At 71.3% G+C, this 461,373-nt stretch carries 323 protein-coding genes, 3 rRNA genes, 12 pseudogenes, 2 CRISPR repeat arrays and 2 riboswitches (2 of these 342 only partly in view); of the genes and pseudogenes, 172 read left to right on the top strand and 166 right to left on the bottom strand.

Going from position 1 to position 461,373, the window contains the following annotated elements:
• Positions 1-699, top strand: the 3' portion of a protein-coding gene (locus OHT52_RS28725) for a cation:proton antiporter domain-containing protein (protein ID WP_328723082.1). The gene continues 597 nt to the left of window position 1, outside the view; 699 of the gene's 1,296 nt are visible here — the last part of the coding sequence; its start codon lies off the left edge, out of view; its stop codon occupies positions 697-699.
• A 200-nt stretch (positions 700-899) separates the two neighbouring features.
• Here OHT52_RS28725 and OHT52_RS28720 read toward each other — a convergent pair whose 3' ends face one another.
• Entirely contained in the window at positions 900-1,481 is a 582-nt protein-coding gene (locus OHT52_RS28720) for a hypothetical protein (protein ID WP_328723081.1), read from the bottom strand.
• Between the two features lie 467 nt (positions 1,482-1,948).
• On the opposite strand from OHT52_RS28720, the gene OHT52_RS28715 reads away from it, so the two are divergent.
• The 4 genes and pseudogenes from OHT52_RS28715 to OHT52_RS28700 form a co-directional block, all read left to right on the top strand.
• Positions 1,949-2,167, top strand: coding sequence for a DUF5133 domain-containing protein (locus OHT52_RS28715; protein ID WP_328723080.1), 219 nt, complete (start codon positions 1,949-1,951; stop codon positions 2,165-2,167).
• A gap of 854 nt (positions 2,168-3,021) precedes the next feature.
• The gene (locus tag OHT52_RS28710) at positions 3,022-3,543 is read left to right on the top strand and encodes a hypothetical protein (protein ID WP_328723079.1); all 522 of its coding nucleotides are present in this window, start codon (positions 3,022-3,024) and stop codon (positions 3,541-3,543) included.
• 104 nt (positions 3,544-3,647) lie between these two features.
• Positions 3,648-5,864 carry a transketolase gene (tkt, locus tag OHT52_RS28705; protein ID WP_328723078.1) on the top strand — a complete coding sequence of 739 codons (2,217 nt, stop codon included), beginning with the start codon at positions 3,648-3,650 and terminating at the stop codon, positions 5,862-5,864.
• 28 nt (positions 5,865-5,892) lie between these two features.
• Positions 5,893-6,084: pseudogene (locus OHT52_RS28700) on the top strand (DUF5996 family protein); the annotation flags it as partial.
• A gap of 624 nt (positions 6,085-6,708) precedes the next feature.
• On the opposite strand, the gene OHT52_RS28695 reads toward OHT52_RS28700, so the two are convergent.
• The 3 genes from OHT52_RS28695 to OHT52_RS28685 all read right to left on the bottom strand — a co-directional run bounded on the left by OHT52_RS28695 (position 6,709) and on the right by OHT52_RS28685 (position 9,594).
• The gene (locus tag OHT52_RS28695) at positions 6,709-6,975 is read right to left on the bottom strand and encodes a hypothetical protein (protein WP_328723077.1); all 267 of its coding nucleotides are present in this window, start codon (positions 6,973-6,975) and stop codon (positions 6,709-6,711) included.
• A 294-nt stretch (positions 6,976-7,269) separates the two neighbouring features.
• Entirely contained in the window at positions 7,270-8,445 is a 1,176-nt protein-coding gene (locus OHT52_RS28690) for an alpha/beta hydrolase family protein (protein ID WP_328723076.1), read from the bottom strand.
• A 573-nt stretch (positions 8,446-9,018) separates the two neighbouring features.
• Positions 9,019-9,594, bottom strand: coding sequence for a TetR/AcrR family transcriptional regulator (locus tag OHT52_RS28685; RefSeq protein ID WP_328723075.1), 576 nt, complete (start codon positions 9,592-9,594; stop codon positions 9,019-9,021).
• A 140-nt stretch (positions 9,595-9,734) separates the two neighbouring features.
• Between OHT52_RS28685 and OHT52_RS28680 the strand changes: the two genes are divergently transcribed.
• Together OHT52_RS28680 and OHT52_RS28675 are read left to right on the top strand one after the other, a co-directional pair.
• Complete coding sequence (locus OHT52_RS28680; protein ID WP_328723074.1) at positions 9,735-10,547, top strand: SDR family NAD(P)-dependent oxidoreductase; 813 nt, start codon at positions 9,735-9,737, stop codon at positions 10,545-10,547.
• A complete protein-coding gene (locus tag OHT52_RS28675; RefSeq protein WP_328723073.1) occupies positions 10,544-11,662 on the top strand; it encodes a DMT family transporter in 1,119 nt (372 codons plus the stop codon). Before OHT52_RS28680 ends, OHT52_RS28675 begins: the two co-directional genes overlap by 4 nt.
• On the opposite strand, the gene pdxR is transcribed toward OHT52_RS28675, so the two are convergent.
• Positions 11,601-13,052, bottom strand: a complete 1,452-nt coding sequence (pdxR, locus tag OHT52_RS28670; protein WP_328723072.1) for a MocR-like pyridoxine biosynthesis transcription factor PdxR — start codon at positions 13,050-13,052, stop codon at positions 11,601-11,603. The two genes, OHT52_RS28675 and pdxR, sit on opposite strands and share 62 nt — an antisense overlap.
• Positions 13,053-13,168: 116 nt before the next feature.
• On the opposite strand from pdxR, the gene OHT52_RS28665 reads away from it, so the two are divergent.
• From OHT52_RS28665 to OHT52_RS28650, 3 genes are all read left to right on the top strand, one after another.
• On the top strand, positions 13,169-13,813 hold the full coding sequence (locus tag OHT52_RS28665) for a TIGR03086 family metal-binding protein (RefSeq protein WP_328723071.1): 645 nt from the start codon (positions 13,169-13,171) through the stop codon (positions 13,811-13,813).
• Positions 13,807-14,250 carry a hypothetical protein gene (locus tag OHT52_RS28660; RefSeq protein WP_328723070.1) on the top strand — a complete coding sequence of 148 codons (444 nt, stop codon included), beginning with the start codon at positions 13,807-13,809 and terminating at the stop codon, positions 14,248-14,250. The genes OHT52_RS28665 and OHT52_RS28660 overlap by 7 nt, the downstream gene beginning before the upstream one ends.
• Before the next feature lie 358 nt (positions 14,251-14,608).
• The gene (locus tag OHT52_RS28650; protein WP_328723069.1) at positions 14,609-15,019 is read left to right on the top strand and encodes a hypothetical protein; all 411 of its coding nucleotides are present in this window, start codon (positions 14,609-14,611) and stop codon (positions 15,017-15,019) included.
• A 23-nt stretch (positions 15,020-15,042) separates the two neighbouring features.
• Here the strand turns inward: OHT52_RS28650 and OHT52_RS28645 are convergent, their stop codons facing one another.
• Positions 15,043-15,798: a transposase family protein gene (locus OHT52_RS28645; protein ID WP_328723068.1), complete on the bottom strand. Its 756-nt coding sequence runs from the start codon at positions 15,796-15,798 to the stop codon at positions 15,043-15,045.
• Between the two features lie 77 nt (positions 15,799-15,875).
• Here OHT52_RS28645 and OHT52_RS28640 point away from each other — a divergent pair.
• The 3 genes from OHT52_RS28640 (at position 15,876) to OHT52_RS28630 (ending at position 18,518) form a co-directional block, all read left to right on the top strand.
• A protein-coding gene (locus OHT52_RS28640) for an IS3 family transposase (RefSeq protein ID WP_328722102.1) occupies positions 15,876-17,080 on the top strand; the annotation gives its coding sequence in 2 pieces (ribosomal slippage) (positions 15,876-16,167 and positions 16,167-17,080; 1,206 coding nt in all).
• 152 nt (positions 17,081-17,232) lie between these two features.
• A complete protein-coding gene (locus OHT52_RS28635; protein ID WP_328723067.1) occupies positions 17,233-17,799 on the top strand; it encodes a hypothetical protein in 567 nt (188 codons plus the stop codon).
• Positions 17,800-17,873: 74 nt separating this feature from the next.
• Complete coding sequence (locus OHT52_RS28630) at positions 17,874-18,518, top strand: DUF6461 domain-containing protein (protein ID WP_328723066.1); 645 nt, start codon at positions 17,874-17,876, stop codon at positions 18,516-18,518.
• A 567-nt stretch (positions 18,519-19,085) separates the two neighbouring features.
• On the opposite strand, the gene OHT52_RS28625 is transcribed toward OHT52_RS28630, so the two are convergent.
• A complete protein-coding gene (locus OHT52_RS28625; RefSeq protein WP_328723064.1) occupies positions 19,086-19,508 on the bottom strand; it encodes a secondary thiamine-phosphate synthase enzyme YjbQ in 423 nt (140 codons plus the stop codon).
• A gap of 128 nt (positions 19,509-19,636) precedes the next feature.
• On the opposite strand from OHT52_RS28625, the gene OHT52_RS28620 reads away from it, so the two are divergent.
• Positions 19,637-20,755, top strand: coding sequence for an NAD(P)-binding domain-containing protein (locus tag OHT52_RS28620; RefSeq protein ID WP_328723941.1), 1,119 nt, complete (start codon positions 19,637-19,639; stop codon positions 20,753-20,755).
• A 44-nt stretch (positions 20,756-20,799) separates the two neighbouring features.
• On the opposite strand, the gene mltG is transcribed toward OHT52_RS28620, so the two are convergent.
• Both mltG and OHT52_RS28610 read right to left on the bottom strand, forming a co-directional pair.
• The gene (gene mltG / locus OHT52_RS28615; RefSeq protein ID WP_328723063.1) at positions 20,800-21,657 is read right to left on the bottom strand and encodes an endolytic transglycosylase MltG; all 858 of its coding nucleotides are present in this window, start codon (positions 21,655-21,657) and stop codon (positions 20,800-20,802) included.
• Between the two features lie 253 nt (positions 21,658-21,910).
• Positions 21,911-23,716: an ABC transporter ATP-binding protein gene (locus OHT52_RS28610; protein WP_328723062.1), complete on the bottom strand. Its 1,806-nt coding sequence runs from the start codon at positions 23,714-23,716 to the stop codon at positions 21,911-21,913.
• A 249-nt stretch (positions 23,717-23,965) separates the two neighbouring features.
• Between OHT52_RS28610 and OHT52_RS28605 the strand changes: the two genes are divergently transcribed.
• The 6 genes from OHT52_RS28605 (at position 23,966) to OHT52_RS28580 (ending at position 37,576) form a co-directional block, all read left to right on the top strand.
• On the top strand, positions 23,966-24,409 hold the full coding sequence (locus OHT52_RS28605; RefSeq protein WP_328723061.1) for a MarR family winged helix-turn-helix transcriptional regulator: 444 nt from the start codon (positions 23,966-23,968) through the stop codon (positions 24,407-24,409).
• 118 nt (positions 24,410-24,527) lie between these two features.
• Positions 24,528-27,470, top strand: a complete 2,943-nt coding sequence (locus OHT52_RS28600) for an FAD-binding and (Fe-S)-binding domain-containing protein (protein ID WP_328723060.1) — start codon at positions 24,528-24,530, stop codon at positions 27,468-27,470.
• Between the two features lie 399 nt (positions 27,471-27,869).
• Positions 27,870-29,762, top strand: coding sequence for an ABC transporter ATP-binding protein (locus OHT52_RS28595; protein WP_328723059.1), 1,893 nt, complete (start codon positions 27,870-27,872; stop codon positions 29,760-29,762).
• Entirely contained in the window at positions 29,759-31,540 is a 1,782-nt protein-coding gene (locus OHT52_RS28590) for an ABC transporter ATP-binding protein (RefSeq protein ID WP_328723058.1), read from the top strand. Before OHT52_RS28595 ends, OHT52_RS28590 begins: the two co-directional genes overlap by 4 nt.
• Before the next feature lie 245 nt (positions 31,541-31,785).
• Positions 31,786-36,024: a bifunctional nitrate reductase/sulfite reductase flavoprotein subunit alpha gene (locus OHT52_RS28585; protein WP_328723057.1), complete on the top strand. Its 4,239-nt coding sequence runs from the start codon at positions 31,786-31,788 to the stop codon at positions 36,022-36,024.
• A gap of 190 nt (positions 36,025-36,214) precedes the next feature.
• On the top strand, positions 36,215-37,576 hold the full coding sequence (locus OHT52_RS28580) for an NAD(P)/FAD-dependent oxidoreductase (RefSeq protein ID WP_328723056.1): 1,362 nt from the start codon (positions 36,215-36,217) through the stop codon (positions 37,574-37,576).
• A gap of 103 nt (positions 37,577-37,679) precedes the next feature.
• On the opposite strand, the gene OHT52_RS28575 is transcribed toward OHT52_RS28580, so the two are convergent.
• Together OHT52_RS28575 and OHT52_RS28570 are read right to left on the bottom strand one after the other, a co-directional pair.
• Positions 37,680-39,215: an ATP-dependent DNA ligase gene (locus OHT52_RS28575; protein ID WP_328723055.1), complete on the bottom strand. Its 1,536-nt coding sequence runs from the start codon at positions 39,213-39,215 to the stop codon at positions 37,680-37,682.
• A gap of 79 nt (positions 39,216-39,294) precedes the next feature.
• A complete protein-coding gene (locus OHT52_RS28570) occupies positions 39,295-40,086 on the bottom strand; it encodes a metal-dependent hydrolase (RefSeq protein ID WP_328723054.1) in 792 nt (263 codons plus the stop codon).
• A 138-nt stretch (positions 40,087-40,224) separates the two neighbouring features.
• Here OHT52_RS28570 and OHT52_RS28565 point away from each other — a divergent pair, with 138 nt between their 5' ends.
• From OHT52_RS28565 to OHT52_RS28555, 3 genes are all read left to right on the top strand, one after another.
• Complete coding sequence (locus tag OHT52_RS28565) at positions 40,225-42,738, top strand: DEAD/DEAH box helicase (RefSeq protein ID WP_328723053.1); 2,514 nt, start codon at positions 40,225-40,227, stop codon at positions 42,736-42,738.
• A gap of 49 nt (positions 42,739-42,787) precedes the next feature.
• Positions 42,788-43,660, top strand: a complete 873-nt coding sequence (locus OHT52_RS28560; RefSeq protein WP_328723052.1) for an acyl-CoA thioesterase — start codon at positions 42,788-42,790, stop codon at positions 43,658-43,660.
• Between the two features lie 180 nt (positions 43,661-43,840).
• Complete coding sequence (locus OHT52_RS28555) at positions 43,841-45,034, top strand: esterase-like activity of phytase family protein (RefSeq protein WP_328723051.1); 1,194 nt, start codon at positions 43,841-43,843, stop codon at positions 45,032-45,034.
• Between the two features lie 175 nt (positions 45,035-45,209).
• Here the strand turns inward: OHT52_RS28555 and OHT52_RS28550 are convergent, their stop codons facing one another.
• Together OHT52_RS28550 and OHT52_RS28545 are read right to left on the bottom strand one after the other, a co-directional pair.
• Positions 45,210-45,776 carry a 3'-5' exonuclease gene (locus tag OHT52_RS28550; protein ID WP_328723050.1) on the bottom strand — a complete coding sequence of 189 codons (567 nt, stop codon included), beginning with the start codon at positions 45,774-45,776 and terminating at the stop codon, positions 45,210-45,212.
• A gap of 82 nt (positions 45,777-45,858) precedes the next feature.
• Positions 45,859-46,107 carry a DUF6011 domain-containing protein gene (locus OHT52_RS28545; protein ID WP_328723049.1) on the bottom strand — a complete coding sequence of 83 codons (249 nt, stop codon included), beginning with the start codon at positions 46,105-46,107 and terminating at the stop codon, positions 45,859-45,861.
• A gap of 180 nt (positions 46,108-46,287) precedes the next feature.
• On the opposite strand from OHT52_RS28545, the gene OHT52_RS28540 reads away from it, so the two are divergent.
• Positions 46,288-47,253, top strand: coding sequence for a DUF389 domain-containing protein (locus OHT52_RS28540; RefSeq protein WP_328723048.1), 966 nt, complete (start codon positions 46,288-46,290; stop codon positions 47,251-47,253).
• 177 nt (positions 47,254-47,430) lie between these two features.
• The gene (locus tag OHT52_RS28535; RefSeq protein ID WP_328723047.1) at positions 47,431-48,864 is read left to right on the top strand and encodes a DUF2252 domain-containing protein; all 1,434 of its coding nucleotides are present in this window, start codon (positions 47,431-47,433) and stop codon (positions 48,862-48,864) included.
• An 85-nt stretch (positions 48,865-48,949) separates the two neighbouring features.
• Here OHT52_RS28535 and OHT52_RS28530 read toward each other — a convergent pair whose 3' ends face one another.
• Positions 48,950-49,348: a DUF7144 family membrane protein gene (locus OHT52_RS28530; RefSeq protein ID WP_328723046.1), complete on the bottom strand. Its 399-nt coding sequence runs from the start codon at positions 49,346-49,348 to the stop codon at positions 48,950-48,952.
• Positions 49,349-49,512: 164 nt separating this feature from the next.
• Here OHT52_RS28530 and OHT52_RS28525 point away from each other — a divergent pair, with 164 nt between their 5' ends.
• From OHT52_RS28525 to OHT52_RS28515, 3 genes are read left to right on the top strand one after another with little or no spacing between them, the layout of a single operon-like run.
• Positions 49,513-50,088: a helix-turn-helix domain-containing protein gene (locus OHT52_RS28525; protein WP_328723045.1), complete on the top strand. Its 576-nt coding sequence runs from the start codon at positions 49,513-49,515 to the stop codon at positions 50,086-50,088.
• A 14-nt stretch (positions 50,089-50,102) separates the two neighbouring features.
• Complete coding sequence (locus OHT52_RS28520) at positions 50,103-50,681, top strand: GNAT family N-acetyltransferase (RefSeq protein ID WP_328723044.1); 579 nt, start codon at positions 50,103-50,105, stop codon at positions 50,679-50,681.
• A gap of 32 nt (positions 50,682-50,713) precedes the next feature.
• Positions 50,714-51,202 carry a glutathione peroxidase gene (locus tag OHT52_RS28515; RefSeq protein ID WP_328723043.1) on the top strand — a complete coding sequence of 163 codons (489 nt, stop codon included), beginning with the start codon at positions 50,714-50,716 and terminating at the stop codon, positions 51,200-51,202.
• Positions 51,203-51,255: 53 nt separating this feature from the next.
• Here OHT52_RS28515 and OHT52_RS28510 read toward each other — a convergent pair whose 3' ends face one another.
• Positions 51,256-52,482, bottom strand: a complete 1,227-nt coding sequence (locus tag OHT52_RS28510; RefSeq protein ID WP_328723042.1) for an acyl-CoA dehydrogenase family protein — start codon at positions 52,480-52,482, stop codon at positions 51,256-51,258.
• A gap of 181 nt (positions 52,483-52,663) precedes the next feature.
• Here OHT52_RS28510 and OHT52_RS28505 point away from each other — a divergent pair, with 181 nt between their 5' ends.
• Positions 52,664-53,311, top strand: coding sequence for a TetR family transcriptional regulator (locus OHT52_RS28505; protein ID WP_328723041.1), 648 nt, complete (start codon positions 52,664-52,666; stop codon positions 53,309-53,311).
• A 37-nt stretch (positions 53,312-53,348) separates the two neighbouring features.
• Here the strand turns inward: OHT52_RS28505 and def are convergent, their stop codons facing one another.
• Positions 53,349-53,894, bottom strand: coding sequence for a peptide deformylase (gene def, locus OHT52_RS28500; RefSeq protein WP_328723040.1), 546 nt, complete (start codon positions 53,892-53,894; stop codon positions 53,349-53,351).
• A gap of 113 nt (positions 53,895-54,007) precedes the next feature.
• Here def and OHT52_RS28495 point away from each other — a divergent pair, with 113 nt between their 5' ends.
• The 7 genes from OHT52_RS28495 (at position 54,008) to OHT52_RS28465 (ending at position 60,518) form a co-directional block, all read left to right on the top strand.
• Complete coding sequence (locus OHT52_RS28495; protein WP_266701546.1) at positions 54,008-55,246, top strand: MurT ligase domain-containing protein; 1,239 nt, start codon at positions 54,008-54,010, stop codon at positions 55,244-55,246.
• A gap of 31 nt (positions 55,247-55,277) precedes the next feature.
• Positions 55,278-56,006 carry a type 1 glutamine amidotransferase gene (locus tag OHT52_RS28490; protein ID WP_328723039.1) on the top strand — a complete coding sequence of 243 codons (729 nt, stop codon included), beginning with the start codon at positions 55,278-55,280 and terminating at the stop codon, positions 56,004-56,006.
• Between the two features lie 163 nt (positions 56,007-56,169).
• Positions 56,170-57,195, top strand: a complete 1,026-nt coding sequence (locus tag OHT52_RS28485; RefSeq protein ID WP_328723038.1) for a 6-phosphofructokinase — start codon at positions 56,170-56,172, stop codon at positions 57,193-57,195.
• 158 nt (positions 57,196-57,353) lie between these two features.
• Positions 57,354-58,307 carry a cytochrome c oxidase assembly protein gene (locus tag OHT52_RS28480; protein ID WP_328723037.1) on the top strand — a complete coding sequence of 318 codons (954 nt, stop codon included), beginning with the start codon at positions 57,354-57,356 and terminating at the stop codon, positions 58,305-58,307.
• Positions 58,308-58,373: 66 nt separating this feature from the next.
• Complete coding sequence (locus tag OHT52_RS28475) at positions 58,374-58,532, top strand: hypothetical protein (protein ID WP_327174417.1); 159 nt, start codon at positions 58,374-58,376, stop codon at positions 58,530-58,532.
• A 142-nt stretch (positions 58,533-58,674) separates the two neighbouring features.
• A complete protein-coding gene (locus OHT52_RS28470) occupies positions 58,675-59,388 on the top strand; it encodes a lysophospholipid acyltransferase family protein (RefSeq protein WP_328723036.1) in 714 nt (237 codons plus the stop codon).
• An 80-nt stretch (positions 59,389-59,468) separates the two neighbouring features.
• Positions 59,469-60,518: an NAD-dependent epimerase/dehydratase family protein gene (locus OHT52_RS28465; protein WP_328723035.1), complete on the top strand. Its 1,050-nt coding sequence runs from the start codon at positions 59,469-59,471 to the stop codon at positions 60,516-60,518.
• Between the two features lie 71 nt (positions 60,519-60,589).
• Here the strand turns inward: OHT52_RS28465 and OHT52_RS28460 are convergent, their stop codons facing one another.
• The 7 genes from OHT52_RS28460 to OHT52_RS28430 all read right to left on the bottom strand — a co-directional run bounded on the left by OHT52_RS28460 (position 60,590) and on the right by OHT52_RS28430 (position 66,841).
• Positions 60,590-62,167, bottom strand: a complete 1,578-nt coding sequence (locus OHT52_RS28460) for an alpha/beta hydrolase (RefSeq protein WP_328723034.1) — start codon at positions 62,165-62,167, stop codon at positions 60,590-60,592.
• A gap of 207 nt (positions 62,168-62,374) precedes the next feature.
• A complete protein-coding gene (locus OHT52_RS28455; protein ID WP_328723939.1) occupies positions 62,375-63,127 on the bottom strand; it encodes an urease accessory protein UreD in 753 nt (250 codons plus the stop codon).
• Complete coding sequence (gene ureG / locus OHT52_RS28450; RefSeq protein WP_328723033.1) at positions 63,124-63,801, bottom strand: urease accessory protein UreG; 678 nt, start codon at positions 63,799-63,801, stop codon at positions 63,124-63,126. Before ureG ends, OHT52_RS28455 begins: the two co-directional genes overlap by 4 nt.
• 27 nt (positions 63,802-63,828) lie before the next feature.
• Positions 63,829-64,491, bottom strand: a complete 663-nt coding sequence (locus OHT52_RS28445) for an urease accessory protein UreF (protein ID WP_328723032.1) — start codon at positions 64,489-64,491, stop codon at positions 63,829-63,831.
• Between the two features lie 13 nt (positions 64,492-64,504).
• A complete protein-coding gene (locus OHT52_RS28440; RefSeq protein ID WP_328723031.1) occupies positions 64,505-66,226 on the bottom strand; it encodes an urease subunit alpha in 1,722 nt (573 codons plus the stop codon).
• Positions 66,219-66,530: an urease subunit beta gene (locus OHT52_RS28435; RefSeq protein ID WP_328723030.1), complete on the bottom strand. Its 312-nt coding sequence runs from the start codon at positions 66,528-66,530 to the stop codon at positions 66,219-66,221. Before OHT52_RS28435 ends, OHT52_RS28440 begins: the two co-directional genes overlap by 8 nt.
• Before the next feature lie 8 nt (positions 66,531-66,538).
• Positions 66,539-66,841 carry an urease subunit gamma gene (locus OHT52_RS28430; RefSeq protein ID WP_328723029.1) on the bottom strand — a complete coding sequence of 101 codons (303 nt, stop codon included), beginning with the start codon at positions 66,839-66,841 and terminating at the stop codon, positions 66,539-66,541.
• Positions 66,842-67,462: 621 nt separating this feature from the next.
• Between OHT52_RS28430 and OHT52_RS28425 the strand changes: the two genes are divergently transcribed.
• Positions 67,463-67,771 carry a hypothetical protein gene (locus OHT52_RS28425; RefSeq protein ID WP_328723028.1) on the top strand — a complete coding sequence of 103 codons (309 nt, stop codon included), beginning with the start codon at positions 67,463-67,465 and terminating at the stop codon, positions 67,769-67,771.
• A gap of 42 nt (positions 67,772-67,813) precedes the next feature.
• Here OHT52_RS28425 and OHT52_RS28420 read toward each other — a convergent pair whose 3' ends face one another.
• Entirely contained in the window at positions 67,814-68,911 is a 1,098-nt protein-coding gene (locus OHT52_RS28420) for a MerR family transcriptional regulator (protein ID WP_328723937.1), read from the bottom strand.
• A 618-nt stretch (positions 68,912-69,529) separates the two neighbouring features.
• Between OHT52_RS28420 and OHT52_RS28415 the strand changes: the two genes are divergently transcribed.
• Entirely contained in the window at positions 69,530-70,006 is a 477-nt protein-coding gene (locus tag OHT52_RS28415; protein WP_328723027.1) for a C40 family peptidase, read from the top strand.
• 99 nt (positions 70,007-70,105) lie between these two features.
• On the opposite strand, the gene OHT52_RS28410 is transcribed toward OHT52_RS28415, so the two are convergent.
• Positions 70,106-70,537 (bottom strand): ATP-binding protein, encoded by a 432-nt coding sequence (locus tag OHT52_RS28410; RefSeq protein ID WP_328723026.1) that lies wholly within the window; start codon positions 70,535-70,537, stop codon positions 70,106-70,108.
• A 202-nt stretch (positions 70,538-70,739) separates the two neighbouring features.
• On the opposite strand from OHT52_RS28410, the gene OHT52_RS28405 reads away from it, so the two are divergent.
• Positions 70,740-71,603, top strand: a complete 864-nt coding sequence (locus OHT52_RS28405) for a helix-turn-helix domain-containing protein (protein WP_328723025.1) — start codon at positions 70,740-70,742, stop codon at positions 71,601-71,603.
• 70 nt (positions 71,604-71,673) lie between these two features.
• Positions 71,674-71,886, top strand: coding sequence for a DUF397 domain-containing protein (locus OHT52_RS28400; RefSeq protein WP_328723024.1), 213 nt, complete (start codon positions 71,674-71,676; stop codon positions 71,884-71,886).
• A gap of 32 nt (positions 71,887-71,918) precedes the next feature.
• Here OHT52_RS28400 and OHT52_RS28395 read toward each other — a convergent pair whose 3' ends face one another.
• Positions 71,919-73,067 (bottom strand): 8-amino-7-oxononanoate synthase, encoded by a 1,149-nt coding sequence (locus tag OHT52_RS28395; protein WP_328723023.1) that lies wholly within the window; start codon positions 73,065-73,067, stop codon positions 71,919-71,921.
• A 144-nt stretch (positions 73,068-73,211) separates the two neighbouring features.
• On the opposite strand from OHT52_RS28395, the gene bioB reads away from it, so the two are divergent.
• Genes bioB through bioD form a run of 3 tightly spaced genes read left to right on the top strand, consistent with a single transcriptional unit; the run spans position 73,212 to position 76,502 of the window.
• Positions 73,212-74,450, top strand: coding sequence for a biotin synthase BioB (bioB, locus tag OHT52_RS28390; RefSeq protein ID WP_328723022.1), 1,239 nt, complete (start codon positions 73,212-73,214; stop codon positions 74,448-74,450).
• Complete coding sequence (locus OHT52_RS28385) at positions 74,443-75,813, top strand: adenosylmethionine--8-amino-7-oxononanoate transaminase (RefSeq protein WP_328723021.1); 1,371 nt, start codon at positions 74,443-74,445, stop codon at positions 75,811-75,813. The genes bioB and OHT52_RS28385 overlap by 8 nt, the downstream gene beginning before the upstream one ends.
• Before the next feature lie 2 nt (positions 75,814-75,815).
• Complete coding sequence (gene bioD / locus OHT52_RS28380; RefSeq protein ID WP_328723020.1) at positions 75,816-76,502, top strand: dethiobiotin synthase; 687 nt, start codon at positions 75,816-75,818, stop codon at positions 76,500-76,502.
• A gap of 239 nt (positions 76,503-76,741) precedes the next feature.
• Here bioD and OHT52_RS28375 read toward each other — a convergent pair whose 3' ends face one another.
• Together OHT52_RS28375 and OHT52_RS28370 are read right to left on the bottom strand one after the other, a co-directional pair.
• Positions 76,742-77,155 carry a fic family toxin-antitoxin system, toxin component gene (locus tag OHT52_RS28375; RefSeq protein ID WP_328723019.1) on the bottom strand — a complete coding sequence of 138 codons (414 nt, stop codon included), beginning with the start codon at positions 77,153-77,155 and terminating at the stop codon, positions 76,742-76,744.
• 484 nt (positions 77,156-77,639) lie between these two features.
• A complete protein-coding gene (locus OHT52_RS28370) occupies positions 77,640-77,855 on the bottom strand; it encodes an antitoxin (protein WP_328723018.1) in 216 nt (71 codons plus the stop codon).
• 215 nt (positions 77,856-78,070) lie between these two features.
• On the opposite strand from OHT52_RS28370, the gene OHT52_RS28365 reads away from it, so the two are divergent.
• The 6 genes from OHT52_RS28365 to mug all read left to right on the top strand — a co-directional run bounded on the left by OHT52_RS28365 (position 78,071) and on the right by mug (position 84,456).
• Positions 78,071-78,511, top strand: a complete 441-nt coding sequence (locus OHT52_RS28365) for a GNAT family N-acetyltransferase (RefSeq protein ID WP_328723017.1) — start codon at positions 78,071-78,073, stop codon at positions 78,509-78,511.
• Between the two features lie 303 nt (positions 78,512-78,814).
• Positions 78,815-80,155, top strand: a complete 1,341-nt coding sequence (locus tag OHT52_RS28360; protein ID WP_328723016.1) for a hemolysin family protein — start codon at positions 78,815-78,817, stop codon at positions 80,153-80,155.
• Positions 80,152-81,171, top strand: coding sequence for a hemolysin family protein (locus tag OHT52_RS28355; RefSeq protein ID WP_328723015.1), 1,020 nt, complete (start codon positions 80,152-80,154; stop codon positions 81,169-81,171). The genes OHT52_RS28360 and OHT52_RS28355 overlap by 4 nt, the downstream gene beginning before the upstream one ends.
• A 217-nt stretch (positions 81,172-81,388) precedes the next feature.
• A complete protein-coding gene (locus OHT52_RS28350) occupies positions 81,389-82,237 on the top strand; it encodes an SGNH/GDSL hydrolase family protein (RefSeq protein ID WP_328723014.1) in 849 nt (282 codons plus the stop codon).
• 196 nt (positions 82,238-82,433) lie between these two features.
• Positions 82,434-83,876: an adenylosuccinate lyase gene (gene purB, locus OHT52_RS28345; RefSeq protein WP_328723013.1), complete on the top strand. Its 1,443-nt coding sequence runs from the start codon at positions 82,434-82,436 to the stop codon at positions 83,874-83,876.
• 22 nt (positions 83,877-83,898) lie between these two features.
• The gene (gene mug, locus OHT52_RS28340; protein ID WP_328723012.1) at positions 83,899-84,456 is read left to right on the top strand and encodes a G/U mismatch-specific DNA glycosylase; all 558 of its coding nucleotides are present in this window, start codon (positions 83,899-83,901) and stop codon (positions 84,454-84,456) included.
• A gap of 261 nt (positions 84,457-84,717) precedes the next feature.
• On the opposite strand, the gene OHT52_RS28335 is transcribed toward mug, so the two are convergent.
• Entirely contained in the window at positions 84,718-85,467 is a 750-nt protein-coding gene (locus OHT52_RS28335) for an ABC transporter permease (RefSeq protein WP_328723011.1), read from the bottom strand.
• Positions 85,464-86,396 (bottom strand): ABC transporter ATP-binding protein, encoded by a 933-nt coding sequence (locus OHT52_RS28330; protein WP_328723010.1) that lies wholly within the window; start codon positions 86,394-86,396, stop codon positions 85,464-85,466. Before OHT52_RS28330 ends, OHT52_RS28335 begins: the two co-directional genes overlap by 4 nt.
• A gap of 108 nt (positions 86,397-86,504) precedes the next feature.
• On the opposite strand from OHT52_RS28330, the gene OHT52_RS28325 reads away from it, so the two are divergent.
• Complete coding sequence (locus tag OHT52_RS28325; protein WP_328723009.1) at positions 86,505-87,677, top strand: sensor histidine kinase; 1,173 nt, start codon at positions 86,505-86,507, stop codon at positions 87,675-87,677.
• A gap of 4 nt (positions 87,678-87,681) precedes the next feature.
• The gene (locus OHT52_RS28320) at positions 87,682-88,332 is read left to right on the top strand and encodes a response regulator transcription factor (RefSeq protein WP_328723008.1); all 651 of its coding nucleotides are present in this window, start codon (positions 87,682-87,684) and stop codon (positions 88,330-88,332) included.
• Positions 88,333-88,621: 289 nt separating this feature from the next.
• Here the strand turns inward: OHT52_RS28320 and OHT52_RS28315 are convergent, their stop codons facing one another.
• Complete coding sequence (locus OHT52_RS28315) at positions 88,622-89,494, bottom strand: aldo/keto reductase family oxidoreductase (protein ID WP_328723007.1); 873 nt, start codon at positions 89,492-89,494, stop codon at positions 88,622-88,624.
• 132 nt (positions 89,495-89,626) lie between these two features.
• On the opposite strand from OHT52_RS28315, the gene OHT52_RS28310 reads away from it, so the two are divergent.
• Positions 89,627-90,070 carry a winged helix-turn-helix transcriptional regulator gene (locus OHT52_RS28310; RefSeq protein WP_328723006.1) on the top strand — a complete coding sequence of 148 codons (444 nt, stop codon included), beginning with the start codon at positions 89,627-89,629 and terminating at the stop codon, positions 90,068-90,070.
• A 66-nt stretch (positions 90,071-90,136) separates the two neighbouring features.
• Here the strand turns inward: OHT52_RS28310 and OHT52_RS28305 are convergent.
• Positions 90,137-90,977 (bottom strand): annotated as a pseudogene (locus OHT52_RS28305) (IS5 family transposase).
• A gap of 356 nt (positions 90,978-91,333) precedes the next feature.
• Between OHT52_RS28305 and OHT52_RS28300 the strand changes: the two are divergent.
• Positions 91,334-92,491: an ROK family transcriptional regulator gene (locus tag OHT52_RS28300; protein ID WP_328723935.1), complete on the top strand. Its 1,158-nt coding sequence runs from the start codon at positions 91,334-91,336 to the stop codon at positions 92,489-92,491.
• Positions 92,492-92,546: 55 nt separating this feature from the next.
• On the opposite strand, the gene OHT52_RS28295 is transcribed toward OHT52_RS28300, so the two are convergent.
• Positions 92,547-93,311, bottom strand: a complete 765-nt coding sequence (locus OHT52_RS28295; RefSeq protein ID WP_328723005.1) for a GntR family transcriptional regulator — start codon at positions 93,309-93,311, stop codon at positions 92,547-92,549.
• 372 nt (positions 93,312-93,683) lie between these two features.
• On the opposite strand from OHT52_RS28295, the gene OHT52_RS28290 reads away from it, so the two are divergent.
• Both OHT52_RS28290 and OHT52_RS28285 read left to right on the top strand, forming a co-directional pair.
• Positions 93,684-94,514, top strand: a complete 831-nt coding sequence (locus OHT52_RS28290; protein WP_328723004.1) for an alpha/beta fold hydrolase — start codon at positions 93,684-93,686, stop codon at positions 94,512-94,514.
• 167 nt (positions 94,515-94,681) lie between these two features.
• Positions 94,682-96,259 (top strand): alkaline phosphatase D family protein, encoded by a 1,578-nt coding sequence (locus OHT52_RS28285; RefSeq protein WP_328723003.1) that lies wholly within the window; start codon positions 94,682-94,684, stop codon positions 96,257-96,259.
• Positions 96,260-96,442: 183 nt separating this feature from the next.
• Here the strand turns inward: OHT52_RS28285 and OHT52_RS28280 are convergent, their stop codons facing one another.
• A complete protein-coding gene (locus OHT52_RS28280; protein WP_328723002.1) occupies positions 96,443-97,420 on the bottom strand; it encodes a quinone oxidoreductase family protein in 978 nt (325 codons plus the stop codon).
• Positions 97,421-97,509: 89 nt separating this feature from the next.
• On the opposite strand from OHT52_RS28280, the gene OHT52_RS28275 reads away from it, so the two are divergent.
• The 4 genes from OHT52_RS28275 to OHT52_RS28260 all read left to right on the top strand — a co-directional run bounded on the left by OHT52_RS28275 (position 97,510) and on the right by OHT52_RS28260 (position 102,983).
• Positions 97,510-98,097, top strand: a complete 588-nt coding sequence (locus tag OHT52_RS28275) for a TetR/AcrR family transcriptional regulator (protein WP_328723001.1) — start codon at positions 97,510-97,512, stop codon at positions 98,095-98,097.
• A 249-nt stretch (positions 98,098-98,346) separates the two neighbouring features.
• Positions 98,347-99,885: a GNAT family N-acetyltransferase gene (locus OHT52_RS28270; protein ID WP_443046818.1), complete on the top strand. Its 1,539-nt coding sequence runs from the start codon at positions 98,347-98,349 to the stop codon at positions 99,883-99,885.
• A 334-nt stretch (positions 99,886-100,219) separates the two neighbouring features.
• Positions 100,220-101,911: a DUF885 domain-containing protein gene (locus OHT52_RS28265; RefSeq protein WP_328722999.1), complete on the top strand. Its 1,692-nt coding sequence runs from the start codon at positions 100,220-100,222 to the stop codon at positions 101,909-101,911.
• 199 nt (positions 101,912-102,110) lie between these two features.
• Positions 102,111-102,983: an ATP-grasp domain-containing protein gene (locus OHT52_RS28260; RefSeq protein ID WP_328722998.1), complete on the top strand. Its 873-nt coding sequence runs from the start codon at positions 102,111-102,113 to the stop codon at positions 102,981-102,983.
• 43 nt (positions 102,984-103,026) lie between these two features.
• Here the strand turns inward: OHT52_RS28260 and OHT52_RS28255 are convergent, their stop codons facing one another.
• Positions 103,027-103,539, bottom strand: a complete 513-nt coding sequence (locus OHT52_RS28255) for a rhodanese-like domain-containing protein (RefSeq protein ID WP_328722997.1) — start codon at positions 103,537-103,539, stop codon at positions 103,027-103,029.
• A gap of 93 nt (positions 103,540-103,632) precedes the next feature.
• Between OHT52_RS28255 and OHT52_RS28250 the strand changes: the two genes are divergently transcribed.
• The gene (locus OHT52_RS28250; protein WP_328722996.1) at positions 103,633-104,079 is read left to right on the top strand and encodes an Lrp/AsnC family transcriptional regulator; all 447 of its coding nucleotides are present in this window, start codon (positions 103,633-103,635) and stop codon (positions 104,077-104,079) included.
• Positions 104,080-104,208: 129 nt separating this feature from the next.
• On the opposite strand, the gene OHT52_RS28245 is transcribed toward OHT52_RS28250, so the two are convergent.
• The 3 genes from OHT52_RS28245 to OHT52_RS28235 all read right to left on the bottom strand — a co-directional run bounded on the left by OHT52_RS28245 (position 104,209) and on the right by OHT52_RS28235 (position 109,300).
• Positions 104,209-107,229 carry an SMC family ATPase gene (locus tag OHT52_RS28245; RefSeq protein ID WP_328722995.1) on the bottom strand — a complete coding sequence of 1,007 codons (3,021 nt, stop codon included), beginning with the start codon at positions 107,227-107,229 and terminating at the stop codon, positions 104,209-104,211.
• On the bottom strand, positions 107,229-108,392 hold the full coding sequence (locus OHT52_RS28240) for an exonuclease SbcCD subunit D (protein WP_328722994.1): 1,164 nt from the start codon (positions 108,390-108,392) through the stop codon (positions 107,229-107,231). The genes OHT52_RS28245 and OHT52_RS28240 overlap by 1 nt, the downstream gene beginning before the upstream one ends.
• A 281-nt stretch (positions 108,393-108,673) precedes the next feature.
• Positions 108,674-109,300 carry a YigZ family protein gene (locus tag OHT52_RS28235; protein ID WP_328722993.1) on the bottom strand — a complete coding sequence of 209 codons (627 nt, stop codon included), beginning with the start codon at positions 109,298-109,300 and terminating at the stop codon, positions 108,674-108,676.
• 133 nt (positions 109,301-109,433) lie between these two features.
• On the opposite strand from OHT52_RS28235, the gene OHT52_RS28230 reads away from it, so the two are divergent.
• Together OHT52_RS28230 and OHT52_RS28225 are read left to right on the top strand one after the other, a co-directional pair.
• Positions 109,434-109,841: a CoA-binding protein gene (locus tag OHT52_RS28230; RefSeq protein ID WP_328722992.1), complete on the top strand. Its 408-nt coding sequence runs from the start codon at positions 109,434-109,436 to the stop codon at positions 109,839-109,841.
• Between the two features lie 96 nt (positions 109,842-109,937).
• Positions 109,938-110,786, top strand: a complete 849-nt coding sequence (locus tag OHT52_RS28225; RefSeq protein WP_328722991.1) for an aminoglycoside N(3)-acetyltransferase — start codon at positions 109,938-109,940, stop codon at positions 110,784-110,786.
• 526 nt (positions 110,787-111,312) lie between these two features.
• Here OHT52_RS28225 and OHT52_RS28220 read toward each other — a convergent pair.
• Positions 111,313-111,873, bottom strand: coding sequence for a YbaK/EbsC family protein (locus OHT52_RS28220; RefSeq protein WP_328722990.1), 561 nt, complete (start codon positions 111,871-111,873; stop codon positions 111,313-111,315).
• A gap of 42 nt (positions 111,874-111,915) precedes the next feature.
• Positions 111,916-112,488: a helix-turn-helix domain-containing protein gene (locus tag OHT52_RS28215; protein ID WP_328722989.1), complete on the bottom strand. Its 573-nt coding sequence runs from the start codon at positions 112,486-112,488 to the stop codon at positions 111,916-111,918.
• 99 nt (positions 112,489-112,587) lie between these two features.
• On the opposite strand from OHT52_RS28215, the gene OHT52_RS28210 reads away from it, so the two are divergent.
• Entirely contained in the window at positions 112,588-113,454 is an 867-nt protein-coding gene (locus tag OHT52_RS28210; RefSeq protein WP_328722988.1) for a DMT family transporter, read from the top strand.
• 30 nt (positions 113,455-113,484) lie between these two features.
• On the opposite strand, the gene OHT52_RS28205 is transcribed toward OHT52_RS28210, so the two are convergent.
• Complete coding sequence (locus OHT52_RS28205) at positions 113,485-114,234, bottom strand: acyltransferase (protein WP_328722987.1); 750 nt, start codon at positions 114,232-114,234, stop codon at positions 113,485-113,487.
• A gap of 130 nt (positions 114,235-114,364) precedes the next feature.
• Between OHT52_RS28205 and OHT52_RS28200 the strand changes: the two genes are divergently transcribed.
• The gene (locus OHT52_RS28200) at positions 114,365-114,895 is read left to right on the top strand and encodes a gamma carbonic anhydrase family protein (protein ID WP_328722986.1); all 531 of its coding nucleotides are present in this window, start codon (positions 114,365-114,367) and stop codon (positions 114,893-114,895) included.
• Positions 114,896-114,959: 64 nt separating this feature from the next.
• On the opposite strand, the gene OHT52_RS28195 is transcribed toward OHT52_RS28200, so the two are convergent.
• Entirely contained in the window at positions 114,960-115,613 is a 654-nt protein-coding gene (locus OHT52_RS28195; RefSeq protein ID WP_328722985.1) for a DedA family protein, read from the bottom strand.
• A gap of 168 nt (positions 115,614-115,781) precedes the next feature.
• Complete coding sequence (locus tag OHT52_RS28190; protein ID WP_328723933.1) at positions 115,782-116,219, bottom strand: DUF4442 domain-containing protein; 438 nt, start codon at positions 116,217-116,219, stop codon at positions 115,782-115,784.
• A gap of 112 nt (positions 116,220-116,331) precedes the next feature.
• On the opposite strand from OHT52_RS28190, the gene OHT52_RS28185 reads away from it, so the two are divergent.
• Both OHT52_RS28185 and OHT52_RS28180 read left to right on the top strand, forming a co-directional pair.
• On the top strand, positions 116,332-117,429 hold the full coding sequence (locus OHT52_RS28185) for a hypothetical protein (protein ID WP_328722984.1): 1,098 nt from the start codon (positions 116,332-116,334) through the stop codon (positions 117,427-117,429).
• Between the two features lie 163 nt (positions 117,430-117,592).
• Positions 117,593-118,948: an MFS transporter gene (locus OHT52_RS28180; protein ID WP_328722983.1), complete on the top strand. Its 1,356-nt coding sequence runs from the start codon at positions 117,593-117,595 to the stop codon at positions 118,946-118,948.
• On the opposite strand, the gene OHT52_RS28175 is transcribed toward OHT52_RS28180, so the two are convergent.
• From OHT52_RS28175 to OHT52_RS28165, 3 genes are all read right to left on the bottom strand, one after another.
• Positions 118,910-119,755: a spermidine synthase gene (locus OHT52_RS28175; RefSeq protein ID WP_328722982.1), complete on the bottom strand. Its 846-nt coding sequence runs from the start codon at positions 119,753-119,755 to the stop codon at positions 118,910-118,912. The two genes, OHT52_RS28180 and OHT52_RS28175, sit on opposite strands and share 39 nt — an antisense overlap.
• A 95-nt stretch (positions 119,756-119,850) precedes the next feature.
• Complete coding sequence (tuf, locus tag OHT52_RS28170; RefSeq protein ID WP_328722981.1) at positions 119,851-121,026, bottom strand: elongation factor Tu; 1,176 nt, start codon at positions 121,024-121,026, stop codon at positions 119,851-119,853.
• 98 nt (positions 121,027-121,124) lie between these two features.
• Positions 121,125-121,301, bottom strand: coding sequence for a hypothetical protein (locus OHT52_RS28165; RefSeq protein ID WP_328722980.1), 177 nt, complete (start codon positions 121,299-121,301; stop codon positions 121,125-121,127).
• A gap of 218 nt (positions 121,302-121,519) precedes the next feature.
• Here OHT52_RS28165 and OHT52_RS28160 point away from each other — a divergent pair, with 218 nt between their 5' ends.
• Together OHT52_RS28160 and OHT52_RS28155 are read left to right on the top strand one after the other, a co-directional pair.
• Positions 121,520-122,233: a TVP38/TMEM64 family protein gene (locus OHT52_RS28160; protein WP_328722979.1), complete on the top strand. Its 714-nt coding sequence runs from the start codon at positions 121,520-121,522 to the stop codon at positions 122,231-122,233.
• A gap of 198 nt (positions 122,234-122,431) precedes the next feature.
• On the top strand, positions 122,432-123,304 hold the full coding sequence (locus tag OHT52_RS28155; protein ID WP_328722978.1) for an undecaprenyl-diphosphate phosphatase: 873 nt from the start codon (positions 122,432-122,434) through the stop codon (positions 123,302-123,304).
• Positions 123,305-123,405: 101 nt separating this feature from the next.
• Here the strand turns inward: OHT52_RS28155 and OHT52_RS28150 are convergent, their stop codons facing one another.
• The gene (locus OHT52_RS28150; RefSeq protein WP_328722977.1) at positions 123,406-124,368 is read right to left on the bottom strand and encodes a zinc-binding dehydrogenase; all 963 of its coding nucleotides are present in this window, start codon (positions 124,366-124,368) and stop codon (positions 123,406-123,408) included.
• A 171-nt stretch (positions 124,369-124,539) separates the two neighbouring features.
• On the opposite strand from OHT52_RS28150, the gene OHT52_RS28145 reads away from it, so the two are divergent.
• Both OHT52_RS28145 and OHT52_RS28140 read left to right on the top strand, forming a co-directional pair.
• On the top strand, positions 124,540-125,184 hold the full coding sequence (locus OHT52_RS28145; RefSeq protein ID WP_328722976.1) for a TetR/AcrR family transcriptional regulator: 645 nt from the start codon (positions 124,540-124,542) through the stop codon (positions 125,182-125,184).
• A gap of 125 nt (positions 125,185-125,309) precedes the next feature.
• On the top strand, positions 125,310-125,519 hold the full coding sequence (locus tag OHT52_RS28140) for a hypothetical protein (RefSeq protein WP_328722975.1): 210 nt from the start codon (positions 125,310-125,312) through the stop codon (positions 125,517-125,519).
• Positions 125,520-125,571: 52 nt separating this feature from the next.
• Here OHT52_RS28140 and OHT52_RS28135 read toward each other — a convergent pair whose 3' ends face one another.
• From OHT52_RS28135 to OHT52_RS28090, 10 genes are all read right to left on the bottom strand, one after another.
• Positions 125,572-126,351, bottom strand: coding sequence for an ABC transporter permease (locus OHT52_RS28135; protein WP_328722974.1), 780 nt, complete (start codon positions 126,349-126,351; stop codon positions 125,572-125,574).
• Between the two features lie 63 nt (positions 126,352-126,414).
• Positions 126,415-126,681 carry a hypothetical protein gene (locus OHT52_RS28130; protein ID WP_328722973.1) on the bottom strand — a complete coding sequence of 89 codons (267 nt, stop codon included), beginning with the start codon at positions 126,679-126,681 and terminating at the stop codon, positions 126,415-126,417.
• A gap of 230 nt (positions 126,682-126,911) precedes the next feature.
• Complete coding sequence (locus OHT52_RS28125; protein WP_328722972.1) at positions 126,912-127,727, bottom strand: hypothetical protein; 816 nt, start codon at positions 127,725-127,727, stop codon at positions 126,912-126,914.
• A 489-nt stretch (positions 127,728-128,216) separates the two neighbouring features.
• Positions 128,217-128,417, bottom strand: coding sequence for a hypothetical protein (locus OHT52_RS28120; protein ID WP_328722971.1), 201 nt, complete (start codon positions 128,415-128,417; stop codon positions 128,217-128,219).
• Positions 128,417-129,178 (bottom strand): SRPBCC domain-containing protein, encoded by a 762-nt coding sequence (locus tag OHT52_RS28115; RefSeq protein ID WP_328722970.1) that lies wholly within the window; start codon positions 129,176-129,178, stop codon positions 128,417-128,419. The genes OHT52_RS28120 and OHT52_RS28115 overlap by 1 nt, the downstream gene beginning before the upstream one ends.
• Before the next feature lie 26 nt (positions 129,179-129,204).
• The gene (locus tag OHT52_RS28110) at positions 129,205-130,518 is read right to left on the bottom strand and encodes a cytochrome P450 (protein ID WP_328722969.1); all 1,314 of its coding nucleotides are present in this window, start codon (positions 130,516-130,518) and stop codon (positions 129,205-129,207) included.
• Positions 130,519-130,526: 8 nt separating this feature from the next.
• Positions 130,527-130,742 carry an MbtH family protein gene (locus tag OHT52_RS28105; RefSeq protein ID WP_328722968.1) on the bottom strand — a complete coding sequence of 72 codons (216 nt, stop codon included), beginning with the start codon at positions 130,740-130,742 and terminating at the stop codon, positions 130,527-130,529.
• 3 nt (positions 130,743-130,745) lie between these two features.
• Complete coding sequence (locus OHT52_RS28100; RefSeq protein WP_328722967.1) at positions 130,746-154,793, bottom strand: non-ribosomal peptide synthase/polyketide synthase; 24,048 nt, start codon at positions 154,791-154,793, stop codon at positions 130,746-130,748.
• A gap of 103 nt (positions 154,794-154,896) precedes the next feature.
• Positions 154,897-157,191 (bottom strand): ABC transporter ATP-binding protein/permease, encoded by a 2,295-nt coding sequence (locus OHT52_RS28095; protein ID WP_328722966.1) that lies wholly within the window; start codon positions 157,189-157,191, stop codon positions 154,897-154,899.
• A gap of 372 nt (positions 157,192-157,563) precedes the next feature.
• On the bottom strand, positions 157,564-157,902 hold the full coding sequence (locus OHT52_RS28090) for a DUF5132 domain-containing protein (RefSeq protein ID WP_328722965.1): 339 nt from the start codon (positions 157,900-157,902) through the stop codon (positions 157,564-157,566).
• 641 nt (positions 157,903-158,543) lie between these two features.
• Here OHT52_RS28090 and OHT52_RS28085 point away from each other — a divergent pair.
• From OHT52_RS28085 to OHT52_RS28060, 6 genes are all read left to right on the top strand, one after another.
• The gene (locus tag OHT52_RS28085; RefSeq protein ID WP_328722964.1) at positions 158,544-160,127 is read left to right on the top strand and encodes an ABC transporter substrate-binding protein; all 1,584 of its coding nucleotides are present in this window, start codon (positions 158,544-158,546) and stop codon (positions 160,125-160,127) included.
• Positions 160,128-160,141: 14 nt separating this feature from the next.
• Positions 160,142-161,110, top strand: a complete 969-nt coding sequence (locus tag OHT52_RS28080; protein WP_328722963.1) for an ABC transporter permease — start codon at positions 160,142-160,144, stop codon at positions 161,108-161,110.
• Between the two features lie 2 nt (positions 161,111-161,112).
• On the top strand, positions 161,113-162,975 hold the full coding sequence (locus OHT52_RS28075) for a dipeptide/oligopeptide/nickel ABC transporter permease/ATP-binding protein (protein WP_328722962.1): 1,863 nt from the start codon (positions 161,113-161,115) through the stop codon (positions 162,973-162,975).
• Positions 162,972-163,763: an ABC transporter ATP-binding protein gene (locus OHT52_RS28070; RefSeq protein WP_328722961.1), complete on the top strand. Its 792-nt coding sequence runs from the start codon at positions 162,972-162,974 to the stop codon at positions 163,761-163,763. Before OHT52_RS28075 ends, OHT52_RS28070 begins: the two co-directional genes overlap by 4 nt.
• Positions 163,764-164,033: 270 nt before the next feature.
• Complete coding sequence (locus OHT52_RS28065) at positions 164,034-165,068, top strand: 3-oxoacyl-ACP synthase III family protein (RefSeq protein WP_328722960.1); 1,035 nt, start codon at positions 164,034-164,036, stop codon at positions 165,066-165,068.
• 154 nt (positions 165,069-165,222) lie between these two features.
• Complete coding sequence (locus tag OHT52_RS28060) at positions 165,223-166,563, top strand: glutamine synthetase family protein (RefSeq protein WP_328722959.1); 1,341 nt, start codon at positions 165,223-165,225, stop codon at positions 166,561-166,563.
• An 81-nt stretch (positions 166,564-166,644) separates the two neighbouring features.
• On the opposite strand, the gene OHT52_RS28055 is transcribed toward OHT52_RS28060, so the two are convergent.
• Positions 166,645-167,202, bottom strand: a complete 558-nt coding sequence (locus OHT52_RS28055) for a GNAT family N-acetyltransferase (protein ID WP_328722958.1) — start codon at positions 167,200-167,202, stop codon at positions 166,645-166,647.
• A complete protein-coding gene (locus OHT52_RS28050; RefSeq protein WP_328723931.1) occupies positions 167,199-168,371 on the bottom strand; it encodes a type III PLP-dependent enzyme in 1,173 nt (390 codons plus the stop codon). Before OHT52_RS28050 ends, OHT52_RS28055 begins: the two co-directional genes overlap by 4 nt.
• A 433-nt stretch (positions 168,372-168,804) precedes the next feature.
• On the opposite strand from OHT52_RS28050, the gene OHT52_RS28045 reads away from it, so the two are divergent.
• Positions 168,805-169,113, top strand: coding sequence for a glycosyltransferase (locus tag OHT52_RS28045; protein WP_328722957.1), 309 nt, complete (start codon positions 168,805-168,807; stop codon positions 169,111-169,113).
• 168 nt (positions 169,114-169,281) lie between these two features.
• Here OHT52_RS28045 and OHT52_RS28040 read toward each other — a convergent pair whose 3' ends face one another.
• Complete coding sequence (locus tag OHT52_RS28040) at positions 169,282-170,196, bottom strand: Gfo/Idh/MocA family protein (RefSeq protein WP_328722956.1); 915 nt, start codon at positions 170,194-170,196, stop codon at positions 169,282-169,284.
• A 279-nt stretch (positions 170,197-170,475) separates the two neighbouring features.
• On the opposite strand from OHT52_RS28040, the gene OHT52_RS28035 reads away from it, so the two are divergent.
• A complete protein-coding gene (locus OHT52_RS28035) occupies positions 170,476-170,919 on the top strand; it encodes a hypothetical protein (RefSeq protein WP_328722955.1) in 444 nt (147 codons plus the stop codon).
• Between the two features lie 182 nt (positions 170,920-171,101).
• Here the strand turns inward: OHT52_RS28035 and OHT52_RS28030 are convergent, their stop codons facing one another.
• The 7 genes from OHT52_RS28030 to OHT52_RS28000 all read right to left on the bottom strand — a co-directional run bounded on the left by OHT52_RS28030 (position 171,102) and on the right by OHT52_RS28000 (position 177,479).
• Positions 171,102-171,581, bottom strand: coding sequence for a hypothetical protein (locus OHT52_RS28030; RefSeq protein WP_328722954.1), 480 nt, complete (start codon positions 171,579-171,581; stop codon positions 171,102-171,104).
• A gap of 257 nt (positions 171,582-171,838) precedes the next feature.
• Complete coding sequence (locus OHT52_RS28025) at positions 171,839-172,525, bottom strand: uracil-DNA glycosylase (RefSeq protein ID WP_328722953.1); 687 nt, start codon at positions 172,523-172,525, stop codon at positions 171,839-171,841.
• A gap of 88 nt (positions 172,526-172,613) precedes the next feature.
• Positions 172,614-174,191, bottom strand: coding sequence for an ABC transporter substrate-binding protein (locus tag OHT52_RS28020; RefSeq protein ID WP_328722952.1), 1,578 nt, complete (start codon positions 174,189-174,191; stop codon positions 172,614-172,616).
• A gap of 115 nt (positions 174,192-174,306) precedes the next feature.
• On the bottom strand, positions 174,307-175,062 hold the full coding sequence (locus OHT52_RS28015) for an SDR family oxidoreductase (RefSeq protein WP_328722951.1): 756 nt from the start codon (positions 175,060-175,062) through the stop codon (positions 174,307-174,309).
• 20 nt (positions 175,063-175,082) lie between these two features.
• Positions 175,083-175,844: a 3-oxoacyl-ACP reductase FabG gene (gene fabG, locus OHT52_RS28010; RefSeq protein ID WP_328722950.1), complete on the bottom strand. Its 762-nt coding sequence runs from the start codon at positions 175,842-175,844 to the stop codon at positions 175,083-175,085.
• Between the two features lie 409 nt (positions 175,845-176,253).
• Entirely contained in the window at positions 176,254-176,637 is a 384-nt protein-coding gene (locus OHT52_RS28005; RefSeq protein WP_328722949.1) for a DUF3037 domain-containing protein, read from the bottom strand.
• Positions 176,634-177,479 (bottom strand): HipA family kinase, encoded by an 846-nt coding sequence (locus tag OHT52_RS28000; RefSeq protein ID WP_328722948.1) that lies wholly within the window; start codon positions 177,477-177,479, stop codon positions 176,634-176,636. The genes OHT52_RS28005 and OHT52_RS28000 overlap by 4 nt, the downstream gene beginning before the upstream one ends.
• Positions 177,480-177,818: 339 nt before the next feature.
• Here OHT52_RS28000 and OHT52_RS27995 point away from each other — a divergent pair, with 339 nt between their 5' ends.
• The 23 genes and pseudogenes from OHT52_RS27995 (at position 177,819) to OHT52_RS27890 (ending at position 212,587) form a co-directional block, all read left to right on the top strand.
• Positions 177,819-179,681: a methylmalonyl-CoA mutase family protein gene (locus OHT52_RS27995; protein WP_328722947.1), complete on the top strand. Its 1,863-nt coding sequence runs from the start codon at positions 177,819-177,821 to the stop codon at positions 179,679-179,681.
• Complete coding sequence (scpA, locus tag OHT52_RS27990) at positions 179,678-181,870, top strand: methylmalonyl-CoA mutase (protein WP_443046680.1); 2,193 nt, start codon at positions 179,678-179,680, stop codon at positions 181,868-181,870. The genes OHT52_RS27995 and scpA overlap by 4 nt, the downstream gene beginning before the upstream one ends.
• 5 nt (positions 181,871-181,875) lie before the next feature.
• Positions 181,876-181,989 (top strand): annotated as a pseudogene (locus OHT52_RS31565) (methylmalonyl Co-A mutase-associated GTPase MeaB); the annotation flags it as partial.
• A 164-nt stretch (positions 181,990-182,153) separates the two neighbouring features.
• Positions 182,154-182,871 (top strand): annotated as a pseudogene (locus OHT52_RS27985) (GTPase); the annotation flags it as partial.
• Positions 182,872-183,530: 659 nt separating this feature from the next.
• Positions 183,531-184,268, top strand: a complete 738-nt coding sequence (locus tag OHT52_RS27980; RefSeq protein ID WP_328722946.1) for a TetR/AcrR family transcriptional regulator — start codon at positions 183,531-183,533, stop codon at positions 184,266-184,268.
• Positions 184,269-184,785: 517 nt separating this feature from the next.
• Positions 184,786-185,594, top strand: a protein-coding gene (locus OHT52_RS27975; RefSeq protein WP_328722945.1) for an IS5 family transposase whose coding sequence is annotated in 2 segments (ribosomal slippage) — positions 184,786-185,103 and positions 185,106-185,594 — 807 coding nt in all. Because the reading frame shifts where the segments join, the coding sequence is not laid out codon by codon here.
• Between the two features lie 1,240 nt (positions 185,595-186,834).
• Positions 186,835-187,218, top strand: a pseudogene (locus OHT52_RS27970) (carboxyl transferase domain-containing protein); the annotation flags it as partial.
• A gap of 238 nt (positions 187,219-187,456) precedes the next feature.
• A complete protein-coding gene (locus tag OHT52_RS27965) occupies positions 187,457-187,687 on the top strand; it encodes an acyl-CoA carboxylase subunit epsilon (protein WP_328722944.1) in 231 nt (76 codons plus the stop codon).
• 201 nt (positions 187,688-187,888) lie between these two features.
• Positions 187,889-188,710, top strand: coding sequence for an AfsR/SARP family transcriptional regulator (locus OHT52_RS27960; RefSeq protein WP_328722943.1), 822 nt, complete (start codon positions 187,889-187,891; stop codon positions 188,708-188,710).
• Positions 188,711-188,900: 190 nt separating this feature from the next.
• A complete protein-coding gene (gene ccrA, locus OHT52_RS27955) occupies positions 188,901-190,271 on the top strand; it encodes a crotonyl-CoA carboxylase/reductase (RefSeq protein WP_328722942.1) in 1,371 nt (456 codons plus the stop codon).
• Positions 190,272-190,363: 92 nt separating this feature from the next.
• Positions 190,364-191,269: a 3-hydroxybutyryl-CoA dehydrogenase gene (locus tag OHT52_RS27950; protein WP_328722941.1), complete on the top strand. Its 906-nt coding sequence runs from the start codon at positions 190,364-190,366 to the stop codon at positions 191,267-191,269.
• A gap of 561 nt (positions 191,270-191,830) precedes the next feature.
• A complete protein-coding gene (locus tag OHT52_RS27945; RefSeq protein ID WP_328722940.1) occupies positions 191,831-192,520 on the top strand; it encodes a response regulator transcription factor in 690 nt (229 codons plus the stop codon).
• 129 nt (positions 192,521-192,649) lie between these two features.
• Positions 192,650-193,378 (top strand): antibiotic biosynthesis monooxygenase, encoded by a 729-nt coding sequence (locus OHT52_RS27940; RefSeq protein WP_328722939.1) that lies wholly within the window; start codon positions 192,650-192,652, stop codon positions 193,376-193,378.
• Positions 193,375-193,716, top strand: a complete 342-nt coding sequence (locus OHT52_RS27935) for an antibiotic biosynthesis monooxygenase family protein (protein WP_328722938.1) — start codon at positions 193,375-193,377, stop codon at positions 193,714-193,716. The genes OHT52_RS27940 and OHT52_RS27935 overlap by 4 nt, the downstream gene beginning before the upstream one ends.
• On the top strand, positions 193,713-194,102 hold the full coding sequence (locus tag OHT52_RS27930; protein ID WP_328722937.1) for a nuclear transport factor 2 family protein: 390 nt from the start codon (positions 193,713-193,715) through the stop codon (positions 194,100-194,102). The genes OHT52_RS27935 and OHT52_RS27930 overlap by 4 nt, the downstream gene beginning before the upstream one ends.
• Positions 194,103-194,155: 53 nt before the next feature.
• A complete protein-coding gene (locus OHT52_RS27925) occupies positions 194,156-194,977 on the top strand; it encodes an MBL fold metallo-hydrolase (RefSeq protein ID WP_328722936.1) in 822 nt (273 codons plus the stop codon).
• Positions 194,970-195,416, top strand: a complete 447-nt coding sequence (locus tag OHT52_RS27920) for an ester cyclase (RefSeq protein WP_328722935.1) — start codon at positions 194,970-194,972, stop codon at positions 195,414-195,416. The genes OHT52_RS27925 and OHT52_RS27920 overlap by 8 nt, the downstream gene beginning before the upstream one ends.
• A 45-nt stretch (positions 195,417-195,461) precedes the next feature.
• On the top strand, positions 195,462-207,374 hold the full coding sequence (locus tag OHT52_RS27915; RefSeq protein ID WP_328722934.1) for an SDR family NAD(P)-dependent oxidoreductase: 11,913 nt from the start codon (positions 195,462-195,464) through the stop codon (positions 207,372-207,374).
• Positions 207,375-207,442: 68 nt separating this feature from the next.
• Positions 207,443-207,577 carry a hypothetical protein gene (locus OHT52_RS27910; RefSeq protein WP_328722933.1) on the top strand — a complete coding sequence of 45 codons (135 nt, stop codon included), beginning with the start codon at positions 207,443-207,445 and terminating at the stop codon, positions 207,575-207,577.
• Positions 207,578-207,651: 74 nt separating this feature from the next.
• A pseudogene (locus tag OHT52_RS27905) lies at positions 207,652-209,541 on the top strand (beta-ketoacyl synthase N-terminal-like domain-containing protein); the annotation flags it as partial.
• A gap of 131 nt (positions 209,542-209,672) precedes the next feature.
• Entirely contained in the window at positions 209,673-210,566 is an 894-nt protein-coding gene (locus OHT52_RS27900; RefSeq protein WP_328722931.1) for an AfsA-related hotdog domain-containing protein, read from the top strand.
• 73 nt (positions 210,567-210,639) lie between these two features.
• The gene (locus OHT52_RS27895) at positions 210,640-211,488 is read left to right on the top strand and encodes an LLM class flavin-dependent oxidoreductase (protein ID WP_328722930.1); all 849 of its coding nucleotides are present in this window, start codon (positions 210,640-210,642) and stop codon (positions 211,486-211,488) included.
• Positions 211,489-211,564: 76 nt separating this feature from the next.
• Complete coding sequence (locus OHT52_RS27890) at positions 211,565-212,587, top strand: tyrosine-protein phosphatase (RefSeq protein WP_328722929.1); 1,023 nt, start codon at positions 211,565-211,567, stop codon at positions 212,585-212,587.
• A 47-nt stretch (positions 212,588-212,634) separates the two neighbouring features.
• Here OHT52_RS27890 and OHT52_RS27885 read toward each other — a convergent pair whose 3' ends face one another.
• Genes OHT52_RS27885 through OHT52_RS27860 form a run of 6 tightly spaced genes read right to left on the bottom strand, consistent with a single transcriptional unit; the run spans position 212,635 to position 217,373 of the window.
• Complete coding sequence (locus OHT52_RS27885) at positions 212,635-213,702, bottom strand: FAD-dependent monooxygenase (RefSeq protein ID WP_328722928.1); 1,068 nt, start codon at positions 213,700-213,702, stop codon at positions 212,635-212,637.
• Positions 213,703-213,708: 6 nt separating this feature from the next.
• Positions 213,709-214,548, bottom strand: coding sequence for a class I SAM-dependent methyltransferase (locus OHT52_RS27880; protein ID WP_328723928.1), 840 nt, complete (start codon positions 214,546-214,548; stop codon positions 213,709-213,711).
• Positions 214,548-215,201: a response regulator transcription factor gene (locus OHT52_RS27875; RefSeq protein ID WP_328722927.1), complete on the bottom strand. Its 654-nt coding sequence runs from the start codon at positions 215,199-215,201 to the stop codon at positions 214,548-214,550. Before OHT52_RS27875 ends, OHT52_RS27880 begins: the two co-directional genes overlap by 1 nt.
• A complete protein-coding gene (locus OHT52_RS27870) occupies positions 215,198-215,815 on the bottom strand; it encodes a sensor histidine kinase (RefSeq protein ID WP_328722926.1) in 618 nt (205 codons plus the stop codon). Before OHT52_RS27870 ends, OHT52_RS27875 begins: the two co-directional genes overlap by 4 nt.
• Entirely contained in the window at positions 215,812-216,513 is a 702-nt protein-coding gene (locus OHT52_RS27865; RefSeq protein WP_328722925.1) for a methyltransferase, read from the bottom strand. The genes OHT52_RS27870 and OHT52_RS27865 overlap by 4 nt, the downstream gene beginning before the upstream one ends.
• 14 nt (positions 216,514-216,527) lie before the next feature.
• Positions 216,528-217,373, bottom strand: coding sequence for an SAM-dependent methyltransferase (locus OHT52_RS27860; protein WP_328722924.1), 846 nt, complete (start codon positions 217,371-217,373; stop codon positions 216,528-216,530).
• Between the two features lie 223 nt (positions 217,374-217,596).
• Between OHT52_RS27860 and OHT52_RS27855 the strand changes: the two genes are divergently transcribed.
• The 7 genes from OHT52_RS27855 to OHT52_RS27825 all read left to right on the top strand — a co-directional run bounded on the left by OHT52_RS27855 (position 217,597) and on the right by OHT52_RS27825 (position 223,689).
• Positions 217,597-217,845 (top strand): acyl carrier protein, encoded by a 249-nt coding sequence (locus OHT52_RS27855; RefSeq protein ID WP_328722923.1) that lies wholly within the window; start codon positions 217,597-217,599, stop codon positions 217,843-217,845.
• Positions 217,842-219,107 (top strand): beta-ketoacyl-[acyl-carrier-protein] synthase family protein, encoded by a 1,266-nt coding sequence (locus OHT52_RS27850; RefSeq protein WP_328722922.1) that lies wholly within the window; start codon positions 217,842-217,844, stop codon positions 219,105-219,107. The genes OHT52_RS27855 and OHT52_RS27850 overlap by 4 nt, the downstream gene beginning before the upstream one ends.
• On the top strand, positions 219,107-220,345 hold the full coding sequence (locus OHT52_RS27845) for a beta-ketoacyl synthase N-terminal-like domain-containing protein (RefSeq protein WP_328722921.1): 1,239 nt from the start codon (positions 219,107-219,109) through the stop codon (positions 220,343-220,345). The genes OHT52_RS27850 and OHT52_RS27845 overlap by 1 nt, the downstream gene beginning before the upstream one ends.
• Positions 220,346-220,964: 619 nt before the next feature.
• Positions 220,965-221,861: a metallophosphoesterase family protein gene (locus tag OHT52_RS27840; RefSeq protein ID WP_328722920.1), complete on the top strand. Its 897-nt coding sequence runs from the start codon at positions 220,965-220,967 to the stop codon at positions 221,859-221,861.
• A complete protein-coding gene (locus tag OHT52_RS27835; RefSeq protein WP_328722919.1) occupies positions 221,858-222,523 on the top strand; it encodes a 4'-phosphopantetheinyl transferase family protein in 666 nt (221 codons plus the stop codon). The genes OHT52_RS27840 and OHT52_RS27835 overlap by 4 nt, the downstream gene beginning before the upstream one ends.
• A gap of 75 nt (positions 222,524-222,598) precedes the next feature.
• Complete coding sequence (locus OHT52_RS27830) at positions 222,599-222,937, top strand: non-heme iron oxygenase ferredoxin subunit (protein ID WP_328722918.1); 339 nt, start codon at positions 222,599-222,601, stop codon at positions 222,935-222,937.
• A complete protein-coding gene (locus OHT52_RS27825; protein WP_328722917.1) occupies positions 222,934-223,689 on the top strand; it encodes a thioesterase II family protein in 756 nt (251 codons plus the stop codon). Before OHT52_RS27830 ends, OHT52_RS27825 begins: the two co-directional genes overlap by 4 nt.
• A 620-nt stretch (positions 223,690-224,309) precedes the next feature.
• On the opposite strand, the gene OHT52_RS27820 is transcribed toward OHT52_RS27825, so the two are convergent.
• Both OHT52_RS27820 and OHT52_RS27815 read right to left on the bottom strand, forming a co-directional pair.
• A complete protein-coding gene (locus OHT52_RS27820; protein ID WP_328722916.1) occupies positions 224,310-225,092 on the bottom strand; it encodes an AfsR/SARP family transcriptional regulator in 783 nt (260 codons plus the stop codon).
• Positions 225,093-225,272: 180 nt separating this feature from the next.
• Positions 225,273-225,884, bottom strand: coding sequence for a TetR-like C-terminal domain-containing protein (locus OHT52_RS27815; protein WP_328722915.1), 612 nt, complete (start codon positions 225,882-225,884; stop codon positions 225,273-225,275).
• Positions 225,885-226,009: 125 nt separating this feature from the next.
• Between OHT52_RS27815 and OHT52_RS27810 the strand changes: the two genes are divergently transcribed.
• The 3 genes from OHT52_RS27810 to OHT52_RS27800 all read left to right on the top strand — a co-directional run bounded on the left by OHT52_RS27810 (position 226,010) and on the right by OHT52_RS27800 (position 230,681).
• Positions 226,010-227,500 carry an MFS transporter gene (locus OHT52_RS27810; protein WP_328722914.1) on the top strand — a complete coding sequence of 497 codons (1,491 nt, stop codon included), beginning with the start codon at positions 226,010-226,012 and terminating at the stop codon, positions 227,498-227,500.
• A gap of 177 nt (positions 227,501-227,677) precedes the next feature.
• The gene (locus tag OHT52_RS27805; protein WP_328722913.1) at positions 227,678-229,162 is read left to right on the top strand and encodes an FAD-dependent monooxygenase; all 1,485 of its coding nucleotides are present in this window, start codon (positions 227,678-227,680) and stop codon (positions 229,160-229,162) included.
• Between the two features lie 67 nt (positions 229,163-229,229).
• Positions 229,230-230,681, top strand: a complete 1,452-nt coding sequence (locus OHT52_RS27800) for an FAD-dependent monooxygenase (protein WP_328722912.1) — start codon at positions 229,230-229,232, stop codon at positions 230,679-230,681.
• Positions 230,682-231,294: 613 nt separating this feature from the next.
• Here OHT52_RS27800 and OHT52_RS27795 read toward each other — a convergent pair.
• Both OHT52_RS27795 and OHT52_RS27790 read right to left on the bottom strand, forming a co-directional pair.
• Positions 231,295-232,521, bottom strand: coding sequence for a cytochrome P450 (locus OHT52_RS27795; RefSeq protein ID WP_328722911.1), 1,227 nt, complete (start codon positions 232,519-232,521; stop codon positions 231,295-231,297).
• A gap of 25 nt (positions 232,522-232,546) precedes the next feature.
• Positions 232,547-233,797, bottom strand: a complete 1,251-nt coding sequence (locus tag OHT52_RS27790; RefSeq protein WP_328722910.1) for a cytochrome P450 — start codon at positions 233,795-233,797, stop codon at positions 232,547-232,549.
• Positions 233,798-233,997: 200 nt separating this feature from the next.
• Here OHT52_RS27790 and OHT52_RS27785 point away from each other — a divergent pair, with 200 nt between their 5' ends.
• Entirely contained in the window at positions 233,998-234,879 is an 882-nt protein-coding gene (locus OHT52_RS27785) for a TIGR03620 family F420-dependent LLM class oxidoreductase (RefSeq protein WP_328722909.1), read from the top strand.
• A gap of 31 nt (positions 234,880-234,910) precedes the next feature.
• Here OHT52_RS27785 and OHT52_RS27780 read toward each other — a convergent pair whose 3' ends face one another.
• The 10 genes from OHT52_RS27780 to OHT52_RS27735 form a co-directional block, all read right to left on the bottom strand.
• A complete protein-coding gene (locus tag OHT52_RS27780; protein WP_328722908.1) occupies positions 234,911-238,177 on the bottom strand; it encodes a type I polyketide synthase in 3,267 nt (1,088 codons plus the stop codon).
• Positions 238,174-249,801, bottom strand: a complete 11,628-nt coding sequence (locus OHT52_RS27775; RefSeq protein ID WP_443046817.1) for an SDR family NAD(P)-dependent oxidoreductase — start codon at positions 249,799-249,801, stop codon at positions 238,174-238,176. Before OHT52_RS27775 ends, OHT52_RS27780 begins: the two co-directional genes overlap by 4 nt.
• Before the next feature lie 61 nt (positions 249,802-249,862).
• Complete coding sequence (locus tag OHT52_RS27770; RefSeq protein ID WP_328722906.1) at positions 249,863-261,430, bottom strand: SDR family NAD(P)-dependent oxidoreductase; 11,568 nt, start codon at positions 261,428-261,430, stop codon at positions 249,863-249,865.
• Positions 261,431-261,432: 2 nt separating this feature from the next.
• Complete coding sequence (locus OHT52_RS27765; protein WP_328722905.1) at positions 261,433-279,978, bottom strand: type I polyketide synthase; 18,546 nt, start codon at positions 279,976-279,978, stop codon at positions 261,433-261,435.
• A gap of 16 nt (positions 279,979-279,994) precedes the next feature.
• Entirely contained in the window at positions 279,995-281,086 is a 1,092-nt protein-coding gene (locus OHT52_RS27760) for an alpha/beta hydrolase (RefSeq protein ID WP_328722904.1), read from the bottom strand.
• A complete protein-coding gene (locus tag OHT52_RS27755; protein WP_328722903.1) occupies positions 281,083-281,844 on the bottom strand; it encodes a 2-oxo acid dehydrogenase subunit E2 in 762 nt (253 codons plus the stop codon). The genes OHT52_RS27760 and OHT52_RS27755 overlap by 4 nt, the downstream gene beginning before the upstream one ends.
• Complete coding sequence (locus OHT52_RS27750; RefSeq protein WP_328722902.1) at positions 281,841-282,068, bottom strand: acyl carrier protein; 228 nt, start codon at positions 282,066-282,068, stop codon at positions 281,841-281,843. The genes OHT52_RS27755 and OHT52_RS27750 overlap by 4 nt, the downstream gene beginning before the upstream one ends.
• Positions 282,065-283,936 carry an HAD-IIIC family phosphatase gene (locus OHT52_RS27745; RefSeq protein ID WP_328722901.1) on the bottom strand — a complete coding sequence of 624 codons (1,872 nt, stop codon included), beginning with the start codon at positions 283,934-283,936 and terminating at the stop codon, positions 282,065-282,067. Before OHT52_RS27745 ends, OHT52_RS27750 begins: the two co-directional genes overlap by 4 nt.
• A 5-nt stretch (positions 283,937-283,941) precedes the next feature.
• On the bottom strand, positions 283,942-284,973 hold the full coding sequence (locus OHT52_RS27740) for a 3-oxoacyl-ACP synthase III family protein (RefSeq protein WP_328722900.1): 1,032 nt from the start codon (positions 284,971-284,973) through the stop codon (positions 283,942-283,944).
• A gap of 133 nt (positions 284,974-285,106) precedes the next feature.
• A complete protein-coding gene (locus tag OHT52_RS27735) occupies positions 285,107-285,532 on the bottom strand; it encodes a nuclear transport factor 2 family protein (RefSeq protein ID WP_328722899.1) in 426 nt (141 codons plus the stop codon).
• A 182-nt stretch (positions 285,533-285,714) separates the two neighbouring features.
• On the opposite strand from OHT52_RS27735, the gene OHT52_RS27730 reads away from it, so the two are divergent.
• On the top strand, positions 285,715-286,917 hold the full coding sequence (locus OHT52_RS27730; RefSeq protein ID WP_328722898.1) for a cytochrome P450: 1,203 nt from the start codon (positions 285,715-285,717) through the stop codon (positions 286,915-286,917).
• A 5-nt stretch (positions 286,918-286,922) separates the two neighbouring features.
• Positions 286,923-287,120 carry a ferredoxin gene (locus tag OHT52_RS27725; protein WP_328722897.1) on the top strand — a complete coding sequence of 66 codons (198 nt, stop codon included), beginning with the start codon at positions 286,923-286,925 and terminating at the stop codon, positions 287,118-287,120.
• A gap of 79 nt (positions 287,121-287,199) precedes the next feature.
• Here the strand turns inward: OHT52_RS27725 and OHT52_RS27720 are convergent, their stop codons facing one another.
• On the bottom strand, positions 287,200-290,106 hold the full coding sequence (locus tag OHT52_RS27720) for a helix-turn-helix transcriptional regulator (protein ID WP_328722896.1): 2,907 nt from the start codon (positions 290,104-290,106) through the stop codon (positions 287,200-287,202).
• Positions 290,107-291,079: 973 nt separating this feature from the next.
• Between OHT52_RS27720 and OHT52_RS27715 the strand changes: the two genes are divergently transcribed.
• The 3 genes from OHT52_RS27715 to OHT52_RS27705 all read left to right on the top strand — a co-directional run bounded on the left by OHT52_RS27715 (position 291,080) and on the right by OHT52_RS27705 (position 294,665).
• Complete coding sequence (locus OHT52_RS27715; protein WP_328722895.1) at positions 291,080-291,313, top strand: DUF6059 family protein; 234 nt, start codon at positions 291,080-291,082, stop codon at positions 291,311-291,313.
• Positions 291,314-291,724: 411 nt separating this feature from the next.
• Positions 291,725-292,339, top strand: coding sequence for an RNA 2',3'-cyclic phosphodiesterase (gene thpR, locus OHT52_RS27710; RefSeq protein ID WP_328722894.1), 615 nt, complete (start codon positions 291,725-291,727; stop codon positions 292,337-292,339).
• Between the two features lie 340 nt (positions 292,340-292,679).
• Positions 292,680-294,665, top strand: coding sequence for an FHA domain-containing protein (locus OHT52_RS27705; RefSeq protein ID WP_328722893.1), 1,986 nt, complete (start codon positions 292,680-292,682; stop codon positions 294,663-294,665).
• Between the two features lie 90 nt (positions 294,666-294,755).
• Here the strand turns inward: OHT52_RS27705 and OHT52_RS27700 are convergent, their stop codons facing one another.
• Positions 294,756-295,601, bottom strand: coding sequence for a prephenate dehydratase (locus OHT52_RS27700; RefSeq protein ID WP_328722892.1), 846 nt, complete (start codon positions 295,599-295,601; stop codon positions 294,756-294,758).
• Between the two features lie 182 nt (positions 295,602-295,783).
• Positions 295,784-296,191 carry a hypothetical protein gene (locus tag OHT52_RS27695; protein ID WP_328722891.1) on the bottom strand — a complete coding sequence of 136 codons (408 nt, stop codon included), beginning with the start codon at positions 296,189-296,191 and terminating at the stop codon, positions 295,784-295,786.
• Between the two features lie 537 nt (positions 296,192-296,728).
• Here OHT52_RS27695 and OHT52_RS27690 point away from each other — a divergent pair.
• Both OHT52_RS27690 and OHT52_RS27685 read left to right on the top strand, forming a co-directional pair.
• Positions 296,729-298,912 (top strand): discoidin domain-containing protein, encoded by a 2,184-nt coding sequence (locus OHT52_RS27690; RefSeq protein ID WP_328722890.1) that lies wholly within the window; start codon positions 296,729-296,731, stop codon positions 298,910-298,912.
• 85 nt (positions 298,913-298,997) lie between these two features.
• Complete coding sequence (locus OHT52_RS27685; protein WP_328722889.1) at positions 298,998-300,113, top strand: DUF1996 domain-containing protein; 1,116 nt, start codon at positions 298,998-299,000, stop codon at positions 300,111-300,113.
• Positions 300,114-300,246: 133 nt separating this feature from the next.
• On the opposite strand, the gene OHT52_RS27680 is transcribed toward OHT52_RS27685, so the two are convergent.
• Together OHT52_RS27680 and OHT52_RS27675 are read right to left on the bottom strand one after the other, a co-directional pair.
• On the bottom strand, positions 300,247-301,287 hold the full coding sequence (locus OHT52_RS27680; protein ID WP_328722888.1) for a LacI family DNA-binding transcriptional regulator: 1,041 nt from the start codon (positions 301,285-301,287) through the stop codon (positions 300,247-300,249).
• 23 nt (positions 301,288-301,310) lie between these two features.
• Complete coding sequence (locus OHT52_RS27675) at positions 301,311-303,851, bottom strand: glycoside hydrolase family 3 C-terminal domain-containing protein (protein WP_328722887.1); 2,541 nt, start codon at positions 303,849-303,851, stop codon at positions 301,311-301,313.
• Between the two features lie 553 nt (positions 303,852-304,404).
• Here OHT52_RS27675 and OHT52_RS27670 point away from each other — a divergent pair.
• From OHT52_RS27670 to OHT52_RS27640, 7 genes and pseudogenes are all read left to right on the top strand, one after another.
• Positions 304,405-305,988: an ABC transporter substrate-binding protein gene (locus OHT52_RS27670; RefSeq protein ID WP_328722886.1), complete on the top strand. Its 1,584-nt coding sequence runs from the start codon at positions 304,405-304,407 to the stop codon at positions 305,986-305,988.
• A complete protein-coding gene (locus OHT52_RS27665) occupies positions 305,985-306,938 on the top strand; it encodes an ABC transporter permease (RefSeq protein WP_328722885.1) in 954 nt (317 codons plus the stop codon). The genes OHT52_RS27670 and OHT52_RS27665 overlap by 4 nt, the downstream gene beginning before the upstream one ends.
• A complete protein-coding gene (locus tag OHT52_RS27660) occupies positions 306,935-307,816 on the top strand; it encodes an ABC transporter permease (protein WP_443046677.1) in 882 nt (293 codons plus the stop codon). Before OHT52_RS27665 ends, OHT52_RS27660 begins: the two co-directional genes overlap by 4 nt.
• Positions 307,813-308,904 carry an ABC transporter ATP-binding protein gene (locus tag OHT52_RS27655; protein ID WP_328722884.1) on the top strand — a complete coding sequence of 364 codons (1,092 nt, stop codon included), beginning with the start codon at positions 307,813-307,815 and terminating at the stop codon, positions 308,902-308,904. The genes OHT52_RS27660 and OHT52_RS27655 overlap by 4 nt, the downstream gene beginning before the upstream one ends.
• The gene (locus OHT52_RS27650; protein WP_328722883.1) at positions 308,901-309,956 is read left to right on the top strand and encodes an ABC transporter ATP-binding protein; all 1,056 of its coding nucleotides are present in this window, start codon (positions 308,901-308,903) and stop codon (positions 309,954-309,956) included. The genes OHT52_RS27655 and OHT52_RS27650 overlap by 4 nt, the downstream gene beginning before the upstream one ends.
• An 88-nt stretch (positions 309,957-310,044) precedes the next feature.
• Positions 310,045-311,850 carry a gamma-glutamyltransferase family protein gene (locus OHT52_RS27645; RefSeq protein ID WP_328722882.1) on the top strand — a complete coding sequence of 602 codons (1,806 nt, stop codon included), beginning with the start codon at positions 310,045-310,047 and terminating at the stop codon, positions 311,848-311,850.
• 198 nt (positions 311,851-312,048) lie between these two features.
• Positions 312,049-312,141, top strand: a pseudogene (locus OHT52_RS27640) (short-chain dehydrogenase); the annotation flags it as partial.
• A gap of 175 nt (positions 312,142-312,316) precedes the next feature.
• Here the strand turns inward: OHT52_RS27640 and OHT52_RS27635 are convergent.
• Positions 312,317-312,739 (bottom strand): MarR family winged helix-turn-helix transcriptional regulator, encoded by a 423-nt coding sequence (locus OHT52_RS27635; protein ID WP_328722881.1) that lies wholly within the window; start codon positions 312,737-312,739, stop codon positions 312,317-312,319.
• Positions 312,740-312,940: 201 nt separating this feature from the next.
• On the opposite strand from OHT52_RS27635, the gene eno reads away from it, so the two are divergent.
• The gene (gene eno, locus OHT52_RS27630) at positions 312,941-314,218 is read left to right on the top strand and encodes a phosphopyruvate hydratase (protein ID WP_328722880.1); all 1,278 of its coding nucleotides are present in this window, start codon (positions 312,941-312,943) and stop codon (positions 314,216-314,218) included.
• 60 nt (positions 314,219-314,278) lie between these two features.
• Here the strand turns inward: eno and OHT52_RS27625 are convergent.
• Positions 314,279-315,947, bottom strand: a pseudogene (locus tag OHT52_RS27625) (FAD-dependent monooxygenase).
• A gap of 331 nt (positions 315,948-316,278) precedes the next feature.
• On the opposite strand from OHT52_RS27625, the gene OHT52_RS27620 reads away from it, so the two are divergent.
• Complete coding sequence (locus OHT52_RS27620; RefSeq protein ID WP_328723925.1) at positions 316,279-316,665, top strand: Rieske (2Fe-2S) protein; 387 nt, start codon at positions 316,279-316,281, stop codon at positions 316,663-316,665.
• Between the two features lie 229 nt (positions 316,666-316,894).
• Positions 316,895-317,371, top strand: coding sequence for a pyridoxamine 5'-phosphate oxidase family protein (locus OHT52_RS27615; RefSeq protein WP_328722879.1), 477 nt, complete (start codon positions 316,895-316,897; stop codon positions 317,369-317,371).
• Between the two features lie 36 nt (positions 317,372-317,407).
• Here OHT52_RS27615 and OHT52_RS27610 read toward each other — a convergent pair whose 3' ends face one another.
• A complete protein-coding gene (locus OHT52_RS27610; RefSeq protein WP_328722878.1) occupies positions 317,408-318,739 on the bottom strand; it encodes an aminotransferase class I/II-fold pyridoxal phosphate-dependent enzyme in 1,332 nt (443 codons plus the stop codon).
• A gap of 35 nt (positions 318,740-318,774) precedes the next feature.
• Between OHT52_RS27610 and OHT52_RS27605 the strand changes: the two genes are divergently transcribed.
• Positions 318,775-319,488, top strand: a complete 714-nt coding sequence (locus tag OHT52_RS27605; RefSeq protein WP_328722877.1) for a pyridoxamine 5'-phosphate oxidase family protein — start codon at positions 318,775-318,777, stop codon at positions 319,486-319,488.
• A 178-nt stretch (positions 319,489-319,666) separates the two neighbouring features.
• Here the strand turns inward: OHT52_RS27605 and OHT52_RS27600 are convergent, their stop codons facing one another.
• Together OHT52_RS27600 and OHT52_RS27595 are read right to left on the bottom strand one after the other, a co-directional pair.
• Positions 319,667-320,368, bottom strand: a complete 702-nt coding sequence (locus OHT52_RS27600; protein WP_328722876.1) for a Clp protease N-terminal domain-containing protein — start codon at positions 320,366-320,368, stop codon at positions 319,667-319,669.
• A 164-nt stretch (positions 320,369-320,532) separates the two neighbouring features.
• Positions 320,533-321,573 carry an EamA family transporter gene (locus OHT52_RS27595; RefSeq protein ID WP_328722875.1) on the bottom strand — a complete coding sequence of 347 codons (1,041 nt, stop codon included), beginning with the start codon at positions 321,571-321,573 and terminating at the stop codon, positions 320,533-320,535.
• Positions 321,574-321,929: 356 nt separating this feature from the next.
• Here OHT52_RS27595 and OHT52_RS27590 point away from each other — a divergent pair, with 356 nt between their 5' ends.
• The 6 genes and pseudogenes from OHT52_RS27590 to OHT52_RS27565 all read left to right on the top strand — a co-directional run.
• On the top strand, positions 321,930-322,568 hold the full coding sequence (locus OHT52_RS27590; RefSeq protein ID WP_328722874.1) for a PadR family transcriptional regulator: 639 nt from the start codon (positions 321,930-321,932) through the stop codon (positions 322,566-322,568).
• A 200-nt stretch (positions 322,569-322,768) separates the two neighbouring features.
• The gene (locus OHT52_RS27585) at positions 322,769-323,527 is read left to right on the top strand and encodes a phosphotransferase family protein (RefSeq protein ID WP_443046675.1); all 759 of its coding nucleotides are present in this window, start codon (positions 322,769-322,771) and stop codon (positions 323,525-323,527) included.
• Positions 323,528-323,638: 111 nt separating this feature from the next.
• The gene (locus OHT52_RS27580; RefSeq protein ID WP_328722873.1) at positions 323,639-324,049 is read left to right on the top strand and encodes a RidA family protein; all 411 of its coding nucleotides are present in this window, start codon (positions 323,639-323,641) and stop codon (positions 324,047-324,049) included.
• Positions 324,050-324,202: 153 nt separating this feature from the next.
• Entirely contained in the window at positions 324,203-324,625 is a 423-nt protein-coding gene (locus OHT52_RS27575; RefSeq protein ID WP_328722872.1) for a hypothetical protein, read from the top strand.
• A 25-nt stretch (positions 324,626-324,650) separates the two neighbouring features.
• Positions 324,651-325,472, top strand: a complete 822-nt coding sequence (locus OHT52_RS27570; RefSeq protein WP_328722871.1) for a PhzF family phenazine biosynthesis protein — start codon at positions 324,651-324,653, stop codon at positions 325,470-325,472.
• A gap of 146 nt (positions 325,473-325,618) precedes the next feature.
• Positions 325,619-325,775 (top strand): annotated as a pseudogene (locus OHT52_RS27565) (aminoglycoside phosphotransferase family protein); the annotation flags it as partial.
• Between the two features lie 52 nt (positions 325,776-325,827).
• On the opposite strand, the gene OHT52_RS27560 reads toward OHT52_RS27565, so the two are convergent.
• Positions 325,828-326,622 carry a CPBP family intramembrane glutamic endopeptidase gene (locus OHT52_RS27560; RefSeq protein ID WP_443046816.1) on the bottom strand — a complete coding sequence of 265 codons (795 nt, stop codon included), beginning with the start codon at positions 326,620-326,622 and terminating at the stop codon, positions 325,828-325,830.
• A 333-nt stretch (positions 326,623-326,955) separates the two neighbouring features.
• On the opposite strand from OHT52_RS27560, the gene OHT52_RS27555 reads away from it, so the two are divergent.
• Entirely contained in the window at positions 326,956-328,749 is a 1,794-nt protein-coding gene (locus OHT52_RS27555) for a VWA domain-containing protein (protein WP_328722869.1), read from the top strand.
• 96 nt (positions 328,750-328,845) lie between these two features.
• Here the strand turns inward: OHT52_RS27555 and OHT52_RS27550 are convergent, their stop codons facing one another.
• Positions 328,846-330,351, bottom strand: a complete 1,506-nt coding sequence (locus OHT52_RS27550; RefSeq protein ID WP_328722868.1) for a glutamate--cysteine ligase — start codon at positions 330,349-330,351, stop codon at positions 328,846-328,848.
• Between the two features lie 496 nt (positions 330,352-330,847).
• On the opposite strand from OHT52_RS27550, the gene OHT52_RS27545 reads away from it, so the two are divergent.
• Both OHT52_RS27545 and OHT52_RS27540 read left to right on the top strand, forming a co-directional pair.
• Positions 330,848-331,438: a hypothetical protein gene (locus tag OHT52_RS27545; RefSeq protein ID WP_328722867.1), complete on the top strand. Its 591-nt coding sequence runs from the start codon at positions 330,848-330,850 to the stop codon at positions 331,436-331,438.
• Positions 331,439-331,760: 322 nt separating this feature from the next.
• The gene (locus OHT52_RS27540) at positions 331,761-331,967 is read left to right on the top strand and encodes a DUF5999 family protein (protein ID WP_328722866.1); all 207 of its coding nucleotides are present in this window, start codon (positions 331,761-331,763) and stop codon (positions 331,965-331,967) included.
• 128 nt (positions 331,968-332,095) lie between these two features.
• Here the strand turns inward: OHT52_RS27540 and gcvP are convergent, their stop codons facing one another.
• Positions 332,096-334,981 (bottom strand): aminomethyl-transferring glycine dehydrogenase, encoded by a 2,886-nt coding sequence (gcvP, locus tag OHT52_RS27535; protein WP_328722865.1) that lies wholly within the window; start codon positions 334,979-334,981, stop codon positions 332,096-332,098.
• 191 nt (positions 334,982-335,172) lie between these two features.
• A riboswitch (glycine riboswitch) is annotated at positions 335,173-335,269 on the bottom strand.
• A gap of 307 nt (positions 335,270-335,576) precedes the next feature.
• Here gcvP and OHT52_RS27530 point away from each other — a divergent pair.
• On the top strand, positions 335,577-335,948 hold the full coding sequence (locus OHT52_RS27530; protein WP_328722864.1) for a PRC-barrel domain-containing protein: 372 nt from the start codon (positions 335,577-335,579) through the stop codon (positions 335,946-335,948).
• Here the strand turns inward: OHT52_RS27530 and OHT52_RS27525 are convergent.
• The 13 genes from OHT52_RS27525 to OHT52_RS27465 all read right to left on the bottom strand — a co-directional run bounded on the left by OHT52_RS27525 (position 335,870) and on the right by OHT52_RS27465 (position 351,297).
• Positions 335,870-337,393: a DNA polymerase IV gene (locus OHT52_RS27525; protein ID WP_328722863.1), complete on the bottom strand. Its 1,524-nt coding sequence runs from the start codon at positions 337,391-337,393 to the stop codon at positions 335,870-335,872. The genes OHT52_RS27530 and OHT52_RS27525 overlap by 79 nt on opposite strands.
• A gap of 97 nt (positions 337,394-337,490) precedes the next feature.
• Positions 337,491-338,108 carry a MerR family transcriptional regulator gene (locus OHT52_RS27520; RefSeq protein WP_328722862.1) on the bottom strand — a complete coding sequence of 206 codons (618 nt, stop codon included), beginning with the start codon at positions 338,106-338,108 and terminating at the stop codon, positions 337,491-337,493.
• Between the two features lie 232 nt (positions 338,109-338,340).
• A complete protein-coding gene (locus OHT52_RS27515) occupies positions 338,341-338,814 on the bottom strand; it encodes a bifunctional nuclease family protein (RefSeq protein ID WP_266702124.1) in 474 nt (157 codons plus the stop codon).
• A 53-nt stretch (positions 338,815-338,867) separates the two neighbouring features.
• Positions 338,868-339,611 (bottom strand): transcriptional regulator FtsR, encoded by a 744-nt coding sequence (gene ftsR, locus OHT52_RS27510; protein WP_328722861.1) that lies wholly within the window; start codon positions 339,609-339,611, stop codon positions 338,868-338,870.
• A gap of 44 nt (positions 339,612-339,655) precedes the next feature.
• Positions 339,656-340,420 carry an FHA domain-containing protein gene (locus tag OHT52_RS27505; protein WP_328722860.1) on the bottom strand — a complete coding sequence of 255 codons (765 nt, stop codon included), beginning with the start codon at positions 340,418-340,420 and terminating at the stop codon, positions 339,656-339,658.
• 203 nt (positions 340,421-340,623) lie between these two features.
• Positions 340,624-341,427 (bottom strand): DUF881 domain-containing protein, encoded by an 804-nt coding sequence (locus OHT52_RS27500; RefSeq protein ID WP_328722859.1) that lies wholly within the window; start codon positions 341,425-341,427, stop codon positions 340,624-340,626.
• Between the two features lie 5 nt (positions 341,428-341,432).
• The gene (locus tag OHT52_RS27495; protein WP_031069011.1) at positions 341,433-341,765 is read right to left on the bottom strand and encodes a small basic family protein; all 333 of its coding nucleotides are present in this window, start codon (positions 341,763-341,765) and stop codon (positions 341,433-341,435) included.
• The gene (locus tag OHT52_RS27490) at positions 341,762-342,682 is read right to left on the bottom strand and encodes a DUF881 domain-containing protein (protein ID WP_328722858.1); all 921 of its coding nucleotides are present in this window, start codon (positions 342,680-342,682) and stop codon (positions 341,762-341,764) included. Before OHT52_RS27490 ends, OHT52_RS27495 begins: the two co-directional genes overlap by 4 nt.
• A gap of 110 nt (positions 342,683-342,792) precedes the next feature.
• The gene (locus tag OHT52_RS27485; RefSeq protein ID WP_328722857.1) at positions 342,793-345,288 is read right to left on the bottom strand and encodes a mannose-1-phosphate guanyltransferase; all 2,496 of its coding nucleotides are present in this window, start codon (positions 345,286-345,288) and stop codon (positions 342,793-342,795) included.
• A gap of 110 nt (positions 345,289-345,398) precedes the next feature.
• Positions 345,399-346,007: a CDP-alcohol phosphatidyltransferase family protein gene (locus OHT52_RS27480; protein ID WP_328722856.1), complete on the bottom strand. Its 609-nt coding sequence runs from the start codon at positions 346,005-346,007 to the stop codon at positions 345,399-345,401.
• Positions 346,008-346,155: 148 nt separating this feature from the next.
• Positions 346,156-346,272, bottom strand: a 5S ribosomal RNA gene (rrf, locus tag OHT52_RS27475).
• 76 nt (positions 346,273-346,348) lie between these two features.
• Positions 346,349-349,474: ribosomal RNA gene (locus tag OHT52_RS27470) — 23S ribosomal RNA — on the bottom strand.
• 298 nt (positions 349,475-349,772) lie between these two features.
• Positions 349,773-351,297: ribosomal RNA gene (locus OHT52_RS27465) — 16S ribosomal RNA — on the bottom strand.
• The 16S, 23S and 5S rRNA genes sit together here, the layout of an rRNA operon.
• Positions 351,298-351,994: 697 nt before the next feature.
• On the opposite strand from OHT52_RS27465, the gene OHT52_RS27460 reads away from it, so the two are divergent.
• Both OHT52_RS27460 and ptsP read left to right on the top strand, forming a co-directional pair.
• Positions 351,995-352,444: a PTS sugar transporter subunit IIA gene (locus OHT52_RS27460; protein WP_328722855.1), complete on the top strand. Its 450-nt coding sequence runs from the start codon at positions 351,995-351,997 to the stop codon at positions 352,442-352,444.
• Between the two features lie 76 nt (positions 352,445-352,520).
• On the top strand, positions 352,521-354,191 hold the full coding sequence (gene ptsP / locus OHT52_RS27455; protein WP_328722854.1) for a phosphoenolpyruvate--protein phosphotransferase: 1,671 nt from the start codon (positions 352,521-352,523) through the stop codon (positions 354,189-354,191).
• Between the two features lie 74 nt (positions 354,192-354,265).
• Here the strand turns inward: ptsP and OHT52_RS27450 are convergent, their stop codons facing one another.
• Together OHT52_RS27450 and OHT52_RS27445 are read right to left on the bottom strand one after the other, a co-directional pair.
• A complete protein-coding gene (locus OHT52_RS27450) occupies positions 354,266-355,228 on the bottom strand; it encodes a hypothetical protein (protein WP_328722853.1) in 963 nt (320 codons plus the stop codon).
• A 73-nt stretch (positions 355,229-355,301) separates the two neighbouring features.
• Entirely contained in the window at positions 355,302-357,278 is a 1,977-nt protein-coding gene (locus OHT52_RS27445; protein ID WP_328722852.1) for an acetoacetate--CoA ligase, read from the bottom strand.
• 261 nt (positions 357,279-357,539) lie between these two features.
• Here OHT52_RS27445 and OHT52_RS27440 point away from each other — a divergent pair, with 261 nt between their 5' ends.
• Positions 357,540-359,639 (top strand): TIM-barrel domain-containing protein, encoded by a 2,100-nt coding sequence (locus tag OHT52_RS27440; RefSeq protein ID WP_328722851.1) that lies wholly within the window; start codon positions 357,540-357,542, stop codon positions 359,637-359,639.
• A 22-nt stretch (positions 359,640-359,661) separates the two neighbouring features.
• Here the strand turns inward: OHT52_RS27440 and OHT52_RS27435 are convergent, their stop codons facing one another.
• Complete coding sequence (locus tag OHT52_RS27435; RefSeq protein ID WP_328722850.1) at positions 359,662-360,198, bottom strand: NUDIX domain-containing protein; 537 nt, start codon at positions 360,196-360,198, stop codon at positions 359,662-359,664.
• Positions 360,199-360,295: 97 nt separating this feature from the next.
• Here OHT52_RS27435 and OHT52_RS27430 point away from each other — a divergent pair.
• Positions 360,296-360,523, top strand: a pseudogene (locus OHT52_RS27430) (M15 family metallopeptidase); the annotation flags it as partial.
• Positions 360,524-360,595: 72 nt separating this feature from the next.
• Positions 360,596-360,961, top strand: coding sequence for a DUF962 domain-containing protein (locus OHT52_RS27425; RefSeq protein ID WP_328722849.1), 366 nt, complete (start codon positions 360,596-360,598; stop codon positions 360,959-360,961).
• Between the two features lie 67 nt (positions 360,962-361,028).
• Here OHT52_RS27425 and OHT52_RS27420 read toward each other — a convergent pair whose 3' ends face one another.
• The 5 genes from OHT52_RS27420 to OHT52_RS27400 all read right to left on the bottom strand — a co-directional run bounded on the left by OHT52_RS27420 (position 361,029) and on the right by OHT52_RS27400 (position 365,745).
• Positions 361,029-361,337 (bottom strand): DUF7677 family protein, encoded by a 309-nt coding sequence (locus tag OHT52_RS27420; protein ID WP_328722848.1) that lies wholly within the window; start codon positions 361,335-361,337, stop codon positions 361,029-361,031.
• Positions 361,338-361,476: 139 nt separating this feature from the next.
• Positions 361,477-362,082, bottom strand: a complete 606-nt coding sequence (locus OHT52_RS27415; protein WP_328722847.1) for a GTP-binding protein — start codon at positions 362,080-362,082, stop codon at positions 361,477-361,479.
• Positions 362,063-362,500 carry a DUF742 domain-containing protein gene (locus OHT52_RS27410; protein WP_328722846.1) on the bottom strand — a complete coding sequence of 146 codons (438 nt, stop codon included), beginning with the start codon at positions 362,498-362,500 and terminating at the stop codon, positions 362,063-362,065. Before OHT52_RS27410 ends, OHT52_RS27415 begins: the two co-directional genes overlap by 20 nt.
• 9 nt (positions 362,501-362,509) lie before the next feature.
• On the bottom strand, positions 362,510-362,953 hold the full coding sequence (locus OHT52_RS27405; protein ID WP_328722845.1) for a roadblock/LC7 domain-containing protein: 444 nt from the start codon (positions 362,951-362,953) through the stop codon (positions 362,510-362,512).
• Positions 362,950-365,745: a sensor histidine kinase gene (locus tag OHT52_RS27400; protein ID WP_328722844.1), complete on the bottom strand. Its 2,796-nt coding sequence runs from the start codon at positions 365,743-365,745 to the stop codon at positions 362,950-362,952. Before OHT52_RS27400 ends, OHT52_RS27405 begins: the two co-directional genes overlap by 4 nt.
• Positions 365,746-366,242: 497 nt before the next feature.
• Between OHT52_RS27400 and OHT52_RS27395 the strand changes: the two genes are divergently transcribed.
• Positions 366,243-366,671, top strand: a complete 429-nt coding sequence (locus OHT52_RS27395; RefSeq protein WP_328723921.1) for a hypothetical protein — start codon at positions 366,243-366,245, stop codon at positions 366,669-366,671.
• A 70-nt stretch (positions 366,672-366,741) separates the two neighbouring features.
• On the opposite strand, the gene OHT52_RS27390 is transcribed toward OHT52_RS27395, so the two are convergent.
• The 4 genes from OHT52_RS27390 to OHT52_RS27375 all read right to left on the bottom strand — a co-directional run bounded on the left by OHT52_RS27390 (position 366,742) and on the right by OHT52_RS27375 (position 375,351).
• On the bottom strand, positions 366,742-371,460 hold the full coding sequence (locus OHT52_RS27390) for a hypothetical protein (RefSeq protein WP_328722843.1): 4,719 nt from the start codon (positions 371,458-371,460) through the stop codon (positions 366,742-366,744).
• Positions 371,461-371,525: 65 nt separating this feature from the next.
• Positions 371,526-372,437 carry a hypothetical protein gene (locus OHT52_RS27385; protein WP_328722842.1) on the bottom strand — a complete coding sequence of 304 codons (912 nt, stop codon included), beginning with the start codon at positions 372,435-372,437 and terminating at the stop codon, positions 371,526-371,528.
• 82 nt (positions 372,438-372,519) lie between these two features.
• The gene (locus OHT52_RS27380) at positions 372,520-374,049 is read right to left on the bottom strand and encodes a hypothetical protein (protein WP_328722841.1); all 1,530 of its coding nucleotides are present in this window, start codon (positions 374,047-374,049) and stop codon (positions 372,520-372,522) included.
• Positions 374,050-374,466: 417 nt separating this feature from the next.
• Complete coding sequence (locus tag OHT52_RS27375; RefSeq protein ID WP_328723919.1) at positions 374,467-375,351, bottom strand: SCO6745 family protein; 885 nt, start codon at positions 375,349-375,351, stop codon at positions 374,467-374,469.
• 292 nt (positions 375,352-375,643) lie between these two features.
• Here OHT52_RS27375 and OHT52_RS27370 point away from each other — a divergent pair, with 292 nt between their 5' ends.
• On the top strand, positions 375,644-376,333 hold the full coding sequence (locus OHT52_RS27370; RefSeq protein WP_328722840.1) for a GntR family transcriptional regulator: 690 nt from the start codon (positions 375,644-375,646) through the stop codon (positions 376,331-376,333).
• Positions 376,334-376,367: 34 nt separating this feature from the next.
• Here OHT52_RS27370 and OHT52_RS31560 read toward each other — a convergent pair.
• The 3 genes and pseudogenes from OHT52_RS31560 to OHT52_RS27355 form a co-directional block, all read right to left on the bottom strand.
• Positions 376,368-376,937 (bottom strand): annotated as a pseudogene (locus OHT52_RS31560) (hypothetical protein); the annotation flags it as partial.
• A 49-nt stretch (positions 376,938-376,986) separates the two neighbouring features.
• A complete protein-coding gene (locus OHT52_RS27360; RefSeq protein WP_328722839.1) occupies positions 376,987-378,408 on the bottom strand; it encodes a HEAT repeat domain-containing protein in 1,422 nt (473 codons plus the stop codon).
• Positions 378,409-378,883: 475 nt separating this feature from the next.
• Complete coding sequence (locus OHT52_RS27355; RefSeq protein ID WP_328722838.1) at positions 378,884-379,276, bottom strand: ankyrin repeat domain-containing protein; 393 nt, start codon at positions 379,274-379,276, stop codon at positions 378,884-378,886.
• Positions 379,277-379,690: 414 nt separating this feature from the next.
• Between OHT52_RS27355 and OHT52_RS27350 the strand changes: the two genes are divergently transcribed.
• The gene (locus OHT52_RS27350) at positions 379,691-379,885 is read left to right on the top strand and encodes a hypothetical protein (protein WP_275495276.1); all 195 of its coding nucleotides are present in this window, start codon (positions 379,691-379,693) and stop codon (positions 379,883-379,885) included.
• Positions 379,886-379,926: 41 nt separating this feature from the next.
• Entirely contained in the window at positions 379,927-381,528 is a 1,602-nt protein-coding gene (locus OHT52_RS27345) for a hypothetical protein (protein WP_328722837.1), read from the top strand.
• A 138-nt stretch (positions 381,529-381,666) separates the two neighbouring features.
• Here the strand turns inward: OHT52_RS27345 and OHT52_RS27340 are convergent, their stop codons facing one another.
• Positions 381,667-383,166, bottom strand: coding sequence for an SCO1417 family MocR-like transcription factor (locus OHT52_RS27340; protein ID WP_328722836.1), 1,500 nt, complete (start codon positions 383,164-383,166; stop codon positions 381,667-381,669).
• Positions 383,167-383,267: 101 nt separating this feature from the next.
• Between OHT52_RS27340 and yczE the strand changes: the two genes are divergently transcribed.
• From yczE to OHT52_RS27320, 4 genes are all read left to right on the top strand, one after another.
• On the top strand, positions 383,268-383,936 hold the full coding sequence (yczE, locus tag OHT52_RS27335; protein WP_328722835.1) for a membrane protein YczE: 669 nt from the start codon (positions 383,268-383,270) through the stop codon (positions 383,934-383,936).
• Positions 383,933-384,697 carry a glycerophosphodiester phosphodiesterase family protein gene (locus tag OHT52_RS27330; RefSeq protein WP_328722834.1) on the top strand — a complete coding sequence of 255 codons (765 nt, stop codon included), beginning with the start codon at positions 383,933-383,935 and terminating at the stop codon, positions 384,695-384,697. Before yczE ends, OHT52_RS27330 begins: the two co-directional genes overlap by 4 nt.
• Positions 384,698-384,752: 55 nt before the next feature.
• On the top strand, positions 384,753-386,126 hold the full coding sequence (locus OHT52_RS27325) for an MFS transporter (protein WP_328722833.1): 1,374 nt from the start codon (positions 384,753-384,755) through the stop codon (positions 386,124-386,126).
• A gap of 265 nt (positions 386,127-386,391) precedes the next feature.
• The gene (locus tag OHT52_RS27320) at positions 386,392-386,766 is read left to right on the top strand and encodes an RNA polymerase-binding protein RbpA (protein WP_007262928.1); all 375 of its coding nucleotides are present in this window, start codon (positions 386,392-386,394) and stop codon (positions 386,764-386,766) included.
• A gap of 167 nt (positions 386,767-386,933) precedes the next feature.
• Here the strand turns inward: OHT52_RS27320 and fxsA are convergent, their stop codons facing one another.
• The 4 genes and pseudogenes from fxsA to OHT52_RS27300 form a co-directional block, all read right to left on the bottom strand.
• Positions 386,934-387,533, bottom strand: coding sequence for an FxsA family membrane protein (fxsA, locus tag OHT52_RS27315; RefSeq protein WP_328722832.1), 600 nt, complete (start codon positions 387,531-387,533; stop codon positions 386,934-386,936).
• A gap of 326 nt (positions 387,534-387,859) precedes the next feature.
• Positions 387,860-388,630 (bottom strand): annotated as a pseudogene (locus tag OHT52_RS27310) (polyprenol monophosphomannose synthase); the annotation flags it as partial.
• Positions 388,631-389,236: 606 nt separating this feature from the next.
• Positions 389,237-390,883 (bottom strand): amidohydrolase, encoded by a 1,647-nt coding sequence (locus tag OHT52_RS27305; RefSeq protein WP_328722831.1) that lies wholly within the window; start codon positions 390,881-390,883, stop codon positions 389,237-389,239.
• Positions 390,884-390,976: 93 nt separating this feature from the next.
• Positions 390,977-391,417, bottom strand: a complete 441-nt coding sequence (locus tag OHT52_RS27300) for an Lrp/AsnC family transcriptional regulator (protein WP_018490165.1) — start codon at positions 391,415-391,417, stop codon at positions 390,977-390,979.
• A 378-nt stretch (positions 391,418-391,795) separates the two neighbouring features.
• Here OHT52_RS27300 and OHT52_RS27295 point away from each other — a divergent pair, with 378 nt between their 5' ends.
• A complete protein-coding gene (locus tag OHT52_RS27295; RefSeq protein ID WP_328722830.1) occupies positions 391,796-392,191 on the top strand; it encodes a hypothetical protein in 396 nt (131 codons plus the stop codon).
• 473 nt (positions 392,192-392,664) lie between these two features.
• Here the strand turns inward: OHT52_RS27295 and OHT52_RS27290 are convergent, their stop codons facing one another.
• The 12 genes from OHT52_RS27290 to OHT52_RS27235 all read right to left on the bottom strand — a co-directional run bounded on the left by OHT52_RS27290 (position 392,665) and on the right by OHT52_RS27235 (position 407,815).
• Positions 392,665-393,837 carry an acyl-CoA dehydrogenase family protein gene (locus tag OHT52_RS27290; protein WP_328722829.1) on the bottom strand — a complete coding sequence of 391 codons (1,173 nt, stop codon included), beginning with the start codon at positions 393,835-393,837 and terminating at the stop codon, positions 392,665-392,667.
• Positions 393,838-394,085: 248 nt separating this feature from the next.
• Positions 394,086-394,253 carry an SCO1431 family membrane protein gene (locus OHT52_RS27285; RefSeq protein WP_328722827.1) on the bottom strand — a complete coding sequence of 56 codons (168 nt, stop codon included), beginning with the start codon at positions 394,251-394,253 and terminating at the stop codon, positions 394,086-394,088.
• Between the two features lie 267 nt (positions 394,254-394,520).
• Positions 394,521-395,192 carry a TetR/AcrR family transcriptional regulator gene (locus tag OHT52_RS27280; protein ID WP_328722826.1) on the bottom strand — a complete coding sequence of 224 codons (672 nt, stop codon included), beginning with the start codon at positions 395,190-395,192 and terminating at the stop codon, positions 394,521-394,523.
• Positions 395,193-395,201: 9 nt separating this feature from the next.
• The gene (locus tag OHT52_RS27275; RefSeq protein ID WP_328722825.1) at positions 395,202-397,229 is read right to left on the bottom strand and encodes a CASTOR/POLLUX-related putative ion channel; all 2,028 of its coding nucleotides are present in this window, start codon (positions 397,227-397,229) and stop codon (positions 395,202-395,204) included.
• A gap of 252 nt (positions 397,230-397,481) precedes the next feature.
• Entirely contained in the window at positions 397,482-399,848 is a 2,367-nt protein-coding gene (locus OHT52_RS27270; protein ID WP_328722824.1) for a discoidin domain-containing protein, read from the bottom strand.
• Positions 399,845-400,864: a peptidylprolyl isomerase gene (locus OHT52_RS27265; protein WP_328722823.1), complete on the bottom strand. Its 1,020-nt coding sequence runs from the start codon at positions 400,862-400,864 to the stop codon at positions 399,845-399,847. Before OHT52_RS27265 ends, OHT52_RS27270 begins: the two co-directional genes overlap by 4 nt.
• A gap of 164 nt (positions 400,865-401,028) precedes the next feature.
• On the bottom strand, positions 401,029-402,456 hold the full coding sequence (locus OHT52_RS27260; protein WP_328722822.1) for an alpha-L-fucosidase: 1,428 nt from the start codon (positions 402,454-402,456) through the stop codon (positions 401,029-401,031).
• Positions 402,453-402,632, bottom strand: coding sequence for a DUF6903 family protein (locus tag OHT52_RS27255; RefSeq protein WP_328722821.1), 180 nt, complete (start codon positions 402,630-402,632; stop codon positions 402,453-402,455). Before OHT52_RS27255 ends, OHT52_RS27260 begins: the two co-directional genes overlap by 4 nt.
• A gap of 60 nt (positions 402,633-402,692) precedes the next feature.
• Complete coding sequence (locus tag OHT52_RS27250; protein ID WP_328722820.1) at positions 402,693-403,586, bottom strand: carbohydrate ABC transporter permease; 894 nt, start codon at positions 403,584-403,586, stop codon at positions 402,693-402,695.
• 11 nt (positions 403,587-403,597) lie between these two features.
• Positions 403,598-404,458: a carbohydrate ABC transporter permease gene (locus OHT52_RS27245; RefSeq protein ID WP_328722819.1), complete on the bottom strand. Its 861-nt coding sequence runs from the start codon at positions 404,456-404,458 to the stop codon at positions 403,598-403,600.
• Positions 404,459-404,690: 232 nt separating this feature from the next.
• A complete protein-coding gene (locus OHT52_RS27240; RefSeq protein WP_328722818.1) occupies positions 404,691-406,016 on the bottom strand; it encodes a carbohydrate ABC transporter substrate-binding protein in 1,326 nt (441 codons plus the stop codon).
• Positions 406,017-406,798: 782 nt separating this feature from the next.
• Positions 406,799-407,815, bottom strand: coding sequence for a LacI family DNA-binding transcriptional regulator (locus OHT52_RS27235; protein ID WP_328722817.1), 1,017 nt, complete (start codon positions 407,813-407,815; stop codon positions 406,799-406,801).
• A 177-nt stretch (positions 407,816-407,992) separates the two neighbouring features.
• Here OHT52_RS27235 and OHT52_RS27230 point away from each other — a divergent pair, with 177 nt between their 5' ends.
• A complete protein-coding gene (locus OHT52_RS27230; RefSeq protein ID WP_328723917.1) occupies positions 407,993-409,780 on the top strand; it encodes a glycoside hydrolase family 35 protein in 1,788 nt (595 codons plus the stop codon).
• A gap of 137 nt (positions 409,781-409,917) precedes the next feature.
• Here the strand turns inward: OHT52_RS27230 and OHT52_RS27225 are convergent, their stop codons facing one another.
• Complete coding sequence (locus tag OHT52_RS27225; RefSeq protein WP_328722816.1) at positions 409,918-411,138, bottom strand: damage-control phosphatase ARMT1 family protein; 1,221 nt, start codon at positions 411,136-411,138, stop codon at positions 409,918-409,920.
• A gap of 568 nt (positions 411,139-411,706) precedes the next feature.
• Here OHT52_RS27225 and OHT52_RS27220 point away from each other — a divergent pair.
• From OHT52_RS27220 to cas2e, 12 genes are all read left to right on the top strand, one after another.
• Positions 411,707-413,065, top strand: coding sequence for an MFS transporter (locus OHT52_RS27220; RefSeq protein WP_328722815.1), 1,359 nt, complete (start codon positions 411,707-411,709; stop codon positions 413,063-413,065).
• A gap of 1,067 nt (positions 413,066-414,132) precedes the next feature.
• Positions 414,133-415,668: an endo-1,4-beta-xylanase gene (locus OHT52_RS27215; RefSeq protein ID WP_328722814.1), complete on the top strand. Its 1,536-nt coding sequence runs from the start codon at positions 414,133-414,135 to the stop codon at positions 415,666-415,668.
• Positions 415,669-415,843: 175 nt separating this feature from the next.
• Positions 415,844-418,594, top strand: a complete 2,751-nt coding sequence (locus OHT52_RS27210; RefSeq protein WP_328723915.1) for a glycoside hydrolase family 48 protein — start codon at positions 415,844-415,846, stop codon at positions 418,592-418,594.
• 355 nt (positions 418,595-418,949) lie between these two features.
• Positions 418,950-421,292: a glycoside hydrolase family 6 protein gene (locus OHT52_RS27205; RefSeq protein ID WP_443046815.1), complete on the top strand. Its 2,343-nt coding sequence runs from the start codon at positions 418,950-418,952 to the stop codon at positions 421,290-421,292.
• 394 nt (positions 421,293-421,686) lie between these two features.
• Positions 421,687-422,325: direct repeats of the CRISPR family, unit length 29 nt; unit sequence CGGTTCACCTCCGCTCGCGCGGAGAAGAC.
• A 171-nt stretch (positions 422,326-422,496) separates the two neighbouring features.
• Positions 422,497-425,361, top strand: a complete 2,865-nt coding sequence (gene cas3 / locus OHT52_RS27200) for a CRISPR-associated helicase Cas3' (RefSeq protein WP_328722812.1) — start codon at positions 422,497-422,499, stop codon at positions 425,359-425,361.
• A 155-nt stretch (positions 425,362-425,516) separates the two neighbouring features.
• Complete coding sequence (gene casA / locus OHT52_RS27195; RefSeq protein WP_328722811.1) at positions 425,517-427,130, top strand: type I-E CRISPR-associated protein Cse1/CasA; 1,614 nt, start codon at positions 425,517-425,519, stop codon at positions 427,128-427,130.
• On the top strand, positions 427,127-427,867 hold the full coding sequence (locus OHT52_RS27190; protein ID WP_328722810.1) for a type I-E CRISPR-associated protein Cse2/CasB: 741 nt from the start codon (positions 427,127-427,129) through the stop codon (positions 427,865-427,867). The genes casA and OHT52_RS27190 overlap by 4 nt, the downstream gene beginning before the upstream one ends.
• A gap of 50 nt (positions 427,868-427,917) precedes the next feature.
• A complete protein-coding gene (gene cas7e, locus OHT52_RS27185; RefSeq protein ID WP_328722809.1) occupies positions 427,918-429,108 on the top strand; it encodes a type I-E CRISPR-associated protein Cas7/Cse4/CasC in 1,191 nt (396 codons plus the stop codon).
• Complete coding sequence (gene cas5e / locus OHT52_RS27180; RefSeq protein WP_328722808.1) at positions 429,105-429,998, top strand: type I-E CRISPR-associated protein Cas5/CasD; 894 nt, start codon at positions 429,105-429,107, stop codon at positions 429,996-429,998. Before cas7e ends, cas5e begins: the two co-directional genes overlap by 4 nt.
• On the top strand, positions 429,995-430,657 hold the full coding sequence (cas6e, locus tag OHT52_RS27175; RefSeq protein ID WP_328722807.1) for a type I-E CRISPR-associated protein Cas6/Cse3/CasE: 663 nt from the start codon (positions 429,995-429,997) through the stop codon (positions 430,655-430,657). Before cas5e ends, cas6e begins: the two co-directional genes overlap by 4 nt.
• A complete protein-coding gene (gene cas1e, locus OHT52_RS27170; RefSeq protein ID WP_443046673.1) occupies positions 430,654-431,646 on the top strand; it encodes a type I-E CRISPR-associated endonuclease Cas1e in 993 nt (330 codons plus the stop codon). Before cas6e ends, cas1e begins: the two co-directional genes overlap by 4 nt.
• 28 nt (positions 431,647-431,674) lie before the next feature.
• A complete protein-coding gene (gene cas2e / locus OHT52_RS27165; RefSeq protein ID WP_328722806.1) occupies positions 431,675-431,986 on the top strand; it encodes a type I-E CRISPR-associated endoribonuclease Cas2e in 312 nt (103 codons plus the stop codon).
• A gap of 17 nt (positions 431,987-432,003) precedes the next feature.
• Positions 432,004-433,435: direct repeats of the CRISPR family, unit length 29 nt; unit sequence GTCCTCTCCGCGCGAGCGGAGGTGAGCCG.
• Positions 433,436-433,726: 291 nt separating this feature from the next.
• Here cas2e and OHT52_RS27160 read toward each other — a convergent pair.
• Complete coding sequence (locus OHT52_RS27160) at positions 433,727-435,169, bottom strand: peptidase C39 family protein (RefSeq protein WP_328722805.1); 1,443 nt, start codon at positions 435,167-435,169, stop codon at positions 433,727-433,729.
• A 298-nt stretch (positions 435,170-435,467) separates the two neighbouring features.
• Between OHT52_RS27160 and OHT52_RS27155 the strand changes: the two genes are divergently transcribed.
• The gene (locus OHT52_RS27155; RefSeq protein ID WP_328722804.1) at positions 435,468-436,097 is read left to right on the top strand and encodes a uridine kinase family protein; all 630 of its coding nucleotides are present in this window, start codon (positions 435,468-435,470) and stop codon (positions 436,095-436,097) included.
• Between the two features lie 347 nt (positions 436,098-436,444).
• A complete protein-coding gene (locus tag OHT52_RS27150) occupies positions 436,445-438,352 on the top strand; it encodes an AAA family ATPase (RefSeq protein ID WP_328722803.1) in 1,908 nt (635 codons plus the stop codon).
• A 74-nt stretch (positions 438,353-438,426) separates the two neighbouring features.
• Here OHT52_RS27150 and OHT52_RS27145 read toward each other — a convergent pair whose 3' ends face one another.
• The 11 genes from OHT52_RS27145 to OHT52_RS27095 all read right to left on the bottom strand — a co-directional run bounded on the left by OHT52_RS27145 (position 438,427) and on the right by OHT52_RS27095 (position 448,815).
• The gene (locus tag OHT52_RS27145; RefSeq protein ID WP_328722802.1) at positions 438,427-439,536 is read right to left on the bottom strand and encodes a hemolysin family protein; all 1,110 of its coding nucleotides are present in this window, start codon (positions 439,534-439,536) and stop codon (positions 438,427-438,429) included.
• The gene (locus OHT52_RS27140) at positions 439,533-440,942 is read right to left on the bottom strand and encodes a hemolysin family protein (RefSeq protein ID WP_328722801.1); all 1,410 of its coding nucleotides are present in this window, start codon (positions 440,940-440,942) and stop codon (positions 439,533-439,535) included. Before OHT52_RS27140 ends, OHT52_RS27145 begins: the two co-directional genes overlap by 4 nt.
• A gap of 257 nt (positions 440,943-441,199) precedes the next feature.
• Positions 441,200-441,664 carry a PH domain-containing protein gene (locus OHT52_RS27135; RefSeq protein ID WP_328722800.1) on the bottom strand — a complete coding sequence of 155 codons (465 nt, stop codon included), beginning with the start codon at positions 441,662-441,664 and terminating at the stop codon, positions 441,200-441,202.
• A 37-nt stretch (positions 441,665-441,701) separates the two neighbouring features.
• Positions 441,702-442,550, bottom strand: coding sequence for an ATP phosphoribosyltransferase (gene hisG, locus OHT52_RS27130; RefSeq protein WP_328722799.1), 849 nt, complete (start codon positions 442,548-442,550; stop codon positions 441,702-441,704).
• Positions 442,551-442,621: 71 nt separating this feature from the next.
• Positions 442,622-442,894 (bottom strand): phosphoribosyl-ATP diphosphatase, encoded by a 273-nt coding sequence (locus OHT52_RS27125; protein WP_328722798.1) that lies wholly within the window; start codon positions 442,892-442,894, stop codon positions 442,622-442,624.
• A gap of 34 nt (positions 442,895-442,928) precedes the next feature.
• Positions 442,929-443,414, bottom strand: coding sequence for a 6,7-dimethyl-8-ribityllumazine synthase (gene ribH / locus OHT52_RS27120; RefSeq protein ID WP_328722797.1), 486 nt, complete (start codon positions 443,412-443,414; stop codon positions 442,929-442,931).
• Between the two features lie 52 nt (positions 443,415-443,466).
• On the bottom strand, positions 443,467-444,753 hold the full coding sequence (locus OHT52_RS27115; protein WP_328722796.1) for a bifunctional 3,4-dihydroxy-2-butanone-4-phosphate synthase/GTP cyclohydrolase II: 1,287 nt from the start codon (positions 444,751-444,753) through the stop codon (positions 443,467-443,469).
• A complete protein-coding gene (pnuC, locus tag OHT52_RS27110; RefSeq protein ID WP_328722795.1) occupies positions 444,750-445,394 on the bottom strand; it encodes a nicotinamide riboside transporter PnuC in 645 nt (214 codons plus the stop codon). The genes OHT52_RS27115 and pnuC overlap by 4 nt, the downstream gene beginning before the upstream one ends.
• On the bottom strand, positions 445,391-446,044 hold the full coding sequence (locus OHT52_RS27105) for a riboflavin synthase (RefSeq protein WP_328722794.1): 654 nt from the start codon (positions 446,042-446,044) through the stop codon (positions 445,391-445,393). Before OHT52_RS27105 ends, pnuC begins: the two co-directional genes overlap by 4 nt.
• Complete coding sequence (ribD, locus tag OHT52_RS27100) at positions 446,044-447,159, bottom strand: bifunctional diaminohydroxyphosphoribosylaminopyrimidine deaminase/5-amino-6-(5-phosphoribosylamino)uracil reductase RibD (protein WP_328722793.1); 1,116 nt, start codon at positions 447,157-447,159, stop codon at positions 446,044-446,046. Before ribD ends, OHT52_RS27105 begins: the two co-directional genes overlap by 1 nt.
• A gap of 164 nt (positions 447,160-447,323) precedes the next feature.
• Positions 447,324-447,454: riboswitch (FMN riboswitch) on the bottom strand.
• Positions 447,455-447,585: 131 nt separating this feature from the next.
• On the bottom strand, positions 447,586-448,815 hold the full coding sequence (locus OHT52_RS27095) for an ROK family transcriptional regulator (RefSeq protein ID WP_328722792.1): 1,230 nt from the start codon (positions 448,813-448,815) through the stop codon (positions 447,586-447,588).
• Between the two features lie 138 nt (positions 448,816-448,953).
• On the opposite strand from OHT52_RS27095, the gene OHT52_RS27090 reads away from it, so the two are divergent.
• Positions 448,954-450,186, top strand: coding sequence for an MFS transporter (locus tag OHT52_RS27090; protein ID WP_328722791.1), 1,233 nt, complete (start codon positions 448,954-448,956; stop codon positions 450,184-450,186).
• A gap of 30 nt (positions 450,187-450,216) precedes the next feature.
• Here OHT52_RS27090 and OHT52_RS27085 read toward each other — a convergent pair whose 3' ends face one another.
• On the bottom strand, positions 450,217-451,641 hold the full coding sequence (locus tag OHT52_RS27085) for a DNA glycosylase AlkZ-like family protein (RefSeq protein WP_328722790.1): 1,425 nt from the start codon (positions 451,639-451,641) through the stop codon (positions 450,217-450,219).
• Between the two features lie 161 nt (positions 451,642-451,802).
• Here OHT52_RS27085 and OHT52_RS27080 point away from each other — a divergent pair, with 161 nt between their 5' ends.
• Positions 451,803-452,228, top strand: a complete 426-nt coding sequence (locus tag OHT52_RS27080; protein WP_328722789.1) for a helix-turn-helix domain-containing protein — start codon at positions 451,803-451,805, stop codon at positions 452,226-452,228.
• 18 nt (positions 452,229-452,246) lie between these two features.
• Here the strand turns inward: OHT52_RS27080 and OHT52_RS27075 are convergent, their stop codons facing one another.
• Both OHT52_RS27075 and OHT52_RS27070 read right to left on the bottom strand, forming a co-directional pair.
• Positions 452,247-453,617 carry a uracil-xanthine permease family protein gene (locus tag OHT52_RS27075; RefSeq protein WP_328722788.1) on the bottom strand — a complete coding sequence of 457 codons (1,371 nt, stop codon included), beginning with the start codon at positions 453,615-453,617 and terminating at the stop codon, positions 452,247-452,249.
• Positions 453,618-453,874: 257 nt separating this feature from the next.
• Complete coding sequence (locus tag OHT52_RS27070; protein ID WP_328723913.1) at positions 453,875-455,008, bottom strand: glycoside hydrolase family 6 protein; 1,134 nt, start codon at positions 455,006-455,008, stop codon at positions 453,875-453,877.
• Between the two features lie 201 nt (positions 455,009-455,209).
• Here OHT52_RS27070 and OHT52_RS27065 point away from each other — a divergent pair, with 201 nt between their 5' ends.
• On the top strand, positions 455,210-455,938 hold the full coding sequence (locus tag OHT52_RS27065; RefSeq protein ID WP_328722787.1) for a DUF5995 family protein: 729 nt from the start codon (positions 455,210-455,212) through the stop codon (positions 455,936-455,938).
• A gap of 48 nt (positions 455,939-455,986) precedes the next feature.
• Here OHT52_RS27065 and OHT52_RS27060 read toward each other — a convergent pair whose 3' ends face one another.
• The 5 genes from OHT52_RS27060 to OHT52_RS27040 form a co-directional block, all read right to left on the bottom strand.
• Positions 455,987-457,678 carry a flavin monoamine oxidase family protein gene (locus tag OHT52_RS27060; RefSeq protein WP_328722786.1) on the bottom strand — a complete coding sequence of 564 codons (1,692 nt, stop codon included), beginning with the start codon at positions 457,676-457,678 and terminating at the stop codon, positions 455,987-455,989.
• A gap of 85 nt (positions 457,679-457,763) precedes the next feature.
• A complete protein-coding gene (locus OHT52_RS27055; protein ID WP_328722785.1) occupies positions 457,764-458,570 on the bottom strand; it encodes a carbon-nitrogen hydrolase family protein in 807 nt (268 codons plus the stop codon).
• A gap of 217 nt (positions 458,571-458,787) precedes the next feature.
• Complete coding sequence (locus tag OHT52_RS27050) at positions 458,788-459,228, bottom strand: Lrp/AsnC family transcriptional regulator (protein WP_328722784.1); 441 nt, start codon at positions 459,226-459,228, stop codon at positions 458,788-458,790.
• Between the two features lie 149 nt (positions 459,229-459,377).
• Entirely contained in the window at positions 459,378-460,835 is a 1,458-nt protein-coding gene (locus OHT52_RS27045) for an aldehyde dehydrogenase family protein (RefSeq protein WP_328722783.1), read from the bottom strand.
• 187 nt (positions 460,836-461,022) lie between these two features.
• Positions 461,023-461,373: the final stretch of a GuaB1 family IMP dehydrogenase-related protein gene (locus OHT52_RS27040; protein ID WP_328722782.1), read on the bottom strand. 1,116 nt of this gene lie beyond the right edge of the window; the window shows 351 of its 1,467 coding nt (coding positions 1,117-1,467); the start codon falls outside the window, past its right edge; the stop codon is at positions 461,023-461,025.

Genomic DNA, 461,373 nt, shown 5'->3' with positions numbered 1-461,373 from the left:
CTCGCGGTCCCGTTCCTGCTGGCCATGCTGTTCCTGGTTCGTCCTCTGCTGCGACGAGCGGTCGAACGGCGTGGGACGCTTCGCCTCACACCCTCGCTCTTCGCCTCTCTGCTCGCCGGGCTGCTGCTGTCCGCCGCGACCACCGAGTGGCTGGGCCTGCATTACATCTTCGGCGCGTTCCTCTTCGGCGTGGTGCTGCCGCGTTCCGGCGCCGAGCAGCTGCGCACCGATGTGCACGAACGGCTCGGGCAGATGAGCGGCACTCTGCTGCTGCCGGTGTTCTTCCTGGTCGCCGGCCTCCAGGTCGACCTGTCCGATGTCGACGCGGCCGGCATCGGCGACCTGGGTCTCATCATGCTGGTGGCGGTGGGCGGGAAGTTCCTGGGCGCGTTCGTCGCCGCCCGGGCGAACCGGATGCCACTGCGGCAGTCCGCCGCGTTGGCCACTTTGATGAACACCCGCGGGCTGACTGAGCTGATCGTGCTCAGCTTGGGGCTGCAACTCGGTTTCTTGGACGCAGAGTTGTATTCACTCATGGTGGTGATGGCGGTGTTGACCACGGCGATGACCGGCCCGCTGCTGACGTGGATCCTGGACCGGCGCACCGGTGACGGCGTCACCGATCCGGCCACGGACCTCTCCCTGACCCCCGAATCCGGCCGCCGGCGCCGACGAGCAACGGGCACCACCGCGTCGTAGCCGCTGCCGACAGGGACGCGGGCGGGGACACGGGCCGGCGGGGCCCAGCTACGTCGGATCAGGGCATCGCCGAAAGAGACTTTCCATCCCGACCGGTCGCCACCGCCGGGGGCGCACGTTCGGCGTGCCGGGTTCACTCCTCCGGCATCGGTCACAAGCGATACCGTTACTCGCCGTCCGGGGAGAGCCGCGCCACCGGATCAGCAGTGGTGGGGCAGCTGGGCCTGGACCTGGGATGCGGCCCTGCGCATCATGCCGGCCTGCTGCTGGACCGGGCGCTGCTGCTCTCCGTGCAGGGCGTTCAGCACGACGATGGCGCCGGTCAGGGCCGGCACGGCCCACTGCATCAGCATCAGGTGGGTGCGGGCTCTGTCCAGGTCGACGGGGTGGGCCTCCGCCTTCTCCAAGTCGCGCGGGTTGTCGGAAGCGGACAGTTCGAGCTTCTTGCCCAGAACCCGGCAGTACGCGGTCGCGGCCAGGGCCGCCCCGGTCAGCACCGTCTTGGCCAGAGTCGAGGCGGCGACACCCTGCTGGGTCTGCACCCGGGCGGCATTGGCGGCCAGCAGCCCTGTGCCACCGATCAGGTGCGCGCCGATCGCCGCGGCGTTCGCGGGCATCCATCTGGTCCAGCCGGCACTCGCGATCCGGGCAGTCTCCGCCGCCGTGGAACCCTGGTCCCGGGCGGCCCCGTTCAGACCGACAGCCCCCATCAAGGACCCGCCGAACCACGCTGCCATCCCCAGATCATGGACACTGCGCAGGGCGGTATTGCGTTCCGACATTGCTGCTCCTTCTACCGAGAAGGCCCGCACGAGCGCGGACGCCGTCTTTACGCTCGCCGGGGCCCGGCCGGGGCACCACAGGTGTGACGCATTCGGCCTACGCGGGCCGCGCCACGAACGACGGGAGCCTCCGCACGGTGCGGCCCACAGCGGACGACGGACGCGGCGAACCCCGGGGGCGGACACGTGCGCCGACGCCTTCGGCCCTGCGGACCACCGCCCACCGCCCACCGACCACCGCCCACCGCCCACCGCCCACGATCCGCGGGTAAAGCGGCTCGTCTTCAGACCCTGCGGGGGCGCCGCCCACCCGGCGCCGGGCACTGGGGCGGGGGTCCGTGCCGGAAGCCCGGGACGGGGGCGAGGTGCAAGCCGTGTGCGAGCGAACGGATGAGGGGGGCGTCTGCGGGTACGTGGTGGAGCAGGCCGAGGGCGGATGGACGCCCTGGCCCGGAAGGAGAACTGCTGTGCTCATGGCTCACCCGGTGGTACTGAAGGGTCTCGTCGAGCGGTACGAATCGCTCCGCTCCGCAGCAGCGGAGGACGCGCGGGAGCGTCGGCGCCTGGAGGACGTGGAGTACACGCTGTGCGTCTCCACCGGCACTCGTGATGTCGAGTCCGCACTCGACGCGGCCCGAACTCGCCTCGCGTGCGGCGAAACGACCGGAACCCTCATTTCCGCCTGAGCCGAGGAGCACAGCACTGCGACGACCCGCGTCGGCCGTCGGCGTACCGGGTTCACTCCTCCGGCTTCGCCCTCCGGCGTCGGCAAGTCAACAGCGGTCGCGGCGCCATTGGTCACCGCCCCCTTTACGGAGCGCCTGGGTGGCAGAGGCCAGCTCGGGCCCGATGAGGTATTCCATGGTTCCGGCGCGGTTCCGGGGGCGGTCCGGGTCGGCGGTGACGTGATCGGGAGAGAGCCCGGCGCCGGCCTCCGGCCTCGCCGGGGTGGCGGTGGCCGCCCAAGGCGTCGACAGCCCACGGAGTCGACCATGCCCGGACCACCGCGGTGCAGACGCAGGTCGCACAGACCCGGATGGTCTGCGAGCTGCGAGGTGACGGCGGCAATCAGACGCTCGGCGTTCTCTTTTTCGAGTTCCCCGGACAGGGCCGGATGGACGACTGTCGCCGCGACACCGCTTGCGGCCGGGGGGAGACCGGCTGGAGGCTTCAAAAGGCTTCACGACCCCGAGGTACTCACACCTGTTGCCCGATCCCGCACGTCGGCGACGGCCTCCGCGGGCGGCAGGCCACAGGACCCGGAAGGAGGCTGCCGCGCCTCACTTACCGGCTTCCTGTGCGTAGTCGCTGGGGGCCGAGAGCGAACCGCCCGGCCCCGCGAGCCGTGCTTCTGGCCGGCTTCGTCCGCCCACAGGCCTTTCGGGCATCCGGGGGACGGCGGGCGCTGTGGTGAGTATGAGGGAGGCGAAAGCGGGGAGGCGGGTAACTACGGTTCCACCCTCTTGCCGGCAGGGCAGCGCCCTCGGCGGCTCGCCGCGCCCCGCTGCTTCGCCCCGTTGCGTTTTCCGGAGGTTCGCACATGTCTGGTCCCGATGCGTCCGAAAGCACCGACCTTCTGGGGATCTACCTCAACGACCACTACACCGGTTCCACCGGCGGCCTGGAGCTGTTCCGGCGCGCCGCGAAGGCGCGCCCGGACGCACGGGAAGCGGCAGTGCTGGAGGACCTGGCCCGGCAGATCGAGGAGGACCGCGACGCGCTGGCCGCGATCATGAAAACCCTGGGCATCCCCCTCAGCAGTTCCAAGGCGGCCTTGGGATGGGCCGCGGAGAAGGCGGGCCGCCTCAAGCCCAACGGGCACCTGCTCTCTCGTTCCCCGCTGAGCGACGTCCTGGAAGCGGAGTCGATGCTGCTGGGCGTCCTGGGCAAGGCAGCCTGCTGGCGCACCCTGCGCGCCGTGGCCGAATCCGACGAACGGCTGTCCGCCGAAACGCTGGACACGCTGCTCGAACGTGCCGAGCAGCAGAGCGCCACGCTTGAGGAACTGCGTGCCACGACGGCCGCCCGCACGCTGCGGCCGAAGGCCGCCGGAACTCGGTGAACCGCCGCAGCCCAAGCCTGCGGCGGTGACCGGTCCCCTGCCCCAGTCAGCCTGAAACGCATGGTGGCCATCGCAGCCGCCCTGCCCGACGAAGGAGCGATCGCATGACGAACGAGCAGTCCACTACGGCGTGGGACGACAGGTCGGTGGAGCAGCCGGTGGCCCAGCGCGTGGGCTGGGACGAGGTGGACGTGCGCGCCGTGGACACTGTGCGTCTGCTGGCGGCCGACGCGGTGCAGCGAGTGGGCAACGGTCACCCGGGAACGGCGATGAGCCTGGCCCCGTTGGCGTACCTGCTGTTCCAGAACGTCATGCGCCACGATCCCGCCGATGACCAGTGGTTGGGCCGGGACCGGTTCGTGCTGTCCTGCGGCCACTCCAGCCTGACCCTGTACATCCAGCTCTACCTGGCCGGCTACGGGCTGGAGGTGTCGGATCTGGAGGCGTACCGGACCTGGGGTTCGGCGACGCCGGGGCATCCGGAGTACCGGCACACCCGCGGAGTGGAAATCACCACCGGCCCTCTGGGGCAGGGCCTGGCCAGTGCGGTCGGCATGGCCATGGCCGCCCGCCGTGAACGCGGCATCCTCGACCCCGACGCCGCGGCGGGCACCAGCCCCTTCGACCACCACGTCTATGTGATCGCCTCCGATGGTGACCTGATGGAAGGGGTCGCCTCCGAGGCCGCGTCCCTGGCCGGGCACCAGGAACTCGGTGACCTGACGGTGTTCTACGACTCCAACCACATCTCGATCGAGGACGACACCGACGTCTCCTTCAGTGAGGACGTCCCCGCGCGCTTCGCCGCGTACGGCTGGCACGTGCAGACCGTCGACTGGATGCGCACCGGCAGCTATGTCGAGGACGTCGACGCGCTCCTGGCGGCGACCCGCGCAGCGCGGGAGGAGACCGGCCGCCCTTCGCTGATCATGCTGCGCACGCTGATCGGCTGGCCGGCCCCGAACAAGCAGAACTCCGGCAAGGCACACGGAGCCGCTCTGGGCGAGGACGAAGTCGCCGCCACCAAGCGGGTGCTGGGCTTCGACCCCGATGCGCACTTCACCGTCGAGAACGCGGTGCTGGCCCGTACCCGGAAAGCCGCCGACCGCGGCCGCGAGGCGCACGCGCGGTGGAACGAGACGTTCGCCGCCTGGCGGGAGAGCCACCCGGACCGGGCCGAACTGCTGGACCGGCTGCGCGGGCAGGAACTGCCCGACGGGTGGAGCGACGTGCTGCCGTCCTTCCCGGCGGACAGCGAGAAGGGCATGTCCACCCGCGCGGCTTCGGGCGCGGTCCTCAGCGCGCTGGCGCCGGTGCTGCCGGAACTGTGGGGCGGCTCGGCCGACCTGGCCGGCAGCAACAACACCACCATGGACGGCGAGCCGTCCTTCGTGCCGGCCAACCGGCAGACCAAGGACTGGAAGGGCGGCCCGTACGGCCGGACCCTGCACTTCGGGATCCGCGAGCACGCCATGGGCGCGATCCTCAACGGAATCGCCCTGCAGAGCCTCACCCGGCCCTACGGCGGCACGTTCCTCACGTTCTCCGACTACATGCGCCCCGCCGTCCGCCTGGCCGCGCTGATGAAACTGCCCGCCACCTACATCTGGACCCACGACTCCATCGGCCTGGGCGAGGACGGCCCCACCCACCAGCCCGTCGAACACCTGGCGGCCCTGCGCGCCATCCCCGGCCTGGACGTGGTCCGCCCGGCCGACGCCAACGAGACCACCGCCTGCTGGCGCACCATCCTCGAACACGACGACCGCCCCGCAGGGCTCATCCTGTCCCGCCAGAACCTGCCCGTCCTGGACCGCGACAGCGGACAGTACTCCCCCGCGAGCAGGGCAAGCCGAGGCGGATACGTCCTGGTGGATGCACCCGACGAGGCGGCCCCGGACGTCATCCTGATCGGAACCGGCTCCGAGGTCCACATCGCCCTGGACGCCCGCGCTCAGCTCGCGTCCGACGGCATCGGGGCACGGGTGGTGTCCATGCCGTGCTGGGAGTGGTTCGCCGCCCAGCCCCAGGACTACCAGGACCAGGTCCTGCCACCGGACGTCCGCGGCCGGGTCAGCGTCGAGGCCGCCGTCGGGCAGGGCTGGCGCGACCTCGTCGGCGACGCGGGACGCATCGTCAGCCTGGAGCACTACGGCGCCTCCGCCGACTACCAGCGCCTCTACACCGAATTCGGCATCACCCCGGACGCGGTCGCCGAGGCCGCCCGCGACAGCATCCGCGACACCCAGCAAGCACCACGACCCGGAGGACACCAACACACCTCCGCCCCCACCACCACCGGCACCGGCGACCGCCCCTGACCAGCCCACCGCCGCGCGATGGACGGAGAGCAACGGTGCACACCTCGCCCTGCTCCCCTATGACGACGTGCGCGCCACCGCGGATCCTGGCGCCGCCATCCTCAGGTTCTACGACAGCGCTTACGCGGCGGGCGCGCGTCTTGTGGGCCGGCCCGCGGACCGACTGTGCCGGAACGGGGTGACCGCCCCCCGGATTCGGGTGCCGCCGAAGGCACTGTGAAGGGACGCCGACACGCGAGGACCGCAGACCTCCTCCCGCCCGGCTGCCGACCAGCTCGCTGGGTGGGGTACGACTCCACGGCCACCAACCAGGCCGAACGGCTGACCAGTTGCCTTCACGCGGACCAGGCACGACGAGCCGACCCACCGGTGTTCCTGACGTGTTGCCCTTGGCCATGGACGCCGTCGCCCTGCCCGTGGAGGGCAGGACGAGGAGCGCAATACGCAGCAGTCGTCAGGGGCGCGTCCGGTGGCCGTCGCGCTCGTCCGGCATCAGGGGCCCGGCCCCGCTCACCCCACTCTGACCAGAGCTGTGGCTCGACCACTTGGTGCGGCCGGACATCACTCCTGCAGTGACGGCAGACGCAGCCCTACCCGAAGAACGACAGACGAACCCGACGGTTTGCATTGTCGCGAATCGTGTCCACCAACATCCGTTAAGCAAACCTCAGCCTATCTGGGTGGCAACGCACGGCTGAAGCACCCGCTCGGCATGCAGTGGCGGGCCGTTCCCAGCCCCACCGCGCCAGCACCGCGGCTTCATTGGCTACCCCGATCACGAGTCACAGCGTTCGGTCACCACCATGGCCGTCTTTGCGAGCACTGCTCCCACGTGCGACTCAGCCTACTCAGCGAGCAGCAGCGGCTTCTCGTCCACGGACGTCAGCAAGTGAGCGATCTCCTCGGCGGTCGGCACAACCGGAAGGGTCGGCACAACCGGAAGGGCGCAGCCGACCACGGCATGGCCTGTCGCGCTGGTGTGGTTCCCGGGCTCCTCCTCGGGATCGTCCGGCACCCAACGGCTGACCTCGATCTCCCACGAAGCCTCGTCGTCGCCTGGTTCCGGCGCTTCGATCGTCAGGTAGAAGCCGTCGGAGTCGTACGGCTCCACGAAAAGGCGACAGCTGGGGTCGTCGAGGAGCCGATGTCAGTGGCTCCGGCCCCTTCGCGGGACTGTGTAGTGTCCGGGGGCTTCCGGCGTGGGCTGGCGACGGCGCCGCAGCGTGCGGTAGTAAGGGGTGCCGGGCCCGGCCGCGTTATGGCAGATTGCAGCGGCCCGGGCCCTCCATGGCTTTGCGCCAAGGTTCCTGTTGCACCGAGATCGGCAGCACCTTGGCCGACGCGCCGCCGGAGATTCGAAGGTTCTCACACCGGCACTCACTGAGGCGGGGTCTTCTCGGTCACCTCACCGCTGCCGGAATACGACCTCGGGATACGCGGCCACGGGCCCATCGAGGATCGGCTGCGGGATGCCCCGCAGGTGAAGGTCGAAGAAGGCTGCTGCATAGTCGCGGGTGATGTACCAACCGCGTTCTCCGGAGAGCGGCACGGCAGGGTCCGACAGACCCAGCTGGTCGGCGAGATAGGGCAGATCGGTGAAAGAAAAATGCTCAGCGCCGGTCACCGTCAGCCAGCGTTTCCCACCGCTGAGGTGCTTCCATGCCTCGGGCCAGTCGGTGTTCTCACTGCCGGGGCTGTGCGTGGACTCGGCGCCGAGCATCATGAACGGGCGCCGGCCGAGCCCTGCTGCAGCAGGGTGCAGGAAGAAGTCACCGTCCAGGTCAACCCCGGCCCGCACACGGCGATCGGCTGCCATGGTCTCTGCGGCGCTCGCGCCCCCGATCGAATGCCCCGCGATGCCGATCCGGCTCGGGTCGATCGCGCGGGACAGCGCCCCCGCCTGCCGGCTCTTCGTCAGCTCGTTGATCACGAAGGACAGGTCCTTGGCCCGGCCGCGCACGACGGCTGCCTGCTCCTCGGACGTGTCGACCCGTTCGCAGGCCACACAGGTCAGCACTCGGCCCCCAGGAAAGGCTGTACCAACGGATTCATACGCGTGGTCCACGGAGGCAACGACGTAGCCGCGACTCGCAAGATCGTCGGCGACCGACGTGAGTGTGGTGCGCGGCATCGAGAATCCCGGAGAGAGCAGCACCAAGGGGAAACGCCCCGGCGCGGGGAGCACGCCTTCCGCAGCATGAGTACGCGCTCCTGCAACGGTCGCGGCGGGCACCACGCCGCCGAGCCCCCTGGCCTCCAGCAGGAGCTGTGCCTCCTCGGCTGTCATGTATGCCGCTGGGGAACCGCTCGTACCGCGCGCCGGGTAGGACATCGACACCATCAGCTCCCGGTTTCCCGCCGTCGGCACCCACGGGTCGGTGCGGTGCCGGTCGACCAAGTGCAGGGCGCGGCGGCCCACCGGGTACGGACCGGTGGGAGGCGGCAACGCCAACCCGCTCGTGTACGCAACCCGGGAGGGAGCCTGCGAGCCCTGGGCGGCGGGTGCGGCGCCCGAAAGCGGGACGGACAGGGCGAGGGCGAGGAGGGCGGCTGCAGCGACTCTGCTGTGTCTGGTGGTCATGCAGCCGACGCTAGGCCTCCGGACTCCCTCAACACGTCGCTCTACAGCAGCACTTGGGCGTACCTCTCTGGTCTGATCTCGTCAGACCAGTTCTCGGACGGTGACGACTTCACGCTGAACCGTGGCTGCCCGGCTGCCCGGGCTGGACCGTAGCCTCACGTTGGTCGCGCCGCGAACCGCCCCGCACGGGCGACGTGCGCACCGCTCGGTGACCTTGACCATGGGGTCTGACCGGCCCGGAACCGTCCGCGCACCGCATCTCCTGCGGGCCGCAACCTTGCTCACTGGGAGGGGTGAATTCGGGGCATCTCCAGGATTGTGCGTGTGACCGCCGTCATAACGCATTTGGCCGTCGCACCGCCGCCGGCGACTACCCGGCGATCACCTCGCCTCCAGGCTGGCACGGGGGACTGATCCTCCGGGATCGGTCATGAACATCAAAGACCGGCCATCGGGCCCAGAACCTGGCCTGCGTTCCTCGACCCGACAAGCTCAGCCGCGTCCTGCCTCGTTGGCTCGATTCAACAACGAGTGGCATGGACCCGCGGCCTGCCGTCGTCGCCGACTCTCTGTTCAGGCAGCAGGCCCAGCGCCGTGCAGCAGGGTGTCGATGATGCGAACGGCAAGCGTGTCCGGGTCGGCGCCGTCGGTGTTGCCGTGCAGGGACTCCCCGATGAGTGCGTAGTAGACCCGGCGCACCCAATCGAGGTCGGCCGCTTCGTCGATGAGCTTGTCGTCCTGGGCCCGCTTCAGCACGGCGATGCAGTTGCGGTCGATGTCCTGGTGGAGGGCGCCAGCGTCGTTGCCGGGGTCCGCCGGCTGTTCCAGGGCGAACGCCCAGGCGCTCTTCACCTGGAGCACGTTGGCCGTGATCCGGTGCATCGCCACACGTGGCGGCGCGGTGTCCGGGCGGCCGTCGGCCACCGCCTGGGCGAGTTGGCGGGCTGCGGACAAGGCGAGCGCCTCGATCAGGGCCTGTCGATTGGCGAACCGGCGGTGGATCGTCGTGCGGGCCACTCCGGCGGCTGCGGCGATCTGCTCCATCGAGGCGCCCGGGTCTTCGGCGAGCACCCGCTCGGCCGCCTCCAGAATCGCGCGCACGCTGCGCTCTGCGTCCGCCCGCAACGCTCGTGGCGCCGTCTCACTCATCGTGCCTCCCGGTCTATCACTTGCCCAGGTAACCAATACATGAGCGATGCTATCCGATTCATATCTGCATCATTGATGTTGCAGTTCATTCATTTTCTGATGCATACTCGCCGCAGTTGTTCGCGACTGAAGGAGACCCCGTGCACACCACTGCTCTTGTCACCGGAGCGTCGTCCGGCCTCGGCGTTGAGTTCGCCGCGCAGCTCGCCGCCCGCGGGTGCGACGTGATCCTGGTGGCGCGCTCCGGCGATCGGCTGGCCTCCCTCGCCGAGCGTCTGATCGCCGAACACGGCGTCCACGCGCATGTGCTGGTCCAGGACCTCGCCGAGCCGGATGCGGCCCGCTGCATCGCCGAACAGCTGGCCGCCCGCGGGCTGAACGTCGACCTGCTGGTCAACAACGCCGGCTTCGGTACCTGCGGCCGCTTCGAGGAGATCTCCGGGGCCCGCGATCACGACCAGCTGATGGTGAATGTGGTCGCACTCGTCGACCTCACCCATGAACTGTTGCCCGGCATGCTGGAGCGCGGCCACGGCTCGGTCGTCAACGTCGCTTCCAACGCGGCCTTCCAGCCCTCCCCGTACTTCGCCGTCTACGGCGCGTCCAAGGCGTTCGTGCTGAACTTTGGCCTCGCCCTGCGCCAGGAGTACCGCCGACGAGGCATCCGTGTGCTCACCTTGTGCCCCGGACCGGTCGAGACCGCGTTCTTCGAGATCATCGGCACCCGCCGGGCAGCCGTCACCGGTTCCATGACGACCCCCGAACCCGTCGTGCGCGCCGCACTGCGCGCGCTGGACCGCGACCGCGGCTACGTCGCCCCCGGACTCAACAACGCACTGACCGCGCACCTGACACCGCGCCGCCCCCGAACCGTGGTCGCCGCCATCTCCGAACGCATCACCCGCAAGGTTCTGTCCCCCACCACCTCGACACTGCCGGAGCGCGCCGCATGAAATTCTCAGCCGCCACCGTCGGCGCTGCCTCGGCGATGCTGCTCGTCGGCACATCGACCGCGATCTCCGCCACCGTCGCCGACTTCCCGGTCTTCACCGGACAGGCCCTGCGCTACGCGCTCGCCGCGGTGATTCTGTTCGCCGTCTTACGCCAGCAGCGTCCGCCCCGCGTCCGTCTGACCGTGCGTGACGCCCTGCTCCTGGTCGCCCTGGCCGCCACCGGCCTGGCCGGGTTCAATCTCTTCCTCGTTGAAGCCACCCGTCACGCAGGCCCCGCCATGATCGGCACCGTGATCGGAGCTGTCCCCCTCGTCATGGCCCTCGCCGGGCCGCTGATGGAACGCCGACGCCCCACACCCCGTGCCGTCGGCGCCGCGCTCGTGGTGGCACTGGGCACCGCCGTCGCCGCGGGCCTCGGCTCGGGCAGCGCGAAGGGCCTGTTGCTTTCCCTGGGCGCACTCGCCGGCGAGGTGGCCTTCTCCCTGCTCGCCGTTCCGCTCCTGCCCAAGCTCGGACCCCTGCGGGTCGCCGCCTACCCCGCCGCCCTGGCGGTGCCCATACTGCTGGCCACGGGCCTCGCTCTGGAGGGCACGGACGCACTGCGGATACCCACGCCCAGCCAGGCAGCCGCCTTCGCCTACCTCGGAGCCATCGTCACCGCCGCCGCCTTCTTCCTCTGGTACGACGCGCTCCGCCGACTCGGCGCGGACCGCGCGGGTCTCTTCGCCGGTCTCGTGCCGGTAGGCGCACTGCTCACCGCCGTCACATTCGGCCTCGGCCAGGCAGGCCCCGCCGATGTCGTCGGCGCCCTCCTGGTTGCGGCAGGAGTCGTCTTCGGCCAGCGACGCGCTCACGCCCTGAGCGCACCGAACGCAAGCATCGCCGCCAACGGCTCGCCCAGGAAAGCTAGTCCGAGCAGTCCCGCCCTGATTCCTGCACAGTGCGCGAACAACGCCGCCGCAACGGCTCCCGGCGGCGTTGTCCGACCCGTCCAGAACGTCGTCGTGGTGGTGCTGTATTGGGCGAGCCGTGTGCAGATGTTTGCTCTCGCGTTCAAAGGTCCTTGGGCGGGCCGAGTACGCAGTGCAGGCCCGCCTCGATGTCCGGGGCGCTGATCGAGCCGTAGCCGAAGACGAAGCCCGGGCGCGCGGAGCGGTTCGCGGCGACCTCCGCCAGGGTGTGGACCGCCACGCCGGATGCCCGCGCCCGGCCGGCCCGGTCCGCGAGGGCGTCGGGGTCGGCGAGGCGGCCCCGGGTGAATGCCGTCACGTGCAGTCCCGCGGCGGACGGCACCAGCTCGACCAGGTCCGTGAAGTGCTCAGTGAGCGCGCGGGTGATGACGTGGTGCCGGCCCGCGTACGTGTGCTGCATCCGGCGGATGTGCCGGGCGAGCAACCCGTCGTCCACGAAGCGGGCGAGCGCCGCCTGCGCGGGCACCGCCGTGTGCCAGTCCGCGGTGTATTTGGCAGTGCGCAGTGCGGTGCGCAGCGGGGCGGGAGCCACCAGGAGACCAACGCGCAGCGAGGGCAGCATCACCTTGGAGAACGACCCCACATAGATGACGTGTCCGTCCCGGTCCAGACTGTGCAGCGTCTCGACCGGCCGCCCGCCGAACCGGAATTCGCTGTCGTAGTCGTCCTCGATCACTGCCGCGCCGTGCTCTCGTGCCCAGCGCAGCAGTGCCGTTCTGCGCCGAAGCGACATCGGCATGCCGAGCGGGAACTGGTGGGCGGGGGTGACGTACACGACGCGGGTGTCCGGTGGGAGGGCGTCCACGAGCAGGCCCTCGGCGTCCACCGGTACCCCTGTGACCTCGGCGCCCTGCGCCAGGAACGGCAGCCGGGCCGGCGGGTAGCCGGGCTCTTCCACGGCCACCCGGTCGCCCGGTTCGAGCAGTACCCGCCCGATGAGGTCCAGGGCCTGCTGCGTGCTGGTGGTCACCAGCACATCGTCCGGGCCGGTCCGCACCCCGCGTGAAAGTCCGATGTGTCGCGCGAGTGCGGTCCGCAGCCCGGCGTGGCCGGACGGATCGCCGTACCCGACCGAACCGGCTGCCGAAAGACGCAGTTCCCGGGCGATCAAGGGACGCCAGGCGGCGTACGGGAAGAGCCGGGCATCCGGCAGGCCCACCCGGAAGTCGTGGGCCGCCCTGGCCGGTTCCGCGGTCTTCGGGGCCGCCCATGGAGACAAGCCGGCCCACAGGGCACGGGGGCGCAGTCCCGTACCGGTGGTGTCGATGGTGGTCGCGGGCCCGCGCGTGGGCAGGCCCGTCGTACGCACATAGGTCCCGGAGCCGACCCTGCTGTCCGCGTACCCCTCGGCGACAAGCCGTTCGTAGGCGACGCCGACGGTGTTGCGGGCCACCGCGAGGCAGCGGGCCAACTCTCGGGTCGGGGGCAGCGAATCGCCGGGCCGTAACAGTCCGTCATGGATCGCGGTGCGGAGCTGGCGGTAGATCTGGCCGGACAGGTCGCGCTGCCCGTCCAGCCTGACGTGGACGTCCATCTCGGCTTTCCACTTTCGGCTCGGCTGTTGTCGGCTTTCGGTCCGGCGATTGGCTCAATCATTTGGCGGCTTATTGGCTCTAGGGATGAACCGCTGTGGAATTTTAGGCTCCTGCCATGGACATTCGACAACTGGACCACCAGGCGCTGTTGCTGACCGGGGAGGTGATCTCCCAGGTGAAGACCGATCACTTGAGATTGGCGACGCCATGCGCGGACTGGACCCTGTACGGCTTGGTCCGCCATCTGGTCAGCCAGAACGCGGGGGTCGCCGCCTCCGCCCGCGGCACGGGCGAGCCCTGGGCCGTATGGCGCGCCGGCGACCTCCGTGATGACCCGGCCGGAGCGTATGAGGCGTCGGTGGGCGAGGCCACCGCGGCGTTCGCGGAAGACGACGTGCTGGAGCGGCGGTTCGCGCTGCCGGAGGTCGGCGAGGGATTCGCTGTCCCCGGACGGATGGCGATCGGCTTCCACCTGCTCGACTACATGGCACACGCCTGGGGCATCGCGGTGACGATCGGCACCGCGTGGGAAACTGCCGCCGAACTCACCATCACCGCGCTGTGCGTCGCGGCCCTGGTCCCGGACGAAACCCACGGAGCCGGTGCCGCGCTGCGCGTCGCGGCCCTGGTCCCGGACGAAATCCACGGAGCCGGTGCCGCGTTCCGCCAACGGATCGCCGTGCCCCACGACGCCCCGCAGGGCGACCACTTGCTCGCCCTGCTCGGCCGTGACCCGTCCTCGACGCCGGTGCCATGCTGAGGAGCCGCTGGTGCCAGGGCCCGGCCGGGGACGCCCTTGACGACCGCGTCGCGGCACACGGCGTCGAGAGCGGCATGCGCGGTGACCGGAGCGGGCCGCTGATCGTCAGCGTCACCGACTTCACCAGCGACGCGTACCGGGACCTGCCCGACATCGCGCGTCGCGGCTTCGCGCTGCGGCGCCGCTGGCCGCAGCTCGACGGCGCGGTCGGCATGTGGCTGTGGGCCACGCCCTTGGCCCGGCGCTGCGGATCGGTCTCGGTATGGACCGGGCGGCGGGCCCTGGCGGAGTTCGTACGCCTGCCGGAGCATGTCGCGATCATGGACGAGTACCGCGACCGAGGCACGATCAGGTCAGTGATCCGGGACTACGAGAACTTCGACGCGGCGCGCATCCAGCGGGATGCGGAGGTGTGGCTGCTGTCAGACGATCGTTGACGGCGGCGGGACAACGGATCTCCAGCAGGTGAAGAACGTTCCGGGCCGGCCGAAGACCGAACAGCCCGATGCCGTCTGGCTCGCCAGCTGACCGAACGGGGCATGCTCAGAGCCTCGTTCGTGCCGCCCAAGCCGGTCCGAAAGTTGCGGGATCTCACCCGCATGCGAACCGTGAACGCGTGTCCACTCCGGCGAGGGAAGGCCTGTGGGCTCGCCACCTCGGGTGGATTTTCTCATCACATCGAAACGAAGGTCACATCACTGAGCCTTTTCCAACCTCAGTCTGACGATGCCGGGCTGCGTGTCGGAGCCGGGTGATAGACATCCGCCATGGCGCAGTTCTTGGTACTGGTTGACGGTGAGGCGGACGGATGGGGGGGTCGACCGCGAGGCGCTAACTGCGGCGATCAGGGCTCGGTGGTCAGATGTCGAGGTCGACTCGACGCACCGAAGCGAGGTGCGAAGCAGCTGCTGGTACTTCGAGACGGAGAGCGGTCCCGGCGAGGCATATCTGCATCAGGATGGGACGTGCCTGTACCTGGACGTCTGGCAAGAGGACGCTGCGTGGTTGGCGGTCGTCTTCCGAAGGCTCGCTCCGGCGGACCTCGATCTGATCTTCTGTGACGAGGGCTACAACTTCGACGCTAGGCTCAGGCCCGAGGCCACTGACGTCGAGCTGACGGCACTGATGAACGACGCCGGACTCGGCGCAGCACTTGCGATCGGAACGTCGAAGTCTTTCAAGCCAGCGGCCGAGATGTCCAGTTGAGCTGATAGAGAGCCTTATCAACCTCACGCTGATGCGTGGTGAAGGACAGGGACGGCCTTCACCAGGTCGGTGATCCGGTTGGTGCTGCAGCGGAGCTTCCGCAGGAGCCGCCAGCCTTTGAGGGTGGCCATGGCCTGCTCGCCGAGGCAGCGGATCTTGGCATGGGTGCTGTTGTGCCTGCGCTGCCACCGCTTGAGGCGACGGCCGCGGAAGGGCACTCGGATGGAACCGCCGGCGCCCTGATATGCCTTGTCGGCCCAGCACTTCAGTCCGGCCTCGGCGAGTGCGTCGACGATGCCGTGGGTACGGGCGGCGGTCAGGTCGTGCGTAGAGCCGGGGAGCGTGGGCGAAGCCCACAGGAGCCGTCCGAATGGGTCGGTGAGGACTTGGACGTTCATGCCGTGGCGCTTGTGCTTGCCGGAGCAGTACGGGGTGTCGGCGGCGATCCGGTCGATCGGCAGGAGCGTCCCGTCGAGAATGACGAAGGCCAGCCGGCGTGCGGTCCGCACCGCCTCGGCCAGGCTAGGAGCGAGTGCAGCCAGGACGTGTATCGCCTCGCGGACGTAACGGTAGACGGTCGCGATCCCGATGCCGAACGCGGCGGCCAACTGAGCATAGGTGTCTCCGCAGCGCAGGTGAGCCAGGACCAGAAGCGCCTGCCGGCTCGGCGTGATGCGACGCCATCGGGTGCCGATCTTGCGGCGGTGAGCAGCCAGGCACCGGGCAAGGTGACGAAGGTGTGCGCTGGACAGATCGATCGCCGATGGGTAAACAAGCACGCGAAGCTCCTGGGCCTTGACCCCTGATGTTGGACACACGAGACACTGGATCCTGCGGATCTGAGAACGGACATCTCGTGGTCATGAAGAACTACCCGCCGCAGTTCAAGGCGGACGCGGTCGCGCTGTACGAGTCGCGGCCGGAAGCGACGATCAGGTCGGTCGCAGCCGATCTGGGGATCAACCCGGAGACACTGCGGAACTGGGTGAGGGCAGCAGGGGTGAGCCGTCCCCGAGGACGGCGGACGCAGGAGCCGGCCCAGCCGCCGGCCCCGCTGGAGGCGGAGAACGCCGCCTTGCGGAAGAAGGTCCGTGAGCTGGAGGAGGAACGCGAGATCCTGCGCAAAGCGGCGAAGTATTTCGCCGGGGAGACGCGCTGGTGAACCGCTTCCAGTGCGTCGCCGACCTCCAGCGCCGTCACGGCGTGAAGCGGCTCTGCAGCATCCTCGGCGTCAGCCGCTCGAGCTTCTACTACTGGCGGCGGACGGCAGCGGACCGGGCCGCCCGGCAGGTGACCGACGCCCGCCTCGCCGCCCGGATACGGGCGGTGCACCAGGAATCGGACGGCACCTACGGAGCCCCGAGGATCACCGCCGAGCTCCGCGAGGAGAACGGTGTCGCGGTCAACCACAAGCGCGTCGCCAGGATCATGCGGGCGTCCGGGATCGAAGGGGTCCGGTTGCGTCGCCGGCATCGCACCACCGTCCCCGACCCGGCAGTGGCCAAGGCGCCGGACCTGATCGGCCGCGACTTCACCGCGGACAGGCCGAACACGAAGTACGTCGGTGACATCACCTACCTGCCCATCGAGGGCGGGAAGTTCTGCTACCTGGCGACCGTCATCGACCTCGCCTCGCGCCGTCTGGCCGGCTGGGCGATCGCCGGCCACATGCGCGCGGACCTCGTCACCGAGGCCCTGGCCGCGGCGATCCGAACCCGCGGCAGTCTCGCCGGATCGATCATGCATACCGACCACGGAGCTCAGTACACGAGCAGGATTTTCGCCGAAGCTTGCAGGTCAGCAGGGGTTCAGCAAAGCATGAGCGCGGTCGGGTCCAGCGCGGACAACGCGCTCGCCGAGTCCTTCAACGCGACCTTCAAACGCGAGACCCTGCAAGGACGAAAGAACTGGCCGACCGAGCGCGAGGCCCGACTCGATGCCTTCCGATGGCTCCACCGCTACAACACCCGACGCCGACACTCCCACCTCGGACAACGATCACCGATCGCCTTCGAGAACGCCCTCCACCTCACACCAACTACGCTGGCACAAGCCGCATAACCCGTGTTCAGGATTCGGGGTCAAGGCCCCCTGGTCGACACGGGTGATCTTGGTCGTGAACCCGTCTACCAGGAGCTTCGTCGTTCACCTCGCGCAGGTGCCCCAACCCGCCAGCCCCTCCGTCAGGTTGGAAAAGGCTCAGTGGCACACGCGTGGTTGATCCAGTCCAAGCTTCCCACCACCCGGGGAGCAAGGCAGCCAATAAGCCCCTGTTCTTCCTCCCGTCCGCGGACAAGAACGCACCTGGCCGCGACCCGGACGCCAACCGGAAGGTGATCTGCCCCGACGGGTGGGCGGCAACCTACGGCAACCCGGACGCCACCACCGTTCCGGAGATCCAGTCGACCGACAAGGCGTCGTGTGACGAGTTTGCTTACGCCTCCACCTACAACTCCGGCGGCATGCCCGGCGGCACGAACGAAGTCGATACCGGCAACGACTGCGTGCAGACCTATGCCACCGAGTCGCGCAGGGTCAATGGCACCTGTACGACGACGTCCCCAGGCCGCGTCCTCATGGACGGAGAAGTGCGGCCGCTCAGCCATGTCGGGATGGATCAACTCCACCTCGATGGGCGGAGCTTTCAGCGGAGGCTTCTCGGGCAAGTACCGGCTGTTGGACACGGACCCGTACTGGGTGGACTTCCCCCAGTTCGCGCACTGCGATGCATCAAAGACGACCGTGACCTGCACCGTACCCAAGGCGTGACAGGCTACTGACCGCTGGTGGGGCACGGCACCGCTTCACACCGTGCCCCACCAGCCCCGCCTTGCAAGAGAAAGAGGTTACGACCATGCCCGACGACGGCCTCGCATGGATTGCAGCAGCCTGGCGCGGAGCGAACGTGAGCGCCACCGAGCTGTACATCACCTGCGCCCGGGGCCTGAGCCCAGAGGCGCTCGCCGAACGTATGGCTGACCACGAACTCGTCCAGGCCGCCCCCGCCATGACCGTCGCGGAAGCATCAGCCATGGTCGACCTCGCGCAGATCTACTGCGTTGGCCGTCTCGGCCGAAGCGGCGACTGGTCGTTCATCGTGGAGAGCGGGGGAAGCGAAGGATGGGCCCTGGATCCGGCCGTGTCTCGTGGCACCGAGGTCCTTGTCTTCGACCCGCGACCAGATGACCCGCCCTCCGTCTTCCGGTACCTGGCCGACGGGGACGTTCAGCTGCACTTCGAGTTGGGTGCTGGCTATGACCCTGCCGGAGCACAGCCCGACCTCCTGCGTCCGGCGCTGGAGGCGGCTGGGGTCATCCCTCCGGAGGACTCCATGGACGACCTACTCGGTGCCGATGAGGAGTTGCCAACCAGCGAGGAGAAGCGCCGAGTGCTGAAGGTCATTGGAGATCACTTCGGACTATCGCTACCGCGGCACGAGATTGAGAGCGGGCGACTTCCCGGCGTCGTCACTCGCACCTCGCCACCAACCTCTTGGTGATCACGAGTACCTGGAGAGGTCTGGTCACGCCCCGAGGCATCCAGGGCCCCGTCAAAGTCGTTCTGTAGACCTGTGACGTGGGCCTTTCAAGGCGAGCCCGGGGCCGAAAGATGGTCCCCGCAGGCCGCAATCGATGGGCGGGCTGCAACCATCGGGTCGGGCGCCGTGTCCTTTTCGGCATGACAGCGAATCGCCAGCGTGGGCATCTCCTGCATGACCAGGAGCTGCGGTCGTGGAAGGCCAGCCGGGCTCTGACCCTGGCTACCGCCGAACACGCTCCGGATGGTCGGCCGCATTCCCGAACCGGTGAGCGACACAATCACACGACGGAGCAGCCGAGTTGAACTCCACCGGCGCGAGCACGTACAACTGCGGCAACAGGGTCTCCTGGATCTCGGTTGGCTTCGCAACCCCGAGCTACCAAGAGGCCCTGCCTTCATGCCCACAGCCAGCCGCGATCACCCGAACGAGACTCCCGTTCGACGCCCACCCCTCGAGATCGGAACGACAACAGCTACTCACTTGGTGCGGCCGGACATCGCTCCTACAGTGACGGCAGACGCAGCCCTACCCGAGGAACGACAGACGGACCTGCCGGTTTGCATTGTCGCGATTCGTGTCCACCAAGCAGACCGACTGCCAGGTACCCAGCTCCAGGCGGCCCGCGATCACCGGCAGGGTCGCGTGGGGCGGTACGAGGGCGGGGAGAACGTGGTCGCGGCCGTGGCCCGGGGTGCCGTGGCGGTGCTGCCAGCGGTCGTCGGCGGGGAGCAGGGTGTGCAGGATGGCCAGCAGGTCGTCGTCGCTGCCGGCTCCGGTCTCCAGGACGGCGATTCCGGCCGTCGCGTGCGGGACGAAGATGTTGAGCAGTCCGTCCCGGCCGGCGGCGGTGCGGGCCAGGAACTGCTCACAGTCGCGGGTCAGGTCGGTGACCGTCTCCGTCCTCCCGGTGGTGAGGTGCAGGAGGTGCGTGGTGAAGGAATCAGGCATGGCGCCATCTTCCACCCCGGGGCTGCCGGACGCCCCATGGTGATCGGCAGCCGCGGCGGACGATCGCCCGGTCCGGGAAGAAGAGTCGCACGTCCGGAGTTGGTAGAAACGTGAACGATTCCGGGATGGTGCGGGCGGCGGACGTGGTGGTGATCGGCGCGGGTCAGGCCGGGCTGGCCGCCGCCCACCACTTGGCGCGGGTCGGCTTGGAGCCGGACCGCGACTTCGTCGTGCTCGACCACGCACCGCGTCCGGGGGGCGCCTGGCAGTTCCGCTGGCCCTCACTGACGTACGGCAAGGTGCACGGAATGCACGCGCTTCCGGGCATGGAACTGACCGGCGCCGATCCCGATCGGCCCTCCTCCGAAGTGATCGGCGCGTACTTCCACGCGTACGAGCACCGCTTCGGGCTCAGGGTGCACCGCCCGGTGGACGTCAGGGCGGTCCGGGAAGCGGCGGGGGCGGGCAGCGGGGGGCGGCTGCTGGTCGAGACGTCCGAGGGGCCGTACGCGACACGGGCCCTGATCAACGCGACCGGCACCTGGGACCGGCCGTTCTGGCCGCGCTATCCGGGACAGGAGACGTTCCTCGGGCGGCAGCTCCACACGTCCGGCTACCCAGGGCCGGGCGAGTTCGCCGGGCTGCGGGTGGTGGTGGTCGGCGGCGGGGCTTCCGGTACGCAGCATCTGATGGAGATCGCCGATGTCGCGGCGGCCACGTACTGGGTGACCCGGCGCGAGCCTGTCTTCCACGAGGGCCCGTTCGGGCCTGAACAAGGCCGTGCCGCCGTCGCGTTGGTCGAGGAACGGGTGCGTCGAGGGCTGGCGCCCCGGAGTGTGGTGAGTGTGACCGGCCTGCCGCTCAACGATGCCGTCCGCGACGCGCGGGCGCGCGGGATTCTCGACCGGCTTCCGATGTTCGACCGCATCACCCCGACGGGAGTGGCCTGGGACGACCAGCGGATCACCGACGTCGACGCCGACGTGATCCTCTGGGCGACCGGATTCCGGCCCGCCGTCGACCACTTGGCACCGCTGGGACTGCGGGAGCCCGGCGGCGGCATCCGGGTGAAGAACACGCGGGCGGTACGGGACGGGCGCGTCCACCTGGTGGGCTACGGCCCCTCCGCCAGCACCATCGGCGCCAACCGCGCCGGGCGCACCGCGGTGCGTTCGGTCGTGCGGCTCCTTGCGGAGCACGCGGAGAATGTCGCCCCGGCGCCCGTCGTGGCGGGCACTGCCGCCTGAACCGGCCTGAACCTTCCTGAGCCCTCGACGGGCCGCCTCAGCCGTCATCCGGCGGTTGCGGCGCTCTCCCGGTTCCGGTTGAACTCGACGACGTTCCGCTGATGCGCCGCGTAGCTCTCGCTGAAGCGGGTGTCCCCCGGTCCGACCGTCACGAAATACAGCCACGGGCCCGGGGCGGGACCGATGGCGGCCCGCATCGCTTGTTCGCCGGGGTTGCCGATGGGGGTGGGCGGGAGCCCCTTGCGCCGATAGGTGTTGTACGGGCTGTCGATCCGGGTGTCCTCGGTGGTGGTGTCCAGCGTGGAACGCCCCAGGGCGTAATTGAGCGTCGAGTCCATCTGCAGGGGCATGTCCCGGCGCAGGCGGTTGTAGACGACCCGGCCCACTTTCCCCATGTCGGAGGCGGTGTCCGCCTCCGCCTGGATGACGCTGGCGAGCGTCACCGCCTGGTAGGCGGAGATGCCGTTGTGGGGCGCTCCGGCAGCGATCCGGTCGTTCCCGAAGCGCTGGGACGCCGTGGCCACCATGTAGCGGAGCAGACTCCGTGGGGTCGTGTCGGAGCGGATGGGATAGGTGGCCGGGAAGAGGTAGCCCTCCGGATTGCCGTGAGCGGCAGTCGGCAGCGGCAGTCGCGCCCCGGGCACCGCCTTCTCGGTGGTGCCCGGCTGAAGCCCGAGAGCGCGGTCGACAGCCGCGTAGATCTGGCGCGCCCGCCATCCCTCGGGGACCACCAGGGAGGTGGCCTCCTCGGCGCCCGCCTCCGGACCGTCCTTGAGAACCAGCAGGGGGGCCGCAATCGTGGCGGCGGCCACGAGCGCGCCCCCGAGGAGCAACATCGCCTTGCCCCGCCGAGTGGGGCGCAGTCTCCGGCGGTACCGGAAAGTACCGGGCTCGTTCACCATGCGGGCACGATAACCGTACAAATGCCCCGGTTCGGTGGGATCGGCGCTCGACACCCGGTAACCCCGCGGCCGGGTGACGGGCGGCCGGAATCCGGGAACGCCGAAACCCCGCCGGCGCCCCGTGCCCAGGAAAGCCCGAACCCCGCACGCCTGGATCCCGGGACCGCCCGGACTCCAACACCGCCTGGACCCCAGGACCGCCCGGACCCCAGGACCGCCCGGACCCCGGGCGGTCCGGACCCGGCCCGGACGGTCAGCCCGCCGCGGGTGCCAGTCGGGTGTCACGGCGGATGAGGGCGGCGTAACGGCCGTCCCGCGCGAGGAGTTCCTCGTGCGTGCCCCGCTCGACGGTGCGGCCACCCTCCAGTACGACGATCTGATCCGCGTCGCGGATGGTGGAGAGGCGGTGCGCGATGGTGAGCGTGGTGCGGCCGGCCGAGAGAGCGTCGATCGCCTCCTGGACGGCGTGCTCCGTACGGGTGTCGAGGGCGCTGGTCGCCTCGTCGAGCACCAGGATCGGAGGGTCGCGCAGGATGGTACGGGCGATGGCGAGGCGCTGTTTCTCGCCGCCGGAGAAGCGGTAGCCGCGCTCGCCGACGAGGGTGTCGTAGCCGTCGGGGAGCGAGGCGATGTGGTCGTGGATCTGCGCGGCACGCGCCGCCGCCTCGATCTCCTGGTCCGTGGCGTCGGGTTTGGCGAAGCGGAGGTTCTCGGCGACGGAGGCGTGGAAGAGGTAGGTCTCCTGCGAGACCACGCCGACCGCTCTCGCGAGGGAGTCGAAGTCGAGGTCCCGTACGTCGACGCCGTCGATCGTCACACGGCCGGCGGTGACGTCGTACAGCCTGGGCACGAGGTAGCTCAGGGTGGATTTGCCGGATCCGGTGGGGCCGACCACGGCGAGGCTGCTGCCTGCGGGCACCCTCACGTCGATGCCGTCGAGGGTGGGCCCGCTCTTCTCGTCGTAGCCGAAGTCGACGTGCTCGAAGGCGACCTCCCCGCGGATGCGTTCCAGCCGTACGGGGTTCGCGGGCTCCGTGATGTCGACCTTCAGGTCCAGGTACTCGAAGATGCGCTGGAAGAGCGCGAGGGACGTCTGCATCTGGACGCCCGTGGCGAGCAGGCTCACGGCGGGCCGGAAGAGTCCCTGCTGCAGCGAGACGAAGGCGACGAGCGTGCCGATGGAGACGGCCGTGCTGCCGGAGCGCAGGGTCAGGCCGGCCGCCCAGTAGATGACGGCGGGCATGGCGGCCATGACGATGCCGATGGTCGACATGCGCCAGCGTCCCGCCATGTTGGAGCGGACCTCGAGGTCGACCAGCTGTTCCGACTCCTCCGCGAAGCCCTTGATCAGCGAGTCCGAGCGGCCCATCGTGCGGCCGAGCAGGATGCCGCTGACGGAGAGGGATTCGGTGACGGTCGCCGCCATCGCGGCCATCTGGCGCTGCCGCTGGGTGGTGATCTTCTTCCGCTCGCGTCCGACGCGGCGGCTGATCCAGACGAAGACGGGCAGCAGGAGCAGCGAGACGAGGGTGAGCCGCCAGTCGAGCGCGATCATCGCGACGACTGTGGCGACGACGGCGGTCAGGTTCGAGACCAGGGACGTGGCGGTGGAGGTGACCGTCGCCTGCATCCCGCCGATGTCGTTGGCGATGCGGGACTGCACCTCGCCGGTACGCGTCCTGGTGAAGAAGGCCAGGGGCATGCGCTGGAGCTGGGTGTAGACGCCGGTGCGCAGGTCGTGCATGACGCGTTGGCCGACCGTGGTCGAGATCAGGGTCTGGAGGACGCCGAAGACACTGTTCATCACGGCGGTGGCGATCATCCCGAGCGCCAGCAGGGTGAGCAGGCCGGTGCGCCCCTGCGGTATGGCGGTGTCGAGGATCTCGCGGAGCAGGAAGGGGGAGGCGACCGACACCAGCGAGGAGGCGCCGACCAGCAGCCCGACCAGTGCGAGACGGCCTCGGTAGGGGCGGAAGAGGCGGAGGATGCGGCCCACCTCGGCGGGCGGCTGCGTGCCGTCCTTGGGCGGGGGTGTCCAGGTGGGTTCGTCGGGTTTCATGGGCTCCTTCACGGGGGTGCGGCGGTACGGAGGCAGGGGCGGGCAGCACCCGCGCGGCGTGGCCCGGCGGGGGCGGGGCGGGCGGACCGACCCTGTGGAGCAAGGCACATGGTCGTCCCGGGTCCAGGTAGGGCCGGGCGAGCGGGCGGGAGCGGGACGGCCGCGGGTGAAGCAGCGATCCGAACCCTGAAGAGCGTACCTCATTGTTACCTATACTCACAATGAACCAGGTCCTGATATTGTTCCGCCATGGACTCCCCCGAATCCGACGGCCACCTCGCCGAACAGCTCCTGCGGCTCACCCGCCGGCTCCACCGCATCCAGAGCCGCCAGCTGGAGCCGATCGGTATCACGCCCGCGCAGTTCCGTCTGCTGCGAGCGGTCGCGCTGTTCGACTCCGCGCCCCGGATGGCCGATCTCGCCCAGCGACTGGACGTCGTCCCGCGCGCCGTGACCAGCCTGGTCGACGGCCTGGAGTCGGGTGGGCAGGTGCGCAGGGCGCCCGATCCGGCGAACCGTCGCGTGGTGCGCATCGAGATCACCGACAAGGGGCGGGCCACCCTCGGATCGCTGCGCGACGCGCGCAGAGCCGCCGCGGAGGAGATCCTGGCACCGTTGACCGCCGAACAGCGCGAGGTGCTCGGCGGGCTGCTGACCGCCCTGGTCGACGGACTGCCGGGGCGTCGCTGCTGACAGTCGCTGCTGGTTCGTCGCTCACTGCCGATTCGTCGCGCTGCAGATTCGTCGCTGCTGAGCCGTCGCACCCGGACGTGGGAGGACCCGCGTTCGGCCCTCCGAAGGGATGCCCTGGATGCCGCTGCTGGAGCCGGAACCGGAAGCCCTCCGACCGGGCGGGACGCGCGGGGCTGCCCCCGACCGTGTCTCCGACCTGAGTGCTGCGGGCACCCCCGAGCCCCTGCGCTCGGACCTGACCGCCCTGCTGGGTGCGGGGAAAGTGCTCTGGAAGGTCTCCGACCTGGTGAAGTACGCCTCCGACGCCAGTCCGTACCGCTTCCTGCCCCGGGTCGTGGTGGTCGCCGAGGACGTGGACGACGTCTCGGCCGTGCTGTCGTACGCCCGCGGCAAGGGGCGGCACGTCGTCTTCCGGGCCGCCGGCACCAGTCTGAACGGCCAGGCGCAGGGCGAGGACATCCTGGTCGACGTCCGCCGCCACTGGTCCGGCGTGACGGTCCTGGACGGCGGTGCGCGGGCAAGGATCCGCCCCGGCACCACGATCGCGCGGGCCAACGCCACCCTCGCCCGGTACGGCAGGGTGCTCGGCCCCGACCCGGCCAGCGCCATCGCCTGCACGGTGGGCGGGGTCGTCGCCAACAACGCCTCCGGGATGACCGCCGGCACCACCCGGAACTCCTACCGGACGGTCTCCTCCCTCTCCTTCGTCCTGCCGGGCGGCACGATGGTCGACACAGCCGACCCGGCCGCCGACGAACTCCTCGCGCACGCGGAGCCCCACCTCTGCGAGGGCCTGATGGCGCTGAAGGCGGAGATCGGCGCGGACCAGGCGCTGACCGCGCGCATCCGCGCCAAGTACGAGATCAAGAACACCAACGGCTACCGGCTGGACGCGTTCCTGGACGGTGCGACGCCGGTGGAGATCCTGCGCGGGCTGATGGTCGGCTCCGAGGGCACCTTCGGCTTCCTCTCGGAGGTCGTCTTCGACACGCTGCCGCTCGACCGGCGGACCTCCACGGCTCTGCTCTTCTTCCCCTCGCTGACCGCCGCCGCCACCGCCGTACCGCTGTTCAACGCGGCCGGAGCGCTCGCCGTGGAGCTGATGGACGGCAACACTCTGCGCGCCTCGGTGAGCGTGCGGGGCGTGCCTGCCGACTGGGCGGCGCTCCCCCGGGAGACGACGGCCCTGCTGGTCGAGTTCCGGGCCCCGGACGAGGCGGCCCAGGAGGCGTACGAGCGTGCGGCGGCCGAGGTGGTGGCGGGGCTCTCGCTGGTCGCCCCGGCCGCGTCGGTCACCAACGCGTTCACCCGCGACCCGGGGACGGTCAACGGGTACTGGAAGGCCCGCAAGGCGTTCGTGACCGCCGTGGGCGGCTCGCGCCCCGCCGGCACCACGCTGATCACGGAGGACTTCGCGGTCCCCCCGTCCCGGCTTGCGGCGGCCTGCGAAGCGCTGCTGGAGCTTCAGGCGCGGCACGGCTTCGACGCGGCGGTGGCCGGTCACGCGGCCCACGGCAACCTCCACTTCCTCCTCGCCTTCGACGCGGGCGTCCCCTCCGACGTCGAGCGGTACGCCGCGTTCATGGACGAGTTCTGCACGCTGGTGGTGGACCGGTTCGACGGTTCGCTGAAGGCGGAGCACGCCACCGGCCGTAACATCGCCCCCTTCCTGGAGCGCGAATGGGGCCCGCGGGCGGCCGAGCTGATGTGGCGTACGAAGCGGCTGATCGATCCGGACGGGGTGCTGGCCCCCCGGGTGGTCCTGGACCGCGATCCCCGGGCGCATCTGCGCGGCCTGAAGACGATCCCCTCCGTGGAGGCGGTCGCGGACCCGTGCATCGAGTGCGGTTTCTGTGAACCCACCTGCCCCAGCCAGGACCTCACCACCACGCCGCGCCAGCGGATCGTGCTGCGGCGGGAGATGCTGCGCCAGCCGGACGGCTCCCCCGTCGAGGACGCCCTGCTCGACGCGTACGGCTACGACGCGGTCGACACCTGCGCGGGCGACTCCACCTGCATGCTGGCGTGCCCGGTCGGCATCGACACCGGCGCGATGATGAAGGGCTTCCGCTCGCTGCGGCATTCGCCCCGCGAGGAGCGGATCGCGACGCTGACGGCCCGGCACTTCCGGGTGGTGGAGTCCGTCGCCCGTCTGGCCGTCGCCGCGGCGGACGGGCTGGGCGGCCGGGTGCGGGACCCGCTGCTGACGGCGGTGACCCGGCTCGCCCGCAAGGCGGTCCGCCCGGACCTGGTGCCCGAGTGGCTGCCTCAGATTCCGCCGGCGGCCTCCCGCGAGTTCCCGCCCACCGCGCGCGCCGGGGCGCACGCGGTGTACTTCCCGGCCTGCGTGAACCGTATCTTCGCCGGCCCCGCCGGGGACCGGGAGCGGTCACTGGCGCACTCCGTCGTCGCGCTCTCCACCCGTGCGGGCAAGCCGGTGTGGATCCCGGACGACGTGGCCGGGACCTGTTGCGCGACGATCTGGCACTCCAAGGGGTACGACGCCGCCAACGCCGTGATGGCCAACCGTGTCGTCGAGGCGGCGTGGGGCTGGACCGGCGGCGGGGCCGTGCCGCTGGTGGTCGACGCCACCTCCTGCACCCTCGGCATCGCGCGGGAGGTCGTCCCCTACCTCACCGAGGACAACCGCGCCCTGCACCGGGAGTTGACGGTGGTGGACTCCCTCGTCTGGGCCGCCGACGAGCTGCTCCCCCGGCTCACGGTGGAGCGCAGGACCGGGTCGGCCGTCGTGCACCCGACGTGTTCGATGGAGCATCTGGAGCTGGTGGACCGGCTGCTTACGCTCGCCGGAGCGTGCGCGGAGGAGGTGTTCCTGCCGGACGACGCGAAGTGCTGCGGGTTCGCCGGGGACCGCGGGATGCTGCACAAGGAACTGACCGACTCGGCGACGGCCAAGGAGGCCGCCGAGGTCGACGCCCGCGGCCACGACGCCTACGTCTCGGCCAACCGGATGTGCGAGATCGGCATGGAACGGGCCACCGGGCACCCGTACCGCTCCGTCCTCGCGGAGTTGGAGCGGGCGACGCGCCCGTCCGGCTGACCTCCTGAGCCTCGCGGGCCCGGGGCGGGTCGGCCGGACGGGCGCGGAGTCGTCCACCGGATCATCACCGAGCTGGCCGTCGTCGACGTGACCGAGGCCGGCCTGGTCCTGGTGGAGTGCGCCGAGGGGGTGAGCGAGGAGGAGGTCCGCGCCGCGACGGGGGCGCGGCTCCTCGCGCCGGCGAAGGCCTGACACCTCGCCACCACGAGTCCCCCGAGCCTCCAGAGGGCGATACGGGCCGCCGGGGCCCCGGCGATTCGGCTACCAGGCGAAAAGGCACCGATCCACGGAAAATCATTTGCCCGGAACCGGTAAGAGAGGCAAACCTTACTGTTTGCCCTTCACCACTTCGGTAGCCCCGTCGCCGGTGGACTCCGTACTTCCGATTCTTGGGACCCCATGCAGATTCGTGATCTTCCGTACCAGGACCCCGGCGATCCTGACGTCCGTTCCGGCCCCCGCTTCCTCGTCTGGCTCGGCCGCAACCAGCTCAAGGGCCAGCTCTTTTCGCTCTCCTGGGGTCTCTTCCACCAACTGGCCCTGGCCGGGCTGCCGCTGGCGGCCGGTCTCGCGGTGCAGGCGGTGATCGACCGTTCCGGCGGGCGGCTCGCCCTGTCCGGGGGCATGATCCTGGTGCTGGGCATCGGCATCGCGGTCGGCGACACCATGCTCCACCGCACCGCCGTCGCCAACTGGATCACCGCCGCCGCGCGGGTGCAGCAGCTCCTCGCCCGGCGGACCGCCGAACTCGGCGCGGCCCTGACGCGGCGGGTGGCGGCCGGTGAAGTGGTCGCGGTCTCCACAAGTGATGTCGAGAAGATCGGCTGGTTCATCGAGGCGCTCTCCCGGTTCGCCGCCGCGGCGGTCGCCCTCGTGCTGATCTGCGTCGGCCTGGTGCTGTACCTGCCGTCGCTCGGCTTCCTGGTGGCGCTCTCCGTACCCGTACTCGCCCTGGCGATGCTGCCGTTGCTGCCCCGGGCGACCCGGCGGGCCGACCTTCAGCGGGAGAAGGCCGGCAAGGCCACCGAGCTGGCGTCGGACACCGTCGCGGGGCTGCGGGTGCTGCGCGGCATCGGCGGGGAGGAACTCTTCCTCGGCCGTTACCGCCGCGCCTCCCAGGAGGTCCGCGGCGCGGCCGTGCACAGCGCCCGCATGTGGTCCCTGATCTCCGCCGTCCAGGTGCTGCTGCCCGGCCTGCTGCTGATCGCACTGGTCTGGTACGGAGCCGGGCTGGCCCGTGACGGGGAGATCGAGGTGGGGCAGCTGGTCACCGTGTTCAACTCCGCGATGCTGCTGCTGTATCCGCTGCGGACGGTGGAGGAGATCGCCATGGCCTACTCCTTCTCCCGTCCCTCCGCCCAACGCGCCGTCCGGGTGCTGTCGCTGCACCGGGACACGCGACCGGCGGCCGAGAACACCGCGCGGACGGCCGCGGACACCGAAGAAACGCTTCCTTCCGGCGATCTGTACGACCCGGTCACCGGTCTGCTGGCCTCCGCGGGGCTCTTCACCGCCGTGGTCTGCGGGGACCCGGACGAGGCGGGACGGCTGGCCGAGCGGCTCGGCGGCCACGCCGCCGCCGAGGACACGCGGGAAGGGGCCGGAGAAGAGAGCGCGGTGCCGTCCGTGCTGCTGGGCGGCTGCGCGCTGGACGAACTGCCGCTGGAGCGGGCACGTACCGCCGTCCTGGTCCAGGACAAGGACCCGGTGCTGCTCTCCGGCACGCTCCGGGAGCTGCTCGACGTTCCGGCGTCGGGAGCGGTCCGCGCCGAGGACGCTCTGTCGGCCGCCTACTGCGACGACGTGCTGGACGCGCTGGCCCAGGCGTCCGTCGACACGGACGGCGACCCGATGAGGACGCGCATCACCGAGCGCGGCCGTTCGCTCTCCGGGGGACAACGGCAACGGCTGGCCTTGGCCCGCTCGCTGGTCACCGACCCCGAGGTACTGGTCCTCGACGAGCCGACCTCGGCCGTGGACTCGCACACGGAGGCCAGGGTCGGCGCCGGCATCAGGGAACTGCGCCGGGGCCGCACCACGGTGGTGTTCTCCTCCTCGCCGCTGCTGCTGGACCTCGCCGACCGGGTCGCACTGGTCCACGCCGGGACGGTCGTCGCGGCGGGACCGCACCGCGAACTCCTGCTCACCGACCCGCTCTACCGCTCGGTCGTCACCCGGGAGACCGAGGACGAGGCAGCGGCAGCCGGACCGCCGCACGGTGCCGGGACGGACAGCGCCACCGACGGGCTGAACAGCCTCCGGAAAGCCGGAGAGATCGAGGAGAGGGCATGATCGGCCTCGCACCACCGCCGTACGACCCGGCCGCGCCGACGACGGCCACCACCCTGCCGGTGGGCTCCGCCGCCACCGTGCGGGCGTACGTCCGCGATCTGCTGCGGCGTCATCGCCGTGCGTTCGCCGTGCTCGTCGCCGCCAACGTGGTCGCGGTCGTCGCGTCCATCGTCGGCCCGTACCTGCTGGGCGGGCTGGTGGAGGACCTGGCGGACGGGGTCACCGACCTGCACCTGGGACGCACGACCGCGATCTTCGCGGCAGCCCTGCTGATCCAGACGCTCTTCACCTGGACGATGCGGCTGCGCAGCGCGATGCTCGGCGAGGAGATGCTCGCCGACCTGCGCGAGGACTTCCTCGTACGCGCGGTGGGACTGCCGCCCGGAGTGCTGGAGCGGGCGGGCACGGGCGACCTGCTCTCCCGGATCACCACGGACATCGACCGGCTGGCCAACGCCATGCGCGAGGCCGTTCCTCAGCTCGTCATCGGGGTGGTCTGGGCGGGTCTGCTGATCGGCGCGCTCACCGTGACCGCGCCGCCGCTGGCGCTCGCGGTCCTGGTGGCCCTGCCGCTGCTGCTCACCGGCTGCCGCTGGTACTTCAAGCGGGCTCCTTCGGCGTATCGCTCGGAGTCCGCGGGGTACGCCGCGGTGGCGGCGATGCTCGCGGAGACGGTGGACGCGGGGCGGACCGTCGAGGCCCACCGGCTCGGCGCGCGCCGGGTGGCGCTGTCGGAGCGGCGGGTCATGGAGTGGACCCGTTGGGAGCGGTACACGCTCTTCCTGCGCTCGGTGCTCTTCCCGGTCATCAACCTCACGTACGTGGCGATCCTCGCCACCGTACTGATGCTGGGCGGCTGGTTCGTCCTGGAGGGATGGATGACCGTCGGACAGCTGACGACCGGGGCGCTGCTGGCGCAGATGCTGGTCGATCCCCTGGGGCTGGTGCTTCGCTGGTACGACGAGTTGCAGGTGGCCCAGGTGTCGCTGGCTCGGCTGGTCGGGGTGCGCGACATCGAGCCGGACGCGGGTGACGAGTCGGTCCGTCCCGAGGGCCGGAAGGTGCGGGCCGAGGACGTGCGGTTCGGTTACCGCTCCGGGGTGGACGTGCTGCACGAGGTGACGCTGGACGTGGCCCCGGGCACGCGGCTCGCGCTGGTCGGTCCGTCCGGGGCGGGCAAGTCCACCCTGGGCCGGCTGCTGGCGGGCATCTACGCGCCGAGGACGGGTGAGGTGACGCTCGGCGGCGCGGAGCTGTCCCGGATGCCCGCGGAGCGGGTGCGCGGGCACGTCGCGCTCGTCAACCAGGAGCACCACGTGTTCGTCGGTTCGCTCCGCGACAACCTGCTGCTGGCGCGGACGGGAGCCGAGGACGCCGCACTGTGGGCGTCGCTCGCCGCGGTGGACGCGGACGGCTGGGCCAGGGCGTTGGAGGAAGGGCTGGACACCGCAGTGGGTTCGGGCGGCCTGGCGCTGACGCCGGCGCAGGCCCAGCAGATCGCGCTGGCACGGCTGGTCCTGGCCGATCCGCACACCCTGGTGCTGGACGAGGCGACCTCGCTGCTGGACCCCCGGGCGGCCCGGCATCTGGAGCGGTCGCTGGCCCGGGTGCTCGAGGGCCGGACGGTGGTGGCCATCGCGCACCGGTTGCACACCGCGCACGACGCGGACGTGATCGCGGTGGTGGAGAAGGGCCGGATCAGCGAACTCGGCAGCCACGACGAACTGGTCGCGGCGGACGGCGCCTACGCGGCGCTGTGGCGGTCCTGGCACGGGTGAGCCTCGCGGGGCTGCCCCCGGGTCACCACCCCGGGGGCAGCCCCGCCCGTCCCCTGCTCAGTCGGCCGTTCGCCCCACCCCGCCTCACACGGCGCCGCCTGGTCGTGTGCGCGGGGAGTAACCCCGCGCACCAGCGGCGCGTCACCATCCGGAAATTCGCTCTTCCTACGGTGCTGTTCCAGGGATCACCGCAGAGCGGCGGACGGTCCCGCCCGGTAAGGCACACACCGCGGGGTGGGGGTTCGGTGACATCTGGCTCGGACGACGGCAGCGTCCGTACGGTCTGTTCGTACTGCGGCGTGGGCTGCGGGATCGTGCTCGACCTGGTACGGGACCCGGCCGACGGGCGCCGCCGGGTGGCCAAGGCGTACGGGGACAAGTCGCACCCCGCCAACTCGGGGCGGCTGTGCACCAAGGGGGCGACCAGCGCCGACCTGATGGCGGCGCCCGGACGGGTGGGCAGGGCGCTGGTGCGCGCCGAGCGGGGCACCGAGCCGGTGGAGACGGACGTCGACGAGGCCGTCGCCTCGGTCGCCGGCCGGCTGCGGGCGATCCTGGACGAGCACGGGCCTGACGCCCTGGCCTTCTACGTCTCCGGGCAGATGTCCCTGGAGGCGCAGTACCTGGCGAACAAGCTGGCCAAGGGGTTCGTCCGTACCAGCCGGATCGAGTCCAACTCGCGGCTGTGCATGGCGTCCGCGGGCACCGGATACAAGCTGTCGCTCGGCGCCGACGGCCCGCCCGGCTCGTACCAGGACTTCGACCGCGCGGACGCGTTCTTCGTCATCGGCGCCAACATGGCCGACTGCCACCCCATCCTCTTCCTGCGCATGATGGACCGGGTGAAGGCGTCCGGCGCCAAGCTGATCGTCGTGGACCCGCGCCGCAACGCCACCGCCGACAAGGCCGACCTCTTCCTGCGGATCAAGCCGGGCACCGATCTCGCCCTGCTGAACGGCCTGCTGCACCTGCTGGTCGAAGGCGGCCACACCGACGAGGAGTTCATCGCCGCCTTCACCGAGGGGTGGGAGGAGATGCCCGCATTCCTCGCGGAGTTCACGCCCGACCGGGTCGCGGAGATCACCGGAATCCCGGAGTCGGACATCCAGCTGGCCGCGCGGTGGATCGGCGAGGCCGGGGAGTGGATGAGCTGCTGGACCATGGGGCTGAACCAGTCGACCCACGGGACGTGGAACACCAACGCGCTGGTCAATCTGCACCTCGCCACCGGAGCGATCTGCCGCCCCGGCTCCGGCCCCTTCTCGCTGACCGGCCAGCCCAACGCCATGGGCGGCCGCGAGATGGGTTACATGGGTCCGGGTCTGCCCGGCCAGCGGTCCGTACTGGTCGACGCCGAGCGGGCCTTCACCGAGAAACTGTGGCGGATACCCGAGGGTTCGCTGCGTACCGAAACCGGGCGCGGCACGGTGGAGATGTTCGAGCAGCTGGCCGCCGGTGACATCAAGGCGTGCTGGATCATCTGCACCAACCCGGTCGCCTCGGTGGCCAATCGCAGGACGGTCATCGCCGGCCTGGAGGCGGCCGAACTCGTCATCACCCAGGACGTGTTCGCGGAGACGGAGACCAACGCCTACGCCGACGTGGTACTGCCCGCGACGCTGTGGGCGGAGTCCGACGGGGTCATGGTCAACTCGGAGCGCAACCTCACCCTCGTCCAGGGCGTCGTCGACCCGCCCGGTCAGGCCCTGCCCGACTGGCGGTTGATCGCCGAGGTGGCCCGTGCGATGGGGTTCGCCGAGGGGTTCACCTACACCTCGGCCGAGGAGGTGTTCGAGGAGCTCAAGCAGGCGTGGAACCCCGCGACCGGCTGGGACCTGCGCGGTGTGACGTACGACCGGCTGCGCGACACCCCGGTCCAGTGGCCGGCGCCGGCCGCCGACGGGCCGGACCGCAACCCGGTCCGCTATCTCAACGACGGTGTCAGCCAGACCTTGCTGGAGCGTGAGGACGCGACCCGCCCCCGTCTCGCGTTTCCCACCGCGAGCGGACGCGCCCGCTTCTTCGCCCGGCCGCACCTGCCGGCGGCCGAACTCCCCGACGACGACTTCCCGTTTCTGCTCAACACGGGCCGGCTGCAGCACCAGTGGCACACGCTGACCAAGACCGGCAAGGTCGCCAAGCTGACCAAGCTGAACCCCGGACCGTTCGTGGAGGTCCACCCCGAGGACGCGGGGCGGCTCGGCGTGGCGGCGGGCGATCACCTGGAGGTCACCTCCCGGCGTGGACGTGCCGTCCTGCCCGTGGTGGTCACCGACCGGGTCCTGCCGGGCACCGCGTTCGCGCCCTTCCACTGGAACGACCTGTTCGGCGAGTACCTCAGCGTCAACGCCGTCACCAACGACGCCGTGGACCCGCTCTCCTTCCAGCCCGAGCTCAAGGTCTGCGCCGTCAGCCTCGCCCGGACGGTCGCCCCCGTCCCGGCGGGCCGCCCGAGCACCGAACCGGAGACCACACCCGTGCCCCTGCTCCCCGTACCCGTAACCGTCCCCGCGGCCGCCGCCCCGGCCGGCTCCCCCGTCCTGGCGCTCGCCGCCCTGCTCGGCCTGCCCGAACTCGCTCCGCCTGCGCTCGCCGAGCCGGAGCGCCGCTATCTCTCCGGCTACCTCTCCGGGCTCGCCGCCGCCCCGCCGGCCGCGGGCGTGCCCGTGCTGCCGCCGGACGCCCCCTTCGACTCCGGCCACGCCCTCTGGGTCGACGGCGTCCTCGCGGGGATGTTCTCCCGCACCGCGGCACCGGCCGCCGCCTCGACCCCGGCGGCGGTGCTCGCCCAGCCGGGCGCACCGGCCGAGGAAGCCGCCGCACCCGGCCGCCGCCTGCTCCTCCTGTGGGCCTCACAGACCGGCAACGCCGAGGAGTTCGCCCAGGGCGCCGCGGCGCGCCTCACGCTGGCGGGCCGTACCCCCGAACTCCTGGCCATGGCAGAGGCGACACCCGCGCGCCTCACCCCCGGGACCGACGTCCTCCTCGTCACCAGCACGTTCGGCGACGGCGAAGCCCCGGACAACGGCAGCGACTTCTGGCAGAACCTCTCGATCGGGGAGGCCGTACGGCTGGAAGGGGTCAGGTACGCGGTGCTCGCCCTCGGCGACTCCTCCTACGACGACTTCTGCGGCCATGGCCGCCGGCTGGACGAGCGCTTCGCCGCCCTCGGTGCCACCCGCCTCGTCCCCCGCGCCGACTGCGAACCCGACTTCGGGGAACGGGCCGAACAGTGGCTGGGCCAGGTACTCACCGCCCTGGACGGGTTCGTGGCCGACGACGACCCGCGTCCGGACCACGCGAGCCCGGCCCGGTCGGCGCCCGCCGCCGTACCCGCCACCCGGGCCGCCGCCGTACCGGCCGGCTACACGAGGACCTCGCCGTTCGCCACCCTGCTCGTCGGCAACAGGCTGCTGAGCCTGCCCGGTTCGGGCAAGGAGGTGCGGCAGTTCGCCTTCGACACCCGTGGTGGTGAACTCGCCTACGACGCGGGGGACGCGCTCGGCGTGTGGCCGGCCAACAGCGCGGGGCTCACCGCCGAGTGGCTGGCGCTCACCGGCCTCGACCCCGACGAGCCGGTGGACCTGGGCGACGGCGGGCCGCTCACGCTGGAGGAGGCGCTCCGCACCCGGCTGGACATCTCCCGTGTCAGCACCGGTCTGCTGCGGTTCCTGATGGAACGCACCGACAGTCACGAGCTGAAGCGCCTGCTGCGCCCCGACAACAAGGACGCGCTGGCCAAGTGGAGCTGGGGCCGGCAGGCGGCCGACGCGGTCGCCGAGTTCCCGGTACGCGCGTCGGCGGCGGAGTGGACAGGAGCGCTCAAGCGCCTCCAGCCCCGCCTGTACTCGATCTCCTCCAGTCCGCTGGCCCACCCGGGCGAGGTACGTCTCACCGTCTCGGTCGTCCGCTGGGCCAACCGGCTCGGCCGCGACCGCAAGGGCGTCTGCTCCACCTACCTCGCCGACCACGCCGACGACGGCCCCGTCCAAGTCTTCGTGCAGCGCTCCCCGCACTTCCGCCCGCCGACGGACCCGTCCACCCCGATGATCATGGTCGGCCCCGGCACCGGGGTGGCCCCCTTCATCGGGTTCCTGGAGGAACGGCAGGCGCGCGGCCACTCGGGCCCCAACTGGCTCTTCTTCGGCGAGCAGCGCCGGGCCACCGATTTCTACCACCGCCAGGACCTGGAGGCGTACCAGGCCTCGGGCCACCTCGACCGCCTCGACCTCGCCTTCTCCCGCGACCAGCGCAACAAGGTGTACGTGCAGGACCGGATGCGTGAGCAGGGGCCCCGCCTCTGGCAGTGGCTGAAGGACGGTGCCCACTTCTACGTGTGCGGCGACGCCGGCCGCATGGCCAAGGACGTCGACCGGGCCCTGCGGGACATCGTCGCCGCGCACGGCTCCATGGACACCGACGAGGCCGCGGCCTACGTCAGGCGCCTGGCGGCGGACAAGCGCTACGTCCGTGACGTGTACTGACGGCAGCGGCGGGGCCGGTCGTTGGCCCGTTCGGGTAGCGCCCGGTTCCGGTGGCCCGTCCGGGCCCGGAGGTCCGATTCCCCGGGCCGGGAGGCGCGTTCAGGGCTCTGCGGTGAGGATGTGAGGTGACCCGCCCGGACTTCGGGGCAGGTGAGACACGACCGCGTAGCCTTGAGAAGGGACGCACACCGTGGCACCACCCAGGATTCTCGTCGTCGGCGCCGGCTTCGCCGGGGTCGAGTGCGTGCGCCGTCTGGAGCGTCGGCTCTCGCCGGGAGAAGCGCAGATCACGCTCGTCACGCCGTTCTCGTACCAGCTCTATCTGCCGCTCCTGCCGCAGGTCGCCTCCGGCGTGCTCACCCCCCAGTCGGTGGCCGTCTCGCTGCGGCGCAGCAGCCGTCACCGCACCCGGATCGTGCCGGGCGGGGCGATCGGGGTGGACACGAAGGCGAAGATCTGCGTGATCCGCAAGATCACGGACGAGATCGTGAACGAGCCCTACGACTACATCGTGCTCGCCGCCGGAAGTGTGACCCGGACGTTCGACATCCCCGGCCTGCTGGACAACGCCCGGGGTATGAAGACGCTCGCCGAGGCCGCGTACGTTCGGGACCACGTCATCGAGCAGCTCGACGTCGCCGACGCCAGTCAGGACGAGGCGGAGCGCGCCTCGCGGCTCCAGTTCGTCGTGGTGGGCGGCGGATACGCCGGGACCGAGACGGCGGCCTGTCTCCAGCGGCTGACGACCAACGCCGTGAAGCACTACCCGCGGCTGGACCCGAAGCTGATCAAGTGGCATCTGATCGACATCGCCCCCAAGCTCATGCCGGAGCTGGGCGACAAGCTGGGTGTCAGCGCAATGAAGATCCTGCGCAGGCGCGGTATCGAGGTGTCGCTGGGCGTGTCGATCGCGAAGGCGGACCGGGAGGAGGTCACCTTCACGGACGGCCGGGTGCTGCCCTGCCGCACCCTGATCTGGACGGCCGGTGTGGCGGCGAGCCCGCTGATCGCCACCTTGGGCGCGGAGACCGTACGCGGCCGGCTGGCGGTGAACCCGGAGATGGCGCTGCCGGGCGCCGACGGGGTGTTCGCGCTGGGTGACGCGGCGGCGGTGCCCGATCTCGCGAAGGGCGACGGCGCGGTCTGCCCGCCGACCGCCCAGCACGCGATGCGCCAGGGCCGGGTCGTGGCGGACAACGTCCTCGCCTCCCTGCGTGGCGGCACGCTCCAGCCGTACGTGCACAAGGACCTGGGTCTCGTCGTGGACCTCGGTGGCCGGGACGCGGTCTCCAAGCCGCTCGGCATCGAACTGCAGGGCATCCCCGCCCAGGCGGTGGCGCGCGGCTACCACTGGTCGGCGCTGCGGACGAACGTCGCGAAGACGCGAGTGCTCACCAACTGGCTGCTGAACGCGGTGGCAGGTGACGACTTCGTCCGTACCGGCTTCCAGGCCCGCAAGCCGGCGACGCTGCGGGACTTCGAGTACACGGACGCCTATCTCAGCCCCGAGGAGCTCCTCGCGCGCACGGAGTCCGCCGCGAAGCGGAAGTGACGCCGCGGGGCCGTACGTGCCGGAAGGCGCCGCCGGGAGACCACCCGGGCGGCGTCTTCCGGCGTGTACGGCCCGGTCGTGTTCGGGGCCCGCGGGTCTGTCCTCAGGTTTGTCCGGCGAGCACGGTGGCGACGGTGTCGGCCTCCTCCGGGCGTTTGTCCTCGCGGTAGCGCAGGACCCGGGCGAAGCGCAGGGTGACGCCGGCCGGATAGCGCGTGGAACGCTGGAGGCCGTCGTAGGCGATCTCCACGACGAGCTCCGGGCGGACGGTCACCACGTGCCCGTCGTCGCCGGTGGAGAGTGCGAGCAGGCGTTCGGTCTGCCAGGCGAGCAGCTGGTCGGTGAGCCCCTTGAAGGTCTTGCCGAGCATGACCGGCTCGCCGTCGGGGCCCAGTGCGCCGAGGTGCAGGTTGGAGAGCTTCCCGGTGCGGCGGCCACTGCCCCACTCCACGGCGATCACCAGGAGGTCGAGGGTGTGCACGGGCTTGACCTTGAGCCAGGACGCGCCCCGGCGGCCCGCGCTGTAGGGGGCGGCGAGGTCCTTGACGACCACGCCTTCGTGGCCGCGTTCCAGGGTCGCGGCGGAGAAGGCCTCGGCGGCTTCCCGGGACGCCGGGTCCGAGGGGCCGGCCACGAGGGTGCGGCGTACCCGCATCCGTTCGGGCACCAGCCGGGCGAGGGCCGCGTGCCGCTCGGTGAGCGGCCGGTCCAGGAGGTCCTCGTCGTCCACGAGCAGCACGTCGAAGAAGACCGGGACCACCGGGAGCTGGGCCGCGGCGCGGGCCACCTCACGGCGGGAGCCCACGCGGGAGGCGATCTCCTGGAAGGGGCGCGGCCGGCCGTCGGGGCCGAGCGCGATGACCTCGCCGTCGAGGACGAAGCGCTCACCGGGAAGGCCGGCGACGGCGGTCACCAGGTCGGGGAGCCGGTCGGTGATGTCGTCGAGGGTACGGGTGAAGGCGCGTACGCCGGTGCCGTCCCGGTGCACCTGTACGCGGATGCCGTCGAGCTTCTCCTCGACCGCGCAGCCGCCCAGCTTGTCGATCGCCTCCGCGACCGAGGGTGCGGTGTGCGCGAGCATCGGGTGGACGGGGCGTCCCACGGTGAGCCGGAAGCGGGCGAGGGCCTCGGGGCCGTCCGCGAGCAGGGCGACCGCGACGTCCTTCAGTGAGCCGGCGAGCATGACGGCCCGGCGTACCTCGGGGCCCGCCGCGCCGGACGCGCGGGCCAGTGCGTCCACGGCGACGGCGTCCAGGGCGCCCTGGCGCAGCTCCCCCAGGATCAATGCCCGGAGGAAGTGCTGTTCAGCGGCGGTGGCCGCACCCAGCAGGGCGCGCAGCCGCTCCGCGCGCGCGGCCCGGGAGCCGGGGCCGGTCAGCGCTCCGATCGCGGTCAGCTCGGCATCGGTGTGCGCGACGGTGAGGGTGGGCGAGGCTGCGGGTGCGACCGGGTCGCCGAGGGTGGACCAGCCGATGCCGAGCCGCCCCTGGGGCAGCCGTCCGGCGAGGTACGGGATGGCGACCGGTGCGTCCTCGGGGGCCGCGTCGCGGAAGAGGTCGGCCAGCAGTTCGACCTTCCGGTTCCTGGCGGGGTCCCCGGCGACCTGGAGCGATACCTGGGCGAGCCGGATGAGCAGCATGGGCCCATGGTCCTACGGGGACGCGCCCGCCGCCCGGAGAGGAGATCCGCCTCCGGGCGGCGGTGGCCGGCGCGCGGGGTCAGATGATGTTGAGGGCGCCCGCCGCGCCGATGCCTCCGAGCACCATGAACACGGGCATCAGCACCTTCAGCTCCACCCAGCTGCCGGCCCGGAACCGCATCGCCTTAGGCGGCCCCAGCGCGTACCAGCGCTTGCGGCCGAGCGGGATGGGCCAGAGGATCGGGCAGCCCGAGACGGTCAGGGCGTCCCCGATGTCGTGCACGAGGGCCCCGAGCAGGATCGGCAGTCCGAGCCACATGTATTCCTGGCCGGGTGCGTCGAAGAACCAGTCCGAGCCGTTGCCGGGCTGGTCCAGCAGGCCGGCGAGGATCCAGGCGCTGGTCGCGCCGAGCAGCCACACCAGTACGTCGCTGGAGACGCGGGCGGCTCGCCAGAGCAGGCCCTCGACGGCGAGCACCAGGTGGACGAAGAGGATCGCGAGGACCGCCCAGCGTCCGCCGAGGATCGCGGCGCCCGAAGCCACGGCACCGGTGAGGACGGCCCACAGCCAGGTGTGGGTCAGGGTCCGGTGGCCGCCGTTGCGCCGGGGGTCACCAGGACCCCGGGTGGCCTTGTAGACGGCGTGCGAGAGCTTGTCGACGACCTCGCAGACCCCTTTGGACACCGGTCCGAAGGCCCGGGAGATGGTGGCCGACTTGTGGTCCAGGTCCGGGGCGAGGGCGGCGCCCGCCGTGATCAGCGCCCCGACGACCAGGACGGGCCAGGGCATGGTGTGACCCGCGGCGGCGGCAGCCGCCCCCACCCCGAGCCAGGCCGCCGCCCCGGACAGTGAGTGTGCCGGTCCCATCATGGTCTTTTCCGCCCCCAGAACTCGGTGCGGCCGACGCCGTTGCGGCGCGGCCGAGTTGAGTGGGAAGCGTACCGCCCGTGATCTTCGTACGGCCGCCCGGTTCCCTCATCGGGGCGGAAGGCAGGCAAGATGGGGGGCGTGACCCTTATCGATCAGCTGCCCCCCACCGCAGACCCGGACGCTCTCTTCGAGGCATTCTCCTCGTGGACCGAGAGTCAGGGAATCGTCCTCTACCCCGCGCAGGAGGAGGCGCTGATCGAGGTGGTCTCCGGCGCGAACGTCATCCTGTCCACGCCGACCGGCTCGGGCAAGAGCCTGGTCGCGGCCGGCGCGCACTTCACGGCGCTGGCGCAGGACAAGGTCACCTTCTACACCGCTCCGATCAAGGCGCTGGTCTCGGAGAAGTTCTTCGACCTGTGCAAGCTCTTCGGCACGGAGAACGTCGGCATGCTCACGGGCGACGCCTCGGTCAACGCCGACGCGCCCGTCATCTGCTGCACGGCGGAGGTGCTGGCCTCGATCGCGCTGCGCGACGGCAAGTACGCCGACATCGGCCAGGTCGTGATGGACGAGTTCCACTTCTACGCGGAACCCGACCGCGGCTGGGCGTGGCAGATCCCGCTGCTGGAGCTGCCGCAGGCCCAGTTCGTCCTGATGTCGGCGACCCTCGGCGACGTCGCGATGTTCGAGAAGGACATCACCCGCCGCACCGGACGGCCGACCTCCGTGGTGCGCTCGGCGACCCGTCCGGTGCCGCTCAGCTACGAGTACCGGCTCACCCCGATCACGGAGACGCTCACCGAGCTGCTGGACACCCGGCAGTCCCCCGTCTACATCGTGCACTTCACGCAGGCCGCCGCCGTGGAGCGGGCGCAGTCGCTGATGAGCATCAACATGTGCAGCAAGGAGGAGAAGGAGAAGATCGCCGATCTGATCGGCAACTTCCGCTTCACCACCAAGTTCGGCCAGAACCTCTCCCGGTACGTGCGGCACGGCATCGGGGTCCACCACGCCGGAATGCTGCCCAAGTACCGCCGTCTGGTGGAGAAGCTCGCGCAGGCGGGTCTGCTGAAGGTGATCTGCGGGACGGACACGCTCGGCGTCGGGGTCAACGTCCCCATCCGCACGGTGCTGTTCACGGCGCTCACCAAGTACGACGGCACCCGGGTGCGGACGCTGCGGGCGCGCGAGTTCCACCAGATCGCGGGCCGCGCCGGGCGCGCGGGGTTCGACACGGCCGGGTTCGTGGTGGCGCAGGCACCCGAGCACGTCATCGAGAACGAGAAGAACGTCAAGAAGGCGGGCGACGACCCGAAGAAGAAGCGCAAGGTCGTCCGGAAGAAGGCCCCCGAGGGCTTCGTGGCCTGGTCGGAGACGACCTTCGACAAGCTGATCCAGTCCGACCCGGAGCCGCTGACCTCGCGCTTCCGGGTCACGCACACCATGCTGCTCTCGGTGATCGCCCGTCCCGGCAACGCCTTCACGGCGATGCGCCACCTGCTGGAGGACAACCACGAGCCGCGCCGGGCGCAGTTGCGGCACATCCGGCGGGCCATCGCGATCTACCGCTCGCTGCTCGACGGCGGCGTGGTGGAGCAGCTGGCGGAGCCGGACGCCGAGGGCCGGATCGTCCGGCTGACCGTGGACCTCCAGCAGGACTTCGCGCTGAACCAGCCGCTGTCCACGTTCGCGCTCGCCGCGTTCGACCTTCTGGACGCCGAATCCCCTTCGTACGCGCTGGACATGGTCTCCGTCGTCGAGTCGACGCTGGACGACCCGCGCCAGATCCTCGCCGCCCAGCAGAACAAGGCGCGCGGCGAGGCAGTCGGGCAGATGAAGGCGGACGGCGTCGAGTACGAGGAGCGCATGGAGCGGCTCCAGGAGGTCACGTACCCGAAGCCGCTGGGCGAACTGCTGTGGCACGCCTACGACGTGTACCGCAAGAGCCACCCGTGGGTCGGGGACCATCCGGTGTCGCCGAAGTCGGTGATCCGGGACATGTACGAACGCGCCATGACGTTCACGGAGTTCACCTCGAACTACGAGCTGGCCCGCACCGAGGGCATCGTGCTGCGCTACCTCGCGAGCGCGTACAAGGCGCTGGAGCACACGATCCCGGACGACATCAAGTCCGAGGACCTCCAGGACCTGATCGCCTGGCTGGGCGAGATGGTGCGCCAGGTGGACTCCAGCCTGCTGGACGAGTGGGAGCAGCTCGCCAACCCGGAGGTGGAGACCGCCGAGCAGGCGCAGGAGAAGGCCGACGAGGTCAAGCCGGTCACCGCGAACGCCCGCGCCTTCCGCGTGCTGGTGCGCAACGCCATGTTCCGCCGGGTCGAGCTGGCCGCGCTGGACCGGGTCCGCGACCTCGGCGAGCTGGACGGGGACTCCGGCTGGGACGAGGACGCCTGGGGCGAGGCGATGGACGCCTACTGGGACGAGTTCGACGAGCTGGGTACGGGCCCCGACGCACGCGGCCCCAAGCTGCTGAAGATCGAGGAGGACCCGGCGCACGGTGTGTGGCGGGTGTGGCAGGCTTTCGCCGACCCGAACGGTGACCACGACTGGGGCATCCGCGCCGAAGTGGATCTCGCGGCCTCCGACGAAGAAGGCCACGCGGTCGTGCGTGTCACCGCGGTGGGTCAGTTGTGAGCCCGGTCGCGACGGTGACGGCGGGGCGGCGAGAGTGGAGAAGAAGCGCATGACGAACCCCGCCGAGCTCCTGGTCGGCCTGCTCGACCTGGAACGGATCGAGGTCAACATCTTCCGCGGCCGGAGCCCCGAGGAGTCCCTCCAGCGGGTCTTCGGCGGTCAGGTCGCGGGCCAGGCGCTGGTCGCCGCCGGCCGGACCACCGAAGGCGACCGGCCGGTGCACTCGCTGCACGCCTACTTCCTGCGCCCGGGGCGGCCGGGCGTGCCGATCGTGTACCAGGTGGAGCGGGTGCGCGACGGCCGTTCCTTCACGACGCGGCGGGTCACGGCGGTGCAGGAGGGCCGGACGATCTTCAACCTGACGGCCTCCTTCCACCGGCCCGAGGAAGCGGCCTTCGAGCACCAGCTGCCGGCCGCCCGTATCGTCCCCGACCCCGAGGAGCTGCCCGCGGTCGCCGACGAGGTGCGCGAGCACCTGGGCGGGCTGCCCGAGGCGCTGGAGCGGATGGCCCGCCGCCAGCCGTTCGACATCCGGTACGTGGACCGGCTGCGCTGGACCCAGGAGGAGGTCACGGGCGCGGAGCCGCGCAGCGCGGTGTGGATGCGCGCGGTCGGCCCGCTGGGCGACGACCCGCTGGTGCACACCTGCGCGCTGACGTACGCGAGCGACATGACGCTGCTGGACGCCGTCCGCCTCCCGGTGGAGCCCCTGTGGGGCCCGCGCGGCTTCGACATGGCCTCCCTGGACCACGCCATGTGGTTTCACAGGCCGTTCCGGGCGGACGAGTGGTTCCTGTACGACCAGGAGTCGCCGATCGCCACGGGCGGCCGGGGTCTGGCGCGCGGCCGGATCTACGACCGGGAGGGCAACCTGCTGGTGTCCGTGGTGCAGGAGGGGCTGTTCCGGCGCCTGGGGGCGTAGGGGCCGGCCGGCCGGTGACAGCACGTGGGTGATGGGTGCGTCGGCATACCGGGCTGTGCGCGCGGAGGTTGACACCCCATCGGGAAATCACCTCATCGGGGCACGTCTCACCCTCGCGCGCACGACGATCACACGGATGGGCGACTGCGCTCGGCGCCCGGGCGGACCAAGATCAATCGCATGAGATCCTCCTTGATCCGTCGCGCGTGCGCGGCATCCCTGGTGCTGGCGGCGGCCGTGGCCCCGGCCGTGGCGGCGCAGTCGGACAGCGCCCCCGCCCTGCCGGCCGCCGCACCGCCCGCCGCCGCTCCGTCCGCAGGGGCGTACGCCCGGCTGCTGGGCGAGAAGATCGTCCCGCGCGGTCTCTCCTTCGAGAACACGACGGTGGGCGGGCTGTCCGGCATCGACCGGAACCCGTGCACCGGCGAGTACGTCCTGATCAGCGACGACCGCTCGTACCTGCAGCCCGCCCGCTTCTACACCGCGGCGATCGAGGTGGACGGGGCCGGGGTCCACTCCGTCGACTTCACCTCCACCCACCCCTTCCTGCAGCCGGACGGTTCGGTGTATCCGCCGGCGAGCACCAACGACGGCAAGGCCGTCGACCCCGAGGAGATCCGGGTCGACCCGCGCACCTGCCGCTACTGGTGGGCGCAGGAGGGGGACCGTCCCACGTCCGCCACCGCCCCGGTGATCCAGCCGTCGATCCAGTTCGCCTCCCCCGCCGGGGCGTACCTGGGGCAGCTGCGACTGCCGCCCAACTACGTGATCACCCTGGACGACCGTGGTCTGCGGCGGAACAAGGCGGTGGAGGCGATCACCTTCGGATCCGGGGACCGCGTGCTCACCAGCGCCGTCGAGGGTCCGCTGCTCCAGGACGGCCCGGAGCCCGACCTGGAGCACGGCGCCCTGGTCCGCGTCACCCAGCAGAGCCGGGCGGGGGACGTGCTCGCGCAGTACGCCTACCCCGTCGAGAAGATCTTCGCCGCCTCCGACCCCACCAGCCCGTGGCCCCCGGACACCGGCGTCCCGTCGATCCTCGCCTTCCCCGACGACCCGGACCGCTACCTGGTGCTCGAACGCTCCTGGGTGGCCGGATCGGACTACAAGATCCGTCTCTACGACGCCACCACCCGGGGTGCGACCGACGTCCAGCGCGTCGACTCGCTGACCGGGCGGAGAGTCGTGCCGATGCGCAAGAAGCTGGTCGCGGACTTCGACGATCTGGACCTGTCCACGGTCGACAACACCGAGGGCATGACCTGGGGGCCGGTCCTGCGGGGTGGTGAGCGGACCGTGGTGCTGGTCAGTGACGACAACTTCGCCGACGACGCGGTCACCCAGATCGTCGCTCTCGGCATCCGCGTGCGCTGAGAGCTCCGCACCCACCCGCCGGGAAGCCGGTTGGCCTCGACCGGACGAGAAGGGCGGTCCTGGTGCCCCCGGGCCCCGGAACGGCCCTTCTCACGTCTCCGGCCCGCACGCCCTCTCCACGCGGGCGTCTTCCGAGCGGGCCGTCCCGGGGCCTGCGGGTCAGCGGGTCAGCGGGTCAGCGGGTCAGCGGCCATCCTCCGCGCCCGGCCATGTCCAGTACCAGCGCGGCGATGTTCCACGCGTCGTCGTCGCCCCGGTGGTGACGGCCCTCCAGCGGCAGCCCGGCGATCTCCAGCGCCTGCGCCATGCCGGGTCTCCGCCGCAGCCCCCGGTCCTCGGTGAACGCGGTCTTCGCGTTGGTGTGGCGGTGGCCGAAGGGGTAAGGGACTCCGGACGCACGAGACTGGCCGAGGAACATCTTGCGGTCGTAGTCGCCCCAACTCGCCCAGGGCCGCGTCCCACTGCGGTGATCGGCCGTCAACAGGCGGCACGCCTCGGCGAAGGAGACCCCCGCGTCGACCTCCGCCCGGGTGAGGCCGGTGAGTTCGGTGCAGAACGCCGAGAGGACCGAGCGCCGCGGTCTCACCAGCACCCGGTGCTTGGCCAGCCGCTCGCCCGCCCGCAGGTCCACGACGGTGAGGCCGATCTCGACGATCTCGCTCACCTGCCCGGCCGGGGCCTCCCCCTCCCAGCAGGTCGACTCGACATCCACCACGTTGAGCAGCCCGTCCCCGAAGTCCATGGCACGAGATTACGGGCGCGGACGACACGCGTAGGCTCCGGTTCCGGACCGGAGCCGGCCGCGACGGCGCTCCCGGGACCGCTCACAGCCCCGGCAAGGGCTCCTGGTCGGCGTCCCGGCGGCGGGCGCGGGTGTCCGGCGGAGCGGGGTGGAGCTTCGCGTCGCAGGTGGGGCCGAGGCCGCTCCGGCGGGAGCCCGTGCCGGTGAGCGGGCGTCCGCAGAGGCGGCAGCGGACGAGCGGGCGTTCCGGGCCGCTGTCCCGGCCCGCTTCCGGACCGGCCGGTGCAGGTGCCGGTGTCGTGCCGGGGAAGAGCTCGTCGGATGACTCCATGACGGGGATTCTTCCAGGACCCGCTGACATCCGGCCGGCGACCACGGCCGGGGCCGCCGGCCGGATTGCCGACGCCGTGCCGGATTGCCGACCCAGGGGCGTGCGGCCTTACTGGAGGAACCCGCGTGCCGGAAGGCGCGCCCGGCGCACCAGCGGGGTCACGGAAGCGAGAGGTACGCGATGGACTTGATCCACGTCCGCGCGGTGAGCCCACCCGGCCTGACCGACCGGGTCGTCGCACTGCTGGCGGACGATCCGTGCGTCCTCAATCTGATCGTGCAGCCGGGGGCGGCCCGGAACCCGGACGGCGACGCGATCGCCTGCGACGTTCTGACCGGGGGCGCCAACGAGGTGCTCCGCGGTCTGCGGGACATCCGTCTGGACCAGTTCGGGTCCATCGTCGTCGAACCGGTGGACATGGCGTTCTCGGGGCGGGCCGACGAAGGCGGTCGCGAGGAGCTGGGACCGTTGGCGCGAGCCCCGGTCTGGGAGCAGGTGGAGGCCCGCATCCGCGCCGAGGCCAGGTATCCGCCGAGCTTCTACCTGTACCTGGTCGTCGCCGGTCTGATCGGCTCGGTGGGAATCGTCACCAACTCGCAGATCCTGATCGTGGGGGCCATGGTCGTCGGGCCCGAGTACGGGGCGATCGTCAGCATCGCGCTGGGTATCGACCGGGGCGACCGCGCCACGGTCCGAAGGGGCCTGAAGGCGCTCGGCGCCGGGCTGACGCTGACCGTGGCGGTCACCTTCCTCTTCAGCCTGATGATCCGGGGCTTCGGGTTCCAGTCGCAGGCGTTCGAGGCCGGGCTGCGTCCGGTGGCCGACCTGATCAACACGCCCAACTTCTTCTCGGTGGCGGTCGCGACGCTGGCGGGTGTCGTCGGCATCGTGTCGCTCACCGAGGCGCGGACGAGCGCGCTGCTCGGAGTGTTCATCTCGGTCACCACCATTCCGGCCGCCGCCGCCATCGCCGTTTCCGTCGCCTTCAGCAGCTGGCAGGAGGCCTGGGGGTCGCTGATCCAGCTCCTGGTGAACATCGTGGTTCTGATCCTCGTCGGCACCGGCACCCTGCGGTCGCAGCGCGCGATCTGGAGGCGGGTGTCCCGGCGGCGCGAAGGGCACGTCACGGACGCCGAGCACGGCTGAGCGCGCCCGCACCGACACCTCGGACCGGCCCTTGCGCCCGCGTCTCGGACGTGCCGGACCGGGCGGTGCCGGGGATCATCGAAGGGACGGCCCGACACCACCGCGCGCCCCGCTCGTCGGCGTCGCGCGCCCGGCGCGTCACGCCGACCACGACTCGGGGAAGTCAGGAGAGCCGTCATGCCCCAGGACCGCCGTCCCGCGTCGCGCACCACGCCACGCGCCACCCCCGCCGAACGGGCCGCCGCGGGCAGAGCCGTCCGCAGGAGGGTTCCCCGGTCGGCCCACGCGGTCTTCGAGCCCACCGCTCGCCGGTTCGATCCGCTGACGGTCCTGGAGACGCAGTCCGCGGCGCGCGTGCCGGATCTGGTCCCCCTCCGGTACGGCCGGATGACCGAATCGCCGTTCCGGTTCTACCGGGGCGCCGCCGCGATCATGGCGGCGGACCTGGCCGGCACGCCGGACTCCGGGATCACCGCGCAGCTGTGCGGGGACGCGCATCTGCTGAACTTCCGGCTGCTGGCCTCGCCGGAGCGCAATCTGCTCTTCGACATCAACGACTTCGACGAGACTCTGCCAGGCCCCTGGGAATGGGACGTGAAACGGCTCGCGGCCAGCCTCGTCATCGCCGCGCGGGCGAACGGCTTCCCGGACCGTGAGCGCGCGCGCCTCGTGCGGGCGTCGGTGCGGTCGTACCGGAAGTCGATGGCCCAGTACGCCCGGATGGGCAATCTGGAGGTCTGGTACGCGCGGATCGACGAGGCGCGGCTGCGGGCCGTCGCCGCGGTGCAACTCGCCGAGCGTGGGCGCGAGAACCTCGACCGCGCCCTGGTGAAGGCCCGTACCCGGGACAGTCGGCAGGTTCTCGGGAAACTCACCGAGTGGTCGGGCGGCCGGCGACGGATCGTCTCGGACCCGCCCCTCGTGGTACCGCTCACCGAGCTGGTGCCGGACGCGGAACGCATCGAGACCGAGGAGCGGTTCCGGGTCCTGCTACGGCGGTATGCCCGCAGCCTCCCGTCGGACCGCCGGGCGCTGCTCTCCGGCTTCCGGCTGGCGGACGTGGCGCGCAAGGTGGTCGGTGTGGGAAGCGTCGGTACGCGCTGCTGGGTCCTGCTCCTGCTCGGCCGGGACGACGACGATCCGCTCTTCCTCCAGGCCAAGGAGGCCGACACCTCGGTCCTCGCCGACCACGTCGGTACCAGCCGCTACCGCAACCAGGGCGAACGTGTCGTGGCGGGGCAACGGCTGATGCAGGCCACGAGCGACATCTTCCTCGGCTGGGAACGGGCGGAGGGGTTCGACGGCAGGCGCCGCGATTTCTACCTCCGCCAGCTGCGCGACTGGAAGGGGATCGCCGAACCGGAACGGATGACGCCGCAGGGGCTGACGCTGTTCGGAGAGGTCTGCGGGGCGACCCTGGCCCGCGCGCACGCCAGGTCGGGCGACCGGATCGCCATCGCGGGGTACCTGGGCAAGGGCGACGCCTTCGACCGGGCTCTCGGTGTGTTCGCGGAGGCGTACGCGGACCGCAACGAGCGGGACCACGAGGCGCTCGTGGCGGCGGTCCGCGCGGGTCGGCTACCCACCGCGGATCCTTCGGGGACCCGGTGAGGACCGGTGCTCCGGTCCGCCCCGGAACACGGGTGCGCCCCGGTGGCCGACCGGCCTCCGGGGCGCACCCGCCCGCCCACCGCCCTCAGGTGGTTCGCTCGGTGCGGGCGCACAGGGCCCAGATCACGAAGATGTTGATGGCGATGAGGATGATCGACCAGAACGGGTAGTACGGCAGCCAGAGGAAGTTGGCGACCGCACCGAGACCCGCCAGCACCACGCCGATCAGCCTGGCCCACAACGCACCGGTGAACAGGGCGCATCCGGCGAGGGCGATGACGATGCCCAGGATGAGGTGGACCCAGCCCCAGCCCGTGAGGTCCCACTGGAAGATGTAGTTGCGCGTGGTGACGAACACGTCGTCCTTGGCGATGGCGGCGATGCCCTCGAAGATCGCCATCGCTCCGCCGAAAATCATCAGAACGCCCGCGAACGCCGTCCATCCGGACTGGAACGCGGTGGTCTTCCCGGTGGTTCTGGCCATGGCCGGCCTCCTTGCGGTACCCGAAGCCCCTGAGCGGCCCGAGCGGCGGACCGGCGACGGTGCACTTCCCCAAGCCTGGCACGCCGTCATCCGATCGGCATACGGGCGGGATAAAGGGCACGGGGCGCCGCACCCCGTCCCGCTTACGGGATACCCTCCCGAATATGAGAGACGGTAGCGAGGCGGAGACCGCCGACAGCCGGCTGGCCGCCCGGCTCGCGTCCCTGCGGGCCGAGCACGGCTGGTCACTGGACGAGCTGTCCGGCCTGACCGGCCTGAGCAGGTCCACCCTGTCGCGGGTGGAGCGGGGCGAGCTGAGCCCGACCGCGGCTTCGCTGGGCCGGCTCTGCACGGCGTACGGACGGACGATGTCGCGGCTGCTGACGGAGATCGAGTCGGAGCCGCCCCGCCGCGTCCCCGCCGGGTCGCAGCAGGTCTGGTACGACGCGTCCGTCGGATTCACCCGGCGATCGGTGTCGCCGCCGCACCCGGGACTGCGCGGCGAGGTCGTCGAGTGCACCCTCGACCCCGGCGCGACGATCTCCTGCGAGAACCCCCCGGTGCCGGGCGTGGAACAGCACGTGTGGGTACGGGAAGGGGTGGCGGGGATCACCGTGGACGGGAGCACGCACACCCTGGGCCCCGGTGACTGCCTGCGGTTCCGCCTGGACGGACCCTCCCGCTTCCACTGCCCGGGTCCGGAGCGGACCCGTTACGTCCTGATGATCGTGATGCCGTGAAAGGAACCCCTCCCATGACCGAGATCGTCTCCGTGTCGGGCCCCGGACTCGTCACGTACGCCGACGAACTGGCCGCCCTCCTGGTGGACACCGTGCACGACGGCGCGTCGGTCGGCTTCGTCGACCCGCTCGACCGGGGCGCCGCCGCCGACTGGTGGCGGGAGCGCGCCGGGGCCGTGGAGGCGGGCCGGTTGCGCGTCTGGATCGCCCGGGACGGCGAACGTGTGGCAGGCACCATCAGCCTCGTACCGGCCCTGCTGCCGAACGCCCTGCACCGTGCCGAGGTCTCGAAGCTGATGGTGCGCCCGTCCGGGCGGGGCCGCGGGCTGGGCCGGGCGTTGCTGACCGCCGTGGAGGAGTGGGCGGCCTCAGCGGGCCTCTCCCTGCTCGTCCTGGACACCGAGACGGGGAGCGCGGCCGAGCGTTTGTACCGGGCGGCAGGCTGGACGGAGTGCGGCTCGGTGCCGGCGTACGCGCTGGACCCTGCGGGGGCGCTCCGGGCGACGACCTTCTACTACAAGGTCCCCGGCGATGCCGAGGCGACTGCGGGTCCGGACGGCCCCGGGGAGACAATGGTCGGCGACGCCTCCTGACCGGGCGGCCCTTTTGATCCGAGGAGTTTCCGATGACTCTGCACGACATCCCCCTGCACACCCTGACCGGCGAGCCGACGACGCTCGGCGCCTGGAGCGGCAAGGCGGTGCTGCTGGTGAACGTCGCGTCCAAGTGCGGCCTCACGCCCCAGTACGAGGGCCTGGAGCGCCTGCAGAAGACCTACGGCGGGCGGGGTTTCACCGTTCTGGGTGTGCCGTGCAACCAGTTCGCCGGGCAGGAGCCGGGCAGCGCCGAGGAGATCCAGTCCTTCTGCTCGACGACGTACGGGGTCAGCTTCCCGCTGTTGGAGAAGACCGACGTGAACGGCGAGGGCCGGCACCCGCTCTACACGGAGTTGACGAAGCTCGCGGACGCCGACGGCGAGGCCGGGGACGTCCAGTGGAACTTCGAGAAGTTCCTGATCTCTCCCGCCGGTGAGCCGGTCGCCCGCATCCGCCCGCGCACGGAGCCGGAAGCACCGGAGGTCGTGGCCGCCATCGAGGCACAGCTGCCCGCCTGACGTCCGCGGCCGGGGTCCGCGGGTGTTCCCCGCGGACCCCGGCCGTTTCGGTGTCAGCGGATCGGCATGCCGGACAGCGTGCGGGCGATCACCAGGCGCTGGATCTCGCTGGTGCCCTCGAAGATGGTGTAGATCGCCGCGTCCCGGTGCATCCGCTCCACCGGGTACTCGCGGGTGAAGCCGTTGCCGCCGAGGATCTGGACGGCCTGGGCGGTGACCTGCTTCGCGGTCTCGCTGGCGTACAGCTTCGACATCGAGCCCTCGGCCGAGGTGAAGGGCTTGTTCGTGGTGGCCATCCAGGAGGCCCGCCAGACCAGCAGCCGGGCGGCGTCGATCCGGGTGCGCATGTCGGCGAGCTGGAAGGCGATGCCCTGGTTGTCGATGATCGGGCGACCGAACTGGGTGCGCGTCTTGGCGTAGTCGAGAGCGACCTCGTACGCGGCGCGGGCGGTGCCGACCGCCATGGCGCCGACCGCCGGGCGGGACGCCTCGAAGGTGGCCATCGCGGCGTTCTTCACGCGCTCGCCGCCCGACTTCGCCCGCTCGCGGGCGCGGGCGAGGCGCTCGTCGAGCTTCTCCTTGCCGCCGAGCAGGCAGCTTCCGGGGACGCGGACGTCCTCCAGGACCACCTCGGCGGTGTGCGACGCCCGGATGCCGTGCTTCTTGAACTTCTGCCCCTGGGACAGCCCGGGGGTGTCCGGCGGCACGATGAACGAGGCGTGGCCCTTCGAGCCGAGCTCGGCGTCGACGACGGCGACCACGACGTGCACGTTGGCGATGCCGCCGTTGGTCGCCCAGGTCTTGGTGCCGTTGAGCACCCACTCGTCCTTGGCCGCGTCGTAGACGGCGCGGGTGCGCATCGAGGCGACGTCGGAACCGGCGTCGGGCTCGGAGGAGCAGAAGGCGGCGAGCTTGACGTCGTCCGCGTCGCCGTACATCTGCGGGATCCAGGTGCCGATCTGCTCCTCGGTGCCGTTGGCCAGGACGCCCACGGCCGCCAGGCCCGTACCGACGATCGACAGGGCGATGCCCGCGTCACCCCAGAAGAGCTCCTCCATCGCCACCGGGATGCCGAGGCCGGTGGGGTCGAAGAACTGCTGGGCGTAGAAGTCGAGCGAGTAGATGCCGACCTTGGCCGCCTCCTGGATGACCGGCCAGGGGGTCTCCTCACGCTCGTCCCACTCCGACGCCGCCGGCCGGATCACCTCCGCGGCGAAACCGTGGAGCCAGTCGCGCACCTGCTTCTGGTCTTCGTTGAGCTCAAGCGTGAACTCGGCCATGTTCCCCTCCATGCACTGCCCGACATCGCGTTACTTACGGTAACAGCAGTCTGTTACCGGCAAGTAGCCGCTGTCAACCGGTCATGGACCGGTCCGCGCCTTTCGGAGGCGGGGTGTTACGTTGCCCGGGCGCGCTCAAAGCGCCAGGCCAGAGGTGTCAGGGGTGGGGAAAGGGCGACAGATGGAGACCGCACGACAGGCCGATCGGCAGCGGACGGCGGCCGAGCAGCGGCGCCGGGAACTGCTGGAGGCAGCCGACCGGGTGGTACTCAGGGACGGCCCCAGGGCCTCCATGAACGCCATCGCCGCCGAGGCGGGCATCACCAAACCGATCCTCTACCGCCACTTCGGCGACAAGGGCGGCCTCTACCGCGCCCTCGCGCAACGCCACACCGACGCCCTGCTGAGCAATCTGCGCGCGGCGCTCGACGCGCCCGCCGAACGGCGCCGACGGGTGGAGAACACCCTCGACACCTACCTCGCGGCCATCGAAGCCCGTCCGCAGGTCTACCGCTTCCTGATGCACCCGTCCGACGACGTTCCCGCCCCCGAGCCGGGGTTCGACACCGGCCGCCACTCCGTGCCGCTGCTGCGGCGCCTGGGCGAGGAGCTCGGACAGGTCATCGGCGAGCGGGTGGACCTCGGGGCGGACGGCGAGGAGACGGCCCGGATCTGGGGCCACGGCATCGTGGGGATGATGCACGCGGCGGGCGACTGGTGGCTCGGCGACCGGCCCGTCCCGCGTGAACGCCTGGTACGCAGCCTCGCCGACCTGCTCTGGGGCCGACTGGCCGAGGTGGGCGACAAGCCGGGCGCACCCGGCTTCTGAGCGCTCTGCCGCCGCCGCGGGCTCGCCGGGGTACGGCTCAGCCCTGGCCGGCCCAGGGTGCCCGGCGAGCCTTGCGCAGCGCCCGCGCCCGGCGCAGTCCGGTCAGCCGGTCCGTGTAGACCGCGCCGTCCAGGTGGTCGCACTCGTGCTGGAGACAGCGCGCGAACCAACCCGTACCGGTGATCTCCACCTCCTCGCCGGTGACGGTGCGCCCGCGCACCACCGCCCGGTCGAAGCGCTGGGTACCCGCCTCGATGCCCGGCAGCGACAAGCACCCCTCCGGGCCGCGTACCGTGATGCCGTCCGCCTCCACCAGCCGGGGGTTGACCATGTGACCGAGGTGGCGGACGTCGTCGTCGTCCGGGCAGTCGTATACGAAGACCCGGAGCGGCACACCGATCTGGTTGGCCGCGAGACCGACCCCCTGGGCCGCGTACATCGTGGCGAACATGTCCTCCACCAGCCGGGCGAGCGAGGGACCGAAATCGGTGACGTCCTCGCAGGCACGGTGGAGGACGGGGTCACCGAGGGTGCTCACGGTACGAATGATTCCGGAACTGCCGGGGATCGGGCGGTTTCGCATGGCCGTAAGGGTACGGTCCGCCTTGACCGCCCAGTTCCGTGGTGCCGCGGTGCGGCCGTCGCGCTGGACATCGATAGGCTGGGCGTGGACCGATGCAAGGAGGATCTAGGACGATGGCAGGCAACACGGAGCCGTTGTCGCCGCGGGCCAAGCTGGCCGTGACGGCGGGCAAGGCCGCGGCGGCGGTGTCGCGCGCGGCGGGGCGCGGCAGCGGATCGGTGATCGGCGGCCGGGTGGCGCTCAAGCTCGACCCCGACCTGCTGGGGCGACTGGCGCAGCACCTGGACGTGATCCTCGTGTCGGCGACGAACGGCAAGACGACCACCACACGGCTGATCGCCGAGGCGCTGCGGGCCGCCGGGCCCGTCGTCTCGAACGCGCTCGGCGCGAACATGCCCGCGGGCATCACTTCGGCCCTGGCCGGCGGATCGGATGCCCGGTTCGGCGTGATCGAGGTCGACGAGAAGTACCTCGCCGGAGTGGCGCGCGACACGACGCCCAAGGCGATCGCACTGCTCAACCTCTCCCGCGACCAGCTCGACCGCGCCGCGGAGACCCGCATGCTGGCCGAGCACTGGCGCGAGGGTCTGGCGGGCTCCAAGGCCGTCATCATCGCCAACGCGGACGACCCGCTGATCGTCTGGGCGGCCTCGTCCTCCCAGAACGTGGTGTGGGTGGCGGCCGGCCAGGCGTGGAAGGACGACGCCTGGTCCTGCCCCTCCTGCGGCGGCGTGATGCAGCGCCCCGGGGACGACTGGTTCTGTGGGCAGTGCGGTTTCCGCCGTCCGGCACCGAGCTGGGCGCTCAACGGCGACTACGTGCTCGACCCGCACGGCTCGGCGTGGCCGATCCACCTCCAGTTGCCGGGTCGCGCCAACAAGGCGAACGCGACCTCGTCGGCGGCCGTGGCGGCCGTCTTCGGCGTGCCCCCGCAGGTGGCCTTGGAGCGGATGTACCAGGTGCAGGCGGTGGCGGGCCGTTACGACGTGGTCTCGTTCCACAACCGCGAGCTGCGGCTGCTGCTGGCGAAGAACCCGGCCGGCTGGCTGGAGACGTTCTCGCTCATCGACCCCCCGCCGACGCCGGTGATCCTCTCCGTCAACGCGCGCGGCGCGGACGGCACGGACACCTCCTGGCTGTGGGACGTCGACTACACGCAGCTTTCCGGTCACCCGATCTTCGTGCTCGGGGACCGCAAGATGGACCTCGCCGTCCGGCTCGAAGTGGCCGGTCTGGACTTCCGTGTCTGCGAGACCCTGGACGAGGCCGTCCAGCTGGCCCCGCCCGGGCGCATCGAGGTCATCGCCAACTACACCGCCTTCCAGGATCTGCGCCGTCGTGTCGGCAACTGATCCCCGCCAGGGCCTCCGGAGAGGACGAAGCATGAGCAACAACGGTCTGCGTCTGGTCTGGGTCTACCCCGACCTCCTCAGCACCTACGGCGACCAGGGCAACGCCCTCGTCGTCGAGCGGCGGGCACGGCAGCGCGGCCTCGACGTGCAGCGGGTCGACGTACGCAGCGACCAGCCGATCCCCACGTCGGGCGACATCTACCTCATCGGCGGCGGTGAGGACCGGCCGCAGCGACTGGCGGCGGAGCGGCTGCGCCGCGACGGCGGGCTGAGCCGGGCCGCGTCGAACGGCGCGATCATCTTCTCGGTCTGCGCGGGCTACCAGATCCTGGGCCACGAGTTCATCAACGACCTCGGGGAGCGGGAGCCCGGGCTCGGGCTGCTCGACGTGGTGACGACCCGCGGCGAGGGCGCGCGGTGCGTCGGCGACGTACTGGGCGACATCGACCCGAACCTCGGTCTGCCGCCGCTCACCGGTTTCGAGAACCACCAGGGCGTCACCCATCTCGGTCCGACGGCGCGTCCGTTCGCCCGGGTCCGGGTGGGCCGCGGCAACGGCACCGGCGACGGTACCGAGGGGGCGTACAGCGACACCGTGTTCGGGACGTACATGCACGGTCCCGTGCTGGCACGCAATCCGCAGATCGCCGATCTGCTGCTGAAGCTCGCTCTGGACGTCAACGCGCTGCCGCCGGTGAACGAGCATTGGTACGAGGCGCTGAGGTCGGAACGCATCACCGCGGCGACCCAGCCGGCCTGATGTGTCGGCCTTGTTTCGCCTGAGTTGATTTCAGCTCAACTGAGCGGAGTCCAGCAGGCGGACAGAGGGTTCGGTCCCGCCACCCTGCGCCGGTAGGGTGGCGGGTATTCAGCCGGACGACGCGGTCCGGTCGTCGGCCCACGTTGCAAAGGTTCCTCGGGCAATGCGCATTGGTGTCCTCACGTCCGGCGGCGACTGCCCCGGTCTCAACGCAGTCATCCGCTCCGTAGTGCACCGGGCGGTTGTCGACCACGGCGACGAGGTCATCGGCTTCCACGACGGCTGGCGCGGCCTGCTGGAGTGCGACTACCGCAAGCTCGACCTGGACGCCGTCGGCGGCATCCTGGCGCTCGGCGGCACCATCCTCGGCTCGTCCCGGGTCCAGCCCGCGCACCTGCGCGGTGGCGTGGAGCGGGCCCGCGGCCACGTCGCCGATCTGGGTCTCGACGCGATCATCCCGATCGGAGGCGAGGGCACGCTGAAGGCGGCCAACCTCCTCTCCGAGGCGGGACTGCCGATCGTCGGCGTACCGAAGACCATCGACAACGACATCGCCTCCACCGACGTCACCTTCGGTTTCGACACCGCCGTGGGCGTGGCCACCGACGCGCTGGACCGGCTGAAGACGACCGCCGAATCGCACCAGCGGGTGCTGATCGTGGAGGTCATGGGCCGTCACACCGGCTGGATCGCCCTGCACTCGGGCATGGCGGCCGGCGCGCACGCCATCGTCGTGCCGGAGCGTCCGTTCCACATCGACGAGCTGACCAGGGTCGTCGGGGAGCGCTTCTCGGCGGGCAAGAAGTTCGCGATCGTGGTGGTCGCCGAGGGCGCCAAGCCGCAGGACGGCACGATGGCCTTCGCCACCGGTTCCGAGGACGTCTACGGGCACGAGCGCTTCACGGGGATAGCGTCCCAGCTCTCGATCGAGCTGGAGCAGCGCCTCGGCAAGGAGGCCCGCCCGGTGATTCTCGGCCATGTCCAGCGCGGTGGTACCCCGACGGCCTACGACCGGGTGCTCGCCACCCGCTTCGGATGGCACGCGGTGGAGGCGGTGCACCGCGGCGAGTTCGGCATGATGACGGCGCTGCAGGGCACGGACATCCGGATGGTGCCGCTGACCTCCGCGGTGGAGACCCTCAAGACCGTTCCGGCGGAGCGGTACGCCGAGGTGGACTGCGTTCTCTGAGCCTCTCCGGCTCCCTCCTGCTCCCGCTCCCCCCGCTTCCGGAGGGGCGGCCACGACACCCCGGGACTGCCCCCGGCCGCGAGTGCGGTCGGGGGCAGTCCTAGTCTGGACCGGACAACCGGCACGAATCGGGGACGTCCCCCAGCAGGAGTGAACAGATGGATCACGGCGGGCACGGCATGAACATGGATCTGCCGCCGTTCACACTGGGCCGCGGGCTCGCGTTCTCGGCGGACCCGTTCTTCCTGGTCGGCTGCCTCGCGGCACTGGCCCTGTACGGCTGGGCCGTGGTGCGGCTGCGGCGGCGCGGGGACGACTGGCCGGTCAACCGGACCCTCTTCTTCGTGGTCGGGGTGCTCAGCATCGCCCTGGTGATGTGCACCCGGCTGAACGACTACGGCATGGTCATGTTCAGCGTGCACATGATCCAGCACATGGTGATCAGCATGCTCTCGCCGATCCTGCTGCTGCTGGGAGCGCCGGTGACCCTCGCGCTGCGGGCGCTGCCGGTGGCGGGGAGACGGGGCGCCAAGGGCCCGCGCGAGCTGCTGCTGATGCTGCTGCACAGCCGCTACATGAAGATCATCACGCATCCGGTCTTCACGATCCCGCTCTTCATCGCCAGTCTCTACGGCCTCTACTTCACCCCGCTCTTCGACTTCCTCATGGGCTCGACGCCGGGTCACCTGGCGATGATGGTGCACTTCCTCGGGGTCGGGCTGGTCTTCTTCTGGCCGATCATGGGAATCGACCCCGGCCCGCACCGGCCCGGCTACGTGATGCGGATGCTGGAGCTCTTCGCGGGGATGCCGTTCCACGCGTTCTTCGGCATCGCCCTGATGATGGCGTCCCAGCCGATGGTGGAGTCGTACAAGCACCCTCCGGCTTCGCTGGGCATCGACGCGCTGGCCGATCAGAGCTGGGCGGGCGGTATCGCCTGGGCCTTCAGCGAGGTGCCGTCCGTGCTGGTGCTGATCGCCCTGGTCTTCCAGTGGTACCGCTCCGACCAGCGGCTCGCGAAGCGCGAGGACCGGGCGGCGGACCGGGACGGCGACCAGGAGCTGGCGGCGTACAACGCGTATCTCGCCTCTTTGCAGGCGCGCGGACGGTAGCGCGGCACCCGCCTCGGGGGCGACCATGGTTCCAACGGCCGCGCGGCCGACGAGGAGCGTGCGCGCATGTCCGGATCGACGAAGTCCATGGGAGTCATCACCGTCGCGGCCCTGGTGGCGGTGACGGCGTACACGGTGGCGCTGGGGAGCAACGGCTGGCTCTGGTTCGGGTGGGTGGTGCTGGGGCTGTGCACGCTCGGCATGCTCGCCGTCCGGGACGCCTGAACCGGGCGGACGCGGTGTCCCGGGCCCGCGCACCCGCCGGCCCGGGGCGCCGCACGGCTTACACTGACGGGCCCGCACCACCCGCGTGGTGTCCGGTACGAAGCAGCCCGAAGCCGATCCGGCAGAGCGAGGTTCACCCTCCGTGTTCTACTACGTACTGAAGTACGCCGTGTTCGGCCCGCTGCTGCGGCTGCTCTTCCGGCCCCGCATCGAGGGACTCGACCACGTCCCGGCCGAGGGGGCCGCGATCATCGCGGGCAATCACCTGTCCTTCTCGGACCACTTCCTGATGCCCGCCATGCTGAAGCGCCGCATCACCTTCCTGGCGAAGGCGGAGTACTTCACCGGCCCCGGGATCAAGGGGAAGCTGACGGCGGCGTTCTTCCACAGCATCGGCCAGATCCCGGTGGACCGGTCGGGCAAGGAGGCGGGCGCTGCGGCCATCCGTGAGGGGCTCGGGGTCCTCGCCAAGGGCGAGCTGCTCGGCATCTACCCGGAAGGCACCCGCTCGCACGACGGGCGCCTCTACAAGGGCAAGGTCGGGGTCGCGGTGATGGCCATCAGAGCGGGGGTCCCGGTGATCCCCTGCGCCATGGTCGGCACCTTCGAGATCCAGCCGCCCGGACAGAAGGTACCCAGCATCCGGCAGGTCACGATCCGTTTCGGTGAGCCGCTGGACTTCTCCCGGTACGCCGGGCTGGACGGCCAGAAGGCCGCGATCCGGGCGGTCACGGACGAGATCATGTACGCGGTCCTGAACCTGTCCGGGCAGGAGTACGTGGACGAGTACGCCGCGAAGGTGAAGGCCGCCGATGCGGCCGCGACGGGCAAGAAGCCACCTCGCGGGAAGTCCTGACCGGCTGAACGCCGGTGGCGGAATCGGCCACCGGCGAAACGCTCTGCCGAACCGCGGCCGCGCCTTCTAGCGTTCCCTCCATGAACACGAACAGGCACGCATGGGTCCTCGGGGCGACCGGACAGATCGGACGGACCGCCGTGACAGCGCTGCTCGCGGACGGTTGGCGGGTCACCGCGGTCTCGCTCCGCGGTGGCCGGGACGCGACGTGGCCCGACGACGTCCGCACGGTGGCGCTCGACCGCGACGCCGACGGCGCCCTGGCCGCCGCCCTCGGGGACGACTGCGACGTCCTGGTCGACATGGTGGGTTTCCACGGTGTGCACGCACGCCAGCTGACTGCGCTGACCGGCCGCATCGGAGCAGCGGTGGTCGTCTCCAGCGGCGCGGTCTACACGGACGGGGAGGGGCGCGGCTTCGACACGGCGGGCCGCCCTGGTGGCGATCCTCGCTATCCGGTGCCGATACCCGAAGTCTGGACCACCGTGGAACCGGGCGACTCGACGTACGCGACGCGCAAGGTCCTGCTGGAGCGCGAGTTGCTGTCGGCGGGCAAGGAGCTTCCTGTGACGGTGCTGCGGGCCGGCGCCGTCCACGGCCCCGGCTGCCGGACACCGCGCGAGCTGTACTTCGTCAAGCGGATCCTGGACGGCCGGCGCCGCCGGGTACTCGCGTACGGAGGCAAGAGCGTCTTCCATCCCGCGCACACCTCGAACGTGGCGGAACTGATCCGGCTCGCCGCCCTGCGGCCCGGGTCGAGGATCCTCAACGCGGCCGACCCCGGGACCCCGACGGTGGCGGAGATCGGCGAGCTGATCGACGCGGTGCTGGGCGTGGAGACGGAGACGCTGCTGCTGCCGGGGCCGCCCGGCGAGGACCACGTGGGAGACACCCCGTGGACGATCCGGCACCCGGTGGTCTACGACATGACGGCGGCGGAGCGGGAGCTCGGCTACCGGCCGGTTACCACCTACGCCGATGCGCTGCCCGAGAGCGTCCAGTGGCTGTCCTCGCGGCTGTCCGGGCGGGGGTGGACGGATGCCTTCCCGAAGCTGTTCCAGCAGTACGGCCCCGCTCTCTTCGACTACGCGACGGAGGACGCCCTGCTGGAACGTCACCACGCGCGCTGAGACGACGGGCGCCCCCTGCGGGGGTGCGGGCGGCCGTGACCGGCCTCCCGCACCCGTTCGACGGTGGCCGGTTACGGCGCGGGCGTGGCGTGCGGGGTGCACGTCACGTCGTGCCGGTCGGTGCGGCCGGTGAGCAGATAGGTGTTCACCCGGTCGTTGACGCAGGTGTTCAGGAGACCGGTGACGCCGTGCGATCCGGCGTCCTTCTCGGTGATCAGCCGTGAGCCCTTGAACCGCTGGTGCAGCTCGACCGCTCCCTCGTACGGTGTGGCGGCGTCACGCGTGGACTGGACGATCAGGACGGGCGGGAGCCCCTTGCCCGTCTTCACCTCCAGAGGCGTCTGCCGCTTGGTCGGCCAGGTGGCGCAGGGGAGGTTCATCCACGCGTTGGCCCAGGTCAGGAAGGGGTAATCGCGGTGCAGCCGGGTGTTGTCGCGGTCCCAGGTGCGCCAGCTGGTGGGCCACGGCGCGTCCGCGCACTCGACCGCGGTGTACACGGCGTTGCTGTTCTCGGTGGCGGCGTTGCCCGCGGTGTCACTGAGGTCGGGGGCGACGGCGTCGACGAGCGCCTGGGTGTCTCCGGCCAGGTAGGCGCTCCAGGTCCGGGCCACGGGTGCCCAGGAGGAGTCGTAGTACGGCGCGCTCTGGAAGAACCCGATGAGTTCGGCGGGGCCGACGACGCCGCCGATGGGGTTCTTCTTGGCGGCGGCGCGCAGGGCGAGCCAGGCCTGCTCGACCTTCTCGGGCGTGTCGCCGATGTGGTAGACGGAGTCGTTGCGGGCGACCCACTCCTGCCAGTCCTCCCAGCGGTTCTGGAAGGCGACGTCCTGGTTGAGGTTGGCCTCGTACCAGATGTTGCCCTGCTCAGGGTTGACGACGCTGTCGACGACCATCCGGCGCAGGTGTCCGGGGAAGAGCGTGCCGTAGACCGCGCCGAGGTAGGTGCCGTAGGAGACGCCCAGGTAGTTCAGCTTCCTCTCGCCGAGTGCCGCCCGGATCACGTCCAGGTCCCGCGCGGTGTTGAGGGTGGTCATCTGCGGCAGCAGATCGCCGCTGCGCTCGGCGCAGCCGGCCGCGTACTCGGCGGCGAGCTTGCGCTGGGCCAGCTTGTCCGCCTCGGTGTCGGGCACCGGATCGGCCTTGGGCACCTTGACGTACTCCTGCGGGTCGGCGCAGGAGATGGGGGCGGAGTGGCCCACGCCGCGCGGGTCGAAGCCCACGAAGTCGTAGGCCGCGGCGACCTTGGTCCAGATCGGGTTCTTGTTGGTGATCCGGGTCGGGAAGCGCAGGCCGGAGCCTCCGGGACCACCGGGGTTGTAGATGAGGGCGCCTTGGCGCTCGGCGGCCGTCCCGGTGCTCGCGTGGCGGTCGACGGCCAGCTTGATCTGCTTGCCGTACGGCTTCCTGTAGTCGAGCGGGACGGTCACCCAGCCGCACTGGATGGGCGTGGGGAGCGCGTAGTCGGCGGGGCAGTCCGCCCAGTCGATGCCCGCGCGGGCTGCGCGTTGCGCGGCGATCGCGGCTCCGCGCGCTTCGGCCGCGTCGGTGTGCCGGTTGTCCGCTCCGGCCGCCGGTGCGGCCGTCATGCCCGCTATGAGCGTCCCCGCGATCAGAGTGCCGGCCGCGCCGAGCACTGCGGTGCGTCTCAAAGTGGAACCTCCCCCATGGGTTGTCGTGCCGCGTCGGTGCGGCACGGATCTACGGTTTCCCGCGGATCATTTCCCCTGTGAGGTTCCTGAGAACAGTGCGCATCCGCTTTTCTTTACCTAACCGATAACCGGTAACAGCGGTACCGATCAACGGACTTGCCAGGAGGTGACCATCAAGTCTCGTCCACTTGCGCGCCGTTGACCTGCTCAACCGCCGCCCAGCACGAGCCCCATGGCCCTGTCCAGGACTTCGCGCAGCAGTCGGGCGTCGGCGGCGACGGCCGTGACCAGTGCGGCGGGCCCGGCCAGCGGGGTGAGGACCGCGGTGGGGCCGAGCAGACGTGCGGCCATCGGTTTCTCCTCGAACTCTGGCATGACGACGAGGAGTTGACCTACGGCCCGATGGCCGCCCAGCACGGCGGGCCCGTCCCAGCCGCCCGGGGCGCCGGGACCGTAGCCGAGCTCCTGGTCGAGCAGCGGGCGTCCCGCGCGCCGCACGGCGAGGCGGGTGGCCAGGGCGCCCGTGGATTCGCCGTGGCGGCCGAGGACCTGCTCCTCCCTGAACACCAGCCGGGCGGTAGGGGCGAGTTCGACGGTGGTGGTCATCCGCAGTTCGCTGCCTCGGGCGGAGATCAGCTGCTCCGGGAGCCAGCGCAGTTCCGCCTCCTCGTCCACGGTCAGCCGGACGTCGTAGTGGGCGGGCCCGGGGCCGGGGAGCGCCACCGTGGCGGCGGCGGCGCCTACGGTGAGCCGCGCCCCGCACCCGGCCTCCGCCTCGACGGCGAGGCGGTCGCCGCCGAGGGGCGCGCTCATGGCACCGACGACGGTGACACCCGCGTACGGGGCCGGGGCCCTGGTCCGGCGGAGCGCGAGGGGGCCGTCGCTCTCCAGTACCGGCAGCGCGGTGGAGCCCCGCCCGTCCCGGGCCGCACGGATGCGGGCGGTCGCGACGACGCTCACGAGGACCAGGAGGCGAGCTGCGACCGTACCCATCCGGCCACCGGCGCGACTCCGTCGGCGGAGGTCAACGAGGTGAATACGACTGGAAGTTCACCGCGCTGCTTGGCGGCGTCCTCGGCCATCCGGCCCAGGTCGGAGCCGACGTACGGGGCGAGGTCGGTCTTGTTGACGACGAGCAGGTCGGCTGTGGTCACGCCGGGGCCGCCCTTGCGGGGGATGTCGTCGCCGCCGGCCACGTCGATGACGAACACCTGGGCGTCGACCAGCCCCTTGGAGAAGGTGGCGGTGAGATTGTCGCCGCCCGACTCCACGAGGATGAGGTCGAGCGGGCCGACGCTGTCCTCCAGGTCCTCGACGGCTTCGAGGTTGGCGGAGATGTCGTCACGGATGGCGGTGTGGGGGCAGGCGCCGGTCTCGACGGCCTGGATGCGCTCGGGCGGGAGTACCGCGTTGCGGAGCAGGAACTCCGCGTCCTCGCGGGTGTAGATGTCGTTGGTGACCACGGCGATGGAGAACTCGTCGCGCAGGGTCCGGCAGAGGGCGGCGACGGTGGCGGTCTTGCCGGAGCCGACCGGCCCGCCCAGCCCGATGCGCAGGGCGCGGCGGGTGCCGTCCGGTCGTGCGGCGTCCGCGCCGACCGCGGCGGGCCCGTCGTGCGAGTGGTCGAGATGCATGGTGCGGCTCCTGAGTGGTGGAAGGTGCTACGAGGCGAAGAGGCGGACCGGCCAGGTGGCGTGCGTCTCGGCGGCGATGTCGAGCAGCGGGGCCGATGCCGCGGGGAGGGCGTCGATGCCCTGCCGGGCGGCGGCAGCGGCGCGTTCGGCGACGCGGTCGAGTTCGGGGGTGAGCCGCGCGAGGACGGCGGTGGCCTCGAAGGGGTCGAGCGAGAGCAGCCGGACGACGGCGGTGGAGGGCCCGCCGACCGCCTCGTACGCGGCGCAGTACGCGGCGTCCTCGGGGGTCAGGCCGGCCGAGGCGGCGGTGAGTCCGAGGACGACGGGCTGGTGGGCGCCGCGTGGCCGGGCGGCCGCGAGCGCGTCCAGGGCGGGACTCGGCCAGGTGGACCTGGCGGCCCTCATCAGCTGACGGCCGAGCTTGCGGGCAGTGGCCCGCAGGGCGGGTGAGGGTGTGCGGGCGTCCGCCGCCTCGTCGAGCGCGAGCGGGTCGTGGCCCAGGGCCGCCGCCGCGGCGAGTGCGGCGGCGGCGAGGCCGGTGGTGTGCAGACGGCCCCGGCAGAAGTCGGCGAGGTCGCCCGCGTCGCGGATACGTCCCGCCGTGACGGCCGGTTCGGCGCCGCCGGAGTGGGCGTGGCCTCCGGCGGGGAACCGGCCGTCGGCGAGGACGAGCAGGGCTGCGCGTGACATCGGCCCTTCCTGATCAGAAGAGGAAATAACGTTGGGTCATGGGCAGTTCGGCGGCCGGTGCGGGTTCGACGAGGTCTCCGTCGATCGTCACGGCGAAGCTGTCCGGGTCGACCTGCACGCGGGGCAGCGCGTCGTTCTCCCGCATGTCTGCCTTGGTGACCCCCCGGGTGCTGGTGATCGGCACGAACCGCTTGCCGAGACCGAGGCGCTCGGGCAGCCCGTCCTCGATCGCGGCGGTGGAGACGAAGTTGAAGGAGTTGGCGGCGGGAGCCCTGCCGACGGCGCCGAACATGGGACGCGGCAGAACCGGCTGGGGGGTCGGGATGGACGCGTTCGCATCGCCCATCTGGGCGTACGCGATCTGGCCGCCCTTGATGACCAGTCGCGGCTTCACCCCGAAGAAGGCGGGGTCCCAGAGGACGAGGTCGGCGAGCTTCCCGGACTCGACCGAGCCGATCTCACGGTCGAGCCCCTGGGCCACCGCCGGGTTGATCGTGTATTTGGCGACATAGCGACGCACCCGGTGGTTGTCGGCCGCACCGTCACCGGGGAGCGCGCCCCGGCGGTTCTTCATGACGTGCGCGGTCTGCCAGGTGCGCAGGACGACCTCGCCGATCCGCCCCATGGCCTGGGAGTCGGAGGAGATGATCGAGATGGCGCCGAGGTCGTGCAGGATGTCCTCGGCGGCGATGGTGGAGGGCCGGATGCGCGACTCGGCGAACGCCAGATCCTCGGGGACGGCCGGGTTGAGGTGGTGGCAGACCATCAGCATGTCGAGGTGTTCCTCGATGGTGTTGACGGTGTGCGGTCGGGTCGGGTTGGTGGAGCTCGGCAGGACGTAGGGCTCCGAGACGACGGTGATGATGTCGGGCGCGTGCCCGCCGCCGGCCCCCTCGGTGTGGTACGCGTGGATGGTGCGGCCGGCGATGGCGGCGAGGGTGTCCGCCACGAAACCGGCCTCGTTGAGGGTGTCCGTGTGGATGGCGAGCTGGGCGCCGCTCTCCTCGCAGACCCGCAGACAGGCGTCGATGACGGCGGGAGTCGCCCCCCAGTCCTCGTGGATCTTGAATCCGAGAGCGCCGCCGCGCAGTTGGGCCCGCATGGCCTCGCGGGACATGGTGTTGCCCTTGCCGAGGAGCCCGATGTTGACGGGGTACCCCTCCAAGGCCTCGAACATCCGGGCGAGGTGCCAGGAGCCGGGGGTGACGGTGGTCGCCTTGGTGCCCTCGGCCGGTCCGGTACCGCCGCCGACGAGGGTGGTGATCCCGGACGACAGCGCCTGGTCCACGAGGGTCGGCGAGATGAAGTGGACGTGCGCGTCGATGGCGCCCGCGGTCAGGATCTTGCCGTTCCCCGCGATGATCTCCGTCTCCGGCCCGATGACGAGGTCGGGGTGGACCCCGTCCATGGTGTCGGGGTTCCCGGCCTTGCCGATGCCGGTGATCCGCCCGTCGCGGATGCCGACGTCCGCCTTGACGATCCCCCAGTGGTCGATGACGACCACACCGGTGATCACCGTGTCGGGGGCGCCCTCGGCGCGCGTGGTGCGGGCCTGGCCCATGGACTCCCGGATCACCTTCCCGCCGCCGAACACCGCCTCGTCGCCGGCCCGTCCGGGGCCGCCCGAGCGGTCCTCCTCGATCTCCACGAGCAGAGAGGTGTCGGCGAGCCGGATACGGTCGCCGGTGGTCGGGCCGAACAGGTCGGCGTAGACGGCACGGTCGAGTTCAGCCATCGAGGGCACCTCCGGTCTTACCGCGCAGGCCGGGCACGATGCGCGCGCCGGCGAGCGGGACGAGTTCGACGTCCACGGGAATGCCGGGCTCGAAGCGCACGGCCGTCCCGGCGGCGATGTTGAGCCGCAGGCCGCGGGCCGCCCCGCGGTCGAAGTCGAGACCGGGGTTGGCCTCGGCGAAGTGGTAGTGGGAGCCGACCTGGACGGGCCGGTCGGCCGCGTTGAGGACGGTGAGACGGGTGACGGGGCGGCCCTCGTTGATCGGCACGGCCCCGTCCGCGTACAGGATCTCTCCGGGAATCACGGCGCCCCTCAGACGATCGGGTCGTGGACGGTGACGAGTTTGGTGCCGTCCGGGAAGGTGGCCTCCACCTGGACGTCGTGGATCATCTCCGGAATGCCGTCCATGACGTCGGCGCGGGTGAGCACCTTGCGTCCGGACGCCATGAGTTCACCGACGGTCCGGCCGTCGCGCGCGCCTTCCAGGATGTGAGAGGTGATCAGCGCGACCGCCTCCGGGTGGTTGAGCCGCAGGCCGCGCGACCGGCGTCTCTCGGCGACGTCGGCGGCCACATGGATGAGCAGTCGCTCCTGCTCGTGCGGGGTGAGTTGCACGCTTCCACCTCATCGTCTCGCGCCCGGTATCTGCCCGGCCCGGTGGCACCCGTCGGACACCGACACGTTCGTCGGGCGCCGGCGGCGGGCGTCACCGGCCAGGCAACGCACGTTAGGACCTAAGTTTTTCCGTCGCGTTAACTGGGACGGTCCCGCTCCGGCGCCGGGCGGTGCCCGGACGGCGCTCCGTCGGCCGGGCACGCCCCCCGGCCGGTCACCGGTGCGGCCCACGCGGCCCCGTCTCGTATACGGCGCGTACCGGCCCAGCCTCCTGGGCGGCGCGTACCGGCCCTGGGATACGCGGTGCGGGGCGCCGGGGCGCCGACATGGTCCGCCGGGCGCTCGGGTAGTAATGCAGCGACCCACTCCGGCAGGCGCGGTGCGAGGGCGGCCGCCGGACCCGGGGCCGAGCCACGGAGCCCCGGCCGACGGCACGAAGCGCTCCGCGCCGCAGCCCCGTCACGGGCCCCGGCCGGCCGGGTCCGTCGCCGACGACACCGACCGCGGCCCCGTCCCCGACGCCCGCTCGGCCCGCGCCCGCTCCCGTCGGGCGCGTGGACCGGGGAACGCCGCACCGCCCACCCGCACCCCGCCCCACGCGCCCCACGAGGTGAAGCCCCGATGCTGCCCCCGGAGTTGCCGCCGTTGCCCGCCCTTACCCGCGCCGAAGCGGAGTTCATCGACCGATATCTCGCCGTCCTGGACCAGGTGGGCCGGATCAACCCCGCTCGGGGCAGCGACACTTACGGGGCGCTTCGGGCGGCCCAGGCGTTGGCCTCGCACGCGGCGGCGCTGCGGGACGCCCTCGCGCTGATGCACGAGCGGGGGGAGGCACAGATCCACGCCGCCACGCTGGCGCGGGCGCTGAGGGCACTGGACGGGGAGCGGCGGGCGGGGCGGGTCGCCGTACCGCCCCGGTCGGGGAGTTGACGCCGGGGTGGGCGCCGGTCCAGGACCGCAGCCGGTGTCCGTTCAGGCGACGAGCAGGCGGAGGCCGAGATCTGCGGCATCGAGGCCGACGAGGTCGCCGTTGCGTTCGGCCCAACGGCCTGAGCCGAGGTCGTCGCCGAGGCTTCGTACCGCCCGCTGCTCGGCCTCCGGCCCGACCCTCGTCCACACCGACATCGCACGGCGCACGTGGTCCTCCAGATACGCCTCCGGCCGACGCCAGTACGCCTCGAACAAGCCGTCGGCGCAGTCCCACGGAACGGGCACCGGCGCGGCGCGGGCACCGATCGCCTCTGCCATCCCCGCGAGTGAGGGGAATCCCGCCAGGACGCCGACGAACTCGGGCAGGTAGTCGCGGGTGAGCCAGAACCGGTCCGGCCATCCGGGCTCGTCGGTGTCGAACGTCAGCACCACCACGCGCCGGGCCACACGGCGCATCTCGCGCAGCCCCGCCATCGGATCCGCCCAGTGGTGGACGGTGGAGACGGCCATCGCGACGTCGAAGGACCGGTCCCTGAACGGGAGTCCCTCCGCCGTGGCGGCCACGCACGGCGCCGATCCGGCCGGCCGCTGTGCCCGCATGACCGCCGACGGCTCCACCGCGGTGACGACGCGGTCGGCGGGCTCGTAGGAACCCGTTCCGGCCCCGACGTTCAGCACCGTCCGCGCGTCGCCGAGCGCGTCCCAGATCTGCGCGGCGATCCGCGGCTCGGTACGCCGTGTCGCGGGGTAGGCGCCGCCGATCTCGTCGTACAGCCGTGCGCCGAGCATCTCCAGTTGCTCCTCCGGTGTCACCCGCATTCCCTTCGCCCGCGTCCCGAGTTCCCTGTCGATGGCCGCCACCATGGCGTCGGCCCGATCGCGTCGCTCCAGCAGCAGGCCGCGCAGTCGGCGCAGATGCGCGACCGCGTCGGCGGACGGGTCGCCGACGAGTTCCGCGACTTCCCGCAGACCGAAGCCCAGCCGCCGGTAGGCGAGTACCTCCCGCAGCCGCTCCACGTCGCCCGCCGAGTAGGCCCGGTACCCGGCCGCGGTCCGCCCCGACGGGCGGACGAGCCCGATCTCGTCGTAGTGGTGCAGCGTGCGGACGCTCACGCCGGCCAGTCGGGCCACCCGCCCCACGGTCCAGTGATCCTTCACGGCACCCACTGTGCGGCCTGACGCCACGTGAGGGTCAAGGGCCGCACCCCTCGACCCGGGACCGCGGCCGATGCGCGGAAACCCGGCCGATTCGCCCGGTTACCCCGGCGACACTCCGTAACGAATATCCGATTTTCCCCCCGTTCAGCGCAGGGATTCCGCCCACCGCGCCCCTCCCCCGATTTGCGCTCCCCGGCGTTCTCCCCATCCACGAAGTACCGCACTGCGCAGGCTCGGTGGAGGCGCTCCTGGTACGCGCCCCAGGCCGCTTCGGACACTCCCCCACTCTCCCGGCGCAACGGGGGCCGACCGTACTGACTCCCTCTGCCACCTCGAAAATCCCGCACGGCCTGGGTGAAGATCCGTGGGACGACAAGCCCCCGCCACCCTGACGGGGCGGTCCGCGCGGACGCCGAGTCCTGCCGCCGAGCGGATGACGGGTCGACAGGAGTGGATCGGCAGGAGTGGAGGACCCGAGCACAACGGGTCGGCCGGGCAACCGGACGTCCCTCGGGGTGAAGCCGCATCGCGCGGCCGGGCGACTTCGCCAGCCCGAACCCGACAGGTCATCCTTCACAGGCGGCTGACGAAGGGTTGCGCATGACTGCGCAGGTTCGTGTCCCGTCTCTGCTCACCCGGGCCGGTACGGCCTCGGTCCTCACGCTGGCCCTCAGCTCGACGATGCTGGCCCCCGGTCTGGTGTCCGACGCCGAGGCGGCCACCACCGCCCGCGCGTCCAAAGCGCTCCGGATCGCCGCGTCGAAGAAGGGTTCCCCCTACCAGTGGGGGGCCACCGGGCCCCGCAGGTTCGACTGCTCCGGGCTGACGCTCTACTCGTTCAAGAGGGTCGGCAAGAAGCTGCCCCGTACGGCGCAGCAGCAGTACAACAAGACGCGCCACATCACCTCCTCGCAGCGCAGGAAGGGTGATCTGGTCTTCTTCCACAGTGGTCGCAGCGTCTACCACGTGGGCATCTACGCCGGCAACGGCAAGATCTGGCACTCGCCGAAGACCGGTTCCGTGGTCCGGCTGGAGCGGATCTGGACGAAGCGGGTCTGGTACGGGCGGGTGCGCTGACGCACCGAGCCGGGCCGCCACCGTGGATGGCCGGCCCGGACGGGGCGGCACGCGACGACACCGCCGGGTCGCGCGCGCCCCGTCCGGGCCGGGGTGACGTCAGCCCCGTACCGGCACCGACCAGGGCAGGGTGACCCACACGGTCTTGCCGCCTTCCTCGGTGGGGGTGACACCGAACCCTCCGCCGCACTCCTTGGCCAGCGCCCTGATGATGGCCAGTCCGCGCCCGTTGTCCTGCTGCACCGCCGCGGGCAGCCGTCTGGGCCACCGGGGGTGGCTGTCGGTCACCTCCAGACGCAGTTCCTCGTCGCGGTCGAGCACCAGCCGCACCGTGAACGTGGGTGACTGACCGAGTGTGTGCAGGACCGCGTTGGTCGTGAGTTCCGAGACGATCAGCAGGATCGTCCCGGCTTCCTCCGTGTCGTCGTGCATGCCCCACTCCGCGAGTACGCGGGCCACATGTCTGCGGGCCGCGGACACCGACACCGGATCGCTCGGCAGGGTGACATGTGCTTCCTGATGGTCTGCCATGGCGACGCCGTCCCTTTCCGCCCGGGCGACCCCTATCGGCCCGGATTGTGCCTGGCGCCAGAGTGCCACCGCATGAGCCCACGCAGGCACGATCTGCCGAGATATGCATATATCTATCGCTCAATGCGGTGAACTCCGGCTCACCGGAGCTCGAACATTCGGCACACTTGTCTTCCAGGCCGACCGGCGGAAGGAGACCGGAATGGGCAACGGCCCCGTCGTGCGCCGTCGCAAACTCGGTGAGGAGTTGCGGACCCTGCGCCACTCGTCGGGACTCACGAGCCAGCAGGCGGCATCGCTGCTCGGCTGGCACCAGTCGAAGGTGAGCAGGATCGAGACGGGCGCGAGCGGGGTGTCCCCGGCCGATGTCGGCCGTCTGCTCGACGCCTACGCCGTCGACGACCCCGAACTGCGCACCCTGCTCTCGGCGCTGGCCGGATCGGCGGACGGTCGCGACACGGGCTGGTGGCATGCCTACCGGGGTGTCATTCCGCCGCAGTACCGCGATTTCATCGCCCTGGAGGCACAGGCGGAGACGGCCAGGACCCTGGAGACCTCGGTGGTTCCGGGGCTGCTCCAGACCGCCGATTACGCACGGTCGGTCACCGAGTCCGCGCTGGACGGGATACCGGGGGCGCATCTGGACGCCCTGGTCGAAGTGCGGCTCGCCCGCCAGTCGGTGCTGCGGTGCGACGCCCCGCTGCGACTCACCGCCGTGCTCGACGAGGCGGTGCTGCGGCGCGAGGTCGGCGGACGGCGCGTGATGCGGGCCCAGCTGGACCATCTCGTGGCCATGACGGAACTCCCGCACGTGCAGATCCAGTTGGTTCCGTTCAGCGCCGGGGGATACGTCGGCCTGACGGGCCCATTCGTCATTTTCTCTTTTCCGACAACTTCCGCACTGGATGTGGTCGTTCTTGACCACTTGACGCGTAGTCACTACCTGGAACGGAAAGAGGATCTGGAGGCGTACGGTTCCGCTTTCCGCACCATGCGGGGGCGTGCGCTCTCTCCCGAGCGGTCGAGGGACCTCATCACGGCGATCCGCCGCGAGGCGCGGCCGTGACGAACCACCGCGGGCCCGGCCGGACGGAGCGGGACGGTCCCGCCGACGTCCACCGATCCGAAGGAGCACCATGGCCGACCGACCGGCACCGCCCGCCGCACCGTGGCGCCGCAGCAGCCGCAGCACCGGTATGAACAACTGCGTGGAGACAGCGGTATACGGGCCGGGCCTGCTGTCCGTACGCGATTCCAAGGCCGCGGACCGGGCCCAGCTGTCCTTCTCCGCACCCGCCTGGCAAAAATTCGTCTCGGGCCTCGGGGAACCGCGCGAGGACGTGCGCTGAGGGCTTCTCGCGCGTACGGCCCCGCCCGCCGGTCAGGCGACGCCCCTCGGAGCCGTACGGACGATCGTGTCCAGGGCGGTGTCGACGCGGTCGTCCGTCAGGTCGGCCCGGGCGGTGAGCCGCAGACGCGAGACGCCGTCCGGGACCGACGGCGGGCGGAAGCAGCCCACCGCGATCCCGGCCTCCCGGCAGTCCGCCGCCCAGCGGACGGCCGACTCGGGGGAAGGCGCCCGTACCGACACCACCGCTGCGTCCGGGCGTGCCGAGTGCAGCCCCGCCGCCGTCAGCCGTTCGTGCATGCGGACGGCCACCTCACGCGCCCGGGCGGCGCGTTCCGGCTCCCTGCGCAGCACCGCGAGGCTCGCGAGCGCGGCCCCCGCGGCGGCGGGCGCGAGACCGGTGTCGAAGATGAACGTGCGGGCCGTGTTGACCAGATGACGGATCACCCGCGCGGGTCCCAGGACCGCGCCGCCCTGACTGCCGAGGGACTTGGAGAGGGTGAGCGTGACCACCAGCCCCTCGTCCCCCGCCAGTCCGCGGGCGGCCGGGGCGCCGCGCCCGCCCGCTCCGAGCACCCCGAGCCCGTGGGCGTCGTCGACGACCAGCCCGGCGCCCGCGCTCCGGCAGACGTCCGCGAGCGCGGACAGTGGGGCCGCGTCCCCGTCGACGGAGAAGACCGAGTCGGTGACCACCAGCGCCGGCCCGCGGTGGGACTCCAGGGCCTTCTGGACGGCCTCCGGGTCCGCGTGCGCCACCACCTCGGTCCTCGCCCGCGCCAGTCGGCAACCGTCCACGATCGAAGCGTGGTTGGACGCGTCGGACACGATGAGGCCGTCCGCACGGGAGAGGGCGGTGAGGGCGGCCAGGTTCGCCGCGTAGCCGGAGGAGAACACCAGGGCGGCCTCGGAGCCGCAGAAACCGGCGAGTCCGAACTCCAGTTCTTCATGGAGGGCGGTGGAGCCGGTGACCAGGCGTGAACCCGTGGCGCCCGCGCCCCACTTCCGCGCGGCGCGGGCCGCCGCCTCGGTCACCTCGGGGTGCCGGGTGAGCCCGAGGTAGTCGTTGCTCGCGAGGTCCAGCACCTCGGTGGCGGCGGGCCGCGGGCGCAGCGTACGGACGAGTCCGGCGGCGGCGCGGCGACCGGACTCCTCCTCTGTCCAGTCGAACGGGGAGAAGGCCATCGGGGGGTCCCTTTTGTAGGCAGCTCACAGAGGGTAGCCGGGGGCGCAGTCGGTCAGGGTGTGGCAATACACACACACCCTCCCCCTCTCTGCTGTCGGGTTCCTCCTTGGCCGATGGCCATGGAGTGCGTCAGGATCGACGCCATGGACCTGTTGAGCACACTGGTGGACAAGGGGTTGCGGCGCGAACTGCCGACCCGCGAAGAGGCGCTCGCCGTGCTGGCGACCTCCGACGACGAACTGCTCGACGTGGTGGCCGCGGCGGGCAGGGTGCGCCGTCAGTGGTTCGGGCGCCGGGTGAAGCTGAACTACCTGGTCAACCTCAAGTCGGGGCTGTGCCCGGAGGACTGCTCCTACTGCTCGCAGCGGCTCGGCTCCGAGGCGGGCATCCTCAAGTACTCCTGGCTGAAGCCCGAAGAGGCGTCACGCGCGGCGGCGGCCGGGGTGGCCGGGGGTGCGAAGCGGGTCTGCCTGGTGGCGAGCGGCCGGGGCCCCACCGACCGGGACGTGGACCGGGTCTCCCGGACCATCGAGGCGATCAAGGACGAGAACGAGGGCGTCGAGGTGTGCGCCTGTCTGGGCCTGCTCTCCGACGGGCAGGCCCAGAGGCTGCGTTCGGCGGGAGCGGACGCGTACAACCACAACCTCAACACCTCCGAGGCCACCTACGGCGACATCACCACCACCCACACCTACGCCGACCGGGTGGAGACCGTGCGCCAGGCCCAGGGGGCGGGGCTGTCCGCCTGTTCCGGGCTGATCGCGGGCATGGGCGAGAGCGACGAGGACCTGGTCGACGTGGTCTTCGCGCTCCGTCAACTCGACCCCGACTCCGTGCCGGTGAATTTCCTGATCCCGTTCGAGGGCACGCCGCTCGCCAAGGAGTGGAACCTGACGCCCCAGCGGTGTCTGCGGATTCTGGCGATGGTCCGGTTCGTCTGCCCGGACGTGGAAGTGCGGCTCGCCGGTGGCCGCGAGGTGCATCTGCGATCGATGCAGCCGCTCGCGCTGCACCTGGTCAACTCGATCTTCCTGGGCGACTATCTGACCAGTGAGGGGCAGGCGGGCCAGGCGGATCTCGACATGATCGCCGACGCCGGGTTCGAGGTGGAGGGCGCGGACACCACGACGCTGCCCGGCCACCGGGCCGCGGCCGGAGCGGGCGCGGGATGCGGGGAGCACGACGATTCCGTCGCTTGCGGCGGTTGCGGTGGAGGGGCGGAAGCGGGCGGTGGTTGCGCTCCCTGCGGCGGACCGGCCGTGGCGGTGGAAGCGTCGGCGGGCGTCCCGCCGAAGGAGCAGGCGGCTGCCGCTTCGGCGCGTACGGACCTGGTGGCCGTGCGCAGGCGGGGCGCGGGGACGGATCTCGCTCCGAATGCCTGACGCGTACGTCGAAGGGCCGGCCCGCTCCCTCGGGCCGCCCCCCGGCCTCCCCCACGCCCCGTCGTCCACGTTGACGCCCGCCCGGCTGCGGTCCCTCGACCGGGCGCACGTCTGGCACCCCTACGGGCCGATGCCCGGACGGCAAGCACCGCTGATCGTGGAGTCCGCGTCCGGTGTCCGGCTGAGACTCGCGGAACCCGTCGACGGACAGCGGGAACTGGTGGACGGGATGTCCTCCTGGTGGTCCGCGGTGCACGGCTACAACCATCCGGTCCTGAACGAGGCGGCGCACGCACAACTGGGACGGATGAGCCATGTCATGTTCGGCGGGCTCACCCATGAGCCCGCCGTCCGGCTGGCCGCCCGGCTGGTGGAGATCACTCCCGGCCCCCTCCAGCACGTCTTCCTCGCCGACTCGGGTTCCGTCTCCGTGGAGGTGGCGGTGAAGATGTGCCTGCAGTACTGGCGATCGGCCGGCCGGCCCGCCAAACAGAGGCTCTTGACCTGGCGCGGCGGCTATCACGGCGACACCTGGCAGCCGATGTCGGTATGTGATCCCGAGGGCGGGATGCACGAACTCTGGTCGGGGGTCCTGCCCCGGCAGATCTTCGCCGACGCCCCGCCGGACGGCTTCGACGCGGAGGTCGACGAGGCCTACGCGGAGCATCTGCGCCAGCTGATCGCCCGTCACGCCCATGAGCTGGCCGCGGTGATCGTGGAGCCCGTCGTCCAGGGCGCGGGGGGAATGCGATTCCACTCGCCCGGCTATCTGCGGGTGCTCAGGGAGGCGTGCGACGCGCACGGCGTCCTGCTCGTCCTCGACGAGATCGCGACCGGATTCGGCCGCACGGGGCGGCTGTTCGCCGCGGAGCACGCCGGGATCGCCCCGGACGTCATGTGCGTCGGCAAGGCGTTGACCGGCGGCTACCTCACGATGGCGGCGACCCTGTGCACGACGAGGGTGGCCGAGGGCATTTCGCGCGGCGAGGTACCCGTGCTGGCGCACGGCCCGACCTTCATGGGCAACCCGCTCGCGGCGGCGGTCGCCTGCGCCTCCGTGGACCTGCTGCTCGGCCAGGACTGGCAGCGCGAGGTGGCGCGGATCGGCGCGGGGTTGCGGACCGGTCTGGCGGGCGCCGCCGGGCTGCCCGGGGTCGCGGACGTACGGGTGCTGGGGGCGATCGGGGTCGTCCAGCTCGATCACGAGGTGGACATGGAGGCGGCGACCCGTGCTGCGGTGCGGGAGGGCGTATGGCTGCGTCCGTTCCGGGACCTCGTGTACACGATGCCGCCGTACGTGACGGACGACGAGGACGTGGCACGGATCTGCCGTGCCGTGTGCGCCGCGGCGCGGGAAGGATGACCATGACCATTCTGGTGGTGTCGGGCACGGGCACCGAGATCGGCAAGACGATCGTGACCGCGGCCGTGGCGGTCGCTTCGGGCGGCCGGGTCGCGGTGCTCAAGCCCGCGCAGACGGGTGTCGCTCCGGGGGAGAACGGTGACGCGGCCGAAGTGGTACGACTGGCGGGCGGCGAGGTGACGGCGGTCGAACTGGCGCGCTACCCGGAGCCGTTGGCGCCCGCGACGGCCGCCCGGCGCTGCGGGCTGGCGCCAGTACGTCCGTACGAGATCGCCGACGCCGCGCGGAAGCTCGCGACGGAACACGATCTGGTGCTGATCGAGGGGGCGGGCGGGCTGCTCGTACGGTACGACGACGACGGGGCCACGCTGGCGGACGCGGCCCGGTTGCTGGAGGCGCCGGTGCTGCTGGTGGCGGCGGCCGGGCTCGGCACGCTCAACTCCACCGCGCTGACGGCGGAGGCGCTGCGGGCCCGGGGCCTCATGTGCCCGGGGGTGGTGATCGGCAGCATGCCCACCGACCCGGATCTGGCCACGCGGTGCAACGTGGAGGACCTCCCGGTCGCGGCGGGCGCCCCGCTCGTTGGCGTACTGCCGGCCGGGGCGGGATCGCTGCGGCCCGCCGACTTCCGCGCGAAGGCGCCCGCTTGGCTCGCGCCGGAGCTGGGCGGTATCCGCGGGGCCGGCTGATTCCGGGGCCCGGGAGGGTCCGGCCCCGGGGACGGGAACCGGGGGCGCGGGCGCCCGTCGCCTCTCCGATCCGCTCGCCGGGCATCGGGCGTGGGGACGTCGGGCTTGGGGGCGTCGGGCTTGGAGGCGTCGGGGCGTGGAGGCGTGGGGGTGTGGGGGCGTGGGGGCGTGGGGGTGTGGGGGCGTGGGGGCGTGGGGGTGTGGGGGCGTGGGGGCGTGGGGGTGTGGGGGCGTCCGGCTCAGCCGCACCAGTCGTGCAGCTCGTCCGCGATGTCGCGCACGCCGGCCTTGCCTTCCTTCACCAGACGGGCCAGGTCACGCACGCGGTCGGGGGACGTCCTTACGGGGAGCCCGGAAGCGACCAGGTATCCGTATGCCACCGCGGAGGCGAACATCGCATTGGAGTGCTCCAACGCCGGCACGTGCAGCAGCAGTTGGAGCAGCGAGGCAGCACGCGCATGAGGGCTGGCATAGACCGGGCTGCCGAAGATCTCCGCCTCGTGCCGGCTGACGGCGGCGACGAGGGCGCCCCAGTCGGCGACGTGTGGATCTCCCGGCGTCCGGTGCTCGGCCACCATGAGCAGCCAGGAGAGATCGATGCGCAGGCTCTCGGGGCCGGGTGGCGGTGATTCGGGTGGCTCGTCGTGTTCCATGCAGGGAGACCGTCTCGTGAAGGGGAAGGCGCTCCATCCGCGCGCGGGGAACCCGTCGGTTCCGGACTCAGTATTCCTCAGGCCCGCCTGCGGAGCGAACCCCCGCCGCGCGGCTGCTCCGCGGGCTCCGTCTCGTCGGCCGGTACGCCCGGAGGACGCCGGGACCGGCAGGCCGTCAGCCGCCCGTGGCCATGCCGACTCCGGCGGGCGTACGTGCCTACGTAGGTGCCAGGCGCCGCCGTACGGACGGGGCTTTCGGGGGATCCGGGGGCACATCACCGAGGAGGTCGGCCCGGACGTCGCGCACGCGATCTTCGTGGGCGACCCGGCCAGGGGCCTCCGCGGCGCACTGCCGCGCTCCCGCGGAGGGCGCACTCGACACCGGCATCGGACACACCCCCTGATCCGGACCTCCGAACCTGCGCGAGGCCCGCACACAGCGGGGCCGGCGACGGGGGGCGACCGGGCACGGCAGTCGGCGTACTCAGCGCGCGACGCGCTCCGTGCCGAATTCCTCGGCGAAGACCGATTCGTACCGCTGCATGAAATCGGCAGCCGCTTCCACGAAGGCGTGGCCCGCGTCCTCCGCGCCGGGTTCCGGGCGCTCCGCCACGGTGCGGGTCATGGTCGCCCTCCTCCGCCGTGCGGCCTCGTCCGCTACGGCCTGGTCCACTCGGGAGTTCAGCTGGGTCCTGGGCATCTTCCCAAGCTAGCGTCGCCCGGTCCGCCCGGGCAAGGGGACCGGGCGGCGCACCGCACCCGGCCGTGAACCTGCCGCCCGCGGCACCTCCGTCCGCCCGACGCCCCACCACGGACACGGCCACGACGGACACGGCCCCCACGGACATCGCCCGACGGCGGCCGAGCGGTCAATTTCGCTCGACTCCCGCTGCTCACCGGTGGTGGGATGCACGCATGAGCGATCTTTCGACGAATGAACTCTCGATACGCGCCGCCGCCCCCGCCGATCTGGACGAAGTCCTCATCTTCTGGAAGGAGGCCGCCGAGGGGACGAGCATCAGCGACGACCGGGACGGGATCGCGCGACTCCTGGAACGGGACCCCGAGTGTCTCCTGCTCGCGGAGCGCGGCGGGCGGCTCGCCGGAACGGTGATCGCCGGTTTCGACGGCTGGCGCTGCCACCTCTACCGGCTCGCCGTCCATCCGGAGCAGCGTCGCCGCGGTGTGGCCACCGCACTGCTGTCGGCCGCGGAGGAACGATTCGTACGCCTTGGCGGCCGACGCGGGGACGCCATGGTCCTCGACGCGAACGAGCGCGCCCAGCATGCCTGGCGCGCGGCGGGGTACGAGCGGCAGTCCCGGTGGAGTCGCTGGGTGAAGCCCTTGTCCCGCTGACCGTTCCCCGCGTGGGAGGGGCGGGGAGGGGCAGCACCCATCCGCGCCACTTTGCCGATCCTTTACTATGTCCTTCTGCTCGATCGACGCGGGAGATTCCCGTACGGCCACCACGACCGGACCAAGGACGACAACCGGCACAGGGGCCAGTACGGCGATCAGCGCGCGATCGGGATCGATCCCCTGCCGAGAAAGGTGTGAGCGTCCGCCCATGGGCGAGCCTCCCAGTTGCCGAACCCGCCGATGTCGCGAACATCGCGCGATCCTCCACCCACTGCCCGATCATGGGACGGAGGTGAACCGATGACCGAAGTGCTTCTGCTGCTCGTCGCCGTGCTGCTCTCGATCGCCTGCGGCGCCTTCGTCGCCGCCGAGTTCTCCCTGACCACGGTGGAACGCGGCGACCTCGAACGAGCCGTCGAGCGGGGCGAGCGGGGTGCGGCCGGCGCTCTCAAGGCCGTCCGCAGCCTCACTTTCCAGCTCTCCGGGGCACAGCTCGGCATCACCGTCACCAACCTGGTGGTCGGCATGCTCTCCGAGTCCTCGATCGCCAAGCTCATCCGCGGGCCACTGGTCGCGATCGGGCTCTCCCCCAGCCTGTCGCGGTCGGTCGCGCTGGTCCTCGGTACCGCCCTGTCCACGGTGGTCCTGATGGTGGTCGGTGAACTCGTCCCCAAGAACTGGGCGATCTCCTCGCCTCTGAAGGTCGCCAAGGCGGTCGCCACACCTCAACGGGTCTTCACCGCCGTCTTCCGTCCCTTCATCAGCCATCTCAACAACACCGCCAACCGCATCCTGCGCCGCTTCGGCCTCGAACCGGCCGAGGAGCTCGCCTCCGCCAGGAGCCCGCAGGAGCTGGCGGCCCTGGCGCGCCACTCCGCGAAGGAGGGGGCTCTGGAGGCGGACACCGCCGAGCTTTTCGTCCGCACCCTCAATCTCGCCGAGCTCACCGCGGAGAACGTCATGACGCCCCGGGTCCAGGTCACCGCGCTGGACCTGCAGGCGACCGCCGAGGATGTCGCGAACGCGACCAGGGCGACCGGGCTGTCCCGCTTCCCGGTCTATCGCGGCAGCCTGGACACGGTCGTGGGCGTCGCTCACATCAAGGACGTCCTCGCGGTGCCCGCGGACCAGCGGCCCCGCAGAAGCGTCTCCGACCTGCTGCGCGAACCCCTTCTCGTACCCGAGACCCTCGGCGTCGACAAACTGCTCGACCGTCTCTCCGGCCGCAAGCTCGCCATGGCCGTCGTCATCGACGAGTACGGCGGCACGGCCGGTGTGGTGACCCTGGAGGACATCGTCGAGGAGGTCGTCGGCGAGGTGCGCGACGAGCACGACCCCCACGAGACGCCCGATCTGGCCCCCGCCGGGGAGGACGCCGACGGCCGCACCCTCTGGTCGGCCGACGGCGCGGCGCGCACCGACCAGCTCCGTACGATCGGTCTGCGCGCTCCGGAAGGCCCGTACGAAACCCTCGCCGGGCTCGTCGCCCACGAGGTCGGACGCATCCCCCGGGAGGGGGACAGAGTGGAACTGGCCGGGTGGCGGATCGATGTCGTGGACGCTTCCGGGCGTCGCGCCGCACGCGCCCTGCTGCACGCGCCGCTCCCCGGTGAGGACCCCCTGACGGAGGATGCCCGATGACCGTTCTCCAGCTCTTCATCGGTCTGCTGACACTGGTCGTGAACGCGTTCTTCGTGGGCGCGGAATTCGCCCTCATCTCGGTGCGCCGGAGCCAGATCGAGCCGGCCGCCGAAGCCGGTGACCGGCGGGCCCGCAGCGTGTTGTGGGGCCTGGAACACGTCTCGGCGCTGCTGGCGGCGGCCCAGCTCGGCATCACCCTCTGCACCCTGGTGCTGGGCATCGTCGCCGAACCGGCCATCGCCCACTTGCTGGAGCCCGTGTTCGACGCGGTCGGGGTACCGCACGGCCTGGTGCATCCGCTGTCGTTCGTCATCGCGCTGACGGTGGCTACCTACCTCCACATGCTGCTCGGCGAGATGGTTCCGAAGAACGTCGCGCTGGCCGACCCGGCGAAGGGCGCGCTGCTCCTCGGCCCGCCGCTGGTGGCGCTGGCGAGAGGGCTGCGCCCGGTGATCTTCGCGATCAACGCGTTCGCCAGTCTGCTGCTGAAGCTCCTGCGGGTGGAGACGAGGAACGAGGTTTCGGCGACCTTCTCGGACGACCAGCTGGCTTTGCTGGTGCGGGATTCCGGGGACGCGGGGCTGGTGGACGACCGGTCGGCCGAGCGGCTGAGGCATGCCCTGGAACTCGGCAGCCGCCCCGTCCGGGACGTGGCCATGCCGATCGCGCAGATGGTCTGCACCCCGGTGGGCACGACCCCCGAGGAGCTGGAGCGGCTGTCGGCCGAATCCGGATACTCGCGCTTCCCCGTGATGGACGGCGAGCAGCGGATACTCGGCTACCTCCACGTCAAGGACGCCCTGGACGCGGCACCGCGCGACGTGCCGTTCCCGGTCGCCGCGATGCGCCCCATCGCCCGGGTACGGGCGGCGGCCCCCCTCGACGACGTACTGACCGCGCTCCGGCGCAGCCGTACGCACCTCGCGGCGGTACTGGACGACGACGGCCGGCTGGTCGGCACCGTCACCATGGAGGACGTGCTGCGCGAGCTCGTCGGACGACCGCGGTCCGGCTGATCGGGCCGCCCGCACCCACCGCCCGGCCGGGCCGCGGCCGGTACGAGGAACCAGGTGCGGTGCGCGGGTCGCGCGGGCCTGGGTGCGGCAGCCACGTGGAGCGTAGGACTCGCTGCTGGTTCGGCGACACGGGCGGCCGTGGGGTGGGGGCACGCGGCCCACGGGGCGGTCGGCGGGCCGTCGGCGGCTCCGGTCTCCGCGATACGATCACGGAGCCATGGAAATGAATGCCTCTTACACCAGTTTCGTCGCGGTCGGCGACTCGTTCACCGAGGGCATGTCGGACCTTCTGCCCGACGGCACCTACCGGGGCTGGGCCGACGTTCTCGCCTCCAGGCTGGCGGCCCGCTCTCCCGGCTTCCGGTACGCCAACCTGGCCGTCCGGGGCAAGCTGATCGGCCAGATCGTCGACGAACAGGTGGGACCCGCCGTGGCACTGCAGGCGGACGTGGTGACCCTCGTCGGCGGCCTCAACGACACCCTCCGCCCCAACTGCGACATGGGCATGGTGAGAGGGCGGCTCGAGGAAGCCGTGGAGCGACTCGCACCGTCGTGCAAGACGCTCGTGCTGATGCGCAGCCCCGGTCGGAACGGTCCGGTGCTGGACCGCTTCCGTCCACGCATGGAGGAGCTGTTCGCGCTGGTGGACGACCTGGCCGGCCGGCACGGCGCGCTGGTCGCCGACCTCTATGGAGCGCCGTCGCTGGGCGACCCGCGCTTGTGGGACATCGACCGGCTCCACCTGACCTCGGAAGGGCACAGCAGGGTCGCCGAGGCGGTCTGGCAGACGCTGGGGCTGCCCACCGAGAGCGACTGGCGAATCCCCATGGAGACGGCGCCGCCGGTGCGCTGGGGTACCCGCCGGATCGAGGACGCCCGCTTCGCCAGGCAGCATCTGGCTCCCTGGATCGGGCGTCGGCTCACCGGCCGGTCCTCGGGCGACGGCCGCGTCGGCGCCCAGTTCGACGCGGCCTCCGGGCGCGCCTTCTGGATCACCCCGGCGAATCCCGTCGATCCCGGTCCGGTGACCTCCTGGCTCCGGTGCGACGAGTCGCGGGAACTGTAGGCGCGCGGCTCTCGCGTGAGCCCGCTCGCGCGACCCGGACATGAGCCTCCGCCCGGGGCCTCACGTCCCGGCCCCGCGACGCGATCATGAAGGGGGCGTTCGCCCGAGCACACGGAACAGTGACCCCCGTCTCGTAGCAAGCCACAAATCCGCCCCCGGCGCCGACCTGCACAAACCGCCAGTAGAATCACTTCACGTGACTGCTGTGTCTGCGAAGCCTCGCATCCCCAATGTCCTTGCCGGCCGCTACGCCTCCACGGAGCTGGCCGTTCTCTGGTCCCCCGAGCAGAAGGTGAAGCTGGAGCGTCAGCTGTGGCTGGCGGTGCTGCGTGCTCAGAAGGACCTCGGGATCGAGGTACCCGACTCGGCGCTCGCCGACTACGAGCGTGTTCTCGACCAGGTCGACCTCGCCTCCATCGCCGAGCGCGAGAAGGTCACCCGCCACGACGTGAAGGCCCGCATCGAGGAGTTCAACGCCCTCGCCGGCCACGAGCAGGTCCACAAGGGCATGACCTCCCGTGACCTCACCGAGAACGTCGAGCAGCTCCAGATCCGTCTCTCCCTGGAACTCATGCGCGACCGCACCGTGGCGGTGCTGGCGCGGCTCGGCAAGCTCGCGGGCGAGTACCGCGAGCTCGTCATGGCAGGCCGGTCCCACAACGTCGCCGCGCAGGCCACCACGCTCGGCAAGCGGTTCGCGACCGGCGCCGACGAACTGCTCGTCGCCTACGGGCGTCTGGAAGAGCTGCTCGGCCGCTACCCCCTCCGCGGCATCAAGGGCCCGGTCGGGACCGCGCAGGACATGCTGGACCTGCTGGGCGGCGACACGGCCAAGCTCGCGGACCTGGAACAGCGCATCGCGGGCCACCTCGGCTTCGCCAACGCTTTCACCTCGGTCGGCCAGGTGTACCCGCGCTCCCTCGACTACGACGTGGTGACCGCCCTCGTCCAGCTGGCTGCCGCCCCTTCGTCCATCTCCAAGACGATCCGCCTCATGGCGGGGCACGAACTGGTGACGGAGGGCTTCAAGCCCGGCCAGGTCGGCTCGTCCGCGATGCCGCACAAGATGAACACCCGGTCCTGCGAGCGCGTCAACGGCCTCATGGTCATCCTGCGCGGCTACGCCTCGATGACCGGCGAGCTCGCCGGCGACCAGTGGAACGAGGGTGACGTCTCGTGCTCGGTGGTACGCCGGGTGGCGCTGCCGGACGCCTTCTTCGCCTTCGACGGCCTGCTGGAGACCTTCCTGACGGTCCTGGACGAGTTCGGCGCCTTCCCCGCCGTCGTGGCGCGCGAACTCGACCGGTACCTGCCGTTCCTGGCGACCACCAAGGTCCTCATGGGCGCGGTGCGGGCCGGTGTCGGCCGCGAGGTCGCACACGAGGCGATCAAGGAGAACGCGGTCGCTTCTGCTCTCGCGATGCGGGAGCAGGGCGCGGAACGCAACGAACTTCTGGACAAGCTGGCGGCGGACGAGCGCATCCCGCTGGACCGTGAGCAGCTGGACGCCCTGATGGCGGACAAGCTGTCGTTCACGGGGGCCGCCGGTGACCAGGTCACCACTGTGGTCAACCGGATCGAGGCCATCGTCAAGGAGCACCCCGCAGCTGCCGGTTACACCCCCGGGTCGATTCTCTGACCGGCTGCGCCGTCCTTCTCCCGTGACACCCGAAGAGTTGGCCGCCGCCCGCGACCGCGTCGTTCCCGATGTGGTCGCGGGCGGTTTGCGTGTGCTGTTCTGCGGCATCAATCCCAGCCTCACGACCGCCGCGACCGGCTACCACTTCGCGCACCCCGGCAACCGTTTCTGGCCGGTGCTCCATCTTTCCGGCTTCACACCCCGCAGGCTGTCTCCGGCGGAACAGGGTGAGCTGCCTTCCTACGGCCTCGGCATCACCAATGTCGTCGCGCGGGCCACCGCCCGGGCCGACGAGCTGACCGCCGAGGAGTACCGCGCGGGCGGACACATCCTGGTCGAGAAGACCGGGCGCCTGCAGCCTCGGTGGTTGGCGGTCGTCGGCGTGACGGCCTACCGGACGGCCTTCGGGGAGCGCCACGCCCGAATCGGACCGCAGGAACGGCGCATCGGCGGCGCCCGCGTCTGGGCTCTTCCCAACCCCAGCGGTCTCAATGCTCATTGGACCGTTGACTCGATGGCTGAAGAGTACGCCCGCCTCCGTGAGGCCGTGGAGGAAACTGCCGCGCCCGGCAGCGGTTGAGGCGTCACCGCCGTACCTCCTGGAGCCCCGCCGGTGCCAGGCCCCTCGCCCTCCTGCCTTCACCTTCCACTCCCCGCCTTCCGCTCCCCCGCCTTCGGTTCTCTCGCCTTCGGTTCTCTTGCCTTCAGGCCTGGTTTTCAGGTCCCGCCTTCAGATCCCGCCTTCAGGTCCTTCGCCCTCGTGCCTGCCTGCCGCACTCCACGCGCTCTCGCCTCCGTACGGTGGGCACGCTGCTCAAGGAACAAGGAACTTGTGTGGACATCAGACGTCCCGGGTACGTATCGCCCACCAGCCGGCGAGCAGTGCGGTGGCCGTCCAGGCGGCGGTCACCGCCATCCCGCTCCAGGGGCCGAGGCTGCCCGCCGGGTTCTCGCGCAGGATCAGCTGGCCCGCCCGGTCGGGGAGGAAGTCAGCCGCTCCTGAAGCCACGTCTCCCACGACGAACGAGACGATCAGAATGAATGGCACGAGGATGCTCATCACCGCGACCCCGCTCCGGAGCAACGCCGTCAGCCCCGCCGCGAACAGGGCCATGAGCGCGAGATAGACGCCGCTGCCCAGCACGGCTCGCAGCGCGCCGGGGTGCCCCAGCCCGATCGCGAACTGCCCCATGAACAGCTGCCCCAGCAGAAAGCCGGCGAAGCCGGCCGCCTCCCCGACGATCAGAGCCTGCACACCCACGACGACCATCTTCGCGGCGTAGAACAGGTCGCGGCGGGGCACCGCGGTCAGAGACACACGCAAGGCTCCGCCCGTGAACTCGGAGGAGAAGGCGGTGGCGCCGAAGGCCACGGCAGCGATCTGCGCGAAGTTCAGCGCGTAGAAGGCCTGGAACACCGGATCGGCATCGGGATGGTTCATCTCTGTCTGCCCCACGGTGGCGGAGACCAGCACGGAGATGGCCACCGTGACCACGAACACCGCGATCAGAGAGCCATGGACGGCACGGACGGACCGCGCCTTGACCCACTCCGAATGAAGAGCCGAGACCGCTGCGTGCGACATGGTCATGCCTCCTTGGATGAGGTAGGGGAAGCGGCGGCGAATTCGGCGGCATCCGCCGTGAGATCGAGGTACGCCTCCTCCAGGGTGCCCCGTTCCTCCACGAGCTCCAGGAGGGCGATGTGCTGGGACGCCGCCAGCGCACCGATCTCGTCGGCGCGGGCCCCGTCGATCCAACACGCCCCACCTCCCGCATCGGTGGCGTCGTATCCGCTGCGGATCAGGGTGTCGCGGAGTCGTCCGCCCACGGCGGCCCGTACCCGCACTCCGGAACGACCGCGCGAGGCGAGAAACCCTTCCATCGACATGTCGGCAAGAAGCCTGCCCCCACCGAGAATGATCAGATGGTCGGCAAAGGCGGCCGTCTCGCTCATCAGGTGGCTGGACACCAGAACCGTGCGTCCTTCGCGAGCAAGCCGCTTCATCAGTTCACGGATCCAGACGATCCCCTCGGGATCGAGCCCGTTGGACGGCTCGTCCAGCATCAACACGGCAGGGTCTCCGAGCAGTGCGGCCGCTATGCCCAGCCGTTGACGCATGCCGAGCGAGAACGTCTTGATGCGGCGGGTGGCGACGGATGCGAGGCCGGTCTCCTCCAGCACGGTGTCGCCCCTTCGCCGCGACATGCCGTTGCTCACCGCGAGGGCGAGCACATGGTCGCGCGCGGTCCGCGATCCGTGCGCTGCTCCTGCGTCGAGCAGTGAACCGACCACGCGCAGGGGGTTGTCGAGCGTGGCGTAGGCCCGTCCGCCCACACTCGCCGTGCCACCGGAAGGGCGGTCCAGGCCGAGAATCACTCGCATCGTGGTGGACTTCCCTGCTCCGTTGGGCCCGAGAAAGCCGGTCACGCGGCCGGCCTCCGCACGGAAGGTGAGACTGTCCACCGCTCGGGTGGATCCGTAGTCCTTCGTGAGCTGCTGCACATCGATGCTGGTCATGCACTCAGCCTGGCTGGGGCGACCCCCCTGCGTCCTCCCCCGACCGTGGGAAACCTCTCCCCCGTGCGGGGGAGGTACAGCCGGACGGGCACTGCCACCATTGCCCACATGCGCCGACTACTCGCCCCGTTCGCAACCCCCGTGACCTACAGTCGCTGGATCCATCTCGTCGCGCCGCTGGCTCTCATCAGCGTATGGCTCTTCGTCGCCCCCGGCGTGCCGTGGGAGCTCGCGCTGCTCGCCGTGCCCGTGGGGCTCCTCCCGGTGATGCGTATGGGGGAAGGCGTCCAGGCGCAGCTGCTCCTCGCCCCCGGCGAGCGCGGCCGGGCCGACGCGACCATCTCCGTCGCTCCTGCGACGACGTGGGGCGAGAAGTGGCGGACCGTGCTCTGGCTGGAACTGCGCCTGCTGTTCTCCATCGTCGTGGGTGTGGCCACCCTCTGGCTGCCTGCGACCTCGATCAGCCTGGCCGGCGCCGTCTGGGGTGACGGCACCGACCACGACGGCATATTCCATCTGATCGAACCCCACTCCTGGTACGGGGCACTCGCGCCTCTGCCCATTCTTCTGCTGTTCGCGCTCGTCGTTCTCTGTGGACGGCTCTCCACCGCGGCCGCTCGCCGGCTGCTGGGGCCATCGAGAACCGAACGGATGTCGGCGCTGGAGGAACTCACGGAGCAGCTCCTGGAACGCAACCGCATCGCACGCGAACTCCACGACTCCATCGGCCACGCCCTCACGGTTTCGGTGGTGCAAGCAGGCGCCGCATCGGCGGCGGACGACCCGGAGTTCACGCGGCGCGCGCTCCTCGCGATCGAGGAGACGGGCCGGGCGGCACTCGACGATCTGGAGCGGGTACTCCGTGTGCTGCGCGAGCCGGGAGCATCTGCCGATCGCCGGCCGACGCTGATCTCGTTCGAGCAACTGCTCGACTCCGCACGAGGATCCGGGGTCGCTGTGGACGCCGAGGTGACCGGGTGCGTCGACCGTCTGCCCGACTCCTTGTCACGTGAGGGGTACCGCATCCTGCAGGAGTCACTCACCAACGCGCTGCGTCACGCGGGCCGGGTCCCCGTCCGTGTGCGCATCGGCGTCGAAAGAGACCGCCTCGAACTCGATGTACGAAATCCGATTGCGGAGACCACGCTCCGCTCGCCCCGGGGCCATGGGCTGCAAGGGATGCGCGAACGGGCGAGACTGCTGGGGGGAAGCGCGAAAGCCGGCCCGCACCACGGCGAATGGCAGGTACGCGTCAGCCTTCCGCTCCGAGGCGTGAGGTGACGCTGTGACGGTGAATGTTCTTCTCGTCGACGACGAGCCTCTCGTGCGGACGGGTCTGCGGGCGGTGCTGGAGTCGCAGCCGGACATCGTGGTGGCAGGGGAGGCCGCGGACGGCGCGGCGGTGCTCCCCCTGGTCCGACAACTGCGACCGGACGTGGTAGCCATGGACGTTCGGATGCCCTTGATGGACGGCATAGAGGCAACCCGGCTGCTGCTCCGCACATTGGCCGCACCGCCGAAGATCCTGGTGGTCACGACGTTCGAGAACGACGAGTACGTGTACGAGGCGCTGCGTGCCGGTGCGGACGGTTTCCTGCTGAAGCGAGCCCGGCCGATGGAGATCGTGAACGCGGTCCGGCTGGTGGCGGAAGGCGAGTCACTGCTCTTTCCCGCAGCCGTACGCCGGCTGGCCTCCGAGTACGGGACGAACAAGGCCCGTGCGGTGGTGACGCGGGCGGCCCTCACCGACCGGGAGGCAGCCGTGCTCCGGTTGATGTGTCGGGGTCTGTCGAACGCGGAGATTGCGGCGAAGCTGGTCGTGGGCACCGAGACGGTGAAAACCCATGTCAGTGCGTTGCTGACCAAGCTCGGGGCCCGAGACCGGACTCAGGCCGTCATCACCGCCTACGAGTCGGGCTTCGTGGTCCCCGGCTGACGGAGGACAAACAGGCCGATCGCCCAGCCTCCCGGCACGCAAGCCCCGGCAAGGCCCGGCAAGGCCCGGCAAGACCCGGCAAGGCCCGGCAAGACCCGGCAAGGCCCGGCAAGTAAGAGCCCGCGCAGATAGGCGGGTGGGGGCACTCGGGCAGTGAGGTGAGCACAGGTCTCCGTGATCATGGAGTTGCGGCGCCCTGTGATCGCTGGGGAGACCTGTGCCCGTTCTTCCAGCATGGCTGACCGACCCGTTGTGGGACCAATTCGCGGCGCTGCTGCGTGCCGTGGGGTCAGCGGCCGATCTTGTTCAGCTCGGCGAGATCGTCGTCGGAGAGCTGGAGTTCCGCACCTGCGACGTTCTCACGCAGGTGCGCCACCGACGAGGTGCCGGGGATCAGCAGGATGTTCGGCGACCGCTGCAACAGCCAGGTCAGGGCGACCGACTTCGGCGTAGCGTCCAGCCGGGTGGCCACGGCCGTGAGTGCGGAGGATTGCAGCGGGCTGAAGCCGCCGAGGGGGAAGAAGGGCACATAGGCGATGTCCTCTTCGGCGAGTTCGTCGATCAGCCCGTCGTCTTGGCGGTGAGCGAGGTTGTACATGTTCTGGACGCACACGATCGGCGCGATCGAGCGTGCCTCTGCGACCTGTGCCGCCGTGGCGTTGCTCACGCCGAGGTGCCGGATCAGCCCCTGCTCCTGAAGTTCGACGAGTGTTTCGAAGGCCTCGGCGAGCGAACCGGTCACGGGGCCCTGAGCGTCGCCGAGCCGGAGGTTGACCACATCCAGCGTGTCGAGGCCGAGGTTTTCCAGGTTCTCGGTGACGGCCCTGCGGAGCTCTTCGGGCTTGCGCGCCGGGGGCCAGCCGCCCTTCTGGTCCCGGGTCGCGCCGACCTTGGTCACGAGGTGCAGAGCGTCGGAGTACGGGTGCAGGGCTTCGCGGATCAGCTGGTTGGTGATGTGCGGCCCGTAGGCGTCGGCGGTGTCGATGTGGGTGATGCCAAGGCCGACGGCCTCGCTCAGGACGGCGAGCGCGCCGTCGCGGTCGGCGGGCGGGCCCATGACCCAGGGGCCGGCGAGCTGCATGGCGCCGTAGCCGAACCGGGTGACGGTCAGGTCGCCCAGGTTCCAGGTGCCGCCGGGCAGCGAGGCGGAGGGGGTGCTCATGGTGTGCCTTTCGTGTCGAGCCAGGGGGATGGTTCCTGACGGCTCCTTGCACCACTATTGGTGCGTAGCTTCCTGTCGGGAAGTAGGCACTTCCGAGTGCGTAAGGCACCCAGCGTGTGAGAGGAACAGTCCATGGCAACGATGACGGCGGCCCAGCAAAGGGCACAGGCCAAGGTGGAGTACGACGCTTTCGTGGCGGCCTGTCCCAGCCGCAAGCTGGTCGACCGGATTTCCGACAAGTGGGTCACGCTGATCCTGGCCGCGCTCGGCAGCGACAGCGCGCATGAGCCCGGCGCCGACTGCGCAGGCGAGCCCCGGGTGATGCGCTACTCGGAGCTACAGCGCCTGCTGGCCGGCGTCAGCCAGAAGATGCTCACCCAGACCCTGCGCTCCCTGGAGCGCGACGGCCTGGTGTCCCGCACCGTGGTGCCGACCGTGCCGGTCACGGTCTCCTACGAACTGACCGATCTGGGCCTGTCCCTGTACGAGATGATGCGGGGCCTCAAGGCCTGGGCCGAGGTGCACATGGACGATGTACTCGCCAACCGCCAGACCTACGACACCCGCGTCGCCTGAGCCGCAACATGGTTGCTGACCAGCGGGAACAGTCTGCGCGTAAGAGGCTGGGCAGATGGGCGGAGCTCAAGGACGTCGCTTCGGGCGGTCGTCCCAGCGGTGGGTGGTCCGGGCCCGGCGGATCAGGCTACGCACGGTGGTGATCGTGTCCGCGAGGTCGAAGAAGGCGTTGGCGACGTTCGCACGGCGCTCGTAGCAGCGGGCAATTCGGTGGAATCGTTCTGCCAGGCGTGCGTGCGCTCGACGTGCCACCGCTCGCCGGCCTGGATCGGCGCCCTTCGCCCTTGTGCGCGATGCGGCCGCGCAGGTTGCGGGCAGCCAGTTCGATGCGGGTCTTGTCCGAGTCGTAGCCGGCATCCAGGTGCACGGTGATGTCGTCGGGCATCGGTCCCAGATCCTTCAGTAGGTCCTGAGTCGCGGCACGCAGCGGGGAGTCGTGGCGGTTCGTTCCGGCGAGGACCCTGCCGAGCGGAACTCCGTAACCATCCGTCATGCACGAGCGTTTGAGTCCTTGCTCGCCTCGGTCGACCGGTGAGCGTCCAGCGATCTCGGCGCCGCCGGGGGCCTTGGTGATCGAGCCGTCGACGGCGATCCGGTCAAGCTCCAGCCCGACGATCCGGTCGTAGGACTCCAGCGCGGTCTGCTTGAGCCGCATGAAGACGCCGAGGGAGATCCACTCGTCGCGGCGGTTGCGGATGGTAGTCGCCGAGCAGGTGGTGTCGGCGATCGCCTGGCAGGAGCAGCCGAACCGCAGCAGTTGCACCAGCTTGTCGAACACGATCCGGTCGCCGATGCGGGGCCGATGGCAGCCCAGCGGGTGGGCCGGATCGACAGCGGGACGCTCGGACGGCAGCGCCGTGAATTGGTCCCCCAACGGGTCGGTCAGCCATGCTGGAAGAACGGGCACAGGTCTCCCCAGTGGTCGCAGAGCGCCGCAACTCGATGATCACCGAGACCTGCGCTCACCTCACTGCCCGGGTGCCGCACCCGCCTATCTGCGCAGGCTCTCACTCCTGTTGCCCGAGCGGGTGACAGGAAGCGCTCGGGCGGCTTCGCCCATGGCCGGGCGCGATGCCGGGCGCGGACGGCGTGATTCAGCCACCCCGGCCTCACCACCGCGGGAACCCCGCGCCGTGGGAGCCGGCACCCCGGCCCTCATGGGAGCGAGCAGTATCAGAATCGGCTCCGCCCCCGGCGACGTTCGCGGAGCCTCATCCCACCGAGTACCATCCGGCAGACACAAGGGGCGTGAGGAGGACACACGTGGGGCGGCTGACCGGTGGAGACCCGTCGTTGTTGCGGCGGATCAATTCCGCGGTGGTACTGCACGCCCTGCGTGGGGCCGAGCTCCCGACGCTCTCCGACCTGACCCGGATCACCGGCCTTTCCCGGCCAACGGTCGAAGGAGTCGTCGAGGGGCTGTTCGAAGCCGGTCTGGTCGTGGAGGCACTGCCCGACGACGGTGAAGCGCGGCGCCAGGGCCGTCCAGCCCGCCGGTTCCGTTTCCGCGCCGAGGCGGGCCATCTGCTGGGCATCGAGATCGGCCCGCACCGGGTCTCCGCGCTCATGTCCGGACTCGACGGCAGAATCATCGGGGCGGGCCAGCGGGCGGTCTCCGAGACCGCGGCCGCGGACGACCGGCTCGATCAGGTCCGAGCCGTGGTCGCCGACCTCCTGCGCCGTACGGGCGTGGCCAGGAGCAGCTTGCGGGCCGTGGGGGTCGGAAGCCCTGGAATCGTGGAGGCCGACGGCACGGTCAGGCTGGGCACTGCGCTTCCCGGCTGGACCGGACTCCCTCTGGGGGAGCGGCTTCGGCGCTCGTTCCGCTGCCCGGTCCTGGTGGAGAACGACGCCAATACGGCCGCCGTGGCGGAGCATTGGAAGGGTGCCGCCACGGAGTCGGACGACATCGTCTTCGTCCTTGCCGGATTGAGTCCCGGAGCGGGTTCGTTGATAGGGGGACGGCTGCACCGGGGGTACGGCGGCGCCGCCGGCGAGATCGGCGCGCTCCATCTCCTCGGGAGGGAAGTCACTCCGGAGCATCTGCTGTCCACGACCGACACACCGCTCGACCCGCTGGACGAGCAGGCGGTGGCGGCGGTGTTCACGAAGGCCAGGCAGGGCGACAGCCGCGCCCAGGAGGCGGTCGAGCGGTTCATCCAGCGGCTGGTGCACGACGTGGCGGCACTCGTGCTGGCTCTCGATCCGGAGATAGTGGTGGTCGGCGGCTGGGCGGCGGGACTCGACGGGGTGCTGGCCCCGTTGCGGAGCGAGCTCTCGCGTTACTGTCTGCGCCCGCCGCGGGTCACCCTGTCCCTGCTCGGGGAGGCGGCCGTCGCGACCGGAGCCCTTCGGCTGGCGCTGGACCACGTGGAGGAGCAATTGTTCGCCGTCGAGGGAACGGTGACGGCCCGCCGCTGATCGCGGCGGGCCGTCCGGTCCAAGAAGGCGCCCCGGTGTCGCGGGGCAGGGATGTTCAGGAAGCCTGGCGCTCCTGCTCGTGGCTGATCTCCAGAGTCCCGGAGTCCCCGAAGGTCAGCCGGCAGGTGTCGGCACGGTAGGTGGCGACGGAGACCGCGGCGGTGCCGCCCGCGGCGAAGTAGCGCGTGGTGACGACCAGGACGGGGGCGCCGGGCAGTCGGTCGAGCTCCCTGGAGTCGTCCGCGCTGGCCGAACCGAGTTCGACCGACCGGTCCTGTCCCTCGAGTCCGAGGCGGTGCAGCTCGCGCAGCACCCCGCGCACGCGAGCCGGGCCCGTGGACTCCCCGATCGCGGACAGGTCGGGAACGGACGCGGACGGCACGTACAGCAGTTCCGCAGCTACCGGCTGACCGTGGGTGACCCTGATCCGGCGGATCACGTGGACCACTTCGTCGGCCGCCGTGGAGAGCGCGGCGGCGACGGCCGCCGGGGCCGTCCCCCGGCCGCACTCGATGGGCTGCCACGCTTCGTCGGCCACCGCGCCCGTCCACTCCTGCTGGGCCGTGGAGACCGCGACCCCCACCCGGGGCGGAGCGACGGTGGTTCCCACGCCGCGCCTGCGCTGAAGTCTGCCTTCGAGTTCGAGCTGCTCCAGAGCCTGCCGGAGCGTGGCCCGTGCGACGCCGAACCGGGCCGCGAGCTCCCGCTCGTTCGGCAGGATCTCACCCACCGCGAAGTCCGAGTCGAGTGCCTCACTGAGCACGGTCCTCAGGTGCCAGTACTTCGGCTCCTGCACCGTTTCCAGCTGCGTGGTCCCCACCCTGTCCTCCGCAATCGCCCAGCGGCCTTTTCCGCGACAACATTTATTAAAGGTTCTTGCCTTAACGTAAGGACCATAGGGCGGCGCGCGGACTTGGTCAAGACCAATCCTTGCCCCGGGGTGCCGCGAAACGCGCTTCCGGCGCAGAGCGTTCACAGGACGTTCGTGGTACGGGGACCGGCGTACGAGCGCGAAGAGGGCAGACGCACGAGCCGAAGACGGCGCGTCCTGCCACAATCCGGGCGCCCGACACGCCACCTGACGGCAATCCACCTCCTGTCCGCCAACCGAGAGGGCCTGCCTCTTGAACCAGAAGCTACCGAGGGGTAGTTGTTGGCCGCGAAGGGTTCATTTCCACGCCAGGGAGCGGCCATGACCGGCACGGCGACGTTCACGTTCGACACCTCCGCGGGCCTGCGGAGTACCTCGGTGGCCTACGCGCGGACCGGCACCGGGCAGCCGCTGCTGTTGCTCCACGGCATAGGCCATCACCGGCAGGCGTGGGATCCGGTGGTACGGATCCTGTCGGGCGAACGTGACGTGATCAGCGTGGATCTGCCGGGCTTCGGTGAGTCGCCCGCGCTCGCGGACGGCGTCGCGTACGACGTACGGACGGTGGCCGGTGTTCTGGCGGCCTTCTGCTCCGAACTCGGCGTCGAACGCCCGCACGTGGCGGGCAACTCACTCGGTGGTCTGCTCGCGCTGGAACTCGGACGCACCGGTCGCGCCCGGTCGGTGACGGCCCTGTCACCCGCCGGATTCTGGAGCGCTCCGGAGCGCCGGTACGCGTTCGGGACGCTCTGGGCGATGCGCCGGGGTGCCCGGGCACTTCCGGTTCCGTTGATCGAACGTCTCTCCCGGAGCGCGGCGGGTCGCGCGGCTCTCACCAGCACCATCTGTGCCCGGCCTGGTCGCCGTTCGCCGGAAACGGTCGTCGCGGAGACCCTCGCGCTCCGGAACGCGACCGGCTTCGGAGGGACGCTGGCCGCCGGCCGGAACGCCTCCTTCACCTCCGACGTGCCGGGCATCCCGGTCACCGTCGCCTGGGGCAGCCGTGACCTGCTTCTCCCCCGCCGCCAGGGCGTCCGGGCCAAGCGTGCCATCCCCGGCGCACGGCTGGTGCGGCTGCCCGGATGCGGTCATGTGCCGATGAACGACGACCCCGCCCTCGTGTCCCGGGTCATTCTCGACACCAGTCGCTGAGGGGGGCGAGGGGCCGGCCGGGGGAAGTACGGTGCGCCACGTAGCCGTTGTTCACCTCTGGTTGGGGTGGGCGCCTTGGCCGCGCGTTAGTCATGGTCCTGCGCGCGCCGGGGCTCTTCGGACGCGCGCCGTCGCACACCCCGCACCCATGTCCCGGAGGCGCATCGATGACGAACCGTCCGCACGTCCTCTCCCCCGGCCGCCGGACCGTACTGCGCGGTTCGCTCCTCGCGTCCGCCGCCGTCGGGCTGCCGGCTGTCACCGGCGCGCCCGCCTTCGCGCGGTCCGGGCGCCCGTCCGCCGAGTGGGGTGTCCAGGTGGGGGATGTCACGGCGTCCACCGCTCTGGTCTGGGTGCGCTCGGACCGCGCTGCCCGGATGCTGGTCGAGACGTCGGCCACGGAGTCCTTCCGCACGTCCCGCCTCTGGCACGGTCCGCTGGTCGGTGCCGGGACGGACTTCACCGGGACGACCCCCGTGCACGGTCTCCCGGCCGGCGAACAGGTCCACTACCGGGTGACCCTGGCCGACCCGGACGATCCGCGCCGCACGAGCCGCCCGTTGTACGGAACCTTCCGCACCGCTCCGGCGAAGCGGCGGGACGGAGCGCGGTTCCTCTGGTCCGGCGACATCGCCGGGCAGGGATGGGGCATCAACCCCGACATCGGCGGCTACACCGTCTATGAGGAGATGCGGAATCTCAACCCCGACTTCTTCCTCTGCAGCGGCGACACCATCTACGCGGACGGTGTCATCGAGCCGAGCGTGCCCCTGCCCGACGGAAGTGTCTGGCACAACGTCACGACCGAGGAGAAGGCGAAGGTCGCCGAGACCCTCGCCGAGTACCGGGGCAACTTCCGGTACAACCTGCTGGACGCGAACGTCCGGAGGTTCAACTCGCAGGTGCCGTCGATCGTCCAGTGGGACGACCACGAGGTACGCAACAACTGGTATCCCGGGCAGATCCTCGACGACGTCCGCTACACGGAGAAGAGCGTGGACGTGCTGGCGGCACGTTCGGTGCGGGCCTACCGCGAGTACCTTCCGGTCTCCACCCTCCGCGCCGCGCCGGGCGAGGGCCGTATGCACCGGGTGGTACGCCACGGTCCCCTGCTCGACGTGTTCGTGCTCGACATGCGCTCCTTCCGCAACGCCAACTCGCCCGACCGGCAGGCCGACGACACCACGGGCATCCTCGGCGCCGAACAGCTCAGGTGGCTCAAGGGTGAGCTCTCCCGGTCACGCGCCGTGTGGAAGGTGATCGCGGCGGACATGCCGCTCGGGCTCGTCGTACCGGACGGCGCCACGGACTTCGAAGCGGTCGCCCAGGGCGACCCGGGCGCCCCGCTCGGGCGGGAACTCCAGATCGCCGAGTTGCTCCGGTACATCAAGCACCGCCGCATCACGGGGACCGTCTGGCTGACGGCGGACGTGCACCACACCTCCGCGCAGCACTACCTTCCCGAGCGTGCGGCGTTCAAGGACTTCGCGCCCTTCTGGGAGTTCGTCTCCGGCCCGCTGGCCGCGGGCGCCTTCCCGGCGAGCGCGCTGGACAACACGTTCGGCCCGGACCGGGTATTCGTCAAAGCCCCCGTCCTCTCCAACCAGTCCCCCCTGGAGATGCCGCCGCTCTTCGGCGAGGTCGACATCGACGGCGCAAGCGGGGAGTTGACGGTGCGGCTGCGACAGCAGGGCGGGAAGGTCTTGTTCACCAAGGTGCTGCAGCCCGGCCTCACGGGTCAGTGAACGGTCCCACACCGTTTCCGGCCTGACCGCGTCAGGCGCCCTCGATCGCATCGCGGGCGAGCCGGCGCGAAGAAGGTGGGTGCGGGGCCCAGGCGCCCCGCGCCCGCCCCGAAGGAGCCCCTCGCCCAGGCGCCCCGCGCCCACGCCCGCCCGTCGCACGCACCCCGTACCCCTCGGGGGGCGTTACGGAACCAGCAGAACGCGGCCCAGCGCGGCCCTGTCGTCGAGCAGCCGGTGCGCCTCGGCCGCCTCGGCGAGCGGGACGGTGGCGTGCACGGCCGCGGTGAGCTTGCCTTCCGCGACGTAGCCGGCGAGCTCGTCCATCTCCGCGCGCGCCTGCTCGGGCCTGGCCGTCCGCCACGCCGTCAGGTTGAAGCCCGCCAGGGACTTCAGTGCGAAGACGCTCGTGACCGGTACGGAGATCAGGTCACCACTGGCCGCACCATAGGTCACGGCCCGGCCGTACGGCGCCAGCACCTCGAAGCTGCGCCGAAGGACGTCGCCGCCGACCGCGTCGAGCAGGACGTCGACCCCGTCCGGCACCGCCGCCCGCACCGCGCCGGTCCAGTTCTGCTCGGTGTAGTTCACCGCGATGTCGGCGCCGTGCTCGCGGGCGAACTCCAGCTTTGCGTCCGAGCCTGCGGTGGCGACCACCGTGCCGGCCCCGAGCAGCCTCGCGATCTGCAGGGCGAAGTGCCCGATGCCGCCGGCCGCGGAGTGCACCAGCACCGACTCGCCGGGAGTGAGGCCGCCCGTCCGCAGCACGCGCAACGCGACCGGCGCGCCCATCGGCAGCATGGTGGCCGAACCGTGGTCGACGCCCTCGTCCACCTTGACGATCCACTGCGCCGCGGCGAGCACGTAGTCGGCGTAGGCATCCTCCGCCACGAGGGCCGCGACCCGTTCTCCCACGGCGAGTCCCTCGACGCCCTGGCCGACAGCCTCGACGGTACCGACGACGTCACCGGTCAGCGTGCCCGGCAACGGCCGCTGGAAGATCGCTCCTGCCTCCGGACCCTGCCGGTACTTGGTGTCGACGAAGTTGACACCGATCGCTTCAGCCCTGACGAGCACCTGCCCCTCACCGGGAACCGGCACCTCGGCCTGCTCGACCCGCAGGACCTCAGGTCCCCCGTACTCGTGATAGCGGACGCGCCGCATGACGACCCCTCCCCCAGCTAAACTGGACCATCAGTCAACTTGCACCGAACATACTGGACCGCCGGTCCAGTTGTCCAGGAGGTCCTCCGATGGCGGAAGTCCGACGCGAACGCGCCGACGCGGCCCGCAACCGCCGCGCGATCCTGCACGCCACCGAGGAACTCCTGGCCCTGTACCGCCCGGAAGAGATCTCCATGGAACAGGTCGCCGCCGCCGCGGGCGTCGGCAAAGGCACTGTGTTCCACCGCTTCGGCAGCCGCATGGGCCTCATGCACGCCCTGATCCAGGAGCGCACCGGGGCCCTGCATGACGCCGTCGTCTCCGGCCCGCCCCCGCTGGGCCCCGGCGCCGACCCCCGGTCACGTCTCCTCGCGTTCCTCGACGGCATCGTGGACGTGGTGGCCCGCAACAAGGGCCTGCTCGCGGCCCTCGGCCACGCCGTCACCACCACCCAACGCCCCAGAGCGGACGACGATCACCCTGTCTACCGCTTCTGGCACAACCACCTCAGCACGCTGCTCGCCGAGCTGCGCCCCTCGCTGGACGCAGAACTGATGGCGCACGTCCTGTTGTCGACCCTGGGCAACGAACCCATTCTGCGACTCCTGGAGAAGGGGGAGGGAGAACGGCTGGCGGGCACGCTGCGGCTGACGGTGACGACCCTGCTGGACGCGTGACCCGGCCTGCCCGGCCAGGACCGTACGACGAACGGGACCATCGGGGTCGTGGCGCGCGACGTGTCGCCCTTACGGGCAGGAGCACGTCGCGTCACCCGCCGAGGACACCGGGCTTCCTTTTGCCCGACAGTTCGGGCCACTCAGTGTCTGAAAAGTGAAGAAAGGCGACTAGATCCACACTTAACCCATCGGTCACAGTGCGTTCGTGATCAGGCAACACCATTCGGTCACAGTGAAGTCATGACTGATGTGACATCCTCCAAGACCGCCCACCGTCCCCACCACTGGCGGCGGGACCTGATCGAGCTCGCGGCCCTGTTCACCGCGGTGGCCGTCGCCGACGCCGTCGCGAACCTCATCGGGCACCAGCCCGACGGGCCGTATCTGCTCATCGCCTCGGCGGTGGCGCTGACCGCGACCGCCACCTTCCACACCTGGTGGGCACGGAGGCACAGTCACGCCCCACCGTCCGAGGGTGGCGACGCCCCAGCCGGTGGCACAGCGGTCGGATACGGCGCCGAACTCGGCCTGAACCTGTCCTTCGAGGCCTCGCCCGCCCTCGACGAGACGGTGCTGTGGCGGATGCGGACGACGGTCCAGGACACTCCCGGAAGCCTGGCGGCACTGTGCATCGCACTCGCCCGCCTCCGGATCGACATCCTGACCCTCCAGACGCACCCGCTGGCCGACGGCACCGTCGACGAGTTCCTGCTGCGTGCTCCTTCGTCGTTGAGCGCCTCCGAACTCACCCGGGAGGTATCCGCGGCCGGCGGCACCTCCACCTGGATCGAGCGGGCCGACGCCCACGATCTGGTGGACACCCCGACGCGGGTCCTGGGACTGGCCACCCGTACCGCCCTGGATGCCGCGGAACTCCCGCTCGCGCTGCGTCAGCTGCTGGGGCGGTGCACCATCCACTCGCTGCCGGCGGTCACCGTGACGGGCCGGGTCACCGGCGAGGGCACCCCGGTGGAAGGGGTACTGGAGGAGACGGTGATGCGACTGAGCGACCCGTCGGGTGGCGTGATCACCGTGGAGCGCCCCTACCTGCCGTTCACGCCCACCGAGTTCGCCCGGGCCCGCGCGCTGGTGGAACTCGACGCACGCCTCGGACCCCGCGTCCCGCGCAGCGAGGACGTCCTCACGCTCGCCGAGGGGCCCGAGATCACCGTGCGCCGCGCGGACCAGGACGACCTCGACGCCGCGCGCGACATGCACGACCGCTGCTCCCCGCGCACCCTGGGTCTCCGCTACCACGGTCCTGTCGCGGACGCGGACCGCTACCTCGGCCACCTGCTCAGCCCCCGCTTCGGCCGCACCCTCTCGGTACAGACCGACTCGGGGCGGATCGTCGCCCTCGGGCACCTCCTCTGGGACGGGGACGAGACCGAGGTCGCCCTTCTCGTCGAAGACGACTGGCAGCGACGCGGCGTCGGCTCCGAGCTGCTTCGCCGACTCGTCGGTCTGGCCGCCGAGGCCGGATGCGACTCCGTCTACGCCGTCACCCAGGCCGACAACACCGGCATGGTCGCCGCGATGCGTGGGCTCGGCCTGCCCCTCGACTACCAGATCGAGGAGGGCACTCTGGTGATCACGGCCCGCCTGGCCTCCCGACGCGCCACGACACTCCCTCCCTCGTACGCGGACACGAGCGCGTACCCGGACGCGGACGCGGAGGGCACCGCCGCCGGCCTCGCCGGGACGACCGGATCAGGTTTTCCCACGGAACCGGTCATGGCACCGCACTGGATCGACCCGGCCGAATGGGCCTGGGAGTCCCGCCGCTGAGGGCGGGTACCACGAGCCGAAGCCGGCGGCTGCCCCGCACCGAAGAGCCGGTGCGGGGCAGCCGCCGGCGCTGCTGGTTCCGGACTCGGTCCGGGGCATCGGCCGAAGGCGTCCTGAACGACCGGTACGCCGGACCGAGTCCGCAACCCTCACCGTCCTGATCCGGCCAATCTCGCGCATGACTTCCGGACTCCTCCCCGCGGCGCGGGCGGAACCCCGTACCGCAGGGTGGAGGTGGGTTCCGAGGCGGCTCCGCACACCGCACCGACAGCCGCTTCCGGTCGCGGGCGGGGGCAGGGTGACGGGAAGCCGCTTCCCGTACGAGGATGTCCGCATGTCAGACACTTCGAGCAGCGCGCTGCCCCGTCAGGTCGCCGACGCCTACGTCGACGCAATCATCGATCTCGACCCCATCCTGGGTACCTATCTGGGTGTCCCGGCGAGTTCCGGCCGCCTGCCCGACTTCTCGCCCGAAGGCCAGGCAGCCGTGGCTGATCTCGCCCGTGCCACGCTGGTGAAGCTGGACGCCGCGGAGCTTCTCCCGGGCGCCGACAGCGACGCCGAGCGACGCTGCGGCAGGCTCTTGCGTGAGCGGCTCACCGCCGAACTCGCCGTCCACGCGGCGGACGAGCATCTGCGGGCCGTCTCCAATCTGCACTCCCCGGCCCACAGCGTCCGCGAAGCCTTCACGGTGACGCCCACGGAGACCGACGAGGACTGGGCCGCGGTCGTCGACCGGCTGCGCGCCGTTCCGGACGCACTCGCGGGTTACCGCGCTTCGCTCGCTCTCGGCCTCGAACGGAAGCTGCACGGCGGCCCCCGTCCCACCGCCACGTTCATCGACCAGCTGACGGCCTGGGCCGGCGGCGACGGCGAGGGGGACGGGTTCTTCGCGGACTTCGTCGCGCCCGGCCCCGCCGCGCTCCGCGCGGACCTGGACGGTGCCGCCGCCGTCGCCACCGAGGCGCTGGTGGCTCTGCGCGACTGGATGAACGAGGTGTACGCCCCCGCGATCGAGGGCTCGCCCGACACCGTGGGCCGTGAGCGGTACGCCCGGTGGTCACGCTACTTCAACGGTACCGACCTGGACCTGGACGAGGCGTACGCGTACGGCTGGTCCGAATACCACCGGCTGCTCGCCGAGATGAAGGCCGAGGCCGCCAAGATCCTGCCCGGGGCCGGTCCTTGGGAGGCGCTCGCGCACCTGGATGTGCACGGTAAGCACATCGAGGGAGTGGACGAGGTCCAGAAGTGGCTCCAGGGCCTGATGGACGAGGCCATCGAGGCGCTGGACGGCACCCACTTCGAACTCGCCGAGCGCGTGAGGAAGGTGGAGTCGCACATCGCTCCGCCCGGCGGCGCGGCGGCCCCCTACTACACCGGTCCCTCCGAGGACTTCTCCCGTCCGGGCCGTACCTGGCTGCCGACGATGGGCGAAACGCGCTTCCCCGTCTACGACTTGGTGTCCACCTGGTACCACGAGGGCGTGCCCGGCCACCACCTGCAGATCGCCCAGTGGACCCATGTCGCCTCCTCGCTCTCCCGCTATCAGGCGTCGGTCGGCCAGGTCAGCGCCAACGCCGAGGGCTGGGCGCTGTACGCGGAACGGCTCATGGACGAACTGGGCTTCCTGCCGGACGCCGAACGGCGGCTCGGCTACCTGGACGCCCAGATGATGCGCGCCTGCCGGGTCATCGTGGACATCGGCATGCACCTGGAGCTGGAGATCCCGGCGGAGTCGTCGTTCCACCCGGGTGAGCGGTGGACCCCGGAACTGGCGGAGGAGTTCTTCGGCGCCCACAGTGGCCGCCCGGCGGAGTTCGTGGAGAGCGAGCTGACCCGCTACCTCTCCATGCCGGGTCAGGCGATCGGCTACAAGCTCGGCGAACGTGCCTGGCTGCTGGGCCGGGAGAACGCCCGCGCGGCCCACGGGGACGCCTTCGACCTCAAGGCCTGGCACATGGCGGCCCTGTCGCAGGGGTCGCTGGGCCTGGACGATCTCGTCGAGGAGCTCTCCAAGCTCTGATCCCGGACGGTCACGTCCCGCGCGGCATCCGTCCGCGCGCGGGACTTCGACCGGACGCACCGGCCCGGCCGGGGCGGCGGCAGCGCCGTCCGGCCGGCCCGGTGCCGGTCCCGCCACGCCGTGACCGCCCTGCCCGAACGGGGCCGTTCCGACAAGGACGCGCCGCTCGGACCACACACCGCGACCGAAGGCTCCGCCCATGCCCGGCTTCCTGCTCTGTGCCGACCCGTTGCGCCCGAGCCGTTTGGACCCGCAGTTCGCCGAAGAGGCCACGGTCGTACGGGAGATGGGTGCCGCCACCGCGCTCGTCGACCATGACGCCTTGCTGGCGGGCGACACGGCGGGAGCCGTCGCCCGGGTCCCGCACGGCTCCGGACCGTACTGGTACCGGGGCTGGATGATTCCTGCACCGCGGTACGCCGAGCTGGACCGGGCCCTCGCGGAGCGGGGTGCCCCGCTGCTCACGGACGGGGCGGCGTACCGGACCGCCCATGAACTTCCGGGGTGGTACGCCACGTTCCGGGAGCTGACCCCGCGCAGTGTCTGGTATCCCCTCTCCGGTACGGCTCCGACTGCCGTACCCAGGGACGCGGCGTTCTGGTCCGCCCTCGCGCGGCCACTCGGCGGGGGCCCCGGGATCGTGAAGGATTTCGTGAAGTCCCGGAAGCACGAATGGCACGAGGCCTGTTTCGTGACCGAGTTGAGTGACTCCACAGCACTTTCGGGGGTCGTCGGACGGATGGTGGACCTTCAGGGCGACCATCTCGCCGGCGGAGTGGTGGTGCGTGCGTACGAGCGGTTCGCTCCGGGCGGCGAGGCGCGGGTGTGGTGGGTCGACGGGGCCCCCGTACTGGTGACCGCCCACCCGGACACTCCGGACGACCGCCCCGTCCCGGATCTGGGCCCGGTCGGCGAGGCCGTGCGCCGGCTCGGCTGCCGACTGGTGACCACCGACCTGGCGTTGCGCGAGGACGGCGTGTGGCGAGTGATCGAGGTGGGCGACGGGCAGGTGAGCGGACTCCCCTCCGGGGCCGACCCGAGGCCCCTGTTGCGGGCGCTGCCCGGCGCGTGACAGAGAGCGCCCGCGTTCCGCCACGCCGGCCGCCCGCGTTCCGTCAGCAGCCGCAGTCCCCGCCGTCCACCGGGGCGGTGAGCGGGTCGGGGGCGCGCCGCTCCGTTCCCCGCACGGTCTCGAAATCGAAGCCCTCACGCACCCAGTACTCGAATCCGCCGCGCATCTCCTTGACCCGGTAGCCGAGTCCGGCGAGGGCGAGAGCGGCCCTCGTGGCTCCGTCACAGCCGGGGCCCCAGCAGTAGGCGACGACGGGGACGGCCGGGTCGAGCAGGCGGGCGGCCTGCTCCGGGATCAGCGCGGTGGGCAGGTGCACGGCGCCCGGGACGTGTCCCTGGTCCCAGGCTGCCGCGGAGCGGCAGTCCAGGACCGTGATGCCGGGCCCGGCGCCGAGGTTCAGGGCCGCTGCGACGTCGGAGACGTCGGCGTGAAAGGCGAGGGAGGCCGCGAAGTGGGCCGCGGCGGCGGCCGGAGGGGCGGGCGGCACCCGCAGGACCGGGTGGTCGGGCGAAGCGGGCGCCGAGGGCCGTACGGCACCGGGTGAGATCGTGTTCATGGGCCCAAATCTAGATGGCTCACACACTCACCAGAAGGCATGAACCACGCCGCGCAGCTTGATCGGCCGGGGATTCCCCTGTTGTCTGGGCCCATGACCGACTATTCACCGGACGCAACCGACTGGCGCATTCTCGACGCGCTGCAGCGTGACGGCCGGGCCAGTTTCGCCGAACTCGCCCGGGCCGTGGCCATGTCACCCAGCGCGGTGACCGAGCGGGTACGCCGGCTGGAGGAGCTCGGCGTGATCAGCGGGTACAGCGCGGTGGTCGACCCGGAACGCCTCGGACTGCCGATCCTCGCATTCGTACGGCTGCGCTACCCGACCGGCAACTACAAGCCGTTCCACGACCTCCTCGCCACCACCCCGGAGATCATCGAGGCCCACCACACCACCGGGGACGACTGCTTCGTGCTGAAGGTGACCGCGCGTTCCATGCGCCACCTGGAGGAGGTGACGGGGCGCATCAGCGGCCTCGGGTCGGTGACCACCAGCGTGGTGTACTCCTCCCCGCTCCCCCGGCGCCCGATCGAGCGCTGAGGCGAATCCCCCGGGTCAGGCCCGGACCGGACGCACGCACGCAGCTAGGACCGTACGGGCGCGCCGGTCCGGTCCGGCATCCCGCTGCCCCCGTTCCCGCACCGGCACCGGCACCGGCAGTACCGCGGGTCAGTTCAGCCGGTGCCGGACCGTCGATCCCTTCCGCTCCTTCACCACTTCGAGCTGCACGGGCACCCGGCGCCGCAGGTCGGCCACGTGGCTGACGATGCCGACGCTGCGATCGCGCTCGCGCAGGGAGTCCAGGACGTCCAGGACCTCGTCCAGCGTCTGCTCGTCCAGGCTGCCGAACCCCTCGTCGATGAAGAGCGTGTCCAGCCGCGTCCCGCCCGCCTCGTCGGTCACCACGTCGGCGAGGCCCAGCGCGAGGGCGAGGGAGGCGAAGAAGGTCTCGCCGCCGGAGAGGGTCGCGGTGTCGCGTTCCCTGCCCGTCCAGGCGTCGACGACGTGCAGCCCCAGCCCGGCCCGGCGTCCTCCCGTGCGGGCGTCGGAGTGGACCAGGGTGTAGCGGCCGCCGGACATCCGCTGGAGCCGGACGGTGGCGGCGGCGGCCACCTGCTCCAGGCGGGCGGCGAGCACGTACGACTCCAGCCGCATCTTGCGTTCGTTGTCGGCCGAGGTCCCGGCGGTGAGCGCGGCGAGGCGGGCGACGCGTTCGTACTCCGTGCGGAGTGGGCCCAGCGTGCGCACTTCCCGGGCTGCCTCCCTGGACAGGCGGTCCAGCTCCGTGCGGCGTTCCTGGGCGGCGGAGAGCGCCGACGAGGCGTCGCGCAGCAGGGTCTCGGCGCGGTCGTACGTCTCGCGCGCCCGGTCCGGCGACGCGGCGGGACGCGAGGCGGCCGCGCGGGCGTCATCCTCCGCCAGCCGGTCGGCGACGGTGGCCGCCTCGGCCTGCCAGGCGTCGATCCCGCTCTGCAGCTGCCGCTGTGCGGTCCGGTCGAGCAGGGTCGCGACGGCGGCCTGCGGGGTGTCGAACCCGGCGCGGAAGGCGGCGTCGGAGAGGCGCCCGTCGGCTTCCTTGCGCCGTTCGGCCGCGCCCTGCTCGGCCCGTACCGCCTCGGCGGCCTCGGCGAGCAGGTCGGCACGCCGGGCGAGCCGGTCGGCGTGGGCCGCGATGGAGCCCGAAACCTCGCGCACATCGGCGAGTTCGGCCTCCAGAGCCGTCTGCTGCCGGTCGAGGTCCTCCCGCCGGGAGACCCGCACGGCCGCGCGACGTTCGGCGTGGCGGCGCTGCTCCAGCCGGTCCTGGTGTTCCCGCTCGGCTGCGGCGAGGGTCTCGCGCGCCCGGTGCGTTCCAGCGGCGAGGCGGTGGGCCTCGCCGTGCTCCCGATCCAATGCCCTTACCTGGTGGTCCAGTTCGATGACGGAGGGGTCACCGGACCCGGCGCTCACCGCCCCGTCCGCGACCACCTCTGCGCGCGCGGCGGTGTACCGCTCCGTCAGGAGTGCGCATGCCTGGTCGGCCCGGACGCGGGTCTGCTCGGCGGCCCGGTGGGCGACCAGGGCCGCTTCCTCGGTGGCGCGGTCGACATGCCCGTCACCCGCCCGCGCGGGGTCCGGGTGTTCGGCCGAACCGCAGACCGCGCACGGCTCTCCGGTGGAGAGTCCGGCGGCCAACTCGGCGGCGATGTCGCGCAGTCGGCGCTCGCGCAAACCGAGCCACCGCTCGTGGGCGGCGAGCGCGCTCTCGCGGGCCGCGGCCAACTGCTTCCGGGCTTCCTCGATTTCGCGGGCGAGGACGTCCCTGCGCCGGGCGGCGTCCAGCCGGCCGCGTGCTGACGCGAGCCGCGCCGCGAGCTGTTCCGTACGGGTCGCGGCCTCCTGAGCCGCCTCGACCTCGGCGGCCAGGGCCGTACGGGTGTCCTCCCAGCCGGCCAGCCAGGCGTCCGCTTCGTGGATCGCCTCGTCGTCCTGGGCCGACTCGCCTTCGAGGACGGCGCGTTCGGCGTCGATGGCGGCGCTGCGCGATTCGGCGCGGCGGGCGGCGTCGAGCCCGCCCAGTTCCTGGCGGTAGCGGCGTTCCAGCTGGGCGAGCTGCCCGACGCCGGCGTCGGCGAGCTCCGGGGGAAGCTTCGCGCGGAAGCGGTCGCGGACGGCACCCGCCGCGGCGGCTTCGCGCTCGGCCGCGTCCCGCAGCTCGAGGGCGGGAACGATCAGTTCCGCTTTCCGGGCACGCGCCAGGCGCTCCTCACGGCGGTCATGTTCGGCGCGGCCTTCCTCCAGGACGGAGGCGCGCCCGCGGGTGTCCGCGAAACGCTGCTGCAGACGGTCGAGTTCACGCTCCGCTTCCAGCGCGTGGCGGGCTTGTGCCCGGCGTTCCTCGGCGGCCGTCGCCGCGACGCGGGCGATCTCCAGCCGCTCCCCCGCGCCGGAGCGCGCCACCGCCGCCCACCCCAGCACGGCTTCGGCCAGGCCTGGTTCACCGGGCTGGGCCGTCGGCAGAGGCGTCTCGGCGGCGGGGCCCGCGGCCTGCGCGAGCCGCTGGGCGCCGGCGAGTACGCGTTCGTCCCCGGTCCTGACCCGGGACTCCGCGGCCCGGCGCAGTTCGGCGAGGCGTTCCTCGACCGCGGCGAAGCGCCGGGTGTCGAAGAGTCTGCCGAGCAGCTTGCCCCGGGCCTCGGCGTCGGCCCTCAGGAACCGTGCGAAGTCGCCCTGCGGGAGCAGCACCACCTGGCAGAACTGGTCCCGGCTCATCCCGAGGAGCTGGGTGACCTCCTCACCGATCTCCTGGTGCGACTTGCTGAGGGCCTGCCAGCCCTTGACCGGGTCGTAGGCGCGCAGCCGGCTCTGGGCCTTCTCGGTGGTGTACCCGTCGCCCTTCTTCTTGGGGCGGGCCTGCGCCGGTGCGCGGGTGATCTCCAGACGCCGGCCGCCGGCGGTCAGTTCCAGCAGGACTTCGGTGAGGGTGCCGGGGTCGGCGTGGTCGCTGCGGAGCGAGGTGCCGGGGCTCTGGCGTGCGCCGGGGACAGCCCCGTACAGGGCGTAGCAGACCGCGTCGAGCACTGAGGTCTTGCCCGCGCCGGTGGGGCCGTGCAGCAGGAAGAGACCGGCCGAGGAGAGGGCGTCGAAGTCGACCTCGGTGGTGGTGCCGAAGGGGCCGAAGGCGGTGAGGACGAGCCGGTGGAGCCGCATCAAGACACCTCGCGGACGCCGTCGTCCACGCGTACGTCGTCGAAGGCGGCGCGCAGTACGGCGCGTTCGGACTCGTCGGGTCCGCTGCCGCCGCGCACGTGCGCCACGAAGTCCTCCGCGATTCTGTGGTCGTCGCGCCCCGCGAGTCGCTGGGCGTACGTGGCGAGTGGGTCCTCGGGGTCGCGTTCGGGGTCGAAGACGAGGCTGAGGGTGTGCGGGAAGCGTGTCGTGAGCCGCGCCATGGGGTCGGCGGGCCGGGCGGGGTCGGTGAGGGTGGCCTCGACCCACGCGTCCCGGTGGGTCTCCAGCGCGGGGTCTTCCAGAAGTGCGTCGAGACGGCCTCGGAGCCGGGCGAGCGGCCGGGGTACGGGGCAGTCGACGCGTTCACCGGTGACGTCTCCGTCCCCGTCCAGATCGATCAGCCACATGGTCTTGCGGTGGTCCGCTTCGGAGAAGGAGTAGGCGAGGGGGGAGCCGGAGTAGCGCACCCGCTCGCTCACCCGCTGGCTGCCGTGGAGATGGCCGAGAGCCACGTAGTCGACGCCGTCGAAGACGCCTGCGGGGACGGCGGCGACCCCGCCGACGGTGATGTCGCGCTCGCTGTCGCTGGCCTCGCCGCCCGCGACGAATGCGTGGGCGAGCACGACGGAGCGGGTACCCGGCGCACGGTCCGCGAGGTCGGCGCGCACCCGGTCCATCGCGGTGGTCAGGACGGACTCGTGGGCGGCCTTCGCCGCTCCGAGGGAGTCCTTGACCAGGGCCGGTTCGAGGTAGGGGAGGCCGTAGCAGGCGACGTCGCCGTGGGCGTCGGTGAGAGTCACGGGGGTGCCGCAGCCGGCGGGGTCGGTACGCAGGTGGATGCCGGCCCGGTCGATGAGCCCGGCGCCGACGCCGAGCCTGCGGGCCGAGTCGTGGTTGCCGGAGATCATGACGGTGGGCACCCCGAGGGCGGCGAGCCGGTGGAGGGCGGAGTCGAAGAGTTCGACGGCGGCGAGCGGCGGCACGGCGCGGTCGTAGACGTCGCCGGCGACGAGGACGGCGTCCACCTCACGGTCGCGGACGGTGGCGACGAGGTGGTCGAGGTACGCGGCCTGGGCGTCGAGCAGGCCGACGCGGTGGAAGGACCGCCCCAGGTGCCAGTCCGAGGTGTGCAGCAGTCTCAAGGAGTCGCTCCGCCCGCTGTGGTCCGCATGTCCCTCGTCCTCCGCCCCGTGGCCGGCCACGGCCTCGCGCCCCTGTCCGGGCCGTACCGGTCTCCGCTCGCGTGCGCGGGCCGCGCAGCGTGGCACCCGTCTCCGGGCACCCGGCACGGCCGTGCGGACTCCACGCTAATGCCGTCGGGTCCCGGTTCCCGAATCGCCGGGGTCGGCGGTGGCGAACCTCACCGGCCGACGGTGCCCTACCCGGCGGCCGGGAGTCCCGAGGTCACCGGCCCCCGCGCGGGTCACACGTCCCCGTACGCCTCGCCGCCGAGTTCGAGCGTCGCGGAGCCCGCCGTCGCGTCGGCGAGCCAGGCCCTGAATCCGGCCACGTCCGCGTCGGGCAGTCCGATCTCCAGGGTCACCGCCTCCGCGTACCGAACCTCGCGCACGGCGGTGCCGGTGGCCCTCATGTCGTTCTCCAGCTTGCCCGCCCGCTGGTGGTCGACCGTGACGGTGGCCAGCCGGTAGCGCTGCCGGGTGAGGGTGCCGAGCTCGTCCAGCGCCTCGCCGACCACTCCGCCGTAGGCCCGGATCAGGCCACCGGCGCCGAGCTTCACCCCGCCGTAGTAGCGGGTCACGACGGCCACCACGTAGCGGACGTCGCGGCGCATCAGCATCTGCAGCATCGGTACTCCGGCGGTCCCGCCGGGCTCGCCGTCGTCGCTGGCCTTCTGCACGGAGGCGTCGGCGCCGACCACGTAGGCGTAGCAGTTGTGGCTGGCGGTGGGGTGTTCCTTGCGGACGCGTGCGACGAACTCCTGCGCCTCCTGTTCGGTGGCGGCGGGGGCGAGCGCGCAGAGGAAGCGCGACCGGTTGATCTCGCTCTCGTGCACGCCCGCTCGGGCGACTGTCCGGTACTGCTCCTGCATGGCTCCACCCTAGGCGGTGTGCCGGGCGTGCCCGTACCCGCTCCGACCAGGGGGAACACGGCGCCCGGCCCGGGGTGGGCACCACGCGCGGCGTGCGGGGAATGGTGGCGGCGTGTGCCGGGTTGTCGCTGGCATGTACGCAGACGATGAGACGATCCGCCGGATTCTGCTGGAGTCCGGCGACACCTGGGCCGTGGTGGGCCTCTCCCACAACACCTCGCGGGCGGCCTACGGGGTCGCCGGGGTGCTCCAGCGGTTCGGCAAGCGGGTCGTGCCGATCCACCCGAAGGCCGAGACCGTGCACGGTGAGCAGGGGTACGCCTCGCTGGCGGACGTCCCGTTCCCGGTGGACGTGGTGGACGTCTTCGTCAACAGCGAGCAGGCCGGCGCCGTGGCGGACGAGGCCGTGGCGATCGGAGCGAAGGCCGTCTGGTTCCAGCTGTCGGTGATCGACGAGGACGCGTACGCGCGCACCCGCGAGGCCGGTCTCGACATGGTCATGGATCGTTGCCCCGCGATCGAAATTCCCTCCCTGCGCTGATCCGGCAGGGCCTGGACGCGATCACATCGCGTCCGAATCATCCGATTCCGGTCGCGCCCTTCCGCCGGGGCGGGCGGCGGCGGACAATGGCCGCTCGTGGACACGGTGACGTACCCGGACCGGCTGGCCGCCGAGCTGCTCGCCCTGGGCGTGCGTCCCGGGGCCAGACTGATCGTGCACGCGTCGATGCGCGCGGTACGCCCTCCGGGCCGCCGCACGCCCTTGGTGGTCGCGGGGCTGCGGGGTGCGCTGGGACCGGCGGGGACCCTGGTCGTCCCCGCGTTCACACCGGAGAACTCCGACACCTCGCGCGACCATCGGGCCCGCACGGCAGGTCTCACCGAGGCGGAGCGTGCCCGGTTCCGCGCGGGGATGCCGCCCTTCGACCCCGCCGCCACCCCCGCCCCGGCCATGGGCCGGCTCGCCGAGGCGGTCCGGCGGAGCCCCGGCGCCAGGCGCAGCGACCACCCGCAGACCTCCTTCGCCGCGCTGGGCCCGGACGCCGTACGGCTGACCCGGGGTCACCGCGCCACCTGCCACCTGGGCGAGGACTCACCGCTCGCCCGCCTGTACGACGCGGACGCGCAGGCGTTGCTGCTCGGCACCGGTTTCGGCACGTTCAGCGCCTTCCACCTCGCCGAGTACCGGGTCCCCGAGCCGCCCGTACGCCGCTACCGCTGCGTGGTGGGCCGGACCGGCGGGAGCCGGTGGTGGGAGTACGAGGACGTGGCTCTCGACGACTCGGACTTCGTCGCGCTGGGCGCCCAGTTCGCGCGGTCGGCGGGCCCCGGGGCCGTCCGCACCGGCAGGGTGGGCGAGGCCGCCTGCACCCTGGTGCCGGTGCGCGAAGCGGTGGACTTCGCGGTGGACAGGTTCATGGACGACAGGTTCCGGCCGTCCGGAAAAGGGTGCGCGCAGGGAGTCTCAGAGGCTGTGGGCACGTGAACCCCGGTGTGTCCGGACGGCCGGAATCGGACCGGTGCCAACGGCCGGCGCGGCACTTACAGTGACGCGCACAGCCACGCGGGCCGGACGGGGGCGCCGAGCGATGGACACGGACAAACGGGTGATACGCCGCGATGGCCTCCTCTCACGGCTGACCACCGCGCTCGTCATCGTTTCGGCCGGGCTGTTGATCTCCGGCGTGTGGCGGGAAAACGCGCCACCGGACCTTGCGGACCACTGGCCGTGGAGAGTCACGCCGAGACGCTACGAGCCCTCAGCACCGTGGGACTCAGCCACCGCGTGGACTTCTCGCTGCTTTCCGTCGGGCGAGGCAGACCCTTGCTCTCGCAGAGCCCCGCGCCGGTCGGCCGGTTCACCGGGGCCGCGCTCGCCGTGATCACGCAAATGCGCGTACGACTCCGCGTGACCGACCGGGTGGGAGACACGCACGAACGTGTCATGAACCTTCTGCGGGACGCGGAGCGCATCCCCGAGAGGGCCGATCCCCCACTGTTCTGAATCGTCCTCAGACGCCCAGCCCCTCCACCACCACAGCGCCCGGGAGGGCGGCGAGGGACTTGCCGGGGACGATGAGCTTGCCGCGACGGCTGCCGCTGCCGATGAGGACCCACTCCTCGTCGAGCACGGCCGGGTCGATCAGCAGCGGCCAGGCGGTGGGGAGGCCGACGGGGGTGATCCCGCCGTACTCCATGCCGCTCTCGCCGACCGCGAGGTCCATCGGGGCGAAGGAGGCCTTGCGCGCCCCGAGGTGTCTACGGACCGCGCCGTTGACGTCGACGCGGGTCCGGGAGAGCACGACGCAGGCGGCGAGGGTCACGCCGGTGCCGCGTTTGCCCGCGACGACCACGCAGTTGGCGGACTCGTCGAGGAGTTCGGCGCCGTAGTGCTCGACGAAGACGGCTGTGTCGGCGAGGTCGGGGTCCGTGTCGACGTGCAGGATCTGCTCGGCGGCGAAACCGCCCCATCCCCGGGTCACCGCCTCGGCGACCGGTGCGACGAGCAGGTCGGTGCGGTCGGCCGCGGGAGCGGCGGCGTCTTCGTCGAAATTGCCGATGGGGGCGCGCATGACGTCACGCTAACAGCCTCTTCGGAGCCGGATGTCGCCGGTTCAGCGGACCGGCGGGATCCAGACGGCCATGGTCAGTTCGACCGGCTCGTCGCCCTCGTTGCGGTAGGCGTGGGCGACGTGCGCCTGGAAGGTCGCCGAGGTGCCGGCGGGGACGGTGTGGGAATCACCGCCGACGACGAGGGTCAGCTCGCCGGCCGTGACGTGGAGCAGCTCGACGGTTCCCTCCAGGTGCGGGTCGGAGGCGCTGCCGTCGCCGGGCTCCAGGTGCCAGGACCAGAGCTCGAACGGTCCGCCGGCCTCGGCGCCGACGAGCAGGGTGGTCGAGCTGCCGGCCTCGGTCGACCACAGCCGGACCGCCTGCTCCGGGGCGACCAGGCGGACCTGAGGGCCCTGCTCATAGTCGAGGAGCGCGGTGATGCTGACTCCGAGCGCGTCGGCCAGCTTCACCGTGGTGCCGACGCTCGGGTTGGTCCGGGCCTGCTCGATCTGGATGATCATTCCCCGGCTGACACCGGAACGGGCCGCGAGAGCATCCAGCGTGAAGCCGCGCTCCCCGCGCCAGCGCTTGAGGTTCCGTGCCAGCGACTGGGTCAACTGGTCGAGATCAGACACATTCAGTCCAATATCCTTGATGGCGAAGTACAAAATAATGAACTACGGTGTGGTGCACCCCTGCCCAACCGTTCGCCGCACTGTACTGCGAGGCCCGCCGTGTCAGCACTCTTCGCCCTGGCCACCAGCCTGCTGTGGGGGCTCGCCGACTTCGGCGGGGGCCTGCTGACGCGCCGGCTTCCCGCGCTGACCGTGGTCGTCGTCTCGCAGGCGATCGCCGTCGTCGTCCTGGGCGTCACCGTGGTGGCGACCGGTGCGTGGAGCGAGGCCGGCGGCCGGCTCTGGTTCGCGGTGGCGGCGGGCACGGTGGGCCCGGTGGCGATGCTCTGCTTCTACAAGGCGCTCGCCCTCGGCCCGATGAGCGTGGTCTCCCCGCTCGGTTCGCTCGGCGTGGCCGTACCCGTCTCCCTCGGTCTGCTCGCCGGGGAACGGCCGGGCCCCGCACAGCTCGCCGGGGTCGCCGTCGCCGTGACGGGCGTCGTCCTGGCGGGCGGGCCGGAGCTGCGCGGGGCACCGGTACGCCGCCGGGCGGTGCTGCTGACGCTGGTCGCGGCGTTCGGCTTCGGGGCCGTCATGTCCCTGGTCGCGGAGGCTTCGACCAGTACGACGGGCCTGTTCCTGGCCCTCTTCGTGCAGCGTGTCACCAACGTCGTGGTTGGCGGCGCGGCTCTCGGCGTGTCGGTACGCCGCGGCGGCCGGGCCCTGCCCGTCGAGGGCGGCCGGGCCGTGGTCCTCGGGGCGCTGCCCGCGCTGGCGTTCGTCGGACTCGCGGACGTCGCGGCCAACGGCACGTACGCCACCGCCGCTCTGCACGGATCGGTGACCGTGGCGGCGGTGCTGGCCTCGCTGTATCCGGTGGTGACCACCCTGGTCGCGCGCGGCGTCCTCAAGGAACGGCTCCGCGGCATCCAGGCGGCGGGCGCGGGTCTGGCCCTGATGGGCACGGTCCTGCTGGCCTCGGGATGACGCCGGGCGCCGCACCACCGGGCCCCCGGTTCAGGCCGGTCCGGGACCGCTCTCCGCGGCGGCGAAGTCCAGCAGCTGCGCGGGCGTGACGCCTTCGGGAATCGGTACGGGCGCGGGCGTGCGGAGCGGAGGCTGCCAGCCCCGCTCCGGGTCGAAGCTCCGCACCACCCGGGCCGGAGCGCCCGCGACGACGGAGTGGTCCGGGACCTCGCCCCGTACGATCGCGCCGGCCGCCACCACGACGTTGCGGCCGAGCCGGGCACCGGGCAGCACCACGGCTCCGGTGCCGATCCAGCAGCCGGGCCCTATCTCGACGGGTTCCGTGCGCGGCCACTGCCTGCCGACCGGCTGTTCCGGGTCGTCGTAGCTGTGGTTCGTGGAAGTGATGTAGACGTAGGGACCGCAGTAGGTGTCGGAGCCGATCGCCACCGCGGTGTCGGCGATGACATGGCTGCCCCGGCCGAGTACCACCCCGTCGCCCAGCGTCAGGATGGGGTCGGGACCCAGTTCCAGACCGGGCATCATCCCGGCGGTGAGCGTCACCTGCTCGGCTATGACGCAGTGGTCCCCGAGGTGGATCCACGCCTCGCCGAAGACCGTGCCCTGCGGGAACGCCAGCCGCGTCCCGGGTCCGATCCGGCCGAAGCGCAGCGGTCCGGGGTGCTCGGCCGTCACCGCACCGTGCTCCCCCACCCACGCCCGGCCGCGGTGGACCGCGCGGGAGGCGGCGCGACGCCACCAGCGGGAGAGGAAGGGGAACGCGTGTTTGCTCTTCGGCACCCGCTCACGGTAGCCGTCCGCGTTCTCCCCCTCCGGGGCTCCGCTCTGTGATGTTCGCCCCACTGCCCGGCGGATGAGCGCACGTCACCTACGGTTCCTCGGAAGGTGATCGTCGGACGAAGGAGCGAACGTGGCGGAGCAGCCGTTGATCAGGGGCGTGGGCGGCAGGGAGCCGTCGGTCGATCCGGACGCCTTCGTGGCACCGACCGCCGTCGTGGTGGGCGAGGTCACCCTCGCCGCGGGTTCGAGCGTCTGGTACCAGGCCGTCCTGCGGGCCGACTGCGGGCCCGTCTCCCTGGGGGCCGACAGCAACATCCAGGACAACTGCAGCGTCCACACCGACCCCGGCTTCCCGCTCGTGGTCGGTGACCGGGTGTCCGTGGGCCACAACGCCGTACTGCACGGCTGCGTGATCGAGGACGACGTGCTGATCGGCATGGGGGCGACCGTGCTCAACGGCGCCCGCATCGGTGCGGGATCACTGGTCGCGGCCCAGGCGCTCGTCCCCCAGGGCATGCGGGTACCGCCGGGTTCCCTGGTCGCGGGCGTACCTGCGCGGGTCAAGCGGCCGGTCACCCCGGAGGAGCTGGAGGGGATCAAGTTCAACGCGGTCGGTTATGTGGAGCTGGCCAAGGCGCACCGCGCGGCCCACGCGGGCTGAGCCCGGACCGTCGACCCGGGGCCGGGCACCCCGGGCGGTGTCCGGCCCCGGGTCGGCCCGGCGTTCAGTCCGCCGTCGCGGCGGAGGTGGCGGGGGCTTCGGCGGCGGACTGGGCGGCCGCCTTCTTCGCACGGTTCTTCAGCACCAGCATCGAGGTCAGGCCGATGAGTACCGCGACCACGAGCCCGAGCCAGGAGAACCGCTTGAGCCACGACTCGGCCACCACGCCCACCGAGTAGATGACGGCGGTGGTGCCCCCCGCCCAGGCGATGCCGCCGAGCACGTTGGCGATCAGGAACTTCCAGTACGGCATGTGCAGCACACCGGCGAGCGGTCCCGCGAAGATGCGCAGCAGCGCCACGAAACGGCCGAAGAACACCGCCCACATGCCCCACTTCTCGAACGAGCGCTCCGCCATGCCCACCTGGGCGGCCCCGAAGTGCTTGGGGAATCTCGCCTCCAGCCAGGCCAGCAGCGGACGGCCGCCCTTCCTGCCGATCGCGTAGCCGATCGAGTCGCCGATGACCGCTCCGGCGGTGGCGCAGGCTCCCAGGACGTACGGGTTGATGTCCCCGTGCTGGGAGGCGAGAAGGGCCGCACTGACGAGGACGATCTCACCGGGCAACGGGATGCCCAGGCTCTCCAGACCGATGACGCCCGCCACCAGAAGGTAGATGCTGAGCGCGGGGATGGTTTCGAGCCACTCCTGGACGTGCAAAGCCGTTCCTCCCGTGCGGGTGTTCCCCCTGCCGGTCGCCCGTGCGGCGACATGGCACAGGGCAGCCTACCGGGCGCGGCCCCGCCGGGGTCCGCCGCTCCTGGCGGCGGACCTCCGGCCGACGGGGCCGCGCCGGCCGGATGACCGGATCGGCGGACGGCCGCAGGCTCAGCCGTGCGGCCGGAGCGTCCAGACCACCGTCATCTCACCGGTCACGGCTCCATCGGCGCGGGCGATCTCGATCGTGACGGGGAACTCGGGCCGCTTGCCCTCGTCCAGCTCGGCGACGACCTCGGCGGCGGGACGGCCCAGGGTGGCGGTCGCGGTGACCTCGCCCATGGCGAGCTTCCGGTAGCCGATCTCGGCCCGGACGGCGAGCGGCACGGCGCGGCCGAGCTGGTCGCCGAAGGCCGCCATCACGATCGCACCGCTGGCGGACTCGGCCAGGGTGAACATGGCTCCGGCGTGCGGCCCGCCGAGGTGGTTGTGGTAGTCGGCCTGATCCGGCAGGCGCAGCACCGCACGCTCCGCTCCCGTCTCCAGGAATTCGAGGCCGAGGGTGCGGACCATCGGTACCGTCGCGGCGAGCATGTCGCCGAGGTTCATCTCTTCTGCAGCGCTCATGGGCCAGATGTTACTCGCGGGTAGAACTTCTTGGCCATCCCCTCACAGGGGCGGCCGTGGCCGATGTCCCCGCGTCCCTCTATGGTTACTGGCCATGTGGCCAGGACAGCAGCCGCCCGGGGGCGAGCAGAACCCGCAGGACCCGAACCAGAATCCGTACCAGCAGCCGGGGTACCAGCAGCCGAATCCGTACCAGCAGCCGGGATACCCGCAGGGTCAGCCGGGACAGCAGGGTCAGCAGCCCGGCTACGGCTACCCGCAGGGCCCGCAGCCCGGTTACGGCTATCCGCAGAACGGGCAGCCCGGCGGGCCGAACCCGTATCAGCAGCCGACCGTTCCGGCGTACGCCGTGCAGGGGCCTCCCGGCGGGCCGCAGCGGCCGGACGACAAGCGGAAGACCGCGGTGGTCGCCGTCGTCGCGGCGGCGGCGGTCGTGGTGGCGGCGGTCGTCACGGGCGTCGTGGTGATGAAGAAGGACGACAAGCCGGGCGGCAAGGACATCGCCGACGGCAAGGGCTCGCCGACCGCCTCGGTGAAGCCGACGGCCGCGACCTCCGCACCCGTCAACCCGCGCAGCGGCGACGACGACCCGAAGCCGACCGTGCCCGGGTGGAAGGTCGTCACCAACCCCAAGTGGGGGACGCGGTTCGAGGTGCCGGGCGACTGGGAGGTGTCGTCCGCCGGCATGAGCGCGGGGTTCGAGGACGCCAAGAACCCGACGGGCTCGCCCGCCGCCGTCTTCACCGCGCCCGCGTACCTCAAGAGCAAGTGGTGCGTGGACGACTCCGACAAGGACGGGAGGGAGGAGGAGACCAGCCTCGCGGGCGTCGGCAGCAAGGGCGCCCAGGGCGCCAAGTCGACGGACGAGGCGGCGACGAAGACCGCGGAACAGTGGGTCTGGGCCGCCTACGCGCAGACCGACCCCGCGGACAAGATCAAGGTGGCCGCTCCGGAGCCCTACACCACCACGTCCGGTCTGACCGGCAGCGTCGCCAAGGCCACCGCGCTCGGCCTGGCGAAGAAGAACAAGTGCGACACGGACGGGAAGTCGGTCGTCTTCAGCTTCAAGAACAGCGACGGCGCGTACGCGAGCTGGGTCTTCTACGGTGCCACCGGCGTGGACGACGAGCTGTCCGACACCACCATCGACAAGGTCCTGAGCACCGTCCGGCTGGTGGACATCACCTCCTGATCCGGCCCCGCGAACCGGACCCTTCGGGCACGGCTCGGGTGCTCGTGGTTCCGCCGCCCGGCTTTCCGCGGCGCGGCGGCGGAACCGGGGAAAGCCGGACCTCACGCCCTCGCGGGGACATATCCATTTGGCAAGGCGGGGCACCGCCGTGTTTAGTCCCTGGGTGACATCCCCCGCGCCTTCCCCCGTGAAGCGGCGCCGCCCCGAGTGGGCCGGCCGCAATTACACCCTGCTGACCACCGCCGCCGTCATCACGGGTGTGGGCAGCAGCAGTGCCCTCATCGCCACCTCGTTCGCGGTGCTCCAGCAAGGCGGGGACGGCGGGGACATCGGTCTCGTCGCCGCCGCCCGCACCCTCCCGCTGGTGGTCTTCATCCTGATCGGCGGGGCCGTCGCGGACCGGATGCCCCGCCACCGGGTGATGGTCGCGGCCAACGCGCTCAACTGCGTCTCCCAGGCGGCCTTCGCCGTGCTGGTGCTGACCGGCACCGCCGAACTCTGGCAGATGATGGTCCTCACCGCGCTCTGCGGTACCGGACAGGCCTTCTTCAACCCGGCCGCCGAGGGGATGCTGATGTCCTCCGTCACCGCGGAGCAGGCGGGCCGCGCCTTCTCCTTCTTCCGCATGTCGTCCCAGGGAGCGGGCATCGGCGGGGCCGCCCTCGGCGGGGTCATGGCCTCGGCGGTGAACCCCGGCTGGGTACTGGCCCTGGACGCGGCGGGCTTCGCGGTCGCCGGAGGGCTTCGCGCCTTCCTCGACGTGAGCCACATCCCCGCCCGTGAACCGGGCGGCGGCCTCCTGACCGACCTGCGGGAAGGGTGGCAGGAGTTCATCGGCCGCCCCTGGCTGTGGTCGATCGTGGCGCAGTTCTCGGTGGTCGTGGCGGTCGTCGGCGCCGCCGAGTCGGTCTACGGTCCGCTGGTCGCCCGCGACGAGTTCGGCGGTTCCGGTCCCTGGGGCACCGCCCTCGCCACGTTCGGTGCGGGCACGCTCGGCGGGGCGCTGCTGATGTCCCGGTGGAAGCCCCGGCGACTGCTGCTCGCGGGCACGCTCGGCGTCTTCCCGCTGGCCCTCCCCTCGGCGGCGCTCGCCGTGCCGCTGCCGGTGGCGGGCCTCTGTGCCGTGATGTTCGTGAGCGGCGTCGCCATAGAGGTGTTCGGGGTGTCCTGGATGACGACGATGCATCAGGAGATCCCCGAGGACAAGCTCTCCCGGGTCTCCGCCTACGACTGGTTCGGCTCCGTCGCGATGCTCCCGCTCGCCACAGCGGTGGCCGGCCCCGTCGAAGGGCTCGTCGGGCGGGGGACGGCGCTGTGGGGGTGTGCCGCTCTGGTGCTGATCACGACCGCGCTGGTGCTGCTCGTACCGGACGTACGGAACATGACCCGGCGCGAGCACACCGTGCCCGTCACGGCGGGCGGACCCGGCTCCGAGGACCTTTCCCGGGGCCTGGCGGCCGACACCCTCCCCGCCGCTTCCTCAGCCGATGCTGAAAGCGCCCTCGGGCGGCTCGGGTGACGCGACCGCGTCGGCGTCGCCGACCGGCTCCGCCCCGCCGATCAGGCGGGTGAGCGCCGGCCCGTGCTCGACCCGGGCGGGAAAGGCGTCACCGGCGCAACGCCGGGTGAGCGCGGCGGTGTCCAGGGGGGTGTGCGCGGCCAGCAGGACGACGTTCCCGAAGCGCCGGCCGCGCAGCACGGCGGGCTCGGCGACGACCGCCAGCTCGGGGAAGACGGTGGCGAAGCCGGCGAGCTGGGAACGCAGAAACCCGAAGGGCGCGCTGTCGGCGAGGTTGGCGGCGTAGATCCCGTCCGTACGCAGCACCCGGGCGGCGGCCCGCGCGTACTCGACCGAGGTGAGGTGGGCCGGGACGCGCGACCCGCCGAAGACGTCGGCGATCAGTACGTCGACCGTGCCCGGGGCGGTCCGCTCCAGCAGCTCCCGGGCGTCCTCGGCATGCACGGTGACACCACTGCCGTCGGGCAACGGGAGTCGCTCCGCCACCAGCTCCAGCAGTCCCCGGTCGGCCTCGGCGACCCGCTGGCGGGAGCCGGGCCGGGTGGCGGCGGTGTAGCGCGGCAGGGTCAGCGCCCCGCCGCCCAGGTGCAGGACGTCGAGCGGTTCGCCGGGGTCCGCGACGGTGTCCAGCACGTGCGCGAGCCGTTGGACGTACTCGAACTCCAGGTGTGCGGGGTCGTCCAGGTCCACGTAGGACTGCGGGGCCCCGTCGACCGTGAGCAGCCACGCGTGGTCCCGGTCCACGTCGGGCAGCAGGCGGGCGGTGCCGCAGTCGACATCGCGGATGACGGGTATGGGCTCGTTCACTCCCCCATTGTGAGGCGTCCGGCGGGGCTCACCGTCCGGCGGGCCCGCCTCCCCCGGGTGGGAAGACGGGCCCCGGCCCCGTCGGGCCGTCGCGGTCAGAGCAACGCGGTGACGGTGCCGGCGCCGACCGTGCGGCCGCCCTCGCGGATCGCGAAGCCGAGCCCGGGCTCCAGCGGGACCTCCCGGTCGAGCTCCACCGTCATGGTGACCGACTCCCCGGGGCGTACCACCCCGGCCGTCCCCAGCTCCACGTCCCCGGCCACGTCCGCCGTACGGATGTAGAACTGCGGCCGGTACCCGGTGGCGACCGGGGTGGTGCGGCCGCCCTCGCGGGCGGACAGGACGTACACCCGCGCGGTGAAACGACGGGTCGGGACGACGCTGCCGGGCGCCGCGACGACATGGCCCCGGCGGACCCGGTCGCGCTCCACCCCGCGCAGCAGCAGGGCGACGTTGTCCCCGGCCTGCGCGGACTCCATGGGCCTGCCGAAGGTCTCCACGCCGGTGACCACCGTTTCCGCGTCCGCGCCGAGCACCTGGACCCGGTCGCCGACGCGTACGGTGCCGCGCTCGACCGCACCGGTGACGACGGTGCCGCGCCCGGTGATGGTGAGGACGTTCTCCACCGGTAGCAGGAAGGGCGCGTCGGTGTAGCGCACCGGCATCGGCACGTACGTGTCCACCACGTCGAGCAGTCCTTCGATCGCCGCCGTCCAGCGCGGGTCGCCCTCCAGCGCCCCGAGCCCGGAGACGTGGACGACAGGCACGGTGTCGCCTCCGTACCCGTGGGCCGAGAGCAGGTCGCGCACCTCCAGTTCCACCAGTTCGGCCAGTTCGGGGTCGGCGGCGTCGGCCTTGTTGAGGGCGACGACGATGTGGTCGACGCCGACCTGACGGGCCAGCAGCACGTGCTCGGCCGTTTGCGGCATGACGCCGTCGAGCGCGGAGACGACGAGGATCGCCCCGTCGAGCTGGGCGGCTCCGGTGACCATGTTCTTGATGTAGTCGGCGTGACCGGGCATGTCGACGTGGGCGTAGTGCCGGGTGTCGGTCTCGTACTCGACGTGCGCGAGGTTGATGGTGATGCCGCGCCGGGTCTCCTCGGGGGCGCGGTCGATCCGGTCGAACGCGACGTACGAGGTGGCGGCCCCCGGCCGCATGCTGAGGACCTTGGTGATGGCGGCGGTGAGGGTCGTCTTGCCGTGGTCGACGTGGCCCATGGTTCCGATGTTGAGGTGGGGCTTGGTGCGCACGTATGCCGTCTTGGGCATGGCTCGTTCCTTGGTTTCGAAGCCGTGAGACGTGAGAGGGGACCCCTGTGCCTGTCCGACCCTCCCCTCGCGGGGTCCGCCGGACAGTCGGAGGAGGGTCAGCTTCGGGCGCCGCCGAGCGACGCCGGGGCGGCGGAGGCGGCTGCGGGGAGCGTCGTCGCGAGGAGTGCCGCTGCGGGGGATGCCGCCGCGGTGAGCGTCGCCGCGGTGTTCGCGGCAGCCTTCGGCGCGTCCGCGACTGCGGACGGCGCTGCGAGGAAGGCGTACCGGGACATGTCTGGATGATGGCCGGTCGGCGGCGTGCGCGTCGACAGGTTTTCCGGCTGCGGCGGGACACGCCCGCCGGGGCGCGGGGCGCGGGGCGCGGGGCCCCTGAGAGAGGCGTGAGCGGGCCGGCGCGCGCCGGACTGTGGACCGAACGGTCCTGTCGGACCGTCAGATCATCACGCGTACATTACGGCGATCACATGCCTCTTTCCGTTACTCTCCCCAAATGTTCGAACCCGTCCCCGCGGCCCGTCCCCGCAACGGTCCGGCCCTGCGCTTCTCGAAGGCGCTGCTGTCCCCCTGGTCCCGGTTCTCCCTGCTCGTGGTGGTGCTGGCCGCCGCCGCGTCGACCATGCTGCTGTTCGACCCACAGCGGATGCTCTCCTCCGGCTGGCCGTCCCAGCTGACGGGCGGCACGGCGGCCCTGCTCTTCGGGCTGGCGTACGGCGTCTCCACCGTCGCCTTCGCGCCGCGCCCTCTCCTCAACCTGGCGGCAGGCGCACTCTTCGGTACGCAGGCCGGTCTCGCCGCGGCCCTGGCCGGCACGGTGCTCGGGGCGGGAGTCTCCTTCCTGCTCGGCCGGGTGCTGGGCCAGGACGCGCTGCGCACCCTGGTGCGCGGTCGCTGGCTGAAGGCGGCGGACTCCCTGTTGAGCCGGCACGGCTTCCGTTCCGTGCTGGCGCTCCGGCTCTTCCCGGGCGTGCCGTTCGCCGCGGCCAACTACTGCGCGGCCACCTCCCGGATGCGGTACGCGCCGTTCCTGCTGGCGACCGGGCTCGGGTCCATCCCCAACACGGCCGCCTACGTCGTCGCCGGCAGCGAGGCGGCCTCGCCCACGTCCCCCGCCTTCCTGGTCGCCACCGGCTTCATCGTGCTGTCGGCCCTCGGGGGCGCGCTGGTCGCCTGGCGCAAACGCCACCGGTTCGGCACGGCCGCCTGAATCCGCGTCCGGCGGCACGACGGGGGTCCGGGACGGGGGCAGGGGGCAAGCCGTTCACCCGCAGGCGATACCCTGCGGCCGACGACAAAAGATCTCCGAGGCTTGCGCCTTGTCCTTTTCTGACCGTATTCGCACGCTGCCGGCGTCCTCCATGTCGCGCGGCCGTAGCCTGATCACCTCCGGGATGGCCTAAGCCCCATGAGCTGGTTCGAATCATTCGTCCTGGGGTTCGTGCAGGGACTGACCGAGTTCCTGCCGATCTCCTCCAGCGCACACTTGCGGCTGACCGCCGCATTCGCCGGGTGGCACGACCCCGGCGCCGCGTTCACCGCCATCACCCAGATCGGCACGGAGGCGGCGGTGATCATCTACTTCCGCAAGGACATCGCCCGCATCATCTCGTCCTGGTTCCGGTCGCTCTTCGACCGCGGGATGCGCGGCAACCACGACGCCCAGATGGGCTGGCTGGTCATCGTCGGCTCGATCCCGATCGGCGTGCTCGGGGTGACCTTCAAGGACCAGATCGAGGGCCCCTTCCGTGATCTCCGCCTGATCGCGACGACGCTGATCGTCATGGGCATCGTCCTCGGCATCGCGGACCGGCTCGCGGCCCGCGACGAGGCCGGCGGCAAACACCGCGCCGCCAAGGAGCGCAAGTCGCTCCAGGACCTCGGGGTCCGCGACGGGCTGATCTACGGATTCTGCCAGGCGATGGCGCTGATCCCGGGTGTCTCCCGCTCGGGCGCCACCATCAGCGGTGGTCTGCTGATGGGCTACACCCGCGAGGCCGCGGCCCGCTACTCCTTCCTGCTGGCCATCCCCGCAGTCCTGGCTTCCGGCGTCTTCGAGCTCAAGGACGCGGGCGAGGGCCACGTCTCCTGGGGCCCGACGGTCTTCGCGACCCTGGTTGCGTTCGTGGTCGGTTACGTGGTCATCTCGTGGTTCATGAAGTTCATCTCCTCCAAGAGCTTCATGCCCTTCGTCTACTACCGGGTGGTCCTCGGCATCGTCCTCTTCGCCCTGGTCACGGCGGGTGTGCTGAGCCCCCACGCGGGCGAGTCGGCGGGCTGACCGAACGCGGCGAAGGGCCGGGGCGGGTCCACCACCCGAAGGGTGTGAGGCGGACCCGCCCCGGCCCTTTCGCGTACGGGGCCGCGGGGGAAGTACGGACGCTACGGCTTCAGCACGATGCGGCCGAAGACCTCACCCGCGTCCATCTTCCGGTGCGCCAGCACGGCCCCCTCCAGGGGCAGCACCTCGTGCACCACCGTTTCGATGTCCCCGCGGCCGGCTGCGGCGAACTGCTCGCCGCGCACGGCCCGCAGGTCGGCCGGGGTGACGGTGGCCGCGCTGAAAGCGGCGAAGGACATCGACTTCTGGAACGCCGCCATGATCTTCGCGCCGAAGTCGGCCGGCGGCAGGCCCCCGACGGCGCCCACGGCCACCATGCGGCCGTTCGGGTTCAGCCGGTCGAAGAACGACGGCATGTCCTCACCGGCCACGACGTCGATGATGACGTCATAACCGGCCGGAGCGTCTTCCCCTCCGGCACCGGAGCGCTCCAGTACGTGGGTCGCACCGAGGCGGCGCAAGCGTTCGCCGCGCTCGGCCGACGATGTCGTCACCGCCACCGCGGCGGCACCTCCGCGAGCGGCGAGCTGCACTGCCATGATCCCGATGCTGCCGGCCGCGCCGCGCACCAGGACCGTCTCGCCGGGAGCGAAGTGGGCGTGGCGGAGCCCGAAGTGCGACACCACGCCGGCGCTGCCGAGTGTCACCGCGTCGACGGCGGACAACTCGCCGGGCAGGGGAAGGGTCTCTTCGACCGGCACGACGACCTGCTCGGCGTAGCCTCCGCCGGTGCCGGTGAAGCCCCACACCCGGCGGCCGGTCCACGAGGTGTCGACACCGTCGCCGACCGCGATCACCCTGCCTGCCACCTCGCCACCCGGAATGTGGCCCTCCTTGAACCCGTAGGCGGCCAGAGCCCCGCTTCGGATCAGGGTGTCGGCACCGGCGACGCCCACCGCCTCGGCGGCGATCAGCACCTGCCCGGCCTCGGGCACGGGTACCGGCAGATCGATCAGGGCCAGACCTTCCGGACCTCCGAACGTCTGGATCGCGATTGCCTTCATGTCGTCTCCGTCGTCCCGGATCGCGTCGACAGGGCTGCACGCCCGGTCGGCCACCGATCGCCGCTCGGCGCGGAGGGGACCTCCCCGCCGTCGCCGGGGCGGGCCCCAGCGCCCCGCCTCACCTTTCGGACGGTAACGGACGCCCCCGTCCGTTTAGGTAAAGTGAGAGCGGTGACCGCCCCTTTGCCTCACCCCCAGCGTTCCGACGCGCTGGACAATCGCGACCGCATCCTCGACGCGGCCCGAGCACTGTTCTCCGCCGAAGGCCTGGACGTGCCGATGCGGGAAATCGCACGGCGTGCCGGGGTGGGACCCGCCACCTTGTACCGGCACTTCCCCACCAAGCAGTCACTGGTCGCCGACGCGTTCGCGGAACAGCTGCACGCGTGCCGCGCCATCGTCGACGAGGGGTGCGCCGATCCTGATCCGTGGCAGGGCCTGTGCCGGGTGATCGAGCGGATCTGCGAGCTGCACGCCCGCGACCGGGGATTCACCGAGGCGTTCCTGTCGGCCTTTCCGGGGGCGACGGATGCCGCGGCCGGCCGTGAGTACACGGTGCGGGCGGTCGCCGGACTCGCCCGGCGGGCCAAGGAGGCAGGACGGCTGCGGTCCGACTTCGTGATGGACGACCTGGTTCTCGTACTCATGGCCAACAAGGGGATCAACGCCACGTCGAACGCCACCCGCGTCGCGGCCTCCCGGCGCTTCGCGGCATTGGCGATCCAGGCATTCGAGGCCTGCCCCCACCACGCGCCCCTGCCACCGGCGGACGGAGGACCACGACGGGGCGACGCCGCCAGGCGTAGACTCGAATGAATGTTCGATGACATGCCCGGCCCCTGTGCCTCACGACACCCACTGCGCCCGCCGGCCCGACCCCGTACCGCCCCGGCGGGTACGACCCTCATGCGCCCGTCCCGCGACCGGCGCACCCTGGAATCATGAGCGCGCCGATCAGCATCCACCGCCCGTCCCCCAGCGGCGGCCGGCGAGTCACCATCCGGGGGCAGATCGCGGGGCTCGCGAGGGGCGACTCCGACGTGGTCGAGTTCCTGCGGCGGGCAGGCCTCCTCGATGCCGAGCGGCTGCTCGACGACCCCCGGTGGGTCGAGTGGCGGGGCGGCCGGGCCCACCGGTACGAAGCGGCGTGACCGTGCGGGCGGACATCCCGGTTACGAAGCGGCGTGACCGTGCGGGCGCACGTCATCCCCGCTCGGCCCGGAAGATGTGGTGCTGGGCGACGAGCTCGACGGTGACCGCGACCGCGACCGACTGCACGGCCATCAGGGCGATCAGGACGAAGAGCTGTACCGCGCCCGCCATGAGTGGACTCGCGCCCCCCAGCAGCATCCCGACGAACGCACCGGGAAGCGTGACCATTCCCACGGTCCGGGTCTGATCGAGACCGGGCAGCAACGCGTCGGACGCGGAGGGTCTCGCGATCTCCACCCGGGCGTCCCGCTCCGAGAATCCCAGCGCCATGGCCGCCTCCACCTCGCCCCGCCGCTGCTCCAGCTCGTCCAGCGCCCGCCGCCCGGCCTGAACGGTCACGGTGAGCGCCCCGCCGATGAGGATTCCGGTGACCGGGATCAGCGCGACGCCCTTCACCGGTACGAGGCCGGACAGCAGCAGCGAGGCGACCACCGGCACCACCCCCGCGGCGATCGGCACGCACGCCAGCCACCAGGTGTGGTTGCCGGTGATCCGGCGCCCGGCCGTACGCACCGCGACCGAGAACATGACGACCAGGAACGTCAGCAGCCCGAGGACCTCGTGGACCGCCCAGGCGATGACGAGGGAGACCGCGGCGAGCTGGACCGCCGCACGCACCCCGGCGATCAGGATCTCCCGGGCCCGGTGCGTCCGGTCGTCCGGGGAGAGGTGACAGAGCCCCGCCACGGCCGCCGCCACCAGCGCGAGCACACCCAGCAGGATGCCGAGGGTGAGGTTGACCGGGAGGAGAGATGCCGCACTCAGAGTCACCGGACCACCCTATGGGCCCTGCGGGAACGGCCGAGCAGGGCCCGAGGCGGAGGCCGGTGGGGGTTACGGGGTGTCGCCCTGCCAGTCCCACCGCTGGAGATCCCCCCGGCGGGGGCCGTACTCGGCTCGGCCGCCCGGGCCGTACGCCCCTATCTCCGTGATCAGGGCCGCCCCCTCGGCCAGCGCCGTCCTCGACCATCCGGTCACGTCGAGGAGCAGCCCGTCCAGAGGGCCGCCGACCAGCTCACGGTAGGTGTGCCCGGGGCGTGGTCCGGGGTCCGGGTCCTCATGGTCGGCGCCGTACACCCGACGCCGCATCAGCTCGTCCATACGGGCAGGATCGCACCCACCACTGACAACCGCAGTGCGCGGACCGCTCACCGTGCTCCGGAAGCGTCGACGCGCTTCCCGGCCCGGCGCCCCGTCTCCGACTGCCCCCGCGTCTCCCCGGCAGCACCCACACCGTCGATCCCGCCAGGAGCCGGTGGGCCCGGTCAGTCCTCGTCAGGCACGGTCCGGCGCGACCGACGGTGCTGGTTCCACGCCGGACTGATGTGTGGTCAGGCGCACTTCATGTCAGCGTTGATGAGGGCGAGGCCACTGACCTTGTCCCCGTCGGTGGTGAACTCGTACGCCCAGTCCTGCTTTCCGTCGACGGGTACGCTGTACCGGCCGTCCTCGGCCAGCGCGAGGCCGTGGGAGTCATAGGCCTGCTTGAGCTCCGCGAGGGTGGATCCGGCACCGATGCCCTCGGCCGTCCGTGCGGCGGCCGGAACGGCGAGTTCGCGCAGCCCGGTGGAGCCGAAGGAGACCCGGCCTTGTGCCAGGAACGCCTTGTCCAGGTCCTCACGCAGCTTCATGACGTCCGCCTGGGCCTGTGCCGCGTCCGCGATGACCTTGGTGTCGGCCTCCACGTGCCCGGCCGACTCCGCCGCGCGCTTGGCGAACTCCGCGGACTCCGCCGCGGAGGCGTTCGCCGGCAGGGTCGGCAGCGGGTCCGGCTCGGCGGTGGCCGCCTGGTCCGCCTTCGCGTTGAGGTCCTTGAGCTTCGCCTCGGCCGCGGCCTCCGCCGCCATCCGGGCACTGTCCTGGGAGGTCCGGCCGGCGGCTGACCCCGTGAAGGTGAAGTCGGTGCAGCCGCCGAGCTGTGAGATCGCCGTCGTCTCCAGGGTGCCGCCGGCCAGCGCGGCGTCCTTGCTCATGCCTGGCGTCAGGCCGCGGTAGCCGTTCTCCGTGAGCACCTCGGCCTTCGGGGAGGCCCCCGCCGCGGATCGGCTGTCCCCACCGTCCGAGGAACAGGCCGCCGCGCCGGCGGCCATCACGAGGGCCGCCAGTCCGGCGCCGACCATCCGGGGGGCGCGGGTCACGTTCGTCATTACTCTCCACAATGGTGCCCGCCGTCGGCCGCGCGGGTGGTCCGTGCGCAGTGGCCCGGTACACGCTGCGACCGGTGCGGAGGGCCGACGGGCCGACTCCCGTGCCGCATCGAGGGTCGCGGTGGGTGTCGGCGTACCGGCAGATCATCCATGCACGGCGCAAGCAATCTAGCAGACGTCGTGATCATGATCCGCTGGTGGCACCACCCGCCGGAACGACACCCACGGCCCGTCCGGCACCAACTGCTCGACCCGACCAGCCCTGCTCGGACCGACGAGCACTCACGCCATGAGGAACGACGTCACGGGACAGCCCTCACGTCCGGGTCCCGTGACCGTCGCTCCCCGCCCGGTGGACGAGGAGGAGACCGCGCGGTGAGGGAAGCGTGGCCGGCCCTCACGGACTGCCGTGGCCGCAGGACTCGGACACCGGGTGGCGAGGAAGGCGCCTCACCACGGTCGGGCCGGCGCGGAAAAGCCGCTCCGGAACTACCAACGGCGACGCTGTGGAACCGGGTTGAACTTGGCGGTGAGCGCCGAGAGGAACGTCGGGAGCTTGTCGACCATGGCTTTGGGGACCGGGGTCGTCTGCACGGAGCCCGTTCGCACGTCTTGGACGACGAGGGCGTACGTGCCGTTCTCCTCGACGAGTTCGGCGGCGAAGAGCAGTCTCCGGGTGGCGGTCTCCATCAGATCTCCTGAACGGGGGCGGTGTCGTTGAGCCAGGCCGTCCACTCCTTGGTGGCCTGCTGCTCGTCGGTGTGTTCGGCGAACAGGTGGTGTCCGAGCCAGATCGGCACGTTCCAGGTACTGCCGTTGAAGAACCGGTACAGGGCGTCCGGACCTCGCAGGCCGACGAAGTCGGTGCTGAGCCAGTCGACGACCACCTCGACGGGGCCCTGGCCGGGGCCAGGGGCGAAAAGGGTGAACCGGTCGCCGACGACGGCGTCCTCGGCGAGGCCGAGGCGCCGGCGCAGCGCGGCGAAGTCGGCCGGATCGGCGGTGGGTTCGGGCTGCTGGGACCTGACGTAGACGGCGGGGCGGCCGGCGAAGTGCCTGAGGTACTCGGCCAGGGCGTGCTGGTGGAAGTCCACGTACTTCTCGGCCACGTCCGTCTTGGCGTCCCAGTTCCAGGCGTCGTCGACGACGCCCGTGTGCACCCAGTGGATTCCCATCCGCAGGTGGCTCGTGCCGCCGTCGGCCGGTTCGACCCGGTAGCTGAGGGTGTTGGAGAACCCGCCGTCCTGGGTCGCCCGGACGGCGAAGTGGTACGGGGGCTCCCACGCAACGACCGTGGCGTCTCCCCGGGTCGCCTTTCCGCCGACGCGCGGCTCGATCTCCATCGGATAGAGCCAGCCGAGGTTGCCGGCGCCGGTGGCCACAGCGTCCCAGACCTGCTCGGGCGTGACGGGCAGGTCCTGCTCTCGGCGTACCTCGAACTCTCGGGCCATGGTCGGTACCGCTCCTTCGTGGTCGTTCATGGTCGGTGGACGAGCGGGAGGGTGGCCAGCCGGCGCTGCAACGGGTTGTCCCGCCACTCCAGCGCCGCCCCGTCGGCCAGGCGCAGCGAGGGAAGCCGGCGCGCCAGCGTGCCGATGGCCACCTCCGCCTGGAGTTTGGCCAGCGGGCCGCCGAGACAGAAGTGCGGGCCGTGGCCGAAGCTCAGGTGTCGGTTGCCGGGACGCGACAGGTCGAGCCGGTCGGGGTCCTCGAAGCGCTCGGGATCGCGGTTGGTCGCGCCCAGGAACAGGTACACCAGCTCCCCCTCGCGCAAGGTCCGTCCGCCGATCTCCAGGTCCTCCGCGACCACCCGGACGATCGCCTGGGTCACCGTGTCGTAGCGGGCCAGTTCCTCCACCGCCCCGCGGATCAGTGTCGGCTCCGCACGCAGCCTGGCCCATTGGTCCGGGTTGCGCAGCAGGGCCAGCACGCCGTTGCTGATGAGGTGGGTGGTGGTCTCGTCCCCGGCGGTGATCAGGACGAAGCAGGTGGACAGCAGTTCGGAGTCGGTGAGCCGGTCGTCCTTGGTCTGGGTGGCGACCAGGGCACTGATCAGGTCGTCACCCGGTTCACGCCGGCGCTGCCGGATGAGCCCGGACAGGTACTCCTCGTAACCGTCGATCGCCGCCTCGGACTTGTCGATGTCCTCGCTGAGCCGGCCGAAGCGGCTGAACCAGCTCTTGACCCGCGGCCGGTCCTCGTCCGGAATGCCGAAGAGCTCGCAGACGACGGACATCGGCAGGGGCGAGGCGACCGCCTCGATGAGCTCCACGTCCGGACCGGCCGCGACCGCCTCGTCGACGAGCCGGTCGACGATCCGCTGTACGCCGTCGCGCAGGGCTTCGACACGCCGGGCGGTGAACGCCTTGTTGGCCAGTTTGCGCAGCCGGGCGTGGTCCGGCGGGTCGGTGTTGCTCATCACCCGGCCGAGCCGCTCGGTGAGCCGGCTGAGGGCTTTGAGGTCGCCGCCGAGCGAGCTGTAGGCACGGGTCATCCTGTCCCGGTCGTTGGACAGCCGCAGGTCGCCGAGGGCCGCCTCCACGTCGGCGTGGCGGGTGAGGTACCAGATGCCCTGGGTGCTGCGGTGGACCGGGTCGTCGCGCCGCATGCGGGCGTACAACGGGTACGGGTCCCGCCGGGCTTCCGGGGTGAGCAGGGCCGCGGCGAGGCCGTCGGGCCCGCCGGGGCCCGCGAGGGGGCCGCGCGGCTGGGCGGGGCACACGGCGAGGCCGCCGGGCCGGGCGGGGCCCGCGGTGTCGCGGGCCCCGTCCACGGTTTCGGTCGAGGTCATGTCGGCCACTACCGCCGGGTGTCCATGGCGTCGGCGAGGCTCTTGGGCCGCATGTCGGTCCAGGACTCCTCGACGTGGGCCAGGCAGGCGGCGTGGGTGTCGGGGCCGTGGGCGACGGTCCAGCCCTCGGGTACGTCCGCGAACCGCGGCCAGAGGGAGTGCTGGTTCTCGTGGTTGACGAGGACGAGGAAGGTGCCGTCCTGGTCGTCGAAGGGGTTGGTCATGTGTCAGTCCTCCTGAGGGGAAGGGGTGGTGTCACCGGCGTCCGCGGTGGTGACGGCATCGCGGGGGGCCGGTGCGGCTCCGGAAGCGGTGGTGGCTCCGGCGTCTTGGGAAGCGGTGGTGGCTCCGGCGATCCGGGCGGCCAGGATCGGCCCGATCTGGGCCAGTGATCCCGCCTGGGTCATCTGGTCGTGCCGGGTGGTGACCTCGTGCGATTCGATCCGGCCCCCGATGTACGGGTGCCAGACCTTCGGGCCGGCGTCGTCGTCGCCCCGGCCGATCGTGGAGTTGAAGAGCAGCAGGTCCCCGTCGTACGTGCCGGGTACGAAGTCGACCGCCAGCTTGGCGTTGTTGATCATGATCTGGACGATCACCTCGACCTGCCGTTCGTTCAGCCCGGCCAGGGCGCTGCCCCGCCGGTTCAGCACCTCGGCGACCTCGGCGTAGGTGATGTCCCGGTCGCCCAGCTCGTCCGGGTCGACGTCGAGCACTCCGACGAGCACGTCCCGCACGGTGGGCACCGGCTCCTCCTCGAACCGCACGTCCTTCACCGGGTACGCGTCGAGGATCGCCAGCAGCGCGGTCCGCTCGCCGCGCGCCTGGAGTTCGCAGGCCAGCGCGTGGGCGATCAGCCCGCCCGCGGACCAGCCGAGCAGCAGGTAGGGGCCCTGCGGCTGGATCTTCTGGACGTGGTCGGCGTAGTCGGACGCCATCTCCTCGTAGGAGGTGGGCAGCGGCTCGGGCCGGCCGAGGCCGCGTGCCTGGAGCGCGTAGACCGGGTGCTGCGGGCCGAGGTGGTTCAGCAGCCCGCTGTACGACCAGCTGATGCCGCCGCCGGGGTGGACGCAGAACAGGGCCGGCTCCGTACCGGTCGACCGCAGGGGCAGCAGCACGTCCAAGGCGTCTTCCGGATCGTTCATGGCCAGGCGTTCGGTGAGCCCGGCCACGGTCGGCGCCTCGAACAGCAGCCGCAGGCCCAGCTCCAGGCCGAGGGTCTCGCGGACCCGGGAGGCCAGCCGCGCGGCCAGCAGCGAGTGACCGCCCAGGTCGAAGAAGCCCTCGTCGATGCCGACCTGATCGCGTCCGAGGACTTCGGCGAAGAGGCCGCACAGGAGCTGCTCCTGCGGGGTCCGCGGTCCGCGCCCGACGGCCGGCGCCCCGTAGTCGGGGGCGGGCAGGGCGGCCCGGTCGAGCTTGCCGTTGGCGGTCAGCGGCAGCGCGTCCACGGTGACGAACGCCGCCGGCACCATGTAGTCGGGGAGTTCCCGGCGCAGTCGGCCGGCCAGTTCGGCCGTCTCGGGCACGCCTTCCGGCGCGGCCACCAGGTAGGCGACCAGCCGCTTGTCCCCCGGCCGGTCCTCGCGGGCGACCACGGCGGCCTGGGCGACGCCCGCGCAGCCCGCCAGGACCGCCTCGATCTCTCCGGGCTCGATCCGCAGTCCGCGCAGCTTGACCTGGTGGTCGACGCGTCCGGCGAACTCCAGCGTGCCGTCGGGGAGCCACCAGGCGAGGTCGCCGGTGCGGTACATACGGCTCCCGGGCGGGCCGTACGGATCGGCGGTGAAGCGCTCCGCGGTGAGGCCGGGCCGGCCGAAGTAGCCGCGGGCCACGCCCGTCCCCGCGAGGTACAGCTCACCGACCATGCCCGTCGGCACCGGCCGCAGCCGGTCGTCGAGCACATAGGTGCGCATGTTCGCCATCGGCGCGCCGATCGGCACGGTCGCGGCGTTCTCGGGGAGTTCGCGCACCCGGTGGCAGGTGGCCAGGGTGGTGGCCTCGGTGGGGCCGTAGCCGTTGACCACCTCGATGCCGGGGCAGGCCGCGAGGACCCGGGCGGCGGCGGCGGGGGAGACCACGTCGCCGCCGGTCCACACCTCGCGCACCCCGGCGAGCAGGCCCGGACGCTCCTCGGCGACCAGCCGGAAGAGTCCGGCGGTCAGCCACAGCCCGGTCACCCGGTGCGTGGTGATGGTGTGGTGCAGCAGGTCGAGGTCGATCCGCTCGGGCGGTGCGACCACGATCGTCCCGCCGCCCAGCAGCGGGACCCAGAGTTCGTAGGTCGAGAGGTCGAAGGCGGTCGGGGAGTGCATCAGCACCCGCTCGTGTCCGCCACCGCGCCACTCGGGGCTCAGCGCGAGACCCACCACGTCCCGGTGGGTGACGGCCACGCCCTTCGGACGCCCGGTGGAACCGGAGGTGTACATGATGTACGCCACCTGGTCCTCCCGGCACGGCACCTCGACCACGCCAGGACCGCCTGCCGCGGACCGCACCAGGGCGGTGAGCACCTCCTCGGTGAGCACGACGGAAGCTCCGCTCTCCCGCAGGATCAGGTCGATCCGGGAGGAGGGGAAGCGCGGGTCCAGCGGTACGTAGGCGCCGCCGGCCTTGATGATCGCCAGGATCGCCACGACCAGCTCCGCCGAGCGGTCCAGCAGGACCGCGACGGGCGTCTCGGGGCGCACGCCCTGGCGGATCAGCGCCCTCGCCAGGCGGTCGGCCCGCAGGTCGAGTTCCGCGTAGGTCAGCTCGGTGGCGCCCGCCACGACCGCCACCGCGTCCGGGGTGGCCCGCACCTGCCGGGCGAAGAGCTCCGGCACCGAGGCCGAGGGCAGCTCCGCGGCCGTGTCGTTGACCTCGTACAGCAGCCGGTGGCGTTCCTCGTCGGACATGAGGTCGATCCGGCTGATCGGGCGGTCCGGGTCGGCGACCGCCGCGCGCAGCAGGCGGGCCCAGCGCTCGAACAGCAGCTCCACGGTGGACGCGTCGAAGAGGTCGGTGGCGTACTCCACCGCGCCGGCCAGACCGTCGGCGCCGCCGTCCGGGCAAAACCGCTCGGCCAGGCTGAACGTCAGGTCGACCCGTGCGGTCCCGGTCGGGGCCGCCACGTGCCCCGTCTCCAGGCCTGGCAGCGCGAACTCGCCGAGCGGCGCGTTCTGCAGGGCCAGCATCACCTGGAACAGCGGGTGGTGGGCGAGCGACCGCACCGGATTGGCCACCTCGACCAGGTACTCGAACGGCACGTCCTGGTGGTCGTACGCGCCGAGCGCCTTCTGCCGCACCCGGCCGAGCAGGTCGGCGAATCCGGGGTCGCCGCCGGTGTCGGTGCGCAGCACCAGGGTGTTGACGAAGAAGCCGACGAGCTCGTCGAGTGCCTGGTCGGTCCGTCCGGCGATCGGGCTGCCGACCGGGATGTCCGTACCGGCACCGAGCCGGGTGAGCAGGGCGGCGAGACCGGCTTGCAGCACCATGAACATGCTGGCGCCGCGTGCCGCGGCGAGGTCGCGCAGTGCCTGGTGCAGTTCGGGGTCCAGTTGGACCACGACCCGGTCGCCGCGCTGGGAGGCCACCGGCGGCCGGGGCCGGTCGGCGGGCAGTTGCACCTGCTGCGGGATGCCCGCCAGCTCCTCCTTCCAGTAGCCGAGTTGCCGGGCGAACAGGCTCTCCGGGTCGGCGGCGTCGCCGAGCAGGTCGCGCTGCCAGCGGGTGTAGTCGGCGTACTGCACCGGCAGCGGGGACCACGCGGGTTCCTCGCCCCGGCAGCGCGCCGCGTAGGCCGCCGCCAGGTCGGCGGAGAGCGGTCCCATCGACCAGCCGTCCGCGGCGATGTGGTGCACCACGACCAGGAGTACGTGCCGGTCGGGGGCGAGCGCGTACAGCTCCGCCCGGACCGGCAGGTCCTCGGCGAGGTCGAATCCGTGCCGTGCCCCGTCCGCCAGGGCCCCGGCCAGCCGGCTCTCGTCGATCTCGACCACCGGGAGCGCCGGGCGCGCCCGTTCGGTGCTCAGCACGACCTGGTACGGGACTCCGTCGGTCTCGCGGAAGACGGTCCGCAGGCTCTCGTGCCGGCCGATCACGTCGGCGAGCGCGGCGTGCAGGGCGGAGCGGTCGAGGTCGCCGGTCAGGCTCAGTGCGAGCGGCATGTTGTAGGTGGCGCTCGGCCCGTCCATCCGGTGCAGGAACCACAGGCGGCGCTGGGCGAAGGAGAGCTCGACCCGCTCGGGGCGGGGGCGGGCGGTCAGCGCGGGCCGCGCCGCTCCGGAGCCGTCCAGCCGGGCCGCCAGCGCGGCCACCGTCGGGGTCTCGAACAGGGTCCGGACCTCCAGCTCGGCGCCGAGGGTCGTGCGGACCCTGGAGGCCAGGCGGGTCGCCAGCAGCGAGTGCCCGCCCAGGTCGAAGAAGCTGTCCTCGACCCCCACCTGTGCCAGCCCGAGCACCTCGGCGAAGAGTTCGGCGAGGAGCTGTTCCTGCGGGGTGCGCGGCGCCCGTCCGGCCGCGGCGGCGCCGAGGTCGGGGGCGGGCAGTGCGCGCCGGTCGAGCTTGCCGCTGCCGGTCAACGGCAGCGCGTCCAGCGCCACGAACGCCGAGGGAACCAGGTAGTCGGGCAGCCGCCCGCGCAGCCAGTCGCGGAGTTCGCCGAGGAGGGCGCCGGTCCCCCGGCTGCCGGTCGGACGGTTGGTCAGCGACGACAGCGCCCCGTCGGCCGCCCCGGTCGGCCGGTACGCCTCGACCGGGGAGCCGTGGAGGGTACGCGGGTCGGCGAAGACGACGTCGAGGGCGTCGGACGCGGTCGCCGACCAGGTGACCGCGACCACGCGGCCGAGCTCCCGGCCGAGGGCGTGGAACTCCTCCGGATCGAGGAGGCCGCTCTCCTCGGAGGATTCCCCGGCCGCGCGCAGCCGCTCCATCAGCTCCGCGGGCCGGGCCTCCCCGTCCCGCACCGCCCTGGCCAGGGCGGCTTCGCGCACCACGCGGCGGTTCGGCACCCCGGTGAGCCGGAGCACGTCGGGGGCGTGCCGCTGGGCGAGCAGTTCACGCAGCTCGGCCGGCGCGGCGATCTGCCGCCCCCACGCCAGCTCGACGGACCGGCCCGGGGCCTCGGGGGCGGCCGGTGAGTGGTGCAGCGTCACGTCGTAGCGGTACCGGGAGAGTTCGTTGTGGTGCAGGCCGCGCTTGACCTCCACGACCACCGCGCCGATGCCGGTGCCACGGGTCCGCAGCGCGGTGAAGAAGTCCGGGTCGACCAGGAGTTCCTTCTCCACCCTGACGGCCTGCTCCACCGCGCGGCGCACGTCCTCGGGGTCGGTGCCGTCGCCGGTCCGGTGCAGCTGGACGGCGGTGGCCAGCGGGCGCAGCAGCCGCAGGTTGCGGACGTCACCGATGAAGAGCGCACCGCCGGGGGCGAGCAGCCCCATCAGCTTTCCGATCACGTCGGCGAGGTAGTCGGCGGAAGGGAAGTACTGCACCACCGAGTTGATCACGATGGTGTCGAACTCCCCTGCCGGCAGCCCTTCGATGTCGTGCGCCGGGCGGGTCCGCAGCTCCACACGCCCGGTCAGCCCTTCCTCGTGCGCCACTTGGGCGGTCAGGGCGTCGATCGCGGTGGCGGAGAAGTCGGTCGCCCAGTAGGTCTCGCAGTGGGGCGCGACCTGCGAGAGCAACAGGCCGGTACCGACGCCGACTTCCAGCACCCTGCGCGGACGCAGGGCCAGGATGCGGGCCACGGTGGCGTCCCGCCACTCGCGCATCTGCTCGACAGGGATCGGGCCGGAGTCGTAACTGCTGTTCCAGCCGACGAAGTTGTGTCCGAAGGCCGCTTCTTCGGGGGCGATGGGCAGAGCGTCGTAGATGTCCTGCCACTCGCCCACGTGGTCGGCTTCCAGCCCGTCGTCCCGGGCGGTGTCCCGGTGCGGGACGACGTAGCCGACGAGCCGGTCGTCCTGGGCCACGACGGCGGCCCGGGCGACGGCGGGGTGCTCGGCGAGCGCGGCTTCGACCTCGCCGGGCTCGACGCGGAAGCCGCGGACCTTGACCTGGTCGTCGGCGCGGCCGGCGTACTCCAGCTGGCCGTCGCCGCGCCGGCGCACCAGGTCGCCGGTGCGGTACATGCGCTCACCCGGTACGAACGGGCAGGCGGTGAACCTTCCGGCCGTCAGGCCCGGCCGGTTCAGGTAGCCCCGCGCGAGGCCCGCGCCCGCCACGTACAGCTCCCCGGTGACGCCGGTCGGCACCGGCCGCAGCCGGTCGTCCAGCACGTACACCCGGGCGTTGGCGATCGGCCGGCCGATCGGCGGCACGCCGGCCGCCGGGGAGAGCGGGTCGCTCATGGTCGCGCACACGGTCGTCTCGGTCGGGCCGTAGGCGTTGATCATCCGGCGTCCGGGGGCCCAGCGGGCCACCAGCTCCGGCGGGCACGCCTCGCCCGCCACCACCAGCGTGGACGCGGTGATCCCGCCGTCCGGCACGGTGGCCAGGACGGAAGGGGGCACGGTCACGTGGGTGACGCCGAGGCCCGGATCGGTCAGTGCGGCAAGCGGCTCCGCCGCGGGGGGCAGCACCAGGGCCGCGCCGCACAGCAGCGCGGTGAAGATCTCGGAGACCGACGCGTCGAAGCTGGGCGAGGCGAACTGGAGGACCCTGCTGCCGGGTTCGATCGCGAAGCGCTCGATCTGTCCGGCGACCAGGCTCGCCACACCGGCGTGGCTCACGACGACGCCCTTGGGGCGGCCGGTCGAGCCCGAGGTGTAGATCACGTAGGCCGGATGCCGGACGTCGACCACGACCCCCGGATCGGTCTCCGGCAACCCGTCCGCATCGGTCACCATCGCCGGATCGTCGACCACCACCACCGGGCGGGCGTCCGCCAGCATGAAGGAGATCCGCGACCGCGGATACCCCGGATCCACCGGCAAGTACGCGGCCCCGGCCTTCAGCACACCGAGAACCGCCACCACCGACTCCACCGACCGAGGCAGAGCCACCGCCACGACCTGCTCCGGACACACCCCCCGCCCGACCAGCGCACGCGCGAACCGGTTCGCCCGCACATCCAACTGGCGGTACGTCAACTCCTCGTCGCCACACACCAGCGCGACCGCGTCCGGCGTGGACGCCACCTGCGCCGCGAGGGCCTGCGGCAGCGGGACGGTGTCCACGTCCCGGGTGGTCGCGTTGTCCTGTTCCAGCAGCCGGTGCCGCTCGCCGGTGCCGAGGAGGTCGATCCCTCCGATGGCCTGCTCCGGGTCGGCGGTGACGGCCTCCAGCAGGAGCGTCCAGCGCCGGACCAGGGAGTCGACCGTCGACCGGTCGAACAGGTCGGTCGCGTACTCGACCGCGCCGAGGATTCCGGCCGGGCTTCCGTCCGGGCCGAACTGTTCGACCATGCTGACCCCGAGGTCGAACTTGGCGGTCCTGGTCGCCACGGCGTAGGTGGCGACGTCCAGTCCGGGCAGCGAGAACCGTCCCATGGGGGCGTTCTGCACGGCCAGGATGGTCTGGAAGAGGGGGTGGTGGGAGAGGGAGCGGGACGGGTTCAGCGCCTCCACCAGGTGCTCGAACGGCACGTCCTGGTGCGCGTAACCCGACAACGCCGACTCCCGCACCCGGCCCAGCAACTCCGCGAAACTCGGATCACCACTCGTGTCCGTACGCAACACCAACGTGTTCACGAAGAACCCGACCAGATCGTCCAGCGCCTCGTCCGTACGACCCGCGATCGGACTCCCGATCGCGATGTCCTCCCCCGCACCCAAACGCGTGTACAACGCCGCCAACGCCGCCTGCAACACCATGAACAGACTCGTTCCGGTGCTCCGCGCCAGCTCGACGAGGTTCGCGTGCAGTTCGGAGTCCAGTTCCAGTCCGATGTGGTCGCCGCGCCAGCCGGCGACGGCGGGGCGCGGACGGTCGGTGGGCAGCTGGAGCAGCTCGGGCAGGTCGGACAGCTGCCGCTTCCAGTAGTCGAGTTGCTCGGCGAACCGGCTGCGCGGGTCGGCGGCGTCGCCGAGCAGCTCGCGCTGCCACAGCGTGTAGTCGGCGTAACTCACGGGCAGGGAAGGCCGGTTCACCGTCCTGCCCTCGCAGCGGGCCGCGTACGCCTCGGCGAGGTCGCGGGCGAGCGGTCCGGTGGACCAGCCGTCGGCGGCGATGTGGTGCATGACCAGCAGCAGCACGTGCTCGTCCGGCGCGACGGCGAACAGTTCCGCCCGCAGCGGCGGCTCCGTCGCCAGGTCGAAGGGCTGCCGGGCGGACTCGGCGAGGCGGTCGGCCAGTTCGGCCCGTGTCACCTCGGCCGGCCGGACGGGCAGGCGGACCGGGGCGGAGTCCAGTACGCGCTGGCACGGTACGCCGCCGACTTCCGGGAACACCGTCCGCAGGCTCTCGTGCCGGGCCACCACGTCAGCGAGCGCCTGGTCCAGCGCTCCACGGTCGAGTGTTCCGGTCAGCCGCAGGGCCAGCGGGATGTGGTAGGTGGCGGCAGTGGCGTCCATGCGGTGCAGGAACCAGAGCCGGCGCTGGGCGAAGGAGAGCGGCACGGTCGCGGGCCGCTCGTACGCGGTCAGCGCCGGGCGCGCCCGGCCCGCCTCGGTCAGCGTCTGTGCCAGACCGGCCACGGTGGGCGCCTGGAAGAGTGCCCGCAGCCCGAGCTCCACGCCGAGCACCGAACGCGCCCTGGCGACCAGCCGGGTGGCGAGCAGGGAGTGCCCGCCCAGGGCGAAGAAGTCGTCGTCGACCGAGACCTCCGCCACGTCCAGCACCTCGGCGAACAGCCCGGCGAGGATCTGCTCCTGCGGCGTGCGCGGCATCCGCCCGCTGCCCTCGGAAGTCGCTCCGGGCGCGGGCAGCGCCGCCCGGTCCAGCTTCCCGTTCGGCGTCGACGGCAGCGCGTCCATCACCACGAAGACGGACGGCACCAGGTAGTCCGGCAGCCGCTCGCGCAGGTGCGCGGCCAGCTCCGCGGGACGTACCGCCTGGTGGGAGCGGGTCGCCACGTAGCCGACGAGCCGGTCGTCCCGGGCCACGACGGCCGCCTGGGCGACGGCGGGGTGCTCGGCCAGTGCGGCCTCGACCTCGCCGGGCTCGACGCGGAAGCCGCGGACCTTCACCTGCTGGTCCGCGCGGCCGACGTACTCCAGCGCGCCGTCGGTCCGGTGCCGCACCAGGTCGCCGGTGCGGTACATCCGCGTACCCGCCGGTCCGAACGGGCAGGCGGTGAACCGCCCTGCCGTCAGACCCGGCCGGTTCAGGTAGCCGCGTGCCAGACCTGGCCCGGCGACGTACAACTCCCCTTCCACACCCGGCGGTACGAGGCGCAGCCGCTCGTCCAGTACGTACACCCGGAAGCCGGCCACCGGTCGCCCGATCGGCGGCACGCCGGATGCCGGGGAGAGCGGGTCGCTCATGGTCGCGCACACGGTCGTCTCGGTCGGGCCGTAGGCGTTGATCATCCGGCGTCCGGGGGCCCAGCGGGCCACCAGCTCCGGCGGGCACGCCTCGCCCGCCACCACCAGCGTGGTGGCCGTGAGTGCGGCGGTGTCCAGTGCGGCGAGAGCCGAGGGTGGCAGCGTCACGTGGGTGACGGCGAGCCGCCGGTCCGTCAGGGCTTCCAACGGGGACTCGGCCGGGGCCAGCACGAGGGTGGCGCCGGTGAGAGTCGCGCTGCAGAGGTCCCAGAAGGACGCGTCGAAGCTCGGCGAGGCGAACTGGAGCACCCGGCTGCCCGGCTTCACGCCGAGCCGGTCCACCTGCGCCGCCACCAGGCCGAAGACGCCGGCGTGGCTCACGGCGACGCCCTTGGGGCGGCCGGTCGAGCCCGAGGTGTAGATCACGTAGGCCGGATGCCGGACGTCGACCACGACCCCCGGATCGGTCTCCGGCAACCCGTCCGCATCGGTCACCATCGCCGGATCGTCGACCACCACCACCGGGCGGGCGTCCGCCAGCATGAAGGAGATCCGCGACCGCGGATACCCCGGATCCACCGGCAAGTACGCGGCCCCGGCCTTCAGCACACCGAGAACCGCCACCACCGACTCCACCGACCGAGGCAGAGCCACCGCCACGACCTGCTCCGGACACACCCCCCGCCCGACCAGCGCACGCGCGAACCGGTTCGCCCGCACATCCAACTGGCGGTACGTCAACTCCTCGTCGCCACAGACCAGCGCGACCGCGTCCGGCGTGGACGCCACCTGCGCCGCGAAGAGCTCGGGGAGGCTTCCTCCGGGCGCCGTGTCCTCGGCGGTGGGCAGCAGTTCGCCGCGTTCACCGTCGGTGAGCAGGTCGATCCCGCCGATCGGGCGATCGGGCGCGGCGGCGACCGCGGCCAGCAGCCGGGTCCACCTGGCGGCCAGGAGCTCGACCGTGGGGCGGTTGAACAGGTCGGTGCTGTACTCGATGGCTCCACCGAGCCCGGCGGGTGCGCCGTCGGGTCCGTGCTCCTCCGCGAAACCGAAGGTCAGGTCGAGCCGTGCGGTCCCGGTGAGCACGGCCATCTGGGAGACCTTCAGGCCAGGCAGCTCGAAGTCGCCGCCCGGCGCGTTCTGCACGACCAGCCCGGTCTGGAAGAGGGGGTGGTGGGAGAGGGAGCGGGACGGGTTCAGCGCCTCCACCAGGTGCTCGAACGGCACGTCCTGGTGCGCGTAACCCGACAACGCCGACTCCCGCACCCGGCCCAGCAACTCCGCGAAACTCGGATCACCACTCGTGTCCGTACGCAACACCAGCGTGTTCACGAAGAACCCGACCAGATCGTCCAGCGCCTCGTCCGTACGACCCGCGATCGGACTCCCGATCGCGATGTCCTCCCCCGCACCCAACCGCGTGTACAACGCCGCCAACGCCGCCTGCAGCACCATGAACAGGGTGGCACCGGACCGTCGCGCCAACTCCACGAGTCTCACGTGCAGTTCGGCGTCGATCCTGAGTTCCAGCAGATCGCCGCCGTACGACATGACGGCCGGGCGCGGCCGGTCCGCGGGCAGTTGGAGCTGTTCGGGCAGGCCGGCCAGTGTCCGCTTCCAGTAGGCGACCTGGCGGGTGAACACGCTGTCGGCGTCGTTCTCGTCGCCGAGGATCTCGTGCTGCCACAGGGTGTAGTCGCCGTAGGTCACCGGCAGCGGCGGCCACGCGGGCGCCTCGCCGGCCTGCCGGGTGGTGTAGGCGGCGGCGAGGTCACGGGCGAGCGGGCCCATGGACCAGCCGTCCCCGACGATGTGGTGCATGACCAGCAGCAGCACGTGCTCGTCCGGCGCGACGGCGAACAGCTGCGCCCGAAGGGGTACTTCGGAGGTCAGGTCGAAGGCGCGCACCGCCGACTCCCGCAGCAGGGCGCGTACCTCCTTCTCGCCGGCCGTACGCACGGTCAGCGGGACGGCTGCCTCGGTGCTGCCCAGCACCCGCTGGTGCGGGATTCCGCCCGTGTGCGGGAAGACCGTGCGCAGGGTCTCGTGCCGGGTCACGACGTCCACGAGCGCGGCGCTCAGCGCGTCCCGGTCGAGGTCTCCGGACAGCCGCAGGGCGAGCGGCATGTGATAGGTGGCGCTCGGCGCCCCGAACTGCTGGAGGAACCAGAGCCGCCGTTGCGCGAACGACAGCGGCATCGGTTCGCGGCGGGGCCTGGGCACCAGGGCCTGTCGCGCGGTCGTGGCGTCGTGCAGTCCGGCCGCCATTCCGGCCGGGGTCGGGTTCCGGAACAGCGCGCGCAGCTCCAGTTCGACCCCGAGGGTCGCCCGGACCCGCGAGACCAGTCGGGTGGCGAGCAGGGAGTGCCCGCCCAGCGCGAAGAAGTCCTCCTCGACCCCGACCCGGGCGAGGCCCAGTACCTCGGCGAACAGCTCGCACAGGATCTGCTCCTGGGGCGTGCGCGGCGCCCGGCCGCCCGCGGCCGTCGCGGGCTCCGGAGCGGGCAGGGCTGCCCGGTCCAGCTTGCCGTTGGGCGTCAGCGGCAGCGCGTCGAGCAGGACGAACGCGGTCGGCACCATGTACGCGGGCACCCGGTCGCGCAGGTACGCGGCCAGCGCCCCCGCACCGGACCCGGTCCCGGCCTCGTCGGAATCGAGGGCGGCGGGGACGACGTAGGCGACGATCCGGTCCTCCCGGGCGAGCACCGCGACCTGGGCGACGCCCGGGTGCGCGGTGAGCTCGGCCTCGATCTCGCCCGGCTCGATCCGGAAGCCGCGTACCTTGACCTGGTGGTCGATCCGGCCGGCGAACTCCAGCTCGCCGTCGGCGCGCCAGCGCACCAGGTCGCCGGTGCGGTACATCCGCGTACCCGCCGGGCCGTACGGGTCGGCCACGAAGCGTCCGGCGCTCAGCCCCGGCCGGTCCAGGTAGCCGCGGGCGAGCCCCGCTCCGGCGAGGTACAGCTCGCCCGGCACGCCGGGGGCCACCGGTCGCAGGGCCGAGTCCAGCACGTAAGCCCGGCAGTTGGCGACCGGAAGGCCGATCGGCACCGGCAGCGGGCAGTCGGCGGGGTCGGCCGGCAGCGCGTAGGCGGTGATCACATGGGTCTCGGCGGGCCCGTAGTGGTTGTGCAGCACCCGGCCCGGGCGGCGCGCCTGGAAGCGGCGCACTGCACCGCCCAGCCGCATCGCCTCTCCGGCTTGGGCGACCAGCCGCAGGTGCGGCAGGTCCAGCCCCGCCTCCTCGGCGGCCTCGGCCATCGCCTCGATCACCAGGTTCGGCGCGAACAGTTCCTCGACGCGGTGCCGGTCCAGCCAGTGGGCGAACAGTTCGGAGCTGCGACGCTGCTCCTCGGTCGGCACCACGAGGGTCTTGCCGTACAGCAGCGCGGAGAGCACCTCCTGCACCGAGACGTCGAAGCTGATCGCGGTGAACTGCGCGGTACGCGTGCCGGGTTCGCCGCCGACGGTCCGGTGGTGCCAGTCCAGCAGGTTCAGCAGCCCGCCGGCGGGCATCACCACGGCCTTGGGCTGGCCGGTGGAGCCGGAGGTGTAGATGACGTACGCCGGGTGGCGGGGGTCCACCGGGACGGCCGGATCGTGCTCCGGCAGCGGGCCGGACGGTGTGACGGCCGCGAGGTCGTCGAGCACCACGGCCGGACGGGCGTCCCGCAGCATGTACTCGATGCGGACGGCCGGGTAGTCCGGGTCGACCGGCAGGTACGCCGCGCCCGTCTTCAGCACCGCCAGGACCGCGACCACGAACTCGGCGGAGCGGGGCAGCCGCAGGGCGACGGTCTGCTCCGGGCCCACACCGCGCGCGATCAGCGCGTGGGCCAGGCGGTTCGCCCGGCGGTTCAGCTCGCGGTAGGTGAGCACGGTGTCCTCGAACAGCACCGCCGGGGCGTCCGGAGTGGCCCGGACCCGCGCCTCGAAGAGGGCGGGCAGGGTGGAGCCCGGGACGGGGCGGGCGGTGTCGTTGCGGTCGACCAGGAGCTCGCGGCGTTCCTCGGCGGTGAGGACGTCGATCCTGCTCAGCGGGCGCTCCGGTGCGGCGACCACGGCCGCGAGCAGCCGCTGCCACCGGGCGACCAGAGTCCGGACCGTGGCGGGGTCGAACAGGTCGGTGCTGTACTCGACCCGGCCGACGACGCCCTCGGCCGCCCCGCCGGGGCCGCCGCGCTCCAGCAGGTGGAAGCCGAGGTCGAACATGGCCGTGGGCGTCCGTACCAGGACGATCTCGGTGTCCAGACCGCTCAGCGCGAACTCGGTGCTCGGCACGTTCTGCAGCGCGAGCAGCACCTGGAACAGCGGCTGGCGGGCGAGCGAGCGGGACGGGTTGAGTGCCTCGACCACGTGGTCGAACGGCAGGTCCTGGTGCGCGTACGCGCCGAGCGCGCTCTCCTTGACCCGGTCCAGCAGCTCGGCGAAGGACGGGTCGCCGCTGGTGTCCGTGCGGAGCACCAGGGTGTTGACGAAGAACCCGATGAGGTCGTCCAGCGCCTGATCGGTCCGGCCGGCGATGAGGCTGCCGACCGGGATGTCCGTGCCCGCGCCGAGCTTGTCCAGCAGCGAGGCCAGGGCGGCCTGCAGCACCATGTACACGCTGGCGCCGTGCTGCCGACCGAGCCGGATCAGCCCGTCGTGGAGTTCGGCGTCGAGTTCGATCGCCAGGTGGCCGCCGGAGTAGGACGGGGTGGCGGGGCGGTTGCGGTCGGCGGGGAGCCTGATCTGCTCCGGCAGTTCCGCGAGCGTCCGGGTCCAGTAGGCGCTCTCTCGGGCGAACAGGCTTTCCTGGTCCGCCGGTTCACCGAGCAACCGGTGCTGCCACAGGGTGTAGTCGGCGTAACTCACCGGCAGGGGTGCCCACCGGGGCGCCCCGCCCTCCCGGCGCGCCGCGTACGCGGTGGCCAGGTCGGCGGCGAGCGGACCGAGCGACCAGCCGTCACCGGCGATGTGGTGCATCACCAGGAGCAGCACGTGCTCGTCCGCCGAGAGCGCGAACACCTCGGCGCGCAACGGGGGTTCGGCCGCGATGTCGAAGCCACGCGCCACAGCTCCGGCCAGCAGTCCCGGCAGGGCCGACTCGTCGGCCTGCGTGACCGCTACCCTCGGGCGGGCCTCCCCCGCGGCCAGCACCCGCTGGTGGGGCACGCCGTCCGTGCTCGGGAAGACCGTGCGCAGGGTTTCGTGGCGGTCGGCGAGGTCGCCCAGGGCCGCTTCCAGGGCCGCCAGGTCCAGCGGTCCCCGGAGCCGCCACGCGAGCGGCATGTTGTAGACCGAGTCGGCGCCCTCCAGCTGGCGCAGGAACCAGAGCCTGCGCTGGGCGGACGACAGCGGCACCAGCTGGGGCCGCTCCCCTCGCTCCAGGGCGAGTCGGGCCCGGTCCGCGCCGCCGAGCCCGGCGGCCAGCCCCGCCACGGTCGGGGTGCGGAAGAGGGTGCGCAGGGGCAGTTCCACGCCCAGCGTCGTACGGACCCTGGCCACCAGCCGGGTGGCGAGCAGGGAGTGTCCGCCGAGATCGAAGAAGTCGTCGTCGACGCTGACCTGCGGCAGGCCCAGTACCTCGGCGAACAGCCCGGCCAGCACGTGTTCCGCGGGGGTGTGCGGTTCCCGGCCGGCCGGTGTCGCGGTCTCGGGCTCGGGCAGGGCGCGCCGGTCCACCTTGCCGCTGGTGTTCAGCGGCAGGGCGTCGAGCGGGACGAAGGCGGTCGGCACCATGTAGTCGGGCAACCGCTCGCGCAGGTGTGCCCGCAGGTCCTCTGGCCGGAGCTCGGCGCCGGTGACGGGCACCGGATAGGCGACCAGGCGGGAGTCCTGGGCGCGGTCCTGCCGGACGATCACGGCGGCCCGTGCGACCTGGGGGTGGTCGGCGAGGACCGCCTCGATCTCGCCGAGTTCGATCCGGTAGCCGCGGACCTTGACCTGGTCGTCGGTGCGGCCGAGGAACGCGAGGTTTCCTTCGGGGTTCCACCGCACCAGGTCGCCCGTGCGGTACATGCGCGTGCCGCCCCCGCCGAACGGGTCCGCCACGAACCGCCCCGAGGTCAGACCGGGACGGTTCAGGTAGCCCCGCGCCAGACCCGCGCCGGCGATGTACAGCTCACCCGGAACACCCACCGGCACGAGCCGCAGCGCGGCGTCGAGCACGTACAGCCGGACGCCGTCGAGCGGCCGGCCGATGACCTGGTGCGGGCTGGATTCCAGTGCCGCGACGACGGAGTCCACCGTGCACTCGGACGGCCCGTAGTAGTTCAGGGACGTCACCCCGTCGGCCGCCCGCAGCCGCTCCCACAGCTGTTCGGGGACGGTCTCGCCGCCGAGCCCGATCAGCGCGGGACGCCAACGAGGGTGCTCCAGCAGGCCGTTCTCGATGAGGAGTTGCAGGTAGGACGGGGTGCCGCCGACGGTGTCCAGTCCGACCCGGGCGGCGTAGTCGAGGTAGGCCCGGGGATCGGTCCTGGTCGCCTCGTCCAGGACGTGCAGTTCGTGGCCCGCGAAGAGGGCGAGCAGTTGGTCGAGGGAGGCGTCGAAGGACACGGAGGTGGTCAGCCCGATCCGCATCCGCTCCTTCGCGCGGAAGACCAGGGGGAGCTGGTTGGCGAGCAGGTTGAGGAGGCCGCCGTGGGTCGCCACGACACCCTTGGGCCTGCCCGTGGAACCCGAGGTGTAGATCACGTACGCCGGATGCGCCGGATCGAGGACCACCATCGGATCCGTCGCCGGAGCCCCCGCCACCAGGGCCGCCGTCCCCGGCTCGTCCACCACGAGCCGGCCCACCGGACCCTCCGGCAACCGCCCACCCGTACTCATGTCCGTCACCGACAACACCGGCCGGGCGTCCTCCAGCAGATACGCGATCCGCGCCACCGGATACTCCGGATCCACCGGAACGTACGCCGCACCCGTCTTCAACACCGCGAGAACCGCCACCACCAGACCGGCCGACCGCGGCAACGCCACCGCGACCAACCGCTCCGGCCCCGCACCCCGCCCCACCAACACATGCGCCAGACGATTCGCCCGCGCGTCCAACTCCGCGTACGACAACGACACATCCGGACCCACCACCGCCACAGCCTCCGGAACCTCAGCAACCCGAGCCCGGAACAACTCCAACAGACCCTCACCGGACACCCCGGCCACCGGACCCGCACCCAACACCGCCAACCCACCCCGCTCTTCGGGCGTCAGCAGATCGAGCCCGCTGAGCCGCCGCCGCGGGTCGGCGACCGCGAGGCGGAGCAGCCGCTCCCACCGCGCGGTCATCGTCTTCACGGCCGCCGGGTCGTACAGGTCGGTGGTGTACTCGACGGCTCCGTCGATCCCGTCCGGGGAACCGTCCTCGGCGTACCGTTCGGACATCGTGAAGATCAGGTCGAGCTTGGCCGTGGTCGACGCCGACGGCATGTCGTCCACGCGCAGCCCGGGCGGCGCGAAGTCGGCGCGGGGCGCGTTCTGCAGCACCAGCATGACCTGGAACAGCGGGTGGTGCGCGAGCGAGCGGGACGGGTTGAGGACCTCGACCAGGTACTCGAACGGCAGGTCCTGGTGGGCGTACCCGGCCAGGGCCGTGTCCCGGACCCGGTCGAGCAGCTCGGCGAACGTCGGATCGCCCGAGGTGTCGGTACGGAACACCAGGGTGTTGACGAAGTAGCCGACCAGTTCGTCCTGCGCCTGGTCGGTCCGGCCGGCGACCGGGCTGCCGACGGGGATGTCGTCGCCCGCGCCGAGCTTGCTCAGCAGCGCCGCGAGTCCGGCTTGGAGGACCATGAACAGACTGGTCCCGTGCGCGCGGGCGAGTTCGCTCAGACCGCGGTGGAGCTCGGCGTCCAGCCCGGCGCGCAGGGAACCGCCCCGGTGCGAGGCGATCGGCGGGCGGGGCCGGTCGGTGGGCAGCTGGACGCACTCCGGCAGCCCTGCCAGCTGCCGGGTCCAGTAGTCCGCGTGTCCGGCGAACAGGCTGTCCCGGTCGGCGGAGTCCCCGAGCAGCTCGTGCTGCCACAGGGTGTAGTCGGCGTACTGCACGGGCAGCGGCGCCCACTGCGGCTCCTCGCCGCGGTGGCGCGCCGCGTAGGCGGCGGTCAGTCCCCGGGTGAGCGGGCCCAGCGACCAGCCGTCGCCCGCGATGTGGTGGAGCACCACCTGGAGGACGTGCTCGTCGGGCGCGAGCTCGAACAGCTGGACCCGCAGCGGCACATCGACCGCCAGATCGAAGGGACGGTCCTTCGCCGTCGCCATCAGGGCGGACAGTCCGGCCTCGGTGGTCCGGTCCACGAGCAGCCGCGGGCGGGCCGCCGTCACGTCCAGCACCCGCTGGTACGGCGTGCCGTCCACGGCGGGGAAGACGGTGCGCAGGCTCTCGTGCCGGGCCACCACGTCCGCCACGGCCGCTTCCAGGGCCTGCCGGTCCAGATCCCCGGTCAGCCGCCACGCCAAGGAGATGTGGTAGTTCGCGCCCGCCCCCTCCAACTGGTGCAGGAACCACAGCCGCCGCTGCGCGAACGACAGCGGGACCGCCTCGGGTCGCTCGCGCTTCACCAATGCGGCCTGGGCCGGCCCGGCGGCCACCAGGGCGGCGGCCAGTCCCGCCGGGGTCGGCGCCTCGAACAGGGTGCGCAGCGGCATTTCCACGCCGAGCGTCGCGCGGATGCGGGCGGCCAGGCGGGTGGCGAGCAGGGAGTGCCCGCCCAAGTCGAAGAACCCGTCCTCCACACCGGCCGACGCCACCCCCAGGACCTCCGCGAACAGCTCGCAGAGGATCTGCTCCTGCGGGGTGTGCGGCGCGCGGCCGGTGGCCGCCGGGGCGGTGCCGGGGGCGGGCAGGGCCCGGTGGTCCAGCTTGCCGTTGACGGTCAGCGGCAGGGCGTCCAGCAGGACGAACGCCGACGGCACCATGTACTCCGGCAGCCGCTCGCGCAGGTACCCGCGCAGCTCGGCGGTTTCGGGGGCGGCGCCCGGGGCGGGCACCAGGTAGGCGGCCAGCCGGGTGTCGTCGGCCCGGTCCTGCCGTGCGAGGACGGCGACCTGGGCGATACCGGGGCACGCGGCCAGCGCCGCCTCGATCTCGCCGAGTTCGATCCGGTACCCGCGCACCTTCACCTGCTGGTCCGCGCGCCCGACGTAGCGCAGACCGCCGTCCGCCGTGCGGCGCACCACGTCGCCGCTGCGGTACATGCGCGATCCCGGTGCTCCGAACGGGTCCGCCACGAACCGCCCCGAGGTCAGGCCGGGCCGGTTCAGGTAGCCGCGCGCCAGGCCCGCGCCCGCGACGTACAGCTCGCCGGGCACGCCCGGGGCCACCGGCCGCAGCCCGTCGTCGAGCACGTACGCCCGCAGGTCCGGCAGGGCCGTGCCGATCCGGCCGGCGGCCGCGGGGGCCCTGTCGAGCGCCGCGTGGGTGACGTGCACCGTGGTCTCGGTGATGCCGTACATGTTGACCAGTCGCGGCGCGTCGTCCGCGTGCCTCTCGTACCAGCTCGACAGCCGGCCGTGCTCCAGCGCCTCGCCGCCGAACACCACCGTGCGCAGGGCGAGCCGGCGGCCGGTCTCCGGAGCCTGGGCGTCCGCCTGCGCCAGCTGGTAGAAGGCGGACGGGGTCTGGTTGAGCACCGTCACCCGCTCGCGGGCGAGCAGTTCCAGGAACCGGCCGGGCGACCTGCTGGTCTCGTGGTCCACGACCACCAGACGGCCGCCGTGCAGCAGCGGGCCCCACAGCTCCCACACCGAGAAGTCGAAGGCGTAGGAGTGGAAGAGGGTCCACACGTCGTCGGCACGGAAGCCGAACAGCTCCCGGGTGGTGTCGAACAGGCGCACCACGTTGCGGTGCGGGACCACCACGCCCTTGGGGTTGCCGGTGGAACCGGAGGTGTGGATGACGTAGGCGGCGTGGCCCGGGTCGAGGGCGATCCCCGGGTCCGTGTCCGGCAGCCCGTCCAGGGCGGCGGTGTCCAGCAGCAGCCGGTCCACGCCTTCGGCTTCGAGCCGGTCTCCGGTCCGGCTCGTCGTCACGAGGAGTGCGGGCCGGGTGTCCTGGAGCAGATAGGCGATGCGGGCGGCGGGGTACTCCGGGTCCACCGGGACGTACGCGGCGCCGGTCTTGAGCACGGCGAGGACCGCCACGACCAGCTCCGCGGAGCGCGGCAGTGCCAGCGCCACCAGCTGCTCCGGCCCCACTCCCCGGCGGATCAGGGCGTGCGCCAGCCGGTTGGCGCGGGCGTTCAACTCGCCGTACGTCAGGGTGGCCGCGCCGTCGCTGAGGGCGGTCGCCGCGGGGTTCGCGCGTACCTGCCGCTCGAACAGCGCGGGCAGAACGCTTTCCGGCAGCGCCCCGGCCTGCTCGGTGACGGCCGGCAGCAGGGCCCGGAGCTCGTCGGCGGAGAGCACGTCCACCTGGCCGATCCGCCGGCCGGGGGCGGCGACGACGGCGCGCAGCAGTCGCTGCCACCGCTCGACGATCCCGGCGACGGTGGCAGCGTCGAACAGATCGGTGCTGTACTCGACGACGCCCGACAGGCCCTCGCCGTCCGGCTGTTCGGACAGGACGAAGTTCAGGTCGCACTTGGCCGTCCCGGTGGGGACCAGGTCGGTCGCCACCCGGAGCCCCGGCAGGTCGAAGGTGCCGAACGGTGCGTTCTGGAGGGTGAGCATGGTCTGGAACAGCGGGTGGTGGGCGAGTGTCCGGGTCGGGTTCAGCGCCTCCACCAGGTGCTCGAACGGCATCTCCTGGTGCGCGTACGCTTCCAGCGCCCCGGCGCGCACCCGGCCCAGCAGTTCGGTGAACGACGGGTTTCCGGACAGGTCGGTGCGCAGCACCAGGGTGTTGACGAAGAAGCCGACCAGGTCGTCCAGGGCCTCGTCGGTGCGCCCCGCGATCGGCGTGCCGATGGGGACGTCGGTACCGGCGCCGAGCTTGCCCAGCAGGGCGGCCACGGATGCCTGGAGCACCATGAAGAGGCTGGCTCCGCCGTCGCGGGCGAGTGCCCGCAGGTCCTGGTGCAGTTCGGCGTCGATCCGTACCGGAAGGTGGGCGCCCCGGTAGGTCATCGCCAGGGGGCGGGGCCGGTCGAAGGGCAGCTCGATCTGCTCGGGCAGGTCCGCCAGCCGCGCACGCCAGTAGGCGAGTTGGCTGTCGAGCAGCGAGTCGGGGCCGGTGCCGTCACCGAGCAGCTCCTGCTGCCAGAGGGTGTAGTCGGCGTACTGGACCGGGAGCGGCGACCACCGGGGCGGCGCTCCCTCGCTGCGGGCCGCGTAGGCGGTCGTCAGGTCCCGCGAGAGCGGCCCGGTCGACCAGCCGTCGCCGGCGATGTGGTGCGTCACCAGCAGCAGCACGTGCTCCTCGGTGCCGAGCCGGAACAGTTCGGCGCGCAGCGGCGGCTCGTCGGAGAGTTCGAAGCCGCGCCGGGCCGCCCGTGCCAGCCTGTCGGGCAGCTCGCTCCCGGTGGTCTCGGTCACCGGCAGGCCCGGTCGTGCGGCGTCGGCGTCGAGCACGCGCTGCCACGGCACGCCGTCGGCCACCGGGAAGACGGTACGCAGGCTCTCGTGCCGCTCCACCACGTCCGCGAGGGCGGCTTCCAGGGCGCGCAGGTCCAGGCTTCCGGACAGCCGCAGCGTCAGCGGGATGTTGTAGGTGGCGCTCGGGCCCTCCATCCGGTGCAGGAACCACAGGCGGCGTTGCGCGGAGGAGAGCGGGAGGGGCCCGGGCCGCTCACGGCGTACCAGTGCCGGGCGCGCCCGGCCCGCGGCGTCCACCGCCGCCGCCAGTTCCGTCACCGTCGGCGCGTCGAACAGGTCGTGCAGCCGCAGCTCCACGCCCAGCACCGACCGGGCTCTGGCGACCAGCCGGGTGGCGAGCAGGGAGTGCCCGCCGAGATCGAAGAAGCTGTCGTCCAGTCCGGCTTCGGTGACCCCCAGGACCTCGGCGAACAGCCCCTGGAGCAGGTGCTCGACCGCGGTGCGCGGAGCCCGCCCCGGTGCTGCGGGCCGCTGCTCGGGCGCCGGGAGGGCACGCCGGTCGAGCTTGCCGTTCGGGGTCAGCGGCAGCGCGTCCAGCACCATGAGGGCGGACGGCACCATGTACGCGGGCAGCCGCTCGCGCAGCCAGGTCCGCAGTGCGTCGGCCGCGACGGCCTGCCCCTCGGCGGGGACGACGTGGGCGACCAGCCGGGGTCCGTCGTCGGTGCGCACCGTGACGACGGCGCGGGCGATCCCCGGGTGACCGGTCAGGGCCGCCTCGATCTCGCCGGGTTCGATCCGGTGTCCCCGGATCTTGACCTGGTCGTCGGTGCGGCCGAGGAACGCGAGGTTTCCTTCGGGGTTCCACCGCACCAGGTCGCCCGTGCGGTACATGCGCGTGCCGCCCTCGCCGAACGGGTCCGCCACGAACCGCCCCGAGGTCAGACCGGGACGGTTCAGGTAGCCCCGCGCCAGACCCGCGCCGGCGATGTACAGCTCACCCGGAACACCCACCGGCACGGGCTGCAGCGCGGCGTCGAGCACGTACAGCCGGGAGTTGGTGACGGGCCTGCCGATGACCGGGAGCGGGCTCGAACCCATCGGTGCGGCAACCGAGTTGACGGTGCACTCGGAAGGTCCGTACAGGTTGAGGCAGGAGGAATCCTCGGCTGCCCGCAGCCGCTCCCACAGCTGCTCGGGCACGGCTTCGCCACCCGCCGCGACCAGGGCGGGGCGGTGCCGGGGATCGCTCAGCAGTCCGGCCGGGACGAGCTCGTGGAGGTAGGAGGGGGTGGCCTCGACGTAGTCCAGCCGGTGGCGCACCACGTACTCGACGAACGCCTCCGGGTCGGTCCAGGTCGCGTGGTCCGGGACGTACAGCTCGTGGCCCGCGAAGGGGGCCATCAGCTGGTTCCAGGAGGCGTCGAAGGAGACCGAGGTGGTCAGCGCCACCCGCAGCCGCTCCCGGTCCTTCAGCAGCGGGGCGAACTGCACCCGCAGGTGGTCGCCGAGCAGGTCGAGGAGGCCGCCGTGGGTCGCCACGACACCCTTGGGCCTGCCCGTGGAACCCGAGGTGTAGATCACGTACGCCGGATGCGCCGGATCGACGACCACCATCGGATCCGTCGCCGGAGCCCCCGCCACCAGGGCCGCCGTCCCCGGCTCGTCCACCACGAGCCGGCCCGCCGGACCCTCCGGCAACCGCCCACCCGTACTCATGTCCGTCACCGACAACACCGGCCGGGCGTCCTCCAGCAGATACGCGATCCGCGCCACCGGATACTCCGGATCCACCGGAACGTACGCCGCACCCGTCTTCAACACCGCGAGAACCGCCACCACCAGACCGGCCGACCGCGGCAACGCCACCGCGACCAACCGCTCCGGCCCCGCACCCCGCCCCACCAACACATGCGCCAGACGATTCGCCCGCGCGTCCAACTCCGCGTACGACAACGACACATCCGGACCCACCACCGCCACAGCCTCCGGAACCTCAGCAACCCGAGCCCGGAACAACTCCAACAGACCCTCACCGGACACCCCGGCCACCGGACCCGCGCCCAACACCGCCAACCCACCCCGCTCTTCGGGCGTCAGCAGATCGAGCCGGCCCACGGCCTGGTCCGGGTCGCACTCCGCGACGGCGTCGAGCAGGGCGAGCAGCCGTTGCTGGTGCGCGGCGAGGTCGTCGTCGCCGTACGCCTCCGGAGCCCCGTGCAGCCGGAGGAGCGGAGGGTTGCCGTCCCGGTAGTCGAACACCCAGAGGGCCAGGTCGGTGGTCGACCCCGACACGAAGTGGTGCACCGAGGCGGGGTGTCCGGCGAAAGTCGGCCTGGCGTTGAAGGCCATGATGTTGACGATCAGCGGGAACGCCGTGCCGATGCCGCCGGGCGCGCCGAGGTCGCGCAGCAGGTCCTCGCTGCGGTAGCGCTCGTGCGCGACGGCCGACTCGACCTCCCGGGCCACCTGGGCGACGAGGTCGCCCCAGGGCATGTCGGGGCGCACGGTCAGCCGCAGGGGCACCACGTTGGACATGGTGCCGGGCACGGTCATCAGGCTGCGCCCGGAGCCCCGGCGGGCGGTGACGGGAAGGGCGAGCACCACGTCCTGGGCGCCGCTCAGCCGGTGGGCGTAGAGCGCCGTCGCCGCGATCACCAGACGGGACCACCGGACACCGGCCCGGCCGGCCGCGGCGCGCAGCGCCTCGGGGCTGCGCAGTTCCCGCTCCCCGGCCAGGCGCAGGGGACGGTGGGGATCGGTCGCGGAGGTGTCGGTGAGCCGTGTCGGGGCGGGGAGATCCGCGAAGCGCTCGGTCCAGTAGGAGCGGTCGGCGGTGAAGTCGGCGGAGACGCGGTAGGCGGCGTCGCTGTCGACCAGATCCCGGAGGGAGCCGAACGGGCAGGGCGCCACCTCGCCGCCCCCGGCCAGGGCCGAGTACACCTCGCCGACCCGCTGCCGGACCATGGAGCTGCTGATCGCGTCCAGCACCAGGTGGTGGTAGTTCAGGTACCAGAGGTACTCGGTCGGCGACAGCCGGACCAACGCGTGACCGAACAGCGGGTCGTGGGCGAGGTCTAACGGGCGGGCGAGGTCCTGCTCCATCCATCGCAGGGCTGCCGCCCGGGGATCCGGCTCCTCGCCGAAGTCGAGGTGTGCGGGCTCCCAGTCCCAGGTCTCGCGGAGGATCTGGCGCGGGCCTTCACCGTCGTCGACGAAGGTCACGTGCAGGGCGTCGACCTCGTCGACGACCCGGCGCAGCGCGGTTTCGAAGAGCTCAGGATCGACCGGACCGTGGATCTCCAGGCACTCTCCGACGCGGTAGCCGGGGATCGGCGTCCGGGAGCCCTGCTCGGCGAGCCAGATCTCCCGCTGGGCAGCGGTCAGGGAAAGGACGTCACCGTCACGACGGGACATGGGGGTACCTCCAGAAGTATGGGTGGGCATGCGCGCAGGGCGTGCCGACCGGGCCGGCCGCGGTGTGTGTCACGCGGTCGGCGGGGGCGGCCCGTGTCTGCGGTCAGGCGGCGATTTCGCCGGCCTGGAGCTGCCAGAGGGATGTGTAGAGCCCGTGCTGGGCGAGAAGTTCGTCGTGGGTGCCTTGCTCGGCGACGATGCCGCGCTTGTCCATGACGTAGATCCGGTCGGCGTGGCGGACCGTGGAGAGCCGGTGGGCGATGACGATCATCGTCCGGTCCGCCGCGAAGCCGCGCAGCGTGCGCTGGATGGCGGCCTCGGTCTCGTTGTCCACGGCGGAGGTGGCCTCGTCGAGGATGACGACCGGTGAGTCCTTGAGGATCGCGCGCGCCAGGGCGATCCGCTGCCGCTGGCCGCCGGAGAGCGTGGCGCCGCGTTCACCGATCAGCGTGTCGTAGCCGTCGGGCAGGGTGGCGACGAAGGTGTGCGCCTCGGCCATGGCCGAGGCCCTGAGCACGTCCTCGTGCGAGGCGTGGAAAGTGCCGTAGCGGATGTTGTCGGCGATGCTTCCGTCGAAGAGGAACGGGTCCTGCGCGACGAAGCCGATCGCGTGGCGCAGGTCGTGCCGCCGCAGGTCGCGGACGTCCCTGCCGTCGAGCAGTACCCGGCCGGATTCCGCGTCCTGGTAGCGCATCAGCAGTTTGGCGATCGTCGTCTTGCCGGAGCCGGTGGCGCCCACCAGAGCGGTCACCTGTCCGGCCGGAACGGTCAGCGAGAGATTCTCCAGCGTCGCCGGACGGCCGGGGTAGGCGAAGGTGACCTTGTCGAGAACGATCTCACCCCGCACCTCGGTGGGTTCGAGCCTTCCCTCGCCGCTGTCGGTCTCGACGGGCAGGGCACGCAGACGCTGGACCCGGTCGTAGGAGGCAAGGGTGCGCTGGTACTGGTCGGCGATGCCGCCGAGCCGGCTCATCCGCATCAGCAGCATCTGGGGCAGCCCGATCAGCGGGCTGAACACCTCGAAACGCAGGGTGCCGTTGAGTACCGAACGGCCGCCGATCAGCAGGGTGCCGGCCATGGACGCGGTGGTGCAGGCCCGGACGGTCTCGGCGTGGCGGATCGTGCTCCGGTCGGCCTGCCGGCTGCTCTCCTGGACCGACTCGCTGAGCTCGTCGACGCGTGTCGCCTCATGGTCCTCGGTGCAGAAGCTCTTGACGGTCGCACCGGCTTCGAGTGAGTTGATCACCTGGCTGCCGAGCCTGGCCCGGTGCTCGCCGGTGGCGGCGTAGGTGGCCGCGGACTTGTTCTGGTGGTGCAGGGAGAGCCAGGCGACGACCGGGATCGGCAGGAACGCGATCCAGGCGATCTGCGGTGCCAGCAGCAGGAACGCCGGCACCAGGACGGCGAGGCTGGTGCCGAGTTGCAGCACGTCGTTGGCCGGGCCGGCGAAGAAGGCGCCCAACTGGCCGACGTCGTTGGTGAGGGTGCCGGTCACCCGGCTGGTCCGCTCACCTTCCAAGTGGGCCAGTTCGAGATGCTGGACGTGTCGGTACGTACGACTCCGCCAGTCGTGCTCGATGTCCTGGCCGAGCCGGCGCCATTGCAGGTTCGAGGCGTAGGAGAGGCCGGCCACCGCGGCACAGGCGGCGGCCACCAGCCCTGCCAGCCCGAGGAGTTGGGCGGACGCGGTGGTCAGGCCGAGGCTGACCAGCGGAGCCGCCTCGCCCTTGATGAGGACGAGTCCGGTCCATCCGAGGAAGGTGCCGAGCGCCATCTCCGCGGCCTGGCAGGCGACGGACAGGGCGGCGGCCCGGTAGAGGCGGCGGCGGTGCGGTCCGACGATCTCCAGCAGGGGGTGGCGTTCCGCACCGGGCCCGGCCGCGTGCCGGGGCGCCTCTGCCGTCTGGCGCCAGGCTTTCCGGAGGACGATCGCGGTCGCCGCGGCGACCCCGCCCGCGGCCACCCACTGCTTGCTCCTCGCCGCCCCCTTGACCAGTGCGGTCCCCGCCACGATCCCGCCGCCGACGGCGAGCACCGGGCGCACGACCGGGCCGAGGTCCGCGCGCGGGGCCGGAACGACGGCGGAGTCCGGTGCCGGACGTCCCGCTCCGGTCGCGTTCCGGGCGACCCCGGTGACGGCTCCGCGGATGATCCGGCCGACGTCCGCGGCGCGCAGCCGCGCGTCGTGCCGGACGAGCACTCCGCCGGTGACCGAGCTGGCCCGGGCCTCGGTGATCCCGGGGACGCGGCGCAGCACGGCGGCGAGGATCTCGGCCGTCCGGGGCCGCCCGAGCACCAGCTCGACGTCCCAGCGCTGGCGGCCCGGGACGACCGAGCGCGGGCTCGCACCCGATTCCACGGAGCGGAGTCCGGCTGCGGCACCCAGTAGCGATGGCATGTGTACGATCACCTGTTTGCGGAGGTCGCGGGAGACCGCCATGGACACGACGGAATGCGGCGACGGAGCGGGAAGGTCTGACGTGACGGGAGGGTCTGGACAGCGGGTCTCTACGGTCGAACGTCCTGCGAAGGGCCGCCGCCCGGGCACGCCCCGCCGGGATCGGCCGGCGTGCGCGCCCGAAGTCCGTCCCGCTGTCCCTGGTGGATCGGTGTGGGCGTCGGACGCGGTGCATCGCGAGGCGGAGGAGCACCCGCGTACGGGATGCGTGCGGGACGTTCCGACGGCGCGGTGAGGTGCCGCGGCCGACGCCGCACACCGGGCAGGAATTGCGGGACGACCTTGGGCGGCGGCCCCGGCTCTTACGGTCCGTCAGTGGGACTTGCCGGCGGCGGAACCGGCGGTGGCACGGATCTTCGGGGTCCTCACGTCCCCCTCCGGTCCGTCCTTGGCGCCGCTCCCGGTGGCACGCTGGCCGACGACGGAGTGCCCTTCGGTCTCACTGGCGGCGATCTGCGCGGCCACCACGTCGGCGGCCACTTCGGCCGCGAGGTCGTGGATGTTCTCCCCGGCCTCCTGAGCGGCCTTCTTCACCTCCATCGCGATACCGACGGACGTCTTGACGACTCCACTCACCAGCGGCTTGAGCAGGCGCTTGGCCAGCGGCGCGACGATGAGGCCGATCAGGAAGGGCGGGACTACTGGCGGCATGATTCTCCATCCTCTCCACGCATACGTATGACAGGGAACCCGGGCACGACGAAAGCCGGAGCAATGCACGGCCGGGCGGGATTCACTCTCGAATATCCGGGGCCCACTTGGCGAATCGGAATTCCCGGATGCCGGAACACACCATCCGATCCCGTGATCACCGTAGTGGAAACCCACCCGCCTGGACCAAGCAGCCCCCTTCTGTTCACTCGTGCGAGTGCTCGTGAAGTTTTCGCGTAACCCTTTCAACCACGGCGCACACGAAGACACTTAATACGATTAACCAATTACCCCCCTCGATCAATGCGCCTCCACTGCGACTTCGATACACCTTTCGACGCGCTCTCCGATACCCTTTCGACGCACCTCCCGCGCACCTTCGATACGCCCGTCCCTGCGCCGCTCCGTACCACCCGACACCACCGCTGCGGCGACGACGGCACTCCGCCCACGTGCCGTTCCGGAGAAGGGCCGGGCGCCCAACGCCCCCGCCCCCCGAACGGGTGAATCAAGATCGGTCGCCCCGTAGCCCCCCGACGGCTCCAGCCCCGGCCGCCAGGTGGTTGGGGACATTCGAACGCGCTTACCGCACAAGCCAGTTGGGTCATCACAGCCCACCCTCCGGTGGCACCATGACGCCCATGCTCCGACGCACCCCACCGGTCGCCCTGGCGGCCGCCCTGGCCGCCGCGGCCGTCGCGCTGGGCGGTTGCGGCGGAGTCACCACCTCCTCGACCACCACCCCGCCGGTGATCCGCGGCACCGTCCGCATCGCCGCGTCCAGCGAGACGCCGAGCTTCGACCCGTATTCCGCCTTCGGCGCCTCCCAGGCCCGTTACGCCTACGACTCCCTGGTCAACCTCGCCCCCGACGGAACCCTCGTCTCCGGCCTGGCCACCTCCTGGCGGGCCACGGCCACCACGGCCGGATTCACCCTCCGACCGGGCGTCACCTGCTCCGACGGAACCGCGCTCACCGCCTCTGCGGTGGCCCGGTCCCTGACCTACGCGGGCGACCTGGCCAACCAGCTCGCCGGAGCTCAGACCGTGCTGCCGAACGTCCCGTTCGAAGCGAACGCCGACGACCGCACCGGCACGGTGTCGGTGACCACCGCCGCCCCCTTCCCGTTCCTCACCCGCACCGTCGGCCTGCTGCCGGTCGTCTGCCCCGCTGGACTCGGCAGGCCCCATGCGCTGGACCGGGCCACCGAGGGCACCGGCCCCTACGTACTCACCCGCTACACCCCAGGCGGGCCCTACGAGTTCACCGTCCGCGACGACTACTCCTGGGGACCCGCCGGGGCGACGACCCGGGAACCCGGCCTCCCCGCGCGCATCGTCGTCTCGGTGGTGCCCCAGGCCTCCACGGCGGCGAACCTGCTGCTCACCGGGGGCATCGACATCGCGGGCGTGAGCGGGCCGGACCGGGCCCGGCTCACCGGACGCGGCCTGTCCACCTCCGACGTGGCGACCGTGGTCGGGCTGACCTTCTTCAACCAGCGTCCCGGGCGGACGCTCCGGGACCGGGCGGTGCGCCGCGCCCTGGTCTCCGCCCTGGACCGCCAGGGGCTCGCCAACGTCGCCGTCGGCGGCACCGGCAGCCCCGCCACCGACTTCGGCGCCGAGGGCGCCGTCTGCCACGCCGACCTCGCCGACGCCAACCTGCCCACGCGAGACGCCACCCGGGCACTGCGCGCGGCCGGCTGGGCCCGCTCCGCCGGCGGCCCGCTCGCCAAGAACGGCCGACCGCTCCGGCTCCGCCTGATCACCAGCCCCGACCTCGGCCCGACCCTGGTCTCCGTCGCCGAGCTCATGGCCCGGGAGTGGACGGCGCTCGGCGCCGAGGTCGACCTGGTCACCGAGAGCCTGCCCGCCCTCGTCAACGCCATGTACCAGAGCGGCGACTTCGACGTGGTGGTCGGCAGCACGCCGGGGTTCGCCCTGCCGGTCGGCTTCGTCCCCTTCTTCTCCGGCCCCGCCCCCGCCCGGGGCCTCAACTTCGCGGGGGTGGCCAATCCCGAGTACGACGCTCTGGTCGCCGAGGCCCTCCGGGCGACCGACACGACGGGATGCGGCAGCTGGAACCGTGCCTCCGCCGCGCTCTTCCGCTCGGCCGACGCGCTGCCGATCGCCCAGGGCCGAAGCGGCGTGTACGGCCACCGCACCACCTTCGCCACCACCTTCGGCGGCCAGATCGTCCCGACCAGCATCCGCCTCCACCAGTGACCCGGGGCCGCACCATGTCCGTACCCCAGCTGTTGCGGCACCCGTGGACCGTGTTCCTCGGCCGCCGCGGCGTCCGGCTGCTCCTCTCCCTCGGGGTCGTGGTCACCGCGTCGTTCGCGATGATCCGCCTCATCCCCGGCGATCCCGTCCGGGCGGCGCTCGGCGTCGACGCCGCCCCCGGCCTGGTGGCCGCGCGCAGGCACGCCCTCGGGCTCGACGCCTCCTTCCTCTCCCAGTACCGCCACTACCTCGGCGGCCTCCTGCACGGTGACCTCGGTACGTCGCTGGTCACCGGGGCGCCGGTCGCGGAACTGGTCCGCACCCGGTTGCCGGCCACCCTGGAGATCGCCGTCCTCGCCTTCCTGGCCACCCTCGCCGTCGCCCTGCCCGGCGGTCTGCTGGCCGCCGTCCGCACCCGTGACGGCCGCCGCCCGCGCACCGAGCTGGTGTTCACCGGCGTCACCGCGGGTCTGGCCGGGGTGCCCGACTTCGTCCTCGCCGCCGGGCTCACCGCGTCGCTGTCGATCGGCCTCCACCTCCTCCCGGTGGCTGGCGCGGCGGGCGCCGAGTCGTTCGTCCTGCCCGTCCTCGCGCTCTCCCTCGCCCCCACCGCCGTGCTGCTGCGCATCGTCCGGGTGGAGGCGCTGAAGGTGCTGGACGAGGACTATCTGCGCACCGCCCGGAGCAAACGGCTGTCGTCCGCGCGCCGCTACCTGCGGCACGCGGCACCCAACATGGCGTCCGCCGCACTCACCGTCGCGGGGAGCCTGCTGCCCGGTCTCATCGCCGGCACCGTACTGGTGGAGAAGGTCTTCGCCTGGCCGGGGATCGGCTCCGCCATGGCCCAGTCCGTGGTCGCACAGGACTACCCGGTGGTCCAGGCCATGGTTCTGGTGCTGGGCACCGCCGTGCTGCTCGCGGGCCTCCTGGTGGACGTGCTGCTCGCCCTGCTCGACCCCCGCTCGGCGATTCGGGAGATGTGACCATGAGCCCTTCCTCCCGGCTTCCCCGCTCTCCCCTGGCTCTGGCCACCGCACTCATGCTGGCCTCGCTCGTCGCGTTCGCGCTGGTGGGCCCGCTGATCTGGGGCGCGGCAGCCGAACGTCCGGACCCCTCGGCCGTGCTCCAGGGCCCGTCCGCCGTCCACCCGTTCGGCACCGACGGCCTCGGACGGGACCTGCTCGCCCGCGTCCTGACGGCCACCCGCCCCTCGCTGCTGCTCGCACTGGGTGCCGTCCTGCTCGGCGCGACCGCGGGAGTCCTCCTCGGGGCGTGCACCGCCGTCCTCGGCCGGCGCGGGCGCCGGCTGACCGGTGGGGTGATCAACCTGCTGCTCGCCTTCCCGGCACTCCTCGTCGCGATGTTCCTCGCGGTCGTGTTCGGCGCGGGCGCCACCGGGGCGGTGCTGGCCCTCGCGGCGGCGGCCGTCCCCGGATTCGCCCGGCTCGCCCAGACCCTCGCCGCGGGCGTCGCGGGCAGCGACCACCTGGCCGCGGCCAGGGTCCTCGGCCTGCGCCGGCACCGCCTGCTGTGGCGGCACGTCCTGCCCAACATCGCGGAGCCGCTGCTCCTGAGCGTCACCACGGCGGGAGGCACCGCCCTGGTCGCGCTCTCCGGGCTGAGCTTCCTCGGCCTGGGCGTCCAGCCGCCCGGCTACGACTGGGGGCAACTGCTCAGCCAGGGTCTCGACCGGATCTACGCCGAGCCGGTGCCCGCCCTCGCCCCGGGACTGGCCATCCTCTACGCGGCCCTGACCTTCCAGCTGCTCGGAGAGGTCCTGGCCGGACACGCCGCGCGACGCGGACAGCTGCCGCGCGAACCCGCGCCGGTGCCCGCTCCGAGCGGCCCCGCCGAGGACGGGCTGGTCCTTCAGGTCGAGGACCTCACCGTCGAACTCCCCACCCCGGGCGGCCCGATCCGGCCGGTGCGCGGGGTGTCCCTCTCGCTGCGTCCGGGCGAGATCGTCGGGCTCGTCGGTGAGTCGGGGTCGGGCAAGTCGCTCACCGCCCTCGCCGTCGCCGACCTGCTCCCGTACGGCGCCCGGACGTCGAGGCGCACGCTGCGCCTGCTCGGGGCGGACCTCTCCGTCCTGACGCCGAAGGAGCGGGACCGGCACCTCGCGACGGGCCTGTCGATGATCTTCCAGAATCCGGCCTCGGCGCTCAACCCGTCCCTGCGCATCGCCACCCAGCTCACCGAGGCCGTCCGGGCCCACCGGGGCGCGAGCCGAGCGCGGGCGGCGAAGGAGGCCGCCGACGCCCTGCGCCGGGTGGCCCTGCCCCCTGCGCTGCTGCGTTCACGTCCGCACCAGCTCTCCGGCGGGCAGCGCCAGCGGGTGATGATCGCCTCGGGGCTGATGGTGCGGCCGGGGCTGGTCATCGCCGACGAGCCGACCACGGCACTCGACGTCACCGTGCAGCGTCAGATCACCGAGCTGCTCACCGACCTGCGCCGGGACACCTCCGCGGCGATCCTGTTCATCAGCCACGACGTCGCGCTCGTGGGCGAGTTCTGCGAGCGGGTCCTGGTGATGTACGCCGGCACGGTCGTCGAGGCCCTGCCCGTCGGCCGCCTCGCCGACGGGGCCCGGCACCCGTACACCCGGGCCCTGGTCGCCTCGGTACCGGACCTCGGCGCCGACCGGGGCCGGCCGCTGCCCACGGTCGAGGGCGCGCCGCCCGATCCGCTCGCACCCCTGGCGGGGTGTCCGTTCGAGCCCCGTTGCCCCCGCCGCCAGGACCGCTGCGCCGGACAGGCTCCGCCGCTGGAGGACGTGGACGCCGGTCACCGGGTCGCCTGCTGGTATCCAGTGCCGGTGGCGGCCCCCGAGGCGGTGCGCGCGTCATGACCACGCTTCAGGTGATCGGCCTCACCGTCCGCCACCCCGGCCCGCGTGACTCCCGACCCGCGGTGGACGGTGTGTCCCTGGATATCCCGTCCGGCACCACACTCGGTCTCGTGGGCGAGTCCGGCTCGGGGAAGTCCAGCCTGGCCGGGGCGATCGTCGGCCTCGTTCCCGTGCACGGTGGCCGGGTCCTGATCGACGGCCGCGAGGTCCGCACCCGTACCGTCAGCGACCGGCGGCGGCTCGCCCGCACGGTGCAGGTCGTCCTCCAGGACCCGGACACCGCGCTCGATCCCCGGATGACGGCGCGCCAGACACTCGTCGAGGCCGCCACGGTCTTCCGCCGGCTCGACCGGGCCGCCCGCGCCGAGCGCGTCACCGAGCTGCTCGGCCTGGTCGGTCTGGATCCCGGGCTCGCCGATCGTCTGCCCCGGCAGTTGTCCGGCGGCCAGCGCCAGCGGGTCGCCCTGGCCCGGTCGCTGTCCGTGGAGCCCGGCCTGCTGATCGCCGACGAGATCACCTCGGCGCTCGACGTCTCGGTGCAGGCCGCCGTCCTCAACACGATCCGTGAGCTCCAGCGGAGGCTCGGGCTCTCCATGCTGTTCATCGGCCACAACCTGCCGGCGGTCTGCCACGTCTCGGACTCCGTGGCGGTCATGCGGCACGGCCGGATCGTCGAAGTCGCTCCCACCGGGGCGATCCTGCGCGCACCGAGCCACCCCTACACCCGGGCGCTGCTCGGCTCCGTGCCGTCCCTGCGTACGTCTCTGCCCGAACAGAGGTCGTCATGACCCTCGGCCGCCCGACGCCGACGCCGTCGCCACCGGATTCCCGCACGCGGAGCACGACACGCATTCCCAGGAATGGACCGTCAAGCGGTCATTCACTTCATCACGCTATCGAATTAATGCTTGATCCGATGAGCCGATCACCGTGAGACGATGCGGCGGCTTTCGACGCGGCGCCCGCTCGTCCGGGCCGATGACGAACCGACAGAGAACGAAAAGGACGATGGAAATGCTCCGAGAAGCACCGACGGCCCCCGAGCGGAGCGACCTGCGATGACCGTCGCCCTGGACCAGAATCTCTTCCACCAGACCGGCACGGGCCTGTCCGTACCGTTCGCCGTCGCCGGGACGGGAATCCACCTGCCGCCGGCGGTCGTCACCAACCAGGAGCTCACCCGCTCCCTGGACACCAGCGACGAGTGGATCGTCAGCCGCACCGGAATCCGCGAACGCCGCCGTCTGGCCCCGCACCTGGCGACCTCCGACATGTGCGTCGCCGCCGCCCACCCGGCTCTGGAAGCCGCCGGTATCGAGCCCGCCCGGCTGGACGCGGTCATCGTCGCCACCTACACGTGGGACCAGCCGCTGTTGTCGACCGCGCTCATCGTCAAGGACGCCCTCGGCGCCCACCGCGCGCTCTCCCTGGACGTCACGACCGCCGCCTGCGCGTCCGGCATCCAGGCCATGCTGATCGCGGCCCACCTCCTGCAGAACCCCTCCATCACCACCGTCCTGCTGCTCGCGGCCGACTGCGCGTCCAGGGTCACCGATCCCACCGACCGCACCACCGGTGTCTTCTTCGGCGACGCCGCGACGGCTGTCGTGCTCACCCGCACCGACACCCCCGGGGCCGGTCTGCTCTCCTACGACCTGGGTTCCCAGCTGTCCTACGCCGTCCAGATCCCCGCCGGAGGCTCCCGGGTGCCCACCAGCACCGCCACCGTCGCCGCCGGAGACCACTACCTGTCCATGGACGGCCGCGCCGTCTGGGACGCCGCGACCACACGTCTGCCCGAGAGCATCACCAGCGCCGCCCACCGCGCCGGCGTGCCGGTCGACCAGGTGCGGCACTTCTTCCTGCACCAGGCCAACCTGAACATTCTCAACGAGACCATGGCGGTCCTGGGTGTCCCCCGCGAGCGCGCCCCCGTCACCATCGACCGGCTGGGCAACACCGGATCGGCCGGTGTGTTCACCGCACTCCACACCGCCGTCGCCGAAGGCTCCCTGCTCCCGGGAGACACCTACGTGCTGTCCGGCATCGGCGCGGGCTTCCAGTGGGGAAGCCTCTGTCTCCGGCACGCCTGACCGACCCGCAACGCCACTGTGCATGCCGGGGGTTGGTGGAGATCCGTCAGCCCCGGGCGAGGTGTCGTCACCTCACCGCTCCCGCTTTCACGGACGAGTGAACTCCCGCTCGGCAGCTGGAGATCGTACTGCCGCGAACGCCAGCATGGACGGCATGACCACCACGTACTCACGGGCCGAACGGGCCGCTCAGGCCCGGGCGGCCGAAGTCCGGCTCGCCGCCGAAGGAATCGACGGGGTGGTGTTCGGCTGGGTCGACAACGCCGGGCTCACCCGGGTGAAGTCCGTCCCGCTCGCCCAGCTCGAACACGCCGCCGAGCACGGTGTCGGGGCGGTTCCCTGCTTCGACCTCGCCCTGGTGGACGACTCCTTCACCACCACGGCTTCGAGTGCCGGCCCGATGGGCGACCTCCGGCTCGTCCCCGACCTCGACCGGCTGACCCCGCTCGCAGCCCAGCCCGGCTGGGCCTGGGCTCCGGCCGACCGTTACACCCAGGACGGCGCTCCGCACCCCGGCTGCCAGCGCGGCTTCGCCCGCCGGGCCACCGAGGACGTGGAGCGCCGCGGGTTTTCGGTGCTGGCCGGGATCGAGATCGAGTGGGTGGTGGCCGACGCCGCCGGAGACCCCGCGGCGTCCGGGCCCGGGTACGGGATGACCCGCTTCGTCGAGCGCTCCGACTACCTGCGGGAGGTGCTTCGCGCCCTCACCGCGCAGGGCCTGACCGTGCTGCAGCTCCACCCCGAGTACGCAGCGGGGCAGTTCGAGGTCTCCGTCGCCGCCGAGGGGCCTGTCGAGGCGGCCGACACCACGATGCTGGTACGCCACACCGTCCGGGCCGTCTCCGCCCGGCACGGGCTGCGGGTCTCGTACGCGCCCGTCTTCACCGAGGGCGCGATCGGCAACGGCGGCCACCTCCACCTCAGCCTCTGGCGGCAGGGCCAGAACCTCGCCCACGGCGGACCCGGCCGTCACGGGCTGCACCCCGAGGCCGAGCAGTTCCTCTCGGGGGTGCTGGCCGAGCTTCCCGCCCTGCTCGCCCTCGGTGCGCCCGGCGTCGCCTCCTATCTGCGCCTGGTCCCCTCCCACTTCGCCGGGGCGTACCGCTGCTGGGGCCTGGAGAACCGCGAGGCGGCGCTGCGTCTGATCACCGGCTCGGCCGCCGGGCAGGCCAACGCCGAGGTCAAGTGCTTCGACGCCGCCGCCAATCCGTATCTGGCGGTCGGCGGGGTGCTGGCCGCCGGGCTCGCCGGGCTCGACGCCGGTATGCCGCTGCCTCCCGAGACCCGGAGCGACCCCGCCGCCCTCGCGAGCGCCGAACGTCTTCCGGCGAGCCTGCCGGAGGCGGCCGACGCGTTCGAGAAGTCCGCCCTGTTGCGGCAGGCGCTCGGCCCCGAGCTGTACGAGGCCGTACTGGCCGTCCGGCGGGCGGAGGCGGAGCTGTTCGCGGGGCACTCGGACGCGGACGTCGTCGAAGCCGTTCGCTGGCGGTACTGACGGAGCGTCACGTCCGCTGTCCCCGCCCGCCGCCGTCCCCGCCGCCGGGCGGGGACGGCGGACGTCGTCGTACAGCCGCGCTCAGCCCGCTCCCGCCGTGGAAGACCGGGTGCCGTCCGGACCGGTGGCGGCGGCTTCCAGCGGCTTCGTCATGTAGACCGCCTCGGCGCCGTAGCTCGCGGGCAGCCCGATCCCGGGCCGGGCGCGAAAGCCCCACGCGGCCCAGAGCGCCCGTGAACCGCCGACGGCGGCCAGGGAGAGCGTCCGGTAGCGACGCGCACGCCCGGTCTCCTCCAGCTGCCGCAGCATCCGGTGGGCCAGACCCCTGCGGCGCACCGGCTCGGCGATCACGACGTCGTGAAGGTGCAGGTTGTCCCCCACGACGCCGTCCCAGGCCGCGCCCATCTCGGTCAGGCTCAGGTCGGGGCAGCGGAAAAGCGGGTACGGCAGGGCGAGCAGGTAGCCGCCGAAGCGGCCCGCGTGCTCCGCCACGAAGCAGGTCGAGGGCGAGGCGCGGTGCCGGGAGCGCAGTGCTTCCCTCCCCTCCGACAGGCCACTCGCCGCGTAGGCGTGTTCCTCCAGCGCGACCACCTCGTCCCAGTCGTCCTCCAGGAGCAGCCGGACACGGGTCTGCGTCATGCGCTCTCTCCGTCCGGAGCCGGGCCGCCGACGCAGGTGTACGGCAACGGGGCGAAGCCGTTGAATCCCTGGGTGGTGTAGGCGACGGCGTACGCGCCGCAGGAGTGGACCCAGACGGGGTCGCCGGAGGCGATGGTGCGCGGGACCCGTACCGAGCCGCCCTGCTGGGCGTACGCGTCGTCGCTGTCGCATGTCGGACCGGCCACCACGGCGTCGACGAGCGGCTCACCGGGGCGGGTCGGGAACTCCAGCCGGTACCTCAACTGGTCCATCTCGTACAGGCCGTTGAACTTCCCGCAGCTGAGGTAGAGCCAGTCCTCACGCGTGCCGTCGGCCCGGTGGCGGGAGGTGAGCCGGGCGGCATGGGCGCGGATCGCGCCGTGGTCGGCGACCAGGTGGCGGCCGGGTTCCAGTAAGAAGGAGAGCGGTGCGGGGTTGATGGCGCGCAGCCGTTCCATGCCCTCGCGGATCACCGTGAACATCTTGTCCAGCGGCGGCTCCAGCGGCCGGCCGTGCCGGTCGAGGACGCCGAGAGCGGGCAGTCCACCGCCGAGGTTGATCCGTTCCGGGACGACGCCGTGCCGGTGGAGCGCCTCCAGCGTGGCGGCGATTGTCCCGATCGCCTCGCCCCAGGCCTCGGGCGTCATCTGCTGCGAGCCGACGTGCACCGACAGGCCGGAGGGCACGAGCCCGGCGTCCCGGGCGTCGAGGAGCACCCGCAGGGCGTCTTCGGGGGAACAGCCGAACTTGTGGCTCAAGCCCCACAACGCGCCGTCACCGGTCGTCGCGAGACGGCAGAACACGGCTGACCCCGGGGCGTGTTCGGCGATCGCGGCCACGTCCTCCCGACTGTCGGTGGCGAAGTCGCGCACGCCCAGCCGGTAGGCGTCGGCGATGTTGCGGTCGGACTTGACGGTGTTGCCGTAGTGGATCAGGCCGGGGGCCACCCCGGTGCGCAACGCCTGGACGATCTCCTGCGGGCCGGCCGCGTCGAAGCCGGAACCAAGCCGGGCGAGATGACCGAGCACCTCGTCCACCGGGCACGCCTTCATGGCGAACCGGACTTCGGCGTCGGGCAGTTCGGCGCGGAGGGCGGCGTACTGGCGCCCGATGCCCGTCAGGTCGTAGACGATGGTGTCCTCGGTCGCGGCGGCGAGTGCGGCGCGCAGGGCGGAGTCGTCGTGCCGGCCGAGGAAGGACGGGGCGGACGTCCGCGGGGCGGCCGGCGCCGCCAGGACGCGCCGGCCGGTTCTGTCGCGGTCGGCCGGACGGCGCTGGCCGGTGATCTGATACGTGTCGGTGGCCTGAGGCCTCACGCGTGAACTCCCCATCAGACTGGATGATCGGTGCCTTGATCGTTCCGGCACCCATGAGAGGCAACGAGGGAGTCCGGAGGCGGGTTATGACACGCGAGCCGGTTTTCGGCCCGTCCGGCTCCGTGCGCCGCTGACGGCTCGGCCCGCACCGGCCGCCAGGGAATCCGGGAATCCGCGACACCGGGAGAGGAGCTGACGGGCACCTCCCGAGGCGGTGTCGTGACGCGACACCGCTCTATGATCATGTGCCTGACACACTGTCGTCCGTTGAGGAGAGTCCCCGATCATGGGCATGACCCGTTCCGCCACCACCGTCCTGGCCACCGCGCTCGTCCTGGCCGGAGCGGTCGCCACCGCCCCGGGGGCCACCGCCGCGGCAGGCTGTCAGTACAAGGTCGTCTGGCCGACCGCCGGAGTGTACGAGAACCCCAACCCGAACAGTGTCGTCGTCAAGACCAAGTACGCCGGCGACATAGTCGGAGCGTCGACCTGCGAGGGCGCCTCCTACAACGAGTACGGCTACGTCCTGGTCACCACCGACGCGGCGGCGGACGGCCGGGGCTGGATGCGAGAAGGGGCCGTCGTCCCCGTCTGAGGCCCCGGGGTGGGCCGGGCCCACGCGGACGCCGGGCCCACGCGGACGGCCTGAGCCGCCGGAGCCGGCCGGGACGGGAGGGTGCGCCACTCCTCGGCCCGCCGGGTCCTCGCGTGGTCACGTTCGCCGCGCCGTGGGACCGGCGGAGCACCTCGGACGCCCTCGCCGTCAGCGGCCGTACGAGGCTTGTTCCAGCGCCTCCAGCACCACGCGCTCGCACAGTTCGTGGGTGGCGAGCGCGTCACGCGCGCTGAGCGTCACGCCGGTGCGTACGGCGTCGAGGAACGAGGTCACACAGCTCTCGATGCCGCGCTGGCGGGCGACGGACACCCAGTCGCCGCGCCTGCGCAGGCTGGGCCGGTCCTTGTGGTCGATGACCTCCGCGAGGTTGAGGACCTGCCGCTTGCTGTCCTGGCCCGAGACTTCGAGGATCTCCTCGGTGGAGCCGCCCCGGCGGTTCATCATGCCGATGGCGGTGAAGCCGTCGCCGGACAGTTCGAGGACGACGTGGTGCATCAGCCCGTCCTCGATCCTGGCCCGTACCGACACCCGGTCGACGGGGCCGGGGGCCAGAAAGCGCAGCGTGTCCACGACGTGGATGAAGTCGTCGAGCACCATCGTCCGGGGCTCCTCGGGCAGTCCCACCCGGTTCTTCTGCAGCAGGATCAGCTCGCGCGGGTGGTCGGCGCACTGCGCGTAGCCGGGGGCCAGACGCCGGTTGAAGCCCACCGCGAGACTGGTGCGGCGTTCCTCGGCGAGCTCCACCAGCCGGGTGGAGTCGGCGAGTTCGTACGCGAGCGGCTTGTCGACGTAGGTCGGGACACCGGCTTCCAGCAGCCGAGCGGTGATCTCCGGGTGGACGGTCGTCGGAGCATGGACGAACGCGGCGTCGAGCCCCTGCTCCAGCAGCGAGTCCAGGGTGGTGTGGCACCGCGCGGCGGGGATCCGGTGCGCGGCGGCGACGGTGTCCAGGGTGGCGGGGGTCCTGGTCTGGAGGTGCAGTTCGATCCCGGGCAGAGCGGTGAGCACGGGCAGATAGGCCTTCTGCGCGATGTCCCCGAGTCCGATGCAGCCGACCTTCACGAATACTCCCTCACCTTGCCGTACGCGCGTCCTTGATCCCGGCAGCATACGGGCGCGACGGCGACGACCGGCCGGACGGACGGAAGGACGGCGGGACCTCGAACGCGCCGACGGCACGCACCGGGCACGCACCGGCGCGAACGAGCCGTCCGTTCACCCGTGATGATCGTTTCGCCGTACGAACGGGCGCCGTTCGCAGCGCGCTGACCGGGTCACTCGTGCGGGGCATTCGGCGCGTACGGACTCCCGCAACGCCCTGCTCACCCGCAGAGTTACCGGGTGCAACGAACCAGAATGACCGTGGCGGTCCTCGTGGGCGTGGCGGTCGCCACCGTGTCCGGCTGTGTGACGGTCAACCCCGGCGGGCCGGGGGCTCCGCCGCCGGCGCCGAACCGCCCCGTCCAGGAGGTGGAGCCGCAGATCGGCCAGCCGCCCGCCCGTGAGGCGCTGGACGCCCTGCCGGAGACCTCCCCGTCCGCGTCCGCCCCGGCGTACCCGGACCCGGCTTCCGCGTCCGGGCCGCGCGTGGAGCCGCCGGGCGGCGCTCCGCCGGCGGCCTACCCACCGCCGCGCCCGCCCGTCACGCTCCCGACCCTGACGGTGTCCGGCCTGCCTCGTGTTCCGGCGTCCGGCAAGGGCGTCTGCGCGCTCGGACGCGGTATCGGGGGGTGGTCCGCCACGAGCCCGCAGTCCAAGATCTGCGATCAGGCGTACGGCCACTGAGACGGCCCCTCCGGCGGAGCAGGCGTACGGCGGCCGGGAAAGCCGGTCGTCCCGGCCGGGAGCGCGGCCGGGAGCGCGGCCGGGAGCGCGGCCGGGAGCGCGGCCGGGAGCGCGGCCGGGAGCGCCGGAGAGCCGGTAGGTGCGCGTGGGGGGTGCTTTGCTCAGCTGGGTGGGTGCTTTGCTCAGCGTTCCTCGCGGAGCCGCGCGGCCAGCCGGTCGATGGCGGTCCTGACGCCGTTGCCGCGGCCTCCGTCGGGGAGCGCGTCCGCCGCCTTCCGGGCGCGGTCCAGATGGTGGCGGGCGGCCTCGGGGCGATGGAGCTTGAGGTAGTCCGCGGCAAGGCCCAGGTGCAGCGCCGGGGAGAAGGCGTGCAGGGCGAGGAGGTCCTGGCGAGCGGCGGGCCGTTCGCCGGTCAGCCCTTCGGCCGCCGCGTTCCACGCGCGCAGGTCCCAGGTCAGTTCGTCACCGGGATCGTCCTGGGTGTCGGCCATGTAGTGCGCCAAGGTGCAGCGGTGGACCGGGCCGGCGTCCTCACCCAGCTCGGACCAGAGGTCCGCGAAGCGGTTACGGGCCTCTTCGCGGTCCCCACCGTGCAGGAGCATGACCGCCTGGCCGATCCGGGTGCTGACGGCGTCCGTCGCCGACTGCTGCTGCTCCGCCACTGCGGCCTCCCTCATCGGGTGTGCGGCAACGGGGGCCGCGGTGCGGGAGCGGGCCCTGCACGGGTGCGGGACGGGGCGGGCGCGGGCCCCGGAACCTTCCGCCGTGGCGTGCCGGACCCGGCTCCGGTGACGGGACAGACCCTAGCCGCACCGGTGGGCGATCACGCTCAGGCGCGGCAGGACGGCCCACCGGCCCCGCGGGCCGCGCCCCCTCTGGTCCCCCCTCCGCGTGGACCGGGCGCCCCGCCCGTCCGGGATCAGCCGATGTCGGGGATGCGCCAGTCGATGGGGGCGTGGCCCTGGGCGGCCACGGCTTCGTTGATCTGGGTGAAGGGCCGCGACCCGAAGAACCTCTTCGCGGAGAGCGGCGAGGGGTGTGCGCCCTTCACGACCACGTGGCGCGATTCGTCGATGAGCGGGAGCTTCTTCTGTGCGTAGTTGCCCCAGAGGACGAACACGGCCGGTTCGGGGCGCTCGGCCACGGCTCGGATCACCGCGTCGGTGATCTTCTCCCAGCCCTTGCCCTTGTGCGAGTTGGCCTCGCCGGCGCGCACGGTGAGGACCGCGTTGAGCAGCAGGACGCCCTGCTCGGCCCACGGCATGAGGTAACCGTTGTCCGGGACGGGGAGGCCGAGCTCCTCCTGCATCTCCTTGTAGATGTTGCGCAGCGAGGGGGGCGTCCTGACGCCGGGCCGCACGGAGAAGCACAGCCCGTGGCCCTGCCCCTCGCCGTGGTACGGGTCCTGGCCGAGAACGAGCACCTTCACCCGGTCGAAAGGAGTGGCGTCCAGAGCTGCGAAGACCTGGTCGCGCGGCGGGTACACCGGCCCCTTGGCCCGCTCCTCCTCGACGAAGTCCGCAAGCTCCTTCACGTACGGCTTCTGCATTTCGTCGCCGAGGACGCCGCGCCAGGACTCGGGCAGCAGCAGGTCGGTGTCGGTCACGTGGACAGCCTCCAGAGAGCATTCGGTTCTTGACAGAGAACCTACCCGGCCCCTCTGACAGCGGGCCGGTGTCCCCCGTTCACCCCGATTACCAGCTGGCCTTGCGGTACAGCTCCCACATCTGCATGACGGTCTGCGGGTCGAGGGCGCGCTCGCCGCCGCCGATGTCCTCGCCGGCCGCGATGTAGAGCTTGCCCTGCCAGAGCGGCAGCAGCGGGATGTCCTGCACCATGATCTGCTGGGCCTCGGCGAACTGCTTGCTGACCGCGCCGCGGTCGCTCTCCTGGCGCGAGGCGGGCAGGATCTCCTCGGTGATCTTCTTGTTGACGTACATGCCCCCGGTGGCGCTCTCCTTGCCGACGAAGGGCGCGATGAAGTTGTCGGGGTCCGGGAAGTCGGGGAACCAGCCGCGGCCGAAGACCGCGTAGTCGCCCTTGTTGAAGCCTTCCTGGAAGGTGCTCCAGGGCGCGCTCTTCAGAGTGATCTTGAAGAGTCCCGACTTCTCCAGCTGGCGCTTGATCTCCTCGAACTCCGGTGCGGTCGAGGAACCGTAGCGGTCCGTGGTGTACCAGAACGTCATTTCGACCGGCTCCGTGATCCCGGCGTCGGCGAGCACCTCCCGCGCCTCCTTCACGTCGGGGTCCCCGAAGGCGTCGAAGAAGCTGGTGGTGTGGGCGGCGATGCCCTTCGGGACGATGGAGTAGAGGGGTTCGGCCGTGCCCTGGTAAACCTTGGCGACGAGGGAGTCCCGGTCCACGACGCGGGCGACGGCCTCGCGCACGGCCCGCTTGCCGGCGACGGGATCCTTCGGGTTGAAGACGAGGAAGCGGATGTCGGCGCCCACGGACTCGACGAGCTGGAGACCCTTGTTCTCCTCCTTGCTCCCCTGGAGGCCGATCACCTCGTCGGCGGTGAGGCCGCGGTAGGTGGCGTCGATCTTGTCGCCCCTCAGCGCCGTGACCATCGCGTCGGACTTCTCGTAGTACCTGATGGTGACCGAGTCGTTCTTCCGGTCCGCGAACCCCTTGTAGCTGTCGTTCTTCTTCAGCTCCGCGACTTTGTGGGGTTCGTAGTGGCCGAGGACGTACGGACCGGAGCCGGTGACCGCATTACCGGTGCGGAGCTTGTCCTTGGGGTACTGCTTCGGCGCGACGATCGACATGGCCGGGGTGGCGAGAACGAAGGGGAAGGTGGCGTCGGACTTGTTCAGGTGGAAGATGACCAGGTCGTCACCCTTGGTCTCCACCCGGTCGAGCGAGCCCAGCAGACCGAGCGGGCCGCCCTTCGCCTTGATCGCCACGATCCGGTCGATGGAGTACTTGACCGCCTCGGCGTCGAGCGTCTCGCCGTCCGAGAACTCCAGGCCGTCCCGGAGCGTGCAGCGGTAGGCCATGCTCGTGGAGTCGGTGAAGGTGCACTCCGCCGCGTCGGGTTCGGGCTTCGTACTGCCGGTGGGGAAGGACACCAGGGTCTGGAAGACGTTGCGCATCAGCTCCCAGGAGTTGTCCCAGGCTCCGGCGGGGTCCAGAGTCGAGGGCGAGCTGGTCGTCCCGACCGAGATGTGCTGGTCGACGTCCGAACTGCTGCCGGAGAACACGCTGCAGCCGGCGACGAGTGACAGGGATGCTAGGGCTGCAGCAGCCTGCAGACTGGCCCGGTAGAACACGTGCACGCTCCTCGATCAGCCATGGGTCGGCAGACCATACCGCAGCGCCCCACCGGGCCAATCACCAGGCCCGGCGGGGCACTTGCGTCAATCGGGGCGAACCGTGGCAGGCCGCTCAGCTCACTCCGGCATTGAGGAAGATTCCCCCGTCGATCACCAGCGTCTGTCCGGTGATCCAGCCCGCCTGCTCCGAGGTGAGGAAGGCGGCCGCCCCTCCGATGTCCTCGGGAACTCCCAGCCTGGCCATGGGGTACGCGGCGATCACCTCCGCCTCGCGGCCTTCGTAGAGCGCCTCGGCGAACCTGGTCTTGACGACGGCCGGGGCGATCGCGTTGACCCGGACGACCGGCGCGAACTCGTGGGCCAGCTGAAGCGTCAGGTTGACCATGGCGGCCTTGCTCATGCCGTACGCACCGATGAACGGGGAAGCCGAAATCCCGGCCACCGAGGCGATGTTGACGATCGCCCCGCCGTTCTGCGCCTGCCAGGCCTTCCAGGTCCGCTGGGCGAACCCGAGTGCCGAGATCACGTTGGTCTCGAAGACCTTGCGCGCGACGCCGAGGTCGAGGTCCGCCATGGGTCCGAACACCGGGTTCGTCCCGGCATTGTTGACGAGGAAGTCGACGCGGCCGAACGCCTCCATGGTGCGCTCGACCGCCTGCGCCTGGTGCGCCTCGTCGTGCGCCTTCCCGGCGACGCCGATCACCCGGTCGGAGCCCAGCCGCTCGACGGCCTCCTTGAGCGCCTCCTCGCCGCGGCCCGTGATGCAGACCCGGTCGCCGCGGGCGACGAGCGCCTCGGCGACGCCGTACCCGATGCCCCGGCTCGCGCCGGTGACGAGCGCGACCTTCCCGCTGTCCTGCACAGTCATGATGTCCCTCGTCCTTCGGGTCAGTTGAGCGGGCCGCCGGCGACGTACAGCACCTGGCCGGAGACGAAGCCCGCGTCGTCGCCGGTGAAGAAGGAGATGGCGTTGGCGATGTCGTCGGGGCGGCCCACGCGCTGGACGGGGATCTGCGTGGCGGCGGCGGCCTGGAACTCCTCGAAACCCATCCCGACGCGGGCCGCGGTCTGGGCGGTCATCTCCGTCACGATGAACCCGGGCGCGACGGCGTTGGCGGTGATGCCGAACTTGCCGAGCTCGATGGCGAGGGTCTTGGTGAAGCCCTGCAGACCGGCCTTGACGGCCGAGTAGTTGGCCTGGCCGCGGTTGCCGAGCGCCGACGAGGAGGAGAGCGAGACGATACGCCCGAACTTGGCGTCCACCATGTGCTTCTGGACGGCCTTGGCCATCAGGAACGCACCCTTGAGGTGGACGTTCATCACGATGTCCCAGTCGGACTCGCTCATCTTGAAGAGCAGGTTGTCGCGGAGCACGCCCGCGTTGTTGACCAGGATCGTCGGAGCTCCGAGTTCGGCGACGACACGCGCGACGGCGGCCTCCACCTGCGCGGCGTCCGACACGTCGCAGCCGACCGCGAGCGCGGTGCCGCCGGCGGCGGTGATCTTCTCGACGGTCTCCTTGCAGGCGGCCTCGTCGAGGTCGAGTACGGCCACGGCGCGGCCCTCGGCCGCCAGGCGTACGGCGGTCGCGGCCCCAATGCCTCGCGCCGCTCCCGTCACGATGGCGACACGCTGCTCGGTGGTGGACATGCTGGGTTCTCCTCGCCGTTGGATCGCTGCCCCGTCGACACCGGTAAGTCACCGCACCGGACACTCCGGATACGGCCCGACTGACTGAGCAAGCGCTTAGTACTGTTGTGATGGTGACGCTAGAAGCCCTGGCACTCGGTGTCAACGGCCTGGTGCCGCGCCCGGCAATGTTTGCCCATGAGGAGGGGTGTCCGCTGCGTGCGACCGCAGGGCGGCCAAAAGCCCTTGCACCGGAGCCACCAGGGCTTTTGGCCAACGCCGCGAGTGCGCGTGCCGGACACCGCGACGGGCAGAACTCGCCGGGAGCGGCACGGGACACCCAGGGGTGCGTGTCACACCGAAGGAGACGGCGAAGGGGCCGCCCGCGACAGTCACGGACAGCCCCTTCGGGTGGTGCGGTACGGGGCCCTCAGCGGACGAGCAGATCGAGCAGGCGCTCGACCTCGGCCGCCGGGTCCAGGGTCAGGCCGGTGTGCACGGGGCCCGGCTGGACGACCGTGGAGCGGGGGGCGATCAGCCAGCGGAACCGCCGCCCGGCGTCGTCACCGGCCGCTTGGCCGGCCGCGTCACCGCCGCCGCAGACGTTCTCCACCGCCCGTAGCGCGGCCCGCACTCCGACGACGTCGGCGGCGGGATCGAGCGCCCTCAGCTTGCCCTCGTCGAGATGGGTGCGGGCGGCCACGAACGCGTGTGCCCGGCAGTAGACGAGCACCCCCGCGTTGAAGCACTCCCCACGCTCGACACGGGGGACGACGCGCAGCAGCGCGTACTCGAAGACGGCGCGTCCACTCATCGGCTCTCGCCCTTCTCCGTCGCCTGAGCCCTCGGGGCGAGGCGGTCGGCGAGCCAGCCAGGAGCCTTGGACGGGCCGGTGGGCGCCGGGGCGTCCATGACGACGCGCTCGTGGATGGTGGCGGCACGAGCCAGCAGGGGTGCCACGTACGCGCGCCGCAGTTCGTCCGTCGAGTCGAAGCCGGGCTCGCCGGACAGCCACTCGTCGGGCACCTGGGCCGCCACCTCGGTGAGCAGCTCCTCGGTGACGAGCGGCGCGAGGGCTGCGGCGGCTGCCGCCACGTCCGGGCCCGTGGGCGCCAGCACGTGGTCGGAGGCGTTGTACGGCTTGGCCGCGGACGTCTGGGCGCCCGGCCAGTTGTGGTGCCAGATCATCGTGGCGCCGTGGTCGATCAGCCAGACGTCGCCGTGCCAGACCAGCATGTTGGGGTTGCGCCAGGACCGGTCGACGTTGTTGATCAGCGCGTCGAACCAGACGATCCGCCCGGCCTCCGCCGGATCGACGTGGTAGGCGAGCGGGTCGAAGCCCAGCGAACCGGGAAGGTAGTCCATCCCGAGGTTCAGACCGCCGCTCGCCTTGAGCAGCTCCTGCACCTCCTGGTCGGGCTCGCCGAGCCCGATGACCGGGTCGAGCTGCATGGTCACCAGTTCCGGTACCCGCAGCCCGAGGCGGCGGCCCAGCTCCCCGCAGATGACCTCCGCGACGAGGGTCTTGCGGCCCTGCCCCGCCCCGGTGAACTTCATGACGTACGTACCGAGGTCGTCGGCCTCGACGATCCCCGGGAGCGAACCCCCCTCACGCAGGGGCGTGACGTAGCGGGTCGCAACAACCTCTTCCAGCACTTTCTCAAGCCACCCATCTCTTCAACCTTGCAATCCACGGAAACCCTCTTGCGAGTGCAGCGGGGCACCCAGCGTGCCAGAGGCGCTGGGGGAGAAACCGTGGAGCTTCGACCGACACATCGCCCCCTTACTCCCCGAGCAGCCCGTCGATGGCGCCGCGCCCCGTACTGCCGGCTTCCGACACGAGGCGAGCATAGTAACTCAGCGTAATCGAAGTGGGCGAATGCCCGAGCCGCCCCGTCAAGGTCAGGACGGCCTCCCCGGCTTCAGTCATGGCGGTGACGACCGCACATCGGGCGCTATGGAGCGGCTTTAGCGGCCACCCCTAGCTTTCGAGCCATGACGGTCCTGCCTGATGACGGGCTCTCCCTGGCCGCCGAGTTCCCTGACGCGACGCATGAGCAGTGGCAACGCCTTGTAGAGGGCGTGCTGCGCAAGTCGGGCAAGGAAGCCTCCGGCGAGGCCGCGGAAGACGCGTTGTCCACCCCGATCGAGGACGGGCTCACCTCCCGGCCGCTGTACACCGCGCCGCCCGAGGGGGCAGCTTTCGACACCTGTTTCCCCGGCTTCGCCCCCTTCGTTCGCGGAGGCAGGCCGGAAGGCACCACCGTGAACGGCTGGGACGTGCGCCAGCTCATCGCGGGCACCGACCCGGTGCGCCTGAACGAGGCGGCGCTCACCGACCTGGAGAACGGAGTCACCTCCCTCTGGTTCACCGTGGGCCGTGGCGGCCTCCCCATCGACGGCCTCTCCCGGGCATTGGACGGGGTCTACCTGAACCTCGTCCCCGTCGCCCTGGACGCCGGCGCCCAATACCTGGACGCGGCACGTACGTTGCTGCGCCTGTTCACCGAGCGCGCGGTGTCCCCCGAGACCGCCCACGCCTCGCTGGGCGCCGACCCGCTGGGCCACGAGGCCCGGACCGGTCAGAGACTGGACCTCGCGGAGGCCGCCGCTTTCGCCGCGCAGACGGCCGCCTGGCCCCATGTGCGCGCCCTGGCGGTCGATGCCCTGCCGTACCACGAGGCGGGCGGCAGCGCCGCCGAGGAGCTGGGCCTCTCGCTGGCCACCGGGGTCGCCTACCTACGCGCCCTCACCGAGGCGGGCCTGAGCGCCGAAGCGGCCTTCGGCCGGCTGGAGTTCCGTTACGCGGCGACCGCCGATCAGTTCCTCACCATCGCCAAACTACGTGCCGTCCGGCGCCTGTGGGCGCGTGTCGCCGAGGCCTGCGGGGTCCCGGGGGCGGGCGTCCAGCGCCAGCACGTGGTTACCTCGCCGGTGATGATGACCCGCCGCGACCCGTGGGTGAACATGCTGCGCACCACCGTCGCCTGCGTGGCGGCGGGCGTGGGCGGTGCGGACTCGGTCACCGTGCTCCCGTTCGACCAGGAGCTGGGCCTGCCCGACGCGTTCGCTCGCCGGATCGCCCGCAACACCTCCACGATCCTCATGGAGGAGTCCCACCTGGCCCGGGTGATCGATCCGGCGGGAGGCTCGTACTATGTCGAGCAGCTCACCGACCAACTCGCCCATGCGGCGTGGGGTTTCTTTCAGACCATCGAGAAGGCGGGCGGCCAGGCCGCCGCCCTGCGCTCCGGCCTGGTCGCCGATCGCCTCACCGCCACCTGGGCAACGCGCTCCAGGAAGCTGGCCACCCGACGCGAACCCGTCACCGGGGTCAGCGAGTTCCCGCTTGTCTCCGAAGAGCCGGTCGAACGAGAACCCGCGCCGGCTCCGCTCACCGGCGGACTGCCGCGTGTCCGACGCGACGAGGCGTACGAGGCCCTGCGCGCCCGCAGCGACGTACACCTGGCGGCGACGGGCGCCCGACCCACCGTCTTCCTGGCGGCCCTGGGCCCGCCGGCCGCGCACACCGGCCGCGCCACCTTCGTCTCCAACCTGTTCCAGGCGGGAGGCGTCACCACGGTCCACGCCCCTGTGCCGGTGGATCCGGCGACAGCCGCCGAGGCCTACCTGACGAGCGGTGCCGACGGCATGGCCGTCCTCTGCTCCAGCGACGCGCTGTACGAGGAGCAGGCCGCGGCGGTATCCGCCGCCCTGCGTGCGGTCGGCGCCACAACCGTGTTCCTCGCAGGCGGACCCGGCACCGCAGAGCCTTCCGTGGACGGGTACGTCTACGCCGGCTGCGATGCCGTCGCCGTGCTGTCCGCCGCACTCGACCGGATGGGAGTCACGTCTTGAGCACCCCCCGCATCCTCGATTTCTCCGAACTCCCGCTCCACGGGCCGACCCCCGCGGCCGGTTCCGAGGACCGGTGGCGCAGCGCGGTCAAGGAGGCCACCGGGTCCGGTGTCGCCGACCTGACGTGGGAGACCCCGGAGGGCATCGCGGTCAAGCCGCTCTACACCGGTCAGGACCTGGAGGGCCTCGACTTCCTGGATACGTATCCCGGCGTCGCCCCGTTCCTGCGTGGCCCATACCCCACGATGTACGTCAATCAGCCATGGACGATCCGTCAGTACGCCGGGTTCTCCACCGCCGAGGAGTCGAACGCCTTCTACCGGCGCAACCTGGCAGCGGGTCAAAAGGGTCTGTCGATCGCTTTCGATCTGCCCACCCACCGCGGGTACGACAGCGACCACCCCCGGGTGACGGGTGATGTGGGCATGGCGGGGGTGGCGATCGACTCGATCTATGACATGCGCCGGCTCTTCGACGGCATCCCGCTCGACCGGATGAGCGTGTCGATGACGATGAACGGGGCCGTCCTGCCGGTCCTCGCGCTCTACATCGTGGCCGCCGAGGAGCAGGGGGTGCCGGCGGAGAAGCTGGCGGGGACCATCCAGAACGACATCCTCAAGGAGTTCATGGTCCGCAACACCTACATCTATCCACCGAAGCCCTCGATGCGGATCATCTCCGACATCTTCGCCTACACCTCACAGCGCATGCCGCGCTACAACTCCATCTCGATCTCCGGGTACCACATCCAAGAGGCGGGGGCGACGGCCGACTTGGAACTGGCCTACACCCTGGCCGACAGCGTGGAGTACCTGCGGGCCGGGCTGGGCGCGGGCCTGGAGGTCGACGCGTTCGCTCCGCGGCTGTCCTTTTTCTGGGGGATCGGCATGAACTTCTTCATGGAGATCGCCAAGCTGCGGGCCGCGCGACTGCTGTGGGCGAAGCTGGTGAGGCAGTTCGACCCGAAGAACCCCAAGTCACTCTCCCTGCGCACCCATTCGCAGACCTCCGGCTGGTCACTGACCGCGCAGGACGTGTTCAACAACGTGACGCGTACGTGTGTGGAGGCGATGGCGGCGACCCAGGGGCACACGCAGTCGCTGCACACCAACGCCCTCGATGAGGCGCTCGCGCTGCCCACCGATTTCTCGGCGCGTATCGCCCGCAACACCCAGCTGCTGCTCCAGCAGGAGTCCGGCACCACGCGGGTGATCGACCCGTGGGGCGGTTCCGCGTACGTGGAGAAACTGACGTACGACCTCGCCCGACGCGCCTGGCAGCACATCCAGGAAGTCGAACAGGCAGGCGGCATGGCCCAGGCCATCGAGGCCGGCATCCCCAAACTGCGTATCGAGGAGGCCGCTGCCCGCACCCAGGCCCGGATCGACTCCGGACGCCAGACCGTCATCGGCGTCAACAAATACCGCGTGGAGACCGACGAGAAGATCGACGTCCGCGCCGTCGACAACTCCTCCGTCCGCGCCCAGCAGATCGAGAAACTCCGCCGCCTGCGCGAGGAACGCGACGAGAACACCTGCCAAGACGCGCTGCGTGCCTTGACGCACGCCGCAGCCGCCACCGGGAACCTCTTGGAACTCGCGGTGAACGCGGCCCGTGCGAAGGCGACCGTCGGGGAGATCTCCGCCGCCCTGGAGAAGGCCTACGGACGGCACGCCGGCCAGATCCGTACGATCTCCGGTGTGTACCGCAACGAAGCCGGCCAGTCGCCGTCCGTGCAGCACACCCGGACGCTCGTCGAGAGGTTCGAAGAGGCGGAGGGCCGGCGCCCGCGCATTCTGGTCGCCAAGATGGGCCAGGACGGCCACGACCGCGGCCAGAAGGTCATCGCAACCGCCTTCGCCGACCTCGGCTTCGACGTCGACGTCGGCCCGCTCTTCCAGACCCCGGGCGAAGTCGCCCGCCAGGCCGTCGAGGCCGACGTGCACATCGTCGGCGTCTCCTCACTCGCCGCCGGCCACCTCACCCTTGTCCCGGCACTGCGCGAAGCCCTCGCCGAGGAAGGCCGCGAGGACATCGTGATCGTCGTGGGCGGGGTCATCCCTCCCACAGACGTCCCCACCCTCCTGGAGATGGGCGCCGCAGCGGTGTTCCCACCCGGCACGGTGATACCCGACGCGGCCCGCGACCTGGTGACGCGGCTCGCCGCGGACCTGGGCCACGAACTGTAGCCGCCATGCCCCCGATCGACATCACCACTTACACCAAGGGTGTACTCGAGGGGAGACGCGCGCTCATCGCACGCGCCATCACCCTCGTCGAGTCCACCCTGCCCGCCCACCGCCTCCTCAGGGCTGTCCCGCAATTCCTGGCGGGTTCGCGACGACAGCTACGGCACCTCGCCGCGTTGCCGGAACGTCCCGCTCCATCCAGTATGCGGACGCCCCTCCGCCTTGCGACGCACCGCATCCGACGCCGCGCACCGATCCACCACGAATTGCGGGAGAACCCTGAGCCCAGCATCTGTTGAACGAGCTCCTTCCCCATTCCGGACGGGCCCACCGGATCGGCATCAGCGGGGTACCCGGCGCCGGCAAATCCACCTTCATCGACGCCTTCGGAACACTGGGCGGGGTCGCAAAGGCCACTCGCGAGTCGATCACCGTGGTGGAGGCCGCAGGCCATGACGTCGTCCTCGTCGAAACAGTGGGCATAGGCCAATCCGGAGACCGCCGTCGCCGGCATGGTCGACTCCTTCCTGCTTCTCTCCGTCGCCCGTACCGGTGACCCATTGCAGGGCATCAAGAAGGGCGTCCTGGAACTCGCCGAGGCCCTCGCCGTCAACAAAGCAGACGGCGTACACGAACGCGACGGGCAATCGGCTGCGCGCGAACTGTCGAGAGCCCTGCGCCTGATGCATCCGGCCGACGCCGCCCGGACCCCACCGGTCCTGACCTGCAGCACCCGCGAATCCAAGGGCCTGGACGAAGTCTGGAAGTACCTCGGCCAACACCGGACCCTGCTGGAGGCAGGCGGCCGTCTGGCATCGAAACGTGCCGCCCAGCAGGTTGAGAGGACCTGGTCGATGGTCCGCGACGAGCTACTGGAGCGGCTTCGCGCGGATTCAGCCGTACGGAATCTCCGTCCGGCCCTCGAAGCCTTGGTCCGCGCGGGCACGATCACCCCCACCTCGGCGGCGGACCGCGTCCTGTCGGCCTTCGGTGGCGCATGACGGTGCTGGTGAATCCCGGGGGGCACGTCGCCGTGGCCGAGCGGTTCCAGCGTCGAGGACAGCCTTGTCGGCAGTGACCGGTGCGCCGGCGAGACTCTTCGGTCGTACGCCGTCGGAGGCGCCCACAGGTCGCCGTGAACCGGCGAAAGCCGGGCGCCGCCGCGGCCGGCGAGCGGCACCCAGGCCCATCAGGGGGTCGCCCCTGTCCGTCGCGCCCCAGGATGCCCGTCAGCGGGCGGCCGGCCAAGGCGAACTGCGTTCGGGCGACCAGAGGTTGAGAGCGCGACGTCGCCGTCGGCAAGGGACGCAGAGCCGCTCGTACCTCATACTGCGGGCATGGGTTTATGGAAAGTGCAGCGGCGCAACAGCGAGCTGGACGGACGAGGGTCCCTCTCTGGCTCACACGCAGCCGTGACACGCAAGAGGTGTTACACCCTGGCCAGAGGTGCTGACCGGCCGGACCCACGACGCAAACTCCGCCGTGGAGGGAAGAGGGGACGCCATCATCATGAGGGCTTTCTTCCTTCTCATCATTCCCGTCGGCGCGTGCACATGGTCCCTCAGCGGTACGTGAGGAACGGTCCGATCGGTGCGTCTCTTCATACGGCGGTGTTCCTCTCGTCCGTCCGAATCCTGACCCTGCGGACGGGGAGGACGGTATGACCGGGACCGAGCCGCCTGCGGCCTGCCTGCGCTCACCTGTGGCGGACCGGCCAAGTGCACCTCCCCCGCGCCGACGTGACGCGCTCCGTAACCGAGATCTGCTGATAGAGGCCGCCCGAGAGACGTTCGCCGAGAAGGGGTTGCAGGCCCCGTTAGACCTGATCGCCCGGCGGGCGGGCGTGGGAAACGCCACGCTTTACCGCCACTTTCCCAACCGCAAGGCGCTCGTTGACGAGGTCTTCTCCAGCACACTCACCGAAGTCGTCTTAGCGGGCGATAGGGCTCTGGCCATCCGGAACGCGTGGACAGGTCTCACGGACTACCTGTACGCAGTCATCACAGCACTGCCGACCGAGCGTTGTGCCGGTCATCCGACCGCCTCTTGTCCTGATGCCACATCCCTGGAGCTGATCCACGTACGGCATCGCCGGACCGTCGGCTTCCTGCTCCGCGAGGGCCAGAAGCAGGGGACGATCCGCCCGGACATCACTCCCGAGGACCTGCTTTTCTCTTTGGCGGTGCTGGGCCGGTCTCTCCCGGCACTCACCACAACCGTTCCCGGCGCCTTTCGCCGTCCGCTCGCCCTGATCCTCGATGGCCTACGCATTCACCCCACAGCGCCCAGTCTGCCCGCACCATCGCTCACCGCTGACGAACTCGACGAGGTACTACTCTCGCCCACCCGGCCTTGCCCACGTGAGGAACCGGCGGGCCCTGGGCAAGACTCGCGCTGACCTGAAGCCGGCGCCCACGCGGGAGGGCCCCGGGGACACCCCCACCGGACCGGGGGTTGTCGAGATTCTGCCGGGCTTGGCAGTCCACCAATGGTTCGACGTTCGGTGACCCCGGCGTGTAAGGCCGCACTTGGTACTGCAAGGGCTCGGCGTGAACGCTGTTGAGGGTGGTCCAGATGGCCAGGGAGGTGGTCTGCCGGGCCGTTGATGCCCCTGTCCCGCTCCGCTGGGCGACTGCGGATGCCGACGACAGCTACAGCTGGCGCTCCCCGGGCTCCAGGCCTCCGCAGCCATCAACAGCCGCTGTTGCCGCTCGCCCTGGTGCGAGAACAACACCATGAGCCGCAAAGCGAGTTGGTCACGACTTCCCTCCTGTACGCGTATACCGCAGCAGCGACTACCGCGTCGAGAAAAAACATCTTGATTCCCTGCAAGCCCTTAAGAGCTCGTAACACGATCTTGTTGATGTTGGCTGGTGGGGCGTAGCCGGTGTGACGATTCGGCTGTTCGTGAGGATGTGAGTACCCGACCGTGGATCGTGGACGATGAGTTGTGGGTTCTGATCGAGCCGTTGCTGCCGCCGTGGCCGGAGCGGTCTCCGGGGCCGAGGCCGGTGTCGGATCGACTCTGCCTCCAGGGCATCCTGTTCGTCCTCTACAACGACATATCCTGGCAACTCCTGCCCCTGGAACTCCGGTTCGGCTCGGGGCAGACCTGCTGGCGTCGGCTGGACCGGTGGCAGAAGGCAGGAGTCTTCGACCAGTTGCATCGGGTCCTGCTTGCGGAGCTGAACGCGGCCGGCGAACTCGACTGGTCACGTGCGTGTGTGGACGGTTCCCACATCCGCGCGAAAAAGGGGGCGCCGACACCGGTCCGTCGCCGGTCGACCGGCGGAAGACGGGCAGCAAGCACCACCTGATCTGCGACGGACGCGGCACCCCGCTCAAGGTCATCACGACCGCAGCCAACGTCAACGACGTCACCCAGACCCTGGCCCTGGTCGACGGCATCCCACCCGTCGCAGGCCGACCCGGCCGGCCCCGCCGACGGCCAGAGGCCCTGCTCGGCGACAAAGGGTACGACTCCAACGCTCACCGCGACGAGCTCCGTCGCCGACGAATCTTGCCCGTCATCTCTCGCAAGGGATCACCGAACATCAAGGGCATCGGCAAGCTGCGATACGTCGTCGAGCAGACCTTCGCCCTGCTCCACCACTTCAAACGACTCGCCGTCCGCTGGGAACGCCGCACCGAACTCCACGACGCCTTCGTCTCCCTCGCCTGCAGCCTCATCTGCTACCGACGCCTCAAGAAGACCCGACCATGATCGTGTTACGAGCTCTAAGGGTTGCCCCGCAATTCCTGGCGGGTGCGCGACGACAGCTACGGCACCTCGCCGCGTTGCCGGAACGTCCCGCTCCATCCGGTATGCGGACGCCCCTCCGCCATGCGATGCACCGCATCTGACGCCGCGCACCGAACCACCACGAATCGCGGGACAACCCTTAGCCGGCGACGACGGCCGCACTTTGACCGGACGCTTTCCCGAACAGTGGCGCCGCAAGCTCGAATGAGAAAATCTGCGGGCACACCCACCACTGACTGGAGATTTGCCTGAGGAGCTCCACCCCCGCAATTGCGAAGGCTATCGCAGACCCTGCTGCGGACGAATACTCGATATTCCCCCTGCCCATCCGGAGAAATCCCCCCGCAAAAGGCCCAGGAGCTATTCGCCGACTCGGAAACGGTAGATTCAGACTGAGGTAAGTGAACCTTTAGCGGTCTCCTACATATTCATGACGTCGGCCGCAAGGGAACGGGGCGGGCCGGCACGAAGTGAGGAGAGTCAATCCCCGACTGCAGCCCTTGCGTCCGCGGGGCGGAGAACATGTCCCCCAGGTTCCCACTCCGCGGACCTGCCGGCCGCTACCGAAAGGTGCCCCTGACAATGGCGTCCACATCCGAGTCCGGGTTGCCGTTCGAGGCCCAGGTCGAGTCCGGCCGCCTCGGCCCAACACGCGCTGACCACAATCGACGTTCCCGATTCCGCGCGTGAGTTCGACCAGAACCGCCGGGCGATCGCAGCCGAACGCGTCGATCCCCTCGAGAAAAGTGCGGGACAAGTCCGCGGGTGGTGTGCGCCGGCAGGCGATGAGAGGGGTCAGCGGAGTGAGCACCATGCAAGACGCTGTGACATCACTGGCGCACCTGAGACGACTGGGCCGTGTTGTGAAAGGAGCGCCGTCCGCCCGGAGGGCGGGTCCGGCGGCGTCCGGTGCGTGCGATCGTAAGGCGGAGGGTCGCCCCGATACTGGATGTATCGGGGCGACCCCGACAACGCGGCGGGCGTGCGTGCCATACGCCGCCGGGCAGGCGGGACTTTCACGACACGGCCTTGTCGTCGAGGGCCCGAGTGAGCGTGCCGCCCAGGCCCAGCGCGCCAAGGGCAGGCCGCCCGCGCGTGAGCGCGTCGCGCTGCTGCTGGACGCCGGGCCGGAGACCCGCGTCGCCGAGGTCCGCCACCTCGTCTCAACGCCCCTCTCGAACAACCGCGAGAACCCATCCACGTGCCCCTCCGGCCGCCGCTCCGACATCCTCCTGGCCTGGTGCCCGCCGACGACAACCGCCCGTACGACCTGCACAAGGTCATCGAGGAGCTCGTCGACGAAGGCGACTCCCTGGAGATCCACGCGCGCTGAGCGCGCTACTTCATCCGCGCGTTCGCCCGCCTCGACGGACAGGTGGTCGGCATCGTCGCCAACCAGTCGCAGTCCCTCGCCGGCGTCCTGGAAATCCAGGCCGGCGAAAAGGCCGCCCGCTTCGTCCAGATGTGCGGCACCATCAACGTCCCCGTCGTCACCCTTTCTCGACGTCCCCGGCTTCCTGCACGGCGTCGACCAGGAGCACGGCGGGCCCTCCGGCACGGCGCGAAACTGCTGTGCGCGTACTGCGATGCCACGGCGCCCCGGATCTCCCTGACCCCGCGCAAGGCGTCCGGCGGCACGTACCACTGCCGCACTCGTACCGAGCGGCCGAGCGCGGCTTGGTCGACGACGTCATCGATCCCGCCGAGACCTGCGGAGCCCTCGTCGCCCCGCTCGCCAGGCTCCGCACCGAGCGCGCCGGCCTGCCGTCCCGCAGGCCCGGCAACCTGCCTCAGTAGACGCCGAGTTGAAGGAGGAGATCGCCGTGAACGTTTCTACCGCTCACTCCGCAGCCGCAGCCGGAGCGATCTTGCTGAAGGTGAGGAAGGGCAGCGCCAGCCCTCAAGAACTGGCCGCGATCACCGCGATCCTGGTGGCGCGCGCCACCGCGCACCCCGCCGGTCCCGCCGCGGTCCGCGACGGCCGAACGATGGCAGGCTGGCGCCGCTTGGAACGCACCCCTGGCTTCCGCTCCCCGACCAGCTGGCAGGGCTAGGTGGTGTCCGGCGGATCAAGGTCGGACAGGGCGCGGCGTCCGGGGCGGTGCGTCGCAAGGCCCCGAAGCGTCCCCATCGCGGAGCGATTCGGACGCTTCGACAACGCCGCGAGGTGCCGTTCCGGACGCCGCGACCCCGGCCATGATCCGCCGGACAACCCTTAGGCCGGCGGAAGGCCCATTCGAGGCTATGTGCGCGTCATGCAGCTTTCAATCCGTGAGCGGCTTGCCAGGGGGATGACCATGCGATATGAGGTTCTGGGGCCTATCAGGGTACTCGGTTCGGGCGAGCCTTCCTTCATCAGCGCACGGAAGATTGAAGCACTGTTCGCCGCACTTCTGGCGCGCTGCGACCAGGTCGTCACAACGGACCAGCTCATTCGTGAGATATGGGGGGAAGCGCCGCCGAAACGTGCCACCGCCGCGCTTCACGTCTATATCTCGCAACTACGCAAATTCCTGAAGGCGAGCGGCGGACTGCGCACCAGGAGCCCTATCGTGACCCGCCCGCTCGGGTACATGCTGCGCATCGGAAACGATGAAATCGACGTGAGGGACTTTCAGTCCCTCACGGACCGAGGCACCGATCTCTATCACCGGGCCGAATACGGGGAAGCCATCCTCGTCCTGGAACGGGCTTTGCAGATCTGGCGGGGATCAGCTTTGGCCAATCACCAAGAGGGACTCATCACTTACGCGTATACCACCTGGCTCGAAGAGTCCCGCCTCGAGTGCACCGAAACCCTTTTGGAAGCATATCTGAAAATGGGCAGGCACCGTGAAGTCGTCGGTCGGCTCTACGCTCTCACCACCGAATACCCTCTGCGGGAAAGCTTTTACCGGCATCTGATGCAGGCGCTGTACCGCGCCGACCGGCAGGCAGACGCTCTCGCCGTGTATCAGACGGCTCGCACGCGGCTGCAGGATGAGCTCGGACTTGAACCGTGCGAGACTCTGCGGCAGTTGAACAATGACATTCTCGCCGGCGGTTTCTATGCCGCCGACGGCGGCGCCGCCGCATGACGATACACGTGAACAATGCCTCCGGCCTGCGGGCCCACGAGCAATGAGCGGACGTGGGAACACCGCGCAGTCCGATGTTCAGGGGCCGCGCGGTTTCGTCCGCAAACGCACGGGATTACCGCCCCGAAGAACTTCCAGCAGCCGTACGGGTTTTCCCGGCCGGCACCAGCCACCGGACAGGGGAATGATCATGGATTCATTGGCGAAGGCCGTGCTCGCCGGCGCGAGCGCCGATCGCCTGGAGCGCGAACCGGTGCCGGAGCAGTACGTGGCCACCCACCTGCGGGTGGAAGACGTCGGCCTGTTCGGCGATGCGGCGGACAAGGACGTCCGGCGCACCCTGCACCTCGGACCGGTGCCGATGCCCGAACTCGCGCCCGACGAGGTGCTGGTGGCTGTGATGGCCAGCTCAGTCAATTACAACACCGTGTGGTCGGCGATGTTCGAGCCGTTACCCACCTTCGACTTCCTGCGTCGCTACGGCCGACAGGGAGGCTGGGCCTCCCGGCACGACCAGCCTTACCATGTCCTGGGTTCCGACGCGTCCGGAGTGATCGTGCGCACCGGCAATGGGGTGCGGCGCTGGCGCACCGGCGACCACGTCGTCGTCTCCTGCACCCACGTGGACGACCAGGAACCCGCCACCCACTCGGACGGCATGCTCGGCGCCGAACAGCGGATCTGGGGCTTCGAGACCAACTTCGGGGGCCTGGCCCACTACGCAGTGGTCCGGGCCAGCCAGCTGGTGCCCAAGGCCGCCCATCTGACCTGGGAGGAGGCCGCTTCCATCCCGCTGTGCGCGGGCACTTCCTACCGGATGCTGGTGGGGGAGCACGGAGCACGGATGAAGCAGGGCGACATCGTGCTGATCTGGGGCGCCGCCGGCGGCCTGGGAGCATCCGCCGTGCAGCTGGTGAAGAACGGCGGCGGGATCCCGATCGGCGTCGTCAGCTCCGAGGCCAAAGCCGCTGTCCTGCGCCGACTGGGCTGCGACGTCATCATCAACCGTGCCGAGATCGGCATGGGTGACGGCAATGGCTCCGACGGCGATCCCGGCCAGGCGATCGAAGCCGGCAGGCGGCTGCGCCGGATCATCCGCCGTGAGGTGGGCGAGGACCCGCATGTCGTCGTCGACTTCATCGGCCGGGCCACATTCGCTACGTCCACTTTCCTTGTACGGCGCGGCGGAACCGTGGTCACCTGCGGCTCCAGCACCGGCTACCAGCACCACTACGACAATCGCTATCTGTGGATGAGTCTCAAACGGATCATCGGCAGTCACTCCGCCAACTTGCAGGAGCAATGGGAGTGCAACCGACTGGTGCAGGCGGGACGACTGATGCCCGCCCTGTCCGAGGTCTACCCACTCGACCAGATCGCCGAGGCGTCCCGGAAGGTTCAGCAGAACCGCCACATCGGGAAGATCGGTGTCCTCTGCCTCGCCCCGGAACCCGGACTTGGCGTCACTGACCCGCAGACCCGTGCCCGCATCGGCGAGGGGCGCCTCAGTCCGCTGCGCGTACCGGCCGAGGACGTCCCCGCGCACGCACTGTCCCACTGAGCTCCGTCCCGTCGGAAGGCAGCTACGAAGATGATCGCCGCCGGGACCGACGCCCGTCGCGTCGACTTCATTACACAAGAAGGCAGGACGGCATGAGCGGTACCGCGCCGGAGTGCGCCCCCGCACCGGACTCGGGTGAGCCCGTTGATCGAGTCGGCGTGGTCGGCTGCGGGCTGATGGGTTCGGGCATCGCCGAGGTGGCCGCGCTGGCCGGCTGCCAGGTGACCGTGGTGGTCTCACGGCCTGGCTCGGCTGTCGCGGGCGGCGACCGGATCGCGGCCTCGCTCACCCGGGCTGTGTCCAAGGGGAGGGTGACGGAGGAACAGCGTGACGGCGCGCTGGAGAGGTTGACCTTCACCACCGCCCTCGACGACCTGCGGGACCGTCAACTTGTGATCGAGTGCATCCGGGAACACGAGCAGGAGAAGCTGGAGCTGTTCGGGGCGCTGGACCGGGTGGTGAAGAACCCGGCGGCCATTCTCGCCACCAACACCTCCTCCCTGCCGATCTCCCGTATCGGTCGGGCCACCACGCGCCCCGGTCAGGTGATCGGCGCGCACTTCTTCAGTCCGGTCCCGGCCATGCCACTGGTCGAGCTGATCAGTTCGCTCGACACGGAGGAGACCGTCCACGAGCAGGCCCGCCTGTTCGTCCAAGGCGTCCTGGGCAAGGAAGTCATCCGGTCCGCGGACCGCAGCGGTTTCGTGGTCAACGCCCTGCTGATCCCCTACCTGTTGTCGGCCATCCGGATGGTCGAGTCGGGGTTCGCGACTGCCGAGGTGATAGACCGGGGCATGGTGCTCGGCTGCTCGCACCCGCTGGGCCCCTTGAAGCTCGCCGACTTGGTGGGCCTGGACACCGTCAGGGACATCGCCGCCGCGCTGTACCAGGAGTTCAAGGATCCTCAGTACGCGCCTCCCCCGTTGCTCCTGCGCATGGTCGAGACCGGTCGGCACGGCAGGAAGACCGGACAGGGCTTCCATACCTACGACAGCTGACCCTGGTAAGGACCGCACGAACTGCCACCATCGACGCCGCGGCGGCACTCAGCCGGGTGAACGGGAGGAGCGCCTCACCATGTCGAATCCCTCCGGAACCATACGAAGCGCATCCGGAGTGAGGCCGGATCGGACCGCGGCCGCCCTCCGCCCTTCCTGCCATTTCCTCGGCGCGGGCGGGTCCGCGAGGCTCGGTCCGGCCGAGGACCGGGAGACCGCCGCAGGCGACGGCGCCCCCTGCCCGGCTCGCCGAGGAATGCGAGCGGTAATCCATTCTCGCCCGCTGCATAACCGGGTTCCGCCTTGTCCCGTAGTGAGCGCGCGCCGAAAGGGCTACGGCCACCCGGTGGAGCTCATCCCGCGTCCAGACAGGGTCTCCGTCAAAACGAGACTTCCACCCGCCTACGTGACGGCGCCCGCAGACGTTGCCGCGATCCACAAGGGAGCGTGAAGATGGTGGTCATCCCTGCGTACCCCAGGACGGCCGGCTCTGGGGAAAATCCTGAGCCCGACCGATCCGCGGGAGCCCCTACCACTGCCCAGGGGGTCCCGAAAAACTTTGTGCAGGACCTCAGTGGTTTGCTGCCGGTCGGCGTCTGCAGCGGTTCCAGCGTGTACCGGGCAGGCCTCGCAACCGTATTGCGCGACATAACAGGGATCGCCGTGGTGGCCGAATTGGATACCGACCATTACAGCCCTCGGTGGCTGGGGGACCAACGGCCACGCGTGCTGCTGATGGACGTGGACGGATTCGACATCGAGGACATGCTGGCCAGACAGTTGATGAACCGGACCGCGGAGCACGAGGTGAAGGTTCTGGCACTCTCGGCCAACCTGGATCTGGAGACCGCGATGAAGGTACTCCACGGTGGCGCGGCGGGTTTTCTCCACAAGGACACACCGGTGCAGAGGCTCGTCGACGCGATCCGGGCGGTCGACCGGGGCGGTGCGGCGCTGGACCCCCAGGTGGCCGGCGGACTGATTGCCGCCCTGCGCCACAGCGGCTCCCCCGAAGTTCCGGTCAGGCCCGGCAGCGAGGTGAAACTCACCCCACGACAGCGGCAGATTCTTGGCCTGATCGGGCATGGACTTGCCAATGTGGAGATCGCCCGACAGCTACAGCTGGGCCGCCCCACGGTGAAATCGCACATCTCCTCGTTGCTGCGCGCGCTCGACCTGCGCGACAGGACCCAATTGGCCGTGTACGCCTGTGTGCACGGCTTCCGTGCCACCGTGGCGCCCTCCCTGTGAACTGAGCGAAAGCAAAATCCCGCCACCAGCACACGTATCTTCCCGGCCGCAATCGGCTGCGGGTTTTCCGCTGAACTTCTGCGGATCATCCCTGATGCGACGCGAGAGAATTGCAGAGATAGTTAATTCATGAGCAATTCACGGGTGAGTCGAATCAGCGCCGCCGAAATAGAGCCCTACCGGGCACGCGGTGGCCAGTTACGCATGGTGCTCCATCCCGGTTCGGTGGGGAGTCGATCGGGCTATATGGGCACGGTTGTCCTCCAGCCCGGCGAATACGTGGTGGAGCATTTTCACCCCTATTCCGAGGAGTTCCTGTTCGTCGTCAACGGCGACCTGGTTCTCGAGGCAGAGGGTGAGGACTGGGCACTGGGGGCCGGTGACGGCATCTACGTACCCATCGGCAAGCGGCACCGGCTGCGCAATGTGGGCACGACAGAGTCGCTGGCCGTGTACCACACCGGCCCGCTTGCGCCGGACCCGTCGTTGGCGCACGTGGACACCGAAGTCCTCGGTGAGACACAGACCGAGAGCACCGATGCCGCGGCCGGCACGGCCCGCATCCTGTTCATGGTGACGGTCGCGGAGGAGAAGCGGGAAGGCTTCCTGGCCGCCTACGAGAAAGTCCGGTTCAACGTAGCGGCGACCCCCGGGCACATTCGCGACCAGATCTGCCAGTCGCCCGACAATCCGGACAAGTGGCTGATCGTCAGCGAGTGGGACTCCATGGCGGAATTCTTCGCCTGGGAGCAATCCACGGAACACAAGGAACTGGTTCGGCCGATGCAGGCATGCTACTCAGATCCGGAGTTCCGTAGTTTCAACGTAGTTGCCGAGACGAAGGCGACACGGTCATGAGCAGTATCTCCACAGAAGACCGTCTGATGACCTACATCAACGTCTTCCACTGCAAGCCGGAGAACCAGGATGCCCTGTCCGTCGCGATCCGCAAGGAGACCGACGACATCATCCGGCACATGCCCGGCTTCATCTCGGCGAATGTGCACTGCAGCCTCGACGGCAGCCGGGTGACGAACTACGCGCAGTGGAGCGAACTCGCGGCCTTTCAAGAACACATCCGCAGCGAGGCGGGCCGCGCTTTGATTCTGGAACTTCACAAGTATGCCGACGACGTGGACGTGCACGTGTACCAGGTCGAGTGGATCGTGTCCGGGAATGAGGAGAGCCGACGATGAAATCCGCAAGGGAACTATGGGAGTCCGTCTACGCGGTGGTTGACGCGGGCGACCCCGCGGCGGCCGCCGATCTGTGCGACGCCGAACTGGAGATCCGTACCGCGAGCCAGGGCAAGACGGGCGCGAAGCGTCTTGCTGAGATGTTCGTGCAGCAGCACGGGCTGTACACGGAGCTGGAGCGCAAGGTCGACGGAGTCATCGAGTCCGCGGACGGCTCCGCGCTGTCGGTCGAGCTCACGATGTCCGGCGTGCCCAAGGGGGCCGGCCAGCGGCTGACCTGGAACGTCGTGGAGACCGTCCGAGCCGACGCCGGCCGCATCGTGTCCTGGCACGCCATGCTCGACCGGACCGGCCTGGTCCAGCAGATCCGCGCACTTCAGTCATGACAGCCATGCCGGTCGGACTACCCGTGCGCCAGGAGATGGAAGTCTCCGACGGCGTGATCGCGGTGGTGAACGGCGACGGCAGCGCCGGCCTGTCGAACAGCGTGCTACTTCTCGACGAACCGACCACAGTGATCGACACGATGCTGCTGCCGGAGATGGCGGCCGACATCGTGAGCGCGCTGGGCCGCAGGGGCCGGGCCGCCGAGTTGGTCGTCAACACACACATCCACACTGACCACATCGGCGGGAACATCCTGTTCGAGGGGGTGCCGATCATCGCTCACCCACGCACCGCCGACGGGATGCGCAGGATGATCGGCGAACCCGGCCTCCCCGCGCTGCTCGCCAAGGTGATGCCGAGGTTCGCGACGCGGCTGGCGGACTGGGACAGCACGGCCGCCGAACCGGTGCCCCCCGCCGGCATCGAAAGCGCGTTGCCCGGCGCCGCGCGCGTGCTCGAGTTCACGGACAGCCATTCGGCGGCCGACCTCGCGGTCTGGCTGCCTGCCGAACGGGTGCTGGCCACCGGCGACCTGTGCTTCGCGGGGGTGACGCCACTGGCCGTGCACGGGCGGGTCGGCCGCTGGCGCACGGCCCTGGACCAGCTGATCGCGCTGCGTCCCCGGGTGGTCCTTCCCGGCCATGGCCGGCCGGCCGGGATCGAGGCACTGCACGAACTGGCCGACTATTTCGACCGGGTGCTCGCCTCCGCCCGCCTGGCGGACGCCGAGCGACTGTCCGCGGAGGCGGTGTGGGCCCGGTTCGATCCGGGACCGGCAGCGGGCTGGCTCGAACCGGAACGCACTCTCGTGAACATCCAGGTAGCTCTCGCCGAGATATCCGGAAAACCCTTCCAAGGAGAACATCGTGTCTGACAAGATCAACATTCGCCGCATTCTGACTGAGGGATTTTCTCAGGGCAAGACCGAGGTCCTCGACGAACTGATGACGGAGGACTTCGTCAATCACAACGCGGCACCCGGAATGGAATCCGGCCGCGAAGGCGTCAAGTCGGTGATCCGGGTCGAGCGAAAAGGCTTCCCGGACCTGAAGGCCGAGATCATCCGTGACTTCGAGGACGGCGAATTCGTCATCCAGCACGTCCGGCTGACCGGCACACACACGGGCCCGGCGTTCGGCGTGGAGCCGACCGGACGCACCATCAGCTGGAACGAGATGCACATCGCGCGGGTCCGTGACGGACGTGTGAGCGATCACTGGGCCTGCAACGACCTGCACGTCCTGCTGACGCAGTTGGGCAAGATTACGCCGCCCGACACTTCCGCGTTCCGCCAGGCTGCCGCCAACTCCTGACCGGCACCCCGCTCGCCATTCGGAATTTCGTCGAGGAGACGCATCATGACAGACGGGTTCGCGATCATAGGCATGGCCGCCCGACTACCCGGGGCGAACGGGCCTGACGCGTTCTGGCGCCTGCTGTGTTCGGGCACCGACGCGGTCACCGACCCGCCGCCGGACCGGATGACCGGGCGCCGCGGGGCGTTCCTCGACGACATCACCGGATTCGACGCCGGCTTCTTCGACATCTTCCCGCGGGAAGCCGGCGTCATGGACCCGCACCAGCGGCTGATGCTGGAACTGGGCTGGGAGTCGTTGGAGCACGCGCGGCTGCTCACAGCTCGGCTGGCCGGCACACAGACCGGCGTGTTCGTGTCGGCGCCGCAAGAGACCACGCCGCTGTCCGCGCCCGACCACTACGCCTTCACCGGACGACAACGCGCCATGGTGGCCAACCGGTTGTCCCACGCCCTGGGCCTGAACGGTCCAAGCCTCACCGTGGACACCGGGCAGTCCTCGTCGTTGGTCGCGGTGCACTTGGCCGTGCAGTCGCTGCAGAGCGGTGAGTGCGACCTGGCCATCGCCGGCGGGGTAAGCCTGATGGTGGCCCCGGACACCCAGAGCGGCCTGGCCGAGATGGGCGTGCTGTCCCCGGACGGCCGGTGCCATGTGTTCGACAGCCGCGCCAACGGGTTCGTACGCGGTGAAGGCGGCGGCCTCGTCGTGCTGAAACGGCTGTCCGACGCGCTTGCCGACGACGACAGGATCGTCGCGGTCATCGCCGGCAGCTCGGTGAACAACGACGGGCGCACCGACGGGCTGACGGTGCCCAGCGCCACCGCCCAGCAGGCCCTGCTCTCACGGGCGTACGACCGTGCCGGGGTCGACCCCGGCACGGTTCAGTACGTCGAGTTGCACGGAACCGGCACTGCCGTGGGCGACCCGGTTGAAGCGGCCGGCCTCGGGGCCGCCCTGGGCACCGTCGCCACCCGGACAACACCGCTGCTGGTCGGGTCCGTCAAGACGAACATCGGCCACCTGGAGGCAGCAGCCGGGATCGCCGGCCTGCTCAAGACCGTGTTGAGCCTGCAGAATCGGCAAGTGCCGGCGAGTCTGCACTTCACGACGCCCAACCCGGACATACCGCTTGCGGATCTGAACCTTCGGGTCAACACGCAGGCTGTGCGCTGGCCGGACGGGCCGGCCGTGGCCGGCGTCAGTTCGTTCGGACTCGGTGGCACGAACTGCCACGTGGTGCTGGTCGAGGCGCCCCCGGCCCCGGTGCCGAGTTCGCCCCCGCTGTCGCGCTTGCCGGTGGTGCCATGGGTGTTGTCGGCGAAGACCCGGCACTCCCTGCGCGGGCAGGCCGAGCGGCTGCTCGACCGGGTCACCGAATCCGAGCCGGTGGACGTAGGGTTCTCGCTGGCGACCACTCGGACACAGTTCCCGGTCCGCGCGGTCGTTCTCGGCCGTGATCGGACCGAACTCGAGTCCGGTCTGCGGGAGTTGATTAACGGGTCCGGGCCGAGCGTGGTCGGCCCGGCGGCACAGCGGTTGTCGGCGGCGGCACACGAGTTCGTGTCCGGCGGCGAGGTGGACTGGGCAGCCGTGTTCACGGGAACCGGCGCCCGCTCGGTCGATCTGCCCACCTACGCGTTCGACCGGTCGGATGCCGACACCGTTCACCCGGCCGGGGCGGCACCACGCGCGTCCGACGACAGCCTGATCAGGGTGGTCCGAGCCGAGATCGCCGCCCAACTGGGTCACCACGACGCCGATGCCGTGCCGAACGACCACAGCTTCCAGGACCTCGGTCTCAGCTCCCTCAACGCGATCGAACTGGCCGAGCGGCTCTCGGCGGCGATCGGAGAGCGGGTCGACGCGACCGCGGTCTTCGACCATCCGACGCCGGCCGGGCTGGCCGCACACCTGACCGGCCACACCACTGACAGCCGCTCGGCCATCGACCTGCCCGCCTCTGACGACCTGCGGCCGGCCCGGATCACTCGCGACGACGATCCGGTCGCGATCGTGGGCATCGGCTGCCGGTTTCCCGGGGGCGTCGCCTCGGCGGCCGACTTGTGGGAGGTCTCGGTCGGCGGCCGCGACGTGATCTCCGCGTTTCCCACCGACCGTGGGTGGGACCTGGACACGCTCTACGATCCGGACCCGGACCGTCCGGGCACGACGTATGTCCGTGAGGGAGGGTTCCTCGACGACATCGCGGGGTTCGACGCCGGGTTCTTCGGGATCAGCCCCAGCGAGGCGCTCGCCATGGATCCGCAGCAGCGTCTGGTGCTCGAAGTGGCCTGGGAGGCACTGGAGAACGCGGGCATCGCCCCACAGACCCTGGCCGGCAGCGCGACCGGGGTGTTCGTGGGGATGTACGGCTGGGACTCCAGTGAATCGGTCGAGGGATACCGGATCACCGGAGGCCTGTCAGCTGTCGCCTCCGGCCGGGTGGCGTACACGCTGGGTCTTGAGGGGCCTGCGGTGACCGTCGACACCGCGTGTTCGTCGTCGTTGGTGGCCTTGCACCTGGCATGCCGCTCATTGCGTTCGGGTGAGACGGACCTGGTCCTGGCCGGAGGGGCGACCGTCATGTCGACCCCCCGCGTCTTCCTCGACCTCGCCCGGCAGCGTGGCCTGTCGCCCGATGCGCGGTGCAAGTCGTTCGCCGCCTCGGCGGACGGCACCGCCTGGGCCGAAGGCGCGGGCGTCGTCGCACTGGAGCGACTCTCGGACGCGCGGCGCCACGGGCACCGAGTGCTGGCCCTGGTCCGGGGCAGCGCGGTCAACCAGGACGGCGCCTCCAACGGGCTCACGGCGCCCAACGGCCCGTCCCAGCAGCGAGTCATCCGAACGGCACTCGCCGACGCCGGACTGACCACGGCGGACGTCGACGTCGTGGAAGCGCACGGCACCGGAACGGTGTTGGGCGACCCGATCGAGGCCCATGCGGTGCTGGCCACCTACGGCCGGCACCGGCCGCCCGAACGGCCGGTCCTCCTGGGGTCGCTGAAGTCCAACATCGGACACGCCCAAGCCGCCGCGGGCATCGCCGGACTGATCAAAATGGTCGCCGCCATGGACCACGGCACCGTACCCGCCACCCTGCACGTCGACGCGCCGAGTTCTCACATCTCCTGGTCCACCGGCGCCGTACAACTGGCCACCAGCACCCAGGACTGGCCGGACACCGGACGACCACGCCGCGCCGCGGTGTCGTCGTTCGGGATCTCCGGAACCAACGCACACGTCATCCTCGAACAGGCACCCGCCCAGGCGGACAAGGCCCAGGACGAGCCCCCATGGTCCGCTGTGCCCTGGGTGCTCTCGGCGAAGACCCCGGACGCGCTGCGCGGCCAAGCGCAGCGATTGCTCGCACCTGCCGCCGAGCACGACGCGGCCGACATCGGCCGGTCGCTGGCGACTGGACGGTCGCGGTTCGCGCACCGTGCCGTGGTGATCGGTACGGACTCCACCGACCTGATCGCCGGGCTGTCCGCGGTGGCCGCCGGCCTGCCCGCCGAAAACGTGACGTACGGCCAAGCCGCGGAGAATCCGGGCAAGACCGCGTTCGTCTTCCCCGGGCAGGGCGTCGAGTGGATGGGTATGGCCGCCGAACTCCTCGACTGCGCACCGGTGTTCGCCGCGCGGATGGCCGACTGCGCCCGGATCATCGACCCGCTGGTGGACTGGTCACTGCTGGACACGGTCCGGGAGACCGCCGATGATTCCTGGCTGGCGCGCGTCGACGTCGTGCACCCCATGCTGTTCGCGGTCATGGTCTCCCTGGCCGAACAGTGGCGTTCCCTCGGAGTGCGGCCCGACGCGGTCGTGGGCACCTCACAGGGGGAGATCGCGGCCGCCTGCCTCGCCGGAGCGATCTCTCTCACCGAGGGGTGCCGGCTCATCGTGGCCCGGTCGAGGCTGATGGCCGAGCAACTCTCCGGCGCGATCGTCTCGGTCGCCGCAACGGAGAGCGTCGTGGCGCCACGGCTGCTTCCCGGCCTGACGATAGCGGGCGTCAGCGGTCCGAACGGGACGACGGTCGCCGGGCCGGTGGACACGCTGGCCGAGTTCACTGCCGAACTGCGCGCGGCCGGACTGCGGGCCCGGACCGTGGCTCCGCGCGCCTCGCACTCCCATCTGGTCGATCCACTGGAAGAACAGTTCGCCGACCTGGCCTCGTTCGTCCGCCCCTCGGCCGCCTCGGTGCCGATCTACTCGACGGTGACCGGAGCGGCCATCGCGGGCGAGGACCTCAACCCCGCCTACTGGTACCAGAACTGCCGGCAGCCAGTGGCCTTCCGCCGATCCGTCGAGGCCCTGCTCGCCGATGGGTTCACGCACTTCGTGGAGTGCGCCCCGCATGCGGCGCTGGGAATCCACATCGAACAGACCGCGGAGCAGGACGGCCGTACGGTCACCGTGACCGGCTCCCTGCGCCGCGGCGAGGGCGGTCCGGCCCGGTTCCTGACCTCCGCCGCGCAGCGGTACGTGCGCGGCGGTGAGGTGACGTGGGACTCGGTATTCGGCGATGCCCGTCAAGTGCCTCTGCCCACGTACGCGTTCGACCGTAAGCGGTACTGGCTGGAGCCGAAGCCGCACACGGACGTGACAGGGCTGGGCCTGGCCGTCGCGGACCATCCGATGCTCGGAGCCGTGGCCGAACTGCCGGACACGGATACGACTCTGTTGACCGGACGGCTGTCGCTCGCCACGCACGGCTGGCTGGCCGATCACACGGCCGCGGGAGCGACGTTGCTGCCGGCCACGGCATTCGTGGAACTGGCCCTGCGTGCGGGCGCCGAGGCCGGCCGCGAGAGCGTGCGGGAACTGGTGATCCAGACCCCGCTCGTACTGCCGGAGCAGGGCAGCGTGGACATCCGGGTGGTCGGGGGCGCCAACGAGGTGACGATCCATTCCCGCACCGACCGGGGATGGGTGACGCACGCGCGCGGCGAGCTGGCCGCCCAGAAGACGGATGGACCGCCGCAACCCGCCGCGTGGCCTCCCTTCGATGCGACCGAGGTCGACCTGAGCGATGCCTACCCGCGGCTGGCTGAGCGCGGTTATGGCTACGGGCCGGCGTTTCGTGGTCTGCGTGCGATGTGGCGCCGGGGCGACGAGGTGTTCGCCGAGGTCGCTCTTCCCGCCGAGGCGGACGCAGCCGGCTTCGCCCTGCACCCGGCTTTGCTCGACGCGGCGTTGCACGCGGCACTGTTCACCGTCGCCGGGCACGGCATGGCGCTGCCGTTCTCCTGGTCCGACGTCCGACTGTTCGCCACCGGTGCCACCGCCCTGCGGGTGGTGATCACGCCGGGGGGGCCGGACGAGGTGTCCCTCGCGGCATACGACGAGTCCGGTCGGCCGGTGTGCGCCGTCGGGTCGATCGTGTTGCGACAGGTGTCGTCCGAACAGCAGGCCGCGATCTCCCGGGCCGGCCGGTTCACCGTCCACCAGTTGCTGGAACTCGACTGGCGGCCGCTGGCCCGGCCGCGTGCGATTCCGGTGTCGGTCGTTGCCTGGGACGATCTGGACCGGACGGCGCCGATCCCGAATGTCGTCGCGCTCGACGGCGGATTCGGCTCGGGCACCGAACCGGACGCCGCCGGACCGGACATGGTCGCCCGTACCCACGCCGCCACCCACCGAATGCTCGGGGTACTCCAGGACTGGCTCGCCGACGAGCGGTCGGCGGACAGCATTCTGCTGGTCTTCACCCGTGGCGCGGTGGGGCCGGCCGGCGACGGACCGTCCGACCCGGTCGCCGCCGCGGTGTGGGGCCTGGTGCGCGCGGCGCAGGTCGAAGCGCCCGGCCGGTTCGTACTCGTGGACAGCGACGCGGACATCGACTTCGCTACCGTCGTGGCGAGCGGTGAACCGGAGGTGGTGATCCGCTCCGGTGTTCTGCACACGTCCCGGCTTGCGCCGGTACCGGCCTCCGCCGCTCCGGGCGGGATCGACCCGACCGGGCCGACCCTGATCACCGGCGGCACCGGAGGACTCGGTTCAGTACTGGCGCGCCATCTGGTGACCCGCCACGGGGTGCGGCGACTGGTGCTTGCCTCACGGCGGGGCCCGGACGCTCCCGGCGCCAGGGAGCTGGTCGCGGAACTGGCCGGTCTGGGGGCGACGGCGCAGGTGGTGTCGTGCGACGTCACCGACCGTGCCGCGCTGGCTTCCCTGGTGACGCCGGAACTGACCACGGTGATCCACACGGCCGGCGTGCTCGACGACGGCGTACTCGACTCGCTGACCCCGGAGCGGATGGACTCCGTGCTGTCGCCCAAGGCCGACGCCGCGTGGTATCTGCACGAGGCCACCGCGCGGACCGGTGCCAAGCTCGTGCTGTTCTCCTCCGTGCTCGGCGTGTGTGGCGGGGCAGGCCAGGCCAACTACGCGGCAGCCAACGCCTTCCTCGACGCTCTGGCGGCTCACCGGCATGCTCGTGGGCTGCCCACGCTGTCCATCGGCTGGGGGTTGTGGGACCACACCACGGGCATGGCCGGACGACTGCGTGACGCGGACATCGTCCGGCTCGAGCGGCGTGGGCTGGTCGAACTGCCGGTCGACGCCGGGCTGGACCTCTTCGACGCCGCCATCGCGCAACACCGGCCGTACGTCGTCGCGATGCCGGTCGACCGCGCGGCGCTTCGGGTCTCCGCGGACCTCGGCGAACTGCCTTCGGCGCTGAGGGACCTGGCACCGCCCCGGCGGCAGCCATCGCCCACCACGGGGCCCGCACCCGCGGACCTGCTCGCGCTGACACGGGCGGAGGCCGCGGTCGTTCTCGGGCGGGGCGGCGAGCTGATCGATCCGGACCGCAAGTTCCGGGATCTTGGCTTCGACTCGCTGCTCGCCGTAGAACTGCGCAACCGGCTCAAAACGGCCACCGGCATGTCGCTGCCCGCGGCCGTGGTCTTCGACTACCCCACGCCTGCCGCACTGGCCGATTACCTGCGCGACCGGGCCGCCGGACGCACCGCACGCGCTGACGAGCAGGCGGCGGCGGCGGTGGACGCCACCGATCCGATCGTCGTGGTGGGTATCGGTTGTCGGTTCCCGGGCGGGATCGACTCGCCCGGGGACCTGTGGGAAACCGTGGTCAACGGCAGGGAGGTGATCGGTGATTTCCCGGCCGACCGCGGATGGCCCATGAGCGGTCCCTCCCTGCGTCAGGGTGGATTCCTCGCCGACGCGGGTGCGTTCGACGCCGCGTTCTTCGGCATCAACCCGCACGAGGCGGCCGCGATGGACCCGCAGCAGCGATTGCTGCTCGAGGTGTGCTGGGAAGCGGTCGAGCGCGCCGGCATCGCCCCTGAGTCGCTGGCCGGCAGCCGCACCGGCGTGTTCGCCGGAATCATGGCCCAGGAGTACGGCGCGGGCGTCGATGACGCCGCAGCCGGGGTGGAGGGTTACCGACTGGTCGGCAGCCAAGGCAGTGTGGCCTCCGGCCGAGTCGCGTACGCGCTCGGTCTGGAGGGGCCCGCGATCACCGTGGACACGGCCTGCTCCTCATCGTTGGTCGCGGTGCACCTGGCTACGCGGTCGCTTCAGTCCGACGAGTGCGAGCTGGCGCTGGTAGGCGGCGCCACGGTGATGGCCACACCAAGGGTGTTCGTGGAGTTCGCCAAGCAGGGCGGCCTGGCCGCCGATGGGCGGTGCAAGTCGTTCGGTGCCGCGGCCGACGGGACCGGCTGGAGCGAAGGCGCGGGCGTCCTGGTGCTGGAGCGGCTGTCCCGGGCCAGGGCGCACGGGCACCGGGTGCTCGCGGTGGTACGCGGCAGCGCGGTGAACCAGGACGGCGCGTCGAACGGGCTGACCGCACCGAACGGCCCGTCCCAGCAACGCGTGATCCGTTCCGCCCTCGCCGGTGCCGGCCTGTCCCCCGCGGACGTGGACGTGCTGGAAGCACACGGGACGGGCACGGTGCTGGGCGATCCCATCGAGGCGGAGGCGATCCTGGCGACATACGGTCAGGGCCGGCCCGCCGACCGGCCGCTGCTGCTCGGCTCGGTCAAGTCGAACCTCGGACACACCCAGGCCGCCGCGGGCATGGCCGGCATGATCAAGATGATCGGCGCGCTCGACCGGGGCATTGTGGCGCCGACACTGCACGCGGATCCGCCGACGTCCGCGGTGGACTGGTCGGGCGGGGCCGTAGCCCTGGCGACCGAGTCGGTCGACTGGCCGCGGACGGGGCAGCCGCGTCGGGCGGCGGTGTCGGCGTTCGGCATCTCCGGAACCAACGCCCACGTGATCCTCGAACAGGCCCCACCGCAGCCGGAACAGGTCGCCGTGGAACGGAACTGGCCGGTGCTGCCGTGGGTGCTGTCCGCGCGCACCAAACCCGCGCTCCGCGGCCAGGCCGCCCGGCTGCTCGCCCATGTGCGGACGAACGAGAACCTTGGCCCGGCGGCCGTCGCCTCGGCACTGGTCGCGACGCGGTCGCGGCTGCCGCACCGGACGGTCGTCACCGGCGCGGACCGTGCCGAGCTGCTCGACCGACTGGCCGAGGCCGCCCACGCTGAGCCGGCCGAGCCGACGACCGGGCCCGTCGTGTTCCTCTTCCCCGGCCACGGGGGCCAGTACGCGGCCATGGGCGCGGCGTTGCACGCCGAGTTCCCGGTGTTCGCCGCCGCACTCGACGGGGTACTCGCCGAACTGGACGTACACCTGGGCCGGTCGCTGGGCGACCTGCTGTTCGCCGCGAAGGGCTCGCCTGAGGCGGCCATCCTTCAGGACCGGACCGAGTTCACCCAGCCCGCGCTGTTCGCCATCGAGGTCGCGCTGTTCCGGCTCGTCGAATCCTTCGGACTGCGACCGGACTATCTGCTCGGCCATTCCTTCGGCGAACTGGCCGCGGCGCACGTGGCCGGAGTCCTGTCGCTGCCCGACGCCGCCAGGATGATCACTGCGCGGGGCCGTGTCATGGGCGCCCTGCCGCCCGGCAGCATGGTGCAGATCCTGGCCGGCGCCGATGAGGTCGAGAGCGTCCTCGAACCGGGGGTGTCGATCGCCGCCGTGAACACGAAGGACGCGACTGTCGTCTCCGGGGCGCCGGATGCCGTCGAGCGGGTCGTCGAACGCTGTCGTGCCCGTGGGTGGCGGTCGCTCAGGCTGCGAACCCGGTACGCGTTCCACTCGGCCGGACTGGACGGTCTGCTTGGCGAGTTCGCCGCAGTGGCCCGGGAGGTCACCTACCACCCTGCGACCATCCCGATCATGTCCGGTGTCACCGGCGAGCTGGCCGGCGACGAGGACCTGCGTTCGGCTGACTACTGGCTGCGGCATGCCAGGCAGACCGTGCAGTTCCTCCCCTGTGTGAACGCCCTCGCGGAACAGGGCGCGAGGACCTTCGTCGAGATCGGGCCGGGGCGGGCACTGACCACCCTGGTCGCGCAGGCCATACCCACCGAGGTGACCGCGTTGCCGCTGCTGCGCGGCGACCGGGCCGAACTGGCCGGTCTGCTGCCCGCGCTCGGCGAGTTGTTCGCGCGGGGTCTGCCCCTGGACCTGCGGACGATGTTCGGCGAGCCGACCGGCCCCTTCGCGGAGCTGCCCACCTATGCGTTCGACCGGCGGCACTACTGGCTGCGGCCGGAGCCGCCGGCTGCCCCGACGGGACTCGGGTTCGTCGCGACGGACCACCCCGTCCTGACTGCCCTGATGGAGCTGCCGGACAGCGGCACGGTGGTTCTGTCCGGCTCGGTCTCCCGGAACTCGCCCGGTTGGATGGCCGACCACTCGGTGGCCGGCTCGGTTCTCGCTCCCGGTACCTTCTTCGCCGAACTGGCACTGCGTACCGGCGCCGAGATCGGGGCGGACACGGTGCGTGAATTGGTGATCCAGGCTCCGCTGGTGCTGCCCGAACAGGGCCGGCTGTCCCTCCAGGTGGTCGCCCATCCGACCGGTGAGGTGGTGGTGTCCGCCCGGGCGGACGAACCGACCGCACCCTGGGTGGTGCATGCCAGGGGCTCGGTGACCACGGCGGACCGGGCAGCACCCGCACGGCAGGTCGTCTGGCCCCCTCCCAGCGCCGTGCCGATCGACCCGGACGGCGCGTACGACCGGCTGGCAGACCAGGGACTCGACTACGGACCGGCTTTCCGGGGGCTGCGCGCGATATGGCGCGACGGTGACGACGTGCTCGCCGAGGTCGCGGCCGACGTCGACACGACCGGCTACGGCCTGCACCCGGCTCTGCTGGACGCGGCGTTGCAGGCGTGGTTGTCGGGCACCGGCCGCAGCGGCTCGGACGTGCCGTTCGCCTGGCAGAACGTCATGCTGCACCGGGCCGGGGCGGACAGGCTGCGAGTCCGGCTGTCCCCCGCAGGGCCGGACGGGGTGTCGGTCGCGGTGCACGATGGGACCGGCCGACCGGTCCTGACCGCCGAATCGGTCCGTCTGCGGCCGATGTCCGCATCGGCCCGCCGAGTACAGGAACTGGCCTGGATTCCGCTGCCCTCCACGCCCGCCACCGTCTCCGCGTCGTTCGGCGACGTCGCGGTGCTCGACGGATTCTCCGGCAGCGGGGACGTCGTGTCCTCGGTGCACGAGGCGACGCGGAAGGTGCTCGCCGCGTTGACCGCGCCGACGGCACAGCGGCTGGTGATCGTGACCCATGGCGCGGTCGGGCTGCCGGGCGAGGATGTGCCCGACCTGGCCGGCGCGGCGGTGTGGGGACTGGTGCGCTCCGCACAGATCGAACAGCCCGGCCGGTTCGTCCTGGTGGACACCGACGGCGAACTCGATCTGCCCGCGGTCATGGCGACGGGGGAGCCACAACTGATGATCCGCTCGGGGGTGGCGCATACGGCCCGGCTGGCCCCCCTGCCTCAGCCCTCGGAGGGGGTGTCCCCCTTCAGTCCCGAGAGCACGGTACTGATCACCGGCGGCACCGGCGGTCTCGGCGCGCTCTTCGCCCGGCATCTGGTGGCCGCGCACGGAGTGAGGCGGCTGGTGCTGGCCAGCAGGCGCGGGCCGGCCGCACCGGAAGCGCCCGCGCTGCGGGCGGAGCTGACCGAGCTGGGCGCGACCGTCGAGATCGTAGCCTGTGATGTCGCCGACCCGGCCGCGGTGGCCGGCCTGGTGACACCCGGACTGACCGCGGTGGTGCACGCGGCCGGCGTACTCGAAGACGGGGTACTGGAGTCACTGACGCCGCGGCGACTGGACGCCGTGCTCGCGGCCAAAGCGGATGCCGCGTGGAATCTGCACCGGGCGACGCTCGGTTTTGACCTGACCGCGTTCGTACTCTTCTCCTCCGTGGCCGGCATGCTCGGTTCGGCGGGGCAGGCCAACTATGCCGCGGCGAACTCCTTCCTGGACGGGCTGGCCGCGCATCGCAGGGCCAGGGGCCTGCCCGCCGTATCCATCGCCTGGGGTCTGTGGGCGGGGCAGCGAGGCATGACCGAGCACCTGCGCGACGCGGATCTGGCGCGGCTGCGCGACCGAGGGCTCGCGGCGATCTCCGAATCCGACGGCCTGGCGATGTTCGACGCCGCCCTGACGGCGCCGCGCGCGCAGGTAGCCGCGGTCACCCTGCGCAGCCCTGTCCGGCCGAGCCGTCAGGACGACGCGCTGCGGCTGAGGCAGGAACTGGCCCGCCTCGACCCCGACGAGCAGCGGCAACGCGTGCTGGACCTTCTGGGCCACGAGCTGGTGACGCTGCTCGGCCACAGCGAAGCGCAGCCGCTCGACGCGGACCGCACCTTCCGCGACCTGGGCGTCGACTCGCTCACCGCGATCGAACTGCGGAACGCCCTCGCACCGCTGACCGATGCGCCGCTGCCGGCCACGGTGGTGTTCGACTACCCGACTCCCGCAGCGCTCACCGACCACATACACCGAACCCTCGTCGCACCGCTGTCTGACGCAGCACCGGACCAGAAGGAGTTGATTGACACGATGGATGTCGAAGAGCTGATCGCGGTCGCGCTGGGTGAGGACGGCTCGCGATGACCGACCGGATTCGAGCAGTGCGGAGCCCGGCGCGACGGCCGTCCGGCACGGTCCCCCGGGCGCAGCCCATGCCGTCCCAGTGGCACTGGGCCCTGACGACCCTGCTCTGGCAGGGCCTCGTCGCGATGGGCAGCACCTGGATACCGGTACAGATCCCGATCGAAGTCCATCCGTACGGCTCCGGACGGAGTGACGCGCCATGAGCGGGGACACCGAAGCCAGGCTGGTGAAAGCGCTGCGTGAGTCACTCAAGGAAATCGAGCGACTGCGCCGGAACGGCAGCAGTGACGATCCGGTCGCGATCGTGGGCGTCGGCTGCCGGTTTCCCGGGGGCGTCGCCTCGGCGGCCGATTTGTGGGAGGTCTCGGTCGGCGGCCGCGACGTGATCTCCGCGTTTCCCGCCGACCGTGGGTGGGACCTGGACACGCTCTACGATCCGGACCCGGACCGTCCGGGCACGACGTATGTCCGTGAGGGAGGGTTCCTCGACGACATCGCGGGGTTCGACGCCGGGTTCTTCGGGATCAGCCCCAGCGAGGCGCTCGCGATGGATCCGCAGCAGCGTCTGGTGCTCGAAGTGGCCTGGGAGGCACTGGAGAACGCGGGCATCGCCCCACAGACCCTGGCCGGCAGCGCGACCGGGGTGTTCGTGGGCCACATGGCTCAGGAGTACGGGCGCGACGTCCAGGAAGCCGGTACGGAAGGCTACCGGTCGACCGGCACGGCAGCCAGTCTGATCTCTGGCCGGGTGGCGTACACGCTGGGTCTTGAGGGGCCTGCGGTGACCGTCGACACCGCGTGTTCGTCGTCGTTGGTGGCCTTGCACCTGGCATGCCGCTCATTGCGTTCGGGTGAGACGGACCTGGTCCTGGCCGGAGGGGCGACCGTCATGTCGACCCCCCGCGTCTTCCTCGACTTCGCCCGGCAGCGTGGCCTGTCGCCCGATGCGCGGTGCAAGTCGTTCGCCGCCTCGGCGGACGGCACCGCCTGGGCCGAAGGCGCGGGCGTCGTCGCACTGGAGCGACTCTCGGACGCGCGGCGCCACGGGCACCGAGTGCTGGCCCTGGTCCGGGGCAGCGCGGTCAACCAGGACGGCGCCTCCAACGGGCTCACGGCGCCCAACGGCCCGTCCCAGCAGCGGGTCATCCGAACGGCACTCGCCGACGCCGGACTGACCACGGCGGACGTCGACGTCGTGGAAGCGCACGGCACCGGAACGGTGTTGGGCGACCCGATCGAGGCCCATGCGGTGCTGGCCACCTACGGCCGGCACCGGCCGCCCGAACGGCCGGTCCTCCTGGGGTCGCTGAAGTCCAACATCGGACACGCCCAGGCCGCCGCGGGCATCGCCGGACTGATCAAAATGGTCGCCGCCATGGACCACGGCACCGTACCCGCCACCTTGCACGTCGACGCGCCGAGTTCTCACATCTCCTGGTCCACCGGCGCCGTACAACTGGCCACCAGCACCCAGGACTGGCCGGACACCGGACGACCACGCCGCGCCGCGGTGTCGTCGTTCGGGATCTCCGGAACCAACGCACACGTCATCCTCGAACAGGCACCACCGGCGCCCGCCCCACCGCGGCGCTCTCTGCCCGCCGTGCCCTGGGTGCTCTCGGCGAAGACCCCGGACGCGCTGACAGCACAGGCCACCCGGCTGCTCACGTTCCTGGAGAACGCGGACGCGGACATCGACCCGGCGGACGTCGGGTTCACTCTGCTCACCCGGGCGCGGTTCGGCCACCGCTGCGTCGTGCTCGGCACGGACCAGGACGAACTGATGACGGGTCTGCGTACCCTCGCCGTCGCGCCGGAGCCCGGCGGCGTATTCGGGCAGACCACGCTGCGTGACCTGGCCGAGCGATTCGTGGCCGCCGGTGTGGCCGACTGGGCGGATGTGTTCGCCGGATCCGGTGCACGACGGGTCGACTTGCCCACATATCCTTTCGCCCGGCGACGCTTCTGGCCGACACCGGCCACGGCGGACGCCATCGCCACCACCGGGCAGGCGAGCGACACCACCACCGCGGTGCGCACCGCCATCGGCGACGTGCTCGGCGAATACGGCAGAGTCGGCCTCGACGACGACATCGTCGTCACTTGGGGACTGAACTCGCTTGCGGCGGTGGAACTTCGAGGTCGGTTGCAGGCGCTGACCGACGCGCGGATCAGCATGACCGACATCTTCGACAACCCGACGATCCGCTCTCTGGCCAAGGTCCTGGACGAGCGCTGCCGGTCCTGGAGGCCCTGATGACCACTGATCCCGTCGCCCGCCTCGGATTCGGCCGATTCGTGCCGCCCCAGACGGTGAACCGGAAGTCGGCCCGCGAGGTGTTCGTCACCGATCACGCGCCGGCCGGCCCGGACGAATTCGTGATCGCCGTGCGGGTGGCACACGACCATCCCCTGTGGTCCGACCAGCGGGCACAGACGCACGACCCGGCAGTCGTGATCGAGGCGTTTCGGCAGGCGTTCGTTCTGGTGCGGCACGAGTACCTCGGCGTTCCGCGAGGCACACCGACGGCCGTGCAGCAGCTGACGCTGGCCGTGCACGAGCCGCACGCGTTCCGTGCCGACGGCACCACGCCGCTGCAAGGCGTCATCAAGGTGGGCGTCACGCGCACCGACGACATCCTCGACATCGTGGGAGACTTCCTGATCGGCTCAGTGCCGGCCATGGCGCTCTCGTTCAGGAGCGTCCTGTTCCCCCAGGACTCCTACCGTGAGATCCGGGACTACCAGCGGTCGCGGCGAGCCGGGCGAACCGTGGACATGGACGGCCCGCCCGAGGCACGGCTGATCGGGCCCGAGCTGGTCGGGCGGCGCACTCGAAGCAACGTGGTGATCGGGCCCGCGGCACAGCCCAACCGTTTCCCCTTGGTGGTGGACCGGTCCCACCCCTCGTTCTTCGACCGGGACTACGACCACGTTCCCGCGACTCTGCTCATCGAAGCCATGCGTCAGTCCGCACTGCTCAGCGCGGCGGAGACGGGTCTGCGCACGGGCGAGGCCCTGCTGACCCGAGCCGAACTGGACTTTGGTATGTACGTGGAAAACGACGTGCCCGCCAGCTGCGTGGTATCGGCGAACGGGCACCCGGGACGGGTGATCGCGTCGGTCGGCATCGATCAGGCCGACGTCCGCGTCGCAAGCGGCATCGTGGAACTGACCGAGATCAACCCGTGAAGAGCTGGGCCAGGACCTTCTCGCCCCCTTGGTCGATCGGCGCCGTCTCCCCTTTCCTTCGGAGGTCTCCTTCATGAACGTCGGTATCGGCCTGCCCATCGGCGCCCCGGACACCCTGCTCACCTGGGCCCGGCGCGCCGACGCGGGCCCCTTCAGCACCATGGGCCTGCTCGACCGGCTCGTCTACGACAACCCCGAGCCCCTGGTCGCCCTCGCCTTTCTCGCGGGCGCGACTTCCCGCATCCGTATTCAGACCGAGGTGCTGCTCGCCCCGCTACGCGACACCGCTCTCATGGCCAAGCAGGCCGCCACCTTGGACCGGATGACCGGTGGCCGCCTGGTGCTCGGCCTGGGCATCGGCGGCAGAGAGGACGACCACCAGGTCACGGGTATCGACAAACGCACCCGAGGGCTACGCCTGGATGAGCAGATGGCAGTGATGCGCCGCCTGTGGTCCGGTGAGCCGTACGGTGAGGGCGTCGGCCCGATCGGTCCGGCGCCCGCGCGATCCGGCGGCCCTGAGGTGCTCTTCGGCGGCTACCGGCCCGCCGCGCTGGAACGGGTCGCGCGCTGGGGCGACGGTTTTCTGTCCGCAGCGGCGCCGTCGAAGGCCGGCGGCCTCTTCGACACTGTCCGCATGTTCTGGAAGCAGCACGGCCGCGGGGGCGAGCCCCGGCTCGTGGCTCAGGTCAATGTCGCGCTCGGCCCGCAGGATGTGATCGACGACGCACGGGCCTCCGCGCACGCCTACTACACCTTTACCGGCATGGCGGACCGGATGGTTGCCGGAATGCTCACCACTCCCCATGAGATCCGCGACGCGATCGTCGGCTTCACCGACCTCGGAGCGGACGAGGTCATGCTCTACTGCCACGGCCTCGACCCGGACCAGGTGGACCGCCTCGCTGACATATCGGCCTGATGGCCGGCCAGTTCACAGCGAAGTCACTCGAACCCGCGGCAACTCGTGGCCGTGTCCGAAGGAGGGGGTAACCCGTATGAAAACGGTGGTATTCACGGTCGACGTGGTGCGCGACAGGGCGGGCGTCCTCGTCGTCTCCTGGGAGTCGAGCGGCGTCGGCCCGGTGGAACTGGCGGTCGGGCCGACGCCCGAGTTGATCGATTACGATCAACCAGTGGCGCGCGTGGACGGTGCTACAAGGGTGTCGCTGCCAGGGCTGGGGCCCGGCCGGCACTACATCTCCGTCGCGCCTGTCGACGGGAGCGCCCGGGTTCTCGCCGCCGAACGCGTGGTGCCGCTGGAGGGCGCGAGCAACTTCCGCGACCTGGGCGGCTACCGTACGAAGGACGGCGGCCGTACCCGGTGGGGCTTGGTCTTCCGCGCGGACGCGCCCGACCGGCTCACCACCGCTGACCTCGACGCGATCGGGCGCCTCGGCCTTCAGGCCGTCTACGATCTGCGCACCGACAGGGAACGTTCGAGGGCGCCGTCCGCGCTGCCTGACTCGATCCGGCGCGAAACGCTGGCGGTCGGCGACGAGGCCTCGCGCCCGACCCCACTCGCCGAGCTGGTCCACCGCGGCCGAGCCGACCCCGTCCCGGACGACTTTCTGCACCAGGTCTACCTTGACATGATCCTTCAGGACGCGGCCGCCTTCGGCCGCGTCCTGAACGGACTCGGCGCGCCGGACGGCGCGCCCGCGGTGATCCATTGCACCGCGGGCAAGGACCGCACCGGTCTGGCCGCAGCGCTGCTGCTGTCGGTGCTCGGCGTGGACGAGGCGACGGTGCTGGACGACTACACGCTGAGCAGGCTCTGCTACGACGAATCCCGAATGGCCCGACTGCTGCCCAGACTTGCCGCACTCGGCTTGGACGAGGAGCGCTACCACGCGGTATTCGGTGCGCCCCGACATGCGATGGCAAGCACGCTGGACGCCCTGCGCGAGCAGTACGGAACGGTCGAGGACTACCTGATCGGGCGCGCGGGTGTGACGCCCGAGACGATCGAGGCGCTGCGGGCACGGTTGGTGGTACCCGCGCCGGCCGCAAGCGTGTAGGGCGCGGCGAACTCGCCGCGCCCCCACGCCCCTCGGCCGCACCCAGATCAGGCGGGGGACGCCCAGTCGATCCGGTAGTCGAGGACCCAGTCGAGCGAACCACTGGGCGATGAACCCTCGATCTTGGCGGCCGATGCGCGGGCGCCAAGGGCGACGACGGCCTCAACCCGCCGTCTGCGCAGCTGTTCGTAGCGGGACAACGCCTGTCGTCCGGACAGATCGCGCAGGCACTTGGCCAGGGCCACCGCGTCCTCGAGCGCCATCGACGAGCCCTGACCGGACGTCGGTGTCGTAGCGTGTGCCGCGTCACCGAGAAGGACCATCCTGTCCTGCCACCAGGTCGGCACGGTGGGCAGGTCGTGGGTGGGCAGCGCATACAGATCGGTGTACGTCGCGCGGATCACGTCCGCCACGAACGCGGGAGATTCGGCGAATGTGTCAAGCAACCTCTCCGTGAGCACGTCGCGTTCCATAGCCGCGAGTTCGGCCCGGCTCGGCTCCGCCCCCCAGAGCAGGTTGGCGAACCACCACACGTCGCGCCTGCCTGAGACGGTGTAGCCGAAGAAGCCCTTGCGACTGCGGACGAACCGCAGCTGCGCGGGTTCACCGGGAGCGTCCACATCGGATGCGAAGCCGCCGAGGTTCAGCAGCGGAACGTAGCGTGCGGTCGGCGCGGCTGGATCGATGATCGACCTGGTCCGGGAGTGGATGCCGTCGCAGCCGATGAGCAGGTCGCCGGAGAGGGTCGATCCGTCGGTGAACCGCGCCATCACCCCGTCGGCTGTGGTCGAGGCGTCGATCAGCTTCCGGTCGTGCTCGATCCGTGCCCCCCGTGCCACCGCGGCTTCGCGCAGCAGCCGGTACAGTCCGGCACGCCGCATCGGCACGAAGCCGGACGGGCCGGCCACGCCGGCGAGCGACTCTCGCAGTGCGATCTGCTTGAGACCCAGCGTGTTCAGCGCGGCGAGGCCGTTCGGCGCGACCATCACCCACAACCCGAGGTCCTTGTCCTCTCTTGGCCGGGCTTCGCAGATGGTGACCTCGACGCCGATCGAGCGCAGCGCGACGGCGCAGGCCGGTCCGGCCACTCCGCCACCGATGACCAAAGCGTGCACGGCTGACTAGTTCCTCTCTGATCCGGTTGCGCGGGCATGCACGATCCGTCCGCCGAACAGGTCGGGCAGCAAGGGGTCGAGCGCATAGCGCGCCAGGCAGTCCTGCCAGCCGATGTCGCTGACGTGGTCGAATCCGGCGCCGGCCAGTTCGGCGGCGATCTCGGGCGGGGTGAAGTACGACTGCCACGGCTCCCCCATCCTTGCCATGGCCTCGGCCTGTGCTGCGAACGCCGGCCTGCGGTGCGGCGGCAGCGCGGAGAGGGGCTGGTTGTAGTCGAGGACTATTTCGGTCGGCGCGGGCAGTCGGGCCACGAAGCGTGCCGTATCCAGCAGCGTGTTCCTGCTCAGATAGGGGGCCACACCCAGCAGCAGGAAGAACGTCGGCGCGCATGGGTCGAATCCGACTGTCGCGAGCCCGGCTTCCGCGGTCTGGTCGGCGAAGTCGACCGGACAGAAGACGACCGAGTCCGGCACACTGATGCCGGCCTCGGCCAGGCGTTCGCGCTTCCATGTCTGAGTCGCTGGATGGTCGACCTCGAACACCCGCAGTCGCGGATTTCGGTTTCGGTAGGCGAAGGTGTCCAGACCGGCGCCGAGGATCACCACCTGTCTGGACAGCGCCGAAGCGTGCAGCGCGTCCTCGGCCACTCGGTGGCGCAGGGCCATGAACAGCCGTACCTCGGCGGGCATGGCGGGCGTGCCGGCCGGAGAAGGGCCGCTTTTCAGGCCACTGGTGATGGGGTGCGCCAAGGGGTCGGTGAACACGCGTGGCGAGTCCGCCACCTGGTGAACGGCACGTGCGTGCGCCGAACTCATCGCGGTGCGGCTGGGCCGGCCCGTCTGCATCACCGATCGCCTCCTGACGTTGTCACCCGTAGCCGGCGGGCGTGGCTGATCAGCTCTGAGCGTCTGTTGACCCCGAGCTTGACCTTGATCGACGCCCTCTGCGCCTCGATGGTGCGTATGGACAAGCAGAGTTCATTGGCGATCTGCTGGTGGGTCAAGCCGTCGGCGATCAGGCCGAGAACCTCGCGCTCCCGTCTGCTCAACGAGGCGTCGGGAACGGTGCGCTCGTCGAACAGAGCTGCGCCGAGAGCCGGATGGAGATATCGCCCGCCGCCGGCGAGCGCGTCGACCGCCGCGACGAGCTCCTCCGCGGCGGAGTCCTTGGGCAGAAATCCGTGCGCCCCGGCGGCTAGTGACTTCCGCGCCGAGTCCGGGTCGTTGTGCATGGTCAGGATCAGCACCCGGGTGGCCGGCGACACCACTCGCAGGGTGGGCAGGACTCCGAGGCTGAGGGTGCCGAGGAAGCTCAGGTCGAGCAGCAGCACGGTAGGGCGGTGCAGCTTCACCTGTTCGACAGTGCCGGCCAGGTCAGCCGCCTCGCCCACGATCCGGTAGCGGTCGGTGGCGAGCAGCGTACGGATGCCGCAGCGCACCACTGGATGGTCGTCGCAGATCAGGATGGTCGGTCGGTCATCGGGTTCTGGTGGCCTCATTGCTGGTCTTTCCCCTCCAGTACCGGGTTTCTGGGCAGCACGAGAGTGACGGACGTGCCGGTACGACAGGACTGGACGGCCAGATGTCCACCTGCCTCCCGTGCCTGTGCGTACACACTGGTCAAGCCGAAGTGGGAGCGGACGGTGGCCGGGTCGAAGCCCCGGCCGTCGTCGTGCACCGTGCAGACCAGCAGGTCCTCGCGTGCGGCCACTGTTACCCAGGCATGTTCGGCGTCACTGTGCTTGATGGTGTTGTGCAGTGCCTCGCGCACGGCCCGGTAAGCGATCGGATCGTTGCCCGTCCATCGTCCGGGCGGCTCGGTACGGTCCTCGACGAGAATGCGGATGCCCGTGACCGACTGGAGTTCCTCAGCGATCGCGGCCAACGCACGCGGCAGGTCCGGTTCCGGCGGCGTGGGCGGCGGCGAACCGTTGATCAGGCGGCGAAGGCCGGCGATCTCGCGGTCCATCAACAGCTGCAGGTTCATGCCCAGCTCGCGGGGCAGCGGGCCGTCCTGGGCGAGAGCCCGGTCCAGGTGGAGCCGGGCGATGGCCAGAGCCTGCAGAACGCCGTCGTGCAGTTGCTGGGCCACGAGCGGCGGCGCGCCACTCATCGCGGGCCCGGGAATCGTGCGGCGAACAGGCAGACCGCACCGGACCTGGCCGTCTCGACGTCGGTGAACCGGGCGCGCAACTGCTCGTCCAGATCCTCCAGTCGATCGTCGAGGTTGTTGAACACCCCGCTGCGGTTGAGCTTGGCCAGCAGCTTCGCGGATCGCCCGGTGTGGTGCGGGCCGTCGCCCAGAACGGTGCTGCCGAACACGCGCGCACCCGGCTGCAGAAACGGCATCACGTGGTCGAACACCACCGACTTCTGCCGCATGGATCCTGGCAGGCAGTGCAGCAGGAAGTTCATGCCGACCGAGTCGAACTTCGCAGTGCCGAGGGCGAAGGGCTTGAACGCGTCGCCGACCAGGGCCTCGGGGTGGTAGCGCCTGATTCGGTGCGCCGAGGTGGCGAGTGCCACCTCATTCAGATCCATCAGGGTAATGGACGGCGCTTTAGACGGAAACCGACATTTATTGATGAACCATCCGGTTCCTGGCCCGATGTCCAGATGGGATGAGCTGACCTGCCGACTGTAATGTGCCAGCATTCGGCCGCGCGGACAGCGCCACATGAGCCGACTCATCATACCGAGCACGAACAGGTCGTAGGCAGCCAGCATCGGACGCCGATAGAACGCGGCGGCGGTCTGAATGCGCGCCTCGATCGGCTCCGGAGATCCAGTTTGCGCTTGATTCGGTTCCATATCCTTTGTCCCGGTCAGTCGCGGGTCGCGATGATGAACTGGCCACCGGCCAGCCGGTCGTCGGGCCGCCCGTACCGCGGTCCCAGCTCGCCGCGCTCGGTGACCTCGACGGTCCAGCCCTGGCCGGCCACCCAGTCCCGCCCCTCGGGGCCGAGTCCGCCGCGGACCATGGTGCTGATCCGGTCCGCCCCAGGCGTGGTCAGCGCGGCGGCTGCGGCTCTCGGGTCCGGCCCGGGTTTGTCGGAATGTTCGAACACCAGCCTGCTGCCGGGCGCGGACAGCCGTCCGACATCGGTGACCACATGCCGCGCCTGGTCGGCGGTCAGGTAGGGGAGCACTCCCTCGGCGACCCATGCGGTCGGCCTGCCCGGGTCGAAGGTGCTGCCGGTGAGGCGCGCGGCGAAGTCCTCTCGGAGGTCGGTACGGACGACCGTGCGCGAGCGGCCGGCCGGCCGCGCACCCACGTCGGCGAGCACCTGGTCCTTGAAGGCGAGCACCGACGGTGTGTCCACCTCGAGGACATCGGCACCCGCCAGCGGAAGCCGGAACGCGCGTGCGTCGAGACCTGCCCCGAGGAGCACCACTTGTGTGCAGCCGCCTGACACCGCATCGCACACGAAGTCGTCGACGAACCGGGTGCGCACCACCCCCCGGGAGTAGAACAGTTCGACCCAGGCAACCAGCGACGCCCACTCGTCCGGGCTGAGAACCGCCTCGGCCGCGTCGACGAACGGCTGGGCGTACGGATCGTCGAACATCCGGTCCGCACGCCGGGATTCCAGAGCTCTGGCCATCGCCACCGCGACCGCGGTCACCCCCACGCCGGCCGCCGCCTCGGGCGGCGCTGCTGACACGTCCATTTTTCCGTCTCCTCGTATCCGGGAAACCAATTCAATGAGTGAAGCAGTGAATTCGAAATGGTGTCAATCAATTCTCCGCAGGCCGGCCACAGTTCATCCGCGAGGATGAACGCACCTCATTCCCGGGAACCGGACGATTCAGTTCTCTCGGCCGAGGGAATTTGGCAGACTTCTGAGTAGTCTGGGATTCAGGTTCGTCGTCAAAAACATGAAGGGAATGCCCGTGTCGACATTCACGATTCACGAGCTGATGGAGATCCTGGTCGTCAAGGCCGGGCTGCCCCGGTCCGCGGTCACCGACGACCCGAGTGCCACGCTGCGCGACGTCGACCTCGACTCGCTGGCGCGACTGCAGCTCGGGGTGGAGATCGAGGACCGCTACGGGGTCGAACTCGACGGGGCGCAGGCGGACACGCCCTTCGGTGAGCTGGTGGCACTGGTCAACGAGGGACTGAGCGAGCACGCGGGATGAGCGACGAACGACGTATCGCGATCACCGGGATCGGTGTGGTCGCACCCGGTGGTGCTACGCGGAAGGCGTTCTGGCAGCTGATCACCGACGGGCGCACAGCGACCCGTCGGCTGTCGCTGTGCAACCCGGCACAGTTCCGCTCACAACTGGCTGCCGAGATCGACTTCGACCCTCTCGCAGCCGGGCTTACGCCACAAGAGGTGTTCCGCAACGACCGGTCCGTCCAGTTCGCGCTGGTCGCCGCGGACGAAGCGATGGGCGACTCGGGTCTCGTGCTGGACGGCGGAATCGACCACGATCGGATGGCCGTGTGCCTGGGCAGCGCGGTCGGCGCGAGCACCCGCCTCGAGGACGAGTACGTGGCGACCAGCGACGGCGGCCGGGAATGGCTGGTCGATCCGAGGTACGGGTCCGGTTTCCTCTACCAGGCGTGGGTACCCAGCAGCATGGCCGCCGAGGTCTCCTGCCGGTACGGTGCGCACGGCCCTGCCTCGGTGGTCTCCACCGGCTGCACCTCCGGCATCGACGCGGTCGGCCAGGCGTACCAGCTGATCCAGGACGACATGGCGGACATCGTGGTGGCCGGCGCGAGCGACGCGCCCATCACGCCGATCTCGATGGCCTGCTTCGACGCCATCGGCGCCACGAGTACCCGCAACGACGACCCCGAGCACGCGTCCCGGCCGTTCGATGCGACCCGCGACGGGTTCGTGATGGGCGAGGGAGCGGCTGTACTCATCCTGGAGGAGTACCAGCACGCCCGGCGGCGAGGCGCGCACGTCTACGCGGAGATCCGGGGCTACGCCAACCGGTGCAACGCCTTCCACATGACCGGGTTGCGTCCGGACGGAGCCGAGATGGCCGCCGCGATCGACAGTGCGCTGGATCAGGCGCGGATGGATCCCAGCGCGCTGGACTACGTGAACGCGCACGGCTCGGGTACCAAGCAGAACGACCGGCACGAGACTGCCGCGTTCAAGCGCAGCCTGGGCGCACACGCCTACCAGGTGCCGGTCAGCTCGATCAAGTCCATGATCGGGCACTCGCTAGGAGCGATCGGATCCATCGAGGTGGCCGCGACCGCGCTGGCCATCGAGCACAACGTGGTGCCGCCCACCGCCAACTACGCCCACGGCGACCCCCTGTGCGACCTGGACTACGTGCCCAACATCGCCCGCGACCACCGGGTGGACGCCGCGCTCTCGGTCGGCAGCGGGTTCGGCGGGTTCCAGTCCGCGATCGTCCTGGCAGGGGTGCGCTGATGGCTGCAGTGATCACTGGCCTCGGTGTGGTCGCGCCAACCGGCACAGGAGCGGCGGAGCACTGGCGTGCCACCCTGGCCGGCGAGCTGGCGGTGCGGCCGATCGAGGCGTTCGACACCGGTCGCTATGCCACCAAACTGGCCGGCCAGGTATCCGGCTTCGATGTGACCGAGCATGTGCCGGACCGGCTGGCCGTTCAGACCGACCGGTGGACATGGCTGGCGTTCGCCGCCACCGGCCTGGCACTTGCCGACGCTGACTACGATCCGTCCGCACATGATCCGTACGCCACGTCGGTCATCCTGGGCAGCGGCTCGGGTGGCAATGAATTTGGCCAACGCGAGATCCAGGCTCTGTGGAGCCGGGGCCGCAAGGCGGTCGGCGCGTACCAGTCCATCGCCTGGTTCTACGCTGCGAGCACCGGGCAACTGGCCATTCGCCACGGCACCAAAGGACCGTGCGGGGTGGTGGTCTCCGACGCGGCATCCGGCATCGACAGTCTCGGCTGGGCCGACCGGGCGATCCGGCGCGGCACCAGTGCCGTGCTCGCCGGCGGCACCGAGGCCCCGATCACCCCGTACGCCCTGACCATTCAGATGTCCAGTGGCCTCCTGTCCACCGCCGCCGACCCGAAGGACGGCTACAAGCCCTTCGACCGGGCGGCCAACGGTCATCTGCCCGGCGAGGGCGGTGCGGTGCTTCTGGTGGAGGACGAGGCCGCGGCACGGGCTCGGTCCGCGCCCGCCGGCTACGGCGTGATCGCTGGTTATGCGGCAACCCAGGACGCGTACCACCGGACGGCCGCGCCGGACGGGCGCCATTACGCCCAGGCGATCGGATTGGCTCTGCAGCGGGCCGGCGTGCGACCCGACGAGGTCGACCTGGTGCTGGCCGATGGGGCCGGTCGCAGGGACGCGGATGCTGCCGAGGCGCGAGCGCTGTGCTCCGTGTTCGGTCCGCGTGGGGTTCCGGTCACCGCGCCGCAGGGCCTGGTCGGCCGCCTGCTGGCGGGTGGTTCGGCGCTCAGCGTGGCCACGGCGCTGCTTGCGATGAGGGACGGCGTCATCCCGCCGGTGGGCAACCTGGACGACCCTGACCTGGCATTGGGCCTCGACCTGGTAGGCCGGCCGCGCGAAAGCAAGTTGGACACCGTGCTGGTCACCGCGCGCGGACAGGGAGGATTCAACAGCGCTCTGGTGCTGCGGTCCTGCGATGCGGCCGGCGTGGGCGGTTCCTGAGGGCCTTGGCGGTGTGATCGTCCCCTCCTACCGATGCCCCAGCTCATCCAGCTCGGGATCGACTGGTGGGCCGGCGGGTGGGGTGCGGCGCACGCATGTCCGTCGGCCGCCGGCTCGCACGTATGCGCCTGCGGTGCGCTGTTCCTGCCCAGCCGGTGCGGTGCCGCGTGGCGGCGGGCACGGGTGCCGGCCCGGTCCGACGGTGCCCTCGGGCTCCACGGCGACGGTGCCCGCGTCACGGCCGGGGCCCCGCCAGGGCGGGGCGCGTCAACCACGGCCGCGGCGGCGTCGTGGTCCAACTCGTTGCCTGCGATGTCCACCGGACTTGCTCCTGGGCCGTCGCGAGGCCGCCACTGGCATCACGCCGCTCATGGCCCCGGTCGACGAACTCGTGACCTCCGAGCCCCGCCCCGGCGCCAGACGCGTCTTCCCTGCCGTCGGCAACGGTTCCCCACGTTGGGGAAGGAAGACCACCAGCCGTCTGTCCTGACTCAAGTCAGGCGTTTCCTCACGTGGTTCGGCTCCAGGCACTCGAAGGCCGCCGCAGCGCCCGCCGCTTGGCCAAGCGCCCCTTAAGCGCGGTGGCCCACTCTGGCAACGACTGTCACAAGGGGTGATCATGAGGCGTGGACACCGTGGAGAAGGCGCGACGCACGACGCCACCACCGGCGGACGACTGGTCGCGATCAGCGACCTGCACGTGCGGCATGCCGAGAACAAGGCGTTCACCAAGAGCCTCCGTCCCGACTCGGACGATGACTGGCTCATCGTGGCCGGCGACATCGGCGAGTTGGTCGAGGACATCGAGTGGACGCTCGACCTGCTGAGCGACCGATTCGCCAAGGTCATCTGGGCCCCGGGCAACCACGAACTGTGGACCCCGCGCGAGGATCCCGTGCAGCTGCGCGGCGAGCAGCGGTACCGCCACCTGGTGGAGATCTGCCGAAGCCTAGGAGTGACCACCCCGGAGGACCCGTATCCGGTCTGGCGTGGCGCGGGCGGTCCCGCCGCGGTGGCGCCGCTGTTCGTACTTTACGACTACTCCTTCAGGCCTACCGGGGCCACCTCGAAGGCGCACGCCCTGCGGATCGCCGAGGAGGCAGGCATCGTCTGCACCGACGAGTTCCTGCTGTATCCGGACCCCCACCCGAGTCGGGAGGCTTGGTGCCGGAACCGGCTTCGGGTCACCGAGGCCCGGCTGGCGGAGCTCGATCCCGGGATGCGCACCATTCTCGTCAACCATTTCCCCTTGGTCCGCGAGCCCACCCGAGTGCTCTGGCATCCGGAGTTCGCACTGTGGTGCGGCACCGAGGCCACAGCGGACTGGCACCGGCGTTTTCGCGCCGAGGCCGTGGTCTACGGACACCTGCACATCCCCCGGACCACCTGGGCCGACGGCGTGCCGTTCCAGGAAGTCTCGCTGGGGTACCCCCGGGAATGGGGCAAACGACCGACCGCGCCCGCCGGCTTGGTGCAGATCCTGCCACGAAGCACTCCGCCGGGCGGCCTCTCGTGATCGACGAGCTGCTGCCCGCGGCCGTCTCGGCGGTGGAGGCTTTCGGAGACACGGCTGGGCGCTCCGAGTTCCCTGCGGAAGAGGAGGCCATCGCCCGGTCGACGCCGGGACGCCGGCGGGAGTTCCGCACGGTGCGTGCCCTGGCACGGACGGCGCTCGCGGACCTGGGGGTGGCCCCGGCCCCCATCCTCCCGGGAACGCGCGGCGCCCCCGGCTGGCCGAGCGGCGTCGTCGGCGCCATGACGCATTGCGCCGGCTACCGGGCGGCCGCCGTCGCGCACGTCCGGCAGGTGACGGCGATCGGCCTCGACGCCGAGCCGAACCTGCCGCTGCCGAACCAGGGCGTGTGGGAGCTGGTCGCAGGCCCCGGCGAGCGGGCGTCCGTCGCCGCCCTTTCGGCCCATGTGCCTCATGTCTGCTGGGACCGGCTCGTGTTCAGTGCGAAGGAGAGCACGTACAAGGCGTGGTTCCCGTTGACCGGCCGATGGCTCGATTTCGACGAGGCCGAGATCGAGCTCCGCCCGGACGGGAACTTCGTCTCCCGACTGCTGGTCCCCGGTCCGGTCGTGGACGGTGTGCCGCTGGGCGAATTCCGAGGCCGCTGGATGATCCGCCGGAATCTGCTGGTCACGGCCATCACCCTCGTGACGGCCGGCGCTTAGAGCGGATTTAGGGCCGGGCGTCATGCTCACCGAACGCGATGTCGCCCCGCCCCCACGACACAACAAGGAGCTGCGATGAGCCAAAGCTATGTCCGCGCCTGCGCGCTGGCCGATGTGCCCGAGGAAGGGGTGCTCGGTGTCGACGTCGAGGGAAGCCAAGTGGCCGTCGTGCGCAGCGGCGGCGAAGTGCACGCACTGGAGGACCGCTGCTCACACTCGGACGTACCTCTGTCCGAGGGCGAGGTGTACGACGGCGTGATCGAGTGCTGGCTGCACGGCTCGTGTTTCGACCTGCGCACCGGCAACGCCGACTGCAACCCGGCCACCAAGGCGGTACGCGTGTACAGCACGAAGGTCGAGGACGACTCGATCTTCGTCAGCCTGCAGCCGGACAGGCAGGGAGTACCGCGATGACCATGGCCACGAGCGATGCGCAGTCCTGGATCCGGCGCTTCCATCAGACTCCGGCCACCACACCACGGCTGGTCTGCCTGCCGCACGCGGGCGGCAGCGCCAGCTACTACTTTCCGTTCTCCGCCGCGCTGGCGCCTGCCGCCCAGGTACTGGCCGTGCAGTACCCGGGCCGCCAAGACCGCCGGAACGATCCCAGCCTGAGCACCGTGCCCGAGCTCGCCGAGGCCATCTTCGGCGCTCTGACCGACGTGCCCGACCTCGGCGAGTTCGCGCTGTTCGGCCACAGCATGGGCGCGGTGCTCGCCTTCGAGGTGGCCGCCCTGCTCGAACGGCGGCTGGGAATCCAGCCGGTACGGCTCTTCGTCTCCGGCCGCCGGGCGCCGTCAAGGGTGCGGCACGAACGCGCCCACACCCTGAACGATGACGGGTTGGTGGCCGAGCTGACCACGCTCGACGGCACGGACTCCCGGCTGCTGGCCGATCCCGAGATGCGTGAGCTCCTCCTCCCCATGATCCGAAGCGACTACCGCGCCATCGAGACCTACCGGTGCGACCCCGGTGCGACGGTGTCCTGCCCGATCTCCGTGCTCACCGGCGACGCCGATCCCCGCACCAGCATCGATGAGGCGCTGGACTGGCGACAGCACACCAGTGCCGACTTCACGATTCGCGAATTCAGCGGCGGTCACTTCTTTCTCAACGACCACCAGGCAGAAATAGTCGAATGCGTCACCCGTGCAACCGGGTGGTGAATTCCATGTTGAATCCTGCCCACCGCGGTGAGCTGTGACCCAGGCGCGCACTGCCACTCAGCTTGCGCAGGGCGGCGGTCCGACGGAGGAGCGTAGAGGGTTTCGCGGAGGAGTCCGGCACGTGCACGGCCGAGGGATTCGCCCGTGGCGAGGCAAGCGCCGGGTGCGCTCGGCCTCTTCGTCATGAGCAAGACCGTGAACCCGGCGGAAGCACCGACTCGATGCCTGAGCCTTCGAGGACGAGGCGTGGTACTCGATGACACCGCCATGGCCTGACGCAGCAGGGCGAATGCGCCCGGTTGATCTGCCGGCCCCGCCGCGACGACGGTCGGCGTGACGGACGAGAGAACTTCGCGTGGACGAACTACCCCCTGATGCGGACCCGGACCGTCGACCGGGACTGGCCGGCCGTCCAGCAACCGCCCTCATGTGCCCCGGATCGCAACCCGGTCGAGGGCTCGGACGCGGCCCGCGCACGAGGAACCACCCCAGCGACCTCACCGACGGGTGCCCAACCGGAATCGGACCGTCATTATCCCGACGACTTCGTGGGTTTATTTCCAGTACTCGGCATTGCCCGCAGGACGACGCTGGCCTGGGGGCTTGCCTGGAGGCGCCCCTCAGGAGGCGAAAGTGGTCAATTCGCGGCTGTCGCGGACATCTCCGACGAGAATTGCGTGCTGCAGATCACGCAAAGCCTGACACGGCTCCACCCCGAGCTCAGCATTCAGGGTGCTTCGGGCGGATTGGTAGACACGCAGAGCATCGGCCTGCCGGTCCGCCTGATAGAGGGCCAGCATTAATTGCCGGTAGAAGGTCTCCCGCATCGGGATCTCGGAAATCAGCTGGAACAGCGGGCCGACCACCTGCCGGTACTGCCCCATGGCCAGGCGCGTCTCGATCTGGAGTTCGAGGCACTCCAGTCGAGCCTCCTCCGCCCACACCGTGAAGCCCTGGATGATCGGGCCGTCCCCGCTCAGCTCGCCGAGCGCCCGGCCCCGCCACAGCCCGAGGGCTGCACCGAACCCGCGATCTGCCTGCTCAAGGCGGCCCATCAGCAGATGGTTGCGTCCCGCGGTCATGCGTCGCTGGAACTCGCGGACGTCGAGCGTGTTCTCGCCGAGCGACAACTGGTACCCCGGCACCCGGGTCACCAGCCCGCTTCCGCCGGAGCCGGGGCGCGTCAGGAATTTGCGCACTTGCGATACATACACGTGCAGGGACGCATTGACCCGACGCGGCGGGTCCTCATGCCAGATTTCAGCGATCAGCTGGTCAACGCTGACGATCTGATCGGCCTTGATCAGTAACGCCGCGAGCAATGTCTGCACCTTGCGGGCGTTCAGGTACGTTTCGTGACCCTCGTCCAAAACGCGGATCGGGCCAAGTATTCGATACTCCACGACTCACAATCTCCCACCGTTATGCCGAGCAGATCCGGGCCAGCAGACATGTCAGTTCATCCGGCCCGGACCACACACTGCCAGAGAATTGCTCAATCCCGCATCAGGGAAATTACGTAGACGCCCGGCAAACCCGATTGACAGGAGGGTCGCTTGATATCATCATCACCCGAGGGTGATTTACGCTTTAACCAATGGCATGAGGATGTCGTCCACAATGGAGCCCAGATAATCGTCCGGAACGGTCGGGCCCTGGTGCACGACATAGTGCACGATCATGGCCGGACCGACCGTGGCGACCATCTCGGAATCGGCTCCGGGTCGGAGCCGGCCCCGGCCCACCCCGGCCCGGAGCACCTCGACGATCCTCTCGTGGCACGGGTCCATGACCCGCTGGCCGACCACCACGTGCATCATCCCGCCGGCCGCCTCCGCGGCCTCGCTCCGGACGACCTGGAAGACGGTGCCGTGCGTGACGGCGATGGCATCACGCACGCACCCGAGGAGCGCGAGAAAGTCGTCCCGTGCGTCGCCGGACAGCACGATGGCGGAGGGGTCGGGCAGAGCGCTGCTGAGCGCCGAGGTGACCAGCTCCTCACGGTTCGACCACCGGCGGTACAGCGCGGCCTTGCCCGTGCCGGCACCAGCCGCGACGCCTTCCATGCTGAGGCCGGCATAGCCGACGGTCCGCAACTGCTCGAGGGTCGCGGCCAGGATGGCGTCCTCCAAAACCTTGCCACGCCTACGCGTTCCCGAACTTCCCCCGTCCGCCTGCCCGTTGACGTCTGTCATGAACTCAACACCTCCGACCGGCGCCGCGCGCCGCCGCTTGCGCGCCGACCTTCACCCACCTATAGTGAACGCCACCGTCTACTTTTTAAATGGAACTTTCGCATCATCACCCATTGGAGGGGACTGTGTCCACCACATCCACGCGCGCCGGAGCGGCCGGTACCGGGAGCGGCGCCGCCCGACAGCGCAAGCCCGGGATCGCCCTTTTGGTGATCGTGCTGAGCCAGTTCATGGTCGGCCTCGACGCCACCGTCGTGAACATCGCGCTGCCCGACATCCGACACGATCTCGGGTTCTCGGCGACCAGCCTGGCCTGGGTGAGCAGTTCCTACACCCTTGCCTTCGGTGGTCTGCTCCTGCTCGGCGGGCGGATCGGCGACATCCTCGGCCGTCGCCGCATCTTCATCGCCGGTCTGGTCCTCTTCGCTGTCGCCTCACTGTTCGGCGGCCTCGCCAACTCGGACGAGCTCCTTCTCGTATGGCGTGTCGTCCAGGGCATCGGCGCCGCTCTGGCCGCGCCCAACTCGCTCGCACTGATCTCCAGCAACTTCGAGGACGGCCCCGAGAAGAACAAGGCCTACGGTGCAGTCGCCGGCTCCTACGCCGCGAGCCTGGCAGTCGGCCTTCTCGCCGGTGGACTCCTCACCTCGACGGTCTCCTGGCGCTGGGTCATGTTCATCAACGTGCCGTTCGCCCTGCTGGTCCTCGTACTCGCCCCGAAGTACGTCGTCGAGGCCGAGCGTCACCCGGGCAAGTTCGACCTCGGCGGCACCATCCTCTCCGCAGGTTTCATGACTTCGCTCGTCTACGGTCTGCTGCACGCCGCGGAGAGCGGCTGGGACAACGCCGAGACGCTGGGCTCGCTCGGCGTGGCGGTGGTCCTGCTGGTCATCTTCTTCGCCGTGGAGAGCAAGGTCGAGCAGCCGCTCATGCCGCTGGACCTTTTCCGCAGCCGCAACCGGGCCGGTGGCTACTTCAGCCTGGTCGGCCTCGTCGCGACCATGGGCGCGATGAACTTCTTCGTCAGCCAGTACCTCCAGGACGGCCTGGACTTCAGTCCGTTGACCGCCGGCCTCGCGTTCCTGCCGATGGCGGTGGCCATCCTCGGCGCCGGCACCCAGGCCGCCAAGCTCCTCGGCAAGACGGGCCCCAAGCCGGTCATCCTGATCGGTGCGGTGATGATCGGCGGCGGCATGCTGTGGATGTCGCTGGTCTCCGACTCGACCACGTACCTCAGTGGCGTGCTCGGTCCGATCCTGCTGTTCGGCGCGGGCTCCGGCCTGGCCATGACCGCGCTGTCCGGGGTCATCCTCTCCGACGTGTCGGGCAAGAACGCCGGATCGGCCGCGAGTGTCCTGGAGGTCATGCAGTGGATCGGCTTCACGCTCGGCATCAGCATCCTCTCCACGGCCTTCGGATCGGCCAGCCGTGACGCCGCCGCTTCAGATCCGGGTGACGCCCACCACGCGCTGGTCGAGGGCCTGGGCGCCGCCTTCACCGTCTCCCTGGTCTTCGTCGCCTTCTCGATCGTGGTCGCGATGATCGCCATCAAGCCGGCAGCCCCGCAGCCCGCGGCCGCCGAGGCTCCCGCAGACGGGACCGAGGCGTCGGCCTGACCGGCCTGCGTGCTCCGTCTCCCCACCGACACCTCCGGATCCCCGCCGGAGGTGTCGGTGTATGCCTTCCGTGGAGGGCGGCGACTCGGCCTTAACCACCCTTCAGGGCCGGTTTAGCGGTGCCGTCGAGGCTAGGTCCAAACACCCTGCCTGGCTTCGAGCCGCCAAGGAGTACACGTGAGTCGAACCGTCGTGATTTCGGGTGGTGGGCCCGTTGGCCTCATGCTCGCAAGCGAATTGAGTCTGTCGGGTGTCGAAACCGTCGTCATCGAGCGATTCACCGAACCGAGCGACTACTCGCGCTCGTTGACTTTGCACGCCCGGACCGCGGAGGTTCTGGAGCAACGCGGGCTGAACCGGTTCAGCCAGTACCCGCGGGTCGGCTCGTACAATTTCGGGCTCGTCGAGCTCCAGGACTACATCGACGACGAGAGCCTGCTCCCGCTGCTCGTACCGCAGCGGGAGATCGAGCATCTGCTGGAAGAGCGCGCGGTCGAACTGGGTGCCGACGTCCGGCGCGGTCAAGAGGTCGTCGGGTTCGAGCAGGACGAGAGCGGAGTCACCGTCACGGTGCGCCCCGCGGACGGCCCCGAGTACCGGATCACCGGCGCCTACCTGATCGGCTGCGACGGCGGCAGCAGCATCGTCCGCAAGCTCGCCGGGATCGGCTTTCCCGGCACCACGTCCACTGCCGACGGCCTGACCGCCGATGTGATCACCCCCGAGGACGTGGAGGAGTTCATCCACCCCACGATCTGTCAGCCCGGGATGTACGCGTCGATTCCGCTGAGCCCCGGTCTGCACCGGGTGACCGCCTTCGAGTTCGGTGTGCCGAAGACGGGCAAGGACATACCGCCCACCGTCGAGGAGTTCCAGGCGAAGTTCCGCAAGTGTGCGGGACACGACCTGAGCATCCTCTCCACGGGCGAGGTCCGCCACCTCTCCCGCGTCGGAAACGCCACCCGGCTCGCCGACCACTACCGCGAACGCCGGGTCTTCCTCGCCGGCGACGCCTGCCACATACATCTGCCGATCAGCGGTCAGGGGCTGAACACCGGCGTACAGGACGCGCTCAACCTCGGCTGGAAGCTCGCGGCCGAGCTGAACGGCTGGGCGCCGGAAGGACTGCTCGACACCTACGAAGCCGAGCGTCGGCCCGTCGGCGAACGGCTCTGCTGGAGCACCAGCGCCCAGGACGGGCTGCTGTTCCCGCTGGACCAGGTCGCTCCGCTGCGGGAGCTGTTCACCGAGCTGGTGAAGATGGACGTGGTGAACAAGCACCTGATGAACACGCTCAACGGGCTGGGCATCAAGTACGACATGGACCCGAACGGCCAGGGCGGCGAGCCGGCGCACGCACTGGTCGGTGGTCGCGTGCCGGTCGGCAAGCTCTCCACCGCCGACGGGGAGATCACCCTCTCCGAGATGCTGCACACCGCCCGCGGGGTCCTGTTCCTGCTGGGCGACCAGGAGCTGCCCGAGCACCTCGCGGCTGGATGGGCGGACCGCGTCGACGTGGTCCGGGCCGGGGCGAACCCCGAGATCGACGCCGCCACGCTGCTTGTCCGCCCCGACGGGTACGTCGCCCACGCGGACACGACCGGCACGGATGGGGAACGCCTTCGGGGCGCGCTGCTGACCTGGTTCGGCGCGGCCTCCTGACCCTGCCTCCCCCGTGTCTCCGGCAGGGGGCGCCCGTCTTCTCCGCACCACTGAAAAGGAGTCTGTTGTGAGTCAAACGGTTGTGATCGCGGGAGGGGGCCCGACCGGGCTGATGCTCGCCGGCGAGCTGAGCCTGGCGGGCGTGAACGCCGTCGTGCTCGAACCGCGCCCCGAGATCCTGGAGCACTCCCGGGGAATGGCGGTTCACGGGCGCACCCTGGAGCTCCTGGAGCAACGCGGGCTGGCCGACGACCTGCGCTCCCAGGGGATGTTCGCATGGCCCCGTACACCTTTTGCCTTCCTCTGGCTCGACCTGGACAGCATGGGGCCCGAGAACTTCACGTACGCCATGCCGCAGTGGCGCACCGAGAAGCTGCTGGAGGGGCGGGCGGCGGAGTTGGGCGCGGACGTCCGGCGAGGACACGAGCTGGCCGACTTCACCCAAGGTGCCGACGGCGTCACGGTGACCGTGCGCTCCCCCGAGGGCGAGTACGAGCTGGCAGCGGCCTACCTCGTGGGCTGCGACGGAGCCGGAAGCGCGGTCCGCCGACTGGCGGGGATCGGTCAGCTGGACCACGGCGCGTCCTCTTATTACGGGGTGCTGGGGGACGTGGAGGTCACCGAGGGCGAGGTGTTCGACGCCGGTCTCCACCCGGCGGGTGTGTTCGGCGCGATCCCCATCGGGCCCAGCACACTGCGTCTCATGACGATCGAGTTCGACAGGGATCCGATCGCCGCCGACGAGCCCGTCACCGAGGAAGAGCTGAAGGACAGCGTCGAGCGGATCGTGGGCAAGCGCCCCGAGATCAAGGAGATCCGCTACCTCGCCCGGTTCGGTGAGCAGAGCACGGTGGCCGAGCGGTTCCGCGAGGACCGGGTCCTGCTCGCCGGCGACGCTGCGCACGTATCCTTCGTCTCGGGCACCCAGGGGTTGAACGCGGGCCTCCAGGACGCGGTGAACCTGGGCTGGAAGCTGGCCGCCGAGATCCAGGGGCACGCGGCCCCGGGCCTGCTCGACTCCTACCACGAGGAGCGCTACCCGGCCGCCGTCCAGGCCTGTACGCACGCCCGTGCCCAGATGGCCCTCATGCACCCGCTGGCCAAGGTCACTCCGCTGCGCGGGCTGTTCGAGGAACTGCTCAAGTTCGACGAGGTCAACCGCTACCTGCTGGAGATGCCCACGACCGTGCGCTACCCGGCGCCCGCGCCAAAGGACCATGCCCTGGTAGGCCTGCGGATCGGCGGTACCGCGCTGGTCACCTCCGACGGGGAGACCACCGTCGCGGCCACGCTGCGCGGCGGCCGTGGCGTGCTGCTCCGGTTCATCGACGACGGCGGCGACGCGGCCCTGGCCGAAGGCTGGGAGGGCCGGGTGGAGAGCGTCAAGGCCAAGCCGGTCGCCGAGATCGACGCGGCTCTCGTGCTGCTCCGGCCGGACGGTCACGTCGCCTACGCGGGTTCGGACGCTCAGGCCCTCGACCAGGCGCTGCGGACCTGGTTCGGGGAGCCCGGCCGCTGATCCCCCGATCGCGCCGAAAGCCGTGTGCCCCGGGCTTCCCACCCGGGGCACACGGCTCTGCTCCGTCGGACGGGATCCAGGGGCTCCTGAGAAGGCCGGCCACCGTCCGGTGGTGGGCGTCGGCCGGGTCCCGGGCCTGGGCCGCGGTGTACCGCGCTCGCGCCATGGCACGGAAGACCGTGCCCCCGCCCTCGCGGCGGGAACGGCGACATCGGCAGGGGCTCTCGGCCGTGAAGGAGGCGGCGGCGTGGTGGTCCGCGCAGGCGCGCAGAACCGGTGGAGCCGCGTCAGGCTCACGTCGTAGCAGGTGGCCGTGGCCGCCCCGGCAGGCACCGGGCGCTCAGGACCGGCTGGACGCGGGTCGGGCCGGCGAGCGCGGCATCGGGTGCGGCGGTGCCGACGGGCCGCGCAGGGTGTGGCCGGTCACGGTGTCGGTGCCACGTACCGCGAACATCTCTTCTCTCGCGGCCGTGGTCCCTCGTCGGTGACGCCGACGGGCGGCACCGTGGCCGCGTGCGGCCCCGGACGTCCTCCGTATCCGGGTGCTTCGCACGCGTCGGACGACAGGGACCGGCCGGTCCCTGTCGTGACTTCCGGCCGGTGATGCCTCTCCTTACCAGGTGACGGGCAGCTCGGACATCGTCACGCCGTAACCGCCCTCGGACCAGGGAAGGTCCTCCGGGGCCTCGGCGAGCCGGAGGTTCGGGAAGCGGTCCAGCAGGGCGGTCAGCATCAGTTCGAGCTCGGTGCGGGCGAGGTGTACCCCGACGCAGTAGTGGCGGCCGGCGCCGAACTGCATCGTGCTGGGCTGCCTCGGCCGGTCGAAACGGACGGTCTCCGGGTCCGGGAATGCCTCCGGGTCGTAGGCCGCCGCCACCAGCGGGGTGAAGACGGCTTGGCCGGCCTTGACGGTGCCCGCGCCGGAGACCAGTTCCACGTCCTCGGTGGCCAGGCGCATCAGACCGGTGGCACCGCCGCCGGGCGGGTTGTGGCGGAGCAGCTCCTCGATCGCCGTCGGTATGAGCGACCGGTCCGCCTGCAGGGTTTCCCAGAGGTTGCGCTGGCGGAGCAGGGTGAACGTCATCCGGCTGATCGAGTTGGCGATGGTCTCGTTGCCGCCGATGATCAGCGTGCGGATCGTCGAGACCAGCTCGTCCTCGGACAGCCGGTCGTCCCGGTCGCGGGCACTTATCAGGTGGTCGATGAGCGCGTCGCCGGGCTCGTCGCGCCGGCGCCGGGCCAGGGCCACGACGTAGTCGTTGAAGTCGGCGGCCGCCTTGTCGAGCTCCTCCCGGGGCATCGCGAAGGAGAGCCAGGCGGAGACCCACTTCAACAGCTGCTCGCCGTCCTCCTCCGGGATGGCCAGCATCTTGCAGGTCAGCTTGGTCGGCAGCTTGTAGGCGAAGGACATCAGGTTGGCGGGCCGGCCGGCCTTCTCCATCTCGTCGAGAAGGAGGTCGATGCTCTCCTGGACCTGCGGGCGCCAGGCCGCGGCGCGGCGCGGCGTGAAGGCGGAGGCCAGGATCCGGCGCAGCCGCAGATGGTCCTCGCCGTGCATGTTGAGCATGATCGTGGGGTCTTCGAGCATGAGCAGGTTGTGGAACAGCCGCGGCGCCTCCGGATCGGAGAAGTCGCGGGTGAACCGCCGGTCGTCGCTCATGATCTGCTGGATGTCGGCGTGCTTGAGGGCGAGCATCGCCCGGTCGCCGGTGGGCAGGGTGACTTCGCTCAGGGGGCAGACGGCACGCCTGCGCTCGAACTCGGGCGGTGGTGACGACATCGGCCCGTCCGGGAACGGGAAGGGCGAGGGCGCGTCGTCAGTCTGGGGTATCTCGGTCACGAGGTGACCCTCCTCGGGGATCGGACTACCAGGCCGCGGGAAGACAGGGCATCCCGACGTTGAAGCTGCTGTGGTCCCAAGGAAGTTCCTCGGGCTTGATGGTCATGTGCAGGGTCGGGAACCGGTCCATCAGCGCGCTGATGGCGATCTCGATCTCGGCCTTCGCCAGGTGCGCGGCGGGGCAGTAGTGCCGGCCGGCGCCGAACATCAGGGTCGACGTCGACTTGGGGCGATCCAGCTTGAACTTCGTCGGCTCGGGGAAGGCCTCCGGGTCGTGCGCGGCGCCGATGATCGGCGTGGAGATCCACTCACCCTTGCGGACAAGGGCGCCGGAGGGCAGCTCCACGTCCTCGGCGGCCATGCGCAGGATACCCACCGAACCTCCGCCGGGCGGGTTGACGCGGAGCAGCTCCTCGACCGAGCCGACCAGCAGCGAGCGGTCCTCGACCAGCATCTCCCAGTAGGCGCGCTCGGAGAGGAGGGTGAGCAGCGATCGGCTGATGCCGTTGCCGATCGACTCCATGCCCGCGACGACCATGGAGCGGATCATCGACTCCAGCTCGGCGTTCGACATCCGCTCGCCCTCGTCGTGGGCGTTGACCAGGACGTCGACCAGGGCTGTGCCCGGGTTGGTCCGCGCCCGCTCGACCGTCTCGTCGACCCATGCGCTGAACTCGGCCTGCACCGCCTCCATCGTCTCCTGCTCGGCCACCGAGACCCAGGTGCCGACCCAGCGGATGAACCGGTCGCCGTCCGAGTCGGGCAGGCCGAACTGACGGAGGATGAACTTGACCGGCAGAAGGTTCGCGAACTGGGTCATCAGGTCGGCCGGCGAGCCCTTGGCCTCCATGTCGTCGATCACCCCGTCGACGATCTCCCGGATCTCCTCGCGCCATCCGTCGACACGGCGCGGGGTCATCGTGGGGTTGATGATCCGACGGAGCCGCAGGTGGTCCTCGCCGTGCATGTTCATGAGGAGCGTGGGGTCCTCGAGGACCTCCATGTTGGGGAACAGCTTCGGGGTGTCGTCCTCGGAGAGGTCCCGGATGAACCGGCGGTCGTCACTCATGATCGCAAGGATGTCGGCGTGCGTCACCGCCAGCAGCACCTCGTCGTCGAGCGGCAGGGTGACCTTGCTGACGGGACACTCCCCGCGGCGGCGGGCGAACTCGGGCGACGGCGTGCCCTGAGGCCCCTCGGGGAACGGGTACCGGTCGGGCCCCTGGGGGAACGGGAAGGTACTGGGACTGGCGTTGGGCACGACGGTTTCGGACACGGAAGACCCCTTCAGCAGGCGGAGCTCGGTCAGCGTTCAGCACCGATGCTCGACCCGCGCACTAAGGCACCGCTAAAGCGATTCCTGCACGCCCCGGCAGGCCGTACGGCGGGAATACACGCCTCCACTGGTAGTGAACGCCCCCGTACCGTATCGTGAAACGCAACTCAACTACCTGCGAGAGCAAGGATTTTGTACTGATGAATGACGTCAGGCTGGATGTCGGCCGTCTCGGATTGTGGACCAACCAGTTCGACAACGTGCCGGTCTCGCAAGCGGTGGAGGCGACCAGGGAAATCGAGGAGCTCGGCTACTCCGCGCTCTGGCTCGGCGAGCTCTCCGGGCGTGAGGCCATGACCCAGGCCACGCTACTGCTGTCGGCGACGTCCACGCTGAAGGTGGCCACCGGCGTCGCCACGGTCTACGGACGCGACCCGGTGACCACGGCGCAGGCGCAGCGCACGCTGCACGAGTGTTTCGGCGACCGCTTCGTGCTCGGCCTCGGGATCAGCCACCCCTGGTTCGTGGAGCGGATCCGCGGGGTGCCGTTCGGCCCGCGCGTGTCCACCATGAGCGACTATCTCGACCGGATGGACGCCGCGCCGTTCGGTCCCCCCGGGGCGCCGAAGCGGCTCCCCCGGGTGATCGGCGCCGTCGGCACCCGGATGCTCGGGCTGGCCGCCGAACGGGCCTCCGGCGCGGTCCCGTTCGGCATGCCGGTCGAGCACACCGCGCGTACCCGGGCCCTGATGGGCCCGGATGCGTTCCTGGGGGTGTTCCAGGCCGTACTGCTCGGCCCCGACGACGGAACGACGCGCGGCACGGCCTGGAACCATGTGGCGGAGTCGCTGCCCAACCGGGCCGACATGCTGCGCGGGCTCGGCTACTCGGTCGACCTGGCGGGCCCGGATGCCGAGCGGCTGGTCCGCTCCCTGGTCGTCTGGGGCGGCCGGGACGCGATCGCCGCCCGGGTCAAGGAGCACCTGGACGCAGGCGCCGACCACGTCTCCCTGTCCGTGATCGGCACCCCTGACGCGCTGCCGCGCAGGCAGTGGCGCGAGCTGGCCGGCCTGCTCGACTGACAGGCCGGCCGACCCGTCGGCCCCGCCGTCGTCAGACGGTGGGGCCGACGGGGAGTTCGTCGAGCAGGTGGCGCACCAGCGAACGGGGCGTCGGCCGGTCTATGACGATCACCGGCGCCAGTTCCACGCCCGTGGCCTCGACCAGGGCGTTGCGCAGTTCCAGTGCCGCGAACGAGGACATCCCGAGCTCCAGGAAACTCAGCTCGATGTCGACCTCGGCCACCGAGTCGAAGCCCAGGACCATGGCCGCCTGGGTGCGGACCAGTTCGAGTAGCAGGTCCTCCGCCTCGACGTCCCCGAGACCCGAGAGCCTCGCACGCAGTTCCGCCCCGCCGTCACCCCTCGGGCCCTCCTCCGGCGAGGCGTGTTCCACGGTCCGCGAAGGCAGTGCGGCGCTGCGTTCCGCGCGCCAGGCGGCCAGCGCCGGCAGCACCGCCCGTAGCGGTTCGAGCAATTCCTCGTCCGCTCCGAGAAGCCCCGCCAGCATGTGCGGATCCGACTCCGCCACGGCCGCCCACAGTTCGGCGTCGAACCCGGTGGGTTCCCCGCTGTCGTGCAGCCAGTACCGGTTGCGGGCGAAGGCGTACGGCGGCAGCTCGGTGTGCGAGCCGCTGCCGCCGAGCAGCTCCTTCCAGTCGATTTCGCTGCCCCAGACGTGGGCGGTGGCGAGCGCCGTGGTCACAGTGGCGAGTTCCGGACGTCCACCGCGCAGTACGGGGACCACGACCGCGGGGGCGGTGGCCAGGCACTCCTGGACCATGCCGGAGAGCACGGCGTCCGGTCCCAGCTCCACAAAGCGGTCCACACCGTTGCGCTCCAGCCAGCGGACGCCCTCCAGGAAGCGGACGGTCTGGCGGACATGGCGGACCCAGTAGTCGGGCGAGCACAGCTCCTCGGCGGTGGCGAGCTCACCGGTCACGTTGGAGACGACCGGGATGCTCGGAGGCGAATAGCTCAGACCGGCGGCCACCTGCCGGAACTCCTCGAGAATCGGGTCCAGGTGGTGCGAGTGGAAGGCGTGGCTGACCCGCAGCCGCTTGGTCTTGACCCCTTGCCGACGCCAGTGCGTCGTCAGGTCGGCCACCGCCTCCGCGTCGCCGGATATCACCGTCGCCTGCGGACCGTTGATCGCCGCCACCGCAACCCGGTGTCCGCTCGTCAGTGACTCGTGGACGCGCCGGTGGTCCGCGGCGACGGCCGCCATCGCCCCGCCGGCCGCGACCGACTGCATCAGCCGTCCCCGGCCGGCCACCAGGGCCGCGGCATCGGCGAGCGACAGCACGCCCGCCGCATGGGCGGCCGCGAGTTCGCCGATCGAGTGGCCGATCAGGTAGTCGGGCCGCAGTCCATGATGTTCCACCAGGCGGAAGAGCGCGACCTCGACGGCGAACAGCGAGGCCTGCGTGTACAGGGTCTGGTCGAGGAGCGCCGCGTCCGCCGAGCGCACGGGGGCGAAGAGCACCGACAGCACGGGCCGGTCCAGGTGCCGGTCCAGGTGCGCGCAGACCTCGTCGAGCGCTTCGGTGAACTTCGGTACCGACCCGTACAGTTCGCGCCCCATGCCGAGTCGCTGGCTGCCCTGACCGGTGAAGAGGAAGGCGGTCCTGCCCGTGGCCGCGGACTGGCCGCGGACCACACCGACGGCCGACTCGCCGGCCGCGATCCCGCGCAGTCCCCTGAGCAGTGCCTCCCGGTCCTCGGCCACGACCGCGGCGCGGTGGCCGAAGCGGGTACGGGCCGCCAGGGTCGCGGCGACGTCGGCCGAGGCGATCTCCGGCCGGTCGGCCAGGAACCGGCTGAGCCGGTCGGCCGCGTCCCGCACCGCGGTCTCCGTACGGCCGGAGAGCAGCCAGGGCACGACCTGCCGCTGCGGCCCTCCCGCCTCTTCCCGCTCCGCCGGCTCGGCCTGCGGCGCCTGCTCCACGATCACGTGGGCGTTGGTCCCGCTGATACCGAACGAGGAGACTCCCGCGCGGCGGGGCGTGCCGGTCCGCGGCCACGGCACCGGCTCGCTGAGCAGTCGCACCTGTCCGGATGTCCAGTCCACGTACGGCGACGGGGTCTCGGAGTGGAGGCTTACGGGCAGGACCTGGTGCCGGAGTGCCAGCACCGCCTTGATCACGCCTGCCACACCGGCCGCGGCCTGGGTGTGCCCGATGTTCGACTTGACCGAGCCGAGCCACAAGGGCTGGTCCGCAGGCCGGTCCTGACCGTAGGTGGCCAGGAGTGCCTGTGCCTCGATCGGGTCGCCCAGCGCTGTGCCCGTACCGTGCGCCTCCACCATGTCCACGTCCCGCGCGGCCAGCCCCGCGTCCTTCAGCGCCTGGCGGATCACCCTTTCCTGGGAGGGACCGTTGGGCGCGGTGAGCCCGTTGCTCGCGCCGTCCTGGTTGACGGCCGAGCCACGCACCACGGCAAGGACGGGGTGGCCGTTGCGCTGGGCGTCCGACAGCCGCTCCAGCAGGAGCAGGCCGACACCTTCGCCGAAGCCCGTCCCGTCCGCGTCCGCCGAGAAGGGCTTGCACCTGCCGTCGGGGGCGAGCCCCCGCTGCCTGCTGAAGTCGGTGAACACCGCCGGGGTGGACAGCACGGTCACCCCGCCGGCGAGCGCCAGCCCGCAGTCGCCGTTGCGCAGCGCCTGGATCGCCAGGTGCATCGCGACCAGTGAGGACGAGCAGGCCGTGTCCACCGTGAGGGCGGGCCCCTCCAGCCCGAAGGTGTAGGAGACCCGGCCGGACGCCACGCTGGTCGCGCTGCCACTGCCCAGGAAGGCCTCGTACTCGGCCGGCGCCGTGCGCAGCCGGGTGGCGTAGTCGCCGTACATCAGACCGGCGAACACACCGGTCTTGCTGCCGCGCAGGCTCCGCGGGTCGATGCCGCCGTGCTCGAAGGTCTCCCAGGCCACCTCCAGCAGCAGCCGCTGCTGCGGATCCATCGCGACGGCCTCGCGCGGGCTGAGTCCGAAGAAGGCCGGGTCGAACTCGTCCGCCTCGTAGAGGAAGCCGCCCTCGCGGGTGTAGCTCTTACCGCTCTTCTCCGGATCCGGGTCGTAGAGGGACTCCAGGTCCCAGCCGCGGCCCGTGGGGAACCCGCCGATCGCGTCCGTGCCTTCGGACACCAGGTCCCACAGGTCCTGGGGGGTGCGGACGCCTCCGGCGAAGCGGCAGCCCATGGCGACGATCGCAACCGGCTCGGGGACCGCGGACTCCACCTCGCGCAGGCGCTCGCGGGTCTGGTGCAGGTCCGCGGTGACCCACTTCAGGTACTCGACGAGCTTTGCCTCGTTGTTGTCGCTCATTCGGGCCTCCGGCCTAGCTGCTGATCGATGAAGGCGAATATGTCGCTGGTCGACGCGGAATTGATCTGGTCGGCGACGTCGGTGGCCGTGGGGGCGGTTTCCCACCTCGCGAGCATCCGCCGTAGCTTCTGGGCCACCGCCTCGCGGATCTCCTCGTCACCGGGCGCCGGGGCCACTGAGGCGTCCAGCCGTTCGAGGCGGTCCAGTTCGGCCAGCAGGCCCGTGGCGTCCGCCGGACGCTCGGGCTCCTCCGGGGCGAGCGCGGTGACGATGTGTGCGGCGATCGCCACCGGCGTCGGGTGGTCGAAGACCAGCGTGGCCGGCAGCCGGAGCCCGGTCGCGGCATTCAGCCGGTTTCGCAGTTCGACCGCGGTGAGCGAGTCGAACCCGAGGTCCTTGAAGGCGCGTTCCGGTACCACCCCGCTCCCGTCCGCGTGTCCGAGAACCGCGGCCACGGTGCCACGGACCAGGTCCAGCGTGATCTCCAGCCGCTGCTCCGCGGACAGTCCGCGCAGGCGCTGCGGCAGGTTCACCGCCATGGACTTCTGGGCTTGCCGGGACTGCGTCCGCACCAAGCCCCGGAACAGCGGCGGCAGGACTCCCGCGGCCGCCGCGGCGCGCAGCGCCGCCAGGTCCAGGGCGGCCGGGAGGACCGCGGTGGCCCCGCCCGCCAGAGCCTGGTCGAAGAGGTCCAGACCTTCCTGGGAGGTCAGGGCGCGGGCGCCACCGCGTGACAGCCGGTCGACTTCCCCCTCGGACAGGGCCCCGGTCAGGCCGGAGGCCTCCGCCCACAAGCCCCAGGCCAGCGAGGTACCGGGCAGTCCGGCCGCGCGGCGCTGGACCGCGAGCGCGTCCAGGAAGGAGTTGGCGGCCGCGTAGTTGCCCTGTCCCGCGTTGCCCAGGGTGCCCGCAGCGGACGAGAAGAGTACGAACGCACGCGGCTTCAGGTCGCGGGTGAGCTCGTGCAGGTGCCAGGCGGCGTCCACCTTGGGACGGAACACCGCGGTCAGCTTCTCTGGTGTCAGTGACTGCAGTACGCCGTCGTCGAGCGTGCCGGCCAGGTGCAGCACGGCGGTCAGCGGGTGTTCGGGGTCGATACCGTCGAGCACCCCGGCCACTGCCGTGCGATCGGCGGCGTCGCAGGCGACGAGTGCGGCCTCGGCCCCGAGCATGCCCAGCTCCTCCAGGAGTTCGGCGGCACCCGGCGCGTCCGGGCCCTGCCTGCTGATCAGCAGCAGGCGCCGGACTCCGTACGCGGAGACCAGGTGACGGGTGAGCAGCCGGCCGAGTGTGCCGGTGGCCCCAGTGACCAGGACCGTTCCCTGCGGGTCGATGCCGCCGGCGGGTGAGACGTCCTGCTTCAGCTTCGCCCGTATCAACCTGGGTGCTCGCAGTTCCCCCTCGCGCAGAGCCAGTTGGTGCTCTCCGGATGCCAGTGCGGCATCCAGGGAGGCACCGGTCGCGTTCTGTTCGGCGAGGTCGACGATGACGATCCGGCCCGGGTTCTCGGACTGGGCCGAGCGGACCAGGCCCCATACCGCCGCCGCGGCCAGGTCGGGTACCGAGTCGTCCGGGCCGGCGGACGCCGCGCCGCGGGTCACGACGGCGAAGCGGCTGTCCGAGTAGCGCTCGTCGGCCAGCCACACCTGGAGGGTCTCCAGTCCCAGCCCGGTCAGTTCGCGGACGGCTTCGGGCCCGGCCCCAGGTGCCCCGGCGAGCGGGAGCACCAGCCAGTCCGGCGCCTCGCCGTCCGCGGTCAGTGCCGGGTAGGGCAGGGCGAAGGGATCGGAACCCGCTACCGCGACCCGTACGCCGGGGGCCGGCTGCGGCGCGGCCACGGCCTCCCAGGCGAGCGTGTACAGCGAGCGGTCGTCGCCGGCCAGGGCGCGCAGCTGCTCGGCCGGCATCGCCCGTACGGAGATCGACTCAACCGACGCGACCGGCACGCCCTCGGTGTCGGTGATCTCCAGGGCCATCGCCTGCGGGTCACCGCCGACGGGCGACAGGCGGACCCGTACCGCGGACCCTGCCGGCCCGTGCAGCCGGACACCGTTCCAGGCGAAGGGCAGCCGTACCGTGTCGGACACCTCCCCGGACGCCATCGCGTGCAGGCAGGCATCGAGCAGGGCGGGGTGCAGGGCGAAGCGGGAGTCCTCGTCGTCCTCGGGAAGCGCCACCTCTGCGAACAGCTCGTCCCCGGAGCGCCACAGTGCCCGCAGGCCCTGGAAGGCGGGCCCGTACTCGTAGCCCTGGGCGAAGAGGTCGACGTACCGGCCCTCGATGCCCACCTGCTGCGCGCCGGCCGGCGGCCACTCCCCCGGGAGAAGGCCGCCCGGCTGCGCCGGGTCGCCCGGGGAGAGAAGGCCGGTGGCGTGCCGGACCCATTCGTCGTCGGCCGCACCGCGCGAGTGGACAGACACCGTACGGCGGCCGGACTCCTCTTCGGAGCGGCCGACGGCCACCTGCACCTGGACGGCTTCCTCCGCGGGCAGCACCAGCGGTGCCTCCAGGGTGAGTTCGTCGAGGAAGGCGCAGTCGGCGCGGGCGCCCACGTGCAGGGCCAGCTCGACGAAAGCGGTACCCGGCAGCAGTACCGTGCCGGCCACGGCGTGGTCGGCGAGCCAGGGGTGGGTCCGCAGCGACACCGACCCGGTGGCGATCAGGCCTTGGTCACCTGCCAGATCGACGCTCGCGCCGAGCAGCGGGTGCACGACCGCGGACAGTCCCAGGCCCGCGGCGTCGCCCGTCGCGGTGGCGGTCGCCTCGAGCCAGAACCGGCGGCGCTGGAACGGGTAGGTGGGCAGTTCCACCCGGCGGCGGGTGGAGTCGCCGAGCAGCGGCGCCAGGTCGATCGGGGCGCCGAGGGTGTGCGCCTGGGCGACGGAGAGCAGGAACCGGCCGAGGTCGCCCTCGTCCCGGCGGAGGGAGCCGACCACGCCGGCCGTCGCGTTCGCGGCTTCCAGGGTCTCCTGGATGCCGATGGCGAGCACCGGGTGCGGGCTGGATTCGACGAACAGCTGGTGCCCCTGGCCGGCGAGCCGTGCGATCACGTCCTCCAGGCCGACGGTCTGCCGCAGGTTCGTGAACCAGTACTCCGCGTCGAGCTCCGTGCCTCGCAGCGTCGTGCCGGTCACCGTGGAGTGGAAGGCGATGCGCGCTTCGCGGGGGGTGATCCCGGACAGCGTGGCGAGCAGCTCTTCCTTGATCTCGTCCACGTGTGCGGAGTGCGAGGCGTAGTCCACCTGGATCCGGCGGGCGCGGACGCCTTGCTCGACGCAGGACTCCAGGAAATCGGCCAGGGCCCGCGCGTCACCGGAGACCACCGTGGAGGCCGGGCCGTTCACGGCCGCGACCCCGATCCGGCCGTTCCAGCCGGCGAGCAGCTCCCGGACTTCGGAGACCGGCAGCGGGACCGCGCCCATGCCGCCCTTGCCCGCCATCCTGGCGCCGATCAGCCGGCTGCGCAGCGCGACCACCTTGGCCGCGTCGTCCAGGCTCAGGGCGCCCGCGACGCAGGCCGCGGCGATCTCACCCTGGGAGTGTCCGACCACGCCGGCCGGGCGGACGCCGTACGACTGCCACAGTTCGGCCAGCGAGACCATCACCGCGAACAGCACGGGCTGGACCACGTCCACGCGGTCGAGCGACGGCGCGCCCTCGGCGCCCCGCAGCACGTCGAGGAGCGACCAGTCCGTGTACGAGGACAGGGCGGTGGCGCACTCGGCCAGCCGCTCCGCGAACACCGGCGAGCGGTCGGCCAGGTCGAGGGCCATGCCGGCCCACTGGGAGCCCTGGCCCGGGAAGACGAAGATCGCCTCTGCGGAATCGCCGGTCTCGCCCTGGACCACGTGCGGCGCGGGCCGGTCGGCCAGCAGCGCGTCCAGGCCGTGGAGCAGTTCCGTGCGGTCGGCTGCGACCACCACGGCCCGGTCCTCGAACGCCGAACGCGTCGTCAGCAGTGCGTGGGCCAGGTCCGCGAGAGGCAGCGAGGCATCGGCGGCCACCAGTTCACGGAGGTGTTCCACCTGCTCCCGCAGCGCGGCGCCGCCGCGTGCGGAGAGGACCACCGGGACGGGGCCCTCGAAGGGCTCGGAGGCTTCCGGTGCCTCCTGGGCCGGGGCCTGCTCCAGCACGACGTGCGCGTTGGTGCCGCTGATGCCGAAGGAGGACACGGCCGCGCGCCGCGGGTGGTCGTTCCGCGGCCACGCCCGGGCCTCCGTGAGGAGGCTGACCGCTCCGTCGCTCCAGTCCACCTCCGCCGTCGGCTCGCCGACGTGCAGTGTCCTGGGCATCAGGCCGGAACGGATGGCCTCGACCATCTTGATGATGCCGGCGACTCCGGCCGCCGCGAGGGTGTGGCCGATGTTCGACTTGATCGAGCCGAGCCACAGGGGCTGGTCCGCAGGCCGGTCCCGTCCGTACGTCGCCAGCAGGGCCTGGGCCTCGATCGGGTCACCGAGGGCGGTGCCCGTGCCGTGCGCCTCGACCACGTCCACCTGCTGGGCGGTCACTCCGGCGTTGGCCAGCGCCGCGCGGATGACCCGCTGCTGCGAGGGGCCGTTCGGGGCGGTGAGACCGTTGCTGGCGCCGTCCTGGTTGACCGCGGAGCCCCGTACGACCGCGAGGATGCGATGGCCCTTGCGCAGGGCGTCCGACTGCCGCTCCAGGAGCAGCATGCCGGCGCCTTCGCCCCAGGCCGTTCCGTCGGCATCCGCGGAGAACGCCCGGCAGCGCCCCCCGGGGGACAACGCCCGCTGGCGGCTGAACTCCACGAAATTGCCAGGGCCGGCCATGATCGTCACGCCGCCGGCGAGCGCGTAGTCGCACTCGCCCTGCCGCAGTGCCTGGGCAGCCAGGTGGACCGCGACCAGTGAGGACGAGCACGCGGTGTCCACGGTGACCGCCGGCCCCTGAAGGCCCAGGGTGTACGAGACGCGGCCCGAGGCGACGCTCGTGGTGTTACCGGTGGACAGATACCCCTCGAAGCCCTCGGGGACCTGCGGGAGGCGCGAGGCGTAGTCGCCTGCTATCACTCCGGCGAAGATGCCCGTGCTGCTGCCACGCAGCGCTGCCGGGTCGATCCCGGCCCGCTCCACGGCTTCCCAGGAGGTCTCCAGCAGCAAGCGCTGCTGCGGATCCATGGCCATGGCCTCGCGGGGGCTGATCCCGAAGAAATCAGGGTCGAACACATCGGCGTCGTGGATGAACCCGCCGGCGCGCACGTAGGACTTGCCCGCGGCGTCCGGGTCCTCGTCGTAGAGGCTCTCCATGTCCCAGCCGCGGTTCGTCGGGAACGGGCCGATCGCGTCGGTGCCGTCGGCGACGAGCCGCCACAGGTCATCGGGTGACGCGACTTTGCCGGGGTACCGGCAGGCCATGCCGACGATCGTGATCGGGTCGTCGGAGGTGGCGAGGGCCGGGCCGCTTCCGGTCTGCGCCGGGCTCTCCTGCCCGCCGAGCAGCAGCTCGGAGCGCAGGAACTCGGCCAGGGCGGCGGGTGTGGGGTGGTCGAAGACCATCGTGGTCGGGAGCCGCAGCCCGGTCACGGTGTTCAGCCGGTTGCGCAGCTCGACCGCGGTGAGGGAATCGAAGCCCGACTCGGTGAATGCCCGACCGGCGGTGATCGCCTCCGGGCCGGAGTGCCCCAGCACGGCCGCGGCCTGAGCCCGGACCAGGTCCACCAGTCGGCGCTCCTGGTCGGCCTCGGACAGACCGGCGAGCTCGGCGGTCAGGGAGGAGCCGCCGCCGGAGGCTGCGCTGACGGCACGACGCCCCGGAGTGCGGAGCACACCGCGCAGGATTCCCGGTAGCTCACCGGCCCCGGCCATCCGGCGGAGCGCCGGGAGGTCGAGTGCCGCGGGCACCAGGAGGGCGCGGTCGCCTTCGGCTCCGTCCAGGAAGGCCCGCAGTGCCTCGGCGTCGGTCAGCGGACGGACGGCGCTGCGGCCGATTCGGGCCTGGTCGCCCGCGGTCAGGCCGGCCGCCATGCCCGCACTGGCCCACGGGCCCCAGGCCAGCGAGGTGGCCGGAAGGCCGCGGAAGCGGCGCAGCTGGGCCAGCCCGTCCAGGAACGCGTTGGCAGCCGCATAGTTGGCCTGCCCCGGGTTGCCGCTGATGCCCGCCAGGGAGGAGAACAGGACGAACATCGCGAGGTCGGCGCCTGCGGTGAGCTCGTGCAGGTGCCATGCCGCGTCGACCTTCGGACGCAGGACCGCTGCCAGCCGGTCGGCGGTCAGACCGCCGACCAGGCTGTCGTCGAGCACGCCCGCCGCGTGCACCACGCCGGTGAGCGGGTGCTCCGGGGGAACGGATTCCAGCAGTGCGGCGAGAGCCGTCCGGTCCGCCGTGTCGCAGGCCTCGATCCGCACGCTCGCTCCGGCGGCCGTCAGTTCGGCCGCCAGCTCCGAGGCGCCCTCGGCCCCGGCACCCCTGCGACTGGCCAGCAGCAGGTGCCGGACGCCGCGTTCGGCGACCAGGTGCCGGGCGATCCTCGCACCCAGCGATCCGGTGCCGCCGGTGATCAGCACCGTGCCGTCGGCGTGCACCCCGGACGGCACCTGGAGCACGAGCTTGCCCACGTGCTTCGCCTGGCTCAGGAAACGCATGGCCTCCGGCGACCGGCGCACGTCCCAGGAAGCGATCGGCAACGGGCGCAGCACGCCCTGTTCGAACAGGCGCATCAGCTCGATGAGCATCTGCTGAATCCGGGCCGGACCCGCTTCCATCAGGTCGAACGCCTGGTAGGAGACGCCGGGGTGCTCCTCGGCCACCTGCCCGGGCTCCCGGATGTCGGTCTTGCCCATCTCCAGAAAGCGTCCGCCGCGCGGCAGCAGCCGCAGCGAGGCGTCCACGAACTCGCGCGCGGTGGCGTCGAGCACCACGTCGACTCCACGCCCTGCGGTGGCCTCGAGAAACCGCGCTTCGAAGTCCAGCGTGCGGGAGTTGGCGATGTGGTCTTCGTCCAGGCCCTGGCTCCGCAGTACCGGCCACTTGCCGGTGCTCGCGGTGCCGTAGACCTCCGCGCCGAGGTGACGGGCGAGCTGCACGGCAGCCATGCCGACGCCACCGGCGGCGGCGTGTACGAGCACCGACTCTCCGGAGCGCAGGCCGGCGAGGTCCACCAGGCCGTAGTAGGCGGTCAGGAAGACGATCGGCACGGAGGCGGCCTGCGCGAACGACCAGCCTTCCGGCATCCTCGTGACCAGCTCCCGGTCGGTGACCGAGGTCGGTCCGACGCCACCGGAGAGCAGGCCGAGTACGGCGTCTCCGGGCGCGAGGTCGGTGACGCCGGGGCCGACCTCCACGACGACTCCGGCACCCTCGCTGCCGATCAGCGCACGGTCCGGGTACATACCGAGGGCGATCATGACGTCGCGGAAGTTCAGGCCCGCCGCACGGACCGCGATGCGGACCTGGCCCTCGCCGAGTTGCTCGGCGACGGGTACGGGCACCAGTTCGAGGGCGTCCAGCGTGCCCGGCGTCGTGACGTCGAGCCGCCAGCCGTCTTCGGCGGGGGCGCGTAGGAGGTCCTTGGCCGTCCGACGGGCCAGTTGCGGGCGGTGGGCCGTACCGTGCCGGATCACCAGCTCGCTCTCGCCGGCGGCCACGGCCGCCGCGAGGACGCGGTCGGATTCCTCCCGGCCGTCCACGTCGAGCAGCATAAACCGGCCGGGGTTCTCGGACTGGGCCGTCCGCACGAGGCCCCGTACGGCCGCAGCGGCCAGGTCGTCGCCCGCGTCGCCGGGGAGGGCCTGGACCGCGGAGCGAGTCAGCACCACGAGAGTGCTGTCGCGGTAGTGGTCGTCGGACAGCCAGTCCTGCACCAGGCCGAGGGCGCGGCCGACCAGGTGGTGGGTGGCCTCGACGACCCCGGCGGGTTCGTCCGGCCGGGCCTTGGCCGCCTCGGGGGCGGTCTGCGCGTGCCCGAAGCGGGCGAGTACGAGACCGGGCGCCTTCGCACCGGCGGGCGACCGCGCCGTCAGGTCGGCCAGTTCGCCGTCACCGAGCTCGATGAGGGTTTCGGGGGTGGTGGCGGCCCGGTCCTCGATGGGGACGGCCACCCACTCCAGTTCGTACAGGCCGTCCTGGCCGGGCACGGTGATCGAGGCGATCTTGTCGGCGGCGACGGCCCGCAGGGTCAGCGCGCCGACCGTGGCCACGGGCTGACCGGAGCCGTCGGCGACGACGAGCGAGAAAGTGTCGTTCCCGGCCGGTGTCAGGGCGATCCGGGCCTTGGTCGCACCGGTGGCGTGCAGGGTGATGTCCGTCCAGGCGAACGGCAGCCGGACCTTGCCGGCCGGCGAGTCCTGGGCGGTGATCGCGAGCGCGTGGAGCGCGGAGTCGAGCAGCGCGGGATGGATCCCGAACCCGGCGGCGGCCTGGTGCTGTTCCAGCGGCAGTTCGACCTCCGCGTACACGGTGTCGCCGGCCTGCCAGGCGGAGCGGAGGCCCGCGAAAGCCGGCCCGTAGTGGTAGCCGAGCTGTGCGAGCCCCTCGTAGAACCCGTCGACGGACACCGGGGTGGCGTCCTTGGGCGGCCAGGCGGTGAGCGTCGCCGTTTCGGTGCCCGGAGCGTCGGAGAGCCGGCCGGTGGCGTGCCGGACCCACTCGCCCTCTCCGCGCCGCGAATGCACGGCGACGGTACGGCGGCCGAACTCGTCCGGCGCGGCGACGGACACCTGGATCTGAACGCTGCCGGTGGCCAGCAGGACCAGAGGCTGTTCGAGGGCGAGGTCCTCGACGGTGGAGCAGCCGAGTTGGTCGCCCGCGCGGATCGCCAGCTCCAGGAACGCCGTTCCCGGGACCACGACCGTGTCGCCGATCATGTGGTCGGCCAGCCAGGAGTGGGTCGACAGCGAGAGCCGGCCGGTGAGGATGAGCGAGTCGCTGTCGGCAGGCTGGACGGTCGCGGAGAGCAGCGGGTGATCGGCGGCGGCCATGCCGAGCCCGGCAGGGTCGCTTCCGACGGGCTTCTTCAGCCAGTAGGGCTGCCGTTGGAAGGCGTAGGTGGGGAGTTCCGCCAGAGCGGAGCCCGGCAGGAACCGCTGCCAGTCCACATCCACACCGTGCGCGTGCACGGAGCCCAGGGCCGCGAGGAAGGAACGCTTCTCGTCACGGTCCTTGCGCAGCAACGGAACCACGACGGTGCCCTCGGCCTCGGCCAGGCACTCGCCGGCCAGAGCGGCCAGAGTCCCGTCCGGACCCAGCTCCACGAACGCCGTCACACCCAAACCCGCGAGCGTCCCGACACCCTGAGCGAAACGAACCGCCGAACGGGCCTGAACAGCCCAGTACTCAGCGGTGAACTCCTCGACCAGCTCCCCCGTCACGTTCGAAACCACCGGAATCCGGGGAACCGCATGAGTCAGACCCCGGGCGACCTCCGTCAGCTCATCGAGCACGACATCCAAATGCGCGGAGTGAAAAGCATGACTCACCCTCAACCGGGTCGCCTTCACACCCTCCGCCCTGGCAACCTCCAACACCTCCAACACAGCGGCCTCATCACCCGAAACCACCGTGCTCCCAGGACTGTTGAACCCCGCCACGCCCACACCCGGACGACCACCGAGCCAACCCAGCACACGCGCCTCACCCGCGTTCAGGGCAACCATCGCCCCACCCTCCGCGACCCCCTCCATCAGACGCGCCCGCGCACACACCAACCGCGCCGCATCCTCAAGAGACAACACACCCGCGACATGAGCCGCAGCCAGCTCACCGACGGAATGACCGACCAGATAATCCGGCTCCACCCCGTAATGAGCCAGAAGACGGAACAGAGCCACCTCGATCGCGAACAACGCCGGCTGAGTGAACACCGTCCGCCCCAGCAACTCCGGCTCACCCTCGATCACCCCAGCCAGCGAACGGTCCAAATGAACGTCCAACGCCCCGACGACCTCGTCGAACACCGCCGCGAACACCGGCTCCGCCGCATACAACCCACGGCCCATCCCCACACGCTGACTACCCTGACCCGAAAACAGAAACGCGACCGAACCACCCCGCACGGCCTCCCCCGGGACCAGCGCCCGCAGACCGTCGAGGAGCTCCTCACGAGACTCCCCCACCACCACCGCACGATGGTCGAAACGAGCACGCGACACCGCGAGAGAACGGCCCACCGCCGCGACGTCCCACTCCGGCCGCTCCTCCAGGAACGACACCAACCGGCCCGCCTGCTCGGACAGAGCAACCCCGGTCTTGCCCGACACCACCCACGGCACCGGACCCGAAACGGGCTCGGCCTCGGTCTCGGCCGGGGTCGCGACCACCTGCTCCACGATCACGTGGGCGTTGGTCCCGCTGACCCCGAAGGAGGAGACACCGGCACGGCGCGGACGCTCCAGCTCGTCCCAGTCCCGCGGCTGCGTCAGCAGCTCCACGGCACCCGCCGACCAGTCCACCTCGGGCGTCGGCTCGTCCACGTGCAGCGTCGGGGGCATGACCCCGTTGCGTATGGCCATGACCATCTTGATCACACCCGCGACACCCGCCGCGGCCTGCGCGTGGCCGATGTTCGACTTGATGGATCCCAGCCACAGCGGGTTGTCGTCCTGGCGGGCCTGTCCGTAGGTGGCGATCAGAGCCTGTGCCTCGATCGGGTCGCCCAACTTGGTGCCCGTGCCGTGCGCCTCCACCACGTCCACCTCGGACGCGGACAGGCGGGCATTGGCCAGCGCGGACCGGATGACCCGCTCCTGGGAAGGCCCGTTCGGCGCGGTCAGGCCGTTGCTCGCGCCGTCCTGGTTGACCGCCGACCCACGGATCACCGCGAGCACGTCGTGCCCGTTGCGCCGCGCGTCCGACAGCCGCTCCAGCACCAGCAGACCCGCGCCTTCCGCGAATCCGGTGCCGTCGGCGTCGGCGGACATGGAACGGCAGCGGCCATCGGCGGAGAGCCCGCGCTGCCGGCTGAACTCCACGAAGAGGGTGGGGCTCGCCATGACGGTGACGCCGCCGGCGAGCGCGATCGGGCATTCGCCGTCGCGCAGGGACTGTACCGCGAGGTGGAGGGCGACGAGCGAGGACGAGCAGGCGGTGTCGACAGTGACCGCCGGACCCTCAAGACCGAAGGTGTAGGCCAGCCGGCCCGAGGCGACGCTGGTGGTGTTGCCCGTCAGCAGGTAGCCCTCCAGCTCGGGCGGAGTCTCCCCGGGCCGCGTCGCGTAGTCCTGCGCGATCGCGCCGACGAAGACGCCGCCCTGCTGGCCCTTGACCGAGGCCGGGTCGATGCCGGCCCGCTCGAAGGCCTCCCAGGCCGTCTCCAGCAGCAGCCGCTGCTGGGGGTCGATGGCGTCCGCCTCCCGCGGGCTGATGCCGAAGAACTCGGCGTCGAAGCGGTCCGCGTCGTGCAGGAAGCCGCCCTTGGTGACGTAGGTCCGGCCGGGACTGTCCGGGTCGGGGTCGAACAGCGCGTCGGCGTCCCAGCCGCGGCCGTCGGGGAAGTCGGTGATCGCGTCCACGCCTTCGTGGACGAGGTTCCAGAGGGCTTCCGGCGAGTCCACTCCTCCGGGGAAACGGCAGGCCATACCCACGATCGCGATGGGCTCGTGCCTGCCGGCCTCGGCGTCGCGGAGCTCATGGCGGGCCTTCTGCAGGTCGGTCGTGACCCGCTTCAGGTAATCGCGAAGCTTCTGCTCATTGGACATCGTGCGTCAACACCTTCGGGATAGAGGCAGGTCAGGCAGAGCCGAGTTCGCTGTCGATGAAGTCGAAGATCTCGTCGTCCGTCGCGGACTCCAGATCCCGTTCGTCGTCGGGGGCCGCGCCCGCCTGGCTGTCGAGCGTCCGCAGGAGGTCCCGCATCCGGTCGGTCAGCAGTTGGCGGGCCGCCGCGTCCAGCAGGTCGAGCTGGAGCCGGTCCAGGTCGGCGACGACCGACTTGGCGGTGGTCTCCCGCTGCGGGACGACCTGGGTGTGGAGGAACCCTGCGAGTGCCTCCGGGGTGGGGTGGTCGAAGACGAGCGTGGCCGGCAGCCGCAGGCCGGTGGCGTTGTTCAGCCGGTTGCGCAGTTCGACGCCGGTCAGGGAATCGAAGCCGAGCTCCTTGAAGGCCCGGTCGGCGGTGACCGCTTGGCCGTCCGCGTGTCCGAGGACGGTGGCGACCGCACCGCGCACCAGGTCCAGCAGGGCCTTGTGCTGCTGCGGTTCGGGCAGGACGGCCAGCCGCTCCGTCAGCGAGGCCGTGCCCGTCCGGCTCGCCTCGACGACCCTGCGGCGGGCCGGGCCGCCGGTCGGCGCGTCGAGCGCCGCCAGCAGTTCGGGCAGTGCCTGCCCGCTCGCCCGCAGTTTCGTCATGTCGATGGGCGCGGCCACCACGAGCGGCCGGTGCAGGTCCGGCGCGGCGTCGAAGAGGGCCAGGCCCTGTTCGACCGTGAGCGCGGCCATGCCCATCCGGTCCAGCCGGCGCAGGTGCGCGTCGTCCAGGTGTCCGGTCATCTCACTGGTCTGCGCCCACAGGCCCCAGGCGATGGAGGTGGCGGGCAGCCCCAGGTTGGTGCGGTGCGCGGCCAGGCCGTCGAGGAACGTGTTGGCCCCGGCGTATCCGCCCTGTCCCGCGTTGCCCAGGATTCCGGCCAGAGAGGAGAACAGTGCGAAGAAGGACAGGTCCAGGTCCTTCGTGAGCTCGTGCAGTTGCCAGGCGGCATCGGCCTTGGCGCGGAACACCGTGGCCAGCCGTTCCGGGGTGAGTCCCTCCAGGGTGCCGTCGTCGATCACGCCCGCGGCGTGCACGACGCCGGTGAGGGGGTGCGCGGCCGGGAGGGTGGCGAGCAGCTCGACGAGGGCCGGGCCGTCGGCCGCGTCGACGGCGGCTATGGTCACCTCGGCTCCGGCGGCCCGGAGTTCGGCTTCGAGTTCCGCGGCGCCGGGTGCCGCCGGGCCGCGTCGGCTGAGCAGCAGCAGTCGGCGTACTCCCTGCTCGGCGACCAGGTGGCGGGCAACCAGCGCGCCCAGCACACCCGTTCCGCCGGTAACGAGAACCGTTCCCTCGGGGTCGGGCCGGCGCGGCAGGGTCAGGATCACCTTGCCGATGTGACGGGCCTGGCTGAGGTAGCGGAACGCCTCCGGCGCCCGGTGAATGTCCCAGGCCGATATCGGCATGGGCTGCAGGGCTCCCTCGTCGAAGAGGGAGCGGATCTCGTCGAGCATCCGGCCGATCCGTTCGGGGCCGGCGTCCAGTACGTCGAACGCCTGGTACCGCACTCCCTCCCAGCCGGCGCCGACCTCCGCAGAATCACGGATGTCGGTCTTGCCCATCTCCAGGAACCGGCCGCCGCGCGGCAGCAGCCGCAGCGAGGCCTCCACGTACTCGTGGGCCAGGGAGTTGAGCACGACGTCGACGCCCCGGCCTCCGGTTGCGGAAAGGAACTCCTCCTCGAAGTCCAGCGTCCGGGAATTGGCGATGCGGTCGTCGGTGAAGCCAAGTCCGCGCAGGGTGTCCCATTTGCCGGTGCTGGCGGTGCCGTAGACCTCGACGCCCCAGTGCCGGGCCAGCTGGACGGCGGCGAGGCCGACGCCACCGGTCGCCGCGTGCACGAGCAGGGACTCGCCCGACCGCAGCCCGGCCAGGTCGGCCAGTCCGTAGTACGCGGTCAGGTACACCACGGGGATACCGGCCGCCTGGGCGAAGGACAGGCCCTTGGGCATCTGCGCGATCAGTCGGTGATCGGTAATCGCGACGGGCCCGACGCCACTGGAGAACAGGCCCATGACCCGGTCTCCGGGAGCGAATCCGGCCACGTCCGGGCCGGCTTCGAGGACCACGCCGGCACCCTCGCCCACCGGCGGCCGCTCGTCGTCGGGGACCATCCCGAGCGCGAGCAGGACGTCGCGGAAGTTCAGGCCGCCCGCCCGGACCGCCACCCGTACCTGGCCGGGCCCCAGGGGCTCCAGCACCTCGGGGCAGGCGGTGAGGGCGAGGCTGTCGAGTTCGCCGCTGATGGTCAGCGACAGGCGCCAGGGCTCCTGCCCGGCGGGCTCGGCCAGTACGGTGCCCAGGTCTGCCCGCACCAGCCTCGGCGCCAGGACGGTACCGGTGCGTAGGACCAGCTCGGAGGGCTCGGCGGCCACGGCGGCCGGCAGTGCCTGCCGGCTGTCGGGGTGTCCGTCGACGGTCAGGTGCTGTACCCGCCCCGGGTTCTCGGTTCGCGCGGTGCGGATCAGGCCCGCCAGCCCCGCGTGTGCCAGGTCTCCGAGTCGGGTGACCACCGTCAGCCGGGCATCCGCCGCCTCCGGAGCGGCGAGCCACCGCTGGAGGAAGGAGAGCACGTCGACCGCGAGTTCCCGGGCCGAGTCGGCCACGTCCGCCCGGCCTGCGGGCACGCACCAGAGCGCACGCTCCGGCGCGGCCGCTCCGGCGGCGGTCAGCTCGGCGAGGCCGGCGTACGGGGTGACGGAGACACCTGCCTCGGTGAGGACCGGGGCCAGGCCGAGCCGGTCGGCCCCGAGCAGGGCCCACCGCTCTCCGTCGCGCACCCCGCCGGTCAGCTCGGCCGGTACGAGGTCCACGCCGAACAGCGGCCGCGGTTCGGCGACGGTGCGGTCCGCACCGAGCTGGTCCGCGCTCACCGCCCGCACGGTCAGGGCGGCGACGCTCGCGACAGGCGTACCCGTGGCATCGGCGACGAGCACCGAGAGGGCGTCGGGGCCGGCCGGCGTGAGCCGGACCCGCAGCGAGCGGGCGCCGGCGGCGTAGATGTGCACACCGGCCCAGCTGAACGGAAGGCGGACCTGGCCGGTGTCGCCGGCCAGACCTATGGCGTGCAGGGTGGCGTCGAGCAGGGCCGGGTGGAGGGTGAAGCCGGAGGCGTCCGCTTCGTCCGTGAGCCGGACCTCGGCGTAGACGTCCTCACCGACCTGCCATGCGGCGTGCACGCCCTGGAAGGTGGGCCCGTAGTGGTAGCCGCGGCTCTCCAGCCGCTCGTAGAACCCGTCGACGGGCAGCGGCGTGGCGTCGGCGGGCGGCCAGGCGGCCAGGTCCGTCACCGGCTCGGGAACCGTGTCGGTCATGGTTCCGGTGGCGTGCCGGACCCAGTCCGCCTCTCCGCCGCTGGGGCACGAGTGGATGCTCAGCCGCCTGCTGCCGTCGGCGTCGGCCGCACCCAGGAGTACCTGGATGTCCAGGTCTCCGGTCTCCGCGAACAGCACGGGGGCCTGGAGGGTGAGCTCCTCGACGTGGCTGCAGCCCACCTGGTCGCCCGCGTGGACGGCCAGTTCGACCAGAGCGGCTCCGGGCAGCAGCACGCTGCCGAGAGCGGCGTGCTCGGCCAGCCAGGGCTGAGTGGAGCGGGACAGCCGGCCGGTGAAGAGCAGGGCTTCGGTGTCGGCCGTGCGGATCGCCGCGCCGAGGAGCGGGTGCTCCGCGCGCTGAAGTCCGAGGGAGCCGGCGTCACCGGTGCCCGCGGTGCCCGTGAGCCAGTGCCGCCGGCGCTGGAAGGGGTAGGTCGGCAGGTCGACACGCGCGCCGGGGCCGCCGAGTACGGTCGCCCAGTCGACGACCACGCCGTTGACGTGCGCCTCCGCGACCGAGGTCAGGAAGCGGTCCTGGCCGCCGTCGTCGCGCCGCAGCGAGCCGACGACGACGGTGCCGTCCACGCCGGCCTCGTCGGCCGTGTCGCTGAGGGCTGAGGTGAGCACGGGGTGGGCGCTGGCCTCGACGAAGACGCGGTGGCCGTCGTCGAGCAGGGCCCGGGTGGTCGGGACGAGTTGAACGGTCTGGCGGAGGTTGCGGAACCAATAGGCTCCGTCGAGTTCCGTGCCGTCCAGCGGCTGCCCGGCGACGGTGGAGTAGAACGCGATGTCGCCGGCGCGTGGCGTGATGCCGGCCAGCAGTTCGCGCAGCTCGTCTTCCAGGAGGTCGACGTGGGCGGAGTGGGAGGCGTAGTCGACCGGGATGGTGCGCGCCCGGTACCCCTCGTTCTCGCCACGGGCCACGAGGTCGGCGAGGGCTTCCGGGTTGCCGGAGACGACCGTGCTGACCGGGCCGTTGTGTGCGGCGATGTCGATGGCGCCGTCCCAGCGGGTGATGAGGTCACGGACTTCCCCGGCAGGCAGGGCCACCGAGACCATCCCGCCCGTACCTGCCAGCTTCAGGATCGCCCGGCTGCGCAGCGCCACGACCTTCGCCGCGTCGTCCAGGGACAGCGCCCCGGACACGGCCGCAGCCGCGATCTCGCCCTGCGAGTGACCGATCACGGCGTCCGGCTCGATACCCACCGACCGCCAGAGCGCGGCCAGCGACACCATCACCGCCCACAGCGCCGGCTGCACGACGTCCACCCGGTCGAACCCGGGCGCCCCCTCGACACCACGCAGGACGTCCATGAGCGACCAGTGCGTGAACGGCGCCAACGCCCGCTCACACTCCACCAGCCGATCCGCGAACACCGCGGAGGAATCGAAGAGCTCCAGCGCCATGCCCTGCCACTGCGAACCCTGCCCCGGGAACACGAACACCGTCTTCCCCGAACCGGAGACCGCCCCCTGGACCAGATTCGCGGCCGATCCGCCCGAGGCCAGCGCCTCCAGACCCGCCAGGACCTCCTCCCGGCCGGCACCCGAAACCGCCGCACGGAAAGCGAGGTGCGGAACCCTGGTCGCGAGGGCCGAAGCCACCCGCGCCGGGTCGACGGCCTCCGAAGCCAGCAGCTCACGCACCTGCCCCGCACGCGCGGCCAGGGCCGCCTCGCTCTTCGCGGAGACCACCAGCGGAAGCCCGTCGACCACCGGCTCGTCGGACCGGGCTGCCGCCGGGCCCTGTTCCAGGACCACGTGGGCGTTGGTGCCACTGATACCGAACGAGGAAACCGCCGCACGACGCGGACGCGTCACCTCCGGCCAGGCCCGGCGCTCGGTGACCAGCTCCACAGCGCCCGTCGACCAGTCGACGTGCGGAGTCGGCTCGTCCACGTGCAGAGTCGCCGCAAGCTCCCCCTTACGCATCGCCATCAGCATCTTGATGATCCCCGCGACACCCGCCGCGGCCTGCGTGTGACCAATGTTCGACTTGATGGAACCGAGCCACAGGGGCCGGTCCTCTGGCCGGTCCTGGCCGTAGGTGGCCAGGACCGCCTGCGCCTCGATCGGGTCACCCAGGGTGGTGCCCGTACCGTGCGCCTCCACGGCGTCGACCTCGGAGGCCTCCAGTCCCGCGTTGGCGAGGGCCTGGCGGATCACCCTCTGTTGGGAGGGCCCGTTGGGGGCGGTGAGGCCGTTGCTCGCACCGTCCTGGTTCACGGCGGAGCCGCGGATCACACCGAGGACGTCGTGGCCGAGACGCCGCGCGTCCGACAGACGCTCCAGCACCAGCACGCCGGCGCCCTCGCTCCAGCCCGTACCGTCCGCGGAAGCCGCGAACGACTTGCACGTCCCGTCCGGGGACAGACCCCGCTGACGCGAGAACTCCACGAACGTGTTCGGCGTCGACATCACCGTGACACCCCCGGCCAACGCCATCGAGCACTCACCCTGACGCAGCGCCTGGGCCGCCAGGTGCACCGCCACCAACGACGAGGAACACGCCGTGTCCAACGTCACCGCCGGACCCTCAAGACCGAAGGTGTACGCCACCCGGCCCGACAGGACACTTGCGATCGTGCCCGTCAGCAAATGCCCCTCATAACCCTCCGGAGCACTCCCCAACCGCAGCCCGTAGTCGTTGTACATCACACCCGCGTACACACCCGTCGAAGAGCCGCGCAGCGAAGCCGGATCGATACCCGCCCGCTCCAACGCCTCCCACGCGACCTCCAGCAACACACGCTGCTGCGGGTCCGTCGCCGTGGCCTCCCGCGGACTCAGACCGAAGAACTCCGCGTCGAACTCGGCCGCGTCGTAGAGGAATCCGCCCTTACGCGTGTACGACTTGCCGATCTTCTCCGGGTCCGGATCGAAGAGACCCTCCACGTCCCACCCACGGTCGCCCGGGAACTCCCCGATCGCGTCCCGCCCCTCCGCCACCAACTGCCACAGATCCTCCGGCGAGGCGACCCCGCCGGGATAACGGCAGCCCATGCCGACCACCGCGATCGGCTCGTCGGGGGAGACCGAGGTGACCACGTGGGTACGCGTGGACGCGGCCGCCTGGGAGGTCTCGCCCACGAGGTACTCGGCCAGCACGGCCGGGGTCGGGTAGTCGAAGACCAGGGTGGCCGGCAGGCGCAGGCCGGTCAGTTCGTTGAGGCGGTTGCGCAGTTCGACCGCGGTCAGGGAGTCGAAGCCGAGCTCCTTGAACGCTTGGTCGGGCGTGACCGCGTCGGAGCCGGTGTGACCGAGCACGAGGGCGACCTCTGCCCGGACCAGATCCAGCACGGTGCGGGAGCGGGCTTCGGCGGAGAGGCCGGCAAGCCGCTCGGCCAGCGCTCCCGTCCCCCTCCCGGAGCCCGCACCGGGGCGTCGTACGGCCTGGCGCACCAGGCCGCGCAGCAGCGTGGGGACGGTCGGCATCCTGCGGACCACGGCCAGGTCGAGGGCGACCGGGACCAGCAAGGGTTCCGCCGACGCGAGCGCCGCGTCGAACAGCGCGAGGCCCTCCTCGTTGCCGAGCGGGGCAATGCCCGACCGGCTGATGCGCTCGTGGTCGGCGGCGTCGAGCGAGCCGCCCATGCCGTCCTTTGCCCACAGACCCCAGGCGAGGGAGGTGGCGGGCAGGCCCTGGGCGCGGCGGTGCTGCGCGAGGGCGTCGAGGAAGGTGTTCGCGGCCGCGTAGTTCGCCTGGCCGGCGTTGCCGACGAGGCCCGCGACGGACGAGAAGACCACGAAGGCGGACAGCTTGTGATGCCAGGTGAGGCGGTGGAGGTTCCAGGCCGCGTCGACCTTCGGCCGCATCACCCGCTCCAGATGCCCCGCCGACAACGACGCGACCGTCGCATCATCCAGTACACCCGCCGTGTGCACCACGGCCGTCAACGGACGCTCGACCGCCACCTCGTCCAACAGACCCGCCAACGCGTCGAAGTCCGACACGTCGCACGCCGCGACCGAAGCCCGCGCACCCAACTCCGCGAGCTCCGCCACGAACTCCGCAGCACCCGGAGTCTCACCACCACGACGGGACACCAACAGCAGATGCCGCGCACCGTGATGCGTCACCAGCCGACGCGCGACCAGACGGCCCAACGTACCCAGAGCACCGGTCACCAGGACCGTACCCTCCGGATCCAGGCCCTCCACCACATCCGCCGCAGCACCCGCGGCACGCGCCAGACGCGGCACGAACAACCCACCACCACGCACCGCCACCTCGGGCTCGCCCGAAGCCAGCACCGCAGGCAGCAGCTCCAGACCACCCTCGTCGAGGTCGGCGAGCCGGAAGCGTCCAGGGTTCTCGGAGCGAGCGGACCTGACCAGACCCCAGGCGGGAGTCTGGGCGAGGTTGCGGATCGGTTCGCCGGCGGTGGCGGCCACCGCTCCCCGCGTAACCAGGACCAGCTCGCTGTCGGCGTACCGATCGTCGGCGATCCACTCCTGAAGCAGGGCGAGTACCGCGCCGGCGACCTGGTGGGCGTCCTTCGGCGTGGCGTCGTCGAGGACCGGGAGCAGGGCCACGACCTGCTCCGGTACCGGGTCCGCGAGCGAGCCCGGCAGATCGGCGCGGCCGTCGGGGCCGAAGGCGATCTCGACGACGGTCGGCAGCGCGCCCGATTCGACGGCCGTGGGCGTCCAGTCGATCCGGAGCGGCACGGGCGCGCCGGCGTTCGCCGCCTGGGCCTGCACGTCGAGCCGGGAGATCGTCGCGACGGGCGAGCCGGTCGTGTCCGCGAGGTCGAGTGCCACGGAGTTCTCGCCCAGCTGCTTGACGCGCACCCGGAGCGCGATCGCTCCGACCCGGTGCAGCGTGACGCCGCTGAACTCGAACGGCACACGGAGCGGGCCCGTCTCCGCTTCCAGGAGAAGCGGGTGCAGGGCGGAGTCGAGGAGGGCGGGGTGCACACCGAAGCGGGCGGCTTCGGTGTGCAGCTGGTCGGGCAGGGAGACTTCGGCGAAGAGTTCGTCACCGAGGCGCCAGGCGGCGCGCAGGCCGCGGAAGGCCGGGCCGTAGCCGTAACCCAGCTCGTCGAGGCGCGGATAAAAGTCGTCCACGTCCACAGGAACGGCTCCCGCCGGGGGCCATTCCGTCAGTGCGGTGTCCTCGGCCTGCGCGTCGGCGGCGATGCGTCCGGTCGCGTACCGGACCCACTCGCCCTCGCGCTCGGCGAAGACCGAGATGTCACGCCGGCCGTCCTGACCGGCCTGGTCCACGGCCAGACGGATGGAGACCGGAGCGGTTCCGGTCAGGGCCAGGGGTGCTTGGAGGGTGAGTTCCTCGACGGTGGCGTAGCCGAGCTGATCGGCCGCGTGGCCCGCGAGTTCGAGGAACACGGTCCCGGGAACGAGGACCGTCCCACCGATCGCGTGGTCGGCCAGCCACGGATGCGTGGACAGCGACACCGACGCGGAGAACTGCACCGCGTCCCCTTCGGGCTCCGTGATCACCGCGGCCAGCAACGGATGGTCCACAGCCGTCAGACCCAGACCCGCCGCATCACCGGAACGCGGCGCGTCCAACCAGAAACGCTCACGCTGGAAGGCGTAGGTGGGGAGTTCCGCCAGAGCGGAGCCCGGCAGGAACCGCTGCCAGTCCACATCCACACCGTGCGCGTGCACGGAGCCCAGGGCCGCGAGGAACGAACGCTTCTCGTCACGGTCCTTGCGCAGCAACGGAACCACCACGGTGCCCTCGGCCTCGGCCAGGCACTCACCGGCCAGAGCGGCCAGAGTCCCGTCCGGACCCAGCTCCACGAACGCCGTCACACCCAAACCCGCGAGCGTCCCGACACCCTGAGCGAAACGAACCGCCGAACGAGCCTGAACAGCCCAGTACTCAGCGGTGAACTCCTCGACCAGCTCCCCCGTCACGTTCGAAACCACCGGAATCCGGGGAACCGCATGAGTCAGACCCCGGGCGACCTCCGTCAGCTCATCGAGCACGACATCCAAATGCGCGGAGTGGAAAGCATGACTCACCCTCAACCGGGTCGCCTTCACACCCTCCGCCCTGGCAACCTCCAACACCTCCAGCACAGCGGCCTCATCACCCGAAACCACCGTGCTCCCAGGACTGTTGAACCCCGCCACGCCCACACCCGGACGACCACCGAGCCAACCCAGCACACGCGCCTCACCCGCGTTCAGGGCAACCATCGCCCCACCCTCCGCGACCCCCTCCATCAGACGCGCCCGCGCACACACCAACCGCGCCGCATCCTCAAGAGACAACACACCCGCGACATGAGCCGCAGCCAGCTCACCGACGGAATGACCGACCAGATAATCCGGCTCCACCCCGTAATGAGCCAGAAGACGGAACAGAGCCACCTCGATCGCGAACAACGCCGGCTGAGTGAACACCGTCCGCCCCAGCAACTCCGGCTCACCCTCGATCACCCCAGCCAGCGAACGGTCCAAATGAACGTCCAACGCCCCGACAACCTCGTCGAACACCGCCGCGAACACCGGCTCCGCCGCATACAACTCACGGCCCATCCCCACACGCTGACTACCCTGACCCGAAAACAGAAACGCGACCGAACCACCCCGCGCCACTCGACCGGACACCACACCAACCGCAGGACCACCCGACGCCAACGCCCGCAGACCGCCCAGCAGCTCCTCACCGGACTCCCCCACCACCACCGCACGATGGTCGAAACGAGCACGCGACACCGCGAGAGAACGGCCCACCGCCGCGACGTCCCACTCCGGCCGCTCCCCCAGGAACGACACCAACCGGCCCGCCTGCTCGGACAGAGCAACCCCGGTCTTGCCCGACACCACCCACGGCACCGGACCCGAAACGGGCTCGGTCTCGGTCTCGGTCTCGGCCGGGGTCGCGACGGCCTGCTCCACGATCACGTGGGCGTTGGTCCCGCTGATGCCGAAGGACGAGATCCCCGCCCTGCGCGGGCGGTCGAGCACCGGCCACTCCTCGGCCCGCGTCAGGAGCTCCACCGCACCCGCCGACCAGTCCACCTCGGACGTCGGCTCGTCCACGTGCAGCGTCGCGGGAAGAACCCCGTTGCGCATGGCCATGACCATCTTGATCACACCCGCGACACCCGCCGCGGCCTGCGTGTGACCGATGTTCGACTTCAGCGAGCCAAGCCGAAGCGGCTCTTCACGGTCCTGGCCGTACGTGGCGATCAGAGCCTGCGCCTCGATCGGGTCACCCAGTCTGGTGCCCGTGCCGTGCGCCTCCACCACGTCCACCTCGGACGCGGACAGGCGCGCGTTGGCCAGCGCGGACCGGATGACCCGCTCCTGGGAAGGCCCGTTGGGCGCGGTGAGCTGGCTGCTCGCGCCGTCCTGGTTGACCGCGGACCCACGGATCACCGCGAGCACGTCGTGCCCGTTGCGCCGCGCGTCCGACAGCCGCTCCAGCACCAGCAGACCCACGCCCTCGGCCCAGCCCGTGCCGTCCGCCGCCGCCGAGAACGCCTTGCAACGCCCGTCCGGCGACAGCCCGCGCTGCCGGCTGAACTCCACGAAGGTTCCCGGCGTGGCCATGACGGTGACGCCGCCGGCCAGCGCGAGGGTGCACTCCTCCTGGCGCAGGGCCTGCGCGGCGAGGTGGATCGACACCAACGAGGACGAGCAGGCCGTGTCGACGGTGACCGCCGGACCCTCAAGACCGAAGGTGTAGGCCAGCCGGCCCGAGGCGATGCTGCCGGTGCTGCCGGTCAGCAAGTAGCCCTCGAAACCCTCCGGCGCGTGGGAGATGCGGGAGCCGTAATCGTCGTACATGACGCCGGCGAAGACGCCGGTTCGGCTGCCGCGCAGTGCGGCGGGGTCGATGCCCCCCTGCTCGAAGGCCTCCCAGGCCGTCTCCAGCAGCAGCCGCTGCTGGGGGTCGATGGTCGTCGCCTCGCGGGGGCTGATGCCGAAGAACTGGGCGTCGAACGTGTCGGCGTCGTGCAGGAAGCCGCCCTCGCGGGTGTACGAGGTTCCGAGGTGCTCGGGGTCGGGGTGGTACAGGTTCTCCAGGTCCCAGCCGCGACCCTCCGGAAAGGGTCCGACCGCGTCGCGCTCGGCGCTCAGCAACTCCCACAGGTCCTCGGGCGAGGCGACCCCGCCCGGGAGCCGACACGCCATGCCGACGATCGCGATCGGCTCGTGTGCGCGCTCCTCCAGGTCCTGCACGCGCTGACGGCTCTCCCGCAGGTCGACCGTTGCCCGCTTGAGGTAGTCGCGAAGTTTCTGCTCGTTGTCCATGTCTACCTGCCGAGTTCGTTGTCAAGTGCTGCGAAGAGTTCGTCGTCGGTTGCCAGGCCGATATCGGCGCCGTCGGGAGCGCCGTCCACCGTCCGCAGCAGGCCGCGCAGTCGCGCGGCGTACGTTCCTGCCGGTCCGGAGCCGTCCGACTGGGCGGCGGCGGAGAGAGCGGCCTCCAGTGCGTCCAGTGCTGCCTGGATCGGGTCTGCCGCTTCGCCGACCAGTTCGCCCCGCAGGTATGTGGCGACGGCCTGCGTGGTCGGGTGGTCGAAGACGAGCGTGCTGGGCAACCGCAGTCCGGTGGCGCTGTTCAGCCTGTTGCGGAGTTCGACGGCGGTGAGCGAGTCGAAGCCCAGGTCCAGCAGTCCGCGCTGGACGTCGATCGCCCGCGGGGACGGGTGCGCCAGGACGACGCCGACCTGTTCCCTGACGAAGTCGAGCAGGAGCAGTTGCTGGTCCGCCGCATCCAGCCCCGTGAGCCGCTGTGCCAGCGGGATCTCCGCGGGAGCGGAGGTCCTCCGGACGGCTTGGCGCTCGGTGCGCACCAGACCCCGGTACAGCTCGGGCAGTGCGTCCCCGAGGCTGCGCAGCGCCGCGAGGTCGAGTGCCACGGGCACGAGCACCGGTCGGGTGCCGGCCGCGCTGCCGGCTTGTGGTGTCCCGCCTCCGGCCAGGGCCGTGTCGAGGGCCGCGAGGGCATGGCCGGTCGGCAGCGGGAGGATCCCGTTGCGTGCGAGCCTGGCGCGGTCGGCCTGGTCGAGGTCGTTGGCCATGCCGTCCTGCCACATGCCCCAGGCGAGGGACACGGCGGGCAGGCCGTCGGTACGGCGGTGTTCGGCCAGTGCGTCCAGGAAGGTGTTGCCGGCGGCGTAGTTGGCCTGTCCGGCGTTGCCCACCAAGCCGGCGACGGAGGAGAAGAGGACGAAGTCCGTCAGCTCCAGTCCGGCGGTCAGCTCGTGCAGGTTCCAGGCGGCCTCCACCTTCGGCCGCAGGACCCGCGAGAGGCTCTCGGGGCTCATGGCCTCCAGCGTGGAGTCCTCGACCACTCCGGCCGCGTGCACGACCGCGGTGAGCGGGTGCTCGTCCGGGATCGTGGCGAGCAGTGCGGCCAGCGCTTCGCGGTCGGCCGCGTCGCATGCCTCGACCCGTACGTCCGCGCCGAGCGCCGTCAGTTCGGCGGCCAGGTCCTGCGCCCCGCCTCGCCGGCTGGTGAGCAGCAGGCGGCGGGCGCCGCGCGCCGTGACCAGGTGCCGGGCGACCTGGGCTCCCAGTGCGCCCGTGCCACCGGTGATCAGTACCGTGTGCTCCGGGTCGAACGCGGCCCCGGCGTCGGGGGTCCGGTCAGGGTGCCGAACCTTCGTGAGCCGGGTCACGTAGGCCTGTCCCTCGTACAGTTCGAGCTGCGGTCGGGGGTCGGCCATGGCCGCGGCCAGCAGCTCGCGATCGGCCGGCAGGCCGGCCGTGATCACGTGCTGGAAGCGTCCCGGGTGTTCCGACTCGGCGACCCGCATCAACCCGGACAAGGCACTGTGCGCCAGTTCTCCGGTGCTGACCACGGCGAGCCGCGCTCCTGCCGCCGCGTCGCCGGCGAGCCACTCCCGCAGTACGGCGAGCACCTCCCGCGTGACCTGGCCGGCCTCCTGCGGAGGAGCCTGGCGTACCGGAAGTACGACCACGTCGGGTGCGGCCGCGCCGTCCGCCGTCGCGGCCACGAACTCGGCGAGGCCGGCATAGTGCTCCGCGGGGAGTCCGAGGTCGGTCGAGCCGAGGACCACGAGTGTCGTCCCGCCCCCGGTGGGGCATTCCACACGGGCCCGCTCCACCCCGTACAAGTGCTGGTCGCCGGGGCGGCTCAGCGCGGTGCCCGCCGGCAGTGCCCGCAGTGCGAGCGAGGCGACGGTGGCGACCGGTGCGCCCGTGTCGTCGGCGATGGTGACGGCGACGGTCCCGTCCGGGCCCGCCGACAGCTTCACGCGCAGGGCGTCGGACCGGGAACCGGTCAGCTGGACGCCGCCGAAGGAGAAGGGCAGCCGGAGTCCGGCCGTCTCCTCCAGGAGCAGCGCGTGCAGCGAGGCGTCGAACAGGGCCGGGTGCAGGCCGAATCCGGCGGGGTCGACGGGCAGCCGTACCTCGGCGTAGAGGTCGTCGCCCGACCGCCATGCCGCCTGGAGTCCCTGGAAGGCGGGGCCGTAGCCGTAGCCTTGGCCGGCGAGGCGATCGTAGAGGTCCTCGACGGGCTGCGGTTCGGCGCCGGCCGGAGGCCAGGATGCGAGGTCGGGGTCCAGGTCGGGGCCGACGCCGGGGGCTGCGACGACGGTTCCGACGGCGTGCCGGTTCCAGACGTCGCCGTCCCGGTCCCCGCGCGAGTGGACGGCGACGGGCCTGCGGCCGTCTCCGTCGGGGCCGCCGACGGTGATCTGGAGCTGAAGCGCGCCCTCGTCGGGAAGTACCAGGGGTGCCTGGAGGGTGAGTTCCTCCAAGCGCCGGCAGCCGAGTGCGGCGCCCGCGTGCAGGGTGACCTCCACCAGGGCGGTGCCCGGGACCATCAGGGTGCCGGCGACGGTGTGGTCCGCGAACCACGGGTGGCTGCGGGCCGAGATCCGGCCGGTGAACAGGACGCCGTCGGAGTCGGCGAGCGGTACCGCGGCTCCGAGCAACGGGTGCCGTGCGGAGTCCAGACCGGCCGAGGTCACGTCACCGCCGCCGGGCCCCTCCGCGAGCCAGTAGCGCCGGCGCTGGAACGGGTAGGTCGGCAGGTCCGCGGCCGGTCCGGCGCCGAACAGTGCGCGCCAGTCCACCGCCACCCCTCGGACGTGGGCGTGGGCCAGGGCCGTGACGGCCGTGTGCGCTTCGGGGCGCCCGCCACGCAGCACCGGTACCAGGAGCGATCCCTCGTCGAGGAAGTCCTGCGCCATCGCGCTGAGTACGCCGTCCGGGCCGAGCTCCAGGAAGGTTCGTACGCCTGCGGCGTGCAGGGCGCGTGCCGCGTCCAGGAAGCGCACGGGCCGGCGCACGTGCCGGACCCAGTACTCGGGCGTGGTCAGTTCCTCGGCGCCGACCTGCTGCCCGGTCAGGGTGGAGACGATCGGGATTCTGGGTGCGGAGAACCTGAGCCCCTTCGCGACCGCCTGGAATGCTTCCAGCATCGCGTCCATGTGCGGTGAGTGGAAGGCGTGGCTGACACGCAACCGCTTGGTCTTGCGCCCCTGGGCCGCCAGTTCGGCTCCGATGGCGTCGACGGCTTCCGCGTCGCCCGAGAGCACCACGGAGGCCGGGCCGTTGACCGCGGCGATGCCGAGCAGGTCCTCGCGTCCGGCGAGCAGCGGAAGCAGTTCGTGTTCCCCGGCCTGTACGGCGAGCATCGCGCCGCCGCCGGGCAGCGCCTGCATCAGCCGGCCGCGGGCGGCGACGAGCCGCGCCGCGTCCGCCAGCGAGAGGACGCCGGCGACATGCGCGGCGGCCAGTTCGCCGATGGAGTGACCCGCAAGGAAGTCCGGCCTCACTCCCCAGCCTTCGAGGAGCCGGTAGAGCGCGACTTCCGTGGCGAACAGGGCGGCCTGCGTGTAGCCGGTCCGGTCGAGCGGCGCGGGGTCCTCACCGAAGAGGACCTCGATCAACGGCGTCTCCAGCCACCGGTCGAGCTCTTCGCACACGGCGTCCAGTGCCTCGGCGTAGGCGGGGTATGTGGTGTACAGCTCCCGGCCCATGCCCAGCCGCTGGCTGCCCTGACCGGTGAAGAGGAAGGCCGTGCGGCCGTCCACAGGTGTGCCCCGCACGGTCAGTGCCGCGAGCCCGTCGACCGCCTCCGTGGTGGTGGAGGCCACCACCACGGCGCGGTGCGGCAGTCCGGCGCGCCCGACGGCCAGGGCCCGGCCCGTCGAGGCCAGGTCCGGCTGCCCGGTGTCGGCAAGGATCGCGCCCACCTGGTCGGCCTGCGCCAGCAGGGCCGCGTCGTTGTGCGCGGACAGCACCAACGGCACGACCGGTATCGGCTCGGCCGCCGGGAGCGCGCCCTCGGACGGCGGCTGCTCCACGATGACGTGGGCGTTGGTACCACTGATGCCGAAAGAGGACACTCCCGCCCGGCGCGGCCGCTCGGCCTCGGGCCATGGCACCGACTCGGTGAGCAGTTCCACCTGGCCTGCGGACCAGTCCACGTGGGTGCTGGGCTCGTCGATGTGAAGACTCTTGGGAAGCACCCCGTGCTGCATCGCCATGACCATCTTGATGACGCCGGCCACACCGGCGGCGGCCTGGGAGTGCCCGATGTTGGACTTCAGCGAACCCATGAGAAGGGGCGACAAACGCTCCTGACCGTAGGTGGCGAGAACCGCCTGGGCCTCGATCGGATCGCCGAGCGTGGTGCCGGTGCCGTGGGCCTCCAGCGCGTCCACGTCCGCGGTGGTCAGACCCGCGTTGGTCAGGGCCTGGCGGATCACCCGCTCCTGGGACGGACCGTTGGGGGCGGTCAGGCCGTTGCTCGCACCGTCCTGGTTGACGGCGGTTCCGCGGATCACGCCCAGGATCCGGTGGCCGTTGCGCTGTGCGTCGGAGAGCCGCTCCAGCAAGAGGATTCCGGCGCCCTCGGCCCAGGCCGCCCCGTCCGCCTGCCCGGCGAAGGGCTTGCACCGGCCGTCCGGCGCCAGTCCGCGCTGCCGGCTGAACTCGACGAACAGGGTCGGTGCGGCGAGTACCGTCACACCGCCGGCCAGGGCCAGCCCGCACTCGCCATTGCGCAGCGCCTGCGCCGCCAGGTGGATCGAGACGAGCGAGGAGGAGCACGCGGTGTCGACGGTGATCGCCGGGCCCTGCAGGCCGAAGGTGTAGGCGACCCGGCCGGAGGCGGCACTGACCGTGCTGCCGACCGACAGGTAGCCCTCCAGGGTCTCCGGGGCGTTCTTGAGGCGTGCCGCGTAGTCGTTCGCCATGACACCGGCGAACACACCGGTCTGGCTGCCCTTGAGCGAGGTCGGGTCCATGCCCGCCCGCTCGAAGGCCTCCCAGCAGATCTCCAGCAGCAGGCGCTGCTGCGGGTCGATGGCGGTAGCCTCTCTGGCGCTCACCCCGAAGAGATCGGGGTCGAACTGCGGTGCTCCGTAGAGGAATCCGCCGTGCCGCGTGTAGGAGGTGCCGACGTGGTCGGGGTCCGCGTCGTACAGACCGTCCAGGTCCCAGCCGCGGTCGTTCGGGAACGGGCCGATGGCGTCTCGCTCGTCGGACAGCAGTGACCACAGCTCCTCCGGGGAGCCGACCTCGCCCGGGTAACGGCAGGCCATCGCCACGATCGCGATCGGCTCGTCCGAGGCACCGACGACCGGTTCGGCGGCGACCGCCGCGGCGGCGGAACCGAGCAGTTCGGTCCGCAGGTAGCCGGCCAGATCGACCGTGTTCGGGTAGTCGAAGACCAGCGTCGCGGGCAGTTTCAGGCCTGCTGCCGCGTTCAGCCGGTTGCGCAGTTCCACCGCTTTGAGCGAGTCGAAGCCCAGCTCGCTGAAGGCACGGTCGGGCGCGACCTGGTCGGCGTCGGTGTGCCCCAGCACGGAGGCCACCACGCCACGGACCAGTTCGAGCAGTGCACGCTCCTGGTCCTGTGGTGTCAGGGCCCCCAGGCGTTCCTGGAGCGAGTTGCCACCCGCATGCTCGCCGACGGCGGCGCGCCGCGCCGGGCGCACCAGGCCGTGGAACAGCTCGGGCAGCACGCCGTCCTCGCTCTGCGCGCGCAGTCCGGTGTAGTCGAGCAGCGCCGGGACGAGCGCCGGCCGACGGGTCGCGAGGGCCGCGTCAAACAACGCCAGCCCCTGTTCGCTGCCGATGGGGGCGATACCGCTCCGGGACATGCGGGCGAGGTCGGCGTCGTTCAGGTGACCGGTCATGCCGCTGCCCTCGGCCCACAGGCCCCAGGCGAGGGAGGTGCCCGGCAGGCCCGTGGCCTGGCGGTGAACCGCGAGCGCGTCCAGATAGGTGTTGGCCGCCGCGTAGTTGGCCTGTCCTGCGGCGCCGACCGTACCGGCCAGCGAGGAGAACAGTACGAACGCGTCCAGTTCCAGGTCCGCCGTGAGCTCGTGCAGGTGCCGGGCGGCATCGACCTTGGGACGCAGTACGGTGTCCAGCTGCTCGGCCGTGAGGGCCTGAAGCGTGCCGTCGTCGAGAACGCCGGCGGTGTGCAGCACCGCGGTGAGCGGGCGCTCCGCCGGGATCGCCTCCAGCATCGCGGCGACCGCGGAGCGATCGGCCGTGTCACAGACGACCATGGCCGCATCGGCCCCGTGCGCGGCGAGTTCGGCCTCCAGCTCCAGCATGCCAGCGGCGTCCCGGCCGCGGCGGCTCGCCAGCAGCAGGTGCCGTACGCCGTGTTCGGCGACGAGGTGGCGGGCGAACAGCTGACCCAGGGTGCCGGTGGCGCCCGTGATGAGCACGGTGCCCTCGGGGTTCAGGGCGGACACGGCGTCGCCCGTCGTGGGTGCCTTGATCAGCCGCGGTACGAACAACTCCCCTTCCCGCAGGCTCACCTGTGCTTCCGGTACGGCCAGCGCGCGGCCGAGGTCGGCCTCGGAGAGGTCCCAGTCCGCCAGGTCCAGCAGGCCGAACCGGTCGGGGTTCTCGGCCATGGCGGTACGCACGAGCCCCCAGACGGGAGCCGAGCCGAGGCCGGCCTCCGTGCGGGCGGTGGTCGCGTCACGGGTCACGAAGACCAGACGCGAGTCGGCGAACCGCTCCTCGGTGAGCCATGCCTGGGCCAGTCGCAGAGCACGGTGTGCCACGGCGCCGGGACCGTCCTCGCCGGGGAAGGGGACCACGACGAGCGGCGGGGTTCCGACGATGCCGGCGAGATCCGAGTAGCTGCCCAGAGGGGCGGGCAGACCGTGGCCGGCCGCGTCGAGGACGGCCCAGTCCTGGACCGGACCGGCCTGCGGGGCGGTCGTCCACTCGACCTGTAGCAGCGGCGGGCGGGGGGTGACCGGGCCGGCCAGCTGCGCGGGGTCGACGGCCCGCAGGCTGAGCGTTTGCACCGAGGCGATCGGAGCACCGCTCGCGTCGGCGAGGGACAGGGCGGTGCCCGGGCCTTCGGGGGTGATCCGTACCCGCAGCACGCTGGCGTCCACCGCGTGCAGGCGCACTCCGGTCCAGGCGAACGGCAGCACCAGGCGACCGTCCTCCGCGAGCGCCAGCGGGTGCAGGGCGGCGTCGAGGAGCGCCGGATGGATCCCGAACTCGCCCAGCGGGACGTCCTTCGGGAGGGCGACCTCGGCGAACATCTCCTGTCCGGCGCGCCACAGCGCCCGCAGGCCCCGGAAGGTGGGTCCGTACTGGAAGCCCCGCTCGGCGAGCGTGTCGTACGCCGCCGTCAGGTCGACCGGCTCGGCGCCGGCCGGGGGCCAGTCAGTATCGGCCGGTGGGGTCGCAGGCCCTTCCGCGTGCCCGAGCACACCGGTGGCGTGCAGGGTCCACTGGTGGACGGGGGCGTCGTCGGACCCGGGCTCCGGGCGGGAGTGGACCGCCAGCGCACGCCGGCCCTCCTCGTCCGGAGCGTCGACCACGACCTGGAGCTGTACTCCGGCCCGGCCTGCCAGCACCAGCGGAGCCTGCAGGGTCAGCTCGTCGAGTTGGTCGAGGCCGGTGTGGTCACCCGCGCGGATGGCGAGGTCCACGAAGGCGGTGCCGGGGAGCAATACGGTGCCGGCCACGGCGTGGTCGGCCAGCCAGGGCTGTGCGTTCAGGGCGATCCGGCCGCTGAGGACCAGCTTGTCCTCGTCGGCCATCCAGAGCGCGGCCCCGATGAGCGGGTGCCGCTCGGCAGCCATGCCGAGCCCGCCCGCGTCCCCGGCGAGCGCCGTTCCCTCCAGCCAGTACCGCCGCCGCTGGAAGGGATAGGTCGGCAGGTCGACGACCGCGCCGGGTCCGACGGACACGGCGGCCCAGTCGAGGGGAGCGCCCGAGACGTGGGCCTGCGCCGCGGAGGCCAGGAAGTCGTCGAGTCCGCCCTCGCCACGGTGGAGCGAAGGCACGGTGACGGCGCTGTCGTACGAGCCGTCGTCGATGGTCTCCTGCAAGGCGATGGTCAGCACGGGGTGGGCACTGGCCTCGATGAAGACGCGGTGACCCTGCTCGAGCAGGGTCCCCACGGCCTCTTGAAGCTGGACGGTCTGGCGGAGGTTGCGAAACCAGTAGGAGCCGTCGAGCTCGGTGCCGTCCAGCGGCTGCCCGGTGACGGTGGACAGGAAGGGCACCTTGACCGCGCGCGGGGTGAGCGAGGAAAGGGCGTCCAAGAGCTCGTCCCGCAGGCTTTCCACGCGCGCGGAGTGGGAGGCGTAGTCGACGGGGATGCGCTTGGCACGCATCTTGTTCGCCTTGCAGTAGGCGACCATCTCCTCCAGAGCGGTCACCTCGCCGGCGACCACGACGGAACGCGGGCCGTTGTGTGCGGCGATGTCGATGGCGCCGTCCCAGCGGGTGATGAGGTCACGGACTTCCCCGGCCGGCAGGGCCACCGAGACCATCCCGCCCGTACCCGCAAGCTTCACGATCGCCCGGCTGCGCAGCGCCACGACCTTCGCCGCGTCGTCCAGGGACAGCGCCCCGGACACGGCCGCAGCCGCGATCTCGCCCTGCGAGTGACCGATCACGGCGTCCGGCTCGATACCCACCGACCGCCAGAGCGCGGCCAGCGACACCATCACCGCCCACAGCGCCGGCTGCACGACGTCCACCCGGTCGAACCCGGGCGCCCCCTCGACACCACGCAGGACGTCCATGAGCGACCAGTGCGTGAACGGCGCCAACGCCCGCTCACACTCCACCAGCCGATCCGCGAACACCGCGGAGGAATCGAAGAGCTCCAGCGCCATGCCCTGCCACTGCGAACCCTGCCCCGGGAACACGAACACCGTCTTCCCCGAACCGGAGACCGCCCCCTGGACCAGATTCGCGGCCGATCCGCCCGAGGCCAGCGCCTCCAGACCCGCCAGGACCTCCTCCCGGCCGGCACCCGAAACCGCCGCACGGAAAGCGAGGTGCGGAACCCTGGTCGCGAGGGCCGAAGCCACCCGCGCCGGGTCGACGGCCTCCGAAGCCAGCAGCTCACGCACCTGCCCCGCACGCGCGGCCAGGGCCGCCTCGCTCTTCGCGGAGACCACCAGCGGAAGCCCGTCGACCACCGGCTCGTCGGACCGGGCTGCCGCCGGGCCCTGTTCCAGGACCACGTGGGCGTTGGTGCCACTGATACCGAACGAGGAAACCGCCGCACGACGCGGACGCGTCACCTCCGGCCAGGCCCGGCGCTCGGTGACCAGCTCCACAGCGCCCGTCGACCAGTCGACGTGCGGAGTCGGCTCGTCCACGTGCAGAGTCGCCGCAAGCTCCCCCTTACGCATCGCCATCAGCATCTTGATGATCCCCGCGACACCCGCCGCGGCCTGCGTGTGACCAATGTTCGACTTGATCGAGCCCAGACGCAGCGGCTCGTCGCGGTCCTGGCCGTAGGTGGCCAGCAGCGCGTTGGCCTCGATCGGGTCACCGAGCCGGGTGCCGGTGCCGTGTGCCTCGACAGCGTCCACCTCGTGCGGAGCAAGGCGGGCGTTGGCGAGGGCCTGGCGGATGACGCGTTCCTGGGAGGGCCCGTTGGGGGCGGTGAGGCCGTTGCTCGCACCGTCCTGGTTCACGGCGGAGCCGCGGATCACACCGAGGACGTCGTGGCCGAGACGCCGCGCGTCCGACAGACGCTCCAGCACCAGCACGCCGGCGCCCTCGCTCCAGCCCGTACCGTCCGCGGAAGCCGCGAACGACTTGCACGTCCCGTCCGGGGACAGACCCCGCTGACGCGAGAACTCCACGAACGTGTTCGGCGTCGACATCACCGTGACACCCCCGGCCAACGCCATCGAGCACTCACCCTGACGCAGCGCCTGGGCCGCCAGGTGCACCGCCACCAACGACGAGGAACACGCCGTGTCCAACGTCACCGCCGGACCCTCAAGACCGAAGGTGTACGCCACCCGGCCCGACAGGACACTTGCGATCGTGCCCGTCAGCAAATGCCCCTCATAACCCTCCGGAGCACTCCCCAACCGCAGCCCGTAGTCGTTGTACATCACACCCGCGTACACACCCGTCGAAGAGCCGCGCAGCGAAGCCGGATCGATACCCGCCCGCTCCAACGCCTCCCACGCGACCTCCAGCAACACACGCTGCTGCGGGTCCGTCGCCGTGGCCTCCCGCGGACTCAGACCGAAGAACTCCGCGTCGAACTCGGCCGCGTCGTAGAGGAATCCGCCCCTACGCGTGTACGACTTGCCGATCTTCTCCGGGTCCGGATCGAAGAGACCCTCCACGTCCCACCCACGGTCGCCCGGGAACTCCCCGATCGCGTCCCGCCCCTCCGCCACCAACTGCCACAGATCCTCCGGCGAGGCGACCCCACCGGGATAACGGCAGCCCATGCCGACCACCGCGATCGGCTCGTCCAGTCCCGGCGCGTGGGCGACGACCGACGGGACGACGGCCGTCGCGGTCGCGTCGAGCCGGTGCAGCAGGAAGTCCGCCACGGCCCGGGGCGACGGGTGGTCGAAGACGAGGGTGGTGGGAAGGCGCAGCCCGGTCACCAAGTTGAGACGGTTGCGCAGTTCGACACCGGTGAGGGAGTCGAAGCCGGTGTCCTTGAAGGGTCTTGTCGGGTCGATGTCGGCGTTCGCGCCGTGCCCGAGGACCAGCCCCACGGTCTCCAGCACGGTCTGGAGCACGGCCTGCGCCCGCTCTTGCGCGCCCAGCAGGAGCAGCCGCTGGACCCACGACGAGTCGGCGCCGCGGGCGGCACCGGCCGCCTGCCGGCGGCGGACGCGGACCAGGCCGGTGAACAGCTCGGGGAGTGCGTTCTCCTCGGCGCGGGTCCGCAGTGCGCCCCGGTCGAGTTCGGCGGGGACCAGCAGCGGCTCCGCCGAGGCGAGGGCCACATCGAACAGTTCGAGACCCAGTTCGGGCGTCAGGGGGACGATTCCGCTCCGCTTCCACCGCGCCACGTCGGCGTCGGCGAGGGTTCCAGCCATGCCGTCGGCGCTGTCCCACAGACTCCACGCGAGGGAGGTGGCGGGCAGGCCCTGGGCGCGGCGGTGCTGCGCGAGGGCGTCGAGGAAGGTGTTCGCGGCTGCGTAGTTCGCCTGGCCGGCGTTGCCCATGAGACCCGCGATGGACGAGAACATGACGAACGAGGCAAGGCCGAGGGACTCGGTGAGGCGGTGGAGGTTCCAGGCCGCGTCGACCTTCGGCCGCATCACCCGCTCCAGATGCCCCGCCGACAACGACGCGACCGTCGCATCATCCAGAACACCCGCCGTGTGCACCACGGCCGTCAACGGACGCTCGACCGCCACCTCGTCCAGCAGACCCGCCAACGCGTCGAAGTCCGACACGTCGCACGCCGCGACCGAAGCCCGCGCACCCAACTCCGCGAGCTCCGCCACGAACTCCTCAGCACCCGGAGTCTCACCACCACGACGAGACACCAACAGCAGATGCCGCGCACCGTGATGCGTCACCAGCCGACGCGCGACCAGACGGCCCAACGTACCCAGAGCACCGGTCACCAGGACCGTACCCTCCGGATCCAGGCCCTCCACCACATCCGCCGCAGCACCCGCGGCACGCGCCAGACGCGGCACGAACAACCCACCACCACGCACCGCCACCTCGGGCTCGCCCGAAGCCAGCACCGCAGGCAGCAGCTCCAGACCACCCTCATCGAGGGCGGCGAGGACCAGTCGGTCCCGCTGCTCGGTCTGCGCGGTACGGATCAGCCCCGCGAGCGGGGCCGTGTGCAGCGCGCCGTCCGGCACGACGACGACGAGACGGCTCTCCGCGAACTGCGGGGCGGCCAGCCATTCCTGCACTGCCTCCAGCCCGCGCGCCGCCGTGGCATGGGTCCGGGCGAGCAGATCACCGGTGGCGCCGGCGACGAGCTCCTGCTCGCCGATCACCACGAACTCCGGTACGTCGAAGCCGGCGTCGATCGCGGCGCTGAGCGCGGCGAGGTCGGCATGGGGCGCCTCGCCCAGCCGGACCCACCGCTGGTCGGCTACCGGTCCGGCCGTCGGGACGGCCTCCCAGGCCACTCGGTACAGGGACTCCACAGCCGGGCCGGCCACGACGAGCTGATCGCGGGCGATCGGCCGCAGCGCGACCGCCTCGATCGCCGCCACCGGGGCGCCGGACCCGTCGGCGAGGGCAAGACGCGCCGTGTCCTGGCCGGTGCGGGTCCAGCGGACGCGCAGCACCGTGGCACCGACCGCGTGCAGCGCGAAGCCCGAGAACGAGAACGGCAGACGGATCACGCTGTCGTCCTGCGCCGCGGCCGCGGCCTCCAGTACGAGCGGGTGCAGAACCGCGTCGAGGAGGGCGGGGTGCACACCGAAGCGGGCGGCTTCGTTGTGCAACTGGTCGGGCAGGGAGACTTCGGCGAAGAGTTCGTCACCGGCGCGCCAGGCGGCGCGCAGGCCGCGGAAGGCCGGGCCGTAGCCGTAACCCAGCTCGTCGAGGCGGTCGTAGACGCCGTCCAGCGGGATGGGTGTGCCATCGGCCGGGGGCCACTGGTCCAGGGACACGCCGGGCGAGGGGACGGAGGACGTGAGCACGCCGGCCGCGTGGGCGGTCCACTGCTCGTCGCCGGTCCGCGAGTACACCGTGAACTGCCGGTCGCCGCGCGCATCGGCCTGGTCGACCGTCAGCCGCAGCTGAGCGCCCGTCTTCTCCGAGAGGGCCAGGGGTGCTTGGAGGGTGAGTTCCTCGACGGTGGCGTAGCCGAGCTGATCGGCCGCGTGGCCCGCGAGTTCGAGGAACACGGTCCCGGGAACGAGGACCGTCCCACCGATCGCGTGGTCGGCCAGCCACGAATGCGTGGACAGCGACACCGACGCGGAGAACTGCACCGCGTCCCCTTCGGGCTCCGTGATCACCGCGGCCAGCAACGGATGGTCCACAGCCGTCAGACCCAGACCCGCCGCATCACCCGAACGCGGCGCGTCCAACCAGAAACGCTCACGCTGGAAGGCGTAGGTGGGGAGTTCCGCCAGAGCGGAGCCCGGCAGGAACCGCTGCCAGTCCACATCCACACCGTGCGCGTGCACGGAGCCCAGGGCCGCGAGGAACGAACGCTTCTCGTCACGGTCCTTGCGCAGCAACGGAACCACCACGGTGCCCTCGGCCTCGGCCAGGCACTCACCGGCCAGAGCGGCCAGAGTCCCGTCCGGACCCAGCTCCACGAACGCCGTCACACCCAAACCCGCGAGCGTCCCGACACCCTGAGCGAAACGAACCGCCGAACGAGCCTGAACAGCCCAGTACTCAGCGGTGAACTCCTCGACCAGCTCCCCCGTCACGTTCGAAACCACCGGAATCCGGGGAACCGCATGAGTCAGACCCCGGGCGACCTCCGTCAGCTCATCGAGCACGACATCCAAATGCGCGGAGTGAAAAGCATGACTCACCCTCAACCGGGTCGCCTTCACACCCTCCGCCCTGGCAACCTCCAACACCTCCAGCACCGCGGCCTCATCACCCGAAACCACCGTGCTCCCAGGACTGTTGAACCCCGCCACGCCCACACCCGGACGACCACCGAGCCAACCCAGCACACGCGCCTCACCCGCGTTCAGGGCAACCATCGCCCCACCCTCCGCGACCCCCTCCATCAGACGCGCCCGCGCACACACCAACCGCGCCGCATCCTCAAGAGACAACACACCCGCGACATGAGCCGCAGCCAGCTCACCGACGGAATGACCGACCAGATAATCCGGCTCCACCCCGTAATGAGCCAGAAGACGGAACAGAGCCACCTCGATCGCGAACAACGCCGGCTGAGTGAACACCGTCCGCCCCAGCAACTCCGGCTCACCCTCGATCACCCCAGCCAGCGAACGGTCCAAATGAACGTCCAACGCCCCGACAACCTCGTCGAACACCGCCGCGAACACCGGCTCCGCCGCATACAACCCACGGCCCATCCCCACACGCTGACTACCCTGACCCGAAAACAGAAACGCGACCGAACCACCCCGCGCGGCCTCCCCCGGGACCAGCGCCCGCAGACCGTCGAGGAGCTCCTCACGAGACTCCCCCACCACCACCGCACGATGGTCGAAACGAGCACGCGACACCGCGAGAGAACGGCCCACCGCCGCGACGTCCCACTCCGGCCGCTCCCCCAGGAACGACACCAACCGCCCCGCCTGCTCCGACAGAGCAACCCCGGTCTTGCCCGACACCACCCACGGCACCGGACCCGGAACCGGCAGCTCCTCCACCGGAGCTTCGGCTTCCCGGACCTGCTCGACGATGAGATGCGCGTTGGTCCCGCTGATACCGAAGGACGAGATCCCCGCCCTGCGCGGGCGGTCGAGCACCGGCCACTCCTCGGCCCGCGTCAAAAGCTCCACCGCACCCGCCGACCAGTCCACCTCGGACGTCGGCTCGTCCACGTGCAGCGTCGCGGGAAGAACCCCGTTGCGCATGGCCATGACCATCTTGATCACACCCGCGACACCCGCCGCGGCCTGCGTGTGACCGATGTTCGACTTCAGCGAGCCAAGCCGAAGCGGCTCTTCACGGTCCTGGCCGTACGTGGCGATCAGAGCCTGCGCCTCGATCGGGTCGCCCAGTCTGGTGCCCGTGCCGTGCGCCTCCACCACGTCCACCTCGGACGCGGACAGGCGCGCGTTGGCCAGCGCGGACCGGATGACCCGCTCCTGGGAAGGCCCGTTCGGCGCGGTCAGGCCGTTGCTCGCGCCGTCCTGGTTGACCGCCGACCCACGGATCACCGCGAGCACCTCGTGCCCGTTGCGCCGCGCGTCCGACAGCCGCTCCAGCACCAGCAGACCCACGCCCTCGGCCCAGCCCGTGCCGTCCGCCGCCGCCGAGAACGCCTTGCAACGCCCGTCCGGCGACAGCCCGCGCTGCCGGCTGAACTCCACGAACATGCCGGGCGTCGCCATCACGGACACACCGCCGGCGATCGTCACGGAGGACTCGCCCTGGCGCAACGACTGAGCGGCGAGGTGCAGCGCGACGAGCGAGGACGAGCAGGCCGTGTCGACGGTGACCGCCGGACCCTCAAGACCGAAGGTGTAGGCCAGCCGGCCCGAGGCCACGCTGGCGGTGTTGCCCGTCAGCAAGTAGCCGTCGTATCCGCCGGACGGCTCGTGCAGCCGCGGGCCGTACTCCTGCGCCACAGCGCCCACGTACACACCGGTACGGGTGCCGCGCAGGGCGGCGGGGTCGATGCCCGCCCGCTCGAAGGCCTCCCAGGCCGTCTCCAGCAGCAGCCGCTGCTGGGGCTCCATCGCCGCCGCTTCGCGGGGGCTGATGCCGAAGAACTGGGCGTCGAACGTGTCGGCGTCGTGCAGGAAGCCGCCCTTGGCGACCGAGGACGTGCCGGCGCGGTCCGGGTCGGGGTCGAACAGCGCGTCGAGGTCCCAGCCCCGGTTGGTCGGGAATCCGTCGATGGCGTCGACGCCGCTGCTGACCAAGCGCCACAGGTCCTCGGGCGAGGCGATGCCGCCCGGGAGCCGGCAGGCCATGCCCACGATGGCGATCGGCTCGTCGAGAGCGACCGCCTCGAACGTGTCGTCGTCCTGGTCCAAGCCGAGGAGCTGGTCACCGAGGTGCTGGGCGAGGGTGGAGGGGGTCGGGTAGTTGAAGAGGAGGCCGGCGGGCAGTGCGAGCCCGGTGGCCGCGTTCAGCGCGTTGCGGAGCTCGACCGACGAGAGGGAGTCGAACCCCAGGTCCTTGAAGGTCGTGTCGATCTCCACGTCGCGGGCAGAACCGTGGCCGAGCACGGCCGCCACGTGCGCACGGACCAGTTCGAGTTCGTCGCCTCGCGGGGCGGGCCGCTTCGGCTCGTTGCGCGGCACAGCGGCGGGCCGGGCCCGTGCCGGCTCGATCGCCGGACCTTCCAGCCAGTAGGGCTGCCGTTGGAATGCGTAGGTGGGGAGTTCCGCCAGAGCGGAGCCCGGCAGGAACCGCTGCCAGTCCACATCCACACCGTGCGCGTGCACGGAGCCCAGGGCCGCGAGGAACGAACGCTTCTCGTCACGGTCCTTGCGCAGCAACGGAACCACCACGGTGCCCTCGGCCTCGGCCAGGCACTCACCGGCCAGAGCGGCCAGAGTCCCGTCCGGACCCAGCTCCACGAACGCCGTCACACCCAAACCCGCGAGCGTCCCGACACCCTGAGCGAAACGAACCGCCGAACGAGCCTGAACAGCCCAGTACTCAGCGGTGAACTCCTCGACCAGCTCCCCCGTCACGTTCGAAACCACCGGAATCCGGGGAACCGCATGAGTCAGACCCCGGGCGACCTCCGTCAGCTCATCGAGCACGACATCCAAATGCGCGGAGTGAAAAGCATGACTCACCCTCAACCGGGTCGCCTTCACACCCTCCGCCCTGGCAACCTCCAACACCTCCAACACCGCGGCCTCATCACCCGAAACCACCGTGCTCCCAGGACTGTTGAACCCCGCCACGCCCACACCCGGACGACCACCGAGCCAACCCAGCACACGCGCCTCACCCGCGTTCAGGGCAACCATCGCCCCACCCTCCGCGACCCCCTCCATCAGACGCGCCCGCGCACACACCAACCGCGCCGCATCCTCAAGAGACAACACACCCGCGACATGAGCCGCAGCCAGCTCACCGACGGAATGACCGACCAGATAATCCGGCTCCACCCCGTAATGAGCCAGAAGACGGAACAGAGCCACCTCGATCGCGAACAACGCCGGCTGAGTGAACACCGTCCGCCCCAGCAACTCCGGCTCACCCTCGATCACCCCAGCCAGCGAACGGTCCAAATGAACGTCCAACGCCCCGACAACCTCGTCGAACACCGCCGCGAACACCGGCTCCGCCGCATACAACCCACGGCCCATCCCCACACGCTGACTACCCTGACCCGAAAACAGAAACGCGACCGAACCACCCCGCGCCACTCGACCGGACACCACACCAACCGCAGGACCACCCGACGCCAACGCCCGCAGACCGCCCAGCAGCTCCTCACCGGACTCCCCCACCACCACCGCACGATGGTCGAAACGAGCACGCGACACCGCGAGAGAACGGCCCACCGCCGCGACGTCCCACTCCGGCCGCTCCTCCAGGAACGACACCAACCGGCCCGCCTGCTCGGACAGAGCAACCCCGGTCTTGCCCGACACCACCCACGGCACCGGACCCGGAACGGGCTCGGCGACCGCAGCGGACTCCGCGACCGGCTCGGTTCCACTCCAGTCCGACAGTACGACGTGGCAGTTGGTGCCGCCCATGCCGAAAGAACTCACACCTGCGTAGAGCGGCTGGTCCGGGCGCGGCCACGGCTCACGGCTCAGCTGGACGGAGAGTCCCAGCTCGTCGAGCGGGATGTCCGGGTTGGGGGTCTCGAAGTTCAGGCTCGGCACGAGCTCGCGGTTGCGGATGCAGAGCGCGGCCTTGAGCAGGCCGACGATGCCGGCGGCGCCCTCCAAATGACCGACGTTGGTCTTCACCGATCCGACGCGCAGTTCGGTGCCGTCCGCGCGGCCTTCCCCGAGTACCGCGCCGAGGGCGGAGCCCTCGATCGGGTCGCCGAGCTTGGTTCCCGTGCCGTGCAGTTCGACGTACTGGACCTGGTCGGCGGAGACCTCGGCGCGCTGATAAGCCTGTCTCAGGACGTCGCGCTGGCCGGCCGGGCTCGGCACCGTCAGCCCTTCGGTCGCGCCGTCGTTGTTCATCGCGCTGCCGTGCAGCACGCAGTAGACCGGGTCTCCGTCTGCTATGGCCGCGCCCAGCGGTTTGAGGACGACGAACGCGCCGCCCTCGCCCCGCACGTACCCGTTCGCCCGCGCGTCGAAGGTGAAGCTGAGGCCGTCCGGGGACAGTCCGCCGAACCTCTCGGCCCCGATGGTGCTGTCCGGCACCAGGTTGAGGTTGACGCCGCCGGCGATGGCCACCGAGGACTCGCCGCGGCGCAGGCTCTCGGCGGCAAGGTGCACGGCGACCAGTGAGGAGGACTGGCCGGTGTCCACGGCCGCGCTGGGTCCGTGCAGGCCCAGCGTGTAGGAGATCCTGTTGGCGATGACGCCACGGTTCAGACCGGTCAGCGTGTGACGGGTGATGCCCTCGATCCCGTGCTGATGGGTGAGGGCGGCGTAGTCGTCGGCGATGACGCCGACGAAGACCCCGGTCCGGCTGTCGGCGAGGTCGGCCGGAAGGATCCTGGCGTCCTCCAGTGCTTCCCAGGCGAGTTCGAGCATCAGGCGCTGCTGGGGATCCATCGCCGAGGCCTCACGTGGACTGATGCCGAAGAAGCCGGCGTCGAATCCGCTGACGTCCTCCAGATAGCCTCCCGGCCGGGAGGGCAGTTCAGGACGGCCTGCCGGAGGCTCGCCGATCGCGCTGCGGCCGTCCCGCAGCAGGTGCCACAGCTGGGCGGGGTTCTCCGCGTGCGGCAGACGGCAGGACATTCCGACGATGGCGATCGCTTCGGCCGGTATCGACGTGTGCGCCTGGAATTCACCCATGGTCGAGCTTGCCTACCTATCGGTTGTGTACGAGGCTTGAGCGGAGGCGCAGCAGCCGCAGAGGTACGCCGAGCAGCGCCGGTTTGATTCCCTGATGGCCCGTCAGGCGCATGAGGGACTGCACGATCCACAGCCGGCTCTCCAGAGCGTGGCGGGGGGATCCGTGCACGTCGTCGTTGTCCATGACGTGCAGGTCTCGGACATTCCTGCGCACCATGGCCAAGTCCTCGGGCGGGATCACCTCGTCCCGTCGGCTGGCCAGGTAGTACACCGGGATGTCCAGAGCCTTGAGTTGGTCCTCGATGAGTGCCAGGCCCGGCAGAAAACCGCCCAGTTCCTCGCTGGGGGTGTGTGCCAGGTGGGCCAGCGTGTCCACCGTGACCCGGGGGACGTGTCGCAGCCACTCGCCGTCGGTGAAGAATGCGCCGACCGGTGCGCCCGCGGTGATGACTCCGCGGATGCGACGGTCCGAGAGCGCACAGCGCAGCGCGAGGTGTCCGCTGAAGCTCAGCGCCAGCGCGGTGGTGTTGGCGGCGTCGGCGCGGTCGGCGACCGCGTCCAGTATGGCTGTGATCATGCGCCAGCTGTCCGTGTCGTACCGCATCGTGTTCTCACCGACGCCGGGCATTTCCGAGACCACTGCCGCCAGTCCGAGCCGGTTGGCCAGCCTGAGCGTCGGAGCCCACTGCTCCTTGACGCTGATGATGCCGCCCATGATGAGCACCAGCGGGCGCGGGACGCCGGCGTTCAGTCCGGTGGCCCAGCAGCGGACCTTGCCGCCACCGAAGCTGATCTCCAGCGATTCGATGTCGTGCTGGGTCTTGCTCCACCGTTCGAAGGCACTGAGGTAGCTCTCCTGGGCGCCGGCCCGGCCCGGTCCGTCCACGTAGGGGAAGCGGGCCATCACGTAGCGGCGATTGGCCTCCAGAAGGTCTCCGCCCTCTTCCAGGGTCTCGCCGGCCGCGCGCCAGACGGCCGCCCAGGACTCGGGTGCGCCGTCCGTGTCGCTGCCGATCCGGTCCAGGACCGGTTGGTAGTCTGCGGCGCTCAGGCCCTGGGCCTTGGCGTGCACGACGATGAACTGTTTCAGTTCCGCGACGTCGTTCATGACTGACCGCCCCACCCCTCCAACGCGTCCTTGATCTCGGTGAGGATGTCGGCCGCTTCACCGCCGTCGATCACTCGGTGGTCGAAGGAGAGGCTGAGCCGCATGACCGGGGCGGTGGTCACCTCGCCGTCCCGTGCCACGGGCCGGGTGAGGATCCGTCCGACACCGAGTGTGATCGTGGTCCCGCCGACGGAGTGGAAGCTGTCCACCGCCCGGTGTCCCAGCGAGGTCACCGCGAAGGTGCCGAAGACCTCGGCGCGTCGGGCGAGGGGCTGCACGAAGCGCCGGAAGACGACCCGGCCGACAGGTGTCGGCAGGCCCTGGAGCTTGCGGACCCCGGCGAATTCGGCCATCCGTTCGGGATCGCCGTCGCGATAGTACGAGACCTGTTCCTGGATCTGCGCCAGGTCGGCCTTGGCGAGGTCGGGGAGGACGGCGGAGAGTACGGCCCGCTGTCCGTCGAGGGTCCGGTCCAGCGCCAGTTTGGCGTTGACCTCGGAGTAGTGAGCGATCCGGGGAAGTCTGCGGCCCTTGATCGCGGCGTTCGCCTGGGGATGTGCGGCCAGGACCCGGGCGCCGGCGTGGAGCACGTAGCTCACCAGCGAGTAGCGCAGTCCCTGTCCGCGCGCCGACTCCCGGTGGCGCAGCACCTCGTCCATGTCGACTTCGGTGTCGAGGAAGACCGGGGAGAACGAGCGGATCTGTTCGAGGAAGTACAGCGTCTGTCGTCGTTGTCTGACCACCTGCCGACCGGTCACGGACTGACCGCCAGGCGGTAGACATCGCCCAGGGTCGGCGCTTCGAGCAGGTCGGGCATGGAGACCGGCCTGCCGGTGCTGCGCTCGAGCGCCATCACCAGGGTGAGGAGGTGCACCGAGTCCCAGCCGGGCACCTCGTCGAATCCGGTGTCCAGGTGCTCGGCGGTGATCGGCAAGCCCACTTCGTCGCTGACAAGGGTGACGAACTCGTCGACGGTGTTCACTCTGCGGTCCCTTCAGCGGGGGTGGTCAGCTTGATGTGCTCGGGAGTCGGGGGGATCCCGGTGAGGTCGTGGCCGAAGACGGTGCCCGTGTCGTCCTGGGAGACCTGGGTGAAGCCGTTTCGCGTGTAGAAGTCGGCGACCTTGCCGTTCTTGGCGGTCGGCCGGTAGCGGCCGACGACCCGGTGAGCGCCGGTCGCAGCGGCCTGACGCAGCACTTCGGCCAGGCACGCCTGTTCGATGCCGCGGGCGAAGACCCGGCAGCTGAGCAGGAAGTTCTCGATCTCGACGGTTGATCCTGAGCGGCGCAGGAACACCGTTCCGACCAGTCCGTTGGCGCCAAAACGGTCGCCGGAGTGGATGCCGAGCACAGTGGCCGAGGCGTCGGCCAGCAGACGGCTCACGTCCGCCTGCTGAAGTCGCTCGGTCGTGAGGTTGAACTGATTGGTGCGCAGCGTGATTTGTGCGGCGCGAGCCGCCTCGCCCGGTTCCACTGGTCCCAGGCGGACCCACACCCCGAGTTCCCGGAGGTAGTCCTGGAGCGAATCGAAGCTCTGCAGGAAGTCGTTGCGGATCAGTTCGTCGCGGTACGTGGCGGGCCGGGCCCGGTCCTCGTCGGTGACCTGTACGACGTCGAACCAACCGTCCCGCAGCAGCCGTTCCACGTGCAGTGCGGGCTCCGTATCCACCTGGACCACAGCCACCTCGGGCAGCTCGTGCCGTACCAGCCCGCATTCGAAGGGGCTGTCGTCCACGAAGACGAAGCTGTCGACACCGATGTTGAGGTCGGCCGCCAGGTCACTGAGGTTGTCGTGCTTGGGACGCCAGTTGGCGATCACGCGAACGAAGTCCGGTTCGCGGAGCGTCATGCCGGGGTGCGTGCGCAGAGTGTCGCGGACCGGCTCGATGTCGTTCTTGCTGACCGCGGCCAGCAGCACGCCCTGGGAGCCGATCTGCTTGGCGACCTTCTGGAAGGCGCGGAAGGCCTCGCCCTTGTAACTGTCGGCGACCTCGATGCCCTCGGGCCCGCACTCGCCGAGGATGCCGCCCCAGACGGTCTCGTCCAGGTCGAGGGCCAGGCATTTCTTGCTCCGGCCCGCGACGTTCCTTGCGAGGTGCCCCACCTGTCTGGCGTACCGCGCCAGCAGGGCCGGCGAGAGGTGGGCCTTGGCGTAGCTGCTGAGCCGGGTCTCGGTGAGGAGGATGCCCTCGGTCAGCAGGGCGTCGAGGTCGAGCACCACGAGACCGGGATGCGCGTCGACCAGCCTCAGCAGAGCGGCGTTGGCCTCCCGCCACAGAGCGCCCAGCTGGGCCCTGGAGCGGTGGTCCACCAGTTGGGCGAGCACAGTCTGCGGAAGGGGCAGCGTGTTCAGGACGAGCGCTCCGCTGCCGTGGGCGGCGAACCTGTCGACCAGCCCGCGGATCAGACCGACCTTGGCCTCGATGGCCTTCGCCACGTCGGTGACGTGCCAGGGGGTGGGTACCTCGTCGAGAACCGCCTTGTGGTCCAGGACGCAGAGAACCAGGTCGGGCGATGCCCTCCACAGTTCGCTGTCGGGCGCGGACAGTTCCGGGACGTAACTGCCGAAGTCGGTGAAGTGCGGCCGCAGCAGCAGTCCGTGCCGGGCGAACTCGGCGGTCAGCGGTGCGAGCAGCCCGGAGAGGGTTCCGTTGCCGGTGACCGATACCCGGACCTGGGGCGCGTTCGGATTGTCCTTGCCGATCCGTTCCACGTCGAGCGCGCTGAGCAGCTGGCCGGCCCGGACGAGCTCGTCGTCCGCGAGCCCGGTCAAGACGCGACGTACTTCCGGGTACCGCTCCGCGAGCGTGCCGGAGCGATGGGCAGCGGTGAGATCCGCGAGCGTCTCCATTGCGGTCAGACCTTTCCCAGGGCAAAGCCGGCCTTGATCCACTTGCTCGACTCGATCGCGATACCGATCGCCCGGTCCCCGGGCGCCATCTCGGGCAGCAGCCGCTCCAGCTGGACGAACGGCGCCGCGTTCCCGATGTTGGCGATCTCGGCCACGCAGCTGATCTCCTCCGCGCCGGGCAGACCGAGCTCCTTGACTATCCGGGCGGTCATCGTGCCGGAGAGCTGCGGCGCGAGCAGGTAGTCCACGTCGGTGTCGCACCAGTCCAGCCCGGCCAGGAGTTCCTTGAGCACCTCCACCGCCATGTCGGGCACCAGCCGTTCGATGGCCTTGTAGTCCTCCTGGAGCGCGGGGGCGTCCGTACGTCGGTTCGCCTGCCCGTACCAGTCCACGACCTGGCCAGGCGGACGGCCCAGCCCGGTGAGCCGGTTGACGATGCTGTGCACCACGGCGGCGTCGGCAACGGGTTCGGCCGTCAGGACCGCCGCACCCGCCCCGTCCCCGAACAGCACGACGTTGACGAGTTCCGTGGGAGCCATGGTCTTCAGATCGAAGTCCACGTCGAAGTGCTTCGCGCACACGTCGCCGCCGAGTACGAGGGCGGTACGGTGCTCTCCGGTCCGAAGGAGCTGACGGCCGAGGTCGAGTGCGCCGATGGCTCCGGTGCAGCCCGACTGGAGCTGGTAGGTGGGAATCCCGTCGATGCCGAGCCGTTCGGCCACCATGTTGACCGTGGCCGGCATGAGCTGGTCGGGGGTCGCGGTGCCAAGGAGCATCACGTCGACGTCGTCCGGCCGCAGACCGGCGGAGTCCAGCGCCCGCTGTCCGGCCGTGGCGGCGAGCTCGGCGAGGGAGGAACGGACTTCGCCGCTCTCCAGGTCGACGGCCAGGTGCCGGGACCGGGTGCCGATGAAGGCGTCGACCCACTGCTCCCAAGAGGTGTCCATGTTGAACCGCCGGGCCAGGGCGGCATTGTCCACGGGCTGCCCCGGCAGTGCCGAGCCGGCTGCCAGGATGCGTACCTCGGGCGTGCTCATTCAGTCGGTCCCTTCGGCAAGTCCGGGTGGATCGTCGGCACATGATTGGCGTGCTCTCGAATCTGGAGAGCGCCCCTAAAGTCACCCTGAAGGTGTTCCGAAGCAGCCGGGGCCCGGCCCGCAGACTGCCTTGTCAGGCGGTCGGGGCCATCCGCTCGGCCATCTGCGCCTGGAAGGCCTGCAGATAGGCGAAGTCGAGGTACTCGTGCCCGGCGGTCACCAGACCGTCGCGCAGCTCGAGGAAGAAGGCATAGCGGTTACGGAAGTTCAGGCCCAGGGTCGAGCCCTCGGCGGCGGCCTCGATCGCGACCCGGTCCCCGTCGGCCAGCACGCTGTGGAGGTGGTAGACGAGCCCGTCGGCCCACACGGCCCGCATCCCGCCGACGCCCGCGAGGAATTCGTCCTTCGTCTGAAGCTCGGGCAGGGGGTGGTGGCTCGCCGGGGTGGCGGCGACGACCCGCCAACTGAATTCGGTGGCCAGCAGCTTCTCGACCGCCGCCACATCGCCCTGACCGACGGCGTGCAGAAATTCCCGCGCGACCTGTTTGTTCTGCTCCATTGCGTCCTTCTCTCCCTGGCGACCGCCTGTGAGCAGGAACGCTAGGAAGGCGCCCTTAAGCGACTCTGTGCCGGGGCTAAGGCGCGCACGGCCGATCGCCTTTAGATCTCGACAAGAGAGGCCTAAGCTCCGCCCGTCAACGTCGGCGTGCAAGCGTGCCCAGGACTGACGAGGAGCCGACCATGCTGACCGAACCGCCGCAGACAGTTGAGGAACTCGGACGCCGGTGGAGCCTCTTCCAGCCGTGGCTCCAGGAGGACCCGGTCCCGCAGTTCGACAAGCTGCGCGAGTCCGCACCGATCGTGCGGTCGGAAGAGCTGGGCGGCTTCTGGATCCTGACCCGGTACGAGGATATCGAGTGGGCGGCCAAGACCCCCGAGATCTTTTCGAACAGCAAGGTCAGCATTCCGCACATCCAGCTCTACGCCGACAAGCAGATCCCCGTCCAGCTGGACGGGGAGGAGCACCGGCTGTGGCGTCAGACGCTCACGACCGTGTTCAACCCTGCCGTCGTCAACCAGATCACCCCGCAGATCCGCCAGGCCGCAGTCGAACTGATCGAGCCGATCGCCAAGCGCGGTACCTGCGACGCGATCGCCGACTTCGCCGTCCCGCTGCCGGCCGAGACCTTCCTGATCAACTTCGGCATCGGGCGCGAGAACCTCCAGCAGCTGCTCGACCACAAGGACTGGCTGCGCAAGAACGCGATGCGCGGCACCGACGAGGACCGCTACGCGGCCAGCAAGCCGCTGTGGAGATTCTTCTCGGAGGCCGTCGACAAGCGTCGGACCGCAGGATTCGAGGATGGCTTCGATGTCGTCAGTCTTCTGCTGAAGTCGAAGTTCGAGGGGCGCGACCTCACCCAGGACGAGATCGTCAACGTGGTCTTCATGACCATGCTGGCCAGCCTGGACACCACGAACTCCATCCTGGGCCTGATTCTCCTCTACCTGGCCGAGCACCCGGAGGTCCAGGAGATCATCGCCACGTCGCCGGAGAAGATCCCCCTGATCATCGAGGAACTGATCCGGTACCAGGCCATGGGAGCCTCGGCCCGTGTCCTGACGCAGGATGTCGAACGCCACGGCATCACCATGCGCGCCGGGGACCAGGTACTGATGTCCTGGGGCATGTCGGGGCGCGACCCCGAGGCCTTCGATCACGCGGACCAAGTGGACTTCGACCGGTCTTCGGTGCGTCACCTGAGTTTCGGCATCGGCCCCCACCGCTGCCTCGGCATGCACCTCGCCCGGCGGATCCTCAAGGTCGCGCTGGAGGAGTGGCACCGACTCGTCCCGAGCTATCACGTGACTCCCGGCTCGACCCGTACCCACCACTACCTCCCGGTCCGCGGCATGGACCGCCTTGACCTGACGGTCGGGTGAAGCCGGTGGTCACCATTCAGGTCGACGAGTCCGTATGCAACGGCCACGGTCTCTGCCAAGTGATGAGCCCGGCGGTCTACGAGGTCAACCCCGACACCGCCAAGAACGAGGCGGGCCGTTTCGAGGTGTCCGCAGCGCTCAGGCCGGCAGCGCTGAACGGAGCGAACGCCTGCCCGGAGCGAGCGATCACCGTTCTCGAGTGACCCCGGCCGTCCGGGGGGACGGACAGCGGGCGCATCCCCCCGGTCGGCGCCCTTTCGGCCCGGCCACCCGTCGGGCCAGTCAGCCGGAAGCCGTCGACCCCGACGTCCCGTCGGCCGTCGCTCGAGAGCCGCTTCGCTCGCTGATCCAGCTGGCGAGCTGCGCACGGGACTTTACTTGCAACTTGCGGTATATGTGCGTCAGATGGGCCTCGACGGTTCGTGGGCTCAGGGACAGCCGGAGTGCGATGTCCTTCGTCCGTTCGCCGCTTCCCGCGAGTCGGGCGATCTCCGCCTCGCGCGCGGTCAGGAGACACCAACCGCTCTCCTCCTCGGCGCTCTCCTCCTCGCCCCCGGCCGAATGGTCCAGTTCCCACCGCAAAGCCCTGACGTGCTCGTACGTCCGCCAGGCACCGCTCCTGCGGGCCAGATCCTCGGCGAGCGCCAGCAGCGCCGGCACCTCTCCCCGCGCCCCCGAGGCCATCGCGCACTGGGCGGCCAGGGCCGTCATCCGCGCCTGCGACACGTCCATGCCGACCTGGGCGAAGACCCGCGCGGCCTCTCGGTAGAACTCCTTCGCGCGCCGGTGATGGCCCTTGGCGCGCAGCGCGTGCGCCTGTGCGCCCAGGGCGAAACCCCGGTGCGAACGCACACCGGTGCGAGCCGCGGTCGCGACGGACTCAGCCGCCCAGGCGTCGGCCGCGGCGGCCCCCACCATGGCTGCCGCCGCGGCCAGCACTTCCAGGCACCGCGCGCGCTGCGCCAGGGGTACCGCGGCGTCGCCCATGTTCTGCATCAGCGCCATGCAGCGGTGCGGCTCTCCTGCCTCCAGAACCGCCTCGGCCACCGCCACCATGGCCGGGCCACGGCCGAAGGCGAAGTCCGCGGGAAGGAGAGCCAGCGAACGCTCGGCGAGGTCCACCGACCTCTTCTGGTTCCTTCCGTCCATTGCGGTGGCGCACGTGGACTGACACGCGAGCGCCAGGCTCCGCATGTGGACGGCGCCCATGTCTCGAGCCGCCAGGTCCGCCTCCACGGCGGCGCGCATCGCCTCGTCGAGCCGCCCGACCTGGGAATACGTGGTGCTCAGCCCCAGCATCAAGGAGGGAAGGTGATGGTGGTGTCCGTGGGAACGGGCCAGCGTCCTGCCACGCAGGAAGTGACGTTCGGCATCGGCGAAACGATCCAGGTACAGCTCCACCCAGCCGAGCGTCGCCAGGAACTCGACCCTCGGGGCGAGCTCGGCGTGCGGAAGCCGGTCGACCATCGGTACGCAGGCGTCGACGGCCTCGGTCGCGCTCCTCACGTCGCCGTCGAACAGCCGGTCCCGCGCGACCGCGATCAGCGCGCCGGCCCAATCGGTGCGGCTGCCCTGGCTGATGGCCAACCGCAGGCAGCGCTCCGCCAAGATGCGGGACGTGGCGGTGTCCCGCTGATCCCCGGCGTATGCCCGTGCCAGCATCAACTGCATACGCTGGGCCGAGGCGCCCGGAGGCATCTGGTCCAGTTCCTGCTGCACCATCTGGCCCGCCTCGGCCTGGCCGCCCAGCGCGCACTCCAGCTGCACGCACAGAACCACCGCGGCGGCGCGGACTTCCCGCGGCTCCCCCGGCATGTCCGACAGGACCTCCCGACAGATGTCCCGGCTTCTCGCGGCCTGGCCGGTCACGACGAGGACGCGGGCCAACTGCAGCCGGATGACGGCCCGCTCGGCCCGGTACCGCTCGCTGCTCGGCGTCACCTTCACCATGAGCTCCAGCCAGCGTACGGCTTTCACGGGACTGACGACGATGACTCGTTCAAGTGCACGGGAGAGTAGCCCGAGGTCGTCCGGGCGCGGGCGCCCCAACAGCCGTTCGACGTAAACGCAGAGGTCGTCGACGTGCGCATTCCGGTCAAGGAGGACTTCGAGGATCCTTCGGTTGACCGATCCCCGCCAGTCCGGGTCGGTATGCCTGCGCACCGCCCTGCGCACCGTCGAATGCCGGAAGGTGTACCGCAACTGCGAGTCGGCCTCCTGCCGGACGAGATCGCGCGCCATGAGTCCGGATACCGCCACCGCCACCTGGGCCCCTTCCATCTGGGCCGCAGCCGCGACGGTGTCGAGGTCAAACCGGTCTCCGATGACGGCCGCCGCCTTCAGCACCACGTGTTGGGCCGTGTCGAGCGCCTCGACTTCACCCAGCAACCGATCGGCCTGGTCATCGTGGACAGCGCCCATCGGGTTCGGCCGGTCCCGGTTGCCGACCTGGGCAAGGGCCAGTAGGTACGCCGGTACCCCGCCGCTCTGCCGGTGCAGCCGGCGCAGCTCACGGTCGTCCGGTGCCATCCCCAGGATCTCCGCCGACTGGCCGACCGAAAGCGGCCCGAGCCGGACTCGCTCCACGGTGCCCAGTTCGACACCGTGGGAGAGCGTGCTCCGCAGTCGTGCCGAGGCCTGTCGCTGCCGGTGCGCGACCACCAGCAGCAACCGGGGTATCGGGAACCTCGCCAAGTGGTCCAGGAACTCCACCGACTTCGTGTCGGCGTGCTGGAAGTCGTCGAGCACCGCCAGTATGCCGCTGCTCGCACAGTGCGCGAGGAAAACGTGCAAGGAATGCTTCAGACGCGCCAATTCCGACTCCGAGAAACCCTTCCGGACATCCACCCCCGAAGGCTGGGAGAGCAACGTTCGCAAAATCTCCGCACATGCGGCGGGAAGTTTGTCGAGCACACCGGGCGCGCGACGACTGCGCAGGATCTCGACGAACGGATTGAAGCTGATCCCCTTCTCCGATTCCGAACACCGGCCGACCAGAACGTCGATCTTGCGCCGTTCCGCTTCCCGCACCAAGGCAGCGACGAATCGGGTCTTACCGGCCCCCGGATCGCCCGCCACCTCGATGACGCGGCCCCGTTGCCGGTCAACCGCGTCAAGCATCTCCGTCAATGTGCCCATTTCGGCGCGATAAACCGAGTTTGAGAGTGATTGCAACCGTGCTTCATTCATTCCGTGTGAAACCCTCCCATGCCAGTGATCAACCTACCCTCGGCATCTCGCACCTGCACTAGAACTGGTTGATCCCATACCAAGTCCTGCATGAGTGATAAGACTTAGCAAAATCGCGTGGAGCGTCGCGCTGATCCCCGATTCAGTCGGGGCGGCCTGGGTTGAAACCTCGCCCTCGGAGAGAGGGTGACACACACCTGTCGGGATGGACTCGGGCGACGCCGAACAGCGCTCCGGCCCACCGTGTCCGCTCCCCGCCCGCCAGGGCGTGTGTCGAAAGTAGCGCCGTCCGTCCAAAGGGCGGGGCCGGCGGCGTCCGGTGCGCGCGCTCGCACGGCGGAGGGTCGCCCCGGTACTGGATGTATCGGGGCGACCCCGACAACGCGGCGAGCGTGCGTGCCGGGCGTCGCCGGACAGGCGGGACTTTCGACGCACACCCTGGACGACTCACACGCAACTCCCTTTGGCAAAAGCTCGGTTCGCTGAGGGACGGGGGCGCACAGCGGCCATGTCCCTGGCTTCCACCCCCGATTGACGGAGGTACTGCGTCAGCGATGCAGCCGGAAGAGAAGGAGCCGGACCCACGTCGTCCAGGTCTTCCCGGCGAAGACGAGCTGCGTCGGTCGGTCATCGTCATACCCTTCGAGACGCACGGCAAGCGAACCGCGTTCACTCGCCGCCGCTGCCTCCCCGCAAGCGCCCCGATGCTCCTCGATCACCCCGTGCCCGCGTGGCTACTCGGCGCACTGCGCCACCGCGAGGGGCGTGATGCCCATACGCGCGGCCACCTCCCACAGGATTCCACAGGGGAGCCCTCGAGGATCGGTTGCCGAGGCGGTGACGAACACCCGGCCCATCAGTCGACGTCGTGGACTGCGCCGCCTCCCCCGACGCGCCGCTCAATGCTCGCTTAAGAGAGCGTCGCCATACTCGTTCCGACCGGAAGCAGCGATCCGAAGCGGAGGGACACGTGATGGGGAGAAGCCTCTGGTCAGCCATCCTCAGGGGACTCCGAAAGATCATGCCGGACTGCGAGAAGCTCGGCCCGTCCTGGGGAGCGATCACGGTGGGAGCGGTGTCCCTTCCCCCGATCCCGCCCCCCGCCGACGCCCAGCTGTCGGGCCCCCCTCCAGGCCATCCGGAGCGCGTGGACCCGTCTGCCCCCATCAGCGAAGTCGAGCACGCGTTGTGGTCCCAGCTGAACTGACGGGGCTCGGACTCCCCGGAGCCCCAGGAACACACCGTCTCCCGATGCCCGATCGACCTCCCCCGCAGGTCGACCTCCTTCGCGAACTCGGCCGCGACTTCGCCGGCCCGCACACCACCGTCGGCCGTCCGCGGTCCCAACCCGTCGGCGACCTGTTCGCGCGGCTTCCCCCTCCGCAGTGTTCTGACGTACGCGAACTGGTCGCCGGGGTCGGTGAGGAAGATCCAGGAGCGGTGCTGCCAGGGCTTGAGCGCGCCCTCCCTCGCGGCGTGTGCGCCACACCACACCATGTTTCCATTGCGAAACACTTCGGGTCAGCACGCTCCCGGACCGGCACGAAGGAGCCGGGCCGCTGCCGCCCGCCCCCACCCCGTGGCCATGCCGACGGCCGGGTACGGTACGAAGACAGGTGTGAACGAAGAGACCCGACCCGCGACCGTTCGCGTGTTCATCGCCCTCGCCCCGCCCGACCACGCGAAGGAGGAGCTGGCCCGGGAGCTGCGCCCGGCCTACGGCACGCACCCCCTGATGCGGTGGAACCGCGTCGAGGACTGGCACATCACCCTGGCGTTCCTCGGCGAACTTCCGGTGGAAGCGGTTCCGGCGCTGCGCCCGCTCCTGGCCGGCCTCGCGGCGGCCCACCGACCACCCCGCCTGGCACTGCGGGGCAGCGGCAGCTTCGACGACCGGGTGCTGTGGAGCGGGATCGACGGTGAACTCGACGAGCTGCACGGGCTCGCCGCCGACGTGCGTGCCGCCGTCAGGAATCACGGCGTCGCCTTCGCGGAGCGGCCTTTCCGACCGCATCTGACCCTCGCCCGCGCCCGCCGGGGCGACCTGACCTCGGCGGGCGAGATCGCGGCGGGGCTCGCCGGGTTCCGCGGTGGCGGATGGCCGGCGGCCCGTCTGCATCTGGTCGGCAGCAACGTGGCCCGCGGCAGCGGCCCGATCCACTACCGCGACATCGAGGCCTGGAGGCTGGGTGACGGGAGGACGGCGGGGCCACCGGGCCCGGACACCGCCTGACGCCCGCACCGCGGGACGTACGCCCCGGCGTCGGTGCGCCACGCGCGCCGGGGGCCAACCCTTCGCCACCGGCCGACCCTGTCCCGTAGACTTCGAGGCCTCATCGACTACCGGTCAACACACCCTGAAACGCCAGAAATTGATGAGCCATCAGGACACGGACGGGGCGAATGGGGCCGTCGCGAACGGCACGACCGACGGGAACGGCACGGCATCGCCGGACAGGGGCGGCGCGTCGGGGCCGAAGGCCCGTCAGTACGGAGTACGGGACCGCTCGTGGGCCGGATCTGCGGCACCGGGCGAGCCGTTGGGGATGGGCTTCGTTCACAAGGAGCGTGCAATGCCGTCAGTCATCGTGGGCCGTACGGGCCCCTTCGCCGGCCAGAGCGTGGTTCTGGGCACCGCTCCTGTCACATTCGGACGCAAGGGCGACAACGGGGTCGTGATCGTGAGTCCGAGCGCCTCCCGGCTGCATGCCGAGATCGTCAGGGAGGACGGGGCGTACGTCCTCCACGACCGTGACAGCAGGAATGGCACGTACGTCAACGACCAGCGTGTCACCCGCCACGTGCTGCGTGCCAACGACTGCGTGCGGATCGGTGACGAAACCTTCCTCTTCGAGGCACAGGACGTCATGGAGACGGTCATCGACCTCTCCCAGCTGCACCTGCCCCGGCTGAACGCGGCGGCCAACCCCGGCACCCTGCGGGTCACGGTCACCGGCGGCGGTCCGGTCGGGCTCGCCTTCGCACTGGCTCTGGAGGAGGCGCTGAGCGGGCGGGTGGCGATCACCGTCTACGACGGGCGATGGGTCCGCAAGGGCTCCGAAGTCGTCTGGAAGGACGAGTCGCAGGGCAACGTGCGCCGCCAGCAGGTCGTGACGGTCCAGAGCCGCCAGTACCTCGCGCTCTCCGAGGAGGTGCGAACGGCGCTGTTCAGCGACGAGGCCGCGTACTCGGAGATGTGGCCGGTGGGACCGGACTCCGTGGACGGCCGTCCGCCCCGCAACATCCGGATCGCCTACATCGAGGACCGGCTCCTCGCCCTGGCGAACACCCGGCCGGCGATCCAGCTCGTCCCGCACCGGTTCGACCCCGTGGAGCGGAAGAGCCGGCTCGCCCAGGAACACGTCCTGGTGATCGGGGAGGGCGGGCGCTCCCGCACCCGCGACCACTTCGCGGACCGCTTCGGCACGGCCGACGCCTCCATCTACTCCCTGGACGGCGAGCACCTCCAGGACGTCGTGCTGGGGCTGCGGGTCAAGTCGCGGCTGTCCGACCCGATGAGTGTGCTGCTGACCGTGTCGCAGAACCGGTTCCTGCTCAACTCGCTCCGGGGCGAGGGCTTCTTGAACATGCGGCTCACCCGCGAGGAGGCCAAGGGTGTGATCGGTATCGATCCGGTCCGCCAGGTCTTCGAGGAGTGCATCGCCGCCCGTCCCTGCCTGATGAACCGCGAGGAGGACAACGAGTTCCGCTGCTCCACGCACGGCACGCTCTTCCTGCCCGCTCTGCTGCGCAGCTCGCCCCTGTGGAAGGAGATCCGGCAGGGCCTGAACCTGTTCGGTGTGCCCGAGGACGATCTCTCCGCGATCACGTCGTTCCGGTTGGACATGGTGCAACGTCCCCGGTTCACGGCCCAGTTGCTCCGCCCGACCGCGACGACCCCGGGGACGTACGGCTTCCTGCTGGGCGACGCCGCCAACGCGATCCACTTCTGGCCCGGTCGCGGCCTCAACAGCGGCCTGGCCTCGGCCACTTCTCTGGCCCGCTCACTCAGCCGGGCCTGGCGGGGGAAGCCCCTGCGGGACGCGGACTTCATCCGGCACGAGGCGGCGATGTCCATGCTGCAGTACCGGCACAAGAGCCGGGCGTGGAACGCCATGGTGACCACCGACGAGCAGGGCGTCACCCGCGCCATCAAGGACATCATCGCCCGCAGCGCGGAAGCGGGCCGGGAGGCGGGGCAGGAGGCCGGCCGGGCGTCGGGACGGCCCGATCTGGACGAGCTGCTGGACCGCATGGCGGCGATCCGTGACCGTCTCGCTCCCCGGCTGCCCGGGATGCCCACCATGGAGCAGCTCCGCTCCCACCTCGCCTCGGTCGACCCGGCGACCCTGCGCACCCTCCAGGAGAGCGGCGCCTGGGACACCCTGATCGTCGGCGGGGAGGAGGCCGACATCGACCTCTTCTACCAGTCGGACTCGCCGGTCTACGTCCCCCGGCCCGGCGGTCCGTTTCCGGCGGGTCCCGCTCCGGTGGGTCCTGTCTCCGCCGGAGCCCACGTGGCCGATCCCCGGAGCCTCCCGTCGGCAGGGGTCCAGTAGGGGCCGGGCCGGCATCGTCGCGCGCCCCGTCGGTGACCGTGCCTGCGGGGCGGGCCGGCTCCGGGCGCTCGGCCGGCGGCGGCCGCCGTGTCAGCCCGCGCGTCCGCGCAGCCGGTGCGCGTGCGCGGGGTAGACCCCGAGAATGCGCACCTCGGAGGAGAAGAACCGCAGCTCGTTCAGGGCGAGCGCGACGTGCGGCTCGTCGGGGTGTCCCTCGATCTCCACGTAGAAGCGGCTGGGGCTGAGGCCCGCGCTCAGCTGGTAACTCTCGATCTTGGTGAGGTTGACGCCACTGGTGGCGAATCCGCCGAGCGCCTTGAAGAGCGCGCTGGGAATGTTGCGCACGCAGAAGAACAGGCTGGTCATCGTGGTGCCGTCCGCCTCCGGCCACGGTCCCGCGTCACGCGTGAGCACCACGAAGCGCGTGGTGTTCTCGGGGTCGTCCTCCACCTCGGCCCGCAGCACGTCCAGCCCGTACAGCTCGGCCGCGGCGGGCGGCGCGAGCGCGGCGTGCCGGGAGTCTCCCAGCTCCGCGACCTCGCGGGCCGAGCCGGCCGTGTCGTCGCTGACATGGGTGCGCCAGCCGCCCTCGCGGAGCAGCTTCCGGCACTGGCCGAGCGCGTGCACATGGCTGCGTACGCACTCCACCTGGTCGATCGAGGCGCCCGGGACGCCCATCAGGTCGAAGCGGATCGCGAGGAAGTACTCCGCGACGATGAACAGACCCGACTCCGGCAGCAGATGGTGCACGTCGGCGACGCGCCCGGCAGCGGAGTTGTCCACGGGGATCACCGCGACATCGGCCCTACCGAGCGTCACCGCGTCCAGCGCCTGCTCGAATCCCGTACAAGGCACTTCGTCGCAGCCTGGGTACAGCGCGTGGGCGGCGGTCGCCGAGTTGGAGCCCGGTTCCCCCTGATATGCGACGATCGTCACCTTGTTCTGCCTTCCACCGTGAAGCCTGTCCGTCGCGGGCCACGAAGTCCTCTCCGCGTCACCGCATGCAAGCAGTATCGGAGTACGGGACCGGTTCGGGCACACCGGGTTCGGTGAGCCCGGCCAGGTCCGGTACGCCTGACCGGATTCGCACCGGGTTCGCACCAAGGAGCCGGGCGCCCTCAGGCTCCGGCCCCCCGCGTGCTCTCAGCCTTGCGCGCACGGCGCGCCGCGAAGACTCCGGGCTCGGCCCGCATGTGCGGCGGCACGGCGAACTTCGGGGTGTTGAAGAGGATCACGCACATCTCGCAGAGCGCCGAGGCCAGAATGATCAGCACCCCCGCGGCGACGCCCCACGAAGCCACCGCACCGTCGAACGGCCCCATCAGGAGCACCACCACCACGCCCCACAGGGCGGCCGCGGTGATACCGGCCGACCGCACTTCCCCCCGCCGTACGACAGGCCCGAACGGCAGGACGGCGACCACGGAATCGGCCACGTCCGGATCGCGCCGGAGCTGGACGGCCTTCCAGGTCATGTAGGTGTTCCCCAGCACGAGAAAACCACAAACGATCACCATCAGGACCATCGCGGGCCCCCCCTCTTCGGTCGGCCGGCGCCGGCCCACGGACTGTCGCCGAGCGGCCCACGCGGGGCGACCGGCTGATCGGGACACCAGCTTCCCGCACGCGCGAGCTCCCGCTCACCCCGGGGGACCCCGCACCCGGCAAGACCGCGCCGACAAGGTGGCGTCCCTACGGGTCGCGGTGCGCGAATCCGCTGCCCCGCGCGGGAGCCGACCGACCGAAGAGCGTGCCGGCCCACCGCCTCCGAAGCTCCGAAACCATGAGCGCGGGGCCGTCCGTCCACCTCGTCCCGCGAGCAATCGGGCGACCACCCCCACCCCGGGCAGGCGCGTGTCCACGCCCACCGATCCCTCACGGTTCACCCGGATGTGCGCCGAATGCCGCACAGACCGGATTCGCCCCTCGGGACGACGTCCGACGGAACAGAGGTCGCGCGCACTCATTGACAGGGACACACCCCCGGCGACACTCTCGGGAGAGCGCTCTCCAAGACCGCCCACGGGAAGCCGGTTCTCCCTCAGCACCCGCCAGGAGCCCACGTGTTCAGATCACCCCACGCCCATTCCGGCCGTCCGCGACCCGGCCGCCGACTCGTCTCCCTCACCGCCCTCGGCGCCCTCGTCGCGTCCTCGCTCACCCTGCTCGCGGCGCCGGGCGCCACGGCCGCCGACACCCTGCTGTCCCAGGGCCGGACCGCCACCGCCTCCTCGCAGGAGGGCGACGGCTACTCCGCCGCCGGGGCCGTCGACGGCAACCTCACCGGCACCCGCTGGGCGAGCCAGTGGAGCGATCCGCAGTGGATCCAGATCGACCTCGGCGCCACCGCCAACCTCAGCCGGGTAGTCCTGACCTGGGAGGGCGCCTACGGCAAGTCGTACGAGATCCAGGCGTCCGACAACGGCACCGACTGGCGGAGCCTGCGTACGGTCACCCAGGGCGACGGCGGCACGGACGACCTCGCCCTCTCCGGCTCCGGCCGGTACGTGCGGATGCTCGGCACCGAGCGGTCCGGCGGATACGGCTACTCCCTCTGGGAGTTCCAGGTCTACGGCAGCACCGGCACCACTCCCCCGCCGGCCACCGGCGGGGCCGTGAAGGTGACCGGCTCACAGGGCAACTGGCAGTTGCAGGTGGGCGGGCAGCCGTACACCGTGAAGGGCCTCACCTGGGGCCCGTCCGTCGCCGACTCGCCGAGGTACCTGCCCGACGTGAGATCCATGGGCGTCAACACCATCCGCACCTGGGGCACCGACGGTTCGACCAAGCCGCTGCTCGACGCGGCGGCGGCCAACGGCATCCGGATCATCAACGGCTTCTGGCTTCAGCCCGGCGGCGGGCCGGGCAGCGGTGGCTGCGTCAACTACGTCACGGACACCACCTACAAGAACAACTCCCTGACGGAGTTCGCCAAGTGGGTGGACGCGTACAAGTCGCACCCCGCGACCCTGATGTGGAACGTCGGCAACGAGTCGGTCCTCGGACTCCAGAACTGCTACAGCGGCACGGAGTTGGAAGCGCAGCGCAACGCGTACACCACCTTCGTCAACGACGTGGCCAAGAAGATCCACTCGATCGACCCGGATCACCCGGTGACCTCGACCGACGCATGGACCGGCGCCTGGCCGTACTACAAGCGCAACGCGCCGGACCTCGACCTGTACGCCATGAACTCGTACGGCGACGTCTGCAACGTGCAGCGCGACTGGGTGGCGGGCGGCTACACCAAGCCCTACATCATCACCGAGACCGGCCCGGCCGGTGAGTGGGAGGTCGCGAACGACGCGAACGGCATCCCCGAGCAGAAGACCGACGTCCAGACCGCCGCCGGGTACACCAACGCGTGGAACTGCGTCACCGCCCACCGGGGTGTGGCGCTCGGCGCCACGATGTTCCACTACGGCACCGAGCACGACTTCGGCGGGATCTGGTTCAACCTGCTGCCCGGCGGGTTCAAGCGGCTCTCGTACTACGCGGTGAAGCAGGCGTACGCCGGTTCGACCGCCGGGGACAACACGCCCCCGGTGATCAGCAACATGACCGTCTCACCGGCATCGGCGGCCCCGGCCGGCAAGGAGTTCACCGTCCGCGCCGACGTCCGCGACCCGGACAACGACCCGGTGACGTACAAGGTCTTCCTCAGCGGCAACTACGCCAACGGCGACAAGGGGCTGGTGGAGGCCGCGTGGCGGTCCACCGGGAACGGCACCTTCGCCGTGACCGCGCCCGAGAAGCTCGGCGTCTGGAAGGTCTACATCCGGGCGGAGGACGGCCACGGGAACGCGGGCTTCGAGACGAAGTCGGTCAAGGTCGTCGCACCGCCGGTGGACGGCACCAACGTGGCGCTGAACAAGCCGGCCACGGCCTCCTCCTCGCAGGCGTCGTACGGCGACTGCCCCTGCACCCCGGCCAACGCCGTCGACGGCAACCCGGTCACCCGGTGGGCCAGCGACTGGAGCGATCCGCAGTCCATCCAGGTCGACCTGGGCGCGCGCACCGCCCTGCGGACGCTCCAGCTCCAGTGGGACCCGGCCTTCGCCTCCTCGTACGAGGTCCAGCTGTCGGACGACAACGCCACCTGGCGCACGGTGTTCACGACCACCACCGGCAATGGGGACATCGACACCGTCGCCCTCGGACAGTCGGCCCGCTACGTCCGCCTCGCACTCAAGGCCCGTGGCACCGGCTGGGGTTACTCGTTGCACGAGATCGGCGTGTACGCCTGACGTACGGGCGCGCCCCCTCCTTCGTGCCGCCGGTGCCGGACCGGCACCGGCGGCATCCCACCCCCCTCCAGCGGAGAGGCACTCCATGAAAGGCACGAAGAACAAGAACGGCGCCGCGAGAAGGCTCTCGGCGGTGCTGGTCGGCACGGCCCTGGCCGCCACCCTCCTCGGCGTCGGATCGACCCTGACCGCGGGCGCGCCCGACGCGTCGTCAGCCACCGTCGCGGCGGGCGCGGACACGGCCGGTTCGCCCCATATGGGGCACGTCGCCGCAGCGGCTTCGGCCGCTTCGGCGGACGACGTGGACGGGGACGGCTACATCCCCGCCGTCCCGCCGGTCACCGGCGTCACCCCGTCGTGGGGGACACCGACGCCGCGCTACTTCCACGAGTTCCAGGCCAACTGTTCGGTCACCCACACCGCGCCGGACGACCCGATCGTCTTCCCCGGACAGGCCGGCGCGTCCCACGACCACACGTTCATGGGCAACACGACGACCAACGCCCAGTCCGTGACCGCCTCGCTGTACGGCGGCAACACGACCTGCAAGGTGCCCGGCGACTCCTCGGCGTACTGGATGCCGTCCCTCTTCAAGGGCGACACCAAGATCCTGCCGACCGGTCCGCAGGTCATCTACTACAAGGCGGGCGTCACCGACTACACCAGCGTCCGTCCCTTCCCCAAGGGACTGCGCTACGTCGTGGGCAGTCCGCTGCAGAGCGCGGACCAATTCCGCGCGCTCAAGGGCTGGGTGGAGGGCTGGGAGTGCGGGGAGTCCTTCGGGAACATCGACTTCCCTGCCACCTGCCCGGCTGGTAGCCAGCTCAACATCCGCATGCAGGCGCCCAGTTGCTGGGACGGACTGCACCTGGACACGCCGAACCACCAGGCGCACATGGCGTATCCGGTCGTGAAGCCCGGTACCAACGACAACGTCTGCCCGGCCGACCACCCGGTGGCCCTGCCGATGGTCGAGTTCAAGATGGCGTTCCCCGTCAGCGGCGACATGTCACAGGTCAGGCTGGCGAGCGGGCGCGGCTACTCGTTCCACTACGACTTCTTCAACGCGTGGAACGAGCCGACGCTCCGGGCGATGGTGGACCACTGCATCGTGGGTGGACTCCAGTGCGACGCCCGTGGCTGGGACCAGAACCACCCGGAGGCCGGTGCCGCGCTGAACGCGGACTACCGCCTGCCGTAGGAGCGCGCCGCCCGGCCCGCTCCACCGGCCGGGCCCCCGGCCCGCTCCACCCGTGAGCCCCCGGTCCGTCCCGTTTCCCGCCCCGCCACGGGACGGGCCGGGTCGGAGCGGGTCGCGCGTGTACGGGGGGCTCCTACGCGGAGGCGCGCACCACGAGTTCGGGATCGAAGATGACGGCGGTGGGCTCGGTCCGGGTCCCCTCGATCTCCTCCTGGAGCAGGCACGCCATTCGGGCCGCCATCTCCTCCATCGGCTGGCGGACCGTGGTGAGCGGCGGTTCGGCGGCGAGCGCGGCGCTGGAGTCGTCGAATCCGACCACCGCGACATCCTCGGGGACGCGTCGGCCGAGCTCTCGCAGGGCGTCGCAGACGCCTCGCGCCATCACGTCGTTGGCGGCGAACACCCCGTCGATGGCCGGGTGTTCGCGCAGCAGCCGGCTAAGGGCCCGGGCCCCGCTGTCGGCGGTGAACCCGCCCTCGGCGACGGGTACGTACGGTTGGCCGTGGCGTTCCATCGTCTCCCGGAACCCCGCCAGCCGGTCCTGGGCGGCCGGCAGGTCGAGCGGTCCGGTGATGGTGGCGACGCGCAGGCAGCCCCGGGCCAGCAGGTGTTCGGCGGCCAGCCGGGCACCGTCCCGGTGTGCCAGGTCCACGTAGGTCACGGGGGCCGGGACCCCGGGGCGGGCGAAGAGTACGCACGGCAGCCGCTCGGCCGCCAGCAGGGCGGGCAGCGGGTCCTCCGCGTGGGTGGAGAAGATCAGCGCGCCGTCGGCCCGGCCCTGCCGCAGGTACTCCACCACCTCGCGCCGGGCGGCGTCCGTCTCCGCGAACATCAGCACCGGGTACATCGACCGGGGCCGCAGGAAGCCGACGACCCCACTGACCACCCGGCCGAAGAAGGGGTCGGCCAGCGCCTGGGTGGCGAAGACGTTCTGCCCGTCCTCCGAGTCGTCTCCCGCGCCGGAGACCACCAGGGCCAGGGTCCTGGCCCGCCGGGTCACCAAGGCCCGGGCGGCGCCGTTGGGCGCGTAGCCGGTTCGCGCGATGGCGTCCCGTACCGCGTCCTGGATGGCGGGGTCCACGTTGCGGATGCCGTTGACCACGCGGGACACGGTGGCGCGAGAGACGCCCGCCTCCCGCGCGACGTCTTCGAGCCTGGGGGCGCGTCTCGTCATGCCGATACCTTACCGGCGGGCGGTCAGCGGCCGGGGAAGCGCTCTCCGACGAAGGGGCCGGCTCCCGTGTCGCGGATCTCCACGGAGGCGGTCAGGGGCAGCCGCCCGGCGGAGGATCCCGCATGCACCTCGTAGGTGCCCGGCTCGGTGAACCAGCCCTTCTCCTGCGGGGACCAGTGGTGCAGGGCGCGGTGCGGCACGCGCACGGCGGCGGTGACGGTCTCGCCGGGGCATGCTTCGACCGGGGCGTATCCGGCCAGCCACCGCACGGGGCGTTCCACCGTCGAACCGGGGCGGGCAAGGTACACCTGCACGACCTCCCGGCCGGGGCGCCCGCCGGTGTTGCGGAGCCGTACGGAGACGGTGAAGGCGGTCTCCTCGTCGGCCGTGTCCACCGCCAAATCCACGGATGAACTCTCGTAAGCCCAGGTCGTGTAGCCGAGTCCGTGGCCGAACCAGTAGGCGGGCGTGCGGTGTTCGCGCAGCCAGGCCCGGTGGCCGATGTGCGGGCCCTCGGCGTACCGCAGCACGCCGTCCACCGGCCGGGTCGCGCGTACGGGGGCGTCGGCGAGGGCGGCGGGCCAGGTGGTCGGGAGCCGGCCGCCCGGTTCGGCGGCGCCGAACAGCACGTCGGCCAGTCCGGCCCCGGCCTCCTGGCCGGGGAACCAGGCGAGCAGGACGGCGGGGGCCTCCCGGCGCCACGGCATCTCCACCGGGCCGCCGGAGTTGACGACGACGACGGTACGCGGCTGGGCGGCGATCACCGCGCGGACCAGTTCGTCCTGGTCTCCGGGGAGGGCGAGGGTGGTCCGGTCGTGGCCCTCCGACTCGCTGTCCTGCGTGGTGCCCACGAACACCACGGCGGCGTCCGCCGCGCGGGCGGCGTCCACCGCATCCGCCAGGGCGTCCGCGCGGTCGGGCCTCGGCGGTGCGGCCGTCACCAGGGTGGCGCGACCGGTGCCGTCCGCGAGTTCGCGGCGGGCGACGACCGTGACGGCCCGGCCCTCGGTCAGGGCGATCTCCCCGTACCGGCTCGGCGGGTTGACGTGCACCACGGCCGGGTCGTCCGTCTCGCGCGGGAACACCCCGTCGACCAGCGGCGTCCCGTCGACGGTGAGGCTCATCCGGCCGAATCCCCCCACGCCGAAGGTCCAGGCGCCGCCGACGCCGGGGAGCAGCCGGGCGCTGATCTCCACCGTGTGCGCGCCGGCCGGCAGCGGGGGCTCGATCTGCCGTCCGGACTCCCGGTGGCCCGCGTACAGTTCGGCGCCGTCCGCGTCGAGCACCCGCAGCAGCGCACCGGTCCGGCCGTCGCGCGGGTCCTGGCACCCGGGGCCGCCGAGGAAGGGGGGTGCCCCCAGGGCGGGGCCCGGCGCGTGCGCGAGCCGGACGGTGGGGCCGAGGGCGTCGCGGAGCGCGTCGAGCGGCGTGGAGACGTGCCGGGGGTGGACGCCGGCGCTGCCGCCGCCCTGCACCCGGGGGTCCGCGGCCTGCGCGCCGATCACCGCGAGGGAGGTGAGCGTGGCCGGGTCCAGGGGCAGCACGCCCCGGTTGCCGAGGAGCACGCACCCGGCGGCGACCGCGCGCCGCAAGAGGGTCTCCGGGGCCTCCGGGTCTCCCGCGGGTCTCGGGTACTCGGCCGGATTCGCGACCTCCGCGGGTTTCACGGGCCCCGGCAGCCGCGTCGTCGTCGCGGAGGGGGCGCGGTGGAGCGCGCCGACCCGGTAGGCGAGCCGCAGCAGCCGGGCCACCTTGTCGTCGATCGCCGCCATGGGGACGTGCCCGTCCTCGATCGCCCGGACGAGGTCGTCGGCCCAGGGGCTCTCGGGGCCGGGCATCGCCAGGTCCAGGGCCGCCAGGGCGGCGGGCACGGTGGAGCGGACCGCGCCCCAGTCGGAGACGAGGACGCCGTCGAACCCCCACTCCTCCTTGAGCGGCCGTGCGAGCAGCGGGCTCTCGGCCAGGGTGGTGCCGTTGACCGCGTTGTAGCCGCACATCACCACCCGTACCCCGGCGGCTCGCACGGCGGCTTCGAAGGGGAGGAGGTAGACCTCGCGCAGGGTGCGCTCGTCGAGGTCGACGGAGACGGTGAGCCGGTCCGTCTCGGAGTCGTTGGCGACGTAGTGCTTGGCGGTCGCGGCGACACCGTGCGCCTGGATGCCCCGGATGAGGGCGGCGCCTGTACGGGCGGTCAGCTCGGGGTCCTCCGAGTAGCACTCGAAGTGGCGTCCGCCCAACGGGGACCGGTGCAGGTTGAGGGTGGGCGCCAGCACGACGTCCACGCCCTTGGCCCTCGCCTCGGCGGCGAGCAGCCCGCCCAGGCGCTCGGCCAGGTCCTCGTCCCACATCGCGCCGACGGCCGACGCGGACGGCAGCAGCGCGGAGGTGTTCCGCTCGTCCCAGCTCTCCCCGCGCACTCCGGCGGGCCCGTCGGACATCGTCATCCCGGCGAGCCCCACGGCGGGCTCGTCCGCCGTGCGCCAGGTGGTCGCGCCCGTGAGCAGCCGCACCTTCTGGCGCGGGTCCAACTTGTCGAGCAGCTGGGCGATTTCTTCCTGCGTCACCGGGTTCCCCCCTCGCGAGGCGTTCCCCGCAGGGTGTGGAGAGCGCTCTCCGAGAGCATCGCCAAAAGGCCCGTGCGTGTCAACGCGCAGCGGTGCCGGGAGGCGCGGCCCGGGGCTCGGGCATCCGGGAGTCGCCGTACGGGGACGCGACGGTCCGTGCGGGGCCGGACAGAGAGCGACCGCGGACGGTCCGGACCGAGGGCGACCACGACCGGTCCGGCCAGAGGACGCACACGTCCGGGCCCGCCGGGGCCCGGACGGGCCCGTCCGGTTCTTCGGGCATGACCCCGTGATCCCCGTCGCGGAAGCGCGCCCCTGTCGCCCCTACGCCCCGGGGCCCGACGGCGTCCGTGGGCGGCACTTCGGGGCGACCGTCCCGAAGTCGCTCCCATGGGGACATTCCCACGCCATCCGGTTGCCCCCTGCACCGAAAGTGTCCGGGATGCGGACAACGGCCTTGCTTGTTGACTGTATGCGAAATACGGTCTGCGATATTCCTTGATGACCCCCAGGTGGGAGGTAGGCCCCCGTGCGCCGAAAAGCGGTTGCCTTCGTGGCAGTTGCGCTGGTGTCACTCGTCTCGGGCTGCACGTCGCTGCAGTCCTCGGCAACCGAGGTCGGAGGCGTACGGAAAACCGATGAGCGGCCCGTACGTGACGGCGGGACGCTCACCGTCGCGCTCAACTCGGACCCGGACAAACTCGACCCCAGCCTTGCCCAGACCCTCGTGGGCCGCACGGTCTTCGCAGGCATGTGCGAGAAGCTCTACGACATCGACGAGAACGGCACCCTGGTACCGCAGCTCGCCACGTCGCTCCCCGAGGTCTCCGCGGACGGCCTGACCGTCACCCTGCCCGTCCGGCAGGGCGCGAAGTTCAGCGACGGCACCCCGCTCGACGCGGCGGCCGTGGTCACCTCCCTGCTGCGCCACCGCGATCTGCCCGGTTCCGCGCGCGCCACCGAACTCGGCCCGGTCGAGAAGGCCGTGGCCGTCGGTTCCTCCACGGTGCGGATCACGCTCGACCACCCGTACGTACCGCTCACCGGCGTCCTCGCCGACCGGGCCGGGATGGTGATGTCCCCGACCGCGCTGAAGAAGTACGGCAAGGACTTCACCAACCACCCGTCCTGCGTCGGTGCCTTCCGGTTCGTCGAGCGGGTCGGCGGCGACCGGATCGTGCTGGAGAAGGACCCGAACTACTACGACGCGGCCAAGATCCACCTGGACAAGGTCGTCTACAAGCCGATCGCGGACGGCAACGTACGGCTCGCCAACCTGCGCTCCGGCGACGTCCAGATCGGCGACCAGATGGGCCCGGTGGACGTGCAGAGCTCCCTCACCGAGCCGAAGCTCCAGCTCTTCAACTCGCCTTCGCTGGGCTACCAGGGCATCGGCGTCAACGTGGGCAACGTGAACGGGCTCGGCGAGAAGCCGGGGAAGATCGACACCCCGCTCGCCTCCGACGTGCGCGTCCGTGAGGCGTTCGACCTCGCCATCGACCGCGATCTCCTCAACACCGTGGTCTTCCAGGGCATGTACGAACCGGCCTGCGGTCCCATCTCCCCGCAGTCCGGCATCGCCCCCGGGGTCGATCCCGAGGACTGCCCCAAGCGCGACGTCGCCAAGGCGAAGAAGCTGCTGAAGGAAGCCGGGGTGAAGCTCCCGGTGAAGATCGAGCTGAAGACCTCCACCACCCCCGAACAGGGCCGGGTGGGTCAGGTGCTCCAGGCCATGGTCAAGGAGGCGGGGTTCGAACTCTCCCTGCTTCCCACCGAGTACGCGACCATGATCTCCGAGACCGACGAAGGCGACTACGACGTCTTCACCAGCGGCTGGTCCGGCCGGCTCGACCCGGACGGCAACGTCTCCAACTTCCTGAAGACCGCGGGTGCGATGAACGCCTACGGCATCGGCGACCCGGACATCGACCGGCTGATCGACGAGGGCCGTTCCGTCTCCGACCCGGCCCGGCGCACCGAGATCTACGACGAGCTCACCCGGCGCGTCCAGGGCGACCACTCCATGATCTACCTCTACCGGCAGAAGAACTACGTCGTCGCCTCCAAGGACGTCGCGGGCATCCGCGTCTACGGCGACGGACTGGTCCGGGTCACGAACGCGGGGTACATCCGTTGACGAAATTCCTGCTGACGCGTCTGCGTCAGTCGCTCATCACCCTGATCCTCGTGTCCATCGTGGTGTTCGCCGGAATCCGGGCGCTCCCCGGCGACCCGGCGCTCGCCCTGGCCGGCGAGGAACGCAGCCCCGAGGCGCTCGCCGCGATCCGTGAGGCGTACGGCCTCAACGACAACATCGTGGTCCAGTACGGCCGGTTCGTCGGACACGCCCTCACCGGCGACCTCGGCACCTCCTCGCGTACCGGCCTTCCGGTCTCCGAGGCGATCGGCCAGGCTCTCCCGGTCACCCTCGAACTCGCCGCTCTCTCACTGCTTCTGGCGGTCGTCGTCGGCATCGGCGCGGGCGTGCTGGCCGCCGTCCGGCGCGGAAAGCCGGAGGAGTGGCTGGCCAACGCCGTCGCCCTGGTCGGCCTTTCGATCCCGACCTTCTGGCTCGGCATCGTGCTGGTGCTCGGATTCGCCATCGCCGTACCGGTGTTCGCGGCCTCCGGCTACGTACCGTTCGGCACCGATCCGCTCGACAACCTGCGCCGGATGGTGCTCCCCTCGATCGTCCTCGGCTCCGGCCTCGCCGCCGTGGTGATGCGCCAGACCCGGGGCGCGATGCTCGACTCGCTCTCCGCCGACTACGTCCGCACCGCCCGTGCCAAGGGGCTCTCCCGGCGCGCGGTCGTCGGCGGGCACGCGCTGCGCAACTCGCTGGTCACCGTGGTCACCGTGCTCGGCCTCCAGCTGGGCCACCTGATCTCCGGAGCCGTGGTCACCGAGCAGATCTTCGTGCTGCCCGGCTTCGGCAAGCTCACCATCGACGCCGTCTTCACCCGTGACTACGCCACGCTCCAGGCGGTGGTGCTCTGCACCTCGGCCGCGTACATCCTCATCAACCTGCTGGTCGACGTGGTCTATTCGGTCATCGACCCGCGTATCCGGCTCGGAGGTGCCCGGTGACCACCGCACTCGCCACCCCGGCGCAGGCCACCGTGCGCAAGGCGGGCAGCGGCAAGCTGCGCTCCCTGCGCAAGAACCGCCTCGCGCTGACCGGCGGCATCATCGCCGCCGTCTTCGTCCTCACCGCGCTGTTCGCGCCGCTGATCTCCCCGTACGACCCCGCGCAGCCGGACTTCGCCAACGTCCTGGACGCGCCGAGCTGGTCGCACTGGCTGGGCACCGACGACCTCGGACGCGACCAGCTCTCCCGCATCATCCACGGCACCCGGGCGTCCATGCAGGTCGGGCTGCTCGCGGTGGTACTCGCCTTCGTGATCGGCGTGCCGCTGGGCCTCGCGGCCGGTTACTACGGACGACTCACGGACAGCGCCGTCTCCCGGCTCACCGACACCATGCTGGCCTTCCCGTTCCTGGTGCTGGCCGTCGGCCTCGCCGCGATCCTCGGCCCGTCGCTGACCAACGCCACGATCGCCATCGGCATCTCGCAGATCCCGGCGGTCATCCGCATCACCCGGGCGGAGACGCTGCGCCTGAAGCACGTCGACTACGTCGCGGCGGCCGTGGCGAACGGCGGTGGAGACGGAACCGTCCTGTTCCGCCACATCCTGCCGAACGCCACCTCGGCGCTCATCGTGCAGGCCACGGTCGGCATCCCCGCCGCGATCATCAGCGAGGCGCTGCTCAGCTTCCTCGGCCTCGGTGTGCAGCCGCCCGCGCCCTCGCTCGGCGTGATGCTCTCCGGCGCCCAGTCCTTCCTCGCGCTCGCACCGTGGCTGGCCGTCTTCCCGGGGCTGGCCATCGTCGCCGCGACGCTGGCGTTCAACCTGCTCGGCGACGGACTGCGTGACGTCCTCGACCCCCGCGGAGGCACCCGATGACCGAGACCCTCACTTCTCCGGCGCCCCGGTCCGCACCCGGCGGCGAACCCGTGCTGAGCGTCCGCGACCTCACCGTCGCCTTCCCCTCGGAGCACCGCACGGTGCACGCCGTCGACGGGGTCTCCTTCGACCTCGCACGGGGCGAAGTCCTCGCGCTGGTAGGGGAGTCGGGCTGCGGGAAGTCCGTGACGTCGATGGCGGCCATGGGCCTGCTGCCCCCCACCGCACGGATCGGCGGTTCGATCCGGCTGCACGGCCGCGAGCTGGTCGGCGCCCCCGAGAAGGAACTCCAGAAGATCCGGGGCAAGGACCTCGCGATGATCTTCCAGGAGCCGATGACCTCGCTGAACCCGGTGCTCACCATCGGCCGGCAGATCGGTGAAGTGCTCCGCAGGCACCAGGGCCTGGGCCGCAAGGAGGCCAAGGCGCGCGCGGTGGAGCTGCTGGCCCTGGTCGGCATACCCGCCCCGCACCGCAGGGTCGACGAGTACCCGCACCAGCTCTCCGGCGGCATGCGCCAGCGCGTGATGATCGCCATCGCCGTCGCCTGCGACCCGTCGGTGCTGATCGCCGACGAGCCGACGACCGCGCTCGACGTCACCGTGCAGGCGGGCATCCTGGAAGTGCTCCAGTCGCTGCGCGAGCGCCTCGGCACGGCGATCATCCTGGTCACCCACGACCTGGGCGTGGTCGCGGACGCCGCCGACCGCGTGCTGGTGATGTACGCCGGCCGTCCGGCCGAACAGGCCCCGGTGCATGACCTGTTCGCCGGTGCCCGGCATCCGTACACCCGGGGCCTGCTGGGTGCGGTGCTCCGGCCCGGCGGTGAGGGCAAGCGCAGACTGCCCGAGATCCCCGGTCTGGTGCCGAACCTCGACACCCGGCCCGACGCCTGCGCCTTCGCACCCCGGTGCGCCCGTGCCGACGACACCTGCACCGGCAAGCGGCCCGGCTTCGCCTCCGTCGACCTCTCCGCCGGTGCGGACGCCCTCCACCGGGCGGCCTGCTGGCACCCCTTCGCCGCGGACGAGACCTCCACCCCCGTGCCGGCCGGCGCCGCGCGCCCCGACCAGGAGACCGGACAGTGACCACTCCACAGACCGTCCCCGCACCCCGCACGAGCGGCGGAGCCGTTTCGGGCCCGCAGCCCCCGGTTCTCGAACTCACCGCCCTCGAAAGGCACTTCGGCGCCTCCGGCGGCGGCGCCGTGCGAGCCGTGGACGGGGTGTCGATCACCATCGGGCACGGCGAGGTCGTCGGCCTCGTCGGCGAGTCCGGCAGCGGCAAGTCGACCGTCGGCCGCTGCGCGGTCCGCCTCGACGAGCCGACCGGAGGCACGGTCGAGATCAACGGCACCGACGTGACCCACCTGTCCCGACGCGCCCTGCGTCCGCTGCGCAAGGACTTCCACCTGGTGTTCCAGGACCCGTCGTCCTCGCTGGACCCGCGCATGACGATCGGGCAGATCATCGGTGAGCCGCTGCGGTTGCACGGCATCGCACGCGGCGAGGCGGTGCGCACCCGGGTCGAGGAGCTCCTCGCCCAGGTGGGGCTGCGCCCGGAGCACGCCGACCGGCACCCGCACGAGCTGTCCGGCGGTCAGCGCCAGCGCATCTCCATCGCCCGCGCGCTCTCCTGCGACCCCGACCTGGTGGTGGCGGACGAGCCGACCTCGGCACTCGACGTGTCCGTGCAGGCCTCGGTGCTCAACCTGCTGGCGGACCTCCAGCGCGACCGAGGCTTCGGCTGCCTCTTCATCACCCACGACCTGGCGGCCGTGGAGTACCTCGCGGACCGCATCGCCGTCATGTACCTGGGGAAGATCGTCGAACAGGCCCCGACGGCCGAGCTGTTCGCCTCACCGAAGCACCCGTACACCCAGGCGCTGCTCTCCGCCGCGCCCGTACCGGACCCGGTCGACCAGCGTTCGCGCAAGCGGATCGTGCTGAACGGCGAGCTCCCCAGCCCGCTCGACCCGCCGTCCGGCTGCCACTTCCACACCCGGTGCCCGCTGGCCACCGACCGGTGCCGGACCCAGGCGCCCGCGCTGCGCGAACTTCCCGGCGGCCGGCAGGTCTCCTGCCACCTGGTCGCGGACGACGGCACGTCCCTCGACGCGGCCGCCGCGACAGCTCCGTAGCCGCGTTCCGTACCGCGCCGTATCCTCCGCGCACCACCACCCGAAACTTCGCACTCGCGTTCGCACGTCGCAGCAAGGAGCCGCATCCATGTTCACCACCCGCCCGACCCTCCAGGGCACCTTCGGCATGGCGTCCTCCACCCACTGGCTCGCCTCGCAGTCCGCGATGGCGGTCCTGGAGGGCGGCGGCAACGCCTTCGACGGCGCCGTCGCCGCGGGCTTCGTCCTGCACGTGGTCGAGCCGCACCTCAACGGTCCGGCCGGCGAGGTGCCGATCATCCTGGCGCCGAAGGACGGCGACGTGCGGGTGCTGTGCGGCCAGGGGCCCGCCCCCGCCGGAGCGAGCGCCGCCCACTACCGCTCCCTCGGCCTGGAGCTGGTGCCCGGCACCGGGCCGCTGGCCGCCGCCGTCCCCGGTGCGTTCGACGCCTGGATGCTGCTGCTGCGCGACCACGGCACCCGGCCCCTCGCCGAGGTGCTGGGTTACGCGATCGGGTACGCCGAGGACGGCCACGCGCCCGTCGAGCGCGTCGGCCAGACCGTCGAGACGGTCCGTGAGCTCTTCGAGAACGAGTGGAAGACCTCCGCCGAGGTCTACCTCCCCGGCGGTACGTCCCCGCAGCCGGGCAAGTTGTTCCGCAACCCCGCGCTCGCCGCCACCTGGCGCCGGCTGATCGCCGAGGCCGAGAAGGCGGGCGGCGAGGACCGGGTGGCGCAGATCGAGGCCGCGCGGACGATCTGGCGCGAGGGCTTCATCGCCGAGGCGATGGTCCGGCAGGCCGCCACCCCCACCATGGACACCACCGGGACCCGGCACACGGGCACGCTGACCGCCGCCGACGTGGCCGGCTGGTCCGCGTCGTACGAGGCCCCCGCCACGTACGAGTGGAACGGCTGGACCCTCGCCAAGGCGGCCGGCTGGAGCCAGGGCCCCGCATTCCTCCAGCAGCTCGCCCTGCTCCCCGAGGAGTTGCCCGCGTACGGCTCCGCCGAGTACGTCCACCTGCTCATCGAGGGCTGCAAGCTCGCCATGGCCGACCGGGAGGCCTGGTACGGGGACGCCGCCGAGGTGCCGCTGGACACCCTGCTCTCCCCCGAATACAACGCCGAACGCCGTGCCCTGATCACCGACCGGGCGTCGCGGGAGCTGCGTCCGGGCAGTCCCGACGGGCGCACCCCGGTCCTCAGCGCGCACGCCCACGCGGTCGCCGCCGGAGAGCCGGGCTTCGACGCCATGGGCCTCGCCGCCGCCGGCGTAGGGGAGCCGACCGTCGCCAAGGACGGCACCACCCGGGGCGACACCTGCCACGTCGACGTCGTCGACCGGTGGGGCAACATGGTCTCGGCGACGCCGAGCGGTGGCTGGCTCCAGTCCAACCCCGTCATACCGGAGCTGGGCTTCCCGCTCGGCACCCGGCTGCAGATGGCGTGGCTGGACGAGGGCCTGCCGAACACCCTCACCCCCGGCTGCCGCCCCCGCACCACCCTCACCCCGTCCCTCGCCCTGCGTGACGGCGTCCCCGTGCTGGCCTTCGGCACCCCCGGCGGTGACCAGCAGGACCAGTGGCAGGTCCACTTCTTCCTGGCGGCCGTGCTGCGCGACCGGGTACGCGGCGGGCTCGACCTGCAGGGCGCGGTCGACGCCCACAACTGGCACAACGACAGCTTCCCGGGCTCGTTCTATCCGCGCGGGATGCGCCCCGGCAGCGTCACCGTCGAGGAGGGCATGGACCCGGAGGTCGTGGAGGAGCTGCGCCGCCGCGGCCACGAGGTCACGGTCGGGGACGCCTGGTCGGAAGGCCGGCTCTGCGCGGTCGCCCGCGACCCCGAGACGGGCGTGCTGTCCGCCGCCGCCAACCCGCGCGGCATGCAGGGGTACGCGGTCGGCCGCTGAACCCGCTGATGGCGCGACATGATCCGACGGCCCGTCCGGGAACTCCCGGGCGGGCCGCCCGCGTGTCCGGAGCGTCGGGGGCTGGCACCTGCGGGGCGAGCGGGCGGTGGTCCCGGCAGCTCCGGTCGAGCCGCCTCGCGGACCGTGTCGCTCTGGACCACTGGTCCGGCGCGCCCTGTCGGAGGGATGCTGTGCCCCATGACGACGACTTTGATCACCGGGGCCAACAAGGGCCTCGGACATGAGACCGCCCGCCGCCTCGTCGCCGCGGGCCACACCGTCTACGCGTCGGTCCCGGCCCGAACGTGGTCGGTTCCGTCGGAGGTGAACCAGCGCGGCCCGTCTGCTTCGTCGGCCACGGTCGGCCGGGCGTCCGGGTCATCCCGGGTATCCGGCCGCCCCTGAGGGGTCGTCACCCCCGGATGTCGCGCGGCCCCCGCGAGCCCCGCCCACTTGCGCCGCACCCTCAGTGGGCCGCGAGCCGTTCCACCAGACCGATGCCTCGCGCCAGCAACTCCCGCTCTTCGTCGGTGAGTTCGGCCTCGATGGCCCGCGCGAGCCAGTCGGCCCTGCGCTCCCGCTCCTCTTCCAAAAGGGCACGTCCCGCGCCCGAGAGGTCGACCAGGCTCTTGCGGCCGTCGGTCGGATGCGCGCGGCGAGTGATCAGCCCTTGCTCCATGAGCAGTCCGACGGCCCGCGCCATGGACTGCGGACGCACCCGCTGACCCGTCGCGAGATCACTGGTCGTCATGGCGCCGTTGCGGTCCAGCTCGCCGAGCACGGCCACCTGGCCGAGCGGCATCTGGTCTTCGAGCTTCACGCGCCTGGTGAGCTTCCCCATCGCTGTGCGCAGTTCGGCGGCGACGGCGGCGGATTCCGGGAGGGGCATACCGCACTTTATCCCAGGCCGTACGGGCCGAGCCGCACAGCCGGCCCGGTCGGCGCATGTACACAGCACATCTGCGCAGCGCATCTGCACAGCATTACTGAACAGCACAACTGAACAGCATTGCTGTAGAGTCTTGCGTGTCGGGTCCAGCGCCACCGTCGTCGCAGCGGGGCCCGTCATGGACCAACGGGAAGGGCTCCCATGACCGCCATCACCTCCGTCACCGGCCGCCGCGTGCTCGACAGCAGGGGCAACCCCACCGTCGAAGTGGACATCGAGCTGGCAGACGGTTCCCTGGGCCGGGCGGCGGTACCCTCCGGCGCCTCCACCGGCGCCCGCGAGGCCGTCGAACTCCGCGACGGAGACCCGGCACGCTGGCACGGCAAGGGCGTCGACCGCGCGGTGCACCACGTCAACACGGAGCTCGCCGCAGCCGTCGTCGGCCGCGACGCGGAGGACCAGGCGGGCCTCGACGCCGCACTGGTCACCACGGACGGCACCGCCTCCAAGGCCCGGCTCGGCGCGAACGCCGTCCTCGGGATCTCCCTGGCCAACGCCAAGGCAGCGGCGGCGGCCCACCGCCTGCCTCTGTACCGGTATCTCGGCGGGTCCGACGCCCGGCTGCTGCCCGTACCGATGATGAACATCGTCAACGGGGGCGCGCACGCGGACAATCCGCTGGATTTCCAGGAGTTCATGATCGTCCCGATCGGTGCCGCGACGTTCGCCGAGGCCGTACGGATGGGCTCCGAGATCTTCCACACCCTGCGCCGCGACCTGCTCGCCGCCGGGCATTCCACGGGCGTGGGCGACGAGGGCGGCTTCGCGCCCTCGCTGCGTACCGCCGAGGAGGCACTGGACTTCGTCGTGGCCGCGATCGAGCGCACGGGATACCGCCCGGGTACGGACATCGGCCTGGCCATGGACCCCGCGTCGTCCGAGTTCTTCCGCGACGGCGTGTACGACTACACCGGGGAGGGCGTACGGCGTACCCCGGCCGAAAACGCCGATTATCTGGCCAAGTTGATCGACACCTATCCCGTCGTGTCGATCGAGGACCCGATGGCCGAGGACGACCTGGAGGGCTGGCGGGACCTCACGGCGCGGGTCGGATCGCGCTGCCAGCTCACCGGGGACGACGTGTTCTGCACCAACGAGACCCTGCTGCGCGAGGGCATCGCTTCCGAGGTCGCCAACTCGATCCTGGTGAAGGTCAATCAGATCGGCACTCTGACCGAGACGCTGGCCACCGTCGGCACCGCGCACCGCGCCGGCTACACCGTCGTCATGTCACACCGCTCGGGTGAGACGGAGGACACCACGATCGCCGACCTGGCGGTGGCCACGGGCTGTGGCCAGATCAAGACCGGTTCGCTCTCCCGCTCCGACCGCACCGCCAAGTACAACCAGCTCATCCGTATCGAGGAGGAGTTGGGCGGATCCGCACGGTACGCGGGGGCGGCGGCGCTCCGTCGCTGACACCGCCCCTTCCCGGGTGCCGCCCGGACGGCGCGGACGGCACCCGGGACCGCGCCCGGTTCAGGTGCGCAGCACCCGGGCGAGGTACGCCGACACCTCCGTCACGTCGTCCGGCCCGAAGCGCAGCGCGAGGTAGCCGTCCGGGCGGACGAGGAAGCCGGTAGGCCCATGGGTGCGGTAGATCCGGCGGAACTCCGCCCCGCCGTCGCTCCACACGGGGACCCGGGTGTTCCCGTCCACCCGGCCGCCGGGGCCGAGCACCGCGACGACCGGCACCTTGCCGTGCGTGCGCCGGGAGACCTCGGCCACCGCCCCGCCGAACCGGTCCAGAGTCCCGGCGTCCGGCCCGTACAGGACCAGCGTGTGGTCCGGGCCGCGCCGCAGGAGGTCGAACAGCCGTACCGGGTAGGTCGCGAGGGGACCGACGAGCCCTCCGCAGTCCGGTGCGCGGTCGCCGGAGTCGGGGGCGTCGCTCACCCCGGCGAGCGCTCCGGTGAGCGGGCCGTCCCGGTAGGCGACGAGGAGTTGGGCCTCGCGCATCATGATGTGGGCCGGGTCGTCGGAACCGGCCTGCACGCCGCCGCCGGTGGCGTGCCGTACGGTGCGGACGACGACCTCCTCCCCCACCGGTCTGCGCTCGGCGTCGTAACTCTTCAGCAGTGCGGGTGCGTTGAGGCCCGCCGTCGCCAGGGACAGTTTCCAGGCGAGGTTGACCGCGTCCTGGATGCCGGTGTTCATGCCCTGGGCGCCGGTCGGCGGGTGGATGTGCGCGGCGTCTCCGGCGACGAACACCCGGCCCTCGCCGTAGCGGTCCACGATGCGGTGGCTGATGCGGAACACGGACGACCAGCGCATCTCCGAGACGGTGGCGGGTTCGGGCGCGAGCCGGTCCACCACCGCCTGGATGTGGCCCAGTTCGGGGTGCGGGCCCTCCTGCGCTCCGTGGGCGACGCAGCCCGGCGGGCCGGCCGCCGTGGAGAGTTCGGGCGGCACCAGCATCGACATCCGGTAGCGCGAGCGGCCCGGTAGCGGGATGCAGACGAGCAGGTCGTCCAGGATGCCGTCGCCGCCGAGGTGCGTCGAGCGGACGCTGTACCCGGGGGGGCAGGCTCCAGTCGGTCTCCACGTCCGCCAGCATGTACTCCTCGGCGAGCGCACCGCCTTCGAAGGTGAGTCCTAGCCCTTTGCGGACCGCGCTGTGGGCCCCGTCGCACCCGACGAGGTAGCGGGACCTGATGTCGCGCGTCGCGCCGGACGCCATCAGGACGCTGCTCCACACTCCGCCGCCGTCCTGGACGAAGGAGACCAGCTCGGTGCCGCGCTCGACGGACGTGCCGTGCCGTTCCAGGTGTTCGGCGAGGATGCGCTCGGTCTCGTACTGGGGCAGCGCGGCGAACGTGTACGGCACGTCCGGCGGCAGTTCCAGGTCGATACGGCCCCGCTCCTCGCCGTTGACGTACGCGATCTGGCCGCGCATCGGGACGGCGGCGTCCAGGGCGTCGTCGATCACTCCGGCGCGGTCCCACAGCTCGAAGGTCCGCGGCTGGATTCCCACCGCTTTCGCGTGCGGAACCGGAGCCCGCAGCCTGTCGATCACCCGGCACGCGACACCTCGGCGGCGCAGCTCCAGAGCGGCGGTCAGCCCGACCGGCCCCGCGCCCACGATCAGCACATCGGTGCGCACCACGGTCTCTCCCGTCCCACGAGGGCCCCCGGGGGTCCGTTCCATCGTCGCCCCGGCACCGCACCCGGGCGACTCGTGGACCGTCTCGGCGCCGGGCGCGGTACGGAGCCGTGGACCGAACCTGTGAGTAGCGACCGCGCAGGAACGCGGGTCCGGGCCGGTACGTTCCCGTTGTCCAGCCCGCAGCACGACGAAGGGAACCCCCGGCATGAGCACGACCCAGGAACACGCACCGCAGGAACGCCCGACGCAGGAACCCGGAGCCCAGGAAATCGACGCCCGGGACCCCGGAACGCCGCGACTCGGATCGCCGCGACTCGGAACGCCGGAGCGAGGGCCGCGGGGTCACCACGGGCTCCGGCCCGGCAGACGCGCCGTGGTGGTCGCGGTGGGCGCGGCCGGGGCGGTGGCGGCGCTCAGCGCCTGCGGGGCGTCCGACGAGTCCAAAGGCTCCAGCGGATCCGGCGCGAAGAGCGGCACGGTCCTCGGCAGCACCGGTGACGTCCCGGAGGGCGGCGGCAAGGTGTTCGCGGAGCAGGGTGTCGTGGTGACCCAGCCGACCGCCGGGCAGTTCAAGGCCTTCTCCGCGACCTGCACCCACCAGGGCTGCGCGGTGAGCGGGGTGACCGACGGCGCGATCACCTGCCCGTGCCACCAGTCCACCTTCGATCCGGCGACGGGCGAGCCGACGGGTGGCCCGGCGACCGTCGCCCTGCCCTCGAAGCGGATCACGGTCGCGGACGGATCGATCACGCTGGCCTGAGAAGAGCGCGGGAGGGACCGGCCGAGGGGCCGAGAGGGACCTCGAAGAACCGCACAGGGCGTCACAGGGCCGAGAAACGGATGGGAAGCAGACGGGAAGCGACCGGGAAGGACTCCTGGGAAGGACGCGTCAGAAGGGCCGGTCCCCGGCATTGCGCGGCGGCGCCGGGGACCGGATGATCCTGGGATCGGACGATCCCGCCGGGACTGTGGGAAGGTGAGGGTGCTCCATGGCCGCCGCTCAACGACGAGGCCGCCGGATCATGATGACGGACGAGGAACGCGACGCCTATCTGAGCGCGCAGCGCACCTGCCGGGTGGCCACCGTCGGCGCGGACGGCCAACCGCACGTCGGGGCCCTGTGGTTCGTGTGGGACGGCACGTCGATCTGGCTCCATTCGCTGACCCGCAGCCTGCGTTGGAAGCACCTGCGCCACAATCCTCGGACGGCGGTGGTCGTCGACGACGGTGAGGGGTACGGGGAGTTGCGCGGCGTCGAGCTGCGGGGCGAGGCGGTCCTGGTGGGCGAAGTCCCGCGTGCGGGCGAGCCGTGTCCCGAACTCGCAGCTGTGGAGGGCTTGTTCCCGATGAAGTACTTCGGGATCGACGCCATGCCGCACGACGGCCGGCACGCCTGGCTGCGGCTCACCCCGGAAACCGTCGTCTCCTGGGACTTCCGCAAGCTGGCGGACCCGGGCAGTGTCTGACCGCCGCCGGACCGGGGTCCGGTCCCGCCGGGCCGCTCAGCCGTAGCTGATCGGCCGGGCCGGGCCGGCCGCCGCAGCGACCGCGTCGGCGAGCGGGCCGATTTCGGCCGGGGTCAGCGGCGACACGGTGATGCGCACCCCCTGGGGGGCGTCCGTCCGGAACCTCGCCCCGGGCGCCACCGCCCACCCGGCGTGCAGCAGCCGGGTCACGGCGCCGGTCTCGTCGCTGACCGGCACCCAGACGTTCATCCCGCTGCGGCCGTACGCGACGATGCCCCGTTCGGCGAGCGCCGTGACGAGCGCCGAGCGACGTTCCCCGTACGACCGGGCGACTGAGGGCGTGTCGACGGCGCCCGTGCTCCAGAGATGGACCACGGCGCGCTGGAGCAGTCTGCTCACCCACCCGGGTCCCAGCCGCTGCCGCCCCGCCACCCGGTCCGTGGTGATCGGGTCTCCGGTGAGCGCCGCGACCCGCAGGTCCGGCCCGTACGCCTTGGCCACCGACCGGACGACCGCCCAGTGGTGGGTCGTTCCGGCCAGGGGGTGCAGCGGCACGTCGACGAAGGCGTGTCCGTGGTCGTCCTCCAGGAGCAGGACGTCGGGGTGGGCGGCGAGCAGGGCGCGCAGTTCCCGCGCCCGCTGCTCGCCGATCGCGGCGCCGGTGGGGTTCTGTGCGCGGGCGGTGACGACGAGGGCGCGGATGCCCGCGCGCAGAGCCCGTTCCACGGCGGCGGGCAGGGGGCCGTCCTCGTCGACCCCGATCGGTACGGTGCGCAGTCCGATCGCGGGAACCAGGTCCAACAGGCTTCCCCAGCCAGGATCTTCGAGGCCGACCGCGTCCCCGGTCCTGAGGTGGGCCGCCAGTACCCGCTCGATCGCGTCCAGCGAGCCGGAGGTGACGACGATCTGCCCCTCGGGGACGCCGTCGGCGGCGAAGGCCGCTCGCGCGAGGGCTCCGAACTCGGGCAGTACCGGCAACTCGCCGTACATGCCGGGGTTTTCACCGTACATACGGACCGCCTCCGCGAAGGCGTCGGCCAGTCGGGGCAGCAGCGCGGGGTCCGGGTTCCCCTTGCCCACGTCCCGCACCCCAGGGGGCGCCTCGACGCGCAGCGAACCGCGCGCGGTGGTGGCGGGGCGCGGGCGCACCCGACTGCCCCGGCGGCCGTCCGTCTCGATGACCCCGCGTTCGCGAAGGGTGCGGTAGGCGGCGGCGACCGTATTGGGATTGACCTCCAGTCGCGCCGCCAACTCCCTCATGGGAGGCAGAAGTTGTCCGGGCGCGAGCTCGCCCGAACCCACCCCCTGTTCCACGCTCGCGGCAATGTCCACCGCACGCCCGCCTGTGATCATGTACTCTCCTAGCACAAACAGCATTATGCACTAGTGCAATGGAGGACGCAATGTCGGAGACCGTCGCGCCCGTCGACCCCCGGGCCGCCGGGGCCACCCGGACCGAGGACCAGGCCCCCTACGCGGCGACCGGGCGCACCATCCCCACCCGGTCCAAGGAGCGCGCCTCCTACGACCCGGAGGTCGTGCACCCGATACTCGACGGCTCGTACCTCTGCCACCTCGGCTTCGTCCGCGACGGCGCCCCGGTGGTGCTGCCGACGCTGTACGCCCGGGTCGGCCGGCGCCTGTACGTCCACGGCTCGACCGGTTCGCGGCCGCTGCGGATGGCGAACGCCGCGGACCCCGGTCTGCCGGTCTGCCTGACCGTCACCCAGGTCGACGGGCTGGTCCTCGCGCGCTCCGCCTTCCACCACTCGATCAACTACCGCTCGGTGGTCGCGCACGGCGTCGCGTACACCGTGACGGACCCCGAGGAGCGGCGGATGGCGCTCGACGCGATCGTGGACCAGGTCGTCGCGGGCCGGTCCCAGGACTCGCGGCCGGCCGACGCCAAGGAGCTCGCCGCCACCGCGGTGATCCGGCTGGACCTGGAGGAGGTCTCCGCGAAGCTCCGTACCGGCGGGCCCAACGACGCCCCCGAGGACCTCGCGCTGCCGTACTGGGCGGGCGTGGTGCCGGTCGCCCGGACGTACGGCGAACCGATCCCGTCCGCCGACCTCGACCCGTCGATCCCCCTCCCCGAGTACCTCGCGGCGCGCTGAGCCGCACGCGGGACCCCGTACACAGGAACCCCGCACGCGGGAACCCGTGTACACGGGAACCCGTGCGCACGGAACCCGTGCGCACGGGACCCGTGCGCGCGGAGCCGAACCCCGCGCGGCTCCGCGCGCACTCCCTGCCGGCAGGGGCGACAGCACCAGCGGCACCGCCCGTTCGTCCCTACTCCTCGCGCGCGGCGGACCGCCCGGCGATCTCGGTCTTCACCGTCTCGTTCAGCTCGTCCGGGGTGAAGCCGAGATCGTGCAGGATCCGTGCGGCCGGGCTTCCCTCGACGCGGATCAGGCCCAGCAGCGTGTGTTCCGTACCGACCCAGTCGTTGCCGAGTTCGGCCGACGCGCGGATCGCCTGCTCGATGGCCTCCTTGCTCTCCGGCCGGAAGGCGATGTGCCCGCGCTGCGTCTTCTGCCCGACCGGCTGGATCACCGCGTCGATCGCGTCGCGGACGCGCTGCTCCGACCCGGCTTTCGCCGTCAGCACCTCGTGGGCCAGGCCCCGCGGCTCACCGAGCAGCCCGAGCAGGATGTGTTCGGTACCGATGAACTCGTGCTTGTGCGTACGGGCGGCCTCCTGCGCCAGCACGATGCTGTGCCGGTTGAGATTGGTGTACCGCTCGAACGGGTTGGGGGTGTGGCGCTGTTGGGCGGCCTGCTTGGTCACCCCGATGGCGGCACCGATCTCGGTCCACGACGCACCGCTCTGCTTGGCCTTGCCGACATAGTGGTCGATGAGCTGCTCACCGAGGTCGGACAGAGTCTGCGCGCGGAGGTGCGCCTCACTGATACGGGCCAGGGGGTCGACGTCGGGGAGTTCCTGGTCGAGGCGGGCGATCAGGTCGGCGAGGCTGATGTTGAGTGGCGTCATGCGTCAAGAGTAGATTGACGCTCACTGGCCGTCAATCCGCAATTGACGCTTCTCCGGGTCGCATCGGCACGAGCCACGCGACGGGGGTGCGGCCGACGCCGGTGAACGGTCCGGACGCCGCCGGGCGACAGCCGCGGCCCATGACGGTGAGCGGCCCGACGGCCTCAGGCGGACGCCGCCCCGCCGGTGGTACGCATACGGTCGGCGCTCTCCCCCGCCACGCCCGGCGCGCCCGGGTCGACCGGCCCCGAGGCCACCGGGCCCGACGGGGCTTTCGGGGCCGAGGACTGCGCGATGTAGGCGCCGGCCAGGACGACGAGCCCGCCGACCAGCTGGGGTCCGGACAGGCGCTCGCCGAGCAGCACCCACGCGAGCACGGTCGCCACCACCGCCTCCAGACACGCGACGACCCCGGCGACCTGCGGGGAGAGCAGCCGCACGGAGACCACGCCGGTCAGGTAGGCGAGCACGGTCGCCAGCAGCACGACCCAGGCCAGCAGGAGCCAGGCCGGAACCCCGTGGCCGTTCATCCGGGTGGCGGAGCCGAGCACCGACCAGTCCATGCCCCAGGGGCGGGCGACCAGGGTGAGCAGCACCGTGCCGACCAGCAGCCCGTACGCGATGACCCCTACGGGGTGCGGCGGTTCGCGACGCGCTTCGACGCTCTCCCGGCCGGCGGCGGGCGCACCCGGGTCCGACAGGACGAAGTAGCCGACCTGGCAGCAGGCCGCCCCCAGGGCGAGCAGCAGGCCGAGGGGGTCGAAGCGAAGCCCGGACCAGACCTCGACGACGCAGGCGAGACCGGCCGCCGCGAGCAGCACCCCGAGGGCGGCGGCGCGGGTGACCGACCGGCGCCGCACGAACCGGACCCAGCCCAGCACGAGGGCGGGCGCGAGGTATTCGACGAGGAGGGCCACACCCACCGGGATGCGGGAGAGGGCGGCGAAGTAGCAGGCCTGGACCCCCGCGACGGCGAACAGCCCGAAGCCGGCCAGCAGCGCGGGCCGCTCCCTCAGCAGGTTCCGGTGCCGCCAGGCGGCGGGGGCCAACACGAGCGCTGCGCCCGCCACTCTGAGCCACACCACGTGCAGCGGATCGAGGCCCGCCTCGATGAGCGGCTTCGCCGCCACCCCCGAGCCGCCGAACGCGAACGCCGAGGCCAGGGCGAGTCCCAGACCGGCACTTCTCCCCTGAGACGCCTGCATCGGCACATCATGTCAGGCACAACCGGCCCAGTCACCCCTGTCGCACTCACTCCGGGAGGGAACGGCGAGGGACCGGACGGACCACCTCCGGGGGCCGGTTGTGCCCTTCGGTCATGCCCGCGACGGCCCGGCCCGTGACCGTGGAGATCCGTCCGACGGAACACCTCGGCGCCATGGACGTCGGACAGGTGCGCCTGGACCTCACCGTCAGCCCCTGGGCAGTCCGGCCGAAGCCCCTGGGCAGTTCGGCCGACAGCACCGTCCCGCCCACGTCCTTGCCCAGCGATACTTTCCGATATATCGTTGAGCCATCGGTACGAACGTACCGGTCATCCGGACAACGGAAGGAGCGCGTCATGCGTTCACATGGATTCGACAGCGAGCGCGGCCGAGGCGGCCGCGGACAGGGCGGACCCGGGCGTCCGGGCCGCGGAGACTTCGACGGCCGGCGCGCCGCCTTCGGGCCGCAGTTCGGCAGCGGCCCCTTCGGCGGAGGACCGTTCGGCGGGGGCCCCTTCGGCGGCGGCCGGGGAGGACGGGGCGGCGGCCGGGGGCGGGCGCGGCGCGGAGACGTACGCGCCTCGATCCTGGCGCTGCTCAAGGACCGCCCCATGCACGGCTACGAAATGATCCAGGAGATCGGCGAGCGCAGCGGTGGGGCCTGGCGGCCCAGTCCCGGTTCGGTCTACCCGACGCTCCAGCTGCTGGAGGACGAGGGCCTGATCGTCAGCGCGAGCGAGGGCGGCAAGAAGCTGTTCACGCTCACCGAGGCCGGGAGCGCCGAGGCCGAGTCCGGTCCCGACGCGCCGTGGGAGGACGCCGGGCGCGGCGTCGACTGGGAGAGCGTGAACGAGATCCGGCAGGCCGGGTTCGGCCTCATGGAAGCGTTCGGCCAGGTCTGGAAGACCGGCTCCGCCGACCAGCGCCAGAAGGCGCTCGCCGTCATCAACGACGCCAAGAAGAAGCTCTACCTCATCCTGGCCGACGAGAACTGAGGCCGTGAGTACGGCAGAGGACGGGGACGAGGGCCTCGCGACATGCTCACACCACGACGTGAGCGGTGGCCGCGGGGCCCTCTTCCGTCGCCCCGCCCGCACGGCCGGTGGTGATCTGCCCGTGACGGCGCGAGCCCGCGCCATGAGGGCTCCGGCCGGCCAGACTCCTGGACAGCAGTCCGCGGTCGCGGGTGTGGCGGGTGCGGCTGGCCGACCGGCGACTGGTGATCGTCAAGCGGATCGCCGACGGCGGGGACCCGGGTGCCGACGCGCCCACGCGCTTCGCGCGGGAGGTCGCCGGGCTGCACCTGGCAGGGCGGGCCTCCGGGCCCGCGGTGGCCCCCGCGGTGCTCGCCACGGACCTGCCCTCGCGGGTGATGGTTCCCGACGAACTCGCAGGCCTCCTGGAGCGGTTGGACCCCGCCCCGCACCACGCGCTGCTGCACGGCGACCCCTGCCCCGGTAACGATCTGCGCACCGCCGACGGCATCCGCTTCGTCGACTTCGAGCGTGCCTCGCTCGGCAACGGACTGATCGAACTCGCCTACTTCCGCATGGGATTCCCCACCTGCCGGTGCGCCATGTCGGTCACCGCGGCCCCACTCGCGGAGGCCGAGAACGTCTACCGGACCCACTGGCGCGACCTCACCGGGAAGGACGTGCCGGGCGACCTCGCCGACGCCTGCGTGGGCTGGCTGATCCAGGGCGACGCGCTCGTCGAGCGGGCCCGCCGAGGGACGGTCGACCATCTCGCCCGGGTGCCCGCCGGAGACTTCACGTGGGGCCACGTCTCCGCCCGTGAGCGGCTCGTCCACCGCTTGGGCGTGGTCGCCGGCATGACCCGCGACCACGATCGCCTGCACGCCGTCGGCAGCCTCAGCGCCGCTCTCGCCGGTCGCCTGCTCGCGCGCCGGCCGAAGCTGCGTCCGCTGCCCACGCGGGACGCCCGCCCTCGGTGAGGGGACCGCTTCGCGGATGCTCACGGAGGAACCGGGGACCGTCGACGGGCCGGTGGTCCGCCGGACGAAAACCTGATGCGCGATGCCTGCCGGATCGCCAGACTCTCCCGCATGACGCCCCACATCACTCGAATCAATCCTGAACAGCTCCATCCGACCCCGGGGTATCACCACATCACGGTGGTGGAAGCGGGCCGGACGGCGTTCCTGGCGGGGCAATGCCCTCTCGACCGTTCCGGCGCGGTGGTCGGGCCGGGCGACATCGAAGCGCAGGTCGACCAGGTCGCGGCCAACGCCCTCGCGGCCCTGAGCGCGGTCGGCGCCCGGCCGGATCACGTCGTCCGTTCGGTGATCTACGTGGTCAGTGCCGATGGCGGGGCCCTGGGCGCTGCCTGGCGACGGCTGGTCGGCTCGTCGATCGGACCTGCGTTCACCACCGCGAGCACGCTGCTCGGAGTCGCAGAGCTCGGCTTCGCCGGGCAGTTGATCGAGGTCGATCTCACGGCGGCGCTGCCCGCGTGATCAAGGGGCGTCGGGCCGCTCGACGACACACCCAGCCTGCCGCGAGCACCGGATCGCCCTGGCACGCACCGAGGCGGAGGCTGTTCCGCCACCGACACCTCCGACGGTCCTCCTGGACCGGGCCGCCGGGCGACACGGCGTACCCTCCGTCCCGTGCCGCGCAAATCGAGAAGCTCTCGCCGCCTGGTCGCCGACGGGCGCACGTACCTCTGGCGGCAGAGCCACAGCCACCGCAAGGACGAGCACGGCCGCTCGGTCGACTGCCGTCAGGCCCTCATGCTCTCCCCGCAGCCGCCCGGCACCGGTGGCCCTCTGCGCATCGTCTTCGCGAGCGGGCCCGGCCGGTACGTGCCGGGCGGGTTCCCCCTGGGTTCCGGGGACGTGGGGGTGGTCCGGGGCAGCTCGTTGAATCTCCACGAGCCCGGCACGGTCCGCGCGCTGCTCGACGCGGCGAGGGCCCACGGGTGGCGGCCGGAGGAGCGGGGGCCGGTGGAGATCGACGGCTGGCTCCTGCTGGACTCCGCGGCTGCCGCGCGGGTGACGCGCGCCGAGGAGGCGGGCCGGGAGAGCCTCTGAGAACCGTCCTCGCTACGGTCGCCCCATGAGAATTCGCATCGTCGACGCGTTCACCGACCGGCCCTTCGCCGGAAATCCCGCCGGGGTCGTCCTGCTGGACTCCGAGGCCTTCCCCGAAGCGGGCGCGCTTCAGCGGATCGCCACCGAGGTCAACCTCTCGGAGACGGCCTTCGCCCATCCGTTGCCGCCGGGCGGGGACGCGGACTGGGCGCTGCGCTGGTTCACCCCGACGACGGAGGTCGACATGTGCGGGCACGCCACACTCGCCACCGCGCACGTGCTGCACTCGACGGGGACGGCCACGGACGCCGTACGGTTCGCCACCCGGTCCGGGGTGCTCACCGTCGTCGCCCGCTCCGACTCGGCCTACACGATGGACTTCCCCACCTCCTCCCTCACGCCCGAGCCTGTCCCGGAGGGCCTGGCCCGGGCGTTGGGTGCCGAGCCTCTCGCGGTCCTGGCCACCGCCGAACACATCGGTGACCTGCTGGTCGAGCTCGACGACGAGGCGACCGTACGCGGGCTGACGCCCGACTTCCCGGCTCTCGTACGGTGTTCGCGGCGCGGGGTGATCGTCACCGCCGCGGCGGAGGACCCCACCCTGGGATACGACTTCGTCTCCCGCGGCTTCTTTCCCCGGGTCGGCATCGACGAGGACCCCGTGACCGGCAGCGCGCACACCGCGCTCGCCCCGTTCTGGTCGGCCCGCCTCGGCCGCGACGCGCTGACCGGCCTCCAGGGCTCCGCCCGTACCGGCCTGGTCCGCACGGAGCTGCGCGGGGACCGGACGCTGCTCACCGGCGACGCGGTGACCGTCATCGACGGGGAGTTGCTCACCGCACTCTGAGGCCTCCTGACCCGAGGGGCGGGCTTCACCCGTCAAGGGCCGGTGTCGGCCCGCGAAGCCGACGGACAGCCGGACGCGGTCAGCCGCGTCACCGCATGCGACGCGTCCGGCGACGTCGGCGTCTGCTGCGGGGATACCGCTCACCCATGGATGAGGTCACCGTCGTCGTCGCCCGTTCCGAGCGCGCGACCCTGCGCGTCGGCGACGTGCTCCGGAAGGTGGACGCCGATCAGGCGCGTATCGGCGTCGAGATCGAGGTGATGTCCCTCGCGCCGGTCCCGACCCCGAAGGTCCCGTGGCACAGATCGCCCGGGGTTTCCTCCCCGCTGACCTGGTCACCCGTGACCGCCGGGCCTCACGGTGTGGGCAGCCAGTCGACCTTTCCGGCGAGGAGCGCGTACCCGACGAAGGCCCCGATGTCGAGGAGCGCGTGCGCGGCGACCAGCGGGCCGACCCGGCCCCAGCGCCGGTAGAGCAGGACGAAGGCGACGCCCATCACCATGTTGCCGAGGAAGCCGCCGATTCCCTGGTACAGGTGGTAGGAGCCGCGCAGCACCGCGCTGGCCACCAGGGCGGCCCGGGGCGTCCATCCCAGCTGGTCCAGCCTGCGCAGCAGGTAGCCGACCACGACGACCTCCTCCAGCACCGCATTCTGCAGCGCCGAGAGGATCAGCACGGGGAACTTCCACCACACCTCGGGCAGCGACTCCGGCACGACCGTCAGGTTGAAACCGGTGGCCCGGGCGACGAGGTAGAAGGCCAGCCCGGCGCTGCCGATACAGGCGGCCACCGCGACACCGCGCCGCACGTCCGGGCCCGGCCGGGTGCGGTCGAACCCGATGGTCCGCAGGCTCGCACCCTCCCGCATCAGCAGATGCGCCACCAGCGCGACAGGGACCAGAGCCGTTGCGATCCCGAACGTTTGCCATGCCAGATCAAGCCATGGGCGTCCTGGCGCGTAGGAGCCGTTGAGCGTCGCCGCCTGATCTTTCAAACCCCCCGGTTTCGTCAGTGATCCGACAAAACTGATGAGCGCGGAGACCCCGCTCGCGCCCAACGACAGTGCGAGGACCAACACCGTCTCGGACCCCAACGTCCTTCTGGAAAGCGACTCTTGGGGACAAGAATCAGCCACACGCCCCACCTCCACCGGTCCACCCGCCTTTTGTTCTGCAATCACGTCTCATGCCACCCGCCGCACCGCTAGGGTCTCGAAAGCAAGTACGAAGATCATGCGCGACAGGCCGGGGGACCCGGCCGTGTCCGACCCTTCCCGTCGGGCGGTCGGCGCCCGGTGCGGCACTTCGCGGCGTTGCCGGACCGTCCGTGTACATCCCGTACACGGACGATCCTCCGCCATGCGACGCGCCGCACCGGACACCGCCCGCCGATCCGACGCGAACGGCCAGACACGGCCCAGCACCATCACCGATGGTGTGGTCCCCCTTTCCTTGTTTCATTCTCAAGGAGGGGCACCACCGACATGGGACGTCACAGCTTGCCCGACCGCTCCGCGGCGGACAGACCCGGGGCCGCGTCCGCGCCGCGCCGCCGCCGCGGGGTCGCCGTCGCCGGCGCACTCGCCGTCGCGGTCGCGGCCGGCGCGGCCGTGGTGGCGCGCGGCGGCCTTCTCCCGTTCTCCGAACCGTGCGAGAAGGACGCGGTCCGGCTCACCGTGGCCGCTTCGCCCGACATCGCCCCCGTCGTGAGCGCCGTCGCCGACCGGGCGCGCAAGGACGAGGTGCGTACGGACGGGCGCTGCATGGACGTCGAGGTGATGGCCGTCGACTCGTACAAGGTCGCCAACACCGTGGCGGCCGGCGGCAAGGCCCCGTACCAGGTCTGGCTGCCGGACTCGGACCTCTGGCTGGACCGGGCGAAGGGCGCAGGAGACGGCATACCTCTCACCCCCGGAGACTCGGTGGCCACCTCGCCTGTGGGGTTCGCCGTGGTGCCCTCGGCGGCGAAGGCGCTCGGCTGGCCGGACAAGCGGCTCGGGTGGGCCGAACTGGTCGCCGCTGCCACGGGGGCGGACGGCGCCGTCCGCCTCGGGGCCGCCGATCCGGCGCGCAGCGCCACCGGACTGCTGGCGCTCACGGCCATCGGGGCGTCCTCCGCCGACCGGGGCGGGGACGGCGACACCCGCGCCGCGCAGACCGCGAAGATCCTCTCGGAGCGCATGTCGGAGAGCGACCCGAAGGTGGCGGGGACGCTGGTGCGCGATGATTCGGCCGCCGGGCGGAACGACACCGCGCGGAATCAGGCTCTGATCCTGTCGGAGCAGGCCGCCTTCGCGCACAACGAGCAGGCCACCGGGGGCGGGAAGGTCGATCTCTTCTATCCGAGGGACGGAGCCCCGCAGCTCAACTACCCGTGGACGCTGGTGGACGAGACGTCGATGACCGTCGAGCAGAGCCGGACCGCGTTGCGCCTGATGACACTGCTCAGGGACAGCGGCTCCGGCGGACCCGGCGACGTCCTTCCGGCCCACGGCTTCCGGCCTGCGGACGGCAGCGCCGTGGCGCGGGTCGTCCGGGCGGCGGGCGGCAAGGACCCGCAGCCGTACGCCGAGGCTCCGGCCACCGCGCCCACCGCCGCCGAGCTCCAGGAGGTGCTCGGCATGTGGACCATCACCGTGCAGAGCGCCCGGCTCTCCACCGTGGTCGACGCCTCGGGTTCGATGGCGACCCTGGTCCCCGGCAGCGGCGAGTCCCGGATGGACGTGACGAAGGAGTCACTGCTGCAGGCGCTGAGCCAGTTCACGGACGACGACGAGATCGGCCTCTGGGAGTTCGCCACCACCCTGGACGGCGCCAAGGACTACCGCGAGCTGACCCCGACGGCCCGCCTCGGCGACCGTACCGCGAGCGGCGCCACCCATCGCGAGGAACTCGCTTCGGCCTTCGACGAGTTGGAGCCCGTACCGAACGGTGCCACCGGCCTCTACGACACCACTCTCGCCGCGTACCGGGCGGCGGTGGCGAGTTACGTGCCGGGCAAGTTCAACGCCGTGGTGATCCTCACGGACGGCTCGAACCAGGACGACCACGGGATCACGCGCACCGGCCTGATCCAGCAGCTCAAGGCTCTCGCGGACCCGGAGCACCCGGTGCCGGTGCTCGCCATCGCGGTGGGGCCGGACGCGGACCGTGAGGAGGTCGCGGAGATCGCGAAGGTGACCGGAGGCGGCGGTTACGAGGTGAGCGACCCCGCCGAGATCCAGTCGGTGATCCTGCAGGCCATCATGACGGCCAGTCAGGCAGCCGTTCCCGAGTAGAAGAGTGCCGCTCTGCCCGCGCGGGTACGGTCGAGGGGCGCCCACCGTTCCCCGGCAGGGCCGGCCGCGGTACGGCCGTCGGGTGCGCGCCCGCGCTCACGGCTTCGGGAAGCCGACGGGCCAGGTGTGCACCGGTTCGCCACTGCGCGCCAGTTCGCCGTACCTGCGGGTGGTGGCGGCGAGGGCGGCTTCGCGCCCCAGCCCCGCCTCCTGCGCCCGGTGGTAGGTGTCGACCTGCCAGGAGGCGCCGTTGGTCCGCCGGCGGCACCGTTCCTCGATGATGCCGAGGTAACGGTCGCGGTCGGCGGGTTCGATGTTCCAGGCGTCGAGCCCCGCGGCGGCGAGGGGCAGCAGTTCGTCCCGTACGAGCTTGACGGCGGGAACCTTCGCGACTCCGCCGGACCGGCCGGGGCGGGGCCACAGCAGTTCCGCCTCGATGCCGTACCTGCAGGCGTTGTCGAAGTTCTCCTCCGCCGCCTCGAAGGAGAGCTTGCTCCACACCGGGCGGGGTTCGTCGGCGAGCGCGCGCACCAGCCCGTAGTAGAAGGCGGCGTTGGCCAGCACGTCCGCGACGGTCGGTCCGGCGGGCAGCACCCTGTTCTCGACCCGCAGATGCGGCGCCCCGTCGGCGACCCCGTAGACGGGCCGGTTCCACCGGTAGATCGTCCCGTTGTGCAGGACGAGTTCGGCGAGCGCCGGTACACCGCCCTCGTCGAGCACCCGCAGCGGGTCCTCGTCGGAGAGGATCGGCAGCAGCGGCGGGAAGAAGCGGACGTTCTCCGCGAAGAGTTCGTGCGCCGACGTGATCCAGCGCTCTCCGAACCAGGTCCGCGGGCGCACTCCCTGGTTCCGCAGTTCGGGCGGCCGTACGTCCGTGGCCTGCTGGAACAGCGGTGGCCTGGACTCCCGCAGCAGTTCCTTGCCGAACAGGAACGGCGCGTTCGCACCGAGCGCGATCTGCACCCCGGCGACCGCCTGGGCCGCGTTCCACACGTCCGGGAAACGCGCGGGGGTCACCTGGAGGTGCAACTGCACGGAGGTACACGCCGACTCGGGGGCGATCGACGGGGAGGTGCACACGAGATGCTCGACGCCCTCGATGTCGATCGCGAAATCCTCGCCCCGCGCGGCGACCATCTCGTCATTGAGGAGGGTGTAGCGGTCCACGTCCGAGAGGTTGCCGAAGACCAGGTCGTCCGGTCCCAGCGTGGGAAGAATTCCGATCATGACAATGCCGGCGTCGACCTCGGCAGCCTTCCGGTGGGCATATGCCAGCCCTGTGCGCAACTCTTCCGCGAGCTGATCGAAAACCCGGCCGCTCAGCCGGTGCGGAACGATATTCACCTCAAGGTTGAACATCCCGAGTTCCGTCTGGAAATCCCGGCTGGCGATCCGCTGGAGCACCTCGGCATTCATCATCCGGGGCGTGCCGTCCGCGGCCGCGAGATTCAGCTCGATCTCCAGCCCCATGAAATTTCGGGGGCGGTCGAACCTCCGCTCCTCCAGCAGCCTCTCCAGTCCTTCCAGACACCGGGCCAGCTTGCGCCGGTACGCCGGGCGGTCGGACAGGTCAAAGGCGTGCGCCACGACCTTCTCCCCCATCGAAGAGTCCCTCCATCAGTGGCGGCCCGCGGCCAGGCCGCCCGCATCTCGATCGATAATGCCCCGCAGAAGTGATCCATAACGCCTGCGGAAGCGTCCGGCACCGGATAGGCTGTGGCCGCTCGGTCATCAGGCACATTCCGCAGGCATGAAGTGGGCTGCTCATTCGCTCTCGTCTTCCCTGCGCACAGGTGGCGGAAACACCGATCTTTTTGAGCCGACCGCGAAATGTGTGAGCCCGCAGGCGGGGGGCCGGACGTGCGCCGCGAATCGCCAGAAACTCCGCATTTCAAAGACGCAAAACGGCCTTGCACGTCATATGACCGACAGCTAGCGGAAACACCGGGCGAACACTTGTCATATAAACTCCGCTGACGAGGCCGATAGTCGATGCGTCCAGCCGTCGACCGGCCTCCTTCTGACGTCCCGCATGCCGACAGCGCCGTCTGCACCCACCCGCGCATCACCGTGTCTCCGAAGCGAGAGGCGACCCACCATGCCGCTGCATGTTCCCCCGGCCCCCGCGCCCGCGCTGCGCAGCGTTCTCACCGCACTCGGTTCTCCCACCGCGGTCCGCGAGGCCCGCACCCCGGCTCTGCGGTCCGTCCAGGGACCGTTGAGCCCCGAACTCCCCCTGCCCGTACACGTTCTCGACCGGGCGACCACCGACCGGCCCGCACCCGCGACCCGTCTCGCCGGATGGCGGTTCCTGATCCGCGCCGAGTCGGGAATCGTCGCAGCGGCCGACACCGTCCTCACCGCGGACGGCTGGGCCTTCTCGCACTTCTTCGAGGGCCCGTATCTCGGATCGACCGAACGTGCCCTGAGACAGGCCGAGTCGACGGCCACGCTCCACCAGCCGCGGCTGCTCTCCGTACCCGAGCTCTACATGCTCACGCTCTGGCTGCACGGTGACACCGGGGCCGACCCCGCTTCCGGCGCGGTCGCCCCCAACGACATCCTCGTCCCCCTCGCACCCGCTCCGACCGGGATCGCCGCCCATCGGCCCTACCGGGCCGCCGATCTGCTCCCGGTACTCTCCCTGCGCATCGCGCCCCGGCCCGGCCCTCTCGTCGGCTCGGCCTGACCCGCCGCGGCGACACCGTTCCTCCGGCCCGTCCCCGCTCCGCGCGGGGGCGGGCCGTCGTACGTCTGCCCGCTCGGCGCACGCCCCGCCGAAGGTGTCCCATGGCCCACTCGGACTACCCCGGGTCCCCCGAAGAGGCGGGAGGGACTCGGCGAGCCCTCCGCGCGGGTGACACCTCGGCGGAGCGGCGAGCGAGCTGGGGCGAAATCCCTGCGGAACGCGGCGCGTGGCGCAACACTGAGACCGACCGGCCCGTACGGGAAGGCCGTTCGGCACTCACCCGCACCCCGCATCCACCACTCGACACAGCGAAAGAACCCTCATGTGCCAGCACCAACCCCCCTGCCCCACCGCCGAATCAGCCGCCCGGGAGGCCGCCCGGCTCGTGGCGCACCACCCGGAGCAGGGCTGGAGCCTGCTCTGCAACGGTGTCCTGCTCTTCGAGGACACCGGCGAACTGCTCCCGGACGGCCAGATCATCGCCCCGCACCGTCCGCTGGCCACCGGCCGGGTGGTGAACGCCGCCTGAGCGGGCCACCCCCGAGCCCAGGGCCCGAAAAGCCCACGGATCCCCGCGGTACGGACAGGGGCCGGCCCGGAGAGATCTCCGAACCGGCCCCGGCACATGTCCGCGGGCTCAGGCGCCCGCTGCGACCGTCAGTGGTCGTACTCGTCCAGCGGCGGGCAGGAGCAGACCAGGTTGCGGTCACCGAAGGCGCCGTCGATCCGGCGCACCGGCGGCCAGTACTTGTCGGCCGCCGAGACACCGGCCGGGAAGACCGCGACCTCACGGCTGTAGGAGTGGTTCCACTCCCCGCCGAGCGCGTTCGCGGTGTGCGGGGCGTTGGCGAGCGGGTTGTCGTCCGCGCTCCACTCCCCCGAGGCCACCTTCTCGATCTCGCCGCGGATCGCGATCATCGCGTCGCAGAACCGGTCGATCTCGGCGAGGTCCTCGCTCTCGGTCGGCTCGATCATCAGGGTTCCGGCGACCGGGAAGGACATGGTCGGCGAGTGGAAGCCGTAGTCGATCAGTCGCTTGGCGACGTCGTCGATGCTGACGCCCGTCTCCTTCGAGATCGACCGCAGGTCCACGATGCACTCGTGCGCCACCAGGTCGGCCGGGCCGGTGTACAGGATCGGGAAGTGCGGCTCCAGCCGCTTGGCGATGTAGTTCGCCGCGAGCACGGCCACCTGCGTGGCACGCTTGAGGCCCTCGCCGCCCATCAGCCGGACGTACGCCCAGGAGATCGGCAGGATGCCAGCCGAGCCCCAGGGAGCGGCCGAGATCGGGCCCACGCCCGTCTCCGGACCCGCGAGGGGCTGGAGCGGATGGTTGGGCAGGTACGGCGCGAGGTGCGCGCGCACGCCCACCGGGCCGACGCCGGGGCCGCCGCCGCCGTGCGGGATGCAGAAGGTCTTGTGCAGGTTCAGGTGCGAGACGTCGCCGCCGAACTTGCCGGGCCGCGCGAGGCCGACCAGCGCGTTGAGGTTGGCTCCGTCGACGTAGACCTGACCACCCGCGTCGTGCACCTCGCCGCAGATGGCGGCGACGTGCTCCTCGAAGACTCCGTGCGTGGACGGGTACGTGATCATGAGCACGGCGAGCTCGTCGCGGTGCTTCTCGATCTTGGCGCGCAGGTCGTCTATGTCGACCTCGCCGTCGTCGGCGGTCTTCACCACGACGACCTTCATCCCGGCCATCACGGCGCTCGCCGCGTTGGTGCCGTGCGCGGAGGACGGGATGAGGCAGACGGTGCGCTGGTCGTCGCCGTTGGCGCGGTGGTAGGCACGGACCGCCAGCAGACCGGCGAACTCGCCCTGTGAACCCGCGTTGGGCTGGATCGACACCGCGTCGTAGCCGGTGACCTCGGCGAGGCGCTCCTCCAGCTCACGGATGAGCGTGAGGAAGCCCTCCGCCTGCTCGGCCGGGGCGAAGGGGTGCAGCGCGCCGAACTCGGGCCAGGTGATCGGCTCCATCTCGGTGGTCGCGTTCAGCTTCATGGTGCAGGAGCCGAGCGGGATCATGCCGCGGTCGAGCGCGTAGTCGCGGTCGGCGAGCCGCCGCAGGTAGCGCAGCATCGCCGTCTCCGAGCGGTGCTGGTGGAAGACCGGGTGCGTCAGGTAGTCGTCGGTGCGCAGCACCTGCTCGGGGAGCGCGTCGGCGGCGGTGCCGTCCAGCGCCTCGACGTCGCCCCGCGCGCCGAAGGCGGCCCAGACGGACTCGAGATGGGCGCGGGTGGTCGTCTCGTCGCAGGCGACGGAGACCAGGTCGGCGTCGACCAGCCGCAGGTTGACCCCGCGCTCCCGGGCGTCGGCGACGACCTCGGCGGCCTTGCCGGCCACGCGGACGGTCAGCGTGTCGAAGAAGGAGTCGTGCAGGACCTCGGCACCGGCGGCCCGCAGCCCCTCGGCGAGGATCGCCGCGTAGCGGTGGGTGCGCCGGGCGATCGTCCGCAGCCCGTCGGGGCCGTGGTAGACGGCGTACATGCCGGCCATCACGGCGAGCAGGACCTGCGCGGTGCAGATGTTGCTGGTGGCCTTCTCGCGGCGGATGTGCTGCTCGCGGGTCTGGAGTGCCAGGCGGTACGCCTTGTCGCCGTCCGCGTCCACCGAGACGCCGACCAGGCGGCCGGGGAGCGAGCGGGCGAACTGCTCGCGTACGGCCATGAAGCCGGCGTGCGGTCCGCCGAAGCCCATCGGCACGCCGAAGCGCTGGGTGGTGCCGACCGCGATGTCGGCGCCGAGGTCGCCGGGCGAGGTGAGCAGGGTGAGGGCCAGGAGGTCCGCGGCGACGGTGACGATCGCGCCGAGCTCGTGGGCGCGCTCGATCAGGGGGCCGATGTTCCGTACGGCTCCGGAGGCACCCGGGTACTGGAGCAGCACGCCGAAGACGCCGCGCTCGGCGATCTCGGCCGGGATGCCGTCGCCGAGGTCGGCGACGACGACCTCGACCCCGGTCGGCTCGGCGCGGGTCTCGATGACCGCGATCGTCTGCGGGAGGGTGTCGGCGTCGACGAGGAAGACCCCGCCCTTGACCTTGCCGACGCGCCGCGCCAGCGCCATGGCCTCGGCCGCGGCGGTGCCCTCGTCGAGCAGGGAGGCGCCGGAGGTGGGCAGGCCGGTGAGCTCGGCGACCATCGTCTGGAAGTTGAGCAGGGCTTCCAGGCGGCCCTGGGAGATCTCCGGCTGGTAAGGCGTGTACGCGGTGTACCAGGACGGGTTCTCCAGCACGTTGCGCAGGATGACCGGGGGCGTGAAGGTGCCGTAGTAGCCGAGCCCGATCATCGGGGCGACCACCTGGTTGCGGTCGGCGAGCGTCCGCAGCTCCGCCAGCACCTCGGCCTCGGTGCGTGCCGACGGGAGGTTCAGCGCCTCGGTGCTGCGGATCACCTCGGGCACCGCGGCGGCGGTGAGCTCGTCGAGCGAGCCGTATCCGACCTGCGCGAGCATCTTCGCCCGGGCCTCGCCGTCCGGCCCGATGTGGCGCTGTTCGAAGGGGATGCCCTGCTCCAGCTGGGAGAGCGGGGTGCGGCGGGGGGTCATGATGGAGGCCTCCTGGTCTGACACGACCTGCGAGGGGCACCGCGGCGCGGCTGCCCGTACGGCCTCCCCCTCTGTCATCTCGACCTGAGAGCTTCACCGGCGCGCCCTGGGGCGTACCGGCTTTCACCGTCGGTGAGGGTGGGCCGCACCGGGCACGTGCCGGGTGGGACCGCCCTGCTTTCCAGAGTGACCTCGTCCGTGCGGTACGGGGGCCTGAGAGATTCCGGGGAGGATTTGCTCCTTCGGCGCCTCCGGATTCAGCACCAGAGGCTCTCCCGCACGGGGTCAGCAGCCATGTGCCAGCCTACCAGCGGGGATCTACGCCGTTTCTTCGAGTGGCCGATATCCGGAATCTGCACTTCTGTAGTGGCTGTGGAGTAGTTGCTGTGCCGTGTCTTCGAAGTGACGTCGTCCGGCCGAAGGCCGGGCCGGACGGCGTCCGGTGCGTGCGAGCGCGAGGCGGAGGATCGTCCTCGTGCTGGGCGTACGAGGACGGTTCCGACAACGCGGCGAGCGAGCGTGCCAGGCATCGCCCGTCGGACGGCACTTCGAAGACACGGCCTGGCCCCAGTCGTCGCGACCAGCGGGAGGCACCGTGCAGACCGACATCGATCCGCGCAGCCTGATCGGCCGCAAGGCATTCGACCGCGCAGGCGTCAAGATCGGCACGGTGGACGAGGTCTACCTCGACGACGCCACCGGCGTCCCCGAGTGGGCCGCCGTCCGCACCGGCCTGTTCAGCAGGGACGCCTTCGTCCCGCTGGAACCGAGCGAGTTCGTGGAGGACACCCTGCGTGTTCCCTTCGACCGCACGCTGATCCGGGACGCGCCCGACTTCGGCGTCGGGCGGCATCTCTCGCCCGAGCAGGAACTGCAGCTGTACCGGCATTACGGACTCGATTCCTCCGCCGTGACCGATCCGGGACCGGACAAGGACTTCGGCAGGCTGGCCGGCCAGGAGGAGTAGTCCGGCGGTTCCGCCACCAGCGGCAGCGGGTCGGCCGGACGCAGTTCCGGGTCCTCCACCCGGAACGTCCGCACCCGGCCCGGCGGGTCGCCCGGCCGCTCGAACCGCACGGTGACCCTGCCGACGCCGCTGCCCTGCACCCAGCCGTGCCCGTACGTCTCGTGCCGCACGTCGTGGCCCGGGGACCAGCGCCGCGCGGCACGCTCGGCGGCCTCCTCCCCGGGTACGACGGCCCCGTCGTCCGCTCCCGTCCCCGGAGACCCGGGCGGCGGGTCCGCGGCGCCGTGGTGCCCCTCCGTCCCCGAGGACGCCCCCGCGGCCGGTCGCGCCGGTTCGGCCTCACGCTCGGCCTCACGCTCGGCCTGTGCGGCCTGTGCGGCCTGCGCGAAGAGGTCTTCCTGCGTGTAGTCCGCCAAGCCCGTGACGCCCACTCCCAGCAGCCGGACGCCCCCGGTGGTGTCCACCGCCTCCAGGAGGCGGGCGGCGGCCTCACGCACCACCCCGGGGTCGTCCGTGGGGCCGCGGAGCGTCTCGGAGCGGGTCAGGGTGGAGAAGTCGTAGCGGCGGACCTTCAGGACGACGGTGCGCCCGGAGCGTCCGGCCTTCCGCAGCCGCTCGACGCACCGGCCGGCCAGGCGCTCGACCTCCGCACGCACCCGTGTCCGGTCGTGCAGGTCCACCTCGAAGGTGTCCTCGACCGAGACGGACTTGGCGTCGCGCTCGGCGACCACGGGCCGGTCGTCGAGACCGAGCGCCATCCGGTACAGGGAGACGCCGTGGGCCCTGCCCACCAGCCGTACCAGCTCGTCCTCGCCCGCCTCCGCCAGGTCGTGGACCGTGGTCATGCCGGCCCGGCGCAGATGGTCCCCGGTGGCCGGGCCGACCCCGGGCAGCGTGCGTACGGGCATGGGCGCCAGCAGCTCCCGCTCGGTGCCCGGCTCGATCAGCATCAGCCCGTCCGGCTTGGCCTCCTCGGAGGCGATCTTCGCCAGCATCTTGGACCCCGCGAGCCCCACGGACCCGCTGAGACCGGTGACGGCCAGGATGGCCTCCCGCAACCGCTCACCGGTGGCACGGGCCGAGGCGGAGTCGTCGGCGGTACCACCCGCTTCCAGGTCCACGAAAGCCTCGTCGAGGCTGAGGGGCTCCACCAGCGGGGACAGCCGTCCCAGCAGCTCCATCACCTGCTCGCTGACGGCGCGGTACAGGGAGAAGCGCGGCACCAGATAGGCGGCGTTGGGCGCGAGCCTGCGTGCCTGGGCCGTCGGCATCGCCGAGTGCACACCGAAGCGCCGTGCCTCGTACGAGGCGGTGGCGACGACTCCGCGCGGGCCCACGCCGCCCACCACGACCGGCTTGCCGCGCAGGCTGGGCTTGGCGGCCTGCTCGGCGGAGGCGTAGAACGCATCCATGTCGAGGTGGAGGATGGTGGGCGCGGATCTCACACCGCCGATGGTGCCCTACGCCACTGACAACGACACCGCCCGGCAGCCGTGCGAACGGGTGCCGGGCGGTGTCGGACGTCGGTACGGCCTCCGGTGCTCAGACGGCGCGGTTGCGGCGCCGGGCCAGTTCGTCGGCGGGGTTGTGTCCGACGAGGGTCTCCCCCGTGTCCACACGCTCCCCGTGCAACTGGGACAGAGCCGCGTCCACGTCCCGCCACACCACGCCGACGGCGATGCCGAAGACGCCCTGGCCGCCCTGGAGGAGGTTCACGACCTCGTCCGGCGAGCAGCACTCGTAGACGGTGGCGCCGTCGCTCATCAGCGTCATGCGTTCGAGGTCCTGGAATCCGCGGGCCCTCAGATGCTGCACCGTGGTGCGGATGTTCTGGAGTGCGACGCCCGTGTCCAGGAATCGCTTCACGATCTTGAGGAGCACCACGTCCCGGAAGCTGTAGAGACGCTGGGTGCCCGAGCCGTACGCCGGCCGGACGCTCGGTTCGACCAGTCCCGTGCGGGCCCAGTAGTCGAGCTGCCGGTAGGTGATCCCGGCCGCCGCGCACGCCGTCGGCCCGCGGTAGCCGATGTCGTTCGCCCCTGCGACGCCGTCCGACACCGGGACCACCGTATGAACCGGTTGCCTGATGGTGTGGTCGGCCCCACTGCCGTGCTGCGGATACGGCCCGCCCGCCGCCGCACCGTCGCCGCTGCTTCTCACGCCGACCTCCGTCCTTGACCTGCCCCCTCGAAGGTAGGCAGTCACCGGGGGTGCGTCAACGATCGCCACACTCGGCACGCCGAGTGATAATCACCCTGAGGGTGGTTTCCCGTGACGTCGGACCGGGAAGGGCTTGTCGGATGCGCGCCCGCCGCCGGTCCCCCGGGCCGTGTCCGGCGATTCGCGTCGGACTTCGCCCGCCCGGCGAGAAGGGGCGGACACGGCCCGGGGGTCACTGGCTGTTGGTACCGAAGTCCTCGGGCGAGATCTGGTCGAGGAACTCGCGGAACTTCTCGACCTCGTCCTCCTGCTCGTCCGGGATCGCGATCCCCGCGTCGTCGAGCACCCCGTCGCTGCCGTAGATCGGCGTGCCGGTGCGCAGTGCCAGCGCTATGGCGTCGGACGGCCGCGCGCTCACCTCCACGCCGCTGGCGAAGACGAGCTCCGCGTAGAAGATCCCGTCCCGGATGTCCGTGATCCTGACCTCGGTAAGCTCTTGGCCGACCGCGTCGAGGACATCCTTGAAAAGGTCATGGGTCAGCGGCCTCGCAGGGGCCATCCCCTGCTGGGCGAAGGCGATGGCCGTGGCCTCGCCGGGACCGATCCAGATGGGGAGGTACCGGTCGCCTCCCACTTCACGCAGGAGAACGATCGGTTGATTGGAGGGCATTTCCACCCGGACACCGACAACGTCGAGCTCGTTCACACAGCAACCCTAGGACGTGCTCGCCATGTTTGGGTAGTCGGGCTCCGCCCGGGTCAGTGGGAACGAATGCGCAGAGCGGTCTGAACGAGCGCCGCGTGCAGCCGTACGGACAGCTCGGCGAGCTCCTGCGCGGTGGCCTCGGCACGTGCTCTGGTCTGCGGATTCCGGTGCCGGCGCAGGGGCGCCACCACCTGTTCGACGAGCCCGGCCTCCCGCTCCGCCGCGGCCCTCACGGCACGCAGATGGCGGGGCTCCAGCCCGAATCGGCCGAGGTCGGAGACGAGTTTGGCGACGTTCACCGCTTCGGCGTCGTACCCGCCCTCGGGCTCGGGCACGATGAGGCCGTAGGACTCCCATTCGGTGAGCTGCCGCTCGTCCGCACCGGTGACGGCGAGGAGCTCGGCGCGGCCGATACGCGCCGCGGTGGGCGCCCCGGCCGCGGCGTCCCAGCAGCTGTCCGCGAGGTCCTTCTGGCCCCCCGGGGAGGGCAGGGCCGCCTGCTCCCCCCGGGCCAGGGCGTCCAGATACTCCCGGATGACCTTCAGGGGGAGGTAGTGGTCCCGTTGCATGCGCAGCACCTGCGCGAGCTTCTCCACGTCTTCGGAACTGAACTTCCGGTATCCGGAAGGCGTCCGTTCCGGCTCGACGAGTCCTTCCGCCTCCAGGAAGCGGATCTTCGAAATCGTGACTTCCGGAAACTCCTCGCGGAGCTGGGCGAGTACCGCGCCGATGCTCATCGCACGCCGGTCCGCGGCGGCGGTGCCGTTTCCGGCACCGCCCTGGGATGTTCGCAGCATGGGCCTTCCCGGGGTTCCCCCGGACGTGGTGGTCCGGGGCAGGGTCACACGCTCCGCTGGCTCGCGTAGAAGACCAGCCGGTACTTGCCGATCTGGACTTCGTCACCATTGGTCAGCGCGACGGAATCGATGCGCTCGCGGTTGACGTAGGTGCCGTTCAGGCTGCCGACGTCTCCCACGGTGAAGCTACCGTCCGCACCCCTGCGGAACTCCACATGACGCCGCGACACGGTCACGTCGTCCAGGAAGATGTCGCTCTGCGGGTGACGGCCGGCCGTCGTGAGGTCGCCGTCCAGCAGGAAGCGGCTGCCCGAGTTCGGGCCGCGGCGGACCACCAGGAGCGCGCTGCCCCCGGGCAGCGCGTCCACGGCCGCCTGCGCCTCCGGGGAGAGCGACGGCAGCATGGTCTGACCGGTGACCTCGGCGTCGTACGCCTCCAGTCCGGAGATGGAGATCGTCGACGTGGTCTCGGAGGCGCGCTCGGGGATTCCGCCCTTCAGCGGCGCGCCGCAGTTGGAGCAGAACCGGCTCGTCGCCGGGTTCCGGTGACCGCACCTCGTGCAGAGGGCGACACCCGACCCCGCCGGGGCGGGGTGGAATCCGGTGCTCGGCCCGGAGTCCGAAAGACCTATGCCGGAGGCACCCGCCTGCGCTCCGGAGCCGTCGCCCGAGGCGGACAACTCGTCGCGGAAGAGAGGACGCTCGACGCCCTGCTCCTCGTCCTGGCCGTGCCGCGGCGCGCGATGGCGGGCAGCACTGTTGCTGTCCTCGCGTGCGCTCTTTCCGAACAACTTCGCAAAAAACTTCACGGGCGATTCCCCTTGACCGACATAGACCCGCCCGTGGGGCAGGACGAACCCTGACTGAACACACCTGCCGACCCGGACATTCTCACAACGTCCGTATCCACCCGACAGTTTCCACCACGCACCATGGATACGGTGCGGCGACCCCCCGTAACCCCGCACACCTGCTTGGAGTTGCGAAGGGCCTTGCCCCGCCGGTGGACCACCTACGACGACGACCGAGCGTAGTCAGGCTGCTTCGCAGGTCGCAAGGCGTCCACCACAATGTCGTCGGCCCGTTCCACCACCGCGGTCGCCTGCTCCTTCTCCAGCGTCTGGACCACCCCGCCCGGAATGTTGAGCGCCGGCTCCAGATCCTGGGGCCTGCCGATGACCTCGAAGGCATAGGGCGCCGCGACCGCGTGGCCGTCGACCTTCACGGCTCCCGCGTCCCCGGAGAAGTACGTACTGGCGACCACGCGCACCCCGTTGACCTCGATGGCCTCGGCACCGGCCGCACGGAGCTCCTGGATGGCGTCCAGCAGCATGTCCGGGGCGACCGACTTGGTCGGGTCGTCGATGGTGAGCGTGATTCCCGGCCCGTGGGCCGCGACGGTACCCGCGAGGATACCCAGTTGCCGCTCCTTCTCCAGCGTCTGCTTGCGCGCCTCCTCCGCCTGGTCGGAACTGTTCTCCAGTTCCGTGCGCTGGGCGTCGAGGCGCTGTTTCTCGTCCTCCAGCCGCTGGGTCCGGTCGTCGACCTCGTCGAGGATGCGGACCAGGTCCTCCTGGCGCGCGCCGCGCAGGGCGCTGTCGTCGTTGGTGGACCGCACCTGGATCGCCAGACCCAGCCCCAGGCCGAACAGCAGCAGCGCCACCACGAGTTGGGCCCGGGTCACCCTGGGCGGCCAGAGCCCGGCGAGCAGCCGTTGGCGTCCGCTCAGCCCGTTCCTCTCCGGAGGGTGTGCGGCACTCGTCCGCGGAGCCGGGCCGTCGGCCGCTCCGTCGCGGGTCATCTCTTCGTCGCTCATCGGCGTCAGGCCCGGAAGACGTGCCGACGGATGGCGGCGGCATTGGAGAAGATGCGAATACCCAGCACGACGACCACGCCCGTCGACAACTGCGCGCCCACGCCGAGCTTGTCGCCGAGGAAGACGATGAGCGCGGCCACCACGACGTTGGACAGGAACGACACGACGAACACCTTGTCGACGAAGATCCCGTCGAGCATCGCGCGCAGTCCGCCGAAGACCGCGTCCAGCGCGGCCACCACGGCGATCGGGAGGTAGGGCTCGACCACCGCCGGCACCTCGGGCCGGACGAACAGTCCGACCACGACTCCCACGACGAGGCCCAGTACGGCGATCACGATGTGCCCTTCCCTGCGTCTGCCGCACCACTGCCGGTGTCTGCGGCCTTCGGTTCTGCTGTGCGTACGATCAGACTCGGCGCGGCCGGGAGCCGTACCTTCTTCTGGTCGGACAGGCTGGTACGGATGTCGAACCCGTCGTGCAGGGCCTGGAGGTACTGGCCGTCCGCACTGGACCGGAACGTCTCGGCAAGCGTCTTGCCGTCCCCCACCGCGAGCACCGTATAGGGCGGTACGAGCGGCCTGTTGTCGACAAGTATGGCGTCCCCGGCGGCACGGATCGCCGAAAGGGCCGTCAGCCGCTGTCCGTTGATGGAGACGGCTTCCGCGCCTGACTCCCAGAGACCGTTGACGACCCGCTGCATGTCCCGGTCCCGCACCCGGCCGGTGTCCGAGAACCCGCTGGTGCCGCGCGGCCCGTCGTCGCCCAGGTCGGTCTCGTCGGCGTCGTCCACGACGAGTTTCACGCCGGGGCCCTCGACGGGGGTGGCCCCGGAGAGCAGGGCCACCAGTTCGCCCTGGTCCCCGCCGTGCTGGAGGAGGGCCGCGCGCTGCCGCTCCCCGACGTCCCCGCGGAGCTTCTCCACCTCGGTTTCGAGGGAGTCGGCCGCGTCGGTCTCGCCGTCGATGCGGTCGATGAGTTCCTGGCGCTCCTTGGCCACGACCGGCGCGGACACCCTGGCCTGCGCGGCGCCGAGGGTGACGACGAGAGCGATGAGTACGAGGCCGGCGGCGAGACCGAGCTTGGCCCGCGTCTTGCGGGGCAGACCCGCGGTCCCGTCGTCCTCGCGGCGTGCGGCGGCCTCGGCGTACCCCTCGTCCAGGCTGTGGTCCATGACATGGGTCAGCAGCGACATGGAGGCGTCGAGGCGGGGAGGCCGAGCGGACGTACTCCGTTCGGGGGGCGGCTGCGGCATGCCGCACATCGTCGCACGTCACCCCGGCTACCGCCGAATGGGCCTGACCACACGGTCCGGGGAGCCCGCGGCGTACGGCAGGCTCCCCGGAAACCGGTGCGGTGCGGGGATCAGTCCCCGGCGCTGTCGACGACCGCGGCCCACTCGTCCAGGAGCAGTTGGGCGGAGGCGTCGTCGGGACCCTCGGCCCACAGGTGGGTGACGGCTTCGGCCGGGTCCGGGAGGACCATGACCCAGCGGCCGTCCGCCTCGACGACACGGACGCCGTCGGTGGTGTCCACGTCCCTGTCACCCGCGGCCTCGACCACCCGGCGCATCACGAGCCCCTTGACCGCCCAGGGGGTGGCCAGGTCACGGCGGAGCACGTGGGCGCGCGGGATGCGGTCGTCGATCTGGCTCAGGGTGAGCTGGGTGCGGGCGATCAGTCCGATGAGCCGGACGAAGGCGGCCGATCCGTCGAAGACGCTGCTGAACTCCGGGACGATGAATCCACCGCGTCCGTCGCCGCCGAAGATCGTGTTCTCCTCGCGGCCGACCCGGGTCAGGTCGTCGGGTGAGGTCGTCGTCCACTCCACCTGGGTGCCGTGGTACGCGGCCACCTGTTCGGCGACTCTCGTGGTCGTCACCGGCAGCGCCACCCGCCCGCTCCGCCGCTCGGCGGCCACCAGGTCGAGCATGACCAGCAGCGCGCGGTCGTCCTCGATGATCCTGCCTCGCTCGTCGACGAGGGAGAGCCGCTCGCCGACCGGGTCGAACCGCACGCCGAACGCGGCGCGCGCCGACGAGACGATCTCGCCGAGCCGGACCAGTCCGGCACGTCGTGTCTCGGCGGACTCGGTCGGCCGGGACTCGTCGAGTCCCGGGTTGATGGTGAGCGAGTCCACGCCGAGCCGTCCGAGCAGGCTGGGCAGGACGAGCCCCGCGCTGCCGTTGGAGGCGTCGACCACCACCTTCAGACCCGAATCGGCGATCCCGGTCGTGTCGACGTTACGGAGCAGGGAGCCCGTGTACGAGTCGAACACGCTCGACGGGAAGTGCAGGTCCCCGATCTCGCCGGGAAAGGCCCTGCGGTACTCCTGCCGGGCGTAGACGCGGTCCAGCTTCCGTTGCTGTGCCTGCGAGAGGTCGGCGCCGCGCTCGTCGAAGAACATGATGTCGACGGAGTCGGGGACACCGGGTGACGTCCTGATCATGATGCCGCCGGCGCTGCCGCGGGCCGTCTGCTGACGGGCCACGGGCAGCGGCACGTTCTCCAGGTCGCGTACGTCGATGGCGCTCGCCTGGAGGGCCGAGATGACCGCGCGCTTCAGTGCCCGGGCGCCTCGCGAGTGGTCTCGCGCGGTGGTGACGGTCGCCCCCTTCTTCAGCGTGGTGGCGTAGGCGCCCGCGAGACGGACCGCGAGTTCCGGGGTGATTTCGACGTTCAGGATGCCGGAGACACCGCGGGCTCCGAAAAGGTGGGCCTGTCCGCGCGACTCCCAGATGACCGAGGTGTTGACGAAGGCGCCGGCCTCGATGGTCTTGAAGGGGTAGACCCGCACATTCCCCTGGATGATCGATTCTTCTCCGACGAGGCATTCGTCGCCGATCACGGCGCCGTCCTCGATGCGGGCGGCTCGCATGACATCGGTGTTCTTACCGATCACGCAGCCGCGCAGATTGCTGTGGGAGCCGATGAACACGTTGTCGTGGACCACGGCTCGGTGCAGGAAGGCGCCCGACTTGACCACGACGTTCGACCCGATGACGGTGTGCTCCCGGATCTCGACGTCCGCCTCGACCTTGGCGTAGTCACCGATGTAGAGGGGGCCGCGCAGGACGGCGTCCGGATGGACCTCGGCACCTTCCGCCACCCATACGCCGGGGGCGATCTCGAAGCCGTCCAGTTCGACGTCGACCTTGCGCTCCAGCACGTCGGCCTGGGCCTTCACATAGCTTTCGTGCGTGCCCACGTCCTCCCAGTAGCCCTCGGCCACATAGCCGTAGATCGGCTTGCCCTCCTTCATGAGCTGAGGGAAGACGTCGCCGGACCAGTCCACGGAGGTGTCGGCCTGGACGTAGTCGAAGACCTCGGGCTCCATGACGTAGATACCCGTGTTGACGGTGTCCGAGAACACCTGACCCCACGTGGGCTTCTCCAGGAACCGCTCGACCTGGCCTTCCTCGTCCACGATCGTGATCCCGAATTCCAGCGGATTGGGGACTCGCGTCAGGCAGACGGTGACCAGTCCGCCCTTCGCTTTGTGGAAGGCGATGAGATCGGTGAGGTCGAAATCGGTCAGAGCGTCGCCAGAAATGACGAGGAAGGTGTCGTCCTTCAGCGCGTCCTCGGCGTTCTTCACGCTTCCTGCGGTGCCGAGTGGCTTCTCCTCATTGGCGTAGGTGAGCTCCATTCCGAGCTCTTCCCCGTCCCCGAAATAGTTCTTGACGAGGGAGGCCAAGAACTGGACGGTCACCACGGTCTCATTGAGCCCGTGCCGCTTCAGCAGTCGGAGCACATGCTCCATGATCGGCCGGTTGGCCACAGGAAGAAGCGGCTTGGGCATGCTTGAGGTCATCGGGCGAAGGCGTGTGCCCTCGCCGCCAGCCATCACGACGGCCTTCATGTCGGAAACGTCCTCCTAGAGACGACGGTTAAGCCGACTTCGCCCGTCGGGCGCCATCGAGAGGCATCTGCCGCGGTCCGGCCACACTGCACGGCACCGCTTCAACGAGCTCAATCGGCTGTTGCGTCCGCCTTGACCAGACGGCGGACTTGAACCACGTAGAGGAGTCCTGCCCACCAATACAGAGTTGTACCCCACCCGGCGAACGCCCATCCGAAAACTGCGGCCAACGTTTCAAGCCAACCACTTCCGTCGCTGAGCAGCAACAAGGGGAAGGCGTACATCAGGTTGAACGTTGCAGCTTTCCCGAGGAAGTTCACCTGGGGCGGCGGATAACCGTGCCGGCGGAGGATGCCGACCATCACCAGGAGCATCAACTCCCGGGCCACGAGCGCGGCCGTGAGCCAGAGCGGCAGGATCTCGCGCCAGGTGAGCCCGACGAGAGTGGAAAGGATATAGAGCCTGTCCGCGGCCGGGTCCAGGAGCCGCCCGAGGCTGCTGATCTGGTTCCAACGGCGGGCGAGCTTGCCGTCGAGGTAGTCGCTGATGCCGCTCAGCGCGAGTACCAACAGCGCCCAGCCGTCGCTCTGCGGGCCGCCGAACACCGGGCGAAGGATCAGCCACAGGAAAAGCGGTACCCCGACAAGGCGAGCCATGCTGAGGATGTTGGGGATGGTGAGGACCCGGTCCGTCTGAACCCGAGTCTCCTGGACCTCCACCCGGGGGCCTCCTGTGTGAAGAAATGTGCCAATGATGCCCCCTGACCCTACCGTCAGGCACCGCATGCAGGTGCGGCAGGGGTCGGAAAACACCCCCGAACGCAGAAAACCCCCGTGCCACAAGGCACGGGGGTCTCCCGGAAAAATTGTTCGGCGGCGTCCTACTCTCCCACAGGGTCCCCCCTGCAGTACCATCGGCGCTGAAAGGCTTAGCTTCCGGGTTCGAAATGTAACCGGGCGTTTCCCTAACGCAATGACCACCGAAACACTATGAAATTAACCAACCGGATGAAAACACGGCGGTTGTTATTTCAGAACCAACACAGTGGACGCGAGCAACTGAGGACAAGCCCTCGGCCTATTAGTACCAGTCAGCTCCACCCGTTACCGGGCTTCCACATCTGGCCTATCAACCCAGTCGTCTACTGGGAGCCTTAACCCCTCAAAGGGGGTGGGAATACTCATCTCGAAGCAGGCTTCCCGCTTAGATGCTTTCAGCGGTTATCCTTTCCGAACGTAGCCAACCAGCCATGCCCTTGGCAGGACAACTGGCACACCAGAGGTTCGTCCGTCCCGGTCCTCTCGTACTAGGGACAGCCCTTCTCAATATTCCTACGCGCACAGCGGATAGGGACCGAACTGTCTCACGACGTTCTAAACCCAGCTCGCGTACCGCTTTAATGGGCGAACAGCCCAACCCTTGGGACCGACTCCAGCCCCAGGATGCGACGAGCCGACATCGAGGTGCCAAACCATCCCGTCGATATGGACTCTTGGGGAAGATCAGCCTGTTATCCCCGGGGTACCTTTTATCCGTTGAGCGACAGCGCTTCCACAAGCCACTGCCGGATCACTAGTCCCGACTTTCGTCCCTGCTCGACCCGTCGGTCTCACAGTCAAGCTCCCTTGTGCACTTACACTCAACACCTGATTGCCAACCAGGCTGAGGGAACCTTTGGGCGCCTCCGTTACTCTTTAGGAGGCAACCGCCCCAGTTAAACTACCCATCAGACACTGTCCCTGATCCGGATCACGGACCGAGGTTAGACATCCAGCACGACCAGAGTGGTATTTCAACGGCGACTCCACAACCACTGGCGTGGCCGCTTCAAAGTCTCCCACCTATCCTACACAAGCCGAACCGAACACCAATATCAAACTGTAGTAAAGGTCCCGGGGTCTTTCCGTCCTGCTGCGCGAAACGAGCATCTTTACTCGTAGTGCAATTTCACCGGGCCTATGGTTGAGACAGTCGAGAAGTCGTTACGCCATTCGTGCAGGTCGGAACTTACCCGACAAGGAATTTCGCTACCTTAGGATGGTTATAGTTACCACCGCCGTTTACTGGCGCTTAAGTTCTCAGCTTCGCCGACCCGAAAGTCAGCTAACCGGTCCCCTTAACGTTCCAGCACCGGGCAGGCGTCAGTCCGTATACATCGCCTTACGGCTTCGCACGGACCTGTGTTTTTAGTAAACAGTCGCTTCTCGCTGGTCTCTGCGGCCACCCCCAGCTCACCGAGTAAATCGGATCACCAGTGATGGCCCCCCTTCTCCCGAAGTTACGGGGGCATTTTGCCGAGTTCCTTAACCATAGTTCACCCGAACGCCTCGGTATTCTCTACCTGACTACCTGAGTCGGTTTAGGGTACGGGCCGCCATGAAACTCGCTAGAGGCTTTTCTCGACAGCATAGGATCATCCACTTCGCCACAATCGGCTCGGCATCAGGTCTCAGCCTTAACGTGTGACGGATTTGCCTACCACACGGCCTACACCCTTACCCCGGGACAACCACCGCCCGGGCTGGACTACCTTCCTGCGTCACCCCATCGCTTACCTACTACAAGTCTGGTTCATCGGCTCCACCACTACCCTCAACTCCGAAGAGATCGGGCCGGCTTCACGGACTTAGCATCGCCTGATTCAGTACTGGGCGTTTCAAAGCGGGTACCGGAATATCAACCGGTTGTCCATCGACTACGCCTGTCGGCCTCGCCTTAGGTCCCGACTTACCCTGGGCAGATCAGCTTGACCCAGGAACCCTTAGTCAATCGGCGCACACGTTTCTCACGTGTGTATCGCTACTCATGCCTGCATTCTCACTCGTGAACCGTCCACAACTCGCTTCCGCGGCTGCTTCACCCGGCACACGACGCTCCCCTACCCATCCCAGCCCCCGTTGGGGGTATGTGCTGGAATGACACGACTTCGGCGGTACGCTTGAGCCCCGCTACATTGTCGGCGCGGAATCACTTGACCAGTGAGCTATTACGCACTCTTTCAAGGGTGGCTGCTTCTAAGCCAACCTCCTGGTTGTCTCTGCGACTCCACATCCTTTCCCACTTAGCGTACGCTTAGGGGCCTTAGTCGATGCTCTGGGCTGTTTCCCTCTCGACCATGGAGCTTATCCCCCACAGTCTCACTGCCGCGCTCTCACTTACCGGCATTCGGAGTTTGGCTAAGGTCAGTAACCCGTTGGGGCCCATCGCCTATCCAGTGCTCTACCTCCGGCAAGAAACACACGACGCTGCACCTAAATGCATTTCGGGGAGAACCAGCTATCACGGAGTTTGATTGGCCTTTCACCCCTAACCACAGGTCATCCCCCAGGTTTTCAACCCTGGTGGGTTCGGTCCTCCACGAAGTCTTACCTCCGCTTCAACCTGCCCATGGCTAGATCACTCCGCTTCGGGTCTAGAGCGTGCAACTCAATCGCCCTATTCGGACTCGCTTTCGCTACGGCTTCCCCACACGGGTTAACCTCGCTACACACCGCTAACTCGCAGGCTCATTCTTCAAAAGGCACGCAGTCACGACTGCATGTGCAAGCACATACAGCGACGCTCCCACGGCTTGTAGGCACACGGTTTCAGGTACTATTTCACTCCGCTCCCGCGGTACTTTTCACCATTCCCTCACGGTACTATCCGCTATCGGTCACCAGGGAATATTTAGGCTTAGCGGGTGGTCCCGCCAGATTCACACGGGATTTCTCGGGCCCCGTGTTACTTGGGTGTCTCTCAAACGAGCCGTTGATGTTTCAGCTACGGGGGTCTTACCCTCTACGCCGGACCTTTCGCATGTCCTTCGCCTACATCAACGGTTTCTGACTCGTCTCACAGCCGGCAGACTGTGAAAGAGAGATCCCACAACCCCGCATGCGCAACCCCTGCCGGGTATCACACACATACGGTTTGGCCTGATCCAGTTTCGCTCGCCACTACTCCCGGAATCACGGTTGTTTTCTCTTCCTGAGGGTACTGAGATGTTTCACTTCCCCTCGTTCCCTCCACACTGCCTATGTGTTCAGCAGCGGGTGACAGCCCATGACGACTGCCGGGTTTCCCCATTCGGAAACCCCCGGATCAAAGCTAGGTTGACAGCTCCCCGGGGACTATCGTGGCCTCCCACGTCCTTCATCGGTTCCTGGTGCCAAGGCATCCACCGTGCGCCCTTAAAAACTTGGCCACAGATGCTCGCGTCCACTGTGCAGTTCTCAAACAACAACCAGCCACCCATCACCCCGACCTCACGGCCGAGTTCACTGGGACCGGACTGAAGGCAGCCAATCGGCCGTACCCTCAGATACCCAACAACGTGCCCGACACGACCGATCCATCATTACTTTCCACGCCGAAGCAGTACTCGCAACAACCAACCAACCGTGCCGAATAGTCAACGTTCCACCCATGAGCAACCAGCACCGAACATTCGCCGGTGTACTGGCCTCTGACCAAACCGAAGCCTGGTAAGAAATGCTCCTTAGAAAGGAGGTGATCCAGCCGCACCTTCCGGTACGGCTACCTTGTTACGACTTCGTCCCAATCGCCAGTCCCACCTTCGACAGCTCCCTCCCACAAGGGGTTGGGCCACCGGCTTCGGGTGTTACCGACTTTCGTGACGTGACGGGCGGTGTGTACAAGGCCCGGGAACGTATTCACCGCAGCAATGCTGATCTGCGATTACTAGCAACTCCGACTTCATGGGGTCGAGTTGCAGACCCCAATCCGAACTGAGACCGGCTTTTTGAGATTCGCTCCGCCTCGCGGCATCGCAGCTCATTGTACCGGCCATTGTAGCACGTGTGCAGCCCAAGACATAAGGGGCATGATGACTTGACGTCGTCCCCACCTTCCTCCGAGTTGACCCCGGCAGTCTCCTGTGAGTCCCCATCACCCCGAAGGGCATGCTGGCAACACAGAACAAGGGTTGCGCTCGTTGCGGGACTTAACCCAACATCTCACGACACGAGCTGACGACAGCCATGCACCACCTGTATACCGACCACAAGGGGGCACCATCTCTGGCACTTTCCGGTATATGTCAAGCCTTGGTAAGGTTCTTCGCGTTGCGTCGAATTAAGCCACATGCTCCGCTGCTTGTGCGGGCCCCCGTCAATTCCTTTGAGTTTTAGCCTTGCGGCCGTACTCCCCAGGCGGGGAACTTAATGCGTTAGCTGCGGCACCGACGACGTGGAATGTCGCCAACACCTAGTTCCCAACGTTTACGGCGTGGACTACCAGGGTATCTAATCCTGTTCGCTCCCCACGCTTTCGCTCCTCAGCGTCAGTAATGGCCCAGAGATCCGCCTTCGCCACCGGTGTTCCTCCTGATATCTGCGCATTTCACCGCTACACCAGGAATTCCGATCTCCCCTACCACACTCTAGCTAGCCCGTATCGAATGCAGACCCGGGGTTAAGCCCCGGGCTTTCACATCCGACGTGACAAGCCGCCTACGAGCTCTTTACGCCCAATAATTCCGGACAACGCTTGCGCCCTACGTATTACCGCGGCTGCTGGCACGTAGTTAGCCGGCGCTTCTTCTGCAGGTACCGTCACTTTCGCTTCTTCCCTGCTGAAAGAGGTTTACAACCCGAAGGCCGTCATCCCTCACGCGGCGTCGCTGCATCAGGCTTTCGCCCATTGTGCAATATTCCCCACTGCTGCCTCCCGTAGGAGTCTGGGCCGTGTCTCAGTCCCAGTGTGGCCGGTCGCCCTCTCAGGCCGGCTACCCGTCGTCGCCTTGGTAGGCCATTACCCCACCAACAAGCTGATAGGCCGCGGGCTCATCCTTCACCGCCGGAGCTTTTAACCCCGTCCCATGCGGGACAGAGTGTTATCCGGTATTAGACCCCGTTTCCAGGGCTTGTCCCAGAGTGAAGGGCAGATTGCCCACGTGTTACTCACCCGTTCGCCACTAATCCACCCCGAAAGGCTTCATCGTTCGACTTGCATGTGTTAAGCACGCCGCCAGCGTTCGTCCTGAGCCAGGATCAAACTCTCCGTGAATGTTTTCCCGTAATCGGGATCACAACACGAGAGCGGAACGACCAGGTCGGAATATGACCGGTCGTTCACAGCGTCCTCGCTGTTGTTGCCCACCGGACCGTTAAGCACCGGTAGGACTTTTCAAAGGAACCACCAACCTGCCGAAGCAGGCCGGGGTATCAACATATCTGGCGTTGACTTTTGGCACGCTGTTGAGTTCTCAAGGAACGGACGCTTCCTTCGGTCCCGTTTCACCGGGGCCCTCCGGGCGCTTCCCTTCGTTCTTGCGTTTCCGACTCTATCAGACTCTTATCGGTCCGATTCCCGGTCGAAGCGGGTCAAGCGATTTTTGCTTTCCAGTTCTTCGCTTTCGCGTTTCCCTTTCCGGCGAGTACGACTCTATCAGGCATTTCTTTTCCCTCCGACCCGGCCACCGCAGGCATGCGGAAGCCCGATCCGGGCAAGGTTTCGCTGGAGAGTCGCCACCGACCCCAGGACACGAAGTCGCGGCGGGGTCAAGCAGGTTTACGACAGTACAGCCTCGCCGGGAGACGAGGCAAATCGCTCCCGGTGCACTTCTACGTCAGCCAAACGGGACATCTCAGGCAGAACCATGACTTAACATGACCTACTCTGCTGAGGAGTACGCCGCCCTGCGACATGAAGCGGGGGTGGTCGTCGAGCAGGCACACCCCAGCTCCACCTCCCGGAGGCATCCATGACCCACGTGACGTCCCCCCTCAGCGGACAGGCCATCGGACTGGCCGCGGTCCCCGACCCGGTCTTCTCGGGCGCGATGGTGGGACCCGGCACGGCCATCGACCCCGTGCGGGAGCCCGGCGAGGCGGTCTCGCCGGTCGACGGCGTCGTGGTTTCCCTGCACCCGCACGCGTTCGTGGTGGTGGACGGCGAGGGACACGGTGTACTGACGCACCTGGGCATCGACACCGTCCAGCTCAACGGCGAGGGGTTCGAGCTCCTCATCAACAAGGGGGACACCGTCACACGCGGGCAGGCCGTCGTGCGGTGGAATCCGGTCGACGTCGAGGCGGCCGGGAAGTCTCCCATCTGTCCCGTCGTGGCCCTGGAGGCCACGGCCGACTCCCTCTCGGACCTCCTGGAGTCGGGTGAGGTGAAAGCGGGCGGCGCCCTTTTCGGCTGGCAGTGACCCTGCCTTTCCATGACGAGCCAGTCGGACGTACACCGCGGGGGTTCCGCCGCCGCACAACCGAAAGACGGGTGCAATGGAGACAACGCTGCGCGGCGTCGGCGTGAGCCACGGGGTGGCCATCGGCGAAGTCCGGCACATGGGGACGGCGGTGCTGGAGCCGCCGGTCAGGCAGATCCTCCCGGAGGAGACGGAACGGGAGAAGGGGCGCGCCCGCCAGGCCGTGGAGGCTGTCGCGGCCGACCTGGTCGCACGTGGCAATCTCGCCGGCGGCGAGGCGCAGGGGGTACTGGAGGCGCAGGCCATGATGGCGCAGGACCCCGAGCTGATGGCCGACGTCGAACGGCGCATCGCTGAGGGGAGCACGGCTGAGCGCGGTCTGTACGACGCGTTCGCCGCCTACCGCGCGCTGCTGGCCAACGCCGGGGAGTACCTCGCGGGGCGGGTCGCCGACCTCGACGACGTACGCAATCGGATCGTGGCCCGGCTGCTCGGGGTGCCGATGCCGGGGGTGCCGGACAGCGACCATCCTTACGTGCTCATCGCGCGCGATCTGGCTCCGGCCGACACCGCGCTGCTCGATCCGGCGCTGGTGCTCGGTTTCGTCACCGAGGAGGGCGGGCCGACCAGCCACAGCGCCATCCTCGCGCGCGCTCTCGGGGTGCCGGCCGTGGTCGCGCTGCCTGGTGCGGGCGAGCTGGCCGAAGGCGTGGTGGTGGCGGTCGACGGCGGCACCGGAGAGGTCTTCGTCGAACCCAGCACCGAAAAGCGGGCCGCTCTGGAGGGCGCGGAGGCGGCGCGCGAGGCGGCGCTCGCCGCCTCCAGCGGCCCGGGTGCCACCTCGGACGGGCACAAGATGCCGCTGCTGGCCAACATCGGCGGCCCGGGCGACGTACCGGCGGCGGTGGAAGCGGGCGCGGAGGGCGTCGGGCTCTTCCGCACGGAGTTCCTGTTCCTGGACGACAGCGAGCAGGCGCCCTCCGAGGAGAAGCAGATCGCGGCGTACCGCGCGGTGCTGGAGGCGTTTCCCGAGGGCCGGGTCGTCGTCCGGGTGCTCGATGCCGGCGCGGACAAGCCGCTGGCCTTCCTCACCCCGGCCGACGAGCCGAACCCGGCGCTCGGGGTGCGGGGGCTGCGCAGCCTGCTGGACCACCCCGACGTCCTGCGCACCCAGCTGACCGCGCTGTCCAAGGCCGCCGAGGGGCAGTCGGCCCAGCTGGAGGTGATGGCTCCGATGGTCGCCGACCGCACCGACGCGAAGCACTTCGCCGACGCCTGCCGCGAGGCGGGACTGGCGGCGAAGGTCGGGGCGATGGTGGAGATCCCGTCCGCCGCGCTCCGGGCCCGCTCGGTTCTCCAGGAGGTGGAGTTCCTCTCGCTCGGCACCAACGACCTGGCGCAGTACACCTTCGCCGCCGACCGGCAGGTGGGCGCGGTGTCCCGGTTGCAGGACCCGTGGCAGCCGGCGCTCCTGGACCTGGTGGCGCTGTCGGCGGACGGGGCGCGCGCCGAGGGCAGGAGTTGCGGAGTCTGCGGTGAGGCCGCGGCCGATCCACTGCTCGCCTGCGTGCTGACGGGACTCGGGGTCACCTCGTTGTCGATGGGCGCCGCCTCCCTCCCCTACGTACGGGCGACGCTCTCGCAGTACACGTTGGCGCAGTGCGAGCGTGCCGCCGCCGCGGCGCGGGCGGCGGACTCCGCGGAGGATGCGCGGAGCGCTGCCCGGGCGGTGCTGGAGGGCGCGTGACGGCGCCCGGAGGCATGGGCGCATGGGGCTTCCCGCCGCAGTGGCGGGGAGCCCCGTACGTGTGTGGGGGCGGGTCAGTGGTGGGGCCGGGGTTCCTCGGCCCCGATGTCGAATCCCGCGCGGTAGTCCACGTCCGGTTCGGGGCCGACCGGTTCACCGGTCCCCGCGTCGGTGCAGTAGGCGGAGAACACCTCACCGGCGGTCAGCGGGAGGAGGCTGCCGCGGTCGAGCCGCCAGCCGTGCACGCGGTCCGGCGCACCGGGGGTGGTGGTGCGCAGGACGACTCCTCCTGGTGCCTCGAGTGCGACACCCACCGCGAGTACGGTCGCCAGCTCCGTCCCTTCGGCGGGTGAGAGAACTGGCGGGCGTCCGCCGTCCTGCCGGGTGTGGAGGACGGCGAGGAGCCGGTCATCGGTCGAGCGGATGGAGCAGACGATGTGGTGGGTGCCCGGACCGGCCGTCTCCAGCAGCCGGAGCAGCAGGTGCGAGGCGCGGTCGAAGGCGGCCCCGCCGATGTCCTGGCCGCAGTCGGCGCACGCGCCGAGGTCCGCCAGGAGCACGGTGGCGTACTCCCAGGTCGCGCGGCGCACGACGCGGGAGACGAGGAGTGGGAGGAGCCGGTCGAGCGGCTGCCCGGTGTAGGGGATCGTGGCACCGGCGGCCGCGATCTCGGCGGTGAAGCGGGTGCGGGCGTCGGCGCTGTCGGGGTCGAGCCGGTGTTCCGCGCAGAACTCGCCGAACTCGGCCGGGTCGAAGAGCGCGAGGCTGGTGTGGAGTCCCTCGGCCTCGAACCCCTGCAGCAGGCCTTCCACCTCCCGCAGGTAGGCGGCGTGGTCGTCGAACGGGAAGGTCTGGTAGGCGCGCATTGCCGCGAAGTCCTGCGGGTCGACCAGGACGCCGACAGTGCCGGGTACTTCGCGGCGCAGGGCGCGGCGGCCGGCCCGGGGCCGCCGGTCGGGCGGGGCCCCGGTGCGCCGGGTGCGTCGGGTGGTGCCGGCTGCGCGGTCGTCGCGGTCGGTGTGTCCGGTGCGGTTCATGAGCGGTGCTCCCCCTGGGTGCGGTCGAACTGTGCTCACTCAGCGTAACCAAGGGGTCTGACAACGGGTCGTTTCAGTGACGGGTGCGGGCCAGTTCGGCGTAGAAGGCCAGGAGGCCGACGTCGTCGATGGAGCCGGCGTTGACCGCCTTGTCCAGGGGCGTCCCCTGGAGGAGTCGTTTGACCGGGACCTCGATGCGCTTGCCGGTGAGGGTGTGCGGGATGGCGGGTACCTCGATGATCTCGTCGGGCACGTGGCGCGGGGAGAGGTTCTCACGGAGGGTGCACGCGATCGCGGTGCGCAGCCCGTCGTCGAGTTCGGCGCCGTCGGCGAGGTGGACGAAGAGCGGCATCCAGTAGCCGCCGTCGGGCTGTTCGACGCCCACGACGAGGGATTCGCGGATCTGCGGCAGCCGCTCGACGGCTTCGTAGATGTCAGCGGAGCCCATGCGTACGCCCTGGCGGTTGAGGGTGGAGTCGGAGCGGCCGTGGATGATCACGGAGCCGCGTGGGGTGAGGGTGATCCAGTCGCCGTGGCGCCAGACGCCGGGGTAGGTGTCGAAGTAACTGTCGTGGTACCGGCTGCCGTCCGGGTCGTTCCAGAAGCGCAACGGCATGGAGGGCATGGGCGCGGTGACGACGAGTTCGCCGACCTCCCCCAGGTGCGGCTCGCCCTCGGCGTCCCAGGACTGGAGGTCGGTGCCGAGGCAGGGTGCCTGGAGTTCGCCGATGTGGACGGGGAGGGTGGCGACGGCGCCGGCGAAGCAGCTGCAGACGTCGGTGCCGCCGCTGACGGAGGCGATCCAGAGGTCGTCGGTGATCTCTCCGTGCAGCCAGCGGAAACCGTCCGGGGGCAGCGGCGAGCCGGTGGTGGCCACGCACTGGACGCGGCTGAGGTCCAGGTCCCGCCCTGGGTGGGCGCCGGCTTTGCGGCAGGCCATGACGTAGGCGGCCGAGGTGCCGAAGAAGGTGGCTCCGGTCTGTTCGGCGACGCGCCACTGGGCACCGATGTCGGGGTGCCCGGGGCTGCCGTCGTACAGCACGACGGTGGTGCCGGTGAGGAGGCCGGAGACGAGGAAGTTCCACATCATCCAGCCGGTGGAGGTGTACCAGAAGAAGCGGTCCTCGGGGCCGAGGTCGCAGTGGAGTCCGAGCTGCTTGTAGTGCTCCAGCAGGATGCCGCCCTGGGACTGCACGATGGCCTTGGGCAGTCCGGTGGTGCCGGAGGAGTAGAGGACCCAGAGGGGGTGGGCGAAGGGGACCTGTTCGAAGCGGGGTTCGGTGTCGCCTGCGGTGAGGTCGCCCCACGCGAGGGTGCCTTCCGGGGCGGGGGTGCCGAGCAGCGGTACGTGGACGACGGCGCGCAGGGTGGGAAGGTCGCGGCGGAGTTCCGTGACGGTGGCGGTCCGGTCGTGTTCCTTGCCGCCGTAGCGGTAGCCGTCGACGGTGAACAGGACGACGGGTTCGACCTGCTGGAAGCGGTCGAGGACGCCGCGGGCGCCGAAGTCGGGGGCGCAGGAGGTCCAGACCCCGCCGACCGCGGCGGTGGCGAGGAAGGCGACGACGGCCTGCGGGATGTTCGGGAGGTAGCCGCTGACCCGGTCGCCGGGGGTGACGCCGAGGGCGCGCAGTTCCGCGGCGAGGGAGCCGACTTGGCGGCGGAGTTCGGACCAGCTCATCACCGCCTGGGCCTGTGTCTCGTCGACGTGGAAGAGCGCGGGTGCGTCGGCGCGCAGTGGGTCCTCGGCGGTGCGCAGGGCGTGTTCGGCGTAGTTGAGGGTGGCGCCGGGGAACCATTCGGCGCCGGGCATGGAGCGGTCCGCGAGGACGGTCTCGTACGGGGTGGAGAACCGGATGTCGAACCATTCGGCGACGGCCCGCCAGAAGGTGTCGAGTTCCTCGACGGACCAGCGGTGCAGCGTGGGATATCCGCCTTCGGCGGGGGCTCCGTGGTGTTCGGCCGCCCAGCTCTGGAAGCGTGTGACGGCCGCGGCGGCGACGCGTTCGGGGCCGGGCTGCCAGAGGGGGGCTTCGTCGGCTGCTGAGGTCATCGGGAGGCTCCTGGCTGACGGGTGCGCGGGTGGGCGTCCGGCGCTCACGGGCAGGGGGTGGTGTGCGTGAGCGACCGCCCTTGAGGACGATGCCATGTGATCGTCCCCGGCACCAGGGTCGGTCGGGCGGGTTCGGGACGTGGCGTCCCTCCGGCCGGTGCGGCGCCCGGACCGGGGCGTGCGTGTACGTCCGCCGGGCCCCGGGTGAACGGAAGTTGAACGAAACGCTCGCCCGGTTCGACTGGTGGCAAGGTGTGCGCCATGGACGGTCATGACCTGGTGCGCTCGGTGAAGTTGATGGGTTCGGTCGGCGGTGTGCGGACGGCCTGGAGGTCGTGGCGCGGAGATTCCTGGGCGCCGCGGCAGCGGGGTCCGGAGCTGGCCAGGGTGCCCGGACCGCTGCTGGGGGCGGATCCCGGGCCGGGGGGTGGTGTGGTGCGGTTCGCCCGTTCGGAGCTGAGCGTCCGGGTGGCGGCGGGTGGAGCGGTGTTCTGGTCCTGGGACGGGGCCGGCCGGCTTCCGTCGTGCGGTCTGCCGGACACGGAGCCGGCGCCCGATCCGCGCGCGCGGCTGGAGCCGGGCACGGACGGTGGCTGGCAGGTGGTGTCGGAGCGGCTGACGGTGGCGGTGTCGCGCGACGGGGCGGTGGAGCTGCGGACGCCGGGTGGGGTCCGGCTGCGGCGGGAGCTGCCGCCGCGCTGGTGGGAGGCGGCGGGCGGGGGGCCCGTGCGGTGGGTGCAGCGGGCGGAACTCCCCGCGGACGCGAGGTTCTTCGGGCTCGGCGGGCCGCCGTCGGGACCTCGGCTGCGGAGCGGTACCCACTCGCTGGGCGGGGCGGGTACGAGCGGCGCGGGACGGTCCGGCCGGAGGGACGGGGCGGCTGGGCCCCCGTCGGCACCGGTGATGCCGGTGCAGTTCGTGGTCTCGGACGCGGGGACGCATCTGGTGTTCTACGACAGCTCCGGGACGGGCCGGATGACCATCCGTGAGGGTGAGGAGGGCGCGGGCTCGGGGCACGACCGGCCGGGCGGGAGCGAGGTCCGGGTGGACGGCGGGCCGTTGCGGTGCTGGGCGGTGGCGGGGACACCGGCCCGGGTGCTGCGGGGCTGGACGGCGCTCACGGGTGCTCCCGCGCTGCCTCCGCCGTGGGCGCTGGGGACGCAGCTCGCCGTGGCGGAGGGGGCGGGTGAGCGGGAGGTACGGCGGATCGTGGCCGGACACCGCGACCGCGGGCTGCCGCTGAGCGCCCTCCATCTGGTCGGTGGTGAGGCGGACGACGGGCCCGCCCCCGCGGACGGAGCTCCGGCTCCCGGTCCCGCGGGGCCGGCGGAGCGGTTGCGGGCCGACGGGGTGCCTCTGATCGCGTCCGGGCCGGCGCGTCGGGAACCGGTGGACGGCGCCGCACCGGAGGGACGGGCGGGCGGGGGTGCCCGGGAGGACGGTCCGCGGTCCTCGGTGTGGAGCGAAACGGCGGATCCGGTGTCCTCGGTCCCGCGCCCCCGGGAACGGCCCTTCCAGCTCTCCTCGCCCGTCCGGGCGGGGGCGCAGCGGTACGGCGGCGCCGTCGTCGGCGGTGCGGCGGACGGCTGGCCGGGACTGCGCGCGGTGCTGGCCACGGTCGTCGGGCTCGGTCTGTGCGGGGTGCCGTACGCGGGCCCGGACGTGGGCGCGTACGAGGACGCGGACTCGCCCGAGCTGTATCTGCGGTGGCTCCAGCTGGCTGCGCGTCTGCCGCTGTTCCGCGTCCGGGCCGGGTCGTGCGCGGGCGGCGGTGCCATCGGGCGTGAGCCCGGGGAGGAGGTACTGGGGCACGCCCGGGCGGCGTTGCTGGAGCGGGAGCGGCTGGGCCCGTACTTCCTGACGCTGGCGTACGTGGCGCGGCTGACCGGTGCGCCGTACGTACGGCCGGTGTGGTGGGACGCTCCCCGGGACCGGGGGCTGCGGGACTGCGAGGACGCGTTCCTCCTGGGGGACGGGCTGCTGGTGGCGCCGGTGTTCGAGCCGGGCACGGTCCGGCGGACGGTACGGCTGCCGCGCGGGCGCTGGTACGACACGGTGACGGGTCGCTCGTACGAGGGGCCCGGGCGGGTGACGGTGGAGGCGCCGTTGTCGCGGATTCCGGTGCTGGCGCGGGCGGGGGTGGTGATTCCGGTCCGGGGCGACGAGGGCGCCACGGAGCTGGAGGCGTGGGCGCCGCGCCCGGGGCGCCGCGGTGGCGGCGTGCTGGTGCGGAGCGCCGGCACGGGGCGGGGGAAGCCGGTGGTGGAGCGTTTCCGCACACGGTGGGAGGACGGCCTGGTGGTGGAGCGGGACGGCCATGCCGGGGCGGTGCCGTACCCGGTGCGGGTGCGGGGCGTGTGACCGGGGCCGCCGGCCGGGCGCCTCAGCGGTAGCGGCCCGTGAACCAGGCGTGGACGGCCTCGGTGTGCAGGGGGAACGCCAGTTCCCGGGGTGAGCGCAGCACCTCGTATCCGGCGGTCTCGTCGGTCGGGGCGGACGGCGGGAGCAGGCCGAGCGGACGGGCGGGGAGGAGGCCGAAGAGGAGCAGATGGCCGTCCGGTGAGCTGAGCGCGTCGGCGAGGTCCACCTGGTCGGCGGCGGCCTCGATGCCGGTCTCCTCGCGGAGTTCGCGGACCACGGCGTGCCGCCAGTCCTCCCGGTGGTCGACGAACCCGCCGGGCAGGGCGAGTCGGCCGATGCGCGGCTCGATGGTCCGGGTGACGACGACCAGGCCGCCGCCCGCTTCGTCGGTGACGGGCAGCAGGGCGACCGCGACGGGGAGCGGGTTGCGGTAGGCGGTCGTCCCGCAGACGGCGCAGGGGCGGGGCCAGGCGTCCGCGTGGAGTACGGAGGCGGCGTACGGGACTCCGCAGGCGGCGCAGTGGGAGTCGCGGACGGGCGGTGCGGTGGGCTCGGACACGGGCCGGACTGTATCGGATCGCGGGCGAAGGACCTGGACGACCAGGTCATGCAGGAGGAGTTCTACCCCCGGGGGGGCAAGTCCGGGCTGTTACCCGGTGGACATGGGCACGGGCTACGACTGCTCCGGCACGCTCGCGCACACCGAGGATCCGCGTGTCCGGGGCGCCCAGCGGGCCAATCGGCACCTGCTCAAGGGGACGCTCGCCGGTCTCGGGTTCGTCAACCTGGTCGAGGAGTGGTGGCATTGCACCTACACGCCGGAGCTCCTCCCGGACACGTATGTCGACCTCCCGGTGGACCGGCGCTCTCCGGGGGACCGCTGAGAGCGGGGAGGACCGAAGCCGCCCGGCCCGTAGGGCGTTTCCAGGCGGGTCCCGAGCCGTTACCTTGCCCCTATGACGCAACAGACATTCGATTCGTACGAGGAGTTCTGGCCCTACTACGTCGCGATGCACTCCAAGGCCGCGACCCGCTGGGTCCATCTGACCGGGACCCTGACCGGGCTGGCGATCAGCGCCTACGGGCTGGCACGCGGCCGCAAACGGTATGCGGCGGCGCTGCCGCTGATCGGGTACGGAACGGCCTGGCCCGCCCATTTCCTCATCGAGGGGAACAACCCGGCCACCTTCGGCCACCCGGTCTGGTCCCTGCGAGGGGATGCGCAGATGATCCGGACGATGCTCGCCGGGCGGGACGCCGAGCTGGCGGAGACCGCCGCCAAGTGGCTCGCGGAGAACACGGAGGAGCCGTCCGCCGGATGAACCGCACGGGGCGGGGAGCGGGGTGGCGTGCGCGCCGCCTCGTCGGACGGCGCCGCCCTGGCCCCGGTCAGTGGAGCAGGCATTCCCACGGCTCGAGGTCCGGCTGTCCCGGAGGCACCTTCCCGGTGCGGTAGAGGTGGAGCCAGGCTGCCGCTCGGCGCTCGGCATGCTTCTCGTTGACCGGGTCGCCCCGCTCGTCGAGTTCGAGGACGTTGGTGAAGACCGCGAGGCAGATCTCCATCTGGGAGGGCGACTCGCGCAGCTCGTCCCAGTAGTCGATCCCCTCCAGGGCGGGATGGCCCAACGACCCCCGGGCGAGGTGCCCCGCGAAGCGTCGCAACGCTCCCGAGGCCCCGTGGCTGATGTGCGACGTCATGTGAGGAGCGTAGGAACCGTCCACGGTCCCCGGTGATCCGGGTCGGCGTCGGGCGTGGTGCGCCCCGGACCGGATGTACGCGGGCGTTCCCGGCAGAGCTCTCGGAGCGTGGCCGCCCGTGCGTGCGGGCGGGGCGTCCTCAGGTGCCGGCCGGTTCCCTCAGGCGCCCGGTCCGGGCCAGCGCGTGTTCGACGAGTTCGACCAGGACGTCCCGGACCGAAGACCGGTCGCGGGCGTCGCAGAGCAGGACCGGGGTGTCCGGCCCGAGGTCGAGCGCGGCCCGCACGATGCCGGTCGGGAAGGTCTCCGCGCCCTCGAAGCAGTTGACGGCCACCGCGAACGGGATCGCTCGGCGTTCGAAGTAGTCCACGGCGGCGAAGCACTCCTCCAGGCGGCGGGTGTCCGCGAGGACGACGGCACCGAGGGAGCCCTGGGCCAGTTCGTCCCAGAGGAACCAGAAACGTTCCTGCCCGGGGGTGCCGAAGAGGTAGAGCACCAGCTCCTCGCGGAGGGTGATGCGCCCGAAGTCCATCGCCACGGTGGTGGTCCGCTTGGTCTCCACCCCGGACGTGTCGTCGACGGGCCGCCCGGCCTCGGTGAGGTGTTCCTCGGTGCGCAGCGGTCTGATCTCGCTGACCGCGCTCACCATCGTCGTCTTGCCGACGCCGAACCCGCCCGCCACCAGAATCTTCAAGGTGACGGGCGCGACGGCCCGCTTGCGGCGGCTAGAGCGCCCGAAGGCCATTGATCACCTCGCGCAGAAGGTTCACGTCCGGCAGTTCGGCCGGCGGAACGGGTCGGGTCACCTGCACCAGCTCTTCCTCGACGAGATCGGCCACCAGCACCCGCACGACTCCCACGGGGAGGTCCAGGCCGGCGGCGAGTTCGGCGATCGACTGGGGTACGGCGCAGCAGAGTTCGACGATCTCCACGTGTTCCGGGGAGAGGGCGGCGTCCCTGTCCGGGTCGTCGGCGGCGGGTTCGGGAACGACGACCGCTATCAGATCGAGGCGGAGGCGGACCCCGCCTCCGGTGCGTCCGCGGGTCATCGCGTACGGGCGCACGACCGGCCCCGCGTCGGCGTCGAACCAGGGCAGGGGCGGACCGCCGGAGGCGGCGGCCGGCGATCCGGGGTCGGCGTCCCGGGCCGGGTCTGCGCTCATGCCACCCCCTCACCCTCCGGCTGGTGTACCGGGCGTACGGGGTGCGTTGACCAGGTGGGCCCCCACGCGCTTGACCATGAGCGTCATCTCGTACGCCACCTGGCCCACGTCGGAGTCCGCGTCGGCCAGTACGGCCAGACAGCTTCCGTCCCCGGCCGCGGTGACGAAGAGGAACGCCTCGTCGAGCTCCACGACCGTCTGGCGCACCTGCCCGGCGTCGAAATGCCGGCCCACGCCCTTGGCCAGGCTGTGGAACCCGGAGGCCACGGCGGCGAGGTGCTCGCCGTCCTCGCGGCTCAGGTCCCGGGAGGTGCCGGTGGCGAGTCCGTCCCGGGACAGGACCAGGGCCTGCCGGATGCTGGACACACGGTCCACGAGTTCGTCGAGCAGCCAGTTGAGTTCGCCGGACCCCCTGCGTTCGGAGTCGTGTGCGGCGGCGTGCGGTGCGGTCATCGACCGTCCCCTCCCGGTGGTGTTCCTGGGTCCGAGCCGCCGGTGTCGGTCGGCTCGGTCGGCTCGCCCGCGTTCTGCCGGCGTCCGCGCTGCCAGCCCCGCTGGAGCGAGGCCATACGGTCGCGGACCTGTTCGGCCTCGCGCTGGATGTCGTCGCCTTCGGCCGCGGGGGCCTCCTGCCCGGTGCGGCCCTCCGCCTCCTCGCGGAGCTGCGGTACGAGGCTCGCCTGGCGGATGCGCCGGGGCAGGCCTCCGACGGTGTCGAGGACCCGCACCGTCACGGGCTCGGCCTCCGGTTGCGGGGGCCCGGGGGCGGCAGCCGGAGGCTGTGCCGGGGCCGGGGACTGCGCCGGGGCCGGGACCCGCGGTACTGGCACCGGTGTCGGTGCCGGGTCCTCGCCGGCCGGCCGGGGGACCGAGCGGGCCGGGCCGCCGGAGCGGGGTGCGCCGATGCGACGGCCGTGCTCGGCGACGAGCGTCGGGGGCGTACGGCGGGGCAGGGGCGTCGGTCCGTCGAACCGCATCGGGCGCACGGGCGGCACCGGGCCCTCGTGCCCGTCGCCCGCCTGCTGGTGCTGCTCCTGTTCGTCGCCGTGGCGTGACGCCCGGGCGCGGAAGAGGCCGCCGCGTTCGCTGTCGCTGTCCTCCAGATCGCCGAGGCCGCCGAGAACGGGGGCGAGCGCCGGGTCGAGCGCCCGGTCGCGGGCGCGCTCGAAGGCCGCGCGCTCGCGTGGCCCCATCGGGGCCTCCAGCTCGACGGGGCCGTCGATCGGAGGGCTGCCGCCGGATCCGGCGGGGGCCGGGGAGGGCGCGCCGGCCCCCTTCTGCTCGGAGCGCGGGCCGGGCAGGGCGCGTTCGGTCCTGCGGTCGAGCCGGAATCCGGTGCCGTGGGTCTCCGGTGCCTCGGTGAGCAGGTTGGCGGGGATGAAGACGACCGCGGTGGTGCCTCCGTACGGGGACTTCTGCAGGGAGACCCGCACCTTCTGGCGCTGGGCCAGCCGGCTGACGACGAAGAGGCCGAGCCGGTCGGTGTCGGAGAGTTCGAAGTCGGGGGTCTCGGCGAGCCGCAGGTTGGCGTCCAGCAGGATCTCGGGGGTCATGCCGAGTCCGCGGTCGTGGATTTCGAGGGTGAAGCCGTTGGAGACGCGGTCCCCGTGCACCTGTACGCCGGTGTGCGGCGGGGAGAACGCCAGGGCGTTCTCGAGGAGTTCGGCGATGAGGTGGGTCAGGTCGGCGACGGCGGGTCCGCCGACGCCGATGCGGGGGAGTCTGCGGACCTCGATCCGCTCGTAGTCCTCGACCTCCGCGACGGCGGCGCGCACCACGTCCATCAGCTGGACCGGCTTGCGCCACTGGCGGGACGGGGCGGCCCCGGAGAGGATCACCAGGCCCTCGGCGTGCCGGCGCATACGGGTGGTGAGGTGGTCGAGGCGGAAGAGGTCGGCGAGCTCCTCGTCGCTCTCGGTACGTCGTTCCATCGCGTCGAGCAGGGTCAACTGGCGGTGCAGCAGTACCTGGTTGCGGCGGGCGAGGTTGACGAAGACCTCGGAGACGCCGCGCCGCATGTCGGCCTGTTTGACGGCGGCTTCGACGGCGGCCCGCTGGAGGGTGTTGAGCGCCTGGCCCACCTGCCCGATCTCGTCGGGTTCGTAACTCAGGTGCGGGGCCTCGGTCTCCACGTCGATCCGCTCCCCCGCGGCGAGCCGGCGCATGACGCCCGGCAGGCGTACGCCCGAGGCCTCGTGGGCCTCCTTGCGGAGCCGGGAGAGGTCGCGGACCAGCTCGCGGCCGATCCGTACGGAGACGAAGACCGAGACGAGCAGGGCCAGGAAGCCGAGGACGCCCGCGACGCCCGCGAGGGCGAGCACCCGGTAACCGGCGGGTTCGGCGCGGTCCTGGAAGCGGTTGGCCATCTCCGTGTAGTCGTTGGCCAGCCGGTCCAGTACGGGGGGCGCGGCCCGCTGCCAGCGGGCCGTGTCGATGCCCGCGCGGTCGCGTGCCTCGCCGCCCGTGATGAGGGCGTTCTCGGCGGTGCGCAGGGGTTCGGTCTCGGGACTGGCCCAGAACCGTTCGACGCGCAGGCGTTCGTCACCGGGGAGCATGTCGAGGTTGACCTGGTAGAGCAGTTCGCGCTGGGCGACGAGGGCGGCGACCTGGCGCAGATCGGCGTCGGTGAGCCGCGAGGTGAGGAGGCCGGAGGCGACCAACGCGTCCTCGCGGGAGAGCAGTTCGCGGGCCCGGGAGACGCCGACGAGCGCGCGGACCTGCTTGTCCAGCGAGACGTGCTCCATGGTGCGCAGACCGTTGAGGAAGCGGTAGGCGGGGTCCACGAGCCGGTCGTAGAAGTCCATCGCGCGCAGCCTGGTGATACCGCGGTTCTCCACCGACTGGCGGAGCGAGGGGAGGCCGTCGGCCGCGCTGAGCACCGCGTCGAGACGGCCCTGGGAGTCGCTGCTCAGCTCCGCGCGGATGTCGTCGCGGCCCGCGCCGTCGCGGATCGCGTCCACCGTGCGGTCGGTGACGGCCTGCTGGCGGCGCAGCAGCGGCAGCGCGTCGGAGGCCCGGGGGTCGGCGAGGAAGACGAGCGTCTGGCGGCGTTCGTCCTGGAGGGAGCGGACCGCCTGCTCCAGCGGGTGACCGACCTTTTCGACGATGGAACCGGCGTCCATCATCTGGCTCGCCTGGCGTCCGGTCACATAGGTGGCGAACGCCCAGAGCGCGGTGAGGGAGACGAGGGGCACGAGAAGCAGTGCCGCGATCTTCCTGCGGATGGACTTCCCGCGAAAGCGCATGGCCTCCCCCAGCTCGACCCCCGCGCACGGAGGTGTGTCCGTCGGTTCCGCGTCTGGAAACGGCGCGAGCCTACTACTGACACTCTGACAACTCGAAGGATCGTCCGGGCGGTTTTCGGCCTTCCCACGCGGAGTTGACGCGATTCATTCCCGCATTTCCGGACGCGGAACTCGGCGTGCAGCAGAAACGCACATGTCGGACCCCCCTGAATCCGATACCGGACACTGGCCGGAATCACGCGTTTCGTGACCCCCGGTCGGGCGAATCGTTGCCAACTCGCGGGAATCTTCCTACCCATGTATTCGTCCATGCGTACGGGGCAGGAGTCACGCCGGGGGCCGGTGCGGCAGGACCGCTCGATTCGCCGCGCGGGCGTCCCGGCCGATCCGCGTAGAACGGCGGCGAGCCGGGCAGTCACCCTCAAGTCGGTCAGCGGTGGGGAGTTGAAGGTCCTTTGAGCACTCGGGAACACCGGGGCGCCGCGTCGTCGGACGCCATGCCGGTAGGGGACGCGCGTGTGCCCCGTCAGTTGTGGGTGGAGGAGCCGGCGGACCGCAGACGGATGCCCGATCCCGTCCGCACGGCGGCGGTGCGCGCCGTGCTGATCGTGTCGCTGACGCTCATCCAGGCGATGGTGGCCTTCCTCTGCACCCTGGCGGGATCCTGGCTCGCCTTCCCGATGGTGCTCGGCTCGGTGGCCGGCACGGTCGGGGCGACCTGGTCGGTGCTCGATGTCTGGGTGACCCGTCAGGTGTGGAACCAGCGGCACGGTGTGGTGTCGGTGCCGAGCAGCACGGCGCGGCAGGTGCGACGCGAACGCCGGCGGGCCCGCCGCGCGGAGCGCCGGGCCCCGCGCGAAGGCGGTGCGGGCATAGCGGGGCGCAAGCACGGCGCGAGGGGCGGGAGCCGGCTCTCGCGGGTGTGAGACCGGCCCGCGCCCGTGGGCGCCGGAGCCCCGCCGGGGAGGGCGGGGCTCCGGCGCGTACGGGCGCGGGTCAGCCCGTGGGCTGCTCCGTGCTCCGCTTGAACATCCGGGTCGCCGTGATCTCCCCGTGCACGGTCTCGCCCTCCGGGTCCTGCTGGGGCAGGCCCGGCCGCAGGTGCTCCTCGACGCTGATGTACTTCAGCCCGGCCCGCAGGTCCGCGTCGTTGCGGAGCCTGATGACCAGGGGGAACTCGGCGAGCGCCGTGGTGTCGAACAGCCCTGTCGTGTAGAGGAGCTGGACGCCGAGCGCGTCCGACACCGCGCGCTGGAGTTCCAGCAGGTACGTGGCGTTGGCGCGGCCGATGGGGTTGTCCAGGAAGAGCGTGCCGGCGTGCCGGTGCTTGTCACGGCCCCGGTCGTTGCTGCGGAGCGCCGCCATGGTGCAGTACAGCGCGATGGCAGCGGTGAGCAGCTGGCCGCCGGAGAAGACGTCCCCCATCTGCCCGACGGGTACGCGTTCGGCGCGCAGTACCGCGTCGGGCTTGAGGATCTCCACGGCGATGCCCTTGGGCCTCAGCGCCGCCTCGACTCCGCGCAGCAGCAGGGACATGCCGTCGCGGCGCAGGTCGGCGTTCTTCTTCAGGGCGGAGTGGGTCGCCTCGTCGATGACCTCGCCGAGACGCTCGCTCAGCGTGGCCTGGTCGGGTTCCTCGAAGCGGATGCGGAGGAACTCCTGCCCGGACCACTCCCCCAGCCCTTCGGGCAGCCGGGACAGCCGCTGCGCGGAACGCAGGGTGGCGAGGGACGATTCCACCAGGCCGCGCAGCCGGTCGACGATGGAGTCGCGGTTGCGTTCCAGCTGGGCGAGTTCGTCGGTGAGGACGCGGAGCCGGGGGGCGAAGGCGTCGGCCCACTTCTGCGCGTGCTCGGGCAGCGCGGACGCGGGGAGTTCGCGGATCTGCTGGCGGGCGGGGGTGCGTACCTGTTCGTAGCGGGTGGAGTTGGCGTGGCGTACCAGGATGTCGCTCGCCTCCCTGACCGCGGCCTCGGCGGCGGAGAGGTCGGCCGCGCAGCCGCGCAGTGAGCGGCGGGCCTCGGCGGCGGAGGCCCGGGCCTCTTCGAGAGTGCCCGGGTGGGGTTCGGGGCCGTCGTCCTCGTCCTCGGTGCCGTGGTCGCGCAGGAGGTCCCGCAGCAGGGCGGCGGTCTCGTCGAAGCCGCCGGCGGAGTCCTCGGCGGTGCGGTGGGCGTGCAGCAGCTCGGCGTGCGCGGCACGCGCGGTGTCCAGGGACGCGGTGGCGGCGGTGAGTTCGCCGGTGGCGGTACGGAACAGGGTCTGGGCCGCTTCGGCGTCGGCCGGGACGAGCTCCTCGGGCAGTTCGGTGTGGTGCGGCGACTCGTCCTCGGGGGCGAGGCGTTCGGCCTCGCCGCGCAGCCGGCCCAGCTGCTCGCTGGCGGTGGAGGCGCGGGTCTCCAGGAGCTGGACGAGCGATTCGGCGCGGGCCGCCGCCGCCTGCCGGGAGGGGCCGTCGGCGCCGTCGGTTCCTTCGAGGAGCTGGGCCGCGCGGGTGCGCACCTTGTTGCTGAGGCGGTCGAGTTCCAGGAGGGCGGCGCTCTCGTCGCTCTCGGCCCGTGCCTGTTCGGCGCGGAGGTCGGCGCCGACGCCCACCTTCTCGTACAGCTGGGAGGCCGCGCGGTAGGCCTCGCGGAGGGTGGGCAGCGCCTGACGGGCCGTGTGCTCGCCGGGCTCGGGCAGGGTTTCCGGGGCGCCCGCGATCTCGGCGCGTTCGGCGCGCAGCGCGCGGGCGGTGCGGCGGGCGTCGTCGGCAGCGCGCTGGGCGGCCCTGCGGTCCTCGTCGGCGGCGCGGGCGCGGTCCAGCCAGGTCTGTGCGCGGCCCTCCGACTCGGCGGCCTCGTCGACGAGTTCGCGGAGCCGGATCTGCCAGCCGGCGCGTTCGCGGAGCCGGTGGGCGAGGCCGGCCAGGGCGTCGGCGGCACGGCGGGCGCGTTGGGCCGCCTCCTGGCGTTCCTCGCGGACCCGGGCGGTGTCGGCCGCCGCTTCGTCGGCCTCGGCGCGGACCGTACGGGCCTCGGCGAGGGCCTCCTCGGCGGTCTCGGCGACCGTCCGCGCGGTGGCGGCGGCCGCGGCGAGTTCGGCGAGCATGCCGGGCGGGCAGTCGGCGCGCCAGGCGCCGATGCGGGCGGCCAGCGCGCGGTCGCCGGCCAGCCGGGCGGCGAGGACGCGGATGTCCTCGTCCCGGTCGGCGGCCCGGGCGCGCAGGGCCTGGCGCTCCTCGTCGGCGGCGAGTTCGTCGTGCATGGCCGGGTTCGGCGGGACGAGAAACACCTCGTCGGTGGCACTGCCCGCGTCCGGTACCGGGGCGAGCAGCGCGGCTGCGGTACCGACCGCGACGGTCGAACGGGGCAGCAGCGCCGCGCCGCCGAGGACCTCGCGGGCCCGGGTGTGGGCGCCGGGGTCGGTGATGACGACGCCGTCGACGAGTTCGGGGCGGGCGGCGAGAACGGCGGCGTGGTCGGCGGGGTCGACGGCCTGGGCGAGGTAGCGCCAGCCGGGCAGGGCGGGGATGCCGTGTTCGCCGAGGTATTCGACAGTGGCCAGGACGTCGGGTCCGGGCGGCAGCAGTCCGCCGTCGCCGAGCGCGCCGAGGATGCGGGAGTCGTCGGCGGCGGCCGTACGCAGGTCGAAGAGGCGGCGTTCGGCGGTCGCGATGCCCTGGTCGAGCAGTTCGCGCAGTTCGCCGGCGCTCCGGTCGAACTCCTCGGTCGTCAGGGGCCGGGCGGCGGTGCGGCGGTCGGCCAGGGCGACCTGGCGGTCCGTGCCGTGCGGGGCGACGCCGCCCTCGCCGGGGGTGCGGGCACCGCCCGGGGCGGTGCCGTGGGGTTCGTCGGGGCCTGCGCCGCTGCGGGGCTGGGGCACGCCGGTGTTCGAGGGCAGGCCGAGGAGGTCGGCGAGGCGGCCGTCGGAGGCGAGGGCGTCGGCGGCGGCGCGCTCGTCCTCCCAGGACTGTTCGGCGGCCTTGGCGGCGTCGGCGGCACGGGCGGCGGCGAGTTCGGCGCGGCTCTCGGCGGCGGCGGCTTCCCGGGCGTGGTCGGCCGAGGCGCGGGCGGCGTCGCGGGCGGTGTCCCAGGCAGCGACCGCGGCCTGTTCGGCGTCGCTCGCGGCGAGGGCGGCACGGGCCGGGTCGGCGTCGGGGGCGGTGTCGTCGAGCCAGCCGGCCCGGACGGCCTCGGCGGTCTCCTGCTCGACCTCGGCGAGCCGCTGGCGCAGGTGCCCGGCCTCGCTGCGGGCGCGCTGCGCCTCGGTGGCGGCGGTCGTGGCGTCGCGGTGGGCGCGCTCGCCCTCGGCCTGGAGGGTGTCGGAGCGCTCCTCCTCCTCGTTGGCCACCCGTTCGCCGTCCTCGGCCGCGGTGTGCAGGGCGCGTACCAGGTCGCCGGCTGCGGTGGCGCGGGCGGCGAGCGCGGGCGCGGCGTCCCGTTCGGCCTCGCGGATGGCGACGGCGACGCGCGCCGAGCGGTCGGCGGCGGCGCGGTGGCGCAGTACCGCCTCGGCGGCCTGCCAGGCGGAGTGGAGCGTACGGGCGTCGCCGAGCTCGCGGCGCTGGGCGGCGGCGGATTTCTCGGCGGCGGCCAGGGCCAGGGAGGCGTTGCGGTAGGCGAGTTCGGCGGCGACGAGGGAGCGGTGGCCCCGGGTGCGTTCGGCCTCGGTGACGGTGTGGGCGGCGGCGGTGACGTGCTGGGCCAGCTCGGCGGCGCGCCCGCGTTCCCCGGTGGCACGGGCAAAGAGGCGGCGCGCGAGCGTGCGGGTGCGGCGTTCCGCACCGGCGTGGACGTCCCGGCTGCGGGACCGGGCGGCGGTGGCCTCGACGATCCGCCCGAGGAGGTCGGCGGAGCCGGCGGTGAAGTCGCGTTCGGCGGTGAGCTCGGCGCGGCGGCCGAGCTTGTTGCCGAAGCCGCTGACGAGGTCGGCGAGGCCGTCGGTGTCACGGGTGTCGGTCACGGCCCGCAACAGCAGGTCGGTGAAGTCGGAGTCCTTCTTGACCGCGAAGAGTCCGGCGGCTTCGCCCTCGTCGGCGTTCATCTCGCGTTGGTAGCGGAAGAGTTCGGGGTCGAGTCCGAGATCGCCGAGGTGTTCGTTCCACCGGTCGTGGATCTCTTCCCAGTGCACGTCGAGGTGCTGGTAGAACTTTCCGGCGTCGGTGAGGGCGTCGCGGAACCCCTTCATGGTGCGGCGTCGTCCCCGGGCGCCGGAGGTGCCTTCGGCGGTGCGGCCCACGGCGGTGGCCTCGGCGACGGGCAGGTTGTCGAGGCTGAGCCCCGGTCCGGGGCGGAAGGAGTACCAGGCCTCGGCGAACCGGCGCGGGTCGTTGGAGACCTGGTGGCCTCGCCACTCGCTGACCTTGCCGACGACGACGCATTCGCCGGTGAGGGTGTGCTGCCACTCCAGGGCGACGTGCCCGCAGTCGTCGGCGAGCAGGAACTTGCGGAGCACGCCGGAGCTGGCGCCGCCGAGGGTGTTGCGGTGGCCGGGCAGCATCACCGAGAAGATCAGTTTCAGCAGGACGGACTTGCCGCCGCCGTTCTCCAGGAAGAGGACGCCGGCCGGCGCGGGCCTGCGCGGCGGTCCGACCGGTTCGTCTTCGAAGAACTCGGCCTGCGCCGGGGCGGGTTCGGGTACGGGCGCTCCGACGCCGCGCAGATCGAGAACGGTGTCGGCATAGCGCGCACCGGCCGGTCCGATGGAGTAGAGGCGGACCCGGGACAACTCGTACATGGCGGCGGACTCTCGTCGTTCGTGAAGCGGAACGGGCAGAACAGGTGGAACGCGGTGGTGGGGCGTCAGCCGTGGAAGGGGAGGCCGGCGTCGGCGGCGAGCTCCAGGTCGTCGGTGTCGCGCGGTGGCAGCAGGGTCGCGCCGCCGTCGGTGACGGGGACGACCCCGAGCTCCAGCAGTTCGGCCATGGCGGCGCTGCCCGCCATGTCGCGTACCTGGAGCTGGTAGCGCGCGGTGGTGCGGTAGGCGCCGCCCGCGTCGTCGCCGGTGCGCTGGAGGAAGCCGGAATCGGTGAGGAAGGCGACGGCCTTGCCGATGATGCCGGTGGTCGATCCGGCGAGGCGGCGGGCGTCCTTGGTGGCACCGGTCGCGCTGCGGCGGGCGTAGACCCGCCAGCCGGCTTCGAGTCCGGGGGCGTCGCTCGTGGGGTCGGTGTTCTCGCCCTGCTCGGCGGCGCGTTCCTCCAGCCGCAGGCAGGCCTGGCGGACGAACGCGTCGACGCCGTTGACGGTGATGCGGCCGATGTAGGAGTCGTCCGCGAGGTCCTCGGGCCGGGGGAAGGCCATGGCGGCGACGGCGAGGTGGGCGAGGCCGTGCAGGAACCGGTCGGCGGCGTCGGAGGAGGCGCGGCGGGCGTAGTCGCCCATCCGTACGGCGAAGACCGAGTCCTCGTCGGCCGTGACGGCCATGCCGGCGCGGGTGGAGACCTCCAGGACGACCAGGCCGAGGCCGGTGGCGACGGCGTCCGCGAGTCGTCCGAAGGCGGGCTCCTCGCGGTAGCGGCGCAGCAGGTCGGCGTACTCGGCGTCCCGGGCGGGCACCAGTTTGGGCTGGAGTCCGAAGGAGACCAGGCGTGCGGCGTCGGCGGCGTCGGCTGGGGTTACGGACGCCTGCCCCGGGGCGGGAGCGGGTTCCACGGTGTGGGTGACGACGGGTTCGTCCCACGCGTCGGTGTGCTCGGCGCGGTGGTCGCTCACGACTGGGGCTCCTCGGTGCGGAGTTGCTTCGGTACGGACAAGGGGCGCGGGGCGCCGGACGGGAGGCGGGCCGGCGGGGCACTCATGACGCCTCCTTGCGGTCGGCCGCCATGCCGGCCGCGTCGAGAAGCGCGGTGCCGACGACGAGGTCGGCGCCGCCGAACTCGGGGTCGCCCAGCTCGGTGCCGTCGTCCACGGCGAACAGCAGGCGTCGTTCTCCCTGGCGGTAGGCGGTGCCGACCGGTGGGCTGGCCGCGTGGACCGCCAGCAGGGCCACCAGGTAGGGCAGTTCCGGGTCGCCGGTGGCGCGGGCCTCGGCGAGCAGTCCGGAGAGCCGGCGGGGTGCGTCGTACTCCAGGTCGAGCAGGGCCATGGCGCCGGCGAGCTGGTCCTCGCTGAACCGGCTGTCGTCGGGGGTGGCGATCAGGTCGGGTTCGGGCATCTCGACGCCCAGGTGTTCGCGCTCCACGGGCGGCGCGAGCAACAGGTCGACGAGGTCGCCGACCCGTACGGAGGTGGGGGTGCGCAGTCCGGTGCCCCGGGCGAAGAACGCGTCGGTGGCCCGGATGGACTGCTCGACGGGGAGCGGCAGGATCGGGGCGAGGAGCTGCCCGTAGAGGTCGAGTCCGGTGCGCGAGGCGGGGGTGGCGAAGGCCTGCCGGTCCTGTTCGGCGCGGAAGAGGGGACCCGCTTCGAGGAGCCGGGACTGGAGCTGGGTGTGGCGGCGGATGCAGTCCTTGACGATGTCGACGAGTTCGGCGGCGCGGCGCTTGTTCTCGGGTTCCCCGGCCTCGTCGCGCGCCTTGCGGATGTTGGTGAGGATCGCGTTCTCGTGGCGGTAGCGGTCGGCCACGTGGTCGAGGGCCTCGGTGATCATGTCGGGGACGGCGTTCAGCCAGTCGACGGCGCGGACGTTGCGGCGGGTCGCCTCCAGCGTGCGGCGGAGCGTCTCGGCGTACTGCACCGTGCGGTAACGGGCCTGTTCGGCGGCGAGCTGCGCGTCGGCGAGGCGGCCCCGGCTGACCAGCACCTCCAGCTTGACCTCGGCGGCGATCTGCGCGCTGGTGACGTCGGTGTCCAGGGCGCCGACGAGGACGTTGACGGCCTCGTCGGTCGCCCGGAGGAAGACGGTGCCGCCGTGGCCGGGCACCTCCTCGACGAGCTTGAAGTCGTAGTCCCTGCGGACGTACACGCCGTCGGGTCCGAAGGTGCCGTAGACCGCTCGGAACCCGCGGTCGACGCTGCCGACGTTGATGAGGTTCTCCAGCACCCAGCGGGCGACCCGTTCGTGCTCGGCGGCGGGACGGTCGGGGGCCTGGGCGTGGACCCGGGGCAGCAGCCTGGTCACTATCTGTTCGTGGTCGGCGCCGGTGTCGAAGTCCATGTGGAGGGTGACCACGTCGATCGCGGCGAGGGCGACCTCGGCCATGGAGTAGACGGTGTACTCACCCGCGAGGTTCGCCTTGCGCACGTCGAGATCGTGCAGCGGCGCGGTGCAGGCGAGCGCGCGGAGCCGCCGGGCGAGCCCCTCGTCGGCGGCCGGGCCCGGTGCGGGCCGCGGGCCCGCGCTGAGCTGGGGCGCGGCGTTGTCCGTATCGGCAGGCGAAGTCACGCGTCACAGATTAGGTCCTCACCCCGACAACGGTCGAAACGGCGCAGATCCGGCCGCCCCGGCCGACAGGCTTCCTGGCCGGTACGAGGGGGTGCGCAGGCGTCACCGTGCGCCCGAGGGCCGGCGCCGGACGCCGGTCCCGCGGCAGGCGCGGGCCGCCTCGCCGCCGGCTCCGGACCTCTGCCGGGACCATTCACCGGCCGGCTGCCGCCCGCCCTTTCGCCCACGCACGGTGAGCACGCAGGCAGCCGGTGTCCGCGGAAGGTGCGGGTTACCAGGGCGGTGTGGGCCGCGGGGCGTCCGACGCGGTCGGCCCTCGAACCGGCCCTCGAACCACCCCCGGACCGCCGCCCCGGCGGGTGGGCCGCGAACGGCTGCCCGCACGGCGGCCGTTGAAGCGCGGCCGTCGAAGCGTGTTCATGTCCTCCGCGGGGGCCAGAGAGCCCCCGCCGCGGTGAACGCGTCGCCGATGGGCGCGATCAGCGAAGCGAGGCGGCGGGTGCCCGCGTCGCCGATCGGCGCCCACAGGGCGGCGCAGTGCTCGTCCGTCGCCTCTTCGATGCGCTCGCGCGCCGCACGGCCGGCCTCGGTGAGCGTGGCGTGGGAGTCGAGCCAGCCGCGTGCGGTGAGACGAGCCGTGGCCGCGCTCCACTCGCCGTCGGTCCATTGACGGGTCTCCCGTACGAGAGCGGTCGGGAGGCGGCCGGTCGCGGTGTGCAGAACGAGGCAGTCGCACGGCCCGAGACCGTTGTCGGCGAGTACGACGAGATGGGCGTCGCCGCGCCACTCCCGCACCACGGTGATCTGCTGCCAGAGGGCGACCAGAGGATCGGTGGGAAGCGGGACCGATGTGTTCGCGGCGGCCAGCACCTTGCCGGCGTAGTCGGCTCCGGCGACGACCGGGTCGATGAGCGAGCGCGCCTCGGCCAGGTGTTCGTCCGTGAGCCGCACGTCGGCGCGCCGCATCGCGCGTCCGGCGGCGAGGAAGCGGGCGGCCTGCCACCGCTCGGGCGGTGCGGCGTCCCACACGCCCACCATGGCCCGCACGGCCCGCGGGCTGAAGTTGTAGAAGGCCGCGAGGGTGACCTGCCACGGAACCGCGCCCATGGCGGCCGACCGGAAAGCCAGATAGGCCGGACCCCGGTCGGTCACGCCGAGCGCAGCCGCCTCCTCGGCGGTCTCGGGGGCGAGATAGGTGAACAGGTGGGCGGCGCTGACGGCTTGGCTGACGAGCCGCACGGCGTTCAGGTCCGTCGGACCGCGGCCGGTACGGGCGGAGCCGGGAAGGGTGTCCAGGTGCATGACGGTGCTGTCTCCAAGGTCGGGCGTTCCGGCGGTGGCGATCGGCGCCGCGCGGCCGAAGGCGCGACCGGCGACGGCAAGGCCGGGAACGGCGGGCGCGGCGTCGGCCGGGACGTCCGCCGCGGGGATGGCGAGGATGTGCGGCACGGCGAGGGGTCGTGGGCAGGCACGGCGGGGCGTTCGTTTCCGGACGGGGACGCTTTCGGGGACCCTCGATTCCAGGGCCTCAATCGACGGTAACACAAATAATCGATTATCCCAGGAATCGTCTGGTCGGCCGTAGGATGGGCTGATGAGTCAGACGGCACGAGCCTCGACCGCGCCGGGGAAGCAGATGCTCTCCGAGCAGGTCTACGCCCATCTACGGGACGCGATCATGCGTGGGGACCACGCCCCCGGCTCCCCCCTCAAGCCACAGGACCTCGCCAAGGAGCAGGGCGTGAGCCTGGCCGTGGTGCGCGAGGCGCTCGTACGGGTGGTCGGCGACGGGCTGGCCGACCGGCTGCCCAACCGTGGTTTCGCGGTGCCTTCCTTCTCCGACCGCCGCTGGCAGGAGATCGCGGAAGCCCGCCGGACCGTCGAGCCGGTCGTGCTGCGCATGTCCGTCGAGCGTGGCGACGTCGAATGGGAGGCCCGTGTGCGGGCCGCCCACCATCGCCTGGTCCGCACTCCGGCGTACGCGCCGGAGGAGGGCGAGCACTACACCGCCGCTTGGGCCGAGGCGCACAGGGTGTTCCACCGCACGTTGCTGGAGGGGTGTGGAAACCACGCCCTGCTGGAGACCTTCGACCGGTTGTGGACCGCGAGTGAGCTGGCCCGCCGGTGGTCGGCGCGACGTACCCCCGGCCGGGACGGCGTCGAGGAACACCGCGCGTTGGAGGAGGCGGCGTTGGCCCGCGACGCCGACACCGCTGCCGCGGTCCTGGCCCAGCACCTCACTCTGACCGCGGCAGCGCTGACCGGCGATCCGGCTCCGGCCTGATCCGGACAAAGGCGCTCGGGTCGCCCGGGTCCGGTCACCGCCGCGGACGACGCGGCGGCACGGCGAGGCCGGCCGCCGCGCGGTGCTGGTACGGGCGGAGCCCGGGTGCGCCCGAGGGCGCGGGCTTACGGGCATTCAGACGCCCGCGTCCGCGGAGCGGGGCGAGGAACGCGGTGGCTCCAGCTCGGTGGTGGCCGCCGGGTCCGGGGTCGTGGCGCTCGGGGTGGCGGCGCAGCAGGTCGACGCCGAGGGGTGCGCGGGCCACGTGGGTGGCGCCGGTCCGCAGGAACTCACGGGGCGGCCCATTCGGTGGTGCGGACGATCCGTAGCCGCCGCTGCCGGGCAGTACCCGGCCGGGCAGGGTGATCACCCGCCCCGCCGGAACGCGGTAGTCGGCGCCGCGGACGCCGCAGGCGCAGGCGCCGGCGAGGAGTTCCACGTGCTTCTCGGGTGCGAGTCGTCCGACGTACCCGACCAGGCGTTCGCCGTCCGGGGCGAGGGTCCGGCACAGCCGCTCGTCGCGCAGGCCGGGGTGGAACCGTACGGTGTCGACGCCCCGGGGCCAGAGGCGCCCCGCACCGGGCGGCGCTGCGGCGCGCGGCGCGCCCCGGGGAGTACCGTCCCGGGGCGTCACCGCGCCGTTCGACTCCGGGTCAGACGCCGGTCGCCTCGGGCTCGATGCGGCTGCGCACGGCGGTCTGCACCTCGGCCTCCTCGGCGGGGTCGGCGGCGAGGCGTCGCAGCCGCTCGGCGACGCGGACGTCCCCGGTCTCCGCGTGCAGCGCGGCGATCTCGCGGGTGGTCTCCTCGCAGTCCCACAGGCATTCGACGGCGAAGCCGGTCGCGAAGGACGGGTCGGTGGCGGCGAGCGCGCGGGCTGCGCGGCCCCGCAGGTGCGAGGAGGGGGTCTCCCGGTAGACGTGGCGCAGGACGGGTCCGGCACAGGTGATGCCGAGGCGGCCCGCTCCGTCGACCAGCGGCCCCAGCCGCAGGGTGTCGGGCCGGCCCGCGCGCACGGCCTCACGCAGCGCGCCGAGGACGAGCGGGGCGTCGGCCGGTCCGCCCCGGCGGGCGAGGATGCCGGCGGCGGAGACACCGAGCGCGTCGGGCCGGTGCGCCCAGCGGCGGGCCCGTTCGACGGCGGCTTCGCCGGGCATCCGCTCGAAGGCGGCGACGGCGGCCTCGGCGACCGTGCGCGAGGGATCGGCGACGGCGGCGTCGATCAGGTCGAGCACCGCGGGGTCCTCGGCCTCGGCGAGGTAGTGCAGGGCTGCACAGCGGGCGCCCTCGGGTCCGCTGCGGGCCGCTGTCACGATCGCGGGCCGGTCCTCGGTGCCCGCGACGGCGGCGAGGCAGCGTGCGGCGGGCACGTGCAGGGCCTTGCCGCGTTCCAGTGCCTGCTGGGCCCAGTCCAGGACGGCCTGGACGCTCCATCCGGGGCGGGGGCCACCGCCGGGCGACATCTGGCGTTGCCAGCGGTCGAACGAGCCGCGTTCGGTGGCGGTCCGGATGCGGGCGCCGACGGCGGCGCGCGGGTCGTCGGCCCACAACCGCCAGGGGCGCGGTTCGAAGGCGTCGCGTACGGCGGCGGCGAGCCCGGCGGCACCCTCGGGGGTGTCGGCGAACCGGGCGAGGACGGGCAGCGCGAGGGAGCGCAGGCCGGCGTCGTCGTCGCGCAGGGCCAGCTCGTCGAGCGCCCACGCCCAGTTGGCGCCGGTGGCGGCGTACTGCCGCAGCAGTGCGAGGGCGTCGCCGCGTCCGTACGAGGCCAGGTGGCCGAGGACCGCGAGGGCCAGCCCCGTACGGGAGTCGTCGGTGTCGAGGTGGTCCTCGGGATCGGCGAGGTGGCGCTCGATCTCCTGAAGACCGCCGTCGAGGTCGATGTAGAGCCGGGCGTAGTAGAGGGAGCGGTTCTCGACCTGCCAGTCCTGGCGGGGATCGCCCAGAACGCAGGTGTTGAGTGCCGCGAGCGCCTCGGTACGGGATGCGGCGAGCGCGTGGAGCGTGCCGTCGCCGCGGCCCCTCTGCAGCAGGCCGAGCAGGGTGCCGCTCGGCGCTATGAATGGATCGAACATGGAGAAAGCCTCACATCAAGCTGTCGACGCAACCGGGACTGTGCAGTACCTGGGTGGTGTCCGGAGGTACGGAGCCGGGAAGGTCCCGTCCGCGATCCGGAAGAACACCGTCTGGGCCGTGTTGTGAAAGTCCCGCCTGTCCGGCGACGCCTGGCACGCACGCTCGCCGCGTTGTCGGGGTCGCCCCGATACATCCAGTACCGGGGCGACCCTCCGCCTTGCGATCGCACGCACCGGACGCCGCCGGACCCGCCCTCCGGGCGGACAGCGCCACTTTCACCACACGGCCTAGGCCGCGCAGCGACATGATCGGCCGACCGCCGTCTTCTGCCTGGTGTCGAGCATCTTCCTCTGCCTCTCGTCGGTGGTCCTGAGCGGACCCGCGACGTCATGATGACCCAGCCATTTCGCCACCGCGACCACATTTCCGACGGACCGGTCGTCCTGGGCCGCGCCGCCCGCGCGGGCGGCGGTGTCAGCGCGCACCGAACAGTTCCAGCAGGTCGGCCTTGCCGAACATCCGCGCGGTGTCCACGGCGGAGGGCACCCCTGCGGCCGGATCGGCGCCCGCGTCGAGCAGCGCGCCGATGACGGCGGACTCGCCTTTGAAGACGGCCCCGGCGAGCGGGGTCTGGCCCCGGTCGTTCGCGCGGTCGGGGTCGGCGCCGCGGTCCACGAGGGCGGTGACTGCGGGCGCGTGGCCGTGGTAGGCGGCGAGCATCAGCAGCGAGTCGCCCCGGTCGTTGGTGAGGTTGGCGGGCACTCCCGCGTCCACGTAGGCGGCGAGGGCGTCCGTCTCGCCGCGTCGGGCGAGGTCGAAGACCTTCGTGGCCAGTTCGACCAACTCGGGGTCGGGGGTTTCGCTCATCGGACGGACCGCCTTCCTTGACCGCTGTCGTTGCCGTAGTCGTTGCCGTGGTCGTCACCGCTGCCCCGCCGGGGCGTACGGCGCCGGGGCCGTGCGGATGAACCGACAGGGTACTGCCCCGCAACGGCGCGGGTCCGGGACACCTGGAGGGACGTGTCCGGGCGCGGGCGGACCCGGACGGACCGGCGCCACCACGGCCTTCCGGTGCGGTTCCGGCGCGGTTGCGGTGCGGCTTTCCTCACACCCTGGACGACGTTCGGGCGCACCCGGCGCGGGGCCGTGTGACCACCTTTGCTGGACCGGTCGGGTGAAAACACCACCTTCTCACTCCAATGCACCTTTAATCGTATAGATACATCGGGTGAGCCTGGAAGGACTCATGGTGACCGTCCCTCTCAACCAGGAGAACCGCCAATGATCCTTTCCATCTCGGGCGTGGTACTGCTCGGCATCATCGCCTTCCTGTTCTTCAAGAAGGACGGGATGAAGGCGTCCCACGGCCTGATCTGCGCACTGTTCGGCTTCTACCTGGCCGGCACCGCCATCGCACCCAGCATCACGGCGGGCGGGGCGAGCCTCGCCGGCCTGCTGGGCGGGATCAAGTTCTGACCCTCCGCACCCGACTCCACACCCCCCTCCAGGAGACAGACGTGGCCCGGCGACCCCTCCCCCGCATCCTCAAGCGCGGCGGCGCTTCGATCACTCGCGGTCGCGAGGTCGCGCGCACGGCCGCCGACAGCGCCACCGACGTCCTCCACCCGCTGATCGCGATCACCCGTGGTCTGCGGCTGCTGGCCGTCGCAGGACGGCAGAGATGGGCCGCGACGCCCAAGGACCGGCGCGGTTCCAGGCTGTTCCTCGTCGCGGTCTGCCTGACCGCGGTGGCGCTCCTCCCGCACGGGCCGGTCCTGGCCGTGATCGCGGTGATGGGCGCCGCCGCGTGGAAGGGCCGCGACCGCACCCCGGCGAGGACCGGCCCGGACGAGGCCGGGGAAACCCGGCTGCGCACCCTGTACGAAGCGCTGGTCCCCTACTTCTCCGTCGCCGACGACCCCGCGCCGCTCTTCGCGCACGGCGGCGACTGGGAGCGGCCCTTCGGCGACTACGCCTTCGACGGCGACGGCCGCCTCGCCCGGCTCCGGGTGACCTACCCGGCCTGGTTCACCGACGGCGAGAGCGAGGCACGGACCCGGATCGAACAGGTGGTGCACGCCAAGTCCGGCCGGGGCCGCGAGTACCACTTCGTGTGGGACGAGGAGGCCAACCAGCTCGCCATGAGCGTGCTCGGCCCGCTCCCCGCCACGATCGCCGCCCAGCGGTTCGTCACCGCCCCCGGCGAGACCGTCCTCGGCTTCACCGACCCGGGGTCGGTGGGCCGCACCGTACCGGTCCAGGACGGTGACGCGAACCATGACGCCTCCCCCGTCGTCTGGCGGACCGGCCCCCGCTCCTCGGAGCCGCATCTGCTCGCCGTCGGCACGCCCGGCAGCGGTACGACGACCCTGCTGCGCTCCGTCGCGCTGCAGGCCCTCCGCGACGGCGACGTGCTGATCGTCGACGGTGGTGGCAGCGGCGAGTACGGCTCCCTGGCCGGGCGCGAGGGTGTCCTCGCCGTCGAGTGCGGGCTCGCCGGCGCGCTGGCGACGCTGGAGTGGGCGGCGCACGAGACGGAACGGCGGCTCATCGACGCCAACCGCGAACGCCAGGCCGGACGCCCCGCCGCCGGGAAATCCGGGCGCCCGCTCTGGATCCTGCTGGACCGCCCGTCCGTCCTCGGGCACCTGGCGGCGGCGGACGGCCGGCCCGACCCGCAGGACCTCCTCCAGGTGCCGCTGCGGCACGGCCGTGCGGCCGGGGTCACCGTGGTGCTCGCCGACCAGTTCGACGCCGTGGCGGGCCTCCCGGACGCGGTACTGGCCCACACCCCGGCCCGTGTCGTCCTCGGCGCCGCCGCGCGCGAGCAGGTGGCGGCCGTCCTCGGCGCGGAGCCGCACACCACGCCGGTGCCCGGCGTGCCCGCCGGACGCGGTTACGCCCGGCTGGGCGCGGGCGAGGTGCTGAGGCTCCAGGTCCCGGCCACCCCGGACCCGTACGACGAGGCCGCCGGCGAGGCGGACCGCCGGGCCGTGCTCGCCCTGCTTCCGGAGCGCACGGCCGGGCAGCCGGCCCCCGAGGCGGCTTTGGACGACGGGGACGCGTTCGACGAGCGGGACGCGTTCCGCGCACCGGAGCCGGCGGTCGCGGAGAGCTGAGCTGCGGCACGGCGGCCACGGCCGGCGGGACCGGCGGGCAACCAGGGCCGCCCCGGCGGGCGGGCACGGACCGGAGAGTCCGCGCCCGCCCGCCGGGCTCTCCGCCCGTCGTCCGCCCCGCCCCTCCTCCCGGCTCCCTCAGGCCACGAAGGTCCTCGGCGCGTCGACGCCCGCCCCCGCGCCGGCCCGGACCAGGGCCGCCGCCGCGGCCAGCCGCGCCGCCGCCTCGTCCGCCACCGGCCCGCCCACCGTGAACGGCAGCCGGACGTACCCCTCGAACGCCCCGTCCACCCCGAAGCGCGGCCCGGACGGCACCCTGACCCCCACCCGCTCACCCGCCACCGCCAGGCGCGACCCGGAGAGCCCGCCGGTACGCACCCAGAGGGTCAGACCCCCGCGAGGCGTCTGGAACTCCCAGTCCGGAAGCTCCCGGCGCACCGCCGCGACCAGGGCGTCGCGGTTGCTCCGGGCCTGTTCGCGCCGGAGCTCGACCGCGTCGGCCCAGCCGCCGGTACGCAGCAGCCAGTTGATGGCGAGCTGCTCCAGGACGGGCGTCCCCATGTCCGCGTAGGCGCGTGCCGAGACGAGGCTGCGGATGGTGTCGGGCGCCGCCCGGACCCAGCCGATCCGCATCCCGGCCCAGAAGGCCTTGCTGGCCGATCCCACCGTGATCACCGTGCTGCCGGCCGGGTCGAAGGCGCAGACCCGGCGGGGCATCTCCACGTCCTCGTCGAGGGCCAGTTCGTGCATCGTCTCGTCGACGACCAGGACCGTGCCCGCCGAGCGCGCCGCCTCCACCAGGCCGCGTCGCTGCTGCTCGTCGGCGAGGGCGCCGGTGGGGTTGTGGAAGTCGGCGACGACGTAGGCGAGCCGGGGGGCGGAGTCACGCAGGACCTGCCGCCAGCGGTTCAGGTCCCAGCCGCCGAGCCCGTCCCGCATGGCGACGGGCACCAGGCGGGCGCCGGTCTCCCGCATCAGCTGGAGGATGTTGGCGTAGCTCGGCGACTCGACGGCGATGCGTTCGCCGCGCCCGGCGAAGAGGTGGCAGATGGCGTCGATGGCACCCATCGCCCCGGTGGTCACCATGATCTGCTCGGGCATGGTGGGGACGCCGTGCTCGGTGTAGCGGTCCGCGATCATCCGGCGCAGGGCGGGCAGGCCGGCCGGGTAGTCGCCGTGCGTGTGGGCGTACGGCGGTAGCTCCTCCAGCGCTCCCTGGACGGCCCGGGTCAGCCAGGGCTCAGGGGCGGGCAGCGAGGCGCAGCCCAGGTCGATCATCGAGCCGAGCGCCTCGGGTGGCAGCGGTTCCAGGCCCCGGGCGGGCAGCGGGTTGCCCGCGGGGACCGCGGTCCAGCTGCCCGCGCCGCGCCGGGACTCCAGGAAGCCCTCGGTACGCAGCGCCTCGTAGGCCGCGGCGACGGTGGTGCGGCTGACGGCCAGGGCGAGCGCCAGTTCGCGTTCGGCGGGCAGCCGTGCGGCGACCGGTACCCGCCCTTCGAGCACCAGCAGCCGGACCCCGTCGGCGAGGGCGCGGTAGGCCGGGGGCTTCCGGGCGCCGGGGGCGCCGGGGCGGGAGAGCGGCGCCTGGAGCTGGCGCGCGAGCTGGGCGGCCCCGACCGTCGAAGTCCACTGAGCCATGAAATCAGTCCACCTTCCTCGGATTGGCCATGGCTGGCGGCCAATCTCCGGCCACAGAGTGACACGAGCCGGTCCACCACCATCACAGCAGGGGGTACCCCATGTACGCCAACGCCGCTCCGTACCGCTCGTCCGTCGTCCGCCGGCTGGTGCGGCTGTACGCCGGGCTGGTGCTCTACGGGGCGAGTTCGGCGTTGCTGGTCGTCGCCGGGCTGGGGCTGGAGCCCTGGGGCGTACTGCACCAGGGGATCTCGGAGCTCACCGGCATCGCCATCGGGACCGTCTCCATCGGGGTCGGCGCACTCGTGCTGCTGCTGTGGATTCCGCTGCGACAGCGCCCGGGGCTCGGCACGGTCTCCAACGTCTTCGTGGTGGGCCTGGTGATCGACGGCACGCTGGCGGTCGTGCCCGAGGCCCACGGGTGGGCGGCCAGGACCGCGGTGCTGGTGCTGGGGGTCGTACTGAACGGAGCGGCGACCGGGCTCTACATCACGGCCCGGTTCGGCCCCGGGCCGCGCGACGGGCTGATGACCGGCCTGCACCGGGCGACCGGCCGGTCGGTGCGCCTGGCGCGGACGGCGGTCGAGGTCGCCGTCGTGGCGGCCGGGTTCGCGCTCGGCGGCTCGCTCGGCATCGGGACGCTGGTGTACGCGCTGGCCATCGGGCCGCTCGCCCAGTTCTTCCTGCGCCTGTTCGCCATCCCCGGGGCTCCGGGAGCGACCGGGGCCGTCGCCGGACCGTCACCGGTGACCGCCATACTTCGGCGGTGAACTCAGGACGCCACCCGTATCTGGACCATCCGTCGACGATCCCGTTCGCCCACCGCGGCGGTGCGGCCGGTGGGCTGGAGAACACCGCTGCGGCCTTCCGCCGGGCGGCGGCGCAGGGGTACCGCTACTTCGAGACCGACGTGCACACCACCGCTGACGGCCGACTCGTCGCCTTCCACGATCCGACCCTGGACCGGGTCACCGGCACCGGGGGCCGGATAGCGGACCTGCCGTGGAGCGAGGTCCGCCGGGCCCGGGTGGGCGGCCGTGAGCCCTTGCCGCTTTTCGAGGAGCTGCTGGAGGAGTTCCCCGAGGCCCGTTGGAACGTCGACGTGAAGGCCGAGTCCTCGCTCGCCCCCCTCCTCGCGCTGATCCGCCGGACGGACGCCTGGGACCGGGTGTGCGTCGGCTCGTTCTCGGAGGCCCGGGTGGCTCGCGCGCAGCGCCTCGGCGGCTCCCGGCTGGCGACCTCGTACGGCGTGCGGGGCGTACTGGCCCTGCGGCTGCGCTCGCTCGGGATTCCGGCGCCGCTGCGCCGGGGCGCGGTGTGCGCGCAGGTTCCGGTGAGCCAGAACGGCATCCGGGTCGTCGACCGCCGTTTCGTCCGTACGGCGCACGCCCTGGGCCTCCAGGTCCACGTCTGGACGATCGACGAGGCGGCGGAGATGGACGCCCTCCTCGACCTCGGCGTGGATGGCATCATGACCGATCACATCGGAACACTGCGTACGGTGCTGAGCGAGCGCGGGATCTGGTCCTGACGCCGGTCCGGTGGCCGGTGACGAACGGAACAGACCGAGCGGGGGGCGGGGAAGCGTGAGTACAGGGACCACGGGGACGGCGACACCATCGGACCGTCCGGCGGACACACCGGAGACCGTCGCCCGCAGACGGGAACAACGGGGCTGGTACTTCTACGACTTCGCGTGCTCGGTCTACTCCACGAGCGTGCTCACCGTCTTCCTCGGGCCCTACCTGACCTCGGTGGCGAAGGCGGCCTCCGACTCCGAGGGCTTCGTGCACCCCCTCGGCATACCCGTGCGGGCCGGGTCGCTCTTCGCGTACTCGGTCTCGGTTTCGGTGGTCCTCGCGGTCGTGCTCATGCCGCTCGTGGGCGCGGCGGCGGACCGGTCGGGCCGCAAGAAGCCCCTGCTCGCCGCGGCCGCCTACACGGGTGCGGCGGCCACGACCGCGATGTTCTTCCTGGACGGCCACCGCTATCTGCTCGGCGCCTTCCTGCTGATCGTGGCCAACGCGGCGATCTCGGTGTCGATGGTGCTGTACAACTCCTACCTGCCGCAGATCGCGGAGCCCGAGGAGCGGGACGCGGTCTCCTCGCGGGGCTGGGCGTTCGGCTACACCTCGGGCGCGCTCGTCCTCGTCCTCAACCTGGTCGTCTACACCGGGCACGACTCGTTCGGCCTGACCGAGTCGGATTCGGTACGCATCTGCCTGGCTTCCGCCGGACTGTGGTGGGGCGCTTTCACCGTCGTGCCGCTGCGGCGGCTGCGCGACCGCCGGACCGCCCCGGGCGGCGAGGGGGCGGTGGGCTCGGGCTGGCGGCAGTTGCTCGCCACCCTGCGGGACATGCGGCGCCATCCGCTGACGCTCTCGTTCCTGCTGGCGTACCTCATCTACAACGACGGGGTGCAGACCGTCATCTCCCAGGCCTCGGTGTTCGGCTCGGAGGAGCTCGGCCTCGACCAGACGACGCTGATCACCGCCGTCCTGCTGGTGCAGGTCCTCGCCGTGGCCGGCGCGCTCGGGATGGGACGGCTCGCCCGGGTGTACGGCGCGCAGCGCACGATCCTGGCGTCGCTGGTGGTCTGGACGCTGATCCTGGTGGCGGCCTACTTCCTGCCGGCCGACGCGCCCGTCTTCTTCTACGTTCTGGCGGCGGCGATCGGACTCGTCCTCGGAGGCAGCCAGGCCCTCTCCCGCTCCCTTTTCTCGCATCTGGTCCCGCGCGGCAAGGAAGCCGAGTATTTTTCCGCGTACGAGATGAGCGACCGCGGACTCAGCTGGCTGGGGCCCCTGGTCTTCGGCCTGGCGTACCAGCTGACCGGCAGCTACCGGCAGGCGATCATCTCCTTGGTGGTGTTCTTCGTCATCGGCTCCGTGCTGCTCGCGAGGGTGCCTGTGCGGGCCGCCGCGGCCGCCGCGGGCAATCCCGTACCGGGGCGGATTTAGACGTTGAAGTAAAAGGCCGGTAGTGTACGCCTTTGGCCTGCCCGGAAAGACCGTTACTGCGCGTGGATGACGTCAAGCTGTTGGGTGACAAATCCATTCAAAAGTGACAAACCGGGCAGCGATGGGGAATCACCCCTGACACAGCAGCGGCAAGACGGGCGACGCATGGCCGGCAACGGGAATCTTTACCGCCGAGCGGACGTTGACCGGATGACGACGACAGCGACACCTGTCCTGTGGGCGACAAGCCCGGGAGGCACGATTCATGAGTGAGCGAGCTCTCCGCGGCACGCGACTCGTGGTTACCAGCTACGAGACGGACCGCGGCATCGATCTGGCCCCGCGCCAGGCGGTGGAGTACGCATGCCAGAACGGGCATCGATTTGAGATGCCCTTCTCGGTAGAGGCGGAAATTCCGCCGGAGTGGGAGTGCAAGGCGTGCGGCGCCATGGCACTCCTGGTGGACGGGGATGGCCCCGAGGAGAAGAAGGGCAAGCCCGCGCGTACGCACTGGGACATGCTCATGGAGCGGCGCACCCGCGAGGAGCTGGAGGAAGTGCTGGCCGAGAGGCTGGCGGTCCTCCGCTCCGGAGCCATGAACATCGCCGTGCATCCGCGGGACAGCAGGAAGTCCGCCTGATCCGCGCAAGCACCGAACGGACGGCCGCACCGCATGCGGCCACTACAGCCTCGGGCCGTGACACAGCTTCTGTGTCACGGCCCGAGGCTTTGTGCGTGGACCGGGCGGAGTACGTGTCCCGCACTCCGCCCGGCCTCAGAGAGTGAGCTCCTCGGGGGGCGAGCTTCTCAGGGGGTCAGCGGAGGCCGGGGGCCCTGCGGTCCGTCGTCGCCGCGCCGGGGCGGCTGCGTGCCGTCCTCACGGATCACCTCGCCCTGGACCACCTTCCCGTCCGGACGGTGCATCCGCGCCTGCTGGAAGGCTCCGGAGAGGCTTCCGGGTGAGGCGGCGCGCATCCGGCGCTCCAGCGCCCGTTCGGTGAGTCCGCTGAGCGCCTTGCGGACGGGCGGGACCAGGAGCAGGAGGCCGGCCACGTCCGAGAGCATGCCGGGGATCATGAGCAGGATCCCGCCGAGCATGAGGAAGCCGTTCCCCCGGGCCGTCGGCTGCGGCTCCGTCCGCACTTCCTCCGGACCGGGCTGACCGGGTGCCTGCCGGAGGGTCTCGGTGAGGTTGGAGAAGGCGCGGCGTCCGGCCTTCTTGACCACCGCCGCGCCGCACACGAAGCCCGCCACCAGAAGCAGCAGGACGGTGAAGCCGCCGGCCGCGCCGGCCACCAGGATCAGCAGCCAGATCTCCAGCACCAGCCAGGCGACGATGCCCAGCGGCAGGAATCTGCGGACGCGCGAGCGCCGGGGACGGTTCGGGGGCGGTGTGCCGGTCGTCATGCCCCCAGTGTGCCTGTACGGCGGTACGAGCGGCACGGGCGGGGTGGGCCCGTGCGGGGGTTCCCGTCCCGGGAGTCCGGGCCGGGTCGCCGGGACGGCGACGAAGGACCCTATTCGGCCTTCGGAGGAGTGTCGGCCGGGGAAACGGGTGCGTGATCGGCACCGGCGTCCGGAGCGGTCTCGACCGGGGCCGGTGGAGCCGTGTCGGCCGGGGCGTCCGTGGTGGTCTCCGCCGGGGCCGCGGCGGTGGTCTCCGCCGGGGCGTCCGCCGGGCCCTGGCCAGGAGCGTCCGGCGTGTCGCGGGCGGTGCCGGACCGAGGGGCGGGCTTGCGACCCAGCACCTTGTCGGTGACCTTGTTGGTCCGGGCGGTGATGCCCCAACCGGTGACCCGGAACAGCGCCTCGACGAGGATGTCGCGGCTCATCTTGGAGTCGCCGACCTCCCGGTCCACGAAGGTGATCGGCACCTCCACCACGTGGAATCCGGCCTCCACCGCGCGGCGGGCCAGATCGACCTGGAAGCAGTATCCCTGGGAGGCGACCTCGTCCAGGCCGAGCCCCTTGAGGGTGTCGGTACGGAACGCCCGGTAGCCGCCGGTCACGTCGCGGACGTCCAGGCCGAGCGCGAGCCTCGAGTAGAGGCTGCCGCCCCGGGAGATCACCTCCCGGCTCTTGGGCCAGTTCACCACCCGGCCGCCCGGCACCCAGCGCGAGCCGAGAACGAGGTCGGCGCCCTTGAGGGCGGTGAGCAGGCGGGGCAGTTCCTCCGGCTGGTGGGAGCCGTCCGCGTCCATCTCCACGAGAACGCCGTAGCCGTGCTCCGCGCCCCAGTCGAAACCGGCCAGGTAGGCGGCGCCCAGCCCTTCCTTGCCCTTGCGGTGCAGCACGTGCACCCGGGTGTCCTCGGCGGCGATCTCGTCGACGATCTTGCCGGTTCCGTCGGGGCTGTTGTCGTCGGCGACCAGGATGTCGGCCTCGGGGACGGCGGAACGCACCCGGTCGACGATCGGCTTGATGTTCTCGGCCTCGTTGTAGGTCGGGATGATCACCAGGACTCTGCCGAGCGGGTCGTACCGCCGCTGACCGCCGTCGTTCACTAACTGCCCCTTAAAGATCCGTGCACAAGGTGCACACCATATCGACCGCGCGGCACCCTCCGGGCGCCCCGGCCACGCGAAGCGGCACGAGCTGCCGGACAGAACCACGGAAGTGGGGACAGATCAGCGGCGGACGGGCGACGGTTCCCCGGCGCGCGGTCCGAGAATGCCGCGAGCGGGGTCCCCGCCCGCGCCGCACAGGTCTGCGGATCGGGGCCCGGCGCCCTTCGGGCCGACCTGGCGCCCGCTGGCTGCGGGTCGACCGAAAGCCGTTGTCTACTGAACGTCCGGGCCCCACCCGGGTCGCACCCGTCGACCGGCGAAACCTTCCCTCGCCCCCGAGGCGCGGGCGCTGAACCTGGCTGTCAGTGGCAGTGGGCCGGTACGGCTCACCACCCCGTGACCCAGCGGCGTTCGACGACTGCATGGAGGTTCGACCGGTGGACGTCCTGTGGTGGACCCGGCCGAACCTACCGGCCGACAGCCGCTTTCTGTCAACAACGGCCTGACCTGCGAAGTTGTCTCATATCGCCTGGTCAGCGCCGAAGATCCGCAGGTCGCGTACGAGCACTCCCCCATCGATCGGCGGTACGGAAAACCGCCTCGTCACTCGTTCGGGCGTACGTAGACACTCCGTCCGCCCACGACGGTGCGCAGGCAGACCGGGAGATCGGCCTCCGGAGAGAGATCGGGCAGGCCAGGGGTGCCGGAGCGGGGGTCGGTCGACCACCGGGCGACCCGGTCGTCGGGTGCCTGGACGACCAGTTCGGAGGTACGCCAGATCGCGTAGTCGGCCGGCGCTCCGGGCACCAGGATTCCGGCGTCGTCGCGGCCCGCCGCGCGCCAGCCGCCCCGGGTGTGGGCGGTGAATCCGGCGCGCACGGAGATCCGGTGCTCCGGGTTGCGGTGAAAGGCGGCCGCCCGCACGGTGCCCCACGGGTCGAGCGGGGTGACCGGGCTGTCCGAGCCGAAGGCGAGGGGCACGCCCGCACGCAGCAGCGCCGCGTAGGGGTTGAGCGTGGCGGCCCGCTCCGCGCCCAGGCGCCGGGCGTACATGCCGTCCTCGCCGCCCCAGGCCGCGTCGAAGGCGGGCTGCACGGAGGCGGTCAGGCCGAGTTCCGCGAAGGCGGCGATCGTCTCGGGGGTGAGCATCTCCGCGTGCTCCACACGGTGGCGAGCGGCACGGACACGGGCCAGGCCGACCCGCTCGGCGGCGGCCCGGATGCCGTCCACGACGGCGGTGAGCGCGGCGTCGCCGATGGCGTGGAAGCCGGCCTGGAGGCCCGCTTCGGTGCAGGCCGTGACATGGGTGGCGATCCGTGCGGCGTCCAGGTGCGCGGAGCCGGTGTGCGGGGCGTCGGCGTACGCCTCGTGCAGGCAGGCGGTGTGCGAACCCAGCGAACCGTCCGCGAAGAGGTCCCCCGCGGCGCCGAGCGCGCCGAGTTCACGGATGCGTGCGGCGCCCTTCTCGTTCTCGACGTGCTCGGCCCAGAGTCCGATGACCCGGGGGCCGGGTTCGGCGCCGGCCAGCGCCAGCAGGGAGGTGAAGTCGTCCTCGTCGGAGATCTCGGGCCCGCCGCACTCGTGGACCGTTCCGATGCCGAGCGAGGCGGCGTGGCGCAGGGCGGCGCGCTGGGCGTCGGCGCGCTGGCGCACGGTGACGGTGGCGTGCGCGGCGGCGCGTACCGCGTGGTGGGCGTCGCCGGTCAGCGGGGCGTCGGGGCGGTACCCGTCCATCGCGGTGACCCCGGGGACGCGGTCCAGGAGGGCCGTGGTGACGACCGCGGAGTGCACGTCGACGCGGGTCAGGTAGAGGGCCCTGCCGCCGGCCGCCTCGTCCAGCTCGCGGCGCGACGGGGGCCGGTGCCCGGGCCAGCGGGCGGCGTCCCAGCCGTGGCCGAGCAGCACGGCGTCGGCGGGCCGGCCGTCGGCGAAGGCACGGACGAGGTCCAGCGCCTCTGCCAGGCTCCGGGCGCCCGACAGGTCGAGCCCGGTGAGCGCGAGTCCGGTGGAGGTGGTGTGCACGTGGGCGTCGGTGAAGGCGGGGGTGACCAGGGCGCCTTCCAGGTCGACGATCTCGTCGGCTCCGCCCGCGAACGCGTCGGCGGCACCCTCGGAGCCCACCCAGGCGACGTGCCCGCGTTCGACGACCATCGCGGTGGCGAACGGGTCGGCGGGGCTGTGGACGTCTCCACCGCGCAGCAGCACGGTGCGGTGTTCGGGGTCGCTCTGGGGGGCGGTGCTCTCGGTCATGGGACCAGTCTCCCGCGTGCCCCGGCGACGGTGGTCCGCGCCCCTCCCGAAAAGCGCGCGGCGCACCCCGGCGCGCACTCCCGGGCGACCTGGTCAGACGCGCGGGGGCCGCGCCTCGTACGGGGTGGACAGGACGACGGTGGTCCGGGTGGAGACGCCGGCCAGCGAGCGGATGCGGGTGAGCAGGTGTTCCAGCTCCAGCGGGGTGGCCACCCGCACCTTGAGGATGTAGTTCTCGTCCCCGGCGACGCTGTGGCAGGCCTCCAGTTCGGGCACGCCGGCGAGCCGCTCGGCGATGTCGTCGGGAGCGCTGGGGTCGAACGGTTTCACCGAGATGAACGCGGTGAGGGGCAGGCCGACGGCTTCGGGGTCGACGACCGCGGCGTAGCCCCGGATCACCCCGCGCTGCTCCAGCCTGCGGACACGCTGATGAACGGCCGAGGTGGACAGGCCCGTGGCCTTGCCCAGGTCGGTGTAGCTCATCCGCCCGTCCTTGACGAGCAACTCCACGATCTGACGGTCCAGCTCCTCCATGCGGTCAACCTATTGCCCCGGGTCCGGTCCGCAAAGTCCCGGGGCACGCCCGGCGGGCCCCGCACACGGCGGCCGGAGCGGGGGACCGCGGGGCGGACAAGCCCGTCCCGCACCGGACACACCTGGATGATTGCGCCGAAGTGGCGCATGGGCGTGCCGGGTTTCGCGGGCCGGAGAAGACTTCGCGGCCCCTTCCCGGACTCTTCGGAGAGCGGTCCGGGAAGGCCGGGCAGGGCACCTGCGAGTGGCATGTGACCAAGGCCACATGTTTACCGCCTGTTGTCTACCCGGGTAGCGGTTACAGCGGAGTCACGGCGGGAAGTGCTTGGTGTGGTCGGGGCCACCGCGCCTCACCGGCCCACTGAGGGGGGACTTCCCATGCAGAGCCTGAAGCTCACCGGTCACAGCGAACCGGAGCCCGTCGATACGGACGAGGACAGCCTGTCCGACGCGTACGACACCTTTGAGATGTACCGGGTCTTCTGCCCGGACTGCGAGCAGCCGATCGCGCTCCTCGCCGACGAGGACGTGTTCCCGGAGCACGCGCTCTGCCCCACCCCCTGGAACCCGTTCGTGCTGACCGTCTGCGCCGGTACGGGCCGTGACGCCGCCGAGGCCGAGCCCGCCGACGAGACGCTGGAGGTGCAGGAGCAGGAGACCGCGCTGCTGCTGACGCTCCCCCAGGGACTCGACTGGCGGATGCAGCCGTTCTCGCACGCCGGGGGCCCCGGCTCGCGCCCGATGCGGATGCCGCAGATGCGTCGCGCCGCCTGAGTCCGAAGACCCGTGCCCCGCGCACCGCGACGGCGCCGCCGACGTGGTGCGGGTCCCGGCGGAGGACCCGTCTCGAACATCCGCCCGCATCGCTCGTACAGTGACCCGACGGCGCCCCGGGCGTTGGTCCGGTATGACCCTCCCGGACACCACGGCGGGCTCCGGTCGTCGCCGTCTCGTCGCCCCGCCCTTCGAAGAATCGGTTCCCCGGCCCACGGCACCGCTCCGTCGAGAACCGGAACCCCGCGTCGCCACGGCAGCCCCCGGTGCGGGTATTCCGCACGCGGGGGCGGCAGGCAGGGCCTTACCGTCCGCCGCGCACCCCCCGTCGGCGACACCGCCCTCCGAATCCCCCATCTATGTCGCGCTGCTCCGCGACTGGGAGGGATCGGGGCGCACCTTGCCGGGCCGTCACGACCAGGAGTGGACCCGGATCGTGACGGCGCCGGTGTGGGTGACGCTGCCGCAGCGGATCAGTGCGATTCGGGGCCGGCGAGGTGGCGGGCGATGACCATCCGCTGGATCTGGTTGGTGCCCTCCACGATCTGGAGCACCTTGGCCTCCCGCATCAGGCGTTCGACGGGGAAGTCCCGGGTGTAGCCGTAACCGCCCAGCACCTGCACGGCGTCGATGGTGACGCGCATGGCCGCGTCCGTGCAGAACAGCTTCGCCATGGCGGCCTGGCGGGAGAAGGGCTGCCCGGCGTCGCGGAGCCGGGCGGCCTCCAGGTACAGCGCCCGGCCGGCCTCGATCTGGGTGGCCATGTCCGCGAGCAGGAAGCGCAGCCCCTGGAAGTCCGCGATCGGGCGCCCGAACTGCCGCCGGTCCGTGGCGTATCCGACGGCTTCGTCCAGCGCGGCCTGGGCGACGCCGACCGCGCAGGCCGCGATGCCCAGGCGGCCGGAGTCGAGCGCGGAGAGCGCGATGGCGAAGCCCTGCCCTTCCTCGCCGATCCGGCGGCCGTCCGGCACGCGTACGCCGTCGAAGTTGAGCTGGGCGGTGGGCGAGCCCTTCATGCCCATCTTCCGTTCGGGGGCAGCCGCGTTGAGCCCTTCGGCGTCGCCGGGGACCAGGAAGGCGGTGATGCCCCGAGGGCCGTCCGCGCCGGTGCGGGCGAGCACCGTGCAGAAGTCGGCGATGCCACCGTGGGTGATCCACGCCTTGGTGCCGGTGAGCACCCAGTCGTCGCCGTCCCGTACCGCCCTGGTGTGCAGCGAGGCCGCGTCGGAACCGGACGCGGGCTCGGAGAGGCAGTAGGCGCCCAGGAGTCCGCCGGAGAGCATCGCGGGCAGATGCGCCTTCTTCTGCTCCTCGGTGCCGTAGTTGGCGAGGGCGTGGCAGGCCAGGGAGTGCACGCTGACGCCGAGTCCCACGGTCAGCCGGGCGGCGGCCAGTTCCTCCAGGACCTGGAGGTAGACCTCGTACGACTGGTCCCCGCCGCCGAAACCGGAGTCGTAGGCCAGGCCCAGCAGGCCCGATGCGGAGAGGAGGGTGAAGAGTTCACGCGGGAAGTGGCCCGCCTCCTCCTCGTCGGCCGCCCGGGGCGCGATCTCGTTCGCGACGATGTCGCGGACCAGCGTGAGCAGTTGCCGGGATTCCTCGGTGGGCAGACGGCGTTCCACCGATTGCGGGGCTCGGTCGGGCATGACGGCGCTCTCCTCCCTGTCGGGCGTGACGGCGTACGGGCCCGGGGTGGGGAGCCGCGTCGCCGAGTGGTCCGGGCCGGGCCCGGAACAGTCGTACGTGCCCAACCGATCCTGCCCTTCCGGATCGCGGAAGGTGCCGGTCAGCGGCTGTGGCGCGTCGAGTATGCCCGATCGGGGCGCCCCCGTCACCAGGTACGCGAGCATGTGATCGGCTGCCGGGAGGCCGCTCGGGCGCCCCGCCGCGCGGGTCACATGAGTCCGGCCCGGGTGACGAAGAGAGCGAGCACGAGGACGAGGGTCCAGCCGAGGACGTGTTCGAGGACCTTCGGTCCCCTCTCCCCCGGGCCACCGGTGCGGGCGCGAGGTGCGCGGCGGGAGGGGTGGAGGCGTTCGGCGGCGGCGGTGGTCGCGGTCATGGCATCTCGCTCGGTCGTACGGCAGTGGAGGTCCCCCGACCGCACCACAGTGCCCGACGAACGACGTCCGGCGGAGGAGATCCTCGTCACCGTGCTCCGGCCCGCCGCCGCCCCCGGACGGTGGCCGGACCAGCGGGCCCAAGGGACCGGGTGCGGGACGACGGCCGAGGCGGGGGCGGGCGCTGTGCCGGACGCCACACACGGCGGGACGTACCCGGACACGCGCGAAAAACGCTCCGGGGAGCGCCGGAAGGGAGCGCCGGAGCGTCAGTCGGTGGCGGGAGTGGCGTCGCCGCCGGGGTGCGTGAGTGCGGCGGCCCCCCGGTTCAGCAGGGCGAAAGCGTGGTCCGCGTCCGCGACGGCCTCGGGGCGGACGTCCCCGGCCGATCTGCCGTCCACGATGCGCTGCCAGTTCGTCGAGGCCAGGATGCGCTGGGTGGCGACCAGTTGTCCCGCCAGCAGCCGGGGCGTGACCTCCCGGGACTCCTCGCCGAGGGTGTCGGCGAGGGCGCGGGCGAGTTCTTCCTCGGCGCGTGCGAGGTACTGGGCGGAGCGGGCCACGAGGCCGGGGGTGGAGTGGACGAGGCGGTGGAAGGCGAGGACGCCCTCGTGGTCGCTGAGCCCCGTGATGGGGTCGCCGGCTTCCAGCCCGTCCAGGAAGTGCCGGTGGAGGGCGTCGACCGGGCTCACCCCGGCCGGACGGTTCCGCACCACCTCGGCACTCTCGCCCTGGTGGTCGGCGAACCGCTGGACGACCAGGTCCTCTTTGGTGGGGAAGTACCGGAAGAGCGTCGGCTTGGAGACCTCGGCGGCGGCGGCGACGTCGGCGACGGAGACCCGGTCGAATCCGTGCTCCAGGAAGAGCGCGATCGCGACCTCTGAGATGGTCTCCCGCGTCCGCAGCTTCTTGCGTTCTCGCAACCCCATCGACCGGTCCACCCGCCAAGTCTACGGGCGCCCCCCGCCGAGGGGATCGAACGGCCTGGTCGGGGGGTCGCTGTGGAACGTGCCCCGGTGCGGCGGTCCGGAGTGGGCCGCGGCGCCGCCCGGGGGTGTCCCCACCACGACCACCTGGTCCCCCGGGCTCCACACGCGCCGCTCCGCCTTGGGCGGGTTGAGCCGGACGCCGTGGTCCGTGCCGGGGGCGGAGCGGTCGTGGCAGCGGTAGCCGATCGCGCAGTCGCCCCGGTCACGGGCGGCGGCGACGACGGTGGCGAAGGTGGCTTCGGCGCCCGGGCGGACGTACGTGGCGGCGGGGCGGAGCAGGACGTTCGCGCCGTCGCCGGAGAACAACTCGTCGAACACCGGGGCCAGGTGCCGGTTCTGGGTGATCTGGGCCATCAGCAACCCGGTCAGCTTCCCGCTGACGATGACGTCGGAGCCGTGGTTGACGGGAGCCAGCGGCCGGTTGCTGTCGTCGGTGAGTTCGGTGACGACACGCAGTTCGCGTCCGGCGCGCTCCTCCTGCAGCCGCAGCGCCAGCAGGGTGACCAGCGTCCAGTCGTCGGGGCGGTCCGGGCTCTCACCCGGATCGGGGCCTAGCACGACCAGCCCGTCGTACGGGGTGAGGTCGAGCCCGAGCAGGGCTTCGGGCCGCGACAGCGCGGCCGACCGGAAGCGTACGGACGCGGCCTCGGGCGTCCCGTTCGCGGACCCGCGCGGTGCCGGTGCGCCCCCCTCCGGCTCCCTCGGGCCGGGGACGGTGCTGTCGGTGATCACGTCGAGGACGGAGCCGGGGCGGGCCGTCTCCAACAACTGGCCGACGACGAGCGGGGCGCGGCGGTTCCAGCCGAGGACCAGCAGGCGCGTCGGGTCGTCGGGAGGGGAGCCGTCCGCGGCGATCGCGGTGGGGTCGACCAGATGCCGGCAGTCCTCCACCCGGGTGCTGTCGTCGTCCAGGGCCAGCACGATCAGGTGGCCTCCCGGCTCGACCGGGGTGCGGGCCGGCGGGTTGAGCAGCGTGCGGCCCTCCGGGGTGAGCAGGCCGACCACGCAGGAGTTCGGGTGCCCCAGCAGGGCGGTGCCGAAGGTCTCCCCGTGGAAGGCGGTGGCGTCGGCGAGGTGGAACTCGTCGCCCGCGAAGTCGAGGAGGTCACGGAGCACGAGGGAGAGCCCCGGCCTGCCGACGCACTGGGCGATCAGCCGGGCGGTGACGGTGTCGGTCTCCAGCACCGTGCCGCGCGGCCCGGCGGCGAGGCGCGCGGGGGCGCGGTACCGGTCGTCCCGCACCGCGGCGAGCACCGGCGGCCCGTCCGTGTCCTCGCCGAGCACCGCGCGCAGCGACAGCAGGACCCGCAGCACCTCGGCGTCGGCGGACGGCTCCCCCGAGGGCAGCACCAGGACGGTGCTGGCGGTGCGCGGGCTGACGAGGGCGAGCACCGCGGGGTCGCTGGCGGGTCCGCTGCGGCAGACGATCCGCGCCCGGGCGGCCGGCGGGAGGTGTGCGGCGAGCGCGCGTTCCATCTCCGCCTTGTCCCGGTCGGCGAGCACGACGACGGCCCGCGGCCGGTTCGGTACCTGGGCCGCCACCAGTTCGCTCACCACGGTGGTCGCCTGGTCGGACCAACCGAGCACGACGACGTGGCCGTGTTCCAGCACTCTGGACCGCCCCCGGCTCAGCTCCGTCATGCGGTCGGCGAGGCCGGTGGTGACGACCCCGACCAGGGTCGACACGCCGAGCAGGGCGACCAGCCCGAGCAGGGCGGACAGGGCCAGCCTGAGCGGGGCCCCCGTGGCGGTGCCCAGTCGGAGCGTCTCCGCGCTGGTCCGCCACACCGCGATCAGCCGTTCCGGCAGCGACCGGGGCGCGCCCGGGTCCGTCCACACCAGCACCGCGCTGACCGGGACCACGACGGCCAGGCAGGTGAGGACCAGCCAGCCCATCAGGGTGCCGGTGGAGCGGGCCAGCGTCCGGTCGAACCGGTAGCGCGCACGGTCCCGCAGCGGTGCCGGCGGCCTCCCCTTGACTGGTTTCACGGTCACTCCCCTCACGCCCGCTGCCGCGCCCCGCGCGGAGGTGACGGCCCCACCCGCCTCTTCCGCACCATGGCGCCTGCGATGTCGGGACACGCCGCATTCGGGGGCAAGTTCACCCTTTCGGGCGGACGCGGGTGGCTGGGGCGCCCCGGGGAACGTCGAGGGCGGGTGAATGCCGTGGCATCCACCCGCCCTCCCTGCGTCATCGTCGCGGACCCGGTCGGCTCATCCGCGGGTCCGTGACGACACCGCTCACGCGCCCGCGCGGTAGACCGAGATCTCGGTCAGGCTCGGGGTGTACTGCTCCGTGGCGATCTGGCCGGTGAGGGCCACCCGCAGCTTGGAGCTGGTGACGCTGCCGAAGCCCGTCACCGTGAGGTCGTGCCCGACACCCGCGTCACGGGTGGCGAAGGTGACCCAGCCGCCGGTGGCCGCGTCCCAGCGCTGGAGCTCGAAGGACTGGACCCGGGGGTTGGTGCCCGAGTCCGTGTACTCGTCCAGGTAGACCTGGTCGAACGTGGTGTCCGCGCCGAAGTCGACGTCGAGCGTGATCGGGTAGGACGCGTCGTCGGCCGCGGCCCAGCGGGTCGACAGGTTGCCGTCGGTCAGCTTCTCCGCGCCGAGCGAGCCGTTCGCCCCGGGGTGGGTCGAGCTGGCGGTGACGGACTTGCCGAGGGCGAGGTTCACCCTGTTGTCCGCCTCCTCCTCGATGGGGTTCGCGTCGACCGGGTGGGCCACCTTGCGGCCGCGCTTGGACTCGGCGATGCCGATGTCCGGGGCGTCGCCGTAGTAGAGGTGCGTACCGAGGAAGTCCTCGGTGCCCATGTGGGCGTTGTACCGGCCCGCGTCGATCAGCGGCGAGTCCTTGCGCAGCGCGAAGGGCGCGGCGGCCTTGCGGATCTTGTCGACGCCCGCACCGGTGACGTAGTGGGCGGGGTCACCGGTGAACTTCGGGTCGGCCCGCAGCCCGTCCGGGTCGGCCGGCTCCTGCGCGGAGTGCGTGCCGGACGCCTCGTAGTAGTCGTTGTGGGAGAACACGGCCTGGCGCAGGGCGCCGGTCCGGCGGTACCACGGGGTCGGGGTGGTCTCGGAGGTGTTGTAGAAGATGTTGTTGAGGAAGTAGACGCGGCTCAGGAACGTCTCGTCGTGGACGGTGTTCAGGTCGGCGCCGTCGTAGACGAAGGTGTTGTTGGTGAAATAGGTCGGCGCGTAGTTCGTCGACAGCATGTTCTTCACGAGCACGCCGTTGTCGTTGACGCTGAGGTTGTAACGCGCCACCGAGTTCGAGCTGTTGCCCATGTAGGCCATCCAGCCCGCGGCGTTGTCGTGCGAGTAGTTGTACTGGTAAGTGACGTTGAAGTTGGTGTACTCCAGGTCCCAGGGGGTGCCGTCGTACTCGTTGTCGGGGCCGCCGTAGACCTCGTTGTACTGCATGGTGGAGTCGGCGCCGGCCCACAGGTAGAGCCCGCAGGAGACCGCGTTGTAGCGCTCCAGGAAGCCGTTGACCTCGTTGTACTCGACTGTCATGCGCTGGGAGTCGGCGAGCTGGAAGGCGCCCTGGCCGATGCTCTTGGCGTAGTTGTGGCCGATGTAGACGTCACGGCTGTACAGGTCGCGGGTGCGCACCCACAGCTGCTCCCAGCCCTCGTGCCACTTGCCGGCCTCGTCGTACTGGCCCGAGTCGGCGCTGTCGGCGGCGAACCAGTTGAACGCGAACTGTACGGCGTGGAGTTCGACGTTCTCGAAGGTGTTGTTCTCGATCCGGACGTCGCTGAAGTGGTATCCGCCGGCCGGGTACGCCTTGTAGCTCTTGCTGCCGAAGACCTGGAAGTCGACCGCACCGTAGTGGATCTTCTGCCAGCTGCTCGGGCCGTCGAGGTTGTGGACGTAGATATCCGATATGCGGAAGTGGTCCATGACCGTGTCCGCGCCGTCCGGGAAGAGGTCGGCGTTGATCGAGACCATGATGCCGTCGCGGACGTAGGTGCCCTTGGTGATGTCCGTGGCGAAGTCGTCGTCGTTGGACAGCTCGACGTTGTCGATGTCCCAGTACTGCTGGTTCCGCAGCACGATGGCGCCGGTCAGACCGACGGTCTGCGGGTTCTTCGTGCCGTCCGCGTTGAACGGGCTGGGCACTTGGCCGTTCGTGGCGATGTAGGGGCGGCCGGCTCGCTTGTCGCCGTACGCGGAGATGGTGATCGGCTTGCCCGCGCTGCCGGAGCCCTTCGGCCACAGCTGCTCGTTCTGCCACTGCTCGCCGGCCTTGAGCAGGATGCGGTCGCCGGGCAGAAACGTCGTCGCGTTCGCCTTGGCCAGGCTGGCCCAGGCGTTCTTCGGCGAGGTGCCGGCCGCGGTGTCGTGGCCGTGCGTGGCGTCGATGTAGTAGTCCTTGCCGCCCGTGGCGTTGTGCTTGTTGCCGGGCCAGGACTTGGCGGCGGCGGAGGCTGCGGGGGCGGCGGGTCCCTTCGGTCCGGCTGCGGCGTGCGCGGCCGGGGCGAGCGACCCCACGAGCAGTGCGGCGAGCACGGAGGCGAGGCCGGTGCGAACCGTCCGTGTGGTGAGCCACGGGCGCTTCACCGGCGCCTCGTCGGCGGGCGGGCCGATGTCGGCAGGTCTCATTGCTGCACGTCCTTCGCGTTGATGGCGGCCACCGCCGAGCTGTCGACGTGCATCGAGGCGTCGTCGGCCCGGCGCTGGAGGTAGGTGGCGTACTTCTTCTCGACGAGCGACTGGCGGATCCGCTGGGAGTACTCGGTGAACGCCTTGTCCTGGTCGGTCTTCACGCTGTCGAGCTGGTAGTACGTGATCTGGCCGGTGCCCTTGACGGGCGCCGAGACCTGTCCCCGGTCGAGCTCTCCGAGCACGGAGGCGAGGTCCTGGTCGTGGGTGCTGAGCCCGGTGGTGCCACTCCCGCCGTAGGTGGCGGTGGTGAGCTTCGCGTCCGCCACCTCGGTGACGTCGGCCAGGTGCCCCGCGGCCTTCACCCGGCGCTGGAGGGCGGCGGCGAAGCCGGCGGGGGCGCCGTCCGGCACCTGGACCACGAGTTGCGTGTACGCGTACGTGGTCGCGTTGGCGCTCCAGGAGTCCGGGTCCGCGTCGAACGCCTTGCGGACCTCCGCGTCGGTGACGTGGAGCGGGCTCGCGGCGTCCTTGCTGAGCAGGTCCTTGAGGCTGGTGGCGAGTTCGGTCAGCCGGTGGGTGTAGTACTCCTCGGGGGAGAAGTCCGTGACCCCGTAGACCGTCCGGCCGGCCTGGACGGCCTGGGCGCGGGCCTCGTTCTCCTCGGTGCGCTCTGCGGTGAGGTCCGCGAAGTCCACGGAGTCGACGAGCCCTTGGCCCTGTGCGAGGACGAGGGTCGCCCTGTCCTCGCGGATCTCGTCCAGGGCGCTCGCCTCCAGGCGCTGGAGCGCGCTCTTGGCTCCCGTCTTCGCGTTCCAGCTGAACGGGGATGCCAGATGGTAGGTGGTGGTCAGCTCGTTCTGCACGGTGGGGGCGAGCCGCCCCATGTGGAAGAGCAGTTCCTCGCGGGTGACCGGGCGCCCGTCCAGGGTGGCGACGTCGTCTCCCCGGTGGCCGCCGGACATCGTCACCGTCGCGACGACCACCGCGACGACGGCGAGTACGGCACCGGTCACCGCGGCGAGGGTCCGCCGCGACGGACGCCGGGAGGCCGCCGCCGTGCGGGTCGCCGCACCGGTGCCGCGTACGGCGGCCGGCTTGCGGGAGCCGGGCCTGCCGGAACCGGGCTTGCGGGTCCCCGCCGGTGGGCGCGGCACCCGTGTGCGGGACGCCGCGCCCTTCACGAACCCGCCCCGATCGCCGCCACCCGGGCGACGACGGGGGTGTCCCGGGTAGCGGTGATCTCGAAGACGACCGTGTCGGCCTCGGCGGCCGGGAAGGTGAGGATGCGCTGGTAGCCCACCGCGTTCGTCTCGGCGAGCGTGGTCCACTCGCCGGCCAGCGAGCCCCGGACGACGACGTGCTCGACGCGCTGGCCCTCGGTGATGTCCTCGCCCAGCACGACCGCCTCGATCCTGCGGGGCCCGTCGAACGTGAGGGTCACGGCGGGGCGGGCGTCGGTGCCGTCGGGGCGCCAGGCGGTGTCCGCCGCGCCGGGCCAGGCGGTGGCCACGTCTCCCGGGGTGCCGGAGGTGACCGTCGCGGTCGCCTCGACCCTGCGGGAGCGGAACTCCTCGATGCGCCGGCCGAGACCGCCGAGCGCCGCCACGTCGGCGTCCCGCAGACGGCCGTCGGCGGCCGGGGGGACGTTGAGCAGGAAGCAGGAGTTGCCGCCGACCGCACGCTGGTAGATGGCGAACAGCTCGTCCACCGGGCGGACTTGGCTGTCCTCCGCGGTGTGGTGGAACCAGCCGGGGCGGATCGAGGTGTTGACCTCGGCCGGGTACCAGACCAGATCCGACTCGTGGCCGGCGAGCGCGGCCCGGCTGCCCAGGTCGCGGTCGTCGCTGCGGACCAGGCGGGAGAAGACGCCGTCGTCCGCCTGCTGCGAGACGGACGCGGTCCGCTCGGCGTCCTGGAGGGCGCGCGGCACCACGCTCCACTCGTCGGGGCGGGTCTCGCCGGCCTCATTGCCGCACCAGCGGACGTCGGGGCCGCACACGTTGATCACCGCGTCGGGCTGGAGCTCGCGCACCACCGCGTAGTAGCGCTCCCAGTCGTAGGTCTGGCGCTTGCCGTTGGGTCCCTCGCCGTTCGCGCCGTCGAGCCACACGGAGAACACCGGCCCGTAGCGGGTGAGCAGTTCGGTGAGCTGGGCGACGTAGAAGTCGTCGTACGCGCCGCCGGAGCCGTAGGACGCCTCGGTGCGGTCCCACGGGGAGAGGTAGACACCGAACTTCAGGCCGTGCCGGCGGGCGGCGTCGGCGACCTCGGCGACCACGTCACCCGAGCCGCCGCGCCACGGCGAGGAGGCGACCGAGTAGTCCGTCGCGTCGCTCGGCCACATGCAGAAGCCGTCGTGGTGCTTGCAGGTGAGGATGACGCCGGTCATCCCCGCGCTCTTGAGCGAGGCCACCCACTGGTCGGCGTCGAGGTCGGACGGGTCGAAGAGGGCCGGAGCGTCGTGCCCCTCGCCCCACTCCCGGTCCGTCATCGTGTTCATCCCGAAGTGGATGAAGCCGTAGAACTCCATCTCCTGCCAGGCGAGTTGCCGCGCGCTGGGCCTGATCTCGGAGAGCGCCCGTGCGGGCGTGGCCGCGGCTGTCACTGGTACCTCCGGTTGTACGAGGCGAGCAGGGCCATCAGCCCGGCGAGCGCGAGAAGCATGATGCCGAGGTGTCCCCAGCCGATCGTCCTGCGCTCCACCACGACGAGCGCCACGCAGGCCGCCGCGACGAGCGTGCGCACGCCGACGAGCAGGGCCGTCCGCGTCGAGTCCTTCATGTCCGTTTTCCTTCCGCTGGGGCTGTGGGTCGTGGGGCGTGGGCTGTGGTGCCGAGCCCGTCAGCCCTTGACGCCGCCGGATGCCATGCCCTCGATGAGCCGCTTCTGGATGAAGGCGTAGACGATCAGGACCGGGACGATGACGATGACCATGCCTGCGTACAGGCGTCCGTAGTCCGCCGCCGCCTTCTGCGCCGTGAACAGGTTGAGCAGGCCGACCTGGACGGTCTTTCCCTCGCCGGGAAGCAGGGTCAGCGAGATGATGAAGTCGTTCCAGTAGGCGAGGAAGTTGAACAGGATCACGGTGGTGATCGCGGGCCGGGCCATCGGCAGCATGATCCGGGTCATGATCCGGAACCGGGACGCCCCGTCGATCGACGCGGCCTCCTCGTAGGCGACGGGGATGGACCGGAAATACGCGGTGAGCAGGTAGATCGTGAACGGGATCGACGTGGCCGCGTAGACGAGGGAGAGGACCGAGGGGTTGTCGAGGAAGAACCCGCCGGGGAAGACGTCGACGAGCGCCTTGTCCCAGTCGACCAGCATCAGGAAGATCGGCACGACGATGTAGTTGACGTTGACGAAGAGCCCGCCGAGCAGGAGGAGTTCGACGAAGCCCTTGCCCTTGAACTCGTACCGGGCGATGACGTACGCCGCCGGCACGGAGACCGCGAGGACGAGGACCAGGCCGAGCACGGTGACGAACACCGAGGTCGCGAAGTACTGGCCCATGTGCGCGTCGGTGAACGCGTCGACGTAGTTCTGCAGGCGCAGCCCCTCGGGCAGCGTCCAGGGGCTGCCGAAGAACTCGCTCTTCTCCTTGAGCGAGGCGAGCAGGACCCAGGCGACCGGCACCGCGATGGCGAGCGCGAGGGCGATGACGAGTACGTACGTGAGTACGCGGCCGATCCGCGAGCGGGTGGCGGGAGGGCGGGGGGTGTTGATCACGGTCATGGTGTCCGTCCTCAGAACTGAAGGGGTTCGCGCTTGGTCGCCCGGCTCATCAGGAGCGACACGAGGAAGGAGAACGCGAAGATGACGACACCGATGGCCATGCCGTAGCCGTACGAGGAGTTCGTGTACGCCTGCTTGTACATGTAGCTCAGCAGGACCTCGGAGGAGCTGTCGGGACCGCCGCCGGTCATCGCGCGGACCAGCACGAAGCTGAGGTTGACCGCGCTCATGATGAAGAAGGTCAGCGAGGTCCGCAGGTTCTGCCAGATGAGCGGCATCGTGAGGGAGAAGAACTGCCGGGAGGCGGAGGCGCCGTCGAGCCCGCTGGCCTCGTACAGCTCCTCGGGGATGCTCGACATGCTCGACATGTAGAGGACCATGTAGTAGCCCAGGGACTGCCAGACCATCGCGATGCCGACGGAGTAGAGCACGACCTTCTGATCGCCGAGCCAGACCTGCTGCCAGCTGTCGAGGGAGACCAGGCGCAGCATGCTGTTGAGCAGACCGTTGTTCTGGTCGTAGATGGCGGAGAAGACCGCCGCGATCACGACCACGGAGAGCACGTTCGGGATGTAGAGGACGAACCGGAGGAAGTTGCGGCTCCGCAGCTTCTGCCGCGTCATGATCGCGGCGAGGAAGAGGCCCATCCCCATCGTCACCACGGTGACCACGACCAGCAGTGTCACCGTGTTCTGGAACGCCCGCACGAACTGGTCGTCGTCGACGAGGTGACGGAAGTTGTCCAGCCCCACGAACTTCATGTCGGGGGAGAAGCCGCTCCAGGTGTAGAGCGACATCCGGAACACGTTCACGGTCGGGTAGACCATGAACACCGCGAAAAGCACCAGCGCCGGAAGCAGGCAGGCGAGCACGAAGCGGGTGTGACCGGACCGGCGCGCCGGGGACGCCTTGCCGCGCCGGGAGTCACCGGCGGACTTCCGTGCTTTCGATACGGGATCCGCTGAGTCTTGGGGTGGGGTGGAGAGGGTCGTCACCGTGCCGGTCCTTCGGTCGTACGAGGCGGTCCTGGGGGGCCGAGAGGGTCTCTCGGGTGGTGGAGGCGCCGGCGGCGACCCGGGGAGGGCCGGGTCGCCGCCGGGCACGTCAGTTGCCCGCCTGGCGCAGCTTCTCGCTGGCCTCGTTCAGCGCGGACTGCCACTTCGCTTCGGTGGTGTCGCCGCTGATGATGCTGTTGGCGGTGTCGAAGAGCGTGGCCTTGATGTCGACGCCCTCGACCGGCGAGGTGCTCGCGAAGCCACCGACGAGCGCGGAGACCGACGGGTCCTCGTAGAGCTTGTAGAACGAGGCGCTCTCACCGGTCAGGCTGTCGGCGATGCCCTGGATCGGCTGGATCGCGTTCGACTTGGCGAAGATCTTCGCGGCCTCGTCGGAGTAGAGGTAGGCGACGAAGTCCTTCGCGGCGTCCTTGTGCTGGGCGGCGCTGGGGACCCAGACCGATTCGACCGAGGTCGTCAGGTAGCGCTTGGCGCCCGCGGTGACGGCCGGCAGCGGGGTCAGGCCCCAGGTGAAGCCGTCGGCGCGCGGGGCGTCGGCCATCTCACCGGTGATCCAGGTGCCGTTCGGCATGAACAGCGCCTTGTTGTCCAGGATCGACTGCTGGTTCTTGGTGAAGTCCTGCTCGTTGGCGTAGCCGACGGTGGTCGGCGCGGCGTAACCGAGCAGCTTGGTGGTGATGTCGAGCGCCTTCTTGGCGTTCGCCGACTTCCAGACGTCCTTCTTGTACGTCATGACGTCGGTGTAGAACTGCTCCCCGCCGACGTCGGCGAGCAGCGCGAAGAAGTACGAGTCGAGGTAACCGGCGGTCGGGTAGGTGAAGAGGGGTATGCCCGCCTTCTTCGCCTTGTCGCCGAGCGCGAACATCTCGTCCCAGGTGGCCGGGGTCTTCCAGCCGTTCTTCTCGAACAGGCCCTGGTTGTAGAACAGCCCGGTCGGCGCGTAGTACATCGGCATCAGGTACGTCTTGTCCGTGCCGTACGGGTTGGTGTTCAGGTTGCCGACGATGCCCTCGGTGAGCTTGTCGCCGACCGTCTTGTCCTCGCCGGGGACCTTCGTCTTGAGGACCGGGGTGAGGTCCTCCACGGCCTTGTCCTTGACCAAGGTCTCGGTGAGGGCGGCCTTGCGGCCCTGCCCGAGCACCACGACGTCCGGGTACTTGCCGGCCTTCATGTTCGGGGTGATCTCGTCCTCGATGCTCTTCGAGATCTGGAGCTGGACGTCCACGTCCGGGTGGGTCGCCTCGTAGGCCTTGATGACCTGGGCGTACATGTCCCGGCCGTAGCCGCCTTCGAGGGCGGCGACCTTGAGGGTCGTCTTGCCGGAGTCCGCGCTGTCCCCGCCTCCCGAACATCCGGTGGCGAGCAGCCCGAGCACCGTCACAGCGGTGCCCGCGAAGGCGAGCGACTTCCTCATTTGGGGGGTCCTTCCCGTGGACAACTGCCCACCTGACTGCGAGTGGCAGAGCGGGCGCGGCGGGCCCCCGTCGAGGGTCCGGTCACCGCGCGCCGCGCCACCGCAGTGCCGGATTTGGATCTTCGTTGATCCGGCGTTGTTACGGTGGCACCGATAACATGGTGCGTACGATGGCATCGATCACATGACGGCGCAAGGGGTCAGATGAGGTCGATTCGCCGAACCGGGCGCACCGGAACCGATCCGCACGTCACGGCGGACCGGGGCGCGGCCCGGGGCGGGGGCACTCACGGAGCGCGATCGGACGCCAGTACTCCATGCGCACAAGGGAGTTCCGGCGTCACGGCCGGAACGCGCGGAGGCGTTCACACACGCCGCGGACCGCCACGGAGCGGTCCATAACTTTTTCGCAAGGACTCTGTCGAATCCCGCACGGATCCGGCACCGAACCGCCGCGAACCGCGCGCGAGCGGGACGAAAGGGCGCGCCCGGGCCGGGAGTCGGACGGGGCGAACCCGGGTGATCGTCACGAGTGGGCCAACTCGGGTGTCACGTGACAACAGGGTCGGACCGGCCCACACGGGCGACCGTGACGGCAGGTGACGACCCGGCGGGACGGGGCGGGAACCCAGCCCCGGTCGGGCGGCGCGCGGAACCCCGGCCCCAGCCCGGCGGGCGGCGCGCGGAACCCCGGCCCCACCTCCCGGCGCGGCGCGCGGAACCCCGGCCACAGCCCGGCGGGGCGGCGCCGCCCCGCCTCCGGCACGTGAGGAGCCCCGCCCTCAGCCCCTGCGGGGCGGTGCGGTGGAGCCGCGCACCGACAGGGAGGCGGTGACGACCGACTCCTCGACGGCGGCCTCCCCCCGGAGCAGCAGCGTGACCGCCGCCGCGCCGTAGCCGTAGAAGTCCTGCCGGACGGTCGTCAGGGGCGGCGCGCAGTAGGCCGCCAGCGCGATGTCGTCGACGCTCACGATGGAGACGTCGTCGGGCACCGACCGGCCGCGCTCGCGCAGGGCCCTGATCACCCCGAACGCCATCTCGTCGCTCGCGACGAAGACCGCGGTGATCTCCGGGATCATCGCGACGATCTGCCCCTGCCGGTACCCGGAGTCGGGCGACCAGTCCCCCTCCAGAGGGGTCGGTGCCTCGATCCCGGCGGCGTCCAGGCACTCCTGCCAGCCTTGGCGCCGTTGGCGCGCCTCGATCCACTCGTCCGGCCCGGCGATGTGCCAGATCTGTCGATGGCCCAGGTCGAGCAGGTGCTGCGTGGCCAGGCGCCCCGCCTCGGCCTGGTCGATCCCGAGCACCCGGGCCCCCTGCGTCCGCGACCCGTCGAGGGTGACGGTCGGGATCTCGCGGGTGAGGTCCTCTATCTTCTGCGTCACCGAGATGAGCGGCACGGCGATCACCAGACCGTCGACACCCTGGTCGGCGAGCTTGGCGAGGGACCGCTCCATCAGGCCGGCGTCGAGCCCGGCGATGGTCGCGATGCTGACCGCGTACCCGGCCGCGCCCGCCGCCGACTCGACACCGGCGGTCACCGCCGAGCGCGAGTAGTACCCGCCGGACTCCAGGAGGACGAGCCCGATGGTGTGGCTGCGTCCGGAAGACAGCGCCCTGGCGGCGCTGTTGAACCGGTAGCCGGCCTGCTCCACGGCCGCGAGCACGCGCCGGTTGGTGTCGGGGGTGACGTTCGGCGAACCGCGCAGCGCCCGTGACACCGTCTGCGCCGAAACACCGGCGATGCGGGCCACGTCGGCCATGCTCGGCTGCCTCGGCCTCGCGATGTCCTCGTTCAAGTCGCTCCATCCTCCGGGATCGGCTGCTGGACTCTACCAAGCTTGTTATACATGTCATCGATAACATACGCTCGCGCCGTGACTGAGCCGCCCACGACACACATCCCCCCGGCACGCCCCACGGACGCTGCGACGGCGGGCCCCGCCACCGCAGCACTGTCCTGGCGCGATGGCCGCATGTACCGCAACGGCCTTCCGCATCGGATTCTGTCGGGAGCGCTGCACTACTTCCGGGTGCATCCCGACCTCTGGCGGGACCGCATCCGCCGGATCGCCGATCTCGGGCTCAACACCGTCGACACGTACGTGGCATGGAACTTCCACCAGCCCCGTGAGGACCGGCCGGCGGACTTCGACGGCTGGCGCGACCTCGAACGGTTCATCCGCATGGTGGGAGAGGAGGGCCTCGACGTCATCGTCAGGCCCGGCCCCTACATCTGCGCGGAATGGTCCAACGGCGGTCTGCCGGCCTGGATCACCGGACGCGACCTCGCCCCGCGCAGCTCCGACCCGGCGTTCACCTCCGCCCTCGGCACCTGGTTCGACGAGCTGATCCCCCGCATCGCGGCCCTCCAGACGACCCGCGGCGGACCGGTCGTCGCGGTGCAGGTGGAGAACGAGTTCGGCAGCTACGGCGACGACCACGCCTACATGCGCTGGAGCCGCGACGCCCTGACCGAACGGGGTATCGAGGAGCTGCTGTTCACGGCGGACGGCCCCACCGAACTGATGCTGGACGGCGGCTCCCTGCCGGGCACGCTGATGGCCGCCACTCTGGGTTCCAAGCCCGAGGCCGCCCGGAGACTCCTCGCCGGCAGGCGCCCCGAAGAGCCCTTCCTGGTGGCCGAGTTCTGGAGCGGCTGGTTCGACCACTGGGGCAAGAAGCACCACGTACGCGGAGTGGAGAGCGCCGTGCACACCCTGCGCGGCATCGTCGCGGACGGTGGCGGCGTGAGCATCTACATGGCGCACGGCGGCACCAACTTCGGCCTGTGGGCGGGTGCCAACGAGACGGACGGCCGGCTGGAACCCGTGGTGACCAGCTACGACTCCGACGCGCCGATCGCCGAGGACGGCTCGCTCACGCCCAAGTTCTTCGCCATGCGCGAGGTGTTCGGCGCCGAGGGCCCCCTCCGGTCGCCCGAGCGGATGCCGGTGCTGCCGCCCGCCCGCGTACCGCTCGCACGCCATGCCGGCCTCCTCGCCGGGCTGCGCGCCGTGCCGCCCGCGAACACCCGCACCGCTCCGCGCCCCGCCACGTTCGAACAGCTCGGCCTGGACGCGGGCATGGTCCTGTACACCGCGCACCCGCGCATCCCGGCGGGCACGCACCAGCTGACCCTGAGCGACGTACGCGACCGGGCCCTCGTCTTCGCCGACGGCACCTTCCTCGGCATCGCCGACGCCGACTCCCGGGAACTTCCGCTGGAGGGAACGGGCGAGGTGGTGACACTGGAGATCCTGGTCGAGAACCTCGGCCGGATCAACTACGGACCGACCGTCGGCGGACACAAGGGCCTGCTCGGCCCCGTCCTGGTCGACCGGCGCACGGTGCAGGGCTGGGAGAGCTCACCGGTCGCGCTCCAGGAGTGGTCCGACGCGGAACTGTCCCAGGCGCTCGCCGCGGACACGGAGCCGCCCGGGGTGCACGCCGCGGGGCCGTCGGGTTCGCTCGCCGCCGAGGCCACCGGATTCGCCGTCGCCGAGCTCCACGTCGACACTCCGGCGGGCACCTTCCTGGCACTGCCGGGGTCACGCCGCGGCTTCGTCTGGGTCAACGGGTTCCTGCTCGGCCGCTACCGGGAGACCGGGCCCCAGGTCACCCTCTACTGCCCGGCGCCGCTGCTGCGGTCCGGCTCCAACACCATCACGGTTCTCGAACTGGAGAAGCTCGGCGAGGAAGTCGACTTCCGGGAGCGTCCCGAACTCGGTCCGCCGGAGGAGTACATCGAAGAGTTCGACTGACCGGGCCCCACGGTTCCGGTGGGGGTGTCCGGCCGATCGTGCGCCGGACACCCTCGGGGGTACGACGGGCGAGCGCCGAGCCCGTGCGGACAGCGGCCGGTCCGCCCGCCGGCCCGTGCCGTCAGGCGCGTACGGGCCTACCTCCGCGCCTGGATCAGCGCGTGCGTGCCGCTCGTCCGCCACGCGGCCCCGGACCGTTCGAGTGTGTCGAGCACTCCCGGCTCCAGACCGACGACGACGTCGGACTTCAGGGTCCGGAGCGCCGCGACGGCCCCCGGGAAGTGGGCGGTGAGCCCGGCGAACGAGTCGGTCGCGCCCCACCGCCGGTCGCCCACCAGGCGACGGTAGTTGAGGTCCCCCTTCAAGATGGTGAGGGCGGCCCCCTCGAACTCCTTCCGCAGGTCGTCGGGCATCTCCTCGTACGGGAGGGGCGCGCAGAAGAACGGGTGGGTGCGGACCTCCACCGCTCCGGCGGCCATCGCCGTCCAGAGCCGCTCCCCGGTCCGGCCCGCCTCGCCGGGTGCCTCGACGAGGCGGCGGAGGCAGTCGACCACGTCGGCGGTCATCGCGTCGGAGACGAAGTACGGGGACGGCTTGACGTACAGCACGACCCGCTCGGCATGCCCGTGTCCGAGGAGGTGGTCGACGAGGACGAGATCGGGAATCAGCTCACGTCCGGCGTTGTCGGCCACCACCGCGACCGTGGCCGGGCTCCCGGCGGGCAGGAGCTGCCAGAGCGTGGCGCTGTCGTCGGCGACCAGTGCCGGGACGGCGACGCCGCTCTTCGCCGGCCCTCCCGCCGAGATCCGGAAGCCGAGGTCCGCGCGGTTGCCCCAGAGCGAGGCGTGCAGGAGCGCCGCGCCCCGCCGGCCGGCCGGAGCGCCGGCGAGCGCGTCCAGCGCCCGCAGCTCCCCTTCCACCGCCTCGCCCCGCAGCTCGGCCCGCTTGAACGGCGCGAAGGGATCGACTCCACGCCACGGGCCCGTACCGAAGTACCCGACGGCGCCGAGGAGCCTGCGGTAGAAGTAGTTCTCCGCCCACAGGAACGGGGCCTCGTACCAGGAGCCCCCGATGTACTCCTGTCCCCAGGCAGCCCACTGCTCGTGGTCGTCGTCGGCGGGGGTGAGCGGCCCGACGACGTCGTCGGCGATCTCGGCCAGCAGCGTGTCGAGGGCCTCGTGCTGGCGGCGGCCGTACGGGAAGGCGTCCCCTACCTGCCGGACGAGGGCGGGGTGGCGCCCGGCCAGCACACCCCGGGCGAACGAGCCGGGCTCGTCGCTCCGGACGACCGGAGCACGGACCGGGCCGGTGCCGCGAGCGGGCTCTTCGCCCCTCGCACGGTGGATCTTCTCTGTCATGCTCCCTCAGCCCTTCGCGTGTCGCTCACGCGACCATGATCCCAACAGGATCCTCGCGTCCGCTGCGGCCTGCCGGGTGACTCCGGGGCGGGCGAGGACGTCCGGGCGCCGACCCGCACCCTGGCCGAGACCACCGGACGCCCTCCTGGTGGATCGGCGCGCGGCGTCGGTCGCGGTGCATCGCGAGGCGGAGGGGCGTGCGCACACCGCATGGAGCGGGATGTTCCGACAACGCGGCGAAGTGCCGCGGCTGTCGTCGCGCACCCGCCGGGAGTTGCCGGACAGTCCTGAGCCCCGGTGGACGTGCTACGTTTTCGGACCAGACCAATTGGCCTGCCGCGCAAGGGAGTTCGGGAGTTCGGAGCGGGACCAGCGCTCTCGTTCCCGTGGAATGTCCGGTGCCGTCGGTGCGCGGGGCCCGGCCGCGTCATGGCCGAGCCGATGACCGGGGAGATCGGCCCGCGCGAGAGGAGCATCCGCCCTGCGCGGGAGTCCGACCTCGTCGTCGCCGGCACCAGCATCGCCGCGTACCCACGCTCACCGACCGGGCAGAACTCCCGCGGGAGCCGTGCCCGTCGATACGTCGACCACCGGAGCCCCCATGTGCGCGCAGGACGACAGGACCGACCCGGCCGGTGGGGCGGAGCTCGGCACCGGGAGCACGGGCCGTGACCGGCTGCAGCGGCGCACGGTGCGCACTCTGGCACTCACCCAGACGGTGGCGGGCGTCGGGGTCGCGACCGGCTTCGGTGTCGCCACGCTGTTGGCGGCGGATCTGGCCGGTTCCCCGGAGCTGGTCGGACTGGAACTGACCGCCTCGACGCTGGGGTCCGCCGCCGCCGCGGCGGTACTGGCGGCCGTCGCCCATCAGCACGGCCGTCGACGCGCACTGATGTCCGGGTACCTGGTGGGCGCGGTGGGAGCGCTGGTGTGCGTGGCCGCCGCGCTGTCTTCGAGCTTCTGGCTGTTCGTCCTGGGCATGGTTCTCTACGGATCGGCCCAGGTAGCCGGATTGCAGGCCCGGTTCGCCGCCGGGGACCTGGCCACGGAGAAGGACCGGGGCCGCGCGGTCTCCTTCGTGCTCTGGGCCTCGACGATCGGCTCGATCACCGGACCGAACCTGTCCGGCGCGGCAGCGGCCGTCGACCGCGCCCTGGACATGCCCGATCTCTCGGGCAACTTCCTGTTCGCCCTGGTCGGATTCCTGACAGCCGTCGGCATGATCGGAATCTGGTTGCGGCCCGATCCCCTCCTGCACTCCCGGCAGGGACTGAGACCGTCCGGCGAGCGGACCGAGCCCCGCCGCCTCGCCCCCCTCAGCACCTACGCCGCCCCCGACGCCAGGCTGAGCCTGGTGGCCCTGTCCACCAGTCACCTCGTGATGGTGTCCCTGATGGCGATGACGATGCTGCACATCAGCCACTCGGGCATGTCGATGGGCTGGGTCGGATTCGCTTTCAGCCTGCACCTGGCCGGCATGTCGGGGTTCTCTCCGGTCTTCGGCCGGCTGGCCGACCGCATCGGACGCCCCACCACCCTGGTGGTCGGGCTGCTGCTCAGCCTGACCTCGTTCCTGACGCTCGGCACCTCCCCGGCGACCGTGTCCTGGGGATCCGCGCTGGGCCTGTTCCTGCTCGGTCTCGGCTGGTCGTGCGTCATGGTCACCGGCTCCGTACTCCTGTCGGAGTCCGTGACCGCCGAACACCGCCTGCTCGCCCAGGGAGGATCCGACACCCTGATGCTGCTGTGCGGAGCTCTGGGCAGCGCGTGCTCCGGCGTCGTCGTCGGCCACTACGGCTTCCCCGCGCTCACCGTCGCCGCGGCGGTCACCGTGCTGCCCGCCCTGCTGCTCGCCCTGTCATCGGTCAGGAGCTCCCGGCGGAGCGGCGACGGAGAGGGAGCGGCAGTGGAGGGACCCGCCGCCTGAGGGCTCGCGGGGCCGGGGCCCGGGGGTTTCTCCGCCACCTCCGCCGCCGCCGGGGATGCACGGCTCCCGGGCGGGCGGTCGTACGCGAAGAGCACGCGCCGGGGGGCGAAGCCGGTGAGCCGCTCCAGCCATGACCGACGGTGCGGCGGAGGGCGGAGGCTCGCCGCCGTCAGCTTTGTTGTCGCAAACCCCGAGGGCGCCGCCAGGGGCCGGGCCGGCGTTGCGCCGGGCGTGAGCGTGGCCGCCCGTGGGATCTCCCCGGAGACCGACGCCGACCCCGATGCCCCGACGCCGACCCCGATGCGCCGGTGCGCCGGTGCGCCGGTGCGCCCATGCGCCGAGCACAGGACCACCGTCCGCAGGCACCGCACCGATCCCGCCACGCCGTACCGAACAGGGGATTTTCGCCGAGGAGCGGCATCCGGTACGGGCTCCCGGCGCGCCGGCCGGAAGGGCCCTTCGGGACGTACTCGCGCTTCCGGCCGGTCCGCACGCGGGGAGAACGGGACGCGCGCGGGTGTCCGGGAGCACGCCCCTTCCGGTCGAGTGGCGCCCAACCGGCTTCGAACCACGCCGACTTCGCAACGGTGAACGCCGTTCCCGACACCCCGGAAGCGCAGTCCGGCATCTCCCGCACCGCTGGAGGGAACCGGCTCCGCACGTCGCGGCCACAGGCATGACGCGGCTCCGGCCGCGCGCGGTCGAGCGGCGGTGCGTCCGCGTCCGAGGACCACGGCGGCGTTCGTCCTGCGGTCGGGAGGGCGTGACCACCCGACCGGGGTTTCGCCACCACGGCCGCAGGGCACACCCTGTGGCCGGTCGCCAACCGGGTCCGAGTGAGCGCCCGTTCAACGTGTGGTCGCGTTAACGCGCCTGTAAGGCAATTGTGATTCAGGTCTTGACAGGTGCGCATCACCACGCCACTTTGGGAGCGCTCCCACACCCAAGAAACCGCACAGTCCACCCCACCCCCTTCTCCCCCGGCACCGGGCGGAGAAAGGGCGTGCCGGGGCGCCGAGGCGCTCCCCGTCACGCTCCACACTGCCCGGCAGAGGAAGGCGTTTGCCATGAGCTCGGTGATGCGCTGCGGACACGGACGTACCAGAGGGCTCCCCGCCCTCCTGGTCGGAGCCCTCACTCTCGCGTTCGCCCTGACGGGTGGGCCGGCCACCGCGGCCCAGCAGGACACACTGCACGAACTCGCCGCGGCGCAGGGCAAGTACTTCGGCTCCGCCACGGACAACCCGGAACTCTCCGATGCCGCCTACGCGGCCACCCTGGGCTCCGAGTTCGGACAGATCACCCCCGGCAACTCGATGAAGTGGGACACCACCGAGCCCGTCCAGGGCCAGTTCGACTTCACCAAGGGCGACGTGATCACCGCCTTCGCGGCGCAGCACGACCAGACCGTACGGGGTCACACCCTCGTCTGGCACAGCCAGTTGCCGAGCTGGGTCGGCAACCTGCCGCCGGCGCAGGTCGAGGCGGCGATGACCCGTCACATCACCGAGGAGGCCACGCACTACCGCGGCGCGGTCACCGCGTGGGACGTGGTGAACGAGCCGTTCAACGAGGACGGGACTTTCCGCACGAGCCCCTTCTACACCGCCATGGGCACCGACTACGTCGCCACCGCCCTGCGCGCCGCCCATGCCGCGGACCCGGACGCCAAGCTGTACCTCAACGACTACAACATCGAGGGACTCGGCGCGAAGAGCGACGCCATGTACGCCCTGGTGAGCGAACTGCTCGACGAGGGCGTACCGCTCGACGGAGTCGGGATGCAGGCACACCTGGCCGTCCAGTACGGCTTCCCGTACCAGATGCAGGCGAACATGCGACGGTTCGCCGACCTCGGCCTCGACGTGGCCGTCACGGAACTCGACGTCCGTATGCAACTGCCGTCCGATACCGCAAAGTCCGACACCCAGGCCGCGTACTACCGGCAAGTGGTCGAGGCCTGCCTGGCGGTCGAGCGCTGCGTCGGCATCACGGTCTGGGACTACACGGACAAGTACTCGTGGGTCCCGAGCACGTTCCCCGGCCAGGGCGCGGCCAATCTGTACGACGAGAACCTGCTGCCGAAGCCCGCCCACGGGGCCGTACGCACGGCCCTGGGCGCCGGGGACGACGGCGGACAGGGCGGCGAACCGGGGGCGTTCAAGGCGCAGTACCGCAACACTGACGCGTCGGTGGGTGACAACCAGATCAAGCCCGGTCTCCAACTGGTGAACACCGGCGGCACGGCGGGCGACCTCTCGGACGTGACGCTCCGGTACTGGTTCACCGCAGGCAACGGAGCTGCCACGTACAGCAGTTGGTGCGACTGGTCGCCGATCGGCTGCTCCCACGTGACCCACCGGGTGGTCGCCATGGACACCCCGGAAGCCGGCGCCGACCACTACCTCGAAGTGGGCTTCACCGGCGGCAGCCTCGCCCCGGGCGCCTCCACGGGCGAGATCCAGCTGCGACTGAACAAGACGGACTGGTCCGCCTTCGACGAGTCGGACGACTACAGCCGGGGCAGCGGCACCTCGTACGCGGACGCCCCGAAGATCGCCGTCTACGCGGGTGACGAGTTGGTCTGGGGCATCGAGCCCTGACCTCCGGCCACTCCGGCCGCACCGCCTCGCACCCCCATGGCGGCCCCCCATTCGATCCCCGAGCCCCTCCCTTCCCCCCCCTTCCCCCCTAACGACACCCGCCAGCGGAGGATTTGTGTCGATTTCACGTAGAACATTCAGTGGCGCCCTGGGTGGCAGCGTCCTCGCCCTCGGTATGGCGCAGGGCATCGCCATCGCCAAGCCCACGTCCCAGGCGGCCGACGCCGGCACCGGCGCCCTCGCGGCCACGACCGCAGCCGACGACCCGTACACCCAGGCGTTCCTGACCCAGTACGGCAAGATCAAGGCGTCCGCCAACGGCTACTTCAGCCCGGACGGCCTGCCGTACCACTCCGTCGAGACCCTGATGGTCGAGGCCCCCGACCACGGTCACCAGACCACGTCGGAGGCCGTCAGCTTCTGGATGTGGCTGGAGGCCGCGTACGGCAGGGTGACCGGGAACTGGGCGCCCTTCAACGCGGCCTGGGCGGTGGCGGAGAAGACCATCATCCCGCAGCACGCGGACCAGTCGACCGCCGACTCCTACAACCCGTCGTCCCCCGCGACCTACGCTCCGGAACACCCGCTGCCGAGCGCCTATCCCTCCGCCCTGAACGGCACGGTCAAGTCCGGCGCGGACCCGCTCGCCACCGAACTCGCCGCGTCCTACGGGACGATGGACGTCTACGGCATGCACTGGCTGATGGACCTGGACAACGTCTACGGCTACGGCAACAAGCCGGGCACCGGCGGCGAGGCAGGGCCGGGTGCCGGAGCCTCCTTCATCAACACCTACCAGCGCGGTGCGCAGGAGTCGGTGTGGGAGACGGTCCCCCAGCCCACCACCGACCTGTTCAAGTACGGCGGCCCCAACGGATATCTCGACCTCTTCGTGGGTGACTCCAGCTACGCCAAGCAGTGGAAGTACACCAACGCGCCGGACGCCGACGCCCGCGCGGTGCAGGCTGCCTACTGGGCGTACCGCTGGGCCACCGCCCAGGGCAAGGGGAGCGACGTCGCGGGCTCGCTCGCGAAGGCCGCCAAGATGGGCGACTACCTCCGCTACGCCATGTTCGACAAGTACTTCAAGCGGGTCGGCGACTGCACCGACCCGGCTTCCTGCCCGGCCGGCTCCGGCCGTGACTCCCAGCACTACCTGCTGTCCTGGTACTACGCCTGGGGCGGCGCCGCGGCGGGCAGCGGCGGCGGATGGGCCTGGCGCATCGGTGACAGCGCCTCGCACCAGGGCTACCAGAACCCGCTGGCGGCCTGGGCGCTGTCCAACGTACCGGCCCTGACCCCCAAGTCGGCAACGGCCAGGGGGGACTGGTCCAAGAGCCTGACCCGACAGCTGGAGTTCCTGACCTGGCTCCAGTCGAGCGAGGGAGCGTTCGCGGGCGGCTGCACCAACAGCTGGGAGGGGAGTTACAGCAAGCCGCCGACCGGTACGCCGACCTTCTACGGCATGGCCTACGACTGGCAGCCGGTCTACCACGACCCGGCGAGCAACAACTGGTTCGGCTTCCAGGCCTGGGGCATGGAGCGCCTCGCGGCGTACTACCACGAGACGGGCAACGCGTCCGCGAAGGCCATTCTGTCCAAGTGGGTCGCCTGGGCCTCGTCCGAGACGACGGTGGGCTCCGACGGCAGCTTCCGCTTCCCCTCCACTCTCAACTGGTCGGGCCAGCCGGACACCTGGAACGCGGCGTCCCCCGGGACCAACGCGGGTCTGCACGTCACGGTGCTGGACTACGCCAACGACGTCGGTGTGGGCGCCGCGTACGTCAAGACCCTCACCTACTACGCCGCCAAGTCGGGTGACCAGAACGCGGCGGCGCTCGCCAAGGCGCTGCTGGACGCGATGGCGCTGAACGCCACCACCAAGGGCATCTCGGTGCCGGAGACCCGGCGCGACTACAACCGGTTCGACGACGAGGTGTACATCCCCGCCGGCTGGTCGGGCAAGATGCCGAACGGCGACCCGGTCAAGCCGGGTTCGACCTTCATCTCCATCCGCAGCTGGTACAAGAACGACCCGGACTGGCCGAAGGTGCAGGCCTACCTGGACGGCGGCGCCGCCCCCACGTTCACCTACCACCGGTTCTGGGCGCAGGCCGCGCTCGCGCTGGCCTTCGCGATCTACGCGGAGCTTCTGGTCCAGGGCGGCACGCCGAGCGGGGACACCCAGGCGCCGACCGTCCCGGCCGGTCTCACCGTGACGGCGACGACCGCCAACAGTGTCTCGCTCTCCTGGTCCGCGGCCACCGACAACACCGCCGTGACCGGCTACGACGTGTACCGCAACGGGGTGCTGGCGGGGAACGCCACCACCACGGCGTTCACGGACTCGGGTCTCGCCGCGGCCACCGCGTACAGCTACGCGGTCGCGGCCCGGGACGCGGCCGGCAACACCTCGGCGCTGTCGGCGGCGCTCGCCGCCACCACGATGTCGGGCGGCTCGACCGGCACCGGCGCGGTGAAGGTCCAGTACAAGAACACGGACTCCTCCGCCACCGACAACCAGATCAGGCTTGCTCTCCAGGTGGTCAACACGGGCAGCGCCCCGATCGACCTGTCGACGGTGAAGCTGCGGTACTGGTTCTCCTCCGACGGCGGGTCGAGCACCTTCGGCACGTACTGCGACTACGCCGCGCTCGGCTCGTCCAACATCACGCACTCGGTGGTCGCGGTCTCCAGTCCGAAGACGGGCGCCGACCGCTACCTGGAGGTCGGCTTCACCGGCGGCGCGGGCACCCTGGCCGCCGGCGCCTCGACGGGCGAGCTCCAGCTGCGGCTCAACAAGAGCGACTGGTCCAACTTCAGCGAGAGCGACGACTACAGCCGCGGCACCAACACGGCGTACGCCGACTCCGCGAAGGTCGGGGCCTACGTCGCCGGCGTCCTCGCCTGGGGCACCGCGCCGTGACCCGCCGCACCGCGAACCGCCGCACCGTGACCGGCCGCTGACCACGCCGGCCACCCCACCCACTCCCGATGGCGGGTCACCCACGCCCCGCGGAACCCGCCATCGGGCAGCACCACCCGTCCCCCACGACACCACCGTCCCCCACGACGCACGGCAGGACCCGCCACTGGACGGTGGCGGCCTGACGGGAGCGAGGGAGCCCTGACCCGGCCACCCGCTCCCGGTCGCACCCCCCGAAACCGCCCGCGGCAAAGATCCGCCGGGCGCACGAAAGGAACACGGAGCCGCAATGAGTACCAGAGGCACCATCATGCGCGGGCTGCGCCGGAGACTGGCCGCAGTCTCCGCCCTGGCCATGGGCGCGGCACTGGCCGTCGCCCTCCCCGCCCCCGCCTCGGCAGCAGCCGCCGCGGCGCGGGTCGACAACCCCTACGTGGGTGCGACGGCGTACGTGAACCCGGACTGGTCCGCCAAGGCGGCGGCCGAGCCGGGCGGCGCCGCCATCGCCAACACGCCCGCCTTCGTCTGGATGGACCGCATCGCGGCCATCACGGGCTCCTCCGAGGCGAGGGGCCTGCGGGCGCACCTCGACACGGCGCTGGCCCAGGGCGCGAACCTGTTCCAGGTCGTCATCTACGACCTGCCGGGACGCGACTGCGCCGCGCTGGCGTCCAACGGTGAGCTCGGCCCCACCGAGCTCGGCCGGTACGAGAGCGAGTACATCGACCCGATCGCCGCCATCCTGGCGGACCCGGCGTACGCGAACCTGCGCATCGTCACGATCATCGAGCCCGACTCGCTGCCCAACATCGTCACCAACGCGGGCGGCACGGCCGGTTCGACCGACGCCTGCGCGACGATGAAGGCGAACGGCAACTACGAGAAGGGCGTCGGCTACGCGCTGCACACCCTGGGCGCCATCCCGAACGTCTACAACTACATCGACGCCGCGCACCACGGCTGGCTCGGCTGGGACAGCAACATGAGCCCCGCCGCGGCGGAGTTCAAGAAGGCCGCCACGTCCGAGGGCGCCACGGTCAACGACGTCACGGGCTTCATCGTGAACACGGCCAACTACTCGGCTCTCAAGGAGCCGAACATCAAGGTCACCGACTCGGTGAACGGCACCACGGTGCGCCAGTCCAAGTGGGTCGACTGGAACTACTACGTCGACGAGCTGTCGTTCGCCCAGGCGCTGCGCACCCTGCTGGTGAGCCAGGGCTTCAACTCCAACATCGGAATGCTGATCGACACGGCCCGCAACGGCTGGGGCGGCTCCGCGCGGCCCACCGCCGCCGGTCCGACGACCAGCGTCGACGCCTACGTGGACGGCGGCCGGGTCGACCGCCGCATCCACGCGGGCAACTGGTGCAACCAGAGCGGCGCCGGCATCGGCGAGCGTCCCACCGCCGCCCCGGAGACCGGGATCGACGCGTACGTCTGGGCCAAGCCCCCGGGCGAGTCGGACGGCAACAGCGCCCCCGTCGCGAACGACGAGGGCAAGGGCTTCGACCGGATGTGCGACCCCACGTACACCGGTAACGGCCGCAACGGCAACAGCATGACCGGTGCCCTGGCGAACTCCCCGCTCGCGGGCCACTGGTTCTCCGCGCAGTTCCAGGAGCTCGTCCGCAACGCCTACCCGCCGATCACCGGCGGCGGCACCGGCACCGACACCACCGCTCCCACCGCCCCGGCCGGCCTGACGTCCACGGCGAAGACCAGCAGCAGCGTCTCGCTCTCCTGGACCGCGTCCACCGACAACACCGCCGTGACCGGCTACGACATCTTCCGCGCCGGGGTGAAGGTGGGCTCCTCCACCACCACCTCGTACACCGACACCGGCCTGACCGCCTCGACCGCCTACAGCTACACCGTCAAGGCCAAGGACGCCGCCGGCAACCTCTCGTCGGCCTCCAGCGCCCTCTCCGTCACCACCTCGGCGGCCAGTGGCGGCACCGACACCACGGCGCCGACCGCCCCGACCGGCCTGACGTCCACGGCGAAGACCAGCAGCAGCGTCTCGCTCTCCTGGACCGCGTCCACCGACAACACCGCCGTGACCGGCTACGACATCTTCCGCGCCGGGGTGAAGGTGGGCTCCTCCACCACCACCTCGTACACCGACACCGGCCTGACCGCCTCGACCGCCTACAGCTACACGGTCAAGGCCAAGGACGCCGCCGGCAACGTCTCGTCGGCCTCCAGCGCCCTTTCCGTCACCACGTCCGCGAGCGGCGGCACCGGAACGGGCACGGTCAAGGTCCAGTACAAGAGCACCGACTCCTCCGCCACCGACAACCAGATCCGGATGTCCCTCCAGCTGGTCAACACCGGTAGCACCGCGGTGAACCTGTCCACGGTGAAGCTGCGCTACTGGTTCACCCCCGAGGCCGGTGCCTCCACCTTCGGTACCGCGTGCGACTACGCGGTCGTCGGCTGCGGAGCCGTGACCCTCGGTGTGACGGGCGGCGGTTCGGCGACCGGCGCCAGCCACTACCTGGAGGTCGGCTTCGGCAGCGGCACCCTGGCAGCGGGCGCCTCCACCGGTGAGATCCAGCTCCGGATCAACAAGAGCGACTGGTCCAACTTCAGCGAGGCGGACGACTACAGCCGTTCGACCAACACGTCCTTCGCGGACGCGTCGAAGATCGGCGCGTACGTGGGCGGCGCCCTCGCCTGGGGCACCGCTCCCTGATCCCGCGGCCCACTCCCCCACCGCTCTTCTGACGCGGTGACGGGACCCGGGCCCGGGACCGATCCCCTGCGCACCGCCCCCTGCCGGACGACCGGCAGGGGGCGGTGTCGTGTTCCGCGCGGAAGCGGTACCGGGCGGCTCCGGCGGTACCCCGAACGGCGCCGGGCACCCGCGCGAGGTGTCGTGCGGGGTCCACGAAGTGCCCCTGAAAGCGTGGCCGCCCCGGGGGCAGCGATTAGGGCGTTGCCCCGGGAAGCCGCTCGCAGTTGCCGGTGAACCCACTGAGGAGGGTCTCGCCAAAAGGAGTACCGTCCTGCCACACGATCGCGCCGTTCCCGGATCGACTTTCGAGGACCCGGAACGTCCCCGGTCCAAGTGCCTGGGTGCCATCGTCGAATTCACCTCCGCTCGCGCGGAGAAGACATGCTGAGCAGGAGGAAGAACCACCCGGCGATCGGTTCACCTCCGCTCGCGCGGAGAAGACGCCAGAACGTGACGGCGCGCAGACGGCTGTAGCGGTTCACCTCCGCTCGCGCGGAGAAGACTCTGGACGATGGCCTTGACCATGGTCAACGCGCGGTTCACCTCCGCTCGCGCGGAGAAGACACGTGGGTTTCGTACTTGGCGTACGTCGTCCTCGGTTCACCTCCGCTCGCGCGGAGAAGACGCGCCGTTCTCGTCTTCGTAGGCGAGCAGCCACGGTTCACCTCCGCTCGCGCGGAGAAGACACGGCCTTCGTCAGGATTTCCTGGTGGGTCATCGGTTCACCTCCGCTCGCGCGGAGAAGACGCAAGCTCGGACGAGACCTGAGCAGCTTCACGCGGTTCACCTCCGCTCGCGCGGAGAAGACTCGGCAAGCGGGACCATGTGGTCGATGTCGAGCGGTTCACCTCCGCTCGCGCGGAGAAGACTTCGAGCCGGAGTTCCCGCGCCAGGCTGTAGATGGTTCACCTCCGCTCGCGCGGAGAAGACGACACTCCGGAGTTCCTGCCGTCCGTGGTCGCGGGTTCACCTCCGCTCGCGCGGAGAAGACCCTTCGCGACCTGCCCTTATCCGACTGCTTTGCAGTTTCTTTGCCGAGCTTCGCCTTGCATGCTTCCCGTCCCTTCGCCGTCGCGGAGCGAGTGTAAGGCTCACCCCTCACGTCGGTGCCTGATTTCCCTATCTGAGGCTGTTGTCAGTCGGTGGTGCTATCTCTGTGGTCATGTTGAAGCACGACGGGGCGGGGGCCTCGGGGGAATGTGTTCTGGATGTTCGGCTGTGGGGCAAGGAGCACGGGCTGCCCCGGCCGTATCCGGTGATGTGCCATCTCCTCGATACCGGTGCGGTGTTCCAGGAGTTGTGGAACACCGTGCTGGCCGAGGAGACCCAGGCTGCCATCGCCACCGCGCTCGGTCTGGACGCCACGGAGGCACGTACGGTCGTGTCGTTCTGGGCCGGGCTGCACGACCTCGGCAAGATCACTCCGCCGTTCCAGGCGCAGGTTCCCGCCTGCTACGGGCCAGTTCGCGACGATCCCGCGTACGCCAGCACGCCGGGTGCTGAGGCCGAGAAGCGCTTTCGCCACGAGATCGCGTCCCACTGGGCTCTGAACGAGCTCTTCCAGGAGGCGTCCTACCCCAGCGAGGGGCGTCTGCTCCGCACGTCGGTGAGTCACCAGATCGCCCAACTGCTGGGTGGCCATCACGGTCTCCTCGGCGGTGTGCTGAAGGCGAAGGAGGCGGCACAGGCCGGTGCGTACAACGCCGGTCTGGGGGGCCAGGGTTGGTCTGACCAGCGACGGGCGCACTTCAACGAGTTGCGGCGGGCCATGGGCGCTTTCGCGGTTCCTCGGGGCGGGTTACCGGCCGGGCCGGCTGTGGTGGTGTCCGGGTTGGTCGTGGTGGCGGACTGGCTCGCGAGTCAGACTTCCGCCATCGAGGCACGCATGCCCGCCCCCGGCTGGTCGGGTACGCCGGCGGAGGTGGATGCCCACTGGCAGGGTGCGGTGGAGGTGGCTCCCAGGCTGGTGCGGGCGGCGCGGCTGGGCCGGGCCCGGTTCTCCGCCGGGGAGTTCGGTGAGATGTTCCCGTTCGCGCCCAACAGCTTGCAGCGGGATCTCGTGGAGCGTCTTCCCGGGCTGGTCGGGGAGCACGGTTCCGGGCTGGTGCTGGTGACGGCTCCGACGGGTGACGGGAAGACGGAGGCCGCACTGTTCGCGGCTTCGTTACTGGGGCGGGCGGCGGGGGCCCGGGGGGTGTATTTCGCTTTGCCGACGATGGGTACGGCGGACGCGATGCTGCCCCGCGTGGAGGCCTTCGCTTCCCGCGCGTTGTCCGGGGAGCGCGCCCTGATGTTGCTCCACTCCATGGCCTGGCTGAGTTCCCCCGGCAGCACGGACGGAGCGGCCACGCTCGACACCGCGCTGTACGACGGGGCGCTGAGCGCGGAGAAGAACACCGTGGTGGAGGCGGACGCGTGGTTGCGAGGCCCGAAGCGGGGCCTGCTCGCTCCCCTGGGCGTGGGAACGATCGACCAGGCGTTGAGTGCGGTGCTGCCGTTGCGGTACAACGCGTTGCGGCTGTTCGGCCTGTCGGACAAGGTGTTCGTGGTCGATGAGGCGCACGCCTACGGCCCGTGGATGCATCAGCTCCTGGTGCGGCTGCTGGAGTGGCTGGGGGCGATGGGCGCCCCGGTCGTCCTGCTGTCGGCCACCCTGACGGGCCGTTCGGCCGGATCGCTGGTGGACGCGTACCGGCGCGGTGGCGGGTTCCGCGAGCCGTCGCAGGTGGTGCCGAGATATCCGGGCTGGCTGTTCGCGAGCGGCACTTCGGGAGAGGTGTCCCCGGCGCGGAGCACCGCGAGCAACCGGGCCCGGACACTGAAGGTGTCGCACCGGCCAGTGGTGTGGGACACCGCGGAGCCGACTGGTTCACCGGTACGGGAGGGCGGTCGGCGGGCGGCGCTGCGGGAGGTCCTGGCGCCGGTCGCCACGGAGGGCGGTACGGCGCTGGTGTGCTGCACGACGGTGGCCGAGGCGCAGCGGACGTACCGGGACGTGTGCGCGGCGTTTCCCGGGCTCGCGTCGCAGCCCGGCGGGGTCGGGTTGCTGCATTCGCGTTACCCGGCGGATGTGCGGGCGGCGATCACGGCGGAGTGTGAGGCGGCGTACGGGAAGCCGGGCGAGGGGCCGGTCTCGGTGCGGCCGGGGTCGGTGCTGGTGGCGACGCAGGTGGTGGAGCAGTCGCTGGACTTCGATTTCGACCTGGTGGTGAGTGATCTGGCGCCGCTGGCACAGTTGTTGCAGCGTGCCGGGCGCGCCCGGCGGCACCGGCGCGGGCCTCTTGGCCGGCCGGGGTGGGCTGTCGCGGAGGACGAGCCGGAGTTGGTGGTGCTCGATCCGCAGGTCGTGTCCGAGATGGCTCCGCCCCGCTCGTGGGGATCGGTCTACGACACCGGGCTGCTCGTGCGTACGTCACGGATCCTGGAGAAGTGCGCGTCGGCCGGTGTCGCGGTGCCCGGTGACGTGCAGCGGCTGGTGGACGAGGTGTACGAGGAAGACTTCGTCGACGAGCTCCAGGAGGCGGTTCGTGCGGAGTTGGCGCGCCTGGACGAGGAGCGATTGGCGGACGAGGCGGCCGAGCGGCATCTGGCGACGTGGACGAGCATCTGCGCCCCGGCGGACGTGAAGGGTGATCTCAGCAAGCTGTCGGTGCGGGAGGCGGGGGTGACGGAGGAGCTGCTGACCACACGCCTCGGTGCGGACACCGGCCGGGTGCTCTGCCTCTACGAGCAGGCGGACGGGATGGCGACTCTCGACCCCGAGGGCAGGACTCCGGTTCCCGCGGGTGGTCCGTTCGGCCTCACGGCGAAGGAGTTGGCGGGGGTCGCGCGACGGGTGGCGCCGGTGCCGGGACGGTGGCTGCGGGGCGGCGAGCCCGAGGTGACGGTTCCGGTGAAATGGGGCACGCATCCTTCGCTCCGCGACCTGGTCGTGCTGCGCATGAGCCCTGCCGTGGACGGGACGTGGGCCTGCCGCCACGGACGTTTCGGCATCTCGATATCCGAGGTCGGCCTCGAAGCTGAGTGATCTTCACATTTTGATCACTCCAGCCTCACATTTCCGCTACTTTTCAAGTGCGGTTCTCCCGTGCCGCGTTGACGACATCCCCTTGCCGTCGTGCAAGCGGAGGCCCTCACCGGCCCTCTCCTCCAGCGCCGCCTGAATGACGACAGGACATCTCCATGCCGACCGGCACGTTCGACCTGATCGACCAACCCTGCGTCCCCGTACGCTGGAAACCCGGCAGCACGGCCAGTGCCACGGCCAGCCTCCGGGATCTGGTGGGGTTACGCGAACTCCTGCTGCACAGCCACGACATCGAGTCCCTGGCCGTCGCCGACGCGCCCGCGCACGCGGCGCTGCTGCGGATCCTCTACGCCCTCACCGCACGAGTGGCCGACCTGACCGAACAGGGCTCCGACGGCGACTGGGACGAACGCCGCTTGGACGTCCTCGATACCGGCCGGCTCTCACCCGACGGAATCACGGCGTACTTCGAGGAGTTCCGTGACCGGTTCTTCCTGTTCGGGCCGGGCGGGCGTCCGTGGATGCAGGATCCCCGGCTGGCGGAGCAGTGCGACGCCTCGAACACCGCCGGGGTCAACAAGCTCATCGTCACCCGTCCCTCGGGCAACAACCACTCCTGGTTCCGGCACGACACCGACACCGCCCCCGAGCCGCCCACCGCGTCGGAGGCCTTTCTGAGCCTGCTGGTGTGGCACTACTACGGGCCGTCCGGGCGCTGTTCGTCCCGTGAGGTGAACGGGGTGAAGACCGCGAGCGCCACCGCCGGTCCGCTGCGGACCGCCCTGTCCTACCACCCCGAGGGCACCTCGCTCTTCGAGACGCTGCTCGCCGGGCTCGTACCGCCGGAGGACACCGTGAACGGCGCGGAGGACCTGTGCCCGTGGGAGCGGGACGACCTGCCGGACCCGGACCACCCGGTGAGGGAGTCGCGGGGGCCGCGTTCGCGGCACACCGGCCGCTCGCAGCACGCCCTGCTCCTGCTGCCGGACGAGGACGGCACCCACGTGCGGGACGCGTTCATCACCTGGGCGTACCGGGGTGAGCGGATGCCGCGCGAGGACGACTACCTGATCTGGCAGACCAGCCAGCAGGGCAACCGCTACCCGCGCCCGGCCGATGCGGGGCGGGCGCTGTGGCGGGACCTGGACGCGCTGCTGCTCCAGCATCCGCCGGCCGGCAGTGCGTACCCGCAGCAGCCCCGGGTGTTCCGTTCGGCGGTCGAAGTCTCGGAGGACCTGCGGGTGCGGGCGCTCGGCTTCGACCAGGAGGGGCAGGCCAAGGACACGCAGTTCGTCGACGCGAGCACCCCGGCCGTCCTCGGATACGCCGAGGACAACGACCCCCGCACCGTCCCGGCCGTCGGCCGCCTGCGCCAGTTCGGCGAACTGTACGGACGCCGTCTCGACCGGGCCGTCAAACGTGCCTGGGCCGCGTACGTCAGGGACGCGAAGGCGGACGGCGCTGCGTGGGGGGCGGAGGCGGGTGCACGGTACTGGCCACGCGCCGAGGCGGAGTTCTGGGCGCGCTTCCGTCTCCTGGACCGTACCGGTGAGGTGGCCGACGGCGGCTTTGACCCGGCGGCCACCCGGCGGGCGTTCCTGCGCCTGGCCGAGGAGGCGTACGACACGGTGACCCGGCCCGTCACCCGTACGCTGCGCGGCGCGAAGGCCGTGTCGGAGGCCCGTATCGACCTCTACGGCGGCACCCCGAAGAACCGGGCGCCGTCCGTGCCCGGCCCCCGAACGAAAGCCAAGGAGCCCTCCGCGTGACGACCACTCCCCCACCAGCCGCACTCGGCCCGTCGGCAGAGGCCAAGGACATCCCGCAGCGGAAGAGCACCTGGCGGGCGCGTGACTCGCACGCCTTCACCGACTGGGTCGCCGAGGTCAGCCGCGAGGACCCAGGTGCCCGCAGCGCGCTGCGCAGCGGGCTGCGCAAGGACCTGGACTCGGTGCGACGGATGCACCGCCTGGTCGCACCGTGGCTGCCGGAAGGACGTTCCGAGGACGTGGAGCGGGCGTACTACGCGGTCGCCGCGATGATCGCCTCCCAAGCCCGTGGCGCCCTGGCCGCACCGGACGCGGAGAAGAGCACGGACGACGATCCGGTACACGATGGCCGGAAGCCGCCCGGAAAACCAGGGCGGCGTCGGGTCAGTCTCGGCACGGCGTTCGCGACCGCGGTCGCCGAGGGGCCGGGCCGGGAGAAGGAGATGCGGGCGGGGACGGCGGAGAGCCGACTCAACCTCCTCACCCGCCAGAGCGTCAACGGCCTGCACCGGCACCTGCCCGCCTCCGTCGGATACCTGCGCTCGCTGGACGTCGACGTCGACTGGACGCAACTCCTCGACGACCTCTCCAACTGGCGCAGGAACTCGGGACGCATCTCGCGCACCTGGCTCCAGGACTTCTACCGGCTGCGGGCCAAGGACATCGCGCGGCAGGCCGACGAAGCGGACGAGAAGGAACTCGCAGCAGACTCGCCCGCCGCCCCTGCCTCCGTCTGATCTCTGCCAAGCCGACCGCACACACAACCGTACGAAGGAGTTACCCCGCCATGCCCAACCCCGCCCCGCTCGACGCCGCCCGCTTCATCGACATCCACGTCATCCAGAGCGTCCCGTTCGCCAATCTGAACCGGGACGACACGAACTCCGTCAAGACGGTCCAGTACGGGCACGTGCTGCGCACCCGCGTCAGCAGTCAGTCCTGGAAGCGGGCCGCCCGGGGTGAGTTCGAGGCCCGCCTCGGCCAAGTGGCGCTGCGTACCCGCCGGATCGGCGAGCGCGTCACCCGCCACCTCAGCGAGGTCCGGGGATGGCCGGAGCCGCTCGCGGAGAAGGCAGGGGCGCACGCGGCGGCGGCCAGCAGCATCAAGTTCGAACTCGCCAAGGACCCGAAGGACCTCAAGCAGACCGTTCCGAACAAGGTCCTGACCAACGCGATGGTCTACGTCCCCGAGACCGCGGTGGGCGAACTCGCCGACCTGGCCGAGGAGTACCGCGAGGGACTGGAAGCGGCGAAGGACATCAAGAAGCCCGCCGACAGAAGCGTCCTGCCCGCCGATCGGGTCGAAGCGGTCCTGCGTTCCCGCAACGGGGTCATCAACCTCTTCGGCCGCATGCTCGCCGAGGTCGACAACGCCGGCGTCGACGGCGCCGTCCAGGTCGCGCACGCTCTGACCACGCACGAGACCGACGTCGAACTCGACTACTTCTCCGCCGTCGACGACGTCACCGACACGTGGGGCGACCAGACCGGCAGCGGCCACATGGGCCACACCGAGTTCAGCGCCGGTACCTTCTACCGGTACGCCACCATCGATCTGCGCGACCTCGCCCGCAACATCGGCGGGGACCCCGCCGAACTCCGCGAGCTCACCGCCGCGTTCCTCAGCGCGTTCATCCTCTCCCTGCCGCAGGCGAAGAAGAACTCCACCGCACCCCACACCATCCCCGACCTCGTGCACATCTCCGTACGCACCGACCGGCCGCTGTCCTACGCCGCCGCGTTCGAGAGCCCTGTCGCCGCGGCCGGGCAGGGCGGCTTCTCCGCCCCCTCCCGCGCCACTCTGTCCGACTACGCCGCAGCCGCGAACCGGCTCATCGGCACCAGCGGCATCCTCACCTCCGGCTGGGCCGGCGTCGACGCCAAGGACCTCGACGCACTCGGCACCCACCACACCGGCTTCGACGCCCTCATCGACGCGGCCCTCGACGAGGCCCTGCGCACCGGGGACGAAGCGTGAGTCTGCCGCTCCCCGAACCGGAGCCGGGTCTGCTGCTCCGCCTGACCGGCCCCCTGCAGTCCTGGGGCCTGCACAGCCACTTCAACGAACGCGACACCGCCGCCTTCCCCACCCGCTCCGGCGTCCTCGGCATGCTCGCCTCCGCCCTGGGACGCCACCGCGACCAGCCCATCCACGACCTCACCACGCTGCGGCTCACCGTGCGAACCGACCGGCCCGGGGTCCTGCTGCGCGATCTGCACACCGTCGGCGGCGGCCTGTCCGGGAGAGAGACGGTGACCACCGCCGAGGGCAAGAAGCGCCCCGGCGACACCGGCACGCTCCTCACCCACCGCCACTACCTCGCCGACGCCGCGTTCACCGTCGCCCTCACCACCCCCCAGGCCACCGCCGAGGACCACGGGCTACTCGAACGGTGCGCACAGGCCCTGCACGCCCCGCGGTGGTCCCTGCACCTCGGCCGCCGCTCCTGCCCACCCGAGGGCCCCGTACTGATCGGGCAGAGCGACGACGCCCTGCACCACCTCATCCACCTGCCGCTCGCGGCCCGCCCGGCCCGGAACCGGGACCGGGACCGGGACCGGGACCAAGAACCGGAACAGGAGGGCGTGGCGGTGGAGTTCCTGGCCGACCGCCCGCTGACCCACCTGCCTGCCCCGGCCCACATGGTCAGTACCACCCACGAGGACGGCACCCGCCCCTCCTCGGAGCTCAACGACCAGCCCGTCAGCTACCACCCCAGCCGACGCGGCTACCGCGCCCGGCCCCTCTACCGGCGCACTCTGCTCCTGCCGCACGCCCAGTTCGCCGGACTCGGTGCACGTCAGCTCGACGCCTTGGGGCAGTACTGCGAGACCCTGCTCCACACTTCTGAAGGGAGCCGGCGATGACGCTCTGGCTCACCCGCCTCGTCCCCGACACCCGCTCCCCGGAGGCCCGTCGCGACCTCGGCGACCCCGTCGGCATGCACCGCCGCATCATGAGCCTCTTCCCCTCCGACGCGGGCCCCGACCCCCGTGCCCGGTTCGGCGTCCTCTTCCGTACCGAGGACACCCCCACCGGGCCGCACCTGCTCCTCCAGTCCGCCCACGAACCCGACACCGGCCGGCTCCCCGCCGGATACGGCACCACCCTCACCCGCCCCCTCGACGCGCTGATCGACGCGATCAGGCCCGGGCTCACCGTCCGCTACCGGTGCGCGGCCAGCCCCGTCCGCAAACCCGGGGCCACCACCCGCGCCCTCTACAACCTCCCGCCCGTCGTCCCCCTCACCGGCACGGCAGCCGACGAATGGTGGCTGCGCCAGGCCGACCAGAGCGGCCTCAAACCCCTCACCCACCACGCCCAGCCCCTGGACACCGTCCGAGGCGAACGCCGCCCCGCCGCTGGCACACCCCAGCGCATCCGCCACGCCCGCACCCAGTTCGACGGCACCGCAGCCATCATCGACACCGGCCTGCTCCGTGCCGCGATCCTGGGCGGCATCGGGCGCGGCAAGTCGTACGGCTGCGGGCTCCTCAGCATCGCCCCCGCGAGGCAGCCCCAGTGACCCCACGCCCCGCCCCCAAACCGCTCACCGGGTCCAGCGCCCGGCGCAAACTCGCCGCCCCCACCGTCGCGATGCTCCCCCGGGTCGCCGACTCCCTGTCCTTCCTCTACCTCGACATCGTCCGCATCCACCAGGACGACACCGGAGTCTGCGCCGAAGTCACCAGCGAGCAGCACGGCACCGACACCGTCTACCTCCCCACCGCCGCGCTCTCCTGCGTCCTGCTCGGCCCCGGCACCTCCATCACCTCCCGTGCGCTGGCGACCTTCGCCCGCAACGGCACCACCGTCGTCACCACCGGGTCAGGAGGGGTGCGCTGCTACTCCGCGGCCGTCCCCGAATCCCTCACCACCCTCTGGCTCGAACGCCAGACCCGCGCCTGGACCGACGACACCCGCCGCCTCGCCATCGCCCAGGCCATGTACGAGCTCCGCTTCGGCGACGGCACCGCGACCGAGGGCACCAACCTCGACAAACTCCGCGGCATGGAAGGCCAACGCGTCAAAACCCTCTACCAACTCCTCGCCCGCCAGTACAAGATCGGCCGCTTCCGCCGCTCCTACGACCCCGACTCCTGGGACAGCCAGGACCCCGTCAACCTCGCCCTGTCCTCCGCCAACACCTGCCTCTACGGCATCGTCCACGCCGCCATCACCGCCCTCGGCTGCTCCCCCGCCCTCGGCTTCGTCCACAACGGCAACCAACAGGCGTTCGTCTACGACATCGCCGACCTCTACAAAGCCGAACTCACCATCCCCCTCGCCTTCTCCCTCCACGCCTCCACCAACCCCGAAGCCGAGGCCCGCCGCTCCTTCCGCCACGAGCTGCGCCTCTTCCAGCTCCTCCCCCGCATCGTCACCGACATCCAGCAACTCCTCGACCCCGACCACACCTACGAATGCCCCGACCCCGAGGAGCAGCTCGTCGACCTGTGGGACCCCGTGGTCGGCTCCGTACCCGCCGGCATCAACCACGGCAAAAACCTGTGACCCGCACACCCGAAGGGCACAGCCACCCATGTCCTCGATGATCGTCATCTCGGCCACCGCCGTCCCCGACCACCTACGCGGCGCCCTCACCCGCTGGCTCCTCGAAGTCACCCCCGAGCTCTACGTCGGCACCGTCTCCGCCAAAGTCCGCGACGAACTCTGGGCCGCCGTCGCCGCCAGCACCGACGACGGCATCGCCGTCCTCGCCCACCCCGCCGACAACGAACAAGGCTTCCAACTCAGGACCGCAGGCACCCGCCGCCGCGAACCCGTCGACTTCGACGGGCTCACCCTCATCGCCTGCTGCAGAGAGAGTCAAGAAATGGCAAACCCCCTCTAACGTCGCAGGTCAAAAAGGTCCTCTCCGCGCGAGCGGAGGTGAGCCGCCGGGGGGCTTTCTGCGCAAGCCACTCCGGGTGTCCTCTCCGCGCGAGCGGAGGTGAGCCGTAGAGGCGTCGGTCGTGCGGCCGGATCTCCCCGTCCTCTCCGCGCGAGCGGAGGTGAGCCGTAGAGGCGTCGGTCGTGCGGCCGGATCTCCCCGTCCTCTCCGCGCGAGCGGAGGTGAGCCGGTCTTTGCCTTCCACCGCTTCGACCACGGTCAGTCCTCTCCGCGCGAGCGGAGGTGAGCCGGCGTTCAAGGGCTGTGGCTTCCGGCTGACCGCGTCCTCTCCGCGCGAGCGGAGGTGAGCCGTTCGGCGTGACGCAGGAGAAGGCGTACATGACGTCCTCTCCGCGCGAGCGGAGGTGAGCCGACCAAGTAGCGGCCCCCGTACGGCGGGCCTGAGTCCTCTCCGCGCGAGCGGAGGTGAGCCGTACGTCCTACCGAGCGTCGAGCGGCTCATCGAGTCCTCTCCGCGCGAGCGGAGGTGAGCCGGCGCGCGCGGCGGCGGCGGAGCCCGACTACCGGTCCTCTCCGCGCGAGCGGAGGTGAGCCGGCGCGCGCGGCGGCGGCGGAGCCCGACTACCGGTCCTCTCCGCGCGAGCGGAGGTGAGCCGTCTCGGCCCGTCACGGCGTCAGCAATTCGGGAGTCCTCTCCGCGCGAGCGGAGGTGAGCCGTGGCGCTGTTCCACCAACACGCGGATTTCGTCGTCCTCTCCGCGCGAGCGGAGGTGAGCCGGGCTACCCGCTCGGCGTGTGGGCGCACACTCTGTCCTCTCCGCGCGAGCGGAGGTGAGCCGATGCTTACCTCCGGGCCCGCGGCCGAGGACGTGTCCTCTCCGCGCGAGCGGAGGTGAGCCGTACGAGCTGCAACCCGAGTCGGACCAGCAACCGTCCTCTCCGCGCGAGCGGAGGTGAGCCGCAGTTCGAGCGAGGCACGCTGTTCGATCTGCGGTCCTCTCCGCGCGAGCGGAGGTGAGCCGTTCCGCGACGCGCACCGCGCCGCCAACGCGGAGTCCTCTCCGCGCGAGCGGAGGTGAGCCGGTAAATCGCCACGTGGCCCGCCCGCTGTCCCGGTCCTCTCCGCGCGAGCGGAGGGGAGCCGACCTACGCGACCCTCGCGGACACCCCCTGCAAGTCCTCTCCGCGCGAGCGGAGGTGAGCCGGGCTGACCATGACCGAGACCCGTTTCCCGTTGGTCCTCTCCGCGCGAGCGGAGGTGAGCCGCAGCAGTTGGGGCGTTCGTTGCCCCCGGTCCGGTCCTCTCCGCGCGAGCGGAGGTGAGCCGTCACCCTGCTGGCTCGCGTCGACCGAGGCGGCGTCCTCTCCGCGCGAGCGGAGGTGAGCCGCCCCGCCCGGCACTTGGCCGAACAGGGCGATTGTCCTCTCCGCGCGAGCGGAGGTGAACCGGGCGGTCTCGGGAAGGGTCATATCGAGTCTCCGTCCTCTCCGCGCGATCAACCGACGTGGACTCCCGACTGCAATCCACGCGGCCTCCGGCACACATGGTCCGCCGTCACCTTGACGAGCGGTGTCCCCCTTCACGAGGTGTCCCGATGGCTCGGGCACCGCTCGGCCAAGGTGACGGCGGATCAGTGAGGCCACCTCACGCGGGACGGATGCGAACGCTGCCGTCACGCCCTCACGCCGTCACGCCGTCACGCCGTCACGCCGTCGAAGCATCCGTGCGACCTCCCACACTCACACCAGTCCGAGCGACCTCAGCACTCCGTGCTGCGCCGCGGTCGGTGTGGTCGGCCAGTAGAGGTAGCAGACCCCGCCCGTACCGCCGCGCACGTTGCCGCTCGCGTCGTACCGCTTGGTCCGCAGCCAGATCTGCTCCCACTCCGCGCGCGCGTAGACGCGGCGCACCGCGTCGTCGTCCTTCGAGGCGGGGTCGTTGGCGATGACGTCGCCGCCCTCGGTGAAGCCGATCACCGTCATCAGGTGGCCCGAGGTGCCGTACCCGGCTCCCGTCAGCTCCTCCTTGAGGAAGGACTGCGAGGTGATGACCGGGATACCGGCCCGGACGAGGGTCTCCACGTCGGTGAGGGAGCCGAGCCGGGTCACGGTGGAGGACATGTCCCGGTAGGTGGCGGCGTAGGCGGCGTTGAAGGGCCAGTTGCCGCAGCCTTCGTACTGGTAGTCGAAGGTGTAACGCGCCGCGTGGCAGACCTGGGGGTCGGGGAGGCCGGGCTTGACCCAGGCGAGCTGCTCGGCCGTGGGCTTGCGGCCCCAGTACTCGATGATCATCTGCGAGGAGGTGGGGCTGCACCACGCCTCGCCGCCGTTGTCGTACTCGGGGTACTGCCCCGCGTGGAGGTTCTGCGAGTAGCGCGGCACCGCGAGTTCGTGGCCCCGGCCCTCGCCGGGGGTGCTCGCGGGGACGGTGAAGCGGTCCGGGATGTCGGAGGCCATCGCGCCGACGCGCCACACCGTCGGGGTGAGGCGGGTACCGGGCTTGCGGTGGAGGGTGAGGCGGAGCCGGTAGTGCGTCAGGCGCAGGCCGCTCGCCGCGTCGTCGACGGAGAAGGTGTCGGTCCAGATGGAGCTCTTCCCGTCGCTCTGGTCGTCCACCGAGGTGCGGCGGATGTCCTGGTCGCCCGCGGCCCAGCGGCCCATCACGTACCAGGGGGTGTCGGTGCCGTCCGAGTAGCGGCCCAGCAGTTCGATCTGGATCCAGGTGCCGGCCGGGGTGTCGGCGTTCCAGGAGGCGATGACCTCGGTGGCCGGTACGGCACTGCGGTGGACCGGGGAGGTCCAGGTGGCGTACTCCCACGCGGCGCTCGTTCCGGTGTGCGGGTCGGTGTAATCGGCAGTTCCGGCGGGGACGGCGATGACCAGGCCGGGCCTGCGGCCGGCGACCGCCCGCGTTCCGGTGGCGGAGCCGGAGCGCCAGTCCGTGTACGTCGTCCAGAAGTGGTTGTCCACAGCGGTGTCCGGGGCCTTGAAGGGGACCGCTGGGCGGCGCGACGGGGTGGGGGTGGCGGAGGCGGGTCCGGTGGAGGCCACCGCGGAGGCGGCGGCGACGGCCGCGAGGGCGGCGAGAACGGCCCTGCGGTTGTGCGGTCCGGTCGTGGAGGTGGGCGGTCCGGTCACGGGGTCGTGCGGTCCGGTCAGGGGGTTGTGCGGTCCGGCGGTCATGGGGGCTCCCGAGTCGTTGGCGGACGAGGGTGTACAGCGGGTGCGGAGCGCGTGTACGGCGTGCGTGTTCGACGTCGATCAGTGGCCAACTATCGCGGTTCCCGACCTCCCCGGGCCAGTGCTTCACCCCGCGCGGACGGAGCAACATTGGACTGGTCCGCCGGCACACCCCAGGACCGCTACCGCCCCGCCCGAGCCGCCGGTACACGCGTGACCCGCGGCGCACCGGCAGGGCCCGGTACGCGCGTGACCTGCGGCGGACCGGGAGGGCCCGGTACGCGGGCCGTACCCTGGAGCCATGAACGACCTGGCCGGACGTGCCCGTGGCCTCCTCTCCCTCTCCCCCTCCCTCGGCCCGGTGCGTCTCGTGGCGATCGACGGGCACGCGGGCTCGGGGAAGAGCACTCTGGCGACCCGGCTCGCCGCCGCCCTGGGCGGCGCCCCGCTGCTCCGGCTGGACGATCTGGCCACCCACGAGGAACTGTTCGCCTGGACGGGCCGGCTCCACGAGCAGGTACTGCTGCCGCTGTCGCGCGGGCAGCGGGCGCGCTACACCCCGTACGACTGGACCGCGCGGTCTTTCGGGCCGGAGCGGACTCTGGACCCCGCACCGGTGGTGCTGGTCGAGGGGGTGGGGGCCGGACGCCGGTTCCTGCGGCCCCGATTGGCGGCGCTGTGGTGGATGGAGCTGGACCGCGAGCTCTCCTGGGAGCGGGGCCGGCGACGGGACGGGCCGGCGCTCTCGGGGTTCTGGGACGGCTGGACGTCCGCGGAGGACGAACATTTCGCCGAGGACCCCTCCCGGCCGTACGCGGATGCGCTGGTACGCCAGTTGTCCGATGGTTACGAGTGGCTGAGGGGCCCTCACGGGACCTCGGCATGGGGGTGCGGCATTACGGAGGGTGAAGGCGCCAGGTCATCCGGTTGAGCCGCCGGAAATCGCCAGGCGCATGTTCCAACTCGGCTTGACCGGCGGGGCTTACAGGTCTTACGTTCTCAATGTGCGGCTTTTCGGAGCCCATCCAGGACGCGAGGCCCCCGGTTGTTCCCCCGTGATCGGGGGCTTCGTTCTGCCCTTAGCGTCTCTCCGCGCACACCACACGACCCCTCCCCTTCACCGTCCGTCACGAGTGACACCGTTCCGGTGGTTTTCCGGCATGGGTACGATGCCTGAGGGCTCGGTCAATTCCCGCCCGCGAAACGGTGATTCGGAACGCATCCGTGGGCATGCTGTGCGGGCGGGACATCCTGGGGCACAGTCGTGTGGGGGACCTGATGGACATCGGCACGCAGGGCGCGCACGCCCCTGCCGAACTGGCCTGGCTGCGGGGCGTGGACGCCTACACCATGGGCGCGTACCCGCACGCCGAGGAGGAATTCCGGACCGCGGTGCGGCTGGATCCCGGCATGGCGGACGCCTGGCTGGGCCTCCACGCGCTGCGGATCGACACCACCACCGCCCTGCTGAGCATGTACCGGCACCGCGACCGCTTCGGCGAGCAGCGTACCCGGCACAAACGCACACTCAACTCCTGGTACTGGCTCGGCTGGTGGGTGCAGCCGGTGCTGGAGTCGCCGCGCGATCTGCTGCTGGCGCACGCCTCGCACTGGCTGGACGGCCGCCATGTGCCGGAGCTGGACCGCGCGTTGGCGGGTCTCCCCCCGGTGGACACCGACGCGCAGGTGCGATTCCTGCACGCGTGCCGGGCCTATCTCGCCAAGGACTGGGAGCAGCTGGTCCGTTACACCGAGCGGCTCGTCGACGACCCGCTGCTCGGGATCGAGGCGCGGCTCTTCGGCGGGATGGCCCGGGTCCGGCTGGAGATGTACGGGCAGGCCGAACCCCTGCTCTCCGCGGCGCTGATGCGCTGTCGCAGCGAGCAGCCGCAGCGCAAGGAGCTGCGGTACTGGCTGGCGCGGGCGCACGAGGGGACGGGGCGCAGCGCCGCGGCGCTGCCTCTCTACCGTGCGGTGCACCGGGTGGACCCCTCGTTCATGGACACCTCGGCCAGGCTCGCGGCCATCACCGATCACGACGGGTTCGACGATCCCGGCGGGCTCGCCACGGCCGCCCTGAGCGGCTACGGCGCGGACGAGGCGGGCGCCGGGTCCCAGCCGGACGGTGACGCGCTGCTCGGCACGGATCTGGTGGACGGCCGCGACCCGTGGCTGGGCGGCGATCCGCTCGGCCCGGCCGCCCCCGTGGTCACGACCGCCCCGGAGGGCGCGCGCGTCAAGCGGGCCGGGTCCGGACGTGCGGGGCGTCCGGTGCTGCCCGCCGGTCCGAGCGATCCCGCGCTGTTGGCCGAGGCGCTCGCCGAGCTGGAGCGGATGGTCGGGCTCGATCCGGTCAAGCGGCAGGTCAAAGCGCTCTCCGCGCAGCTGAACATGGCGCGGCTCCGGGCCGAGCAGGGGCTTCCCGTCCAGCCGCCCAAGCGGCACTTCGTGTTCTCCGGCCCCTCGGGCACCGGGAAGACGACGGTCGCCCGCATCCTGGGCCGGGTCTTCTACGCCCTGGGCCTCCTCGGCGGCGATCACCTGGTGGAGGCCCAACGCTCTGATCTGGTGGGCGAGTTCCTCGGCCAGACCGCCGTCAAGGCGAATGAGCTGATCGACTCGGCGCTGGGCGGTGTGCTCTTCGTCGACGAGGCGTACAGCCTCGCCAACTCCGGTTACAGCAAGGGCGACGCGTACGGTGACGAGGCGCTCCAGGTCCTGCTGAAGCGGGCGGAGGACAACCGGGACCATCTGGTGGTCATCCTCGCCGGCTATCCGGAGGGCATGGACCGGCTGCTGGCCACCAACCCGGGCCTCTCCTCGCGTTTCACCAGCCGGGTCGACTTCCCGAGCTACCGTCCGCTCGAACTCACCGCGATCGGCGGGGTGCTGGCCGCCGCCAACGGTGACCTCTGGGACGAGGAGGCCCTGGACGAACTCCGCAGCATCAGCGGTCATGTGGTCGACCAGGGGTGGATCGACGAGCTGGGCAACGGCCGCTTCCTGCGCACGCTGTACGAGAAGAGCTGCGCCTACCGGGACCTGCGGCTCTCCGGATACGCGACGCCGCCGGGGCGTGCCGACCTGGCGACGCTGCGGCTGGCGGACCTGATGCAGGCGTACGGCGAGGTGCTCTCCGGCCGGGGGCCGGTGGGTCGCGGCCAGACGGAGGCACCCGGCGCCTGAAGGCCGCCCGGTACGCACGCGCGGGCCCGCCCGGCAGTCGCCGGACGGGCCCGTGCGTGGCGGAAGGGCCGTCCTCAGCCGATGTCGGCCATGGCCTTCGGCTCGTGCGGGTGGTGCTCCGGGGGGACGTCGACCGTCCGGCGCGGCACCGAGACGCGGTGGGCGGGGTCGCGGACCTCGCCGACCAGCGTTTCCAGCACGTCCTCCAGGGCGACGAGTCCGAGGACCTTGCCCTGGGCGTCGGCGACCTGCGCCAGGTGGGTCGCGGCCCGGCGCATCACGGTGAGGGCGTCGTCCAGCGGGAGTTCGGCCCGTACGGTCGCCATCGGGCGCCAGACGTGCTGGGGGACGGCACGCTCGCCGTCCTCCAGGTCGAGGACGTCCTTGACGTGCAGGTAGCCCATGAACGGGCCACCGCGCTCGGCACGGACCGGGAAACGTGAGAATCCGGTCCGTACGGTGAGTTCCTCGACCCGGCGCGGGGTGACGGACGGGTCGACCGTCACCAGCGAACCGTTCTCCAGGAGCACGTCGGTGACGGGCCTGCTGCCGAGTTCGAGTGCGTCCTCCAGGCGTTCCTGTGCCTCGGGCTCCAGGAGCCCGGCCTGGCCGGAGTCCTCCACGAGCCGGTTCAGCTGCTCGCTGGTGAAGACGGCTTCGACCTCGTCCTTGGGCTCGACCCGGAAGAGCTTCAGCACCAGCTTGGCGCAGGCGCCGAGCGCGGCGGTGACCGGGCGGAAGAGCCGGGCGAAGCCCACCAGGGCGGGGCTGAGCCAGAGGGCCGTCTTCTCCGGGGCGGCCATCGCCAGGTTCTTCGGGACCATCTCACCGATGACGAGGTGGAGGACGACCACGGAGACGAGGGCGAGGGCGTAGCCGAGCGGGTGGACGAACCCTTCGGGCACGTGGGCCGCGTGGAAGACGGGTTCCAGGAGGTGGGCGACGGTCGGTTCGGCGACGGCGCCCAGGGTGAGCGAGCAGACGGTGATGCCGAACTGTGCGGCGGCCATCATCTGCGGGAGGTTCTCCAGGCCGTACAGCACCTGACGGGCGCGGGCCGATCCGCTCGCGGCGAGCGGTTCGACCTGGCTGCGGCGGACCGAGACGAGTGCGAACTCGGCGCCGACGAAGAAGCCGTTCGCGAGGACGAGGAGTCCGGCGAAGAACAGCTGGACCAGGCTCATCGGGAGGCCTCCTGCAAGGTGCGGCCCGGGGCCGTGGGGCGGGCGCCGTCCAGGGCGTCATCCGGACGGTCCGTGCCGCCCGGCTGTCCGGACACGTCCGAGGTGCGGACGAAGCGGACCTGCTCGGCCCGGTAGTGGCCGACCTGGCGGACGGAGATCCGCCAGCCGGGCAGTTGGGTGCGGTCACCGGGGGCGGGGATGCGCCCGAGGAGGTCGGCGACGAGTCCGGCGACGGTCTCGTACGGGCCGTCGGGTACGTCGAGGCCTATCCGGCGGAGGCTGAGGACTCGGCAGCTGCCGTCCGCGTCCCAGGCGGGACGGCCGTCCTCGCCGGTGACGGGGACCAGCTCGGGCCGGTCGGCGCCTTCGGCGTCGTGCTCGTCGCGGACCTCGCCGACGAGTTCCTCGATGATGTCCTCCAGCGTGACGACACCGGCGGTACCGCCGTACTCGTCGACGACGACGGCTATCGGCTGCTCGTTGCGGAGCCGCTGGAGCAGTTGTTCGACGGGCAGGGACTCGGGGACCAGCAGCGGCGGGACGGCGATCCGGCCGGCCGGGGTGCGCAGCCGGTCGGCGGCCGGGACCGCGAGGGCGTCCTTGAGGTGGACCATGCCGACGACCTCGTCGATGCGTTCCCGGTAGACCGGGAAGCGGGAGAGGCCGGTGGCGCGGGTCAGGTTGAGGACGTCGGCCGCGGTGGCGGTGGACTGGAGGGCGCTGACCCGGACCCGGGGGGTCATGACGTGCTGGGCGGTGAGACCGCCGAGCGACAGGGTCCGTACGAAGAGGTCGGCGGTGTCCTGTTCCAGGGTGCCGGCCTCCGCGGAGTGCCGGGCCAGCGAGACCAGCTCGCCCGGGGTGCGGGCGGAGGCGAGTTCGTCGGTGGGCTCGACGCCCAGCAGCCGGACCAGCCGGTTGGCGAGCGTGTTCAGCGCCGTGATCACCGGGCGGAACGCCATGGTGAAGCGGTGCTGGGGTCCGGCGACGAACCGGGCCACCTGGAGGGGCTTGGAGACGGCCCAGTTCTTGGGCACCAGCTCGCCGATGACCATCTGCACGGCGGAGGCGAGCAGCATGCCGATCACCACGCTGATGGTGGGTACGGCCCCGGAGGGCAGGCCGGTGGCGGTGAGCGGTCCGGTGAAGAGCTGGGCGAGCGCGGGTTCGGCGAGCATGCCGACGACCAGCGAGGTGATGGTGATGCCCAGCTGGGTGCCGGACAGCTGGAAGGAGAGTTCGCGCAGCGCGTCGACGACCGTGCGCGCGCGCCGGTCACCTTCCTCGGCGGCGCGTTCGGCCTCGGGCCTCTCGACGGTGACGAGGCCGAATTCGGCCGCCACGAAGAAGCCGTTGGCCAGGATGAGAAGGAATGCCGCGATGAGCAGCAGCAGGGGGGTGGTCATGCCGCCGCCTCCGGGGAAGGGGCGGCGCAGGTACTACCGGACGATCCGTCCATTGCTGGAAGGAGTCACTCCTCGGGTCGCAGGAAAAGCCCCGCCGGTCTGCGGACCGTCTGGGCGGGGCGGGGCGCCACTCGGCGCCGCCGAACCCCAGAGTAGTCAAGAATCGGTGTGTCCGGGCAGGGGCTCACGGCCATCGGCCGGGCGCCCCCGCGCCGGCCCGTGCGCGCGGGCCTGGATTCCCGCCGGGCCACGGGCCGTCAGTCGGCTTCGACGCCGCTGGAGCGTGCCGCGACGAGCCGGCGCAGTTCTCCGGCGTCCCGTACGGCCCTCTGCTTGGAGAGACCGGGCTGGATACCGAGAGCGGGCAGGCTGGTGCCGTCGCTGAGGCCGAGGAAGAGCCAGGGATCGCCGACCCTCAGGTTGACCTGGAGGACCTGCTCCCAGGCGAGCCGCCGGGTCCGGGTGACATTGACGACAGTCAGCCCGTCCTCGTCGGCGACGATCTTCGGCCGGGCGAGCAGGACCAGCACCCCGGCGAAGAGCGCCGCGCAGAGGATGAAGGTGACCCGGTCCCCCGGACCGAGGCTCTCCAGCATCAGCGCCACGGCGGTGATGACGGCGAAGAGCGCCAGGGCGATGGTGAGCAGGACCAGCCGGGTGAGTCCCGGCCGGAACGTGACCGGGAGAACGGGGGCTTCGGTCCGGGGAGCTGGGGCGGACATCAGGTGCTTCGGTCCTCTACTGGGGGGTGCGGTCCCGTCAGAGCCGGCAGGCGTGGATCGCCGTGGTCAGGATGGCGCGGGCGCCGAGCTCGTACAGGTCGTCCATGATCCGCTGCGCCTCGCGGGAGGCGACCATCGAGCGGACGGCGACCCAGCCCTCGTGGTGCAGCGGGGAGACGGTCGGAGATTCCAGGCCCGGGGTGAGGGCGACCGCGCGCTCCAGGTGCTCGACGCGGCAGTCGTAGTCCATCATCACGTACGTCCGGGCGACCAGGACGCCCTGGAGACGGCGGAGGAACTGCTGGACCTTGGGCTCCTCGGCGTCGGCTCCGGTGCGGCGGATGACGACGGCCTCGGACTTCATGATCGGCTCGCCGATCACCTCCAGCCCGGCGTTGCGCAGGCTGGTGCCGGTCTCCACGACGTCGGCGATGATCTGGGCGACCCCGAGTTCGATGGCGGTCTCGACCGCCCCGTCGAGGTGGACGACGGAGGCGCTGACGCCGTTGTCGGCGAGGTGCTTGGCGACGATGCCCTCGTAGGAGGTGGCGATCGTCATGCCGTCGAAGTCCTTCGGGCCCTCGGCGGTACCGGGCCTGGTGGCGTACCGGAAGGTCGAGCGGGCGAAGCCGAGCTGGAGGATCTCCTCGGCGTCGGCCCCGGAGTCGAGCAGCAGGTCGCGGCCGGTGATGCCGATGTCGAGACGGCCGGAGCTCACGTAGATCGCGATGTCCCGGGGACGCAGGTAGAAGAACTCGACCTCGTTGACGGGGTCGACGAGAACGAGTTCCTTCGACTCCTTGCGCTGCTGGTATCCGGCCTCATGGAGCATCGCCATCGCAGGCCCGGAGAGTGAACCCTTGTTGGGGATGGCGATGCGCAGCATGAGCTCGGGTTTCCTTTGTGCGGAGGAGCGTGCGGACGTGCGGGGCTTCAGCGGGGGCGCGGAGGGGCTGCTCAGAGGTGGGAGTAGACGTCGTCGAGGGAGATCCCGCGAGCGACCATCATCACCTGGACGTGGTAGAGCAGCTGCGAGATCTCCTCGGCCGCTGCTTCCTTGCCCTCGTACTCGGCGGCCATCCAGACCTCGGCGGCCTCCTCGACGACCTTCTTGCCGATGGCATGGACCCCCTTGCCCACCAGTTCGGCGGTGCGCGAGGTGGAGGGGTCGCCGTCCGCGGCCTTGAGCGTCAGCTCGGCGAAGAGTTCTTCGAAGGTTTTGTTGGCCATGATGGTCCTTAGAATACGGGGTCGCCGCCCGCCCTCAGCGCCAGGGTTCGCTGACGGTTCGCAGCGTGGTGGCGGTGGCGACGGCGGCGGTGACCGCTTCGTGGCCCTTGTCCTCGGAAGATCCTTCCAGGCCGGCCCGGTCCAGCGCCTGCTCCTCGGTGTCGCAGGTGAGGACGCCGAATCCGACGGGGACGCCGGTGTCGACGGTGACCTGGGTGAGTCCGGCGGTGACCCCCTGGGAGACGTACTCGAAGTGCGGGGTGCCGCCGCGGATGATCACGCCGAGGGCGACGACCGCGTCGTAGCCGCGTCCGGCGAGGACCTTCGCGACGACCGGCAGTTCGAAGCTGCCCGGGACGCGGAGCAGGGTGGGTTCCTGGATGCCGAGTTCGCCGAGCGCGCGCAGGGCGCCGTCGACGAGTCCGTCCATGACCTTCTCGTGCCACTGTGCGGCGACGACCGCCACACGGAGGTCCTCGCAGTTGCTCACGGACAGTTCGGGTGCGCCCTTGCCGCTCATGTTCTCTCCTACCGTTCTTGTCGCTGTGTCGGTCTGTCGGGGGTCTGACGGGTCACTGGTTGCCGCAGGTCGAGGCGGGTACGCCGTCGAGCCACGGCAGGTCGTGCCCCATCCGGTCGCGCTTGGTGCGCAGGTAGCGCAGGTTGTGCTCGCCGGCCTGGACGGGCATCGGCTCGCGGCCGTTGACGACGAGGCCGTGCCGGACGACGGCGGCGGTCTTGTCGGGGTTGTTGGTCATCAGCCGGAGGCTGTGCACCCCGAGGTCCCGCAGTATCCGGGCGCCGGCGGCGTAGTCGCGGGCGTCGGCGGGCAGGCCGAGCTCCAGGTTGGCGTCGAGGGTGTCGGAGCCGCGCTCCTGGAGTTCGTACGCGCGCAGCTTCTGGAGCAGGCCGATGCCCCGGCCCTCGTGGCCGCGGAGGTAGACGACGACGCCCCGGCCCTCGCCGGTCACCCGCTCCATGGATGCCTGGAGCTGGGGGCCGCAGTCGCAGCGCTGGGACTGGAAGATGTCGCCGGTCAGGCACTCGGAGTGGATGCGGACGAGGACGTCCTCGCCGTCGCCGATGTCCCCGTGCACCAGGGCGACGTGTTCGACGCCGTCGGTCACGGAGCGGTAGCCGTACGCGGTGAAGTCGCCGAAGGCGGTCGGCAGCCGTACCTCGGCCTCGCGCCGGACGGTCGGTTCCGCGCTGCGGCGGTAGGCGATCAGGTCCTCGATGGAGATGATCGTGAGGCCGTGCTTGCGGGCGAACGGGACGAGTTCGGGCAGTCGCAGCATGACACCGTCCTCGCCCGCGATCTCGACGATCGCGCCGGCCGGGCGCAGCCCGGCGAGCCGGGCGAGGTCGACGGCGGCCTCGGTGTGGCCGTTGCGGACGAGTACGCCGCCGGCGCGGGCGCGCAGCGGGAAGACGTGGCCGGGCCGGACGAAGTCGCCGGGGCCGGCCGTGCCGCCCGCGAGCATCCGCAGGGTGGTGGCCCGGTCGGCGGCGGAGATGCCGGTGGTGACGCCGTACGCGGCGGAGGCGTCCACCGAGACCGTGAAGGCGGTCCTCATCGACTCGGTGTTGTGCTGGACCATCTGCGGGAGTTCGAGCCGGTCGAGCTCGTCGGCCTCCATGGGAGCGCAGATCAGGCCGCGGCACTCGCTCATCATGAACGCGATGACTTCGGGCGTGGCCTTCTCGGCGGCGATGACGAGGTCGCCCTCGTTCTCGCGGTCCTCGTCGTCGACGACCACAACGGGGCGGCCGGCGGCGATGTCACGGATCGCCTGCTCGACGGGGTCGAGCGCGAGTTCACGGTCGTGGGGCGTCGGGGTGGGGGGCTGGGCTGTCATGCCGTGGCTCCTTCCAGACCGGGGGTGCGGGTACGCAGCCACCAGTCGCGCATGCCCCACAGGACCAGGGCGCCGTAGATGACGTAGACGAAGCCGGAGAAGGCGAAGCCGTTGGCGAAGTTCAGCGGGACGCCGACCAGGTCGACCAGCAGCCAGGCGAACCAGAACTCGACCATGCCGCGCGCCTGGGCGTACATCGCGACGACGGTGCCGACGAAGACGTACGCGTCCGGCCACGGGTCCCAGGAGAGTTCGGGGAAGGCGGTGAACAGGCCGCCGACGGCGAGGGTACCGACGACCGCGCCCGCGAGCAGTACGCCGCGTTCGCGCCAGGTGGCGAACCGTACGGCTATGGAGCCGTCCTGCGCCTGCTGCCTGCCGCGGGTCCAGGAGTACCAGCCGAGCAGGGAGACGACGATGACCACGACCTGCTTGCCCGCGCTGCCCGACAGGTGGGCGGAGGCGAAGGCGAAGAGCAGGATGGCGCCGGACAGGAGCTGCGCGGGCCAGGTCAGCACGGACCGCTTCCAGCCGAGGGCCAGGGCTATCAGACCGATCGTGTTGCCGATCATGTCCGACCACTTGATGTGCTGGTCGAGGACGGTGAACGCCTCGGAGTTGAGCCAGTCGGCCACGTTCACTTCGCGCTCTCCTCGTCGGTGTCGCTCTGGTTGCGGAGGTAGGTGTCGCCCGGGTTGGCGGTGCGGTCGCCGAGCAGCCGCTCGACGTACTTGGCGATGACGTCCACCTCCAGGTTGACCGGGTCGCCGGGCTGCTTGAGGCCGAGCGTGGTCAGCGCGAGGGTGGTGGGGATGAGGCTGATGGTGAAGTGGTCCCTGCCCGCGTCGACGACGGTGAGGCTCACTCCGTCGACGGTGATCGAGCCCTTCTCCACCACGTACCGGGTCAGTTCGGCGGGCAGCGAGACCTTGACGATCTCCCAGTTCTCCGAGGGGGTGCGGGAGACGATGTGTCCGGTGCCGTCCACGTGCCCCTGCACGATGTGGCCGCCGAGCCGGCCGCCGAGCGCCATCGGCCGCTCCAGGTTGACCCGGGAGCCGGCGGTGAGGGCTCCGAGGCTGGAGCGCTTCAGCGTCTCGGCCATGACGTCGGCGGTGAACTCGTTCTCACCGGTCTCCACGACCGTCAGGCACACGCCGTTGACGGCGATCGAATCGCCGTGCTTGGCGCCCTCGGTGACGACGGGGCCGCGCAGCCGGAAGCGGGAGGCGTCGTCGAGTACCTCGACGGCGGTGACCTCACCCAGTTCTTCGACAATTCCGGTGAACACTAGTTTCCCTTCCGAGCGGTGGAGTTGGCGGCGGCGGTGGGTACGGCGGTGATGCGGAAATCGGGGCCGATGTGCGCGGTCTCGGTCACATCGAGCCGCAACGCCCGCGCGATCGTGGAGATTCCGGCGTCGCCGAGCGCGGCGGGGCCGGCGCCGAGAAGGACCGGAGCGAGGTAGCCGACGACCCGGTCGACGGCCCCGGCGGCGACGAAGGCACCCGCCAGGGTGGGGCCGCCTTCGAGGAGTACGGAGCGCACGGACCGCTCGTGGAGGGCCGCGAGGAGGGCGGTGACGTCCAGGCCGGTGCCGGTGGTGGAGCGGGGCAGCCGGAGCACCTTCTCCTCGGGCAAATGGTGGGCGTCTGCGTCCTCGGCGACCGCGACCAGGGTCGGCGCGGTGGCGTCGAGGACCCGGGCGCCGGGGCGTACGGCGGTGGCCGTGGTGTCCACGACGACGCGGAGCGGCTGAGTGGCCCCCTCGACGCCCCGGGCGCCGAGCTGCGGGTCGTCGGTGCGGGCGGTGCCGGAGCCGACGATCACGGCGTCGGCCTCGGCGCGCAGCCGGTGCACGTCGGCGCGGGACTCGGGCGAGGTGATCCAGCGGCTGGTGCCGTCGGCGGCGGCGATCCGGCCGTCGAGGGTGGCGGCGTACTTCCAGAGGACGTACGGGCGTCCGCGGCGCACCGAGGTGAGCCAGGCGGTGTTGCCGGCCTCGGCCTCGGCGGCGAGGAGCCCGCTCCCGACCTGGACCCCGGCGGCGCGCAGGGTCTCGGCACCTCCGGTGGCCTGGGGGTTCGGGTCGCCGACGGCGTGGACGACGCGGGCGACGCCCGCGTCGATCAGCGCCTGTGCGCAGGGACCGGTGCGTCCCGTGTGGTTGCAGGGTTCGAGGGTGACGTAGGCGGTGCCGCCACGAGCCCGTTCCCCGGCCTCGCGCAGGGCGTGGATCTCGGCGTGCGGGCCGCCTGCCCGCTGGTGGAAGCCTTCACCGGCCGGGGCTCCGGCGGCGTCGGTGATCACGCATCCGACGACCGGGTTGGGGCTGGTGGAGCCGAGTCCGCGTGCGGCGAGTGCGATCGCTCGGCGCATGGCGGTGATGTCGGCTGCGGTTGCCACCGGGTCCTCCTGCCTCTTCGGGCACGGACTCCGGGGCCTGTCGATGACGACAGAGGAAGCGGAACGCACAGGGGTCGGCGCCGGGACCGCGGGAAAACCGGACGCGCTGCCCGGAACTCTCCGGAACACGCGTCCGCCCACGGCGGCGTACCCATGACGGCCCGCCGCGCACTGCCTCCCATCCGGACTTTCACCGTCGGTCCAGGAATCTCACCTGGTCAACCGGCCGCTGGATGCGGACGGGTCGCGGACTATAACCGCCGGTTCGGAATTACACCGACCCCGGAGTGCGCTGCTGCTGGTACCCCAACAGTCTGCCACGAGTTGCTTCCGGCCAGCAGGGGGGTAGCTGTGCGCTGGCTCACAGCGCACGTTCCGTGACGAGGCGCGATGCACCGCACGAGGCCCGTCCGGCGCCGCCTCGCGTCAGGGGGCAGCCGGGGCGAAGAGCGCGTCCTGGGCCGCTTCCCGGGCGGTGAAGAGCGCGCCGCGCAGGATCGCGGTGCCGCCCAGTTCGCCCGCCCGGACCTCGGTGCGCAGCGGCGACATCAGGGCGAGCCGCTCCTCGACCAGGGCCGCGAGTCCGGTCCCCCCGGCGTGGCCCACTTCGCCGGCGAGCACCAGGCAGCCGGGGTCCAGGACCGAGACGACGGAGGCGGCACCGAGGGCGACGCGGTGGGCGAGGGCACCGAGGAACGCCTCGCCGCCCGCCGCTCCGGCGAGGGCCTCGCGGACGTACTCGGCGGCGGCGTACCCCTGCTCGGCGCCGGAGACCGCGCACGGGGGTTCCCCGCCGTCAGCGTCGGGGCGGGTCCGCGGGGGCTCCATGCCGTGGGAGGCGGCGAGCGCGCAGATGGCCTCGGAGCCGACGAGCGAGTGGAAGCCGCCTTCGCAGGTGTCGGCCGAGAGGGCGCCGACCGCGCCGGGTACGGGCATGAAGCCGATCTCCCCCGCGCCGCCGGAGGCGCCCCGGCGCAGGGTCCCGTCGAGCATGAGGGCGGCGCCGATGGCGTGGCCGAGCCAGAAGAGGGCGAAGGTCGGCCGGTCGCGGGCGGCTCCGACGCGGTGTTCGGCGACGGCGGCGAGGTTGGTCTCGTTCTCCACGAGGACCCTGGCGGGCAGCCGTCGCTGGAGGGAGGTCACCAACTCCCGGTGCCAGGCGGGCAGTCCGATGGTGACGCGGAGTTCGCCGGTGGCGGGGTCGATCAGCCCGGGGGCTCCGATGCCGACGCTGTGCAGCGGGGCGTCGCCCGCCTCACGGGCGGTGCGTTCCAGCAGGGCGACCGCCCGCTCGACGGCGGGCGCGGTGCCGGTGTCGCTGCCGATCGGCACGCTGGCCTCGGCGAGCGTCCGGCCGAGGAGGTCGGCGACGATCACGGAGACGCTGCCGGTACGGACGTCGAGCGCCGCGAGGTGGGCGCGGTCCGCGACGATTCCGTACAACCGGGCGTTCGGGCCCCGGCGTTCGGCGCCGGCTTCGCCGACGACCTCGATGAGACCGGCTTCCTGCAGCCGTTCGACCAGGTCGGCGACGGTCGGGCGGGAGAGCCCGGTCGACGTTTTGAGCTGGGTGGCCGTCAAGGGGCCGTCCTGCTGGAGGAGACGCAGGGCGAGCCGGTCGTTGATGGCCCGGGCGGTGCTCGGTGAGGCGGGCATGCCGGAATCCTTCCAGATCACCGCCGCGCATTCCGACGCGGGCTTTTTATCAGGCAAGGTTCCTGATAGTTTACGTCCCGATCCTGGGACAGGAGCACCGGCCGCTCTGCGGACGCCATATGGGGAGGGAACCTCGCAATGTCATCGGACTCGACCGCGATCGTCTTCGGCACCGCGCAGGTGAAACGCGCCAGATACGCGATCGCCGCGGTGTTCACCGTGCACGGCGCCGTCACCGGCAGCTTCGCCACCCGGGTCCCCTGGATCCAGGAGCACGCCGGGGTCAGCGCCGGGCAGTTGGGCCTCGCCCTGGCCTTCCCGGCGATCGGCGCCTCGCTCACGATGCCGCTGGCCGGCCGGATCAGCCACCGGTTCGGCGCCCGGAACGCGCTGCGCGGGCTGCTCGCGCTGTGGACGCTGGCGCTGGTCCTGCCCTCGCTGGCCCCCAACCTTCTGACGCTCTGCGCGGGCCTCTTCGTCTACGGCGCCTCGGCCGGTATGTCCGACGTGGCGATGAACGCGCTCGGCGTGGAGGTCGAGAACCGCCTCGACCGGTCGATCATGTCCGGTCTGCACGGCATGTGGAGCGCCGGTGCGCTGATCGGCTCGGCAGCGGGCACGGTGGCGGCCCACATCGGCGCCGACGCGCGCCTCCACCACCTCCTGGCCGCGCTGGCCCTGACCGCGCTCGGTCTCCTCGCCTGCCAGGGGGTACTGGATCTGCGCAGCGAGGCGGACGAGGAGCCGCCGCCGCGCTTCACCCTCCCGCCCAAGTCGGCGCTGGTGATCGGCGCGATCGGCTTCTGCGCCGTCTTCGCCGAGGGCGCGAGCATGGACTGGTCGGCCGTCTATCTGCGGGACGTCATCGACTCCTCCGCGGGTCTCGCGGCGGCCTCCACCACGGCCTTCGCGCTGATGATGACGGTGGCGCGGCTCGCCGGGGACCGCATCGTGGACCGCTTCGGTGCGGTCAGGTCGGTCCGGGCGGGTGGAGTGCTCGCCACGGCGGGCGGGGTTCTGGTGGTCCTCTCCCCCGGAGTGGTGGGCGTCCTGTGCGGCTTCGGGCTGATCGGCCTCGGGGTGGCGGTCGTCGTCCCGCTGGCCTTCGCGGCGGCCGGGCGCAGCGGTCCGAACCCGAGCCAGGCCATCGCCGGTGTCGCCACCATCACCTACACCTCGGGGCTGATCGCCCCGTCCGCGATCGGTTCGCTCGCGGAGGCGACCTCGCTGGTCGTGTCGTTCGGCCTGGTGACGGTGCTCGCCTTCGGCCTGGTGCTCGGGGCCGGTGTGCTGCGGGGAGCCGACCGCAAGGTCGCCGGCTCGGTGCCCGTACCGGGTGGTGTGGTGGCGAAGAGCCCTTCGGAGGGCTGACCGAGGAAGCCGCCGGGGCGTCCGGAACCGTCAGACCAGGTGCAGGCGGGCCTCGTCGGCGCCTCGTGCGGCGGCCACCACCCCGGCCTCCGCCTCCAGGGCCCGGCGCACCGGGGCGGTGAGCGGGGCGAACGGCGCGACGGTGATCGCGACCGCGCGTCCCGCCGCCTTGGCCCGCCAGGTCCCCGCGGGCTCGGCGCCGACCAGCAGCACGCCCGCCCCGCCGATCGCCCGCCAGACCTCCTTGCGACGGCCCTCGTCGGGGACGAGGAGCTCCCGGTCACGGCCCTGGAGGAACGGGTCGCCCGGCGGCAGCAGCCGTACCGTCGTGCCGGGGCCGGGCTCGGGCGGGCCGGTGTCCGGACCGGCCAGCCAGGCGGTACGCCCCCCGCCGCCCTCGCCGGTCACCTCGACCTCCAGCAGACCTTCGGGCCAGACCGCCCGGACGACCGGGGTGCGCACACCGAGGTACTTCGCCACCTCGGCCGGGCCGGCCGGGCCGTGCAGGTGCAGGTAGGCGCGGACCAGGGCGTCGGTACCGTGTGCGGCCTCCGGGAGCGCGAACCCCGGTTCCAGCGGGGAGAGCGTCGTACCGCCCCCGGAGGTGACGCGCACCCCGCCGAAGAGCCCGGCCTGCTGGAAGAGGAGGCCGGAGACGTGCCGTGACCCGCAGGTGGCGCAGTCGAAGGTGAGCGAGGGGTCCACCAGCGCGCTCACCTCCCCGCTGACCACCCCTTTGGGCTTCGGCCCGGTCACCACGGTCCGGAGTGCCTCGGCGGTGGTCCGGAAGGCGCGCAGCCCGAGCTTCGCGCCCTCCTTGATGGCCGTCGTACGGATGCGGGCCTCCGCGTCGGCGTCGTCCAGCGGCCAGAGCGCGGCGGCCAGCGCGGGCAGCGCGTCCGCCCGGTGCAGGTGCGGGGCACCCCGGAACGTCCAGACCCGCTCCAGACCGTCGGGCGGGACCCCGCGCGCGGCCAGGGCGAGCCGCGCCGATCCTGCCGGGGTGTCCTGCACCCCGAGCACACCCAGTTCGCCGAGGTCGGGCGTGCCGGAGGAACGGTCCAGTCCGTGGGCGGCGAAGCGACGGGCGAGGATCTTCGCCCTGTCCATGCCGATCGCGGGCCCGGAATGCCCGGTCGCCGGTGATCCGCTCTTCCCGGTCATGACTCCGCCGTCCGCCGTTCTGTCGTGGTGGGGTCCATCATCGTCCGTAGCGGTGAGCCCCGCAGGCGTTCGGGGACGACGCGCCCGGCGCCTTCCTCGGGTGAGCCCGGCGAAAGGGGACTCGATGTCCGCCGGCCACTTCTCCCGCTTCTCCCGGGACACGGACCTCACGCTCGGCAAGCTGCTCCACTGGATGCGCTTGATGCCGATCTTCTTGAACCCCCCGGTGAGGAAGGCCTTCTTGACGGCGTTGCCGAAGTCGAAGCGGCAGATCGCCTGCGGAACCGTCATGGCTTCCCGCACCGTCGCGCAGCAGCTGCCCTCAGCTGCCCTCATAGGGGTGAGTCCCGTTCCGCGCGCGTCCGCCCGGAGCGCCCGTCGCCGACTCCAGGCCCGGACCACGAGGGTGCCCTCATGACGGCCACGCCCCCGCCGGCACACCGGCCACCCCGGTGCGAGCCCGAGCCACCGGCGACAGCCGCAAGGAACGGGCGGCCCGCACCGTGACCGCGCTCAAGGAGGCGGCCCGCCAGATCTTCACGGAAAAGGGTTTCCTGGGCGCGAGGATCAGCGACATCCCGGCGGGGGCCGGCCGCGCGGCGGGGTCGTGCTGCCACCACTTCCCGAGCAAGGAGGCCGTGCTGGAGGCCCCCTCGGTGCTCCGTGACCACCTGCACGAGATGGAGCGCGCGGGGAGGGTCCCGCCGGGCAGGGGACCTGGTGGCCACGGCCATGAGGGGAATGCTCGACGCGTTCTCGCGGAACGCGCTTCTGGCGGAGGACGTTTCCCGGCGCCCGGACGCCGGAAGACGACGAGGCGATCGACATGCTCACCGCATTCGTCCTGCACGGCATCGCGGGGGCCGGGCACCGCCTGACGGGCGTTCACCCCGGCCTCAGCCCCGGTCGTACCCCGGGTTCTCCGGCTCCCGCAGGGGAGGTTCGCCGGTCATGTGGGCGGGTGCCAGGGCCCGCAGGGCGTGGTAGCCGAGGACCACGACCAAGGTCCCCAGCGCGATGCCGCTCAGCTCGAAGTTGTCCGTGAAGGTCAGGCTGACGCCGCCGATCCCGATGATGACTCCGGCCGCCACCGGCACGAGGTGCAGCGGGTTGGCCAGGTCGACGCCGGAGCGGACCCAGATCTGGGCGCCCAGCAGGCCGATCATGCCGTAGAGGATGACGGTGATGCCGCCGAGGACCCCGCCGGGGATCGCCGCGACGAAGGCGCCGAACTTGGGGCAGAGCCCGAAGAGGATCGCGAAGCCGGCCGCGCACCAGTAGGCGGCGGTGGAGTAGACGCGGGTCGCCGCCATCACCCCGATGTTCTCGGCGTACGTGGTGGTGGCGGGACCGCCCACCGAGGTCGCGACCATGGTCGCCGCGCCGTCCGCCATGATCGCCGTGCCGAGCTGGTCGTCCAGCGGGTCGCCGGTCATCTCGCCGACGGCCTTGACGTGTCCCGCGTTCTCCGCGATGAGGGCGATGACCACGGGCAGGGCGACCAGGATCGCCGATCCGGAGAAGCTCGGGGCGTGGAGGTCCGGCAGACCGATCCAGCTCGCGTCGCCGACCCCGGACAGGTCGAGGCGCCAGTGGTCCACGGACTCGGTACCGCCCGCCGGGGAGTGGATGCGGCCGAAGATCCGGTCGAGCACCCAGGAGAGGACGTAGCCGAAGGCGAGCCCGAGGAAGATCGCGATGCGGGACCAGAATCCGCGCAGGACGACCAGGGCGAACCCGGTGAAGGCCATGGTGGCGAGCGCGGTCCACTGGTCCTGGGGCCAGTAGGTGCCGGCCGTCACCGGGGCGAGGTTGAAGCCGATGAGCATGACCACCGCGCCGGTGACCACCGGCGGCAGCACCATGTGGATGATCCGCGCGCCGAGTGCGCGCACCACCGCCCCGCAGAGGAAGAGCACGGCTCCGACCACCAGCAGCGCGCCGGTGAGGGTCGAGGCGTCGCCGCCCTGCGTCGCGATCACGGCGGCGACGCCGACGAACGACAGGCTGCTCCCCAGGTAGCTGGGGATACGGCCCCGGGTGACGAGCAGGAACAGGATGGTGGCGACACCGGACGCCATGACGGCGAGGTTGGCGTCCAGGCCCATCAGGACCGGCGCGACGAAGCACGCGCCGATCATGGAGACCACGTGCTGGGCCCCGAGCCCGACCGTCCGGCCCCAGGTCAGCCGCTCACCGGGCTTCACGACCTCCCCCGGCCGCAGATGCTTCCCGTCGCCGTGCAGCTTCCAGCCGAAGCCCGCCATGATCACTCCTCAGCTCGTGTCACGGCTCCGCGCGGTGACGGGCTCGTGCCCGTGCCTTCGCCGGGCACCGCCGCACACCCGTCGCCCGTCGGCGCCCTCGGCGGGCGTACGCGCGCACCCCCGCGGAACGATGACGCAAAAGGACCTTTCTAGCCGAATCAATCCCCGTTGGCCAAAACGTTCATCCTCGCGTACGGGTGACTGACCTGCGGGAAACGGTCCTGACCCTGCGTCGGCGGTGTCGCGCCGGGCCGGCTTCAGCCCGTCGCGAGTGCGTACGCGTACTCCGGGCTGAACTCCCCCGCCTCCGCCGAACAGCCGTCGGACTCCCCCGGCGGTTTCACCCACAGGTACGCGTCGATCCGGGACTCGCCCGTACGCGTCGTCGGGGCGCTGCCGAGGGCCCGGCCCGGCGGGTCGCACCAGGCGCCGTCCGCCGGGGGGCCGTTGCCGTTGCGGCTGGTGTCGATGACGGCGCCCATGCCGGGCGGTCCGCCGAGGGCGTCCAGCACCCTGCGCGCGTAGGCGGTCTCGTCGGCGGTGCGGCGGAAGTTCGAGACGTTGGTGAAGATCCCGTCGCCGTACCGGGCGGCACCCGCCGCCCGGAGCAGGGCCGCCTGCTCGGCCACGCCGTTCCAGGCGGAGTGACCGCCGTCGTAGTAGACCCTGGCCCGCGGGTTCGCGGCGTGCAGGGTCCGGCCCGCCCGTGCCAGCGAGGCGAAGCGAGCGGCGCGGGCGTCCGCCGTGAGGCAGTCGGAGTCCGCCACGGCGTCGGGTTCGAGGACCACGATCACCGGTCCGCCGCCGAGCCCCGCCGCGAAGGCGCGCATCCAGTCGTCGTACGCGCCCAGGTCCGGCGCCCCGCCCCCGGACGCGCCGCCGCAGTCGCGGTCCGCGATGGCGTACGGCACCAGGACGGGGGTGCGACCGGCCGCCGAGGCGGCCCGGGTGACGGCCGCCACCCGGCCGGTGATCGTGGCCGGGTCGTACGAGGCGAACCAGACGGCGGTCGGCCGGTTCGCCATCCGGGACTCCAGCACCGGGCGGAGCGGATCCTCCCGGTGTCCGGCCGTCCACTCCAGGAGCTGGGAGTCCGGGTACCGGTAGAGCGCGGGCAGCCGGGCCGCCCCGCCGGTCGCGGGCGTCGGCGACGGGGACCGGGGAGCCGCCGCCGGGGACGGGCTCGCCGCCGTCCCCGCCACGGGCCCGCCCGGCCGGCGTGCCGGGGACGGGGAGGGTGGCGGTGGCGGAGCGGTGGTGGGGCCGCCCGGCAGAGGCGCGTCGAGGGCGGACGGGCCGGGCAGCGCAGTGGCGCGCTCGTCGCCGCCCGCCCCGGTGGTCAGCACGGCGGCGGCGGCCACGGCGGCGACGAGGGCCGCGGCGGCGCTCATGAGCGCGTGCCGGCGGGCGGCACGGCGTTCCGTACGGGCGGCGCCCCGGCGCCCCGCGGGGAACTTCCCCGGACGCCGCGGGACTTCGCGGACACGGTCCGGCACTCCACACCATCCTTCCGGGGCACCGGGGTTCGTCCGATCCGATGAACTCCGGCCCGGTCGCCGCCGCGTCGAGACTACGGCTGGGACGCTGCGGTCATGGCGCAGTTGGAACAGATCGCGGACGAGGCCCCGCCGGGCCCGGGCCCGGCCGTGGAGACGGCACCCACCAGCATCGCGGACGTCATCGCACGCATGCGCGACCTCGGGGCGCTGTGCCCCGAGGGGGACGGCGTAGGGGCCTTCAACCAGGTCTATCTGGCGGTCACCGAAGCCATCGGCGGTGAGCTCGACGCGGGCGGCTTCACCGACCGAGCGGCCACGTCGGTGCTGGACGTCCGGTTCGCGGAGCGCTACCTGACCGCGATCGGCACCGCGGAGCGGGGCGGCCCTGCGCCGGAGTGCTGGCGCCCGCTCCTGCAGTTCCGGCGTCACCCGGGGGTACGCCCGATTCAGTTCGCCCTCGCGGGCATCAACGCGCACATCGGCCACGATCTCGCACTGGCGGTGGTGGACACCTGCCGTACGCTCGGCTGCGCTCCACCGGACCTGGAGGATGAGTTCGAGCGCGTGGGCGATCTCCTCGTGCTGCTGGAGGAGCGGATCCGCGAGGAACTGATGCCCGGACCGGATCTGCTGGAGGTCGCCGACCCGCTGACCCATCTGCTGACGTCCTGGAGCCTCCAGCGGGCCCGGGACGGCGCCTGGTCGGCGGCGAAGGTGCTCTGGCGGCTGCGGGCGGTCCCGCCGCTCGCCGAGGAGTTCCGGCAGCGTACGGACGCGGCGGTCGGCCTGGTCGGACGTTTCCTGCTGACCCCCTGCCGCTGAACCGCCGCCCGCCGCCGCCCGGGTGGACCGGGAGGCGGCGGGCGGGTGTCAGTCCTCCGGGAGTTCCACCGGGGCTATCTCGTCGAAGAGGTCGCCGGGGCCCGGGTTGGTGGGGTCGGTCGAGCCGCCGAACTGGTTCATCACGCCCCAGACGGCGTTCAGCGCGGTCTGCACGGCGCCCTCGGCCCAGCCCGCCGTCCAGGAGATGTCGTCACCGGCCAGGAAGATGCCCCGCTTGTCGGCGGGCAGCCGGTCCTGCATGAAATGGGTGAACAGCCGCCGCTGGTAGCGGTAGTGGCCGGGCAGGTTCGCCTTGAACGCCCCCATGAAATAGGGCTCGTTCTCCCAGGAGACGGTCACCGGGTTGCCGATCACGTGCTTGCGGATGTCGACGTTCGGGTAGATCTCGCCGAGCGACTTCAGCATGACGTCCATGCGCTCGTTCGGGGTGAGCGGCAGCCACTTCAGGCTGTCGTCGCACCAGGTGTACGAGAGGCAGATGACAGCGGGCTCGTCAGGTCCGTCGTCCAGCAGGTAGGTGCCCCGGGTCATCCGGTCGGTCAGCGTCATCGACATGGTGTCGCGGCCGGTGACCTCGTCCTTGTCCAGCCAGAAGGGGCGGTCGACGGGCACGAACAGCTTGGACGACTCCATGTAGTGGGTGCGCTCCATCGCCGTCCAGTGGTCGATCGGGAAGAGCTCGTCGTCGCAGGCGATCTTGGAAAGCAGCAGCCAGGACTGCCCGGTGAAGACGACGGCGCGGTAGGTGCGGATGTCGCCGTCGGCGTCCGTGACGGTGACGCGGTTGCCCGCGGTGCGGTCGAGCCGGGTGACGGCGGGCCGGGGGTCGCCGCCGTGCAGGGAGGAGAGCGAGGTGCCGGACGGCCAGTGGACCATCTTCACCGGTTCGCGCTCCCACAGGCGCAGCGGGAGCTGCTGGCTCCCTCCGACGATCCCCCGGTGGTGGTCGTCCGCCTCGGTGTAGACGACCCGCAGGATCTCCAGGATGGAGTTGGGGAAGTCGGTGTCCCAGCCGCCGGTGCCGAAGCCGACCTGGCCGAAGATCTCGCGGTGGCGGAAGGACTTGAAGGATGTGGACGCGCACAGGAAGCCGTAGAAGGTCTGGTTGTCGAGCTGCTCCACGAGCCGCGCCCAGATCTCACGGATGCGCGGGACGTCCCGCTCGCGCAGGGCCCGGTTCATGTCGGAGAAGTCGGCGCCCTCCTCCAGGCAGGCGTTCCACGCGTCCATCACGTCGCGGTAGACCTGGGGCAGGTCGTCGATGGTGCGCGCGTAGTGCGACTCGCCCTTGAGGTCCACGACGGTCGAGGGGGTCGTCGGGGAGAGCGGGTTGGGGAACGGCCGGGTCTCCAGGTCCACCAGGTCGATGTAGTGCTGGAGCGCGGTGGACGAGGGCGGGAACCGCATCGCGCCCATCTCGGCGGTGAGCGACGGGTCGCAGCCGTCGAAGCCCACGGTGCGCAGCCGCCCGCCGATCCGGTCGGCCTCGTAGAGGACCGGGCGCAGGCCCATCTTCATCAGCTCGTAGGCGGTGATGATGCCGGAGAGACCGCCGCCGACGACCGCGACCTCCTGCCCGTGCTCGGTGGCGGGGATCTGGCCGAGCCCCGCGGGGTGGGCGAGGAAGTCGTCGTACGCGTACGGGAAGTCCGGGCCGAACATGGTGATCGGCGGGGCGGTGTCGGCGTGCGGGACGGCGTTGGGCACCGTGGACGTCATGGGGTGCGGACTCCTTGCGAGGACGGGCGGGGCGGACGACGGAAGCGGGCCGGCCCTCACACGGGGCCTACGGGCGGGGCGGCCCTCAGGCGGGGCGGGCGAGCGGGCCGTACAGCTCGGGGCGCCGGTCGGCGAGGTACGGGTTGGTGGCACGCGAGGCGGCGAGGAGGGCGGTGTCCACGTCCCCGGTGACGAGTTCCTCGCCGCGTCCGGCCCGGGCGCGCACCGCGCCGTCGGGCCCGGCCAGGCAGCTCAGCCCGACGAACTCGAACTCGCCTTCCCGCCCGGCCCTGTTGACGTAGGCGATGTACATCTGGCTCTCGAAGGCGCGTACCGGTACGACGGACTCGGCGACGAACTGGAAGGGGTGCATCTGCGCCGTGGGCACGGCCAGGAAGTCGGTGCCGGCGAGGGCGTGGGCCCGGACGTTCTCCGGGAACTCGACGTCGTAGCAGATCAGCAGCCCGACGCGGACACCGTCGAGTTCGGCCTGGACGACGGTCTGCTCGCCGGGGGTGAACCAGGTGTGCTCGAAGTCGCCGAAGAGGTGGGTCTTGCGGTAGTCGGCGAGGGCGGTGCCGTCGGGGCCGACGAGTCGGGTGGCGTTGTGGATCAGCTCGCCCGCGCGCTCCGGGTAGCCGTACAGGACGGCGATCCGGTGCCGGGCGGCGAGGGCGGCGACGGCCCGTGCGCCGGGGCCGTCCGAGGGCTCGGCCAGGCGGGGCACGGCATCGCCGATCGCGTAGCCGGTGAGGTACATCTCGGAGGTCACCAGCAGCCGGGCCCCACCGGCGGCGGCGCGCGCGGCCGCGCGGTCGAGGGCTTCGAGATTCGCCGTCACGTCGTGAGGGGTGCCGGAGCTCTGGAACAGGGCGGTACGCAACGGCGGCATGGCTGACCTCGGGAGGGGCGGCGGGGGGCTATCCGAAGGTACGTTTCGCGCCCCGCCGTCGACAAGGCGCGAGCGTTGCGCACCGACCGTCGATCCGTTGCGTCCGACGACCCTTCTGCGGCGATTCGTTGCGTACGCTGTCGTCGCAGGTCAGAAGGGTGATCCAGGTCTCAGCGCGGAGGGCCGGGGCGGGTTTCTCCCACTCGGCCGGTGCGCCTCAGACGTAGCGGCGGACCAGCGGGGAGAGCACCAGGACGGACTTCGTCCGCTCCACGTAGGGCTCGCTCGCGATGCGTTCGAGTACCTGCTCGAAGTGGCGCATGTCCGCCGCGAAGACCTGGACGACGGCGTCCGCCTCGCCGGTGACGGTGGAGGCGGACGCGATCTCCGGGTAGCGCGAGAGCCCGTTCCTGATCGAATCCGGAGAGGTGTTGCGGCTGCAGAAGATCTCGATGAAGCCCTCGGTCTCCCAGCCCAGCGCCGAGGGATCGACCCGCACGGTGAACGCCGTGATCGCCCCCTGTTCGCGGAGCCGGTCGACGCGGCGTTTCACGGCGGGCGCGGACAGGCCGACGAGGGCGCCGATGTCGGCGTAGGACCGTCGGGCGTCTTCGGCGAGGGCGTGGACGATGCGTTCGTCGAGTTCGTTCAGGCGCACGTCGGGCGGTTCACTTCTCTGCGAGGGGGCGGTGCGGGGGCGGTGGTGCCGCCCCCGCAGTAGACCACGGGCGCCCCTCGCCGGGGTGCCCACCGCGTGGCGGGACGAGTCTCGCGGAACGGTCCCCTGCGGCGATGCCGCGAAACGGCTCAGAAGGGGAACCGCGTGCGGCCCCGCTGGATCGAGATCCACTTCTGGGTGGTGAAGGAGTCGATCGTCGACTCGCCGTTGAGGCGGCCGAGGCCCGAGTTCTTCACGCCGCCGAACGGGACGATGGGCTCGTCGTTCACGGTGCCGTCGTTGATGTGGATCATGCCGGTGTGGATGCGCTGCCCGACCCGGACGCCGCGCTCGATGTCCCCGGTGTGCACGGCGCCGCTGAGGCCGTACGGGGTGTCGTTGGCGATCCGGACGGCCTCGTCCTCGCCGTCGAAGGGCACGATCAGCGCGACGGGACCGAAGATCTCCTGCTGGAGCACGGGAGAGTCGGCGGAGAGGCCGGTGAGCACGGACGGGCTGACCAGGTTGCCGTCCGTGGTGCCCCGCAGCAGCGCGGTGGCACCGCCGGCGACGGTCTGCTCCACCAGCTTGGTGACGGCCTCGGCCTGGGTGGAGTTGATCAGCGGCCCGATCTGGGTGGCCGGGTCGGCCGGGTCGCCTACGGTCAGGGAGGCGACCTTGGCGACGAACTTCGCGGTGAACTCGGCCTCGACGGAACGGTCGACCAGGATGCGGTTGGCGGCCATGCAGACCTGGCCCTGGTGGACGAAGCGGCTGAAGACCGCGGCGTCGACGGCGTAGTCGACGTCCGCGTCGTCCAGGACGATGAGCGCGCTGTTGCCGCCGAGCTCCAGGACGACCCGCTTGAGGTGGGCGGCACCGACGGTCGCCACGTGCCGGCCGACCTTGTCGGAGCCGGTGAAGGAGATGACCCCGGGGACCGGGTGCTCCAGCAGGGCGTCGCCGATCTCGGCGATGTCGGTGACGACGACGTTCAGCAGCCCGGCCGGGAGGCCGGCGTCCTCGAAGATCTTGGCGATGAGTGTGCCGCCGACGATCGGGGTGTTCTGGTGCGGCTTGAGGACGACCGCGTTGCCGAGCGCGAGCGCGGGCGCGACCGACTTCAGGGAGAGCAGGAAGGGGAAGTTGAACGGGCTGATGACGCCCACCACGCCGACCGGCTCGCGGTAGACGCGGTTCTCCTTGCCCTCGACCGGCGAGGGCAGCAGCTGGCCGGTGGGGCGCAGCGCGATCTGGATCGCCTCGCGGAGGAACTCCTTGGCGAGGTGCAGTTCGAAGGCGGCCTTGAGGCGGGTGCCGCCGAGCTCGGCGACGATCGCGTCACCGATCTCGGGCTCGCGCTCCTCCACGATCCGCAGCGCCTTCTCCAGCACCCCGCGCCGGGCGTACGCGTTGGTCTCGGCCCACGTCCGCTGGGCGCGCTCCGCGGCCCGGTAGGCCTCATCCACCTCTTCGGCCGTGGCGACCGGGATGGAAGCGAGCTTCTCCCCGTCGAACGGGTTGAAGTCGATGATGTCCCAGGAGCCCTTGCCGGGCCGCCACTCGCCGTCGATGTACTGGTGGGCCAGGTCAGTGAAGAAGGACATGAGATCCCTTACCGCAGAGTGGGCGGGTGACTGAACGGAACTCATATTACTTACGTCGCAGCGGAGTTGAAGCAACAGACCGGCCCACGAAGGAGCTCGACCGGAGGACGGGCGTACGACTGTGCCCCCCGCGGTCGGACACCGCGGGGGGCACAGGAGTCGTTCAGGTCCAAAGCGACCGGCGGGATCAACTCCAGCTGGCGTGGAGGGGCTTGCCCTCGGCGTATCCGGCGGCGCTCTGCACGCCGACGACCGCCTTCTCCGCGAACTCCTCCAGGGAGGCGGCGCCGGCGTAGGTGCAGGACGAGCGGACGCCCGCGATGATCGAGTCGATCAGGTCCTCGACGCCGGGCCGCGTCGGGTCCAGGAACATCCGCGAGGTGGAGATGCCCTCCTCGAAGAGCGCCTTGCGGGCCCGGTCGTAGGCCGACTCGTCGGACGTGCGGTTCTTCACCGCGCGGGCCGAGGCCATGCCGAACGACTCCTTGTAGTACCGGCCGTCGGCCGACTGCTGGAGGTCGCCGGGCGACTCGTACGT

Source organism: Streptomyces sp. NBC_00247, from assembly GCF_036188265.1.
GTDB lineage: Bacteria > Actinomycetota > Actinomycetes > Streptomycetales > Streptomycetaceae > Streptomyces.
This window is presented reverse-complemented; position numbering and strand designations above follow the sequence as displayed.

Coding starts and splice junctions, on each gene's coding strand:
- OHT52_RS28185 (WP_328722984.1), top strand. CDS start 116,332: ATGTGGCCAGGACAGCAGCCGCCCGGGGGCGAGCAGAACCCGCAGGAC.
- def (WP_328723040.1), bottom strand. CDS start 53,894: ATGCGAAACCGCCCGATCCCCGGCAGTTCCGGAATCATTCGTACCGTG.
- OHT52_RS28685 (WP_328723075.1), bottom strand. CDS start 9,594: ATGAGTGAGACGGCGCCACGAGCGTTGCGGGCGGACGCAGAGCGCAGC.
- OHT52_RS28505 (WP_328723041.1), top strand. CDS start 52,664: ATGGAGACCGCACGACAGGCCGATCGGCAGCGGACGGCGGCCGAGCAG.
- OHT52_RS28045 (WP_328722957.1), top strand. CDS start 168,805: ATGGGCATGACCCGTTCCGCCACCACCGTCCTGGCCACCGCGCTCGTC.
- OHT52_RS28110 (WP_328722969.1), bottom strand. CDS start 130,518: ATGACCTCGACCGAAACCGTGGACGGGGCCCGCGACACCGCGGGCCCC.
- OHT52_RS28525 (WP_328723045.1), top strand. CDS start 49,513: ATGAGAGACGGTAGCGAGGCGGAGACCGCCGACAGCCGGCTGGCCGCC.
- OHT52_RS27420 (WP_328722848.1), bottom strand. CDS start 361,337: ATGACGTCGCACATCAGCCACGGGGCCTCGGGAGCGTTGCGACGCTTC.
- OHT52_RS28310 (WP_328723006.1), top strand. CDS start 89,627: ATGGCAACGATGACGGCGGCCCAGCAAAGGGCACAGGCCAAGGTGGAG.
- OHT52_RS28560 (WP_328723052.1), top strand. CDS start 42,788: ATGACGAACCCCGCCGAGCTCCTGGTCGGCCTGCTCGACCTGGAACGG.
- cas3 (WP_328722812.1), top strand. CDS start 422,497: ATGTTGAAGCACGACGGGGCGGGGGCCTCGGGGGAATGTGTTCTGGAT.
- OHT52_RS28160 (WP_328722979.1), top strand. CDS start 121,520: ATGTTCGAACCCGTCCCCGCGGCCCGTCCCCGCAACGGTCCGGCCCTG.
- OHT52_RS28275 (WP_328723001.1), top strand. CDS start 97,510: ATGGCGGAAGTCCGACGCGAACGCGCCGACGCGGCCCGCAACCGCCGC.
- OHT52_RS28530 (WP_328723046.1), bottom strand. CDS start 49,348: ATGGCCAGAACCACCGGGAAGACCACCGCGTTCCAGTCCGGATGGACG.
- OHT52_RS27685 (WP_328722889.1), top strand. CDS start 298,998: ATGAAAGGCACGAAGAACAAGAACGGCGCCGCGAGAAGGCTCTCGGCG.
- OHT52_RS28510 (WP_328723042.1), bottom strand. CDS start 52,482: ATGGCCGAGTTCACGCTTGAGCTCAACGAAGACCAGAAGCAGGTGCGC.
- OHT52_RS28150 (WP_328722977.1), bottom strand. CDS start 124,368: ATGAAGGCAATCGCGATCCAGACGTTCGGAGGTCCGGAAGGTCTGGCC.
- bioB (WP_328723022.1), top strand. CDS start 73,212: ATGGACCTGTTGAGCACACTGGTGGACAAGGGGTTGCGGCGCGAACTG.
- OHT52_RS28220 (WP_328722990.1), bottom strand. CDS start 111,873: ATGCGCGCCCCCATCGGCAATTTCGACGAAGACGCCGCCGCTCCCGCG.
- OHT52_RS27405 (WP_328722845.1), bottom strand. CDS start 362,953: ATGACCGCACCGCACGCCGCCGCACACGACTCCGAACGCAGGGGGTCC.
- OHT52_RS27550 (WP_328722868.1), bottom strand. CDS start 330,351: ATGGGGGAGAAGGTCGTGGCGCACGCCTTTGACCTGTCCGACCGCCCG.
- OHT52_RS28130 (WP_328722973.1), bottom strand. CDS start 126,681: ATGGACGAGCTGATGCGGCGTCGGGTGTACGGCGCCGACCATGAGGAC.
- OHT52_RS27360 (WP_328722839.1), bottom strand. CDS start 378,408: ATGTTCGATCCATTCATAGCGCCGAGCGGCACCCTGCTCGGCCTGCTG.
- OHT52_RS28325 (WP_328723009.1), top strand. CDS start 86,505: ATGCGCCGACTACTCGCCCCGTTCGCAACCCCCGTGACCTACAGTCGC.
- fabG (WP_328722950.1), bottom strand. CDS start 175,844: ATGTCCACCACCGAGCAGCGTGTCGCCATCGTGACGGGAGCGGCGCGA.
- OHT52_RS28140 (WP_328722975.1), top strand. CDS start 125,310: ATGAGCGCGCCGATCAGCATCCACCGCCCGTCCCCCAGCGGCGGCCGG.
- OHT52_RS28665 (WP_328723071.1), top strand. CDS start 13,169: ATGGACATTCGACAACTGGACCACCAGGCGCTGTTGCTGACCGGGGAG.
- OHT52_RS27840 (WP_328722920.1), top strand. CDS start 220,965: ATGAGGCGTGGACACCGTGGAGAAGGCGCGACGCACGACGCCACCACC.
- OHT52_RS27540 (WP_328722866.1), top strand. CDS start 331,761: ATGTGCCAGCACCAACCCCCCTGCCCCACCGCCGAATCAGCCGCCCGG.
- OHT52_RS27205 (WP_443046815.1), top strand. CDS start 418,950: ATGGGCGCGGCACTGGCCGTCGCCCTCCCCGCCCCCGCCTCGGCAGCA.
- OHT52_RS28490 (WP_328723039.1), top strand. CDS start 55,278: ATGAGCAACAACGGTCTGCGTCTGGTCTGGGTCTACCCCGACCTCCTC.
- OHT52_RS28690 (WP_328723076.1), bottom strand. CDS start 8,445: ATGACCACCAGACACAGCAGAGTCGCTGCAGCCGCCCTCCTCGCCCTC.
- OHT52_RS28235 (WP_328722993.1), bottom strand. CDS start 109,300: ATGCAGGAGCAGTACCGGACAGTCGCCCGAGCGGGCGTGCACGAGAGC.
- OHT52_RS28315 (WP_328723007.1), bottom strand. CDS start 89,494: ATGAGCACCCCCTCCGCCTCGCTGCCCGGCGGCACCTGGAACCTGGGC.
- OHT52_RS27780 (WP_328722908.1), bottom strand. CDS start 238,177: ATGAGCGACAACAACGAGGCAAAGCTCGTCGAGTACCTGAAGTGGGTC.
- yczE (WP_328722835.1), top strand. CDS start 383,268: ATGTACGCCAACGCCGCTCCGTACCGCTCGTCCGTCGTCCGCCGGCTG.
- OHT52_RS28590 (WP_328723058.1), top strand. CDS start 29,759: ATGATCGGCCTCGCACCACCGCCGTACGACCCGGCCGCGCCGACGACG.
- OHT52_RS27930 (WP_328722937.1), top strand. CDS start 193,713: ATGAAATCCGCAAGGGAACTATGGGAGTCCGTCTACGCGGTGGTTGAC.
- OHT52_RS27785 (WP_328722909.1), top strand. CDS start 233,998: ATGAATGACGTCAGGCTGGATGTCGGCCGTCTCGGATTGTGGACCAAC.
- OHT52_RS27075 (WP_328722788.1), bottom strand. CDS start 453,617: ATGGCGGGCTTCGGCTGGAAGCTGCACGGCGACGGGAAGCATCTGCGG.
- OHT52_RS27635 (WP_328722881.1), bottom strand. CDS start 312,739: ATGCCCCTCCCGGAATCCGCCGCCGTCGCCGCCGAACTGCGCACAGCG.
- OHT52_RS27880 (WP_328723928.1), bottom strand. CDS start 214,548: ATGCAGACGGGCCGGCCCAGCCGCACCGCGATGAGTTCGGCGCACGCA.
- OHT52_RS28285 (WP_328723003.1), top strand. CDS start 94,682: ATGACGAACCGTCCGCACGTCCTCTCCCCCGGCCGCCGGACCGTACTG.
- OHT52_RS28660 (WP_328723070.1), top strand. CDS start 13,807: ATGCTGAGGAGCCGCTGGTGCCAGGGCCCGGCCGGGGACGCCCTTGAC.
- OHT52_RS27590 (WP_328722874.1), top strand. CDS start 321,930: ATGCGTTCACATGGATTCGACAGCGAGCGCGGCCGAGGCGGCCGCGGA.
- OHT52_RS27500 (WP_328722859.1), bottom strand. CDS start 341,427: ATGAGCGACGAAGAGATGACCCGCGACGGAGCGGCCGACGGCCCGGCT.
- OHT52_RS28385 (WP_328723021.1), top strand. CDS start 74,443: ATGCCTGACGCGTACGTCGAAGGGCCGGCCCGCTCCCTCGGGCCGCCC.
- cas7e (WP_328722809.1), top strand. CDS start 427,918: ATGCCCAACCCCGCCCCGCTCGACGCCGCCCGCTTCATCGACATCCAC.
- OHT52_RS27680 (WP_328722888.1), bottom strand. CDS start 301,287: ATGACGAGACGCGCCCCCAGGCTCGAAGACGTCGCGCGGGAGGCGGGC.
- pdxR (WP_328723072.1), bottom strand. CDS start 13,052: ATGGACGTCCACGTCAGGCTGGACGGGCAGCGCGACCTGTCCGGCCAG.
- OHT52_RS28280 (WP_328723002.1), bottom strand. CDS start 97,420: ATGCGGCGCGTCCGCTATCACGAGTACGGGGGACCTGAGGTCCTGCGG.
- fxsA (WP_328722832.1), bottom strand. CDS start 387,533: ATGACGACCGGCACACCGCCCCCGAACCGTCCCCGGCGCTCGCGCGTC.
- casA (WP_328722811.1), top strand. CDS start 425,517: ATGCCGACCGGCACGTTCGACCTGATCGACCAACCCTGCGTCCCCGTA.
- OHT52_RS27155 (WP_328722804.1), top strand. CDS start 435,468: ATGAACGACCTGGCCGGACGTGCCCGTGGCCTCCTCTCCCTCTCCCCC.
- OHT52_RS28105 (WP_328722968.1), bottom strand. CDS start 130,742: ATGACCAACCCCTTCGACGACCAGGACGGCACCTTCCTCGTCCTCGTC.
- ribH (WP_328722797.1), bottom strand. CDS start 443,414: ATGAGCGGCAAGGGCGCACCCGAACTGTCCGTGAGCAACTGCGAGGAC.
- OHT52_RS27095 (WP_328722792.1), bottom strand. CDS start 448,815: ATGCCCGCCTCACCGAGCACCGCCCGGGCCATCAACGACCGGCTCGCC.
- OHT52_RS27935 (WP_328722938.1), top strand. CDS start 193,375: ATGAGCAGTATCTCCACAGAAGACCGTCTGATGACCTACATCAACGTC.
- OHT52_RS28625 (WP_328723064.1), bottom strand. CDS start 19,508: ATGCCTGATTCCTTCACCACGCACCTCCTGCACCTCACCACCGGGAGG.
- OHT52_RS27400 (WP_328722844.1), bottom strand. CDS start 365,745: ATGCGCTTTCGCGGGAAGTCCATCCGCAGGAAGATCGCGGCACTGCTT.
- OHT52_RS28115 (WP_328722970.1), bottom strand. CDS start 129,178: ATGGCCCGAGAGTTCGAGGTACGCCGAGAGCAGGACCTGCCCGTCACG.
- OHT52_RS27910 (WP_328722933.1), top strand. CDS start 207,443: ATGCCGTCCCAGTGGCACTGGGCCCTGACGACCCTGCTCTGGCAGGGC.
- OHT52_RS28440 (WP_328723031.1), bottom strand. CDS start 66,226: ATGGCTGAACTCGACCGTGCCGTCTACGCCGACCTGTTCGGCCCGACC.
- OHT52_RS27445 (WP_328722852.1), bottom strand. CDS start 357,278: ATGACCTCAGCAGCCGACGAAGCCCCCCTCTGGCAGCCCGGCCCCGAA.
- ureG (WP_328723033.1), bottom strand. CDS start 63,801: ATGCATCTCGACCACTCGCACGACGGGCCCGCCGCGGTCGGCGCGGAC.
- OHT52_RS27150 (WP_328722803.1), top strand. CDS start 436,445: ATGGACATCGGCACGCAGGGCGCGCACGCCCCTGCCGAACTGGCCTGG.
- OHT52_RS28375 (WP_328723019.1), bottom strand. CDS start 77,155: ATGGAACACGACGAGCCACCCGAATCACCGCCACCCGGCCCCGAGAGC.
- OHT52_RS28445 (WP_328723032.1), bottom strand. CDS start 64,491: ATGTCACGCGCAGCCCTGCTCGTCCTCGCCGACGGCCGGTTCCCCGCC.
- OHT52_RS27145 (WP_328722802.1), bottom strand. CDS start 439,536: ATGAGCCTGGTCCAGCTGTTCTTCGCCGGACTCCTCGTCCTCGCGAAC.
- OHT52_RS28260 (WP_328722998.1), top strand. CDS start 102,111: ATGCCCGGCTTCCTGCTCTGTGCCGACCCGTTGCGCCCGAGCCGTTTG.
- OHT52_RS28630 (WP_328723066.1), top strand. CDS start 17,874: ATGCCCGACGACGGCCTCGCATGGATTGCAGCAGCCTGGCGCGGAGCG.
- OHT52_RS28415 (WP_328723027.1), top strand. CDS start 69,530: ATGACTGCGCAGGTTCGTGTCCCGTCTCTGCTCACCCGGGCCGGTACG.
- OHT52_RS27740 (WP_328722900.1), bottom strand. CDS start 284,973: ATGAGCACGCCCGAGGTACGCATCCTGGCAGCCGGCTCGGCACTGCCG.
- OHT52_RS27490 (WP_328722858.1), bottom strand. CDS start 342,682: ATGCCGCAGCCGCCCCCCGAACGGAGTACGTCCGCTCGGCCTCCCCGC.
- OHT52_RS27410 (WP_328722846.1), bottom strand. CDS start 362,500: ATGAGCGCAGACCCGGCCCGGGACGCCGACCCCGGATCGCCGGCCGCC.
- bioD (WP_328723020.1), top strand. CDS start 75,816: ATGACCATTCTGGTGGTGTCGGGCACGGGCACCGAGATCGGCAAGACG.
- OHT52_RS27270 (WP_328722824.1), bottom strand. CDS start 399,848: ATGAGACCTGCCGACATCGGCCCGCCCGCCGACGAGGCGCCGGTGAAG.
- OHT52_RS27615 (WP_328722879.1), top strand. CDS start 316,895: ATGGCCGCCGCTCAACGACGAGGCCGCCGGATCATGATGACGGACGAG.
- OHT52_RS27485 (WP_328722857.1), bottom strand. CDS start 345,288: ATGAAGGCCGTCGTGATGGCTGGCGGCGAGGGCACACGCCTTCGCCCG.
- OHT52_RS27350 (WP_275495276.1), top strand. CDS start 379,691: ATGATCCTTTCCATCTCGGGCGTGGTACTGCTCGGCATCATCGCCTTC.
- OHT52_RS28070 (WP_328722961.1), top strand. CDS start 162,972: ATGACCACGCTTCAGGTGATCGGCCTCACCGTCCGCCACCCCGGCCCG.
- OHT52_RS28395 (WP_328723023.1), bottom strand. CDS start 73,067: ATGGCCTTCTCCCCGTTCGACTGGACAGAGGAGGAGTCCGGTCGCCGC.
- OHT52_RS28090 (WP_328722965.1), bottom strand. CDS start 157,902: ATGCCGCCAGTAGTCCCGCCCTTCCTGATCGGCCTCATCGTCGCGCCG.
- OHT52_RS27290 (WP_328722829.1), bottom strand. CDS start 393,837: ATGCCCGACCGAGCCCCGCAATCGGTGGAACGCCGTCTGCCCACCGAG.
- OHT52_RS27065 (WP_328722787.1), top strand. CDS start 455,210: ATGGCGCAGTTGGAACAGATCGCGGACGAGGCCCCGCCGGGCCCGGGC.
- OHT52_RS27215 (WP_328722814.1), top strand. CDS start 414,133: ATGAGCTCGGTGATGCGCTGCGGACACGGACGTACCAGAGGGCTCCCC.
- OHT52_RS27940 (WP_328722939.1), top strand. CDS start 192,650: ATGAGCAATTCACGGGTGAGTCGAATCAGCGCCGCCGAAATAGAGCCC.
- OHT52_RS28600 (WP_328723060.1), top strand. CDS start 24,528: ATGCCGCTGCTGGAGCCGGAACCGGAAGCCCTCCGACCGGGCGGGACG.
- OHT52_RS28330 (WP_328723010.1), bottom strand. CDS start 86,396: ATGACCAGCATCGATGTGCAGCAGCTCACGAAGGACTACGGATCCACC.
- OHT52_RS28365 (WP_328723017.1), top strand. CDS start 78,071: ATGAGCGATCTTTCGACGAATGAACTCTCGATACGCGCCGCCGCCCCC.
- ccrA (WP_328722942.1), top strand. CDS start 188,901: ATGGATTCATTGGCGAAGGCCGTGCTCGCCGGCGCGAGCGCCGATCGC.
- OHT52_RS28400 (WP_328723024.1), top strand. CDS start 71,674: ATGGCCGACCGACCGGCACCGCCCGCCGCACCGTGGCGCCGCAGCAGC.
- OHT52_RS28155 (WP_328722978.1), top strand. CDS start 122,432: ATGAGCTGGTTCGAATCATTCGTCCTGGGGTTCGTGCAGGGACTGACC.
- OHT52_RS27825 (WP_328722917.1), top strand. CDS start 222,934: ATGACCATGGCCACGAGCGATGCGCAGTCCTGGATCCGGCGCTTCCAT.
- OHT52_RS28060 (WP_328722959.1), top strand. CDS start 165,223: ATGACCACCACGTACTCACGGGCCGAACGGGCCGCTCAGGCCCGGGCG.
- OHT52_RS27705 (WP_328722893.1), top strand. CDS start 292,680: ATGCCGTCAGTCATCGTGGGCCGTACGGGCCCCTTCGCCGGCCAGAGC.
- OHT52_RS28245 (WP_328722995.1), bottom strand. CDS start 107,229: ATGCGGCTCCACCGGCTCGTCCTCACCGCCTTCGGCCCCTTCGGCACC.
- OHT52_RS28015 (WP_328722951.1), bottom strand. CDS start 175,062: ATGACTGTGCAGGACAGCGGGAAGGTCGCGCTCGTCACCGGCGCGAGC.
- OHT52_RS27850 (WP_328722922.1), top strand. CDS start 217,842: ATGAGCGACGAACGACGTATCGCGATCACCGGGATCGGTGTGGTCGCA.
- cas6e (WP_328722807.1), top strand. CDS start 429,995: ATGACGCTCTGGCTCACCCGCCTCGTCCCCGACACCCGCTCCCCGGAG.
- OHT52_RS27760 (WP_328722904.1), bottom strand. CDS start 281,086: ATGAACGACGTCGCGGAACTGAAACAGTTCATCGTCGTGCACGCCAAG.
- OHT52_RS28120 (WP_328722971.1), bottom strand. CDS start 128,417: ATGGAGACCGCCACCCGGAGACTGCTCTTCGCCGCCGAACTCGTCGAG.
- OHT52_RS27295 (WP_328722830.1), top strand. CDS start 391,796: ATGCAGAGCCTGAAGCTCACCGGTCACAGCGAACCGGAGCCCGTCGAT.
- OHT52_RS27375 (WP_328723919.1), bottom strand. CDS start 375,351: ATGCACCTGGACACCCTTCCCGGCTCCGCCCGTACCGGCCGCGGTCCG.
- OHT52_RS27440 (WP_328722851.1), top strand. CDS start 357,540: ATGGACGGTCATGACCTGGTGCGCTCGGTGAAGTTGATGGGTTCGGTC.
- OHT52_RS27545 (WP_328722867.1), top strand. CDS start 330,848: ATGCCGCTGCATGTTCCCCCGGCCCCCGCGCCCGCGCTGCGCAGCGTT.
- OHT52_RS28540 (WP_328723048.1), top strand. CDS start 46,288: ATGGACTTGATCCACGTCCGCGCGGTGAGCCCACCCGGCCTGACCGAC.
- OHT52_RS27140 (WP_328722801.1), bottom strand. CDS start 440,942: ATGACCACCCCCCTGCTGCTGCTCATCGCGGCATTCCTTCTCATCCTG.
- OHT52_RS28100 (WP_328722967.1), bottom strand. CDS start 154,793: ATGTCCCGTCGTGACGGTGACGTCCTTTCCCTGACCGCTGCCCAGCGG.
- OHT52_RS27320 (WP_007262928.1), top strand. CDS start 386,392: ATGAGTGAGCGAGCTCTCCGCGGCACGCGACTCGTGGTTACCAGCTAC.
- OHT52_RS27570 (WP_328722871.1), top strand. CDS start 324,651: ATGAGAATTCGCATCGTCGACGCGTTCACCGACCGGCCCTTCGCCGGA.
- OHT52_RS27090 (WP_328722791.1), top strand. CDS start 448,954: ATGTCATCGGACTCGACCGCGATCGTCTTCGGCACCGCGCAGGTGAAA.
- OHT52_RS27460 (WP_328722855.1), top strand. CDS start 351,995: ATGACCCACGTGACGTCCCCCCTCAGCGGACAGGCCATCGGACTGGCC.
- OHT52_RS27210 (WP_328723915.1), top strand. CDS start 415,844: ATGGCGCAGGGCATCGCCATCGCCAAGCCCACGTCCCAGGCGGCCGAC.
- OHT52_RS27340 (WP_328722836.1), bottom strand. CDS start 383,166: ATGGCTCAGTGGACTTCGACGGTCGGGGCCGCCCAGCTCGCGCGCCAG.
- OHT52_RS27770 (WP_328722906.1), bottom strand. CDS start 261,430: ATGGACAACGAGCAGAAACTTCGCGACTACCTCAAGCGGGCAACGGTC.
- OHT52_RS28370 (WP_328723018.1), bottom strand. CDS start 77,855: ATGCCCAGGACCCAGCTGAACTCCCGAGTGGACCAGGCCGTAGCGGAC.
- OHT52_RS27980 (WP_328722946.1), top strand. CDS start 183,531: ATGACCGGGACCGAGCCGCCTGCGGCCTGCCTGCGCTCACCTGTGGCG.
- OHT52_RS28055 (WP_328722958.1), bottom strand. CDS start 167,202: ATGACGCAGACCCGTGTCCGGCTGCTCCTGGAGGACGACTGGGACGAG.
- OHT52_RS28125 (WP_328722972.1), bottom strand. CDS start 127,727: ATGACGAACGTGACCCGCGCCCCCCGGATGGTCGGCGCCGGACTGGCG.
- OHT52_RS27125 (WP_328722798.1), bottom strand. CDS start 442,894: ATGGCCAACAAAACCTTCGAAGAACTCTTCGCCGAGCTGACGCTCAAG.
- OHT52_RS27060 (WP_328722786.1), bottom strand. CDS start 457,678: ATGACGTCCACGGTGCCCAACGCCGTCCCGCACGCCGACACCGCCCCG.
- OHT52_RS27240 (WP_328722818.1), bottom strand. CDS start 406,016: ATGAGGAAGTCGCTCGCCTTCGCGGGCACCGCTGTGACGGTGCTCGGG.
- ftsR (WP_328722861.1), bottom strand. CDS start 339,611: ATGCTGCGAACATCCCAGGGCGGTGCCGGAAACGGCACCGCCGCCGCG.
- OHT52_RS28360 (WP_328723016.1), top strand. CDS start 78,815: ATGACCGAAGTGCTTCTGCTGCTCGTCGCCGTGCTGCTCTCGATCGCC.
- OHT52_RS27250 (WP_328722820.1), bottom strand. CDS start 403,586: ATGACCGTGATCAACACCCCCCGCCCTCCCGCCACCCGCTCGCGGATC.
- OHT52_RS27425 (WP_328722849.1), top strand. CDS start 360,596: ATGACGCAACAGACATTCGATTCGTACGAGGAGTTCTGGCCCTACTAC.
- OHT52_RS28250 (WP_328722996.1), top strand. CDS start 103,633: ATGACCGACTATTCACCGGACGCAACCGACTGGCGCATTCTCGACGCG.
- OHT52_RS28230 (WP_328722992.1), top strand. CDS start 109,434: ATGTACGCAGACGATGAGACGATCCGCCGGATTCTGCTGGAGTCCGGC.
- OHT52_RS27070 (WP_328723913.1), bottom strand. CDS start 455,008: ATGAGCGCCGCCGCGGCCCTCGTCGCCGCCGTGGCCGCCGCCGCCGTG.
- OHT52_RS28555 (WP_328723051.1), top strand. CDS start 43,841: ATGAGATCCTCCTTGATCCGTCGCGCGTGCGCGGCATCCCTGGTGCTG.
- OHT52_RS27580 (WP_328722873.1), top strand. CDS start 323,639: ATGACGCCCCACATCACTCGAATCAATCCTGAACAGCTCCATCCGACC.
- OHT52_RS27715 (WP_328722895.1), top strand. CDS start 291,080: ATGGGGAGAAGCCTCTGGTCAGCCATCCTCAGGGGACTCCGAAAGATC.
- OHT52_RS27305 (WP_328722831.1), bottom strand. CDS start 390,883: ATGACCGAGAGCACCGCCCCCCAGAGCGACCCCGAACACCGCACCGTG.
- OHT52_RS27695 (WP_328722891.1), bottom strand. CDS start 296,191: ATGGTCCTGATGGTGATCGTTTGTGGTTTTCTCGTGCTGGGGAACACC.
- OHT52_RS27815 (WP_328722915.1), bottom strand. CDS start 225,884: ATGACAGACGTCAACGGGCAGGCGGACGGGGGAAGTTCGGGAACGCGT.
- OHT52_RS28265 (WP_328722999.1), top strand. CDS start 100,220: ATGTCAGACACTTCGAGCAGCGCGCTGCCCCGTCAGGTCGCCGACGCC.
- OHT52_RS28605 (WP_328723061.1), top strand. CDS start 23,966: ATGGACTCCCCCGAATCCGACGGCCACCTCGCCGAACAGCTCCTGCGG.
- OHT52_RS27225 (WP_328722816.1), bottom strand. CDS start 411,138: ATGACAGAGAAGATCCACCGTGCGAGGGGCGAAGAGCCCGCTCGCGGC.
- mltG (WP_328723063.1), bottom strand. CDS start 21,657: ATGGTGAACGAGCCCGGTACTTTCCGGTACCGCCGGAGACTGCGCCCC.
- OHT52_RS28475 (WP_327174417.1), top strand. CDS start 58,374: ATGTCCGGATCGACGAAGTCCATGGGAGTCATCACCGTCGCGGCCCTG.
- OHT52_RS27355 (WP_328722838.1), bottom strand. CDS start 379,276: ATGAGCGAAACCCCCGACCCCGAGTTGGTCGAACTGGCCACGAAGGTC.
- OHT52_RS27135 (WP_328722800.1), bottom strand. CDS start 441,664: ATGTCCGCCCCAGCTCCCCGGACCGAAGCCCCCGTTCTCCCGGTCACG.
- OHT52_RS28485 (WP_328723038.1), top strand. CDS start 56,170: ATGCGCATTGGTGTCCTCACGTCCGGCGGCGACTGCCCCGGTCTCAAC.
- OHT52_RS27645 (WP_328722882.1), top strand. CDS start 310,045: ATGTTCACCACCCGCCCGACCCTCCAGGGCACCTTCGGCATGGCGTCC.
- OHT52_RS27160 (WP_328722805.1), bottom strand. CDS start 435,169: ATGACCGCCGGACCGCACAACCCCCTGACCGGACCGCACGACCCCGTG.
- OHT52_RS28080 (WP_328722963.1), top strand. CDS start 160,142: ATGTCCGTACCCCAGCTGTTGCGGCACCCGTGGACCGTGTTCCTCGGC.
- OHT52_RS27055 (WP_328722785.1), bottom strand. CDS start 458,570: ATGCCGCCGTTGCGTACCGCCCTGTTCCAGAGCTCCGGCACCCCTCAC.
- OHT52_RS27735 (WP_328722899.1), bottom strand. CDS start 285,532: ATGGAGCAGAACAAACAGGTCGCGCGGGAATTTCTGCACGCCGTCGGT.
- OHT52_RS28465 (WP_328723035.1), top strand. CDS start 59,469: ATGAACACGAACAGGCACGCATGGGTCCTCGGGGCGACCGGACAGATC.
- OHT52_RS28720 (WP_328723081.1), bottom strand. CDS start 1,481: ATGTCGGAACGCAATACCGCCCTGCGCAGTGTCCATGATCTGGGGATG.
- OHT52_RS28335 (WP_328723011.1), bottom strand. CDS start 85,467: ATGACCATGTCGCACGCAGCGGTCTCGGCTCTTCATTCGGAGTGGGTC.
- OHT52_RS28535 (WP_328723047.1), top strand. CDS start 47,431: ATGCCCCAGGACCGCCGTCCCGCGTCGCGCACCACGCCACGCGCCACC.
- gcvP (WP_328722865.1), bottom strand. CDS start 334,981: ATGACCCCCCGCCGCACCCCGCTCTCCCAGCTGGAGCAGGGCATCCCC.
- hisG (WP_328722799.1), bottom strand. CDS start 442,550: ATGCTGCGCATCGCCATCCCCAACAAGGGTTCACTCTCCGGGCCTGCG.
- cas2e (WP_328722806.1), top strand. CDS start 431,675: ATGTCCTCGATGATCGTCATCTCGGCCACCGCCGTCCCCGACCACCTA.
- OHT52_RS27255 (WP_328722821.1), bottom strand. CDS start 402,632: ATGAAGGACTCGACGCGGACGGCCCTGCTCGTCGGCGTGCGCACGCTC.
- OHT52_RS27720 (WP_328722896.1), bottom strand. CDS start 290,106: ATGAATGAAGCACGGTTGCAATCACTCTCAAACTCGGTTTATCGCGCC.
- OHT52_RS27865 (WP_328722925.1), bottom strand. CDS start 216,513: ATGGAACCGAATCAAGCGCAAACTGGATCTCCGGAGCCGATCGAGGCG.
- OHT52_RS27950 (WP_328722941.1), top strand. CDS start 190,364: ATGAGCGGTACCGCGCCGGAGTGCGCCCCCGCACCGGACTCGGGTGAG.
- eno (WP_328722880.1), top strand. CDS start 312,941: ATGACCGCCATCACCTCCGTCACCGGCCGCCGCGTGCTCGACAGCAGG.
- OHT52_RS27605 (WP_328722877.1), top strand. CDS start 318,775: ATGTCGGAGACCGTCGCGCCCGTCGACCCCCGGGCCGCCGGGGCCACC.
- OHT52_RS28065 (WP_328722960.1), top strand. CDS start 164,034: ATGACCGTCGCCCTGGACCAGAATCTCTTCCACCAGACCGGCACGGGC.
- OHT52_RS28405 (WP_328723025.1), top strand. CDS start 70,740: ATGGGCAACGGCCCCGTCGTGCGCCGTCGCAAACTCGGTGAGGAGTTG.
- OHT52_RS27895 (WP_328722930.1), top strand. CDS start 210,640: ATGAACGTCGGTATCGGCCTGCCCATCGGCGCCCCGGACACCCTGCTC.
- OHT52_RS27230 (WP_328723917.1), top strand. CDS start 407,993: ATGTACCGCAACGGCCTTCCGCATCGGATTCTGTCGGGAGCGCTGCAC.
- OHT52_RS28480 (WP_328723037.1), top strand. CDS start 57,354: ATGGATCACGGCGGGCACGGCATGAACATGGATCTGCCGCCGTTCACA.
- OHT52_RS27115 (WP_328722796.1), bottom strand. CDS start 444,753: ATGACAGCCCAGCCCCCCACCCCGACGCCCCACGACCGTGAACTCGCG.
- OHT52_RS27285 (WP_328722827.1), bottom strand. CDS start 394,253: ATGACCGCGACCACCGCCGCCGCCGAACGCCTCCACCCCTCCCGCCGC.
- OHT52_RS28290 (WP_328723004.1), top strand. CDS start 93,684: ATGACCGGCACGGCGACGTTCACGTTCGACACCTCCGCGGGCCTGCGG.
- OHT52_RS28095 (WP_328722966.1), bottom strand. CDS start 157,191: ATGCCATCGCTACTGGGTGCCGCAGCCGGACTCCGCTCCGTGGAATCG.
- OHT52_RS28575 (WP_328723055.1), bottom strand. CDS start 39,215: ATGCTGCTCATCCGGCTCGCCCAGGTATCGCTCCAGGTCGCCGGGGAC.
- OHT52_RS27595 (WP_328722875.1), bottom strand. CDS start 321,573: ATGCAGGCGTCTCAGGGGAGAAGTGCCGGTCTGGGACTCGCCCTGGCC.
- OHT52_RS27915 (WP_328722934.1), top strand. CDS start 195,462: ATGACAGACGGGTTCGCGATCATAGGCATGGCCGCCCGACTACCCGGG.
- OHT52_RS27085 (WP_328722790.1), bottom strand. CDS start 451,641: ATGACGGTTCCGCAGGCGATCTGCCGCTTCGACTTCGGCAACGCCGTC.
- OHT52_RS28165 (WP_328722980.1), bottom strand. CDS start 121,301: ATGTCCCGGTACGCCTTCCTCGCAGCGCCGTCCGCAGTCGCGGACGCG.
- OHT52_RS28520 (WP_328723044.1), top strand. CDS start 50,103: ATGACCGAGATCGTCTCCGTGTCGGGCCCCGGACTCGTCACGTACGCC.
- tkt (WP_328723078.1), top strand. CDS start 3,648: ATGACGAACGAGCAGTCCACTACGGCGTGGGACGACAGGTCGGTGGAG.
- OHT52_RS27860 (WP_328722924.1), bottom strand. CDS start 217,373: ATGGACGTGTCAGCAGCGCCGCCCGAGGCGGCGGCCGGCGTGGGGGTG.
- OHT52_RS28515 (WP_328723043.1), top strand. CDS start 50,714: ATGACTCTGCACGACATCCCCCTGCACACCCTGACCGGCGAGCCGACG.
- OHT52_RS28675 (WP_328723073.1), top strand. CDS start 10,544: ATGAAATTCTCAGCCGCCACCGTCGGCGCTGCCTCGGCGATGCTGCTC.
- OHT52_RS28410 (WP_328723026.1), bottom strand. CDS start 70,537: ATGGCAGACCATCAGGAAGCACATGTCACCCTGCCGAGCGATCCGGTG.
- OHT52_RS28495 (WP_266701546.1), top strand. CDS start 54,008: ATGGCAGGCAACACGGAGCCGTTGTCGCCGCGGGCCAAGCTGGCCGTG.
- OHT52_RS28005 (WP_328722949.1), bottom strand. CDS start 176,637: ATGAGTGGACGCGCCGTCTTCGAGTACGCGCTGCTGCGCGTCGTCCCC.
- OHT52_RS28085 (WP_328722964.1), top strand. CDS start 158,544: ATGCTCCGACGCACCCCACCGGTCGCCCTGGCGGCCGCCCTGGCCGCC.
- OHT52_RS28710 (WP_328723079.1), top strand. CDS start 3,022: ATGTCTGGTCCCGATGCGTCCGAAAGCACCGACCTTCTGGGGATCTAC.
- OHT52_RS28595 (WP_328723059.1), top strand. CDS start 27,870: ATGCAGATTCGTGATCTTCCGTACCAGGACCCCGGCGATCCTGACGTC.
- OHT52_RS28075 (WP_328722962.1), top strand. CDS start 161,113: ATGAGCCCTTCCTCCCGGCTTCCCCGCTCTCCCCTGGCTCTGGCCACC.
- OHT52_RS28255 (WP_328722997.1), bottom strand. CDS start 103,539: ATGAACACGATCTCACCCGGTGCCGTACGGCCCTCGGCGCCCGCTTCG.
- OHT52_RS27845 (WP_328722921.1), top strand. CDS start 219,107: ATGGCTGCAGTGATCACTGGCCTCGGTGTGGTCGCGCCAACCGGCACA.
- OHT52_RS28545 (WP_328723049.1), bottom strand. CDS start 46,107: ATGGAGTCATCCGACGAGCTCTTCCCCGGCACGACACCGGCACCTGCA.
- OHT52_RS27830 (WP_328722918.1), top strand. CDS start 222,599: ATGAGCCAAAGCTATGTCCGCGCCTGCGCGCTGGCCGATGTGCCCGAG.
- OHT52_RS27415 (WP_328722847.1), bottom strand. CDS start 362,082: ATGGCCTTCGGGCGCTCTAGCCGCCGCAAGCGGGCCGTCGCGCCCGTC.
- OHT52_RS27390 (WP_328722843.1), bottom strand. CDS start 371,460: ATGTACGAGTTGTCCCGGGTCCGCCTCTACTCCATCGGACCGGCCGGT.
- OHT52_RS27300 (WP_018490165.1), bottom strand. CDS start 391,417: ATGGAGGAGCTGGACCGTCAGATCGTGGAGTTGCTCGTCAAGGACGGG.
- OHT52_RS28610 (WP_328723062.1), bottom strand. CDS start 23,716: ATGAAACCCGACGAACCCACCTGGACACCCCCGCCCAAGGACGGCACG.
- tuf (WP_328722981.1), bottom strand. CDS start 121,026: ATGCCCAAGACGGCATACGTGCGCACCAAGCCCCACCTCAACATCGGA.
- OHT52_RS27870 (WP_328722926.1), bottom strand. CDS start 215,815: ATGAGTGGCGCGCCGCCGCTCGTGGCCCAGCAACTGCACGACGGCGTT.
- OHT52_RS27555 (WP_328722869.1), top strand. CDS start 326,956: ATGGGACGTCACAGCTTGCCCGACCGCTCCGCGGCGGACAGACCCGGG.
- OHT52_RS28425 (WP_328723028.1), top strand. CDS start 67,463: ATGCTGCCCCCGGAGTTGCCGCCGTTGCCCGCCCTTACCCGCGCCGAA.
- OHT52_RS27045 (WP_328722783.1), bottom strand. CDS start 460,835: ATGTCCTTCTTCACTGACCTGGCCCACCAGTACATCGACGGCGAGTGG.
- OHT52_RS27765 (WP_328722905.1), bottom strand. CDS start 279,978: ATGGGTGAATTCCAGGCGCACACGTCGATACCGGCCGAAGCGATCGCC.
- OHT52_RS27875 (WP_328722927.1), bottom strand. CDS start 215,201: ATGAGGCCACCAGAACCCGATGACCGACCGACCATCCTGATCTGCGAC.
- OHT52_RS27370 (WP_328722840.1), top strand. CDS start 375,644: ATGAGTCAGACGGCACGAGCCTCGACCGCGCCGGGGAAGCAGATGCTC.
- ptsP (WP_328722854.1), top strand. CDS start 352,521: ATGGAGACAACGCTGCGCGGCGTCGGCGTGAGCCACGGGGTGGCCATC.
- OHT52_RS27960 (WP_328722943.1), top strand. CDS start 187,889: ATGCAGCTTTCAATCCGTGAGCGGCTTGCCAGGGGGATGACCATGCGA.
- OHT52_RS27890 (WP_328722929.1), top strand. CDS start 211,565: ATGAAAACGGTGGTATTCACGGTCGACGTGGTGCGCGACAGGGCGGGC.
- OHT52_RS27600 (WP_328722876.1), bottom strand. CDS start 320,368: ATGACGCCACTCAACATCAGCCTCGCCGACCTGATCGCCCGCCTCGAC.
- OHT52_RS28350 (WP_328723014.1), top strand. CDS start 81,389: ATGGAAATGAATGCCTCTTACACCAGTTTCGTCGCGGTCGGCGACTCG.
- OHT52_RS27730 (WP_328722898.1), top strand. CDS start 285,715: ATGCTGACCGAACCGCCGCAGACAGTTGAGGAACTCGGACGCCGGTGG.
- OHT52_RS27450 (WP_328722853.1), bottom strand. CDS start 355,228: ATGAACCGCACCGGACACACCGACCGCGACGACCGCGCAGCCGGCACC.
- OHT52_RS27395 (WP_328723921.1), top strand. CDS start 366,243: ATGCCGGTAGGGGACGCGCGTGTGCCCCGTCAGTTGTGGGTGGAGGAG.
- OHT52_RS28550 (WP_328723050.1), bottom strand. CDS start 45,776: ATGGACTTCGGGGACGGGCTGCTCAACGTGGTGGATGTCGAGTCGACC.
- OHT52_RS27745 (WP_328722901.1), bottom strand. CDS start 283,936: ATGGAGACGCTCGCGGATCTCACCGCTGCCCATCGCTCCGGCACGCTC.
- OHT52_RS28355 (WP_328723015.1), top strand. CDS start 80,152: ATGACCGTTCTCCAGCTCTTCATCGGTCTGCTGACACTGGTCGTGAAC.
- OHT52_RS27655 (WP_328722884.1), top strand. CDS start 307,813: ATGACCGAGACCCTCACTTCTCCGGCGCCCCGGTCCGCACCCGGCGGC.
- OHT52_RS28190 (WP_328723933.1), bottom strand. CDS start 116,219: ATGAACCTCGGCGACATGCTCGCCGCGACGGTACCGATGGTCCGCACC.
- OHT52_RS27995 (WP_328722947.1), top strand. CDS start 177,819: ATGACGGTCCTGCCTGATGACGGGCTCTCCCTGGCCGCCGAGTTCCCT.
- OHT52_RS28570 (WP_328723054.1), bottom strand. CDS start 40,086: ATGATGGGACCGGCACACTCACTGTCCGGGGCGGCGGCCTGGCTCGGG.